Source organism: Leifsonia sp. NPDC014704 (assembly GCF_043083605.1).
GTDB lineage: Bacteria > Actinomycetota > Actinomycetes > Actinomycetales > Microbacteriaceae > Leifsonia.
In genome coordinates, this window is sequence record NZ_JBIBYW010000002.1 from 1 (window position 1) to 449536 (window position 449536).

General features: G+C 68.3%; 446 protein-coding genes, 8 tRNA genes, 3 rRNA genes and 1 pseudogene (1 of these 458 cut by a window edge). 229 read left to right on the plus strand and 229 right to left on the minus strand.

Annotated features, from left to right (window positions below):
- Nucleotides 1-681 precede the first annotated feature (681 nt).
- Both ACF1AJ_RS11375 and ACF1AJ_RS11380 read right to left on the minus strand, forming a co-directional pair.
- Nucleotides 682-1725 (minus strand): NAD(P)-dependent alcohol dehydrogenase, encoded by a 1044-nt coding sequence (locus tag ACF1AJ_RS11375; protein ID WP_391507473.1) that lies wholly within the window; start codon nt 1723-1725, stop codon nt 682-684.
- Nucleotides 1726-1849: 124 nt separating this feature from the next.
- A complete protein-coding gene (locus tag ACF1AJ_RS11380; protein WP_391508748.1) occupies nt 1850-2503 on the minus strand; it encodes a TetR family transcriptional regulator in 654 nt (217 codons plus the stop codon).
- Nucleotides 2504-2979: 476 nt separating this feature from the next.
- Between ACF1AJ_RS11380 and ACF1AJ_RS11385 the strand changes: the two are divergent.
- Nucleotides 2980-3389, plus strand: a pseudogene (locus tag ACF1AJ_RS11385) (excinuclease ABC subunit A); the annotation flags it as partial.
- A gap of 132 nt (nt 3390-3521) precedes the next feature.
- On the opposite strand, the gene ACF1AJ_RS11390 reads toward ACF1AJ_RS11385, so the two are convergent.
- From ACF1AJ_RS11390 to ACF1AJ_RS11400, 3 genes are all read right to left on the minus strand, one after another.
- Nucleotides 3522-4652, minus strand: a complete 1131-nt coding sequence (locus ACF1AJ_RS11390; protein ID WP_391507474.1) for an NAD(P)/FAD-dependent oxidoreductase — start codon at nt 4650-4652, stop codon at nt 3522-3524.
- Between the two features lie 141 nt (nt 4653-4793).
- Nucleotides 4794-5096: a putative quinol monooxygenase gene (locus tag ACF1AJ_RS11395; RefSeq protein ID WP_391507475.1), complete on the minus strand. Its 303-nt coding sequence runs from the start codon at nt 5094-5096 to the stop codon at nt 4794-4796.
- 27 nt (nt 5097-5123) lie between these two features.
- A complete protein-coding gene (locus tag ACF1AJ_RS11400; protein ID WP_391507476.1) occupies nt 5124-6290 on the minus strand; it encodes a glutathione-independent formaldehyde dehydrogenase in 1167 nt (388 codons plus the stop codon).
- A 996-nt stretch (nt 6291-7286) separates the two neighbouring features.
- Here ACF1AJ_RS11400 and ACF1AJ_RS11405 point away from each other — a divergent pair.
- From ACF1AJ_RS11405 to ACF1AJ_RS11425, 5 genes are all read left to right on the plus strand, one after another.
- A complete protein-coding gene (locus tag ACF1AJ_RS11405) occupies nt 7287-8015 on the plus strand; it encodes a hypothetical protein (RefSeq protein WP_391507477.1) in 729 nt (242 codons plus the stop codon).
- Nucleotides 8016-8094: 79 nt separating this feature from the next.
- Nucleotides 8095-8352, plus strand: a complete 258-nt coding sequence (locus tag ACF1AJ_RS11410; protein WP_391507478.1) for a hypothetical protein — start codon at nt 8095-8097, stop codon at nt 8350-8352.
- Between the two features lie 1751 nt (nt 8353-10103).
- Nucleotides 10104-10574, plus strand: a complete 471-nt coding sequence (locus tag ACF1AJ_RS11415; RefSeq protein WP_391507479.1) for a hypothetical protein — start codon at nt 10104-10106, stop codon at nt 10572-10574.
- A gap of 293 nt (nt 10575-10867) precedes the next feature.
- Nucleotides 10868-11656 (plus strand): ArdC family protein, encoded by a 789-nt coding sequence (locus ACF1AJ_RS11420; RefSeq protein WP_391507480.1) that lies wholly within the window; start codon nt 10868-10870, stop codon nt 11654-11656.
- 438 nt (nt 11657-12094) lie between these two features.
- A complete protein-coding gene (locus tag ACF1AJ_RS11425; protein WP_391507481.1) occupies nt 12095-14770 on the plus strand; it encodes an AAA family ATPase in 2676 nt (891 codons plus the stop codon).
- A gap of 503 nt (nt 14771-15273) precedes the next feature.
- On the opposite strand, the gene ACF1AJ_RS11430 is transcribed toward ACF1AJ_RS11425, so the two are convergent.
- From ACF1AJ_RS11430 to ACF1AJ_RS11495, 14 genes are all read right to left on the minus strand, one after another.
- Complete coding sequence (locus ACF1AJ_RS11430; RefSeq protein ID WP_391507482.1) at nt 15274-18204, minus strand: TrlF family AAA-like ATPase; 2931 nt, start codon at nt 18202-18204, stop codon at nt 15274-15276.
- A gap of 298 nt (nt 18205-18502) precedes the next feature.
- A complete protein-coding gene (locus ACF1AJ_RS11435) occupies nt 18503-18946 on the minus strand; it encodes a single-stranded DNA-binding protein (protein WP_391507483.1) in 444 nt (147 codons plus the stop codon).
- 108 nt (nt 18947-19054) lie between these two features.
- The gene (locus tag ACF1AJ_RS11440; RefSeq protein ID WP_391507484.1) at nt 19055-19525 is read right to left on the minus strand and encodes a hypothetical protein; all 471 of its coding nucleotides are present in this window, start codon (nt 19523-19525) and stop codon (nt 19055-19057) included.
- Entirely contained in the window at nt 19522-19926 is a 405-nt protein-coding gene (locus ACF1AJ_RS11445; RefSeq protein ID WP_391507485.1) for a hypothetical protein, read from the minus strand. Before ACF1AJ_RS11445 ends, ACF1AJ_RS11440 begins: the two co-directional genes overlap by 4 nt.
- Nucleotides 19926-21731, minus strand: a complete 1806-nt coding sequence (locus ACF1AJ_RS11450) for a type IV secretory system conjugative DNA transfer family protein (RefSeq protein ID WP_391507486.1) — start codon at nt 21729-21731, stop codon at nt 19926-19928. The genes ACF1AJ_RS11445 and ACF1AJ_RS11450 overlap by 1 nt, the downstream gene beginning before the upstream one ends.
- Entirely contained in the window at nt 21728-23176 is a 1449-nt protein-coding gene (locus ACF1AJ_RS11455) for an ATP-binding protein (RefSeq protein ID WP_391507487.1), read from the minus strand. Before ACF1AJ_RS11455 ends, ACF1AJ_RS11450 begins: the two co-directional genes overlap by 4 nt.
- Nucleotides 23177-23181: 5 nt before the next feature.
- Nucleotides 23182-24717, minus strand: a complete 1536-nt coding sequence (locus tag ACF1AJ_RS11460; RefSeq protein WP_391507488.1) for an SCO6880 family protein — start codon at nt 24715-24717, stop codon at nt 23182-23184.
- Between the two features lie 3 nt (nt 24718-24720).
- Nucleotides 24721-25758 carry a hypothetical protein gene (locus ACF1AJ_RS11465; RefSeq protein WP_391507489.1) on the minus strand — a complete coding sequence of 346 codons (1038 nt, stop codon included), beginning with the start codon at nt 25756-25758 and terminating at the stop codon, nt 24721-24723.
- 5 nt (nt 25759-25763) lie between these two features.
- Complete coding sequence (locus ACF1AJ_RS11470) at nt 25764-26087, minus strand: hypothetical protein (RefSeq protein WP_391507490.1); 324 nt, start codon at nt 26085-26087, stop codon at nt 25764-25766.
- On the minus strand, nt 26084-26239 hold the full coding sequence (locus ACF1AJ_RS11475; protein WP_391507491.1) for a hypothetical protein: 156 nt from the start codon (nt 26237-26239) through the stop codon (nt 26084-26086). The genes ACF1AJ_RS11470 and ACF1AJ_RS11475 overlap by 4 nt, the downstream gene beginning before the upstream one ends.
- A gap of 4 nt (nt 26240-26243) precedes the next feature.
- Nucleotides 26244-26897 (minus strand): hypothetical protein, encoded by a 654-nt coding sequence (locus ACF1AJ_RS11480; protein WP_391507492.1) that lies wholly within the window; start codon nt 26895-26897, stop codon nt 26244-26246.
- An 87-nt stretch (nt 26898-26984) separates the two neighbouring features.
- On the minus strand, nt 26985-28088 hold the full coding sequence (locus tag ACF1AJ_RS11485; protein WP_391507493.1) for a hypothetical protein: 1104 nt from the start codon (nt 28086-28088) through the stop codon (nt 26985-26987).
- The gene (locus tag ACF1AJ_RS11490; RefSeq protein ID WP_391507494.1) at nt 28085-28828 is read right to left on the minus strand and encodes a hypothetical protein; all 744 of its coding nucleotides are present in this window, start codon (nt 28826-28828) and stop codon (nt 28085-28087) included. The genes ACF1AJ_RS11485 and ACF1AJ_RS11490 overlap by 4 nt, the downstream gene beginning before the upstream one ends.
- 464 nt (nt 28829-29292) lie before the next feature.
- A complete protein-coding gene (locus ACF1AJ_RS11495; protein ID WP_391507495.1) occupies nt 29293-29490 on the minus strand; it encodes a helix-turn-helix transcriptional regulator in 198 nt (65 codons plus the stop codon).
- A gap of 213 nt (nt 29491-29703) precedes the next feature.
- Here ACF1AJ_RS11495 and ACF1AJ_RS11500 point away from each other — a divergent pair, with 213 nt between their 5' ends.
- Nucleotides 29704-30186 (plus strand): hypothetical protein, encoded by a 483-nt coding sequence (locus tag ACF1AJ_RS11500; RefSeq protein WP_391507496.1) that lies wholly within the window; start codon nt 29704-29706, stop codon nt 30184-30186.
- A gap of 42 nt (nt 30187-30228) precedes the next feature.
- Nucleotides 30229-31395, plus strand: coding sequence for a tyrosine-type recombinase/integrase (locus ACF1AJ_RS11505; protein WP_391507497.1), 1167 nt, complete (start codon nt 30229-30231; stop codon nt 31393-31395).
- A 93-nt stretch (nt 31396-31488) separates the two neighbouring features.
- Here ACF1AJ_RS11505 and ACF1AJ_RS11510 read toward each other — a convergent pair.
- From ACF1AJ_RS11510 to ACF1AJ_RS11520, 3 genes are all read right to left on the minus strand, one after another.
- Nucleotides 31489-31562 (minus strand) — tRNA-Met (locus ACF1AJ_RS11510).
- Between the two features lie 45 nt (nt 31563-31607).
- Nucleotides 31608-31679: transfer RNA gene (locus ACF1AJ_RS11515), tRNA-Thr, on the minus strand.
- A 118-nt stretch (nt 31680-31797) separates the two neighbouring features.
- Complete coding sequence (locus ACF1AJ_RS11520) at nt 31798-32754, minus strand: aldo/keto reductase (protein WP_391507498.1); 957 nt, start codon at nt 32752-32754, stop codon at nt 31798-31800.
- 110 nt (nt 32755-32864) lie between these two features.
- Between ACF1AJ_RS11520 and ACF1AJ_RS11525 the strand changes: the two genes are divergently transcribed.
- The 3 genes from ACF1AJ_RS11525 to ACF1AJ_RS11535 all read left to right on the plus strand — a co-directional run bounded on the left by ACF1AJ_RS11525 (nt 32865) and on the right by ACF1AJ_RS11535 (nt 36658).
- Nucleotides 32865-33722, plus strand: a complete 858-nt coding sequence (locus ACF1AJ_RS11525; RefSeq protein WP_391507499.1) for a pentapeptide repeat-containing protein — start codon at nt 32865-32867, stop codon at nt 33720-33722.
- A gap of 133 nt (nt 33723-33855) precedes the next feature.
- Nucleotides 33856-34884 (plus strand): LacI family DNA-binding transcriptional regulator, encoded by a 1029-nt coding sequence (locus ACF1AJ_RS11530; protein WP_391507500.1) that lies wholly within the window; start codon nt 33856-33858, stop codon nt 34882-34884.
- Between the two features lie 25 nt (nt 34885-34909).
- Nucleotides 34910-36658, plus strand: a complete 1749-nt coding sequence (locus ACF1AJ_RS11535) for a glycoside hydrolase family 13 protein (protein WP_391507501.1) — start codon at nt 34910-34912, stop codon at nt 36656-36658.
- A 12-nt stretch (nt 36659-36670) separates the two neighbouring features.
- Here the strand turns inward: ACF1AJ_RS11535 and ACF1AJ_RS11540 are convergent, their stop codons facing one another.
- The 3 genes from ACF1AJ_RS11540 to ACF1AJ_RS11550 form a co-directional block, all read right to left on the minus strand.
- Complete coding sequence (locus ACF1AJ_RS11540; RefSeq protein WP_391507502.1) at nt 36671-37483, minus strand: inositol monophosphatase family protein; 813 nt, start codon at nt 37481-37483, stop codon at nt 36671-36673.
- Nucleotides 37484-37708: 225 nt separating this feature from the next.
- A tRNA-Tyr gene (locus ACF1AJ_RS11545) sits at nt 37709-37790 on the minus strand.
- Between the two features lie 110 nt (nt 37791-37900).
- On the minus strand, nt 37901-38251 hold the full coding sequence (locus ACF1AJ_RS11550) for a helix-turn-helix domain-containing protein (RefSeq protein WP_391507503.1): 351 nt from the start codon (nt 38249-38251) through the stop codon (nt 37901-37903).
- Between the two features lie 128 nt (nt 38252-38379).
- Between ACF1AJ_RS11550 and ACF1AJ_RS11555 the strand changes: the two genes are divergently transcribed.
- Both ACF1AJ_RS11555 and ACF1AJ_RS11560 read left to right on the plus strand, forming a co-directional pair.
- Nucleotides 38380-38862, plus strand: a complete 483-nt coding sequence (locus ACF1AJ_RS11555) for a nucleoside deaminase (RefSeq protein WP_391507504.1) — start codon at nt 38380-38382, stop codon at nt 38860-38862.
- 67 nt (nt 38863-38929) lie between these two features.
- Nucleotides 38930-39073 (plus strand): hypothetical protein, encoded by a 144-nt coding sequence (locus tag ACF1AJ_RS11560; protein WP_391507505.1) that lies wholly within the window; start codon nt 38930-38932, stop codon nt 39071-39073.
- 12 nt (nt 39074-39085) lie between these two features.
- Here ACF1AJ_RS11560 and ACF1AJ_RS11565 read toward each other — a convergent pair whose 3' ends face one another.
- From ACF1AJ_RS11565 to ACF1AJ_RS11585, 5 genes are all read right to left on the minus strand, one after another.
- Nucleotides 39086-39733: a heme oxygenase (biliverdin-producing) gene (locus ACF1AJ_RS11565; RefSeq protein WP_391507506.1), complete on the minus strand. Its 648-nt coding sequence runs from the start codon at nt 39731-39733 to the stop codon at nt 39086-39088.
- A gap of 28 nt (nt 39734-39761) precedes the next feature.
- Nucleotides 39762-41138: an acyltransferase gene (locus tag ACF1AJ_RS11570; RefSeq protein ID WP_391507507.1), complete on the minus strand. Its 1377-nt coding sequence runs from the start codon at nt 41136-41138 to the stop codon at nt 39762-39764.
- A gap of 159 nt (nt 41139-41297) precedes the next feature.
- Nucleotides 41298-41969, minus strand: coding sequence for a response regulator transcription factor (locus ACF1AJ_RS11575; RefSeq protein ID WP_020075885.1), 672 nt, complete (start codon nt 41967-41969; stop codon nt 41298-41300).
- Complete coding sequence (locus ACF1AJ_RS11580; RefSeq protein WP_391507508.1) at nt 41966-43198, minus strand: sensor histidine kinase; 1233 nt, start codon at nt 43196-43198, stop codon at nt 41966-41968. Before ACF1AJ_RS11580 ends, ACF1AJ_RS11575 begins: the two co-directional genes overlap by 4 nt.
- On the minus strand, nt 43195-43884 hold the full coding sequence (locus ACF1AJ_RS11585) for a DedA family protein (RefSeq protein ID WP_391507509.1): 690 nt from the start codon (nt 43882-43884) through the stop codon (nt 43195-43197). Before ACF1AJ_RS11585 ends, ACF1AJ_RS11580 begins: the two co-directional genes overlap by 4 nt.
- 128 nt (nt 43885-44012) lie before the next feature.
- On the opposite strand from ACF1AJ_RS11585, the gene ACF1AJ_RS11590 reads away from it, so the two are divergent.
- Nucleotides 44013-44501, plus strand: a complete 489-nt coding sequence (locus ACF1AJ_RS11590) for a YajQ family cyclic di-GMP-binding protein (protein ID WP_309856050.1) — start codon at nt 44013-44015, stop codon at nt 44499-44501.
- Here the strand turns inward: ACF1AJ_RS11590 and ACF1AJ_RS11595 are convergent.
- From ACF1AJ_RS11595 to ACF1AJ_RS11615, 5 genes are all read right to left on the minus strand, one after another.
- Nucleotides 44488-45504, minus strand: coding sequence for an alpha/beta hydrolase (locus tag ACF1AJ_RS11595; protein ID WP_391507510.1), 1017 nt, complete (start codon nt 45502-45504; stop codon nt 44488-44490). The two genes, ACF1AJ_RS11590 and ACF1AJ_RS11595, sit on opposite strands and share 14 nt — an antisense overlap.
- A gap of 13 nt (nt 45505-45517) precedes the next feature.
- Nucleotides 45518-46915, minus strand: coding sequence for an FAD-dependent oxidoreductase (locus ACF1AJ_RS11600; RefSeq protein WP_391507511.1), 1398 nt, complete (start codon nt 46913-46915; stop codon nt 45518-45520).
- A gap of 30 nt (nt 46916-46945) precedes the next feature.
- Complete coding sequence (locus ACF1AJ_RS11605) at nt 46946-48001, minus strand: polyprenyl synthetase family protein (RefSeq protein ID WP_391508749.1); 1056 nt, start codon at nt 47999-48001, stop codon at nt 46946-46948.
- Between the two features lie 20 nt (nt 48002-48021).
- The gene (gene ubiE, locus ACF1AJ_RS11610) at nt 48022-49095 is read right to left on the minus strand and encodes a bifunctional demethylmenaquinone methyltransferase/2-methoxy-6-polyprenyl-1,4-benzoquinol methylase UbiE (protein ID WP_391507512.1); all 1074 of its coding nucleotides are present in this window, start codon (nt 49093-49095) and stop codon (nt 48022-48024) included.
- 101 nt (nt 49096-49196) lie between these two features.
- Nucleotides 49197-49583 (minus strand): hypothetical protein, encoded by a 387-nt coding sequence (locus ACF1AJ_RS11615; protein ID WP_391507513.1) that lies wholly within the window; start codon nt 49581-49583, stop codon nt 49197-49199.
- Nucleotides 49584-49718: 135 nt separating this feature from the next.
- Here ACF1AJ_RS11615 and ACF1AJ_RS11620 point away from each other — a divergent pair, with 135 nt between their 5' ends.
- On the plus strand, nt 49719-50573 hold the full coding sequence (locus ACF1AJ_RS11620) for a polyphosphate kinase 2 family protein (protein WP_391507514.1): 855 nt from the start codon (nt 49719-49721) through the stop codon (nt 50571-50573).
- 32 nt (nt 50574-50605) lie between these two features.
- Here the strand turns inward: ACF1AJ_RS11620 and ACF1AJ_RS11625 are convergent, their stop codons facing one another.
- Complete coding sequence (locus ACF1AJ_RS11625) at nt 50606-51826, minus strand: isochorismate synthase MenF (protein ID WP_391508751.1); 1221 nt, start codon at nt 51824-51826, stop codon at nt 50606-50608.
- Nucleotides 51827-52040: 214 nt separating this feature from the next.
- On the opposite strand from ACF1AJ_RS11625, the gene ACF1AJ_RS11630 reads away from it, so the two are divergent.
- A complete protein-coding gene (locus ACF1AJ_RS11630) occupies nt 52041-52709 on the plus strand; it encodes a GntR family transcriptional regulator (protein ID WP_391507515.1) in 669 nt (222 codons plus the stop codon).
- Nucleotides 52709-53410: a GntR family transcriptional regulator gene (locus tag ACF1AJ_RS11635; RefSeq protein ID WP_391507516.1), complete on the plus strand. Its 702-nt coding sequence runs from the start codon at nt 52709-52711 to the stop codon at nt 53408-53410. Before ACF1AJ_RS11630 ends, ACF1AJ_RS11635 begins: the two co-directional genes overlap by 1 nt.
- 103 nt (nt 53411-53513) lie before the next feature.
- On the opposite strand, the gene ACF1AJ_RS11640 is transcribed toward ACF1AJ_RS11635, so the two are convergent.
- From ACF1AJ_RS11640 to ACF1AJ_RS11660, 5 genes are all read right to left on the minus strand, one after another.
- The gene (locus ACF1AJ_RS11640; RefSeq protein WP_309856032.1) at nt 53514-53813 is read right to left on the minus strand and encodes a Dabb family protein; all 300 of its coding nucleotides are present in this window, start codon (nt 53811-53813) and stop codon (nt 53514-53516) included.
- Nucleotides 53810-54073 carry a glutaredoxin family protein gene (locus ACF1AJ_RS11645; RefSeq protein ID WP_309856030.1) on the minus strand — a complete coding sequence of 88 codons (264 nt, stop codon included), beginning with the start codon at nt 54071-54073 and terminating at the stop codon, nt 53810-53812. The genes ACF1AJ_RS11640 and ACF1AJ_RS11645 overlap by 4 nt, the downstream gene beginning before the upstream one ends.
- A gap of 70 nt (nt 54074-54143) precedes the next feature.
- Nucleotides 54144-54242 (minus strand): 30S ribosomal protein bS22, encoded by a 99-nt coding sequence (locus tag ACF1AJ_RS11650; RefSeq protein WP_003792170.1) that lies wholly within the window; start codon nt 54240-54242, stop codon nt 54144-54146.
- A gap of 70 nt (nt 54243-54312) precedes the next feature.
- On the minus strand, nt 54313-54525 hold the full coding sequence (locus tag ACF1AJ_RS11655) for a helix-turn-helix domain-containing protein (protein ID WP_020075898.1): 213 nt from the start codon (nt 54523-54525) through the stop codon (nt 54313-54315).
- Between the two features lie 41 nt (nt 54526-54566).
- Nucleotides 54567-54992 (minus strand): metalloregulator ArsR/SmtB family transcription factor, encoded by a 426-nt coding sequence (locus ACF1AJ_RS11660; protein ID WP_309856027.1) that lies wholly within the window; start codon nt 54990-54992, stop codon nt 54567-54569.
- Nucleotides 54993-55070: 78 nt separating this feature from the next.
- Between ACF1AJ_RS11660 and ACF1AJ_RS11665 the strand changes: the two genes are divergently transcribed.
- From ACF1AJ_RS11665 to ACF1AJ_RS11675, 3 genes are all read left to right on the plus strand, one after another.
- Nucleotides 55071-56510: a potassium transporter TrkG gene (locus ACF1AJ_RS11665; RefSeq protein ID WP_309856025.1), complete on the plus strand. Its 1440-nt coding sequence runs from the start codon at nt 55071-55073 to the stop codon at nt 56508-56510.
- Nucleotides 56503-57174, plus strand: coding sequence for a potassium channel family protein (locus tag ACF1AJ_RS11670; protein ID WP_391507517.1), 672 nt, complete (start codon nt 56503-56505; stop codon nt 57172-57174). Before ACF1AJ_RS11665 ends, ACF1AJ_RS11670 begins: the two co-directional genes overlap by 8 nt.
- 148 nt (nt 57175-57322) lie before the next feature.
- The gene (locus tag ACF1AJ_RS11675) at nt 57323-58210 is read left to right on the plus strand and encodes a hypothetical protein (RefSeq protein WP_391507518.1); all 888 of its coding nucleotides are present in this window, start codon (nt 57323-57325) and stop codon (nt 58208-58210) included.
- A gap of 76 nt (nt 58211-58286) precedes the next feature.
- On the opposite strand, the gene proC is transcribed toward ACF1AJ_RS11675, so the two are convergent.
- Complete coding sequence (gene proC, locus ACF1AJ_RS11680) at nt 58287-59132, minus strand: pyrroline-5-carboxylate reductase (protein WP_391507519.1); 846 nt, start codon at nt 59130-59132, stop codon at nt 58287-58289.
- Nucleotides 59133-59155: 23 nt separating this feature from the next.
- Between proC and ACF1AJ_RS11685 the strand changes: the two genes are divergently transcribed.
- Nucleotides 59156-60118: a cation diffusion facilitator family transporter gene (locus ACF1AJ_RS11685; RefSeq protein WP_018189409.1), complete on the plus strand. Its 963-nt coding sequence runs from the start codon at nt 59156-59158 to the stop codon at nt 60116-60118.
- Entirely contained in the window at nt 60115-60816 is a 702-nt protein-coding gene (locus tag ACF1AJ_RS11690; protein WP_391507520.1) for a glutamine amidotransferase, read from the plus strand. Before ACF1AJ_RS11685 ends, ACF1AJ_RS11690 begins: the two co-directional genes overlap by 4 nt.
- A gap of 26 nt (nt 60817-60842) precedes the next feature.
- Here the strand turns inward: ACF1AJ_RS11690 and tadA are convergent, their stop codons facing one another.
- A complete protein-coding gene (tadA, locus tag ACF1AJ_RS11695; RefSeq protein WP_391507521.1) occupies nt 60843-61310 on the minus strand; it encodes a tRNA adenosine(34) deaminase TadA in 468 nt (155 codons plus the stop codon).
- 43 nt (nt 61311-61353) lie between these two features.
- Between tadA and upp the strand changes: the two genes are divergently transcribed.
- A complete protein-coding gene (gene upp / locus ACF1AJ_RS11700) occupies nt 61354-61986 on the plus strand; it encodes a uracil phosphoribosyltransferase (protein ID WP_026307013.1) in 633 nt (210 codons plus the stop codon).
- 380 nt (nt 61987-62366) lie between these two features.
- Nucleotides 62367-63098 (plus strand): winged helix-turn-helix domain-containing protein, encoded by a 732-nt coding sequence (locus tag ACF1AJ_RS11705; protein WP_391507522.1) that lies wholly within the window; start codon nt 62367-62369, stop codon nt 63096-63098.
- Between the two features lie 97 nt (nt 63099-63195).
- Here the strand turns inward: ACF1AJ_RS11705 and ACF1AJ_RS11710 are convergent, their stop codons facing one another.
- The 3 genes from ACF1AJ_RS11710 to ACF1AJ_RS11720 all read right to left on the minus strand — a co-directional run bounded on the left by ACF1AJ_RS11710 (nt 63196) and on the right by ACF1AJ_RS11720 (nt 65859).
- Complete coding sequence (locus ACF1AJ_RS11710) at nt 63196-64020, minus strand: ABC transporter permease (RefSeq protein WP_391507523.1); 825 nt, start codon at nt 64018-64020, stop codon at nt 63196-63198.
- Nucleotides 64017-65030 carry an ABC transporter ATP-binding protein gene (locus tag ACF1AJ_RS11715; RefSeq protein WP_391507524.1) on the minus strand — a complete coding sequence of 338 codons (1014 nt, stop codon included), beginning with the start codon at nt 65028-65030 and terminating at the stop codon, nt 64017-64019. The genes ACF1AJ_RS11710 and ACF1AJ_RS11715 overlap by 4 nt, the downstream gene beginning before the upstream one ends.
- A gap of 154 nt (nt 65031-65184) precedes the next feature.
- Nucleotides 65185-65859, minus strand: a complete 675-nt coding sequence (locus ACF1AJ_RS11720) for a PadR family transcriptional regulator (protein ID WP_391507525.1) — start codon at nt 65857-65859, stop codon at nt 65185-65187.
- A 137-nt stretch (nt 65860-65996) separates the two neighbouring features.
- Between ACF1AJ_RS11720 and ACF1AJ_RS11725 the strand changes: the two genes are divergently transcribed.
- From ACF1AJ_RS11725 to ACF1AJ_RS11740, 4 genes are all read left to right on the plus strand, one after another.
- Entirely contained in the window at nt 65997-66212 is a 216-nt protein-coding gene (locus ACF1AJ_RS11725; protein ID WP_391507526.1) for a hypothetical protein, read from the plus strand.
- Between the two features lie 262 nt (nt 66213-66474).
- A complete protein-coding gene (locus tag ACF1AJ_RS11730) occupies nt 66475-66942 on the plus strand; it encodes a MarR family winged helix-turn-helix transcriptional regulator (RefSeq protein ID WP_391507527.1) in 468 nt (155 codons plus the stop codon).
- 132 nt (nt 66943-67074) lie between these two features.
- Nucleotides 67075-69354, plus strand: a complete 2280-nt coding sequence (locus ACF1AJ_RS11735) for a transglycosylase domain-containing protein (RefSeq protein ID WP_391507528.1) — start codon at nt 67075-67077, stop codon at nt 69352-69354.
- Nucleotides 69355-69454: 100 nt separating this feature from the next.
- A complete protein-coding gene (locus tag ACF1AJ_RS11740; protein WP_391507529.1) occupies nt 69455-70039 on the plus strand; it encodes a TetR/AcrR family transcriptional regulator in 585 nt (194 codons plus the stop codon).
- A gap of 34 nt (nt 70040-70073) precedes the next feature.
- Here ACF1AJ_RS11740 and ACF1AJ_RS11745 read toward each other — a convergent pair whose 3' ends face one another.
- From ACF1AJ_RS11745 to ACF1AJ_RS11760, 4 genes are read right to left on the minus strand one after another with little or no spacing between them, the layout of a single operon-like run.
- Nucleotides 70074-70544: an SRPBCC family protein gene (locus ACF1AJ_RS11745; RefSeq protein WP_391507530.1), complete on the minus strand. Its 471-nt coding sequence runs from the start codon at nt 70542-70544 to the stop codon at nt 70074-70076.
- A gap of 46 nt (nt 70545-70590) precedes the next feature.
- Nucleotides 70591-72315, minus strand: a complete 1725-nt coding sequence (locus ACF1AJ_RS11750) for an alpha-glucosidase (protein WP_391507531.1) — start codon at nt 72313-72315, stop codon at nt 70591-70593.
- Nucleotides 72316-72324: 9 nt separating this feature from the next.
- Nucleotides 72325-73233: a Gfo/Idh/MocA family protein gene (locus tag ACF1AJ_RS11755; protein ID WP_391507532.1), complete on the minus strand. Its 909-nt coding sequence runs from the start codon at nt 73231-73233 to the stop codon at nt 72325-72327.
- Complete coding sequence (locus tag ACF1AJ_RS11760) at nt 73230-74417, minus strand: ROK family protein (protein ID WP_391507533.1); 1188 nt, start codon at nt 74415-74417, stop codon at nt 73230-73232. Before ACF1AJ_RS11760 ends, ACF1AJ_RS11755 begins: the two co-directional genes overlap by 4 nt.
- Nucleotides 74418-74581: 164 nt before the next feature.
- Here ACF1AJ_RS11760 and ACF1AJ_RS11765 point away from each other — a divergent pair, with 164 nt between their 5' ends.
- From ACF1AJ_RS11765 to ACF1AJ_RS11820, 12 genes are all read left to right on the plus strand, one after another.
- Nucleotides 74582-75334 carry an amino acid ABC transporter ATP-binding protein gene (locus ACF1AJ_RS11765; protein ID WP_391507534.1) on the plus strand — a complete coding sequence of 251 codons (753 nt, stop codon included), beginning with the start codon at nt 74582-74584 and terminating at the stop codon, nt 75332-75334.
- A gap of 73 nt (nt 75335-75407) precedes the next feature.
- Nucleotides 75408-76346 (plus strand): glutamate ABC transporter substrate-binding protein, encoded by a 939-nt coding sequence (locus ACF1AJ_RS11770; protein WP_309855985.1) that lies wholly within the window; start codon nt 75408-75410, stop codon nt 76344-76346.
- A gap of 111 nt (nt 76347-76457) precedes the next feature.
- On the plus strand, nt 76458-77102 hold the full coding sequence (locus ACF1AJ_RS11775; protein WP_391507535.1) for an amino acid ABC transporter permease: 645 nt from the start codon (nt 76458-76460) through the stop codon (nt 77100-77102).
- A complete protein-coding gene (locus ACF1AJ_RS11780) occupies nt 77099-78052 on the plus strand; it encodes an amino acid ABC transporter permease (RefSeq protein WP_391507536.1) in 954 nt (317 codons plus the stop codon). The genes ACF1AJ_RS11775 and ACF1AJ_RS11780 overlap by 4 nt, the downstream gene beginning before the upstream one ends.
- Nucleotides 78045-79061, plus strand: a complete 1017-nt coding sequence (locus tag ACF1AJ_RS11785) for an asparaginase (protein ID WP_391507537.1) — start codon at nt 78045-78047, stop codon at nt 79059-79061. Before ACF1AJ_RS11780 ends, ACF1AJ_RS11785 begins: the two co-directional genes overlap by 8 nt.
- The gene (locus tag ACF1AJ_RS11790; RefSeq protein WP_391507538.1) at nt 79058-79813 is read left to right on the plus strand and encodes a copper homeostasis protein CutC; all 756 of its coding nucleotides are present in this window, start codon (nt 79058-79060) and stop codon (nt 79811-79813) included. The genes ACF1AJ_RS11785 and ACF1AJ_RS11790 overlap by 4 nt, the downstream gene beginning before the upstream one ends.
- On the plus strand, nt 79810-80712 hold the full coding sequence (locus ACF1AJ_RS11795; RefSeq protein ID WP_391507539.1) for an ROK family protein: 903 nt from the start codon (nt 79810-79812) through the stop codon (nt 80710-80712). Before ACF1AJ_RS11790 ends, ACF1AJ_RS11795 begins: the two co-directional genes overlap by 4 nt.
- Nucleotides 80713-80820: 108 nt before the next feature.
- Nucleotides 80821-81294, plus strand: a complete 474-nt coding sequence (locus ACF1AJ_RS11800) for a MarR family winged helix-turn-helix transcriptional regulator (RefSeq protein WP_391507540.1) — start codon at nt 80821-80823, stop codon at nt 81292-81294.
- Nucleotides 81294-81716: an organic hydroperoxide resistance protein gene (locus ACF1AJ_RS11805; RefSeq protein ID WP_391507541.1), complete on the plus strand. Its 423-nt coding sequence runs from the start codon at nt 81294-81296 to the stop codon at nt 81714-81716. The genes ACF1AJ_RS11800 and ACF1AJ_RS11805 overlap by 1 nt, the downstream gene beginning before the upstream one ends.
- A gap of 21 nt (nt 81717-81737) precedes the next feature.
- On the plus strand, nt 81738-82715 hold the full coding sequence (locus ACF1AJ_RS11810; RefSeq protein ID WP_391508752.1) for a zinc-binding dehydrogenase: 978 nt from the start codon (nt 81738-81740) through the stop codon (nt 82713-82715).
- Nucleotides 82716-82765: 50 nt separating this feature from the next.
- Entirely contained in the window at nt 82766-84904 is a 2139-nt protein-coding gene (locus tag ACF1AJ_RS11815; RefSeq protein ID WP_391507542.1) for a S9 family peptidase, read from the plus strand.
- Nucleotides 84901-85524, plus strand: a complete 624-nt coding sequence (locus tag ACF1AJ_RS11820; protein ID WP_391507543.1) for a GyrI-like domain-containing protein — start codon at nt 84901-84903, stop codon at nt 85522-85524. The genes ACF1AJ_RS11815 and ACF1AJ_RS11820 overlap by 4 nt, the downstream gene beginning before the upstream one ends.
- 11 nt (nt 85525-85535) lie before the next feature.
- Here ACF1AJ_RS11820 and ACF1AJ_RS11825 read toward each other — a convergent pair whose 3' ends face one another.
- Nucleotides 85536-86360 carry an aldo/keto reductase gene (locus tag ACF1AJ_RS11825; protein WP_391507544.1) on the minus strand — a complete coding sequence of 275 codons (825 nt, stop codon included), beginning with the start codon at nt 86358-86360 and terminating at the stop codon, nt 85536-85538.
- Nucleotides 86361-86418: 58 nt separating this feature from the next.
- Between ACF1AJ_RS11825 and ACF1AJ_RS11830 the strand changes: the two genes are divergently transcribed.
- Together ACF1AJ_RS11830 and ACF1AJ_RS11835 are read left to right on the plus strand one after the other, a co-directional pair.
- Nucleotides 86419-86961: a type 1 glutamine amidotransferase domain-containing protein gene (locus tag ACF1AJ_RS11830; RefSeq protein WP_391507545.1), complete on the plus strand. Its 543-nt coding sequence runs from the start codon at nt 86419-86421 to the stop codon at nt 86959-86961.
- A 104-nt stretch (nt 86962-87065) separates the two neighbouring features.
- Complete coding sequence (locus tag ACF1AJ_RS11835; protein WP_309855966.1) at nt 87066-87347, plus strand: Fe-S cluster assembly protein HesB; 282 nt, start codon at nt 87066-87068, stop codon at nt 87345-87347.
- Between the two features lie 56 nt (nt 87348-87403).
- Here the strand turns inward: ACF1AJ_RS11835 and ACF1AJ_RS11840 are convergent, their stop codons facing one another.
- Complete coding sequence (locus ACF1AJ_RS11840; RefSeq protein WP_391507546.1) at nt 87404-87820, minus strand: hypothetical protein; 417 nt, start codon at nt 87818-87820, stop codon at nt 87404-87406.
- Between the two features lie 147 nt (nt 87821-87967).
- Here ACF1AJ_RS11840 and ACF1AJ_RS11845 point away from each other — a divergent pair, with 147 nt between their 5' ends.
- Together ACF1AJ_RS11845 and ACF1AJ_RS11850 are read left to right on the plus strand one after the other, a co-directional pair.
- The gene (locus tag ACF1AJ_RS11845) at nt 87968-89116 is read left to right on the plus strand and encodes a zinc-dependent alcohol dehydrogenase (RefSeq protein WP_391507547.1); all 1149 of its coding nucleotides are present in this window, start codon (nt 87968-87970) and stop codon (nt 89114-89116) included.
- 24 nt (nt 89117-89140) lie between these two features.
- Nucleotides 89141-89707, plus strand: coding sequence for a hypothetical protein (locus ACF1AJ_RS11850; protein WP_391507548.1), 567 nt, complete (start codon nt 89141-89143; stop codon nt 89705-89707).
- A 143-nt stretch (nt 89708-89850) separates the two neighbouring features.
- On the opposite strand, the gene ACF1AJ_RS11855 is transcribed toward ACF1AJ_RS11850, so the two are convergent.
- The 3 genes from ACF1AJ_RS11855 to ACF1AJ_RS11865 all read right to left on the minus strand — a co-directional run bounded on the left by ACF1AJ_RS11855 (nt 89851) and on the right by ACF1AJ_RS11865 (nt 94268).
- A complete protein-coding gene (locus tag ACF1AJ_RS11855; protein ID WP_391507549.1) occupies nt 89851-91830 on the minus strand; it encodes an ABC transporter ATP-binding protein in 1980 nt (659 codons plus the stop codon).
- A 1-nt stretch (nt 91831) separates the two neighbouring features.
- A complete protein-coding gene (locus ACF1AJ_RS11860; RefSeq protein ID WP_391507550.1) occupies nt 91832-93565 on the minus strand; it encodes an ABC transporter ATP-binding protein in 1734 nt (577 codons plus the stop codon).
- Nucleotides 93566-93710: 145 nt separating this feature from the next.
- A complete protein-coding gene (locus ACF1AJ_RS11865) occupies nt 93711-94268 on the minus strand; it encodes a dihydrofolate reductase family protein (RefSeq protein ID WP_391507551.1) in 558 nt (185 codons plus the stop codon).
- Between the two features lie 318 nt (nt 94269-94586).
- Between ACF1AJ_RS11865 and ACF1AJ_RS11870 the strand changes: the two genes are divergently transcribed.
- The 3 genes from ACF1AJ_RS11870 (at nt 94587) to ACF1AJ_RS11880 (ending at nt 96536) form a co-directional block, all read left to right on the plus strand.
- A complete protein-coding gene (locus ACF1AJ_RS11870; protein WP_089880002.1) occupies nt 94587-95438 on the plus strand; it encodes a trypsin-like serine protease in 852 nt (283 codons plus the stop codon).
- 71 nt (nt 95439-95509) lie between these two features.
- Nucleotides 95510-95632 (plus strand): type B 50S ribosomal protein L36, encoded by a 123-nt coding sequence (ykgO, locus tag ACF1AJ_RS11875; RefSeq protein ID WP_309855956.1) that lies wholly within the window; start codon nt 95510-95512, stop codon nt 95630-95632.
- A 124-nt stretch (nt 95633-95756) separates the two neighbouring features.
- Nucleotides 95757-96536, plus strand: coding sequence for an MBL fold metallo-hydrolase (locus ACF1AJ_RS11880; RefSeq protein ID WP_391507552.1), 780 nt, complete (start codon nt 95757-95759; stop codon nt 96534-96536).
- Nucleotides 96537-96545: 9 nt separating this feature from the next.
- On the opposite strand, the gene ACF1AJ_RS11885 is transcribed toward ACF1AJ_RS11880, so the two are convergent.
- Together ACF1AJ_RS11885 and ACF1AJ_RS11890 are read right to left on the minus strand one after the other, a co-directional pair.
- Entirely contained in the window at nt 96546-98204 is a 1659-nt protein-coding gene (locus ACF1AJ_RS11885) for a RecQ family ATP-dependent DNA helicase (RefSeq protein WP_391507553.1), read from the minus strand.
- Nucleotides 98201-98716, minus strand: a complete 516-nt coding sequence (locus ACF1AJ_RS11890) for a DUF2231 domain-containing protein (RefSeq protein WP_391507554.1) — start codon at nt 98714-98716, stop codon at nt 98201-98203. Before ACF1AJ_RS11890 ends, ACF1AJ_RS11885 begins: the two co-directional genes overlap by 4 nt.
- A 136-nt stretch (nt 98717-98852) precedes the next feature.
- Here ACF1AJ_RS11890 and ACF1AJ_RS11895 point away from each other — a divergent pair, with 136 nt between their 5' ends.
- Entirely contained in the window at nt 98853-99827 is a 975-nt protein-coding gene (locus tag ACF1AJ_RS11895; protein ID WP_391507555.1) for an SDR family NAD(P)-dependent oxidoreductase, read from the plus strand.
- A gap of 19 nt (nt 99828-99846) precedes the next feature.
- Here ACF1AJ_RS11895 and ACF1AJ_RS11900 read toward each other — a convergent pair whose 3' ends face one another.
- Complete coding sequence (locus ACF1AJ_RS11900) at nt 99847-100857, minus strand: SDR family NAD(P)-dependent oxidoreductase (protein WP_391507556.1); 1011 nt, start codon at nt 100855-100857, stop codon at nt 99847-99849.
- Between the two features lie 161 nt (nt 100858-101018).
- On the opposite strand from ACF1AJ_RS11900, the gene ACF1AJ_RS11905 reads away from it, so the two are divergent.
- The gene (locus tag ACF1AJ_RS11905; RefSeq protein WP_018189345.1) at nt 101019-101243 is read left to right on the plus strand and encodes a hypothetical protein; all 225 of its coding nucleotides are present in this window, start codon (nt 101019-101021) and stop codon (nt 101241-101243) included.
- 64 nt (nt 101244-101307) lie between these two features.
- Entirely contained in the window at nt 101308-101673 is a 366-nt protein-coding gene (locus tag ACF1AJ_RS11910; RefSeq protein WP_018189344.1) for a hypothetical protein, read from the plus strand.
- Between the two features lie 6 nt (nt 101674-101679).
- Here the strand turns inward: ACF1AJ_RS11910 and ACF1AJ_RS11915 are convergent, their stop codons facing one another.
- Together ACF1AJ_RS11915 and ACF1AJ_RS11920 are read right to left on the minus strand one after the other, a co-directional pair.
- A complete protein-coding gene (locus tag ACF1AJ_RS11915; RefSeq protein WP_391507557.1) occupies nt 101680-102636 on the minus strand; it encodes a zinc-binding dehydrogenase in 957 nt (318 codons plus the stop codon).
- 52 nt (nt 102637-102688) lie between these two features.
- Nucleotides 102689-102982, minus strand: coding sequence for a GNAT family N-acetyltransferase (locus tag ACF1AJ_RS11920; RefSeq protein WP_391507558.1), 294 nt, complete (start codon nt 102980-102982; stop codon nt 102689-102691).
- Nucleotides 102983-103153: 171 nt separating this feature from the next.
- Between ACF1AJ_RS11920 and ACF1AJ_RS11925 the strand changes: the two genes are divergently transcribed.
- From ACF1AJ_RS11925 to ACF1AJ_RS11940, 4 genes are all read left to right on the plus strand, one after another.
- A complete protein-coding gene (locus ACF1AJ_RS11925) occupies nt 103154-103933 on the plus strand; it encodes a dienelactone hydrolase family protein (protein ID WP_391507559.1) in 780 nt (259 codons plus the stop codon).
- 16 nt (nt 103934-103949) lie between these two features.
- On the plus strand, nt 103950-104336 hold the full coding sequence (locus ACF1AJ_RS11930; protein ID WP_391507560.1) for an MmcQ/YjbR family DNA-binding protein: 387 nt from the start codon (nt 103950-103952) through the stop codon (nt 104334-104336).
- 28 nt (nt 104337-104364) lie between these two features.
- A tRNA-Arg gene (locus ACF1AJ_RS11935) sits at nt 104365-104437 on the plus strand.
- Between the two features lie 125 nt (nt 104438-104562).
- Complete coding sequence (locus ACF1AJ_RS11940; RefSeq protein ID WP_391507561.1) at nt 104563-104700, plus strand: hypothetical protein; 138 nt, start codon at nt 104563-104565, stop codon at nt 104698-104700.
- A gap of 131 nt (nt 104701-104831) precedes the next feature.
- Here the strand turns inward: ACF1AJ_RS11940 and ACF1AJ_RS11945 are convergent, their stop codons facing one another.
- The gene (locus tag ACF1AJ_RS11945) at nt 104832-105887 is read right to left on the minus strand and encodes a LacI family DNA-binding transcriptional regulator (protein WP_391507562.1); all 1056 of its coding nucleotides are present in this window, start codon (nt 105885-105887) and stop codon (nt 104832-104834) included.
- Nucleotides 105888-106015: 128 nt separating this feature from the next.
- Here ACF1AJ_RS11945 and ACF1AJ_RS11950 point away from each other — a divergent pair, with 128 nt between their 5' ends.
- The 4 genes from ACF1AJ_RS11950 to ACF1AJ_RS11965 all read left to right on the plus strand — a co-directional run bounded on the left by ACF1AJ_RS11950 (nt 106016) and on the right by ACF1AJ_RS11965 (nt 111101).
- The gene (locus tag ACF1AJ_RS11950; protein ID WP_391507563.1) at nt 106016-106939 is read left to right on the plus strand and encodes a carbohydrate ABC transporter permease; all 924 of its coding nucleotides are present in this window, start codon (nt 106016-106018) and stop codon (nt 106937-106939) included.
- Entirely contained in the window at nt 106939-107874 is a 936-nt protein-coding gene (locus ACF1AJ_RS11955) for a carbohydrate ABC transporter permease (RefSeq protein WP_391507564.1), read from the plus strand. Before ACF1AJ_RS11950 ends, ACF1AJ_RS11955 begins: the two co-directional genes overlap by 1 nt.
- A gap of 50 nt (nt 107875-107924) precedes the next feature.
- Nucleotides 107925-109271 (plus strand): ABC transporter substrate-binding protein, encoded by a 1347-nt coding sequence (locus ACF1AJ_RS11960; protein WP_391507565.1) that lies wholly within the window; start codon nt 107925-107927, stop codon nt 109269-109271.
- A gap of 66 nt (nt 109272-109337) precedes the next feature.
- Entirely contained in the window at nt 109338-111101 is a 1764-nt protein-coding gene (locus ACF1AJ_RS11965) for a beta-galactosidase family protein (RefSeq protein WP_391507566.1), read from the plus strand.
- A 5-nt stretch (nt 111102-111106) separates the two neighbouring features.
- Here the strand turns inward: ACF1AJ_RS11965 and ACF1AJ_RS11970 are convergent, their stop codons facing one another.
- From ACF1AJ_RS11970 to ACF1AJ_RS12000, 7 genes are all read right to left on the minus strand, one after another.
- Nucleotides 111107-111871: a hypothetical protein gene (locus ACF1AJ_RS11970; RefSeq protein WP_391507567.1), complete on the minus strand. Its 765-nt coding sequence runs from the start codon at nt 111869-111871 to the stop codon at nt 111107-111109.
- Nucleotides 111872-111962: 91 nt separating this feature from the next.
- Nucleotides 111963-112592, minus strand: coding sequence for a putative glycolipid-binding domain-containing protein (locus ACF1AJ_RS11975; RefSeq protein ID WP_391507568.1), 630 nt, complete (start codon nt 112590-112592; stop codon nt 111963-111965).
- A gap of 114 nt (nt 112593-112706) precedes the next feature.
- Entirely contained in the window at nt 112707-113924 is a 1218-nt protein-coding gene (locus tag ACF1AJ_RS11980) for an ROK family protein (protein ID WP_391507569.1), read from the minus strand.
- Entirely contained in the window at nt 113921-114727 is an 807-nt protein-coding gene (locus tag ACF1AJ_RS11985; protein WP_391507570.1) for a substrate-binding domain-containing protein, read from the minus strand. Before ACF1AJ_RS11985 ends, ACF1AJ_RS11980 begins: the two co-directional genes overlap by 4 nt.
- Before the next feature lie 84 nt (nt 114728-114811).
- Entirely contained in the window at nt 114812-115600 is a 789-nt protein-coding gene (locus tag ACF1AJ_RS11990; RefSeq protein WP_391507571.1) for a carbohydrate ABC transporter permease, read from the minus strand.
- Nucleotides 115593-116573, minus strand: a complete 981-nt coding sequence (locus ACF1AJ_RS11995; RefSeq protein WP_391507572.1) for a carbohydrate ABC transporter permease — start codon at nt 116571-116573, stop codon at nt 115593-115595. The genes ACF1AJ_RS11990 and ACF1AJ_RS11995 overlap by 8 nt, the downstream gene beginning before the upstream one ends.
- Before the next feature lie 32 nt (nt 116574-116605).
- The gene (locus ACF1AJ_RS12000; RefSeq protein WP_391507573.1) at nt 116606-117982 is read right to left on the minus strand and encodes an ABC transporter substrate-binding protein; all 1377 of its coding nucleotides are present in this window, start codon (nt 117980-117982) and stop codon (nt 116606-116608) included.
- A gap of 216 nt (nt 117983-118198) precedes the next feature.
- On the opposite strand from ACF1AJ_RS12000, the gene ACF1AJ_RS12005 reads away from it, so the two are divergent.
- From ACF1AJ_RS12005 to ACF1AJ_RS12020, 4 genes are read left to right on the plus strand one after another with little or no spacing between them, the layout of a single operon-like run.
- Nucleotides 118199-118966, plus strand: coding sequence for a VOC family protein (locus ACF1AJ_RS12005; protein ID WP_391507574.1), 768 nt, complete (start codon nt 118199-118201; stop codon nt 118964-118966).
- Nucleotides 118963-119913 (plus strand): aldo/keto reductase, encoded by a 951-nt coding sequence (locus ACF1AJ_RS12010; protein WP_391507575.1) that lies wholly within the window; start codon nt 118963-118965, stop codon nt 119911-119913. Before ACF1AJ_RS12005 ends, ACF1AJ_RS12010 begins: the two co-directional genes overlap by 4 nt.
- 32 nt (nt 119914-119945) lie before the next feature.
- Entirely contained in the window at nt 119946-120308 is a 363-nt protein-coding gene (locus ACF1AJ_RS12015) for a tautomerase family protein (RefSeq protein WP_391507576.1), read from the plus strand.
- 2 nt (nt 120309-120310) lie between these two features.
- Complete coding sequence (locus ACF1AJ_RS12020) at nt 120311-121693, plus strand: GH1 family beta-glucosidase (protein ID WP_391507577.1); 1383 nt, start codon at nt 120311-120313, stop codon at nt 121691-121693.
- Between the two features lie 67 nt (nt 121694-121760).
- On the opposite strand, the gene ACF1AJ_RS12025 is transcribed toward ACF1AJ_RS12020, so the two are convergent.
- From ACF1AJ_RS12025 to ACF1AJ_RS12040, 4 genes are read right to left on the minus strand one after another with little or no spacing between them, the layout of a single operon-like run.
- Complete coding sequence (locus ACF1AJ_RS12025; RefSeq protein ID WP_391507578.1) at nt 121761-122015, minus strand: DUF3072 domain-containing protein; 255 nt, start codon at nt 122013-122015, stop codon at nt 121761-121763.
- Nucleotides 122016-122073: 58 nt separating this feature from the next.
- Nucleotides 122074-122604, minus strand: coding sequence for a hypothetical protein (locus ACF1AJ_RS12030; protein ID WP_391507579.1), 531 nt, complete (start codon nt 122602-122604; stop codon nt 122074-122076).
- Nucleotides 122605-122636: 32 nt separating this feature from the next.
- Nucleotides 122637-122912: a hypothetical protein gene (locus tag ACF1AJ_RS12035; RefSeq protein WP_391507580.1), complete on the minus strand. Its 276-nt coding sequence runs from the start codon at nt 122910-122912 to the stop codon at nt 122637-122639.
- Nucleotides 122913-122951: 39 nt separating this feature from the next.
- On the minus strand, nt 122952-123950 hold the full coding sequence (locus tag ACF1AJ_RS12040; RefSeq protein ID WP_391507581.1) for a DMT family transporter: 999 nt from the start codon (nt 123948-123950) through the stop codon (nt 122952-122954).
- Between the two features lie 69 nt (nt 123951-124019).
- Between ACF1AJ_RS12040 and ACF1AJ_RS12045 the strand changes: the two genes are divergently transcribed.
- Nucleotides 124020-124574, plus strand: coding sequence for a CGNR zinc finger domain-containing protein (locus ACF1AJ_RS12045; RefSeq protein ID WP_391507582.1), 555 nt, complete (start codon nt 124020-124022; stop codon nt 124572-124574).
- Between the two features lie 350 nt (nt 124575-124924).
- Here ACF1AJ_RS12045 and ACF1AJ_RS12050 read toward each other — a convergent pair whose 3' ends face one another.
- Both ACF1AJ_RS12050 and ACF1AJ_RS12055 read right to left on the minus strand, forming a co-directional pair.
- Nucleotides 124925-126244, minus strand: a complete 1320-nt coding sequence (locus tag ACF1AJ_RS12050) for an NtaA/DmoA family FMN-dependent monooxygenase (protein ID WP_391507583.1) — start codon at nt 126242-126244, stop codon at nt 124925-124927.
- 6 nt (nt 126245-126250) lie between these two features.
- The gene (locus ACF1AJ_RS12055) at nt 126251-127639 is read right to left on the minus strand and encodes an O-acetylhomoserine aminocarboxypropyltransferase/cysteine synthase family protein (protein WP_391507584.1); all 1389 of its coding nucleotides are present in this window, start codon (nt 127637-127639) and stop codon (nt 126251-126253) included.
- Between the two features lie 149 nt (nt 127640-127788).
- On the opposite strand from ACF1AJ_RS12055, the gene ACF1AJ_RS12060 reads away from it, so the two are divergent.
- Nucleotides 127789-129681, plus strand: coding sequence for an FAD-binding monooxygenase (locus ACF1AJ_RS12060; RefSeq protein WP_391508753.1), 1893 nt, complete (start codon nt 127789-127791; stop codon nt 129679-129681).
- Here the strand turns inward: ACF1AJ_RS12060 and ACF1AJ_RS12065 are convergent.
- Complete coding sequence (locus tag ACF1AJ_RS12065; protein ID WP_391507585.1) at nt 129678-130250, minus strand: hypothetical protein; 573 nt, start codon at nt 130248-130250, stop codon at nt 129678-129680. The genes ACF1AJ_RS12060 and ACF1AJ_RS12065 overlap by 4 nt on opposite strands.
- Complete coding sequence (locus ACF1AJ_RS12070; protein ID WP_391507586.1) at nt 130243-131442, minus strand: glutathionylspermidine synthase family protein; 1200 nt, start codon at nt 131440-131442, stop codon at nt 130243-130245. The genes ACF1AJ_RS12065 and ACF1AJ_RS12070 overlap by 8 nt, the downstream gene beginning before the upstream one ends.
- Nucleotides 131443-131528: 86 nt before the next feature.
- Between ACF1AJ_RS12070 and ACF1AJ_RS12075 the strand changes: the two genes are divergently transcribed.
- On the plus strand, nt 131529-132434 hold the full coding sequence (locus ACF1AJ_RS12075) for an MBL fold metallo-hydrolase (RefSeq protein ID WP_391507587.1): 906 nt from the start codon (nt 131529-131531) through the stop codon (nt 132432-132434).
- Nucleotides 132435-132538: 104 nt separating this feature from the next.
- Here ACF1AJ_RS12075 and ACF1AJ_RS12080 read toward each other — a convergent pair whose 3' ends face one another.
- Together ACF1AJ_RS12080 and ACF1AJ_RS12085 are read right to left on the minus strand one after the other, a co-directional pair.
- Nucleotides 132539-133303, minus strand: coding sequence for an IclR family transcriptional regulator (locus ACF1AJ_RS12080; protein WP_391507588.1), 765 nt, complete (start codon nt 133301-133303; stop codon nt 132539-132541).
- Nucleotides 133304-133323: 20 nt separating this feature from the next.
- Nucleotides 133324-134475, minus strand: coding sequence for an alpha/beta fold hydrolase (locus ACF1AJ_RS12085; protein WP_391507589.1), 1152 nt, complete (start codon nt 134473-134475; stop codon nt 133324-133326).
- A gap of 149 nt (nt 134476-134624) precedes the next feature.
- Here ACF1AJ_RS12085 and ACF1AJ_RS12090 point away from each other — a divergent pair, with 149 nt between their 5' ends.
- On the plus strand, nt 134625-135185 hold the full coding sequence (locus ACF1AJ_RS12090) for an ATP-dependent Clp protease proteolytic subunit (protein WP_309855858.1): 561 nt from the start codon (nt 134625-134627) through the stop codon (nt 135183-135185).
- 22 nt (nt 135186-135207) lie between these two features.
- Here the strand turns inward: ACF1AJ_RS12090 and ACF1AJ_RS12095 are convergent, their stop codons facing one another.
- Nucleotides 135208-135681 carry a hypothetical protein gene (locus tag ACF1AJ_RS12095; RefSeq protein WP_354480431.1) on the minus strand — a complete coding sequence of 158 codons (474 nt, stop codon included), beginning with the start codon at nt 135679-135681 and terminating at the stop codon, nt 135208-135210.
- A gap of 225 nt (nt 135682-135906) precedes the next feature.
- Here ACF1AJ_RS12095 and ACF1AJ_RS12100 point away from each other — a divergent pair, with 225 nt between their 5' ends.
- Both ACF1AJ_RS12100 and ACF1AJ_RS12105 read left to right on the plus strand, forming a co-directional pair.
- Nucleotides 135907-136932, plus strand: coding sequence for a glycoside hydrolase family 6 protein (locus tag ACF1AJ_RS12100; protein WP_391507590.1), 1026 nt, complete (start codon nt 135907-135909; stop codon nt 136930-136932).
- A complete protein-coding gene (locus ACF1AJ_RS12105; RefSeq protein WP_391507591.1) occupies nt 136929-137381 on the plus strand; it encodes a hypothetical protein in 453 nt (150 codons plus the stop codon). Before ACF1AJ_RS12100 ends, ACF1AJ_RS12105 begins: the two co-directional genes overlap by 4 nt.
- A gap of 21 nt (nt 137382-137402) precedes the next feature.
- Here the strand turns inward: ACF1AJ_RS12105 and ACF1AJ_RS12110 are convergent, their stop codons facing one another.
- The 7 genes from ACF1AJ_RS12110 to ACF1AJ_RS12140 all read right to left on the minus strand — a co-directional run bounded on the left by ACF1AJ_RS12110 (nt 137403) and on the right by ACF1AJ_RS12140 (nt 143667).
- Nucleotides 137403-138281, minus strand: coding sequence for an alpha/beta fold hydrolase (locus ACF1AJ_RS12110; protein ID WP_391507592.1), 879 nt, complete (start codon nt 138279-138281; stop codon nt 137403-137405).
- A 47-nt stretch (nt 138282-138328) separates the two neighbouring features.
- Nucleotides 138329-138958, minus strand: a complete 630-nt coding sequence (locus ACF1AJ_RS12115) for an HAD-IA family hydrolase (protein ID WP_391507593.1) — start codon at nt 138956-138958, stop codon at nt 138329-138331.
- Between the two features lie 131 nt (nt 138959-139089).
- Nucleotides 139090-140220 carry an NAD(P)/FAD-dependent oxidoreductase gene (locus ACF1AJ_RS12120; RefSeq protein ID WP_391507594.1) on the minus strand — a complete coding sequence of 377 codons (1131 nt, stop codon included), beginning with the start codon at nt 140218-140220 and terminating at the stop codon, nt 139090-139092.
- Nucleotides 140221-140225: 5 nt separating this feature from the next.
- Complete coding sequence (locus tag ACF1AJ_RS12125) at nt 140226-141230, minus strand: Gfo/Idh/MocA family oxidoreductase (protein ID WP_391507595.1); 1005 nt, start codon at nt 141228-141230, stop codon at nt 140226-140228.
- Complete coding sequence (locus ACF1AJ_RS12130) at nt 141227-141997, minus strand: amino acid ABC transporter ATP-binding protein (protein ID WP_309855842.1); 771 nt, start codon at nt 141995-141997, stop codon at nt 141227-141229. Before ACF1AJ_RS12130 ends, ACF1AJ_RS12125 begins: the two co-directional genes overlap by 4 nt.
- Nucleotides 141994-142782 carry an amino acid ABC transporter permease gene (locus tag ACF1AJ_RS12135; RefSeq protein WP_309855840.1) on the minus strand — a complete coding sequence of 263 codons (789 nt, stop codon included), beginning with the start codon at nt 142780-142782 and terminating at the stop codon, nt 141994-141996. Before ACF1AJ_RS12135 ends, ACF1AJ_RS12130 begins: the two co-directional genes overlap by 4 nt.
- Nucleotides 142783-142800: 18 nt before the next feature.
- Nucleotides 142801-143667 (minus strand): ABC transporter substrate-binding protein, encoded by an 867-nt coding sequence (locus ACF1AJ_RS12140; protein ID WP_391507596.1) that lies wholly within the window; start codon nt 143665-143667, stop codon nt 142801-142803.
- Between the two features lie 189 nt (nt 143668-143856).
- Here ACF1AJ_RS12140 and ACF1AJ_RS12145 point away from each other — a divergent pair, with 189 nt between their 5' ends.
- Nucleotides 143857-144978, plus strand: coding sequence for a LacI family DNA-binding transcriptional regulator (locus tag ACF1AJ_RS12145; protein ID WP_391507597.1), 1122 nt, complete (start codon nt 143857-143859; stop codon nt 144976-144978).
- 51 nt (nt 144979-145029) lie between these two features.
- Here the strand turns inward: ACF1AJ_RS12145 and ACF1AJ_RS12150 are convergent, their stop codons facing one another.
- A complete protein-coding gene (locus ACF1AJ_RS12150; RefSeq protein WP_391507598.1) occupies nt 145030-145245 on the minus strand; it encodes a hypothetical protein in 216 nt (71 codons plus the stop codon).
- 85 nt (nt 145246-145330) lie between these two features.
- Here ACF1AJ_RS12150 and ACF1AJ_RS12155 point away from each other — a divergent pair, with 85 nt between their 5' ends.
- The gene (locus ACF1AJ_RS12155) at nt 145331-146281 is read left to right on the plus strand and encodes a helix-turn-helix domain-containing protein (protein WP_391507599.1); all 951 of its coding nucleotides are present in this window, start codon (nt 145331-145333) and stop codon (nt 146279-146281) included.
- On the opposite strand, the gene ACF1AJ_RS12160 is transcribed toward ACF1AJ_RS12155, so the two are convergent.
- The 5 genes from ACF1AJ_RS12160 to ACF1AJ_RS12180 all read right to left on the minus strand — a co-directional run bounded on the left by ACF1AJ_RS12160 (nt 146254) and on the right by ACF1AJ_RS12180 (nt 148327).
- Nucleotides 146254-146589, minus strand: coding sequence for a hypothetical protein (locus tag ACF1AJ_RS12160; protein WP_391507600.1), 336 nt, complete (start codon nt 146587-146589; stop codon nt 146254-146256). The genes ACF1AJ_RS12155 and ACF1AJ_RS12160 overlap by 28 nt on opposite strands.
- Before the next feature lie 119 nt (nt 146590-146708).
- Nucleotides 146709-146882 (minus strand): CsbD family protein, encoded by a 174-nt coding sequence (locus tag ACF1AJ_RS12165; protein ID WP_115695598.1) that lies wholly within the window; start codon nt 146880-146882, stop codon nt 146709-146711.
- Nucleotides 146883-146972: 90 nt separating this feature from the next.
- Nucleotides 146973-147371, minus strand: coding sequence for a MarR family winged helix-turn-helix transcriptional regulator (locus tag ACF1AJ_RS12170; protein ID WP_391507601.1), 399 nt, complete (start codon nt 147369-147371; stop codon nt 146973-146975).
- 111 nt (nt 147372-147482) lie between these two features.
- Nucleotides 147483-148037 carry a MarR family winged helix-turn-helix transcriptional regulator gene (locus tag ACF1AJ_RS12175; RefSeq protein WP_391507602.1) on the minus strand — a complete coding sequence of 185 codons (555 nt, stop codon included), beginning with the start codon at nt 148035-148037 and terminating at the stop codon, nt 147483-147485.
- A 35-nt stretch (nt 148038-148072) separates the two neighbouring features.
- Entirely contained in the window at nt 148073-148327 is a 255-nt protein-coding gene (locus tag ACF1AJ_RS12180) for a hypothetical protein (protein ID WP_391508754.1), read from the minus strand.
- Nucleotides 148328-148517: 190 nt separating this feature from the next.
- Here ACF1AJ_RS12180 and treY point away from each other — a divergent pair, with 190 nt between their 5' ends.
- The 5 genes from treY (at nt 148518) to ACF1AJ_RS12205 (ending at nt 157471) form a co-directional block, all read left to right on the plus strand.
- Nucleotides 148518-150782, plus strand: a complete 2265-nt coding sequence (treY, locus tag ACF1AJ_RS12185; RefSeq protein ID WP_391508755.1) for a malto-oligosyltrehalose synthase — start codon at nt 148518-148520, stop codon at nt 150780-150782.
- A complete protein-coding gene (treZ, locus tag ACF1AJ_RS12190) occupies nt 150779-152479 on the plus strand; it encodes a malto-oligosyltrehalose trehalohydrolase (RefSeq protein ID WP_391507603.1) in 1701 nt (566 codons plus the stop codon). Before treY ends, treZ begins: the two co-directional genes overlap by 4 nt.
- Before the next feature lie 302 nt (nt 152480-152781).
- Nucleotides 152782-154818 carry a glycogen debranching protein GlgX gene (gene glgX / locus ACF1AJ_RS12195; protein ID WP_391507604.1) on the plus strand — a complete coding sequence of 679 codons (2037 nt, stop codon included), beginning with the start codon at nt 152782-152784 and terminating at the stop codon, nt 154816-154818.
- Entirely contained in the window at nt 154818-155675 is an 858-nt protein-coding gene (locus ACF1AJ_RS12200; protein WP_391507605.1) for a serine/threonine-protein kinase, read from the plus strand. Before glgX ends, ACF1AJ_RS12200 begins: the two co-directional genes overlap by 1 nt.
- Complete coding sequence (locus ACF1AJ_RS12205; protein WP_391507606.1) at nt 155672-157471, plus strand: glycoside hydrolase family 15 protein; 1800 nt, start codon at nt 155672-155674, stop codon at nt 157469-157471. Before ACF1AJ_RS12200 ends, ACF1AJ_RS12205 begins: the two co-directional genes overlap by 4 nt.
- 123 nt (nt 157472-157594) lie before the next feature.
- Here the strand turns inward: ACF1AJ_RS12205 and acs are convergent, their stop codons facing one another.
- The 3 genes from acs to ACF1AJ_RS12220 all read right to left on the minus strand — a co-directional run bounded on the left by acs (nt 157595) and on the right by ACF1AJ_RS12220 (nt 162674).
- Entirely contained in the window at nt 157595-159574 is a 1980-nt protein-coding gene (acs, locus tag ACF1AJ_RS12210) for an acetate--CoA ligase (protein WP_391507607.1), read from the minus strand.
- Between the two features lie 152 nt (nt 159575-159726).
- A complete protein-coding gene (locus ACF1AJ_RS12215) occupies nt 159727-162069 on the minus strand; it encodes an ATP-binding cassette domain-containing protein (protein ID WP_391507608.1) in 2343 nt (780 codons plus the stop codon).
- Between the two features lie 35 nt (nt 162070-162104).
- On the minus strand, nt 162105-162674 hold the full coding sequence (locus tag ACF1AJ_RS12220) for a dihydrofolate reductase family protein (protein WP_391507609.1): 570 nt from the start codon (nt 162672-162674) through the stop codon (nt 162105-162107).
- A gap of 48 nt (nt 162675-162722) precedes the next feature.
- On the opposite strand from ACF1AJ_RS12220, the gene ACF1AJ_RS12225 reads away from it, so the two are divergent.
- Nucleotides 162723-163733, plus strand: a complete 1011-nt coding sequence (locus ACF1AJ_RS12225; protein ID WP_391507610.1) for a PHP domain-containing protein — start codon at nt 162723-162725, stop codon at nt 163731-163733.
- A 95-nt stretch (nt 163734-163828) separates the two neighbouring features.
- Here the strand turns inward: ACF1AJ_RS12225 and ACF1AJ_RS12230 are convergent, their stop codons facing one another.
- The 3 genes from ACF1AJ_RS12230 to ACF1AJ_RS12240 form a co-directional block, all read right to left on the minus strand.
- Nucleotides 163829-164473: a hypothetical protein gene (locus ACF1AJ_RS12230; protein WP_391507611.1), complete on the minus strand. Its 645-nt coding sequence runs from the start codon at nt 164471-164473 to the stop codon at nt 163829-163831.
- A gap of 187 nt (nt 164474-164660) precedes the next feature.
- Nucleotides 164661-165155, minus strand: a complete 495-nt coding sequence (locus ACF1AJ_RS12235; RefSeq protein WP_309855809.1) for a MarR family transcriptional regulator — start codon at nt 165153-165155, stop codon at nt 164661-164663.
- A gap of 23 nt (nt 165156-165178) precedes the next feature.
- Nucleotides 165179-166858 (minus strand): MDR family MFS transporter, encoded by a 1680-nt coding sequence (locus ACF1AJ_RS12240; RefSeq protein WP_391508756.1) that lies wholly within the window; start codon nt 166856-166858, stop codon nt 165179-165181.
- A 135-nt stretch (nt 166859-166993) separates the two neighbouring features.
- Here ACF1AJ_RS12240 and ACF1AJ_RS12245 point away from each other — a divergent pair, with 135 nt between their 5' ends.
- The 4 genes from ACF1AJ_RS12245 to ACF1AJ_RS12260 all read left to right on the plus strand — a co-directional run bounded on the left by ACF1AJ_RS12245 (nt 166994) and on the right by ACF1AJ_RS12260 (nt 170978).
- A complete protein-coding gene (locus ACF1AJ_RS12245) occupies nt 166994-167647 on the plus strand; it encodes a TetR/AcrR family transcriptional regulator (RefSeq protein WP_391507612.1) in 654 nt (217 codons plus the stop codon).
- A 66-nt stretch (nt 167648-167713) separates the two neighbouring features.
- Nucleotides 167714-168379, plus strand: coding sequence for a phosphatase PAP2 family protein (locus tag ACF1AJ_RS12250; RefSeq protein WP_391507613.1), 666 nt, complete (start codon nt 167714-167716; stop codon nt 168377-168379).
- Nucleotides 168380-168574: 195 nt separating this feature from the next.
- The gene (locus tag ACF1AJ_RS12255; RefSeq protein ID WP_391507614.1) at nt 168575-170506 is read left to right on the plus strand and encodes a sigma-70 family RNA polymerase sigma factor; all 1932 of its coding nucleotides are present in this window, start codon (nt 168575-168577) and stop codon (nt 170504-170506) included.
- Between the two features lie 190 nt (nt 170507-170696).
- Nucleotides 170697-170978 carry a hypothetical protein gene (locus ACF1AJ_RS12260; protein WP_391507615.1) on the plus strand — a complete coding sequence of 94 codons (282 nt, stop codon included), beginning with the start codon at nt 170697-170699 and terminating at the stop codon, nt 170976-170978.
- Nucleotides 170979-171015: 37 nt separating this feature from the next.
- Here the strand turns inward: ACF1AJ_RS12260 and ACF1AJ_RS12265 are convergent, their stop codons facing one another.
- Nucleotides 171016-172134, minus strand: a complete 1119-nt coding sequence (locus tag ACF1AJ_RS12265; RefSeq protein WP_391507616.1) for a S1C family serine protease — start codon at nt 172132-172134, stop codon at nt 171016-171018.
- A 114-nt stretch (nt 172135-172248) separates the two neighbouring features.
- On the opposite strand from ACF1AJ_RS12265, the gene ACF1AJ_RS12270 reads away from it, so the two are divergent.
- The 4 genes from ACF1AJ_RS12270 (at nt 172249) to ACF1AJ_RS12285 (ending at nt 175472) form a co-directional block, all read left to right on the plus strand.
- Entirely contained in the window at nt 172249-172467 is a 219-nt protein-coding gene (locus tag ACF1AJ_RS12270; protein WP_391507617.1) for a hypothetical protein, read from the plus strand.
- 90 nt (nt 172468-172557) lie between these two features.
- Nucleotides 172558-172740, plus strand: a complete 183-nt coding sequence (locus tag ACF1AJ_RS12275; protein ID WP_309855800.1) for a hypothetical protein — start codon at nt 172558-172560, stop codon at nt 172738-172740.
- Nucleotides 172741-172843: 103 nt separating this feature from the next.
- Complete coding sequence (locus ACF1AJ_RS12280; RefSeq protein WP_391507618.1) at nt 172844-173068, plus strand: hypothetical protein; 225 nt, start codon at nt 172844-172846, stop codon at nt 173066-173068.
- 124 nt (nt 173069-173192) lie between these two features.
- Nucleotides 173193-175472, plus strand: coding sequence for an ATP-binding protein (locus ACF1AJ_RS12285; RefSeq protein ID WP_391507619.1), 2280 nt, complete (start codon nt 173193-173195; stop codon nt 175470-175472).
- 73 nt (nt 175473-175545) lie between these two features.
- On the opposite strand, the gene ACF1AJ_RS12290 is transcribed toward ACF1AJ_RS12285, so the two are convergent.
- Both ACF1AJ_RS12290 and ACF1AJ_RS12295 read right to left on the minus strand, forming a co-directional pair.
- Nucleotides 175546-176106: an RNA polymerase sigma factor gene (locus ACF1AJ_RS12290; RefSeq protein WP_391507620.1), complete on the minus strand. Its 561-nt coding sequence runs from the start codon at nt 176104-176106 to the stop codon at nt 175546-175548.
- A gap of 100 nt (nt 176107-176206) precedes the next feature.
- Nucleotides 176207-177262 (minus strand): UDP-N-acetylglucosamine 2-epimerase, encoded by a 1056-nt coding sequence (locus tag ACF1AJ_RS12295; protein WP_391507621.1) that lies wholly within the window; start codon nt 177260-177262, stop codon nt 176207-176209.
- Between the two features lie 90 nt (nt 177263-177352).
- Between ACF1AJ_RS12295 and ACF1AJ_RS12300 the strand changes: the two genes are divergently transcribed.
- The gene (locus ACF1AJ_RS12300; protein ID WP_391507622.1) at nt 177353-177637 is read left to right on the plus strand and encodes a GNAT family N-acetyltransferase; all 285 of its coding nucleotides are present in this window, start codon (nt 177353-177355) and stop codon (nt 177635-177637) included.
- On the opposite strand, the gene ACF1AJ_RS12305 is transcribed toward ACF1AJ_RS12300, so the two are convergent.
- The 4 genes from ACF1AJ_RS12305 to ACF1AJ_RS12320 all read right to left on the minus strand — a co-directional run bounded on the left by ACF1AJ_RS12305 (nt 177597) and on the right by ACF1AJ_RS12320 (nt 180377).
- Nucleotides 177597-177968, minus strand: coding sequence for a hypothetical protein (locus tag ACF1AJ_RS12305; protein WP_391507623.1), 372 nt, complete (start codon nt 177966-177968; stop codon nt 177597-177599). The two genes, ACF1AJ_RS12300 and ACF1AJ_RS12305, sit on opposite strands and share 41 nt — an antisense overlap.
- 58 nt (nt 177969-178026) lie before the next feature.
- On the minus strand, nt 178027-179076 hold the full coding sequence (locus tag ACF1AJ_RS12310; RefSeq protein ID WP_391507624.1) for a biotin/lipoate A/B protein ligase family protein: 1050 nt from the start codon (nt 179074-179076) through the stop codon (nt 178027-178029).
- Between the two features lie 41 nt (nt 179077-179117).
- Entirely contained in the window at nt 179118-179345 is a 228-nt protein-coding gene (locus ACF1AJ_RS12315; protein WP_391507625.1) for a hypothetical protein, read from the minus strand.
- Between the two features lie 156 nt (nt 179346-179501).
- Nucleotides 179502-180377: an alpha/beta hydrolase gene (locus tag ACF1AJ_RS12320; RefSeq protein ID WP_391507626.1), complete on the minus strand. Its 876-nt coding sequence runs from the start codon at nt 180375-180377 to the stop codon at nt 179502-179504.
- 72 nt (nt 180378-180449) lie between these two features.
- Here ACF1AJ_RS12320 and ACF1AJ_RS12325 point away from each other — a divergent pair, with 72 nt between their 5' ends.
- The 8 genes from ACF1AJ_RS12325 (at nt 180450) to ACF1AJ_RS12360 (ending at nt 186921) form a co-directional block, all read left to right on the plus strand.
- Nucleotides 180450-180881, plus strand: coding sequence for a MarR family winged helix-turn-helix transcriptional regulator (locus ACF1AJ_RS12325; RefSeq protein ID WP_391507627.1), 432 nt, complete (start codon nt 180450-180452; stop codon nt 180879-180881).
- 5 nt (nt 180882-180886) lie between these two features.
- A complete protein-coding gene (locus tag ACF1AJ_RS12330) occupies nt 180887-182185 on the plus strand; it encodes an MFS transporter (RefSeq protein WP_391508757.1) in 1299 nt (432 codons plus the stop codon).
- Nucleotides 182186-182190: 5 nt separating this feature from the next.
- Nucleotides 182191-183153 (plus strand): prolyl aminopeptidase, encoded by a 963-nt coding sequence (gene pip, locus ACF1AJ_RS12335; protein ID WP_391507628.1) that lies wholly within the window; start codon nt 182191-182193, stop codon nt 183151-183153.
- A 10-nt stretch (nt 183154-183163) separates the two neighbouring features.
- Nucleotides 183164-183856 carry a nucleoside/nucleotide kinase family protein gene (locus tag ACF1AJ_RS12340; protein WP_391507629.1) on the plus strand — a complete coding sequence of 231 codons (693 nt, stop codon included), beginning with the start codon at nt 183164-183166 and terminating at the stop codon, nt 183854-183856.
- Between the two features lie 9 nt (nt 183857-183865).
- On the plus strand, nt 183866-184123 hold the full coding sequence (locus ACF1AJ_RS12345; RefSeq protein WP_309855782.1) for a glutaredoxin family protein: 258 nt from the start codon (nt 183866-183868) through the stop codon (nt 184121-184123).
- Between the two features lie 37 nt (nt 184124-184160).
- Nucleotides 184161-184958 (plus strand): alpha/beta hydrolase, encoded by a 798-nt coding sequence (locus ACF1AJ_RS12350; protein ID WP_391507630.1) that lies wholly within the window; start codon nt 184161-184163, stop codon nt 184956-184958.
- A gap of 96 nt (nt 184959-185054) precedes the next feature.
- A complete protein-coding gene (locus tag ACF1AJ_RS12355) occupies nt 185055-186026 on the plus strand; it encodes an aldo/keto reductase (protein WP_391507631.1) in 972 nt (323 codons plus the stop codon).
- Nucleotides 186027-186057: 31 nt separating this feature from the next.
- Nucleotides 186058-186921: an aldo/keto reductase gene (locus tag ACF1AJ_RS12360; protein ID WP_391507632.1), complete on the plus strand. Its 864-nt coding sequence runs from the start codon at nt 186058-186060 to the stop codon at nt 186919-186921.
- 81 nt (nt 186922-187002) lie between these two features.
- Here ACF1AJ_RS12360 and ACF1AJ_RS12365 read toward each other — a convergent pair whose 3' ends face one another.
- The 5 genes from ACF1AJ_RS12365 to ACF1AJ_RS12385 all read right to left on the minus strand — a co-directional run bounded on the left by ACF1AJ_RS12365 (nt 187003) and on the right by ACF1AJ_RS12385 (nt 191374).
- Nucleotides 187003-187908 carry a LysR family transcriptional regulator gene (locus ACF1AJ_RS12365; protein WP_391507633.1) on the minus strand — a complete coding sequence of 302 codons (906 nt, stop codon included), beginning with the start codon at nt 187906-187908 and terminating at the stop codon, nt 187003-187005.
- Nucleotides 187909-187972: 64 nt separating this feature from the next.
- Nucleotides 187973-188683: a winged helix-turn-helix transcriptional regulator gene (locus ACF1AJ_RS12370; RefSeq protein ID WP_391507634.1), complete on the minus strand. Its 711-nt coding sequence runs from the start codon at nt 188681-188683 to the stop codon at nt 187973-187975.
- 13 nt (nt 188684-188696) lie between these two features.
- Entirely contained in the window at nt 188697-189152 is a 456-nt protein-coding gene (locus ACF1AJ_RS12375) for a VOC family protein (protein ID WP_309855774.1), read from the minus strand.
- A 46-nt stretch (nt 189153-189198) separates the two neighbouring features.
- Complete coding sequence (locus ACF1AJ_RS12380) at nt 189199-189858, minus strand: MOSC domain-containing protein (RefSeq protein ID WP_391507635.1); 660 nt, start codon at nt 189856-189858, stop codon at nt 189199-189201.
- 31 nt (nt 189859-189889) lie between these two features.
- Entirely contained in the window at nt 189890-191374 is a 1485-nt protein-coding gene (locus ACF1AJ_RS12385; protein ID WP_391507636.1) for a peptide MFS transporter, read from the minus strand.
- 139 nt (nt 191375-191513) lie between these two features.
- Between ACF1AJ_RS12385 and ACF1AJ_RS12390 the strand changes: the two genes are divergently transcribed.
- The 4 genes from ACF1AJ_RS12390 (at nt 191514) to ACF1AJ_RS12405 (ending at nt 194692) form a co-directional block, all read left to right on the plus strand.
- Complete coding sequence (locus tag ACF1AJ_RS12390; RefSeq protein WP_018189220.1) at nt 191514-191951, plus strand: Lrp/AsnC family transcriptional regulator; 438 nt, start codon at nt 191514-191516, stop codon at nt 191949-191951.
- Between the two features lie 50 nt (nt 191952-192001).
- Nucleotides 192002-192427: an SRPBCC family protein gene (locus tag ACF1AJ_RS12395; protein ID WP_391507637.1), complete on the plus strand. Its 426-nt coding sequence runs from the start codon at nt 192002-192004 to the stop codon at nt 192425-192427.
- Between the two features lie 88 nt (nt 192428-192515).
- Nucleotides 192516-193262: a response regulator transcription factor gene (locus ACF1AJ_RS12400; RefSeq protein ID WP_391507638.1), complete on the plus strand. Its 747-nt coding sequence runs from the start codon at nt 192516-192518 to the stop codon at nt 193260-193262.
- The gene (locus tag ACF1AJ_RS12405; protein WP_391507639.1) at nt 193259-194692 is read left to right on the plus strand and encodes a sensor histidine kinase; all 1434 of its coding nucleotides are present in this window, start codon (nt 193259-193261) and stop codon (nt 194690-194692) included. The genes ACF1AJ_RS12400 and ACF1AJ_RS12405 overlap by 4 nt, the downstream gene beginning before the upstream one ends.
- A 33-nt stretch (nt 194693-194725) precedes the next feature.
- Here ACF1AJ_RS12405 and ACF1AJ_RS12410 read toward each other — a convergent pair whose 3' ends face one another.
- Nucleotides 194726-195559: an aldo/keto reductase gene (locus ACF1AJ_RS12410; protein ID WP_391507640.1), complete on the minus strand. Its 834-nt coding sequence runs from the start codon at nt 195557-195559 to the stop codon at nt 194726-194728.
- 62 nt (nt 195560-195621) lie between these two features.
- A complete protein-coding gene (locus ACF1AJ_RS12415) occupies nt 195622-199305 on the minus strand; it encodes a proline dehydrogenase family protein (RefSeq protein ID WP_391507641.1) in 3684 nt (1227 codons plus the stop codon).
- A 94-nt stretch (nt 199306-199399) separates the two neighbouring features.
- Between ACF1AJ_RS12415 and ACF1AJ_RS12420 the strand changes: the two genes are divergently transcribed.
- Together ACF1AJ_RS12420 and ACF1AJ_RS12425 are read left to right on the plus strand one after the other, a co-directional pair.
- Nucleotides 199400-200989, plus strand: a complete 1590-nt coding sequence (locus ACF1AJ_RS12420) for a phytoene desaturase family protein (RefSeq protein ID WP_391507642.1) — start codon at nt 199400-199402, stop codon at nt 200987-200989.
- A gap of 85 nt (nt 200990-201074) precedes the next feature.
- The gene (locus ACF1AJ_RS12425; protein ID WP_391507643.1) at nt 201075-201626 is read left to right on the plus strand and encodes an SRPBCC domain-containing protein; all 552 of its coding nucleotides are present in this window, start codon (nt 201075-201077) and stop codon (nt 201624-201626) included.
- A gap of 19 nt (nt 201627-201645) precedes the next feature.
- Here the strand turns inward: ACF1AJ_RS12425 and ACF1AJ_RS12430 are convergent, their stop codons facing one another.
- Nucleotides 201646-202626, minus strand: coding sequence for a DNA-3-methyladenine glycosylase family protein (locus tag ACF1AJ_RS12430; RefSeq protein ID WP_391507644.1), 981 nt, complete (start codon nt 202624-202626; stop codon nt 201646-201648).
- An 86-nt stretch (nt 202627-202712) separates the two neighbouring features.
- On the opposite strand from ACF1AJ_RS12430, the gene ACF1AJ_RS12435 reads away from it, so the two are divergent.
- The gene (locus ACF1AJ_RS12435; RefSeq protein ID WP_391507645.1) at nt 202713-204083 is read left to right on the plus strand and encodes an FAD-binding oxidoreductase; all 1371 of its coding nucleotides are present in this window, start codon (nt 202713-202715) and stop codon (nt 204081-204083) included.
- 15 nt (nt 204084-204098) lie between these two features.
- Here ACF1AJ_RS12435 and ACF1AJ_RS12440 read toward each other — a convergent pair whose 3' ends face one another.
- The 4 genes from ACF1AJ_RS12440 to ACF1AJ_RS12455 form a co-directional block, all read right to left on the minus strand.
- Nucleotides 204099-204659 (minus strand): acyl-CoA thioesterase, encoded by a 561-nt coding sequence (locus ACF1AJ_RS12440; protein ID WP_391507646.1) that lies wholly within the window; start codon nt 204657-204659, stop codon nt 204099-204101.
- A gap of 109 nt (nt 204660-204768) precedes the next feature.
- Entirely contained in the window at nt 204769-205083 is a 315-nt protein-coding gene (locus ACF1AJ_RS12445; RefSeq protein ID WP_391508758.1) for a nuclear transport factor 2 family protein, read from the minus strand.
- A 63-nt stretch (nt 205084-205146) separates the two neighbouring features.
- Complete coding sequence (gene menD, locus ACF1AJ_RS12450) at nt 205147-206967, minus strand: 2-succinyl-5-enolpyruvyl-6-hydroxy-3-cyclohexene-1-carboxylic-acid synthase (RefSeq protein WP_391507647.1); 1821 nt, start codon at nt 206965-206967, stop codon at nt 205147-205149.
- Nucleotides 206960-207316: a PLD nuclease N-terminal domain-containing protein gene (locus tag ACF1AJ_RS12455; RefSeq protein ID WP_020076048.1), complete on the minus strand. Its 357-nt coding sequence runs from the start codon at nt 207314-207316 to the stop codon at nt 206960-206962. Before ACF1AJ_RS12455 ends, menD begins: the two co-directional genes overlap by 8 nt.
- Before the next feature lie 42 nt (nt 207317-207358).
- Between ACF1AJ_RS12455 and ACF1AJ_RS12460 the strand changes: the two genes are divergently transcribed.
- A complete protein-coding gene (locus ACF1AJ_RS12460) occupies nt 207359-207652 on the plus strand; it encodes a DUF4229 domain-containing protein (protein ID WP_391507648.1) in 294 nt (97 codons plus the stop codon).
- Between the two features lie 9 nt (nt 207653-207661).
- Here the strand turns inward: ACF1AJ_RS12460 and ACF1AJ_RS12465 are convergent, their stop codons facing one another.
- Genes ACF1AJ_RS12465 through ACF1AJ_RS12475 form a run of 3 tightly spaced genes read right to left on the minus strand, consistent with a single transcriptional unit; the run spans nt 207662 to nt 210810 of the window.
- Nucleotides 207662-208645 (minus strand): 1,4-dihydroxy-2-naphthoate polyprenyltransferase, encoded by a 984-nt coding sequence (locus tag ACF1AJ_RS12465; RefSeq protein WP_309858039.1) that lies wholly within the window; start codon nt 208643-208645, stop codon nt 207662-207664.
- A gap of 26 nt (nt 208646-208671) precedes the next feature.
- Nucleotides 208672-209889 (minus strand): AMP-binding protein, encoded by a 1218-nt coding sequence (locus ACF1AJ_RS12470; protein WP_391507649.1) that lies wholly within the window; start codon nt 209887-209889, stop codon nt 208672-208674.
- Between the two features lie 9 nt (nt 209890-209898).
- On the minus strand, nt 209899-210810 hold the full coding sequence (locus ACF1AJ_RS12475; RefSeq protein WP_391507650.1) for a 1,4-dihydroxy-2-naphthoyl-CoA synthase: 912 nt from the start codon (nt 210808-210810) through the stop codon (nt 209899-209901).
- Nucleotides 210811-210866: 56 nt separating this feature from the next.
- On the opposite strand from ACF1AJ_RS12475, the gene ACF1AJ_RS12480 reads away from it, so the two are divergent.
- The gene (locus ACF1AJ_RS12480) at nt 210867-211859 is read left to right on the plus strand and encodes an o-succinylbenzoate synthase (RefSeq protein WP_391507651.1); all 993 of its coding nucleotides are present in this window, start codon (nt 210867-210869) and stop codon (nt 211857-211859) included.
- 7 nt (nt 211860-211866) lie between these two features.
- Here ACF1AJ_RS12480 and ACF1AJ_RS12485 read toward each other — a convergent pair whose 3' ends face one another.
- The 10 genes from ACF1AJ_RS12485 to ACF1AJ_RS12530 form a co-directional block, all read right to left on the minus strand.
- Entirely contained in the window at nt 211867-212886 is a 1020-nt protein-coding gene (locus tag ACF1AJ_RS12485; protein WP_391507652.1) for an HAD-IIA family hydrolase, read from the minus strand.
- Nucleotides 212861-213472, minus strand: a complete 612-nt coding sequence (locus ACF1AJ_RS12490) for a hypothetical protein (RefSeq protein WP_391507653.1) — start codon at nt 213470-213472, stop codon at nt 212861-212863. The genes ACF1AJ_RS12485 and ACF1AJ_RS12490 overlap by 26 nt, the downstream gene beginning before the upstream one ends.
- A gap of 1402 nt (nt 213473-214874) precedes the next feature.
- A 5S ribosomal RNA gene (rrf, locus tag ACF1AJ_RS12495) occupies nt 214875-214991 on the minus strand.
- 134 nt (nt 214992-215125) lie between these two features.
- A 23S ribosomal RNA gene (locus ACF1AJ_RS12500) occupies nt 215126-218239 on the minus strand.
- 426 nt (nt 218240-218665) lie between these two features.
- A 16S ribosomal RNA gene (locus ACF1AJ_RS12505) occupies nt 218666-220189 on the minus strand.
- The 16S, 23S and 5S rRNA genes sit together here, the layout of an rRNA operon.
- Nucleotides 220190-220886: 697 nt before the next feature.
- Nucleotides 220887-221954: a c-type cytochrome biogenesis protein CcsB gene (gene ccsB / locus ACF1AJ_RS12510; protein ID WP_391507654.1), complete on the minus strand. Its 1068-nt coding sequence runs from the start codon at nt 221952-221954 to the stop codon at nt 220887-220889.
- Nucleotides 221955-221963: 9 nt separating this feature from the next.
- Nucleotides 221964-223592, minus strand: coding sequence for a cytochrome c biogenesis protein ResB (locus ACF1AJ_RS12515; RefSeq protein WP_391507655.1), 1629 nt, complete (start codon nt 223590-223592; stop codon nt 221964-221966).
- Nucleotides 223576-224316: a cytochrome c biogenesis CcdA family protein gene (locus ACF1AJ_RS12520; protein WP_020076057.1), complete on the minus strand. Its 741-nt coding sequence runs from the start codon at nt 224314-224316 to the stop codon at nt 223576-223578. Before ACF1AJ_RS12520 ends, ACF1AJ_RS12515 begins: the two co-directional genes overlap by 17 nt.
- A gap of 1 nt (nt 224317) precedes the next feature.
- Nucleotides 224318-224935, minus strand: a complete 618-nt coding sequence (locus ACF1AJ_RS12525) for a TlpA disulfide reductase family protein (protein ID WP_391507656.1) — start codon at nt 224933-224935, stop codon at nt 224318-224320.
- On the minus strand, nt 224932-225666 hold the full coding sequence (locus ACF1AJ_RS12530) for a histidine phosphatase family protein (protein WP_391507657.1): 735 nt from the start codon (nt 225664-225666) through the stop codon (nt 224932-224934). Before ACF1AJ_RS12530 ends, ACF1AJ_RS12525 begins: the two co-directional genes overlap by 4 nt.
- Nucleotides 225667-225818: 152 nt before the next feature.
- Here ACF1AJ_RS12530 and ACF1AJ_RS12535 point away from each other — a divergent pair, with 152 nt between their 5' ends.
- Nucleotides 225819-226580 (plus strand): RadC family protein, encoded by a 762-nt coding sequence (locus ACF1AJ_RS12535; protein ID WP_391507658.1) that lies wholly within the window; start codon nt 225819-225821, stop codon nt 226578-226580.
- Here ACF1AJ_RS12535 and aspS read toward each other — a convergent pair.
- On the minus strand, nt 226510-227838 hold the full coding sequence (gene aspS, locus ACF1AJ_RS12540) for an aspartate--tRNA(Asn) ligase (RefSeq protein ID WP_391507659.1): 1329 nt from the start codon (nt 227836-227838) through the stop codon (nt 226510-226512). The two genes, ACF1AJ_RS12535 and aspS, sit on opposite strands and share 71 nt — an antisense overlap.
- A 73-nt stretch (nt 227839-227911) precedes the next feature.
- Between aspS and ACF1AJ_RS12545 the strand changes: the two genes are divergently transcribed.
- On the plus strand, nt 227912-229096 hold the full coding sequence (locus ACF1AJ_RS12545; protein ID WP_391507660.1) for an acetyl-CoA C-acetyltransferase: 1185 nt from the start codon (nt 227912-227914) through the stop codon (nt 229094-229096).
- Between the two features lie 47 nt (nt 229097-229143).
- On the opposite strand, the gene ACF1AJ_RS12550 is transcribed toward ACF1AJ_RS12545, so the two are convergent.
- Genes ACF1AJ_RS12550 through ACF1AJ_RS12560 form a run of 3 tightly spaced genes read right to left on the minus strand, consistent with a single transcriptional unit; the run spans nt 229144 to nt 232800 of the window.
- Nucleotides 229144-230271: a bifunctional 2-methylcitrate synthase/citrate synthase gene (locus ACF1AJ_RS12550; protein WP_391507661.1), complete on the minus strand. Its 1128-nt coding sequence runs from the start codon at nt 230269-230271 to the stop codon at nt 229144-229146.
- A 57-nt stretch (nt 230272-230328) separates the two neighbouring features.
- Complete coding sequence (prpB, locus tag ACF1AJ_RS12555; RefSeq protein WP_391507662.1) at nt 230329-231228, minus strand: methylisocitrate lyase; 900 nt, start codon at nt 231226-231228, stop codon at nt 230329-230331.
- The gene (locus ACF1AJ_RS12560) at nt 231229-232800 is read right to left on the minus strand and encodes an MmgE/PrpD family protein (RefSeq protein ID WP_391507663.1); all 1572 of its coding nucleotides are present in this window, start codon (nt 232798-232800) and stop codon (nt 231229-231231) included.
- A gap of 31 nt (nt 232801-232831) precedes the next feature.
- On the opposite strand from ACF1AJ_RS12560, the gene ACF1AJ_RS12565 reads away from it, so the two are divergent.
- The gene (locus ACF1AJ_RS12565) at nt 232832-233470 is read left to right on the plus strand and encodes a LysE family translocator (RefSeq protein WP_391507664.1); all 639 of its coding nucleotides are present in this window, start codon (nt 232832-232834) and stop codon (nt 233468-233470) included.
- 23 nt (nt 233471-233493) lie between these two features.
- Here the strand turns inward: ACF1AJ_RS12565 and ACF1AJ_RS12570 are convergent, their stop codons facing one another.
- On the minus strand, nt 233494-234024 hold the full coding sequence (locus tag ACF1AJ_RS12570; protein WP_391507665.1) for a YbhB/YbcL family Raf kinase inhibitor-like protein: 531 nt from the start codon (nt 234022-234024) through the stop codon (nt 233494-233496).
- A gap of 9 nt (nt 234025-234033) precedes the next feature.
- Nucleotides 234034-234810, minus strand: coding sequence for a polyprenol monophosphomannose synthase (locus tag ACF1AJ_RS12575; protein ID WP_391508759.1), 777 nt, complete (start codon nt 234808-234810; stop codon nt 234034-234036).
- Nucleotides 234811-234963: 153 nt separating this feature from the next.
- Between ACF1AJ_RS12575 and ACF1AJ_RS12580 the strand changes: the two genes are divergently transcribed.
- On the plus strand, nt 234964-235851 hold the full coding sequence (locus ACF1AJ_RS12580; protein WP_391507666.1) for a rhodanese-related sulfurtransferase: 888 nt from the start codon (nt 234964-234966) through the stop codon (nt 235849-235851).
- Between the two features lie 100 nt (nt 235852-235951).
- Nucleotides 235952-237538, plus strand: a complete 1587-nt coding sequence (locus tag ACF1AJ_RS12585; RefSeq protein ID WP_391507667.1) for a Na+/H+ antiporter — start codon at nt 235952-235954, stop codon at nt 237536-237538.
- Here the strand turns inward: ACF1AJ_RS12585 and ACF1AJ_RS12590 are convergent.
- Complete coding sequence (locus ACF1AJ_RS12590) at nt 237531-238964, minus strand: LssY C-terminal domain-containing protein (RefSeq protein WP_391507668.1); 1434 nt, start codon at nt 238962-238964, stop codon at nt 237531-237533. The two genes, ACF1AJ_RS12585 and ACF1AJ_RS12590, sit on opposite strands and share 8 nt — an antisense overlap.
- 45 nt (nt 238965-239009) lie before the next feature.
- Here ACF1AJ_RS12590 and ACF1AJ_RS12595 point away from each other — a divergent pair, with 45 nt between their 5' ends.
- The 3 genes from ACF1AJ_RS12595 (at nt 239010) to ACF1AJ_RS12605 (ending at nt 241323) form a co-directional block, all read left to right on the plus strand.
- Nucleotides 239010-239786 carry an isocitrate lyase/phosphoenolpyruvate mutase family protein gene (locus tag ACF1AJ_RS12595; protein ID WP_391507669.1) on the plus strand — a complete coding sequence of 259 codons (777 nt, stop codon included), beginning with the start codon at nt 239010-239012 and terminating at the stop codon, nt 239784-239786.
- A gap of 41 nt (nt 239787-239827) precedes the next feature.
- The gene (locus ACF1AJ_RS12600) at nt 239828-240850 is read left to right on the plus strand and encodes an MDR family oxidoreductase (RefSeq protein ID WP_391507670.1); all 1023 of its coding nucleotides are present in this window, start codon (nt 239828-239830) and stop codon (nt 240848-240850) included.
- A gap of 74 nt (nt 240851-240924) precedes the next feature.
- Nucleotides 240925-241323, plus strand: a complete 399-nt coding sequence (locus tag ACF1AJ_RS12605; RefSeq protein ID WP_391507671.1) for a DUF1304 domain-containing protein — start codon at nt 240925-240927, stop codon at nt 241321-241323.
- A 3-nt stretch (nt 241324-241326) separates the two neighbouring features.
- On the opposite strand, the gene ACF1AJ_RS12610 is transcribed toward ACF1AJ_RS12605, so the two are convergent.
- On the minus strand, nt 241327-242598 hold the full coding sequence (locus tag ACF1AJ_RS12610; protein ID WP_391507672.1) for an FAD-dependent oxidoreductase: 1272 nt from the start codon (nt 242596-242598) through the stop codon (nt 241327-241329).
- A 23-nt stretch (nt 242599-242621) separates the two neighbouring features.
- On the opposite strand from ACF1AJ_RS12610, the gene ACF1AJ_RS12615 reads away from it, so the two are divergent.
- Nucleotides 242622-243011, plus strand: a complete 390-nt coding sequence (locus ACF1AJ_RS12615) for a DUF1304 domain-containing protein (protein ID WP_391507673.1) — start codon at nt 242622-242624, stop codon at nt 243009-243011.
- 37 nt (nt 243012-243048) lie between these two features.
- Here ACF1AJ_RS12615 and ACF1AJ_RS12620 read toward each other — a convergent pair whose 3' ends face one another.
- Nucleotides 243049-243435, minus strand: coding sequence for a hypothetical protein (locus ACF1AJ_RS12620; protein WP_089879675.1), 387 nt, complete (start codon nt 243433-243435; stop codon nt 243049-243051).
- Nucleotides 243436-243542: 107 nt separating this feature from the next.
- Between ACF1AJ_RS12620 and ACF1AJ_RS12625 the strand changes: the two genes are divergently transcribed.
- The 5 genes from ACF1AJ_RS12625 (at nt 243543) to ACF1AJ_RS12645 (ending at nt 248473) form a co-directional block, all read left to right on the plus strand.
- The gene (locus ACF1AJ_RS12625) at nt 243543-244724 is read left to right on the plus strand and encodes an ROK family transcriptional regulator (protein ID WP_309855703.1); all 1182 of its coding nucleotides are present in this window, start codon (nt 243543-243545) and stop codon (nt 244722-244724) included.
- Nucleotides 244725-244862: 138 nt separating this feature from the next.
- Entirely contained in the window at nt 244863-245981 is a 1119-nt protein-coding gene (locus tag ACF1AJ_RS12630) for a sugar ABC transporter substrate-binding protein (RefSeq protein ID WP_309855701.1), read from the plus strand.
- 130 nt (nt 245982-246111) lie between these two features.
- Complete coding sequence (locus tag ACF1AJ_RS12635; protein WP_391508760.1) at nt 246112-246942, plus strand: ATP-binding cassette domain-containing protein; 831 nt, start codon at nt 246112-246114, stop codon at nt 246940-246942.
- Complete coding sequence (locus ACF1AJ_RS12640) at nt 246939-248192, plus strand: sugar ABC transporter permease (RefSeq protein WP_309855699.1); 1254 nt, start codon at nt 246939-246941, stop codon at nt 248190-248192. The genes ACF1AJ_RS12635 and ACF1AJ_RS12640 overlap by 4 nt, the downstream gene beginning before the upstream one ends.
- 44 nt (nt 248193-248236) lie before the next feature.
- Nucleotides 248237-248473 (plus strand): hypothetical protein, encoded by a 237-nt coding sequence (locus tag ACF1AJ_RS12645; protein ID WP_391507674.1) that lies wholly within the window; start codon nt 248237-248239, stop codon nt 248471-248473.
- Nucleotides 248474-248594: 121 nt separating this feature from the next.
- On the opposite strand, the gene hemL is transcribed toward ACF1AJ_RS12645, so the two are convergent.
- The 11 genes from hemL to hemE form a co-directional block, all read right to left on the minus strand.
- Nucleotides 248595-249902, minus strand: a complete 1308-nt coding sequence (gene hemL, locus ACF1AJ_RS12650; protein ID WP_391508761.1) for a glutamate-1-semialdehyde 2,1-aminomutase — start codon at nt 249900-249902, stop codon at nt 248595-248597.
- Nucleotides 249899-250825 (minus strand): porphobilinogen synthase, encoded by a 927-nt coding sequence (gene hemB, locus ACF1AJ_RS12655; RefSeq protein WP_391508762.1) that lies wholly within the window; start codon nt 250823-250825, stop codon nt 249899-249901. Before hemB ends, hemL begins: the two co-directional genes overlap by 4 nt.
- Before the next feature lie 145 nt (nt 250826-250970).
- On the minus strand, nt 250971-251771 hold the full coding sequence (locus tag ACF1AJ_RS12660) for a uroporphyrinogen-III synthase (RefSeq protein ID WP_391507675.1): 801 nt from the start codon (nt 251769-251771) through the stop codon (nt 250971-250973).
- Entirely contained in the window at nt 251768-252769 is a 1002-nt protein-coding gene (gene hemC, locus ACF1AJ_RS12665; protein ID WP_391507676.1) for a hydroxymethylbilane synthase, read from the minus strand. The genes ACF1AJ_RS12660 and hemC overlap by 4 nt, the downstream gene beginning before the upstream one ends.
- Complete coding sequence (locus ACF1AJ_RS12670) at nt 252766-253947, minus strand: ferrochelatase (protein WP_391507677.1); 1182 nt, start codon at nt 253945-253947, stop codon at nt 252766-252768. Before ACF1AJ_RS12670 ends, hemC begins: the two co-directional genes overlap by 4 nt.
- Nucleotides 253944-254675 carry a hydrogen peroxide-dependent heme synthase gene (hemQ, locus tag ACF1AJ_RS12675; protein WP_391507678.1) on the minus strand — a complete coding sequence of 244 codons (732 nt, stop codon included), beginning with the start codon at nt 254673-254675 and terminating at the stop codon, nt 253944-253946. Before hemQ ends, ACF1AJ_RS12670 begins: the two co-directional genes overlap by 4 nt.
- A 49-nt stretch (nt 254676-254724) precedes the next feature.
- Nucleotides 254725-254940 (minus strand): DUF3618 domain-containing protein, encoded by a 216-nt coding sequence (locus tag ACF1AJ_RS12680; protein WP_391507679.1) that lies wholly within the window; start codon nt 254938-254940, stop codon nt 254725-254727.
- Entirely contained in the window at nt 254930-255415 is a 486-nt protein-coding gene (locus ACF1AJ_RS12685; RefSeq protein WP_391507680.1) for a phage holin family protein, read from the minus strand. Before ACF1AJ_RS12685 ends, ACF1AJ_RS12680 begins: the two co-directional genes overlap by 11 nt.
- Nucleotides 255416-255452: 37 nt before the next feature.
- Entirely contained in the window at nt 255453-255773 is a 321-nt protein-coding gene (locus tag ACF1AJ_RS12690; RefSeq protein WP_391507681.1) for a hypothetical protein, read from the minus strand.
- Between the two features lie 8 nt (nt 255774-255781).
- Nucleotides 255782-257443: a protoporphyrinogen/coproporphyrinogen oxidase gene (locus ACF1AJ_RS12695; RefSeq protein ID WP_391507682.1), complete on the minus strand. Its 1662-nt coding sequence runs from the start codon at nt 257441-257443 to the stop codon at nt 255782-255784.
- Nucleotides 257428-258576 carry a uroporphyrinogen decarboxylase gene (gene hemE / locus ACF1AJ_RS12700; protein WP_391507683.1) on the minus strand — a complete coding sequence of 383 codons (1149 nt, stop codon included), beginning with the start codon at nt 258574-258576 and terminating at the stop codon, nt 257428-257430. Before hemE ends, ACF1AJ_RS12695 begins: the two co-directional genes overlap by 16 nt.
- Before the next feature lie 98 nt (nt 258577-258674).
- Here hemE and ACF1AJ_RS12705 point away from each other — a divergent pair, with 98 nt between their 5' ends.
- The 6 genes from ACF1AJ_RS12705 (at nt 258675) to ACF1AJ_RS12730 (ending at nt 267091) form a co-directional block, all read left to right on the plus strand.
- Nucleotides 258675-259979, plus strand: coding sequence for a glutamyl-tRNA reductase (locus ACF1AJ_RS12705; RefSeq protein ID WP_391507684.1), 1305 nt, complete (start codon nt 258675-258677; stop codon nt 259977-259979).
- Nucleotides 259980-260019: 40 nt separating this feature from the next.
- Nucleotides 260020-260649, plus strand: coding sequence for a GNAT family N-acetyltransferase (locus ACF1AJ_RS12710; protein ID WP_391507685.1), 630 nt, complete (start codon nt 260020-260022; stop codon nt 260647-260649).
- 63 nt (nt 260650-260712) lie between these two features.
- Nucleotides 260713-262101 carry a glycine--tRNA ligase gene (locus ACF1AJ_RS12715; protein WP_391507686.1) on the plus strand — a complete coding sequence of 463 codons (1389 nt, stop codon included), beginning with the start codon at nt 260713-260715 and terminating at the stop codon, nt 262099-262101.
- A 28-nt stretch (nt 262102-262129) separates the two neighbouring features.
- The gene (locus tag ACF1AJ_RS12720; RefSeq protein ID WP_391507687.1) at nt 262130-263407 is read left to right on the plus strand and encodes an alpha/beta hydrolase; all 1278 of its coding nucleotides are present in this window, start codon (nt 262130-262132) and stop codon (nt 263405-263407) included.
- Between the two features lie 11 nt (nt 263408-263418).
- Nucleotides 263419-265986, plus strand: coding sequence for a bifunctional lysylphosphatidylglycerol flippase/synthetase MprF (locus ACF1AJ_RS12725; RefSeq protein ID WP_391507688.1), 2568 nt, complete (start codon nt 263419-263421; stop codon nt 265984-265986).
- Between the two features lie 46 nt (nt 265987-266032).
- Nucleotides 266033-267091 carry an NAD-dependent epimerase/dehydratase family protein gene (locus ACF1AJ_RS12730; RefSeq protein ID WP_391507689.1) on the plus strand — a complete coding sequence of 353 codons (1059 nt, stop codon included), beginning with the start codon at nt 266033-266035 and terminating at the stop codon, nt 267089-267091.
- On the opposite strand, the gene ACF1AJ_RS12735 is transcribed toward ACF1AJ_RS12730, so the two are convergent.
- Entirely contained in the window at nt 267055-268185 is a 1131-nt protein-coding gene (locus ACF1AJ_RS12735; protein ID WP_391507690.1) for a PrsW family glutamic-type intramembrane protease, read from the minus strand. The two genes, ACF1AJ_RS12730 and ACF1AJ_RS12735, sit on opposite strands and share 37 nt — an antisense overlap.
- 121 nt (nt 268186-268306) lie before the next feature.
- Between ACF1AJ_RS12735 and ACF1AJ_RS12740 the strand changes: the two genes are divergently transcribed.
- The 3 genes from ACF1AJ_RS12740 (at nt 268307) to ACF1AJ_RS12750 (ending at nt 271769) form a co-directional block, all read left to right on the plus strand.
- Entirely contained in the window at nt 268307-268708 is a 402-nt protein-coding gene (locus ACF1AJ_RS12740) for a hypothetical protein (protein WP_391507691.1), read from the plus strand.
- Nucleotides 268709-268724: 16 nt separating this feature from the next.
- Nucleotides 268725-270701, plus strand: a complete 1977-nt coding sequence (locus ACF1AJ_RS12745; protein WP_391507692.1) for a M13 family metallopeptidase — start codon at nt 268725-268727, stop codon at nt 270699-270701.
- Between the two features lie 159 nt (nt 270702-270860).
- Nucleotides 270861-271769 carry a serine hydrolase gene (locus ACF1AJ_RS12750; protein WP_309855665.1) on the plus strand — a complete coding sequence of 303 codons (909 nt, stop codon included), beginning with the start codon at nt 270861-270863 and terminating at the stop codon, nt 271767-271769.
- A 24-nt stretch (nt 271770-271793) separates the two neighbouring features.
- On the opposite strand, the gene ACF1AJ_RS12755 is transcribed toward ACF1AJ_RS12750, so the two are convergent.
- The 6 genes from ACF1AJ_RS12755 to ACF1AJ_RS12780 form a co-directional block, all read right to left on the minus strand.
- Nucleotides 271794-272213: a hypothetical protein gene (locus ACF1AJ_RS12755; protein WP_391507693.1), complete on the minus strand. Its 420-nt coding sequence runs from the start codon at nt 272211-272213 to the stop codon at nt 271794-271796.
- Nucleotides 272214-272249: 36 nt separating this feature from the next.
- Nucleotides 272250-272723, minus strand: a complete 474-nt coding sequence (locus ACF1AJ_RS12760) for a GbsR/MarR family transcriptional regulator (RefSeq protein ID WP_391507694.1) — start codon at nt 272721-272723, stop codon at nt 272250-272252.
- Nucleotides 272724-272737: 14 nt separating this feature from the next.
- Entirely contained in the window at nt 272738-274432 is a 1695-nt protein-coding gene (locus ACF1AJ_RS12765) for an ABC transporter permease (RefSeq protein WP_391507695.1), read from the minus strand.
- On the minus strand, nt 274429-275364 hold the full coding sequence (locus ACF1AJ_RS12770) for an ATP-binding cassette domain-containing protein (protein ID WP_391507696.1): 936 nt from the start codon (nt 275362-275364) through the stop codon (nt 274429-274431). The genes ACF1AJ_RS12765 and ACF1AJ_RS12770 overlap by 4 nt, the downstream gene beginning before the upstream one ends.
- 67 nt (nt 275365-275431) lie before the next feature.
- Nucleotides 275432-276433 carry a hypothetical protein gene (locus tag ACF1AJ_RS12775; RefSeq protein ID WP_391507697.1) on the minus strand — a complete coding sequence of 334 codons (1002 nt, stop codon included), beginning with the start codon at nt 276431-276433 and terminating at the stop codon, nt 275432-275434.
- 106 nt (nt 276434-276539) lie between these two features.
- Nucleotides 276540-277175, minus strand: coding sequence for a hypothetical protein (locus ACF1AJ_RS12780; protein ID WP_391507698.1), 636 nt, complete (start codon nt 277173-277175; stop codon nt 276540-276542).
- 69 nt (nt 277176-277244) lie between these two features.
- Here ACF1AJ_RS12780 and ACF1AJ_RS12785 point away from each other — a divergent pair, with 69 nt between their 5' ends.
- Complete coding sequence (locus tag ACF1AJ_RS12785; RefSeq protein ID WP_391507699.1) at nt 277245-278585, plus strand: MATE family efflux transporter; 1341 nt, start codon at nt 277245-277247, stop codon at nt 278583-278585.
- A gap of 78 nt (nt 278586-278663) precedes the next feature.
- Here ACF1AJ_RS12785 and ACF1AJ_RS12790 read toward each other — a convergent pair whose 3' ends face one another.
- Entirely contained in the window at nt 278664-279872 is a 1209-nt protein-coding gene (locus ACF1AJ_RS12790; RefSeq protein WP_391507700.1) for an amidohydrolase, read from the minus strand.
- Between the two features lie 4 nt (nt 279873-279876).
- The gene (locus ACF1AJ_RS12795) at nt 279877-280968 is read right to left on the minus strand and encodes a LacI family DNA-binding transcriptional regulator (protein WP_391507701.1); all 1092 of its coding nucleotides are present in this window, start codon (nt 280966-280968) and stop codon (nt 279877-279879) included.
- 69 nt (nt 280969-281037) lie between these two features.
- Between ACF1AJ_RS12795 and ACF1AJ_RS12800 the strand changes: the two genes are divergently transcribed.
- Nucleotides 281038-282300, plus strand: coding sequence for an MFS transporter (locus tag ACF1AJ_RS12800; RefSeq protein ID WP_391507702.1), 1263 nt, complete (start codon nt 281038-281040; stop codon nt 282298-282300).
- A 24-nt stretch (nt 282301-282324) separates the two neighbouring features.
- Here ACF1AJ_RS12800 and ACF1AJ_RS12805 read toward each other — a convergent pair whose 3' ends face one another.
- The gene (locus ACF1AJ_RS12805) at nt 282325-283371 is read right to left on the minus strand and encodes a lactonase family protein (protein WP_391507703.1); all 1047 of its coding nucleotides are present in this window, start codon (nt 283369-283371) and stop codon (nt 282325-282327) included.
- A 45-nt stretch (nt 283372-283416) separates the two neighbouring features.
- Here ACF1AJ_RS12805 and nucS point away from each other — a divergent pair, with 45 nt between their 5' ends.
- The 4 genes from nucS to ACF1AJ_RS12825 all read left to right on the plus strand — a co-directional run bounded on the left by nucS (nt 283417) and on the right by ACF1AJ_RS12825 (nt 285787).
- On the plus strand, nt 283417-284112 hold the full coding sequence (gene nucS, locus ACF1AJ_RS12810; protein ID WP_018189138.1) for an endonuclease NucS: 696 nt from the start codon (nt 283417-283419) through the stop codon (nt 284110-284112).
- Nucleotides 284112-284531: an SseB family protein gene (locus ACF1AJ_RS12815; RefSeq protein ID WP_391507704.1), complete on the plus strand. Its 420-nt coding sequence runs from the start codon at nt 284112-284114 to the stop codon at nt 284529-284531. The genes nucS and ACF1AJ_RS12815 overlap by 1 nt, the downstream gene beginning before the upstream one ends.
- Before the next feature lie 37 nt (nt 284532-284568).
- On the plus strand, nt 284569-285246 hold the full coding sequence (locus tag ACF1AJ_RS12820) for an HAD hydrolase-like protein (RefSeq protein ID WP_391507705.1): 678 nt from the start codon (nt 284569-284571) through the stop codon (nt 285244-285246).
- 103 nt (nt 285247-285349) lie between these two features.
- On the plus strand, nt 285350-285787 hold the full coding sequence (locus ACF1AJ_RS12825) for a hypothetical protein (protein ID WP_391507706.1): 438 nt from the start codon (nt 285350-285352) through the stop codon (nt 285785-285787).
- Nucleotides 285788-285877: 90 nt separating this feature from the next.
- Here ACF1AJ_RS12825 and ACF1AJ_RS12830 read toward each other — a convergent pair whose 3' ends face one another.
- Complete coding sequence (locus ACF1AJ_RS12830) at nt 285878-287782, minus strand: BglG family transcription antiterminator (RefSeq protein ID WP_391507707.1); 1905 nt, start codon at nt 287780-287782, stop codon at nt 285878-285880.
- A 165-nt stretch (nt 287783-287947) separates the two neighbouring features.
- Between ACF1AJ_RS12830 and ACF1AJ_RS12835 the strand changes: the two genes are divergently transcribed.
- From ACF1AJ_RS12835 to ACF1AJ_RS12880, 10 genes are all read left to right on the plus strand, one after another.
- Nucleotides 287948-288256, plus strand: a complete 309-nt coding sequence (locus tag ACF1AJ_RS12835) for a PTS sugar transporter subunit IIB (RefSeq protein ID WP_391507708.1) — start codon at nt 287948-287950, stop codon at nt 288254-288256.
- A 63-nt stretch (nt 288257-288319) separates the two neighbouring features.
- On the plus strand, nt 288320-288586 hold the full coding sequence (locus ACF1AJ_RS12840; protein ID WP_018189132.1) for an HPr family phosphocarrier protein: 267 nt from the start codon (nt 288320-288322) through the stop codon (nt 288584-288586).
- Between the two features lie 16 nt (nt 288587-288602).
- On the plus strand, nt 288603-290312 hold the full coding sequence (gene ptsP / locus ACF1AJ_RS12845; RefSeq protein ID WP_391507709.1) for a phosphoenolpyruvate--protein phosphotransferase: 1710 nt from the start codon (nt 288603-288605) through the stop codon (nt 290310-290312).
- Nucleotides 290309-291826: a PTS mannitol transporter subunit IICB gene (locus ACF1AJ_RS12850; RefSeq protein WP_391507710.1), complete on the plus strand. Its 1518-nt coding sequence runs from the start codon at nt 290309-290311 to the stop codon at nt 291824-291826. Before ptsP ends, ACF1AJ_RS12850 begins: the two co-directional genes overlap by 4 nt.
- Entirely contained in the window at nt 291823-292260 is a 438-nt protein-coding gene (locus ACF1AJ_RS12855; protein ID WP_391507711.1) for a PTS sugar transporter subunit IIA, read from the plus strand. The genes ACF1AJ_RS12850 and ACF1AJ_RS12855 overlap by 4 nt, the downstream gene beginning before the upstream one ends.
- On the plus strand, nt 292257-293429 hold the full coding sequence (locus ACF1AJ_RS12860; protein ID WP_020076114.1) for a mannitol-1-phosphate 5-dehydrogenase: 1173 nt from the start codon (nt 292257-292259) through the stop codon (nt 293427-293429). The genes ACF1AJ_RS12855 and ACF1AJ_RS12860 overlap by 4 nt, the downstream gene beginning before the upstream one ends.
- A gap of 96 nt (nt 293430-293525) precedes the next feature.
- On the plus strand, nt 293526-294722 hold the full coding sequence (locus tag ACF1AJ_RS12865; RefSeq protein ID WP_391507712.1) for a type III polyketide synthase: 1197 nt from the start codon (nt 293526-293528) through the stop codon (nt 294720-294722).
- Nucleotides 294719-295246, plus strand: coding sequence for an isoprenylcysteine carboxyl methyltransferase family protein (locus ACF1AJ_RS12870; RefSeq protein WP_309855633.1), 528 nt, complete (start codon nt 294719-294721; stop codon nt 295244-295246). Before ACF1AJ_RS12865 ends, ACF1AJ_RS12870 begins: the two co-directional genes overlap by 4 nt.
- Nucleotides 295243-296283, plus strand: a complete 1041-nt coding sequence (locus ACF1AJ_RS12875) for an NAD(P)/FAD-dependent oxidoreductase (RefSeq protein WP_391507713.1) — start codon at nt 295243-295245, stop codon at nt 296281-296283. The genes ACF1AJ_RS12870 and ACF1AJ_RS12875 overlap by 4 nt, the downstream gene beginning before the upstream one ends.
- Nucleotides 296284-296418: 135 nt before the next feature.
- Nucleotides 296419-296703 (plus strand): hypothetical protein, encoded by a 285-nt coding sequence (locus ACF1AJ_RS12880; protein WP_309855629.1) that lies wholly within the window; start codon nt 296419-296421, stop codon nt 296701-296703.
- A 132-nt stretch (nt 296704-296835) separates the two neighbouring features.
- Here the strand turns inward: ACF1AJ_RS12880 and ACF1AJ_RS12885 are convergent, their stop codons facing one another.
- The 4 genes from ACF1AJ_RS12885 to ACF1AJ_RS12900 form a co-directional block, all read right to left on the minus strand.
- Nucleotides 296836-297195 carry a hypothetical protein gene (locus tag ACF1AJ_RS12885; RefSeq protein ID WP_391507714.1) on the minus strand — a complete coding sequence of 120 codons (360 nt, stop codon included), beginning with the start codon at nt 297193-297195 and terminating at the stop codon, nt 296836-296838.
- Nucleotides 297192-298499: a chaplin family protein gene (locus ACF1AJ_RS12890; protein WP_391507715.1), complete on the minus strand. Its 1308-nt coding sequence runs from the start codon at nt 298497-298499 to the stop codon at nt 297192-297194. Before ACF1AJ_RS12890 ends, ACF1AJ_RS12885 begins: the two co-directional genes overlap by 4 nt.
- A gap of 91 nt (nt 298500-298590) precedes the next feature.
- On the minus strand, nt 298591-299547 hold the full coding sequence (locus ACF1AJ_RS12895) for a hypothetical protein (RefSeq protein ID WP_391507716.1): 957 nt from the start codon (nt 299545-299547) through the stop codon (nt 298591-298593).
- 51 nt (nt 299548-299598) lie between these two features.
- Complete coding sequence (locus ACF1AJ_RS12900; RefSeq protein ID WP_391507717.1) at nt 299599-300801, minus strand: MFS transporter; 1203 nt, start codon at nt 300799-300801, stop codon at nt 299599-299601.
- A gap of 125 nt (nt 300802-300926) precedes the next feature.
- On the opposite strand from ACF1AJ_RS12900, the gene ACF1AJ_RS12905 reads away from it, so the two are divergent.
- The gene (locus ACF1AJ_RS12905) at nt 300927-301379 is read left to right on the plus strand and encodes a MarR family winged helix-turn-helix transcriptional regulator (protein WP_391507718.1); all 453 of its coding nucleotides are present in this window, start codon (nt 300927-300929) and stop codon (nt 301377-301379) included.
- A 6-nt stretch (nt 301380-301385) separates the two neighbouring features.
- Here ACF1AJ_RS12905 and ACF1AJ_RS12910 read toward each other — a convergent pair whose 3' ends face one another.
- Entirely contained in the window at nt 301386-301889 is a 504-nt protein-coding gene (locus ACF1AJ_RS12910) for a hypothetical protein (protein WP_391507719.1), read from the minus strand.
- A gap of 47 nt (nt 301890-301936) precedes the next feature.
- Between ACF1AJ_RS12910 and ACF1AJ_RS12915 the strand changes: the two genes are divergently transcribed.
- Nucleotides 301937-302299, plus strand: coding sequence for a nuclear transport factor 2 family protein (locus ACF1AJ_RS12915; RefSeq protein ID WP_089879578.1), 363 nt, complete (start codon nt 301937-301939; stop codon nt 302297-302299).
- A gap of 34 nt (nt 302300-302333) precedes the next feature.
- On the opposite strand, the gene crcB is transcribed toward ACF1AJ_RS12915, so the two are convergent.
- The 3 genes from crcB to ACF1AJ_RS12930 are packed head-to-tail and all read right to left on the minus strand — an operon-like array spanning nt 302334 to nt 303675.
- Nucleotides 302334-302711 (minus strand): fluoride efflux transporter CrcB, encoded by a 378-nt coding sequence (crcB, locus tag ACF1AJ_RS12920; RefSeq protein ID WP_391507720.1) that lies wholly within the window; start codon nt 302709-302711, stop codon nt 302334-302336.
- Nucleotides 302708-303151, minus strand: a complete 444-nt coding sequence (locus ACF1AJ_RS12925; protein WP_391507721.1) for a fluoride efflux transporter FluC — start codon at nt 303149-303151, stop codon at nt 302708-302710. The genes crcB and ACF1AJ_RS12925 overlap by 4 nt, the downstream gene beginning before the upstream one ends.
- Nucleotides 303148-303675 (minus strand): universal stress protein, encoded by a 528-nt coding sequence (locus tag ACF1AJ_RS12930; RefSeq protein WP_391507722.1) that lies wholly within the window; start codon nt 303673-303675, stop codon nt 303148-303150. The genes ACF1AJ_RS12925 and ACF1AJ_RS12930 overlap by 4 nt, the downstream gene beginning before the upstream one ends.
- A gap of 86 nt (nt 303676-303761) precedes the next feature.
- On the opposite strand from ACF1AJ_RS12930, the gene ACF1AJ_RS12935 reads away from it, so the two are divergent.
- From ACF1AJ_RS12935 to ACF1AJ_RS12950, 4 genes are read left to right on the plus strand one after another with little or no spacing between them, the layout of a single operon-like run.
- Nucleotides 303762-304190 carry a phage holin family protein gene (locus tag ACF1AJ_RS12935; RefSeq protein WP_309855615.1) on the plus strand — a complete coding sequence of 143 codons (429 nt, stop codon included), beginning with the start codon at nt 303762-303764 and terminating at the stop codon, nt 304188-304190.
- Entirely contained in the window at nt 304187-304465 is a 279-nt protein-coding gene (locus ACF1AJ_RS12940) for a hypothetical protein (protein WP_391507723.1), read from the plus strand. The genes ACF1AJ_RS12935 and ACF1AJ_RS12940 overlap by 4 nt, the downstream gene beginning before the upstream one ends.
- The gene (locus tag ACF1AJ_RS12945) at nt 304455-305495 is read left to right on the plus strand and encodes a YihY/virulence factor BrkB family protein (protein ID WP_391507724.1); all 1041 of its coding nucleotides are present in this window, start codon (nt 304455-304457) and stop codon (nt 305493-305495) included. Before ACF1AJ_RS12940 ends, ACF1AJ_RS12945 begins: the two co-directional genes overlap by 11 nt.
- A 49-nt stretch (nt 305496-305544) precedes the next feature.
- Nucleotides 305545-306201, plus strand: coding sequence for an NUDIX domain-containing protein (locus ACF1AJ_RS12950; RefSeq protein ID WP_391507725.1), 657 nt, complete (start codon nt 305545-305547; stop codon nt 306199-306201).
- A 30-nt stretch (nt 306202-306231) separates the two neighbouring features.
- Here the strand turns inward: ACF1AJ_RS12950 and ACF1AJ_RS12955 are convergent, their stop codons facing one another.
- From ACF1AJ_RS12955 to ACF1AJ_RS12965, 3 genes are all read right to left on the minus strand, one after another.
- Nucleotides 306232-307236 (minus strand): hypothetical protein, encoded by a 1005-nt coding sequence (locus ACF1AJ_RS12955; protein WP_391507726.1) that lies wholly within the window; start codon nt 307234-307236, stop codon nt 306232-306234.
- A gap of 330 nt (nt 307237-307566) precedes the next feature.
- On the minus strand, nt 307567-309243 hold the full coding sequence (locus ACF1AJ_RS12960; protein WP_391507727.1) for a hypothetical protein: 1677 nt from the start codon (nt 309241-309243) through the stop codon (nt 307567-307569).
- A gap of 2 nt (nt 309244-309245) precedes the next feature.
- Nucleotides 309246-309920, minus strand: coding sequence for a response regulator (locus tag ACF1AJ_RS12965; RefSeq protein ID WP_391507728.1), 675 nt, complete (start codon nt 309918-309920; stop codon nt 309246-309248).
- Nucleotides 309921-310034: 114 nt separating this feature from the next.
- On the opposite strand from ACF1AJ_RS12965, the gene ACF1AJ_RS12970 reads away from it, so the two are divergent.
- Together ACF1AJ_RS12970 and ACF1AJ_RS12975 are read left to right on the plus strand one after the other, a co-directional pair.
- Nucleotides 310035-310748: a copper resistance CopC family protein gene (locus ACF1AJ_RS12970; RefSeq protein ID WP_391507729.1), complete on the plus strand. Its 714-nt coding sequence runs from the start codon at nt 310035-310037 to the stop codon at nt 310746-310748.
- A 47-nt stretch (nt 310749-310795) separates the two neighbouring features.
- Nucleotides 310796-310939 carry a hypothetical protein gene (locus tag ACF1AJ_RS12975; RefSeq protein WP_309855599.1) on the plus strand — a complete coding sequence of 48 codons (144 nt, stop codon included), beginning with the start codon at nt 310796-310798 and terminating at the stop codon, nt 310937-310939.
- Between the two features lie 4 nt (nt 310940-310943).
- Here the strand turns inward: ACF1AJ_RS12975 and ACF1AJ_RS12980 are convergent, their stop codons facing one another.
- Nucleotides 310944-311099 carry a hypothetical protein gene (locus tag ACF1AJ_RS12980; protein WP_309855597.1) on the minus strand — a complete coding sequence of 52 codons (156 nt, stop codon included), beginning with the start codon at nt 311097-311099 and terminating at the stop codon, nt 310944-310946.
- 135 nt (nt 311100-311234) lie between these two features.
- Between ACF1AJ_RS12980 and ACF1AJ_RS12985 the strand changes: the two genes are divergently transcribed.
- Both ACF1AJ_RS12985 and ACF1AJ_RS12990 read left to right on the plus strand, forming a co-directional pair.
- Nucleotides 311235-312422: a MarP family serine protease gene (locus ACF1AJ_RS12985; RefSeq protein ID WP_391507730.1), complete on the plus strand. Its 1188-nt coding sequence runs from the start codon at nt 311235-311237 to the stop codon at nt 312420-312422.
- Between the two features lie 53 nt (nt 312423-312475).
- Nucleotides 312476-313495 carry an NADPH:quinone reductase gene (locus ACF1AJ_RS12990; RefSeq protein WP_391507731.1) on the plus strand — a complete coding sequence of 340 codons (1020 nt, stop codon included), beginning with the start codon at nt 312476-312478 and terminating at the stop codon, nt 313493-313495.
- Here ACF1AJ_RS12990 and ACF1AJ_RS12995 read toward each other — a convergent pair.
- Entirely contained in the window at nt 313479-314735 is a 1257-nt protein-coding gene (locus tag ACF1AJ_RS12995; protein ID WP_391507732.1) for an MFS transporter, read from the minus strand. The two genes, ACF1AJ_RS12990 and ACF1AJ_RS12995, sit on opposite strands and share 17 nt — an antisense overlap.
- An 89-nt stretch (nt 314736-314824) precedes the next feature.
- Between ACF1AJ_RS12995 and ACF1AJ_RS13000 the strand changes: the two genes are divergently transcribed.
- The 3 genes from ACF1AJ_RS13000 to ACF1AJ_RS13010 are packed head-to-tail and all read left to right on the plus strand — an operon-like array spanning nt 314825 to nt 316444.
- Nucleotides 314825-315370 (plus strand): TetR/AcrR family transcriptional regulator, encoded by a 546-nt coding sequence (locus ACF1AJ_RS13000; RefSeq protein WP_391507733.1) that lies wholly within the window; start codon nt 314825-314827, stop codon nt 315368-315370.
- 31 nt (nt 315371-315401) lie between these two features.
- Nucleotides 315402-316142 carry an AzlC family ABC transporter permease gene (locus ACF1AJ_RS13005; RefSeq protein WP_391507734.1) on the plus strand — a complete coding sequence of 247 codons (741 nt, stop codon included), beginning with the start codon at nt 315402-315404 and terminating at the stop codon, nt 316140-316142.
- Nucleotides 316139-316444, plus strand: a complete 306-nt coding sequence (locus tag ACF1AJ_RS13010) for an AzlD domain-containing protein (protein WP_020076131.1) — start codon at nt 316139-316141, stop codon at nt 316442-316444. Before ACF1AJ_RS13005 ends, ACF1AJ_RS13010 begins: the two co-directional genes overlap by 4 nt.
- 547 nt (nt 316445-316991) lie before the next feature.
- Here the strand turns inward: ACF1AJ_RS13010 and ACF1AJ_RS13015 are convergent.
- From ACF1AJ_RS13015 to ACF1AJ_RS13035, 5 genes are all read right to left on the minus strand, one after another.
- Entirely contained in the window at nt 316992-317660 is a 669-nt protein-coding gene (locus ACF1AJ_RS13015; RefSeq protein ID WP_391507735.1) for a GntR family transcriptional regulator, read from the minus strand.
- 233 nt (nt 317661-317893) lie between these two features.
- On the minus strand, nt 317894-318982 hold the full coding sequence (locus ACF1AJ_RS13020) for a substrate-binding domain-containing protein (RefSeq protein ID WP_391507736.1): 1089 nt from the start codon (nt 318980-318982) through the stop codon (nt 317894-317896).
- Between the two features lie 49 nt (nt 318983-319031).
- On the minus strand, nt 319032-320375 hold the full coding sequence (mmsB, locus tag ACF1AJ_RS13025; RefSeq protein WP_391507737.1) for a multiple monosaccharide ABC transporter permease: 1344 nt from the start codon (nt 320373-320375) through the stop codon (nt 319032-319034).
- A 2-nt stretch (nt 320376-320377) separates the two neighbouring features.
- Complete coding sequence (gene mmsA, locus ACF1AJ_RS13030; protein ID WP_309855582.1) at nt 320378-321940, minus strand: multiple monosaccharide ABC transporter ATP-binding protein; 1563 nt, start codon at nt 321938-321940, stop codon at nt 320378-320380.
- A gap of 117 nt (nt 321941-322057) precedes the next feature.
- Entirely contained in the window at nt 322058-323248 is a 1191-nt protein-coding gene (locus ACF1AJ_RS13035; protein WP_309855581.1) for an ROK family transcriptional regulator, read from the minus strand.
- Between the two features lie 111 nt (nt 323249-323359).
- Here ACF1AJ_RS13035 and ACF1AJ_RS13040 point away from each other — a divergent pair, with 111 nt between their 5' ends.
- The 3 genes from ACF1AJ_RS13040 to ACF1AJ_RS13050 all read left to right on the plus strand — a co-directional run bounded on the left by ACF1AJ_RS13040 (nt 323360) and on the right by ACF1AJ_RS13050 (nt 324967).
- Complete coding sequence (locus ACF1AJ_RS13040; protein WP_391507738.1) at nt 323360-324175, plus strand: shikimate 5-dehydrogenase; 816 nt, start codon at nt 323360-323362, stop codon at nt 324173-324175.
- 83 nt (nt 324176-324258) lie between these two features.
- A complete protein-coding gene (locus ACF1AJ_RS13045) occupies nt 324259-324501 on the plus strand; it encodes a DUF6458 family protein (protein WP_391507739.1) in 243 nt (80 codons plus the stop codon).
- 28 nt (nt 324502-324529) lie between these two features.
- Nucleotides 324530-324967 carry a MarR family winged helix-turn-helix transcriptional regulator gene (locus tag ACF1AJ_RS13050; RefSeq protein WP_020076139.1) on the plus strand — a complete coding sequence of 146 codons (438 nt, stop codon included), beginning with the start codon at nt 324530-324532 and terminating at the stop codon, nt 324965-324967.
- A gap of 7 nt (nt 324968-324974) precedes the next feature.
- Here ACF1AJ_RS13050 and ACF1AJ_RS13055 read toward each other — a convergent pair whose 3' ends face one another.
- Nucleotides 324975-325202 carry a hypothetical protein gene (locus ACF1AJ_RS13055; RefSeq protein WP_391507740.1) on the minus strand — a complete coding sequence of 76 codons (228 nt, stop codon included), beginning with the start codon at nt 325200-325202 and terminating at the stop codon, nt 324975-324977.
- Between the two features lie 92 nt (nt 325203-325294).
- On the opposite strand from ACF1AJ_RS13055, the gene ACF1AJ_RS13060 reads away from it, so the two are divergent.
- The 4 genes from ACF1AJ_RS13060 (at nt 325295) to ACF1AJ_RS13075 (ending at nt 328723) form a co-directional block, all read left to right on the plus strand.
- Complete coding sequence (locus ACF1AJ_RS13060) at nt 325295-325693, plus strand: MerR family transcriptional regulator (RefSeq protein ID WP_391507741.1); 399 nt, start codon at nt 325295-325297, stop codon at nt 325691-325693.
- A gap of 132 nt (nt 325694-325825) precedes the next feature.
- Nucleotides 325826-326083: a hypothetical protein gene (locus ACF1AJ_RS13065; protein WP_391507742.1), complete on the plus strand. Its 258-nt coding sequence runs from the start codon at nt 325826-325828 to the stop codon at nt 326081-326083.
- 55 nt (nt 326084-326138) lie between these two features.
- The gene (locus ACF1AJ_RS13070) at nt 326139-326696 is read left to right on the plus strand and encodes a dihydrofolate reductase family protein (protein ID WP_391507743.1); all 558 of its coding nucleotides are present in this window, start codon (nt 326139-326141) and stop codon (nt 326694-326696) included.
- Between the two features lie 110 nt (nt 326697-326806).
- Nucleotides 326807-328723 (plus strand): PKD domain-containing protein, encoded by a 1917-nt coding sequence (locus tag ACF1AJ_RS13075; RefSeq protein WP_391507744.1) that lies wholly within the window; start codon nt 326807-326809, stop codon nt 328721-328723.
- A gap of 44 nt (nt 328724-328767) precedes the next feature.
- Here the strand turns inward: ACF1AJ_RS13075 and ACF1AJ_RS13080 are convergent, their stop codons facing one another.
- The gene (locus tag ACF1AJ_RS13080) at nt 328768-329700 is read right to left on the minus strand and encodes a hypothetical protein (RefSeq protein WP_391507745.1); all 933 of its coding nucleotides are present in this window, start codon (nt 329698-329700) and stop codon (nt 328768-328770) included.
- Nucleotides 329701-329858: 158 nt separating this feature from the next.
- On the opposite strand from ACF1AJ_RS13080, the gene ACF1AJ_RS13085 reads away from it, so the two are divergent.
- The 4 genes from ACF1AJ_RS13085 to ACF1AJ_RS13100 all read left to right on the plus strand — a co-directional run bounded on the left by ACF1AJ_RS13085 (nt 329859) and on the right by ACF1AJ_RS13100 (nt 332850).
- A complete protein-coding gene (locus tag ACF1AJ_RS13085) occupies nt 329859-330695 on the plus strand; it encodes a hypothetical protein (RefSeq protein WP_391507746.1) in 837 nt (278 codons plus the stop codon).
- Nucleotides 330692-331108, plus strand: coding sequence for a phage holin family protein (locus tag ACF1AJ_RS13090; protein ID WP_018189081.1), 417 nt, complete (start codon nt 330692-330694; stop codon nt 331106-331108). Before ACF1AJ_RS13085 ends, ACF1AJ_RS13090 begins: the two co-directional genes overlap by 4 nt.
- Entirely contained in the window at nt 331105-331683 is a 579-nt protein-coding gene (locus tag ACF1AJ_RS13095; protein WP_391507747.1) for a DUF3618 domain-containing protein, read from the plus strand. The genes ACF1AJ_RS13090 and ACF1AJ_RS13095 overlap by 4 nt, the downstream gene beginning before the upstream one ends.
- 105 nt (nt 331684-331788) lie before the next feature.
- On the plus strand, nt 331789-332850 hold the full coding sequence (locus ACF1AJ_RS13100; RefSeq protein WP_309855565.1) for a YihY/virulence factor BrkB family protein: 1062 nt from the start codon (nt 331789-331791) through the stop codon (nt 332848-332850).
- Nucleotides 332851-332858: 8 nt separating this feature from the next.
- Here ACF1AJ_RS13100 and ACF1AJ_RS13105 read toward each other — a convergent pair whose 3' ends face one another.
- The 4 genes from ACF1AJ_RS13105 to ACF1AJ_RS13120 form a co-directional block, all read right to left on the minus strand.
- On the minus strand, nt 332859-334184 hold the full coding sequence (locus ACF1AJ_RS13105) for a diguanylate cyclase domain-containing protein (protein ID WP_391507748.1): 1326 nt from the start codon (nt 334182-334184) through the stop codon (nt 332859-332861).
- A gap of 51 nt (nt 334185-334235) precedes the next feature.
- On the minus strand, nt 334236-334997 hold the full coding sequence (locus ACF1AJ_RS13110; RefSeq protein ID WP_391507749.1) for an EAL domain-containing protein: 762 nt from the start codon (nt 334995-334997) through the stop codon (nt 334236-334238).
- A gap of 93 nt (nt 334998-335090) precedes the next feature.
- Nucleotides 335091-335663: a GNAT family N-acetyltransferase gene (locus ACF1AJ_RS13115; protein ID WP_391507750.1), complete on the minus strand. Its 573-nt coding sequence runs from the start codon at nt 335661-335663 to the stop codon at nt 335091-335093.
- The gene (locus tag ACF1AJ_RS13120) at nt 335660-336352 is read right to left on the minus strand and encodes a hypothetical protein (protein WP_391507751.1); all 693 of its coding nucleotides are present in this window, start codon (nt 336350-336352) and stop codon (nt 335660-335662) included. The genes ACF1AJ_RS13115 and ACF1AJ_RS13120 overlap by 4 nt, the downstream gene beginning before the upstream one ends.
- A gap of 156 nt (nt 336353-336508) precedes the next feature.
- On the opposite strand from ACF1AJ_RS13120, the gene ACF1AJ_RS13125 reads away from it, so the two are divergent.
- From ACF1AJ_RS13125 to ACF1AJ_RS13155, 7 genes are all read left to right on the plus strand, one after another.
- The gene (locus ACF1AJ_RS13125; RefSeq protein WP_391507752.1) at nt 336509-337906 is read left to right on the plus strand and encodes an APC family permease; all 1398 of its coding nucleotides are present in this window, start codon (nt 336509-336511) and stop codon (nt 337904-337906) included.
- A 3-nt stretch (nt 337907-337909) separates the two neighbouring features.
- The gene (locus ACF1AJ_RS13130; protein ID WP_391507753.1) at nt 337910-338599 is read left to right on the plus strand and encodes an aspartate/glutamate racemase family protein; all 690 of its coding nucleotides are present in this window, start codon (nt 337910-337912) and stop codon (nt 338597-338599) included.
- Nucleotides 338600-338692: 93 nt separating this feature from the next.
- Nucleotides 338693-340078, plus strand: coding sequence for a ferric reductase-like transmembrane domain-containing protein (locus ACF1AJ_RS13135; RefSeq protein ID WP_391507754.1), 1386 nt, complete (start codon nt 338693-338695; stop codon nt 340076-340078).
- Complete coding sequence (locus tag ACF1AJ_RS13140; protein WP_391507755.1) at nt 340075-340608, plus strand: FMN-binding protein; 534 nt, start codon at nt 340075-340077, stop codon at nt 340606-340608. Before ACF1AJ_RS13135 ends, ACF1AJ_RS13140 begins: the two co-directional genes overlap by 4 nt.
- Nucleotides 340605-341357: an FAD:protein FMN transferase gene (locus ACF1AJ_RS13145; RefSeq protein WP_391507756.1), complete on the plus strand. Its 753-nt coding sequence runs from the start codon at nt 340605-340607 to the stop codon at nt 341355-341357. The genes ACF1AJ_RS13140 and ACF1AJ_RS13145 overlap by 4 nt, the downstream gene beginning before the upstream one ends.
- Before the next feature lie 50 nt (nt 341358-341407).
- Nucleotides 341408-342076: a response regulator transcription factor gene (locus ACF1AJ_RS13150; RefSeq protein ID WP_391507757.1), complete on the plus strand. Its 669-nt coding sequence runs from the start codon at nt 341408-341410 to the stop codon at nt 342074-342076.
- Nucleotides 342073-343293, plus strand: a complete 1221-nt coding sequence (locus ACF1AJ_RS13155) for a sensor histidine kinase (RefSeq protein ID WP_391507758.1) — start codon at nt 342073-342075, stop codon at nt 343291-343293. Before ACF1AJ_RS13150 ends, ACF1AJ_RS13155 begins: the two co-directional genes overlap by 4 nt.
- 20 nt (nt 343294-343313) lie before the next feature.
- On the opposite strand, the gene ACF1AJ_RS13160 is transcribed toward ACF1AJ_RS13155, so the two are convergent.
- Both ACF1AJ_RS13160 and ACF1AJ_RS13165 read right to left on the minus strand, forming a co-directional pair.
- A complete protein-coding gene (locus tag ACF1AJ_RS13160; protein ID WP_391507759.1) occupies nt 343314-344747 on the minus strand; it encodes an APC family permease in 1434 nt (477 codons plus the stop codon).
- 32 nt (nt 344748-344779) lie between these two features.
- Nucleotides 344780-345877: an alcohol dehydrogenase catalytic domain-containing protein gene (locus ACF1AJ_RS13165; RefSeq protein ID WP_391507760.1), complete on the minus strand. Its 1098-nt coding sequence runs from the start codon at nt 345875-345877 to the stop codon at nt 344780-344782.
- Between the two features lie 113 nt (nt 345878-345990).
- Between ACF1AJ_RS13165 and ACF1AJ_RS13170 the strand changes: the two genes are divergently transcribed.
- Nucleotides 345991-347415, plus strand: a complete 1425-nt coding sequence (locus ACF1AJ_RS13170; protein WP_391507761.1) for a PucR family transcriptional regulator — start codon at nt 345991-345993, stop codon at nt 347413-347415.
- Between the two features lie 294 nt (nt 347416-347709).
- On the opposite strand, the gene ACF1AJ_RS13175 is transcribed toward ACF1AJ_RS13170, so the two are convergent.
- From ACF1AJ_RS13175 to ACF1AJ_RS13200, 6 genes are all read right to left on the minus strand, one after another.
- On the minus strand, nt 347710-348216 hold the full coding sequence (locus ACF1AJ_RS13175; RefSeq protein ID WP_391507762.1) for a hypothetical protein: 507 nt from the start codon (nt 348214-348216) through the stop codon (nt 347710-347712).
- Nucleotides 348213-348821: an RNA polymerase sigma factor gene (locus tag ACF1AJ_RS13180; RefSeq protein WP_391507763.1), complete on the minus strand. Its 609-nt coding sequence runs from the start codon at nt 348819-348821 to the stop codon at nt 348213-348215. Before ACF1AJ_RS13180 ends, ACF1AJ_RS13175 begins: the two co-directional genes overlap by 4 nt.
- A gap of 257 nt (nt 348822-349078) precedes the next feature.
- The gene (locus ACF1AJ_RS13185; RefSeq protein ID WP_391507764.1) at nt 349079-349948 is read right to left on the minus strand and encodes a class C sortase; all 870 of its coding nucleotides are present in this window, start codon (nt 349946-349948) and stop codon (nt 349079-349081) included.
- Between the two features lie 176 nt (nt 349949-350124).
- Nucleotides 350125-351720, minus strand: coding sequence for a SpaH/EbpB family LPXTG-anchored major pilin (locus ACF1AJ_RS13190; RefSeq protein ID WP_391507765.1), 1596 nt, complete (start codon nt 351718-351720; stop codon nt 350125-350127).
- A 97-nt stretch (nt 351721-351817) separates the two neighbouring features.
- On the minus strand, nt 351818-354823 hold the full coding sequence (locus ACF1AJ_RS13195) for a SpaA isopeptide-forming pilin-related protein (protein WP_391507766.1): 3006 nt from the start codon (nt 354821-354823) through the stop codon (nt 351818-351820).
- A gap of 236 nt (nt 354824-355059) precedes the next feature.
- Nucleotides 355060-355143: transfer RNA gene (locus ACF1AJ_RS13200), tRNA-Leu, on the minus strand.
- 142 nt (nt 355144-355285) lie between these two features.
- On the opposite strand from ACF1AJ_RS13200, the gene ACF1AJ_RS13205 reads away from it, so the two are divergent.
- The 7 genes from ACF1AJ_RS13205 (at nt 355286) to pknB (ending at nt 364219) form a co-directional block, all read left to right on the plus strand.
- On the plus strand, nt 355286-356023 hold the full coding sequence (locus tag ACF1AJ_RS13205; protein WP_391507767.1) for an FhaA domain-containing protein: 738 nt from the start codon (nt 355286-355288) through the stop codon (nt 356021-356023).
- Entirely contained in the window at nt 356020-356616 is a 597-nt protein-coding gene (locus ACF1AJ_RS13210; protein WP_391507768.1) for an FHA domain-containing protein, read from the plus strand. Before ACF1AJ_RS13205 ends, ACF1AJ_RS13210 begins: the two co-directional genes overlap by 4 nt.
- A gap of 3 nt (nt 356617-356619) precedes the next feature.
- Nucleotides 356620-357870, plus strand: a complete 1251-nt coding sequence (locus tag ACF1AJ_RS13215) for a Stp1/IreP family PP2C-type Ser/Thr phosphatase (RefSeq protein WP_391507769.1) — start codon at nt 356620-356622, stop codon at nt 357868-357870.
- Nucleotides 357854-359260, plus strand: a complete 1407-nt coding sequence (locus ACF1AJ_RS13220) for an FtsW/RodA/SpoVE family cell cycle protein (protein WP_391507770.1) — start codon at nt 357854-357856, stop codon at nt 359258-359260. Before ACF1AJ_RS13215 ends, ACF1AJ_RS13220 begins: the two co-directional genes overlap by 17 nt.
- Before the next feature lies 1 nt (nt 359261).
- Nucleotides 359262-360716, plus strand: a complete 1455-nt coding sequence (locus ACF1AJ_RS13225; RefSeq protein WP_391507771.1) for a peptidoglycan D,D-transpeptidase FtsI family protein — start codon at nt 359262-359264, stop codon at nt 360714-360716.
- Nucleotides 360713-362446, plus strand: coding sequence for a serine/threonine protein kinase (locus ACF1AJ_RS13230; protein ID WP_391507772.1), 1734 nt, complete (start codon nt 360713-360715; stop codon nt 362444-362446). Before ACF1AJ_RS13225 ends, ACF1AJ_RS13230 begins: the two co-directional genes overlap by 4 nt.
- 78 nt (nt 362447-362524) lie before the next feature.
- On the plus strand, nt 362525-364219 hold the full coding sequence (pknB, locus tag ACF1AJ_RS13235; protein ID WP_391507773.1) for a Stk1 family PASTA domain-containing Ser/Thr kinase: 1695 nt from the start codon (nt 362525-362527) through the stop codon (nt 364217-364219).
- Between the two features lie 43 nt (nt 364220-364262).
- On the opposite strand, the gene ACF1AJ_RS13240 is transcribed toward pknB, so the two are convergent.
- The 3 genes from ACF1AJ_RS13240 to ACF1AJ_RS13250 are packed head-to-tail and all read right to left on the minus strand — an operon-like array spanning nt 364263 to nt 365819.
- Nucleotides 364263-364901: a gamma-glutamyl-gamma-aminobutyrate hydrolase family protein gene (locus tag ACF1AJ_RS13240; protein ID WP_309855516.1), complete on the minus strand. Its 639-nt coding sequence runs from the start codon at nt 364899-364901 to the stop codon at nt 364263-364265.
- A complete protein-coding gene (locus ACF1AJ_RS13245) occupies nt 364898-365056 on the minus strand; it encodes a hypothetical protein (RefSeq protein ID WP_018189050.1) in 159 nt (52 codons plus the stop codon). The genes ACF1AJ_RS13240 and ACF1AJ_RS13245 overlap by 4 nt, the downstream gene beginning before the upstream one ends.
- A 1-nt stretch (nt 365057) precedes the next feature.
- Nucleotides 365058-365819 (minus strand): class E sortase, encoded by a 762-nt coding sequence (locus ACF1AJ_RS13250; protein ID WP_391507774.1) that lies wholly within the window; start codon nt 365817-365819, stop codon nt 365058-365060.
- A 109-nt stretch (nt 365820-365928) separates the two neighbouring features.
- Here ACF1AJ_RS13250 and ACF1AJ_RS13255 point away from each other — a divergent pair, with 109 nt between their 5' ends.
- On the plus strand, nt 365929-366189 hold the full coding sequence (locus ACF1AJ_RS13255) for a cell division protein CrgA (RefSeq protein WP_018189048.1): 261 nt from the start codon (nt 365929-365931) through the stop codon (nt 366187-366189).
- A 210-nt stretch (nt 366190-366399) separates the two neighbouring features.
- Here the strand turns inward: ACF1AJ_RS13255 and ACF1AJ_RS13260 are convergent, their stop codons facing one another.
- Together ACF1AJ_RS13260 and ACF1AJ_RS13265 are read right to left on the minus strand one after the other, a co-directional pair.
- Nucleotides 366400-367257, minus strand: coding sequence for a rhomboid family intramembrane serine protease (locus tag ACF1AJ_RS13260; protein ID WP_391507775.1), 858 nt, complete (start codon nt 367255-367257; stop codon nt 366400-366402).
- Nucleotides 367258-367280: 23 nt separating this feature from the next.
- The gene (locus tag ACF1AJ_RS13265; RefSeq protein WP_018189046.1) at nt 367281-367820 is read right to left on the minus strand and encodes a peptidylprolyl isomerase; all 540 of its coding nucleotides are present in this window, start codon (nt 367818-367820) and stop codon (nt 367281-367283) included.
- 121 nt (nt 367821-367941) lie between these two features.
- On the opposite strand from ACF1AJ_RS13265, the gene ACF1AJ_RS13270 reads away from it, so the two are divergent.
- Both ACF1AJ_RS13270 and ACF1AJ_RS13275 read left to right on the plus strand, forming a co-directional pair.
- Nucleotides 367942-368520, plus strand: coding sequence for a hypothetical protein (locus ACF1AJ_RS13270; RefSeq protein WP_391507776.1), 579 nt, complete (start codon nt 367942-367944; stop codon nt 368518-368520).
- Nucleotides 368521-368598: 78 nt separating this feature from the next.
- Nucleotides 368599-368802 carry a PspC domain-containing protein gene (locus tag ACF1AJ_RS13275; RefSeq protein WP_309855507.1) on the plus strand — a complete coding sequence of 68 codons (204 nt, stop codon included), beginning with the start codon at nt 368599-368601 and terminating at the stop codon, nt 368800-368802.
- Here the strand turns inward: ACF1AJ_RS13275 and ACF1AJ_RS13280 are convergent.
- Nucleotides 368799-369224, minus strand: a complete 426-nt coding sequence (locus ACF1AJ_RS13280) for an NUDIX hydrolase (protein WP_391507777.1) — start codon at nt 369222-369224, stop codon at nt 368799-368801. The genes ACF1AJ_RS13275 and ACF1AJ_RS13280 overlap by 4 nt on opposite strands.
- A gap of 48 nt (nt 369225-369272) precedes the next feature.
- On the opposite strand from ACF1AJ_RS13280, the gene ACF1AJ_RS13285 reads away from it, so the two are divergent.
- Nucleotides 369273-370136, plus strand: coding sequence for an Fpg/Nei family DNA glycosylase (locus tag ACF1AJ_RS13285; protein WP_391507778.1), 864 nt, complete (start codon nt 369273-369275; stop codon nt 370134-370136).
- Between the two features lie 6 nt (nt 370137-370142).
- Here ACF1AJ_RS13285 and ACF1AJ_RS13290 read toward each other — a convergent pair whose 3' ends face one another.
- The gene (locus ACF1AJ_RS13290) at nt 370143-370565 is read right to left on the minus strand and encodes a rhodanese-like domain-containing protein (RefSeq protein WP_391508763.1); all 423 of its coding nucleotides are present in this window, start codon (nt 370563-370565) and stop codon (nt 370143-370145) included.
- Between the two features lie 101 nt (nt 370566-370666).
- Between ACF1AJ_RS13290 and ACF1AJ_RS13295 the strand changes: the two genes are divergently transcribed.
- Nucleotides 370667-371131: an Lrp/AsnC family transcriptional regulator gene (locus ACF1AJ_RS13295; protein WP_391507779.1), complete on the plus strand. Its 465-nt coding sequence runs from the start codon at nt 370667-370669 to the stop codon at nt 371129-371131.
- A gap of 21 nt (nt 371132-371152) precedes the next feature.
- Here the strand turns inward: ACF1AJ_RS13295 and ACF1AJ_RS13300 are convergent.
- From ACF1AJ_RS13300 to dnaA, 10 genes are all read right to left on the minus strand, one after another.
- Nucleotides 371153-371225: transfer RNA gene (locus ACF1AJ_RS13300), tRNA-Ala, on the minus strand.
- A gap of 11 nt (nt 371226-371236) precedes the next feature.
- Nucleotides 371237-371313, minus strand: a tRNA-Ile gene (locus ACF1AJ_RS13305).
- 50 nt (nt 371314-371363) lie between these two features.
- Nucleotides 371364-371777, minus strand: coding sequence for a DUF3566 domain-containing protein (locus ACF1AJ_RS13310; RefSeq protein WP_309855501.1), 414 nt, complete (start codon nt 371775-371777; stop codon nt 371364-371366).
- On the minus strand, nt 371767-374319 hold the full coding sequence (gene gyrA / locus ACF1AJ_RS13315) for a DNA gyrase subunit A (RefSeq protein ID WP_391507780.1): 2553 nt from the start codon (nt 374317-374319) through the stop codon (nt 371767-371769). Before gyrA ends, ACF1AJ_RS13310 begins: the two co-directional genes overlap by 11 nt.
- A gap of 47 nt (nt 374320-374366) precedes the next feature.
- Nucleotides 374367-376367 carry a DNA topoisomerase (ATP-hydrolyzing) subunit B gene (gene gyrB, locus ACF1AJ_RS13320; protein ID WP_391507781.1) on the minus strand — a complete coding sequence of 667 codons (2001 nt, stop codon included), beginning with the start codon at nt 376365-376367 and terminating at the stop codon, nt 374367-374369.
- A gap of 123 nt (nt 376368-376490) precedes the next feature.
- Entirely contained in the window at nt 376491-377000 is a 510-nt protein-coding gene (locus tag ACF1AJ_RS13325) for a DUF721 domain-containing protein (protein ID WP_391507782.1), read from the minus strand.
- Nucleotides 376993-378159 (minus strand): DNA replication/repair protein RecF, encoded by a 1167-nt coding sequence (recF, locus tag ACF1AJ_RS13330; RefSeq protein ID WP_391507783.1) that lies wholly within the window; start codon nt 378157-378159, stop codon nt 376993-376995. The genes ACF1AJ_RS13325 and recF overlap by 8 nt, the downstream gene beginning before the upstream one ends.
- A 21-nt stretch (nt 378160-378180) precedes the next feature.
- Nucleotides 378181-379068, minus strand: coding sequence for a phosphogluconate dehydrogenase (NAD(+)-dependent, decarboxylating) (gnd, locus tag ACF1AJ_RS13335; RefSeq protein ID WP_391507784.1), 888 nt, complete (start codon nt 379066-379068; stop codon nt 378181-378183).
- 38 nt (nt 379069-379106) lie between these two features.
- Nucleotides 379107-380252, minus strand: coding sequence for a DNA polymerase III subunit beta (dnaN, locus tag ACF1AJ_RS13340; RefSeq protein WP_391507785.1), 1146 nt, complete (start codon nt 380250-380252; stop codon nt 379107-379109).
- Nucleotides 380253-380665: 413 nt separating this feature from the next.
- On the minus strand, nt 380666-382096 hold the full coding sequence (gene dnaA / locus ACF1AJ_RS13345; RefSeq protein WP_391507786.1) for a chromosomal replication initiator protein DnaA: 1431 nt from the start codon (nt 382094-382096) through the stop codon (nt 380666-380668).
- A 447-nt stretch (nt 382097-382543) separates the two neighbouring features.
- Between dnaA and rpmH the strand changes: the two genes are divergently transcribed.
- The 8 genes from rpmH to ACF1AJ_RS13385 all read left to right on the plus strand — a co-directional run bounded on the left by rpmH (nt 382544) and on the right by ACF1AJ_RS13385 (nt 389698).
- Nucleotides 382544-382681 carry a 50S ribosomal protein L34 gene (gene rpmH / locus ACF1AJ_RS13350; protein WP_018189031.1) on the plus strand — a complete coding sequence of 46 codons (138 nt, stop codon included), beginning with the start codon at nt 382544-382546 and terminating at the stop codon, nt 382679-382681.
- Between the two features lie 9 nt (nt 382682-382690).
- On the plus strand, nt 382691-383077 hold the full coding sequence (gene rnpA / locus ACF1AJ_RS13355; RefSeq protein ID WP_391507787.1) for a ribonuclease P protein component: 387 nt from the start codon (nt 382691-382693) through the stop codon (nt 383075-383077).
- Nucleotides 383074-383385 carry a membrane protein insertion efficiency factor YidD gene (gene yidD, locus ACF1AJ_RS13360; protein ID WP_391507788.1) on the plus strand — a complete coding sequence of 104 codons (312 nt, stop codon included), beginning with the start codon at nt 383074-383076 and terminating at the stop codon, nt 383383-383385. Before rnpA ends, yidD begins: the two co-directional genes overlap by 4 nt.
- A 9-nt stretch (nt 383386-383394) precedes the next feature.
- On the plus strand, nt 383395-384360 hold the full coding sequence (gene yidC, locus ACF1AJ_RS13365; RefSeq protein WP_391507789.1) for a membrane protein insertase YidC: 966 nt from the start codon (nt 383395-383397) through the stop codon (nt 384358-384360).
- A gap of 16 nt (nt 384361-384376) precedes the next feature.
- Entirely contained in the window at nt 384377-384934 is a 558-nt protein-coding gene (locus tag ACF1AJ_RS13370) for a protein jag (protein WP_391507790.1), read from the plus strand.
- Nucleotides 384935-384948: 14 nt separating this feature from the next.
- A complete protein-coding gene (rsmG, locus tag ACF1AJ_RS13375) occupies nt 384949-385575 on the plus strand; it encodes a 16S rRNA (guanine(527)-N(7))-methyltransferase RsmG (RefSeq protein ID WP_391507791.1) in 627 nt (208 codons plus the stop codon).
- Between the two features lie 2165 nt (nt 385576-387740).
- Nucleotides 387741-388727 carry a ParA family protein gene (locus ACF1AJ_RS13380; protein ID WP_391508764.1) on the plus strand — a complete coding sequence of 329 codons (987 nt, stop codon included), beginning with the start codon at nt 387741-387743 and terminating at the stop codon, nt 388725-388727.
- Nucleotides 388727-389698 carry a ParB/RepB/Spo0J family partition protein gene (locus ACF1AJ_RS13385; RefSeq protein ID WP_391507792.1) on the plus strand — a complete coding sequence of 324 codons (972 nt, stop codon included), beginning with the start codon at nt 388727-388729 and terminating at the stop codon, nt 389696-389698. The genes ACF1AJ_RS13380 and ACF1AJ_RS13385 overlap by 1 nt, the downstream gene beginning before the upstream one ends.
- 39 nt (nt 389699-389737) lie before the next feature.
- On the opposite strand, the gene ACF1AJ_RS13390 is transcribed toward ACF1AJ_RS13385, so the two are convergent.
- The 6 genes from ACF1AJ_RS13390 to ACF1AJ_RS13415 all read right to left on the minus strand — a co-directional run bounded on the left by ACF1AJ_RS13390 (nt 389738) and on the right by ACF1AJ_RS13415 (nt 397471).
- Nucleotides 389738-390694 (minus strand): D-alanine--D-alanine ligase, encoded by a 957-nt coding sequence (locus ACF1AJ_RS13390; protein ID WP_391507793.1) that lies wholly within the window; start codon nt 390692-390694, stop codon nt 389738-389740.
- 14 nt (nt 390695-390708) lie between these two features.
- Nucleotides 390709-392034, minus strand: coding sequence for a PLP-dependent aminotransferase family protein (locus ACF1AJ_RS13395; protein WP_391507794.1), 1326 nt, complete (start codon nt 392032-392034; stop codon nt 390709-390711).
- Between the two features lie 136 nt (nt 392035-392170).
- Complete coding sequence (trxA, locus tag ACF1AJ_RS13400; RefSeq protein WP_020076187.1) at nt 392171-392497, minus strand: thioredoxin; 327 nt, start codon at nt 392495-392497, stop codon at nt 392171-392173.
- Nucleotides 392498-392511: 14 nt separating this feature from the next.
- Nucleotides 392512-393498: a thioredoxin-disulfide reductase gene (trxB, locus tag ACF1AJ_RS13405; RefSeq protein WP_018189021.1), complete on the minus strand. Its 987-nt coding sequence runs from the start codon at nt 393496-393498 to the stop codon at nt 392512-392514.
- Nucleotides 393499-393582: 84 nt separating this feature from the next.
- Nucleotides 393583-395190, minus strand: a complete 1608-nt coding sequence (gene murJ / locus ACF1AJ_RS13410) for a murein biosynthesis integral membrane protein MurJ (RefSeq protein WP_391507795.1) — start codon at nt 395188-395190, stop codon at nt 393583-393585.
- Nucleotides 395183-397471 (minus strand): DUF6049 family protein, encoded by a 2289-nt coding sequence (locus tag ACF1AJ_RS13415; protein WP_391507796.1) that lies wholly within the window; start codon nt 397469-397471, stop codon nt 395183-395185. Before ACF1AJ_RS13415 ends, murJ begins: the two co-directional genes overlap by 8 nt.
- 95 nt (nt 397472-397566) lie before the next feature.
- On the opposite strand from ACF1AJ_RS13415, the gene ACF1AJ_RS13420 reads away from it, so the two are divergent.
- The 14 genes from ACF1AJ_RS13420 to ACF1AJ_RS13485 all read left to right on the plus strand — a co-directional run bounded on the left by ACF1AJ_RS13420 (nt 397567) and on the right by ACF1AJ_RS13485 (nt 416411).
- Entirely contained in the window at nt 397567-398991 is a 1425-nt protein-coding gene (locus ACF1AJ_RS13420; RefSeq protein WP_391507797.1) for a CCA tRNA nucleotidyltransferase, read from the plus strand.
- 279 nt (nt 398992-399270) lie between these two features.
- Entirely contained in the window at nt 399271-399642 is a 372-nt protein-coding gene (gene rpsF / locus ACF1AJ_RS13425) for a 30S ribosomal protein S6 (RefSeq protein WP_018189014.1), read from the plus strand.
- 4 nt (nt 399643-399646) lie between these two features.
- Complete coding sequence (locus ACF1AJ_RS13430) at nt 399647-400159, plus strand: single-stranded DNA-binding protein (protein ID WP_018189013.1); 513 nt, start codon at nt 399647-399649, stop codon at nt 400157-400159.
- Nucleotides 400160-400240: 81 nt separating this feature from the next.
- Nucleotides 400241-400504, plus strand: coding sequence for a 30S ribosomal protein S18 (gene rpsR / locus ACF1AJ_RS13435; protein WP_018189012.1), 264 nt, complete (start codon nt 400241-400243; stop codon nt 400502-400504).
- 11 nt (nt 400505-400515) lie between these two features.
- A complete protein-coding gene (gene rplI, locus ACF1AJ_RS13440) occupies nt 400516-400968 on the plus strand; it encodes a 50S ribosomal protein L9 (RefSeq protein ID WP_121263114.1) in 453 nt (150 codons plus the stop codon).
- 461 nt (nt 400969-401429) lie between these two features.
- Nucleotides 401430-402803 carry a replicative DNA helicase gene (gene dnaB, locus ACF1AJ_RS13445; protein ID WP_391507798.1) on the plus strand — a complete coding sequence of 458 codons (1374 nt, stop codon included), beginning with the start codon at nt 401430-401432 and terminating at the stop codon, nt 402801-402803.
- 305 nt (nt 402804-403108) lie between these two features.
- On the plus strand, nt 403109-405061 hold the full coding sequence (locus ACF1AJ_RS13450; RefSeq protein ID WP_391507799.1) for an N-6 DNA methylase: 1953 nt from the start codon (nt 403109-403111) through the stop codon (nt 405059-405061).
- Entirely contained in the window at nt 405058-406329 is a 1272-nt protein-coding gene (locus ACF1AJ_RS13455) for a restriction endonuclease subunit S (protein WP_391507800.1), read from the plus strand. The genes ACF1AJ_RS13450 and ACF1AJ_RS13455 overlap by 4 nt, the downstream gene beginning before the upstream one ends.
- Complete coding sequence (locus tag ACF1AJ_RS13460; RefSeq protein ID WP_391507801.1) at nt 406326-409430, plus strand: type I restriction endonuclease subunit R; 3105 nt, start codon at nt 406326-406328, stop codon at nt 409428-409430. Before ACF1AJ_RS13455 ends, ACF1AJ_RS13460 begins: the two co-directional genes overlap by 4 nt.
- Before the next feature lie 445 nt (nt 409431-409875).
- Nucleotides 409876-410145, plus strand: a complete 270-nt coding sequence (locus ACF1AJ_RS13465; protein ID WP_391507802.1) for a helix-turn-helix domain-containing protein — start codon at nt 409876-409878, stop codon at nt 410143-410145.
- Between the two features lie 329 nt (nt 410146-410474).
- On the plus strand, nt 410475-411179 hold the full coding sequence (locus ACF1AJ_RS13470; RefSeq protein WP_391507803.1) for a TnsA-like heteromeric transposase endonuclease subunit: 705 nt from the start codon (nt 410475-410477) through the stop codon (nt 411177-411179).
- Complete coding sequence (locus ACF1AJ_RS13475; protein WP_391507804.1) at nt 411176-413317, plus strand: Mu transposase C-terminal domain-containing protein; 2142 nt, start codon at nt 411176-411178, stop codon at nt 413315-413317. Before ACF1AJ_RS13470 ends, ACF1AJ_RS13475 begins: the two co-directional genes overlap by 4 nt.
- Complete coding sequence (locus ACF1AJ_RS13480; RefSeq protein WP_391507805.1) at nt 413314-414429, plus strand: AAA family ATPase; 1116 nt, start codon at nt 413314-413316, stop codon at nt 414427-414429. Before ACF1AJ_RS13475 ends, ACF1AJ_RS13480 begins: the two co-directional genes overlap by 4 nt.
- Nucleotides 414426-416411 (plus strand): TniQ family protein, encoded by a 1986-nt coding sequence (locus ACF1AJ_RS13485; protein ID WP_391507806.1) that lies wholly within the window; start codon nt 414426-414428, stop codon nt 416409-416411. The genes ACF1AJ_RS13480 and ACF1AJ_RS13485 overlap by 4 nt, the downstream gene beginning before the upstream one ends.
- Before the next feature lie 948 nt (nt 416412-417359).
- On the opposite strand, the gene ACF1AJ_RS13490 is transcribed toward ACF1AJ_RS13485, so the two are convergent.
- The 8 genes from ACF1AJ_RS13490 to ACF1AJ_RS13525 all read right to left on the minus strand — a co-directional run bounded on the left by ACF1AJ_RS13490 (nt 417360) and on the right by ACF1AJ_RS13525 (nt 426400).
- A tRNA-Arg gene (locus ACF1AJ_RS13490) sits at nt 417360-417431 on the minus strand.
- A 36-nt stretch (nt 417432-417467) separates the two neighbouring features.
- The gene (locus ACF1AJ_RS13495; protein ID WP_391507807.1) at nt 417468-418655 is read right to left on the minus strand and encodes a tyrosine-type recombinase/integrase; all 1188 of its coding nucleotides are present in this window, start codon (nt 418653-418655) and stop codon (nt 417468-417470) included.
- 89 nt (nt 418656-418744) lie between these two features.
- Entirely contained in the window at nt 418745-421444 is a 2700-nt protein-coding gene (locus ACF1AJ_RS13500) for an ATP-dependent RecD-like DNA helicase (RefSeq protein ID WP_391507808.1), read from the minus strand.
- An 833-nt stretch (nt 421445-422277) separates the two neighbouring features.
- On the minus strand, nt 422278-422931 hold the full coding sequence (gene tmk / locus ACF1AJ_RS13505) for a dTMP kinase (RefSeq protein ID WP_391507809.1): 654 nt from the start codon (nt 422929-422931) through the stop codon (nt 422278-422280).
- On the minus strand, nt 422928-423641 hold the full coding sequence (locus tag ACF1AJ_RS13510) for a hypothetical protein (RefSeq protein ID WP_391507810.1): 714 nt from the start codon (nt 423639-423641) through the stop codon (nt 422928-422930). The genes tmk and ACF1AJ_RS13510 overlap by 4 nt, the downstream gene beginning before the upstream one ends.
- A complete protein-coding gene (locus ACF1AJ_RS13515; protein ID WP_391507811.1) occupies nt 423631-424521 on the minus strand; it encodes a hypothetical protein in 891 nt (296 codons plus the stop codon). The genes ACF1AJ_RS13510 and ACF1AJ_RS13515 overlap by 11 nt, the downstream gene beginning before the upstream one ends.
- On the minus strand, nt 424518-425330 hold the full coding sequence (locus ACF1AJ_RS13520) for a metallophosphoesterase family protein (protein WP_391507812.1): 813 nt from the start codon (nt 425328-425330) through the stop codon (nt 424518-424520). Before ACF1AJ_RS13520 ends, ACF1AJ_RS13515 begins: the two co-directional genes overlap by 4 nt.
- Nucleotides 425327-426400, minus strand: coding sequence for a thymidylate synthase (locus ACF1AJ_RS13525; RefSeq protein ID WP_391507813.1), 1074 nt, complete (start codon nt 426398-426400; stop codon nt 425327-425329). The genes ACF1AJ_RS13520 and ACF1AJ_RS13525 overlap by 4 nt, the downstream gene beginning before the upstream one ends.
- A 124-nt stretch (nt 426401-426524) precedes the next feature.
- Between ACF1AJ_RS13525 and ACF1AJ_RS13530 the strand changes: the two genes are divergently transcribed.
- From ACF1AJ_RS13530 to ACF1AJ_RS13550, 5 genes are all read left to right on the plus strand, one after another.
- A complete protein-coding gene (locus ACF1AJ_RS13530) occupies nt 426525-426923 on the plus strand; it encodes a hypothetical protein (protein ID WP_391507814.1) in 399 nt (132 codons plus the stop codon).
- Between the two features lie 26 nt (nt 426924-426949).
- Nucleotides 426950-427870 (plus strand): HAD family hydrolase, encoded by a 921-nt coding sequence (locus tag ACF1AJ_RS13535; protein WP_391507815.1) that lies wholly within the window; start codon nt 426950-426952, stop codon nt 427868-427870.
- 831 nt (nt 427871-428701) lie between these two features.
- Nucleotides 428702-429406, plus strand: coding sequence for a class I SAM-dependent methyltransferase (locus ACF1AJ_RS13540; protein WP_391507816.1), 705 nt, complete (start codon nt 428702-428704; stop codon nt 429404-429406).
- A 676-nt stretch (nt 429407-430082) separates the two neighbouring features.
- Entirely contained in the window at nt 430083-430493 is a 411-nt protein-coding gene (locus ACF1AJ_RS13545; protein WP_391507817.1) for a helix-turn-helix transcriptional regulator, read from the plus strand.
- Nucleotides 430494-430586: 93 nt separating this feature from the next.
- Nucleotides 430587-431000: a VOC family protein gene (locus ACF1AJ_RS13550; protein WP_391507818.1), complete on the plus strand. Its 414-nt coding sequence runs from the start codon at nt 430587-430589 to the stop codon at nt 430998-431000.
- A 20-nt stretch (nt 431001-431020) separates the two neighbouring features.
- On the opposite strand, the gene ACF1AJ_RS13555 is transcribed toward ACF1AJ_RS13550, so the two are convergent.
- Nucleotides 431021-431620 carry a gamma carbonic anhydrase family protein gene (locus tag ACF1AJ_RS13555; protein ID WP_391507819.1) on the minus strand — a complete coding sequence of 200 codons (600 nt, stop codon included), beginning with the start codon at nt 431618-431620 and terminating at the stop codon, nt 431021-431023.
- Nucleotides 431621-431705: 85 nt separating this feature from the next.
- On the opposite strand from ACF1AJ_RS13555, the gene ACF1AJ_RS13560 reads away from it, so the two are divergent.
- Nucleotides 431706-432215 (plus strand): hypothetical protein, encoded by a 510-nt coding sequence (locus tag ACF1AJ_RS13560; protein WP_391507820.1) that lies wholly within the window; start codon nt 431706-431708, stop codon nt 432213-432215.
- On the opposite strand, the gene ACF1AJ_RS13565 is transcribed toward ACF1AJ_RS13560, so the two are convergent.
- On the minus strand, nt 432208-432918 hold the full coding sequence (locus tag ACF1AJ_RS13565) for a Pr6Pr family membrane protein (RefSeq protein ID WP_391507821.1): 711 nt from the start codon (nt 432916-432918) through the stop codon (nt 432208-432210). The two genes, ACF1AJ_RS13560 and ACF1AJ_RS13565, sit on opposite strands and share 8 nt — an antisense overlap.
- Before the next feature lie 96 nt (nt 432919-433014).
- Between ACF1AJ_RS13565 and ACF1AJ_RS13570 the strand changes: the two genes are divergently transcribed.
- Complete coding sequence (locus ACF1AJ_RS13570; RefSeq protein WP_020076203.1) at nt 433015-433617, plus strand: DUF308 domain-containing protein; 603 nt, start codon at nt 433015-433017, stop codon at nt 433615-433617.
- Complete coding sequence (locus ACF1AJ_RS13575) at nt 433614-433943, plus strand: hypothetical protein (protein WP_391507822.1); 330 nt, start codon at nt 433614-433616, stop codon at nt 433941-433943. Before ACF1AJ_RS13570 ends, ACF1AJ_RS13575 begins: the two co-directional genes overlap by 4 nt.
- Nucleotides 433944-433979: 36 nt before the next feature.
- Here ACF1AJ_RS13575 and purB read toward each other — a convergent pair whose 3' ends face one another.
- Together purB and ACF1AJ_RS13585 are read right to left on the minus strand one after the other, a co-directional pair.
- The gene (gene purB, locus ACF1AJ_RS13580; protein WP_391507823.1) at nt 433980-435359 is read right to left on the minus strand and encodes an adenylosuccinate lyase; all 1380 of its coding nucleotides are present in this window, start codon (nt 435357-435359) and stop codon (nt 433980-433982) included.
- 69 nt (nt 435360-435428) lie between these two features.
- Nucleotides 435429-435815, minus strand: a complete 387-nt coding sequence (locus ACF1AJ_RS13585; RefSeq protein ID WP_309855444.1) for a phage holin family protein — start codon at nt 435813-435815, stop codon at nt 435429-435431.
- Between the two features lie 134 nt (nt 435816-435949).
- On the opposite strand from ACF1AJ_RS13585, the gene ACF1AJ_RS13590 reads away from it, so the two are divergent.
- From ACF1AJ_RS13590 to ACF1AJ_RS13650, 13 genes are all read left to right on the plus strand, one after another.
- Nucleotides 435950-437059, plus strand: coding sequence for a pyridoxal phosphate-dependent aminotransferase (locus ACF1AJ_RS13590; RefSeq protein ID WP_391507824.1), 1110 nt, complete (start codon nt 435950-435952; stop codon nt 437057-437059).
- A 4-nt stretch (nt 437060-437063) separates the two neighbouring features.
- A complete protein-coding gene (gene pdhA, locus ACF1AJ_RS13595; RefSeq protein WP_391507825.1) occupies nt 437064-438203 on the plus strand; it encodes a pyruvate dehydrogenase (acetyl-transferring) E1 component subunit alpha in 1140 nt (379 codons plus the stop codon).
- Nucleotides 438204-438577: 374 nt separating this feature from the next.
- Entirely contained in the window at nt 438578-439537 is a 960-nt protein-coding gene (locus tag ACF1AJ_RS13600) for an alpha-ketoacid dehydrogenase subunit beta (RefSeq protein ID WP_391508765.1), read from the plus strand.
- A gap of 59 nt (nt 439538-439596) precedes the next feature.
- Nucleotides 439597-441054: a dihydrolipoamide acetyltransferase family protein gene (locus ACF1AJ_RS13605; RefSeq protein WP_391507826.1), complete on the plus strand. Its 1458-nt coding sequence runs from the start codon at nt 439597-439599 to the stop codon at nt 441052-441054.
- 98 nt (nt 441055-441152) lie between these two features.
- The gene (locus ACF1AJ_RS13610; RefSeq protein ID WP_391507827.1) at nt 441153-442058 is read left to right on the plus strand and encodes a metal ABC transporter solute-binding protein, Zn/Mn family; all 906 of its coding nucleotides are present in this window, start codon (nt 441153-441155) and stop codon (nt 442056-442058) included.
- Complete coding sequence (locus ACF1AJ_RS13615) at nt 442055-442909, plus strand: metal ABC transporter ATP-binding protein (protein WP_391507828.1); 855 nt, start codon at nt 442055-442057, stop codon at nt 442907-442909. Before ACF1AJ_RS13610 ends, ACF1AJ_RS13615 begins: the two co-directional genes overlap by 4 nt.
- Nucleotides 442906-443796, plus strand: coding sequence for a metal ABC transporter permease (locus tag ACF1AJ_RS13620; protein WP_391507829.1), 891 nt, complete (start codon nt 442906-442908; stop codon nt 443794-443796). The genes ACF1AJ_RS13615 and ACF1AJ_RS13620 overlap by 4 nt, the downstream gene beginning before the upstream one ends.
- A gap of 6 nt (nt 443797-443802) precedes the next feature.
- On the plus strand, nt 443803-444219 hold the full coding sequence (locus ACF1AJ_RS13625; protein WP_020076214.1) for a Fur family transcriptional regulator: 417 nt from the start codon (nt 443803-443805) through the stop codon (nt 444217-444219).
- Between the two features lie 138 nt (nt 444220-444357).
- The gene (gene rpmB, locus ACF1AJ_RS13630; RefSeq protein ID WP_018188988.1) at nt 444358-444594 is read left to right on the plus strand and encodes a 50S ribosomal protein L28; all 237 of its coding nucleotides are present in this window, start codon (nt 444358-444360) and stop codon (nt 444592-444594) included.
- A gap of 2 nt (nt 444595-444596) precedes the next feature.
- The gene (gene rpmG / locus ACF1AJ_RS13635; RefSeq protein WP_018188987.1) at nt 444597-444764 is read left to right on the plus strand and encodes a 50S ribosomal protein L33; all 168 of its coding nucleotides are present in this window, start codon (nt 444597-444599) and stop codon (nt 444762-444764) included.
- Between the two features lie 2 nt (nt 444765-444766).
- Nucleotides 444767-445072 carry a 30S ribosomal protein S14 gene (gene rpsN / locus ACF1AJ_RS13640; protein ID WP_018188986.1) on the plus strand — a complete coding sequence of 102 codons (306 nt, stop codon included), beginning with the start codon at nt 444767-444769 and terminating at the stop codon, nt 445070-445072.
- A gap of 246 nt (nt 445073-445318) precedes the next feature.
- Nucleotides 445319-445603 (plus strand): HU family DNA-binding protein, encoded by a 285-nt coding sequence (locus tag ACF1AJ_RS13645; protein ID WP_018188985.1) that lies wholly within the window; start codon nt 445319-445321, stop codon nt 445601-445603.
- Between the two features lie 184 nt (nt 445604-445787).
- Nucleotides 445788-447698, plus strand: coding sequence for a cytochrome c oxidase assembly protein (locus tag ACF1AJ_RS13650; protein WP_391508766.1), 1911 nt, complete (start codon nt 445788-445790; stop codon nt 447696-447698).
- A 34-nt stretch (nt 447699-447732) separates the two neighbouring features.
- On the opposite strand, the gene ACF1AJ_RS13655 is transcribed toward ACF1AJ_RS13650, so the two are convergent.
- A complete protein-coding gene (locus tag ACF1AJ_RS13655; protein ID WP_391507830.1) occupies nt 447733-448779 on the minus strand; it encodes a hypothetical protein in 1047 nt (348 codons plus the stop codon).
- 93 nt (nt 448780-448872) lie between these two features.
- Here ACF1AJ_RS13655 and ACF1AJ_RS13660 point away from each other — a divergent pair, with 93 nt between their 5' ends.
- On the plus strand, nt 448873-449536 hold the 5' portion of the coding sequence (locus ACF1AJ_RS13660; protein ID WP_018188982.1) for an ATP-dependent RecD-like DNA helicase. 653 nt of this gene lie beyond the right edge of the window; 664 of the gene's 1317 nt are visible here — the first part of the coding sequence; it begins with the start codon at nt 448873-448875; the stop codon falls past the right edge of the window.

A 449536-nucleotide genomic window follows, 5' to 3' on the forward strand; every position in this document is an offset into this window, starting at 1 on the left:
GTCTTTCGGATGGATGGCGTAGGAACCTCCGTCGTCGGGAGATCTCGACGTCTATCTGCGGACCGACGCGCCCGGCCGACCTACACCCTCATCTGGGAAGAGCCCATTTTCGGTGCCTCGTCGTGGATTAGAGGATTCCAACAGTTCTGTTCCGAGCTGTCCGAGGATGTTGAAGATAGCGCACCTATGCGTACACCTTCATCGTGCGAGGTACACATGCATCCCGAAGCCAGCCGGATCGCCTGCGGTCAATCGCGGTAGGCGTACACGGTGAGGGACCGGCTTGTGGGCGCGCCGTCGTTCGTTTCGCTTCACCGCATGAAGGGCGCAAGCGGACTCCTCCGGTCTCGTGACGGGCGTTCACGCCGGGTACCTGTGAATTCGTCGACACGCTGTCCTGAGGCGCGGGACCCAAATTCGTAGTGTGGTCGAGCAGAGGTTTCCCGAGGATCTTCCGCGCGGCATCCAGAGTTGCGAGCGCTTCCCCGAAGATGAGCGGGTCTAAGTGCTTCATGTCGACGCGGACCAACCTCTGATCCTGAGGATTGTGCTCGACTCGGAGCGCGCAAGCGGAGCAAATCGGCTCAATTTCTCGACAAGTTGAGCGATCCAGTGCACGTCCGCGGGAATGATCAGTTCCGCTTGCGTCAACGATTCCCGATCGTCCTGGCCGTTGGGCGCTCAGCCCTTCGAGGAGGGTGCTCCCGGGACCAGCACGGCCCGTCCGGGGATCTGACCGGTGGCGAGGCGTTCGAACACTTCGTTGATTTCCGAAAGTGGGTGTCGTTCAATCGCCGATACCAGGCGCCCAGAGCGGGCTAGCGCGAGTACCTCCTCGAGTTCATTCCGGGTACCCCAGTTGCTCGTCATCATCGCTGCTTCGGCGGCGAAGCGGAAGAACGAGAACGGGAAGCTGCCGCCCGCGAGCCCGACGAGCACAAAGATACCGAGTCGGTCCACCGCTCCAGCGCCAAGGGCCATGGTCGTGTCGATTCCGACAAAGTCAAGAACAGCCGCTACCCCGTCCCGGCCGGCGGCAGTGCGAATCTGTTCCGCGGCATCAGCATCTCGGGGGTCGACGGTGACGTCGGCGCCCAGCTCGCGTGCGGTCTGACGCTTCTTCTCGTCGGTGTCGACGACAATCACCTTTGCCGGGGAGAGCAGCTTCAGGAACTGGACCCCGTACTGGCCGAGCCCTCCAGCGCCGATCAAGACCGCGCTCGTGCCGGGCACGAGGTGGGGCAGTGCCTTCTTGACCGCCGAGTAAGGCGTAAGGGCTGCATCGGTGAGAGCGGCTGCTTCTACCGGGTCGAGTCCGTCTGCCGGAAGCAAATGCCGCACGGACGGCACGACCATGTACTCTGCATACCCGCCTGCGGGACCCATGCCGCCCCACAGGAATGTGTTGCAGAGCTGTTCCTTGCCTCCCAGGCAGAAACGGCAGTGACCGCAGCCCCAGCCGCCGAACACGACGACCGCGTCGCCGACCTCGAACCCGTTGCCTTCTGCGCCGGGACCGAAGGACTCGATCCAGCCTGCATTCTCATGACCCAAGGTGTGGGGGAAAGCGACACCCGGAATCTCGCCGGACTTGACGTGCAGGTCGGAGTGGCATGCCCCTGATCCACCGATTCGTATCAGGACCTCTCCAGGCCCAGGTACTGGAGTCGGGATGTCCTCGATGACGAAATCCGACCCTACTTCGTTCAGTCGTGCTGCTTTCACAATGTGCTTCCTTTTCTGTTCACAGATACGCCATTAGCGGGCCTTGTTGGGGATGATGGTTTGCGGTCGCCTGGTTACCCTGCGATCGCAGGAGGCGACTCGTCGAAGCGCCAGTGTTGTTCGATCAGGGCGTTGAGTTCGCACCTCCCATCGACGTCAGGTTCGCGTGGCGAGGCTGGCTGCCCACCTCGGGGAGGCGGCGCGGGGTGGCAACGAGAGGTCCCGACGTGAATTGTGCGAGGGTCCGCACGTAAGCGATCTCCGGATCAGCGCCCGCTGTGACCATGTCCTCGAGGGCGATCCGAATCGAACTCGCCACGGCCGCGGCAGCCGCGCGGGCGGCGACAGAGTCCGCCGCCAACCCGAGCCGGGGCGCCAACACGGGCGCGACCGACATCTCACCGTCATGAACTCTTCTCATGAACACCGACCACATCTCCGAGTTGCGGAACACGAGGGGAAACAGCTGCAAAGTGCGCTCGGCCGATTCGCCCAGCAAGCTTGCCCGGAACGCGAGGCGCAGCACCTCCGTCAAGGCGATGTCTGGATCCGTTTCGACGATCACCACGTTGAAACATCGAATGGACCAGTCGAACACTGGCCCAACCGACTCAGCCTTGACCGGAAAGTACCGATAAAACGTTCGCTGCGAAATGCCGATCTCGCCCGCGATCTCTGTGATCGTCAGGTCCGTGGTGCCGCGGGCGCTGAACAGTGCGCAGCATTGTTCCGATGCGCGAAGGCGCGCGCGCTCTCGCGGCTCGATTTCGCACTCCATCACGGGGGTGACGCTACACCTGCCTGGCAGAAACTGCCACGGCCTACCTAGGTACGAAGTCTCCCTCGCTGGAAGTTCCACCCTGCAGCAGATCGGCAATCACATCCGGCCCTCAGTTCCCGCCGGCATCGCTGCCTTCGTGTCGTGGGGCGCAGATCTATACGCAGCCTCTTGCTGCATCGGTGAGCAAGGATCTTGTTCACCCAATGTCGGGCTCGTGTGTCCGTCAGCGGATCACTCACGGGCGGGCTGCGCACGCTAAGACCTCGCTGCCTCTTCTTCAGCGACGGTCCCTATAGGTTCCGCGATCTTCACGACGATGTCTCGCACCGGTCCCTCCGCCGTGCTGAACCCTCCACGAGGGGCAAGCGTCGGGCTCACCTGGCCGAGTTCTTCGAATGTCACGCCATGCATAGCCGGGACGAGAAGGCTTCGGCGGAGCAAGGCGCTCTATTCATTGCTCCCTATTCTCCCGTCGGCACGTTGGACCCGATTACCTCCGGTTGGGTCAACCGGCAACCGAGCTCTCCGGAGTACAGGCGCAGCGCGTCAAGCTCGCGACCGAGTTGCAGCGTGCGCAGCGTGGGGGCACGCTGTACGTATTGGACGAGCCAACGTCCGGGCTCCACTCCGCCGACACGGATCGTCTGGTCGCGCATCTGCAGACGCTCGTCGAGGCGGGTAATACTGTCGTCGCGGCAGAGCTCGATATTCGCGTCATCGCAGCGGCCGACCACGTGATCGATCTAGGCCCGGTGCGGGCGACGCTGGCGGGAGCGTGGTTGCAGCTGGCACGCCCAAGCACGCCGCGGACAAAGGTGTCGGTGCTTCCGCGGGCTACCTCGCCAAGGCACTGCAGGCAGCGACCAACGTCACCCCATCGTGACGAGGGACGAGATCGTAGTCTCAGGCGGGGAGCTCAGAGGCCAGGACGTCCAACTTCTCGATCGTGAGCTCGCCGAACAGTTTGCCGGCCAGAAGCGCGGGTCCCCCCCGCCCGCGATAAGGGACACACGCCCTAGCGCTGGGCGTCGCCGAGGCGCGCTTCGGGCGTGAGCTCGGCGCGGAGACCGCCGCCGGTCGCAGCCCGGGCAAGAGCGCGACCCAGCGCAGGTGCCTGCTTGAACAAATTGTGACCGGCCACAAAAAGGACAGGGCCTGCCTCCCACACGGCCACGCCGTCCTCACTCCACGGGAGGTCGGTCACCCAGCAGTGAAGGAAGTCGCGCGGCTCTGGGTGGAGACCGGGCAGCGCCCGTGTCACGTATTCGCGTGCGCGTTCGTCCAGCGATCGAATCGCCGCCCGGTCGATGAAAGTTCCGTCGTCGCGGACGCCGACGGTGTCGCTGAGTCCGACCGAATAGCTGCTGTTGCCCGGTAGCGGCGTCGCGTAGACGCCGACTTCGCCGAAGACGCCGCTGCTGTCCTGCAGACACGCGACTCGTGCCGGGGCGGCGGCTTTCACGTCGAAGGTCAGCCGGACGTGTGCGGCAAGGCGAACCGGCAGCGACAGGCCGACGCTGCGTGCCAGGCGGGCGGTTTCGCGGCCGGCGCACACGACCACCTTGGAGTAAACAGCCCGGTCGGTGACGCTGCGCACCTCGACCGTCCCGTCGGCGCGGGGATCGATGGAGATGACCTCACCGGTGGTGACCGCATCTGCGAGGGCACCCGTGAGTGCCGTGATCGCGGCGCGGGTGCGGATCGCGCCGCCCGACTCGTCGAGCACCGCTGGCCCCGAGTACCCAGCGAGCAGCGGCATCCGCTGGGCGACCTCGGCCGCATCGATCTCGTGCGCTTCCACGCCACCGACCTGGTCGAGCACACGCAGCCGCGCCAGGGCGCTGTCTCCGATCGCCAGGACACCGTCTGATGAGACCAGCTCGAGGTCGAAGTGTTCGGCCCACTCATCCCATACCCCACGGCTTTCGCGCGCGAAAGCGACGAGTCGCGGGTCGTCGTGAGCATGCCGGAAGATCCGCGACTCGCCTGCGGACTGACCCGTCCCGGGCAGACCAGCCTCATACAAGCGCACCGGCACGCCCTGCTCCCGCAGCGCGTACGCCGTCGACAGACCGACGATCCCGCCCCCGATCACTGCTACCTCGGGTGAACGCGTCGGCGCAACGCCGTCGTCAGTTCCTGTCATCGCGGCTCCCCGAGCTGTTGGTGATTAGCGATAGGCCGCAAAAGAAGGGGCCGCTGCCACGACGTCAGCGGGCTGTGTAAGCCCGAAGTCACCACGCGCAGCGACCCCTCCTTTCTGGGCCAGTACTCCCGGTCTGTAGTGTCAAGCGGGAAGCTTCGAGGCCAGGACGTCCAATTTCTCGATCGTCGGCTCGCTGAACAGTTTGCCCGTCTGCTCGCCGAGAGCGGTCGCAACCGCGCCGGACAGGTGCGCGTCGCGGCCGGCGTCATCGGGGAACACGTCGAAGATCCCGAATGAGGACGGGCCGAGACGGATCGCGAACCACGCGATCGTGGCCGATTCCTCCTCGACGAGCCCTCGCCCGATGCCGAGAAATTCCTGGACCTCGTCTTCCTTGCCGGGCAGGGCCTCCAGCCTGACAAGCAGTCCCTTCGTCACGCTCATGACATCACCTCTTCCTGAGCGGCCATATCAGTTCGCCTTCTTCCCGGTCGACATCCCGGGCTTGATGAGGACCTTGGTCCAACCCTTGGACCGGGCGTCGAAGTTCTTGTAGGCATCGGCAGCCTGGTCCAGCGAGATTTCGTGGGAGACGATCCAGGAAGGGGTCGCCTTGCCGGCGGCGATCAAGTCTCGCAGCTGGCGGTTGTACCGCTTGACCGGGGCCTGACCGCTCCCCAAGGTCTGACCCTTCAACCAATGCGTTCCGAAGTCGATGGCCGCCTTTCCCTGCTTGGCGAGGTCGTCCTTGGCTCCGGGGTCCTGGGGGACGAACACGCCGACGGTGCCGATTCCACCGGTGAAACGCACCGCGTTGATGAGCATGTTCATAGTAGCGGTGATGTCCTCGTTGCCTTGAGGATCGTGGGCCTGGTAACCCACGCATTCGCAACCACGGTCAGCTCCCAGCCCCATCGTCTCGTCCAGCACAGCCTGCACGGGATCGACCTTGGAGTCATCGATGGCAATCGCACCGATCTGCTCGGCCAACGCGAGCCGGTCAGGGTGACGATCGACCACCATCACCTTCGCGGCGCCCTTGATCATCGCGGACAGGGCGGCCATCAATCCGACCGGACCCGCCCCAGCGATCACAACGCTGTCGCCGGGTACCACGCCGGCCATCTCGGTGGCGTGGTAGCCGGTAGGGAAGATGTCAGAGAGCATGACGTAATCGTTCTCCCTCTCCTCCGCATCCTCGCCCAGGCGCAGCGCGTTGTGGTCACCGAAAGGCACGCGGAGCAGCTCCGCTTGGCCACCGCCGTAGGGACCCATGTCGGCGAACCCGTAGGCCGCACCGGCGAATGATGGGTCGGGCTGGGTGGTGAGGCAGTAGTTGGTCAGGCCGCGTTCGCAGTTCTTACAGAATCCGCACGAGATGTTGAACGGGAGCACAACCCGGTCTCCGACCCTGACCTTTTCCACACCACTACCGACCTCGATGACCTCCCCCATGTTCTCGTGACCGAACGTCCGGCCTACTTCGAAGGAGGTCCGCCCCTCGTACATGTGGAGGTCCGAGCCGCAGATGTTCGTCGTCGTTACCCTGACCAGGACATCGGTGGGTCGCTCGATCTTCGCGTCCGGGACGTCCTTCGTGCTGACCTGTCGCGGTCCCTCGTACACCACTGCCTTCATGTCCACTCCGATCCGATTGTGTTGCTCGATGTCTTTCTGGCAAGAACCCTCCGACGCGGCCCCATCGCTAGACAACGAACGCCCCCAGGAGCCACGCGTCAAGGGACTCGCCTCAAGTTGATGTGTAGCAATCGAGCCGGGATAGTGCCCGGGTCCGCTGCTCGATCCCAGGGCATACGCTCTGTACACGCTTGCGGTGGTCGCGCCATTCGTCCTTGTGGTCGTTATCATCGTGACGTTGACAGCGGTTCTGATGGGGAGCCGGTACCGCAAAGGGGTAAGCGTCACTACCGCGGTCGTCAGCGCGGCCCTGTGCCAACCAACGCGGCTGTGCGAATCAGCGGCGAGTTGCGCGCCGCTTGCGCTGGCTGGGCAGGAGGCCGAGCGCCAGTGGAACAATGACTCCGAGGACGCAGACGATGGCGATGATCGGGGTACTCATACGGCCGATCGTCCCATGGATAGTGCGTCGTGGGTAGCGGAACGATGCGCCGACTGTTTCGGCGATCACGAGGCGCTCCGCCGTAGACGATCGTTTCAGACACACGCTGCGCGCCAGGTGTTGATCCGCCAACGTGCCCTACTCAAGTAGCTTGCGCTTGCCTTGCTGGTATTTAGCACGTCGTCTGCGAGTGCGTTTGGACACCGAGACGGTCACCGAGGAGCAGACGGTGAGCGAGAAAGTCCGCAAGTAGCAGATCGACTACGACCAAGACGAGCACCCGGACCGCCGCTAACCCCCCGACGCCCACCGATGGGCTGCCGCACATTTGTGCGGCAGCCGGCTTACTCCTCGGCAGGAATCTGTTCCCGAGCGGCGCTCATCGCAGTGGCAGCACATCTGCGTGAGCGCATCAACCCCTGCCAGGCGGGGTGGTGTGACCGTAACGTTGCGGCATCCGGTGTGTGACGGTTCGGGTGTTTCTGATCCCGGAAATAGGTTCTCCTCGTTGACTTGAAAGGTCTTCGCACATAATTCCTACACTGCAAAGCGGTTTGGCGAATTTCTTCGACTTTGTTCCGAAGTTCCTGCTGTTCCTGGTGATCTTGATCGTCGGGCTGATCGTTGCCAGTTTGATCACCCGCGGCCTGACGAAATTGCTGCGCAGGGTGGGGTTTGACCGGTTGGTCGAGCGCGGCGGGGTGAAGAATGCGTTGGCGAAATCCGACCTGGATGCCTCCGCCCTGATCTCCAGGATCCTGTATTGGACGCTAGTACTGTTCGTGCTGCAGTTCGCGTTCGGTGTGTTCGGACCGAACCCGGTGAGTGCGCTGCTGGCGGCAATCATCGCCTTCCTGCCTAAGGTCATCGTCGCCATCGTCATCGTGATCATCACCGCCGCGATTGCTGCCGGAGTGAAGATGCTGATCCAGAACACTCTCGGCGGCCTGTCTTACGGCAAAGCGCTGGCCAACATTGTCAGTATCTTCCTGGGAGTGATCGCCGCCCTGAACCAGGTCGATGTCGCCACCACCGTTACCACTCCGATCCTGATCGCCGTTCTCGCCGTCATCGCCGGAGTGATCATCGTCGGCGCCGGTGGTGGACTGATCAAGCCCATGCAGGAACGGTGGGAGACCATCCTGAACCGGGCCGCAGCCGAAGCCCCCAAGATCAACGCACAGACCGACGCTGCACCCTCCGTGGCAGAACAGGCCCAGCACGCAAAAACCACCATTCAGCAGGCCGCGAACCCGGACACCCCGACTCCGCCGCGCCGCTGATCGCCCGACCCTGTCCGCGGTCCCCACACCGTGAGCAGGATCCCCGCCCCACTCCACTCACGCACCACAAGGGCCGGCCATGACCCTGCACAAACTCACTGTCAACGGCAAGGACTACTTCCTGGACACTGACGCCGCCACTACCCGGGCACAGATCCTCGACGCGCTTCGCTCTGGAGGAGACTACGTCCGCATTCCTCGCCCCAAAGATGGCCGCACCACTCACGTGCTGATCTCCGCCGGCGTATCAGTGACCTGGACAGAAATCACCGTCACCGACCCACCAGCATCGGCCGGCTCAGACGGACGCGACGACGACCTTTGGCTGGAACTCTAACCCTCGAACGAGCTCCGGATCAGACGTCCGCGAGATCATCTCGGGTTCGCGGGAGCGTGCAGCAGAATTCGTAAACCGCGTGAGCGGGCCACTCTCGTAGATCCACCAGGTCATACACGTCCACCGCTGCCGTTCCCGCGAATGATCCAGCCACCTCCAGCCGTCTCGGCGGCATCGGCCCGTGCAGGGACAGGAACACCGCTCGATCCCGGGAATGCTGCTCACCATGAAGGAGAACGGCGATAAAGCAGGAACGACACCTCACGACCAGCACGGTAAGGCAGCGCCTGCACCCGAGGCTAGACAGACCTCAGATCTGGCGTCGGCGAACACGGGGGTCCGACGCTCCACCGGTAGATGCTCAGTGCGGCCGGAGGGCGCTTTCTGGTGGCTCGTGACTGGTCAAGTGAAGACCAGAAGCTCCCGCCGCTTCCATCGCCATCGCTTCCACCCATTCCCGACTGGATCTGCGGGAATTGGCCACCGTCGAACTCGAAACTAATCGGGAAGCCGTTATCAATCCACAACGACTGTCGGCCACTTCCCAGCTCATGCGGTTTCACCCAACTGAGCATGAAGTTCTCCCGGCGACGCAGTTTCATCCCGATGAGCACTTGCAAGTGCGCCAACAACATGTCATTAAACTCGACCTCGAGCGTCCCGTAGCGCAACGTTCCCACGAGTTTGATCCCTCCCCAGCGTGCCGTACCCGGTGAAAACCAGCAGCTGATGCTACTCCCCTACCCCCGACGGTCAAAGGGGACCAACGCTCCTCAGGGGACTCTCTGAATAGGTCTCGCTACTGCAGCTGGGCCAGAAAGTCTCCAGCGATCGCGTACCGCCCGTACCGCCGAGCCCACAGCAGTCCCGCCCACCCCGCTGTGATGCCAAAGCATGAAGTCACGACGGTCGCGCTGAAGGCGGCCTGATTGCCGCTCGAGTTAAAGGCAATCGCCAGGATGGAGCCGACGATAACGGCGAGTCGAACACCGCGAAGCTAACCCATCCAATCGCCTGCCACCGTCTCCAACGAACTGCGGTTGATGTGCCGAAGCGCGACGCCCGATCATCAAATGTGCCCCACGACGCGAACCCCAATGGTTCGCCAACTCTCGGACTGCGACGCGTCCAACGGAGGACGAAGACGATCCCACCGATCGCGAGGAGCCCGGCACAAATCACGACGGCATCCCACGCACCCCACGGATCCTCCGAGCCGGGGTCAGAGGACGCGCCGACACAAACCCTCCAAAGCCCGAATCCGGCAACCGCGACTAATGGCGCTAAGACGTACGGCCTCCAGCTAGTCATGATCCCCGATCCGAATCGCCCAGTGATGGCCCTGTGGCCACATCGATGATCCTGCCCTACCTCCGCTCAGCCCGGGAGCATCGGCACATTCGGAAATGCTCAGGGAACCGTTGTTGCTTAGTCAGGGGTAGCAGTCGTCAATCGGCCGCCCCAATTGGCCAGCCGAGCTGTCGCCGTATGTCTCCGCCCGCAGTTCCTCACCGGGTCGTTTGTCTGCCACTGGTCGAGGTCACAACCAGTGCGTCACCGGTCTGCATCCATGGGCCTGGAGAGGCACAAGCCGTCTCGGTAAAGGATCCTGTCTCGGTGTCAGCGCTCGTGAGGAACTGAACACATTCGCTCTTTGAGATCTGGACACCTACTCCACGATTGGATGGGTGATCTCCTTGGAGCATTGGGCCTTGATTCGGCAGTTGCATCTGGCTGAGGGAGTGCCGAAGGTGCGGATCGCGAGACAGCTTGGGATCTCGCGGACGACGATGTCGAAGGCGTTGGCGTCGGAGTCGCCGCCGACGTTCCAGACTCCGGAGCGGCCGTCTGCTTTCGACGAGTTCGAGTCGCGGGTTCGGGTGCTGCTGACCGAGTTCCCGACGATGCCGGCGACGGTGATCGCCGAGCGAGTCGGTTGGGCAGGCTCGCCGTCGTGGTTCCGGAAGCGGGTCGCGCTGCTGCGGCCGGAGTATTCGCCGAAGGACCCAGCTGACCGGCTGGACTACTCCCCGGGCGACCAGGTCCAGTGTGACCTCTGGTTCCCGCCGGTGCGGATTCCGACCGGGACCGGCCAGTGGGCGTCGTTCCCGGTGTTGGTGATGGTCGCCTCGTATTCACGGTTCATCACCGCCCGGATGCTGCCTAACACCGCCGCAGGGGAGCCACCGGCCCCGAGTGGAGCCGCACTGAGGCGGCGCTGATTCCGCTGTTCGGAACGCCTGACCGCGTGCTACTTCTTTCCGCATCTTTTCGCCATTCCGGCCGGCCGATCATAGCTTCCTCCGCCAGCTCCGTTCCCTCCGGTCGCTATTTGCAGACTCCACTCGCTGCGCTCCCTCCACATAGCGACCGCTCCACTCCGGGCACTGCGCTGCCTCCACGCGCTCTCGATCTCTCTGCCGGAACGGCAAAAAAACTGATCGGCGGGACAACCAAACCAACACTCGCTGATTTGACACAGACCCATAGAAGGGTCGATCAGGAGGTTGGGATCATGGGCGGCAAGAGCACCACAAGGAGCGCAGAACATCGACGGACCGAGGCGGAGTCACTGCAGGCGTCGATCGTGGAGCAAGTCCAGCAGCTCAGGGACAGCGGCCAGTGGCGGGCGTTCCTAGAGTTCGCCCGCTCTTTCCACACCTACAGCCTCAACAACGTCCTGCTGATCATGTCTCAGAACCCGCAGGCGACCATGGTTGCCGGATTCGGTCAGTGGCAGGCGAAGGGACGGCAAGTTCGCAAGGGCGAGAAGTCAATCAAGATCTTCGGATACCGGGAGAAGAGGTCCGCTCATGATGACGACCAGAAGAAGGCGACCGAGGACGACGAACACGTAGTCCGGTACTTCCCCACACTGTCCGTTTTCGACATCTCACAGACCGACCCGATCGAGGGAGCCGAGCCGCTCCCCGAGGACCCGGCCCAACGGCTGATCGGGGACAACGACCGCGGCCTCATCGCTCCGCTGACCGCCCATCTCACCGGCCACGGATGGAGCGTCCACCGCGAGTCGCTCTCCAGCGCGAGTGGGTACACCGACCCTGAGTCGCGCCGCGTCATCCTCGCCGAAGACCTTGCCCCCGAGCTAAGACTCTCATCCACGAGACCGCGCACATCGAGCTGCGCCACATCGCCGACATCGACGACTACCGCACGCACCGCGGACAGATGGAGGTCGAAGCCGAATCCGTCGCCTACATCGTCGCCGGCCTCAGCGGGTTGGACACTAGCGCGTACAGCATCGGATACATCACGGGCTGGGCAGATGAAGACATCAACGTGATCCGCGAGACTGCAGTACGCGTGCTGAGAACAGCCAACACCATCGCGGAAGCCATCGAGCACCAGGCGTAAGCCCCCAATCAGGAACCCCGGTCCAAGCGGACCGGGGTTTTCCCATGCCCAAACACGTGGGCTCGGGATACGAGCGCGTCAAGAGACGTCGGCGGATACGCCCAAAGGAACCAGGAAGGACCAAGTGGAAACAGAGATGGAGGCGGCAGAGACGAGAGCAAGGAACCAACGAAGGAGGACGACTCCGAAAAAAGAGGGACGGAGCCGAGGAAGAAGAGCAAGAGAAGAAGCGAATGCACGTAGGCACTCTTCGAGATGTGCGCGCCAAATGCGTGCCGGAAGGAGCGCGCAACCGGAAGTTCTAAGTGTGAGAGGTGGAGTGGCACGTTGGAAGCGTGGGCAGGCGGCCCAAGGGGTCAAGCAATCCGTGAACTACGCCTTCGGCGGTGTCTGCGACGCCACCCTGACAGCCAAAACAGCTGACGGCGCTCTGGCCGCTGCCGGGTACGCAGACGCCGTGATGACCCGATACATCGTCGAAAACGGTGCCATCCGAGACGACCTGCTCACCCGGTCACAGTTGAAGAACTGGGTCGACGGACTCGATCCGTTCACAGGTGAGCGACGCGGACGGGACCTGGAATCCCCGGTCGCGGATCTGATCTTGGATGCGACGATCAACGCCCCGAAGTCGTTCTCGATCGCAGCGATGTTGGACCCGGGGTTGGCGGCCGCGTATGAGGATTTGCAGGACCGTTTGCGAGATCGGATCATCAAGCTGTGGCAGACCGAGCTCAACGCCCGGCGCGGTAAGCAGGGTTCCGTCAGGGAGGAGCTCTCCCGAATTGAGGTGGTCGAGCTCCGACATGAACGGTCGCGCTCGTTGGATCCTCACAAGCACCGCCACTTGTGGCTCAACGTCAAGGTGCAGGGTCGGGACGGGAAGTGGTCGAATGTTGACACCCGAGTCGCGCTGAGGTTCCAGAACGTCGTGAACGCTGAAGGAGACCTGGCATCGCGAACCGACCCGACATGGGTTGCCGCACTGGCGGCGAAGGGCTACACACTGAACTCGGACGGGGAGATTGCGCAGTTGCAGCACGTAGTTCGGCCGCTGTCGAAGCGGTCAGCGCAAATAGAGGCGAATAAGGCCGCACACCTCGATGAGTGGAGGCAAGAGCACCCAGACGAGGAGCCCTCTTCGACGGTCCTAACACAGATCGACCAATGGGCTTGGGCGGCCGGCCGGCCAAACAAGCCACGGCAGCTAAGTGAGGAAGATTGGGCGTCTGTCGTGACGGCTGAGCTCCTTAACACCGACTCGGAACTCCGCCGACCGCGGACGGCGGTCGCAACTCGGTCGGTGGCAGTGGCGGACCTTGATCTTGAGCTACTTGCGGCGAAGGCGATCGTAGATGCAGACGCCCGATCGACGGGGACGGGTGGCCGTTTCAGTGATATGGATATCCGCGCCGGTGCGATTCGAGCGATCGCAAGTTCCGGCGTAGTTGCAGACCGCGTTCGGTTCGCCGGGGTCCTGGACGATGTGGTCTCGCGCGCCACCCGGACGCACACCGTGACGTTATTGTCGGAAACCGAGATTCCAGCACACATCAAGCGCCGAATGGCAATCTCGACAGCGACCCTCAAGGCCACGATCGCCCAACGAACCGAATTCCTTTCCTCCCCGGGTCAGACACTCTCCGTGACTGAAATCTCGGCGATAGCCAACCTCATCGAACCGAACAGGAAGTTGGACGAAGGCCAGTTAGAAGGTGCGGCCTCCATAGCGGGTTCGGATCGGATCGTCGCGGTCGCGGGAGCCGCGGGTTCAGGTAAGACGACAATGCTCAAGGTGGCCAGCGCTGCGCTGCGCGATCGAGGTCACGCCATGATCATCGTGGCGCCTACCAAGAAGGCATCCGCTGTTGCGGGTCGAGAAACGGAAAGTGCCTCGTCATCGCTCCACCAGCTTCTCCACGACCACGGATGGCGATGGAACACGAATAGCGCCGGCGCCACCGCATGGTCATGCCTTCGAAGTGGTGATACGGACCCGACGACCGGGGCCCGGTTTAGCGGCCCCACTATCTTGATTCGGCCCGGCGATCGCATAGTCGTGGACGAGGCGGGCATGCTGGATATGCAAGCGGCGAATGCCTTGCTTGACGTCGTTTCCCGGACCGGAGCAGGCATAGCGCTGGTGGGCGACCAGTATCAAGCTCTCCCTGTCGGGCACTCCGGTGCCATGGCTCTCTTCTGGCGTAGAGCTACCCGCCAGGTTGAGCTTCTTACGATTCACCGATTCAAGGACGAAGCGTGGGCTGAGCTTAGCTTGAAGTTGCGCCGTCCCGCGGGCCGTCTACAGGCGGAAGAGGCCGCAGACGAGTTGATCCGATCGGGCCACGTCGTCGTCACCAACTCCGAGGTTGAGGCTCGCGACGCGATGGTCGGGGCGTGGTTCGATGCTCAAAGGGGCCGTCAGAGGATCGCCTTGGTCACGGCGACTCATGCTGAGGCTCAAGCGATAAGCGAAGACATTCAGAGTAGGCGGATTTCTCAAGGAGCCATAGATACTGGAGAGGCCATTTCTGGACAAGGTGGACAGCCGATCTTCGTCGGCGACGTCGTCCAGACCCGCCGCAACGACAGCCGGTTCGACGTGCAAAACCGCCAAAGCTGGGTAGTCAGGCGTGTCACGCCCCAGCACGTAATGCTCGCTTCGACGAGTGATTCAACGGATCTTCGGAAAGTAAGTCACGAATACGTGCAGTCGCACCTTCACCTGGCATACGCCACGACAGTATATGGAGTTCAGGGAGAGACGACCGACGTCTCTCTCGTCGGGCCTGGCGTCGATGCGGCAGGCCTGTACGTGGGACTAACGCGGGGTAAGGACAACAACAAAGCGATAGTGATTGCGCCGACTAAGAAGGCCGCGCGATTCCAACTCGTAGAGACAATGCAGCGAGCGGCCGTCGAAGAAACGATGGACAAGTCGCGCGTGGCTGCGCGAGCCGAACTCAATCGCGCCGCACTTCCGACAACGGGTCCGATGAAGGGGCCTCGGCCCGAGCATTCACTGGGCCGCACCGTCGGCTGAGGCCAACGTCAGCCTGGCCCTAGCCCAACTGCGCGCAGCCGGCGACCAATAACGCTGAGTCCATCTAGGTCGCCATTCTGTGCGTCGAATCGCAAGAGCGCCACACCGAGCTCGTCCGCACGGTCCTGTGCCGAGGGGAGCACCCCACCCGGGACGAAAATCAACGGATATCGTCCATCGTTAGCGGCTAGGCTCGCAGCCCGTTCGACTGATCCGACATCCAGATTGCGCTGCCGATTATCGATCCAGGCAAGGAAGCGGCTGCTGTACAGATGACAAATCGGCTTGACCTCACCCGAAGCGACGACCGTATCTTGCGCACCAAGGTAGACCATCCACTCGCGGCACAAGTCGACGGCTTCGTCTTCCGACACTCCCCACGGTTTGGGGTCCGGAGCTGGCCGATCCATAACTACAGTCTGCATGACCCCACTGTCGACGCATTAGGACTGATCCGTCCTTCACGAGCTTCGGCGCCTTCGTTGGACGCATGGCTCCCGGTCCTACGACACAGGGGCTTGCTCCTCAGCAATTGCCTGCATGGCCAGTCGATAGCTATTCACCTCGTTGTTGTATCTACGCTCTCGACGGACGAAGGCTTCGACCCCTCCCTCCATAATCCGTTGAATGTCAGAGCGCACCAGCTCATTCTCCAGCGCGCCGACGTGCTCAATAGGCATTCCCGTTTCGCTTTGCGAAGTTCTTACATGGATTGCATCGCTCTTGTTTTCAAGTACAACCACCCGCTCGGCGTCCGCATTCACTGGGATATTCGCATTATGGGTGACGACAATCACCTGCCGCGTCCATCGACTGGCGCGTAGCTGTCTGACGACGAGCTCGGAAATCCACTCAGTATCCAGATCATCCTCTGGCTGATCGAGAACGAGCGGCTCGCTACCTTGGTGAAGCACAAAGCTGAGCATCGCCGCACTCCTCTGGCCCGGAGAACCCGTCATCAGAGGTTCCCAACGTTCGGTTCCCAGGATGGGGTCGCCGTACCGGAGGAACTCCATATCGACAGCATCGTCGGCGATCTCCGCCGCGAGGCGCACCCGCATCAGCGGATCAAGGTTCGTGAGTCGCTGGACCCAGGTTGCGCGAAGAGCGGCCCGAGCTGCGACTTCGGAGAAATCACCAGTAATGCAAGCTTTCTGCCATGTTTGGAACCGCAGGGCTTGCTCGGCGGCATCTCCACCCCATAGCCACTTGCCCAGCTCCGGGACGTCCTCGAGGAATCCGTCCGACCGAAGGTTCAGTAGTACCCGGACCGACTCGACCCACGACCCGACGTCTGCCTTCCGGCGAGTATCAAATCGGAGCATTGCGCTGCGGCGCGAAACTTCATTGAGAAGTGCCGAGCGGTCCGCATAACGCTGCTCAATTAGCGCGTGGAAAGCTGCCCAGTCTCGTGCCACTTGCGCCTCGACCTCGGGCAGCTCTCGCGCTCGACGATCGATGTCGGCGAGCTCCGTCTGCTTCGCCACCCATGACCTTCGGACGGCCTCATAAGCGGTCGGGTCGAGCCCAATCTCCGCAAGTTCCGCGAGGTACAAGGCACTGTCCTTGCGTGACGCAGCGATCCGAGCGGGCCAACCGGATTGCTGCAGTTCATCCTTGATGCGAGTTACCTCGGTGAGGCCGCGCTCCACTGCCTTGTCGAGGTCCGACTTGGCCTGACGTTGCACTGCAAGCAGCTTTCTAACGTGCTCCTTCAGGTCGTCGCTGAAGTCGAGGGTCTCTGCTGGAAGGTCTGGCTCAGTGATGCCAAGCTCACCCTCGACGTTGAACATTACGTCCTCGAGCGCCGTTATCAAACGCGCATGAAACGCGTCCATCCACGTTGCTTCTCGATCCGCGAGATCATTTGCGGCTCTTCGTGTCTTGTTTTGCTCGTCGTCGAACGCAGCGACCTGGCGACCGAGCTCTTGCTCCGCCTCGAAAATGCTCGTTCGCGTGGCAATCGCGTCCCTCTCGGTTTGAGCCTTGCGGGCTGAACTCACCCATTTCGTTCGGAGCTCGTCCATCTGGTTGGAGAATCGGGCCAAAGCTAGATGGCCACTCGCCGCCAAAGCGTCGTCGACGAGCTTGAGCAGATTCCTTGAGGACGAGTCGGCTCCATCTGCGCTGACCGCGGCGCGTTCGAACAATTCCTTCTGGCTAATGACTCGGACAGCAAACTCGGTGGGCGTTTCCCGGCCGTCGCCACGAACCGTTTGTGATGCAGCAGACAGCGTCCACGACGCGCTCTGCTCTTCACCGCTATAGGGAAGAACGTGGGTCGACGTGAGGACAGCGCCTGAGAAGACTGCATCTCGAAGTTGTTCGGCTTCGAGTCGCGCCTGGGCAGGCAGGGCGCTTATGTCTCCGTACAAGTGCCGAAGCGCCGCCACCACAGTTGATTTCCCAGCACCTCGCCCTCCGATAAGCACCGTCAACCTGGGGTCAAACTCGATCTCCAGCGGCACTTGCGTTGACTTTGCCCCGGTGAGCGTTACTTGCTTCACCCAAGCGTGGGAGATGTCATTTGGCGTCTTCCCCGTGCCCAGATAACGCGGATCCCAGTCGCAAATCACTCGCGCTTCGTAGTCAAGGAAAGCCTGTCTAAGCGCTTCGAGACTCGGCGACTCCATCCGGATCCAGGTGTAGCGAGTACCGAGTTCATCCAACGAGTAGGCGTCGCTCGTTGACACAAACGGTAAGCGCTTGATGGCGGGAAGATGCTCCAGCTCCCGCCGGACAAACCTTTCCCTGAAGCTTGCCTTCGGCGATAGGTCACCTTCGAGCAGAGCGGATATATTGCCGACATCGATGGCGGCCAGGCGGTCGTGGTGCAAAGCTTTCCAACGGAGGTCACCTTTCAATGTGTCACCGCTGGCGATTCCGTTGTCGGTAAAAGCATGTGGCGCGATTGCCAGGAAGCGGTCGTCGAGGGCATCGAGGATCTGTGGAAGCGTCCGCGGCGAAGATGCGGGAGTGTCAGGCTGCGAGGGATTGAACCTCGGGTTTTCGAAGTCGAAACCGCACGCAGAAATGAGCAGTTCACCCAACTCCTGTGTCTTCCCCTCCGGGTCGGCCATGATGATGAGGTGCGCGCCATCTGATCCGCTTGCGGTCGTAACCTCGAACCCCGGAAAGACAACGATGCCACGGCGCTTTCCCGCCGCCACCATCTCGTCCACCCATTCGACGCTGTTGTGATCGGCGAGAACTAGGACCTCGAGTCCTGCTTTCTGCGCTCGGTCCATGTATTCGTCGGCGGCAGCGGCGCGGCCGGCTTCCGTACCTAGATCCCAGGTCGCAGCACCGCGGAATCGCGTTTCCCCCGGCGTCGCAACTTGCAGGTCACACTTCCACCATCTCGTCACGCGTCTATCCCCTTCTCCTCGCGTGAGCCTAGAGGACACTCGTGATTCGTTGTGTGGACGCCCCACCCCCCGTTCGTTGGACAGACAATCGGCGGAGTCGTGACCATTCGGTCGAGGGGCGTCATGACGCGGAGGATGAAGGTTTACCCAGTGGCCGGTGTGCCTGCTGGCGGTTCACTGCTCCGGCCAGTAAGCTCGCCGCGCTTCACTGGATCGCATCACTAGCACGGCACGAGCGAGCTTACTGGCCGGGTGGATCTTCGTTTTTGGGTCTGATCAGGCTTTTTCCACGAGCATTGTTGCGGCTCGCGATGAACGGCAAGGAGGCCGAACCCAAGGTCGACCTCCTTGCCGTCCGAAAGCACTATGCCAGTGAGGCCGGGCGGTCGTGCTGCCCGAGATGCGCTGAAGGCCCGGTCGCGGATGCGTCCGGGCCGTCAGCTTTTGGGGTGCGGCGGGGGACCTCCGCGGTGGTGTAGCGGAGGGAGGGACCGACGCTGTCGGCGACGACTTCGGTTGCGGCTCGTGGTTCGCCTGTGGCTTGGTCGGTCCAGTGGCGGAACTCGAGGTTGCCGTTGACGATGACGGTGTCGCCTTTGGCGAGGCTGGCGCGTACGTTCTCGGCGGTGCGGCCGAAGACGGTGGTGCGGTGGTACTGGGTGTCGCCGTCGACCCATTTGCCGTCGACCTGTTTGCGGTCGGTGACGGCGACGGTGAACTTGGCGAACTTGGTGCCGTTCTGGGACTCGCCGAAGTCGGGGTCGGCGACGAGGTTGCCTTCGATGCTGATCGGGACTCGTGTGCTCATTGTTCTCTTCCTTTTCGGTCTGCGCCCGCTGCTCGGGTCGCTTTCACTTAGAACTTCCGGTTCGACGACGAAATAAGCGCTCAAACCGCGCGCAATACGGCTGTTCGATCAGGGGCCGGCATGGCTGTGGCTGATCCAGTCGCCCCAGTCGGCGGGCAGGGTGTCGTCGCCGGTCTGCGAAACTTCTGTGTGGCCGTTGTGGCATTCGCCGTTGTACCAAGTGGCTAAGCGTGGGATGGCGACGGCGAGGCGTTCGTGCCAGCCGATGGGTCCGTAGCCGGCGTCGAGGCTGTCGTAGGAGACGAGCCAGGCGGTGTGCAGGGCGGAGAGTTCTTCGACGAGGGCGCCGTGTTTGAACCAGCAGGGTGGGATCTTTCGGGTGGGGAGGTTGTACCGGTGGGTGAACCAGGTCACCCAGTTGCGCAGGTCGGTCCAGACTTCTGGTGCGTCCGCGTCGGCGAGGGTGCGCCAGTTGATGACGCGGATGTCGAGCATGCCGGGACTTTGCCGAGGAGCCTGGTCCTCCCATCCCTGGGCGAGCGAGGCGACGAGGTCCTCGAGTGGGGTGTCGTCGGTCACTGCTGTTCCAGTGAGGCTTCGATGTAGTGGGCGATCTTGGCCTGCAGTCGGCCTATGGCTTGAAGGGAGGCGGTGCGGCGGGAAACGAACCCGGAGAAGACACGGTCGCGGTCGATGAGCTGGTGGACGTATTCGTGGCAGCGGGGGTGCAGCGCGATCAGGTCTTGGTGTTGTTCGTGCGCGGTCCAGCCGTGTGGGGTTTGGGTGACGCCGCGGTAGTCGAGGTGGTGCAGCTCGAGGGAACGAGAGTCGCCGGCGCCGAGGCAGAGTGCGCAGCGAGCCTCGCCGTTGCGGCTCTGCTCGTCCGTGAACCAACGGTCGCGGCGAGCGAACCAAGCTGCGGAGTGCAGGTAGGTGGTGCGGTAGGTGTTGTCCCGGGCGGGACGGCGACGGTTGGACATCAGTTGCCCTCTCCCTCTGATCCCCGGCGATCGAGAGCGGCTTGGTACTGCTCGGCGAACACGACCTGCTGGTCGAGCTCGGTGAGCTTTTTGCCGGTGCTGATCTGGCGGGAGTCGTCACGGTCGGTCCAGCCACGGAGGTCGAGCAGGATGCCGCGCCGGTTCCGGTAGGCGAGGAGGCCGACGGTTTCGGGCATGCGGCGGATCTCGTCGATCGTCATCACCGGGACCCTCTCGTTCTGCACATTCGTGGAGGACCCGGTGTCGTTGTACGAGTGCCCCGTGTTCCGGATCCGGCGAAGCCCAAGCAGAGATTCGATGTCGCGGAGGTGGCCGACGTCGGACGCGCCACCGAGGAGCAGCTTCGCGGTGGCCGCGGACCAGATCGTGTCGGCCTCCGACCGTGACCACGCGGTCTCGGCCTGCGAGAGTGCCTGTAGGACGACGACGGTGGAGATGCCGATGCCGCCACCGTCGGCCATGATCCGCGGCAGCGCGGGCCAGGAGAACATGTTGGCGATCTCGTCCAGGATCAGCGCGAGCGGTAGGTCGAGGCGGGAGCCGGGCGAGGCGAGGGCTTTGCGGCGGGCAGTTTCTACGATGTCGTCGAGGATCGCGCCGAGAAACCCGCCGACGGACCCGGCGCCGGCGCCGGTGCCGACGAGGTAAAGGCTGTTGGGACCGGCGAGGAACGCGTCGAGGTCGAACTGTTCCCCCGAACCTGGGGTCATCGCCTTCCGTATTGCGGGGATGGACAGGGGGCGGAGGGCGCCGAAGACGCCGAACCAGGAGTTCGCGAGGAGTTTCTCGTCGCCGTTGATGATCGCGTCGAGGTCCTCGGACCAACCTGGGGTCCCCTGGTTGGCGAGCACTCCGACCGCTTCCAGAGCGAGCCGCGGGTTGGACCCCCAGCGGGCGAGCGCGTCAATTCCTCGGCCGGAGACGGCGGCCGCGTGCAGAAGCCGGGAGAGCACGGAGGAGGACACCTGCGCCCATTCCTGGTTGGTCTTTGACGTACCCAGCGCGGTGCCGGCGACGATGGCTTGCCCTCGCTGGTCCGCGATGAGAGGGTCCTCGCACCCGGTGACCGGTGAGATCCGCAGCGCGGAGCGCACCCCGGTGAGTTCCTGGGGGTCGAACACGGTCACATCGCCGATCCGGGCGCGTTCGCGCATGGTGGCTGCGAGGTTGTCGTTGCGGGTAGAGGTGGTGATCAGGGGGCCGTACCAGTCGAGGATCGCGTTGATGATGAACCGGTAGCCCTTGCCGGACCGGGGTGCGCCCTCGACAACGATCGAGTCCTCAATCGACACGTAAACGTCCTGCCCATGAGCGCTGCCCACCTTCCATCCAGCAGCCGACGGCGTCGGGTTGGACAGCGACGGACGCAACACCTTCGCACGACGCAGAGCGGCGCGTGCGGAGGTGTGCTTGCGGACTTCGGCGGGCTTGGCCAGCCCTTCGCGCCCGCGCAGGTCGTGGATGAAGTGCCGGTCCGATTGCCGGTACCGAAGCCACCACACCACGGCCACTCCGACAGCGCCGAGAAGGAGGAGCACGGCGATGATGTCGAGCACACGGATCAAGGTGACCGGTGCGGTACATCCGGGCTGCAGTGCGAAGCCGCCCGGGTCGCCACTCATCGCGAGCTGTAGGCCGGCGAAGACGCTTCCCGGCTGGCCGCCACCTCCGCAAGCCACGTTGATGGTGGCGCTGGCGATTCCGGTGGTCAGCGCGCCGGCGATCACGATGACGAAGAGGCTGTAGAGGGCGAGGTGGGTCCAGGAGGAGTGGTCGTTTCTCATGCTCGCTCACCGCCCATGGTGTCGGTGCGGAAGATGCCGAGTTCGTAGTCGGTGCAGATGTTGCGGACCTTGGCGACCCGGTCTTGGCCGATCTGCCAGAGTCCTTCGCCCTTGTGGAGCTTTCGGACGAGGTCGGCTTGGGTGTCGTTCCAACCCAGAACCTCCCGGGACCGGGCGATCTCCCCGGAGTGCTGGGCGTAGGAGATGCGGGTCTCGCAGTCGGCGAGGAGCCCAAGCGCGCGTGAGTGGAGGGCGCTGTTGCGGTCGCCCAGCGCGTCCAGGTCGGCGACGCGGTGGAGGAGGTACCAGTTAGAGGTGCCCAGGTGACGGGCGACCTTCTCGTCCTCGACCCGGTCCGCGAGGCCGTCACCGCCGGAGACATCGTTGAGGAGTTCGACGGCGGCCTCTTCGTGGATGATGACCCGGGCCTGCCGGTTCGCGCCGAGGCTGGCGCGGCGGATCCAGTTCGCCGTCGCCAACCGAGCCAATGCCTGCGCTTCTGGGGATGCGCCTTTCAGGGCGGAGGTGTCGACGACCATCATCGGGGCGTCGGCGTCGAAGCGGATGGTGGAGGGTCCGTCGAAGAATCCGGTGAGGTCGCCGGACACCATGCGGCGCAGTGAATGCGCGAGCCGGTGGCCCGCGTCCGCGACCTCGATCGGTAGACCTTCATTGGGATCGACCAGCCGGTCGTAGACGTGGGTGATGGTCACCGTCGATTGGCCACGGAGAGAGTCGAGGGCGACATCGAGGGCCGTGTGCTCGACCGGCTCCAGGTTCCCGCCTTCCCGCAACCGACGGATGATCGTCTTCACGGTGGCCCGCCGGTATTGGAGGACGTTCTGGTTCCAGTCCTCGTCCGAGAACGACGCGTCGCGCGGTCCCTCGTCGAGGAGGTTGATGCGGGCGGCTTTGCCGGGGCCAACGGAAATGGAGCTGCCGCCAACGTAGGCGGCCACGCGCACCCACTCCCCGTTCGGGTCGTGCGGGACCGCGATCTTCCGACCGAGCCGGGCGAGCCGGGAGGACCAGGACTTGGCGAGCATTGACTTACCGGTGCCCTTCACGCCCAGGATGGCGACGGAGTGGGAGCGGACGGCTTCGGCGGAGTAGGCGTCCCAGGGGTCGAAGCAGAACGGTGCCCGAGAGAGGAGGTTTTCGCCGATGTACGCGCCGGTGAGGATGTCGCCGGTCTCGGCCAGGAACGGGTACGCGCCGCCCAGGACCTTCGAGCTGCAGCGATGTGCGGGTGGGGTGGCACGCAGCGGGCCACGCAGGTTGTGCGGCTGCTTCCACCCCCACGTCGGCATCTTTGACGCCGGCAGTTCCGCGGACTGGATCTTCCACGACGGGTTCTTGTTCACGTCGGTGCCATGGCGGTGGCGGCCGTTGGCGCCGGGCTTCTCGTCGGCGGGGATACGGCCGATGACCGTGTTCGGCTTCATCGTTGTCACTCCCCTTCCAGCGGCACCGGCAGGGCGCCGGTGACGAACCCGGCGGCTTGCTGCCCCGACAGCGACGCCAGCACTAGCCGTGCCGGGTGGGAGGCCTGCTCGATGTCGGTGCGCGCCTTGGCGAGTGCGTCCTTGGACTCGGCGGAGATGGTGACGAAGCCGCGGTACTGGACGTCTCCGAATCCGTCGACGAGGTCGTGCTCGCGGACCGCCAGGTCCTCCTCCTCGCGCAGGTGGGTGAGCGGGATCCGGGAGGACAGCTTCATCCGGATGGTCGCGGCGGTCTCCATGTCGGACTGGGCGCGGTTCAGCTGAGCCAGCGCCTTATGCGTGGCCACGGGCCGCACCTGCAACGTGATCACCCGGGTCGCATCCCCGGCGTAGAGGAGGGGCTCGAGGAAACCGGTGCGGACGTCGGTACGGGGCCATTCGGCGACCCAGAAGGTCTGGTGCCAGGACTCATCGACGCGCATCGCGTCCCAGCCCTCGTCAATGCCCATCACTGGCGGGGCGGGCTGCGGCTCGAGCGTGGCGTCCCGTTCACGCCGGGTCGCGGCCGAGACGGGGTCCGCAGAAAGCGCGAGCAGCTCGTCCAAGTCGTCGGAAGTTAACCACCCGGCCGGGGTGAGGCGCGCGTGCTCCATCGAGGTCTCGATGCCAGCGACGCGCTCTTTGAGGACGGCGGCGAGCCCGGTGGTTCCCTTGCCTGCATCGCGGATCGCCCCGTTGAGCGCACCGGTGTCGAAAGTGAGGGTGACGTAGTTCGTGAATCCCATCGACCGCTTGGACGCGGCCTGGGTCAGCTCCCAGTATTGCTGTCGCAGTTCGGGGCTGACCTGTGGGGCGTGTTCGCCTTCGCGGGCGATGAGGTAGTCGCGGAGCTCGTTGGAGGAGGCTCGGTCGACGCGGACGCGGATGGTGGTCTCTCGCACGCCGGGCAGGTTCTCTAGGGAGCTGAGCCACTCGACGAAGCCGTCGTAGGCGGCTTCTTGGGTGCCCTTGTCGCGGAGCGCCCACGCCCGGGATCCGACCCGCACGGTGATCGAAGCGAGCCGGCCGTGTGCGTTGTAAATGAACGCGCCGGCACCGGGGATCTGCAGGATCTGCACGTCCCCTAGCGCGCCGGGAAGCAGGAACCTCGAGGTCACGACCGGGGTGACCGCAGCAACCTGTGCGTGGCCGACGTTCAGCGACGCGGTAGCGACCCGCAGCCAGACGTCCCGGCGGAACACCGTCTGGCCGGCGATGCTGCGGTACACGTATCGGGTGGCTTGGGCGGCGATCACTAGCACCGGTTCACGCCGGTACGTCGCCAGAGCGAAGAAGACGATGAGGGCGATCATCGGCAGCATCACCCAGAGCGCGTTGGGGTTGATGAAGAGCGTTGCCAGCAGGATGGCGACGGCGCCGCCAATCACGACGAGCTGGAGGAAGGTGAGACCGAGGAAGATGCCGCGGCGCTCGCGGGCGGCGAAACGCACACGGGGTGCTCCTTCGTCGGTGATGATCTGGTCGGCGGTGAAGGTGGTCATGAGTTACTTCCCAACCCTGATGACCCGCGCGGCAGTCCGTACGGGAGCGGTTGCGGTGGAGGCTCGCGAGAACTGGTCACGCACGGAGAAGCGGTGATGTAGAGCGGTGCCCACTTCCGCGCCCGCAAAGGACACGAGCTTGGTCGCCCATAACGGGGAGAAGGAGGCGGCGATCACGGCGCCGGCGGCGACGAGGATGACTCCGATGCTGAGGCTGGACTTGGTCAGTTCGACGGCGAGGAGGACAACGCCGGCAGCGAGAGGTTTGGCGATAAGTAGTCCGATGGTGAGGTTCATCCAGCGTTGTACCCAGGCGGTGAGCTTGGGCTGGCCGATCATCATCAGCCCAACTGGGGCCATCGCTGCGAGGGCGAGGAGCCCGAACTCGCGGATGGCCATGGCGATGAACAGGAACAGGGAGGCGATCATCATGAGCCCGACAACGAGCAACGCGAGGACGTACTCCCCGACGGCGCCGGGGCCTTGCGCGCCTTGCGCGGCGATGGTGAAGACGACGCCTCCTTGGGTGAATTGGGAGTTGTGCATGACTGCGTTCGGCGCCTGCTTTGTGATGTCGAGGATCCCCACTACTCGCAGCAGTCCCTGGCTGAGATCTCCGCCTTGGACGGTGGAGGTGAGGCTGGCGGTGACCGCGTCGGTGACGCCGGAGGCCTTCTGCATGCCCCACACGCAGATGGCGGCGAACGGGATGGCGAGGGCGGCGCCGGCTGCCGTTCGGCCGATGCGTGCCCAGTCTTGCAGGATCATCGCGATCCCGATTTGTATCAGGGCGACGATGAGGATCGCCGGTGCGGTGATGGCAACCCAGAACAAGAATTGGGAGTGTGCGATCTCCCAGCTGCTCTGGTCGATGTTGGTGTTGAACGAGCCGGCGATCATGGTGGCGATGAAGTCGCCGAGGTTGCGGATCGTGGAGCCCATGAATTGAGCGAGGGTCTGGGAGGCTTGGCAGCCGAAGTCGGAGATGAAGCAGCCGTAGTTCGGCGAGAACGGATCCGGTGGCGCGGCGAGGACAAGCATCACGATCACGCCACGTGGAGGGACTGGCCCCAGTTGATGAGTCCGGCGATTCCGGCGGCAACGGCGACTCCAGCAACACAGCTGACGACGCCGACGATGCCCATCTTCTGCACGCGCCCGTTGCTGGAGATGTGGCCGACGACGATGAAACCGGCGGCGATGAGACCGCCGATCACGCCGAGGGTGAGGACGATGGCGAACACGACGTTCGCAATCGACTGAAGGGCGCCGACCCCGGGTCCAGAGAAGTCCGGGGACGGATTGTTCACGGTCGTGACGGTGATAGTGCGGGAGTGAACGAGGACGAGGGCGTCGTTGAGCGCGTTCATGATTTGGTCTTCCTTCCGGTGGGATCTGGTTTCGACGGGGGTTCGTTCATTTCGGCCATCCGCTTCGCCGCCAACAGCCCGGATCCGACGATGCCGAGGAGCGTGACGGCGACGAGCCCCAAGACGCCAAGCAGAGTCAGCAGAAGGTTCACGAGGTCACTCCCCACTCGGATTCGCTGCGCTCGTGGCAGAGGCGGGAAGAGGGACGGCCAGTCGCAATGGTTGTCCTTCCGAGGGGACGTCCATGGTGAGCAGGAGCCTGTCGACACCGATGGGGAGGTACCAGGCAGCGGCAAATGAGCGTTCTTTGTCGTTTGGGATGGTCCAGGTGGACTTACCGTGGAAAAGTCCGCTCGGCAGCCAGGCGAGCCCGTTGGCCTTTGCAAGGGTGGGTCCGTCGGCGGTGTCTAGGACCGCAGGCTCTGGTCGACCATCGAACTGGGTGCCCTTCAGGGTCGCACCGGTGACATCCTGATAGGTCTGGTTACCCTGCGAGGGCTTCCACTCGCCGGTCATGGTGAACTTCACGAAGATCACCGGTGTGCCGGCCGGGAAAAGTTCCTGCGACGAGTTCGGAAGTGTGCAGCGGCAGCCGTGCTTGGCCTTGAAGGTCTTCTCCGGGAAGACCTGGACGTAGACCGTATCGACGATGCCGTCCGCGGCTGGCGTCGCAGCCTCAGCCGGGGTTCGGGTCGAGGTCGTCGGTGCGACGGTCGTGAGCGAAGGGTTCGTTGCTTGGGGTGCGGCCGCGCAACCGGCCAGGACCAGACATGGGATGAGCGCCCCCAATGCGATCAGCTTCCTGGTCATCTCACTTCACCTCGGTCTCGTGTGCGCCCTTCACTTGGAACTTCCGGTTTGGGACGGTTTTTGGCGCGCATTTCGGGTATCTCTGATTCAGGGCACCTGGATGTGTTGGTGGTTGCAGGTGTCGGGGAAGGCGCTGGTGATGTTGAGCAGGGCGCCTAAGGACACGTTGGCGCGGGCGCGGCAGTCGCTTTGACCGATCGACGACCCGTGCGGCGCGTAGGGGTCCAGCGTGTGGATCAGCTGGAGCGAGAGGGCATCTGCTCCACTGAGGGACTGGCGATTGATCGCGTAGAAATCGACCGCCTTGCCCTTCCAGTGCGCGGACGCAGTGCCAGCGCCGGGCGTCATGCCAGTGCAACGCCGGTTGAGGTCGCTGACCCCCACCTGCTGGAACGCCTGGACCGCAACGACAATCAGTTGCAGGACGTGGGCATCGATGGCGCAGTCCGATGTTGCGGTCCCGTCCGCCATGTTTAGGACTTGCTGTTCGTAGCGGGCCTCGAGGAAGTTGAGCTTGTTCGCTTGGATCGCCCCCACTAAAACGGCTGCCGCCGCCCGAGCGTCAGCCGGCACCTGGCACGACCCCGCACTGGCCCCAGTCAGGGCGGCGAGGACCTGTACGGCGGGCGTCCAGAACGGGGCGTAGTGGTTCGGGTCCGCGTTGATCTGGACCGTGTGTGCGACCAGGGTGGGAGCCGTGGTCTGCCAGTCCGGGACGCGCAGCATCCGCGTGTAGAACGCGGCGGCTGCGGTCGCCGGGTCCATCCGCTGCGCCCGCGTGCCGTAGCTGGTGCCCTGCTGGAAGACACCGATGGTGGTGTTGTCGACGGCGTCGCCGTGGTCGAGGTTGCGGAGTCCGGACTCGCCGATCGCGACCATCAGCGCCAACGTCAGTCCGTGCGGGGGAACGCTCATTTGCTGACCAACGGTGATGATCGTCGCGGCGATCTTCAGCTGCTCCGGCCCGTACCCATCGACCGTGCTACCCGCGTTCACCGATGGTGCGGATCCGCCGCACGCTCCCCCGCCACCGCCGAACCCGTTGGCTCCCATCGCGAGCACCAGGGTGACCGGCACCGCGACCAGTGCCAGAGGGACGACGAGGACGATGACCGCGGCAACGATCAGCAGGTTCCGGATCGTCTTCGAATGCGTCACCGCGTGAGCTGCCGCTGCGCTGGCGCTGATCATGCGGCAGCTTCCTGCTCGAGCACGACACGGGCGATCATCAGCAGCCGCTTCGCGGTGGCGATCCGCGCCCGCGCGGACCCCGGGTGGATGTGGAGCGTATCGGCGATGGTGGTCGCGTCCTCGCCAATCATTTGCGCTACCTCCCGAAAGCCACCAACGTCGGGAACGCAGGACACGATCACCGACCCGGTCAGAGGCAGTCCGGCATCCGCGGCTGCCAGGGCGGCCAGCACGGTTCGCGCGGTTTGACACACCCGGTCATGCACCGAGCGGAGGCCGCGTTTGGACATCTGATGGGCGTCCGCCACCCGGTCAGCGTCGCCGTTGGCCAGGCTGAGGTCGCCCATCACCTGCCAGTCGGATGGACCCACGAAGTCCGCGACCAACACCATCCACCGGTGCGCGTCGAACCTGCGGATCAGCGCATCCAGGGGGTCGATGTCCGTATCGGACTCGAGGTCGATCGGAACGTCGTCCATGACGACGTGCTTCCGTTCGACTTCTCTGAGTACGACATTGCGGGTGATGCCGAACACGAACGCGTGAGGTGAGCCGCGTTCAGGGTCGTACCGAGAGCTTCGGTGCCAGACCGTTTCGCGAGCCAGCTGTAGCACTGCGTCGACCTCGTTCGGCCAGCCGCGCAGCTGGAAACGGACGTACGGCAGCAGTGTGTCGACTTCGCGGAGCAGCTCGGTCAGTCGAGCATCCGCACGCGTGCGGAGTTGGGTTCCTTCAGCCACGAGATCACTACCTTCCTTGTGCGGAGGTGGCTTGCGTGAAGGATCGGGTTCGGGTCAAAGGACCCGTTAGTGCGGTGCGCCGGCACGCCTTGGCGTGCGCCAGCACAGAATGAGTTGGGACGGTGAACCGGGATCACGCCGGGGATTCAGGTGGGCGGCGCGCCCGGTTTAGAGGTGGAGTGGCGAGGGCGACTCTGCGGTTCGGGAGTCTCAGCCACGATGCGTCACCGCCGCCCGGACTCGGTCTGTGAGTCGTGCACCACGGTGAAGAGGGTAAGGATCGGCCGCTCCATTTGGTGCCGCACGCTACCCCCGAACGGGGGTTCGAGACGTGCGGCGCGCCGGGGTGGAAGTCTGGTTCTACTGACAGCTCTCGCACCGAAGATCATCCATCGGATCGACCGGCACGATATAGCCGTCCACGAAGTCCTGGATAACACCGGGAGCGGACTGCGCCTGGTCGGCTATGCGTACACTCCGGTCTTCGTCTGGGCGCTCGCTTCCAGCCATGCCAACACCTCCGCCCGCTTATAAAGGACGGTTCGCGGTGTCGGCTTGTAGAAGCGCGGCCCCTTGCCGTGGTAACGCAGCTGGGCCAGTGCTGCGAGGGACAGCCCAGTCAGCTCGACCACTTCAGCTGGCTGTATGAACTCTCCAGTCATCGTATCTCCTCCGTTTCGACAACCTAGGAGCGATTCAGTTGTTGCAGGAACGGTAGCGCAATTCCGCTCGCTTGACAACAGGTGGCGCGCTAGGCTGTTGAAATGGCAGACTTTCGGACAGAGTCGGGCATCGGCGTACGGATCAGATTGGCGCGGAGAGCGCGCGGCTTTCGCACCACCGGCGACCTGGCTGAGGCGATCGCGGGAGGCAACGTGACCGAAGCGATCCTGGAGAACATCGAGTCAGGCAGGAAGGCCGACATCAGCGTCAGCCAACTGCTCAACATCGCTCGTGGGCTGAACGTTCCGGTGAGCATGCTCCTGGCCCCCATGGGGTCACCCGACTCCGCGCTCGACCTGCCGAACCTCAGCGCCGACTTCGACGGTATGAGTGCGGCCGAGTTCGACTGCTGGCTCTCCGCCACACCGGCCAGCGCATATCGACCGCGTCACGCATCCGAACGCTCCGACATCGCGCTCCTCAACTCAGTGCGGGAGCTCGGAACTCTTCGGCGCGAGCTCGATCGGCTAAGAATCGTGCTCGAGTCCCAGAACGCCTCCGGCGATCCTGATCTGACCGCAGCAAATGCCGACGTTGAGAAGCGGATGAATCGGATCGCGAAGGACGCCGCCGATGTCGCAGGTCTGCTTGCGAGCGCCGGCCTGACCGACATTGAAGAACCGCCACGAGTGTAGGCCGCGGCGAGCGCGGTCATTCGGCGAGAGCGGAGAATGCGCATGGGAAGCATCGAAGCTTATGAATCCGCCAGCGGGCGCCGCTATCGAGTGCGCTACCGGAAACCCGACCACAGCCAAGCGAACAAGCGCGGCTTCCGCACCAAGCGGGACGCCGAACTGTACCTCGCGTCCGTCGAGGTCAAGAAGTCTCGCGGAGACTACATCGACGCGGCCGAAGCGCGTGCCACGATCGGTGACCTCGGCGAGCAATGGATGACCGCGCAAACCCACCTCAAGCCGTCATCGGTCGCGGTGGTCGAATCTGCGTGGCGGCTGCACGTCCGGCCGGTCTGGGGAACACGAGCCATTGGCGAGATTCGGCACAGCGACGTTCAACAATGGGTCTCCGGACTCAGCGCCGGCGGAGACGGCATCGGCAAGGCGAAGTCACCAGCACTGGTTCACCGGTGCTACGGAATCCTGGCCGGCATACTCGATGTGGCGGTGCGCGACCATCGCCTCGCCTCCAACCCCGCGCGCGGAGTCTCGCTGCCCCGAAAGGTATCCAAAGAGCACCGCTACCTCTCCCACCAGCAGTTGCACCGACTCGCACAGGCGAGCGGTCGCAACGCAACCTTGATCCTCCTGCTCGGCTACACGGGCGTGCGCTGGGGCGAAGCCTCAGCGCTCCGAGTGAAAGACGTCGACCTCACACGGCGACGGCTGCACATCGTCGAGAACGCCGTCTTCGTGCGCGGCGAGGTAATCGTCGGATCACCCAAGACCCACAAACGACGCAGCGTTCCCTTCCCGGCTTTCCTTGACGGACCGCTCCGCGACGCCATCCACGGCAAGACCGAAACCGATCTCGTCTTCCCCGGCAGGTTCGGCGAGCACCAAACCACGCCAACAATTCGCCAGAACTCCTGGTTCGACAAAGCGTTGGCGGCGGCGGAGCTGTCCCCGATGACCATTCACGACCTGCGACACACGACAGCAAGCCTCGCCGTCTCGGCGGGCGCCAACGTCAAGGCGGTCCAACGCATGCTCGGGCACGCCTCCGCCGCAATGACACTCGACGTCTACGCCGACCTCTTCAACGACGACCTCGACGACGTCGCACACCGGCTCGATGAAGCCGCCGCACTCGCGCTCGACAACGTCGATGCGCCGTCACACCCAGAGGCCAATTCGGTGACCACGACCCATCGGAGCGATCCTCGGTGATTTGAAGTGTGTCCAAATTGTGTCCAAATCGCTCTAAAAACCAAAGAACGGCGGCTGTTCATCAGCCGCCGTTCCCAGTGTTTATATGGACTGTAGCGAGGGCGGGACTCGAACCCGCGACACCACGATTATGAGCCGTGTGCTCTAACCACCTGAGCTACCCCGCCCTGGCATCCCCACGTCGAGCGAGCCAGTCGCAGGACGGGAGACGGAGCCCCCTGTGGGAATCGGACCCACTACCTCTTCCTTACCAAGGAAGTGCTCTACCAATGAGCTAAGGGGGCGGAGCCGTGACGGCCGGAGGCACGTCGTTTTCGGCAACCGTTCGAGGATACCACCCACGACAGGGTGCTCCGTACCATTGCGGACGCCCGGCAGCGGCGGCCCCGCCCCCTGCGAGGGTCAGGCCGCCTTGGCCGCCTCCGAGGCTCCGGCGAGCGCCTCCAGCTCGTCGCCCGTGAGCTCGAGGTCGACCGATGCGAGGAGGTCCGGCAGCTGCTCCGTGGTGCGGGCGCTGGCGATCGGGGCGGTGATGGTCGGCTGCGCGGCCAGCCAGGCGAGGGCCACCGACGCGACGGACGCGTCGTGGGCGGCGGCCACCTCGTCGAGGGCCGAGAGGACGGCTCGGCCGGTGTCGTCGAGGTACTTCGCGGCACCTCCCGCGCGAGCGCTGTCTACCGTGACGCCGTCGCGGTACTTGCCCGTCAGGAACCCGGCGGCGAGGGCGAAGTACGGCATCACACCGAGGCCCTCGCGCTCGGCGATGGGGCGGTACGTGGTCTCGTACCCGCGCTCGACGAGGTTGTAATGCGGCTGCAGGGCGACAGCGCGGTGGAGCCCCTCGCGCTCGGTGATCCGGAACCACTCGTCGATGCGCTCCGGCGAGTAGTTCGAGATGCCGATGTAGCGGACCTTGCCCGCATCCACGAGGCCGGAGAGCGCCGCGACCGTCTCCTCCAGCGGCACCGTCTCGTCATCGAAGTGGGCGTAGTAGAGGTCGATGTAGTCGGAGTGCAGCCGCTCGAGCGATGCGTCGGCCGCCCGGCGGATGTTGTCGGCAGCGAGTCCCTTGAAGTCGGGGTGCTGGCTCACCTTGGTCGCGAGCACCACCTGGTCGCGGTTGCCGCGCGCCTCGAACCAGTCGCCGAGGATGCGCTCGGAGTCACCGCCGGTGTTGCCGGGCACCCACGCCGAGTAGCCGTCGGCGGTGTCGACGAAGTTGCCGCCCGCTGCGGTGTACCCGTCGAGCACGTCGAACGATGTCTCGCGGTCGGCCGTCCAGCCGAAGACGTTGCCCCCCAGAGAGAGCGGGTAGACCTCGAGGTCGGACGAACCGATCGTGCGGCGCGGTGCAGTCATGCTGTTCTCCTTCGTTGTGTCGTTCTTCCACGCTAACGCGGTCGGCTCGGGGCTATTCCGGCTCTCCCTGAGGGTGTGGAAAGGTTGCGGTGGACCCGTACTGTGGACGGGTGCGCACCGCTGAAGACCCCCGCCTCGAGCTGAGAGCCGACTGCTCCCGGTGCGTCGGACTCTGCTGCGTCGCCCTCGCCTTCGCACGCTCCGCCGACTTCGCGTTCGACAAGCCCGCCGGCGATCCCTGCGTCAACCTCGACCAGGACGACCTCTGCACCATTCACCCGAGGCTCCGCGAGAGCGGCTTCCGCGGCTGCACGGTCTTCGACTGCTTTGGAGCCGGTCAGCAGGTGACGCAGCACACCTTCGACGGGAGGGGGTGGCGCGACGACGCCGAGCGCCGTCGCGAAATGTTCGCCGTCTTCCCGCTCATGCGTCAGCTGCACGAGCTGCTCTGGTACCTCGAAGAGGCGCTCGCACTGCCCGCGGCAGCCCGCATCCATCCCGCGCTCCGCCGCGCACGCGCCGACGTTCGGACGCTGACAGACGCGGCGGCCGCGGTCATCGTCGACTCCGACATCGAGGAGTTGCGGGGGCCCGCCGCCGAGCTCCTCCGCGAGGCCGCCCGGCTCACCCGCGAGGCCGGACCGGTCGGCACCGGACCCCTCGGCTCCGGCCGGAAGAAGACGGCGCGCTCACGCATCCAGCCGGGTGCAGACCTCCTGGGCGCCGATCTCCGAGGAGCGGACCTCCGCGGAGCCGAACTCCGCGGCGCACTTCTGATCGCCGCCGACCTCCGCGGCGCCGACCTGTCCCGTGCCGAGCTGATCGGAGCCGACCTCCGGGATGCGCGCCTCGACGGCGCCGACCTCCGCAGGGCGATCTATCTCACCCAGGTGCAGGTCAACGCCGCGACCGGCGACGGCGGCACCCTTCTGCCGCCGACGCTCGACCGGCCCGGCCACTGGACCTGACCGCATCGCGTCACAGAGTGCAAACGCTTCCACCCCACTCGCTATACTGCCGCTGTGCGCGGCCAGCCGCACGGCACCGGCGGACGCAAACGCTTCCACCGCATCAGACACGACGCGAGACGCAGGAGGTGGGATGCCCGGGATCGACGATGTCGCGCGTCTTGCCGGCGTCTCCACAGCCACTGTCTCCCGCGCTCTGAGCGGCAACGGCCCGGTCTCCGACCGCACACGGGCACGCGTCGTTCAGGCGGCGTCGGAGCTCGGGTATGTCGTCTCCTCTGACGCGTCCAGCCTCGCCTCCGGCCGCACGCGCAACATCGGCGCCGTCGTGCCGCACCTCAACCGCTGGTTCTTCACGTCCGTCATCGAGGGCGCCGAGCGCGTCCTGCTCGGGCAGGGCTACGACCTCACGCTCTACAACCTCAGCGGGGACGGCGGCGAGCGCCGTCGCGTCTTCGATCACCACCTCCTGCGCAACCGGGTGGATGCGGTGTTCACCGTCTCGCTCGAGCTCGCGGAGCAGGAGGTCGGCCGCCTCCTTGCGCTCGGCAAGCCCGTCGTCGGTGTGGGCGGTCCACTCCCCGGCGTCAGCACGCTGACGATCGACGATCTGGCCGTCGCGCGCCTGGCGACGGACCACCTGATCTCGCTGGGCCACCGCCGCATCGCCCACATCGGCGGCTCGCAGGAGTTCGACCTCGATTTCCACATCCCGACCAGCCGGCGGCTCGGGTACGAGCAGTCGCTGAGGGATGCGGGCCTTCCCGTCGACGAGCAGCTGCACCGCGCCTCCGACTTCACCCTCCCCGGCGGGTACGATGCAGCAAAACAGCTGCTCGGTTCGCCGCACGAGCGCCCGACGGCAATCTTCGCCGCATCGGACGAGATGGCCATCGGCGCCATCCTCGCCGCCCGCGATCTCGGACTCTCCGTCCCTCGCGACGTCTCCATCATCGGCATCGACGACCACCCGCTCGCCGACTTCTTCGGGCTCAGCACGGTCGCGCAGCATCCCGATCGGCAGGGCGAGCAGGCCGCTGCGCTCCTGCTGGACGCCCTCCAAGCTGCGCGCGGCGCTCCTGCCCGAGCACGTCCCGAACCCCTCAGCCACACCGCTCCGGCGGACCTGATCGTGCGGTCCAGCACCGCCGTCCACCCCTGACCATCACAACCGACACGAACACGAGGTGACCACCATCGCCGCTCCGACCCCCCTCCCCCACACCGAGCTCACGCCGTCGGCCCCCGGCCGCGAATGGTGGCGCTCCGCCGTCATCTACCAGGTGTATCCGCGCTCCTTCGCCGACTCGGACGGCGATGGGATGGGCGACCTGCCCGGCATCACCCACCGCCTCCCCGCTCTCCGCGAGCTGGGTGTGGATGCCGTCTGGCTGTCTCCGTTCCAGAGCTCTCCGCAGCGCGACGCCGGGTACGACGTCTCCGACTACTGCGACGTCGACGTCCGCTTCGGCACCCTCGCCGACTTCGACACGATGCTCGCAACCGCCCACGACCTCGGTCTGCGCGTGATCATCGACATCGTCCCGAACCACTCGTCGAGCGATCACCGCTGGTTCCAGGAGGCGCTCGCGGCCGGTCCGGGAAGCGCCGAGCGGGCGCGCTACATCTTCCGCGACGGGAAGGGCGAGAACGGCGAACTGCCGCCGAACAACTGGGAGTCGATCTTCGGCGGCGCGGCGTGGACGCGCATCACCGAGGCCGACGGCCGTCCCGGTCAGTGGTACCTGCACCTGTTCGACAAGTCGCAGCCGGACTTCGACTGGGAGAACCCGTGGGTCTGGGAGCAGTTCCGCAACGTCCTGCGCTTCTGGCTCGACCGCGGCGTCGACGGCTTCCGGGTCGATGTGGCCCACGGCATGATCAAGGAGGCCGGCCTCCCCGACTACACGCCGCCCGCGCACATGGGCAGCATGGGCGGAAGCACTCCGTCGCTCGAGACCGGCGGCATCCCGCTGGAGCCGGAGATCGCGGCGCACGCCGACGGTGAGCCGCCGACTCCTCCCTACTTCGCGCAGGACGGCGTGCACGCCATCTACCGCGACTGGCACAAGGTCCTCGACGAGTACACCGGCGACCGTGTGCTGTGCGGCGAGGCCTGGGTGGAGCCTCTCGACAAGCTCGCCCGCTGGGTCCGCCCGGGCGAGATGCAGCAGACCTTCAACTTCGCGTATCTGGAGACCCCGTGGAACGCGTCCGCCCTCCGCAGCGTCATCGACCGCTCGATCGCCGCGTTCAGCAGCGTCGGCGCCCCGAGCACCTGGGTGCTGTCGAACCACGACGTCGTCCGCCACGCCACGCGTCTTGCGCTGCACGGCGAGAACCTGCAGGGCCACGGCATCGGTCCGAAGACCACCGGCCTCCCCGATCCGGTCTTCGCCCTGCACCGGGCGCGCGCGGCGACCGCGCTGATGCTGGGCCTGCCCGGTTCCGCCTACCTCTATCAGGGCGAGGAGCTCGGACTGCCCGAGGCGATCGACCTGCCGGACGACGCGCGTCAGGACCCGACGTGGTTCCGCACCAACGGCGAGCGGTACGGCCGGGACGGCTGCCGCGTCCCCATCCCCTGGGAGGGCGCCGAGGCGTCGTACGGTTTCGGGCCGACGGCCGCGAGCTGGCTGCCCCAGCCGGCGACCTGGGCGGCGTACACGCGGTCGTCCCAGGCGGGCGTTCCGGGTTCGACGCTGACGATGTACCAGGACGCCCTGGAGGCCCGACGACGTTACGACCTGGCGTTCGGCTCCCCCGAGTGGATGGATCTGGGCGGCGACACGCTCGCCTTCCGTTCCGGCGAGGTCACCGTGGTCGTGAACTTCGGGGACGAGCCGGTTGCGCTCCCCGAGGGCGACGTCGTCCTCGCGAGCGGCGCGCTCGACGGAGGGATGCTCCCCCGCGACACGACCGCCTGGCTTGTCTGAGCCCGGCCCGCGTCACTCCCAGTCGGCGTAGAAGCGCTCGACGCGGGGGTGCAGCTGCTCGAAGAGGTCCGGCGCGGCCGCCACCGTGAGGCGGCGGTCGGCCGGGCCTCCGCCGAGTCCGGCGACGCGCGCGCCGGCCTCCTGGGCGATCAGGGCGCCGGCGGCGTGATCCCAGGGGTTCAGTCCGCGCTCGTAGTACCCGTCGAGCCGGCCGGCGGCGACGGAGCACAGGTCGAGCGACGCGGCGCCGATGCGGCGGATGTCGCGCACGTCGCCGATCAGCTCGGCGACGAATCCCGCCTGCCGGCGTCGCACGTCGGCGTCGTAGCCGAAGCCGGTGCCGATGAGGGCGAGCGGCAGCTCCACCCCTTCGGTGACGTGGATGGGCTCCCCGTTCAGCCGCGCCCCTCCCCCGGTGTAGGCGGTGAAGACCTCGCCGGATATGGGGTTCATCACGGCACCGGCGAGGGCCTTCCAGGTCGCGGGCTCCGGGTCCCCCTCGACGACGGCGATGCTGACGGCCCACGCCGGGATGCCGTAGAAGTAGTTGACCGTCCCGTCGATCGGGTCGACCACCCAGGTCAGACCGCTCTGGCTGCTGCCGCCGCCGGACTCCTCCCCGAGGAACCCGTCGCGCGGGCGTGCGGCCGAGAGCGCGTCGCGGATCAGCTGCTCGGTCTCGCGGTCGGCACGCGTCACGATGTCGCTGAGCGACGACTTGGACGCGGCGATCTCCACCCCGTCCTGGCGGCGCTGCAGCGCGAAGGCGGCGGCGCGGCGGGCGACGGTGGCGGCGATCTCGAGCAGCTCGGCGTTAGAGGTCATGCCTCCAGCCTGTCAGACCTGTGCGCGGTGCGCCCGGTGCGGCCCTCTCCCGTCGGAGATACGCCCGCCACTGTCGGCGATCATGGCGGAAACCCTTCCGATCTCCATCCACACCGCGGCCGGCCGGAGATTCGAGCCGTTTTCTCCGACGATGCGACCGCCCCCACTCGTGACGAAAGCCCTCGGCCGGTGGCCGAGGGCTTGTCGTGAGCGTTCTGAACGCGGTGGCGAGTGAGGGATTCGAACCCCCGAAGTCGTAGACAGCTGATTTACAGTCAGATCCCTTTGGCCGCTTGGGTAACTCGCCATTGGCGCTTTCGACCACCAGTTCACTCGTGACCGAAGGCGCCACACAAGAATACTCGGCGGGCGGCTGCAGACGAAATCAGCGCCCGCTCAGCGGCCACACGGCCGGCGTCAGGCGGCGAGAGCGACGACGCCGGAGGTCTGCGGGGCACCGCCGACCGCAGCGGACTGCAGCTCCAGAGTGGATGCGGGCTCGCGCTCGATCTCCCGCTCCGGCACCAGAGTCAGCACCTGTGCACTCGCGAACTCGGCCGCGACACGGGTCAGGAGCTCACCCTCGCTGATCCCGAGCACGCGGCACAGCGCGGCGAGGATCTCGGACGACGCCTCTTTGCGGCCCCGCTCGATCTCGGAGAGGTATGGGACCGACACCCTGGAGGTCTCGGAGAGCTCGCGCAGCGTCGTCCCGCGCTCCGTCCTGATCCGGCGGAGCACCGATCCGATCGCATGCCGTACGAGCATGCCGCAAGCCTATGTCGGCTCGGCCGCATCCGCGCCCGTCGATTTCGGCGGTTCTGCTCTCGGCAGAATCACCGATAGACAGGTGTCGGGCCCAGCCGCCCGCGCATCCACACAAGAGGACCCGACCCATGACCGCAGCAGCAGCGACCGAAGACCACGTGCGACGCGCGATCCAGGTGTCCATCGACGCCCGCGCCCACGGCAACCACCCGTTCGGCGCGGTCCTCGTGGCCGCCGACGGCACGATCGCCCTCGAAGCGGAGAACACCGTGGTCACCGAGAACGACATCACCGGCCACGCGGAGACAAACCTGGTGCGGAAGGCGTGGGAGGCCATCCCCCACACCGAGCTCCCCGGGTACACCCTCGTCACCTCGTGCGAGCCCTGCGCCATGTGCAGCGGCGCGATCTACTGGGCCGGAATCGGCACGGTCGTCTACGGCCTCTCCGAGCAGGGCCTGCGCGCCCTCACGGGCGACCATCCCGAGAATCCGACGCTCGACCACCCGTGCCGCCTCATCTTCGCCGACGGGAGCCGCGAGGTCACGGTCATCGGCCCCATCCTCGAAGACGAAGCGGCCGATCCGCATCGCGGCTTCTGGCACGACTGAACGCCACGATCGCGACACCCCGACGGACCTGCCGCCGATGTCGGTGGTCGGGCGCACAATCATGGGCATGAGAACGTTGGAGATTTGCGAACGGTGCGACGGGACCGGGGCCGACCCGGCCCAGCGCAGTGAGGAGATCACCCTCTGCGTCGAGTGCAACGGTGACGGCTGCCACGTCACCTACTACGCCCAACTCGCGCAGACGGCCTGATCCCGACTCGTGTCAGGCAGCGGCCTTCGCCGTCGCCAGGTCGTCGAACAGTTCCGTGTTGAAGCGGAACGCCAGGGACACCTCGCCGATGACGCGGTCTCGCTCCTCCTCGGTCCATTGGACCGCATCCAGCTGTGCCCGATACGTGTCCTTGAACAGCTTCGGCTTGGCGATGTCGCCGAAGAGGTAGAACCCGACGCCGTTGGTCTCGAACCCGTACTGGCGCTGCAGCAGAGTGCGGATGATCTGGCCGCCGGACAGGTCGCCGAGGTAGCGCGTGTAGTGGTGTGCGATGAAGCCTCCCGGCCAGGTGCGACCGACCTCGCGGATGCGAGCCGTGTACCGCGCCGTCGAGGGCAGCGGCGCAATCCGCTCGCGCCAATCGTCGCCGAGCAGGAAGGCCAGGTCGGCTTCGATCGCCGGCAGGCGGGTCAGCTTGGGGCTTATGAACAGCGCGGCGACCGGGTCTTCGCGCATCCATACGGCCGCCTCTTCGAGGGCCTCGTAGATGAAGTAGTGCTGCGAGAGAAGCTGGATGTAGTCGTCCCGGCAGCCCCGCCCGCTCATCAGGTCTTGCATGAAGCCGGCGCCCTCGCTCTCCTGATGGACACCCCGCGTGCGCTCGCGGAGGGCTTCGGAGAAGGGGATCAGTTCGGCCATCGGGTCTCCTGACTTAGGGGAGGCTTGCCTAAGCCTCTCCTACCCGTGCGACTCCCGTCAAGGCGGCCGACCGCTGCCCTGCCGGCACGCCCGGCGAGCGCAGGAGACCCAGACCCGCGAGGATCAGCGCGGCACCCATCACCCATCCTGCCAACGCCGACCCGGAGACGAGGATGAGCAGGACGCCGCCTGCGCCCGCCGCCGCGGCGCACACCGCACGAACCGGCCCCGCAACGCGCCATCCCGTCCCGGTCTTTGCATCGGACCGCCGCGCCTCGAACCGCCCGGCGACCGCCGCGACCACTGCGACCGCAACCCCGGCGGCGGCCAGCCACAGCGGCCGAGTCAGCCACCACTCGGCCGACAGCGGCTGAGGCAGCGACTCGCCGCCCACGAGGAGCAGCACCCCCGCCAGCAGCACCAGCACGAGCATGTGCCACGAGTACACGGTCATTGCGTGCCGGTTCATCGCGGCCACGTACCGGCCGAAGATGCGGCGCTCCGCGAGGCGCGCCAGTCGTGAGCGCAGGAGGGAGAACACGCCGAGCTGACCGACGCCGAGGAGCACGAGGGCTCCGGTCGGCGGGTTCAGGTTGAGGTAGAGGTCGGGAGAGTAGACGCCGGCGGCGCACAGCACGGCCAGAGTCCCGAAACCGGCGACCGCCAGCCAGCTCGCTCGACGTGCTGACCAGCCGTCTTGGGGAGCCGTTGCGAGAACGAATCCCAGCTGCTGGGCGAGCAGCCATACGAAGAGCAGATTGATCAGGCCAACGGCGGCCACGCCCGTGGATGCGCGCACCACATCCACGGCGACGACCGCGGCACCGAGACCCGCAAGCGCGATCGCGGGCCGACGCCGATGCAGGGCGGCCAGCGGGGGAAGCGCCGCCGTGCACACGACGTACACGCCGAGGAACCACAGCGGCTGGCTGAGCCGGAAGCCCGCAGTCGCCACGATGTCCTCCGGCACGCCGGTCAGCTGCAGCAGGCCCAGCACCACCGCGATCGCGAGTACGGCCGCGATCGCGGGCACGAAGAGGCGCCGCAGACGGCCGGCGAGCTGGACGCCGTACCCGGCTCCGCGCCGGCGTGCACGCTCCCACTGCAGGAACCCGGAGAACCCGCCCAGCACGAAGAACAGCGGCATCACCTGGCCGAACCAGGTCAGGATGCCGAACCCGCTCCAATGCTCCATCGCGTTCTGGAGCACGGGCCCGTCCGCTGTGACGGAGACGCCCACCATCAGAGCGTGGAGGGCGACGACGACGGTGAGGCACCAGGCGCGGGCCACATCCACTGCGGCGTCACGGCGGGAGGTCGGAACGCGGTCGGGATGCGGACCCGCGGCCGCTCTCGCCGGAACCGGCGGGGAGTCGGGCGCGAGCGTGGCGGCTGCGAGAGACATCGGGCGTTCCTTCCGTCCGGTCCCGGTGACCGGTCGGTATGAGCGTCTCGATGCGGTGCCGACCGCCGCGTCCCTCCGCGGAGCCAACCCCGGGCACTACCGCGGTAGGGGTCGCGTCATCGGCCCAGCGGTGCCAGCGGCGCAGCCCTGCCAGCGGTGTTACGGCGCCGGTTCGACGAGCCCGGCGTCGAAGGCCAGGATCACGGCCTGCACCCGGTCGCGCAGGCCCAGCTTGGTGAAGATGCGGCTCACGTGCGTCTTCACGGTCTGCTCCGCGATGAACAGCTGCGCCGCGATCTCGGCGTTCGACATCCCGCGCCCGATGAGCACGAGGATCTCGCGCTCGCGCTCGGTCAGGTCGGCGAGCAGCAGAGCACGGCTGGAGGTGGCCGGCCGCTGGGTCGCGAACCGCTCCAGCAGTCGTTTGGTCACGCGCGGAGCGAGCAGCGCCTCCCCGGCCGCGACGACGCGGACGGCATGGACGAGGTCGTCCGGCGGCGCGTCCTTGAGCAGGAACCCGCTCGCACCGGCGGCGAGCGCGTCGTAGACGTACTCGTCGGCGTCGAACGTGGTCAGCACGAGCACGAGCGGTCGATGCGGCTCGCCGCGCGACGGGTGGACGAGCTCGCGCGTCGCGTCGATGCCGTTCATGCCGGGCATCCGGACGTCCATGAGCACGACATCCGGTCGCAGGCGGCGCGCCAGCTCGACGCCTTCGGCACCGTCGGACGCCTGGCCGAGCACGTCGATCCCGTCCTGAGCGGCGAGGATGGCGGCGAAGCCTGCGCGGACCATCGCCTGGTCGTCGACCACGAGCACGGAGATCGTCACGGCGTCCCATTCTTCCCGGCGAGCGGGAGGACCGCACGCACGACGAACCCGCCGTCGGGTTGGGCGGCGGCGGTCAGCGTGCCGCCGAGCAGCTCAGCCCTCTCCCGCATCCCGCGGATCCCGTGGCCACCGCCGTCGGGAGCAGGCGGCGAGGCGGGGCGACCGGGGGCCGGGGCATTGCGGACCTCGATGGCGAGCGAGTCGTCCACCCGGTCCAGGCGGACCACGGTGGCGGCGTCGGTCGCGTGCCGCGCGACATTGCTCAGCGACTCCTGCACGACCCGGTAGGCGGCGAGCGAGGTGATCGCGTCCATGCCGCTCGTGTCGACGTCGGCGCCGACGAGCTCCACCCGTCCGCGCCGCGCCGCATCGGCGACCAACGCCGGAATGTCCGTCACGCCCGGCTGCGGCGCCGTCTCCACCCCGCTGTCGTCGCTGCGGAGCACCCCGAGGAGTCGCCGCATCTCGCCCATCGCGATGCGCGCGGTCGCGGCGAGGTCGTCGAACTCGGCGACCGCCTCGTCGGGAAGCGAGGGGATGCGGTACTTCGCGCTCGACGCCTGCACCTGAATCGCCGACATCCCGTGCGCCACGATGTCGTGCAGCTCGCGGGCGATGCGCGTCCGCTCCTCCGCGACCTCACGCCGCGCGAGCTCGCCCGCGGAGGTCTGGCGTTCGCGCACCAACTGGCGGCGAACGTCCTGCCAGCGTGAGACGAGCAACGCCCCGAGGAGGACCGCTCCGCTGACGGACGCGAACACGATCAGGTCGGCCGTCGCGGTGCCGTCGACCCCGCTGGCCGCGCCTGCCGCCGCTCCGCCGACGACTCCGACGATCACCGCTCCCACGACCGCGACGACCCACGCCCCCAGTCCGGGACGCCAGGCGCCCCGGACCACGACGAGTGCGATCGTGGCCGAGAACGCGACGATGGATGGGGCCGACACCGGCCACGGAGCGGTCGCCGTCGCCGGTGAAGAGACGGCGAAGCCCAGCAGTGCGACGGCGGCAGCAGCGGCCGCGACGCGCGGCCAGAGCAGGGAGCCGACGATGGACGCTCCCTGGAGGAGCGCCAGAAGCAGGGCGAGGGCGACCGGCACGCCGTAGACGGCCGCTGCGAGGGAAGCGGACACCGCGACGATGGCGACGGACGCCGCCGCGGCGGCGATCCACAGCACCAGGAGCCACCGGTCCACCCGGGCGGTGGTGGGGAGACTGTTCGCAGTCATCGGCGTTCTCCCTCCAGCGCGGCGGTTCGCGCTCCGGCGTGCTCGGGCTCGGACGAGACGACGGGCGACGACTCGTCGCCCGCCCGCAGAAGCCGTCGGCGAGCGGCGCGGCGCAGGAGCGCATCCACCATGACCCCCGTGCCGACGCCGATCGCGATGCCGACGACCATCGCCAGGAACGCGTTGCCGTGCAGCCACTGGGCCGCGACCACCCCCACTGTAACCGAGTAGAGCGCCCACGAGACGCCCGCGATGACCGACAATCCGACGAACCGGCGCCAGGCCAGTCCGGAGGCGCCGGCCACCAGATTCACGGCCACCCGGCCGACCGGGACGTACCGCGCCGACAGGATGAGAACGCCGGCGCGGGCATGGACCCCGCGCCGTGCGCGCTCCACGGCGGCGGCCATCCGCGGCCTCCGCAGCACCCGGAACCGGTCGAGCCCCAGCGTCCTCCCGAGCGCGAAGGTGAGGTTGTCGCCCACGATCGCCCCCGCGGCGGCGCATGCCAGCACCAGGGGAAGGTTGGGAACGCCGACGGCGACCGCCGCAGCAGACGCGCCGATCACGACAGACTCGCTGGGAACCGGCGGGAAGAAGGCGTCCACCAGCACGACCGCGAAGACGACGAGATAGACCCACGGAGAGGCGGCCGCTGCCGCGATGAAGTCGTTGATGGCGTCCATGGTCCCGACGATAGGAATCGGAGTGCCCTCCGCGCGTCCCCCGGGAGTACCGGTCAGACCCCTACCGCGGAGGGATCCGTCCCCGCCTCGTAGACTGGGAGCAGCTCACTACGGGAAGGACGGACACCATGGCAGACTCCTCGTTCGACGTCGTCAGCAAGGTCGACAAGATGGAGGCGGACAACGCCGTCAATCAGGCCCGCAAAGAGGTGGACCAGCGCTACGACTTCAAAAACGTCGGCGCATCCGTCGAGTGGAGCGGCGAGAAGATCCTGCTCAAGGCCAACACCGAGGAGCGCGTGAAGGCCGTGCTCGAGGTGCTCGAGTCGAAGTTCATCAAGCGCGGCATCACCCTCAAGTCGCTCGACACCGGGGCGCCGTATGCGTCCGGCAAGGAGTTCCGCATCGAGGTCGGGCTCAAGAACGGCATCGAGCAGGATGCGGCCAAGAAGATCAACAAGCTGATCCGCGATGAGGCGCCCAAGAGCGTGAAGTCGCAGATCCAGGGCGACGAGCTGCGCGTCAGCTCCAAGAGCCGCGACGACCTGCAGGCCACCATGGCGCTGCTCAAGAACGCGGACCTGGACGTGGCCGTCCAGTTCGTCAACTTCCGCTGAGGTACCCGCGCATCCATTGCGAGATGGATGCGTACGCCGCCTGGCGCACCGGGGGTCGCGACAGGAACACGTCGTGGAGGGCGTCCTCCACCCACGACACGGTGACGGTCGGCCCGAGTTGCAGCGCGCGCTGAGCGATGTCGCGGACGACGAGCACCACGTCGGAGGTCAGCATGTCCGGGGTCCAGTGCGGCAGCAGCGTCGAACGCTCGGACAGCAGGGTCAGCACGGGTGCGTCGATGTGCAGACCGGCCGCGACCCGCGCATGCCCGGCCAGCACGGCCACCAGCCAGGCGGGGTGGACCGGGAAGCCGCGGATCGGGCGCCAGGCCAGGTCGTAGTCCCACTCGCCGTCCATGGTGCGTGACACCGTCCGGCTGTAGAAGCCCAGGTCGACGTTGGGCATCGCCGCCTTCGGGTCGATGCGCGCGTGCAGGTCGATGAGCGGCGTCAGCGCGGCGCGACCCGCCGACCGGGCCTGGAACTCGAGCCAGGGGCTGTTCAGGATGAGCGCATCCGCTCGACCGGGGTGGCGGTCGGCCCACAGGCTGAGGGTGAGGCCGCCGGTCGAGTGGCCGAGCAGGACGAGTCGGCGCGAGCGCGGGCGGGGTGCGGCGTCCACGTCCGGTGCCTCGCCGTGACCGATCGCGTCGAGGGCCGCCGCGATGTCTTCGTCGTAGACGGCCAGGTCGTCCACGAACCCCGGAGTCTGGCCCTGCCGGAGACTACGGCCGTACTTGCGCAGATCGAGCGCGTGGAACCGCGCGCCCTGGTCGTGCCAGAACTCGGCGAGCTCGGTCTGGAAGAAGTAGTCCGACCAGCCGTGCACGTACAGCACGTCGGTGTCGGCCGCGGGCCGACGATGCAGGTGGAGTCGCGGCGGCGGCGAGTACCGGACGAGAGTGGCGACGACGTCGCCTTCCGCATCCGGTTGCAGCGGCAGCGTCAGCTGCTCGAACGGCTCCCCGAGGACGTCGGGGACCCACTCGTGCGCGTTCGACATGCCGCCGGCACGCCTACTCGGCGGCCTGCCCGCCCGCCGGGCCGCTGCCGACCGGCTCGCCGTTGGAGGCCCGCACCATCTCGTCCCGGGGGACGACCTTCACTCGCACCCGGCCACGCTCGGCGCCGAGCGACTGCTCGTACGCGTCGAGGTTGTGCCAGCCGTCGAGCGTGGTGTACTCCACACCCCGCTCGTGGAGGAGGTTCTCCACAGATTGCTCCTCGGGGTCGGACGGCGACCACCAGTTTCCCTGATCGTTGATGACATGTTTGATCGTCTCCATGGCATCCGATTTGGTGTGACCGATGAGCCCGACGGGCCCCCGCTTGATCCATCCGGTCGCGTAGACCCCGTACATGCGCTCGTTGTCGCCCTTGCGCAGCACCTGGCCCTCGTGGTTCGGGATGACACCGTGCTTCCGGTCGAACGGGATGCCGGGCAACGGCGAGCCGAAGTAACCGACAGCTCGGTAGAGCGCGTCGATCTCGAGCTCGCGGATCTCCCCCGTGCCGCGCACGCCGCCCTCGCCGTCCGGCTCGGTGCGCTCCCAGCGGAAGGCGCGCACGTGGCCGTTCTCATCGCCCACGACCTCGAGCGGCTTCGCGTAGAAGTGCAGGTGGAGCCGGCGCGACGCACTGCCGACCTCGCGCTGCCGCCACTGCTGGAGCACGCGGTCGATGACCATCACCTGCTTGTTGCTCGCGATCGCCGCCTTCGACTGCTCGTCGTAGTCGAAGTCCTCGTCGTAGAGGATCATGTCGACGTCGCGCAGCTCGCCCAGCTCGCGCAGTTCCAGCGGCGTGAACTTCACCTGCGCCGGGCCGCGACGGCCGAAGACGTGCACGTCGGTGACCGGCGAGTTCTTGAGCCCCTCGTAGACGTTGTCGGGGATCTCCGTCGGCAGGAGGTCGTCCGCGTGCTTCGCGAGCATGCGAGAGATGTCAAGCGCGACGTTGCCGTTGCCGATGACGGCGACGGACTTCGCGTCGAGCGGCCACGTGCGCGGAACGTCGGGGTGCCCGTCGAACCAGCTGACGAAGTCGGCCGCACCATACGAACCCCGGAGTTCGATGCCGGGGATCTCGAGGTCGGCATCGCGCACGGCGCCCGTGGCGAAGATGACGGCGTTGTAGTGGCGCTTGAGGTCGTCGAGCGTGATGTCGCGGCCGTACTGCACATTGCCGAAGATACGGATGTCACCGCTGTCCAGCACCTCGCGCAGGGCGGTGATGATGCCCTTGATGCGCGGGTGGTCGGGGGCCACGCCGTAGCGGACGAGGCCGTACGGGGCGGGAAGCTGCTCGAACAGGTCGATCGATACGTCGAAGCCCCGCTCCGCTTTCAGCAGGATGTCGGCGGCGTAGATGCCCGCCGGTCCGGCGCCGACGATGGCCAGTCGCAGTTTGGTCATTCGTTGATTCCTTCTGGGGTTGCTGGTTGCTCAGCTGGAGCGTTCGACGATCGTGTCCGCGAACCGGATCAGAGCCTTCTTCACCGGGCCGTCCGGAAGGGGCTCGAGGGCCTCGACCGCCTCGCGCGCCCAGCGGTGCGCCTCCTCCAGCGTCTGGCGGGTCACATCGTGCTCACGGAGCGCGGCGATCGCTTCCATGGCGGCGGGGGTGACCTCGCCGTCCTCGGCCGAGCCGATGACGTCGCGCTCGAGACGCTCGAGCAGGGCCGCGGCCTCCGGGTCGGTGGAGGCGCGCTCGCGGAGGCGCAGGACGGGGAGGGTCGCGACGCCGGCGCGGAGATCGTTGCCAGGGGTCTTGCCGGTCTCGGCCACCCCCTCCGACGACAGGTCGATGACGTCGTCGATGAGCTGGAAGGCCACGCCGATCTTCTCGCCGAACACCACGACGGGCTGTTCGAACTCCTTCGGAGCGTTCGAGAACAGCACGCCCATCTGGGCGGCGACCGCGATCAGGGAGCCGGTCTTGTCCTCCAGCACCCCGATGTAGTGCTCGATCGGGTCCTCGCCCTCCTGGGGCCCGATGGTCTCGTGAAGCTGGCCGAGGCACAGCCGCTCGAACGTGTCGGCCTGCAGCTGGATGGCGCGCTCACCGAGCGCGGAGACCAGCTTGCTGGCGCGGGCGAAAAGCAGGTCGCCGGTCAGCACGGCGACGGAGTTGCCCCAGACGAACTGCGCGCTCGGCACTCCGCGGCGCATCTGGGAGTCGTCCATGACGTCGTCGTGGTACAGCGAGGCGAGGTGGGTGATCTCGACCGCCTCCGCCGCCTGGATGACGTCGGCGTTCGTGCCGTTGCCGAGCTGCGCGGCCAGCAGCGTCAGCATCGGACGGACCCGTTTGCCGCCGGCCTCGAGGAGGTACCGGGCGGTCACGTCGGCGAGGTTGTCCGCGAAGTGCATCTCGCGGTGGAGGCTCTCCTCGACCTGCGCGAGACCGGCGTCGACGGCGTTCGCGAGCTCGCGGTCGTCACCGCGGAGGAAGATCCGCTCGGTGAAGCCGAGCTGGCTGGTCAGCGACGGGCGCCGCACAGCCGGGACACTTCGTGGCACTACTCCCCCTCGGACGGGATGGTGGACGCTGACTCTTCGGAGCCGGCGGGTCCGGCGGATGCCGGACGCGACACGGAGCCGGCGGAGGTCGAGCGCTTCGGCTTGGGTGCCGCGGGCGTGGAAGCGGCGGGCTGAGGCTTCGCCGTTGCGGCGGGCTTCGCGGCAGCGGGCTTCGCCGCAGCGGGCTTCGCCGCGTCGGGCTTTTCCTTGGCGGCGGGTGTCTTCGGCTTCGGAGTGGTCTTCGGCTTTGCAGCGGCCTTCGGCTTCGCCACGGCGGCCGGCTTCGCGGGCGCGGGCTCGTCAGCCGACGCCTCGGGCTTGGCATTCTCGAGAGAAGGCTCGGCGACCGGCTCCACCGGAGTTGCCTGGCGCTGGGGCTTGAACCCGCGGTGCAGCGCGACGATGCCGGCCGTCAGGTTGCGGTACGCGACGCGTTCGAAACCGGCCTCGCGCATCCACCCGGCGAGCGCCCGCTGGTCCGGCCACGCCTGGATGGACTCCATGAGGTACTCATAGGCGGCCGGGTTCGAACTGGCGACACGCGCCAGCACCGGCATGCCGAACTTGAGGTAGGCCGAGTATCCGGCACGAACGGGAGCGAGCGGCGGCTGGGAGAACTCGCACACCACCACGCGACCCCCGGGCTTGACCACCCGGAAGAACTCGGCGAGCGCCTTCTTGGGGTCGACGATGTTGCGCAGGCCGAACGAGATCGTCACCGCGTCGAAGGTGTCGTCGTCGAACGGGAGGTCCATCGCGTCGGCCTGGACGAACCGGATGAACGGATTGCCGGACTGACGCTGCCGGCCGACGTCGATCATCCCGGCCGAGAAGTCGGCGGCGACGACAGAGGCCCCGTTGCGGGCGAGGGAGGCGCTCGACGTGCCCGTCCCGGCCGCGACGTCGAGGATCGTCTCGCCGGCGCGCGGGGCGACCGCACGCGTCGTCGCGACGCGCCAGAGGGCCGCATTGCCGACCGACAGGACGTTATTGGTCCGGTCGTAGCGCGTCGACACCTGGTCGAACATGGCGGCGACCTGCGCGGGCTGCTTGCTGAGGTCGGCCTTACTCACCCCACCAGCTTAGGCTGCGCCGTCAGCGGGTGCATGCCGACGACAGGATGCACGCCGAACGGTCAGCCAGGCGACCCGGCGCGACATCGCGCATCCGGCCATCAGAACCGCTGTCCCAGCGCCTTCGCCCGGAGCGCGTCGAACTCGCCAGGCGAGATCACGCCCTGGTCGAGCAGCGCCTGCGCCTGCTGGATGTCGGCCGCCGGAGTCGCGGATGCCGTCGGCCTCGCTCCCCAGTCGTCGTCCTCCGGCACCTGCGCACGACGTGCCATGCTCCGCTCCGCCATGCCCCGTCCGCGCGCGATCAGGTACACCAGCACCGAGAGCAGCGGGACGAAGATGAGGAAGATCACCCACAGGGCCTTCCACCATCCGTTGAGCGCGCTGTCGCGGAACAGGTCCACCAGCACGGTGAACAGGATCATCACGAAAGCCACGAACGCGAAGATCCAGAAGACGTACAAGAACACATTCCAGAAAGAGCCCATCTCAGCCGCCTCTCATCGCGCACACCGTAATGCTGCGCGCCGACCCACGGCTAGACCACATCTGAACCAGCGGGACTACCATGGCGATCCCAGAGATCGCGGGGCGGACGGCCGCCTCACGGGTGAGGAGCGACGGTGTCCCACGACACGTTTTGGACGACGGATCCCTCCGAGCTGCTCCGCGTGAGACCCGGCTTCCGCCTCGCCGACCAGCCCACCGACGGCACTCCCGGCTTCGCGGGCGGCAAGGAGGAGGGGAAGGATGCGCTCTCGGCGGGCAAGGACGTGCTCGCCGAACTGCAGGAGAAGCTGTTCGCGTGCGGCAGGGAGGGCGCCCCGCTGTCCGTCCTCCTCGTGCTCCAGGCGATGGACACGGCCGGGAAGGGCGGCATCGTCTCGCACGTCATCGGAGCGATGAACCCCGGCGGCGTCCACTACGCGGGTTTCGGCAAGCCGACCCCGGAGGAGCTCTCGCACGACTTCCTCTGGCGCGTCTGGCGCGAGGTCCCGGCCGCCGGACAGGTCGGCGTCTTCGACCGCTCCCACTACGAGGACGTCCTGATCGGCCGTGTGCGCCAGCTCGCCCCGCCGGAGGAGCTGGAACGCCGCTACGGCGCGATCACCGGATTCGAGCATGAGCTAGCTGATTCCGGCACCACCATCGTCAAGGTGATGCTGCACCTCGGGAAGACCGAGCAGAAGAAGCGCCTCGCCGCCCGGCTTGAGAACCGTGCCAAGCTCTGGAAGTTCAACCCCGCCGACGTCGACGAGCGGCTCCGCTGGGACGACTACCAGGAGGCGTACCAGATCGCCCTGGAGCGCACGAGCACGGCGGAGGCGCCGTGGTTCGTCGTCCCCGCCGACCACAAGTGGTACGCGCGGGTCGCCGTGCAGCAACTGCTGATCCGTGCGCTCGAGGGGCTCGACCTGGAGTGGCCGATGCCCGACTACGACGTGGAGGAGCAGAAGCGCCGCCTGGCCGACTCCTGATCGCCGGAGTCAGACGCGCAGCCGGATGCCGCTCAGCCGAACGCTTCCACGATCGGCCGGAACTTCATCGTCGTCTCGGCGAGCTCCCGCTCGGGGTCGGAGTCCGCGACGATGCCGGCGCCCGCATACGCCGTGAGGTCACCGCTCGGCGTCACCTGCGCGCACCGGAGCGCGATCGCCCACTCACCGTCGCCGTCGCCGCCGACCCAGCCCACCGGGCCCGCGTAACGTCCGCGGTCGAACGGCTCCAGTTCGCGGATCAGCTCCAGCGCCTCGCGGCGGGGCGTCCCGGCGACCGCGGCCGTCGGGTGCAGCGCGGCGGCGAGGTCGAGGGAGCTGGACCCGTCGCTCAGCATCCCGGCGATGTCCGTCGCGAGGTGCCACAGGTTGGGCAGCTTGAGCGTGAACGGCTCGTCGCTCGCGGCGAGGTCCGCACTGTGCGGGCGGAGCGCATCCATCACGCTCGTCACGGCGAAGCGATGCTCGCCCTGATCCTTCGCGCTGGCCACCAGCTCGGCGGCCGCGGCGGCGTCGAGGGAGGCGTCGGAGCCGCGCGAGATCGTGCCGGCCAGCACGCGTGCCGTCACCGTTCCGTGGTGGACGCGCACTAGGGTCTCGGGGGACGAGCCGACCAGGCCGTCCACCGCGAAGGTCCAGCAGTCCGGGTAGCCGAGCGCGAGCTCGACCAGCGCTCGGCGGAGGTCCGACTCGACCGGCAGGTGGCCGCGGAGGTCGCGCGCCAGCACGACCTTCGACAGATCCTCCTCGCGGATGCGCTCGACCGCGGCCGCTACTGCCGAACGGTAGCCGTCGCCGCCCAGCTCGCCGGGAAGGAGGGCGAGCCGGTACTCGTCGCCGAACGCGGTCGGCCGCGGCAGCGATGCCGAGGCCTGGGCGTCGGCGCGACGGATGCGGGTGATCCAGCTGCGGCTTCCGCGACGGCCGATGACCACTTCTGGCACGATCAGCGTGCTCGTCGCCGTACTCTCGTCGTCGAACGCGAAGGTGCCGAACGCGACGAGACCCGTTCCAGGCGTGCGGACGGCGTCGTCGACCTCCGCGGCGGCCGCGGTGGCCCGCCAGGCGGCGGACGCCTCCTGGATGCGGTCCGGGCCGGTGAAGTCGAGCCGGAGCACCTCCCCGATCGCCGCCATCCCTTCACCCTTGCGAAGCCACAGCAGGGGTGCGCGGGAGTCGAGGAACGGGATGAGCTGGCGGACGTCGTCGAGCGGTGCGGTCTCGGCCACGAGCACCGTAACGCCCGTATCCCGCCGAGCGGTCGGGGCTGATCTCACGGGGCCAGCCTACGCCCGCGATGCTGTGCACCCGTTGGGGAGCGGATGGGGACTGCATGGACGCCGGCCGACGAAGGGGCCGCTCCACCTGACAAATAGAGCACGCAATGCGCGCTTTCGACACTCAGTACATCAGCCCGATGACCGATCCACCTGGATGTAACATCCAACTATGCCCGTGCCCGTGACCGAAGCCGCCAGCCCCCGGCGGCTGATCCGAGACGAAGTCTTCCTGCGCCTGCTCGACGCCATCGTCGACGGCGACCTACTCCCCGGCGAGCAGCTCTACGACGCCGAGATCGAACGCTGGGTCGGGGTGTCCCGCACCCCGGTCCGCGAGGCGCTCAACCAGCTGGCGGCCATGGGCCTCGTCGAGATCCTGCCCCAGCGACGCACCCGCGTCACGCCGATCGAGTCGCGCCGGCTCCGCGAACTGCTCACCACCGTCGGTGTGCTCGTCGCCGGCGTCGTGCGCGACGCGACGCCACTCCTCACCGAGGGCGACCGCGAGACGCTCCGCTCCTTCGATTCCGGCGACGCATCCGAGGCCGTCCGCACCGGACTCTCCGCCGACGGCTTCCTCGGCGTCTTCGTCCGACGTCTCGACAACGCGACCGTCGCGCGCCTCCTCAAGCGGCACCTTCCGGAGGTGCAGCGGGCGCTCAACGCCGCTCCCTCCTCCGCGCCGCTCGACAAGGCCCTCCCCCCGATCAAGACCCTGATCGACGCCGCTGTCTCCGGCAAGGCCGACAAGGCCGCCCGTGCCGCGGGCGACCTGTTCGACAAGTCGATCGTCTCGATCGCCGACGAGTTCGGCACGCCATCGAAGGAGGTCCGCTGATGCCGCTGCCCGTGAGCGATACCGCACCGGTCGAGCGCCGGCTGCTGCGCGATGTGGTCTACAACCGCCTGTACGAGGGCATCCTCGACGGCACCCTCGAGCCGGGCGAGACCCTCCTCGACGAGAAGCTCACCGCCTGGCTCGGCGTCTCGCGGACCCCGATCCGCGAAGCCCTGATGAAGCTCGCCGACATCGGCCTCGTCGAGATGGCGCCCAACCGGTACACCCGCGTCGCGCCGATCGACCTCAAGGCGATCGACGAGGCCATCTACACGACCGGCCTGCTCCACGAGCACGCGGCTCGCGCGAACGTGCCCGAGCTCGAGAACGCGGTCGTCACGCGCCTCGACAAGGCGCAGAAGGAGGTCAAGAAGTCCGCCAAGGCCCGCGACCTCCCCGCCCTCGGGCGCGCATTCAACGACTTCTTCCTCGAGCTGACCCGAGCGGGCGGGAACGACGTCCTGGCCTCCGTCAGCGAGGGGCTCAGCCCGCAGCTGCTCCGCTACATCTCGGTCTGGGAGAAGCCGTTCGGGATCGATGACCTCCCGGGCGCGCTGGCCGGCATCCTCACCGCCGCGAAGGACCGTGACGGCGCCAAGGCGGGAGACCTCGTCAAGGAGCTCTACGCCGGAACCCTCGCGCAGTTCCTCGAGGACTACCGCCGCCGCGACGCGGACATCACCAAGACGCCGGTCTTCTGACACCTGCGGCGTCGCCCTGCGGCGTCGCCCTGCGGCGTCGCCCTGCGGCGTCGCCCTGCGGCGTCGCCCTGCGGCGTCGCCCTGCGGGCGTCGCGCTGCGGCGTCAGACCTCGAAGTCGACCGCGGCCCGAGAGCCCACGACGGAGCGGATGTATCCCGCCACCTCGAGATGCGCGGGGTGGTCGAGATACGCCTGGATGCCATCCAGGTCGTCGAAATCGCTGATCAGCACGACGTCGAAGTTGTCCCCCGGCACGGCGTTGACGCCGACCTGAAGCGAACGCAGCTGCGGGATGACGGCGGGAAGCGACTCCAGACCGCGCTTGATCTCCGCGGCCTGTTCGGCGCGCTCCGACTCGTCGGTGGTCGCTAGCTTCCACGAGACGACGTGGCGGATGGTCATTCGGCCTCCAGGAGTGCGGTGCGCAGGCGTGCCGGGTCGACCCGCCAGTAGGTGTGGACGCGTCCGTCGAGGAGCACGACGGGGATCTCCTCCACGTACTTCTCGTGCAGTTCGGCGTCCTGAAGGATGTCCCGCTCCTCCACGGTCACCGTGGGCGAGCCGTCCGGCAGCTGGCCGATGACCGAGTGGATGACCTCCCGCGCGTCATCGCACAGATGACAGCCGGGCTTGCCGATGAGAGTCACGGAGACGCTGGACACGAATCCACTCTAGACGCAGCAAAAAGCGCCGGACCGGATGGACCGACGCTTGGAGCCGCAGACTCGAGGTCTACTTCTTGTTGCGACGCTGGTGGCGCGTCTTGCGAAGAAGCTTGCGGTGCTTCTTCTTCGCCATACGCTTGCGACGCTTCTTGATAACGGAACCCACGTGGACCTCACAAAGAATCGGGGGCATGCCGCGGGGCGCGCGGCGACACGAGCAGCCAGTCTACCTGACGTCACGCAGAGTCCGCGACGCCGCCCTCGCGGAACGTCGCGGCCTGCAGGAGCTGGTCGACCGCGGACTCCGGAACCCGGAACGATCGGCCGAAGCGGATGGCGGGCAGTTCGCCCGAATGGACGAGCCGGTACACGGTCATACGGGAGACGCGCATCATGTCGGCCACCTCGGCGACCGTCAGGAAGCGCACGTCTCTCAGATCGTGTGCCATGAGTCCGTCCTCCTCTTTCCGGTCATCGTACTCGCGGAGGGTCAGTCCTTGCGCCACTTCTTCGGCGTCACGCGCTCGGTCGCCGACGACACCCGGTGACGCGTGTCGGCGAGCACCTTGCCGACCGTACTCGCGAACTCGCGCGTCTCCTCCGCGAGCCGGACGCTCAACTCCATGTCCTCATCGGATGCCGTGAACGGAATGATCCAGTCCTCGACCGCGACAAGGGGGCGGGCGTCCAGGCTGTAATAGCGGTGCTGGCCCTCCTCGCGCACGGAGACGAGGCCCGCCTCGCGCAGCACTTTCAGGTGCTTGGACACCGTCGGCTGGCTCAGCTCGAGCGTCGCGACGATCTCGGAAACGGATATCTCGCCCACGGAATGCGCCGCGTCCGTATTGCGATCGAGCAGCACGCGCAGAATGTCGCGCCGCGTCGGATCGGCGATCACGTCGAAGATGTCGGCCATGTCCCCAGGCTAGCCATTCCCCCGACGCAGTACCATGTCCGAAGCCCGCCCGACAGCCGAAGACGGGAAGGACGAGACATGAGCGCCACCACCCGGGCGGTCCCCGGACGGCCCGCGTCGGCTGTCGGGCGCATCCGCGCCGCCCTCAACGGGTTCGCGGCCCGGAGCCCGTCCCGGTTCGCGATCCTCGTGTTCGCCCTGCTGATCCTCGTCTTCACGCTGCTGTTCTCGCTGCCGATCTCGTCGTCGAACGGACGGTGGACGCCGCTGGCGGACTCCCTGTTCACCGCGGTCTCCGTCATCTGCGTGACCGGGCTCGCGACCGTCGACATGGCGACCCATTGGTCCGTGTTCGGCCATCTGCTCGTCTATATCGGCGTGCAGGTCGGCGCCGTCGGCGTGCTGACCATGGCATCCATCCTCGGACTCGTCATCTCGCGCAAGCTCGGGCTGCGCGCCAAGCTCATGGCGGCGAGCGACAGCAACCCGCTCCGCGTGCACGGCGGCCCGGTCGCCGAAGGACAGGCGGTCCGGCTGGGCGAGGTCGGCAAGCTGCTCACCACCGTCGCGATCAGCATGGTGGTCATCGAGGGCGCCGTCGCCCTGCTGCTCTTCCCGCGGATGCTCATCGCGGGCATCGACGTCGGCACCGCTGCGTGGGAGTCGCTCTACTACTCGGCCATGGCGTTCACCAATACCGGCTTCACCCCCAACCGCGAAGGCATCGCTGCGTTCGCGACGGACTACTGGTTCCTGAGCGCACTCATGATCGGCGTGTTCCTCGGCGCGATCGGGTTCCCGGTCATCCTGGCCATCGCATCCAATCTGCGCCAGAAACGTCGCCGCTGGTCCATCCACGTGAAGCTGACGCTGCTCACCTCGGTCATCCTGCTCGTCGCCGGGGCCGTGCTCTACATCGTGCTCGAATACGACAACCCGAAGACGTTCGGCCGACTGGATGCCGGGCACACGGTGTTCCAGTCGTTCTTCCTGTCGACCATGGCGCGGTCGGGCGGCTTCTCGACCATCCCGATCGACGACCTGCACGGGTCGAGCCTGCTCGTCACCGACATGCTCATGTTCATCGGAGGAGGGTCCGCATCCACCGCCGGCGGCATCAAGGTCACGACGCTGGCCGTCCTCTTCCTGGCCGCCTTCGCCGAGGCGCGCGGGGTGGAGTCGATGGATGCGTTCCGCCGCCGCATCCCCATCGACGTACTGCGGCTGTCGGTCGCCGTCGCCCTGTGGGGCGCGACGATCGTGGCGGTGTCGAGCATCCTCATCCTGCAGATCACCAAGGCGCCGCTCGACCACGTGCTGTTCGACGTGATCTCGGCGTTCGCCACATGTGGTCTGTCCACCGGTCTGACCGAGCGTCTTCCGGACGCCGGCGTCTACGTCATGGCCGCGACGATGTTCTGCGGGCGCGTTGGTACAGTGACTCTCGCCGCAGCGCTGGCCCAGAGCCAACGCCGTCAGCTGTATCACAACCCGGAGGAGAGGCCGCTCGTTGGTTGACCGGATCAGACACAACGCGCCCGTGCTCGTCATCGGGCTCGGGCGGTTCGGCGCCGCCACCGCCGGGCAGCTCGACCGCCTCGGCCGCGAGGTGCTCGCGATCGACACGGATGCGAGCCTGGTGCAGAAGTGGGCCGACCGGGTCACGCACACGGTGCAGGCCGATGCGCGCTCGATCGAGACGCTGCGCCAGATCGGGGCGGAGGACTTCTCCATCGGCGTCGTCGCCGTCGGCTCGTCGATCGAGGCGAGCGTGCTGATCACGGCGAACCTCGTCGACCTGAAGGTGCCGCAGATCTGGGCGAAGGCGATCTCGAAATCGCACGGCAAGATCCTGGAGAGGATCGGCGCCAACCACGTGATCTACCCGGAGGCGGAGGCGGGCGAGCGGGCGGCGCACCTGGTGTCCGGACGGATGCTCGACTTCATCGAGTTCGACGACGACTTCGCGCTGGTCAAGATGTACCCGCCGAAGCCGATCCGCGGCCTGCGCCTGGGCGCATCCGGTGTCCGCTCCAAGTACAACATCACGGTCGTCGGCGTGAAGAGCCCCGGCAAGCCGTTCACCTACGCGACGCCGGACACGGTCGTCTCCGACCACGACCTCGTCATCGTCTCGGGCGCCTCCGCCGACATCGAGCGCTTCGCCGCCCTCGACGCCTGACCCCCCGTCCCCTCTGCGCTCCTTCCCCCACCGTCGAGTCCGCAAACTTTGCACGCTCCGGGGCGGCTCGGCGTGCAAACTTTGCGGACTCGACGGCGGGGCTGTGGATAGGTGATCGAGGGCGTGTAGGAGGCGCTTGGGTAGGGGGATGGATGAGCACGGCGTACGGACGAGAGAACTGCTGCGGGACGGGGTCTCGTGGCGCACGGTCTATGGAGAGAGGCTGCACCGGCCCTTCTTCGGCATGCGGTGCGCCACCGAACCAGTAGGACACGTCGCGCTCTGTCGCGCAGCAGCCGTCATCCTGCCGGGTGAGGCGCTGTTCAGCCATCGTTCCGCCGCCGTCATCCACGGGATGCCGCTACCCCGCTGGGCGGAACCCGAAGAGGTCGAGATCTCGGTATTCGAGCCGACGCGGCCGCCTCGTCTCCGCGGGATCGTCTCCCACCAGCTGACCCCCGACGAGCATCGGTGGGCAGTCGTCGACGGACTCCGCGTGATCGCTGCTCAGGACACATGGGCTCAGTTGAGCACCCGATTGCCACTACCCGACCTGGTCGCCATTGGAGACTTCCTGATCACGGGTGACGAGCCGTACTCACAGCAGCCGCCGCTCCTGACGCGCGCCCACCTCGAGGCGGCGGTTCGACGGCACGGCCGACGACGCGGCGTGACGACTCTCCGGCAGGCGCTGGCGCGCATCCGCTACGGCTCCCTCTCACCGCAGGAGTCCCGCCTGCGCGTGGCACTCGAGGACTCAGGCCTTCCCGCACCGGAGCTCAATCACGTGGTCCGTTCATCGGACGGCGATCGGGTGGAAGCCATGATCGACCTCGCGTATCCCGCCGCCCGCGTCGCCATCGAATACCTCGGTGATCACCACCGGACGGACACGTCGACGTATAGAAACGACATCCGTCGCCGGGAGCGCCTCGTCGACTCGGGATGGGACGTCATCTTCGTGACCGCCGCGGACCCTTTCGACGACGTCGCGCTGCGGGTCCGTCGCGCCCTCCACCGGTCGAGTACGCGATAACTGCACGGAAACCACCCCCGCAGCGGTAAGTCTTTGCGGACTCGACGGTGGGGGGAGGGGAGAGGGGGCGGGCGAGTCAGCCGGCGGCTAGTTCGCGGGCGCGGGCGAGGGCGGCGTCTGTCGCGCGGGCGAAGAGAGCGGGGAGGTCGGCCTCGGAGAGGACGGCGATCGCCCGCTCGGTGGTGCCGTTCGGGCTGGTGACGCGGCGGCGCAGCTCCGCCGGGTCCTCTCCGGAGGAGACCAGCAGCTCGGACGCCCCGAGGAACGTCCCGTTGACGAGGGTCGCCGCCTGCTCGGGCGTGAAACCCTTCTGCACGGCCGCCTCGGTCAGCGCCTCGATGAGGAGGAACACGTACGCCGGACCGGATCCCGAGATCGTGCTCAGCGCATCCAGCTGCGACTCCGGCACCTCGACCACCTCGCCGACGGTCTCGAACAGGGCGCGCACGACCTGCAGGTCTTCCGGATCGGTGCGCGAGCCCGCGCTGATGCCGGTCACCGCCTTGCCGACGACGGCCGGAGTGTTCGGCATCGCGCGGACGACGGAGACCGAGTCCGGCAGAAGCGTCTCCATCGTCTCGGTGGTGACCCCGGCCGCCACGCTGACGACGACGGTCCCCGGCGCCAACGAGTCGGTGATCTCTGCCAGCAGGTCGCGGACCATCGCAGGCTTGACCGCGACGATCACGACCTGCGCTCCATCGACCGCGAGCCAGTTGGCGTCCGCCTTCGTCTCCGTCGCGTAGGCGGTCACGCCCGGCGTCCCGGCGAGCTCTGCCGCCCGCGCCTCCGACCGGTTCGTGACCCGAATGCCGGCGACCTGCACGCCGGGCGCGAGCAGACCGCTCAGGATCGCGCGGCCCATCGAGCCAGCGCCGAGCATCGCGATGGTCGGAAGGGTCACGTTCTGCGCGTCGTCCATGCGGCCATCCTAGGATGAAGGGCATGAGCGCATCCGGCGGTAACAGAGCGATCATCGCTGCTTTCGCGGCCAACCTGGGGATCGCCCTGACCAAGTTCATCGCGTGGGCGTTCTCGGGCTCGTCGTCGATGCTCGCGGAGGGCGTGCACTCGGTCGCCGACTCGGGCAACCAGCTGCTCCTGCTGCTCGGCGGCCGGCAGTCGCGCCGCAAGGCCGACCGCGAGCATCCGTTCGGCTACGGGCGCGAGCGCTACGTCTACGCCTTCGTCGTCTCCATCATCCTGTTCTCCGTCGGCGGCGTGTTCTCGATCTACGAGGGGATCGAGAAGCTCACCCACCCGCATCCGCTCGAGAACGCCTGGCTGCCGATCCTGGTGCTGCTCATCGCCATCGGTCTGGAGTCCTTCTCGCTGCGCACGGCGGTCCACGAGTCCCGCCCGCACAAGAAGGGGATGTCGTGGCCGCAGTTCGTGCGCCGCGCGAAGGCTCCCGAACTCCCCGTGGTCCTGCTCGAGGATGTGGCGGCGCTGACCGGCCTCGTCTTCGCCCTGATCGGCGTCGGCCTGACGATCATCACCGGCAACAGCGTCTGGGACGGAATCGGCACCCTCTTCATCGGCGCGCTGCTGGTCGCGGTCGCCGTCGTGCTGGGAATCGAGACGAAGAGCCTGCTCGTCGGCGAGGGCGCGTCGGACGCCGATCTCGCCGCGATCGAGAGCGCGGTGACGTCCGGCCCCGAGGTCGAGCGCATCATCCACATGAAGACCCTGTACCTCGGCCCGGACGAGCTGATGGTGGCCGCGAAGCTCGCGTTCTCGGGCGAGCACCGCCTCGCGGACGTCGCCGCGGCGATCGATGTCGTCGAGCACCGCATCCGGGAAGCCGTCCCCGCGGCGCGCGTCATCTACATCGAGCCGGACGTATGGGTCGACCCCAACGAGGCCGCTCCCGCAACCGACACCATCGTCATCAAAGGACTCGAGTGACCCGCACCGCCGTCATCCTGCAGCACGACCCCAGCATCCACCTCGGCAACATCGGCCCCGTGCTGACCGAGCACGGCTACGACCTGCGGATCGTGGATGTGACCACCGAGGACGTATCGGCGATCGACCCGGCGGAAGCCGACCTCGTCGTCGTCCTCGGAGGAGAAATGGGCGCCTACCAGACCGACCAGTTCCCGTTCCTCGAGCAGGAGAAGGAGCTGCTGCGCGAGCGCATCGGTGCGGAGCGGCCCGTGCTCGGCGTGTGCCTGGGCGCTCAGCTGATCGCCGGCGCGCTCGGCGAGCGGGTCTACAAGGGCGACACCACCCAGATCGGTTACCGCCGGGTCGAGCCGACGGAGGCCGGCGCGGACTCGCCGATCCGCCACTTCGACGGCGTTCCCGTCGTCGAGTGGCACGGCGACACGTTCGAGCTGCCCGAGCAGGCGACACTGCTGGCCTCCTCCGGCGACTACTCCAACGAGGCGTTCGCGATCGGCGACTTCACTCTCGCCGTGCAGTTCCATCCCGAGGTCACGGATGAGATGCACGAGGCGTGGGTCGCGGACGGATACAACGAGCTGGATGAGCTGGCCATCGACCCGGACGCCCTGCGGCGCGACCGCGAGGCGTACTCGGCGCGGATGCAGGAGGCGTCGCGCGCGGCATTCTCCGAGTGGCTGGAGCGCCTTCCCGCCTGACGGATCGTGCTGTCAGCACCCAGCGTTCAGCGCTTGGCCCGGAAGAAGTCAAGCAGCACCTCGCCGCAGTCCTCCGCGAGCACGCCCGCGAACACTTCGACGCGGTGGTTGAGCCGGCGATCGCGCAGGACGTCGTACACCGATCCCGCGGCGCCCGCCTTCTCGTCCCAGGCGCCGAACACGACGGTGGGCACGCGTGCCGCGAGCACGGCGCCGGCACACATCACGCACGGCTCCAGCGTGACCACGAGCGTGCATCCCTCGAGGTGCCAGTCGTCGCGGGTCGCCGCGGCCTCCCTGAGGGCCAGCACCTCGGCGTGCGCCGTCGGGTCGTGGCGAAGCTCGCGTTCGTTGCGCCCCCTTCCGATGACCTCGCCGTGCTCGTCGAGGACGAGAGCGGCCACCGGCACGTCGCCCGTGTCGAAAGCGAGCCGGGCGTCGTCGAGCGCGCGCCGCATCCACTGCTCGTAGTCGGTGGGAACGGGCAGGCTCACGGCGGTCCTCTCGACATTCGGGGGTTCGGCTAGCCTTGAGCCTATGCGAGTGCACGTTGCGGACCACCCACTCATCACCCACAAGCTGACGGTGCTCCGTGACAAGCGGACGCCGTCGCCGGTGTTCCGCCAGCTCACCGAGGAGCTCGTGACGCTGCTCGCGTACGAGGCGACGCGCGGTGTCCGTGTGCAGCCCGTCGAGATCCAGACCCCGGTCACCACCACGACCGGTGTCGCCCTGAGCGAGCCGCGGCCGCTCGTGGTCCCGATCCTCCGCGCGGGACTCGGGATGCTGGAGGGGATGGTACGGCTCATGCCCACCGCCGAGGTCGGCTTCCTCGGGATGGTCCGCAACGAGGAGACGCTCGAACCCACCACGTATGCGGAGCGCCTGCCAATGGACCTGTCCGACCGGCAGTGCTTCGTGCTGGACCCGATGCTCGCGACGGGCGGGTCGCTCGGCGCGGCGATCGAGTTCCTGTTCGCGCGTAATGCCGTCGACGTGACGGCCATCTGCCTGCTCGCCGCCCCCGAGGGCCTCGAGGCACTCGAGAAGGCGACAGAGGGCCGCAATGTGACCATCGTCCTGGGCGCGCTCGACGAGCGGCTGAACGAGAACGGCTACATCGTTCCGGGCCTCGGAGACGCCGGAGACCGGCTCTACGGCACGGTCTAGCCCGCACGAAACATTGCGTAATGATTTGACACGTCGAGTCATCGTCGGTTTTACTAACCTGCATGACTGACAACTCGCGTACCCTGACCTCCTTCGAGGCCCTTGGGGATGCCGGCATGATGATGGCCGGCCGCGACTCCGTCATGTGTTGCCGAATGTGTCGCTGATCTGACGACCCTTCGCCGAGCAGCAGCCCTCCGACGTCATCTCGTCGTGACCGGGCGCACGCTCCCCGGGAGCGCCACACTCACGCTCCCGCGCATCCGCCCCGCCGTCTAGGGCACACAACACGACATTCCCCGGAATCCCCGCACTCCGCCGTACCCGCGGAGCTTCATCGCATCGGGATCCGGAACATCATCACTAAGGACTCGATTCCCATGTCTCTGGCCACCGTCGACACCGCCTTCCCCCGCACCTCCGCCGTCTCTCCGGTCAGCCCGGTCCGTCCGGCGCCCGAACCGGCCGCTGAGCCGGCTCCCCGTATCCGCGCCGTGCCCGAGGGCACCGAGGCCCGCGGTTTCGTGCTCTACGTCGGCATCGACGAGGCCAAGGCCGCCGCCGCGGGCACGGACCTCGGTCGCATCGTGGAGGCGCTGAAGCGTCTCACCGCCGAGATCGCCCCGACGGCCGAGACCTACGCCGCCGTCGCCCTCGCCCCGGCCGGCGCCGGCGGACGCGACGTGGATGTGGTGCGCCTCGCCCTGCAGGACCCGGCGGCCATCGCGAAGCACCGTCACACTGTCACCGTCGATGAGGATGAGGACCGCGCCGCATCCGGCGTCGTCGTCGACATCTCGCGGAAGCGTCTCGTGCTCGACAACCAGACCGTCGCGCTGACCTACAAGGAGTTCGAGCTGCTGCAGTACCTCGTGCTGCGCGAGGGCCGCACCATCGAGCGCTCCGAGCTCATTTCGTCGCTGTGGAGCGGCGCTGATGAGGACGAGATCCCGAACGAGCGCACCATCGACGTGCACGTGCGTCGCCTGCGCGCGAAGCTCGGCCGCTACGAGGACATCGTGCGCACCGTCCGCGGTGTCGGCTACCGCTTCGACCGTCACGCCGACGTCTCGATCCGCTACGCAAGCGCTCCCTCCCCCGACCTCTTCTGAGCCCCGCCTCACCCCGCAGCCCAGCCAGCAGCTCCTGAGTTTTTCCGCGTTTTCGACCCCGTCGACGCGAAAAACTCAGGAGCTGTTGGCTTGGGAGCTAGGCGGAGCGCTGGTAGACGCGGAAGGCGCTGGTCGCCCAGGCGGCCATGACGACCGCGAGGGCCGCCAGCAGACCGGCGTGAGCCCACAGGGTGGCCCAGTCGGGATGCGCGCTGAGCGCCTGGCGACCGACGATCACCGCCCACTCGAACGGGTTGTACGCGGAGACGTTCTGCACCCACTCCGGCGAGAGCTTCGTGTTCATGATCGCCGAGCTGAGGAACATCAGCGGCAGCGTGATCAGCTGCGAGATGCCGATCAGCGCCGTCTGCTCCCGAGCCAGCAGCGCCACCGCGTTCGACAGCGAGCAGAACACCGCGGTCAGCAGCACCACCCCGAGGAGGAGGAGCAGGAGGCCGACCGCACCTCCCTCGAAGCGCGCCCCTGCCCAGAACGCGATGCCGACCACCACCAGCGACTGCACCACCGCGAGCAGCGACTGGTAGACGAGCGTCGACACGATCATCGCCCCGCGGTTCGTCGGCGAGGTGAGGAAGCGATCCATGACGCCGCGATCCATGTCCTGGATGTACACCGTGCCCGACCACGCGGACCCGAACAGCGCCAGCATCATGACGACGCCGGGCGTCAGGTACTCCAGGTAGCTCTGCCCGACGCCGAAGCCCGGGATGTCGATCACCGACTTGAAGAGCTGACCGAACAGCAGGAGCCAGATCACCGGCTGCACCAGGTTCATCACCAGGAAGGCGGGCATCCGCCAGGCGGCGCGGAGCTGTCGCCCGGTCAGCAGCAGCGTGTGTGTCAGGAAGGTGGGGCCGTTCCGCCGCTGCGGACGGGATGTGGGAAGGGTGGTCGTGGTCATGATGCGTTCTCCAGGACGAACTCGGCGGACTCCTGCGCCCGCGTGAAGGTGCGGCCGGTGTGCCGCAGGTAGACGTCGTCCAGGCTGGGCCGGGCGACGGTGGCGGAGGCGACGGCGACGCCCGCGGCCTCCAGCGCGGCGAGCGCGAGCGGGAGCGTCGCAGCGCCGTTGTCGGCGCGGGCGCGCAGGGTGCGGCCGTCTCCGCCCACCTCGCGGAGCGCATCCACCCGCTGCAGGGCGGTGAGCCCCGCGAACGGGTCGGCGTCGCCGGCCAGTTCGACGATCACGGCGTCGCCGCGGAGGTCGTTCTTGAGTTCCTCGGGGGTCCCGCCGGCGACGACCCGGCCGTGGTCGACGATCGCCAGCCGGTCGGCCAGGCGGTCCGCCTCGTCGAGGTAGTGCGTCGTCAGCAGCACCGTCAGGTTCTCGGCGGTCGTCATCCGCTCCAGCTCCAGCCAGAGCTCGGCGCGCGCCTCCGGGTCGAGGCCGGTGGTCGGTTCGTCGAGGAACAGCACCTCCGGCCGGTGCATGAGGCCGATCGCCACATCCAGCTTTCGCGCCATGCCGCCCGAGTACGTCTTGACCTGACGGCGGGCGTGATCGGTCAGGCCGAACCGGTCGAGCAGTTCGCGGGCCCGAGCCGCGGCCTCCCGGCCGGACATGCCCTGCAGTCGGCCGGCGAGCACGAGGTTCTCCACTCCGGTGTCCATCGGATCGGAGACCGGCTTCTGGGCGACGAACCCGAGGGCTCGGCGCACGCGTGCCGGATGACGCGCGACATCGATGCCCGCGACGTAGGCAGCGCCCGAGTCCGGGCGGGTGAGCGTCGACAGGATCTTCATGGTCGTCGACTTGCCGGCGCCGTTGGGTCCGAGCAGGCCGAACACGGTGCCTTTCTCGGCCACGAAGCCGAGGTCGTCGAGGGCGCGGAGCGGAGGCTTCCCCCGCCCTCCTGGATAGGTCTTCACGAGGTGGTCGGCGGCGAGCGCCGGCCCGTTTGCGGTTGCCATGGCGGCTTCTCTCTTTCAGGTAGGCAGCCACCGACGGGGATATCCTTGGAGACAGCCCTCGGTGACTGTTGACGCAGGTTCCTCACGGAACGACTGAAGGTGTGGATGGCCGGAGAGTTGCCGCTCTCCGGCCATCGTTCTGTGGCACGAGGCCTTACGACAGGAACAGCTCGGCCGCCTCCTTTCCGAAGGCACCCGCGGCGATGCGCTCGCGCAGCTCCTCCATGCCGATCCCCTGGGTGAGCAGCTCGTGCAGCTGCTCCCACCAGTCGTAGCCGCCGATCGAGCGGTCGCGGATGCGTGCGGCCAGGTCGGCCACGAACGCGCGCTCCGCCTGGAGCACGGCCATCCGGTAGTGGAACTCGACCATGAAGAGCTCCGGGAGGCCGCTCGCCTCCGCCAGCAGGACGGTGCGCTCGGCGATGTCGGCGTCGATCCGGTCGCGCCGGCGCTCGAGCAGGTCGGCTGCGACCTGCGGCGGCAGCATCGGAAGGAGCGAGAGGCCGGTTTCGATGGCCGGGTACTCCTTGACCGGGATCTCGACGAGCTCCCGCAGCCATTCCTCGGCCTCCTGCCGCCCGGCCGGAGTGATCGCGTAGACGACGCGCTCCGGCCGGTTGCCCTCGCGCTCGGTCTGCGCCACCTCGATGAAGCCGTGCTTCTCGAGCGACTTGATGACGGCGTAGAGCGACCCGAAGTTCAGGCGGATGCTGTCTTCCTTGCCGCGCTCCTTCATGGTCGTCGTCATCTCGTACGGGTACATCGGCCGCTCCCAGAGGCAGGCCAGGACGGCCAACGCCAGCGGGTTGGACACCGCGCGCTTTGCCATGACGACTCCTCTCGATGGCCGGTAACTCTGAATAGAGTATTCGCTTCAGAGTATTCCTGTCCACCGGCAGACGCGCGGGAGTTCGGTGACGCGTACTCCCTGGCCGCCTCCCCGGCGCGCAGCGTTACGGTTCCCCTATGGACGACCCGACTTTTCTTCTTCCCGAGGTGGCCGCTTCCCGGCTCGGCGTCGGAGAGTTGCAGGTGCACGAACCCATCGCGGCCGGCGGTATTCGGACCGTGTTCTACCGCGGAGCCGTACGGATAGCCCTCGACGAAGTGAGCCGGTACGCCGCCAGCCTGTCCGACGTCTCACGTGCGCATAGCGAACTCGCAGAAAAAATAACGAGTTGATAACTAGATGCCGTTACCTCTTCGTTATATAGTTCAAGAGCAATGGTTGTTTGCTGTGGCAGCCATCGCGGAATGTGATTGCAGGACACTCTTGGTGCAAGGGAGAGGGCCGGCCGCTAGCCTCTGCGGCCGGCCCTCAATCTTTTTCTCGCCCCGTCCTCTCCTTCCGCCCTCGCCGCTCCCCCGTGGTGGCACGGATGCCGGTCGCGCGCGCATGATGGGAAGATGCGAATGCATTGAGCTCGCGTAGGGAGGACGGGTCATGGCCGAGAGCGCGACGGCGGCGGAGCCCACGAAACGTGCCCGCATCAACGCCGTCTCCGCGTGGGAGTCTCTGTTCCGGGCCCAGGTGGCCGTGATGCGGACGTTGGCGGCCGAGTTCCCCACCCGCGACATCTCGTTCAACGAGTACGACGTGCTGTTCAACCTGTCGCGCCAGCCCAACCGTGAACTGCGTCTGCGCGATCTGAACAAGCACGTGCTGCTCACCCAGCCGAGTGTCAGCCGCCTCGTCGATCGGCTCGTCGCGCGCGGACTGGTGGCGAAATGCCCGGAGCCGTCGGATGCGCGCGGCACGGTGATCCGGCTGACCGACACGGGATACGACATGTTCCGCCGTGTCGCCGTCGATCATATGAAGACCATCACAGATCGCGTCGGCGGCCGGTTGACCCCGGAAGAGCTGGAGACCCTCGCCGTGCTCTGCGACAAGCTGCGCGACGCGTCCTGACGGAAGTTCTCCACAGACCCGGCGGTCTTCGTTCCTTCCACCAACCTGAACGTGCGCGTCCCGGACGCGTCGCATGCGACGCGTATCATTGCCGCCACGGACGAACGGTAATTCCACTGAGGGAGAAGACGCATGAGATGGGGATGGGCGCCTGCCCTGGCCGGCTTCGTGGCACTGAGCGGGCTTGCCGGCGTGCTGGCTGCGGCGGCTGTGACACCGGCCGTCGCGCTCACCGGCAGCGCAGCCGATTCGACCATCAGCGTCTTCGACGGACTGCCTGAATACATCAAGGTCGAGCCGCTCGCGCAGGCGTCGACGATGTACGCGCTCAGCCATGGCCAGCAGGTCCCGATCGCCAGCTTCTACTCCCAGAACCGCGTCGAGGTCGGCTGGGACGGCATCTCGCAGAACCTCAAGGACGCCGCGATCGCCACAGAAGATCCGCGGTTCTATGAGCACGGAGGCGTGGATGTCACGGGCACCGTGCGCGGGGCCGTTCTGACGGCTCTGCACAAATCCGTGCAGGGTGGATCCTCGATCACCCAGCAATACGTCAAGAACATCCTCGTGCAGCGCTGCGAGAACAAGCAGCCCGACCCGACCGCGACCGATGCGGTCCAGAAGAAGCAGCTGACCATCTACGAGGCCTGCTACGACGACGCCACGAAGGTGGACCCGTCGCGCAAGCTGAAGGAGATGCGCTATGCGATCGGGCTCGAGAAGGAGTACTCGAAGAACGACATCCTTCAGAGCTACCTGAACATCGCGCTCTTCGGCGGCCGTGTGTACGGCGTCCAGTCCGCCGCGGAGTACTACTTCGGTGTCGCGGCGAAGGATGTGAACATCCAGCAGGCGGCGACCCTCATCGCCATCCTCAACAATCCCGACAACCTGCGCATCGACCGTCCGGACGACAAGGAGAACGGCGCGGCCAACGGGTACAAGGAGACCCTCGACCGGCGCAACTACGTGCTCGACCGGATGCTCGCCAACGGGAAGATCACCAAGGAGGAGCACGACGCTGCGCGCGCCACCAAGGTGGAGCCGAAGATCACTCCGACCCAGAACGGCTGCATGACGGCGCAGCAGTACAACGCCGCGTTCTTCTGCGACTATGTCGAGCGCACGATCGAACTGAACCCCATCTTCGGCAAGACGGAGGACGACCGTTCCAACTTCCTCACCCGCGGCGGCCTCAAGATCTACACGACGCTCAACCTCGACCTGCAGAACCAAGCGCAGGAGGCCATCAGCGCGTACATCCCGCCGGCCGACCCGCGCCTTGACGTCGGATCGTCGAACGTCTCGGTCGAGGTCGGGACCGGCCGCGTCGTCACCATGGTGCAGAACCGTCCGTACGACAACACGGCCAATCCCGCTCCGGCGACCACGGCCGTCAACTACAACACCGACTACGACTACGGCGGCTCCGAGGGCTTCCAGACCGGTTCGGCCTATAAGGTCTTCGACCTGCTGGAGTGGCTGCAGGAGGGGCATTCCCTCTACCAGACGGTGAGCGGAACCCAGCACGTCTTCCCGCAGACGCAGTTCCACGCGAGCGACCCGTGCAATGACATCGGCGGCGCCCCCTGGAACGTGTCGAACGACGAGGGCGAGAGCGTCACGGCGACGACCGTGATGAACGCGACCGCGCAGTCCATCAATACGGTCTTCGCGAAGATGGCGACCCAGCTCGACCTCTGCGGCATCAAGCAGCGCGCACAGGATCTGCTGGTCCACGGCGCCGACGAGTCGGCCAACCGGTTCATGGCCAACCCGTCGGCCGTGCTCGGGACGAACTACATCGCGCCGATCACCATGGCGACCGCGTACGCCGGACTCGCCAACAACGGCGTGGCCTGCAGCCCGATCGCGATCGACAAGATCGTCGATGCCGACGGCGCTGAGCACGCGGTGCCCAAGTCGACGTGCTCGACGACCCCCATCGATCCGCAGGTCGCCGCTGCCGCGATCTACGCCCTGCAGGGCGTGCTGCGCGGAGGCGGAACGGCGGCGTCGGCCAACCCCGGCGACGGCATCCCGATCTTCGGCAAGACCGGCACGACGGACAACTCCGTCGAGAACTGGCTCGTCACCTCGACCACCAAGGTCGCCCAGGCCACCTGGGTCGGCAACGTCCAGGGCGGGGTGGCGCTCCGGAGCGTCGGCTTCCAGGGCGTCGGAGGCGGCAACGTCAAGTTCTCGATCGCGAAGCGCATCCTGACCGCGCTGAACGCGGCCTACGGTGGTGGAGCTTTCCCGTCGCCGAGCGGCAAGTTCACGACGGCTCCGGTCGCGCCCAAGCCGCCGACCACTCCAGTAGCGCCGACGGCACCCGCTCCCGGAGCCGGTGCGAACCCCGGCAACGGCGGCGGTCAGGGCGGCGGTCCAGGCAAGCCCGGCAAGCCCTGATCGGCGACCCAGAGGGGCAGTTTCGGCCGGGGTCGATCGGCGGTGAGAAAGCCTACTGCTGTCTAGCCATCCGGCGCGATATCCGGACTAGTGTTATCGCGTGGGACGCACACCAGATCCGAACCGCAAACCGGAACTGCTCGGCCGCATCATGGAGCACGTGGCGACGGAGCCGCTCTCCCGCATGACCTTCCGCAGTCTGGCCAGCGCCCTCGGGGTGAGCACCTACTCGTTCGTGTACCACTTCGGCTCCCGCCAGGAGATGATCGACGCCATCCTCGAAGAGGGCGTCCGTCAGCAGACCGAGTCGCTCACCGGTGTCGACGTGACGGCGTTCGACCGCGACCAGTTCCACGACTGGTACAAGGAGGCGTTCCGCCACTCCCTGCGCGAGAGCAACCGCACCGGACTGCGCCTGCAGTTCGAGGCCGGAGCGCTGGAGCCGATCGACCCCGACATCGGCAAGCGCGTGACGACGTCCTTCATGCAGTGGCGCGACACGGTCAAAGCGTGGCTCAAGAAGCAGGGCGTCGAGACCCGGCGGGCGGGCGTCCTCGCCACCTGGCTCGTCGACTCTGCCGCCGGACTCCACTTCGGCTTCCTGATGACCGGCGACCGGAACGGCACCGTGCAGGCGTTCGACGTGTTCCTCCTCGCGTTCCTCCGCGAAGCGTTCGACGCCTGATCGGACGACCGCCGGCAAGCCGGCGACCGCACGCCTACCGCGCGTCGCGCTCGGCCACCGTCTTCACGCCCGCCAGCATCTGCGCCCAGTTCGCCCGGGAGTGCTCGGCGGCCTCCCGCGTCGGGTTGTTGTCCTGGTCGAGCGTCACCCGCGTTCCGCCGGGGATCTCATCCAGCTCGAACCGAAGCGTGTGATAGTTTTCCGGCTCGTCGGGCAGGCCGTTCAGCGGGCTGAAGTGCGTCAGCACAATACGCCACGGCTCCTCGCGATCCTCCAGCTCGATCACCCGACCGTGGTCTTGGAACGCCTTGCCCTGCCATTCGCCGCGCCAGACGATCTCCGACCCCAGGCGCCAGTCGGACACCACTTCCGCGCCGAACAGGATCTCCGGACGCGCGCCGTTCGTGGTCAGCACATCCCACACCGCACGCCGTGGTGCGGCCACGTCGATCTCCGCACGCGCCACATAGTTGCCCATCGTCGCCTCCCGGGTCGTGTCGCCCATCCCACACCCGGCGCGCCGCCCGCGCAAGGACGACCTGTCGCGAAGCTCAACCCCGGGAGTAGACCACGGCCTCCCAGGGGCGCAGCGATCCGCTCGTCGCATCGGTCCCGGAGCCTAGGGTGGAGAGCACCAGTTCGGCAGCAGGCGCATCGCCGCCACCGACCGCCCAGGCGGGAAGCTGCGCGGCATCGAACGTCGTCGGCTCGCTGCTGAGGTTCGCGAGCACCAGCAGCGACCGGTCGCCGAGGCTACGGGTGTAGGCGAAGACCTGGGGATGCTCCGGCAGCACGAGCGCATAGTCTCCGATCGCGACGACCTCCGACCGATGGCGCAGGTCGATGAGCGCCCGGTAGTGGGCGAACACCGAGGCGGGATCGGCCACCTCGGCTTCGGCGTTGATCTCGGCCGCGTTCGGGTTGACCGTGATCCACGGAGTCCCGGTGGTGAAGCCGGCGTGCGGACCGGACGTCCACTGCATCGGCGTGCGGGCGTTGTCGCGGCTGGTCCGCCGCAGCGCCGCGAGCACCTCCTCTGCAGGAGCGCCCAGGATGTCGACGGCTTCCGCGTAATGATTCAGCGACTCGATGTCGCGGAAGTCGTCGATCGAGGAGAACGGGACGTTCGTCATCCCGAGCTCCTCGCCCTGGTAGACGTACGGCGTGCCGCGCATGAGATGCAGCACGGTGCCGAGCGCTTTCGCCGACGGGATGCGGTGCTCGCCGTCGTCGCCGAACCGGCTGACGACGCGCGGCTGGTCGTGGTTGTTCCAGTACAGGCTGTTCCAGCCGAGGTCGGCGAGCCCCTCCTGCCACGTGGAGAGGTTGCGCTTGAGGTCGAGCACGCTGAGCGGCCGGTGGTCCCACTTGCCGCCCGGTCCGTGGTCGAGGTCGACGTGCTCGAACTGGAACACCATGTCGAGCTCGCCGTTGCGGGGGTCCGTGAACCTGCGTGCCTGCTCGATGTCGACGCCCGGCATCTCCCCGACGGTCAGGTAGCGGTCCTCGCGACCGGCGAACACGCGCTCGTGCATCTCGTGCAGGAACTCGTGGATGCGCGGGCCCTGCGCGAAGTACGGGTAGGCATCGCCGTAGAGGGCGCCCTCCGGGACGACCCCGTCGGGCAGCGCGGTGACCTTGGAGATGAAGTTGATGACATCCATCCGGAAGCCGTCGACCCCGCGGTCGAGCCACCAGTTCATCATCTCGTAGACCGCGTCGCGCACCTCCGGGTTCTCCCAGTTGAGGTCCGGCTGCTTGCGCGAGAACAGGTGGAGGTAGTACTCGCCGGTCTGCGGGTCGAGCTGCCAGGCGGGTCCGGAGAAGAAGGAGCCCCAGTTGGTCGGCTCCGCTCCCTGTTCGCCCGGCTGCCTGCCGTCGCGAGCGGGACGCCACCAGTACCAGTCGCGCTTGGGGTTGTCGGTGGAGGACGCCGACTCGATGAACCACGGATGCTCGTCCGACGTGTGATTGACGACGAGGTCCATGACCAGCTTCATGCCGCGGGCGTGCATCCCCTCGAGAAGCTCGTCGAAGTCCTCGAAGGTGCCGAACAGCGGGTCGATCGCGCGGTAGTCGCTGATGTCGTAGCCGTTGTCGTCGTGTGGGGACGCGTAGATCGGCGAGAGCCAGACCACGTCGACGCCGAGTTCGTTCAGGTAGTCGAGGTGCTCGATCACCCCGCGCAGGTCACCGATCCCGTCGCCATCGCTGTCCGCGAAGCTGCGCGGATAGACCTGATAGACGACCGCCGACTGCCACCACTTGTCGCTCACGCGCCCACCCTACCGGGGCAGCAGAACGCGTCGCCCGGTGCGCGCGGACTCGCGCGCACCGAGGGCCACCCGCAGTGCTTCGACCGCCGAGGAGACAGGCGCGCGGGTGGTCGGCACGCCCGTGGTCGCGCAGTCGACGAAGTAGCGCGCCTGCGCGGCGAACGCGTCACCGGCCTCCGGCTCCGCCGCATCCATCCCCGTGTCGCCGACGACCTCGAGCGTTGTGAGGAACTGCTGGCTCTCCGGGAGGTCGGACACGCTGAGCACCTGGGCGACGCCGCCGCCCTCATACTCGATCGTCGTCATCACCGGGACGCCGAAGCCCGCACCCGCCGACGGGATGCTGGTCACGGCGACAGCGCGACCGAGGTAGGCGGACGCCTGATCGATGTCGTGGATCGCGAAGTCGACGAGCATCCCGCCGGATCGCGATTCGTCCTCAAGCCAGTCGTAGCCCGTCGGAGCCGATGAGATGCGCGACGCACGCACCACGCGTGGGCGGCCGACGGCCCCGGCCGCGACGCGTTCCGCGAGTGCCGCGTAGCCGGGGAAGAACCGGACGACGTGCGCGACCATCAGCGTCCCACGCGCCCGGGCGGCCGCAGCCTCCACGCGCTCGGCGTCCTCCACGGTCAGCGCGATGGGCTTCTCGAGCAGTACGTGACGACCCGCCTCGAGCGCCTGGATGGCCAGGTCGGCATGCGACGGGGTCGGTGTGCAGACGGAGACGATGGTGACGGCGGGGTCGTCGAGCGCCTCCTCCAGCCGGGTGGCCCAGCGGGCGTCGGGCGCCTCCGGGAGATCCGGACGGCGGCGCGGCGACACCGCGTACAGCACCGGGATGTCGTTGGCCGCCCACGCCGCCGCGTGCGCCCGGCCCATCCGGCCGGCGCCGACGATGGCGACGGCCTGAGTCATCGGACGACGAGGTCGACGCGCGCCGGGTCGAACACCGAGTCGAGGATGAGCCGCCCGGCTCCGCGGATGCCCGCCTGCTCTTTGGCGACGCTCACCGCGATGTCGAGCTGGTCCGTGATCATCGGCAGGCAGTCCGAGTAGATGGCCGAGCGCACGCCGGCGACGAACGCCTCGGCCTCGCCCAGGATGCCGCCGAGCACCAGTCGCTGCGGGTTGAAGAAGTTCATGATCGTCGCGAGCACACCGCCGGTGCGGAGGCCCGCCTCCCGGAGCTCCTGCGTGGCGCGTGGATGCGCGTCCCTGGCGAGTGCGAGCACCTCGCGGGTGTCGGAGATCTCGACGCCGGAGGACCGCAGCGCCTGGACGATCGCGGCGCCGCCGGCCACGGCATCCAGGCAGCCGATCCGGCCGCACGAGCAGAGCACCGCGGGGGCGCCGGGGACGGTGACGTGGCTGATATCGCCCGCCATGCCGTGGTGCCCGTGGTAGACGCCGCCGAAGGCGACGATGCCGCAGCCGATGCTCGATCCCGCCTTCACGAACACGAGCTCGCCGACGTCGCCGCCCAAGGTGTCGTACTCGCCGAGCGCCATCAGGTTGGCGTCGTTGTCCGCCGCGGCGGGGAGGCCGGTGATCGCGGAGAGCTCGGCGGCCACATCCACACCGTTCCAGCCGGGCATGCGCGAAGGCGACACCATACGGCCGGTGGTGGAGTCGACGGGGCCGGGGAGTCCGATCCCGAACCCGCGGAGCGTCTGGCCCGGCTGCGCGTGCGCCTCCGTCAGTTCGGCGCCGACCTCGGCGATCCAACTGAGAACGGCGGTGGGGCCGGTGGAGATGTCCATCGGCTCGGTCCGGGAGGCCAGCACGCGCCCGCTGAGGTCGATGAGCCCGAAGGTGGCGTGATGCGAGCCCAGGTCGGCGGCGCAGACGACGCCGGTGGACGCATCCACTTCGAGGGCGCGCGGGCGGCGGCCGCCGTGGGAGACGCCCGCACCCGCCTCGCGGAGGTAGCCGGCGGCGATGAGGGCGTCGACGCGCTGCGACACCGTGGAGGGCGAGAGGCCGGTGCTGCGGGCGAGATCCGCCCGCGACCGGGACCGGCCGGAGCGGACGAGTTCCAGGATGCCGCCAGGACTGCCCGGCCCGGCAAGGACGGACGTCCCCTCCATCGTGCTCGTCATCGCGGCATCCCCTCTGCGGCGATGGGCCTGCTGCCCGCCGTCCTGCGTCGAGGATACTGTACCGACTTCGTTCGATATCGGATTAACTAATTTCGATATTGCGATCAAGCGTCGATACTTAGTACGCTCATCGAAACCTTCCCGACGACGATGCGAGGACCCCGATGACAGCAACGGACGCACGGCCGATGGTGAGCCTGCGCGCGGTCGACAAGCACTTCGGCGACCTCCACGTGCTGCAGAACATCGACCTCGACGTCGCCGAGCGTGAGGTCGTCGTGGTGATCGGGCCGTCCGGCTCCGGCAAGTCCACGCTGTGCCGGTCCATCAACCGCCTGGAGACCATCGATTCGGGCGAGATCCGCGTCGACGGCGAACTGCTGCCGGAAGAGGGCGCACCGCTCGCCAAGCTCCGGGCGGAGGTCGGGATGGTGTTCCAGTCGTTCAACCTGTTCGCCCACCGGACGATCCTCGAGAACGTCACCCTCGCTCCCCTCAAGGTGCGCAAGCTCGGCAAGGATGCCGCACGCGCCCAGGCGATGGAGCTGCTCGACCGGGTCGGCATCGCCGACAAGGCCGACAGCCACCCGGCGCAGCTCTCGGGCGGCCAGCAGCAGCGCGCGGCCATCGCCCGCGCTCTCGCCATGCAGCCGAAGGTCATGCTCTTCGACGAGCCGACAAGCGCCCTCGACCCCGAGATGGTCGGCGAGGTGCTCGATGTGATGACCTCCCTCGCGAAGGAGGGCATGACGATGATCGTCGTCACCCACGAGATGGGCTTCGCCCGCCGCGCCGCCGACCGCGTCGTCTTCATGGACCGCGGGCAGATCGTCGAGCAGGCCCCTCCCGCACAGTTCTTCGACTCCCCCGCCACCGAGCGGGCGAAGTCGTTCCTGGCCTCCGTGCTCTCGCACTAGCACCCGCACCGCACGAGGCCGCGCACCACCGTTCCACATCACACCGAAGTCCAATCAGAAAGGGATGCATCCCATGACCCGCAGCATCCGCAGGAAGAGCGCCGTCGCCGGCGTCCTGCTCGCGGCCGTGACGCTCGCCGTCACCGCCTGCTCCGGCAACACGGCACTGCCCGGCAACGACGCGAGCTCGACCGCGTCGGGGGACTCCGTCCTCGCCGGCGCGCCCGTCGCGAAGGCCGACCTCATCCTCTCCGGCTCGACCATGGAGAAGATCAAGAAGCGCGGCAAGCTCATCGTCGCCGAGGCTCTCGACGCCCCGCTGCTCTCGCAGCAGGACCCGACCGACCCGCAGAAGGTCAACGGCTTCGACGCCGAGCTCGCCAAGCTGCTCGCGATCTACATCATCGGCAAGCCGAACGTGGAGATCGTGCCGCCCGCCTCCGAGACCCGCGAGGCGATGCTGCAGAACGACACCGTCGATGTCGTCTTCAACACGTACACGATCACCGAGGAGCGGGCCAAGCAGGTCGCCTTCGCCGGTCCGTACTTCGAGTCCGGCCTCGCCGTCGCGGTCAAGAGCGACAACAAGGACATCAAGAGCGAGAAGGACCTCGACGGCAAGAACGTGATCGTCGGCGCCAACACGCCCGCCGTCACCGAGGTGCCGAAGATCGCCCCGAAGGCGACGGTCACCGCGTTCGGCACCGACCCGGCCGCCGTTCAGGCGCTCATCCAGGGCCGCGGTGACGCGTACGTGCAGGACTACACCCTGCTCGCGAGCGACGCCGCCAGCGAGAAGCAGATCAAGGTCGTCGGGCAGCCCTTCACCAAGGAGCCGTACGGCATCGGTCTGAAGCACGGTGACGACGACTTCAAGAAGTTCGTCAACGAGTGGCTGAAGACCATCCAGAAGGACGGCCAGTGGGGCAAGGCGTGGAAGACCACGCTCGGCACCGTGACCGACTCGGAGATCCCGACGCCGCCGGAGATCGGGTCCGTTCCCGGCTCCTGATCCGACCGCACCAGACCGGCCGGATGCGCGCGAGAGGCACCCACACAGGCCCGCGCGCATCCGGCCCCCTCCGCTGACACTGCTCCTTCCCGACCACTCGACGAGAGAACGATGAACCCCCTGATCGACAACCTAGGGCCACTGGCCCAGGCACTCGGCACCACGCTGCTGATGGCCGTGGTGGCCGGCGTCGGCTCCATCGTGCTCGGCGTGCTGGTCACGATCGCCCGTGTCAGCCCCATCCCGGTGCTGCGCGCCGCCGCTTTCCTGTACGTCCAGTTCTTCATCAACGTCCCGCTGCTGGCCCTGCTGCTGCTGGCGGTGTTCGCCCTGCCGGATGCGGGCATCCTGCTCCCGCTGACCCCGACCGCGATCATCGTGCTCACCGTCTACGAGGCGGCGTACGTCGCCGAGGCGGTGCGATCGGGTGTGAACACCGTCCCCGTCGGCCAGGTCGAGGCCTCCCGCGCGCTCGGCCTCACCCTCTGGCAGTCGCTGCGCTACGTCGTCGTCCCGCAGGCGCTGCGCGCCGTCGTGCAGCCCATCGGCAACGTCATGATCGCGCTCGCCATGAACACCGCGCTTGCGGCGGCCGTCGGCATCGTCGAGCTCACCGCCGAGGTCAACAAGGTCAACCTCGTCGCCGCGCAGCCCATCCTGATCTTCTCCAGCGCCGGACTCCTCTACATGGCCATCGCCCTCGCCATCGGCCTCGCCGCCGGCTGGGTCGAGCGGAAGGTGGCGATCGCCCGATGACCGCACAACTCATCCCGGACCGGCCGGCTCCCGCGCGCCCTCGCCGCCCGAAGCGCCAGTACGGCGCCTCCTTCATCTACGACGTTCCCGGCCCACGCGGCCGTCGCAACATCCTCATCGGGTCGATAGTCAGCGTCGTCGTCTTCGCCCTGATCGTCGGTCTGGGCCTCTGGCAGTTCGCGGCCCACGGCCAGCTCGCGCCCGAGCGCTGGGCACCGTTCACCGAGTGGGCGATCTGGCAGTACCTGCTGATCGGACTTCTGGGCACGCTGGAGGCGGCGGCGATCGTCGCGGTGCTCGGCGCTGCGCTCGGCACGCTGCTCGCGCTCGGCCGGGTCAGCCAGGTGCGCTGGGTCCGCTTCGTCTGCGGGCTCTACATCGAGATCGCCCGCACGGTGCCCGTGCTGCTCGTCATCTACCTGATGCTGTTCGGCCTCCCGCAGATCGGCATCAACCTGCCGACGCTCTGGAAGCTGGTCGTGCCGCTCACCATCGCGAACGCCGCGGTGTTCGCCGAGATCATCCGCGCCGGGATCCTCAGCCTGCCGCGCGGACAGCGCGAGGCAGCCCTCAGCCTCGGGATGCGTCCGGTCCAGGCGATGACGTACGTGGTGCTCCCCCAGGCGGTGCGCAATGTCACACCGTCGCTCGTGACCCAGTTCGTCAGCCTCCTCAAGGACACCTCGCTCGGCTACATCGTCGCGTTCACCGAGCTGCTGTACCGAGGGCAGGTTCTCGCCTCGTACCTGCACCTCCTCATCCCGACCTATGTCGCGGTGACGGTGATCTACCTCATCGTCAACGGCAGCCTCTCGGCCTTCGCGTCGCGGCTGCAGCGCGGATCGCGGCGGCGCACCTCGCCGCAGCCCGTCCTCCCGACGCTCCCCGCCGTCGTCGCCGTCGAGCACATCGACGACGGCACCGACTCCACGAAAGCCGACCATGTCTGACGCCCCCACCGTCTCCATCCGCACCGCCGACTCCGCCACCGACCTGGCGGAACTGGCCGTCGTGCGGCGTTCCGGCCTCATCGAGAGCCGGCACTTCGGGAGCCTCGTGGCACTCGACCCCGCGGGCGACCCGCTGATCGAGCTGGGCGACCCGGATGCCGTGGTGCTGCCGCGCAGCACCGTGAAGCCGCTGCAAGCCCTCGGCTGCCTGACCGCCGGCGCGCCGCTCGCCGGTCCGGAGCTGGCCATCGCCGCGGGAAGCCACACGGGTGAGGACGAGCACGTCCGGCTGGTGCGCGAGCTGCTCGCCCGTGCGGGCGTCCACGACGCGGCACTCGGCTGCCCGGTGGACCGCCCCGAGGACGAGGCGACGTTCGAGCGGATGCTGCGCGACGGCGAAGGGCGCTCGCGCGTGCGGATGAATTGCTCGGGCAAGCACGCCGCCATGCTCCTCGCCGCCACGACGAACGGGTGGCCGACCGACGGCTACCTCGACCCGGAGCACCCGCTGCAGCAGCACATCCGCGCCACGATGGCGAAGCTGACCGGCGTTCCGGTCGGGCACGATGCGATCGACGGCTGCGGCGCTCCACTCTTCGGCACGAGCGTCCGCGGGATCGCGCGCGCCTTCGGCCGGCTAGTGCAGGCGGAGCCGGGCACGCCCGAGCGCGCCGTCGCCGACACGATGCGGGAGCACCCCTACTACGTCGGCGGCACAGGCCACCAGAACACGACGCTCATGGAGAGCGTCCCCGGAGCGCTCGCCAAGGGCGGCGCCGAGGGCGTGATCGGAGTCGCGGCCGCGGACGGCACGGCCGTCGCCATGAAGATCGTGGACGGCAGTCCCCGGGCGACGACGCTCATCGCGCTCCGCGTGCTCGAGGTGCTCGGGACCCCGATCGCGGATGCGCGCTCTCTCACCGACCTCCCCGTGCTCGGCGGCGGCATACCAGTCGGTGCGATCGAGCTCGGCGCGGACCTGACCGCCGCGCTGGAGCGCCTCGCGTGACGGTCGTCGAGATCTGCCTCGACGACCTCGCCGGCGTCCCGGTGGCCGAGGAGGCCGGCGCCGACCGGATCGAGCTGTGCGCGGCGCTGGGCGAGGGCGGCATCACGCCGTCCATCGGCACGGTCGCAGGAGCGCTGCGCGCGGCGACGCGGATCGGCATCCAGGTGCTCATCCGCCAGCGGCCGGGCGACTTCGTGTACGACGACGATGAGCTGCAGGCGATGGTGGACGACATCCACTCGATCCGTGCGCTCCCCAACCCCTCGGGCGTCGTCCTGGGCTTCGTCGTCGGAGCGCTGCGCGCCGACGGACGGGTGAACGTGGATGCGACCCGCCGCCTGGTGGCCGCGTGCGGCGATGCTCCGGTGACCTTCCACAAGGCGTTCGACCAGGTCGCCGACCGGGCGGAGGCACTACAGCAGCTCGCCGATCTCGGCGTGACACGCGTGCTGACCTCGGCCGGTGCCGCGACGGCGCTGGAGGGCGCAGACGAGCTCTCGCGACTGGTGGAGCTCGCCGGCGACCGCGTGACGATCCTCGCGGGCGGCGGCGTCCGTCCGGGCAATGTGGCGGAGGTCGTTCGGCGGGCGGGAGTCGGCGAGGTGCACCTGCGGGCGCCCCGCGCCGTCGCGACCCCGGGCGCGGGCGCTCCGACGGCGTACGACTCGGGCGCACGCGATGTCACCTCGGCCGAGGTGGTCCGCGCCGTGGTCGCCGCCGTCCGCGACACGGCGAACGAGCAGTCCGCATGAGCGGCCTCCCTGTCGTCCTGGCCGTCGACCTCGGCGGCACCGCCATGAAGGGCGCCGTCGTCCGCGAGGACGGCGCCGCCGTGACGGAGACGACGCTCGCGACCCCGGCGGACGGCATCCTCACCGCACTCGTCGGCCTGCTCGGCGAGCTGCGCCGAACCGCGGCCGACGACGGTCACGACGTCGTCGGCGCGGGCGTCGCCACCCCCGGAATGCTGGACGAGCAGCGCGGGCTGGTGCACTACGCCTCCAACCTCGGCTGGCGCGACGTCCCCCTCCTCGACATCCTCCGCTCCGAGCTGCACTTGCCGGTGGCGGTCGGTCACGACGTGCGTGCCGCCGGGCTGGCGGAGCGCAACAGCGGCGCGGCGCGCGGCTTCGGCGACTTCGCCCTCGTGCCGATCGGTACCGGGGTCGCGGCCGCTCTCGTCTCGTCCGGCGGCGCCGTGACCGGCGCGACCGGCGCCGCCGGCGAGTTCGGACACATCCCCGTCGTCCCGAACGGCGAGCCGTGCACCTGTGGCCAGCGCGGCTGCCTCGAGGTGTACATGTCCGGCGCGGGCGTGGCCCGGCGGTACCGGGCGGCGGGCGGAGACGCCCTCAGCACCCGCCGCATCGTCGAGCGGCTCGGGGTCGACCCGCTCGCCGACCGCATTTGGTCGGAGGCGCTCGACGTGCTCGCCCAGGGCCTCAACATCCTGACCCTGCTGCTCGATCCCGGGCTCATCGTTCTCGGCGGCGGGGTCTCGCACGCCGGCGACGCGCTCTTCGGGCCGCTCGGCGAGCGGATGTCGTCCGGGCTGGCCTGGCGGAAGCGGCCGCCCGTCGTCCAGAGCGCCCTCGGCGGCGACGCCGGTCGTGCCGGGGCCGCCCTCCTGGCGTTCGACGCCGCGCGCTGACGCATCCGGTTGACGCAACACGCCGTCCGGCGGCACTGGCCGACGGCGTGTTGCGTCAACTAGTCCGTTTAAGTTGTGCGCAATTTAGTTGTGTGCAATGGTTGGGGCATGCCGGTGACCGATGAGATGGTGTGCTTCTCGCTCTACGCCGCCACGCGTGCCACCACGCAGGCGTACCGTACGCTCCTCGAGCCCTGGGGGCTCACCTACCCGCAGTATCTCGTCCTCATCACCCTCTGGGTCGAGGGCGAGCAGACCGTCGGGTCGCTGGGCGAACACCTCCAGCTCGACTCGGGCACGCTGTCCCCGCTGCTGCGGCGGATGGAGCAGTCCGGTCTCGTCCGGCGCGAACGCCGCGCGGGCGACGAGCGCATCGTGACGGTCACGCTCGGCGAACGCGGCCAGGAGCTGCGCTCGGAGCTCGCCCACATCCCCGCCCGGATCGCGGCAGGCACCGGCCTCCCCGACCAGCAGGCGGCGGGCGCCCTCATCGACACCCTGCACCGGCTCACGGAGACCATGCACGCTGCAGCGCAGCCGCAGGCCGCCGCGCACAACAGAACACCCTCCGAAAGGAACTGATGAACGTCCTCTACACCGCAGAAGCCCTGTCGACCGGCGCCGGCCGTGACGGCCGTGTCGCCACCAGCGACGGCTCGTTCGCCCTCGACCTCGCCGTCCCGAAGGAGATGGGCGGATCGGGAGCCGGCACCAATCCCGAGCAGCTGTTCGCCGCCGGATACGCGGCTTGCTTCCACTCGGCGCTGCAGGCGGTCGCCCGCAGCCAGAAGGTGAAGCTCGACGGCTCGTCGGTCGGAGGCCGCGTGGAGATCGGACCGAACGGCGACGGCGGCTACCAGCTCGCCGTGCTGCTCGAGGTCGTCCTGCCCGGGATCGAGGCCGAGCAGGCCCAGGCCCTCGCGGACGCGGCGCACCAGGTGTGCCCGTACTCCAACGCCACCCGGGGCAACATCGACGTCACCATCACGGTTTCGGAGGACTGAGCCATGACCGACGCCACCACGATGCGCGCCCTGGTCCACCACGAGTTCGGCGACCCCGCCGAGGTGCTCGCGGTCGAAGAGCGGCCCCTCCCCCAGCCGGGCGCCGGCGAGGTCCGCGTGCGGATGATGCTCTCGCCCATCCACAACCACGACCTGTGGACGGTGCGCGGCACCTACGGCTTCAAGCCCGAGCTCCCCGCGCAGGCCGGCACCGAGGCGCTCGGAGTCGTGGATGCGGTCGGCGAGGGCGTCGAGCAGCTGGCGGTCGGCCAGCGGGTCGTCACCGGCGGCACGTTCGGCGTGTGGGCCGAGTACTTCGTGACTCGGGCCGCCGGCCTCATCCCCGTGCCCGACGGGCTTCCCGATGAGTCGGCCGCTCAGCTGGTGTCGATGCCGTTCAGCGCGATCAGCCTGCTCGAGTTGCTCGGCCTCACGGAGGGCGACTGGCTCATCCAGAACGCCGCGAACGGCGCGGTCGGCCGGATGGTCGCCCAGCTCGGCGCCGCACGCGGACTGAACGTCGTCGGCCTCGTCCGCCGGTCCGCCGGTGTCGAGGAGCTGCGCGCCCAGGGCATCGAGCGCGTCATCGCGACCGACGACGCGAGCTGGCGCGACCGGCTCGCCGAGATCACCGGGGGCGCACCGATCACTGCGGGCGTCGACTCCGTCGGCGGCTCGTCGGCAGGGGATGTGCTCTCCACGCTCGCCGAGAACGGCACCCTCGTCGTGTTCGGCGCGATGGCGTCTCCCACCCTCGAGCTCGCCTCGGGCGACATCATCTTCAAGCAGGCCACGGTCAAGGGCTTCTGGGGCAGCGTCGTCAGCCGCGAGATGCCGGCCGACCAGCGCGGGCGGCTCTTCCAGGAGCTGTTCGCCCGTCTGCAGGACGGCACGCTGACCCTCCCGGTCGCGGGCGTCCACGGGCTGGACGACATCGCCGGAGCCGTCGCGGCGAGCGGCGAGGCCGGACGCGTCGGCAAGGTGCTGCTGCGACCCTGAGGCGGATCGCGACCGCGTGCGAGGTGGGCACCGCCCGATAGCCTGGGCACATGCTCACCCCGCCGGTCACCGCCAAGAAGCCCGTCGAACGCATCCACCACGGCGACGTCTACGTCGACGACTACGAGTGGCTGCGCGAGAAGGACGACCAGGCGGTCATCGCGCACCTCCACGAGGAGAACGCGTACACCAACGCCCGCACCGAGCACCTCGCGCTGCTCCGCGAGCAGATCTTCGACGAGATCAAGGCGCGCACCCGCGAGACCGACCTGAGCGTGCCGGTCCGCGAGGGCGACTGGTGGTATTACACCCGCACGGTCGAGGGCAAGCAGTACGGCATCCACTGCCGGGCTCCCATCGCCTCCGCCGACGATTGGGTTCCCCCGACGCTCGATGAGGCGGCCCAGCGCAACGGCCTCCCGGGCGAGCAGATCCTGCTCGACGACAACGCCGAGGCCGAAGGGCACGACTTCTACGCGCTCGGCAGCTTCGACGTGAGCGCCGACGGCACGCGCCTGCTCTGGGCCGTCGACACCGAGGGCGACGAGCGCTACACGCTCCGCGTCCGCTCGCTCGTCGACGACGGCGTGACCTTCCCCGATGAGATCGAGGGGACCGCGGGCGGCGCCCTGTTCGACCAGACCGGCGCCTACATCTTCTACACGACGGTGGACGAGTCCTGGCGCCCCGACACCGTCTGGCGGCACCGGGTCGGCGACGCTCCTGCCGTGCCCGACACCCAGGTGTTCCACGAGCCGGACGAGCGCTACTGGATCGGCGTCGGCCTGACCCGCAGCCGGCGCTTCCTGGTCATCGAGGCCGGCTCGAACATCACCAGCGAGGCGTGGCTGCTCCGCTCCGACGACCCCACCGGCGAGTTCCGCGTGGTCTGGCCGCGGAAGGAGGGCGTCGAGTACGACGTCGAGCACGCCATCGTCGGCGGCCACGACCGCCTCCTCATCGTCCACAACGACGGCGCCGTCAACTTCGAGCTCGTCAGCGTCTCGGCGGACGACCCGCAGGGGCCGCGCCGGGTGCTCCTCGCGCACGATCCGGCTGTGCGCATCGAGGGCGTGGATGCGTTCCGCGACTTCGTCAGCGTCGAGTACCGCCGCGAGGGGATGACACGGGTCGCCGTCGCCTGCGTGCCCGACCCGCACAGCGAGGAGCCGGCCGACGACACTCCGCACGAACTGCACTTCGAGGAGGAGCTCTTCACCGTCGGCGTCGGCGGCAACCCGGAGTGGACGCAGCCGTTCCTGCGCCTCGGCTACGGCAGCTTCGTGACGCCCTCCACCGTGTACGACTACGACGTCCGCACCCGCGAGCTCGCCCTGCGCAAGCAGCAGCCGGTGCTCGGAGCGTTCGACGCCTCCCTATTCGAGCAGCGCCGGGAGTGGGCGACGGCACCGGACGGCGCGCGCGTCCCGATCTCGCTCGTGTACCGCCGCGACCTGGTCACGCCCGGCGAGCCGGCCCCGCTCGTGCTCTACGGCTACGGCTCGTACGAGGCGAGCATGGACCCGTCGTTCAGCATCCCGCGCCTCAGCCTGCTCGACCGCGGCGTCGTGTTCGCCATCGCGCATGTCCGCGGCGGCGGCGAACTCGGCCGGCTCTGGTACGAGAACGGCAAGAAGCTCCACAAGAAGAACACCTTCACCGATTTCGTGGCCGCCGCCCGCCATCTCATCGACCGCGGATGGACGGATCCGTCGCGCATGGCGGCGCAGGGCGGCAGCGCAGGCGGACTGCTCATGGGCGCCGTAGCGAACCTGGCGCCCCGCGACTTCGCCGGGATCCTCGCCGAGGTGCCGTTCGTCGATCCGCTCACCAGCATCCTCGACCCGTCCCTGCCGCTCACCGTGATCGAGTGGGACGAGTGGGGCGACCCGCTGCACGACCCCGAGGTCTACGACTACATGAAGTCGTACTCGCCGCTCGAGAACGTGCACGCGACGCACTACCCGCGCATCCTTGCCATCACGAGCCTCAACGACACCCGCGTCCTCTACGTCGAGCCGGCGAAGTGGGCGGCGAAGCTGCGCGAGGTGGATGCGGACCCGCTGCTCAAGATCGAGATGGCCGCCGGTCACGGCGGCGTCTCCGGGCGGTACGCCGCCTGGCGCGAGCGGGCGTTCGCGCTGGCATGGCTCCTCGACGTCGTCGGGGCGCATCCATCGGGCGAGTGACCGTGAAGACCGACCTGAAGAAGGAGCTGGGGCTGTACGCTCCCCGGCGCGGTCGCTTCGAGGTCGTCACCGTTCCGCCGCTGCGCTACCTGATGGTGGACGGTCACGGTGACCCGAACACCTCGGGCGAGTACCGGGATGCGATCCAGACGATCTTCCCGCTCGCCTACGCGCTGAAGTTCCTCAGCAAGCGCAGCCTCGACCGCGACTACACCGTCATGCCGCTGGAGGCGCTGTGGTGGGCGGACGACATGGCGTCCTTCACGAGTGCCCGCGACAAGTCCCAGTGGCACTGGACCGCGCTCAACCTCGTCCCCGACTGGATCACCGACGCGCACGTCGAGGAGGCGACGGCGACCCTGCGGAGCAAGGGCGGCGCCCCGCGCCTGGACGAGCTGCGCGTCGAGACGCTCGACGAAGGGCTGAGCGTGCAGACCCTCCACGTCGGCTCCTACGACGACGAGGCGCCCGTGCTTGCGGAGTTGCACGACGTGTTCATCCCGGATGCGGGACTCACGATGACCGCGCGCCACCACGAGATCTACCTGAGCGACGCCCGGAGGACGGCGCCGGAGAAGCTGCGGACGATCCTGCGGCAGCCGGTCACCCGGGCCGACTAGGACGCAGCGGCTCAGCCCAGGTCGTCCGGATCCTTTCCGGTGCGCTCCCCCGACTCGAGCGTCGCGATGGCGGCCAGATCCTCCGCATCCAATTCGAAGCCGAAGACGTCGATGTTCGACCGGATGCGCTCCGGCGAGGTCGACTTCGGGATGACCACGTTGCCCAGCTGCAGCTGCCACCGGATCACCACCTGCGCAGGCGTCACCCCGTGCTTCGCGGCGAGCGCGTCGAGGACGGGGTCGCCGAGCACGCGCCCGCGCGCCAGCGGCGACCATGCCTCCGTCACGATCCCGTGGGCCGCGTCGTACGCGCGCACCTCGGCCTGCGGGAGCCAGGGATGCAGCTCCACCTGGTTCACCGCGGGCACCGTCGCGGTCTCCCGCGCCAGCCGGTCGAGGTGATGCGTGTGGAAGTTGGCCACTCCGATCGACCGCGCGCGACCCTCCTCCCGCACCTTCTCCAGCGCCCGCCAGGTCTCCACGTACCGGTCGCTGCGCGGCGCCGGCCAATGGATGAGGAAGAGGTCGATCGTGTCGAAGCCGAGCCGCTCGAGGCTGGCGTCGAACGACCGCAGGGTCGAGTCGTAACCGTTCTCCGTCCACCACACCTTGCTCGTGACGAACACGTCGGACCGGTCGAGCCCGCTGCGCCGCACACCCTCGCCGACCCCGCGCTCGTTCTCGTAGAACGCCGCCGTGTCGATGTGGCGGTACCCCGCCTCCAGCGCCGCCACCACCGCGTCCGCCGTCTCGGCTTCCGGGATCTTGTACACGCCGAAGCCGAGCTGCGGGATGGTGTTGCCGTCGTTGAGAGTCAGCTGCGGGATGCTCGCCATGGGTTCATTCTGCCGTGCCCCCGGCGTACAGGTGGGGCATCGGAAGGAGACCGACAAGATGGCACTGAACAACAAGACGATCGCATTCCTGGTGGGCCCCGAGGGTATCGAGCAGGCCGAGCTCGTGCAGCCCTGGCAGGCGGTGACCGAGTCCGGCGGCACGCCCAAGCTCGTATCGAAGGAGGAGGGCGAGGTGCAGGCGTTCAACCACCTCACTCCGGCCGACACCTTCCCGGTGGATGTCACCCTCGGTTCTGCGAGCGCCGACCAGTTCGACGCCCTCGTGCTTCCGGGCGGTGTCGCCAACGGCGACCAGGTCCGCACGTTCCCCGAGGCCGTGTCGCTGGTGAAGGACTTCGCCGCAGCCGGCAAGCCCATCGCCGTCATCTGCCACGGCGGTTGGGTGCTGATCGAGGCGGGCGTCGTGGGCGGCCGGACACTGACGAGCTGGCCGAGCCTGCAGACGGACTACCGCAACGCGGGGGCGACCTGGGTCGACGAGGAGGTCGTGGTCGACGACGGCCCGTTCACCCTCGTCTCATCGCGCAAGCCCGACGACCTGGACGCCTTCGGCCGCGAGCTCGTGAAGGCCTTCGAGTAGAGCCTCGTGAGCGTTCCCTGGCAATGGCCTCCGAGCCGGTTGCGGCCGGCGGTAGTGCGCGGGAACGTAGTCGACTCCTGGACCATCGATAGGAAGGAGAGCACATGCTCACCCTCACCGAGAACGCCAGCACCATCGTCAAGACGCTGACCGACCAGTCCCCGGACGACTCCGCGGGTCTGCGCATCAGCAGCAGCAACCCTGACAACACCGCGTTCGCCGCGGCGGTCACCCCGGAGCCGGAGGCCTCGGACCAGGTGGTCGAGTCGGGCGGCGCCCGCATCTTCCTCGAGACGCAGGCGGCCGAGGTCCTCGACGACAAGGTGCTCGATGCACAGGTCGACGACCAGGGAGCCGTCAGCTTCGCGATCGGCGTCACCGCCTAGCGCGGCGCGACGCGACGAAGGCCCGGAGCCGCTCGGCTCCGGGCCTTCGTGCGTTGTCAGGCCTGTCTTCTCGCGTCGGCTTCGGGCTCGGGCTCGGCCTCGGGCTCGGCGCCGGCCTCGGCGGACGGTTCCGGGAGGGCGTCGGCGACGATGGGATGCGGCGCCGTCCGGTCATCGGGGAGACCCCATAGCGCCTCGCCCTTTCCCGCATCCAGCAGGAACTCCACCGCGAGAGTCCAGAGCGGGACGATCTTCATCGGCGGGATGTCCTCCTCGCCGGGGAAGTGCGCCGCGAAGTGCACCTCGGGCTCCCCGCGGAGCGGCTCCGCCGCAGCGACCAGACCGTAGTAGTTCTCGTCGTCGACCACCCGCCAGCGCCCGGTCTGCCCGTGCTCTGGCTCCAGCTTCACGGTGTACCCGCCGTAGGAGAAATCGGGTCCGGGAGGCAGCGAGGCGCGCTCGTCTTTGGTCATGCTCCTGTTCTACGGCCGTGCGACCGGCGCGGCAACTCGTTCACTTGCCTAGCAAAAAGGTGTAGGGCTACACCGCCCCTCGCGGCTGTCAACGCCTCGATTCACTCGTGCATCCGGCATCGAGTAGGTCTGGACGAGAGGAGAGCCATGCTGGCGATGACGTACCGCGGCCCATACAAGATCCGGGTGGAGGAGAAGGACCGCCCGAAAATCGAACACCCGGGTGATGCCATCGTGCGGGTCACGCTGGCCGCGATCTGCGGATCCGACCTGCACCTCTACCACGGCATGATGCCGGACACCCGGATCGGCCACACGTTCGGACACGAGTTCATCGGGGTGGTCGACGAAGTCGGGCCGGACGTCCAGACCCTGAAGGTCGGCGACCGCGTGATGGTGCCGTTCAACATCTTCTGCGGCACCTGCTACTTCTGCCGGCGCGGCCTCTACTCGAACTGCCACAACGTGAACCCGAACGCCACCGCCGTCGGCGGAATCTACGGCTACTCGCACACGACCGGCGGATACGACGGCGGCCAGGCCGAATACGTCCGGGTGCCGCTCGCCGATGTCGGGCCGACGGTCATCCCGGACTGGATGTCGGACGAGGACGCCGTCATGCTCACGGATGCGCTCCCCACCGGCTACTTCGGCGCTCAGCTCGGCGACATCGTCGAGGGCGACACGGTCGTCGTGTTCGGTGCCGGGCCGGTCGGCCTGTACGCCGCGAAGTCGTCGTGGTTGATGGGCGCCGGGCGGGTCATCGTGATCGACCACCTGGACTACCGCCTCGCCAAGGCGCGCGAGTTCGCCCACGCCGAGACGTACAACTTCGTCGAGCTGGGGGACGTCGTGCTCGCGCTCAAGCGGGCGACCGACGGTCTCGGCGCGGATGTCGTCATCGACGCGGTGGGGGCGGAGGCCGACGGATCGGCGCTGCAGCACATCACCGCCTCCAAGCTGAAGCTGCAGGGCGGTTCGCCGATCGCTCTGAACTGGGCGATCGACTCGGTGCGCAAGGGTGGCACGATCTCGGTCATGGGAGCGTATGGCCCGCTGTTCAGCGCGGTGAAGTTCGGAGACGCCATGAACAAGGGCCTCACCATCCACACGAACCAGTGCCCGGTGAAGCGTCAGTGGCCCCGCCTGTTCGAGCATGTCCGCAACGGATACCTCACGCCGTCGGACATCGTCACTCACCGCATCCCCCTGGAGCACATCGCGGAGGGGTATCACCTGTTCTCGTCGAAGCTCGACGGGATCATCAAGCCGCTCGTCGTGCCGAGCGCCGCGTAACCACGGATCGAGGGAGGACAGCAGATGCCGTACGTCGCCACAGATCACACGAAGCAGTACGACCCGGAGGAGCTCCGCAGGCGCATCCCCGGCTGGGGAGTCGACAGCGACCCGGCCGACCGGCCGTCGCACCCGCGGGAGCGTCTCGACCTGGAGCCGCCCGGTGCGCACTGGGAGATCCCGGAGCAGCAACAGCCCGTACAGGGGCGAGAGCGCTCGATCGAGCACACCCGGATGACGCCGGTGTTCGGAACGGCTCAACCGCTCCACGGTGTCTCGGGCGCGATCCGCCGCTTCGCCTACGACCGCTACAGCGAGGGGCAGACCGCGCACTGGCTGCTGCTGGTGCTGGGCGACCGGGTGGAGTCGGTGGGCGCACATGTGAAGTCGCTCGCGTCCCGCCGGCCCGACGACCCGATCACGGAGTCGGGCGTCCTGGGCGAGGCAGGCCACCATCCCGTGTCGTCTCGGTTCGGGGTTCGTCGCGCGGACGTGAAGCACACGTGGCTCGACCCGATCATCGTGGTGGGGCCGTGGGTACTCGCCGGAGTGTTCGCCGTCCGTACGGTGGTGAAGATTGCCCGACGCTAGGTGCACCAGACCGCTGAACTGTTCGGTCTAGCCGCACGCCGCGGCACCGGTGTCAACGAGAGTGACCCGGTGCCGCGGTGGTTGTTCACTGGTGTCCGGCGTGCGGACCGCCCCAACCCCGCTAGGCGGTCCGCGCGCCACCCTTACGGGGCGGCGACCTCTTCGGGCACGCCTGCCTCATCCTGCTGGTCGACCTCGGCCCCCGCGTCGTCGCCGCGGAACTGCGTCATGTACAGGTCGTAGTACGCCCCGCGCCGCTCGAGAAGCGTTGCGTGGTCGCCCTGCTCGACGATCCGGCCGTGCTCCATCACGAGGATGGTGTGCGCGTCGCGGATGGTGGACAGGCGGTGCGCGATGACGAACGAGGTCCGGTCGGTGCGCAGCGCCGCCATCGCGTGCTGGACGAGCAGCTCGGTCCGGGTGTCGACCGAGGAGGTCGCCTCGTCGAGGATGAGCAGCGACGGGTTGGCGATGAACGCCCGGGCGATGGTGATGAGCTGGCGCTCACCGGCCGAGACGTTGCCGCCCTCGGCGTCGATCACCGTGTCGTAGCCGTCGGGCAGCTGCCGGACGAAGCGGTCGACCATGGTGGCCTTCGCCGCCTCGATCACCTCGTCGTCGGTCGCCTCGAGGCGCCCGTACCGGATGTTCTCGCGGATGGTCCCCGAGAACAGCCAGGCGTCCTGCAGCACCATGCCGACCTGGCCGCGGAGTTCATCCCGCGACAGGTGTGTGGTGTCGATGCCGTCGAGACGGATCGTGCCGCCGTTGAGCTCGTAGAAGCGCATGATCAGGTTGACGAGCGTGGTCTTGCCCGCGCCTGTCGGACCGACGATCGCGACCGTGCTCCCCGGCTGGACGCTGAGCGACAGGTCTTGGATGAGCGGCGTCTCGGGGTCGTACGAGAACTCCACCTTGTCGAGCTCCACGCGGCCGTCGGCACGCTCCGGAAGGTGCTGGGTCGGCGTCTCGGGCATCTGCTCCTCCGAGTCGAGGAACTCGAAGGTCCGCTCGGCCGAGGCGACACCCGACTGCAGCATGTTGGCCATGCCGGCGATCTGCCCGATCGGCTGCGAGAACTCACGGGAGTACTGGATGAACGCGGTCGCGTCGCCGATGGTCAGCGTGCGCCCGGCGACCATCAGGCCGCCGACGACAGCGATGAGCACGTACGAGAGGTAGGAGACGAAGTTCATCGCCGGCATGATGCTGCCCGAGACGAACTGCGCGCCGACCTGCGCCCGGTGCAGCTTCGAGTTGCGCTCGTCGAACTCGCCGAGCATGACCTCGTCGCGGCCGAAGGCGCGCACCAGGTCGAGCCCGGAGTAGGACTCCTCGATGTGCCCGTTGAGCGAACCGGTGGAGGCCCACTGCGCGGTGAACAGCTTCTGCGAGCGCGAGCCGATCACCCCCGCGATCACGCCGGAGAGCGGGATGGAGATCAGCGCGATCAGCGCGAGCTGCCACGACACGATGAACATCATGATCCCGATGCCGATGACCATCAGCACGGACTGGATCAGCTGCGAGAACGCCTGCTGCAGTGCCGTCTGGATGTTGTCGACGTCGTTGGTCACGCGCGACATCAGGTCGCCGCGCTGCCGGGTGTCGAAGTAGCTCAGCGGCAGGCGGTTGAGCTTCGTCTCGACGTCCTTGCGCAGCCCGTAGACCACGCGCATGACCAGGGCGTTGAGCAGGTAGCCCTGCCACCACTGCAGCAGTGACGCGACCAGGTACATCGTGAGCACGATGAGCAGGAGGCGCCCGAGCTCCGTGAAGTCGATGCCCTGCTTCGTGACGTAGATGCCGTTGAAGATGACGTTGGTGGCGTCACCGAGGATCTTGGGCGCGATCACGACGAGCACGACCGACACGACGGTGAGCAGCGTGACCCAGGCCATCCCGAGCCACTCGGGCTTGAGGAGTCCCATGAGCCGCTTGAACGACGGCCAGAAGTTCTCGGCCTTCTTCGCCGGCGCTCCCCCGAACATGTCGCCGTCCGCCTCGGTGGGCGTGAAGTCGTATTCCTCTTCGAGCTCGTCGAGGACGATGTCCTTCGCGGTCGGGTTCTGCCCCTCCTCGGGGCGTCCGCCGCGCTTCTTGCGTTCTGTGGTCCGTGCCATCTCAGGCCACCTCCAGGCTCAGCTGCGACTCGACGATCTGGCGGTACGTCTCGTTGGTCTCCAGCAGTTCGTCGTGGGTGCCGCGTCCGACGACCCGCCCGTCGTCCATGACGATGATCGTGTCGGCTTCGCGGATCGTGGAGACGCGCTGTGCGACGACGATCATCGCCGCGTCTCCGATGGATTCGGCGAGCGCGCGCCGCAGGCGGGCGTCGGTCGCGACGTCGAGCGCCGAGAACGAGTCGTCGAAGAGGTACACCTTCGGCTGGGCGACGAGCGCGCGGGCGATGCACAGTCGCTGGCGCTGTCCGCCGGAGACGTTCGTGCCGCCCTGGGAGATGCGCTCGTCGAGCCCGTGCTCCTTCGCGCGGACGAAGTCCTCGGCCTGGGCCACGCGCAGCGCCTCCCAGAGCTCCTCGTCGGTCGCATCCGGACGCCCGAAGCGCAGGTTGGAGGCGATCGTTCCGGAGAAGAGGTACGGCCGCTGCGGCACCAGCCCGAGCACGCCGGCGATCTGCTTGCGGGTGAGCGCGTCGACGGCGACGCCGCCGATGCGCACGTGGCCGCTCTGCGGAGTGAACAGGTTGGCGATCACCGAGACCAGCGTGGTCTTGCCGGAACCGGTGGAGCCGACGATCGCGGTCACCTCTCCCGGCTCGGCCGTGAAGGTCACGTCGCTGAGCACCGGCTTCTCGGCGCCCGGGTAGCCGAAGGTGACATCCTGCACCTCGACCCGGCCGCTCGTCGGGACCTCGTCGGCGTCGGCCTGAGCCTGAGCGGTGCTGGGCGTCGCGCCGAGCACCTCCTCGATGCGCTCCGCGCAGACCATCGCGCGCGGGATCATCATGGCCATGAACACGCCCATCATGACCGCGACCAGGATCTGCAGGAGGTACTGCAGGAAGGCGGTCAGCGCCCCGATCTGGATGTCGCCGGCGTCGACCCGGTGACCACCGAACCAGAGCACGGCGACGGTCGCCGCGTTGAGGATGAGCATGATGATCGGGAACATCAGCACGAAGACGTTTCCGACCTTGACCGAGATACGCGTGAGGGCCGCGTTGGCGTCGTCGTACCGCTTCGTCTCGAAGCGCTCGCGGACGAACGCGCGGATGACGCGGATGCCGACGATCTGCTCGCGGATGACGCCGTTCACGCCGTCGATGCGCTCCTGCATGATGCGGAACATCGGCAGCAGGAGCGAGACGAGGACGCCGACGACGATGAACAGCACGGCGACCGAGACCCAGATCAGCCAGGAGAGCCCGGCGTCGACCTGCACCGCGAAGATGATTCCCGCGATGCACATGATCGGGGTGGACACCATGAAGTTGAACGTCATCAGCAGGAGCATCTGCACCTGCTGGACGTCGTTCGTGTTGCGCGTGATGAGCGTCGGCATCCCCCAACGGGCGAGGTCGAGCGACGGCAGCGCATCCACCTTGCGGTAGAAGGAGCGCCGGATGTCCTTGCCCGCGGACATCGAGGCGCGTGCCCCGAAGTAGGTTGCCGTCACGGCGGCGATGACCTGGATGAAGCAGACGACGAGCATCATGCCGCCGGTGCGCCAGATGAAGTCGGTGTCGCCGGTGACGACACCCTTGTCGATGATCTGGGCGTTCAGGGTCGGAAGGTAGAGGGCGGCCATGGTCGCGATCAGCTGAAGGACCACGACCGCGGTCACCGCGCGCCAATAGGGGCGCACGAAACGGAGTGAGAGACGAAGCAGAGTCACAGTGATTCCCGGGTGTGCTGTGTATGGATGTGATGGCGGAGCAGCCCCGCCACGAGCGAGGCTAACGGCAATTGCGGACGATGAGCGGCCTCAATTGAGGAAGTCGGTCCGGCGCCCGCAGTGGAGCGGTCGTTCGCGGGCGGTGTCAGGCGGCCGTGTAGTGGAGGTGCAGGACGCCGTTGTCGTAGGCGTCGTGGTGACGCAGCCGCAGCTTAGCGGGCGCGCTTCCCTCGGGGAACAGGCGTGCGCCCGTCCCACGGACCAGTGGATAGACGAACAGATGGAGCGAGTCGACGAGTCCGTCGGCCAGCAGGGCGCGCACGAGCGAGCCGGACCCGCTGATGTACACCCCGCCGCTGAACTCATCGGCGAAGGCCCGGATGCGCTCGGCATCGTACGCGCCGAGCGACCGCGAGTTGCGCCAGGTGCGCTCCGCGGTCTGGTCGTCCAGGGTCGAGCTGACGACGCCCTTGGGGCTGTCGTTGAAGAACGGCGCGCCCGGATCGTCATCGGCGGTGCGGGGGGACCACGCGGGTGCGAACATCTCGAACGTGCGCCTGCCGAGCAGGATCGCGTCCGACGCCCGCGTGATGCGGCCGATGTCGTCGCCCATGTCGGGATCGAATCCGAACTCGAACGTCCAGCTCGGATCTTCGAACACGCCGTCCAGCGACACGAACTCGTGCACTGCGATCGCGCCCATCAGATTCCCCTTTCCCCCGGAACAGCATAGGGGGTGACGCCTTATCGCGGAACGGCCGCGGCGCACCCGATCATCGGTTCGACGGCGCGTGGGGGCGATGCGGCGGGACAGTTCCCGTACTCCCCGCCACATCGCCTGAAGGGGTCCGGCCCGTTCGCCCGAACCCTTCACCCATGAAGACGCGGGCCACCTCCTGATCGTGACGCGGCTCATCGAAGTGGTTTCGAGCGAACATCCTCCACATATGGAGCCTTGGCCCCCGACCGGGGGTTGTGCATACTCGGAGGACTGAACCGCTACCGATCCAAAGGGGGATCCATGCGTAAGAGAATCCTGGCCGCCGCCATCGCGTTGGCCGCATTCGCCGGACTGGCCGTCGGCACACCCGCCGTCGCCAGCACGGGAGGAGTCGCCGACGGGAACAAGCATCCTGACGTCGGCCTGATCCTGTTCTACGACGCCGACGGGCGCTTCCGGTGCTCGGCGACACTGGTGTCGCCGACGGTGGTCGTGACCGCCGCGCACTGCACCTCCGGAACGCTGGGCAAGACGCTCGTCACGTTCGACTCCGTGATCGCGGAGCAGCCGCCCGCTCCGTTCCCGGTCGCCGCCGACCCCACCGCCGGATTCACCGCGGCAGAGATCACCGCGGCCGGCTACTACTCCGGAACGGCGTACACGCATCCGGACTACTCGGACTTCACGGACACCGCGAACTGGAACGACGTCGGCGTCATCGTGCTCGACCAGCCCGTGGCCTCGTTCGGGTCCGGCTACCCGCAGATCGCGCCCGTGGGCACGCTCGACGCGATCAAGACGAGCAACCTGTCGAAGACGCTGTTCACCGCGGTCGGCTACGGAACAGAGGTGCGCAAGCCGGAGTCCGGGCCGCAGAAGCCGCAGCCGATGAGCTATCCCCTCATCCGTCGCTATGTGGACATGCCGGGCCAGAAGCTGACCCCGCAGATTCTGCAGACCAACGGCAATCCGAACGACACCCGCGGAACCGGCGGGACCTGCTTCGGCGACTCGGGCGGCCCGGTGTTCCTCGGTGACCAACTGGTCGCGGTGACGAGCTACGGCTACACCGACAACTGCCGCTACCTCGGCGGCTACCAGCGCCTGGACATCCCGGTGGTCGACTCCTGGCTGGCCACATTCGGGATCTGATCGTCCGACCCGCGAATAAACCGCGGTCCTCCATTGTTATTGAGAATAGATTTCAACAAGGGAGGTCCGTCATGAAGGTACGCAACTCGGTGAGCTCGCTCAAGGCGATGCCCGGCGCTCAGGTGGTGCGTCGCCGGGGCCGCACGTTCATCATCAATAAGAAGAACCCGCGCATGAAGGCCCGCCAGGGCTGAGCGGCGCGGAAGGAGGGCGCAGGGTCACGGACCCTGCGCCCTTCGTCGTGTCAAGCCCTGCCCGGTCCTCGTGGGGACGCGTAGACACGGAGCAGATCGACGGGAGGGCTTCGTGAACCGGTCCATGACTCTCAGCGGTGGGCGCCGCTTGGGCGCACCGCGCCTCACACCGGAGGTGGTGCCGGGCGTCCACCGCCTCGAGCACGCCTTCACCAACTGCTATCTGCTGGCGGAGGGCGAATCCTGGACGCTCGTGGATGCCGCGTTCCCGAACACGTGGGGGCCGTTGATCCGGGCGGCGCACGAACTGGATCTGCGCATGCGCGATCTGCAGGGAATCGTCCTCACGCACGGGCACTTCGACCACGTCGGCTTCGCAGAGAGGGCCGTCGAAGAGTTAGGTGTGCCGGTATACGTCCACGCCGGCGACCGGGAGTTGGCCGCGCATCCCTACCGCTACCGGCGCGAGCACACGCCGTTCATCTATCCCCTGCTCTACCCGCGGTCGCTCCCTCCGGTGGTGGGGATGCTGCGAGCGGGCGCCCTGAACGTGAAGGGGGTCGAGGAGGTGTCGGAGCTCCCGAGTTCCGGGACGCTCGACTTGCCGGGCCATCCGGAGGTGGTGTTCACGCCGGGCCACACGTTCGGGCACTGCGGACTGTTGCTCCGCGACCGCGAGACGCTGCTCACGGGTGACGCCCTCGTGACGCTCGACCCCTACAAGGGCGTGCCGGGCGCTCAGATCGTCGCGGGGGCGGCCACGGCGGATTCGGAGCAGGCTCTCGCGTCGCTCGAAGTCATCGCCGGGACGGGTGCACGCGTGCTGCTTCCCGGGCACGGCGAGCCGTGGCGGGATGGCGCGGAGGCGGCGGTCGCCTCGGCGCGAGCGATCGGCCGCAGCTGAGCGGGCGGCTCAGGCGGCGGGGCTGACCACCTCGAGCAGCCCGCCGTCTTTCACGGCGGAGAGCGACAGGACCTTGTAGCCCGCGTCGTCGAAGAACACTGTGAGCCGGTCCGCCTCGGTGTGCATCACGACGCCGGGCCCCCAGGTCTCGTGGCGCACACGCGCCGACAGTGGGAACGGGTCCTCGCGGTTCGCGTCGTGCTCCTCCGCCCACCGCTGCGCACTGCCGGAGGAGCAGGTGTCGCAGTTGCCACAGGGCTCGGGGAGCTCCTCGCCGAAGTAGCCGAGAAGGAACTGCCGACGGCACATTCCCGTTTCGGCATACTCCTGCATGAGCTGAGCGCGGGAGTGCTCGATCCTCTGCCGCGACTCCGCTTCGGCGACCGCCTTCGAGGCGGCCTCTGCCGGCCTGACGTCCGCGGCGCGCAGGTCGTCGTCGGTGCCGGAGAGCACATCCGCATCCCGGAGCAGGCCGAGGAGGCGCCCGAGCGAGCGCACGCTGATGTCCACACGCTCCGCCAGGTCTGACCGGGTGATCCCCGGCTCACGGGCGATCGCGCCGAACACGCGAGCCAGCTCGTCGGCGTCCGGTCCCCCGCCGGAGAAGAACTTGGTGAGGGCGAAGTCCTCCGGGCGGTAGTGGAGGGTGACCCGAGCCGGCTCGCCGTCCCGGCCCGCGCGTCCCGCCTCCTGGTAGTAGCTGTCGAGGGAGTCTGTCACGGACGCGTGGACCACCGAGCGCACGTCGTGCTTGTCGATGCCCATCCCGAAGGCGCTGGTGGCCGTGACTACACGCGCGCGGCCGTCCATGAAACGCTCGTAGGCATCATCGCGCTCGGCCCGGCGCAGCCCGGCGTGGTAGGCCGCCGCGGGGATGCCGGCCTCCTCGAGCTCGTCGGCGTACAGCTCGGCGTCCTTGCGGGTGGCGACATAGACGAGCCCCGACCCCTCCAGCTCGCGGATCTGCTCCACGACGGCGGCGCGCTTCGCCGCATCCTCTTCGTGGCGGACGACCTCCAGCCGCAGGTTGGGACGGTCGAACCCGGTCGCGAACAAGCGCGGCGCGCGGAGTCCGAGCCGCTCGGAGATCTCGGCGCGCACGGGAGGCGCTCCGGTCGCGGTCATCGCGACGACCGGTGGATGGCCCAGCTCGTCGATGATGTCGCCCAGCAGCAGGTAGTCGGGGCGGAAGTCATGGCCCCAGGAGGAGACGCAGTGCGCCTCGTCGACCGCGAACAGGGAGACGTCGACGGCCCGCAGCCGCTCGCGCACCTCCGGGTTGGCGAGCTGCTCGGGCGCGAGGAAGGCGAAGCCGATCTCGCCCGACTCCAGCGCCTCCCAGTCGCGCTCGCGCTCGCGCTGTCCGGCGGAGGAGTTGATGGCGACCGCACGGGGCGCGCCCCTCGCCTCGCTGAGCGCGCGCACCTGATCCTCCTGGAGGGAGATCAGCGGCGACACGACGATCGTCACGCCGTCGAGGATGGAGCCGGTCACCTGGTAGAGCGACGATTTGCCGTATCCGGTCGGCATGACGGCCAGCACATCGCCCCCGCCGAGGAGCACCTCCATGGCCTCGGTCAACCGCGGGCGCAGCTGCTCCCAGCCGAAGGACTCGCGTGCGACTTCCTGGATGCGCGACACATCAGAACCGTATCCGGTCGCGCTCATGCGTTGTAGGCGCGCTGCTGGTCCTGTTCGTCGGCGACGCGGACACCGTGACGGTAGGCGAGCTCGCCGCCGAGGAACCCGGAGACTCCGACGACGAGGATGCCGATCAGCGCCAGCACGAAGCCCGCGACACTGGGATGGTCGGGGTCGCCCGCGCGGACGATCGCGCTCACGATGAAGAGGACGAGCGCCGTCGAGTTGAAGATCAGATGCCAGATGGCTGTGCGCTTCACCTTCGTGCCCGACGGGAGCTGCGAGAAGTCCAGAAGCCCGAAGATGGCGGCGACCGCCCCGCCGATGATGCCGATCACGACGAGCCACAGAGCGCCGGTGGCCAGCGCTCCCGGCGCCGCGCCGAGCAGGGCTGCGATGTCGAACACGACGGCGGCCGTCCAGGCGCCGATCGGGATGGTGACGACGGTCGCGTGGAACGGGTGGCCGTAGGGGCCGGCGATGACGGAACGGGGCCGCTTGGCGCGCCGGAAGCCGCTGTCGTTGTCGTTGGCGGTCATGGGTGCTCCTTCTTCTCTCCCTTCGATGGTCGGACCGGCGGCCGCCGCGCGGCAGACCCTTCACGAGCGGCCACCGCGCGAGTATGGCCCTGTCAAGGCCTCACGGCTTCCGGCCGCAGCGCCTACCGTCGGCGGCATGAGCGCATCCCCTGTCGTCGTCATCACCGGAGCATCCAGCGGGCTGGGCCGGGGCACCGCCCTGGAGTTCGCCAAGCGTCACGCGAAGCTGGTGCTCGTCGCCCGCGGCGCATCCGCCCTTCAGGACGTCGTCGCCGAGTGCACGGCGAAGGGAGCACGCGATGTCGTGGCGGTCGCCGGTGACATGGCCGACCGGGCGACGGCCGACCGCGCGGTCGACACCGCCATCGCGAGACATGGCCGACTGGATGTGTGGATCAACGCCGCCGCGGTCAGCAGCTACGGCGTGTTCTGGGAGCAGCCTCCGGCCGAGTTCGAGCGCATCCTCGACGTCGACATCCACGGCTACGCGAACGGCAGCAGGAGCGCCCTGCGCGTCATGCTGCGCCAGCACTCCGGCACCATCGTCAACGTCGCATCCATCCTCGGAGAGGTGCCGCAGCCGTATTCCGCGGCCTACTCGATGTCGAAGGCCGCGGTGATCGCTCTCGGACGCAGTCTGCGTTCCGAGCTGTCGCTGGCGAAGTCGCCCGTACACGTGGTGACGGTGCTGCCGCCCACGCTGGACACCCCGATCTTCCAGCACGCGGGCAACCGCACCGGTCGCGCTCTGCAGGCCCTGCCACCCGTCTACCCGCCCACGGATGCCGTGAAGCAGATCGTCGCAGCCTGGAAGCGCCCGGGCGCCGCGGAACGGACGGTCAGCGGGGCGGGCAGGGCCATGGTGCGCCAGCACCGCCGGCATCCTCAGGCGGTGGAGGCGGCGATCGCCCGGCAGACGGAGCTGGGACAGTTCCGGAAGGCACCGGCCGCACCGACCACCGGCAACCTCAACAGCCCGTCCGGCTCTCCGCTCGGTGTGACCGGCGGTTGGGGCGGCCGGCGCAAGCAGACCGGCCGTGTGCTGCTGCTCGCAGCTCTCACGGCCGGCACCGCCTACGTCCTCCGGTCGAGGCGCGACCAGCGCGGCTGATCGAAACCCCGCCTGACGGTTACTGGACCGACCAGCCGCCGTCGCTCGGAAGCACCGCGCCATTGATGTTGACGCCGTCGTCGCTGAGCAGGAAGGTGATCGACGCCGCCAGCTGCTCGGCGGTCGCGATGGTCGGGATCTGCTGCTGGAACGGGGACAGACGCGCGGTCCCGGCCTCCGAGGGGTGCGTGGGCATCGGGATGCCGGTGGCCACTCCGCCCGGCGCGACGGCATTGACCCGGATGCCCTGCGGACCGTACATGAACGCAGTGCTGCGGGTGAGACCGATGACGCCGTGCTTCGAGACGGTGTACGCGGTGCCGGAGGCGTTCCCGCGGAGGCCGGCCTCCGACGCCACGTTCACGATCGAGCCGGCGCCCGCCCGCAGCATCGCGGGGAGCACCGCGCGCGTGAGCTTGAACCCACCGGTCAGATTGATGCCGATGGTGCGGTCCCACACCGCGTCGGAGGTCTCATGCGCCGGTGAGAAGTCGTCGTTGACGCCCGCGACGTTCGCCAGGGCGTCGATGCGGTCGCCGGCGGCGGCCACGATGCTGTCGATGTCCTCCTGTTTGGTGATGTCGCCCACCACGGTGGTGACCGCGCCGGCCGGAAGGCTCGACGCGAGTTCGTCCAGACGCTCCGCAGAGATGTCCACGGCGATCACGCGGCCGCCCTCGCGGGCGATGCGCGACGCGGTCGCCCGGCCGATCCCGGACGCGGCACCGGTGACGATCACCGTGCGGCCGTCGAAGCGGCCAGGGGTGACCTTCTCGACCCAGCCGGTCTCCACGTCCTCGGGCATGACGCCGTCGTTGGCCTGAAGGACCAGGTCGTCGACGACAGACTGCGGCAGCTGTCCCTGGCTGAGCGCCACCAGCTGCTGGAGCGGGAGGCCGCGCACCGGCGCGAGCATCTCCTCACCGACGCCCGCTTGGGCCAGCAGTCCCTGGATGAGCGGAGCGCCCTTCGGATCAGTCAGCCATTCGCCGATGGTGCTGTGCGCTGTCAGCGGCTTCGATTCGGTCATCGTCGTCCCTTCCTCGTCGGGTTATGAGCCCGATTATGACACTAAGTGCCAGAAAGAGTCTGACAGTCGGACGAGCGGCTCCGGGTACGCCAGGGCTTGCCACGGCGACGCCGGAGCGTAACGGTGGGAGCAGACGATCCATCCGTCGAGGGAGGGCCACCATGGAGACAGTTCTCGCCGTGCTGGAGCGCGACGACGATGCCTTCGAGATCGAGTTCGAACGGACCAGCGAACCGCCCTTCGAGTTGCGCCTGCCGTCGCACATCGGCGGAGCGGCAGTGATGGATGTCTTCGACCTGTGCGATTCGACGCTGTGGCCCGAGCTGATCCGGTACCGCTTCTCGGAGTGCGTGCCGGTCGTCATCGGCTCCGACGACGACTTCTGAGGCTCCGAGCGCCGGTCGTTCTGCTGCATTCCCGGTGGCCGGGCCGCTGGCTATGCTGTGCGCCATGAGCACCAAGAGCCGCCAAGGGCCGCACCACGAGGAGACGCTCCAGCTGGGCGAGAAGCGGGGGCTCTGGGGGGCGTTCGCCGGCCTCATCACCGCCGTGCTGATCGCGTATCCGCTGTCGGCCTGCATCGCGTTCGCGACGCATCCCACGACGCAGAAGCTGTTCGGCGGGCGTTTGGAGTCCGCGTCGGCGGGCGGCTACGCGGCATTCTGGTGGGTGCTCGCGCTCGGCTGCCTGGCGCTGCCGTTCCTGGTCGGGTTCGGGATCGCGCGCCTCTCGGCCCGCGCGGTGGTCACCATCGCGGGCATCGTCGTGCTCTTCATCATCGCCGTGGTCGTGCTGGGGCAGATGTTCGCGTTCTGAGCCGGCTCAGTCCATCGCGAGGACGACCTTGCGCCCCGGTGGCGCGGACTCGGCGGCCCGGTGTGCCTCCCAGACCTCGGAGAGCGGGAACACCACCGGCTCCGCAGTGCGCAACCCTCCGCCGGCGACGTCGGCGAGGAGCGACGCGAGGAGGCGGCGGTAGGCGGTGCGTCGGGTCGCGATGAACAGCGGGGCGCTGCAGATGCGCTCCGACCGGCCGCGCGCCGCCCGGGCGAATCCGCGGACGGCGTCGGCCCGTTCCTGCCCGGCGCGGCCGGCGAAGCCCGTGCGGACGAGTACGCCCTCGGGCGCGAGCACCTCACGGACGCGCGGCGAGCCCGTGTGGTCGATCGCCGCATCCACCCCGCCGCCCGCTGCCTCGCGGACCCGGGCGGGCCAGTCGGGAGCGCCGTAGTCGACCAGCGGGATGCCCAGATCGGCGATCGCGTCGCGGCTGCGGGCGGAGGCGGTGCCGATCACGGTCCGTCCGGCATGCAGGGCAAGCTGTGCGGCGAGCATCCCGACGGCTCCGGACGCACCCTGCACCAGGATGCTGTCCCCCGCACCGGCGAGCGCGAGGGCGTGACCTGCGGTCACCCCGTCGAGCGGGAGCGCCGCGGCCGCAGCGGGGTCGAGACCCGCGGGAAGCGCGACGAGCAGCGTCGGGGCGACCGTCACGAAGGTCGCGTGAGAGCCCATCCGCGGAAGCGCGCCGACCACGCGGGCGCCGACGCGCAGGCCCAGGGCGACCGACACCGCCGACTCCGTGACGAGCTCACCGACGAAGTCGTATCCCGTGATGAAGCCGGGAGCCGGTTGCAGCACGTACCCGCCACGCCTGGCCAGCACATCCGTCGCGCCCAAGGAAGCGTGCGTGACCCGCACGACGACCTCGTTGCCCCGCGGGGGACGCACCGCCTCGCGGGCCAGCACCATGGCCGTCGGATCTCCGAACCGCGACACCCGCGCGACCAGACGGCTGGGGACCGCGCCTCCCTCTCCCGCCATCGGGCGGTCAGCCGGCCCGGCGCTGCAGGAGGGCAGCGCGTTCCGGGTGCGCCTCGAACCAGTCGGCCACGTACCAGCACATCGGCACGATCCGCAGCGTCCCACGCTTCTCGATCTCGCCCACCGCGTACTCGACGAGCTGCGCGGCATACCCCTTGCCTCGGTGGTGAGGCACGGTGAAGGCCCGCGTCAGCGAAATCGAGTCGCCGAGGATGCGGTAGTCGAGCACGCCGACGAGCTCCCCGTCGACGTGCATCGCGAAGCGGCTCGCATCCGCCTGATCGCTGAACTCGGTGGCCATGTGGCCCATCGTACGTCCGTCGTGCTCCGAGGGAACCCGCGGTAGTGTGAAGGTGTGGGAACCCGACCCGCACCCCAGGGCTCCCGCGCGCACTCCGCGACCACGTCACAGCAGACCCGGCCGCCGACGGCGCCTGCCGTCCGCGTGACGTGACGACCCAGGAGCCGCCCTGTGACGAACGACAGCCCGTCGCCCGCTCTCGCCCCCGCCTTCCAGGCCCTGCTCGAGCAGGTCCCGATCGGTGAGCGCTCGGTCATCGAGGCCGAGACGGTGGCGTACGAACACGCGGGCGTCCCCCTCGAGGGATACCTGGCGCGCGACGCGCAGGCCGACGAGCGACGCCCGGCGGTGCTGGTGCTGCACGACTGGCACGGTGTCGGCGACAACGTGCGGATGCGCGCCCAGATGCTGGCGCGCTCCGGATACGTCGCCTTCGCCGCCGATCTCTACGGCGCCGGCATACGTCCGGCCGGAGACGCGGCGCCCGCAGAGGCGGGCAAGTACTACAACGACTTGGCGCTGCTCCGCGCCCGGGTCGCGGCCGGTTTCAGCTGGCTGCAGCAGCATCCCGCCGTCGACCCCGCGCGCCTCGCCGTCATCGGCTACTGCTTCGGGGGGACGGCCGCGCTCGAGTTCGCGCGCACGGGCGCCCCGGCGCGCGGCGTCGCTTCCTTCCACGGCGGTCTGATCGCGCACGACCCGTCCGATGCGGCCCAGATCGCCGCATCCCTCCTGGTGATGACCGGCGGCGACGACCCTGTCGTTCCCGACGAGGCGGTCGCCGCGTTCCAGCAAGAACTGCGGGGCGCCCCGCACGTCGACTGGCAGGTCAACACGTACTCCGGCGCGCCGCACGCGTTCACCATTCCGGGCACGGACCGATATTGTCCGCTCGCCGACGCTCGCAGCTGGCGGGCGCTGGTCTGCTTTTTGGACGAGGTCTTCCGGTGATGGGGAGGACACGCTGATGGAGCATCCGCTGCTCTTCGATGAGGGCGATGCCCTGGTGGAGCGCATCCGAGGCATCTGCCTGAGACTGCCCGAGGCCGTCGAGACGATGAACCACGGCCGGCCATCATGGAAGGCTGGCGAGAAGGGCCGTGCGTTCGCCGTGCTGGGGGCGTCGATGGACCGCCCGGACACGCTCGTGTTCAAGCCGGATCCCGCGGAGGAGCCGGCCTGGCGTGAGGACGAGCGGGTGTTCGTCCCGAAGTACTGGGGCCCGAGCGGCTGGCTCGCCATCGACCTCGACCGGGGCGCACGGGACTGGGCGGAGACCTTCGAGCTGATCGAGACGTCGTACCGCCAGGTCGCCCTCCGCCGTCAATTGGCGGTCTTGGATGCCGTCATGTAAGCTCGTATCCGGTCCGCGTGCGGGTCATGCGCCACTAGCTCAACGGATAGAGCATCTGACTACGGATCAGAAGGTTGGGGGTTCGAATCCCTCGTGGCGCACTGTGTTTCTACATAGATCACTGGTTGAGACAGTACAGAAGCCCCGGCTACGGCCGGGGCTTCTCGTTTGCCTGGACGGCGGGTCGCGGTGAGCTTCTATGATGCAGGTGTCGAGAGGGGAACCCATGGCGAGGCACCGGCACGAGAACGAGGCGAGCGAGCTTGCGGAGGCGCAGGCCGCGGCGGCAACCGAGGCAACGGAGACCGACGACGACTTCGTGGATGCGGACGAGTCGCTCGAAGCGGACGAAGAGCCCTCGTAGCGGCCCGTTCGTAGCGTCGGAGAAAGTGGCCGAAATCTCCGACGGACCGCGGTGCGGATGGAGATTCAGGGGCGATCGGGCGGGATCACCGACGGTGGGGGCGGGGTCTCCGACGGCGACAGGGGCGCGCGTCAGGCGGGAGGCGGCGGGGCCGCCGTGCTCGCGCGCACGACCAGGCGTGTGTGCAGCACCGAGGAACGCACCGGCTCGGGCCGCGCTTCGATTTCGGCGATGAGCAGTTCGAGGGCGCGGCGACCGATGGCCTCGAACTCCTGGTGGATGGTCGTCAGCGGCGGCCAGAACGAGTCCGACTCCGCCATGTCGTCGAACCCGACGACGCTGACGTCCTCCGGCACCCTACGGCCGGCCTCGTGCAGCGCGCGCAGCACGCCGAGCGCCATCTGGTCGTTCGCCGCGAACACGGCTGTGATCTCGGGGCGCGCGGCGATCTCCTGACCATGCCGGTATCCGGCGGCAGTCGACCAGTCGCCGCGGAAGACCTCCGGGACCGGCGCGCCGGCCTCTTCGAGCGTCCGGCGCCACGACTCCTCCCGCCGTGCGGCCGAATACGAGTCCCCCGGGCCGGAGATGTGCCAGACGGTCCGATGGCCGAGGTCGAGCAGGTGCTGGGTGGCCTGCCGCGCACCCTCCGCCTGGTCCGTGTCGACCTGCGGGTAGTCGGGGCGCTCGGTCGAGTCGACGACCACGACCGACAGCCCGGACGGCAGCTCGACGTCGGCGCGGTCGACGATGTGCGCCTCGATCACGACGATGATGCCGTCGACCGCCTGCTCCAGCAGACGGCTGAGCGCGACGCTCACGTCCTGCTGTGTCGGGCGTTCGACCGGGACGACCGTGATCGAGTAGCCGGCGGTCGCTGCCGACACCGCGATGGCGTCCAAGGTCCGCATGTTGCCGTAGGACGACAGGGTGAACATGACGACGCCGATGTTGCGGAAGCGGCCGGACCGCAACGCCCGCGCCGCTCGGTTCGGGCGGTAGCCGAGCACCTGCATCGAGGCGAGTACGCGCTGACGCGTCGTCTCCTCGACGTTGGTGAGGCCGTTCGCCACCCGCGAGACGGTCTGCGTCGAGACCCCCGCGTGCGCCGCGACATCGCCCAGCGACGGACCGCGTTTGCGTGCCGTCGCACGGGCGGACGGGGATTCGGCGAGCGACTCTGCCATGGTCTCCACTTCTCGGTTCAACACGAGGGTTCAACACGACCTTGCATCATGTTGACGTGAACATGTTAGAGTAGCCGCCACGATGTTGACGTAAACATCGGCACACCGTTCTCGAACCCAGGGAAGACATGACAACGACGTCCCTTACGCGGGCCACCGCGCCCGGCATCCCCCGCCGCGGCCGCCGGTCGCGCCGCGACTGGCGCGGCTGGGCCTTCGTGGCCCCCTTCACGGTCGTCTTCGCGGCGATGATCATCGCGCCGGTCGTCTACGCGATCTACCTCAGCCTCTTCCGCCAGCAGCTCATCGGCGGCAACGCGTTCGTCGGCCTCGGCAACTACGTCGCCGTGTTCCAGGACGAGAAGTTCTGGGCGTCGCTCGGCCGCGTCTCGCTGTTCCTCGTCGTGCAGGTGCCGATCATGCTGGTGCTCTCGCTGGTCGCCGCCCTCGCGCTGGACAGCGCGCGACTGCACGGCGCCGGATTCTTCCGGATCGCGCTCTTCCTCCCCTACGCCGTACCCGGTGTGGTGGCCGCGCTGATCTGGGGCTTCATCTACGGCGACCAGTTCGGTCTGACCGCGAGCATCAACCAGCTGCTCGGGACCGGGCTCGCGCCGCTCAGCGGTCAGTGGGTGCTCGCCTCCATCGGCAACATCGTCACCTGGGAGTTCATGGGCTACAACATGCTCATCTTCTACGCGGCGCTGAGGGTCATCCCGACCGAGCTCTACGAGGCGGCCGAGATCGACGGCGCCGGAGCGTTCCGCACGGTGTTCAGCATCAAGCTCCCCGCCATCCGCGGCGCGCTCGTGATCGCGACGATCTTCTCGATCATCGGCAGCTTCCAGCTCTTCAACGAGCCGAACCTGCTCAAGCAGCTGGCGCCCAACGCGATCAGCAGCTACTTCACCCCGAACATGTACGCCTACAACCTCTCGTTCGCCGGCCAGCAGTTCAACTACGCCGCGACCGTCGCGATCGTGATGGGCGTCCTGACCGCCGTCATCGCGTATGTGGTGCAGCTGCGCGGCACGAGGAAGGAGGCCCGCTGATGGCCACGCTGACCGACACCCGGAGCACGCGCCCGCGCAAGGCCCCGTCTCGTGCCGCAGCGCGCGTCCGGGACGGCGCCTCTTCCGGCCGCCGCATCCGCAAGTCGCCGCTGCTGACGATCGTGATGGTGCTCTTCGTCATCTACTCGTTCGTGCCGCTCATCTGGCTGATCGTCAACGCGACGAAGACCCAGCCCGACCTCTACTCGTCGTTCGGGCTCTGGTTCGGGAAGGACTTCAACCTCTTCCAGAACATCGCCGACACGTTCACCTACCGCGGCGGCATCTTCGTGCAGTGGCTGGGCAACACCCTCCTCTACGTGGTCGTCGGCGCAGGCGGCGCTACGCTGCTCGCCACGGTCGCCGGCTACGGCATGGCGAAGTACAACTTCCCCGGCAAGCGGGCCGTGTTCGCCGTGGTGCTCGGAGCGATCGCCGTGCCGGGGACCGCCCTGGCCGTCCCGACGTTCCTGCTGTTCAGCCAGGCCGGACTCACGAACACCCCCTGGGCGGTCATCCTGCCCTCGCTCATCAGCCCGTTCGGCTTCTACCTCATCTGGACGTACGCGAGCGAGGCCATCCCGACCGAGCTGCTGGAGGCGGCGCGGATGGACGGGGCGGGCGAGTTCCGCACGTTCTTCACGATCTCGCTCCGGCTCCTCGCCCCCGGCATCGTCACGGTCGCACTGTTCGCGATCGTCGCCACCTGGAACAACTACTTCCTGCCGCTCATCATGCTGAGCGACCCCACCTGGTACCCCCTCACGGTGGGCCTCAGCCAGTGGAGCGCGCAGGCGACCGGGGTCGGCGCCCAGCCGATCTTCAACCTCGTGATCACCGGATCGCTCATCACGATCGTCCCGATCGTGGCCGCGTTCCTGGTGCTCCAGCGCTACTGGCAGTCAGGTCTGGCCGCCGGAAGCGTCAAGCAGTAACCCCATCCCCCATCCGCAATCTCATTCCACGAAGAAGTGAAAGGAAGCTCATGAAGAGCACTCTCGCGTCCCGGCGCATCGCCCGGGTCGTCACCGCTGCGGTGGTCGGCGCCGTCGCCGCCGCCTCCCTGGCCGCCTGCTCGGGCGGCACCTCGTCCGGCGGCGGAAGCGCCTCCGACATCGACGCGGCCCTCAAGCAGGGCGGGACCATCACCTACTGGTCGTGGACCCCGTCGGCGGAGGCCCAGGTCGCCGCCTTCGAGAAGGAGTACCCGAAGGTCAAGGTCAAGCTGGTCAACGCCGGCACGAACACCACCGAGTACACGAAGCTGCAGAACGCGATCAAGGCCGGATCGGGCGCACCCGATGTCGCGCAGGTCGAGTACTACGCCATCCCGCAGTTCGCCCTCTCCGACTCGCTCGTCGACCTCAAGCAGTACGGGTTCGACAAGCTGCAGGACGACTACACCCCCGGCCCCTGGGGCTCGGTGAACGTCGGTGGCAAGCTGGTCGGCCTCCCGCAGGACTCCGGCCCCATGGCGATGTTCTACAACAAGACCGTCTTCGACAAGAACGGCATCGCCGTGCCGAAGACGTGGGACGAGTACGTCGCGGCCGCGCAGAAGCTGCACGCCGCCGACCCGAACGCCTACATCACGAGCGACTCCGGCGACTCCGGCTTCACCACCTCGATGATCTGGCAGGCGGGCGGCCGCCCGTTCAACGTGGACGGCACCAAGGTGTCGATCAACCTCCAGGACGAGGGCACGAAGAAGTGGACGGGCACCTGGGACAAGCTGGTCGAGGGCAAGCTGCTCTCCAGCGTCCCCGGCTGGAGCGACGACTGGTTCAAGGCGCTCGGCAACGGCTCCATCGCCACGCTGATCACCGGCGCGTGGATGCCCGGCGTGCTCGAGTCGTCGGTAAAGGACGGCGCCGGTCAGTGGCGCGTCGCCCCCATCCCGACCTACGACGGTAAGCCGGTCAACGCCGAGAACGGCGGCGGCGGCCAGGTCGTGCTCAAGCAGAGCAAGAACCAGGCTCTCGCGGCCGGCTTCCTGAAGTGGCTGAACAACGACGAGGACAGCATCAAGGTGTTCCTCGAGTCCGGCGGGTTCCCGTCGACCACGAAGGACCTCAACTCCTCCGAGTTCCTCGCCTCCGCCCCCGAGTACTTCGGCGGTCAGAAGATCAACGAGGTGCTGGTGGACGGCGCCAAGAACGTGTCGACCGGCTGGCAGTACCTGCCGTTCCAGGTCTACGCGAACAGCATTTACGGGGACACGGTCGGACAGTCCTACACGTCGAACACCAGCCTGAACCCCGGTCTGCAGGCCTGGCAGAAGGCGCTGGTCGACTACGGCAACCAGCAGGGCTTCACGGTCACCGGCGAGTAGCAGCATCTCCGTGGCCGGCCGCGCACGTCGCGGCCGGCCACGGCCATCCCACCCCTCAGGAGAACCATGACCACCTTCGACATCGCGGGCGACGACTTCGTCCTCGACGGCGAGCCGTTCCGCATCCTCTCGGGAGCGCTGCACTACTTCCGCGTGCACCCGGACGACTGGGCGGACCGCATCCACAAGGCGCGCCTGATGGGGCTCAACACGATCGAGACCTACGTGCCGTGGAACGCGCACGAACCGCGCCCCGGCGAATGGCGTGCCGACGGCGCGCTCGATCTCGCCCGGTTCCTGAAGGCGGTGGCCGACGAGGGGATGTACGCGATCGTCCGCCCCGGGCCGTACATCTGTGCCGAATGGGACAACGGCGGCCTGCCCGCGTGGCTCTTCACGGATCCGGAGGTCGGCATCCGCCGGTCGGAGCCGCGCTTCGTCGCCGCGCTCTCCGCGTACCTGCGGAACGTGCTCGACATCGTCCGGCCGTTGCAGGTGACCGAGGGCGGACCTGTGCTGCTCGTGCAGGTGGAGAACGAGTACGGCGCGTACGGCGACGACAAGGAGTACCTGCGTCAGCTGGTGGAGGTCATCCGCGGTGCCGGGATCACGGTGCCGCTGACCACGGTCGACCAGCCGCAGGACGACATGCTCGAGAACGGCTCACTGCCGGAGCTGCTCAAGACCGCATCCTTCGGCTCCCGCTCGCGCGAACGGCTGGCGACGCTGCGCCGACACCAGCCGACCGGGCCGCTGATGTGCTCGGAGTTCTGGGACGGCTGGTTCGACAGCTGGGGCGGTCACCACCACACGACCTCGGTGGAGGAGTCGGCGGCCGACCTGGATGCGCTGCTCGCGCTCGGCGCATCCGTCAACCTGTACATGTTCCACGGCGGCACGAACTTCGGCTTCACCAACGGCGCCAACGACAAGGGCGTCTACCAGCCGATCGTGACCAGCTACGACTACGACGCCCCGCTCGACGAGGCGGGCGAGCCGACGGAGAAGTTCTGGGCGTTCCGCGATGTGATCGCGCAGTACGCCCCGGTGCCGGAGCTCGAGCCCGTCGTGGCCGCGGCTGCGCCCGCGTTCACCGTCCCGTTCGGCTCCTCGGTTCCGCTCTGGTCGGTCGCCGACCGGCTGGGCGAGTGGTCGCACACGGACTCGCTGCCGACGTTCGACGAGCTGGGCCACTACAGCGGTCTCGGCCTGTATCGCACCGAGATCGACACGACCGAGCCCGCGGTGCTGGAATTCGGCGAGGTCCGCGACCGCGCGTACGTCTCGGTCGGCACCAGCCGCCTGGGCGTGCTCGCCCGCGACCACCACGACTCGGCCATCGCGCTCTCCCCCAGCCGCGGAACCCTCACCGTGCTCGTCGAGGACCAGGGCCGCGTCGACTACGGTCCCCGGATCGGCGAGCCCAAGGGACTCATCGGCCCGGTGCAGCTGAACGGCGAGGAGCTGCGCCGGTGGAGCGTCCTTCCGCTCGAGCTGTCGTCGCTCGCGCCCGTGCGCGATGCCCTCGACGCCGCCGGCGCCGAGACGCCCGAGCGCCTGGCCGGTCCGGTCTTCGCCCGCGCCGTCTTCGGCCTGGACGAACCGTGCCCCCTCTTCCTCGACACGACGGGATGGGGCAAGGGCGTCGCCTGGATCAACGGCTTCCACCTGGGCCGCTACTGGACGCGCGGACCGCAGGAGACGCTGTTCGTCCCGCGCGGCGTACTGCATGCCGGCGCCAACGAGCTGATCGTGCTGGAGCTGGAGTCCGCCGCCGAGGCCGTCGCCGCCTTCGTGCCGGAACCGCGTCTGGGCCACACGGAGGTCTGAGCCGGTCAGAGACCAGCGGCCGAGGGTGCCTCCGCGACCGTTCCGGTAGCCGGGCGCCCTCGGACGCTGAGCACGGTGACGCAGACGGCGATCGCGGCGAGCAGGATCAGGCTGACCGGTCCGGTCCCCAGCGCCAGTCCACCGCGAGCGTGCGACACGGCGAGGCCGTCGGAGAGCGACGCCCCGAACGGCCGGGTCAGGACGTACGCGGTCCAGAACGCCGCCGTCGCGCCGAAGCCCCACCAGCGGTAGGCCGCGCCGGGAAGGGCGAACAGGATGCCGAACAGCAGGGCGGAGGCGAAGTAGCCCAGCCCGAGCGTGGTCGCGGTCAGGTCGCCGACCGCTGTTCCGAGGGCGAAGGTCGCCAGGACCGCGCACCAGTAGAACACCTGGCGCGCCGGAGTGTCGATGCGGTGCACCGACAGGGTTCGCTGGGTGGCGAACCAGAGGACGAAGACCATCGCGAGAGCGACGACGAACACCACCGTCGAGACGAGGTACGGGACACCGAGCTCGACATGCAGCACATCGGCCACCATCGTGCCGAAGACGGCGACCATCAGCACGGCGCTCCAGTAGACCCACGGGATGTACCGCCGCACGGCGAACTGCAGCCCGAGCGCCACGGCGAACACTACGAAGGCCCCACCGACGGCGACGACGGGGTCGATGGCCTTCACCAGGAAGTCGGACGCCGTCTCCCCCATGGCCGTCGTCAGCAGCTTGGTCACCCAGAACAGGGCGGTGACGGCGGGAACGGTGTTGCGCATCCACTCAGCATCCCGAACGGAGGGCGGTCCACGCTGGACGATCAACGCGAACCGATGAGAGGCCTCGAAGACGGCGGAGCCGGCCGTGTGTTCAGAGGATGCGCCGGGCCAGCCGCGGGTAGTCGATCACGATGCCGTCCTCATCCACGGTGAGATCGGCCATGAACGTGTCACTCACGCTGCGGTACCGCACCACACTGTGACCGGAGGCCGGGTCGAACGGCTTCGCGGCACTGTACGCCTGCCGGCTCGGGATGACCGCGAGCGACGGCAGGTCGACCCACGCCATCGTGAGCTCGGTCTCCGCCAGCCCCTCTCGGGCACGCAGGCGCAGGATCGGCATCGTGTTGGTGACCGGACAGAGCGCGAGGTCGCAGTCGAGTGCGTCCTCCAGGGCTTCCGGGTGTGCCGCGCCCGGATCGGGCATCGGTTCGCCGTGGTAGCGCACGTCGCCGTGGGCGTACGTCTCGGTCGCCCAGGTGCCGTGGGCGCTGCGCGTCAGCACGAGCCAGCGCGTGAACCCGCGGCCGGCAACCGAAACCGAGAGCCGCGAGGTCACCCAGTCCGGCCCGGTCTCCAGCGCCCAGCTGGTGACGTAGTCGGTGGTCCGCGAGGTGCCGAGGGCGTCGAGCCTGTCCGGCGCGAGGGTCAGCACCGCGGCCTCCAGTCGTTGCGGGTCCTCGTCGCCCACCCACTCCACGTGCCGTACAGCTCCACGCATGCTGCTCGCCTCCGCCCACGACCGCCGTCGCCGAACCATATCCCAGCGCGGGGTCGGTGTGGAGAGGTGTGCCGTTACGCGTTCGGCCGGCCCGTCGGTCCGAGGACCTCGTGGTCAGCGAGCCGGCGCCGCATGCGGGGTGAGCGCGTGCTGCAGCGCGAGCGTCGCCGCTCCACCGGCCGCCGCATCCAACCCGGGGTCGGCGAGCTCGATGACGACCGGGTGGATGGCGCGGGTGCGGGCGAACTGCGAGACGTACGCTCGGATCTCGCGAACGTAGATGGCTCCGGCGTCCGCGAATCCGGGTCCGGCCAGCACGACACGGTCGAGGTCTAGCACGTTCACGATCGACAGCACCGCCGCGGCCACATACCGCGCCGAGCGCTTGATCAGCTCGCAGCAGCGCGGCTCGCCTTGGGCGGCCGCCCGTGCGATCGCCTCGAAGTCGGCGCGGAAGCGTTGCGGGTCGCGGGTGAGGCCCAGCTGCCGGACGAGATCGTCGTCGTCCAGCGCCTGCGCCACCACCGCACGGGGCGCCGCCAGCATCTCCAGGCAACCGCGCGCGCCGCACCAGCACTGCGGACCGTCGATGTCGATCACCATGTGGCCGATCTCGCCGACGTTCGAGGACGCCCCGCGGGCGACGCTGCCGCCGACCATCAGTCCCAGGCCGAAGCCGTTGGAGAGGTAGAGGGTCGCGAAGTCCTGCGTCGCGGGCACCCGGCCGGCCCAGTACTGGCCGAGGGCGGCGCAGGCGGCGTCGTTGTCGCGCACCACCGGCAGTCCGATGCGCGGTTCGAGCGCCTTGTTCAGGGCGAAGGACTCCCACTCGGTGGAGGTGATCGACAGACGCTCCGCTCCAGCGCCCAGATCGAGACCGGCGCCTGCGACACCGACGCCCACAACCGACTCCAGCGCGATGTCGAGCTGTACCAGCAGCTGCCCGAGCTCGCGGGCGATGCGCACCACATCCTCGCTCGGGCCTGCCTGCTCGATGCCCGGCGAGACCAGCCTGCCGATGACCGTGCCCGCGAGATCGGTCACCACGTAGGTCAGGCGGCCCGCGTCGAGTGAGAGCCCGACAGCGAACCGCCCGGTCGAATTGAGCTCCAGGAGGCTGCTTCTCTTGCCTCCGGTCGACTCGCTGAAGCCGGTCTCGATGACCAGACCGTCCTCGATGAGCGACTTGACGATGCGGGTGATGGAGGTGGCGGTCAGCCCCGAGCGTTCCGCCAGCTCGGTGCGCGTGACCGTGCCGCCGGAACGGACCATATCGAGCACGGCGCTCCGGGTGTTCGCGGACGACGGCCCCAGCCGCCGCGCCGCGCTCACGTCGTCTCCCGCACGACGACGACGGGTTCGGGCGCCGTCACCGGTCCGACATCGCCGTCGTGGATGGCGGCGAGCGCCGCCGTGCCCAGCAGCGCGCCGATCTCCCGGCCATGACGGTCGATCGCCGTAATGGGGCGGCTCGCGCTCTGGCACACCAACGAGTCGCTCCAGCAGATCAGGGAGACCGCGTCAGGGACCGGGACGCCGTGCTCCTCCAGCGCATCGAGCGCCGCGACCGCGTCGTGGTCGCTGTCGAAGACCAGCACTGTCGGGGCGTCCGGCGAGCTCTCGGCGGCGATACGGACGGCGTCCGCGACGACGTCGGGCGTCTGCACGATTTCGATGCGCCTGTCGCCGTCGCCCGCTGCACTGCCGACATCGCTGACCAGCGGGTCCGGCTCCGACTGCGCGGTGACGTAGACCCAGCGGCGAGCAGGATGCCCATCGAGGTAGGCGGCGAGCGCGCGCGAGGCGGCCGCCGCATCCACCGTCACCGCCGGATAGTCGGCATCGTCCGCAACGGAGGCGAGCGCGACGAAGGGCATGTCGATCTGACGGAGGAGCCGGACGCGCGCGTCCTCCTGGCGTGCCCCGAGAACGATGACACCGGCGATTCCACCGACGCGGGCCCACAGCCGGTAGGTGCGCAGCTCCGACTCCTCGTCGTCGACCGACCGGGTGATGAACCGCATGCCGGCCGCGAGCAGCGGGCCGGCGATCGCACGCACGATCGCGGACGCGACCGGGTCGCGGTCGCGCCCGTGCCGGATCACCAGGCCGATCGACGCCGCCTGATCCGTCATCTGCTCACCGCCTTCCCCTCGCCCCGCACGGGACCCCAGATAGGAAGTCTGCCCGATGCGGCGCCCCAGCCACGACTTCCCCCGTCACTTGATCGCGCCCGCCGCCATACCGCGCTCGAACTGCCGCTGCAGGGCGATGTAGGCGATGATCGTCGGGATCGCGGTGATCACGGACGCGGCGAGGATCTTCGGCGTGTCGTCGTTGTATTGCCGGCGGAAGAACTCGGGCAGCTGGGTGACCACGCCCATCCCGTCGTCGATGAGGAACACTTTCGGCAGCAGGTACGAGTTCCACGCGTAGATCAGCACCAGCACCATGAGCGCCACGGCCATCGGGCGCGACAGCGGCACCAGGATCGACCAGAACACCCGCCAGGTGCTCGCGCCGTCGATGCGAGCGGCCTCGAACATCGCGTCCGGGATGCCGTCGACGTACCCGCGCGCGATCAGCACGGTGAACGGGATCTGCAGGGCCGCAATCGGCAGGATGACCGACCAATAGGTGCCGAGCAGACCGAGCTTCACGGCGGTCGTATAAAGAGGAGCGATCAGCACCACCTCGGGCAGGGTCAGCGCGGCCATCATCAGCCAGAAGTACAGCTCCTTCCCTCGCACGCGCAGCTTCGAGAAGCCGAACGCCGCCGCGAGGGTGGCCACGTAGACGATGACGATCGAGGCCACCGCGATGATGATCGTGTTGAGGAAGAACTTCGGGAAGCCGGGAACCTGCACCACCGCCAGGTAGTTGCCCCACCCCTGTCCCTCGAAGCTGGTCTGGAGCATCGCGATCAGCGGGATCACGAACGGGATGACCGCCGCCGTCAGCACCAGCTGCAGGATGATGCGCGCACGTCGCGAACGGGTCTCAAACATCGGCGGCCTCCTTGCGGCGCGGTTTCGTGCGGGTGAGGCGCTCGCGGCCTTGCAGCTGCATGAACACGGAGACGGCGATCGCGATGATCAGCACCAGAATGGACAGCGCCGACGCGTAACCGAGGTTGCGGTCGCTGCTCGCCGTCTCGGCGTAGATCATGGTTCCGAGGAACTCGGACGAGTGCGCCGGACCGCCCTGCGTGATCAGCCACGGGCTGTCGAACAGCTTCAGCGCCGTGATGAAGTTCAGGATGGCCAGGGACACGATGATGGGGCGCAGGGTCGGCAGGACGATGGAGAACAGGACCCGGAAGTTGCCGGCGCCGTCCAATCGCCCGGCCTCGATGAGCTCGGGGTCGATCTGCGCCATCCCGGCGTAGATGAGGATGAAGCCGTAACCGATCGCGCCCCAGCATCCGACCAGGGTGACGACGAGCAGCGATGTGGTCGACTGGCCGATCCACGGCTGCTGCAGCGTCGACAGACCGAAGAAGCCGAGGATGCTGTTGACCGTGCCGTCGCTCTGCCAGACCTCGACGTGCGCTGGGGCGAGCGTGGCCGGGGCCACGACGACGGGGATGACGACGAGCACCTTGTAGAGGTTCGCGAAGCGGATCTTGGAGTGCATGGCCGCCGCGAACAGCGTCCCGCCGGCCACCTGCACGAGGAACACCACGACGAAGTAGATGATCGTGTTGCGCAGCGAGGTCCAGAGTACCGGGTCGGCCAGCGCCGAGATGTAGTTGCCGAAGCCGACCGGCGTCATCAGCGCCCGGCCGCCGGGCCAGGAGAAGAACGACAGGTAGCCCGAGTAGATGATGCTGTAGTAGATCAGCCCGACGGAGATGGCGAACGCCGGAAGGATCCAGCGGAGGCCCCCGGGGAGGAGGCGGGCGCGCCGTCTGGAGCGCCCGCCCCCCTTCACCACGGGTGGGTGTCGGTCGGATCCGATCTCAAGATCCGTGACGGTCATGAGTGAATCGATCCGTTCTTATCGGTTGCGGATTACTTCGTGCCGACCTTGCTGGCCTCGGAGGAGGCCTGCTGGTCGTCGGCGATGCTCGCGATCGACTTGTTCACCGACGGGTCGAGCACCTGCTGGATGGCGACCACGATCGCGTCGAGCGACTTCTCGGTGGTCTGCCACTGGCGGGACTCGGTGGTCTCGCCGCTCTCCTTGATCAGGTTCTCCATCGCCGGACGCTGAACAGCCTCGTCCACGAGCGTGATGTTCGACCAGTCGGGCGTGGTCCCCTTCAGGGCCGGCAGCAGATCGAGCGCGTTGGCGACGTTCTGCTGGCCGGTCTTGTCCATGGTCATCCACGAGACGAAGGTCTTGGCCGCGCCGATGTTCTTCGACTCGGAATTGATCGCCAGTCCGTAGTCGGCCTCACCGAAGTACGTGCTCTTGTGGCCTTCGCCTGCGACGTCCGGGAACTGCGCGGGCAACTGGACGAAGCACGTCGGGTTGGTGACACCGGCCGCCTCCATCGAGGCCTTGCACGACTCGGCGCCCGCATACTGCGTGTACCAGAAGCCCATCTGGACCATGGCGGCGTCGCCCTTCATGAACTCGTTGTTGGCGAGGGGATACTGCGGGCCGTCGAGCGCGTTCGGCGCGATGATGCCGTCGTTTTTCATCTTCTTGATGATCTCGAGCACCTTCTTGCCCTGCTCGTCGTTCCACTTCGCCTTGCCGGTGGCGGCCTTGATGAAGAAGTCGGGATCCACCGTGTTGGCGATCGAGTGATACATCTCGGTCGGGAAGGTGTCGGTTCCGCCCGCACCCATGGTGAAGCAGGTCTTGCCGATGGCGGTCACCTTCTTGCAGGTGTCCACCCACGAGTTGTAGTCCGTCGGCACCTTCGCGCCGGCCTTGTCGAGGATGTCCTTGTTGTACCAGAGGAAGCCTGCGGACATGCCGCCCAGCGGGAGTGAGACGAAGCGTCCGTCCGAACTGGTCAGCTGCTTCACGTAGGAGCCGCCGATCTTGTCCTTCCAGCCGTCGCCCAGGGTGTCCTTGGCGAGCGAGGTCAGGTCGAGTGCGTACGGGCCCCAGAGGTCCGGCGAGCCGCCGGCCGGGGACAGGTCGAAGACGTCCGGGCCTTTACCCGAGTCGAGGGCGGGCGTGATCGTGTTGCGGTAGTCGACGTTCTCGAAGTTCTTGTAGGTGACTTTGATGTCCGGGTACTGCTTGTTGAACTCTGCGATGTACTTCTCGGCCACCGGGGTGTCGGGGGTCCATCCCCACCAGGTGACACTTCCGGATTTGGCCGGCTTGACATCCGAGGCCTGATCGCCGGACGAGCCGGTGCAGCCTGTGATCGCCAGTGCGGCGGCCGCAGCCACCGCTGCCGCGGAAATGAACCGCGTACGCATCATTGTGATTCCTCCACCTCTTTGTGCTGATCTCGTGCATGGCGGCGCACGTTCGGGGCGAGCCTACACACGCATTCGAAAGGCGCGCAACAGTTCGAACCTTTTTGTCACAAACTGCGTGTAGCCATGTATGGTGTCGTCTACTGCCGCTCTCTCTGGCTGAATGCACTTAGTTGCGTACGTTGAGATAGTGAGCTTTCACGTAGAAGGGACTCCACATTGGCCATCGAATCCGTACTCTTGAACGTCACCGACATCCCGCGTTCGGTCGAGTTCTACCGCCGCCACCTCGGCGCCGAGGTGATCGAGGCGGGTGACGACAACGCGGTGCTCGATCTGGTCACCGCGCAGCTCGTGCTCAACCGCATCGACGCTCCCGCCGAATCGACGTGGGTCGGCGACGACCTGCAGCGCGGTTTTCGTCACGTCGGCTTCAAGGTGTCCGACCTCGACGCCCGCGTGGACGCCCTGCACGACGCGGATGTGCCCTTCCATCTCGAGCCGATCCACGCCGAGGGTGATGTGCGCATCACGTTCTTCTACGACCCGGACGGCACGCTGCTCGAACTGGTCGAGGGCCCGCTGCAATACCACGAGGTCTACGACCGCGAGGCGGTCGAGAAGGACTGGGGCCTCGGCGACCCCGACCGCCCGCGCTTCGACCACGTCGCCGAGACCGTCGCCGACCTGGAGGCGACCAAGGAGCACTACGGCGAACTCGGGTACTCGCTGATGTCGGGCATCCACCAGCCGAGCGACGACCGTGGCTTCGAGATCAACTTCCTCCGCCATGGCGACAGCTCGCTCGAGATCTTCACCTACGACAAGGCCGAGAAGGCGGAGCGCAGCCCGCAGCTCGACGCGCCCGGCTTCGTAGCGGTCGCCTTCGAGGGCCGGACCGCTCCGGGCACGGCTGTCGGCACCGCCGGCGACCGCGAGGTCTACAGCGGCCCCGACGGCCTGCTGTACACGATCGAGAACGCATGACCGCATCCACCTCGCTGCGTCCGCTCGGCGCGACGGGACTCTCCGTGAGCGCGGTGACCCTCGGCGGCGCCCCGCTCGGCAGCATGCCCGAAAACTTCGGCCACGAGGTGGCGGAGGCAGACGCGGTCGCGCTGGTGCAGGACGTACTGCGCAGCGGCATCCGGACCATAGACACGTCTAACGGGTACTCCGACGGCCGCAGTGAGGACCGGATCGGCAGGGCGATCGCGGAGTTCGGCGGCCTGCCGGACGACGTCCTGGTGATCACCAAGACCGACCAGCGCGACGGTGACTACAGCGGTGAGCGCGTGCGGCGGTCGATCGCCGAGAGCACCGGGCGGCTGGGGATCCGCCCACTGCCGCTGGTGCACCTGCACGACCCGGAGTTTCACGACTTCGACGCCATGACCGCTCCGGGCGGGGCGGTGGATGCGCTCGTGGAGGCGAAGGAGCGCGGGGACGTCGGCCACATCGGGCTCGCCGGCGGTGACGTGCGGGTGATGCGCCGCTACCTCGACCTCGGCGTCTTCGAGGTGCTGCTCGTGCACAACCGCTGGACGCTCGTCGACCGCAGCGCCGGGCCTCTGCTCGACCGCGCGGTCGATCTCGGGGTCGGGATCGTGAATGCGGCCGTTCTCGGCGGAGGCATCCTCGCCGACGAGACCGGCCGCAAGACCGACTACGGCTACCGGGCGGCCTCGGCGGAGACGCTCGACGCCATCGCGCGCATGCGGGAGGTATGCCGCCGCTGGGAGACCACCCTCGCGGCCGCCGCCCTGCGCTTCTCGACCCGCGACGACCGATTCGCGAGCACCATCGTCGGGATCAGCAGGCCGGAGCGCATCCAGCAGACCCTCGACGCCGCAGCCCTCGACCGGCCGCAGGAGTTCTGGGACGAGCTGGAGTCGCTCCTGCCCTCTCCCGCGAACTGGCTCGACGCCGACTGACCGACACCGACACAACACACGAAAGAGACACCATGCCACTCGTCCGAATCGACATGCACAGCCCACTGGCTCACCTCCGACCGCAGATGAGCCAGGCGATCAACTCCGCGCTCGCGGACGGCTGGGGCATGCCGGCCGACGACCTGTTCCAGATCTTCACGCTGCACGAGCAGGGCGACCTGTTCTACAGCCGCACCTTCCCGGACGCGGATCGCTCGGACATCGTCTTCATCAGCATCCTTGCCTACAACGGGTACTCTCCCGAAGTGAAGCAGCGCGGTGCGGAGCTGGTCGTCGAGCGGCTCGCAGCGCTCGGGATCAAGCGCGACGACATCCTCATCTCCCTCTACGAGAACGGCGACGGCGACTGGCTCGCCCCGTCCAAGGAGCAGTGACCATGCAGAGAAGCGACCTTCCCGACGGCTTCGTCGTCGGGAGCGCGACCGCCTCGTACCAGATCGAGGGCGCCACCCACGAGGATGGCCGCGGCGAGAGCATCTGGGATGCCTTCGCGCGCGTCCCCGGAGCCATCGCCGACGGCAGCACGGGCGACGTGGCCGACGATCACTACCACCGCTGGCCGGAGGACGTCGCGCTGATGTCCGACCTCGGCCTCGACGCCTACCGGTTCTCGATCGCGTGGCCGCGCATCCAGGCCGACGGCACCGGCCCCGCGAATCGTGCGGGACTCGACTTCTACCGTCGGCTCGCCGAGTCGCTGCGCGAGCGCGGCATCACGCCGTGGGCGACCCTGTACCACTGGGATCTGCCCCAGGCGCTGGAGGACCGGGGCGGCTGGCTCGATCGCGACACCGCGATGCGGTTCGCCGACTACGCCGCGCTCGTCGCGGAGGAGCTCGGCGACGTCGTGACCGACTGGATCACGCTCAACGAGCCGTGGTGCTCGGCCTTCCTCGGCTACGCGAGCGGGCACCACGCGCCCGGCCGAACGCTCGGCTCCCGATCGGCGCACGCGGCCCACCACCTCCTTCTGGGCCACGGCCATGCACTGGAGGCGCTGCGAGCGACCGTCCCGTCCGCAAACATCGGCACCACGCTCAACCTCTACTCGGTGCAGCCCGCGAATGACTCCGAGGCGGACGCCGACGCCGCGCGCCGGATCGACGGCCTCAGCAACCGGTTCTTCCTCGACCCGGTACTGAAGGGCGCGTACCCCGCGGATGTGCTCGAGGACCTCGGCGAGACGCAGTGGTTCGCCGAGAACGCGACCGATGACGACCTGAAGCGCATCTCCGCGCCGATCGACTTCCTCGGCATCAACTACTACAGCCGTCACACCGTCGCGTCGGGGTCGAACCCGGCGACGGGCGGCCCGGCCAGCGCCTACCCGGGCAGCGAGCACGTCCGCTTCGTCAAGACCGGGGCTCCGGTCACGCAGATGGGCTGGGAGATCCACCCCGACGGGATGGTGGATGTGCTCCGCCAGGCCAACGCGCTCGCGCCGAACCTGCCGCTGTACATCACCGAGAACGGTGCTGCGTACCCGGACCAGGTGGGCGCGGACGGCGAGATCGACGACCCGCAGCGCGCCGAATACCTGGAGGCGCACTTCGAGGCGGCCCGGGATGCGGTCGCCGAAGGCCTACCGCTGCAGGGCTACTTCATCTGGTCGCTGATCGACAACTGGGAATGGGCGTGGGGTTACTCCCGGCGCTTCGGGATCGTGCACGTCGACTACACGACGCAGAAGCGCACGCCGAAGCGCAGCGCACGCTGGGTCGCGGACTTCCTCCGCGACGCGGTGCCCGCCTCCCGCTGACCTTCGGTTGACGCGACACGCCGTCCGCCGTCGGCTGGGGACGGCGTGTTGCGTCAACCGGATCGCGTCAGGACTGGCCGCGGCCGGTCTTCTGCTGGAGCCGGTCGATGTGCTCCGAGGCCTGCGCCTTCGTAAGGTCGGCGGGGAGCTCCTCGCCGGCCTCGCGGGCGAGGGTGTCGAGGTAGCTGCGCTGGGATGCGGTCATCGGCTCATCGCCGGTGACCCACTCCGACGGGTCCTTGCTCGCAGGGTTGCTGTCGTCGCCGCGGGCGCCGAGCACATCGTCGCCCGCGCCGTTCGTGGTGCCGCTGGTGTCGCTCATGCGGCAGACAGTACGCCGCCGCACCGACATCGTCAGGGGGAGGACCGCTGCCACCGGCTCATCGGCGCAGCACGCTGGGCCGGGGCAGGCCCAGTTCCTCCAGAAGGTCACCGAGCATCCGATCGAGTTCGAAGCCCGCCTGTGTGATCTTGTTGTTGCCGAAGCTCGCCAGCCGACTGCTCGGCTGGTCGACACTCAGCACTGTTCCGCCGCTGCGCGCAGCGTGCAGCTCGACCCGGATCGGCGTGTACAGCAGTGTTCCGGGGTCGTGCCGGAACATCCGCGCAGCTGTGGCGTAATCGCCGATGAGATACACGGCGCTCGGGATGTCGGCTCCGCCCACGCGCATCACCGGCGTCGGGTGATCCGTCCAGAACCTCACGAACCGATGGATGCCGGGCCCCGCCGTCTCGCGGGTGAGGCGGCGCCAGTCCGCGTCGTCCGCGAGCAGGTCCCGCAGCTGTCCGACGTCGAGCGGGGGCACCTCGACTTCGAAGGCGCGGCGGAGGGTTCCGAAGGCGACGGCGGCCTCCAGTTCGATGCGGGTGACCGGGACAGGGATGATGCGCTCGGTCGCGGGGAGGGCCATCATCCCATTCTCGCCGCTGCCGGGGGGGGTGCTCAGCCCCGGCCGGTCACGCCGCGCTTCGGCGGCACCTGCGGCAGGTCGTCCGAGGAGCCGCCCTCGCCCAGCCGGGCGACGTACTCCCGTTCCCGCTCCAGCGTGTCCGTCTCGGGAACGCCGAACCGCGACGGGTCGGGACGGTCGGCATCCTGCTCGACGGTCAGCAAGCCATCCGGGTCGCGCGGGTCGCGCACGCCGGTCAGGCGTACGTCGATCGTCGACGTGTCCTCGTCGTGCCCACGTCGGTCCTCATCGCGGCTCGTCGCATCCATGTGTCCACCATCGGCGCGTGCGGGAGCCGCGGCAAGGGGTCAGCTCGGTTTGCTCTCCGGCAGCGAGGCGCCGAGCGAAGCGGGCTCCTCCGGCGAGCCTGCGTGGTCGGGTGCGACGCCACCTACCGGATCCGAGCGATCGGCGCGCACCAGCGCGATCCCGCCGAGGATGAGCAGCCCGCCCAGCAGTTGGAGCAGACCGAGCTGCTCCCCCAGCAGCAGCCACGCATACAGGGTCGCCGCCACCACCTCCAGCAGGCCGGTGAACGACGCCAGCCGCGACCCCAGCAGCTCCGTCGCGGTGATGCTCGCGGCGTAGGCGACCGCCGTGGCGAACACGCCGACCACGGCGAGCGGCACCCACCACGCCACCGACTGGCCGAACAGCGGCACCTCGGCGAAGCTCACCGTGACCGGCAGAACGCTCGTCGCCCCCACGGCGGCGAGGGCGATCGCGCCGATCAGGAGCCCGCCGGAGGCCAGGGCGACGGGCGGGAGGCCGTCGCTCGGTCGCGCCGCGATCACATAGAACGCCGCGCAACCGCCCATGGCGAGCACCGCCAGCAGAAGGCCGAGCGGGTCGAGAGCGCCGGCGCCACCGGGCGACACGACCAGCACGAGCCCACCGACCGCCACGACCGACCCGGCCAGGACGACGAGGCGCGGCGCCCGCCGGGTGCGCATCCACACGACGACGACCAGCAGGACGGGCGCGAGGTACTCGACGAGGATCGCCGAGCTCACCGGGATGCGCTGGATGGCCGCGAAGTACAGCACCTGGGTTCCGGCGACGCCGACGAGAGCCATCCCGAGCAGCCGCCAGCGGCCCCGCCAGACCGCAGCCCAGCGACCCCGGACGGCGATGAGCGCGAACGGCAGCAGCACGATCCCGCCGATGAGGGCGCGTGCGGTGACGGCAGCGACGGGCGACCAGCCGCTCTCGAGCAGCGGTTTGATGAACGCGCCCGACATCCCGAACGTCGCCGCAGAGAGCACGGCGATGAGCAGGCCGAGCGAAGTCGGATGCCGATGCGTCATAGGGTCACCTGTCAGGGTTGTCAGCGATGATGGTCCTGACGTTACGCGCGTCGCGAGTAAGGAGTCAACTTGCGTTTTGCCCCTGACACAGAGGACGCCCTGGAATTCGCCGTGGTCCTCGGCAACACGGTTCCGGACGCCTCGCAGAGCGGCGAGGACGAACTCGCGACCCCGGAGCAGCTGGTCGCCCTGCTGACCGAGAGCCGCTACTCGGGCCGCGTCGATGGCGACGAGGCGGAGCTCCGGGCCGTCCACGAGACGCGAGATCGCATCCGCCGCACCTGGACGCTCGACCGCGACGAGGCGGCCGTCGAGGTCAACGCCATGCTGGCTGAAGCGCACGCCCTGCCGTACCTGATGCGCCACGACGGGTTCGACTGGCACCTGCATGCCACGGCTCAGGATGCGCCGCTCGCCGAGCGCATCCGCGTCGAGATCGCGCTGGCCCTGGTGGATGTGATCCGTTCGGACGAGACGGGCCGCCTGCGCGTGTGCGCCGCCGACGACTGCACCGGCCTCCTGCTCGACCTCTCCCGCAACGGCTCCAAGCGCTTCTGCAGCGTGCGCTGCGGCAACCGGATGAACATGGTCGCCTTCCGCGCCCGCAAGGAGCAGCGCGCGTAGCCGTCCGGCCCTCCGCTCACGCCGGAGATCCGCTCCCTCCCGCCGGAGATGCGCCTCCCCCCGGCCGGAGATCCCGCGCCTCCGCGGGCGAATCGCCCGTCCCACCGCGGTTAGTCGGAGATTCGGGCACTTTCGTCCGACGCAAGCCACCGACCGTAGCCGCGGGCCTCCGGAGGCGGCTCAGCCTGACACTCGCGGAGATCCGCTCCCTCCCGCCGGAGATGTGCCTCACCCGGTCGGAGATACGGCCGCCCCGGTCGGAGATTCCGCACACCGGCGCGCGAATCTCCTGCCCCACCGCGGTCAGTCGGAGATTCGCGCCTGTTTCTCCGACGCAAGCCGCGGCCCGCTCAGAAGTCAGACAGATTGCCCCGGATGCCGCCGTCGCCGAACTCCCGCCGCAGGATTCCGCGCCGACGCAGGACGGGGACGAGCTCGTCCAGGTTGCGGTGCAGCGTCACCGGGTGCAGGTCGCCCGAGAAGATGAAGCCGTCGTTCGACGCCTCCTCCCCCAGTTCTTCGATGAAGTCGGCGATCTGCTCGGCCGTCCCGACGAATCCTTCGCGGTCGGCGATGCGTCCCTTGACGACCTTCGGCGCGACCAGGTCGCGCAGCGTGACCCCATCGCGGATCCCCTGCTTTCCGAACAGTCCCTTGATGCTGCCCTGCGACACGTGGTCGCCGAACACCGAGACGTCGAACGGCTCGTCGAGCGACAGCTGCGTCAGGTCGGTCTCCAGGTCGCTCGACTGTCCGGCGAGCTCCCGGTACAGCTCCGCGTCGGTGGGATGCTTCGACGCCTCGACGACCCTCCGCGCCTCCTCGTCGCTCGGCACGACCTCCGGCTTGAAGACGAACAGCACCTTGATCGAGTCGGGGTCGCGCCCGGCGGCCACGGCCGCCTCACGCACCTTGGCCCGGTAGTCGCGGATGCTCTGCGCGTCCAGCGGGGCGAGGGCGAGCTGCACATCGGAGTGCGTACCGGCGAACGCGATGCCGCGCGGCGAGCCGCCGGGCGAGACGATCGCCGGGTCGCCGTCGGTGAACGGCACGGCGTTGAGCGGCCCGGCCACCCGGAAGTACTCGCCCTCGTGCTCGAACGGCCGTATCTTCGAGCCGTCGGCGAAGTGGCGCGTCGCGGCGTCCTCGATGAGTGCGTCGTCATCCCAGCTGTGCCACAGCCGCCGGATCACGGTGAGCCACTCCTCAGCGCGGTCATAGGCCGCATCGTGCGAGAGGGCCGGCAGGCCGAGGTGCCGCGCGCTGCCGACGTCAGTGACCACGTTGACCCCGAGCCGGTGACCGCTCAGGTGGTGCAGGCTCGCGAACTGACGGGCGGCGACGTAAGGAGGGTAGGCGCCGGCGTTGATCGTGGGAGCGACACCCAGGTGCTCGGTCGCATCCAGCAGGTACGGCGAGAGGATCAGCGGGTCGTGCTTCGGCCCGCCGTACGCCTCGCGCACCCGCAGGTCGACGGTCTCCGGGAAGCCGATCGACAGGGCGTCCTCGATGATGACCAGATCGAGTCCGGCCTGCTCGAGTTCGCGCGCGGACTGCTGGTAGAGATCCGGCCGCGTCCACCGGTAGTCCCACTCCCAATACGGGCGGCCCCAGCCCTGAGGCCCGAAGCCGCGGCTGAAGAACCAGCCGAAGTGCTGCAGTCGTGCCATGCTCGCCTACCTCCCCGCCACGGCGCTCAGCGGCGCCGAGGTCAGCTCTGCGTCCCCCGCGACAGCCGCATCCTCGACCACCGCATCCGCGACAGCCGCATCCTCGACCACCACGTCCGCCGCGGCGACCGCGGCGATTCCTCGCTCCAGATCCGCGATCAGGTCGTCCGCGTCCTCCAGCCCGATCGACAGGCGCAGCAGTCCCGGACCGATCCCGATTCCGTCGCGCACGTGCCGCGGCAGGTGCGCGTGCGTGGTGGAGGCGGGGTGGAGGATGAGCGACCGCACGTCTCCGATGTGCGTCATCCGGCTGAACAGTTCGACGGCGTCGTAGAACCGTTCGGCCGCTGCGGCTCCGCCCGCAAGCGTGAACCCGAGGACGGCGCCCTGACCGCGCGGCAGGTAGCGCTGGGCGAGGGGATGCGACGGGTGCGACGGCAGGCCCGCGTACTCCACGCGGGCGACCTCGGGCTGCGCTTCGAGCCAGCGGGCGACGGCGAGCGCGGTGTCCGACTGCCGCTGCACGCGGAGCGAGAGCGTCTCGATGCCCTGCTGGATGAGGAACGCGTTCAGCGGGGACAGCACCGGCCCGAACAGCGACGCGACGACGGAGCGGGTGAACGCCGTGTACGCGGCCGCGCCGTGCGTGGCCACGTAGCTCGCGCCATCCAGCCAGTCGTCGGGCCCGGTCAGATGCGCGAACGGCGACGTCGCCCAGTCGTAGCTGCCCTGGTCGACGACCAGGCCGCCCAGCGTGGAGCCGTGGCCACCGAGGTACTTGCTGGCGGAGTGAACCACGATGTCCGCACCGTGGTCGCCCGGCCGCAGCAGGTACGGGGTGGCGAGCGTGTTGTCGACGATGAACGGGATGCCGTTCTCGTGCGCGACCGCCGCGACGCCGGCGATGTCGAGGATCTCCGTGCCGGGGTTGGCGATCGACTCGCCGAACAGCACCCGGGTGGTGGGACGGATGCGCCGCCGCCACTCCGCGAGGTCGGTGGGGTCGTCGACGAACTCGATCTCGACACCGAGTCTGCGCAGGCCGTTCTCGAACAGCCCGCGGGTGCCCGAGTAGACGCTCTGGGCCGACAGGATGTGGTCGCCGGCCTGCACGAGGCCGAGCACGGCGACCGTCAGCGCGGCCTGGCCGCTGCCGACCGCGATCGCTTCGCGGCCGTGCTCCAGGGCGGCGACGCGGCGTTCGAGCGCGGCGGTCGTCGGGTTGCCGGAGCGGCTGTACGTGTAGCCGGGCTCGTCGCCGCCGAAGCGGCCTTCGGCCTGGGCGAAGTTGTCGAACTCGAATCCCGCGGTGAGGTAGATGGGCGTGACCCGGGCGCCGTGGGCGGCGTCGCGGGCCTCGCCCGCGTGAACCTGGGCTGTGCTGAACTCCGACATCCCCCTATGGTGCGGCACCGCCTCCGCTGCGACGCCTTCTGTTGCACAAAGCTACGCGGCGCAGACATTTCGGGATGGGGTACTCTGGTCGGGCGATATGCGAACGGTGCGTTCGCATAATGAACGACTTACGACGAAGTGAGGTTCCCGTGCAGTTCCACCACCACGGCTACGTCTCCGGCGATCCGCGCATCCACGAGCCGTCCGGCACCGGGATCGACCGGCCGGCCGAGCTGCCGGACGAGCTGGACGTCCTCATCGTGGGCACCGGCCCGGCCGGCATGATCGCCGCAGCCCAGCTGTCCCAGTTCCCGAATGTCACGACACGGATCGTGGAGCGCCGCCCGGGCCGGCTCGCCATCGGGCAGGCCGACGGCATCCAGGCCCGCAGCGTCGAGACGTTCCAGGCGTTCGGCTTCGCCGAGCGGATCATCGCCGAGGCCTACCGCATCACCGAGATGGCGTTCTGGAAGCCGGACCCCGCCGATCCGTCCCGCATCATCCGCACCGCGCGGCCGGTCGACGACCCCACCGGCGTGAGCGAGTTCCCCCACCTGATCGTCAATCAGGCCCGGGTGCTCGACTACTTCGCCGAGGTGATGGCGAACTCGCCCGCCCGGATGACACCCGACTACGGCTACGAGTTCGTGCGGCTCGAGGTCGGCGAGGGCGAGCATCCCGTCGCCGTCACCCTGCGCCGGACCGCCGGACCGGACGAGGGCGCCGAGCGCGTCGTGCGCACGAAGTACGTCGTCGGCGCCGACGGCGCCCGCAGCAAGGTCCGCGAGGCGATCGGCTGCCACCTCGCCGGCGACCAGGCGAACCATGCCTGGGGCGTGATGGATGCGCTGGCCGTCACGGACTTCCCGGACATCCGCACCAAGTGCTCGATCCAGTCGGAGGCGGGCAACATCCTGCTCATCCCCCGCGAAGGCGGCTACCTGTTCCGCATGTACGTCGACCTCGGCGAGGTGTCGCCCGAGGACAAGGGTGCGATCCGGGCCACCTCCATCGACCAGATCATCGAGCAGGCCAACCGCATCCTGCACCCGTACACGCTGGATGTGCGCAACGTCGCCTGGCACAGCGTGTACGAGGTCGGTCACCGGCTCACCGACCGCTTCGACGACGTGCTGCCGGAGGAGCTCGGGATGCGCACCCCGCGCGTCTTCATCACCGGCGACGCCTGCCACACGCACAGCGCGAAGGCCGGCCAGGGCATGAACGTCTCGATGCAGGACGGCTTCAACATCGGCTGGAAGCTGGGGCACGTGCTCGATGGCCGCAGCCCGGAGAGCCTGCTCGCCACCTACTCCGCCGAGCGGCAGGTGGTCGCGAAGGACCTCATCGACTTCGACAAGCAGTGGTCGACGCTGATGGCGAAGAAGCCCGAGGAGTTCGACAGCCCGTCGGAGCTGGAGGACTTCTACGTGCGCACCGCGGAGTTCCCGGCCGGGTTCATGACGCAGTACGCGCCGTCCCTGATCGTCGGGGAGCAGAGCCACCAGGAGCTCGCGACCGGTTTCCCCGTCGGCAAGCGGTTCAAGTCGGCCCCCGTGGAGCGGGTATGCGACGGCAACCCCGTGCACCTGGGCCATCACGCGCGCGCCGACGGCCGGTGGCGCATCTACGTCTTCGCCGACGCCGCCCGAGCGGGAGAGCCCTCGGCGGTGGCCGACTTCGCCGCCTGGCTGTCGTCGTCGCCCGACTCGCCGCTCGCCGCGACACCGGCGGGCGCCGACCCGGACGCCTGGTTCGACGTCAAGGTGATCTACCAGCAGGACCACACGGCGGTCGACCTCGGCACGGTCCCCGAGCTGTTCCTCCCGCGCGTCGGACCGTTCGGCCTCATCGACTACGAGAAGGTGTACGCCGCCCACCCGGACGACGACATCTTCGCGGTCCGCGGGATCGACCGTGGTGGCGCGATCGTCGTCGTGCGGCCCGACCAGTACGTGTCCGCGGTGCTGCCGCTGACGGCCACCGACGAGCTGGCCGCGTTCTTCCGGCCGATCCTGCTCAGCCGGGAACTGGCCGGCTAGCCGCCGACGCTGCCGCCCTCGCGGGCGCCGCCGATCCCCGACTTCCCGGAGCTGCCGAACCCGCCCTTGAGCGGTGCGCGGTCTCCGGCGGCCGCCCCAGCGGGTGCGCGCTGCACGACGTCCGGCTGCAGGTTCGCGCTGGTCCACGAGAAGCCGCCGTTGCGGACGGGCGACCAGGCCGCCACGCGGTTGCTGTTCCACACCGAGGCGCCCCACAGGATCGGCCCGATCCACGGAGAGTGGTAATGCCCGGGGTACGCGTCGGCGGACTCGCAGAGCGAGGCGGGGTCGTCATCCACCTCGGTGCCCTCCGCCCGGAGCGCGGCCAGCTGCTCGGTGACGTCGGCGATGCAGTCCTCGCGGCTGCGGTACTCGGGGCGACGGGCGTCGTCGGGCAGCACGTACTTGGTGCCGTCGGCGGCGACCCGGACGGTGCCCTCATCGTCGGGCGCGCATCCCGCGAGCAGGAGGGTCGCGGCGGCCAGGGTCGTCACGCCGAAGGCGACGCGCGGGAGGCTGCGGTGCGCGGCGGCGATGCCGGTGAGGGCGATGGGACGTTGACTACGCACGGTCCTCCTCGATGAAGTGCGGGACGAATTCGGCCAGGTCGCCGGTGATCGGCCCGCTGGTCTCGCGCAGATCCATCCCGGCGGGGCTGTCGCCGACGACCCACGAGCCGATGACGGCGGTCTTGCCGGGGATGGGCGCGAAGTCCGCCCGTCTCTGGAACACGAATCCCTCATCGCCGTACGGGCCGTCCTGCTCTGCCACGACGGCGCCCTCGGCGTCGAGCACCGTGACGTTGGCGCCCTCGCGGCCGAGGCGGGGTTTGCGGACGACCGGCTCGCCGGCCAGTGCGCCGGGTTCCGCGAACGCGGGCAACAGGTTCGCGTGGCCGGGGAACAGCTCCCACAGCACGACGAGTAGCTGCTTGTTGCTGAGCAGGAGCTTCCACGCCGGTTCGACCCAGCGGGTGCTCTCGCGGCTCTGCAGCAGGAAGCCGCCGAACTGCTCGTTCACCATCCACTCCCACGGGTACAGCTTGAAGATGCGGCGGACGTGCTCGCCGTCGGCGTCGAGGAAGCGGGCCGTATCGACATCCCACTGCAGGTCTTCGACGAACACCAGCTTGGGGTCGAAGCCCGCGGCGGCGGCGGTCTCGGCCATGTAGGCGACGGTCTCGAAGTCCTCCACGATGAGGGCGCCGTCACCCGTGTCGTGCAGGGAGGCGAGGTGCAGCCGGGAGCCCTCCGGCAGGCCCCAGCGCTCACGACGGATGTGCTCCCACTGCTCGATGAGCTGCTCGTGCAGCGAGTTGAACTGATCGGAGCCCTCTCCCCGGACCTCGGCCAGCCACTGCCACTGGGCGACAGCCGACTCCACCAGCGACGTGGGGGTGTCCGCGTTGAACTCGAGCAGCTTCACCGTTCCCGCACCGTCGTACGCGAGGTCGAAACGGCCGTAGACGGTCGGGTCGTCCGCATCCCAGGAGTCGGCCACCAGATCGTGGAACCGCGACGGGATGCCGAACTCGGCGAACCGGCGCTCGCGGACGACGTGCTCGACGGCATCCATGCAGCGATCGAAGAGCTCCTGCGTCGCCGCCTCGATCAGCTCGACCTCCGCCATGGTGAACGCGTAGGCGGCGGTCTCGTTCCAGTAGGGGCGCCCGCCCTCGGACGGCAGGTCGTAGAACGTGAACCCGATCTCGTCCAGCCGCGACCGCCAGTCGGCTCGGGGCGTCGAATCCACACGCCGCATGTCCCGCCCCCTCCCCGCCGGTGTTGTCGAACACCACAGCGTAACCGAACGGGGCGTCGGGACGACGGCGGTCTAGCCTGACGGTCGTGGACCGCTTCGAGACCATCGCAGAGGGCGTGCATGCCGTGCGCGTCCCGATGCCCCGAGGCGGGCTGCCGTACAGCCTCGCGTACCTCGTCGAGGACGATGACGGACGCCTTCACGTCATCGATCCCGGCTCTCCGACGGACGTCGCGACCCGTACCCTCCTGGACGCGGTGGATGCGCTGGGGCGCACCCCGCGCGACATCGCCTCGATCGTCATCACGCACCTCCATGCCGACCACGCGGGAGGCGCCGCGGCGGTGCGTGCCGCGAGCGGCGCCGCCCTGCTGATGCACGCGCGCGAGGCCGAGGCCGCCGCGGCGCTCGCCCGCGGGGTCCCGGCGCCGGACGTGGACGCGTGGGGCGTCCCGGCCGACCGCCGTCCGGAACTGCTGGCGGCCGTCGCCTCCCCTGTCGCGGCGGGACTGCCCGCGCCCGACGCCGTGCTCGCGGACGGGGACATCCTCGACATCCCGGGCCGTCGCCTCCGCGCGTTGTGGACGCCCGGGCACACTCCCGGCCATCTGTGCCTCCACGACGAGGATGCCGGGCTCGTCTTCACCGGAGACCACGTGCTGCCGACCGTCAACTCCGGTCTCGGCCTCGGCGGCCCGACCGCCACGAACCCGATCGTGGACTACCTCGCCGGCCTCAACCGCATCGGCGAATTGGACGCGCTCGCACTGCCCGGGCACGAGCATCCGTTCACCGGACTAGCGGAGCGAACGGGCGCCCTGCGCGAGCACCACCTGCGCCGGTCCCGTGAGGTCGCGGCGCATCCCGGCGGCACCGTCTGGGAGATCGCGCGCGACCTCACCTGGACCGGCGGCTGGGACGCCCTCTCGGGCTTCACCCTGCTCTCCGCCCTCTCGCAGACCGCCCAGCACCGCGACTTCGTCGCCCCCTGATCCCGCTCTCTCGCCCTTCCCCCACCGTCGAGTCCGCACAATTTGCACACGAAACGCCGCCCCGACGTGCAAAGTATGCGGACTCGACGGTGGGTGGGAGGGGGTCAGCGGAGGTCGGACTCGATGGCGGCGGCGGCGGTACGCAGGCGCGCGCCGATGGCGGCGGCGTCCACGTCGTTCGCGACATAGACGACGGCGAGCGCCGCCACCGGTTGCCCGGGCGCGACGACCGGCACGGCGATCGACGCGAGCCCGGCGATCACCTCGTCGTGGCTGGTCGCATATCCCCGGCGTTGCGCGAGCGCGGCGTCGTCGCGGGGATGCTCTCCCGGCAGCGCCCGCCACTGCGCCTCGGTCAGGGCGGACTGGATGGCGATCCCCGGCGCCCCCGACGCGAGGGGATGCCGCGTGCCCGGGCGCTGGGCCACCGTCGCGTGCGCGTGCGACGGCTCGACAGTCACGAGCGTGACCACGTCATGGCGGTCGAGCACCGCGAGGAAGGCCGTCATCGTGAGCTCGTTCGCGACGGCCGTCAGTTGCGGGAGGGCGGCCGACTGCAGGTCGCGCGACACCGATCGCGCGAGCGTCGCCATCCGCGGCCCGAGCTCGACAGCACCGGCCGCGTCGCGCACGACCAGCCCGTGCTCCTCGAGCGTGCGGAGGATGCGATACGTGATCGAACGGTGCAGCCCCAGCCGAGACGCGATCACCGGGATGCTGAGCGGTTCCCCCGCGTCGGCGATCAGTTCGAGCATCCGGATGCCGCGCGACAGGGTCTGCAGCGGTGGCGTCTGCGTGGTCGTCTCGGCAGAGGGCTGCGCGGCAGAGGGCTGCGCGGCAGAGGGCTGCGCGGCATCGGCGGAAGGCATGTGTTCGATTATAGAAACAATCAGCCGCCCGATCCGTCCAGGCGATCGAAGAACCGCAGCACCGCGGGCAGTGCCTTGTCCGCCACGGTGCCGTGCGTCGCTCCCGGAATGGGGTCGTAGACGACATCCGTGCCGCGCTGCTTCTGCTCATCCGCGAAGGCCGCCGTCGCCGACGGCCGCACCAGCTTGTCGCTGAGCCCTTGCGCCACGAGCAGCGGCACCGGGATCGCGGAATCGCCTGGCGTGTTGGCCGCGAGCAGGGTCGCCCACGGCTCCGTCGTCTCCGGATCGCCCGTCAGGAACCGGCCGACGAGGGGCTGCGCGACGTCATGCAGGGCACTGTTCTGGGTGAGCAGGCAGTAGCCATTCATGGTCGGCAGGGCAGCGATGGCGGCGGGCGTGAGGATGGAGTCGAGCGGCGCCCCGTAGACCTCCGAGTAGGCATCGAACGCGTACGACGCGATGCTGACCCCCGACACGTCGCCGATGTCGGCGCGCATGAGGGACGCCAGGTCCGTCGCGGGGGCGGCGACGGCGACCGCGCGCACGTCGAGCTCCGGTGCGTACTGAGTCCACAGCTGGGCCGCGAACAGTGCCGCCTGCCCACCTTGGGAGTGCCCCCAGAGCAGGACGCGCTCGCTCGCGGCGGACCCGAGGAAGTCGCGCGCGGCACGGGCCGCGTCGAGGACGTTCCGTCCTTCGGTGTCGCCGACGAGGTAGGAGTTCGGTCCGTCGACCCCCATCCCCGTGTAGTCGGTGGACACCACTGCGTAGCCCTGGTCGAGCAGCGCCTTCAGCCCTTCGATCCAGACGTACGGGTCGACGGAGCGGGACGGCGCGCACTTCTCGGCGCTCCCCGTCGTCGGATGCGCCCACGACACGATGGTCCGGCCGCCGTCGGGTGCCGGTCCGTCGGGCTCCAGCAGCATCCCGCTGTTCAGGACGGGGTTGCCGGAAAGGTCTGTCGAGCGGAAGAGGATGCGCCATGCGGTCGCGCCGAACGGCCCGCCCGGCGCCAGCTCGGAGCGTACGATCTCGCCCGGCTTCCCCGCAGCGGCGGGCGGGTCGTCGTAGAAGGCCCCGGTGTACGGCCGCGCAGCGAGGTCCTCTTCGCCGCGCACCTCCTGGGAGCACCCGGCGAGGACGGCGGCCGTCAGCACGGCGACGAGCACACCGTTCGCCCTGGCATGCCACCTGATCCCCCGCCTCCGCACCCCACCATGCTGGCACGCGGTCCGTCCGACGGCGGGGTCTGCCCTGCGCAGATTCGCGACGGGCAGAAGCCGCAGACACGGGCCGATGCGGCTCCCACACTGGGCTCATGGACACCGACAAGACCTCTCCCGTGCAACGGCTGCTCGACGAGCGCATCGTCTTCCTCGGCAGCGAGGTGACCGACGAGGTCGCCAACGACATCTGCGCCCAGCTGCTCCTGCTGGACTCGATCGCGCCCGATCGCGACATCTTCCTCTACATCAACTCCCCAGGCGGTTCGGTCACCGCCGGGTTCGCGATCTTCGACACCATGAACTTCGTGAAGGCCGACGTCGCCACGCTCGCGCTCGGCTTCGCCGCCTCCATGGGCCAGTTCCTGCTGTCGTCGGGCAAGCGCGGCAAGCGCTACGCCCTCCCGAACTCCTCCGTGGTCATGCATCAGCCGCACGGCGGCTTCGGCGGCACCTCGGCCGACATCCAGACGCAGGCGAAGCAGATCCTGCACTTCAAGCGGCGGATGGCCGAGCTCACCAGCGAGCAGACGGGCCGTCCGGTGGAGCAGATCATCGAAGACGGCGACCGCGACCGCTGGTTCACCGCCGACGAGGCTCGCGACTACGGCTTCGTGGATGAGGTGGTCGGCTCGACGACGGCGCTCAAGCCGTAGCCGCCCTCCAGCCGCCGCGCCGTCAGGCGGAGACGGGCTGCCGGGTGTTGACCACATCCACCCGGGCGTCGATGAACGAGTGCACGCTCTCGTGGATGTGGTACTGCGTGTGCGAGAGGCGCGCGTCCCTGCTCCGCAGCAGCGCGCGTGCGGCCGCCCGACGAGCCCGAAGACGCCCGAGCGAGATCGCGGAGGCGAGCAGCACCGCCAGAGCCAGCGCGGCGCCCGCGCCGTCGACCGCCGCCTGCCACCCGGGGGCGGTCACGGCGAGGGCGACCGCCCAGGCGGCACCGATCACGACGAGCGCCGTGCCGGCGGTCCACAGCGTGACGCGGGCGAGCCGCAGCGGATGCGTCGCGAGCAGCGCCCGGGCCTCCGCGTTCTCGCGCTCGTGCTGACGACGGCGCTCCTTCGCCCAGTGCAGGTCGCGCTCGTGGCGGCGGGCCAGCAGCTGGGCCCGGTCGTGGGCATGGTTGTAGGGCAGGGTGGTGTGCACGATACGTCCTTTGCGCGTTCGGGTTCTCCCGCGGACCGGTTTCGGGTCGGCTCCCGCGGGGCTCAAGACAGTAACTCGGGTGTGACATCCGCGAGCATAGCCAGAAAGACCGGTCTGTGGGTCGTTTGGAGGACATGATTCTGTACCCCAATCCGGGCGACACGGATGCGGTCCACCCAGCGCTGTTAGGGTGTGGACTTCCGGGAGTGCGCGGGAGGGGAGCGGATGCGGAGACCGGTCGTCGCAGCAGTCGTGGGGGCGCTCGCCCTCATCGCGGTCGCCGCGGCCGTGGGCGTCGGCCTGAAGGCCGCAACGCCGGCCCCGGCGCCGAGCACCCCCTCCAGCCCACCGCCGACCACCGACCGCCAGGCGCCCGCGTTCGCGTCGCCGCGGCTGTACCTCGATCCGAACACCGAGGCCGCGGCGGCGCAGAAGCGCCTGCTCGGCCTCGGAGACACCGCCGGTGCGGCCGTCGCCGATCAGATCGCCGCCGTGCCGACGGCGGTCTGGCTCGGCGAGTGGTTCCAGGGCGACCGCCTGGTGACAGAGCTCAGCAAGGACATCACTGAGGCGCGCGAGCAGAAGGCCACCCCGGTCTTCGTCGCCTACGGCATCCCGAACCGCGACTGCGGCGGCTACTCGAAAGGCGGCCTCACCGCGGACCAGTACCTGCCATGGATCCGCACCATGGCATCCACTCTGCGGGGCAGCGGCGCGGTCGTCCTGCTGGAGCCCGACTCGCTCGCCATGCTGTCGTCCGAGAAGTGCGCGGGCTCGGCGGAGGTCCGTCTTCCGTTGCTGCGCGAATCGGTGAGCATCCTCGAAGGGGCGGGCGTCGCCACCTACCTCGACGGCGGGAACGCCCGCTGGCTGTCGGCCGACGACCAGGCCGCCTGGCTGAAGCGCGCGAACATCGAGGAGGCCCACGGCTTCTTCACCAACGTCTCGAACTTCGACACCACTCAGCGCGAGCGGGACTACGCCGGCCGTCTCTCGTCGAAGGTCGGCTGGAAGCACTACGTCATCGACGTCTCCCGTAACGGCAAGGGCTGGACGGGCACCTGGTGCAACCCCCCGGGCGCTGCTCTCGGCCAGGACCCGAAGGTGACGGAGGGAAGCGACGGCAAGCTGGATGCGCTGCTCTGGGTGAAGCATCCCGGCGTCAGCGACGGCAGCTGCAACGGCGGTCCGGCCGCGGGCGTCTGGTGGCAGGCCGGCGCGGAGGCGCTCGTGAACGGCCGCGACAAGTGACCGGCAGCGCCTGCGAACAGCTCGCCGCTGCCTGCGACCGCCTCGCCGCGCGCACCCCGCCGCTGTCGCCGGGGCGGTTCCTGCGTGACCTGGGCCACGAGGTCGCAGGTGTCCGGCGCGGTCCGTTCTGGTTCCTCGACGCCGGGCGGGGCGGCTCCAACCGCATCCGAGGCCGCGGCTTCCGCCGGCACGTCGACGACGGGACGGAGGGCCAGGCGCGCCACTTCGCCGGGATCGTGTCGGTCGCCGCTCGCGTGGGACCGCGCCTCGCCCGTTGGCTGTCCATCCACGTCGGCCGGGATGCGCCCGACACCGCCGACGGCCGGCTCACCGATCTCGCGCTCGACTTCGTGCGCTCCGTCCGCTCGGGCGAACTGCCGCTGAGCGACACCGGCGGCTGGGTGCGGGCGCGGCTCTGCGCGGGCGCCGCATCCTTCCAGCGCTCCTGAGCCCCTCGACCTGAGCCGCCGCTACTCCGTCGGCGGGAGGTGCCGCCCGCGGTGGATCTCGTACAGGCTCGCGTGCCCGGGCGAATCGGGGTCGTCGACGATCGGCTGGTCGGCCATGAAGAGCCGGATGATGTGGGCCAGCTCGCCGGGATGGCTGAAGTTGATCGCGTGCGCCGCTCCCTCGATCCGCACCACTAGAACGTGATTGTCCGTCGCCGACGCGATCTCCTGCACCCGCTCCGGTCCGGGCAGGAGTGGGTCGCGGTCGCCGATCACCACGAGCGTCGGGATGTGCAGCTCCAGCAGCCGCTCCAGCGACGGGTAGGAGGTGAGGGCGCTGAACATCTTGAACGTGCTCGGAACCCCGAAGCGGAGGTAGTCCGGCGTCGCCACCCTCATCATCCGGGGCGGCTCGCGCCCTCCGTCCCGGGTCAGCTGGCCGATGGCCCGACGCAGCGGCCGGTTGTAGACGCCTCCCGCCGGCGAGACGAGGACGGCACGCTCGATGCGCTCGGGATAGTGGTGCGCGAACTCGAGGATGACCGGGCAGCCCATCGAGTTGCCGACGAGCGTGACCTTGTCGATGCCCCGGTCGTCGAGAAAGCGCGCCGCGTCTCGCGCGAGATCGGGGATGTCGAGACCCTCTGGGACCTTGCCGCTCCGGCCGAACCCCGGGAGGTCCGGGACGAGGGTGTGGAACTCGTTCGCGAGACGCTCGGCGGTCGGCAGCAGGTACCGGCCGGAGAGCCCGAAGCCGTGCACGTGCATCATCGCCGGGGCGTTCGGCGGGTTCGGAGACTCGCGGTAGAACACGTCGACCCCGTCGACGACGGTCCACCGTTCGGAGAGGCTCGACGCCGGTCGGCGCGGGACGCGCCGCGGCACGCTCTTGGTGCTCATGGCGCGATCCTGCTCGCCTCAGGCGCCCTCGCGCAATGCAGTACCTGTCAGCGCAGCGCGGCCCGGAATCCGGCGTAGTCGGTGAGCCGGTCGAGGCCCGCGGTGACCGTCGATTCGTGCGATCCGACGACGACGACATGTGCGCCGGACGCCACGGCCGCGGCGATCCCGGCCTCCGCATCCTCGAACACGACGCAGTCGGCGATCGGCACGCCGAGCTGCTCGGCCGCGCGGAGGTAGCCCTCGGGATCCGGCTTTCCTCGGGTGACGTCCTCCGCGGCGACGAGCACGTCGGGCACGGTGACCCCGGCGGCGCGGAGCCGGCCGACGGCCAGCTCGCGCGGCGCACTGGTCACCACGGCGACCGGCGCTCCGTCGGCCACGAGGCGACGGAGCAGAGCGACCGCACCCGGGATCTCGACGATGCCGTCGGTGCGGGTGACCTCCTCCGCGACGAGTGCACCGACCAGCTCGGCCCGCTCCTCGTCGGTCAGTGCGGGGAGGAAGTGCGCGACGGTGTCGACCGCCTGCCGTCCGTGGGCGTACGCGAGGAGCGCGGTCGCATCCAGTCCGTGGCGGTCGGCGAAGGCCGTCCAGACGGATTCGACCACCGCCGTCGAGTCGACGAGAGTCCCATCCATGTCGAACAGGAAGCCGGCCGCCGAGATCTCATCCACGCTCCGAGCTTAGGAGACGGCAGGGGATGCGGCCCCGGCCAGACGAGAACGGCGACGAGAAGCGCGACGAAAGGGGGCGGAGGGGGCCCATCCCACGGTGCCGCCGGAGCGGCGGGCCCCCTCCGCGACGTTCACACCAGGGCGGCCGAGAAGCGCGCCGGGCGGAACGTGTCGAGGAGCGGCGACTTCTCGCCGTTCAGGATCTCGCGGGCGAGGAGCTCGCCCGCGATCAGCCCGAGCGTCGCGCCGCTGTGGGTGAAGGCCACGAAGTAGCCGTCGATCTGCTCCAGCTCGCCGAGCACGGGCTCGCCGTCGCCGGGGATGGGCTTGCCGCCGATGCCGAAGCCGTCCAGCTCCAGCGCCGGGTGACCGGCGAGCACGCGCGACGCCTCCTCCAGCAGGCGGTCGACGATGCCGTCCGGCACGGTCACGGAGCCGTCGTCGCCGACGATCAGCGCCTCCTCCGACCAGGCCGAGTCGAGCGCCAGCGCACCGGTCGGCGTCGGCCGGACCGCGACGTTGGGCGTGTTCAGCACGGCCGTCAACTCGGTCTGGACGGGCTTCGTCCAGACGAGGAGCGCCTCCGGGCTGCCGTCCTCGATCGTCACGCCGTGCTCGGCCACCTGCGCGGGCACGCCCGGGCCGGTCGCGAGCAGCACGGCGTCGGCGTCGAAGCGACGGCCGTCAGGCGTGACGGCGCCGACCGCCCGGCCGTCCTCCACTACGACCTCGACGTGTCCGGCGTTGGTGATCAGGGTTCCGCCGCGCGACGTGAACTCCGCCGCGAGGTACGCGATGAGCGACGGCAGGTCTACCCAGCCCTCGCCCGGGTTGAAGATGGCCCCCTCGGAGGCGATGGCCGCCGGGTCGACCCCGGGGGCCCACTCGGCGATGTCATCGGCACTGAGCCACTGGGCGTCGTAGCCGATGGCGCGCTCGTGCTCCAGGATGTGCGCGAACGACTCGCCCTCCGGCGCCCAGGTCAGCCCGCCGTCGAAGCGCAGGAACTCCGCGACGTCGGCGCGCGCCGCGAGCGTGCGGTAGCGGTCGATGCCGAGCTGACGCAGGGCGTGGTACTCCGGTGAGCGCAGGCCGGCCGTGTTCAGCCAGGAGAGCGAGCGTCCGCTAGCGCCGCTGGCGAGTTCCGCCTCGGTCAGCAGCGTCACCTCGGCGCCGGAGCGAACCAGCTGGGTGGCCGTCGAGACGCCGAGGATGCCGCCGCCGATGACGACGACGCGTGTGCGGATGGATGGTGCGGTCATGGTGCTCACTTTCGGTTCAGCGTGTGGATGGTGTCGATCAGTTCGAGGGCCGCCAGGCTCTCCCGCGGGTCCACCGGAAGCGGTGTTCCGTCTTGGAGCGCGGCGCCGAGCTCGCGGTAGAAGGCCGCGTAGTCGCCGGGAACGAGCGGAACCTCGTCGGGATGCGCGTCCGTGCCGAGGCGACCGGGAGCGCTCGCCTGTCCGAACCGCGGGTCGCCGGGAAGGGTGCCGCCGGCGAGTTGCCCTTCCTGCGGGTCGAGACCCCAGGTGACGAAGCCGGAGCGCGAGCCGAGCACGCGGAACCGCGGCCCGGCGATGGGCGCGACGGCGCTCATCCAGAGCTGGCTGGTGGTGCCGGCGTTGTGCTCGAGCACGACGAACACGTCGTCGTCGGCGCCCGCCTGGCGGCGGTTGCGCAGCTCGGCGTGCGTCACCCGGGCCGGACCGAACAGCAGCAGAGCCTGGTCGATGAGGTGCGCGCCGAGGTCGAAGAGGATGCCGCCGCCTTCCTGCGCGGAGGTGGTCGACTTCCACGACTCGTCGGCCGCGGGCTTCCACCACTCGAACCGCGACTCGAAGCGGCGGACGTCGCCCAGCGTCCCGTCGCCGACGAGACGCCGCAGGGTGAGGAAGTCGCCGTCCCAGCGGCGGTTCTGGAAGACGGTGAACGGAACGCTCGCCGCTTCGGCGCGCTCGATCAGGGCGCGGCCGGCGGCCGTGTCCGGCGCGAACGGCTTGTCGACGACCGTCGCCAGTCCCGCATCGATGGCGGCCGTCGCGTGGGCGACGTGCAGCGGGGTCGGCGAGGCGACGACCACCAGGTCGAGCCCGGGATGCGCGAGCAGCGCATCCACGTCCGGCACCGCCGTCGCGCCGGGATGCTCGGCGGCCAGCCGGTCCGTCTGCGAGGTGACGACCGCCGCGAGCTCGAAGGCGGGGTCCGCCGCGAGGAACGGCGCGTGGAACACGCGGCCGGCGACGCCGTAGCCGATCAGGCCGACGCGGATCACAGCACCTCCGAGAGGAAGCGCTGCAGGCGCGGGCTCTGCGGCCGGTCGAACAGGTCGTCCGGCCGTCCCGCCTCGACGACCCGGCCCTCGTCCATGAACACGACCTGGTCGGCGACCTTGCGGGCGAAGTTCATCTCGTGGGTGACGACGACCATCGTCATGCCGCGGCGGCCCAGGTCGGCCATGAGGTTCAGCACGCCCTTCACGAGCTCCGGGTCGAGGGCGCTGGTGACCTCGTCGAACAGCATGACCTCGGGCTCCATGGCGAGAGCGCGGGCGATCGCGACGCGCTGCTGCTGGCCGCCGGAGAGGTCGCGGGGCCGGTGGTCCATCCGCTCGCCGAGTCCGACCTCGACGAGGCGCTCCTCGGCGATCCGCTGCGCCTCCGCCTTCGGCATCCGCTTCACCGACCGCAGCGCGAGCATGACGTTCTGCAGGGCGGTGTGGTCGGGGAACAGGTTGAAGTGCTGGAATACCAGGCCGATGCGGCGGCGGAGCACATCCGGCTTCGTCCCGAGGATGCTCTCGCCGTCGAGGCGCACATCCCCGCTCTTCGGCTCGTGCAGCCGGTTGATGCCGCGGAGCATCGTCGACTTGCCCGACCCGGAGGGGCCGATGACGCAGGTGGTGGTGCCGGGTGCGACGGAGATGCTGACGCCCCGGAGCACGTCGATGTCGCCGTAGGCCATCGTCAGGTCGACGAGGTCGAGCGCGGAGCCGCGGAAGTCCGGCGTCTGCTGCGCGGGAAGCGGAGAGGTGTAGGTCATGTGTTGCTCCCGAGGGTGAGGGGTGCCGGCGGCTGGACCTCATCCAGCTCGTCCAGTCCGCTCTTCGGCGGAGCCGGCTTGCGTCGTCCGGTGCGGAACCGGTTGTCGAAGTAGTTCACGAGGTGCGTCAGCGGCACGGTGATCACGAGGTAGAACAGTCCGGCGAGCACCAGCGGCGACAGGTTGCCGGTCAGCACCGCGGCGTCCTGGCCGACGCGGAACAGCTCCCGCTCGCCCACCAGCAGCCCGAGGAAGTACACGAGGCTGGAGTCCTTCACGATGGCGATGAACTGGTTGACGAGGGCGGGGAGTACTCGACGGATGCCCTGCGGCACGACCACGAGGGCCATGGCCTTGGCGTAGCTGAGGCCGAGTGCACGACAGGCCTCGAGCTGTCCCCGGTCGACGCTCTGAATGCCGGCGCGGAAGATCTCGCCGATGTACGCGGCGGCGATCAGTGAAAGCGCCAGGATGCCGAGCGGGTACGGGGACGGCCCGAAGATCGACTGCGAGAACCGGGCGAAGCCCTGGCCGATGAGCAGGATGGTGAGGATCGCCGGGAGCCCGCGGAACACGTCCGTGTAGATGCGGGCGGGGATGCGGAGCCAGCGCGAGGTGGAGATCCCCATGACGGCGACCACCATGCCGAGCACGACGCCGATGACGGTCGCCGCGATCGAGATGATCAGCGTGTTGACGAGTCCGACGCCGAGGAGCTGCGGGAAGACCTGCAGCATCGACGGGATGTCGAAGAAGGTGTGCGTGATGGTGGTCAGCCAGTCCATGGGGATCTCCCTGAGCTCCTACTTCGACGTGGTCGGCGTCGAGGTCTGCTCGGCCTTCGGCAGGTACTGGGTCGGCATCGGCGACCCGGGGAACCACTTCTGGTAGAGCTTCTTCCAGGTGCCGTCCTCCATCGCCTCGTGGAGCGCCTTGTTCAGCGCGCTCTTCAGGGCGGGGTTGCCCTTGGCGATGGCGAAGCCGGCGGGGGCGTCGAACGACGGGATGTCCACGGCGTCCTTCAGCGTCGGGTACTGGGCGACGTAGCTCTTCGCCGCCTCGTAGTCGAGGAAGTGCGCGTCCACCGAGCCGCTGTTGACCGCCGAGACGGCCGCGTTGTTGTCGGGGAAGCGGACGAGGTTCGCCTTGGGGAAGTTCTTCACGGCGTACGCCTCCTGGAGGGTGCCCTGCACGACACCGAGGCGCTTCCCGGCGAGGTCCTTCGCCGAGTCGATGCCGCCGGCCTTGGTCGTGAGCACGGTGAGGTAGCCCGCGAGGTAGCCGTCGGAGAAGTCGACCGTCTTCTTGCGCTCGTCGGTGATGCCGATCGCGGCGACGCCCACGTCGAACTGGTGGTTCGCGACAGCGGCGAGCAGACCGGAGAAGTCCTGGCCGGTGAAGACGGCCTTGCCGAGACCGGCGCGCTTGGCGACGTCGGTGAACAGTTCGACGTCGAAGCCGGTGAAGTCGCCCTTGGCGTCGGTGAAGGTGTACGGCTTGGCATCGCCGAGGCTGGCGACACGGACCGTGCCGGCTTCGATGAGGCCGTAGGGGTTGTCCTTGGTGGCGGAGCCGGAGGCGCCGCCGGCGCTGCAGGCAGCGAGGACCAGGGCGGCGGTGGCCGCGGCGGCCAGCAGTCCGGCCGGCCGGAGGAAGGTGCGTCGTTTCACTGCGGGGGTCCAATCGTCTGGGGATGGTCGGCGAGAAACGGGACGTGCGATCCTCGTCGATCGGTGCGGGTTGCTGAGACCGGTCTCTGGCGATTACGCTGAGACCGGTCTCAGTTGGTTTTCTGGGACGCTACATCACGTTTCCCGCGTTCGTCAACACGTGGAGTTCGCAGGAGGAAGGCGGCACCGATGTCCCCACGCCCCGCATCCCGGCGCGCCGTCACGGTCGCCGACATCGCCCGGGCGGCCAAGGTGTCGAAGGCGACGGCGGCCCGCGCCCTGGGCGATTACGGGCAGGTCAGCGACGCCGTCCGCTCGCGCGTGCTGGCCGCGGCGGAGGAGCTCAACTACCGCCCCAACGCTCTCGCCCGGTCGATGAACACCGGCCGCTCGAACACGATCGGAGTGGTCGTCGGCGACATCGAGAACCCGTTCTTCGCGCACGCCATGCGCGGTATCTCCGATGTCGCCAGCAAAGCCGGTTACGACGTCATCCTCACTAATTCCGATGAGGATGTGGATGCGGAGGAAGCGGCCGTCGACGTCCTGCTCGACAAGCAGGTCGACGCCCTGATCGTGGCTCCGGCCTCGTCTGCGCGGGTGGCCCACCTCGCGGCCGTCGGCGCCGCGGGCCGGCCGCTCGTCCTGCTCGACCGCCGGGCCGACCGCGAACCCTACGACTCCGTCACGGTCGACAACCGGTCCGCCGCCGCGCGAGCCACCACCGAACTCCTCGCCGAGGGGCATCGCCGGATCGCCTTCATCTCGACGCACGACCACCCGGCGTCGCAGTACACGCCGGGCGACCGCATCACCATGTCCAGCGTCGCCGACCGCGTCGCCGGCGTGCTCGAGACGTTGACGGCCGCCGGCATCCCGTCACCCGAGCGCAACATCCGCCTCGACGCCCGCCGCCGCGGAGTGGATGTGGTGGCGCGCGAGCTTCTCGAAAGCGACGACCCGGTGACCGCCATCATCGCGTCCGACAGCCTCATCGCCATGGCGGTCTTCCAGACCATCCGAACGCTCGGGCTGAGCATCCCGGACGACGTCTCCCTGATCTCGTTCGACAACCCCGAGTGGACAAGCATCACCACGCCGCCGCTGACGGTCGTCGAGCAGCCGATCTACGAGCTGGGTGCTGCCGCCGCCCGTCGTGCGCTGGAGCGCATCCACGGCGAGCGAGTGGACGACGCCGCCGTCGTCTTCGGCGCCGATCTGCTGCGTCGCTCGTCGGTCGGACCGGCGCCGCGCGCCGCCGCCATGCCCGTCGCCGCCCTCACCGAGTTCGTGGGTCGCGACACGCCGTAATGGCGGCGCCATAGCAGCGTGTCGCGCCCCGTGGATGCGGCTGGGCCCGCGTCAACGACCCGTCTCGCGCGCCGCGTGGATCGCCCGCAGATCGCCGAGCGCCCGCTCGGTCTCACGGTCGGCGCGTCCGCCGCGCGCGAGGATCGCCGCCGGCAGCCAGTCGCTGAGCACGAACCGGCGCCGGCGCGGCGGTTCTCCCCCGTCGGTCCGAGTCGGGTGCGCGACCCAGCTGTGTTCCATCCCCTGTGTCCATGTCGTGTTCGCCATGACCTTTACGTTACGGACGTAAAGATACGGACACGAGATGGCTTTGGGTCTATCTTCGCAAAGATACGGCCATTACACTGACGGCATGATCCGATCGGTCGCGGTACCCCTCATCGACGAGTTCGCCATGTTCGAGTTCGGGGTCGTCTGCGAGGTCTTCGGCCTCGACCGCAGCTACGCGGGCCTCGAGCCGTTCGACTTCCGCGTCTGCTCCATCCACCCCGGGGCTCCGGTCGTGAGCCCGGTCGGCGTGAGCGTCACCGCCCCCTACGGCCTCGAGGCGATGGACGACGCCGACCTCATCGCCGTCCCCGCCGCCACCGTCCGCGACGAGTACCCCGAGGAGTTCCTGGATGCGCTCCGCCGGGCATACGACCGGGGCGCCATCCTGCTCAGCGTCTGCTCGGGTGCCTTCGCGCTCGGTGCCGCCGGCCTGCTCGACGGCCGCGACTGCACCACGCACTGGCGCTACTCCGACCAGCTGCAGCGCCGCTTCCCGGAGGCCCGCGTCGACCCCGACGTGCTGTTCGTCGACGACGGCCGCATCATCACCAGCGCGGGCACGTCTGCGGGCATCGACGCCAGCCTCCACCTCGTACGCCGCGAGCTCGGCAGCGCCGTCGCGAACACGATCGCGCGCAACATGGTCGTTCCGCCGCAGCGCGACGGCGGCCAGCGCCAGTACATCGACAAGCCGGTCAGCGACTGCGAGGACGACACCTTCAGCGAGCTGATCGACTACCTCACCGAGCGCCTCGACGAGACGCACACCGTCGGCAGCCTCGCCGAGCGCACGCACATGTCGACCCGCAGCTTCTCACGGCGCTTCGTCGCCGAGACCGGGGTGCCGCCGATGCAGTGGCTCACCACCCAGCGCATCCTGCGTGCCCGGCTGCTGCTCGAGACGACCGACCTGCCCATCGACGAGGTGGCGCGCCAGTGCGGTTTCGGCAGTGCCACCCTCTTGCGCCACCACTTCGACGCCGAGGTCGGCGTTCCCCCGACGCGCTACCGGGCGGCCTTCGCGCGCGCCTGACTCGCTGATGCCTGGCGCCGCGCCGGCGCGTGACTCCGGGGGCCCGCATTCCGCGAAGCCGGATGGTGCGCCGGCACCAGGTCGTCACCCCGGTAGTGCCGGAGCAGCCGCCGGTTGCGGAGGGCGAAGTCGGTGCACAGCCCGACGGTGACCAGTCCGCACACGATCACGCCCCAGGCTCGCGGGTTCTCGCCCTGGGTCGGGATGGCGACGGCGAGCGCGACCGTCGCGACCAGGGTGATGAGCGCGAGCACCGCGCCGATCCCCGCCCTGCGCGCCGCCCTGGCGCGATCCGTCCGGTCTCCCATGCACCGGAAACTACTCCGCGCTGTCGGTGAACGAAAGGCGAAATCGGTGCGACGTCCCGGTGAACACGACGAAGCCCCCGCCCGGAATCCGGTTCGGGGGCTTCGTGGTCGTCCGAGGGTCAGTGCTTGAAGGCGTCCTTGATCTTCTCGCCGGCCTGCTTGACGTCGGCCTTGACCTGGTCGCCCTTGCCTTCGGCCTCGAGACGCTCGTCGCCGGTGGCCTTACCCGTGGCCTCCTTGGCGTTTCCGCCCAGCTTCTCTCCGGCGTTCTCGATCTTGTCGTCCAGTCCCATGACGTCCCCTTTCGTGGTCCGTTTCGTCTTCGACGGTCCCACCGTTGCGGAAGCGGGTCTACCCCCACGGAGCGACCTCCCACGTCACGCTCAGGAGACGGTGTCGCTGCGATCCAGGCCTTCGAGTGCGGAGGACATGCGTCCGAGGAAGCTCTTCACGATCTCCGCCTGGCGCTCGTCGAGCACCGAGGCGGCTTCCAGCATGCGGCGATGCATCGCATCCAGGGTGTGCCGCACCTCTTCGTCGGCGCCCGGCGTCGCCAGGATGACCAGACTGCGCCGGTCGACCGGATGCGGCTGCCGGGTGACCCAGCCGGCCACGGTCAGCCGGTCGAGCATCACGGTCACCGACGACGACTTGAGCTTGAGGAGCGCACCGAGTTCGGCCGGTGTCGCGGGAACGCCTTCGTTCTGCCGTTTCAACAGGAACCGCAACGCACGCAGATCGTTCTCGCCCATCCGCATGGACTCGCGGGTACGGCGACGCATCGCCTGCTCGGCGGCGCGATAGTCGCGCAGCGCGTTCAGGACGTCAACGGTATACGGGTTCGCACGGTCGTACCAGTACCGCCCGCCGGTCTGTGATTCGATACTCCGATTTTACGCGCTGCTTCGAGAGCGGTCGCCGGAACGGTTCGGCGCACCCGCCGCCTCTGCCGCGTCGATGTGGTCGACGGCATCGCGCATCCGCCGCAGGAAGTCGATGACCACGGCGGCGTCAGCCGGCTCGAGCGACGCCGCGACATCGACGAGCTCCTGGCGCATATCGCCGAGGATCGCCCGCTGCAGTTCGTCTTCCGGCACGGTGGGGACGACGATCAGCGCGCGCCGATCGAAGGGGCTCGACTGACGCTGGATGTGCCCGGCGCGCTCCAGGCGATCGAGCAGCGCGGTCACCGACGAGCTCTGGATGCCGAGGTACTCGGCCAGCTCCTTCGGACCGACCGTGCGGCCGGACTCCTGGGCCCGTAGAAGGTAACGCATGGCCGAGACGTCGTTCTCGCTCATCCGGAGCACGCCCTCGGACCGTCGGCGCATGGCCGACTCGGCGACGCCGTAGGCGCGCATCGCCTCGAGCACCTCGATGCCGGGGGCGCGCTCGTCGGCGCGCTCCTCGTACCAGTAGTGCGCCGGTCCGTGAGTCTCGGACGTCATGCCCTTAACGATAGAGCACCTACAAACTAGACTGCCTAGCTTTTGCCCTTCGAACCCTCAGCGGCCGTGGGTTCCGGCGTGATGAGGAGCCCGTTGGGCCGGTGCGTGCCATCCATCAGCGATTCGAGCCACTCGCGGTTCAGGGGCGCGATGACGCCCTCGTCGTAGCGGAATCGGATCGGCAGACCGTTGTCGACCCAGATCGCCTCGCGACCGCCGTCCCCGTCACGGATCCAGCTCAGGGCGAAGGACTCCCGGCGGCGCAGCTTCGTCGTGATGACGACCTGCACATGGGCCAACAGCCGATCCGAGAATTCGTAGTCCGCTCCCCCGTAACTGAGCAGTCCCAACCCGCGTCTCCCCTCGGTCCGTCGCTGATCCAGCGAATATGTAGTTAGTCTAACCATATTGCTCGCTCGTCTAGCAAAACGCCCGGCGATGGATTTCAAGCCCTACTCGGCGGTGCCGCCCTCCCGCAGAATGAACGCTGTGAGCACCTACCGCCTCCAGATCTCTCCCGCCTTCACCCTCCGCGACGCCATGCAGGTGCTCGATCACATCCAGCGCCTCGGCGCGGACTGGGTCTACGTGTCTCCTCTGCTGGAGGCCGAGCCGGGTTCGATGCACGGCTACGACGTGGTCGATCACAGCCGGGTGGATGCGTCGCGCGGCGGCCCGGAGGCCCTGCGCGAGTTCGCCGACGCCGCGCACAGCCGGGGGCTCAAGGTGCTCGTCGACATCGTCCCCAACCACATGGGCGTCGCCACCCCTGCGGTCAACGCCTGGTGGTGGGATGTGCTCCAGCACGGTCAGGAGTCGCGCTACGCCTCCTACTTCGACATCGACTGGCCCTTCGGTCACGGACGCCTCCGGCTCCCCATCCTCGGCGACGGCCCGGACGAGGAGGACGCCCTGCGCATCGAGGACGGCGAGCTGCGCTACTACGACCACCGCTTCCCGATCGCGCCCGGCACAGGTGAGGGGACACCCCGCGAGGTGCACGCCCGCCAGCATTACGAGCTCATGTCGTGGCGGCGCGCTGATGCGGAACTCAACTACCGCCGGTTCTTCGCCGTGAGCACGCTCGCCGGACTCCGTGTCGAGGACCAGCAGGTCTTCGACGACACCCACCGCGAGATCGGCCGCTGGCTGAGCGAGGGGCTCGTGGACGGCCTCCGCGTCGACCACCCGGATGGCCTCCGCGACCCCGGCCAGTACCTCGAGCGGCTCCGCGACCTCGCCGGTGACGCCCCGATCTGGGTCGAGAAGATCATCGAGGGCGACGAGCGGATGCCGGACTGGCCCGTGCAGGGCACCACAGGATACGACGCCCTCGCCATCATCGACCGGGTCTTCGTCGACCCCACCGGTGAGGGGCCGCTCACCGCCCTCGCGGGCGAGCTCGACGAGCGAGAGGAGAGCCAGGACTGGGTGGAGCTCGTCCACCGCCGCAAGCGCGCCGTCGCCGATGGCATCCTCCGGTCCGAGGTGCTCCGGGTCGTCCGCGAGCTCGAGGAGGGGACGGACGAGGAGACGGCGGATGCCGTCGCCGAACTGGCCGCCTGGTTCCCCGTGTACCGCAGTTATCTGCCGTACGGCGACGAGTACTTGGAGGAGGCGCGTCAAGCGGCCGCGGCCACCCGCCCGGACCTCGCACCCGTGATCGCGCGCATCGTCGACCGTCTGGGTGACCGGTTCGAGCAGACCACCGGCGCCATCATGGCGAAGGGGGTCGAGGACAACGCGTTCTACCGCTTCACCCGACTCGTGTCGCTGACCGAGGTCGGCGCCGACCCGTCGGAGTTCGCTCTCTCGCCCGAGGAGTTCCACCGTCGGCAGACCGATCGCCAGCGTCGCCTGCCCGAGTCGATGACGGTGCTGTCGACGCACGACACCAAGCGCGGCGAGGACACGCGGGCGCGCATCCACGTGCTCGCCGAGCTGCCCGGCCGCTGGGAGCGGTTCCTGCGGACGGTGCGGGAGCGCGTCGGCTTCGGCGATGGCTCGCTCGAGAGCCTGCTGTGGCAGTCGGTCGTGGGCGCCTGGCCGGCGTCACGCGAGCGGCTGCACGACTACGCGCTCAAGGCGGCCCGAGAGGCCGGAGCGTCCACCGGGTGGACCGACCCCGACGAGGCGTTCGAAGAGCGGATGTTCGCCGCCATCGACGCCGCATTCGATGACGAGCGCGTGCGGGCCGAGGTCGAGGCGCTGGCCGCGGTTATCGAAGCACCCGGGGCCAGCAACGGGCTCGGCGCCAAGCTCCTCCAGCTCATGGCGCCCGGCATCCCGGATGTCTACCAGGGCTCCGAGCGCTGGGAGCGCTCACTGGTCGACCCCGACAACCGCCGCCCGGTCGAATTCGATGCGGCGGCAGCGCTCCTGGCGCACATCGACGAGGGATGGCAGCCCGAGGTCGACTCGTCGGGCGCGGCGAAGGAGCTGGTCACCGCGAAGGCGCTCCGCCTGCGCCGTGACCGGCCGGAGCTCTTCAGCGGCTACCGTCCTGTCTACGCCGAAGGGTCGCGCGCCGGTCACCTCGTCGGCTTCGACCGCGGCGGCGCGATCGCGCTCGCCACCCGCCTGCCCGTCGGGCTCTCCGCGACCGGCGGATGGGCCGACACCACCATCGACCTAGGAGAGGAGCCCATGCGCGACGAACTCACCGGACGTGACTTCTCGGGCCGCGTCCCGCTCGCCGCCGTCTTCGAGACCTACCCCGTCGCCCTGCTGGCGGTGACCCGATGACCGCCGGCGAGCGCCGCTTCGCCGTCTGGGCCCCGGAGGCGCGCTCTGTGGATGTGGTGCTCGGCGACCTCGGCACCTACCCGCTCACGCGCGTGCCCGCGTCCGATGCGAGCCCGACCGGGGGATGGTGGGAGTTGGCCGAGGCGCCGGATCTTCCCTCCGAACCCCTCGACTACGGCTTCCTCATCGACGGCGACGGACCTTTCCCGGATCCGAGGTCGCTCCGCCAGCCGAACGGCGTGCACGAGCTGAGCCGCGAGTTCGACCCGCACGCCCACGCCTGGGCCGACGGCGCGTGGGAGGGACGCGACCTCACCGGCTCCGTGATCTACGAGCTGCACATCGGCACGTTCACCCCCGAGGGCACCCTGGATGCCGCTGCCGCGCGACTCGACAACCTGATCGACCTCGGCGTCGACGCGATCGAGCTGCTCCCGGTGAACGCCTTCAACGGGACGCACAACTGGGGCTACGACGGCGTGCTCTGGTACGCCGTCCAGGAGCAGTACGGCGGACCGGCGGCGTACCAGCGCTTCGTGGACGAGTGCCACCGCCGCGGTCTCGCCGTCATCCAGGACGTCGTCTACAACCACCTCGGCCCGAGCGGCAACTACCTGCCGAAGTTCGGGCCGTATCTCGGCCAGGGCGCCAGCACGTGGGGCGTGAACGTGAACCTCGACGGCTCCCTGTCCGACGAGGTGCGCCGCTACATCCTCGACAACGCGGAGTACTGGCTGCGCGAGATGCACGTCGACGGCCTGCGGCTGGATGCGGTGCACGCCTTGCAGGATCACCGCGCCACCCACCTGCTCGAGGAGCTCGCGCTCCTCGCCGACGAGCTCGCCGGGGAGACCGGCCGTCCGCGCACCCTGATCGCCGAGAGCGACCTGAACGACCCGAAGCTGATCCGCACCCGCGCGCACCACGGCTATGGCCTCCACGCGCAGTGGGACGACGACGTGCACCACTCGATCCACGCGAATCTGAGCGGCGAGGACACGGGCTACTACAGCGACTTCGCCCGGCCGGAGGCGCTGGTGAAGGTGTTCCAGCGGGGCTTCTTCCACGACGGCACCTGGTCGAGCTTCCGGGAGCGCCACCACGGCCGCCCGCTCGACGCCGACATCCCCTTCACCCGCCTGGTCGTGTTCAGTCAGGACCACGACCAGATCGGCAACCGTGCCGCTGGCGACCGCCTCACCGCGACGCTCGACCCCGGACGCCTCGCGGCGGCCGCCGCCCTCACCCTGCTCGGCCCGTTCACGCCGATGCTCTTCATGGGCGAGGAGTGGGCCGCGACGACACCGTGGCAGTTCTTCACGTCGCATCCCGAGCCGGAGCTGGGGAAGGCGACCGCCGAGGGCCGCATCGAGGAGTTCGCCAAGATGGGCTGGGATCCGGCCGTGGTGCCCGACCCGCAGGACCCGGAGACGTTCCGACGCTCCAAGCTCGACTGGTCGGAGCCGGAGCGCCCGGAGAACGCGCGGATGCTCGACTGGTACCGCGCCCTCACCGGTCTGCGCCGGACGATCCCCGCCGATGCGCCCGCGACCCAGGTGGCGTACACCGACGGCGTCTTCCGGTTCCGCCGCGGCGAACTGCTCGTCGAGGTGAGCCTGTCCGGCAGTGGCCTCGGCGAGGCGCCGGCCGATGCGGTCGCGGCGTTCGGTGAGGCGGTGCGCGTTACGCGGCGATAGCTTCGGTTATATATGCAATACTTCTCTCGATAGGGTGTAGGGATGACAGCCGCGGCGCATAACCCCACCACGCAGCAGATCATCGATCGCATCGTCAGCCGCAACTCCGGCCTGCTCGAGCGCCTGCGCGGCGCGTAAGCCGCGCGCCTAACGGTCCGCAACCCCCGTGTCAATGCCTGGATGGGCGTGTCACCGCGCAGGTATCGTGGCGTTCTACCGAACGGAGGCACCGTGTCCCAACCCTGCCCCCGGCCCCACCGCCGGACCGCCCCCAGCGCACGCCGCTCGCAGGGGTCGTCCCTGTGACGGCCGCCTCTACGCCGTACCCGCTCGGGGTGACCCTGCGCGACGGCGGCGCGAATGTCGCCGTCTACAGTGAGCGCGCCGACAAGGTCATCGTCTCCATCTTCGACCACCGCGGCCGCGAGAAGCAGACCGTGCTCACCGAACGCACGGGCCACGTCTTCCACGGGTTCGTCCCCGGCCTCACTGCCGGAACACGCTACGGGCTCCGCGTCGACGGACCATGGGACCCGGCCAACGGTCTCCGGTTCTCCCCCGCCAAGGTGCTGCTCGCACCGCAGGCACGCGCCGTGACCGGGGCCTGGGACAACACGCAGGCCGTGTTCGGCCACCAGCTCGGCCGCCCGAAGCGCCGCAGCGACACGAACGGTGCTCGGCACGTCGCCCTCGGCATCGCCATCGACCCGCAAGAGTTCGACTGGGGCGACCACGAGCGGCCGCACACGCCGCTCAGCGAGACCATCATCTACGAGCTGCACGTGAAGGGCTTCACGAAGCTGATGGAGTGGGTGCCCGAGGAGTTCCGCGGCACCTACGCCGGGCTGGCGCACCCCGCCGCGGTCGAGTACCTCAAGAACCTCGGCGTCACCGCGGTCGAACTGCTGCCCATCCACCAGTTCGTTCAGGATGCGCACCTGCAGGAGAAGGGCCTCCGCAACTACTGGGGCTACAACTCCATCGGCTTCTTCGCCCCGCACAACGAGTACGCCGCGACGGGCGACACGGGTCACCAGGTCGATGAGTTCAAGGGCATGGTGAAGGCGCTGCACGCCGCCGGCATCGAGGTCATCCTCGACGTGGTCTACAACCACACCGCCGAGGGCAACGACCTCGGGCCCACGTACAGCTTCAAGGGCATCGACAACCCGTCGTACTACCGGCTCGTGGACGGGGACGCCGCCCACTACTTCGACACGACCGGCACCGGGAACAGCTTCAACGTGAGCCACCCGGCCGCCCTCCAGGTCATCATGGACTCGCTGCGGTACTGGGTCGAGGAGATGCACATCGACGGCTTCCGCTTCGACCTGGCCACCACGCTGACGCGCCAGGGCGGCGACGCCAGCCTTCACAGCGCGTTCCTGACGCTCATCCAGCAGGACCCGACGCTCGCGCAGGTGAAGCTGATCGCCGAGCCGTGGGATGTCGCCGGATACCAACTGGGCGGCTTCCCCGCGGGATGGTCGGAGTGGAACGGCAAGTTCCGCGACGACGTCCGCGACTATTGGCGCGGCACCCCCGGCGTGCTGTCGACCCTCTCGCAGCGCGTTCTCGGCAGCCCGGACATCTACGAGGACTCGCGGCGCGCTCCGCTGTCGAGCGTCAACTTCGTCACCGCGCACGACGGCTTCACCCTCGCCGACCTCACAAGCTACAACGAGAAGCACAACGAGGCCAACGGGGAAGACAACCGCGACGGCGAATCCGACAACCGCTCGAGCAACTACGGCGTCGAGGGGCCGACGGATGACGAGGGCATCAACGCCTTCCGTACCCGGCAGCGAAAGAACTTCCTCGCGACGGTGCTGCTGTCGGCGGGCGTCCCGATGATCCTCGGGGGCGACGAGATCGGGCGGACGCAGCAGGGCAACAACAACGCCTACTGCCAGGACAACGAGATCTCGTGGTTCGACTGGCAGAACGCCGACTGGGAGCTGCACGAGTTCACGTCGAAGCTCATCCACCTGCGCCGCACAGAGCCGGCCCTCCGGCCGGAGTGGTACCGGCACGCCCCCGACGTCGGCGGCCCGGACGTCGTCTGCATCGTACGGGCGGACGGCGAGCCGTTCGCCGACGAGGACTGGGCAGACCCGGAGGCCCGCTCGATCGCGTTCGAGCTGCGGCACGAAGGGGCCGACTCGTTCCTGCTCATGCTGAACGCGGCCGGGAACGGCGTGGAGTTCGTGCTCCCGGAGGCCGCCGGCTCGAACTGGGAGCTGGAGCTCTCCAGCGACCCCGAACTGGCCTTGGCCGACGGCGAGAGCGTCATCCTCGGCGAGTCGTCCTTCGCTCTGCTGAGGTCGCGAAACAGCTGATGCCCGAGTCCACCATCCCGGCGCTGCTCGGTCGCTACCGGCCGCAGCACGTCATCGGCCGCGGCGGCGAGGCCAGCATCTTCCGCGCGACCGACGAACTGCTGGGGCGCGAGGTCGCCATCAAGCTCTACCGCTCCGGCGGCGAGGAGGAGATGGCGCAGTACCGCACCGAGCAGGCGGCGCTCGCGCGGCTGAGCCATCACGGCATCGTCTCGCTGATCGACGCCGGGATCGATTACTCGTCTCCGAAGGACCCGCGTCCGTTCCTCATCATGGAACTGGTCTCCGGCACCGATCTCGCGAGCATGCTGGCCCAGCGGGAGCTGACGCTGGAGGAGATCGCGGAAGTCGCCTACGACATCTCCGAGGCTCTCGAGTACGTCCACGCCAACGGGGTGGTGCACCGCGACATCAAGCCGTCGAACATCATGCTGGTCTCGTACGGCACGACGACCTTCCGGGCGCGGGCGCGGCTCACCGATTTCGGGATCGCCAGCGGCCTCGTCGGCACACCCTCTCAGGCGGACGAGGGCAAGACGACCGGCACCGCGGCCTACCTCAGCCCCGAGCAGGCGATGCGCCAGCCGGCCACCCCGGCGAGCGACATCTACTCCCTCGGGCTCGTCCTGCTCGAGTGCTTCACGCGCTCGGTCGCGTACCCCGGCGGCGCCGTCGAGTCGGCGATGGCCCGGCTGGAACACGAACCGCCCATCCCGGACGGCCTGCCCGACGACTGGTCCCGCATCCTCCACGCGATGACCTCTACGGATCCGGCCGGACGTCCCACCGCGGAGCAGCTGACACCGGTGTTCCGCGAGGCGGTCATCTCGGCGGCCGGTCTCCAGCAGCGGGCGTGACGGCGGGATCGATGGAGGCCGGCGCCGCGATCGAGCGCGACGGCAGCGCCGCGATCGAGGACCACGCGGCCCTCGGCGACGGCCGCACCGTCGCCCTGATCGACCGCTCCGGCACGGTCGACTGGCTGCCCGTCCCCAACCTGGATTCCGATCCGGCCTTCGCGGCGCTGCTCGACCCGGAGCGCGGGGGTCGCATCCAGCTACGTCCGGTCAGCGCCTTCCGCACCCGACGGCGATACCTTCCGGGCACCAATGTGCTCGAGACCACCTTCACCACCGAGAACGGCGCCGTGCGGGTTACCGACGCGCTGGTCACCGGCGTCGCCGGCCGCCTGCCGTGGCTCGAACTCGCCCGCCGCATCGAAGGGGTAGACGGCACGGTGGTCATGGACTGGGCCGTCGAGCCCGGCACGATGCTCGGCGCGAGCAGCCCGTGGGCGGAGCGCGTCGACGGGAAGCGCATCCTCCGCGTCGGGACGGTCAACATCGGGGTCACCGGTCTGAACGACACCGAGGAGGATGCGGACGCCCCGCGCTTCGGGGGCCGCATCCGGGTCACCGAGGGGTCCCGCCGGACGCTCTCTATCGTCGCGACAGACGACGAGCCGCTGCACCTGCCCGACCCCGGCAACGTCGACATCGGGATCGACCGCACGGTCGGCAACTGGGAGCTGTGGTCGCGCACCTTCTCGTATCAGGGGCCGTGGGACGACGCCGTGCAGCGCAGCGCGCTCGCGCTGAAGCTGCTGCTGTACGCGCCGACCGGCGCCATAGCGGCCGCCGCGACCACCTCACTCCCGGAGACCGACCGCGGCGGAAAGAACTGGGACTACCGGTTCGCGTGGGTCCGCGACACCGCGTACACACTGCGCGCTCTGGCGCGGTTCGGCCTGCGCGAGGAGACGCACGCCGCGATCTCGTGGCTGCTCCGGGCCGTGAAGGGTGACGTCTCCGAATTGCGCGTGCTGTACGGGCTGCGGGAGGAGTCGTCGGCCGATCCGCAGACGCACGACGTGCCCGGCTGGCGCGGCATCGGACCGGTCGTCACCGGCAACCGGGCGGCCGGACAGCTGCAGCTCGGCGTCTACGGCGACCTCCTGAGCGTCGCGCTCGCGTACGCGGCGGCCGGCAACGTGCTCGATGTGCCCACCCGCCGCCTGGTCGCGGACGTGGCCGACCGCGTCTGCGACATCTGGCGCCTGCCCGACTCCGGGATGTGGGAGCTGAGCGAGCTCCGTCACCACACCTCCTCGAAGATGGGGTGCTGGCAGGCGCTGCAGGCCGCCCTGCAGCTCGTCGAGCTGGGGCAGACGGAGGGCAACCCCTCGCGCTGGCGTCGGGAGGCCGACGCCATCCACGCCTGGGTGGATGAGCGGTGCTGGTCGGACCGCCTCGGCGCGTACACGATGGCCGCCGACGAGGAGGAGCTCGACGCCTCGGTGCTGCTCCACGCGCCCAGCGGCTTCGAACGGGGCGAACGAATGCGCTCCACCATCGCCGCTCTGAGACGCGAGCTGGGCGACGGCCCGCTGCTCTACCGCTTCACCGGCGCGGCAGCCGAGGGCGAGCGTCCGTTCACCGCGTGCTCCTTCTGGCTCGCCGCCGCCCTGGCCTGCGTCGGCGAGATCGACGAGGCGACGACGCTGATGGACGACCTGGTCGGCCGCGCGAACGACGTCGGTCTCTACGCCGAGATGATGGATGCGGACGGCGCCTTCTGGGGCAACTTCCCGCAGGCGCTCTCGCACCTGGGCCTGATCGACGCGGCCCTGACGATCGCCGACCTGCGCCCCTGACCGCGCCCGCCGCCGTCGGAAACGGAGGACATCCGCGTACTCACCCCCGCAACTACCTCCGTTCAGTGCACCTCGTCGGCGCGTCGGGCGTGAACACCTCCCTTTCGCGCCCGCCGAACGACCTCAGTGCGACCGTGCCGCCAGCGTCTCCGCGATCGCGTGCGGAACCGTCTCGTCCTGCAGTGAGGTCGTGTCGCCGAGCGCCCGGCCGTCGAACAGGTCGACCAGCAGGCGGCGCATGATCTTGCCGGACCGCGTCTTCGGGAGGTCCTGGACGATGACCACGTGACGCGGCTTCGCGATCGCGCCGATCTCGCGCGTGACCTGGTCGCGGAGGTCGGCCTCCGCCGGTGTCTCCCCGGACGGAACCACGAACGCGGCGACCGCCTGCCCGGTCGTGTCGTCGCCCACGCCGACGACGGCGGCTTCGGCGACGCGTGGATGCGCGACCAGCGCCGACTCGATCTCGATGGTCGACAGCCGGTGACCGGACACGTTGATCACGTCGTCGAGGCGGCCGAGCAGCCAGATGTATCCATCGTCGTCGACCGCCGCACCGTCACCGGCGAGGAAGTACCCGCGGTCGGCATACGGCCGCCAGTACGAGTCGCGGTAGCGCTCCGGATCGCCCCATACCGTGCGTGACATCGCCGGCCACGTGCCGTCGATGACGATCGAGCCGCCCGAGCCGCGGGGCACATCCTCGCCTCGCTCATCGACGACACGAACGGTGACACCGGGCACGGCGACCGTAGCCGAACCGGGCTTCAGCGCGGTCGCTCCGGGCAGCGGTGCGACGATCGCCGCACCGGACTCGGACTGCCACCACGTGTCGACCACCGGCGCGCGTCCCGCACCGAGGTTATCGCGGAACCAGACCCACGCCTCCGGGTTGATCGCCTCGCCGACCGTGCCGAGAAGCCGGATGCTGGAGAGGTCCCAGCGCTCCCCCGGCCCCTCGGGGAACCAGGTCATGAAGGTGCGGATCAGCGTCGGCGCCGTGTAGTAGGTGGTCACGCCGTAGCGCTCGATGATCTCGAAGTGACGGCCGGTGTGCGGGGTGTTCGGCGTCCCCTCGTAGATGACGGAGGTGGCACCGTTCGACAGCGGGCCGTACAGCACGTAGGTGTGCGCAGTGACCCAGGCGAGGTCGGCCGTGCACCAGTACACGTCGTCGTCCTTCGCGTCGAAGAGCGCCCAGTGGCTCCACGACGCCTGTGTCAGGTAGCCGCCGGTCGTATGGACGACGCCCTTCGGTCGCCCCGTCGTCCCGGACGTGTAGATGATGAACAGCGGCGTCTCGGCATCGAAGAACTCCGGCTCGTGCACCTCCGGCGCCGTCTCGACCACGTCGTGCCACCACACGTCGCGTCCAGGCGTCCAGGGCACGTCCGGTGTCAGCTCCCCCGTGCGCCGCACGACCAGCACGTGCTCGATCGCGTTGTCGCCGGCGACCGCCGCATCCGCATTCGCCTTGACGGCCACCGCTGATCCCCGCCGGAACTGCCCGTCGGAGGTCACCAGCAGCTTCGCTCGCGTGTCCTCCACCCGGAAGCGCAGGGCCTCCGCCGAGAAGCCGCCGAACACGAGCGAGTGGATGGCGCCCACCCGCGCGATCGCCAGGGTGATGACGACCGTCTCGGGGATGACGGGGAGATACACGACCACGCGGTCGCCCTCTCCGACGCCCAACGCCGTGAGGGCGTTCGCCGCCTGCGCCACCCGCCGCTGGAGGTCCGCGTACGTGATCGTCTCGCGGTCGCCCGGTTCGCCCTCGAAGTGCAGGGCGACGCGGTCGCCCCGGCCCGCGGCGATGTGACGGTCGACGCAGTTGACGGCCGCGTTGAGGCGGCCGCCCGCGAACCACTCGGCCCGCGGGACCGTCAGCTCGCCGTCGTCACCGGGCTCGGCCGGTTGCCACGTGTGCGCCGTGTGCCACGGCTCCGCCCAATCGAGGCGGGCGGCCTGACGCTCCCAGAAGGCCACCGGGTCGGCGGCGGCCTCGGCGAACACGGAGGCGTCGACGTTCGCCTGCGCCGCGAACTCCTCGGACGGCCGGTACAGCCGCGTCTCGCGGCCGAGGTTCTCGATCGGGGTGCTCACCCTCCGACGCTATCCGCCTCGCCGAGTGCGTCCCTGCGCCCGCGCAACCTTCCGTAACCCGCCGCTCATCCCCACCGTCGAGTCCGCAAACTTTGCACGCCGCGACGGGGGTTTGCGTGCAATCTGTGCGGACTCGACGGTGGGGGTGAGGGTCAGGCGCCGACGTAGCGGGCGAGGTGCTCGCCGGTGAGGGTGGAGCGAGCGGCGACGAGGTCGGCGGGAGTGCCCTCGAAGACGAGCCGGCCGCCGTCGTGGCCGGCTCCCGGACCGAGGTCGATGATCCAGTCGGCGTGCGCCATTACGGCCTGGTGGTGCTCGATCACGATCACCGACTTCCCCGCGTCGACCAGCCGGTCGAGCAGTCCGAGCAGCTGCTCGACGTCCGCCAGATGCAGCCCGGTCGTCGGCTCGTCGAGCACGTACACGCCGCCCTTCTCGGCCATGTGCGTCGCCAGCTTCAGTCGCTGCCGCTCGCCGCCCGAGAGTGTCGTGAGCGGCTGGCCGATGGTCAGGTAGCCGAGCCCTACATCGGACAGCCGCTGCAGGATGGCGTGGGCGGCGGGCAACTTCGCCTCGCCGCTCGCAAAGAACTCCTCGGCCTCGGTGACCGGCATCGCCAGCACCTCGCTGATGTCGCGGCCGCCCAGGTGGTACTCGAGCACCGACTCGTCGAAGCGCTTGCCCTCGCACACCTCGCACACCGTCGAGACCCCGGCCATCACGCCGAGGTCGGTGTAGATGACGCCGGCGCCGTTGCAGTTCGGGCACGCTCCCTCGGAGTTGGCGCTGAAGAGTGCGGGCTTCACGCCGTTGGCCTTCGCGAACGCCTTGCGGATCGGCTCCAGCATCCCCGTGTAGGTCGCCGGGTTGCTGCGGCGCGAGCCGCGGATCGCGCCCTGATCGACGGACACGACGCCGTCACGGAGCGCCACCGACCCGTGGATGAGTGAGCTCTTCCCCGACCCGGCCACCCCCGTGACGACCACCAGCACGCCGAGCGGGATGTCGACATCCACGCCCTGCAGGTTGTGCTCGGAGGCGCCGCGCACCTCGAGTGCTCCCTTCGGCGTCCGCACCGTCTCCTTGAGGCGGGCGCGGTCGTCGAGATGCCGGCCGGTGAGGGTATCGCTCGCGCGGAGCTCCTCCACCGTGCCCTCGAAGACGACCTCGCCGCCGGCCGAGCCGGCTCGTGGACCGAGGTCCACGACATGATCCGCGATCGCGATCGCCTCCGGCTTGTGCTCGACCACGAGCACCGTGTTGCCCTTGTCGCGCAGCTGCAGCAGCAGCTCGTTCATCCGCTGGATGTCGTGCGGATGCAGCCCGACGGTCGGTTCGTCGAAGACGTACGTGACATCGGTGAGCGACGAGCCCAAGTGCCGGATCATCTTCGTGCGCTGCGCCTCGCCGCCCGACAGCGTGCCCGAGGGCCGGTCGAGCGACAGGTAGCCGAGGCCGATGTCGACGAACGAGTCGAGTAGGTGCTGCAGGTTCTTGAGCAGCGGACGGACGGACGGCTCGTCGAGCCCGCGCACCCAGTCCGACAGGTCGGTGATCTGCATGGCGCACGCATCCGCGATGCTGATGCCTGCGATCTTCGACGACCGTGCGCCCTCGCTCAGCCGGGTGCCGCCGCACTCGGGACAGATCGCGAACGTGACGGCGCGCTCCACGAACGCACGGATGTGCGGCTGCATCGCGTCGACATCCTTCGACAGCATCGACTTCTGGACCTTGGGCACGAGCCCCTCATAGGTCATGTTGATGCGCTCGATCTTCACCTTGACCGGCTCTTTATAGAGGAAGTCCTTGCGTTCCTGCTCGGTGAACTCGCGGATGGGCTTGTCCGCGGGCACGAAGCCCGAGCTGCCGATGATCCGCACGGCCCAGCCGTCGGCCGTGTAGCCGGGGATGGTGATGGCGCCTTCCGCGAGCGACTTGCTGTCATCGAAGAGCTGCGTGAGGTCGATGTCGCTCACGCTGCCCATGCCCTCGCAGCGCGGGCACATGCCGCCGAGCTGCGTGAACTCGCGCGACTCCGTCTTGCCGCCGACGGTGATCGCGCCACGGCCGGTGACCGAGGGGATGTTGAACGAGAAGGCCTGCGGCGATCCGATGTGCGGCTGGCCGAGCCGGCTGAACAGGATGCGCAGCATCGCGTTCGCGTCGGTCACCGTGCCCACCGTCGAGCGGGCATTGGCGCCCATCCGCTCCTGGTCGACGATGATGGCCGTCGTCAGCCCTTCGAGCACGTCGACGTCCGGTCGCGCCAGCGACGGCATGAATCCCTGCACGAAGGCGCTGTACGTCTCGTTGATCATGCGCTGCGACTCGGCGGCGATGGTGCCGAACACGAGCGAGCTCTTGCCCGAGCCCGAGACGCCCGTGAAGACCGTCAGCCGGCGCTTGGGCAGCTCGACGCTGACGTCTTTGAGGTTGTTCTCGCGCGCCCCCTGGACGCGGATCAAATCGTGGCTGTCGGCCGCTGCGGTCATGTCGGTTCCCTCCGTCGAACGCGACCCACGGTATATCAGGCGGTCGTTTCTGCGGCCATGATGCGGTAACGCAGCCGGGCGAACTGGCCGACGGCCTCGGCGGATTCGAGGTGCAAACGGTCGGACTCGACCCTGCGCGGGAAGAGCGGCGCGCCGCCGGTGAGCGCGACCGGCGCGATGGACACCGCCAGCTCGTCCAGCGCGCCCGCGTCGAAGAACTGCCCCGCCAGATCCCCTCCGCCCACGACCCAGATGTCGCCGTCGCCCGCCGCCTCCCGGATCGCCGGCAGCGCATCCGTCACCGAACCGGAGACGAAGCGGATGTCCGCCCCCTCGGGCACCGGCAGCTCCCGGTGGGTGAACACGAAGGTCGGCCGCGTGCCGTGGAACTCCTGCCACTTCTCCGGCGCCTCGAGGATGCCGCTCTCGCGCAGCACCCACTCGTACGTCGTACGGCCCTCGACCATCACGGTCGCTCCGCTTGGGAGCAGGCTCTCGTCCGGTTCCTCTCCGCCGGGCACCGCGAACAGCCAGGACAGCGAGTCGTGCTCATCGGCGATCCACCCGTTGATGGTCGCGGCCGTGTCGAAGACGATTCTCCCCATGTCGCCGACGGTACCGGCCACCACCGACACGGTGGGAGCATGGTGCGCATGGATGCCGTCGACGCGCTGAACGAGATCGCCTTCTGGCTCGAGCGGGAGCTCGCGCCGAGCTTCAAGGTGCAGGCCTTCCGCCGAGCGGCCGCCACGATCGCCCCCTTCGACCAGGAGGAGCTCGCCGCGCGGGTCGCCGACGGCCGGCTGAAGCGCACAAAGGGAATCGGAGACCGCACCTTCCAGGTCATCGCGCAGGCGGTCGATGGCGGCGTCCCGGACTACCTGGCCGACCTCCGCGAGCGCAACGCGCAGCCCCTCGAGACCGCGGGCGCGGACCTGCTCGCCCAGCTGCGCGGCGATCTGCACAGCCACACCGAGTGGTCCGACGGCACCGTCCCGATCGAGGTCATGGCCGCGGCCGCCGCGACGCTCGGCCGCGAGTACCAGGCGATCACCGACCACTCCCCCACACTCACCGTGGCGAGCGGGCTCAGTGCCGAGCGCCTGGAGGAGCAGCTGGACGTCATCGCGAGCCTCGACACCGGCTCCGTGACCCTGCTCCGCGGGATCGAGGTCGACGTCCTCGAGGACGGCACGCTCGATCAGACGCCCGAGCTGCTCGACCGATTGGATGTGGTGGTCGGCAGCGTCCACTCCAAGCTCCGCTCCGACAAGCGGACGATGACGAAGCGCATGCTGGGCGGCATCCGCGATCCGCACACGAACGTTCTCGGCCACTGCACCGGCCGCCTGGTGCAGGGCTCGCGCGGCACCAGGCCGCCGTCGGAGTTCGACGCGGATGCCGTGTTCGCCGCGTGCGTCGAGAACCAGGTCGCCGTCGAGATCAACTCACGGCCGGAACGCCAGGACCCGCCGGACGACCTCATCCAGCGCGCCCTCGACGCGGGATGCTTCTTCTCGATCGACACGGACGCGCACGCCCCGGGCCAGCTCGACTTCCTCGCGTACGGCGCCGCGCGCGCCGCCGCGAACGGCGTCCCCGCCGACCGGATCATCACGACCTGGCCGCTGGACCGCCTGCGCACCTGGCTCGCCAAGTCCTGACGCCGCACCCCGCCCATCCCGCGCCCGAAATGCACGTAGTGGCGGCTATTTGGGCGGAATAGCCGCCACTACGTGCACTTCGGCGGAGGGCGGGGTCAGAGGCCCCAGGCGGAGGCCGGAGCCTGCACGATCTCGACCGGGCGGGTGCTCCAGTGGGTGCCGTTGCCGTAGTGGCTGGTCGCCCAGGGCGACGCCCAGATCGCGGCGGCGGTCGCATCGGCGGAGGTGCCGGCCTCGAGCCCGGCCACGATGTCCGGGTAGCCGCGCTGCAGATTCTTCGCACAGTACTCGGCCGCCGTGATCAGGTCCGGGTAGCTGCCGAGACCCGCTCCACCGCCCGACCCGTAGCCGTTGTTGAGAGGATTGTTACGGTTCCACCAATCCGGCGGGCCGTTCTCCTGCCGCATCCAGCGCAGCATCACCGTCACGTTCGCGTCTGTCTGCGGCCAGCCGCCGAACATCAGCACCAGCTTCGCCCACGCCTCGTTGGTGCCGACGCGCGCGAGGGTCTGCAGCCCGTCAGTCGCGCTCAGGTTCTCGCGATTGACGACGGGGGCGGCGATCGTCGCATCCACCAGCAGCTCCTGGGCGGGCGCCGGTACAGCCGCCGCGGCCGAGCCGGACGTCCCATCGCCCGGCGCAAGCGTCGTCGACGGCGCGACGAGCAGGGTGGAGGCGAGCGCGTCATCCGTCGGAACGATCGAGAATCCGCACACCAGCCCGATGACCGCGAGGCTCACTCCGATACGGTGCTGAAGAGGCAGCAGGGGTCGTCTCCGCGACCTCGGCAGCCGGATCCGCACGCGCTGCGTCGGCACGGCGGCGCGACGGCCTGCCGAGCGGCGGCCGCGGGAACGACGGGGGGCGGATGCGGACTGCATACCCGACGAAGGGTACCAGCGTCCCGCTGAATCACCACCGGGAGCTCTAGCGGGTGACCTCGTTGAGGCGGCCGAGCAGCTCCGCCAGACGACGCACATCCTCTTCGCCCCAGCGCCGGAGGCCTCGGTACAGCGTCGCCTGGTCGGCGGCACGCACCTCGTTGACCTTCTCGATCGCCTCGGGCGTCGCCGCGATGAAGCTGGCCCGCCGGTCGGTCGGGTCGGTCTTGCGCTCGATGAAGCCCATGTCCTCCAGCAGCTTCACCTGCCGGCTGATCACGCTCTTGTCGGTGTAGAGCATGGCGGCGAGGGCTCCGGCGTGGATGGGGCCGCTGCGCACGATCGTCGTCAGCAGCTTGTAGCTTCCCGGCTGCAGGTCCGGGTGGATGCGGACCGCGCGATCCCGCATCGCCGTGCCGACCTGGTTGAACAGCCGGGTGAACTGCTCCTCCACCTCGGAGATGGCTGCATCGCTCGCCGGTTCCGGGGCGGCGGGAAGGGTGGCGGCAGAGCCCGCCGCCACCCGATCCGTGTTGTCCATGGCCGCGATCATAACGCGACCGTCTAGCGGCCGTTCCCAGCCGGGCTGTCGCCGTCGCCGGCTCGCCGGACGGCGGCGACCGATCCGGTGGCCGGAGCCCCGATCAGGGCCTCCGCGACCTCCACCGCGTTCTCCTCCGCGGCCTCGAGCGGCGTCTCGGCGTTCTCCTCGCGCATCCGCTCGATGGCGGTCTTGCTGCCCAGCTTGATGTTCGGGAGGAACAGGATGGCGATCACGGAGATGATCGCGAGCGGCACGGCGACCAGGAAGATGTCGGCGACGGCCTGGCCGTAGACCGACTCCACGATGGTCCGGATAGGCACCGGGAGGGTGTTGACCTCGGGGAGCGTTCCGCTCTGCAGCGACTTGGCGGCGGCGACGCCCTTCGCGCCGAGCTTGCCGACGGCGGTCAGCAGCTCCTGGTGACGGTCGGCCATCATGTCCTTCACCGCGGTACCCAGGATGGATCCCATCACCGAAACGCCGATGGTACCGCCGAGGCTCCGGAAGAACGCGACGTTCGAGCTGGCCGCACCGAGCTGCTCCGGGCGGACCGTGTTCTGGACGATGAGGACCAGGTTCTGCATGACCATGCCGACCCCGGCGCCGAGCACGAGCATATAGAGCGAGACGAGCCAGTAGTTCGTGTCGTACTCGATGGTGCTCATCAGGTACAGTCCGGCGGTGAGCAGCAGCGATCCGGCGATCATGAAGCCCTTCCACTTGCCGAAGCGGCTGATCAGGTTGCCCACGATCATCGAGGACAGCAGCAGTCCGAGGATCATCGGCAGCGTCAGCAGACCGGACTCGGTGGGTGTCGCGCCACGGGCGAGCTGCATGTACTGGCCGAGGAAGACGGACGTGCCGAACATGGCGACGCCGACCGAGATGGAGGCGATGACGGCGAGCGTGAACGTGCGGTTCTTGAACATCCCGAGCGGGATGATCGGCTCCTTCACGACGAGCTCGGTCACGATCGTCGCGACGATGAGGGCGATCGAGCCTCCGACCATCCACATGGTCTCGGCGCTCCACCAGTCGAAGTTCTTGCCCGCGAGCGAGACCCAGATGAGCAGGAGCGAGACGCCGGCCGCGAGGAAGATCGCACCGAGGTAGTCGATGCGCACCTTCCGCGCCGGGCGCTTCGGCAGGCGAAGGGTGAACTGGAGCAGCAGGATGGCGGCCACCGCGACCGGGACGCCGACGAAGAAGTTCCAGCGCCAGCCGACGGAGTCGGTGAGCAGTCCGCCGATGAGCGGACCGCCGACCGTTCCGACGGCCATGACGCCGCCGAACAGGCCCATGTACCGGCCGCGCTCCCGCGGGCTGATGATGTCGGCCATGATGATCTGGCTGAGCGCCGTCAGGCCGCCGGCGCCGAGGCCCTGGACCACGCGGAAGCCGATGAGCATGTTGGTGTCCTGCGAGAAGCCGGCCATCGCCGAGCCCGCGACGAAGATCACGAGGGCGAGCTGGATGAGCAGCTTGCGGTTGAGCAGGTCGGCGAGCTTGCCCCAGATGGGCGTCGACACCGTGGTGGCGAGCAGCGTGCTGGTGACGACCCAGGTGTAGGCGGTCTGGTCGCCGTGCAGTTCGGAGATGATCCGGGGCATCGAGGTCGACACGACCGTGCCCGCGAGGATCGAGACGAACATCCCGAGCAGGAGTCCGGAGAGGGATTCGAGCACCTGCCGGTGTGACATCACGACCGGTGACCCGTCCCTGGAGAGCGTTGTTGACATGTGGATCCTTCGCACGATTGGTTGACGACGATCAACCATATATAATTAGGTGACCAAAGTCAACTAACAAGGTACATGGCTGCAAAATTTCCGAGCATGCAAACTTTTAACTCCGACGGACTCCGCGAGCGCAAGAAGGCCCAAGTCAGAGCCGACCTCGAACGCGCCACCCTGGAACTCGCGCTCGAGCGCGACCTCGACGAGGTGACGGTCGACGAGATCTGCGCGCGCGTTCCCGTCTCGCACCGCACCTTCTTCAACTACTTCGACACGAAGGAGGACGCGCTCTTCGACGTGCGCCGCGCCTGGGGCGACCCGGCGTGGATCGGCCGCCGCCTGACCGACGCGTACCGGGGAAGCGTCGTCGCCGCCCTCGTCGACACCCTGTTCACCGCATCGCTCCCGGACGAGCAGGATGCGGAGCTCCGGGAGGCGCGCATGCTCATCGCCGCCCGCCACTCCGGCCTCCTCCGGCGCCGTCTCGGACGGTTCGACGACCTGCGAGCGGGCCTCGTCTCGGCCGTCGCCGTGTTCCTGGAGGACGTCGCCCGGGAGGATGGTGCGACGCCCGGCGCCGCCGAGGACGACGCGGACGCTGCGGCTCGGGCCGAGCTGCTCGTCGTAGCGTGCATCGCCGCCATCCGCATCGCCGTCCGCGAATGGGCCGAGGCGGGCGGGAACGGCTCCGCCGCCCGGGTCGCCGAGCGTGCCGTGGAGATCACGCGGTCGGTGGCACCTTTCGTCCGCTGAGCGTCTTCACACCGTCGGGCGGCGGACGTCCAGTCTTCCCGCTCGGCCGCTCCCTACGCTGAGGGGATGCACTCGCGGCGACAGACCTCGTGGGCCCTGCGCGCCCCGGCCCACTGGATCGTCTGGACCGTCGTCCTCTTCGCGGTCACGATCGGGCTCGGGCTCGCTGCGAAGGCGGTGCCCGCACTGCGTTTCGACGGTCTCGACGCGGCCGTGAACCGCGTCAACTCCCCCCTGCTGGACGACGCGGCGCTGCTGCTCGACCGCCTCGACCATCCCGTCGTGGTGGCGGCGATCCTCGTCGTCGTGTTCGTCATCCTTCTGTTCGCGGTGGGATGGCGCCGAGCGCTGGGCGCGTGCGTGGTCACGGGCGCCGGCTGGCTGACGACGCTGGTCGTCAAGACGGTCGTCGCGCAGCCGCGGCCGTCCACCGCCGACCTGACCCACGTGCTGCACATCTCGCCGGCGACGCTCAGCTACCCCAGCGGGCACGTGGTGTTCGCCGCGGCGCTCGTGACGGCCCTCGCCATGGTGTGCCGTGCGGGGCTCCCTCGCGCCCTCGTGGTCGTCGTGGGCGCCGTGTTCGTTCTCGCCGTCGCCTGGTCGCGGCTCTACGTCGGCGTCCATTACGGCACCGATGTCGTGGGCGGCGTGCTCAACGGCGTCGCCGGCGCCGTGCTCTTCGCGGGTCTCTGGAACCTGGCGACGCGCGGCCGCCGCCGCACGCGCTGACCGGGCGGGTCGTCCGACCTACGCAGTCTCTCCGCAGTCCGACGGTCCCATGACCGCGGGGACGGGCGGGATGGTGGTGCCACACCATCCCCGATCGACGACGAAGAACTTTCTTGCTTCGATCGCGTCATGATCTGCAATTCACTGCGTCCAAGTCAGTGAACGCCCGTACCGCTATTCAAGGACCCGACCCTTATGACCGGTGAACTCGACGACCTCTCCGACGCCGACCTGATCGTCCTCGCACGAGACGGAGACACGCTCGCCTACGGCGTGCTCTGGAAGCGGCATTGGCAGGCCGGCCGTGCCATGGCGGCCTCGATCACCGGCCGATTCGACCCCGATGACCTCGCGTCGGAGGCGTTCGCGCGCATCCTGACCTCGCTCGGCCGCGGCAAAGGCCCGACGTCGGGTTTCCGCTCGTACCTCGCGACGACGGTCCGGAACGTGGCTATCGACTGGTCGCGCCGCAAGACGACCCCGAACATCGAAGACGCCGACGTGATCGAGGACTGGACCTTCAGCGAGGTCACGGCCCTCGACCGCATGGACCGGCAGACGATGGCGAAAGCCTTCTACGCCTTGCCCGACAAGTGGCAGGAGGTGCTCTGGTACACCGAGATCGAAGACATGGCGCCCCGCGAGGTGGCGCCGCTCATGGGCCTCAACGCGAACGCGGTCTCCGCGCTCGCGCTCCGCGCACGCGAAGGGCTCCGGCAGTCCTGGATCAACGCCCACCTGGCGAGCGCGCCGACCGAGGACCCGATCCACGCATGGACGCTGAAGAAGCTCGGACCGTTCGTTCGAGGACGACTGGCCAAGGCCGACCGCCGCAAGGTGACGCAGCACCTCGACGCCTGCGAGCGCTGCGCGGATGCCGCCTCCGAGGCCGACCGCGTGGGCTCGCGGATCGCTCTCGGAATCCTGCCCCTGTTCCTGGGGCTCGCCGGCGCGACCGCCTACCTTTCGACCATCGGCGGATCGGGAACCGCCGTCGCCGCGACGCTCTCCGATACGACGCCGGCCGGTACGCCCCAGGCCGGTCCGACGACCGCCGTCCGCGGCGGCGGGCGGCTCCGGCACCTGTCGAGCGCGGCGACGGGTGGCTCGAAGGCCGGGATGGCCGCCGTCGCGGCCAGTGTGGTGGCGGCCGCGGCCCTCACCTGCGGCGCAGTCGTCGCGACGCCCGGGTCAGAACTCGCCGCGGCCGAGACCGGGCGGGGCTCCTCCTCCGGCTCGCAGAACGCGGGCCACGACGAGCCCGACAAGGTAACCGAGACCTCCCGCCCGACGCCCGAGCAGAAAGGCCAGTTGAAGCCGGACGCCCCCACAGCTGACGCCACCACCGGGGAAGATTCGGGCGGTGATGACAGCACCCCGCCCGCGATCGACTCCCCCCTCGCGGAGCCGATCGCTCCGGCGGCCCCGAATGGGCCCGGCGCGGAGGCGCCTGCGATCCCGCCGGTAGCCGCCCCTGCGCCGGCTCCGCAGGGCTGCGTGGCCGCGATCCAGGCGATCCCGGCGGCGGGCACGTTGTTGGCGTACCGGCTAGACGACGAGACCGGATCCCGCACCGCGAGGGATCTCGTCCACGGGAACACCGCACGCTATTCGGGACACCCCGGCGCGGGCGAGTGGAACCTGACAGACGAGACGCTCCGCCAACCCACCGACCGATTCACCATCCAGATCTGGTTCCAGGCGACCCAGGGCGGCGGACGGCTGCTGGGGTTCAGCGGATCGAGCGACGGCGTCTCGGCGTACTACGACCGCCACCTGTTCTTGACGGACGACGGTCGCCTGGTGTTCGGCGTCTTCCCGGAAGCCGTCCGAACGGTGGCTTCCACATCCAGCTACACCGATGGCCGCTGGCACCAAGCCACCGCGACGTTGTCGGACGACGGCATGGCGCTCTACGTCGACGGCGAGGAGGTCGCCCATGACGCCTCCGTCACGCAGGCGCACGCCTTCCCCGGGCACTGGCGCATCGGAGCGGACAACCTCGATAACTGGGGGCCGGAGACGCCATCCGCGCGGCAGATCACGGGGAGCCTCGCTTTCGCGGCGGTCTACGGCGTCCCGCTGTCTGCCGACCAGGTGCGCGCCCAGTGGAACCTGTGCAGTTGAGTTCTTCGCGTCACGATCACTCGCCAACAACGTCTACATAAGCGGAGAGCGCGTCATCGGGCTTCGCGCGTCTCCACCGGAGCGCCCCCAATGGGCCTCCCTTTCGGAGTGGCTCGGCCCGCTCGTCGGGTATCGAACCGGCCGGGCCGCTCCGTCACAACACACCGCAACGTGCCGACAAGAGGACGAGATGAGGCTGATGCACTGGAATCCGCGGGAGCGTGCTGCCGGGCTCGTCAGTGTGACGACCGACGGATGGCGCGGCGAGATCGTCACACCGCTCATCCCCCGCGACCCCACCTCGCCGCTCCGTTCGGCCCTCCTCAACGAGCGGGCCGAGCGTCTGGGCGAGCTGCGCATCCTCGACTTCCGGGTCTACGACACCGTGCGGGTCGAGGAGAACGGTCCGGGCGACAGCTACCGGATCATCGACCGGTTCAAGATCGCGATCGGCGTCGAGCGCCCCGGCTGAGCCGCTGCATCGCTCGGTCGCTCAGCCGCTCAGCCGCTCAGCCGTTGCCGAGGGTGACCGTCGTGGTCTGCCGCCGGCCGTCCCGCACGTAGACGACGTCGACACCATCTCCGGGTTTGCTCGTGAGCTGGATCGCCGTGAGGTCGTCGACGCTGCCGGCCGGCTTGCCGTCGACCCGGGTGATCACATCCCCAGCCCTCAGGCCGGCCTGCTGCGACGGCCCGCCCGGCGTCACCGACTGCACGTACAGCCCCGGCTGGTCGTTGTCGCCGTGGCCGGGCTGGATCGGCGTGACCGAGATCCCGAAGATCGGATAGGTCACCTTGCCCGTCGAGATGATCTGCTGTGCGATCGGCATCGCCACCGCCTGGGGAACCGCGAAGCCGATGCCGACGCTCCCTCCGCCCGCTTCGCCGGACGCGCCGGGCACGGTCGCGATCGCCGAGTTCACCCCGACGAGCCGGCCGTCGCAGTCGACGAGCGCACCTCCCGAGTTGCCGGGATTGATCGAGGCGTCGGTCTGGATCGCGTCCGCCAGCACAGCGTTGCGGTCGCTGTCGCTCTGCACCGGAACCGTGCGGCCGAGGGCGCTCACCACACCGGTCGTCACTGTGCTGGAGAGGCCGAGCGGGGCGCCGAGCGCCACCACGGGCTGGCCGACTTTGAGCGTGGTCGAGTCCCCTTGCTCGATGACGGGCAGCCCGCTCGCCTCGACTTTCACCACGGCGATGTCGGCGCGCGGCGAGCGACCGACGAGCTTCGCCGGGTGCGTCGTCCCGTCGTTGTAGAGAACGGTGATCTTCGCACCCTCGGCAGCGGGGGCGATGACATGGTTGTTGGTGAGGATGTAGCCGTCGGCCGAGATGATCTCCCCGCTGCCGGTGCCGCCGGACCCGTCGCCGGCGACCACCCCGATGGTCACGATGGAGGGGAGCACGTCGCTCGCAACACGCTCGGCGTCGCACACCGATGCGGACGACAGCGAAGCGGGCCGGGCGGGTGCCATCCCGAGCGTCGATGCGCCCGAGCGGAGGGTGAGGCCTCCGAGCACGCCGGTCCCCAGCAGGATCACCGCGCCCAGCACGGCGAGCAGCACGGTGGCCCACACCGGGAATCGCCCGGATCGGTCCGTCCTCTTCTGGTCGGTCGACGTCATCTCTCGCTCCCCCTCGTTCCCCGTTCGGGTCATGGTGTCTCGGTCGATCGAGACCTGGATAGACAGTTGGGCGGAGAGCTACGCCACGGGGAACGTGAGGACTAATGTGAACGCATGGATTTCGGCGACGACGCGTTCACCGCATTCCTCGTGCACCCCGACCAGCCCGCGCTGGACCGGTCGATCGACCTTCCCGTGCTCGAATCTCACCCTCCTGTCCGCGTCCGCATCCCCGCGGACGCGGCGATGGAGATCTACGAGCTGGTGACCGCGGATGACTGGCCCCGTGAGGCGATCTATCGCTACGTCGGCCGCGAATCGTCTGCCTCCTGAACACTCGATCGACTAGCGGAATCGTGTGAGTTCGCGTCAAGCTACTCCTCGACGCCGGTCGATCGACGACGACGGGGAGGGGTGGGTGCGGTGAACGAGGACGCGGGCGCCTTTCCGGAGCCGGGATCACCGGGGTGGATGCGCGTGCAGGGGCACCCCGACGTCGCCAGGATGGAGGTCGTGGGCCGCACGGTACGCGTCCGGCTGGTCTCCGGCATCGAGCTCGAGTGGCGGCGCGACGACGGTGCGGTCGAGGACCGTTCACGCGCCTGACTTTATGGAAAACAGCTAGTCCCCAACGCGCCGCCGAAGGTGCATCATGGCCTCGCCGCCATCGACGGGTCGAACACCCGCCGGGCGGGAGGAGGCACAGACGATGGCTGACGAATTCGACTACATCCACCCACCGCACCCTCCACGGCTCCGTGAGCACGTCGGTCTGATCCGCTGGACCCACGACGCCGACGGTGGCTGGGTGACGGAGACCGTAACCGGCCAGTTCGCCGGAGGGGACTCGCAGCGCTGGGTTCTCCGGCTCTACTCCGGGGTCGAGCTCGAATACGACCTGGAGACGTGGGCGCCGTACCAGCCGCACCTGTGACAGCTGTCTTTCGGGCCGTTGGCGCTCCTGACACCATGCGAGACGTAACACCCAACAGGGGCGTCGGCTCATGGATCAGACGACGGTCAGGGCCGGCGCCCCGCCCCGGCTGACGGGGGTCGGTATGCAGACATCGAACTCCACGCACGGCCTCCCCGTGCGCTTGGACCCGATGATCGGGCGCCGTGAGGAGGTCTCTCTGATCCGGCGCCTGCTGCAGACCTCGAACCGTCTGGTGACCGTCACGGGAACGGCGGGCGTGGGGAAGAGCCGCGTCGCGATCGCGGCCGCGGAGTCGCTGCGGCGCTCGGTGTCGGGCGTCTGGTACGTGGATGTTCGTGGTCGCGGGCACGATGTCGCACTGGCGGTCGCGCAGGAACTGAAGGTCGATCCGGGCGACGACGCGCTCGGCGCTGTGATCGCCGCAGTCGGCGACGAGGACGCGCTCCTGGTGATCGACGACGCTGACGAGGCCGTGGCCGAGACGTCGGCGATGGTGGACGCCCTCCTCCTGGCGTGCCCGGGTGTGCGCGCCATCGTCACCTCCCGCGAACCACCCGCGTCGGCCGCACAGGCGCTCGTGGCGATCGGTCCCTTCGCCCACCGTGATCTCACAGCGGGCAGCGACGCCGTCCGGCTGTTCGCTGATCGTGCCGCGTCGGGCGACGCCCTCTTCTCCGTAGACGAGAGCACGCTGCCGGAGGTCGTCACGATCTGCGAGGCCACCTACGGGGTCCCGCTGGCGATCGAACTGGCCGCCGCGCAACTGCAGTTCATGGATGTGCGAACGCTCGCTGGTCGCATCTCCCACCAACTGGACACCTTGGAACCGGCCGCGGCGGAATCCCGGTCGCTCCGCGCGGCCGTGGAGGACAGCTGGGATCGCTGCACAGAGACGGAGCGGCACGTGTGGACGGATCTCGCGGTGCTGGCCCCGGGCTGGGACCTCGACCTCGGAGAGTCCATGGCCGCCCTGAGCGCCGATGGTCCGCGAGAGGCGCGCACGGCGCTCAAGCAGCTCATCCGGCGTTCGGTGGTCCATCGCCGGCGCGTCCAGGGGGATGTGCGCTACGAGCTGCTGCCCGCGCTGCGGGAGTTCGGGGCCGAGCAGGCGACGCATCCCGAGGACGCCCAGGGCCACTTCGTCTCGTGCATGCTGCTGCGGTTGCACGACGCGGAGGACAACTGGTTCGGCGGCCGTCAACGCGAGATCCTGCAGCGTCTGCGCGGTGACATCGCCAATATCCGTCGAGCGGTGTCCACGGCCGCTGCGCTCGGCGACACCGATCGAGCCGTCGAGGTCGCGGTGACCGCCTGGCGGCAGGCGTGGATGCTTCACGGCAGTGGCGACGAGGTTGCGACCTGGCTCGGGACCGCCTTCGCCTCCGGACGCCCGTCGCCGTTCTGGGCGGCGCAGGGGCACGCGCTCCGAGCGGCCGTCTTCGGCCAGACGGGGAAGCCGGGCCTTGCCCGCAGCGAGCTCGCCACCGCCCGCGCTGCTCTCGAGGAGGTCGCGAACGGCGACGACGCCGAGGCGACGCACGACTGCGCGGTGAGCGTCCGCAGCGCCGCCGAGGTCATCGACGCCGACGACAGGCGCGCGCTGGAGCTGCTCCGCATCCTGATGGACGAGCTCGGCGAGGACGCCTATCGGTTCGGCCGCACGAACACCCCGCAACGTCTCGCGGCGCGGCTGCACGCCCTCGGCGAGCGCGCGGAGGGGTCACGCGTCGGCGACGACATCACCGAACGCGCCCTCGTGGTCGGCGACCGGTTCGAGCGGTCCTTCGTGCTCACGACGCGGGCGTCCGCGTGCGCCGCCGTCCGCGAGTACGAGACGACCGAAGCGGACGCTCGAGAGGCGCTGGTGGTGAAGCGCGGACTGGGCAACGGGCTGGGTGTCGCCCAGTCGCTCGAACTGCTCGCCGACGTCGCGCGCGAGCACGCGGATCCCGCCCGCGGCGCGACCCTCCTGGGGGCTGCGGCGGCCCGGTGGCGCGATGCAGGCGCGATCCGCGCCAACTACCCGCCCTACTTCTACGACCGAGCGTCGACCGAGCGCGCGCTTCGCCACCGCCTCGGCGCCGACGCCTTCGACCGGGCGTTCGCCTACGGGGCGGCGCTGAGCGAGGACGAAAGCATCGACTTCGCATTGCACGGGATGGTCGAGGCCAGGACGCGCACGGGCATCCCGGACTCGTCGCGGACGCCGGAGTTGACGCCGCGCGAGGGCCAGGTGGCGGCCCTGGTGGCGGACGGGGCGTCCAACAAGGAGATCGCGCGGCAGTTGTTCGTGTCGATCCGCACAGTGGAGACGCACGTTCAGAACGCCCTGGTGAAGCTGGGGTTGCGCTCGCGAACAGAGCTGGCGCTCTGGCATCGGGAGCAGCTGTCCCGGGGGTGAGCAGTCGATGAGCTGCGGGGCGACCGCTCACCCGGAGGACACGGCGGAAGCGCGCGCCCTCCGGGGCGGACATTCAGGCGGCGAGCGTCAGATCCTCGCCGTCGACACCGGTGACGGCCATGCGTAGACCGGTGCGCGCTCGGGCAGCGAGCGCGGCGGCGGCGCCGGGCGTCATCCCGAGGACCTCGGCCGCGACGGAAAGCGGCAACTCGTGCACGCAGGTCAGGAGCAGGATGCGCCGCCAACGTTCGGGGAGGCTGCGGAATGGTTGCTCCAGCTCGCCTAAGTCGACGACCTCGAACTCGTAGACCGGGAGGTGGGCGTCCTCGCCGAGGGGAACAAGGGGCATCCGGGCGTCGCGGGCGCCCCAGGTGGCCGCGACGTTGCGGATCGCCGTGCGCAGGTAGTGGGCGAAACCCTCGGTCGGCCCGTTGCCGTTGCGCAGGGCGGCGAGCACCTTGGTGAAGGCCTCCTGCACGATGTCCTCCGCGTCGTAACGGGAGGTCGTGCGCCGGGCGACGTGGTGCGCCCACGATTCGTAGCGCGTCCACAGCTCCGCGAAGACCGCGTGCTCGCCCCGACGGACCCGACGGAGAAGCTCCAGGTCGGTGGGGCGGACGGCGGTCGGCGGCATCCTGTCTCCTCAGTCGGGGTGGTGGACCGGCGGCGCCGGTCGAGTGACCCCAGAGTCCGCCGCGGACTGACGTGTGCGGCACCGCAGAACTACCGAGGAACTACCGAGATGCGACCCCGATGTCGACGCGCGGCGCGAAGTCCGGCCGCCGCTCCCCGCAGCCGATCAGAGCCGACAGGGCTGCGACGATCCGCTCTGCCGCGTGCCCGTCCCCGAAGGGGCTGGGCCGGTGCGCCATGGCGGCATGGCGGTTCGGATCGACGAGGAGCGCGGAGGCTTCTTCCACGATCGTCTCGACGCGCGTCCCGACCGTGCGGGACGTCCCGGCGAGGACTCCCTCCGGTCGGTCCGTCGTCGTCGAGACAACGAGGACCGGCACGTCGAGGCTCGGCGCCACCTCCTCCAGCTCTGCGCAGTCGGTGAGCACGAGCGTCGCCTCTGCGAGGAGGCGGACGAGCTCGGGGAACGGCGGTACCGGCATCGACAGGATGTTGGATGGCCGTCCGGCCGCAGTGGTCAGTCCGGCATGCACCGCGAGCTCCGGGCCGGAGCACAGCACGAACGCCAGGCCGGGGAATCGTGCTGCGAGCACGCGGACTGCGGATCCGATCCGCTGCATCGGTGCGCCACGGTTTTCGGGCTGGTGGGCGGCCACGAGCACCATCTTGCGGTCTTCCGCCGCCACGGCACTCGTATCGCCGGACAGCGCCGCGTCGACGAGGGGATCGCCGGTGACGACGATCCGTTCCTCAGGAACGGCGGAGGCCAGCAGGATGCGCCGAGCGTGCTCCGTGGGCGCCAGCTGGAGGGCGGCGATCCGGCTGAGCGTCCGCCGAACGGGCTCGCCCGGGAGGGATGCGGTGACATCGCCGTCGCAGCGCCCGGCGTCCAGGTGCGCAACGGGAATGCCGCACTCCGAAGCGGCCATCGCCGCCGCCAGCGCCGTCGCCGAGCCGCCGTGGACGAGCACCGCGTCGGGCCGCTGCTGCTCGATCGCAGCGGCCGGATCTGCAGCCCGATCCAGGACAGCGGAGAAGGGATCGGCGACGGGCGCCAGGAATCCGGCCCGGCCGAGCGCATCGACGACCGGACGCATCCGGATCTCGGAGTCCCGTTTGCCGCAGAGGGAGAGAGCGACGGGAAGGACGATCGGCACGGCGGCCTCCTCTCGAGGAGCGCGACGAATCCGCCCTCATCTAGAGAGACGCGGAAGAGGCCCCTTCCCTGACGGGGTAGCGTGAGGTTCATGAGCCTGAGCGTCGAGAAACAGCCGGAGCAGTCCCGTTACGCCCTGCTTCAGGACGGCGAGGTGATCGGCGTCGCGGAGTACGAACTGCGGCATGACTCGATCGTCTTCACGCACACCGAGGTCGACGAGGAGAAGCGCGAGAAAGGGATGGCGTCCACGCTCGTGCAGACGGCGCTCGACGACGTGCGCGACAACACCGACCTCCGCGTGATCGCCTCATGCCCCTACGTGCGGAGCTGGCTCAGCGAGCACCCCGACTACGCGGAGCTGCAGAAGCGGTAGCCCGGCCGTCCTCGCTGGGGGCGCGGCCCTCCGCGCGCTGGCCGTGACCGGCGGGACCCAGGTCGAGCGAGATCTTGCCGCCCTCCCAGGCGCCGTCGCCCTTGTCGCCGGGAAGCGGTGCCGGAGCCGGCAGCAGGGACTGGCGGTCCATCTCCTGCTGCGCCTCGTGCCGAGCGGGCGCGAAGATCTCGTCGAACGAGCCGCCGATCGCGCCGCTCATGGTGCCCGAGCCGCGCTGCGCCTTGTTCGAGAGGTCGATCCAGCCCAGCTTCACGGCGACGACGATCAGGGCGACGAACGCCGCAATGATCCCCACGACCCACCAATTCACGCCCTCCAGGGTACCGGAGGACCTGTGCGCTCCCTGAGGATCGGCTGGCCCCGCGGCGCTACGGGACGCGGTAGAGCCACTCCTCGGTCTCGAACTTCTCGGCGACCAGCTTCTCGGCGGCGGCGTACTCGGCGTCGGTGAGGTCGCCGTCGGTCGCGCCGTAGAGGTTCTTGAAGGTCAGCTTCATCTGCTCGATGATCTCCGCGCGGCTGAGGCCGGTCTGGCTGCGGAGCGGGTCGACACGCTTCGCCGCGCTGGTGATGCCCTTGTCGCTGATCTTCTCGCGGCCGATGCGGAGCACCTCGGTCATCTTCTGGCCGTCCATGTCGTAGCTCATGGTGACGTGGTGAAGCACCGCGCCGGAGCCGAGCCGCTTCTGCGCGGCCCCGCCGATCTTGCCGGACGGGCTCGTGATGTCGTTCAGCGGCTGGTAGACGGCGTCGATGCCGAGCGACTTGAGCGCGATGATCGCCCACTCGTCGAGGAAGGCGTAGCTGTCGGCGAAGCTCATGCCCTGCACCAGGTCGGCCGGGGCGTAGATCGAGTACGTGACGACCGATCCCGCCTCCATGAACATCGCACCGCCACCGGAGATGCGGCGCACGACCTGGATGCCGTACTTCTTCGCGTTCTCCGGGTCGACCTCGTTCTTCACCGACTGGAAGCTGCCGATCACGACCGCGGGCTCGTCCCACTCCCAGATGCGCAGCGTCGGCCCGCGGCGGCCCTCGCCGACCTCGTTGGCGAGCACCTCATCCAGGGCGAGGTGCATCTGCGGTGAGACGGCCTTCGCGTGCACGATCTCCCAGTCGTAGTCGCGCCAGCTGGTCGCCTTCGCCAGAGCGCGGCGGACCGTCACGGCGACGGCCTCCGGCGAGAACCCGAGCAGGCTGGCGCCCTCGGGCAGGGCGTCCTTGACCGCTCCCGCGATCGTCTTCGCGTCGGACTGGGCGGGCAGGCCGTTCACGGCCGCGTCGATGGCCTCCAGGGCGGAGTCCGGCTCGAGGAAGAAGTCGCCGGCGAGCTGGAAATCCGCGATCCTGCCGTCCACCACCTCCAGGTCGACGACGACGAGCTTGCCCCCGGGGACCTTGTACTCACCATGCATACCCTTACCCTACGTCCGCCCGGGGGCGGACGGTCCGGCGGTCACGCCGGCGGCGGTGTGCCTCCCGGCGGGTTCCTCGGGTTGCCCCACTCATCGAGCTCCCGCTCCGGACTGCGCAGGAACGTCACGCCCAGGCCGATGAGCAGGATGACGAGCAGCAGACCCAGGATCACGAGGATCCATGCCAGGTCGGTGTCGTGCCCGCTGAAGTTCGCAGGGTTGTCGATCGGCGTGAACCGAGACAGTCCTCTCAGGATGTGTTCTCCCATGACGCCCTCCCGACCCTCAGTGTCCGCGCACTCCCCTCCCCTGCGCTAGACACTCTCTCCAGCCCTCCGTCCCGCCGTCGAGTCCGCAAAGACTGCACGCTGATCAGGCGACCGGCGTGCAGTTTTTGCGGACTCGACGGGGGGCGGAACCTACGGCTAGGAGCGGGCGGGGAAACGCTCGGTGAGCCAGGCGGTGAGGTCGGCGAACACCTCGGCGCGATTCGTCTCGTTGAAGATCTCGTGCCGGGCGCCCTCGTAGACGATCGTGGTGACGTCCGAAAGGCGCGATCGGGTGCGGTAGGCCCGCTCCAGCTTCCGGGCGCTGACCGGGCCGCCGAGCGGGTCGTCCGAGCCCACCTGGATGAGGACGGGGAGGTCCTGAGCCAGCCCGCGAGCGGGGCGGCCGAGCAGCCGGGCGGCGTCCGCCATCCCGAACAGCTTCTGAAGCGGCGTGAGGGTCGTGAGCGGGTCGTCGACGAATGCCTGCGCCACCGCGGGATCGCGACTGAGCCACTCCGCGCCCGTCGTTCCGAGGTGGGCGTGCCGCTTGTTGAGGTCGCCGCCGTTCATCGACCCGAGCGCACGGTACGCGGTGCCGGAGAGCACCATCCCGTCGTACTCGTCGCTGTGGCGGTTGAGCACGATCTGACCGATCAGCGATCCCCAGCTGTGGCCGACGTAGACCAACGGCAGGTCGGGATTCTCCTCCCGGATGAGATCGCTGAAGGCGTGGACGGCGCGGATCGCCGCGCGCAGGCCGCCTGGCCCGAGCTTCCCGAGGCGCGTGGCGTCGCCCTCCCACTGCTGCATCCCGGTGCGCCCGTGGCCGAGGTGGTCGTCCGCGTAGACGGCGTACCCGGCGGCGGCCAGGTGGGTGGCCAGCTCGCGATAGCGTCCCGCGTGCTCCCCCACCCCGTGGGCGAGCTGGATGGCGGCCGCCGGCCTTGTGCCGTCGGGTGTGGGCGCGTACACATCGAAATAGACGCGGACGCCGTCCTCGTCATCGAAACTCCGGCCCTGTTCACTGTGCACGGCCCCAGTCTGACGTACGCCCGCAGCGAAGGGGGTTTAGTTAGCCAATCTAATTTGTTAGGCTAACTATGTATGAGCGCACGATTGTCGACCCACGATCTGAGCGGCGCACTCCGCATCGCGGTGGCGCGGCTGGCCCGACGTCTGCGCTCCGAGAAGGAGGACCACGAGCTCTCCGACTCCCAGACGGCCGCGCTCGCCTACCTGGTGCGCGAAGGCGCCGCGACGATCGGTGCGCTGAGCGACTTCGAGCGGGTCAAGCCGCCGTCGATGAACCGCACCGTCAACCGCCTCGAGCAGGCAGGCTACGTCGCCAGAACCGCCGACGAGTCGGACGGACGCCGGGTCGTCGTCGTGCCGACCGAACGGGGCATCGGGCTCGTCGCCGAGACACGCAAACGCCGCGACGCCTGGCTGCATCAGCGCTTGCGCACGCTGACCGCCGAGCAGCGCGCCACTCTCGCCGAGGCCGCCGAGATCATGCGGGAGCTCGCCGACTCGTGAGTTCCATGTTCCGCTCGCTCGCCGGCGTCAACTACCGCATCTGGGCAGCCGGCGCGATCGTATCGAACGTCGGCACCTGGATGCAGCGGACGGCCCAGGACTGGATCGTCCTCACCCAGCTCACCCACAACAACGCGGCGGCCGTCGGCATCGTCATGGCGCTGCAGTTCGGTCCGCAGCTTCTCCTGCTGCCCGTGACGGGATGGGCGGCCGATCACCTCGATCGCCGCAAGCTCCTGATGGCGACGCAGGGCGCCATGGGGTTGCTGGGACTGGGCCTCGGCATCCTGACCGTGACCGGTGTCGTCCAGCTGTGGCACGTGTATCTCTTCGCGCTCCTGCTCGGCGTGGTCGCCGCCTTCGACGCACCCGCTCGCCAGACCTTCGTCTCCGACCTGGTCGCCGGACCGAACCTGTCGAACGCTGTGGCGCTGAACTCCGCCTCGTTCAACGCGGCCCGACTGCTCGGCCCCGCTGTGGCGGGCCTCCTCACCGCGGCTGTCGGCGCCGGCTGGGTCTTCCTGATCAACGCAGCGACCTTCGGGGCGGTGCTGCTGTCGCTGGCGATGCTCCACCGCGAGCAGCTCTACCGCACGGAACGCGCGAAGCGTTCGCGCGGGAGCCTCGTCGACGGGTTCCGGTACGTGCGGCGCCGCCCCGACATCCTCGTCATTCTGATCATGGTGTTCCTGATCGGCACCTTCGGCCTGAACTTCCCGATCTTCATCTCGACCATGTCGGTGAGCGTCTTCCACCAGGGCGCTGGCGAGTACGGCATCCTCTCGTCCATCATGGCGGTCGGGTCGGTGGTCGGCGCCCTGCTCTCCGCCCGGCGCGACCGCCCGCGCGTCTCGCTGCTGTTCGCCGGCGCGGCGCTGTTCGGGCTCGGCTGCGCTCTGGCCGCCGTGATGCCGACGTACTGGCTGTTCGCGGCCGCCCTCATCGTGATCGGCATCTCGTCGCAGACGCTCATGACGACAGCCAACGGCACCGTGCAGATGACGACGGATCCGGTGCTGCGCGGGCGCGTCATGGCGATCTACATGGCCATCTTCATGGGAGGCACACCGGTCGGCGCGCCGATCGTCGGCTGGGTGGCCGACACCTTCGGTCCGCGCTGGGCGATGGGCGTCGGCGCCGCCAGCGGCTTCGCTGCCGCCCTGGTCGGCGTGATCTACCTCGTGAAGTACCGCGGGCTGCGCGTCCGGTTCGCCGGGCTCCGCCCGCGCGTCGTGCTCGCCCCACGGGAAGTGGTCCGCGAAGAGCTCGAGGAGACCGAGGCGACGGCCACCCGCACCTCCTGAGCGGGATGCGGTACGGTGCGGACATGTTCCCTGTGGTCGAGCCGTACGCGCATGGACGGGTGGAGAACCCCGACGGAGACAGCATCTACTGGGAGACCAGCGGCAACCCGGACGGCGTCCCGGTCCTGTGGCTGCACGGCGGTCCCGGTTCCGGCTTGGGGCCCGGAAACTACCGCAAGCGCTACGACCCCGAGCGATTCCGCCTCGTCGGCATCGACCAGCGGGGCTGCGGCCGCAGCACGCCGTCGGTCGTGGATGCGCTCGACCGCCTTCCGGCCAACACGACCGACGGACTCATCGCCGACATCGAGCTGGTCCGCGCCGAGCTCGGGATCGACCGCTGGGTCGTGACGGGCGGATCGTGGGGGTCCACGCTTTCCCTGGCGTATGCGCTGGCGCATCCCGAGCGGGTGATCGGCATCGTCCTCGCCGCCGTCACCACGACCGGCCGCGCGGAGGTCGACTGGATCACGGAGACGATGGGACGCGTCTTCCCGGAGGCGTGGGAGGCGCTCGAGCGGTCGTCGCACCGCCGACCCGGCGAGCGCGTGATCGACGCATACGCACGGGTACTCGCAACAGGAACACTGGAGGAGCGGATCGCCGCGGCCGACGCGTGGGACGCCTGGGAGTCGACCCACGTCTCTCTCGACCCGAACTTCGTTCCCGGACCCCTGCACACCGATCCGACGCAACGACTCGTCTTCGCGACCCTGGTGACGCACTACTGGGCGAATGACGCGTTCCTGCCCGGCGAGCGCGCCATCCTGAACCGCGTGGGCGAACTGGCGCACATCCCGGCAGTGCTCATTCACGGCCGTCACGATGTCAGCGGGCCGGTCATCACGGCCTGGCTGCTCCACCAACAGTGGCCTGCGAGCCGACTGACCATTGTGGAGGGAGAGGGGCATGGGGGGCCGGAAGCGTCGGAGCTCATGGCGGAGGCCATCAGCGGGTTCGCGCGCTGATCGCAGCAGAATGGGACGCGTGACCACCGAATCCACCGCTTCGCCCGTCTCCGACCTCACGGCGCTCGCGGAGCGCGCACTCGCGCTCGCACCGACGGGCGGCCGGGCGATCGTCGGTGTCGCGGGCAGCCCCGGATCGGGCAAGACGACGCTCGCACGCCGCGTCGCCGGCCGGATGAACGAACTGGCAGGCGCGGGCACCGCCGTCCATCTCCCGATGGACGGGTTCCACCTCGCCAACGCCACCCTCGATGCGCTCGGACGGCACGACCGCAAGGGCGCGATCGACACCTTCGACGGGTGGGGATTCGCGGCCCTGCTCCAGCGCGTGCTGACCGAGACGGGCAACCCCGTCTACGCGCCGGCGTTCGAGCGAACGGTGGACGAACCGGTCGCCGGCTCCATCGCCGTGCCTCCGGCCACGCGGATCGTCGTGGTCGAGGGCAACTACCTCCTCATCGATGCCGACCCGTGGTCGCGGATCCCCGCGCTCCTCGCCGAGTCGTGGTTCGTGGAGACGCCGGAGGACGAACGGATGCGGCGGCTGGTCGACCGGCACACCCGCCACGGCCGGTCGGTCGGGGCGGCGACGGCGTGGGCACGTGATGTCGACGGCGCGAATGCCGTCCTGATCGAGGCGTCCAAGTCCCGCGCCACGCTGCTGGTGGATGGCACCACCGGACTCTCAGACAGCGGCGCTTAACCTGGAGCAATGACTTCTCCGACCGTCTCCTTCGACCGTGTGACCGTCTTCGGCGCCGACTGGTGCCGCGACTGCATCCGCTCCAAGTCCCTCCTCGACCGACTCGGCGCCGACTACGAGTACATCGACCTCGTCGCGCGTCCTGAAGAGGCCGACCGCGCTCAGCAGATCAGCGGACGCACCAACATCCCGGTCATCGTCTTCCCGGACGGCCGTCACCTCGTCGAGCCGACCGACCCCGAGCTCGAGGCCGCTCTCCGCGCCTGAGGGGTGCGCATCCCGCTGCCGGTGGGATGCTGAACCCATGGTCGAACCCGATGTCGCGCGGCTGCGTGCCGACGCCCGTGCGCGTGCCCTCGCGCGCCCGCGCGTGCCCTTCGACGGTGTCGTCGACGACGAGCCCGGCGGCGCCGTGAGCACGCGCCGTTACACGCCGACGACAGCCACGTGCCCGGATGCCGTGGTGGTGTTCCTGCACGGCGGCTACGGGATCCTCGGCGATCTCGAGCTGCAAGATGGATACTGCCGTCGGATCGCAGGCATCCTCGGTGTCTCCGTGGTCTCGGTCGACTACCGGCTGGCGCCGGAGGCGCGTCTCGCCGACTCCGCCGCCGATGCGGTCGCCGTCGCAGGAGCCGTCAACCGCGAAGGGAACCGTTGGGTCGTGCTGTGGGGTGACTCCGCCGGCGGCGCCGTCGCGCTCGCGGCCGCACGGGCCGGCCGCGCTGACGGCCTCGTGCTATCCAATCCGAACGTCGACCTCGGCCTCGCGCGCTACGACGACGCGGCGCCGGGCGGCCCCGGTCGCGAACTCTCCGAGTGGGCCTTCCTCCACTGGACGGGCGTCGGCCGCCTCGAGGACGCGCCGGACCTCGCCGTCGATGCGGCAGGCCTCCCGCCAGTGTTCGTCGCAGTCGGCTCGGAGGACTCGCTCCTCCCGGATGCGGAACACCTGGTGGCGCAATGCGCGGAGGCCGGTGTCCCCGCGCTGCTCCGCGAGGTGCCCGGTGCGTCGCACGGGTTCATGGCCGGGCCGGACATCGAGACCGCAGACGCGGTGATCCGCGAGGCCGGCCGGCGCGTTCTCGACGGAGACGCGTAGCGACTGCGAGCCCGACGCGATTCATCACCGCGACCGCGCAATCCCATCCACGCCACCTGTTGGACATCTGACTCGGCGGGGCGTTGAGTGGCGGATATGGAGTACACACACCTGGGCCGGTCCGGCCTGAAGGTCTCGCGCCTCGTCCTCGGCACGATGAACTTCGGTCCGCAGACCACCGAAGAGGATTCCCACCAGATCATGGATGCCGCCCACGACGCCGGCATCAATTACTTCGACACCGCCAACGTCTACGGCCAGCACAAGGGACGCGGAGCCACCGAGACGATCGTCGGCAACTGGTTCGCGCAGGGCGGCGGCCGCCGCGAGCGCACCGTGATCGCGACCAAGCTGTACGGCGACATGGGCGACTGGCCGAACGAGAACCGGCTGTCGGCGCTGAACATCCGCCGCGCCCTCGATGCCAGCCTGAAGCGCCTGCAGGCCGACTACGTCGACATCTACCAGTTCCACCACGTCGACCGGGACACCCCGTGGGATGAGATCTGGCAGGGCATCGAGACCGCGATCGCGCAGGGCAAGATCCTGTACGCCGGATCGAGCAACTTCGCCGGCTGGCACATCGCGACGGCGCAGGCCGAGGCGCGCAAGCGCAATCTGCTCGGGCTCGTCAGCGAGCAGTCGATCTACAACCTCCTCACCCGGCAGGTCGAACTGGAGGTGCTGCCCGCCGCGCAGGCGAACGGCGTCGGTGTCATCGCGTGGTCGCCGCTTCACGGCGGCCTCCTGGGCGGTGTCATCCGCAAGCAGAACGAGGGCAAGCGCCGGCTCGAGGGCCGTGCTGCCGAGACGCTCGAGAAGCACCGCGACGCGATCGAGGCCTATGAGGACCTCGCCGCCGAACTCGGCCACGAGCCGGGCGACCTCGCCCTGGCCTGGCTGCTGACGCGCCCCGGCGTGACCGGCCCGATCATCGGCCCGCGCACGCACGAGCAGTTGGACGGCGGCTTGCGCGCCCTCGACATCCACCTCGACGATGCGGCGCTCGCGCGGCTCGACGAGATCTTCCCGGGCCACAAGACGGCCCCCGAGGACTACGCCTGGTGACCCCGGGCCACACCGACACGAAGGAGAACGAGTGAAGACACGTACCATCGGCGACGTCCAGGTCTCGGCCATCGGCCTGGGCGGCATGCCCATGTCGATCGAAGGACGCCCCGACCGCGAGCGTTCGATCAAGACCATCCACGCAGCGCTCGACGAGGGCATCACGTTCATCGACACGGCCGACGCGTACCACCTGCACGCAGACGAGGTCGGCCACAACGAGGAGCTCATCGCCGAGGCGCTGCGCACGTGGACCGGCGGCGACGCGTCTGCCGTCCTGGTCGCCACCAAGGGCGGTCACCTGCGCCCTGGCGACGGATCCTGGACGCAGAACGGGCACCCGGACTACATCAAGCAGGCCGCGAAGGAGTCCCTCCGCCGACTCTGCGGCGACGCCATCGGGCTCTACCAGTTCCACCGGCCCGACCCCGAGGTCCCGTACGCGGACTCGGTGGGCGCGATCCGCGACCTGCTGGACGACGGTGTGATCCGGATGGCGGGGATCTCGAACGCGAACCCCGACCAGATCCGGCAGGCGCAGGACATCCTGGGCGGCCGTCTGGTGTCGGTGCAGAACCAGTTCTCGCCGGCCTTCCGGTCGAGCGAGCCGGAGCTCCGCCTCGCCGACGAGCTCGGCATCGCCTTCCTGCCGTGGAGCCCGCTCGGCGGAATCACCTCGGCCGGCGACCTCGGCAGCAGGTTCGAGCCGTTCAAGGACGTGGCGGACGCCCGCGGCATCAGCCCGCAGGTGGTCGCGCTCGCGTGGCACCTGGCGCAGAGCCCGCACGTCATCCCCATCCCGGGCTCGTCGCGTCCGGAGACGATCCGCGACTCCGTCACGGCCGTCGACGTCGAGCTGACACCCGAGGAGCTCTCCCGCCTCAACGCCGCCTGACCCGCAGCATCCACGCCCTCGGCTCCCACACCATCGGCTCCTGAGTTTTTCGCCCCCGAACGCCGTTTTGGGCGGAAAAACTCAGGAGCCGGCGGCCGCGGTGGCGGGAGTCGGGGTCAGGGCGACCGGGTCGAGCTGTGTGAGGAACGCGGAGGCTGCGGGGCTCGGCTGCTCGGCGACCGCCACGGCGACGGTCCAGACCGGGGCGTCCTGCAAGCGGACTGCCCGCAGGGCGTCAGGACGCTTGCGGGCGAAGCTCTCCGGCACGACCGCGACCCCGAGGTTGTACCCGACGAGGTCGAGCAGGGGATGCACGTCGTTGACCTCCATCGCGGCCCGGTAGTCGAACCCGGCGGCGGCGAACGCCCGCCGGCTCAGGGCCTGAGCGCCCCAGCCCTCCTGGAATCCGACCAGAGGTTCCCCGCGCAGCGCGTCGAGCGGAATGCTCTGCTCCGCGGCGAAGGGGTGGTCCGGGTGGCAGAGCACCAGCATCTGCTGCGTGCTCAGCGGCCGCAGGTGCACGCCGGCCGGCGTGTGGCCGGTGTCGACGACCAGCGCGACGTCGGCACGGCCTCCGGCCACGTCATCCACCAGCTCCTCGGATCCCGAGTAGCGCAACCGCACCTCCACGCCGGGATTCGCCGTGCGGAAGGACGCGAGCTCGGCGGGGAGGTCGACCGAGCCGAGACACGGCTCCGCGCCGATGGTCAGGCGTCCGCGCAGGAGCCCCCGCACGGCGGCGACCGCATCGCGCGCCGCGGCGGCACTCGCGAGGGTGCGCACCGAGTCGGCCAGGAGCGCCTGACCGGCAGCGGTCAGCTCCACGCGCCGGGTGCTGCGGATGAAGAGCGAGGTGCCCAGTTCCTGCTCGAGCGAGCGGATGGACGCGGACAACCCGGACTGCGATATGCGCAGCAGTTCTGCCGCGCGGGTGAAGTGCCGTTCTTCGGCCACAGTGACGAAGTGCTCCAGCTGCCGCAATTCCATTGTGCGATCGTACTGCTGAATCCTGGGCCGCTGATACGCGGCGTCGATATCGGTCGGGGATGCGTCAGGCGACCGATGCCTTCGCCGTCGCGTCCTCGCCGGGCGCGGCGTCGAAGCGGAAGGTCCGACGGAAACGGTCCACGAGACTGCGGTCGCCGGTCTCCACGTCCAGCGGTGGCATCTCTCCACTGAGGAGTTCGCCGAGAAACTCGCGATCGATGCGGAATTCGAGCACATCGGCCGGCGGCGCGATCGCGACCCGGCGCTGCGGTTGCGGAAGCGCGTCGGGGCCGACATCCATCGCATCGAGGGCTCCGGCGTCGACCACGGCGCTCACCGAGGTGTCGCCCGTGTGGATGAGGTACTCGGTCGGCGGAAACCCGGCCGCGACGTCGCCGCGGAAGGCCGCCCGCAGTGTCACGGCCAGCGCATCGGCAGTCAACACCTCACCTTCCGCCGATTCGCCCGGCGCCGCCCAGCCCCAGCGTTCGAGCGCGAGGACGACCGGCTCCAGCTGGCGGCCGAGCGGTGTCAGCTCGTACCCGCCGCGAACCGTGGGGACGCGGCGGACGATGCCCGCCTGCTGCAGTTCCTTCAGCCGGTCGCTGAGGATGTTGGTCGGGATGCGCGGCAGGCCGGCCTTGAGGTCGCTGTAGCGGCGCGCGCCGGCGAGCAGGTCGCGAACGATGAGCAGTGCCCACCGTTCGCCGACCCGCTCCACCGCGCGCGCCACTCCTCCGGCCTGGCCGAAGCCGCGGGGCGCCCGTGCCGCCATCCGGGAGGCCGTGTCAGGCCTGCGCCGGAGCTTCGGCCGCGTGCTCCGCCATGTAGGCCTCCGGGCCCTTCTCGACGGCCTCAGGTGCCATGTAGAGGTAGGACAGGTTGTTGCCGTCCGGGTCCTCCAGGTCGCGCGAGTACATGAACCCGTAGTCCTGCGCCGGCCGCGGTTCCGTGCCGCCGGCCTCGAGGCCGCGCGCGACGATGGCGTCGACGTCCTCGCGGGAGTCCTGGCTGAGCGCGATGGTTGCGCCGGTCTGCGTGGCCGGGTCGATGATCTGCTTATCGGTGAACGTGGCGAGGAACTCGCGCGTCTGCACCATGAAGTAGATGGTGTCGCTGAGGACGACGCAGGCCGCGTTGTCGTCGGTGAACATGGGGTTGATCGTGTACCCGAGAGCCTCGTAGAAGGTCTTCGCGCGCTCGAGGTCGTTCGTCGGGAAGTTGACGAAGATGTTCGTGGTCATGGTTTCCTCCGGTCGTCGGTGTGCCACTAGCTTGCTCTTTGCAAGTTCACTTGTCAAGAACAAGTAAACGTCTCGAGCGCAGCTTGTGGATGTCCGCCCGGATCTCGTTCACGAGCGTGACCGCCCCCTCCGCCTCGGCCGCTTCCAGCGCGTCGGCCTGGGCACTGTCGGCTTCCGTGAACCACGAGGCGATCGTCACGCCGTGCCCGGGACGCGACAGGACCTCGATGCGGTCACCCGCCCCCACCGTGCCGGACTTCACGACCGAGAGGTACGCCCCGGGGCGGCCCCTCTCCGTGAAGCGCTTGACCCACTGCGGCTCCCGCATCCGGCGCTGGAAGGTCGCGCAGGGTTCGCGCGGGCAGGTGACCTCGACCACGAGCTCGTCGCCGATCCGCCACCGCTCCCCGATCTCGGCGCCGTTCACGTCGATCCCCGCCGTTCGCAGGTTCTCACCGAACAGCCCGGGCGGGATGGGACGGCCGAGCTCGCCCGCCCACTCCTGAGCATCCTCGTCGGCATAGGCGTACAGCGCCTTGGATACACCGCCGTGGTGCTTCCGGTCGGCCTGGACGTCGCCGTGCAGCCCGAGAGGTCTTACGCGCAGTCTCTTCTCCACGGGCTGCTTGTCGATGGCCGTGACACCGATCGTGCCGCTGTCGTGGAGGAGCTGCTCGACGCGGCACACCGCGAGAATCTCTGCCATCGCCCCAGTATCCCAGCAGCCGTGCGCTGACTCAGCGCACTCCGCGCATGAGGCGGAGCACCCACGGGCTGACCAACGCCAGCAGCACCCCGATCGCGATGGCAAGGCCCCCGATGATGCTGAAGTAGACACCTTCCGGCACAGAGGTGAAGAGCTTGCCGAGCTGGCCGGCCATCGCCGTCCCGAGGGCCACGGAGAGGAAGTACAGCGCCACCATCTGCGCCTGGAACGACCGCGGCGCCAGCTTCGTCGTCACGGAGAGCCCGGGAGGCGAGATCAGCAGCTCAGCGACCGTGAAGACGAAGAGGATGCCGATCATGGCGAGCAACGGGGTGCTGTTCTCCCCTCCTCCCGCCCAGAACAGGAACAGGAAGAAGGCAAGACCCATGAGGACCGTCCCGGCCGCGAACTTGATCGGCGTCGACGGCTGCTTCTCACCCCACTTCGTCCAGATCGCCGCGAAGACGCCCGAGAGCACGATGATGAAGATCGGATTGATGGACTGCACCCACGAGACCGGGAACTCCCAGCCGAACAGGTCCCGGTTCAGGCGCTTGTCCGAATAGATGGTGACCACCGTGAACTGCTGCTGGTAGAGCGTCCAGAACGCCGCGTTGGTGATGAACAGCGGGATGAACGCGAAGAGACGGCTGCGCTCATCGGCATTCAGGAGCTTCGACGTGAGCATCACGGCGAAGTAGGCGATGGCGGCCACGATCGTCACACCGATCACCCAGAGCGCGAGATTGGATGCGTTGATCAGTCCGGTGAGCACCAGCACGACGATGACGGCGAGACCGGCGACGCCGATGCCGATCATCAGCGGGTAGCGGGAGCGTTCGAGGGGATGCGGAACCTGCCGCGCCTGGTCAGGGAGGCGCTTGCGACCGAGCGAGTACTGGATGAGCCCGATCGCCATGCCGACCGCGGCGAGCGCGAAGCCCCAGTGGAAGCCCAATGTCGACTGCAGCAGCCCGGTGAGGAGGGGCCCGAAGAAGGCGCCCAGGTTGATGCCGAGATAGAAGAGCGAGAATCCGGCGTCGCGCCGCGGGTCCTTCTCCGAGTACAGCGTCCCGACGATGCGGGTGGCGTTCGCCTTCAGTCCGCCGCTTCCCAGGGCGACGAACAGCAGGCCGACGAGCACACCCGCGACACCCGGGATCACAGCGAGCGAGATATGGCCGGCCATGATGACGACGGCGCTCCAGAACAGCACGCGTTCCGACCCGAACAGCCGATCGGCGAGCCAGGCGCCGAGGATCGTGGAGAGGTAGACCGCGCCGCCATAGGCGCCGACCACGCCGGTGGCCGTCGCCTGGTCGATGCCGAGGCCGCCGCGTTCGGCCGAGTAATACAGGTAGATCAGCAGGATGCCCTGCATGCCGTAGAAGGAGAACCGCTCCCACATCTCCACCCCGAAGATGTTGGCGAGCGCGCGCGGCTGACCGAAGAAGCCGTGGCTGCTGTCGTCGTCGCGTCGCGCCGGCGCGGTGTCCGTTCTGCTCATGCCGACCATGCTCCCACCGTCGATCCCGCGGGTGAACGCCCGTTCGCGCGCCGGTGGATAACTTCCACCGCGCCGCCTTTGTGCACACGGACGCACAAAACGGTCACTTCCCTGGCTTTCACGCAACGATTCACCATATGCTCGCCCCGTGGACAATCTCGATCGCAGCATCCTCGACCTGCTCCGTCAGAACGCCCGGGCGGGATACGGCGACATCGGTTCGGTCGTCGGGCTCTCGGCCTCAGCGGTCAAGCGACGCGTGGACCGCCTGGTGGCCGATGGCGTGATCCGCGGGTTCACCATCCAGGTCGATCCCGCGATCGATGGGATGAGCACTGAGGCCTACGTCGAGCTGTTCTGTCGGGGCACCGTGTCGCCGGAGGAGCTGCTGCGCATCCTGTCCGCCGTGCCCGAAGTCGTCGACGCCGGCACCGTGACCGGAAGCGCCGACGCCATCGTCCACATCCGCTCGCGCGACATCCCGAGCCTGGAGGCTGCGCTCGAGAAGGTGCGGCTCGCCCCGAACGTCGACCACACACGCAGCGCGATCGTGCTGTCGCGCCTCATCAACCGCGGCAACGCCTGAGCGTCGCGAAACTTCAAGACCCCGCCGCACGAGTGGATGAGACTGGCGGCATGAGTACGACAGCACGCGCAGACATCCGCATCGACGCGTCCCGCGACCGCGTCTGGACGGCCCTGACCGACCCGGACACGATCGCCCGCTACCTCTTCGGCAGCCGCGTCTCGACCGATTGGAAGACCGGCAGCCCGATCGTCTATCGCGGCGAGTGGGACGGTAAGCCCTACGAGGACAAGGGCACCATCCTGGAGATCGTCTCCGGCGAGCGCCTCGTCACCAGCTACTACAGCCCACTGAGCGGCAAGCCGGACGTCCCCGAGAGCTATCAGACCGTCTCGTACCTCCTCGCCGACGACGGCGACGGCACCCTCGTGACGATCACGCAGGACGGCTGCGCCGACGACGCGGAGGCCGAGCGATCGAGCGGCAACTGGCGCATGGTGCTCGACAGCATGAAGTCGGTCGTCGAGCACGGCTGACCGTCTCCTGCGAGAACGTTCAGCGCGCCGGCTCGGCGCGAGGGCACGATCCGAGCACCGGCACGGGGAACAGTGGCACGATGGGCGCATGAAACTGCTCGTTGTCGAAGACGATCCCGACATGGGAGGCCTCGTCCAGCGCGGTCTGGCGGCCGAGGGCTACGACGTCACCCTGGTCACCAACGGCGTCGACGCCCTCATCGCGCTGCGCGGCGACACGTTCTCCGCTGCGGCGATCGACGTGATGCTGCCCGGCATGAGCGGCTTCGAGCTGTGCCGTCACATCCGTGAGGCGTCGAACCCGATGCCGATCCTCCTGCTGACGGCGCGCGACGCGATCGAGGACCGCGTCCATGGCCTCGACTCGGGGGCGGACGACTACCTGACGAAGCCGTTCGCGTTCGCCGAGCTCGCCGCCCGCGTCCGCGCGCTGCTGCGCCGCGAGCCCACGGGGATGCGGCCGCAGGTGAGCGTCGGACGCCTGACGATCGACTCGCATGAGCACCAGGCGCTCGTCGCCGGGCACGAGATGCCGTTGAGCCGCCGCGAGTTCACCCTTTTGCGCCTCTTCGCCACGAACCCAAACAAGACACTGTCGCGCTCCGACATCCTCGAGTCGGTGTGGGGCACCACCGAGAACATCGGCACCAACGTCATCGACCAGTACGTCTCGTACCTCCGGAAGAAGCTGGATGCGGCGGGCGCCGGACTGAACATCGTCACCGAGCGGGGCCGCGGCTACCGTCTCGATGCCCGCAATGCGGTCGACACCAAGCGCACGACGTCGGGCGGCGACCATATCCCGAGTAGCCACGACACCGCATCCACGTCGTGAATCGACTGCGGCGCCTCTCGATCACGGCGCGCATCACGATCGGCAGTCTGATCGTCGCGGCGCTGTTCGGTCTGGTCGCCGTCTTCATCATCCGCGTCGGGGTGTCGTCCATCCTCCACAACGCGACCGTCACTCTGCTGAGCAATGACGTCGCCGCGCCGGTCGAATCGTTGCCGTCGAAGCCGACGGGTCCGTTCGATCTCCCGGGCGGCGGCCAGGAGCTCGCCATCGTCGCCGAGGATGGCACCATCCTTGCGTCGACCATGCCGCAGGCGCTTGAGGACCGCATCGGGCGCCTGATCGATCAGGGCCGGGAGCCGCGCGAGGTGCAGGTGGGCGACGACCACTATCTCGTCCTCTCACGAAGCGTCACCACGTCGGACGGCGTGATGCACGTCGTCGCCGCGCGGAACGACGAGACGACCGCGCTCATCCTCGACCGGCTGACGGCGGCCCTGCTCGCGGGCGCCGGTGTGCTGATCCTCGCGTTCGGCGCGGCGTCGTGGCTGCTCGCGCGCGCGGCGCTCCGGCCGGTGAGCCGGATGCGGGAGCAGGCGGATCGTATCGCCGGCTCGACCCCGCAGGAGGCGGCTCTCTTGACCGTCGGACCCGCCCAGGACGAGCTGTCGGAGCTCGCGACAACGCTCAACGATCTGATCCTGCGCCTCCGGGCCTCGGCCGAGCGGGAACGTCAGATGGTGTCCGACGCCAGCCATGAACTGCGCACGCCGCTGGCCGTGCTTCGTGGACAGCTGGAGCTCGCCGAGCTGGATGCGGGGGATCCGCACGCCCTGCTGACGGACATCCGGGCATCGCACGCGACGGCGATCCGACTGGCGGCGCTCGCCAACAACCTGCTGGAGCTGTCGCGCATCGAGGCCGGGCCGTCGAGCGGCCGGATCGACTGGCGCACCCTCGTGGACGAGCTGACGGACGCGATCGACCGGGCCCGGCTGCTGGTGAGCAGCGACGATGAGGCTGCCGGTATCTCGGTCGACTTCGAGTACGACCCCCGGCAGCGTCCTGACCCGGAAGCCCGTGTCGCGCTGTCCCCCACCGATTTCGGGCGCATCCTCGACAACCTGCTGGCGAACGCGATCATCGCCATCCGGTCCTGCGGCGAAGACCTCCCTGAAGCGACGGTCGTCGCCTCGCTGTCCCTGGTCCAGACCGGGGACGGCCCTGACGGCAGCGAGTCGGTGGTGCTGACGGTCCGGGATTCCGGCCCCGGCATGCCGGAGGACTTCATCCCGGTCGCTCTGGATCGCTTCACGCGCGCCGACGGCTCGCGCACGGGTCAGTCGGGTGGCGGGCTGGGGCTCGCGATCGTCGGCGCGTTGGCGGATGCAGCGGGCGGACGTGTCCTGCTCGCGAACGCCGAACCCAACGGCCTGACGGTGACGGTGACTCTGCCCCTGCGCCGCGACTGACCGTCCGCCCCCGGACCGCCAGCGCCCCGAACCTCAGTGGCCGGACCGGTCCGAGTCCACGCCGGCGTCGGGACCTTCGTCGAGGGTGTCGAGCGCGCTCAGGTCGTCGGCATCGAGCTCGAAGTCGAAGACGGACAGGTTCTCGGCCATGCGCTCGGGGTTGCGCGATTTCGGGATGGCGACGAGCCCGTTCTGCACATGCCAGCGGAGCACGATCTGGCTCGGCGTCCTGCCGTGCTTCTCGGCGAGCCCGGCGAGCACCGGGGCGGCGAGCAAGTCACCCGTTCCGCCGATCGGGCTCCACGATTCGGTGACGATGTCGTGCTCGCTGTCGTACGCGCGCTGTTCGCGGCGGGGAATGGCCGGGCTGAGCTGGATCTGGTTGGCCGCCGGGGTGACGCCCGTCTCGGAGATGAGGCGGTCGATGTGCGCCGGCTTGAAGTTCGAGACTCCGATGGCGCGCGCCTTGCCGGCGTCCCGCAGGCGGATGAAGGTCTCCCACGTGGAGACGTACTGGTCGCGCTGCGGCAGCGGCCAGTGGATGAGCAGCAGATCGACGTAGTCGAGCCCGAGGCGAGCCAGGCTGTCGTCGAGGCCGGCCACGGCCCGGTCATCGCCCTGATAGGTGCCGTCGAGCTTGGTCGTGACGAACCAGTCCTCGCGCTCGACGCCACTCCGCGCGAGGCCACGGCCGACGCCGACCTCGTTGCCGTACTTGACCGCCGTGTCGATATGCCGGTAGCCGACTTCGGCAGCCGCGACGATGGCCTTTTCGACCTCGGCGTCGTCCAGCGGCCAGGTGCCCAGACCGAGTTGCGGGATGCTGCCACCATCGGCGAGCGGCAGGGAGGGGATCGAAGGGGTCATGTCGGTCACAGTACGCGTTACCTTCCACTCGGGGGGTGCGGTCGGGATGGGTCGGAATGGGCTCAGAGGATGTCGTCCGACAGGTGCGTCGGGTTGCCGAAGCGGTGGTTCGTGATCGAGATGGCCTGCTCGTGGAGGAACGTGAGCACCTCGACCCTCCCGGACGGCGTGACCGGTCCGCTGTAGACCGCGACGTCGGGGCTGCCTCCCAGGGCCGTCGCGAGCGCGACCGGATCCCCTCCGATGAGCCGGATGCGATGAGCTGGGACGCGGTGCGCGCGGATACGGGAAAGCCAGTGCGCGTCGGACTCGACAACGACCTCGATCTCCCGGTCACGCAGCAGCGCGTGCATCCCGCGTGGCAGCTTCACCGGAGTGCTCACAGAGAAGGGCGAGCGTGCCACCGTTCCTGCCGCCATCACCCGCAGCAGCTCGGGAAGCGAGCTGCCCTCCGACAGCCGGATCGCCACGGGCACCGGCCGATATCGGAAGAGGTTGCGTTCGACGCCGAGCCCCGAGACGTCCTTCACCCGGTGGTATTCGGTCGCGACGGCGATGGCGTCACTCAGGGCGGACCGCCGAACCAGGTCGAAGGACGGGTAGTCCATCGAGGACTGCCCGGACTCGATGAGGTCGGAGACCCGGGTCTCCAGACCGCGGAGGTGCAAGCTCGAGCTCGAGTGCCCTGCTTCCGGGATCCAGCTTCCGAGTCCGAGCAGGTAGTTCGGCCCTCCGGCCTTGGTTCCGGCTCCGACGGAGGACCGCTTCCATCCGCCGAACGGCTGCCGGCGCACGATGGCACCGGTGATGCCGCGGTTGACGTACAGGTTGCCTGCCTCGACGGTGTCGAGCCAATGCACGAGCTCGTCACGGTCGAGCGAGTGCAGCCCGGCGGTGAGTCCGTACTCGACCGCATTCTGGTAGCGGATCGCCTCGTCCAGGTCACGCGCGGTCATGATGCCGAGCACCGGCCCGAAGAACTCCGTCAGGTGGAAGTACGAGCCGGGCTGGACGCCGGTGCGCACTCCGGGACTCCAGAGCCGCCCGGAGTCGTCGAGACGGCGCGGCTCGACGAGCCATTCCTCCTCGGCGCCGAGCGTCGTGAGGGCGTGCAACAGCTTGCCCGACGCGGGCTCGATGAGCGGCCCCATCTGGCTGGCCGGGTCCTGCGGGAAACCGACCCGCATGCTGGTCACGGCGTCCACGAGCTGGTTGCGGAAGCGTTGCGACTTCGCGACCGAGCCGACCAGGATGACGAGGCTCGCGGCGGAGCACTTCTGACCGGCATGACCGAAGGCGCTCTTGACGATGTCGGAGACAGCGAGGTCGTAATCGGCGCTCGGAGTCACGATGATGGCGTTCTTGCCGCTGGTCTCGGCGAGGAGCGGCAGATCCGGACGCCAGGAGCGGAAGAGCTTCGCCGTCTCGTACGAGCCGGTGAGGATGACCCGGTCTACCCGCCGATCGGCGATCAGCTGCTGTCCGAGCTCGTTCTCGGCGACATCGATCAGGGCGAGCAGGTGGCGAGGGATGCCGGACTCCCACAGCGCCTCCACCATCACCGCCGCGGAGCGCCGGGCCTGAGGAGCCGGCTTGATGATCACGCCGCTGCCCGCGGCGAGCGCTGCCAGCACCGACCCGGCAGGGATGGCGACCGGGAAGTTCCACGGCGGAGCCACAACGGTCAGGGCACTCGGGACGAACTGCGCGCCCTGTACTGCGTCCAACTCCCGGGCGCGGCTGGCGTAGTAGTGGGCGAAGTCGACCGCCTCGCTGACCTCCGGGTCCGCTTCGGCGATGGTCTTGCCCGTCTCGGCCGCCATCACCTCGATCAGTCGATCGCGATTGGCCTCCAGGGCATGCCCCGCGCGGTCGAGGATCGCCGCGCGGTCGTGGCCGGAGCGCGCTCCCCACTCCCGACCGGCCTCCGCGACCATCCCGAGGATGGCATCGAGACGTCCGGCGTCTTGGACGGCCGCACCGGCGATGGTCTCCTCGCCCAGAGTCGACGCGGCGGAGCGGGCGAGGATTCGCCGGCCCCACGCGCGGTTCGCCGCACGGGACGGATCGGTGTCCGGAGCATTCCGGAAGTCGTCGGCCCCCGCCGACGCAACCGCCGGGGCGGCGGAGCTGGGCGCCGCCTCGTCCGGCGGAGTCAGCTCGATGCCGCCCGACCCTCTGGTCAGCCCCAGCACCACGCTCGTGAGCCCCTGCTCTTCGGGCGTCGCGGGCGCGGCGGGCGCGGGCGGTGCCGGAGGACGCGTGAAGGACGGCGCCGAGGCCTCTTCCCACTCCCGCGCGCGATCCTGCTGCCGGTTCGGAACCGGCGCGGTGCCGCGCGGGCCGGAGTCGCCCTCCAACTCGCCGACGGACGCGAGGAAGCGCTGCTTCTCGCGCTCGAACAGTTCCGGGTCGGATCCGAGCTGGAACACGGCCGACATGAAGTTCTCGGGACTGGCGTTCTCTTCGAGCCGGCGGATCAGGTACGAGATCGCCACGTCGAATTCACGGGGGTCGACGACCGGGGTGTACAGCAGGAGCTCACCTACCGTGCGCTTGACCGCCTCCGCCTGGGCGGTCGCCATCCCGAGCAGCATCTCGAAGTCGATCCGCGCGGTTACTCCGCGCTTCTGCGCGAGCAGCCAGGCGTAGGCGATGTCGAAGAGGTTGTGCCCCGCGACGCCGATTTTGACGGCATCCGTGTGTTCCGGAGTGAGAGCCCAGTCGAGCACCCGCTTGTAGTTCGCGTCGGTCGACTGCTTCGTGCCGTACGTGGCGAGCGGCCAGCCGTGGATCGTCGCATCCACGCGCTCCATCACCAGGTTCGCGCCCTTGACGACCCGGATCTTGATCGGCGCTCCACCCTGCGCGCGCCGCTGGGTCGACCACTCGGTCAGCGTCTGAAGCGCGTCCAGAGCGTCCGGCAGATACGCCTGCAGCACGATGCCCGCCTCGAGCCCCAGCAGCTGCGGCTTGCTGAGGATGCTGGTGAAGACCGCAATCGTCAGGTCGAGATCGCGGTACTCCTCCATATCGAGGTTGATGAACTTCGGGGTCGGCGACGCGGCGGCGAGCTCGTACAGAGGGGTGAGCCGTTCCACCACGCGCTCGACCGTCTCGTCGAACGCCCACATCGACAGCTGCGACGCGATCGAGGACACCTTGATCGAGACATAGTCGACGTCTTCCCGGGCGAGGAGTGTCCGGGTCCCCTCGAGCCGCCGAAGCGCCTCCGTCTCGCCGAGCACCGCCTCCCCGAGCAGGTTCAGATTGAGCCGTGCTCCATGACCGTCTGGGTCGTCGGGCGACCGAAGCCGCGCGATCGCCGGCCCCAGCTTCTCGGGTGTCGCATCGACCACGAGGTGCCCCACCATCCGCCGCAGCACGCGGCGCGCGATCGGGATCACCACCCACGGGAGGACCGGACCGAACACGCCGCCCAGCCAGATCGCGATCCGCATGTACCACGGCAGGAAGGCGGGGATGCGCTTGGCCACCCGCTGCAGGTTGTACCCGGCGACGAACAGGTCTTGCGGTCGCGCGACGCCGTCGACGAAGCCCACGGCGAAGTCGAGACCGTGCGGGTCGCTGAGCACCCCCGCGAGTCTTTCGGCGGCGGGATCCTGGCGGGGCGCGGAGCCGTCGTCCCCGCGCGCGCTCTCGGCGAGCCAGCGCTGCACCAGCTCGACCGCCTCGTGAGCGATCGCCGCCGGGCGCGCCGCGGCGCCATCCGTTGTGTCGACCATGATGACGACACTATTACCCGGCGCTGGGCGGCCCCGGAAGCGACCTGAAGATGTGGAGAACTGACGGTTATCCACCGCGGCTAGAGTCGATTCCATGACCGACCGCTCCTCCTCCCCCGCCGCCGCGACCCACGACATCGTGATCGTCGGAGGAGGGCACAACGGCCTCACCGCCGCGGCGTACCTCGCACGGGCCGGCAAGTCCGTCATCCTGCTCGAACGGCTGGATGAAGTGGGCGGCGCCGCGGTCAGCGCGCAGGCGTTCGCGGGTGTCGAAGCGCGCCTCTCGCGCTACTCCTACCTGGTCAGCCTGCTGCCGCAGCGCATCATCGACGACCTGGGGCTCGACATCCGCCTGGCCCGCCGCCGCTACTCGTCGTACACGCCGGTTCCCGGCGACCCCGACGGCGCGGGACTGCTGATCGACAACACCGATGCGACGGCGACCGCGGCATCCTTCGCCCGGATCGGCGCGGCCGACGACGCGGACGCCTTCGACGGCGTCTACGAGAGCACCGGCGAACTCGCGCGCGCACTCTGGCCGACCGTGACCGAGCCCCTCCTCACGCGGACGGAGGCCCGGGCGCTGGTCGGCGACGACGAGCTCTGGCAGGCGATGATCGAGCGCCCGATCGGTGAGTTCATCGAATCCCGCCTGCAGAGCGACCTGGTGCGCGGGGTCGTCGCGACCGACGCCCTCATCGGCACCTTCGCCAGCCTCGCCGATCCGGAACTCGCGCAGAACCGGTGCTTCCTCTATCACGTCATAGGCCAAGGCACGGGCGAGTGGGATGTCCCCGTCGGCGGGATGGGCGCCGTCACCGGCGAGCTCGCCCGCGTCGCCCGTGAGGCCGGCGCCCGCATCGTCACCGGCGCCGAGGTGACGAGGATCGACCCGGACGGGACCGTCGAATACCGGCGGAACGGCCACGAGCGGCGAGTGGTCGGCCGCCACGTGCTCGCCAACGTCGCCCCCGGCGTGCTCGACCGGCTACTGGGCGAGACCGCGGAGCCGGCCGCACCCAAGGCCGAGGGCGCCCAGGTGAAGGTGAACCTGCTCCTGAAGCGCCTCCCGCGACTGCGCGACGAGGCGATCGACCCGAAGGCGGCGTTCGGCGGGACGTTCCACATCAACGAGACCTACTCGCAACTCGAGGAGGCCTACGCGGGCATGACCCGCGGAGTGATGCCCGACCTCCTCCCCTGCGAGATCTACTGCCACACCCTGGCCGACCCGAGCATCCTCGACCCGGAGCTCGCCGAGAGCGGCGCTCAGACCATCACGGTGTTCGGGCTGCACACCCCCGACCGCTGGCTCACAGACGAGAACAACGACGCCACCCGCCAGCGGCTTCAGGATGCGGTGCTCGCCTCCCTCAACTCGGTCCTCGCCGAGCCGGTCGAAGACCTCCTGCTCACCGACGCGGACGGCAACCCGTGCATCGAGACGAAGACCACGCGCGACCTCGAGCAGGCGCTCAACATGCCGGGCGGCAACATCTTCCACGGCCCCCTCTCCTGGCCGTTCGCGGAGGACGACGACGCCCTCGACACCCCGGCCGAGCGCTGGGGCGTGGCGACGCGGCATCCGCGCATCCTGATGTGCGGCTCCGGGGCCCGGCGCGGCGGTGCGGTGAGCGGACTCGGCGGACACAACGCGGCGATGGCGGTGCTCGAAGGCTGAGAGCACTCGCAAGCCGCCCTCTGCCGATTCGGGACGAGCGTGACTAGTGTGTGGATCACCAGAGGCTGAGCCGACGGAGGTCATCATGATGCCGCAGCCGACAGGAAGACTGGTCCGCAAGGACGACGGGGTCTACCTCGTCCTCGACCGGATGTTCAAAGCGCCCATCGAGGAGGTGTGGACCTTCTTCAGCCGCTCACCGCGGCTTGCGGAATGGCTGGGCGAATACAAGGGCACCGGGTCGACCGGGGCGGTCAAGTTCCGCATGACCGTGGACGGCGACGACAATGACTGGCAGGACGTTTCCGTGATGGAGTGCTCCGCGCCGCATCGCCTCCACGCCGATGTCGGGGGTGCCGACGCATCGCACCGGATGTTCGTGCATCTACGCGAGGCGAGCGGCCACACCACGGTCACTGTGGGCCGACGGTTGCGGTCGCTCGTGGAGGAAGCGGACTCCGGACCCCGCTGGGACTACTACCTCGACCGTCTGGTGGCCGTGCACGATCACAAACCGCTCCCCGAATGGAGCAGCTACAGCCCGGCCATGACCGAGCACTACCGGACCCTGTGCCGGGAGCTCGACCGCGATCTGCGATCCGAGCACACCGCCGCGCGGTCGGGGACTGCCGGCTGAAGCCAGCGCTTCAGCGGGCTCAGTGCCAGCGATGCTCCTGCAGCGTCACGCGCGGGCCGCGCCGCTGGAAGCGGAAGCCGCTCGCGAAGATCAGCCGCACGACGCGTTGCCGGTGGCCGGCCCAGGGCTCGAGCAGTTCGAGCATCCCGTCGTCGTCGACCCGACGGCCGATGAGCGCTTCGCCGACCTGGTGCGCGAGGTGGTAGTCGCCGACGCTGACCAGATCGGGGTGGCCATGAGAACGCTGAAGCGTCTCCGCGGCCGTCCAGAGACCGACGCCCGGGATGGACTGCAGCACGGTCTCCGCTTCGGCGAGGGTCGGAGCGCTGTCGGTCGCACGTTCGAGTGAGGTAGCGACCGCGAGCACCGCCTGCACCGCTCGTGCCCGGCGAGGATCGACTCCGGCGCGGTGCCACTCCCACGACGGGATGCCGCGCCACTGCTCGAGCGTCGGCGTCACGCGCATCCCCTCCGGCGCGGGACCCGGTGCGGGCTCGCCGTACCAGCGGAGCAGGCGCGACCATGACCGATACGCCTCGAGGCTGGTCACCCGCTGCTCGATGATGGCGGGGATCAGCGCTTCCAGCATCCGCCCGGTCCGCGCCAACCGCAGGCCCGGATTGCGGTGCAGGCTGTCGCGGAGCAGGGGATGACTCGCGACGTCGAGTTCGGACCAGTCGTCGTCCCGGCCGAGCAGGCTCGGAACGGCTGCGATCGCCCACTCCGCTCCCGGTCCCCACGCGGCAGCAGAGACATCACCGGCGGACGCCCGATGGATGCGCAGAGTCGCGGCGCCCATCGGCGTGCGCCAGGTGCGCCACATCCCCCGCAGGTCCCAGGTCGTGGTCGGGTCATACGGACCACGGCCCAGCGGCGCGAGCGTCCCCGAGAGATCGAAGGGGGCCGCCGGCCGATACACCGTCTCGGCGTCCGGCGCCGCCGAGGTGTGTGACCTCGCGCCCGTCGCAGACGCGGGGGCGGAGGGCAGGACGGCGGACATGCTCGAATGCTACGTCACGCACCTGACACTGACCCGTCACAAAAATGGGGTTCCCTCATGTCGGTGGCCTCCCCTACATTTCACCCATGGGAATCGAACTCGACACGAACGCTGTTTCGCGCCTGCGCGAGGCCATCACGGGCACCGTCTACGTCAGAGGCGACGATGGACTCGCGGCGGAGGTCGCCTGCTTCAACCCGGCGATCCGCCATGATCCGGACATCGTGGTCGCCGTCGCGTCTGACGACGATGTCGTAGAGGCGGTCCGCTTCGCCCGCGAAGCCGGAGTCCCGGTGCGCGTACAGGCGACCGGCCACGGCGCGGAGGCACCGATCGTCGGTGGCATGATCGTCTCCACGCGGGGCCTCGACGGACTCTCGATCGATGCCGCTTCCCGCCTGGCCCGCATCGGCGCGGGCCTGCGCTGGGCGCCGGTCATCGTCGCCGCGGCCGAGCACGGCCTGGCACCCGTCACCGGCTCGTCCACCGGCGTTGGCGCGGTCGGCTACACCCTGGGCGGCGGAGTGGGACCCCTCGCCCGCCGCTACGGCTTCACCAGCGATTGGGTGCGCGGGTTCCGTGTCGTCACCGCAGAGGGTGAGCTGGTCACCGCCGACCGCGAGACGAATCCCGACCTCTTCTGGGCTCTGCGCGGCGGTAAGGGCGGCCTGGCCGTCGTCACGGAGATGACGCTTGAGCTGGTGGAGCTCCGCTCGCTCTACGGCGGAAGCGTCTTCTTCGAGGGCGGAGCGATCGAGCCGGCATTGCACGCCTGGGTCGACTGGTCCGCCGAGCTGCCGGACGAGGCGACCACGTCTGTGGTCCTCCTCAACGTGCCGGACGTGGAGGGACCGCCGCCCTTCCTGCGCGGGCGCACCCTCCTCAGCGTCCGGTTCGCCTACCCGGGCGACCCGGCAGAGGGCGAGCAGCTCTTCGCTTCCATCCGGGCGGCAGCGCCGGTCTCTCTCGACTTCGTCGCCGAGATGCCGACGACCGCTGTTGCGAGCATCCACAGCGATCCGGAGGAGGGTGGTCCGACCTGGATCCGCGGTTTCATGCTCGACTCGTTCGACCAGGACTCGGCCGATGTGATCCTCGAACTCGCGGGGCCGGGGTCCGGGTCGCCCTTCGTTGCGGCCGAGATCCGCCAGCTGGGCGGCGCGACCGCGCGCGACCTGGAGGACGGCAGTTCGGTCGGCGGGCGGGACAGCGGCTTCACGCTCAGTCTGATTGCGGGCGATCCGTCGACCTTCGGGGAGGCCGCGCCCGCTCGTGCTCGAGCGATCGCGGAGGCGTTGCACGACACGGTCTCTGCGATCACCAACGTCAACTTCGCCGGTGATCTCTCCGATCGCGCCGCCTTCGAGAGGGTGTGGCCGCCGGCGATTTCGGAGCGGCTCCAGGCGGTGCGTCGGCAGTGGGATCCGGACCGCGTCTTCGCGTTCGGACCGGCCTGACCGGCGGTCGCGGCGTCACTCGCTCCAGATGCTCGGCGCCTCGACGCGAGTCGACGGGAGGGCCGCATCCGCTCCCCAGGCACGCAGCCACTCGGGGACGGTGACATCGGTCGGCGACGGACCGACGGCCTCCAGCAGTTCGTCGATCGTGACGATGCCGCCTCCGCGCTTGAGGAAGCGCCCGCGGATGAACGCCTGCGTGTAGATCTCGCCGCCCACGGTGAATCTCTGCTCGACATAGACGGCCTTCTCGTCGAAGCCGAGGATGCGCGATTCGACGACGAACGGCTGCCACAGTTCCAGCGATTTGCGGAACGAGATCGTCTCCGACGCCACGACCGGGTACCAGCCGCGCTTCTTGAAGATGGCCCAGACGCCGTTGCGCATCAACAAATCGAAGCGTCCGATGTCGGCGATGGACAGGTACACGCCGTTGTTCATGTGCTTCAGGATGTCGAGGTCCGTCGGCAGGACGCGGAATTTCGTGCGCGCCACATCCCAGTGGCCGAGCCGCGCTCCGAATCGGGAGATGATCGCGTGAAGCATCGTCCGGAAGATCATGTGCACGGCGATCATGTTAGTGATCCGCCACCGCACCGGCGCATCCGTTGTGCAATGTCTCCAAGCGTCGGTCGGCCGAGGTGGATGCGGCTTGTGCGCTCCGCATCACGTCGACGGGATGAGATCAGCTGATCCGGAGGCTGGCGATGCGACCGTCGCGCAGCTGGAACTCCATCGGGCCCGTCCCGTTGAATCCGTCGCCCGTCACCGTCAGCGTGACGATCCAGGTGCCGGGCTGCGAGCCCTCACGAGCGTCGACGAGCTCGAAGTGCGACTTCACGCCGATGTTGTCTGTGCTGTCCCAGCTCCGCACCCCGGCGTGGCCGTGAAACTCGCGACCCCAGTCGTTCAGGTACGCATCGTCGGTGAAGGTGTCGACGAATCCGCGGGAATCTCCGTCGTTGGTCGTGTCGATGAACCGCTGGATGGGTTCGGGCAGTCCGTCGTGCGCCTTGGCTGTCTCCTGTCGTCGTCAGTGCGTCCGAGGAGAATCACAGCACGTTCAGCGCGGCAGCGGAACCTCGACGATGCTCGTGCCGGCCGGGGGCGCGGAGAGGGCCTGGTCCAGCTCGCCCTTGGTGCGGACCACCGTGTGGTGCCAGCCGTACGCGTGGGCGAGCGCCGAGATGTCGACCCCCTGGGGCGTGTAGAGGACGCGGTCGAAGGCGTCGGAGCTTGCGGTGGCGGCGACCTCCAGTCCGTCGAAGATCGTGCCGCCGCCGTCGTTGCCCACGATGACCTGCACGTGAGGGCGCGCCTCGCCGGCACCCATCAGCAGCGAGCCGACGTCGTGCAGAAGCGCCAGGTCACCGAGCAGGACACGGGTCACTCCGCTCGGGGTCCCGGCACCGCGTGCCGCTGCCTGACTGGCGAGAGCGATGCCGGTCGCCGTGGCGATGGTTCCGTCGATGCCCGCCAGCCCGCGGTTGGCATGCACGGCGATCTTCTTGCCCGGCACGATGCGGTCGACGTCCCGGATGAGGCGGGAGGCACCGAGCACGAGCCTGTCGTGCGGCCAGGTGTAGCGCCAGACCGCCTCCGCGAGCAGGGCCCGCGTGATCGGAGCCCGGATGGCCGCGAGTTCGGCGGAGGCGAAGGCCAGGGCGTCGGCCGGGTTGAACGAGCGGGCCTTCTCCACGTCCGGCGCGACCGCCGCGGGATCGGCTTCGCGTTCCGCGAGTTCGGCGATGCGCCGGCTGGCGAACACCCAACGGCCGACCCATCCCCGCACCTCCGGCGAGCGGACGTCGATCGTCTCGGCAGCCCGGACCCCTCCGACGATGCGCGCCCGGTGCCCGGGGTTGTACGCCTGCGCCCCGGTGGGGGCGACGACGACGACCTCCACGTCGTCACGGGTGAGCAACGCCGGCACTTCCCTGCTGAGCGTGGGATGACCGAACACGATCGCCCGTTCGACGGCGCCGCCGAACGCGTCCTCGTGCAGCAACTCCCGGTACGACACCACGAGGTTCGGCCCGAAGTGGGCGCCGCTCGAAACCTCGGCCAGAAGCGGGAACCCGGCGTCGCGGGCGAACTCTTCGGCAGCCGGTCCCGCGTCGGCACCTGCGACGACGACGGTCTTCCGTCCGCCGTCGACGGAAACGATGTCGCGTCCGAGCGCCGCCGGTCCGGCGACCGCGGGAAGCGTGCCGTGGAGAGGCTCCGGCAGTGGCGGGACAGCAACGGAGAGCGGTTCGCGGAATGCGATGTTCAGGTGGACGGGCCCGGGATCCGCCGTCTCGGCGCCGACTGCTGCCCGGACTGCCGCTGCACCGAGGGCGGACGCACGGTCGGCTTCGCCGGGCTCGCCCGTCGGCGCGTCCACATCGTCCGACCAGTGGACGGCGGATGCGTAGAGACCGTCCTGCTGCGTCGTCTGGTTCGAGCGGATGCCGCGGAGCTCCTCCGGTCGATCGCCCGTGACGATGATCAGCGGGATGCCCGCCTCGTGTGCTTCGAGGACGGCCGGGTGCAAATTCGCGGTCGCGGTGCCGCTCGTCGTCACGACCACGGCGGGCGCACCGGTCTCGCGGGCCAGCCCAAGGGCGAGGAAGCCGCCGGAGCGCTCGTCGATGCGCACGTGCAGCCGCGCGGAGCCGGATCGCTCGAGCTCGGCCGCGGCGAGCGCGAGCGCCTGCGACCGGGAACCCGGGCTCACGACCAGGTCACGCACACCGTTTCGTACGAGGGCGCTCAGAAGCGCCAGCGAGAAGTCCGTCGCCGGATTTCCGGTGACCGCGCTGCCGCTGGCGGCGCTCATGCCCGGATGGACCGGACTCGTGCCGACCGAGGTGACGTCGCCCGCGTGCGGGCGGTCACCCATCCCGGCGGCCGGTCTGATCGTTGTCGGGACCGTTGTCGTCCAGCTCGGCGAGCTCCTTCTCGAGCTGCCGGATGCGCTCCTCCTGGTCGTGGTCCATCCGGAGCTTGCCCAGGAATTCGGGGTCGTCGTCCGGTGCGCTCACGCGACGCGCGAGGTCCGCCTTCCGACGGCCCCGGCCTATCAGGAACCAGAGGATCCCGCCGATGACCGGGAACAGGATGATGACGAGCAGCCACACGGGCTTCGGAAGGCCACGCACTCGAGAACGGTCGAACAGGGCGCAGTCTGCCACCGAATAGATGTAGAACACCACGGCTGCGACGCCGAGGGCTATCCAGAGGCGAACCATGGGTCAATCGTAACTCTCAGAGACGCTCTCTAAGCTGGGAGGGTGAAGCGGATTCCCTCTTGGATCACCTACACCGTGCTGCGCCTCCTGGTGTTCGCGGTGCCGCTCGTGCTCCTGCTTCTGGTTGGCCTCGTCTGGTGGCTCGCCGTCATCGCGGCCGCGCTGATCGGCCTGTGCCTCTCGTACATCTTCCTGAGCCGACCGCGTAACGCGGTGTCGTCCGATCTGTACGCGGTCCGTCACCGCGAGAAGCCGGTGCGGTCGGAGGACGACGACGTCGAGGACGCGGCGGTCGACGGCGCGACCGCCGAGACGGGGGAGCGCAAGCGAGACTGACGCCCCGCGTCAGAACGCGTAGGCAGCGCCGAGGGCGATCGCTACCAGCAGACCGGTGAGACTCGTCAGTTGCAGAGCCGTGATGAGTTCGCGCGGTGTGCGGCTGAACAGCGTGATCACGCACGCCGGCAGCGCCGCGAGGAGGGCGAACATCCCGTACCAGGCGAACGGGTAGAAGACGGCCAGCACCGCGAGGATGCCGAAGGGCACGAGGAGCAGCACGCAGAACGCGATGCGGGATGCGACCCGGCCGAGCAGGACCGCGAGGGTCCGCTTGCCCGCCAGCTTGTCCGGTTCGATGTCGCGGATGTTGTTCACCATCAGGACGGCACACGCGATGAGACCGGCGATCACCCCGCCGTACCAGGCCTCCTGGTTGACGAGGCCGGCGAGCATGTAGGTGGTCCCGGCCGTGGCGACGAGCCCGAAGAAGACGAAGACGAAGACCTCGCCGAGGCCGTAATACCCGTAGGGTCGCTTGCCGCCGGTGTAGAACCATGCCGCCGCGATGGCGGCGGCGCCGACGATCAGCACCCACCAGTACTGCGTCAGGATGACCAGGATGAGACCGGCGACGGCCGCGAGCCCGAAGAAGGTCAGCGCGACGGTCAGCACGGCGCGGGGTGTCGCCTTCCCGGAGCCGGTGAGGCGCCCCGGTCCGACCCGGAACTCGTCCGTTCCCCGGATGCCATCCGAGTAGTCGTTGGCGTAGTTGACGCCGATCTGGAGCAGGACGGCGACGGCGAGGCACAGCAGCGCCCGCACCGGATGCCAGACGCCCGGACCCTCGGCGACCTTCGCAGCGCCGACACCGATCAGGACCGGTGCGATGGCGAGGGGAAGGGTGCGGAGGCGAGCGCCGGCGATCCAGTCGGCGGTCGTCGCGGGCTTCGCGGGAGCGGAGGCGGCGCCGGGACGCCGACTCCGGCCGCCGCGCGGCCCACGGGAGGTCTGCGGCGCCATGCGCTCCATGCGGGGCTTGTTCTGACTCATCACAGAGCGAATTGTAACGACACGGGCTATGCCTCCGGCGCAGCGGCCAGCCGCGCGAGCGCGACCCGATCCGGCTTGCCGCTGTCCAGCCGGGGGAGGCGGTCGACTTCGACGATCCGGGCCGGCGCGGCCGCACGCCCCAGACGCTCTCTCGCGGCACGGCGCAGCGACTCAAGCGTCGCGACGGATGTCGCGTCGCCGCTCACCTCGACGACCACCACCGGCACCTGTCCCCAGCGCGGATCCTCCGCCGCGACCACGACGGCCTCGTGCAGCCCGGGATGTTCGCGCACCGCCCGCTCGACCGCGTCGAGCAGCACCTTCTCGCCGCCCGAGATGATCACGTTGTCCACGCGACCCAGCACCGTCACGCGGCCGGCGTCGTCCACGGAGCCGAAGTCACCCGTCCGGTACCAGCGAGCATCGTCCGCTTCGTGGAATGCGGCCGCGGTCCGGTCAGGATCGCCCAGGTACCCTTCCGCGAGCATCGGCCCGGAGATCTCCAGCTGCCCTTCGATGCCGCGCACCGTCGCCGTGCCGATCGGGACCCCGTCGTACACGCACCCGCCCGCGGTCTCGCTCGAACCGTAGGTGCTCACGATGCGCGCTCCGATCGTCTCCGCACGCTCGCGCAGCTGCGTCGAGAGCGCCTGTCCGCCGACCAGGATGCCGTCGAACCTCCGCAGCGCGGCCGCCACGGTGCGGGAACCGGCCTCCGCCGCTTCCACCAGCCGCGCCAGTTGAACCGGCACGAGGGATGTGAAGCGCAGGTCGTGGTCGAGCGCTTGCGCGAGGGATGCGAACCGCTCCGCATCGAAGTGCCCTCCACCGTAGAAAACGGGCTCGGTATCGGCGGCGAGCGATCGCACAAGCACCTGCGCGCCCGCCACGTAGTGCGCGGGGAGCGCCAGCAGCCACTGACCCTGCCCGCCGAGAGCACCCGCGGACGCGGCCGCGCTCGCCAGCAGGGCATCCGCCGAGAGAGCCACTCGCTTCGGCACCCCGGTCGATCCGGACGTCTCGATCACGAGCGCCACGTTCTGCGCGACGTGCGCTCCCGCTCTCGGCCACGGCTCCGGCACTGCCCCAGGCTCCGTTGCTGCCCCAGCGTCCGGCACTGATCGAGGGCCGGACGGAGCACTACGAGGCACGACCGCTGCACCGCCGGCGGTCAGCGCCTCCCTCAGAGCGACGAACACCTCTTCCGGCCGCGACGCATCGACGACGCGGAGCTCTCGGGTCATCTCAGGGCCTCAGTACTGCCACGGGAACGGTGACCAGTCCGGATCCCGCTTCTCCAGGAAAGCGTCGCGGCCCTCGACCGCCTCGTCCGTCCCGTACGCGAGCCGCGTCGCCTCCCCCGCGAACAGCTGCTGGCCCACCAGCCCGTCGTCGACCGCATTGAAGGCGTACTTGAGCATCCGGATGGCGGTGGGCGACTTCGTCAGGATCTCGTTCGCCCATTCGACCGCCACGGCCTCCAGCTCCTCATGCGGCACGACGGCGTTGACGGCGCCGCGTTCGTATGCCCGCTGAGCCGAGTACTCCCGCGCCAGGAAGAACACCTCCCGGCCGAACTTCTGGCCGACCTGCCGCGCGAAGTAGGCCGAGCCGTATCCCGCATCGAAGGACCCGACATCGGCATCCGTCTGCTTGAACCGGCCGTGCTCCGCGCTCGCAATCGTGAGATCGCACACGACATGCAGCGAATGGCCGCCGCCGGCCGCCCATCCGGGGACCACCGCGATGACGACCTTCGGCATGAATCGGATGAGGCGCTGCACCTCCAGGATGTGCAGACGACCGCCGCGCGCGGCATCGATGGAGGACGCCGTTTCCCCCTCCGCGTACTTGTAGCCGTCGCGCCCCCGGATCCGCTGGTCGCCGCCCGAGCAGAACGCCCAGCCGCCGTCTTTCGGGCTCGGTCCGTTGCCGGTCAGGAGCACCACTCCGATGTGCGGGTTTGTGCGGGCGTCTTCCAGCACGGCGTAGAGCTCGTCGACCGTGCGCGGGCGGAAGGCGTTCCGCACCTCTGGGCGGTCGAATGCCACCCGTGCGATCCTCCCGCTGACATCGTGATGGTAGGTGATGTCGGTAAGGCCATCGAAGCCGGTGACCTCGCGCCACACCTCCGGGTCGAAGAGTTCTGAGACGTCCGCTTGCATGGATCCAGCCTACGGTTCGCCGTCCCGCGCCGACCGGCTCGTGCAAAACTTGTGGAATGGTGCCGGACCTCGCCGACCTGTTGGCAACTTCACGCGTGGTCTCGCTCCCGATGACCACCCGCTTCCGCGGGATCACGGTGCGCGAGGCGGTGCTCATCGAGGGCCCCTTCGGGTGGACGGAGTTCTCGCCGTTCGTCGAGTACGACGACGAGGAGGCAACTTCCTGGCTGCGTGCGACGATCGACTTTGGCTGGAGGGCGACACCAACGGCACTTCGCGATCGCATCCCCGTGAACGCCACGGTCCCGGCCGTCTCAGCCGACGAGGTGCCTGCGGTGCTTGCTCGGTTCCCCGGCGCCCGGACCGCCAAGGTCAAGGTCGCCGAACGCGGCCAGACCCTGGCCGACGATGTCGCCCGCGTGCGGGCGGTGAGAGATGTGCTCGGCCCCGAGGGCCGCGTGCGCGTCGATGCGAACACGCTCTGGAACCTCGACGAAGCGGAGCACGCCATCCACGCGCTCGCGCCCTTCGACCTCGAATACGTGGAGCAACCGTGCGCGACCATCGACGAGCTCGTCGAGCTGCGGGGCCGCGTCCACTACATGGGCATTCCGATCGCAGCGGATGAGAGTGTGCGGAAGGCCGCCGATCCACTCGCCGTCGCCCGGGCGGGAGCAGCCGACATCGTCATCGTGAAGGCGCAACCTCTGGGCGGAGTGCATGCGGCGCAGCGCATCGTCGCCGAAGCGGGGCTCCCGGCGGTGGTCTCCAGCGCCCTCGACACGTCGGTGGGAATCGCCATGGGAGCGCACCTCGCGGCCTCGCTCCCCGAGCTGGAGTTCGACTGCGGTCTCGGAACGGTCGCCCTTTTCGAGCATGATGTCGCCGATGAACCGCTTGTTCCGGTGGACGGGAGCATCCCGGTCACTCGTCCGACCGTGTCGTCCGCGCGGTTGGACCGGGTGAAGGCCGAACCGGAGCGCATTGAATGGTGGCTCGAGCGGCTCGCACGCTGCCACCGCCTTCTCGAGCGCGGAATCGCACTCTGATTCGGCGTCAGCTGTACAGGCGCTCCGGCACCTCGAGCCCGTAAATCGCCCGGCCTGAGTTCCAGATCGCCGCACACGCTGCGCGAAGGAGGTCGAGCTCATCGCTTCCCTCAGACACGATGCGGACGTCGTTTCCGTCGATCGCGACGGTCGCGTCGCGCACGCTGACCGCGCCGTTCCGCGCCGTCTTGACCTCGGGATAAGGCTCTCCGAGTCCGCGAAGGTCACGCACGATGAACGCGGGCCGCGAGTCGGCATCGGCGGCGAGCAACTGCTTTCCGCCGTCGATCCCGGTGAGCACGAGAACGGAGGCGATACCCGCCCGGTTGGCACCGAGGATGTCCGTGTCGAGGCGGTCACCGATGAAGAGCGGGCTCTGCGCCTGGAAGCGTGCGACCGCCTCGTCGAAGATCGCGCGCTCCGGCTTTCCTGCGACCAGCGGCAGCCGGCCGACCGCGGTGTGGACGGCCGATACCAGAGTCCCGTTTCCCGGAGCGATGCCTCGGGCGACGGGGATCGTCCAGTCCGTGTTGGTGGCGATCCAGGGGCGCTCGTCGTCGGTTCGTCCCTGCAGAGCGAAGGCTGCCTCGGCGAGGTCTGCCCAGCCCACTTCGGGCGAGAAGCCCTGGATGACGGCCGCCGGCGACTCGTCGGCCGAACGGGTCACCGTGAAGCCACCCTTCTCGACCTCGTCGACCAGGCCGTCTCCTCCGACCACCAGGATGCTGGAGCCGGCGGGGACGTGCTGCGCGAGCAGTCGCACGGCAGCCTGGGGAGACGTGACGACGTCGCTCGGCTCAACATGGAGGCCGAGCTGGTTCAGGTGCTCGGCGACGGACGCATCCGTACGCGAGGCGTTGTTCGTGATGTAACCGACTCGCGTGGTTTCAGCCACGGCGTTGAGGCTCTCGACGGCATGCAGGATGGCGTCAGGGCCTTTGTAGACGACGCCGTCCAGGTCGGCGAGGACGAGGTCGGCGCCGTCGAGCGGCGCCCGGCCCTCACTGCTCCGTCGAAACAGGGCCATCGGTCGGCTCACCCTCCTCGTCCTCACCGCTGTCGTCTACCTCACCGCGGTCGTCTTCCTTAGCGCTGTCGTCTGTCTCAGCGCGGTCGTCTTCCTTAGCGCTGTCGTCTGCCTCAGCTCTGTGGTCGTCGACGTCGTCGTCCTCGCTGAGGAGGGCTTCCACCTCGAGCTCGTCCTCGCTGAGGGGAGCCTCGTCGGAGATTTCCTCGGGGTCGAGGAGCACCTCCTCCTCGATAACGTCGATGGTCTCGAGCTCATCGGTCGCGTGTGCCTGGTCGAAGGCCTCTTCGGCCCGCTGCGCCAGTTCGCGCCACCGTGCCGCGTCGGTGTCGCGCCCGAGTTCTTCGAGCACTTCGGCGTAGGCGTGGAAGAGGTCGGCGCTGTACGAGAATGCGCGGGTGGGGTCGAGCTGCGGAATCTCCAGCTCGGCCAACGCCGCTTCCGGCTGTTGGAGGTCGAGGCGAGCACCGGACATGGCGATGGCGAGCGACACCTGCACATCGGCCGGCAGGGTGGCCCGGTCGACGGAGCGTCCGAGTTCGAGGGCGCGGTCGGGACGACCGACACCGCGCTCGCTGTCCACCATCAGCGGCAGCTGGTCATTGAAACCGGAGATGCGACGGTACGTGCGCAGTTCGCGCAGCGCGAGTGCGAAGTCGCCGATCGCGTACGCGGTGATCGCGAGTGTCTCGCGGACCACAGCCACGCGCCCGGCCCGACGTGCCGCCGAGAGAGCGTGCTGGTGAGCAAGCTCGGGGTCCGTCTCGATCAGACGACTCGCCATCACCAGGTGCTTGGCAACCCAATCGGCGTTGTCCTTGCTGAGCGTCTTCAGCTCGACGCGAGCCTCGCCGGGGAGATCCCGGGCTTGAATGTCCTCGGGGATGAGCGGGTCATCATGCCGCGGACGGACGGACTGGAGCTCTCGTGCGAGCTGCGCCTCCTCGTCCGTACGCCAGCTCTCGTCCCGGGCGTCCCGATCGCCTCGCGCCGGACGTCCGTCGCGAGTCCAGAGCCCATCCTTCTGCGGAGGGCGCCCCTGGCGGTCGTTACGGAACCCACCGGAACGCGGCGCATCGCCGGATCGGGTCGGACGATCGTTGCTCCGGCCGCGGTCTCCGCCGCTACGGTAGCGTTCGCTGCCGTCGCCGCGGGGCTTCCACTCGCGCGACTGCCGATCGCTGTCGCCACGGGGCTTCCACTCGCGGGCGCGTCCGTCGTTGTCGCCACGCGGCTTCCACTCGCGAGCGGGACGCCCGTCACTGGATCGCGGCTTCCACTCCCGACCAGTGCCCTCGTTCGATCGTGGCTTCCACTCACGAGCAGGACGCCCGTCGTTGGATCGCGGCTGACGGTCGTCGCGGGAACGTCCGCGGTCCCGGTCGGATCCACCGCGCTCCGTGCGGTCACCGCGGTACTGAGGTGCACCGCCGCGGTCGGAGCGATAGCCGCCCGACCGACGCTCGTCGGAGCCGGAGCCACCGTCGCGGTTGTTACGCCAGTTGCCCCCACCCGATACGGAACGGTCGCGAGATGCGCCTCCACCGGTGCGGGGCCGACCGCCGTGATCCCCATCGTTCCTATTGGGGCGATACCCGTCTCCGCCTGTCCGCGGCCGGCCGCTGTCCGCGCGATCGCTGCGGGCACGATCGCCGTCACCGCTGCGCGACGGACGATATCCGTCGCCTCTCCGCGGTGCGCGGCCGCCTTGGTCTCCGTCACGGGAGGAGCGGTACCCACCGTCCTCGCGCGGGCGCCGGCTCTGGCCCGAGCCTCCACGATCCGGTCGGTACCCGGCGCCGTCGCGACTCGATCGGTCGGGCTGCTGGCGCCGCGGTCGCTCGTTCCGGGCGTTCTCGTCTGCCGGTGTGTCGCTCACGGCTTCTCCTGTCGAGTCGGCGGGTCGAGCCCAGCCTATGCTTCGTGCTGCTACTGACCCCGTTAACGCGAAATGGCCACCCATCACTGGGTGGCCATCTCACAAAGAAGTCCGGCGGTGTCCTACTCTCCCACAGGGTCCCCCCTGCAGTACCATCGGCGCAGAGAGTCTTAGCTTCCGGGTTCGGAATGTAACCGGGCGTTTCCCTCTCGCTATGGCCGCCGAAACACTATTGATGTATCAAAGTGAACGATCAAGCTTTAGCTTGAATCAGTTCTCGACCGTACATCGAGAACCACATAGTGGACGCGAACAATCTTGGCCCCTCATAGCTGCCTTACAACGTTTATGAGAGTGGTGATTATCAAGTTATCGGCTTATTAGTACCGGTCAGCTCCATGGGTCTTTAGTCCCCACTTCCACATCCGGCCTATCAACCCAGTAGTCTAGCTGGGAGCCTCTCGCCCGAAGGCATGGAAATCTCATCTTGAGGCCGGCTTCCCGCTTAGATGCTTTCAGCGGTTATCCATCCCGAACGTAGCTAACCAGCGGTGCTCTTGGCAGAACAACTGGCACACCAGAGGTTCGTCCAACCCGGTCCTCTCGTACTAGGGTCAGATCCTCTCAAATTTCCTACGCGCGCAGCGGATAGGGACCGAACTGTCTCACGACGTTCTAAACCCAGCTCGCGTACCGCTTTAATGGGCGAACAGCCCAACCCTTGGGACCTACTCCAGCCCCAGGATGCGACGAGCCGACATCGAGGTGCCAAACCATGCCGTCGATATGGACTCTTGGGCAAGATCAGCCTGTTATCCCCGAGGTACCTTTTATCCGTTGAGCGACAGCGCTTCCACAAGCCACTGCCGGATCACTAGTCCCGACTTTCGTCCCTGCTCGACTTGTCAGTCTCACAGTCAAGCTCCCTTGTGCACTTACACTCGACACCTGATTGCCAACCAGGTTGAGGGAACCTTTGGGCGCCTCCGTTACTTTTTGGGAGGCAACCGCCCCAGTTAAACTACCCACCAGGCACTGTCCCTGAACCGGATTACGGTTCTAAGTTAGATATCCAGAGTGACCAGAGTGGTATTTCAACATTGACTCCACCGACACTGGCGTGCCGGCTTCAAAGTCTCCCACCTATCCTACACAAGCCACACCGAACACCAATACCAAGCTGTAGTAAAGGTCACGGGGTCTTTCCGTCCTGCTGCGCGTAACGAGCATCTTTACTCGTAGTGCAATTTCGCCGAGTTCGCGGTTGAGACAGCTGGGAAGTCGTTACGCCATTCGTGCAGGTCGGAACTTACCCGACAAGGAATTTCGCTACCTTAGGATGGTTATAGTTACCACCGCCGTTTACTGGGGCTTAAATTCTGAGCTTCGCCGAAGCTAACCCTTCCTCTTAACCTTCCAGCACCGGGCAGGCGTCAGTCCGTATACATCGTCTTGCGACTTGGCACGGACCTGTGTTTTTAGTAAACAGTCGCTTCCCACTGGTCTCTGCGGCCTTCAAACGCTCCAGGAGTAAATCCCTTCACGCCTCAGGCCCCCCTTCTCCCGAAGTTACGGGGGCATTTTGCCGAGTTCCTTAACCACGATTCTCTCGATCTCCTTGGTATTCTCTACCTGACCACCTGAGTCGGTTTGGGGTACGGGCGGCTGGAACCTCGCGTCGATGCTTTTCTTGGCAGCATAGGATCACCCATTTCGTCAATGAAGACTACGCATCGTGCCTGGGCCTATATGAGAGACGGATTTGCCTATCCCTCGGCTTACACACTTACACCGGGACAACCATCGCCCGGCTGGGCTACCTTCCTGCGTCACACCTGTTAATACGCTAGCCGCACCAGCATGGGGTCGAGCGTTAGGCCCGGACCTTCACCCCGAAGGGATCCGTGTCCAGGATTAGGACTCTTAGCACCACTGGATTAGCTTGGGCGGTTCTTCGCCGGTACGGGAATATCAACCCGTTGTCCATCGACTACGCCTGTCGGCCTCGCCTTAGGTCCCGACTTACCCAGGGCGGATTAGCCTGGCCCTGGAACCCTTGGTCTTTCGGAGGACGGGTTTCTCACCCGTCTTTCGCTACTCATGCCTGCATTCTCACTCGTGTGGCGTCCACGGCTGGTTTACACCGCCGCTTCACTCGCCACACGACGCTCTCCTACCCATCAACACGGCTGGACCACGAAGGCCTACCAATAATGTCAATGCCACAACTTCGGTGGCGTGCTTGAGCCCCGTTACATTGTCGGCGCGGAATCACTTGACCAGTGAGCTATTACGCACTCTTTCAAGGGTGGCTGCTTCTAAGCCAACCTCCTGGTTGTCTGTGCAACTCCACATCCTTTCCCACTTAGCACGCGCTTAGGGACCTTAGTTGGTGGTCTGGGTTGTTTCCCTCTCGACGATGAAGCTTATCCCCCACCGTCTCACTGCTGCGCTCTCACTTACCGGCATTCGGAGTTTGGCTGACGTCAGTAACCTTTTGGGGCCCATCGGCCATCCAGTAGCTCTACCTCCGGCAAGAAACACGCAACGCTGCACCTAAATGCATTTCGGAGAGAACCAGCTATCACGAAGTTTGATTGGCCTTTCACCCCTATCCACAGCTCATCCCCTCAGTTTTCAACCTAAGTGGGTTCGGTCCTCCACGACGTCTTACCGTCGCTTCAACCTGGCCATGGATAGATCACTTCGCTTCGGGTCTAGGACATGCGACTGAATCGCCCTATTCAGACTCGCTTTCGCTACGGCTACCCCTCACGGGTTAACCTCGCCACATATCGCTAACTCGCAGGCTCATTCTTCAAAAGGCACGCTGTCACCCCTACAAGGAGGCTCCAACGGTTTGTAAGCAAACGGTTTCAGGTACTATTTCACTCCCCTCCCGGGGTACTTTTCACCTTTCCCTCACGGTACTTGTCCGCTATCGGTCATCTGGGAGTATTTAGGCTTATCAGGTGGTCCTGACAGATTCACACGGGATTTCTCGGGCCCCGTGCTACTTGGGATACTCTTCGCGCCATTGGACCATTTCGGCTACGGGGTTGGCACCCTCTATGACTGGCCTTTCAATACCATTCGCCTATGATCCTTTGTAACGCTTGCAGTTCGGCAGAAGCTGCTGAAAAGTCCCGCAACCCCGACCATGCAACGCCTGCCGGCTATCACACATGATCGGTTTAGCCTCTTCCGGGTTCGCTCGCCACTACTAACGGAATCGCTTTTGCTTTCTCTTCCTGTGGGTACTGAGATGTTTCACTTCCCCACGTTCCCTCTACCCGCCCTATATATTCAGGCGGGAGTCACTGGGTCACCCAAAGGGCCCAGCGGGGTTTCCCCATTCGGAAATCCTCGGATCAAAGTTCGCTTATCAACTCCCCGAGGCTTATCGCAGATTGCTACGTCCTTCTTCGGCTCCAGATGCCAAGGCATCCACCGTTTGCTCTTAGAAACTTGAAATCACATGAGTTTGAATCGATCGGCCCATCCGAAGATGAGCAGATTGACCAATGATCTAATCAGTACTCGAAAGTACTGTGATCATCTTTTGTGATCCGAACCCGAAGGTTCGAATCTAAGATGCTCGCGTCCACTGTGTAGTTCTCAAAGTACGGGCGGTACCTTCTCCGCCGGCCGAGTTATGACCGACAAGAAAAGGTCCAGAGGATTCGGTTCTCATCTTTTCCGATGAGGTCCGGTCCCTCAGGACCCAACAGCGTGCATGTGCGAAGCTTCGCAGTCCGAACCGTTCCTATCCCGAAGGATGTACTGAGTTCGAGCCGATCGGCTCCGCACCAATGTCAATGTTCCACCCATGAGCTAACCGGCTGAGACGTTCGCTCAGATCCGGCGCCTGGACACCCGAGGGTGCCAGTTGCTCCTTAGAAAGGAGGTGATCCAGCCGCACCTTCCGGTACGGCTACCTTGTTACGACTTAGTCCTAATCACCGATCCCACCTTCGACGGCTCCCTCCACAAGGGTTGGGCCACCGGCTTCGGGTGTTACCGACTTTCATGACTTGACGGGCGGTGTGTACAAGGCCCGGGAACGTATTCACCGCAGCGTTGCTGATCTGCGATTACTAGCGACTCCGACTTCATGAGGTCGAGTTGCAGACCTCAATCCGAACTGAGACCGGCTTTTTGGGATTCGCTCCACCTTACGGTATTGCAGCCCTTTGTACCGGCCATTGTAGCATGCGTGAAGCCCAAGACATAAGGGGCATGATGATTTGACGTCATCCCCACCTTCCTCCGAGTTGACCCCGGCAGTCTCCTATGAGTTCCCACCATTACGTGCTGGCAACATAGAACGAGGGTTGCGCTCGTTGCGGGACTTAACCCAACATCTCACGACACGAGCTGACGACAACCATGCACCACCTGTTTACGAGTGTCCAAAGAGTTGACCATTTCTGGCCCGTTCTCGTATATGTCAAGCCTTGGTAAGGTTCTTCGCGTTGCATCGAATTAATCCGCATGCTCCGCCGCTTGTGCGGGCCCCCGTCAATTCCTTTGAGTTTTAGCCTTGCGGCCGTACTCCCCAGGCGGGGCGCTTAATGCGTTAGCTGCGACACGGAAACCGTGGAATGGTCCCCACATCTAGCGCCCAACGTTTACGGCGTGGACTACCAGGGTATCTAATCCTGTTCGCTCCCCACGCTTTCGCTCCTCAGCGTCAGTTACGGCCCAGAGAACTGCCTTCGCCATCGGTGTTCCTCCTGATATCTGCGCATTCCACCGCTACACCAGGAATTCCATTCTCCCCTACCGCACTCTAGTCTGCCCGTACCCACTGCAGGCCCGAGGTTGAGCCTCGGGTTTTCACAGCAGACGCGACAGACCGCCTACGAGCTCTTTACGCCCAATAATTCCGGACAACGCTCGCACCCTACGTATTACCGCGGCTGCTGGCACGTAGTTAGCCGGTGCTTTTTCTGCAGGTACCGTCACTTTCGCTTCTTCCCTACTAAAAGAGGTTTACAACCCGAAGGCCGTCATCCCTCACGCGGCGTTGCTGCATCAGGCTTGCGCCCATTGTGCAATATTCCCCACTGCTGCCTCCCGTAGGAGTCTGGGCCGTGTCTCAGTCCCAGTGTGGCCGGTCACCCTCTCAGGCCGGCTACCCGTCGTAGGCTTGGTGGGCCGTTACCTCACCAACTACCTGATAGGCCGCGAGTCCATCCTTGACCGAAGTTCTTTCCACGTACAGGAGATGCCTCCGTACGTCGTATCCGGTATTAGCTTCCGTTTCCGGAGGTTATCCCAGAGTCAAGGGCAGGTTACTCACGTGTTACTCACCCGTTCGCCACTAATTCCCCAGAGCAAGCTCCGGGTTCATCGTTCGACTTGCATGTGTTAAGCACGCCGCCAGCGTTCGTCCTGAGCCAGGATCAAACTCTCCGTAAAATGTTTAGCTCCACGATCGCAAGCGACCGGGAAACATAGTGCAGGCGTGGACAGGAAATATGTCCGCGCACTGCGAGTTTGTCTTGACTAGTTTCGAATATCTACTGACATTCTGTTTCTAATCCAAAGGAATCTCGCATCGACCACTAGACTAGGTCTAGACAGTCAATGCCGAGGTTGTTTGGCATTTGACATTGTGCACGCTGTTGAGTTCTCAAGGATCGGACGCTCTCGCCTTCCAGCCTGTCGGCTTTCTCTGCGAGGCAACTTCTCTACCTTACCACTCTCAGTCAGTTTGTCAAGTCGGCGTTTCGCGTTCCTCGTTGGCCCGATATGTGGTGGGCACAACCGATCACACGATCCGAACCGGTCAGACCTGCTCAGTGAGTGGGTGTTAATCCTAAGCGCAGCAACCGAACTAATTCAAGTTCAGGTTTGCCGCTAGGCTAAGGATTTGGTCCCGCTTGAGGCCGGGGAGCTCTTCCGCTCTCCCGCACCTTTGGGGTGACAAGTAAGTACTTTACGCAGGCCTCCGTGGACGTGCAAATTCCGCCCGCAGCCCGGGCGTGTCGCGCTTGACATCCCCGCAATTCCGCGGATCTGTCCTGGCGGCGTCACCGCCGAGGCCCTGAACGCAAGAACCCCCTCGAGGCCGAAGCTCCGAGGGGGTTCTCTCCGTGCGGCGGGATCTTCGGGCTCACAGTCCCGAGTACGCGTGCAGTCCGTGGAAGAACACGTTCACGATCCCGAAGTTGAAGAGCACGGCCGCGAACCCGATGATCGCAAGCCATGCGGACCGCGACCCGCGCCATCCGCGGGTAGCGCGCGCGTGGATGTAACCGGCGTAGATCACCCAGATGATGAACGTCCAGACTTCCTTGGTGTCCCAACCCCAGTACCGGCCCCACGCCTTCTCGGCCCAGATGGCACCGGCAATGAGTGTGAAGGTCCAGGCGATGAAGCCCACGATGTTGATCCGGTAGGCCAGGTTCTCGAGAGCCACCGAACTCGGCAGGGTAGCCAGGAAGCGGAACTGCTGCGGCCGCGACTCGGCGACTTGCCGTTCGCGGCGGTACTGCAGCAGTTGCAACCCCGACAGCGCGAACCCGAGCGCGAAGAACGCCGTACCCAAGACGGCCACGATGATGTGAATGACGAGCCAGTACGACTGGAGCGCCGGCTGCAACGGGACCACCGGCACGTAGTACCGCAGCAGCGCGATCCCCTGCAGCACCAGCACCAACCCGAGCACGAACGTCCCGACGTACTTGATCTGCCACTTGAGGTTGGCCACCAGGAAGACTCCGATGATGACGAGCGTGCCCGTCATCGAGAACTCCCACATGTTGGCCCACGGCACGCGAGCAGCCGCGATGCCCCTCAGCACGACCGCGACCAGATGGAACGCGAAGCCGATGATCGTGAGCGCGAACGCCCACCGCATCGAGACGGAGTTCGCCGACCCGTTCACCAGGTCGTCCTCGACCCGGCTGCTGATGCGAGACGACAGACGGCCGAGCGCCGAAGACGGCTCCGGCGGCGCGTCGCTCGCGCCCCCGCCGATCACGGTCGTCGTGGGGGCCCCCACCGGGGCGGCCACCTCAGCTCGGCGCGCTACCGCGCTCGGAACCACGGCGGCTTCGACGGCGGTCGCTCGCGCCCCCCGACGCGCGAGGTCGAGCGCGAAGGCGATGAACGCCGCCGCGTAGAGTCCCATCGCCGCGTACAAGAACACGGTCGACAGCTGAGCGAGTGTCTCGGTCACAATGCAAGCCTAAGTCTTCGGGGAGCCGGCCAGGGCTCGGGAATGCTGATCGGCGACCGCGGTCACGGCTGCCAGGAGGTTGGGGTCCTCGCCGCGGGCGAGCCCGGCGTACTCGAGCGTCAGAGAGCCGTCCGGGTTCTCCACCGCCTTCACCCAGAGCCGACGCCGGGGAACGAACAACGACGTGAGCAGCCCGGCGAGGATCAGGATCGCGAACACCAGCACCCAGATCTGGGCCGGATCATGGTGCACCTCCAGGGTCGCGAACCGCTTGACGCCGTCGAGGGAGATTGTGCCGAGCCCGTTCGGGAGCTCCACCGTCTGCCCCGGCTTCAGCTGCAGGGCCTTCGTCTTGGTCGGCGGGCCGGCCAGCTGCTCGAGGGTGTCGGTATTGAGGCTGTACACGGACTGCGGGACGCCGTCGTCGACGCCGAGATCGCCCGCGTAGACGTTGAGGCTCAAGACGGGATCGTTCAGTCCGGGGAACTTCGACGCCAACGCGCCTCCCCCGGTCGAGCTCTCGGTGACGGTCGGATAGAAGAACCCGATCATCCCGACCTGCTGCTTCAAGCCGTCAGGCACCTTCACGAAACCAAGAGACGTCAAATTGGGGTCCGCCTGCGGGATGAACGGGACCGAGTCGTTGAACACCACGTTGCCCGCCGGGTCCTTCACCGTGATGGTCGGTGCGTAGCCGTTGCCCAGGAGGTACACGTTCGTCCCGCCGATCGCGAGCGGGTCGTTCACCTTGATCGTGGTGTCCGAGGACGCATCCCCCGGTCCCGTGGTCTTCACATGCGCCGTGTAGTCGAGCGGCGTGCCGATCGCATCCCGGTTCTTGGTCTCGTACGCCACATCCAGCTTGTCCACCGCGATCGAGAACGGGACCAGCGACGCGTCGTTGAAGAACCGGCCCGGGTTGAACGAGTTGTACGACGGCAGGCTGTTCACGAAGCTCTGCCCCTCGACCACGATCTTCTGGCCGGTGTAACCGAAGCCGCCGCCCACGCCGATCGCCAGCAGAACACCGAGCAGGGCGATGTGGAAGACCAGGTTGCCGGTCTCGCGCAGATAGCCGCGCTCCGCCGAGACCGACGTCGACCGAGCGTCCTGATACAGGGCGACCCGATAGCGATTCGCCTTCAGCACATCACGGGCGGTGAGGATCGGATCCGGCGCGTCCGGGCGAAGCGTCGCGGGAAGGACGCGCGCTTGGAAGCCCGACATGCGCGTCAGGCGCACCGGCGTCCGCGGCGGCTTCGCGCGCATCGCCTCGAAGTGGTGGCGCGTGCGGGGGATGATGCAGCCGATCAGGGAGGCGAACAGCAGCAGGTAGATCGCCGAGAACCACACGGACGTGTAGACGTCGAAGAACTGCAGCTTGTCGAGCACGGGAGCAAGGGACGGGTTCTCGCTGAAGTACTTGGTGACGCCGTTGGGGTCGGAGCTCCGCTGCGGGACGAGGGACCCGGGAACGGCCGCGATCGCTAGCAGCAGCAGCAGGAACAGGGCCGTGCGCATGCTCGTGAGCTGCCGCCAGAACCAGCGGATCCACCCGAGCGGTCCCAGCTTCGGCTGGACGACCTCCGGGTCCTCCCGCTGGGGAGGTGCGTCGATGTGATCAGAGGGCCGGCTCAAAACCTTGGATCACCGCCAAGAACTGGGACATGAGCTCGCTCCACAGGCCCGTGACCATCAGGACCCCGATGGCCACGAGCAGGACGCCGCCGATGATGTTGATGACACGGATGTGCCGCTTGATGAACGCGACGGACCCCGCCACCCAGTCGAAGCCGAGGGCCACGAGGAGGAACGGGATGCCGAGGCCGATGCAGTAGAACAGCCCGAGCAGCGCGCCGCGCCACGGCGAACCGCTTCCGACGCTCAATGCGCTGATGGCGGCGAGCGTGGGTCCGATGCACGGCGTCCATCCCAGTCCGAAGACGATTCCGAGAAGCGGAGCGCCGATCAGCCCGGTCGCCGGCCGCCACGACGGTTTGATGGTCCTCTGCAGGAAGGAGAACTGGCCGATGAACACCAGCCCCATGACGATCACCAGGGCTCCAAGAACGCGGACGACGACATCCTGCCAGCGCACGAGCCAGTAGCCGAGCGCACCGAATGCCGCTCCGTAGGCGACGAACACGATGGCGAACCCCAGGACGAACAGCGCAACACCGGTCAGCACTCGGGAGCGATCGCGCTTCGCGCCTGGATCGCTCATCCCGCCGACATAGGCCAGGTATCCCGGGACCAGCGGGAGCACGCAGGGGGAGGCGAAGGAGACCAGCCCCGCGAGGAGGGCGATCGGCAGCGCCAGCAGAAGCTGACCGCTGAAGACGATCTGACCGACGTCGCCCACGTCAGTTCTCGGCCACGGCGTCGGAGATGAGCGAGTCGAGGATGCTCTTGTCGGGGATCGCACCGAGGATGCGCGCGGCGACGCGTCCCTTCTTGTCGACGACCAGCGTCGTCGGGGTGGCCTTCGGTGGGACGGTCTTGCTGAACGCGAGGAGGACGGAGCCGGTGTCGCGGTCGAGCACGGACGGGTACGTGACGCCCTTCTCCTTCTCGAAGCTCTCCGCGGTCTGCGCCGAGTCGTACAGGTTGACGCCGAGGAAGCCCACGCCCTGCGGCTTGTACTTGTTGCTCAGCGATTCGAGATCGGGGGCCTCGACCCGGCACGGCGGGCAGCCGGCGTACCAGAAGTTCACGACGAGGACCTTGCCCGCGTAGTCGGCCGAGGACACCGTGCTGCCGTCCTGCAGTTTGCCCGTGAAGGAGACCGCGTCACCGCGGTTACCTGGGGCGAACTCGCTGACCGTGCCATCCCCCGCGATGTAGTTCTGGCCGTTGCCCGAGCGGTACTGGTTCGCGAGGCTGTCGTTGGCGGTGCAGCCGGAGAGCGCGAGCGCGGTCGCCGCAGCGAGGGCGGCGGTGGGCAGCAGGATGCGCGAGCAGAGACGGGACACGGTGCTCACACCGCCCCCACATCGGTGGCGGCGGCCTGGAGGCTCGCGGCGGGTTCGACGTAGCCGACCTCGACGAGACGCTGCGCTTCGGGGGTCCGGCCCGGGTGGAGGGGGTGTGCGGGCTGCTCCGTCGTGGACTCCGCGCCGACTTCGGGCGTCGAGGTTGCGATCGGCGACTCGGCGGTCACGCGCTCGAACGTCGTGATGCTCGACAGAGCGCAGCGGCGCTTGCGTGGGTCGTGGGGGTAGCGCTCGCCGGCGACGGAGAGGTGAGCGACCCAGATCGGCAGCTGGTGGCTGACCAGGACGACATCGCCCGACTCGACGGAGTCGAAGGCGTCGTGGATGGCGGCGAGCATCCGCCGCTCGATGCTCGTGTAGGCCTCGCCCCAGCTCGGGCGAAGCGGGTTGATCAAGAAGGGCCAATACTGGGGATTGCGGACCGCGCGCTTCATGCGCGTTCCCTCGAAGCGATTGGTCGGCTCGATGATCCGCTCATCGATGATCGGATCGAGGCCGAAGGCTGCAGCCACGGGGGCCGCGGACTCGCGGGTGCGCTGGAGCGGCGAGACGCGGAGTGCGCTGATCGGACGGGACCGTTCGCGCAGGTCGTCCGCCGCGGCCTGGGCCATGCGGTGGCCGAGTTTGGAGAGGCCGAATCCCGGCAGCCTGCCGTACAGGATGCCGTCGGGATTGAACACCTCGCCATGACGGACGAGGTGAACCTGGCTCGCTACCACCGCTCCAGTCTACGGAGGGGGTTCCCTTGAATTCACTGAGCGCCCGCGGGGCTCGCGTGATAGGAACCGTCCACAGGCTGAGAGGACTCGCACTTCTCCACAGATTCCCGGCGTCGCGTCCGGTTCGCGGGGCGGCTTCGTAGCGTCGACTCATGGCCGACGACGAAGAAGAGGAAGTGGCTCTTGCGAACATCCCGAACCACGACCGCCCCCGTGAGCGGATGCGGCGACTGGGCGTCGGGTCCCTCACCGACGACGAGGTACTCGCCCTGGTGCTGGGGTCCGGACAGACAGGACGCAGCGTTCTCGCGCTTGCGCGATCCGTGCTCCGCCGGACCGGCGGATTCCCGGGGCTGGCGACGATGGACTTCGCTCGGCTCGAGCAATTACCGGGCGTCGGCCCTGCGACAGCCGGGCGGCTGGTGGCGATCATCGAGATCTGGCGACGCGCCGGCGCCTCTTCAGCCTGGACCCGGCTTACGGATCATAAGGCGGTCGCCGATGTTGTCCGTCCGGAGCTGCTGCATCGCGACTCGGAGCGCTTCGTGGTGGTTGTCGCCGACCGCGCCTCGCGTCCGCTCGAACTGGTGCTCCTGCACGACGGCGGTGTGGATGAGACCAGTGTTCAACCGGCGGACGTGCTTCAGGCGGTGCTCACGCGCGGCGGCCGATCGTTCGCGGTCGCGCACAACCATCCGTCCGGCGTGCTCGACGCATCCGTCGCAGACCTCATGCTCACGCGGCGGCTCGATCAATCCGCCGCGACGCTCGGGCTTCGCTTCCTGGGGCACGTCCTGGTGGCGGGCGACAGCTGGAAGGCTCTGCCCACCGCCGGTTCCGGCGCTACGGCGTCAGGCGGGTCGGCCCGCGGAAGAGATAGGTCGTCTCGCGCAGGTTCGAGAGGTGCAGCATGAGCATCAGCACGCGCGCCAGGCCCATCCCGAAACCGCCGTGCGGCGGGATGCCGTACCGGAAGAACGCCAGGACGTCCTCGAGCTCCTCGACCGAGAGGCCCTTCTCGACGGCCTGCTTCTCAAGGATGTCGACGCGGTGCTCGCGCTGAGCCCCCGTCGAAATCTCGACGCCGTTGAAGATCAAGTCATAGCTGCGCGTGATCGACGGGTCCTCGGGATGACGCATGTGATAGTACGGGCGGATGCTTGCCGCGTAGTCCGTCAGGAAGACGAACTCGTGCCCATACGTCTCCTTGACGTACGCGGAGATCTGGCGCTCGCCCTCAGGGTCCATGTCGTCGTCCTCGCGCTGCACCTCGTAGCCGCGCTCGGCGACGATGCGCTTCGCCTCGGCCAGGGGGATGCGCGGGAACGGCGTCGACGGGACGGTGATCTCGACGCCGAAGAGACGCTCGATCTCCTCGCCGTGCTTCTCCTTGACGGCGGTGAAACCGGCGACCAGGAGGTCCTCGTGCACCTTCATGACGTCTTCGTGGCTGTCGATCCAGCTGATCTCCGTGTCGACGCTCGTGAACTCGGTAGCGTGCCGGCTGGTGAAGCTGGGGTCAGCGCGGAACGCCGGGCCGATCTCGAAGACGCGGCCGAATCCGGCCGCCTGCGCCATCTGCTTGAAGATCTGAGGGCTCTGCGCCAGGTAGGCGGTGGTCTCGAAGTACGGCAACTCGAAGAGCTCGGCGCGCGACTCGGAAGCCGAGGCCATCAGCTTGGGGGTGTGGATCTCGACGAAGCCGTTCTCCACCCAGTACTGGCGGAGTGCGTGCTCGAACGTGGTCTGCACGCGGAAGATGAGGTTGTGGCGCGGGTCGCGCAGGTCGAGGAAGCGCCAGTCCATGCGCTTGTCGATACCGCTGTCGGCCGCGATCGGCGTCTCGGGGATGGCGGCCGTCTCCACCTCGAGGGAGGTCAGCTTGATCTCGATGCCCCCGAGCTTGACGCGCTCGTCGTGCTTCAGCTCCCCGGTGGCTCGAACGAAGCTGCCCTGCGAGAGGCCGGAGATGGTGGTCGCTGGTTCGTCCGCGATCACTGCGCCGTCGTTACCGACAGTGCGCGGGTTGACCAGCTGGACGGCTCCCGACTCGTCGCGCAGAACGACGAACTGCACCTTCTTCTGGTCGCGGACGGTCTCGACCCATCCGGCGACGCTCACGGGGCCGTCGGGAAGAGCGGCCAGGTCCTTGATCAAAACGCGTGCAGTCACGAGCCCCAAGCCTACCGGTGCGCCCGTCGTGCGCGGTGTGACAATGGGAGGACAAGGCACGAAGGAGTAGCCCATGAGTACCGACGACGTCGTCATCCTGTCCGCCGCCCGCACCCCGCTGGGGAAGATCAAGGGGGCGCTCGCCTCGCTGACCGCGGTGCAATTGGGAACGATCGCCGTGAAGCAAGCCCTCGAGCGGTCGGGGATCGGAGCCGAGGCAGTCGACACGGTGCTCTTCGGCCAGGTGCTGCAGGCCGGTGCCGGACAGAACCCCGCCCGGCAGACGGCAATCGGTGCGGGGATCGGCTGGGATGTCCCGGCTACGACGATCAACAAGGTGTGCCTGTCGGGCCTCGCCGCCGTGATCGACGCCGCACGACTGATCCGCACCGGGGAGGCGACGGTGGTCGTGGCTGGAGGGCAGGAGTCGATGACGAACGCGCCTCACATCCTGCCCGGCTCACGACTCGGCTGGAACTACGGGTCCATCCAGGCGCTCGACTCGGCCGCACACGACGGGCTCACGGATGCCTTCGACGGTATCTCGATGGGGGCGTCGACAGAGAGCTACACGGAGAAGCTCGGGCTGACGAGGGAGGCGCAGGACGACTTCGCAGCACGATCGCATCAACGCGCGGGAGCGGCCGCCGACGCCGGAGTCTTCGACGACGAGATCGCGCCCGTCACCATCCCGCAGCGCAAAGGCGAGCCGCTCGTCGTGCGGACCGACGAGGGCGTTCGACCAGACTCGACGGCCGAGACGCTCTCGCGGCTGCGACCGAGCTTCGCCGAGGGCGGGACTCTCACGGCCGGCAATTCCTCTCCCCTCAGCGACGGGGCCGCGGCCTTGGTGCTGACCAGTCGCGAGAACGCCGAGCGCCTTGGACTGCCATGGCTGGCTCTCGTGGGAGCGAGCGGGCAGGTCGCCGGACCGGACAACTCGCTGCACTCGCAGCCGTCCCGCGCGATCGATGCAGCCCTCAAGCGGGCGAACTGGGATGTGTCGGAGCTCGACCTGGTCGAGATCAACGAGGCGTTCGCGGCCGTGGCGCTGCAGTCGATGTCCGACCTGGGGCTCGATCCGGAACGAGTGAACCTGCACGGCGGCGCGATCGCGCTCGGACACCCCATCGGCGCGTCGGGCGCCCGGCTCGCCGGACACGCGGCGCACGAGTTGGCTCGACGTGGTTCCGGGCGAGCTGCGGTCGCGCTGTGCGGCGGTGGTGGGCAGGGAGACGCGCTGCTGCTCTACCGCTGATCGAACGCTGCCGAGGGCTACTTGCACCCGGAGCGCCGACCCGAAGGTCAGCGCTCCAGGTGACGCTCCGCCAGGCCGGTGTACTGCGACAACGGACGGATCAACGAGTTGGCGGCGTACTGCTCGAAGATGTGCGCCGTCCAGCCGGTGACGCGGGCCGCTGCGAAAAGCGGCGTGAACGTCTCGGTGTCGAAGCCCATCAGGTTGTAAGCCGGACCGGACGGATAGTCCAGATTCGGCTTGATGTTCTTGCGCTCGCCCATCGCGCTCTCCAGAGCGTCGTACAGGTCGAGGAGGTCGCGGCGGTCGTAGTGCTCCGCGAGGACCACCAGCGACGCGCGCATCGTGGGGACGCGGGAGTCGCCGTTCTTGTACACGCGATGGCCGAAGCCCATGATCTTGCGCTTCTCGGCCAGAGCCGCGTCGAGCCACGCCTCTGCGCGATCGGCGCTTTGGATCTCGTCGAAAGCATGCATGACGGCCTCGTTCGCTCCGCCATGGAGCGGACCCTTCAACGCCCCGATGGCACCGGTCACCGCCGAGTAGACATCCGACAGCGTGGAGGCGATCACCCGAGCGGTGAACGTCGACGCGTTGAACGAGTGCTCCGCGTACAGGATGAGAGAGACGCGGAACGCGTCCACGACCACGTCGTCCGGCACCTCGCCGAACGTCATCCAGAGGAAGTTGCGCGAGTAGTCGAGGTCGTCGCGCGGCTCCACCACATCGAGACCACGGCGGCGGCGCTGGATGTACGCCACGATTGCGGGCAACTGCGCGAAGAGGTAGACGGCCCGACCCTCGTTGAGTTCTGGATCGAGGATGCTGTCGGCCTGCTGCAGCGTGGAGTCGAGGCCGCCGAGCTGGCTGACCGCGGTTCGCAGGGCGTCCATCGGGTGGGCCGACACCGGGATGTCATCCAGCGCGCGGCGTGTGCGGTCGTCCAGGCGACGCAGCGACCGCTCCAGGGACTCGAAGGCGACCAGCTCGTCGGCCGTCGGCAGCTCGCCGTGCCACAGCAGGTAGGCCACCTCTTCGAACGAGCAGTGCGCCGCCAGCTCCTGGACCGGGTAGCCGCGATACAGCAGCGAGTTCGTCTGCGGGTTCACCGAGGAGATGGTCGTCGTGTCCACGACGACGCCGGCGAGGCCCTTGTGGATCTCGGGGTCGGTCATGTGAGCTCCTTCGCTGCTGACGGGATAGCCGCCGGTGGGCGGCATCGAGAGAGGGCGCTACTTCCGCACGTCGAAGTTGTACACCGACGTGTCGAAGGCGTTGTAGCCCTCGTAGTCAATCAGGTCGTACAGATCGGCGCGATGCTGCATGTCGCCCAGCATCGGCTTCAACGTCCCCTCGCCGACCAACCGGTCGAGGCCACGCTCGGCGGCGCCCATCGCCAGGCGCAGAAGGGACACCGGCCAGATGACGATGTTCACGCCGACGTCACGCAGCTGGTCGACGGTGAACAGGTCGCTCTTTCCGAACTCGGTCATGTTCGCCAGCATCGGCACGTCCACGGCGGCACGGATGGCCTCGAACTCGGAAAGATCAGCCATCGCCTCGGGGAACAGAGCGTCGGCGCCGGCATCGACCAACGCCTTCGCGCGGTCGATCGCCGCGGCGAGGCCCTCGACCGCACGAATGTCCGTCCGCGCCATGATGACGAGGTTGCCATCGCGGCGAGCGTCCACGGCAGCCCGGATGCGCTTCAGAGCGGTGTCCTCATCCACCACCTGCTTGCCGTCGAGGTGACCGCACCGCTTGGGGTTGACCTGATCCTCGATGTGCAGGCCCGCGACGCCGGCATCCTCCAACGCCTGGACCGTGCGCGCGACATTCATCGGTTCACCGAAGCCGGTGTCCGCGTCGACGAGCGCAGGCAGGTCCGTCATGCGCGTGATCTGTGCGGATCGGCCGGCCACCTCTGTCTGCGTGGTCAGGCCGATATCCGGCAGGCCGAGGTCTGCGGAGAGGACGGCGCCCGAGATGTAGACGCCCTCGAATCCTTTGCGCTCGATCAAGCGCGCGCTCAGCGGATTGAACGCCCCGGGCATTCGGGTCAGCTCACCCGACGCCAGTCGGGATCGGAAGGCTGCACGCTTCTCGTGCGCGGGAACGGACGAATACAGCATCTAGAAGAGTCCCTTCGGCGAGGGGGTCGCGGCCAGAAGCCCGGGACGCGCAGTGATGGTGAGGCCGGCGAGTTCGGAGGCGCTCAGTTCGGGCAGACGTTCGGCCAGCGCAAGGAATCGCTCGATCTCGTCCTGCTCCAGAACGTCGGCCGCGAGGGTGCGGAACTTCGCGACGTAGTCCTCTCGGACGAAGGGCCGAGCACCCAGCGGGTGGGCATCTGCCACGGCGATTTCGTCCTCGATGACACGACCGTCGGCCAGACGGATCACCACGCGACCGCCGAACGCCTTCTCCCCGGGGTCGGTCGAGTGGTAGCGGCGGGTCCACTCGGGATCCTCCGACGTCGTCACCTTCCCCCACAGCTCGACGGTGTCCGGCCGAGCCGCACGCGACGGCAGGTACGACTCCACGTGGTGCCAGCCGCCGTCTTGAAGAGCAACCGTGAAGATGTACGGGATGCTGTGGTCGAGCGTCTCGCGCGACGCCGTCGGATCGTACTTCTGCGGATCGTTCGCGCCCGACCCGATCACGTAATGCGTGTGATGGGACGTATGGATGACGATGCTCTCCACACCAGACGGGTCGGCCGCCTCCGGGTGCTCGCGGTGCAGCCTCCTGGCGAGGTCGATCCAGGCCTGGGCCTGGTACTCGGCGGAATGCTCCTTCGTGTACGAGTCGAGGATCGCACGCTTCGACTCACCCGCGTCGGGCAGGGGAACGTCGTACGACGCGTCCGGGCCGTCGAGCAGCCAGGCGATCACTCCGTCCTCACCCTCGTAGATCGGGGTCGGGCTGGTCTCGCCGCGCAGCGCCCTGTCGATCGCCTCGACCGCCATCTTGCCGGCGAACGCGGGAGCATGGGCCTTCCAGCTCGAGATCTCGCCCTTGCGCGACTGACGCGTCGCCGTGGTCGTGTGCAGGGCCTGGCCGATCGCCTGATAGATCGTCTCGGCCGGCAGCCGGAGAAGAGTGCCGATGCCCGCCGCGGCGGACGGTCCGAGGTGGGCGACGTGATCGATCTTGTGCCGGTGCAGGCTGATCGCTCGCGCGAGGTCGATCTGGATCTCGTAGCCCGTCGCGATGCCGCGGACGAGGTCCCGGCCAGTCAACCCGTAAGCGCGCCCCGCGTGCTGTGCGACCGCGGTGATCGGAGGGATGTTGTCGCCGGGATGCGAGTACTCGGCCGCGAGGAATGTGTCGTGGTAGTCCAGCTCGCGGACCGCGACTCCGTTGGCCCACGCCGCCCACTCCGGCGAAACGCGGACTGCCTGCTGCTCCCCGAAGACGGTGGAGCCGTCCTGCGGGTGCTCCACAGAATCGGTGAGTTCCTCCAGCTGGCGGGACGGGATCGGGTGCGCGAGGGCCTGCGACCGCGCCGAGACCACCGGTCGTCGGGTCAAGGACGCCGCGGCGACAGCTGCGTTGTCGATCACCCGATTGATGACCATCTCGGTGACGTCCGCGTCCACCTCCACCGGGTCGGTCGCGACCTGCGCGATCTTCCATGCGAGCTGGTCCTGACGGGCGAGGTTCTCCTCGCTGCTGTGCACACGAACGTTGTGGAGCTTCACGTAACGAACCTACCTCCCCTACGCTCGGCTCATGGTTCCCGGCCCGTCGCTGCTCGCGTTCGCCGTCGCGTCGATCGCGCTGATCCTCATACCCGGGCCGAGCGTGCTGTTCGTGATCGGACGCTCCCTAGCCCTCGGCAGGCTGGGCGGTCTGCTCAGCGTCCTGGGGAACGCTCTGGGAATGCTCCCGCTGGTGATCGCCGTCGCCCTGGGGATCGGCGCGGTCGTCGCGCAGTCGCTGGTGCTGTTCACGATCATCAAGTTCGCGGGCGCCGCCTACCTCGTCTACCTGGGCATTCAGGCGATCCGCCACCGGCGGCACACCGCGGTGACCCACGAGGCCGCTCCGCCCCGGCGATCCTGGCTGCGCATCCTCGGCGAAGGATTCGTCGTCGGTCTCACGAACCCCAAGTCGCTGGTCTTCTTCGTCGCCGTGCTCCCGCAGTTCGTCGACTACCACGCGGGCGCGATCCCCCTCCAGCTGTTCGAGCTCGGGGTGATCTTCCTCGTACTCGCGCTGATATTCGACAGCGTGTGGGCGCTCGCCGCCGGCACCGCCCGGCAGTGGTTCGGTCGCTCACCCAAGCGCGTGGAACGACTCGGTGCGACCGGAGGCGTCCTCATGATCGGGCTCGGCGGTGTGCTTGCCTTCACCGGCGTGAAGCACTGACACCGCAGAGCCGGCGGCTCCAATCAGATGTCGCCCGCGGTGGCGATAGGCGCGATCACCGCCCGAGCGAGCGTGTGGAAGTGCGCGTTGAAGCCGAGGACAGCCGGAGTCGACTCCGGGTCCAGATCCAGGTGCTCGACGTCCAGGGCGTGGACCACGATGTCGTAGCGGTGGGTACCGGTCCCGGGCGGAGGTCCGGCGCCCGTGAAGCTCTTCGACCGCATCTCGTTCGAGAGCATCGACGCGCCCGTGGGCAGGTTCGCCCCACCCTCAGCGCCGGCCCCGGTGGGCAGCTCGGTGACGGACGCGGGGATGTTGAAGACGGCCCAGTGCCAGAAGCCCGAACCCGTGGGGGCGTCCGGGTCGTGAATGGTCACCGCGAAACTCTTGGTCTCCGCGGGGAAGCCGCTCCACGAGAGCTGAGGCGAGATGTCGTCGCCGCCACCTCCCGCACCCCACTGGGCGCGGGGCAGGGGACGCCCATCGGCGACATCGTCACTGGTCACGGTGAAAAGGGGGACAGCGCCGAAGCGCTCCAGAGGATCGTTGGCCATATCGCCACGCTACGCCCGCGCGGCGGGTTCCGTCTCCGCGGGGGACGGACGCCTGCGGAAGCGTCGGGGCAGACCGGCCAGACCCCACAGGGTCACCCTCAGCATCGCTTCCACCACGATCCCGCCACCCATCTTCGACGCGCCGCGTTCCCGCTCCACGAAGGTGATGGGCACCTCGACGATCCGCAGGCCCGCGTCGTAGGCGCGACGCGTCATGTCGATCTGGAAGCAGTAGCCCTGACTCTCGGTGCGGTCGAAATGCAGCCGCCGCAGCGCGTCCGCGGTGAACGCGCGGTAGCCGCCCGTGACATCCCGGATCGGCAGCCCGAGAGCCAGCCGCGAGTACGTACTGCCCCCACGGGAGATCAGGCGACGACGAGCCGGCCAGTTCACCACGCCACCGCCGTCGACCCAGCGTGAGCCCAGGACGACATCGGCGCCGGTCGGCAGCTCAGGCGATCGAACCGCCTCCAGAAGACGCGGCAGCTGCTCCGGCTGGTGCGAGCCATCGGCATCCATCTCCACCACGACTTCGTAGCCGGCGTCGAGCGCCCACTGCATCCCCGCTCGGTAGGCGGCCCCGAGGCCGTCCTTCCCGGTGCGGTGCAGGACGTGCACGCTGGCGTCGGTTGCGGCGAGCGCGTCCGCCAGCTCACCCGTGCCGTCCGGCGAGTTGTCGTCGACGATGAGCACGTCGGCGTCCGGCACGGACGCGCGCACCCGTCCGACGATCGAGCCGACGTTCTCTCGCTCGTCATAGGTCGGGATGATGACCAGGGTTCGCAACAACCCGCCTTTCTGTCAGGGGCACGCCCCGGAGGAACGCATTCGACCCTGTCCTACCAGTCTGAACGGCAGGCGAACGAGACTGCGGGCGTTCACAGCCTCCACGATCCTACGATCCGGTCCACCCCGGAACCGCTCGCCTACGATGAGGCGGTGGCCGTACCCAAGATCCTCCTCTTCTACGTCTTCGCGCCGCTCGCCGACCCCGAAGCCGTCCGGCTCTGGCAGCGCGAACTGTGCGGACGTCTCGGACTGCGCGGGCGCATCCTGCTGTCGCCACACGGGATCAGCGGGACACTGGGCGGCGAGCTCGACGCTCTCAAACGCTACCTCCGCGTCACCAAGGAGTACGAGCCGTTCCGACGCATCGACGCCAAATGGAGCGAGGGATCCGGCCTTGATGCGGACGGCGCGAGCGTCGACTTCCCGCGCCTCTCCGTGAAGGTGCGCGACGAGATCGTCTCCTTCGGGGCTCCCGACGAGCTGGCGGTCGACGAGAACGGAGTGCTCGGCGGTGGCGAGCGCCTGACCCCCGACCAACTGCACGCGCTCGCCGCAGAACGCGACGACCTCGTCTTCTTCGACGGCCGGAACCGCTTCGAAGCCGGGATCGGACGCTTCAGGGACGCCGTCGTGCCCGATGTCGCGAATACCCGCGAGTTCGTCGCGACGCTCGAGAGTGGGGCGTACGACCACCTCAAGGACAAGCCCGTCGTCACCTACTGCACCGGCGGCATCCGCTGCGAGGTGCTCTCGTCGCTGATGCGCTCGCGCGGCTTCCAGGAGGTCTACCAATTGGAGGGCGGGATCGCCCGCTACGGCGAGACCTACGGCGACGATGGACTCTGGGAGGGCGCCCTCTACGTCTTCGACGGGCGCGGCTCGCTCACGTTCAGCGACCACGCCGCCGTCCTCGGGCGGTGCGTCACCTGCGGCGAGGCGACGAGCCGGATGCGGAACTGCTCCGACGCGGCCTGTCGCGAGCAGCTCGTAGTCTGCGACGGTTGCGGGATCGCGACCTGCGAGGCTCACGCCGCCTAGCCGACGGCGAAACCGTCCACATCGCCGACGGCGAACGCCTTATCCACCGACTGGCGGGAAACCTTGGCGGCCTCTCCGTGTTGCCGCCATCATGAACAGCATGGATCCGGTCTCCACCATCGTCTGGATCGTGTCGTTCGTTGTCGTCACGGTCACGGTCACCGGCCTGTCCCGACGAGTCGGCTGGTCGGCCCCGGTCGTGCTCGTCTTCGTCGGAGCGGCCGCGTCCTTCGTACCGGGCGTGCCGGAAGTGACATTGGAACCCGAGGTCGTCCTGTTCGGCCTTCTTCCGCCGCTACTGTTCGCGGCGGCGATCCAGACCTCGATCGTGGATGTCCGGGCCAGGCGTGACGGCATCCTCCTGCTCTCCGTGGGGCTGGTGGCGTTCACGGTCGTCGTGGTCGGATTCGCGACCTACCTGGTGGTCCCGGCCATCACGCTCGCGGCCGCGTTCGCCTTCGGCGCCGTGGTCGCGCCGACCGACACGGTGGCCGTGCAGGCGGTCGCCGGCCGGGTCAAGCTCCCGAGACGACTCGTGACGGTGCTCGAGGGCGAGAGCCTGCTCAACGACGCCACCGCACTCGTCGCGCTCAACGCCAGCATCGCGGCGATCGTCAGCGTGGTGAATCCGGTGGCCGTCGGCGTCGACTTCGTGCTCGCCGTGGTGGTCGGCATCGGCGTCGGACTTCTCGTCGGGCTTGTCCTCGCCGCGATCCGCAAGCAGCTGCGGTCGCCGGTGCTCGACACGTCGCTCGCGCTGGTGACGCCGTACCTCGCTTTCATCCCGTCTCAGCTGCTCCATGGCTCCGGCGTTCTGGCCGTGGTCGTTGCGGGGCTCTACCTGGGCTACCGCTCCCCCACCATTCAGACCGCCGAAGCGCGAATCGCGGAGACGATCAACTGGCGGACGGTGAGCTTCCTGCTCGAGAACGCCGTCTTCCTCTTCATCGGGCTCGAACTGCGGTCGATCCTCACGGCCGCTTTCACGTCAGGCATCACGATCCCCCAGACGATCGTCATCAGCATCGTCGTGCTGCTGGCCATCTTCCTCGCGCGCTTCCTGTGGATGATCGGGACAACCACGCTCTACCGCTATGGTCCGCAGCGACTGCGGGAGCGCGGCTGGTCGTGGCCGACGGGCATCGCCGTCTCGTTCGCGGGAATCCGCGGTGTGGTGACCTTGGCCGCGGTGTTCCTCCTTCCGGAGGACACACCGCACCGGGAGTTCCTGCAGTTCCTCGCGTTCGTCGTCGTGGTCGGAACCCTGCTCGAAGGGCTCGCGCTGCCCTGGATCATCAGACGTCTCAAGCTGCCGCCGCCCGACTTCGCCCAGGAGGCCAGCGAGATGCAACGGCTGCTCGCCGAGGCGCAGTCCGCGGGGCTCGAGCACCTGGAATCGCAGGTCACCGGTGACGAGGACGAACGGGTCATCCAGCGGCTGCGGATCAATGCGCTGTTCCTCTCCGACGCCCTGGAGAACCCGTCGCCGGACGATCGCACCGACCTGCCGCTCGAGTACCGGCGCCTGCGCCGGACCATGATCACCGCCGAACGTCAGGCGGTGCTGGAGGCGCGGGCGGAAGGGCGCTACCAGGAGCCGGCGGTGCGGTCCGTGCTCGCCTTCCTGGACGCTGAGGAGTCCGCGCTCAAGGCGGGCGGCGCCGACGGGAAGAAGCCGCTCATGTGAGCGTGGTCGAGTCAGCGGGTGCTGAAGCGGCAGCGGGTGCTGAGGCGGCGGCGGGCGGCACTTCGGCGGGACGTCCGCGACCGCGGCGGCCGCGCGGGCGCCGCGCCCACAGGCGCGAGCGCTTCGAGGACAGGGCCAGCACCACCAGGATGTCCAGGGCCAGACCCAGCAGGTTGTTGCGCAGCGAGATCTGCGGGCCACCGTTGAAGTAGTCGATCGCCGAAACGATGATGATCAGCGAGCTGTACGACATCGCGGCGATACGAGCCCAGTTGCTCCCGAAGAACACGAGCAGAGCAAGCAGGAAGTACAGCACCAGTCCGGCACCGAAGGCGCCCATCGTGATGCCGAGCACCAGGCTCACCGTGTCCCGCTCGCTCGCCGTCACCACCTCGCCGCCCAGCTCGGACATCACGAACCGCTGCCAATCGAGCAGGTTCAGCACGACGAAGCCCACGCCGGCCAGCACGCGCAACGCCATCAGCATCGCGCCGAGGGCGGTGGGCACGGGGCGGCGTTCCGCCAGAGCCTCGCGGCGGGCATCCGCGTCGGCCGCGACGGTCGTGGCCTGCGCATCCACCGGGACCCCGCGCAGGTCCACGATCGGAAGGTCGCCGTCCGTCTCGATCGTGTCACCGCCGCCGTTCCGGGAGTGGTACCCGGTCGAGAAGTCCCGGATCACCGAGACCTCCGCGCCCACCTCCGCCGCGAGAAGCGTCGAGACGATGTGATCGCGTTCGATGTCGGTGTTCGCGTCGATCTTGTGGGTGATCTGCAGGGTGAACAGCGAGAAGCCGACCGAGCGGTCGAACGTCCCGGCCGCCAGCCAGTCCACCCCGTACCCCCCGGGGAGCAGCCAGCCGTCAGGACACCGCCAGAACCGCACGTGATGCCGCTTCGCCGGGTTGCCCTTCACCTCCTGCTGGTACGCCACATCCTGCTGACGGCCGAACAGGAACAGGGGGCTCACCGGCGCCTCGTCATAGCTGCGCCGCAACAGCGTCGAGCTGATGATCCGACGGCTCGAACGCAGGGTGATGTCGTCCGCGCGCGTCCAGCCGGCCTCGCGCATCGCGTCGTCCAGCTGCGCCTCCGACCCGAGCAGCGCCAGATTGATCGGGTCGCCGAGCAGACCGTCACTGGTCCGCGCGCGGCCGATGAAATAGTCGGGGACGTAGATCTCGGTCAGGATGCGATGCAGCCGCGGGAGCACCAGGTAGGCGAGCACCACCCAGAACACCACGAAGAACAGGATCAGGTACCAGCCCCACTCGAAGCTGTCCGTGAGCAGGAGCACCGCCAGCCAGACCGCGGCGACACCGCCGAAGACGAAGAACGCGTAGTCGACGACCGAACTCGCCGAGGCGCGCCGACCCGGCGCCGATCGGCTCTTCGGCACCTCCATCGGCTCCCCCGTGCGGGCCATGCCGCCATCCTAGAGCGAGGACCCGCCGCGACGTAGGGTGAGCCCATGACTGACATCCAGGCGCGTGGCGCCGAACTCCGGCGGCTTCACGACGCGCCCGAACTGCTCCAGGTCGTCAACGTCTGGGATGCGATCAGCGCCCGCGTCATCGCCGACCTCCCCGACACCCGCGCGCTCGCCACCGCGAGCCACTCGATCGCGGCGACCCTCGGGTACGAGGACGGCGAGAAGATCCCACTCGACCAGATGCTCGACATGGTCGGACGCATCGTCGCGGCCACCGACCTGCCCGTGAGCGCCGACCTGGAGGCGGGCTACGGCGACGCCGGCGAGACGATCCGGCACGCGATCGGCGTCGGCGCGGTCGGCGCCAACCTCGAAGACCAGCTGCGTCCCTTCGACGACGCCGTAGCCGCCGTGCGGGCCGCAATCCGGGCGGCGGAGGCCGAAGGGGTGCCGTTCGCGCTGAACGCGCGCACCGACGTCTTCCTCCGCGACACGTTCCCGACCGACCACGAGAAGGTCGAGGAGGCGATCCGCCGCGGCCGCGCCTTCCTCGACGAGGGTGCCACGTGCGTGTTCGTTCCCGGCAAGCTGGACGAGCGGACAGTCGAACAGCTCGTCGCCGGCCTCGGCGAGCGCAAGCTCAGCGTCATCGCCGTGCCGGGATCGGTCGCCCCGACGCGGCTGCAGGAACTGGGCGTCGCCCGCGTCTCTTACGGACCCTGGACGCAACGGGTCGCCCTCACCGCGCTCAAGAACACGGCCCTCGAGCTGTACGCGGGCGGTGCGCTGCCCCTCGGGACGGAGCAGCTGAACTGAGACGACCGGGGCGGCCGAACCGCCCGGCGTAGGGTGAGGCCATGAGCGACTTCCGGGCCATCGTGATCGAGCAGCAGGTCGACGGCGGACGGATCACCGCCCACACCGCCGAGGTCCGGCGGGTCACCGACGACTTCCTCATGCCCGGGCACGTGACGATCGACGTCGAATTCACCGACCTCAACTACAAGGACGGACTGGCCATCGGCGGGCGGCCCGGTGTCGCCCGTGTCTCGCCGCTCATCCCCGGGATCGACGTGGTCGGCACCGTCCGGCTCTCCGACGACCCGCGGTGGCATCCGGGCGACCGGGTGGTCCTCAACGGCGCCGGACTCGGCGAGAACCACCACGGCGGGATGGCGGAAAGAGCGCGCGTGAACGGCGACGCCCTGGTCCGCATCCCCGACTCCATCACCTCCGAGCAGGCGGCCGCCATCGGCACGGCCGGCTTCACGGCGATGCTGGCCGTGCTCGCGCTCGAGCGGAACGGTGTGGACCCGCAGGAGGTGAGCGACCGCGGCGACAGCGTGCTCGTCACGGGTGCGGCAGGAGGCGTCGGCTCGGTCGCCATCGCCCTCCTGGCGAAACTGGGTTACCCGGTCACCGCATCCACCGGCCGGGTGGAGGAGGCGAGCGACTACCTGACCGACCTCGGCGCCACCACGATCATCGACCGGTCGGAACTCGACGCGCCGGGCAAACCCCTGCAGTCGCAGCGCTGGGCCGGCGCGGTCGACTCCGTCGGCAGTCAGACGCTGGCGACGGTGCTCGCGCAGACCCGTTATGGCGGCACCGTGGCGGCGTGCGGCCTGGCGCAGGGTCCGGACCTTCCGGCGACGGTGCTCCCGTTCATCCTGCGCGCCGTCTCGCTGGTCGGGATCAACTCGGTGGATGCGCCTGCCGCTCTGCGCGAGACCGCGTGGCGTCGACTCGCCACCGACCTCGACGAGGAGGCGCTCGCCGCGATGACGCGTTTCGTGCCGCTCGCGGAGGCGATTCCGGCGGCCGAGGACATCCTGGCCGGGCGCCTGCGCGGGCGGACCGTCGTCGACGTGCGCGCCTGACCCACGTCTCATCGGTCAGCCCGGCCCCGCCCGCCCCGGCGCCTGACCCGCAGAACGCTCGGTATGCTGGCGCCATGATCGTCGTCGCCACCGTCGTGGTCACCCTCGCCGCCGCCCTCCACATCGCGATCTTCTTCATGGAGAGCGTCGCCTGGACCCGTCCGACGGTCTGGCGCCGCTTCGGCGTAGCCAGCCAGGAGGCGGCGGACACCGTCCGGCCGATGGCGTACAACCAGGGGTTCTACAACCTCTTCCTGGCGATCGGCGCGGTCGTCGGGCTGATCCTCTACGGTGTCGGCCAGCACGCGGCCGGGCTCGCGCTCATCATCTTCACGACGGCGTGCATGGTCGCGGCGGCCGTGGTGCTCGTCACGACGGGCCGCGACTACCTGCGCCCCGCGCTCATCCAGGGGACGCTCCCGCTGATCGGGCTCGCACTCCTGCTCATCGGGGTCGCGACCGGCCAGAGCTGACTGTCAGCGCAGCTCCGGCGAGACCGACTCCGGCCGGAGCCCGCGCCCGATCAGACGGGAGCTGATCGCCTGCATACCGGGCGTCGCCACGGCGAGCGCCGCGCGCAGCGCTGCGGGCATCGGCTCCGGCAGCAGTCGCACGCCCTCCGGACGCGAAATGGTCCGGTGCGCGGCGAGCTGGATGCGCTGCATCGCCGCGACCGCCGGCATCCGCCGCCGCTGGATGCCGTCGAGCAGCCGCAGGTCGACCTCGCCCGTGGAGTCGCTCGCTGCCGGGGAGCCGCCCGCGGTACCCGCAGGTCCCAGCTCCCGCAGCGTCGCCGTCAGCGCGTTCGCCGTGGCGACCGCATCCTGCACCGCATAGTTGACGCCGACGCCGAACGCCGGCGACATCGCGTGCGCCGCATCCCCGATGGCGAGAAAGCCGCGCCGGTACCAGCGCGGAAGCCGGTCGATCTGCACGCTCAGCAGCTTCACCTGGTCCCAGTCGGTGATCGTCTCGAGTGCCTCGCGCAGGTGCGGCGCCGCGTCCACCACCGCCCGCCGGAAGGCGTCGAGGCCGCCTGCCTGGAGCTCGCCGTACCCGCCCTTCGTGATGATCAGCCCCACCTGGACATAGTCGTGACGCTCGATCGTGACCACCATTCCGCCTCCGCCGACATAGGCCAGCGTGTGCGCGGGGAGGTCTTCCGGCTTCGGGATGCGGAACCACAGCACGTCGATCGGCACCCCGAAGCGCCGGGGCCGAAGACCCGCCTGCGCCCGCAGCTGGGAGGCCCGGCCGTCCGCCGAGACGGTCAAGCGTGCGCGGATCTCGAGGTCGCCGTCCGGGCCGTGCGCGACGACGCCGCTGACCGCATCCTCCTCCCAGATCAGCTCCGTCGCCTCTGTCTGCATCAGCAACCGGAAGTTCGGATGGCGGCGGGCGTCCTCGGCGAGGAAGTTCAGGAAGTCCCACTGCGGCGCGAGAACGAGGAAGTCGTCCGGCGGAGCGAGCCGGCTGAAGTCGATCGGGTGGAGGCGGTTGCCGTTCACCACGACGTCCAACGCCGTGATACTGGTGTGCGGGAGCCCGAGGAATCGCTCGCGCAGCCCCAGTTCACCCAGCACGCCGATGGTCGACGGGTGGATGGTGTCGCCGCGGAAGTCCCGGAAGAAGTCGGCATGCTTCTCGAGCACCACCACGTCGACTCCGTTGCGCGCCAGGATCAGGCCCAGCATCATCCCGGCCGGCCCGCCCCCGACGATGACGCACGTCGTGTTCAACGTCTCCATGGTCGGCAGCGTATCCTCCCGGCATGGCGATCATCGGGAGCATCTTCATCGCCGCGGCGGCGCTCGTGCACCTCGTGTTCTTCGCGATGCAGAGCGTGCTCTGGTCGGCGCCAGGCGTGTGGAGCCGGTTCGGTGTCGGCTCTCAGCACGACGCGGACGTCGTGCGACCGGTCGCCTACAGCCAGGGCTTCTACAACCTGTTCCTCGCCGGAGGAGCGCTCGTGGGGCTCGTGCTGTACTGGACGACGCTCCACGACGTGGGCTTCGGCCTCATCTTCTTCTGCGGCGTCTGCATGGTGCTGGCATCGCTTGTGCTGCTCACCATCGGCCGGCGGTTCTGGGTCACTGCGCTGCTCCAAGGCGGCATCCCGCTGGTCGGCCTGATCCTGTTCGTGGTCGCCCAGAACGCCTGACGGCGGAGAACGCCTGACAGCCGAGAACAGCTGACGCTCAGTCGATGATGCCGCCGTCGGCGGCGAGCTCGCTCCCGTCGACGCGCAGCGCCTCCACCAGCCGGGCCGCGTGCGGGGTCGACACGATGATGCGGGAGTACTCCTCGCCGTCGAGGTCGATCACGACGGCCGCGCGCTGCTTGCCCTTGATGAGGAGGAAGTCCTTGCCGCCGTGGAACTTCCACGTCCCGATCGACAGCGTCAGCGGGACGGCGGCGCCCGGCGCACGGATGCCGCGGATCCAGATCCACGGGTCCTCCGTGATGGCGACCGAACGGATGCTGTCCCGCGGCACCACCAGATCCTCCCGCTTCATGGCCAGCACCTTCTCGGCCCGCGTGAGGTGGATCTCCAAGCGGTCGGGGTGAACGTGCAGGTCGGCCATAGCTCTATCCTGCCAAGCCGGGCCGTCCAGATGGTCATAGGAATCTCACAAAGCCATTACTTTCACTTTTGATCGGCCCCCTTCCCCGGCCATGTATCCTTCTCGTCGTGGCAACGCAGCGACGAACTCCGGGTTCGCAGACTTCACTTCGTGAAGCCAACCGAGCCCGCATCGTCGACGCCATCAAGAAACACGGAGGCCTCACGCAGGTCGAACTGGCAGGGGCGACGGGGCTCTCGCCCGCGACCGTGTCGAACATCGTCAAAGAGCTCTCGACCTCCGGCGTCCTGCATACGACGCAGAGCATCCGCTCGGGCCGGCGCGCGCAGCACGTCACTCTGGCGCACGCGCTCGGCCTCGTCGTCGGCGTGCACTTCTCGACACGGCACCTGCGCGTCGCGCTGGCGGACGTCGCCCACACCGTCGTGGCCGAGAACCATATGCCGCTCGCCCGTGACCACCGCGCCGACAACGAGCTCGACAAGGTCTCGCTGCTCCTGAACGACATGCTCGAATCGGTGGATGCGTCCCGCGACGACCTGCTTGCCGTCGGGATCGCGGTCCCCGCTCCGATCGACCGGGCGACCGGGACCATCGCCCGCAGCGGCATCATGCGCGGCTGGGACGGCGTCGTGATCGCCGAGTCGATGGAACGCCGGATCAAGCGCCCGGTCTTCGTGGACAACGCCGCCAACCTCGCGGCGCTCGGCGAGTCGCGGTTCGGTGCGGGACGCGGCAAGCGCAACACGATCACGATCGACGTCGGCGACGGGATCGGTGCCGGCCTGCTGCTCAACGGGCAGCTTTTCCGCGGGAACCACGGCGTCGCCGGCGAGTTCGGCCACACCACGATCCGCGAGAACGGACCGCTCTGCCGCTGCGGGAACCGCGGGTGCCTCGAAGCGCTGGCGGGCGGCCCCGCCATCCTGGACGAGCTGCGCGACCACCTCGGGAGTCTCAAGCTCGGCGACGTCGTGCTGCAGGCGATGGCGGGCGATGCGCGCTGCATCCGCGCAATCGGCGACGCCGGACGCCACATCGGCGTCGCGACGGCGAACCTCTGCAACCTGATCGACCCGGAGCGCGTGATCGTCGGAGGCGAACTGTCCCGAGCGGGAGAGCTTCTGCTCGGTCCGATGCGACACGCGGTGGAGCGCTCGATCATCGTCAACCCCGACCTCATGCCGGACATCGTGCAGGCTCAGCTCGGGATGCGCGCCGCAGCCCTCGGGGCGGTCGCGTACGCCGTCGACTGCGTCTCGATCTCGCCGGACGGTGTCACGTTCTGACCCTCGGCACGCGCTGTCCCCCGAAGACGGTCCGAACCGTTATCGAAACCCTTGGCTTCAACTCTTGACGCCAAACCCCCCGACTGGCACACTCAACGCAGCCGCCAACGAAGGCGGTGCCGAATCGGAGGTTTTTCAATGAAGATCGCCACCAAGAGAGCGGTCATCGCGTCGGCCGCGATCCTGCTCACAGCCGTCACCCTCACAGCGTGTTCGAACGGATCCGGAAACGGGTCCGGCGGAGGCAGCACCGGAGACGCCGCCAACGCCCAGATCGGTCTGCTCCTTCCGGACTCGGTCACCGCCCGTTACGAGGCGGCCGACAAGCCCTTCTTCGAGGCGAAGGTCAAGGAGCTCTGCTCCGGCTGCAAGGTCCTCTACGCGAACGCCGACGGAGACGCCAGCAAGCAGCAGCAGCAGGCGGAGTCGATGCTCACCCAGGGCGTCAAGGTGCTCGTCCTCGACCCGTTCGACGGCGAGGCCGCCGCATCCATCGTGGGCGAGGCCAAGGCCAAGAACGTCCCCGTCATCTCCTACGACCGCCTGATCAACAGCCCCGACAGCGACTACTACATCTCGTTCGACAACGAGAAGGTCGGCCAGCTGCAGGGACAGGCCCTCGTCGACAAGCTCAAGAAGGACGGCGTCCCCTCGGGCAGCGGCATCCTGATGGTCAACGGATCCCCGACCGACAACAACGCCACCCTCTTCAAGAAGGGCGCGCACAGCGTCATCGACTCCAGCGGCTACAAGGTGCTCGCCGAGTACGACACGCCCGGATGGGACCCCGCAAAGGCCCAGGACTGGGTGTCCGGTCAGGTCTCGCAGTTCAAGGACCAGATCAAGGGCGTCTACGCGGCCAACGACGGCACCGGTGGCGGCGCCATCGCGGCTATGAAGGCGGCCAACCTGAGCCCGTTCCCGCCCGTCACCGGGCAGGACGCCGAGCTCGCGGGCATCCAGCGCATCCTCGCCGGCGACCAGTACATGACCGTGTACAAGGCCATCAAGCCGGAGGCCGAGAAAGCCGCGGAACTCGCGGTCGGTCTCACCAAGGGTGACAAGCCCAAGGGCGACACCACGGTGAAGACCGCGGGCGGCGCCGGCATCCAGTCCTTCCTGCTGACCCCGGTGTCGGTGACGACGGACAACATCGAGAGCACGGTGGTCAAGGACGAGTTCTACGGCTCCGACTCGGCGGCCAAGATCTGCACCGCCGACTACAAGGCCGCGTGCGACAAGTACGGCATCAAGTAACCGATCAACGGATGCCCGGCCCGGAAAGCGCCTCCTCCGCAACAACGGAGGAGGCGCCCCGGGCCGGGTTCCGCTCTACCCTGAGAACAGGAAGCATGCAGCGCACAGCTCGAAGGAGAACGCCGTGACCATGGAATCCGCGATCGTGGACGAGGAACGGTCCTCCCGCCGTCCCGTCCTCTCCCTGCGGGGGGTCTCGAAAGGGTTCGGCGCCGTCCAAGCGCTCACCGACATCCACCTCGACGTCTACCCCGGAGAGGTCGTCGCCCTGGTCGGCGACAACGGCGCAGGCAAGTCGACGCTCGTCAAGATCCTCGCCGGCGTCCACCCGCAGGACGCGGGGACGATCGAGTTCGACGGTCAGGAGGTGAACATCCCCTCGCCCGCCGCCTCCCGGCAGCTCGGCATCGCCACCGTCTTCCAGGACCTCGCCCTGTGCGACAACCTCGACGTGGTCTCCAACCTCTTCCTCGGTCGCGAGATCAGCAAGGGAACGCTCGACGAGGAGGAGATGGAGAAGCGGTCGTGGAGCCTGCTCCGGCAGCTGTCGGCCCGCATCCCCTCGGTCCGCATCGCGGTCGCGTCGCTCTCCGGCGGACAGCGGCAGACCGTCGCGATCGCCCGGTCGCTGATCGGCGACCCCCGCGTCGTCATCCTCGACGAGCCGACCGCCGCCCTCGGCGTCGCGCAGACCGCCGAGGTGCTCAACCTCATCGAGCGGCTGCGCGAGCGCGGGCTCGGCGTCATCCTGATCAGCCACAACATGGCCGACGTGCAGGCCGTCGCCGACCGTGTCGCCGTGCTGCGCCTCGGCCGCAACAACGGCGACTTCCGTGTGCCGGAGGTCAGCTACGAGGAGATCATCTCCGCCATCACCGGTGCGACCGACAACGTCGTGGTGCGTCGCGCCGAACGGCTCATGGAGGCCGAAGAATCCCCCGAACGGAGCCCGGAAGCATGACAAAGGCACCAGAGACGCCGGCCGAACTGGCGGCGGACCTCCAGGACGAGCGGATCATCCGCGACGAAGGGCTCGGCGGAGCGGTCCGCGCCTTCGGACGCCGGGTGCGCGGCGGCGACCTCGGATCGCTGCCGGTCGTCATCGGACTCGTCGTGATCTGGGTCGTGTTCCAGATCCTCAACCCCAACTTCCTGAGCGCGAACAACCTGGTCAACCTGACGCTGCAGTGCGCCGCGATCGGCACGATCTCGATCGGCATCGTGCTGGTGCTGCTGCTCGGTCAGATCGACCTGTCGGTCGGGTCGGTGAGCGGTGTCGCCGCGGCCATCCTCGGTGTCGGCTTCACCCAGCTGCACTGGCCGCTGTGGCTCACCGTGATCGTCGCCATCCTCGCCGGTTCGGCGATCGGTCTGCTCTACGGCTTCCTGTTCACCCGGTTCGGCGTCCCGAGCTTCGTGATCACGCTGGCCGGTCTGCTCGGCTTCCTCGGCCTCCAGCTCTGGATCCTCGGCGCGAACAGCTCGATCAACATCCCCTACGACTCGTGGATCGTGAAGTTCGCGCAGCAGTGGTTCCTCCCGCCATGGGCGGCCTACGCCCTGGCGGTGATCGCGGCCGGCGGGATGTTCTTCTCCGACTTCCGGCGCAACGTCCGGCGCCGCAACGCCGGTCTCTCGGAGGGGTCGATGACGGTCGTCGCCCTCAAGGCGGCGCTGCTGCTCGTCGGGCTGTGCATCAGCGTCTGGTACCTGTCCACCGACCGCGGCACGGGAGCGATGTTCCTGTTCTTCGTCGTGCTCGTGATCGTGATGAACTTCCTGCTCACGCGCACCCGCTGGGGCCGCTCGGTCTTCGCGGTCGGCGGCTCGGTGGAGGCGGCACGTCGAGCCGGTATCCGCGTCAACCGCGTCTTCATCAGCGTGTTCATCCTGTGCTCGACGTTCGCGGCCGTCGGCGGCCTGCTCGCCGCCGCCCGCCTGGCGTCGGTGGGAGCGGGATCGGGCGGAACCGACACCAACCTGAACGCGATCGCGGCGGCGGTGATCGGCGGGACGAGCCTGTTCGGTGGACGCGGCTCCGCGTGGTCGGCGCTCCTCGGCATCCTGGTCATCCAGTCGATCTCGAACGGTCTGACGCTCCTCAACCTGGACTCGTCGTACCGCTTCATGATCACGGGCGCCGTGCTGCTGCTCGCGGTGATCATCGATTCGCTGTCGCGGCGCTCGAGGGCGTCGCACGGCCAAGCCTAGGGACTCCGGTCCCGTCCTCCGGGCGGGCGTGGGAGAGTGGTGGGATGACCCGGACCACCACCTTCCGCGCCCGCCTTCTGCGTTCGGGCGCGGAGCCGCAGACGGTGACCGTGCGCTCCTCGTCGGACGCCCCTCCGCGCACGCTCCGGCGTGCGGCCGGCGGTGGTGGGACCCTGAACTTCGACGTCTACGCCCTGCTGGATGCGGACGGCTGGCCCTCCTCGGCCACCTACACCTACGTGGAGTCCCTCTCGCGCGAGCCCGCCGCCCCCGACGCCTAGGCCCGATTCCCTCCCCCAGGATCCCTCTGTCGTCGAGGTGCACGTTGTTGCGGTCGACACGCCGTGGGAGTGCGCAACAAGGTGCACCTCGGCGAAGGGGGTCGCGGAGGTGGAGGGCGGGTCAGGCGGTGGGCGTGGCGGCGGCCGCGGCGCGGGCGGCGGCGGGGAGGGCGTTCAGGATGCGGTCGACAGCTGCCGCGTCGTGCGCAGCGGTGACGAACCACGCCTCGAAGACGCTCGGCGGCAGCGAGACGCCCTGGTCGAGCATCGAGTGGAAGAACGCACGGTAGCGGTACGCCTCCTGCCGCTGCACCTCCGCGTACGTGCGCGGGGCCCGGTCGAAGTCGCCGAAGACGACGCTGAACAGGTTGCCCGCGTGCTGCACCTGGTGGGCGACTCCGGCGGCCGAGAGCGCATCCGAGACCCCCGACGACACCGTCTCCGCGACCGTGTCGAGGCGGTCGTAGACGGCCTCGTCGGCGTTCGCCAGCGTGGCGAGTCCCGCAGCGACCGCGACCGGGTTCCCGGAGAGGGTGCCTGCCTGGTACACGGGACCGGCCGGCGCGAGGAAGTCCATGAGCTCGGCGCGTCCGCCGAGGGCCGCCAGCGGCATCCCGCCGCCGATGACCTTGCCGAAGGTCACCAGGTCGGGCGTGTAGCCGCGGTCGAGTCCCCAGAAGCCGGCGTCGCTGACGCGGAAACCGGTCAGCACCTCGTCGAGGATGAGCAAGGCGCCGAACTCGTGGGCGAGGTCGGTCAGCGCGGCGTTGAAGCCCGCGTCCGGCGGGACGACGCCCATGTTGGCGGCGGCGGCCTCGGTGATGACGGCGGCGATGTCGGGGCCCTGCGCCTCGAAGACCGCGCGCACTGCATCCAGATCGTTGTACGGGAGCACGATCGTCTGGGCTGCCGTCGCCTCGGTCACGCCCGCAGAGCCGGGGAGCGCGAGGGTCGCGAGACCCGAACCGGCCTCAGCCAGCAGGCTGTCCGAGTGGCCGTGATAGTGCCCGGCGAACTTGATGAGCAGCGGCCGGCCCGTGAAACCGCGGGCGAGGCGGATGGCGCTCATCGTCGCCTCGGTACCGGTGGACACCAGCCGGAGCTTCTCGATGAACGGGACGCGCCCGATCACGGCCTCGGCGAGCTCGGTCTCCGCGGGCGTCGACGCCCCGAAAGACAGGCCGCGCGCCGCCGCCTGCTGCACCGCATCCACCACGGCGGGATGCGCGTGGCCGAGGATCGCCGGACCCCACGACGCGACCAGGTCGACGTACTCGCGGCCGTCCGCGTCGGTGACGTACGGGCCGGAGGCCGACACCAGGAAGCGCGGAGTTCCGCCGACCGAGCGGAAGGCGCGCACGGGCGAGTTGACGCCGCCCGGAATGACGCGCTGCGCCCGCTCGAACTGCTGCTCGTTCACGTCGTTCATCGCAGCCACCCGGCCACCTCCGTCGCCCAGTAGGTCATGATCGCGTCGGCGCCGGCTCGGCGTGCGCCGATCAGGGTCTCCTCGATGATCCGGTCGCGGTCGATCCAGCCGTTGGCCGCCGCAGCCTCCACCATCGCGTACTCCCCCGACACCTGGTACGCCCAGACCGGGACGTCGCTGATCGCGGCGACATCGCTGAGAACGTCGAGGTAGCTGAGCGCCGGCTTCACCATGAGGACGTCGGCACCCTCCTCCAGGTCGAGTCGCGCTTCGCGCAGCCCCTCGCGGCGATTCGCCGGGTCCTGCTGGTAGGCGCGTCGGTCGCCGGAGAGCTGGGAGTCGACGGCCTCGCGGAAGGGTCCGTAGAAGCCGGAGGCGTACTTGGCCGCGTAGGCCAGGATGACGACGTCCGTGTGCCCGGTCTCGTCGAGGGCCTCGCGGACCGCGGCGACCTGGCCGTCCATCATCCCGCTGAGGCCGAGGAGCTGCGAGCCGGCCTCCGCCTGCGCGACCGCCATGTCGCGGTAGCGAAGCAGGGTGGCGTCGTTGTCGACGTGACCGCGGGCATCTAGAACCCCGCAGTGGCCGTGGTCGGTGAACTCGTCGAGGCACAGGTCGGTCTGGACCACCAGCGCGTCGCCGACCTCGTCGGCGAGCACGCGCGTCGCGATGTTGAGGATGCCGTCGGGATCGGTCGCACCGGAGCCGATCGCGTCGCGCTGCTCCGGGACGCCGAAAAGCATCAGACCGCCGACGCCGGCCTCCGCCGCCTCGTTCGCCACGCGCTTCAGCGAATCGAGGCTGTGCTGGGAGACGCCGGGCATGGAGGAGATCGGCACGGGCTCGGTGGCGCCCTCGCGGACGAAGAGCGGGAGGATCAGCTCGGCGGGGTGGAGACGGGTCTCGGCCGTCAGCCGGCGCATCGCCGGGGACTGCCGCAGCCGTCGGGGCCGGATGACGGGATGCAGTTCACTCACTCACATCAGCCTACGCCCGGCGAACTGAGCGTGTTCCCAGCAAACAGCTCCGGCCTTTTTCGCGCGAATGTGCTGCGAAGAGGCGAAAAACTCAGGAGTCGTCGGCGTCGCGGGCGCGCGCCTGCGCGACCTGCACGACGGCGTCGATGAGGGATGCGGCGGTGCGCTCGGCCGCGATGACATCGACCCGGAGGCCGAAGGAGCGGGCGTCGCGCGCGGTCTGCGGACCGATGGCCGCGATCAGCGTCGACTCCGGGACGGGGCCGAGCTGCTTCTGCACCTGCTCGGCGACCGAGCCGCTGGTCACCAGGATCGCCTGCACGAGCCCGTCGCGCACGTCGGTGATGACGTTCTCGGGAACCGGCACTCCGACGGTCCGATAGGCGACGACCGATTCGACATCGTGCCCGATGCGACGCAGCCCCTCGGTCAGGAGAGGCTTCGCGATCTCTGAGCGGAGGGTGAGGATGCGCAAGGGGAACGCGCCCTGGGTGGCCGCCTCCCATTCGGCGAGCAGGCCGCGGGCGGAGTTGTCCTCCGACGGCACCAGGTCGACGTGATAGCCGGCGGCGGCGAGCGCGGCGGCGGTCGTCTCGCCCACCGCGGCGACCCGAGTCGTGGGCGGGACGACGGCGCGCTGGGCGCTGAGCACATCCACCGTGGTGGCGCTCGTGACGGTCATCCAGTCGAACTCGCCGTTCGCGAGCCGGGCGAGGGCCGCCTCGAGTGCCGAGGCGTCCGCCGTCGGCGCGAAGTTGATCATCGCGGCGACGACCGGCGATGCGCCCTTCGCCCGCAGGTCGGCGGCGACCGAGTCGCCCCACGGACCACCGCGCGGCACGAGCACGCGCCAGCCGGCGAGCGGCTTCGGGGTCGGAGCGGTATTGGTCATCGATCGCTCCCCAGCGGAGCAAGCGACGCAGCCCCGGCCTCCAGCAGCTCGGCGACGACGCGGGCACCGACATCCTGTGCGGCCTCGTCGAGATGGGCGGCGCTCAGCGAGTCGGGGGTGGCGGCGTGGGATGCGGTGAGCTTCTCCGTGCCGTCGGGCCGGTACACGGTCGCCGTGAGGAAGAGCAGGCCGTCGTCGACCAGCGCGGTGGCTCCGATGGGAGCGGCGCATCCGGCCTCGAGCCCGGCGAGCACGTGCCGCTCGGCGGTCACCGACGCATGCGTGGTGACGTGGTCGACCGCGGAGAGCGCCCGGGCGATCGGACCGCGGCCCTTCTCGTCTCCGGCGCGGACTTCGAGCGCGAGCGCTCCCTGGCCGGGGGCGGTCGGGACGAGCGACAGCGGGAAGTAGTCGGTCACGGCGTCGAGACGGCCGAGACGGCTGAGGCCCGCGGCAGCGAGCACAACCGCATCGAGCTCACCGTCAGCCACCATGCGGAGGCGCGTGTCGACATTGCCGCGCAGGTCGACCACGTCGAGGTCGGGTCGCTGGGACTTCAGCTGGGCGACACGGCGGGGAGACCCCGTGCCCACGCGGGCGCCCTCGGGGAGCGTCTCGAGCGTCAGACCGTCGCGCGCGGCGAGCGTGTCGCGGGCATCGGCGCGCTTGGGGACGGCGCCGATGACGAGCCCGGGTGCCGGCGCGGTCGGGAGGTCCTTGAGCGAGTGCACGACGAGGTCGACGTCGCCGGCGTGCAGGGCGTCGCGCAGGGCGGTCGCGAACACGCCCGTGCCGCCCAGCTGAGCGAGCGACTCGCGCGAGGTGTCGCCGTGGGTGGTCACCGTGACGAGTTCGACATCCAGCCCGGTCGCGCGGGCGATGGACTCGGCGACGGCCGTCGTCTGCGCGACCGCCAGCGCGCTGCCGCGGGTGCCGATGCGCAGCACTCCCTCGCGACGCTCCGCGGCGCCGTCGACCTTCGTCACGGTCCCGGTCACGGCGCGAGCCCCGCAGCGGCGGGCTTGAAGCCGAGCCGGACGTTCTCGCAGCAGCCGGGCCGGCACACGTCATACCAGGGGCCGAGCGACGTCATCGCCGGACGCTGGTCGACGGGAACGGCGTCGCGACGCTCGAGGACCAGGTCGACCAGTCCCTTCACATACGCCGCGTGGGTGCCGGGAGTGGGCACGCGGACGGCGACCAGCCCGTTCTCGTCACTGGTCTCCATCGCCTCGTTGTCGAGGTCCCAGAGGACCTCCATGTGGTCGCTGACGAAGCCGAGCGGCACGATGACGACAGCCTTGATCCCGAGCGCGGGCAGCTCGGCGATGCGGTCGTTGATGTCGGGCTCCAGCCACGGCATCGACGGCGGGCCCGAGCGGGACTGGTAGACCAGATCCCAGCCGACGGTGCCGCCGGTCGCGGCGTGCGAGACGACCTCGGCGACCGCGAGGTGCTGGGCCGCGTAGGCGCCGCCCTCGCCGAAGCCGCGCTCGGCCGGCCCGGACTTCGCCGCGTCGGTCGACGGGATGGAGTGCGTCGAGAAGAGGATGCGCACCTCGGTCGCCGGGTCGATGCCCGGAAGCTTCTGCTGCAACTCGTCGATGGCGCCCTTGACGCCCTCGATGAACGGCTCGACGAAGCCCGGGTGGTCGAAGAACTGGCGCACCTTGTCGATCTGGATGCGGCCCTCCAGTCCCGTGGCCTCCAGCGCGCCTGCGAAGTCCTCGCGGTACTGCCGGCAGCTCGAGTACGACGAGTACGCGCTCGTCGCGATCGCGATCAGCTTCGTGAAGCCGCGCTCGTCGGCCTCGCGGAGCGCGTCCGCGAGGTACGGGTCCCAGTTGCGGTTGCCCCACAGCACAGGCAGGTCGATGCCGCGCTCGGCGAGCTCCGCCTCCAGGGCCGCCTTGAGCTCGCGGTTCTGGTCGTTGATGGGGCTGACCCCGCCGAAATGACGGTAGTGGTGGGCGACCTCTTCGAGCCGCTCCTCCGGGATGCCGCGGCCTCGCGTGACATTGCGGAGGAAGGGGATGACGTCGTCCTGCCCCTCCGGGCCGCCGAACCCTGCGAGCAGGATGGCGTCGTACGCGGTCGGCTCCGTCACGTGCTCTGGGCCCGCGGCCGCAGCCGGGGTCGCACCCAGCACGCGCTGGGTGGTCTGTGCATCCGTCACTGCAGGACCTCCACGACCTCGGCCGGCTCGATGCGGCGCCCGGTGAAGAACGGAACCTCTTCGCGTACGTGGCGACGCGCCTCCGTATAGCGCAGCTCGCGCATCATGTCGACGAGGTCGGTGAGCTCGTCCGCCTCGAGCGGAAGGATCCACTCGTAGTCGCCGAGGGCGAACGAGGCGACGGTGTTCGCGAGCACCGAGCGGAAGGCGGCACCCTTTCGTCCGTGCTCGGCGAGCATCTTGGACCGCTCCTCATCCGGCAGCAGGTACCACTCGTAGCTGCGTACGAACGGGTAGACGCAGAGCCACTCCTTCGGGTCCTTGCCCCGGAGGAAACCGGGGACGTGGGACTTGTTGAACTCGGCGTCGCGGTGAACGCCCATGGCGTTCCAGGTCGGGAGGAGCGCCTTCAGCAGTCGCGTGCGACGCAGCTGACGGAGTCCCCACTGCAGCGCCTCGGCCTCGGGGCCGTGCAGCCAGATCATCACGTCGGCGTCGGCTCGGAGGCCGGAGACGTCATAGAGCCCGCGCGTCGTGACGTTCTGGAGCTCCATGTCGGCGATCACGCCTTCGAGCTCGGAGACGGCGGTCGGAACGTCCGTGCCGTCGAGGTCGTCCGGTCGGGCGGGATCGCGGCGCAGCACAGCCCAGAGCGTGAATCCGGTCGGGGCGTCGGTGGGGGTGTCGGGGGTGGTCGACTCTGCCGGAACGGCAGCCGGGGTACTCATACCCACAGTCTCCCTCTCAAACCTGAGAAGGCCAAAAACGCGGGAGCGCTCACCGTCGGATGAGACGGACGACGCCCCACACGGCGAGGGCGGTCGCCGCGACGGCCCCGGCCGCGATCCCGGCGAGGGCCAGCGGGTTGTCCCGACGGAGCCGCTCGGCGGTCTCGGCCGCGCGCTTCGGCACGTTCAGCTTGTACTCGATCGCCTCCACCGTTGCGGCGAGCTCGGCCCGCGCCCGGTCGACGTCGCTGCGGTCAGTTGTCATACTTCCCCAGTCCCTTCAGCGCGTCCGCGTCTTCCTTGATGCTGTCGATGGTCTGCGAGGGGGCGACGCCGTCCATCTTCTTGAACGAGCGGATGCCGACCAGCGCCAGGATCACGGCGAGCACGACGAGCGCGCCGAAGACGATGAGCGCGGCCGCCCAGGCGGGCAGCGCGACCGCGATGCCGAGGATCGCCGCAGCGACCAGCGTCGCGAACGCGAAGAAGAGGAAGAAGGCGGCCCCGGCGAGAAGCCCTATGCCGACGCCGGCATACTTCGCCTTCTCGGCGAACTCGGCCTTGAGGTGGTTAAGTTCGGCCTTCAGCAGCTCGACGATCAGCCGGGGCAGGTCGGAGATCAGCTGGACGAGAGGCCGGGACTTCGCCTGTTCCGCTCGGGCGCGCTGCCCGGGCGTCCGCACCTGCTGCGGTCCGGTCGCGCCGGCAGCGCCTGCGGCTCCCCGCTCACGGTCGGTCATCGGCGTCTCCCCTCGTCGCTTCCGTACAGTACCCCCGTCAGGACGACGTGTCGCTGCGGCCGTCTCCCGCGCGGATGGCGGCCTCGGCGGCGGGCGACGGATACGGCGCCCGGGCCTCTCGGCGGCGGCGGTTCGCCTGCACGACGAGCTTCTTCACCGTGATGTACGCGGTCTCGGGGAACTCCCCGACCTTCTCGGACACGAAGTCCTCCACCGCGTGCACCTGCTTCTGCACGCCCGGCGACTGCCAGGCCTGGGCGGCCGCGGCCTTGATCTGGTCGTAGCGCTCCCGTCCGGCGCGGGCGCCGAGCACGTAGCCCACCGCCGCTCCGGCGATGAAGAGGAGTTTGCCGCGCATTCCGTCTCCTAAGTCTCGAGTCCCTGTTCGGTGGTTCCTGAGGTGTCCGCGTGGAGTGCGGTCGTCAGAGCCCTCCAGCGTAGACCTCTCGCGCGCTCGGCAGTCTGGCGCGCATCCGGGATGACGGAGGCGAGGCCCGTACCGGTCAGCCAGGACCCGGTGACCTCGAGACCCTCGACGCCGTCGACCTCGGTGCGGACCCGCTGGATGCGTTCCCGCTGCCCCACTGTCGCATACGGGAGGGCGTTCGTCCAGGGGGTTCGGGCGAATGCGGCCACGGCGGATTCCGCGATCGGAATATTGAGGAGCCGGGACGCGTCGGTGACTGCCACGGCACGCAATTCGGCGTCGTCCAGCTCCCGCGTCTCAGCCGCGCGGCCGGCACGACCGTAGGAGAGCCGGACCACGTGGCGGCCGGGTCCGGCGGCCTCCGCGACCCAGGCCCACTTCGCGCTGGAGTGGGTCATCGCCTTGGCGCGCACGTCCGTGCCCGGCACATCGGCGACGAGCACGCCCGTCCCGACCGGAGTCGTCGAAAGGCGGTCGTCGTCGATCACGAGGGTGACCAGCTCGACGCTGGAGGCGGCGGGCCAGTCCAGGTCATCGAGGTCGGCGAGCGCACCGGAGTCGCCGGGAGCCGTTTCGAGGGCGGCGAGAAGCCGCAGCGACGCGTCCGCCGGGGAGGCGAGCACGACGATGTCAGCAGGAAGGTCGTGGCCGTCGGTCGTTCGCACGACCCAGCGGGCCGGGCGGGACTCCTCCGGTTCCGGAATAGTCGCCGCCGCCCCATCGCCCGCCAGCGACTCGGCCAGCACCGACTCGATGACCGCGCGTGCGGTCTCCTCGGCGTCCGGTGCGCTCCACCGGTCGATGGTCACGACCGCGGCTCCGGTGCGAACCATGCCGCCGCGCGCCTCGACGTCTGCGGCGAGCGCCTCCGGCAGCCGCCACATCCCGCCGCGGATCCCGCCGACCGCGCTCCCCGCCTTCGACGCCGATCGCAGCTCGCCGACCGCGCCGGACAGCGAGCCCAGCCGGGTGAGCGCCGAGTTGAGCCCGGGAGCGACGACCTCGACATCCAGCTCGTCGGGTGCCGCCGAGTACACCCCGGTCGCGACCGGTGCGACGAGGAGGTCGAGCACTCTGCTGCCCATGCGCTTGCGGACGAGCGTGCCGAGTCGACGCTCTTTGCCGATCTTCAGCACGGGCATCAGACGGTCGAGGTAGGCGCGCAGTGCGCCCGGCCAGCCGATCGCCGCCACGACGTCCTTCGCCAGGGGCGAGCTCGGGATGCCGAGCAGTCCGGCCTTGGGGAGGGGAACGGAGCGGCTCCCGTGACGGACCCAGGCCCCCGAGGGGTTGGGCTGCACCACGTCGTCGTCGAGCCCGAGATCGCTGAGGAGCTCGGCGACGTGACCGCCACGGGTCGCGAAGCTCTCGGCCCCCGCGTCCAGCGTCATCCCGCCCAGCGGAAGCGGCGCGACACTGCCGCCGACACGGTTGGAGGCCTCGAGGAGTGTGACCTCGAAACCCGGACGGGCGCACTCGCGGGCGACCACGAGCCCGGCCATTCCTCCGCCGACGACGACGATCCGTGTGGGCGGTGCTTCGACCGCATGGCGGATCTCCTCGCCGATGTCGTCGCCCTCGCCGCTCACTCCGGTCGCCACCCGTGCACCAGCTCGACGACGCGCGTCAGAACGGTGGGGTCGGTCTCCGGCGGGACGCCGTGACCCAGGTTGAGGATGTGCGCGGGCGCCTCGCGGCCACGGTCGAGCACGTCGCGGACGTGTGCTTCGAGCACTGGCCACGGCGCGTCCAGCATCGCCGGGTCGACGTTCCCCTGCACCGGGACGACGTGCCCGAGACGGCGGCTGGCCTCGTCGAGCGGGATGCGGTAGTCGACGCCTACGGCATCCGCCCCGGCCTCGTGCATCGCCTTGAGCAGTTCGCCGGTTCCGACACCGAAGTGCACGAGCGGGACGTTCCGCACGACGTCGTCGAGCGCGGGCTCGGCGTCGCCGGCTGCCGCGGTGCGGGGAAGCTCGTACGCCACGTCGCGGACGTGCGACAGCGCCCGGGCCGAAGCGGGGGCGACGTGCGTCACATAGTCGTGAAGCGAGAGCGAACCCGCCCAGGAGTCGAACAGTTGGGCGGCGCTCGCGCCGGCGAGCACCTGGGCGCGGAGAAACGCACCGGAGACGTCTGCGGTCCACTCCATCAGGCGCGCCCACGCCTCCGGATCGGCGTGCATGAGGGTCCGGGCGCGGATGTGGTCCTTCGACGGACCGCCCTCGACGAGGTACGCAGCCAGGGTGAACGGAGCGCCGGCAAAGCCGATCAGCGGGGTGCTGCCGAGCTCGGCCACCGTGAGGCGGACGGCCTCCTGGATCGGCGTGAAGACGCTCTCGTCGAGCGACGCCGGGTCGATCGCGGTCAAGCGCTCGACGTCCGCCGCCGTCCGGACGGCCTGCGTGAACACCGGCCCCTTGCCCGGCGCGATCTCCACATCCACTCCTGCGAGCTTCAGCGGGACGACGATGTCGCTGAAGAAGATGCCCGCGTCGACACCGTGGCGCCGCACCGGCTGCAGGGTGATCTCGCTCGCCATCGCCGGGTCGAGGCAGGCGTCGAGCATGCGCGTCCCCACCCGCAGCTCGCGGTACTCGGGCAGGGAGCGCCCCGCCTGTCGCATGAACCAGACCGGGGTCACCGCCTGGCGTTCGCCCTGGTACGCCCGGACGAGGGGGCTGGAGGCGGTGAGGCCGGCGGCGAGGGGATGGTCGGAGGCGAGGGTGGTCACTACACGATTGTGCCAGGGCTCTCCCGCGAGAACGCCCGGCTGAAGGGAACCTGGGCCCCGATTCGAGGTTGCTCCGACGCGAGCGTAGGCTTTCCTCCGTGCTTCTGTGCTTCTCGTCGAGTCACCGGACGGCGGACTTCGACCTCCTGGAACGGCTCGAGCGTCACGCTCCGGCCATCACCGCCGCACTCTCGGAGCACAGCGACATCGTCTCGGGCTCGGTGGTCCTCGCGACCTGCAACCGCTTCGAGGCCTACCTCGACATCGACGAGCCGCTCCCGGCCGCCCGCGCGGTCTCCACCGAGGCGGTGCTGGATGCGGTGAGCAGCGCCGCGGGCATCGACCCCGACCGGCTCCGCGGCGCCAGCGCCGTCTACAGCGACCACGCGGTCGCGGAGCACCTCTTCGCCGTGACCAGCGGCCTCGAGTCGGTCGTCGTCGGAGAGGGCGAGATCGCCGGCCAGGTGCGACGCGCACTGGACTCGGCCCGCCGCGACGGCTCGGTGACGAGCGAGTTGGAGCGCCTGTTCCAGGTCGCCTCGCGCACCTCCCGCGGCGTGAAGAACCGCACCGGCATCATGACGGCCGGCCGCTCCCTCGTCCGCCTCGCCCTCGACCTCGCCGAGAGCCGGGTCAGCGACTGGGCGCAGACCCGCGTGCTGCTCGTCGGCACCGGCAAGTACGCGGGCGCCAGCCTCGCCGCCCTCCGTGACCGCGGCGTGACCGACGTGCGGGTGTACTCGCCGTCGGGTCGCGCGGCGAAGTTCGCCCTCTCGCACGACATCGCGCCCGTCGCCGCCGACGGTCTCGTCGACGCGCTGGCGGAGAGCGACCTCGTCGTCACCTGCTCGGCCGTCACCGACTACGTTCTGACCCGGCCCATCCTCGCCGAGGCCGTCGCCCTGCCGGGCGCCGTCGAGCGCCGCCTGGTGATCGACCTCGGGCTCCCCCGCAACGTCGACCCGGCGGTCGCCGAGCTGCTGGGCGTCGAGCTGCTCGACCTCGAGACCATCAGCATCCACGCGCCGCTGACCGAGCTGCAGGCCGCGGACGACGCGCGCAGCATCGTGGATGCGGCCGCCGCCGAATACCGGGCGCAGACCGCCGAGCAGGAGGTCACTCCGGCCCTCGTCGCCCTGCGCAAGCACGTGTTCGACGTCCTCGACGCCGAGATCGAGCGCGCCAGGAGTCGCGGAGACGGCAGCGAGCAGACCGAGGCGGCTCTGCGCCACCTGGCCGGAGTCCTGCTCCACACCCCGTCGGTCCGCGCGCGCGAGCTCGCCCGGCAGGGCGACGCCCAGTCCTTCATCGACGGCGCCGCCGCCGTCTTCGGTGTGGATGTGGACGACGAGCGCGCCCGCCCCCGCCTCACCGCCGTCGAGGACGAGTCGGCGGCATCCTGAACCACGCACCATCCCGCACCACACAGCACGAGGAGCGACCGTGAGCGACGAAGAAGCCACCACGACCGCCGTCATCCCGCCGCACGGCGCGACCGGCCTGCCCTACGCCGCCGAGCAGCTGCACACCGAACGCCTGCTGCTCCGCCCGCTGAACACGGGCGACCTGGAGGACGTGCACGCCTACCAGAAGCTGAAGGACGTCGTCCGCTACCTCTACTGGGAGGTGCACGACCACGACGAGTCGGCGGAGCACCTGCGCAAGCGGATCGCCATGAACCGCCTGGCCGAGAACGGCGACGGCATCGTCTTCGCCGTCGAGCTGGCCGACGCCGAGGGGGGACGCGGCCGCGTGATCGGCGACATCAGCCTCTTTCTCAAGAACGCGACCTGGGGCAAGTTCGAGATGGGCTGGGTCTTCCACCCCGCCGTCCACGGCGCCGGCTACGCGACCGAGGCGGCCCAGCGGGTGCTCGAGCTCTGCTTCGACACCCTCGGCGCCCACCGCGTCTTCGCCCAGCTCGACGCCCGCAACGACGCATCCGCCCGCCTGTGCGAGCGTCTCGGGATGCGCCAGGAGGCCCTCCTGCGCGAGACCGAGATCTTCAAGGGCGAGTGGTCGGACACCGCCGTCTACGCCATCCTCGAGCAGGAGTTCCGCTCGGCGCGGTGACGGTGCGGCTTCCTCAGTAGGATGGACGGGTCCCCCACACACCCGCACCGCACAGGGAGCACCATGGCCGCACCGTCGAGACTGGATTCCGTCATCACGCTGGCTCAGCACCGTGGATTCGTCTTCCCCTCCGGAGAGATCTACGGCGGAACCCGGTCGGCGTGGGACTACGGTCCCCTCGGCGTGGAGCTGAAGGAGAACATCAAGCGCGAGTGGTGGAACTCCTTCGTCCGCGGCCGCGGCGACATGGTGGGCCTCGACTCGGCCATCATCCTGCCGACCGCCGTGTGGGAGGCGTCCGGCCACGTCCAGGTTTTCAGTGACCCGCTGACCGAATCGCTGATCACCCACAAGCGCTACCGGGCCGACCACCTGTTCGAGGCGTATGAGGCCGAGCACGGCCACCCGCCGGCGAACGGCCTCGATGACATCCCGGACCCGGACCACCCGGACAAGGTCGGCCAGTGGACGCCGATCCGGCAGTTCTCGGGCCTCATGAAGACCTACCTCGGCGTCGTCGACGACGAGTCCGGCCTGCACTACATGCGCCCGGAGACGGCGCAGGGAATCTTCACCGACTTCGCGTCGGTGCTGCAGACGTCGCGCAAGAAGCCGCCGTTCGGCATCGGCCAGATCGGCAAGGCGTTCCGCAACGAGATCACGCCGGGCAACTTCATCTTCCGCACCCGCGAGTTCGAGCAGATGGAGATCGAGTACTTCGTCGAGCCGGGCACCGACGAGCAGTGGTTCGAGACCTGGATCGACCTCGCCTGGGACTGGTTCACCGAGCTCGGCATCAAGCCGGAGAACATCCGCCGCTTCGAGCACCCCAAGGAGTCGCTGGCCCACTACTCGAAGCGCACCATCGACATCGAGTACAAGTTCGACTTCGTCGGCAGCGAGTGGGGCGAGCTCATGGGCGTCGCCAACCGCACCGACTTCGACCTGAAGACGCACATCGAGCACTCCGGCAAAGACCTGAGCTACTTCGACCAGAACAAGAACGAGCGCTACGTGCCGTTCGTGATCGAGCCGTCCTTCGGCCTGACGCGCGCGCTCATGGCGTTCCTGGTCGACGCGTACGACGAGGAGCAGGTGCCGAACGCCAAGGGAGGCACCGACAAGCGCACGGTGCTGCGCCTCGACCCGCGGCTCGCGCCGGTCAAGGTCGCCGTCCTGCCGCTCTCGCGCAACGAAGCCCTCTCGCCCCTCGCCCGCGGTCTCGCCGACCGACTCCGCAAGCGCCGCAACGTCGACTTCGACGATTCGGGCGCGATCGGACGCCGGTACCGTCGGCAGGACGAGATCGGGACCCCGCTCGCCGTCACGGTCGACTTCGACTCGCTCGAGGACGATGCCGTGACAGTGCGGGACCGCGACACGATGCAGCAGGAGCGCATCCCACTCGAGGGGCTCGACCGCTACCTGGCCGAACGACTCCGCGAGATCTGAGGCGAAGGCCAGGGACGGGGGCCGGCCGATGGATCCGCTCAGCATCCGCATCGTCGACGGGCCCGTCCTCCCGGTCTGCCTCCTCCTCAGCGGCGCCGCCGTCCTGTACCTGCTGATCCGGCGCCCGACGCTGCGCTGGGTGCTCACGGCGTCGCTGGGTGTTCTCGGGGGCGCCGTCGTCGCCGCCGCCCTCTACGCCATCCTCAACGCGACGGACGCCTTCGGCACCCCGCTGCCGCGGGAGGTGGCGTTCTGGGCGATGGGCACGTTCGCCGCGATCGGCCTCGCGGTGGTCAACCTGTGGCGCTCCCGCTGGTGGCGCAAGGTCGTGGCGGCCGCGGCCATCCTGCTATTCGCCATCACGGGCGGCCTCGGCGTCAACGCGTACTACGGGCTCGACCCTACCCTCGGCTCGGTGTTCGGATACACGAATGCCGGCCGCATCCCTCTCGGGCCGCACACCAACACCGCCGATCCGTCCCGGCCGCTGTATGAGACGTGGAAGCCCCCCGCCGACCTCCCGAAGGAAGGCAAGCAGGGCAGCCAGGTCATCCCGTCGGCGGGGTTCGCCGCCCGGCCCGCCGGGATCTACCTTCCACCGGCGGCGCTGGTGAAAAACCCGCCGCCGCTCCCCGTGGTGATCTTCATGATGGGATACCCCGGAAATCCCGACCCGAGCTACATCGGCGGGGTGCTCGACCGGTACGCCGCCCAGCATCAAGGACTCGCACCCATCGCCGTGGTCGCGGACCAGATCGGCACGAAGGGCGACCCGGCCTGCGCGGACTCGACGACGTTCGGCACGGCGGAGACGTACATCACGGACGAGGTCCCCGCGTGGATCCGCACCCACCTGAATGTGCTCCAGGGCGCACAGCACTGGACGATCGGCGGCTACTCCAACGGCGGAGCGTGCGCGTTCAAGTACGCCGCGCAGTATCCCGATCGATTCGGCAACCTCCTCGTCGTCTCGGGCGACGAGTACCCGGGCGTCGAGATCCGGCAGCAGACCATCGACCAGGTCTTCGGAGGGGACGCCGCGGCCTTCGAGGCGGCGAAGCCCACCTCCATCCTCGCCGCGAACCCGGGCCGCTACTCGGCGATGACAGCGGTGTTCACGGTCGGCGGCGACGATCCGACGTTCGTCCCGGGTGTCCAGAGGGACGCGGCGGCCGCGCAAGCCGCCGGCATGCAGACCACCTTCTACGTCGTACCCGGCGCCGGTCATGTCGTCGACGCGCTGGAGGGCGGCGTCACGAAGGACTTCCAGATCCTCTACCCTGTCCTCGGACTGAGCCCACCGTGACGGAGGCCCGCATGAGCAACGCAGACACCGCCGAGACGGCGCCGACGCCTCCGAACGCTCCGGTGCCGGACGGGCGCGATGGACGTCGGGGCAGCGGCTTCGGAAGCACTCTGACGCGCTATGCGCGTGTCGCGCCGGCGAGCATCGTACTGGCGGTGGTCATCCTGGTGAGCTCCATCGTCACGGGGACGCTGTGGAGCGCCGCGACGGTCGGCGGCGACGCACTGGTGTGGGCGGCCGGCGTGACCACGACCATCCGCGCCGGCGCATGGTGGACTCCGCTGACCGCGCTGTTCGTGCCGGAGGATCTCGCGCAGACGATCATCGCGATCGTGCTCGCGCTCACCGTGATGGCCGCGGCGGAACGTCTGATCGGAACGGCCCGCACCATCCTGGCTTTCCTCGTCACCGGAGTGCTCGGCGTCGCGCTCGGCGTGCTGCTGCAGTGGAGCGCGGCCAACATCGGCGAGCTGTGGGCGACGGCCACGGAGTTCGACTTCACCCTCGACCCGACGGTCGGGATCGTCGGAACGCTCATCACAGCGAGCGCGTTCGCCAGTGCGCTGTGGCGGAGGCGCATCCGGCTGCTCACCTTCGCAATCGTGCTCGTCTTCGTGCTCTACAACGGCGACCAGAACAACGTCTACCGGCTCATCGCGGCCCTGCTCGGATTGGCGTTGGGCACTGCTCTGCGGCGGGGCGGCCTCCGCCGGCTGCATCGCAGCTCCCACGCCGAGACCCGCACTCTCGTCGCGGCGGTCATCGCCATCACCGCATTCGGCCCCCTGCTGGCGCTGCTCCCTCCGGGCGGGTTCGGCCCGCTCTCGTTCGTGGCTGCACTGTTCGAGCGCCCCGACGTGGATGTCGCCGCGGTCATGGCGCGCTGCGACGTCTCGTACACGAGCAACTGCCGCAGTCAGCTGCTCATGGTGTCGGTGCAGGGCCCCGGGCCGCTGCTGCTCTCCATCCTGCCGCTGGCCCTGCTGCTCCTGACGGCCATCGGCCTGCGCCGCGGTCGGCGCTTCGCCCTGATCCTCGGTATCGCGGTCAACGCGGCGATGCTGGTCCTGCCGTTCACGGCGCTGGGAGGCGACGTCACGCTGGATGTGCAGAGCGTCGAGGCCCTCGCCCCCGCGCTCGAGGTGCTGCTGTGGCTGCTCGCCGCACTCCTGGTGCCCGTCTCGTCGATCGCCCTGCTGATCGCCACACGCCGGCAGTTCCAGATCCGCTCCCCACGCGACGCGGCCGTCCGCTTCGCGATCATCGTCTTCTGCACTTTCGCCCTGCTCGCGCTCGCCTATCTGATCGCAGGGCTCGCCTCCCTCACGGAGTTCGTGCCGGACGCCACGGTCGCCGATGTGTTCTCCTCGGCGCTGCGCCGCTTCGTCCCCGCGGGCTTCCTGTCGCTGCTCGGCACCCCGATCGTGCCGACCACGCCGATCGTCGTCGTGCTCTACCACTGGGTCGGGCCCGTGTTCTGGATCGTGTTCATCTTCGCCACGCTGCAGCTGTACCGCGCGACGTTCACCGGCCGCACCGTGGCCGACGAGGAGCACTTCCGGTCGCTGCTGCGCCAGGGCGGCGGCGGAACGCTCGGCTTCATGGGCACCTGGCCGGGCAACGTCTACTGGTTCAGCTCCGACGGCGAGTCCGCGATCGCCTACCGGGTCATCAACGGGATCGCGATCACCCTCTCCGACCCGGTGTGCCGGCCGGAGAGGGCGGAGCGGACCATCGCCGAGTTCGTCCAGTTCTGCGACGCGAACAGCTGGACGCCGGTCTTCTACAGCATCCACGGCGAGTACCTCCCGGTCTTCGACGCGCTCGGTTGGCCGACGATGTCCGTCGGCGAGGAGACGCTGATGCATCCGCAGACCTTCGACCTGGTGGGCAAGCCCTGGCAGAAGGTGCGGCAGGCGCACAACCGCGGCGTCAAGGCGCGCATCTCGACGCTCTGGACGACCTGGGACGACCTGTCCCCGCTCATCCAGACGCAGATCACGGCCGTCAGCGAGCAGTGGGTCTCTGAGAAGGAGCTGCCCGAGATGGGATTCACCCTCGGCGGCATCGACGAGCTCAAGGACCCGGACGTCCGGCTGTACCTCGCTTTCGACCCCGACGGCGGGCTCCAGGCCGTCACCAGCTGGCTCCCGAGCTGGCGCGACGGGCGCGTGGTCGGCTACACGATCGACTTCATGCGGCGCGCGGACGGTTCGATGTCCGGGATCATGGAATTCATCATCGCCTCGGCCGCGCAGCACATGCGCGACGAGGGCATCGAGGTGCTGAGCCTGTCGGGCGCACCGCTCGCCACGAAGCCTGTCGACGACGCCGGTGCGGACGAGCCGACGACGATGGACCGACTGCTCGCGTTCCTCGCACGCACCCTCGAGCCCGCCTACGGGTTCGCCTCCCTGTTCTCGTTCAAGAGCAAATTCAACCCCACCTACGAGACCATCTACATGGCCTACCCGGACCCGGTGGCCCTCCCGGCGATCGGCAACGCGATCGGCAGGGCGTACCTGCCGGACGCCAACGCGCGCGAGTACGTCGCTCTCGCGCGCACCCTCATCCGGTAGCGGCACCGGCCGCCGCTGGAGCGCCTCCCCGGGGTACGGTGACCGCATGACCGACACGACGCGCACCGCCATGATCATCGGCGGCACCGGCCAGATCGGTTCCGCGGTCGCCCGGCGCCTCGCGGTCGACGGGTGGTCGGTGCTGCTTGCGCATCGCGGCAGCCACACCGGAGACACTGAGCTCGCCGACCTGGATGTGACCAGCATCCGGCTGGACCGCGACGACACCGACGCCCTGCTCGACCGTGCTCGCGGTCACGACCTCGTGCTCGACACCGTCGCCTACGAGCCGCGCCACGCCGACCAGCTCGCGCAGCTGGCCGGAGACGTCGGGTCGCTCGTCGTGATCTCGACCGGCTCGGTGTACGTCGGAGACGACGGCGGGTACCTGGATGTGGTGACCGGGCCGGACGACTTCCCGCGCTATCCCATCCCGCTGCGGGAGAGCGACCCGACCGTCGACAACGACAAACGGACGTACTCGCCGCTCAAGGCCGCGATGGAGCGTCGGCTGCTCGCGGTCGACGACCTGCCGGTCAGCATCCTGCGCCCTGGCGCCATCCAGGGGCCGTTCAGCCCCGCGCTCCGCGAGTGGTACTTCATCAAGCGCGCCCTCGACGGCCGGCGGCGCATCGTGCTCTCCGACGACGGGACCAACCGGTTCAGCACCTCATCGACGGTGAACATCGCGGAACTCGTGGCCCTGTGCGCCATGCAGCCCGGCAAGCGGGTGCTGAACGCGGTGGACCGCGATGACCTCAGCGTCGCCGAGATCGCGCGGATCGTGTTCCGTGCGCTCGATCACGACGTCGAGATCGTCGCGTTCCCGGGGCCCCCGATCGGTGCGGTCGGCAGTACCCCGTGGACGGTCGCGCACCCGCTGCTGCTGAGCATGACGGCGGCGACCGTCGAGCTCGGCTACCGGCAGCCGGTGACGTACGCCGATGCCGTGGCGTCGACGATCGACTGGGCCGTGCGCGAGGTGCGCGCCGCCGAGCGCCGCGAGGAGACGTGGGAGGCGGTCTTCCCGAACCTCGTCGAGCGGGCGCGCACCGATCGCTGGTTCGACTACGCCGCCGAGGACGCGTTCGTCGCCGCGCGCTGATCCGCCTCTTGCTGCGCGGCCTCTTGGTCCGACCTGCGCCGGATCCTCCGGGCGATCAGCAGCCAGGTCACACCGCTGGCCACGACGAACACGAGGTCGAACAGCAGGATGGCGCCCCCGCGAGCCGCTGCCGGCCACGGCAGGTTCTGCGCAAGCCAGGCCGCTCCGTTGAACATCCCGTGAGCCGCCGCGACGCCGAGGTACGCCAGGACGACCCCGAACGTCACCCGATAGCGGCCGTTGCGCGTCGCACCGAACACGGCCGCGGTGAGCAGGGCCGTGAACACCGGGTGCAGGAACGGACCCGTGAGCTCCCTGCCGATCGCCGTGCCCACGAAGACGCCGAAGCCCAGCGGGGAGTCCTGCCCGCGCGCGAACGCCTCCTGCAGATAGCTGAGGTTCTCGATGACGCTGAACCCGAGCCCGACCGCGCCGCCGATGAACAGGCCGATCCGCGCGTTCTTGACCGGCAGCCGCAGGGCCAGAAGGATGGCCGCGGTCACCTTGACCAGCTCCTCCACCACGCCGGCGAGCACGAGGGCCGCTCCGCTCGGGTGGGACGACGTCCCCCCGCCGAGCAGGTTGATCGCCGTGTTGATGGGAGCGGCGACGAGTGTCGCCGCGAGGCCGCCGACCCCCGCGATGATGACGAGCCGCGAGGCGGACAGTCCGTCGGCGGGCTTCAGCCGGTAGGCCATCGTGTAGAGGATGGCGGCGGCCACGGTCGCCGCCCCGGTCACCAGGAGGAACGGGGAGAGCACCGCCGGGCCGTCATCGTGGGCGTGCGGCGCGATCGCGTTGAAGAGGAGGCTGAACCCGAAAAGCCAGAGCCAGATGAAAACGCTGGAGGCGGCGAAGATCCACCCGCCGAACCGGCCGATCCACTTGCGCGGCGGCCTCGCCTTCTTCGCGGGTTGGACGGGCTGGATCTGGACGGGGTAGGTGTACGCGGTCCACTCCGCCCCGCTCCACCAGCGCAGCGAGCGCGCGTCGTACGGGTCGCCATACCAGCCGGGTGGCGGGGTCCAGGCGGGTGGCGGGGTCCAGCCGGCCTCATTCTGGCCGGCGGAGCTGTCGGACGGTGCGATGGTCACCGGGCAAGCATACGAATTCGGCGCGCCCGCCTCGCCTCCCCGTCCGGGCGACACGGCGAGCCTGCGGCGACGCGCCGAGCCGCCCTGACATCGTGGATGCTGAACACCAGGAGGAAACACCATGCGCTTCACCACCCCGCGCGAGAAGACGATCGTGATCGTCGTCCTCCTCGCGGTGACCCTGGTGCTCGTGCTGCTGTTCGACGCGCTCCACTCGGAACCCGCATCCATCGTGCTCACCGTGCTGCAGGCGCTCGGCTGGTATCTCGTCACACGAGTGTTCCGCGGCCCGGGTGAACCGGTCGCCGCCGCGCGACCCTGGTGGCGCATGACCAATCGGCCGCTGCTGAGCGGTGTACTGGCGGCCGGCTACGGGCTGCTCGCCATCGTCAACATCGTGCTGTCGTTCGCCGGATTCGGCAGCCTGTCCGGAACGGTGTCGATCCTCGCCGAGCTCGCACTCGGCTCGCTCTTCGCGCTCTCGTACCTCCGGCTGAGCTCGGTGGCCCGCGCCACCGCCTGACCCGTAGGCTGGGCGCATGACGCTCGACTCCGGCATCCGCACCGACGAACTCGACCCGGCCGTCCGTCCGCAGGACGACCTCTTCCGGCATGTCAACGGGAAGTGGCTCGAGGCCACCGAGATCCCGGCCGACAAGGCGCGCTGGGGCTCGTTCATGATCCTCGCCGAGGAGTCGGAGACCGCCGTCCACGAGATCGTCGAGAAGGCGCAGACCGCCGCCGAGGGCACCGAAGAGCGAAAGTTCGGCGACCTCTACACGAGCTTCATGGACGAGGAGCGCATCGATGCTCTCGGCGTGGAGGCGATCCGCGACGAACTGACCTTCGCGGAGGGTGTCGACAGCATCCCGAGCCTGTTGAAGACGGTCGCCAAGTTGGAGCGTCGCGGCCTCGGCGGCTTCTACCAGCTGTTCGTCGACAACGATCCGGGCGACCCGGAGCGCTACCTGGTCTTCCTCGAGCAGGCGGGCATCTCGCTTCCGGACGAGTCGTACTTCCGGGAGGAGCGCTTCGCGCCCGTCCGCGAGGCGTTCGTCGCGCACATCCAGAAGATGTTCGAGCTCGCCGGCTACGACGACGCCCCCGAGCGCGCCCAGCGCGTCTTCGACCTCGAGACAGAAATCGCCGGGAAGCACTGGGACAACGTGGCCTCCCGCGACTCGGAGAAGACCTACAACCTCTACCACTGGGCCGATGCCAAGGCCGTGTTCACCGGTGGCGCTGCCGAGGGTCGGAGCGCCGACCTCGACGTCTGGGCGGAGGCGCTGGACGCGCCGCAGGGAGCGCTGACCGAGGTCGTCCTCCGCCAGCCGTCCTTCACCGCCGGGCTCGCAGCCCTCCTCACGGAGGACCGCCTGGAGTCGTGGCGCGACTGGCTGACCTGGCAGGTCATCCACGGCGCCGCTCCGTACCTCTCGGGCGACTTCGTCGAGGCGAACTTCGACTTCTATGGCCGCACCCTGACCGGAACCCCGCAGATGCGCGTGCGCTGGAAGCGCGGCGTCTCGCTGGTCGAGGGCGCGATGGGCGAAGCGGTCGGCCGTATCTACGTCGAGAACCACTTCCCGCCGGCCGCCAAGCAGCAGATGGACGAGCTGGTCGCCAACCTGATCGAGGCATACCGCCAGAGCATCCGCACCCTCGACTGGATGGGCGAGGAGACCAAGGAGCGCGCCCTCGACAAGCTCGAGAAGTTCACGCCGAAGATCGGCTACCCCGTGAAGTGGCGCGACTACTCGCGTCTCGAGATCGACCCGACGAACCTCGTCGGCAATGTGCGCGCCGCGGCGCTCTTCGAGTTCGAGCGCGAGCTGGGCAAGATCGGCTCGCCGATCGACCGCGACGAGTGGTTCATGACCCCGCAGACGATCAACGCGTACTACAACCCGGGCTTCAACGAGATCGTGTTCCCCGCGGCGATCCTGCAGTTCCCGTTCTTCGATGCCAACCGGGACGCGGCGGCCAACTACGGCGCCATCGGAGCGGTCATCGGGCACGAGATCGGTCACGGCTTCGACGACCAGGGCTCCAAGTTCGACGGTGACGGCCGCCTCGAGGACTGGTGGACGGAGGCCGACCGCGCCGCCTTCGAGGAGCGCACCGCCAGCCTGATCGAGCAGTACAACGCGCTCGCCCCTGCGCAGGTGCCCGAGCATCATGTCAACGGCGCCCTCACCATCGGCGAGAACATCGGCGACCTCGGCGGCCTCGGCATCGCCTGGAAGGCCTACCTGCTCTCGCTGAACGGCGAGGAGCCGCCCGTGATCGACGGCCTCACGGGCGCCGAGCGGTTCTTCCTGTCCTGGGCCCAGGCCTGGCAGCAGAAGGGCCGCGACGAGGAGGTCATCCGCCTCCTGGCGATCGACCCGCACGCGCCGAACGAGTTCCGCTGCAACCAGATCGTCCGCAACATCGACGCCTTCTACGACACCTTCCAGGTCGGCGACGGCGACCGGCTCTGGCTTCCGCCGGCGGAGCGCGTCACCATCTGGTGAGCCGGCGAGCATCGATTCTTGGCGCTCCATGACCCCCGATCACGGGGTAACATCGTCCCTGTCGTCGCCGCGGGCACCCCTGCGGCCCCGACGGCGGGGCCGGTGCACGGTCGCCGCAGTTCCGGTACACCGCACTCGGAAGAAAGACCCAGCGACACAGTGACGATCCAGGCGCAAGAGTCCGCACGGCGGGCCCGGCAGGCGGCCACCCGCCGCGGCCGCCACCGCGCGCCGGGATCGACCGAGACCTTCAGCCGCGGATTCGATGCTCTCGGCCGGCTCGCCGTGTCGGGCGTGCAGGTCTCGGCGCGGGCGACGGATCTCTCCACAGGCGCCGTGCTGTTCTCGGTCGACGATCACGTCGTCATGCCGACCGCCAGCATCGGCAAGGTGCTGCTGCTGGTCGAGGTGGCGGCGCGTTTGCAGTCGGGTCAGCTCAGTCCGCTGGCGCACCTCGACCGCGACACCCGCGACATCGCCGGCGAGTCCGGCATCTGGCAGCACCTTCACGTCCCATCCCTCCCGGTCGCCGACCTGGCCGCCCTCGTCGGTGCGACCAGCGACAACCTCGCGACGAACGTGCTCCTGCGCCGGGTGGGTCTCGAGGCCGTCAGCGCCCGCACCGAGTCGCTTGGGCTGACTCGCACGGCACTGCTTGACCTGGTGCGCGACCACCGCGGCCCGGACGACGCCCCGCAGCTCTCCGTCGGCAGTGCGAACGAGCTGACCTGGCTGTTCTCGGCGCTGGCCCGCGGCGAGATCGTCAACCCGGCCACCAGCCAGCGCGTCATCTCGTGGCTGTCGCTGAACAGCGACTTCTCGCTCGTCTCCAGTGCGTTCGGCCTCGACCCGCACTCGCACCGCCACCCGGAGCACGGCATCCTGCTGGTCAACAAGACGGGAACGGATGAGGGCGTGCGCAGCGAGGTCGGGGTGCTCCGTGGCCCGCGCGCAGGCGTCACCTACGCCGTCTCGACGTACTTCGACGACACCAGCCTGCCCGAGCGGCTGGCGGTCATCGAGGGGATGCGTGCCGTCGGCCTCGACCTGCTGGAGTACGTGTTCTGAGTCCGCGCTTGGTCGCGGGACGGGTCACGCCGGCGTCGACGGTTCGATGACGAGCGATCCTGTACCGAACTCGAGCACCAGCTCGCCCTCGGCCGAGAAGCGCGCGACGAAGACCGTCTCCCCCCGCAGGTCTGCCAGAGCCTGACGATGGCCCGGCTGCCCCGCTCGCAGGATGGAGGCGCCACGGACGACGGTGGGCAGTCGATCCACGGTCATCACCTGCGTCAGGTCGCCCTCGAAGACCAGCTGCGGGGTCTCGCCGCGGTAGCGGACCGTCTCGAAGGTCGTGCCGGTCAAGGCATCGATGCGTGCGGTCGCCCGTGCCACGGTGTCGGCCGCCTCGGCAGCCGCGCGACGGCGCCGTACGACGACGACGACGAAGACAGCGACGGCTGCGGCGCACAGGCCCACCGTCGCCATCCCGAGGTCGGCTACCGGTGGCACGCGATCAGCATAACGGCGCGGCTCCGGCCGGCGTGGTCACTGCTGGCGGGCGCTGCGGACCTGCTCCCACTCGGCCATCACCTCGGGGAGCCGGCCCTGCACGAAGCGGTAGAAGCCGGCCATGTCGCGCAGCCGCTCGGTCGCCGGCGAGTCCGGATCGCCGACCGCGGCGAGCCCCGCCTCTGCCTGGTCTGCGAGCACGCCGTAGATCGGGCTGTTGCGCACCATGAGGGCGTACCAGTCGCTCGGAAGCTCGTAACGATCACGGCGGCTGCCGATCTGAGACAGCCGACGGATGATGCCCAGCGTCTGCAGGTAGCGGACGGCTCCGGAGATGGCCGCCGGGCTCACGTCGAGCCGCTCGGCGAGCTCGGCGGCGGTCAGCCCGGGAGTCTCCGTCACGGTGAGCGCCATCAGCACCCGTGCCGGCATCTTCGGGAACCCGGCGGCCGTCAACACGGCAGCGGAGTGCTCCATCACCTCGGCGAGCGCCGCCTCGTCCTGGGCCATGGGCACCGTCCCGTCTATCCGATCGCGAAATCCCGGCGGCGGATCAGGGCCGCAGCGCCGACGAGCGCGACGACCGTGATGCCGAGCATCCAGTATCCACCGGTCCAGTCGACGTCGCCGACCACGACCGGCGCATCGGCGAACGGCGAGAGGTGCCGCACTCCTTCGGGCAGCTTGACCAGCCCGCCGAAGATGCCGACGAACGCCCCGAGTCCGAGCGCCGCCCAGCCGACCGGGGCCGTCCAGCTCGGGACGACCACGAACACCAACGTGAGCACGCCGAGGTAGACGAGGGCGACGGGCACCTGCGCTGCGGCGGCGGCGAACGAGTCGCCGAAGGTGGATGCGTCCTCTCCGGTGGCGATGGCCGACAGTCCCGAGGCGATGGCCCCCGCGAGCAGCACCGCCAGCACGGCGATGACGCCGACGGCGACGTACGAGAACAGCCACCGCGTGCGGGTGACCGGAGCCGACATCACCAGTTCCGCCGTGCCGGAGGCCTCCTCCTGCCGGAGCCGGATGACCGCCTGCACCGCGCACGCCGCCGCGAGCACTCCGACGATCGAGAAGATCGCGGAGATGAACAGCTGCGTAAGCGGACCGGAACCACCGCCGCCGATGCGGCCGATCGCCTCACGGATGCCTGAGAGGGCGGGATTGTCGGCGATCGAGCTGTTGATGACGGTGCCCAATGCGCCCGCGAGCAGACCGCCGAGCGCCCCACCGATCGTCCAGCCGAGCACAGTCGGCCACTGCAGGCGCCAGGCCAGGCCGAAGACGCCGCCGAGGGTCGGGCGCGCGCTCGCACGGCCGGCTCGTTCGGGGATGACCCCGGCGCCTGAGTCGCGCACGGCTTGCAGCCCGAACACCGCGGCGATCAGCAGGACGGCGAGACCGAGTTGCAGCAGCAGCGGCCGCCAGTCGTCACCGGTGTACGGCGCGAACTGCTCGCCCCATCCGATCGGGCTGAGCCAGGTCGGCCACGCGGAACGCAGCTGCGTCCCGTCGCCGACGGGCGTGCCCATCGCGTCGCCGATCCCTCGCACGAGGTAGGCCAGGACCACGACCGCGGCCGCGAAGCCGTTGGCGGCGCGGGAGGTGCTGAACAGCTGGGCGAGCAGCAGGCCGACGGCGAAGAAGGCGAATCCGGCACCAGCGGTCGCGGCGCCGGCGACGATGGAGCCGTACGCCGGGAGGCCTCCGGCGATGAAGCCGAGCGCGGTGGCGGCGGCGAGGACGACGTTGACCGCGAGCGCGTGCAGCACGGTCGCCGTCGTCGGCAGGAGCCGTGCCGCCGGCGTTGCGCCGATCAGCTCCGCCCGGCCGGTCTCCTCCTCCGCCCGCGAATGGCGGACAGCCAGGAAGGTGTTCATGAGTCCCGCGAGGAGCGCAAGGAACGTGTAGATCTCGAAGAAGGCGACCGCCGGTAGCGACGTGCCCTGCGGCAGCCCGCGGAGGACGATGATGGTCGGGTCGGCGATCGCGAGCCGGATCAGCTGGGCGCGCGCGTTCGCGTCGCCATACGTCTGATCGATGGCGGACGCCGAGAACATCGCGAGCAGGGCGATGCACACGATCCAGATGAGAAGCTGCCACCGGTCGCGCCGCAGCCGCTGGCGCATCAGTGACCGGAGGACGGCGCCCGTGTTCGCGCGAGGCACGATGTCGCCGGTGCGCGCCGGACGGTCGGGCGCGATGGTCGTGCTCATCGTGATGCCCCGACGCGTTCATCGGCGGTGACGTCGTCGCCGTAGTGGCGGAGGAACAGCTCCTCCAGCGACGGCGGCGCAACGGTGAGGCCGCGCACCTCCAACCGCGAGAGCGCACCCAGCAGGGACGGGACCGCGTCGCTGTCGGCCGTGAACCGCACGCGGCCGTTGACCACGTTGAGGTCGTGCGTCGCGGGAAGGGCCGTCAGCGCATCCTGTCCGACGCCCTCCGCGCTGAACGAGAACTCGGTGCGGGTGAGGTGTCGCAGCTCGTCGAGAGTGCCGGTCTCGACGGTCCGACCGGCGCGGATGATGCTGACCCGGTCGCAGAGCTGCTCCACCTCCGACAGGATGTGGCTCGACAGCAGGACCGTCGCACCCTCCGCGGCGACGCGCTGGATCTCGGCGTCGAACACCGCCTCCATGAGCGGGTCGAGTCCGCTGGTCGGCTCGTCGAGGATGTACAGGTCGGCCGGTGTCGCGAACGCGGCGACCAGGGCGACCTTCTGCCGGTTGCCCTTCGAATAGGCGCGGCCCTTCTTCGTGGGATCGAGCTGGAACACGTCGATGAGGCGCTTCTTGCGCGCGGCGTACTGCGCGTGGTCGGCGGTGCCGCCGCGCAGCCGCGCGAGCAGGTCGATGGCTTCTCCCCCGGAGAGGTTGGGCCACAGGCTGACGTCGCCCGGCACGTAGGCGAGGCGGCGGTGCAGGGCGACCGCATCCTTCCACGGGTCGCCCCCGAAGACGGTCGCGCGACCGCCGTCGGCCCGGGCGAGGCCCAGCAGGACTCTGATCGTGGTCGACTTCCCCGCTCCGTTCGGACCGAGGAAGCCGTGAACCTCGCCCGGCGTCACCGTCAGGTCGAGGCCATCGAGAGCACGCACGCGGCCGAATCTCTTCTCGAGTCCGGCGACGTCGATCACTGCATCCATGGGCGGGATGCTACGCCTTTTTCAGTAATTTGTGAAAGTTGTGTTTTGAGTGCCGGTTTTCGCCGTCTCAGGCTTGACCGCACTGCACCGATTCGATGCCGACATAGTCGTACTCGGAGGCATCGTCGGGGATCGTCAGGTCGTACGGGACGCCCGCCTCGAAGTCGACGGTGGTGGTCCAGGAGTCGAGCGTCTCGCCCTCGGGGGTGTCCGCGAACGTGGCGGTGACGGTCGCACCGGCGCAGGTCTGGCCGGGCGTCAGTTCGAAGGTCCAGCCGTCCACGTAGTGGACGTGCACGCCGTCGACGTCGTAGTCCTCGACCTCGGAATCGCCGGAGCCGGGGTCCGAGGGCTCCTCGGACGGGTCGTCGGACGAGCCGTCGCCCGGGTCGCTGTCGTACGGCGAGGCACTCGAGCTGCTCTCGGCCTGTGCGATCCGGCTGGCACTGGCCCCGATCGAGGCGATGACGAGGACCGCGACCAGCAGGATGGCGAGCCCACCCACGATGCCGCCCACGGTGATGCCCACGATGGCGCCGGTCGACATTCGCTTGCGGGGCGGCGGGGGCGGATAGCCCTGGTACGCACCCAAGGCACCGGAGCCGTAGCCCGGCGCGGGTTGCCCGGGCTGGGGCTGGCCGGGCTGAGGCTGGCCGGGCTGAGGCCGGCCGGCCTGGGCGAACCCCTGCTGCGGAAAGCCCGGCGGCGGGTAGCCGCCCTGCGCTGGGCCGGGGTACGACCCCCCGCCCGGCGTCTGGGTCGGCGCGCCGTGCGGTTGCTGCGGGGCGAAGGGAGGCTGCGGCTGGGTCGGCACATTCTGAGGCGGATACGGCTGCGCCGGCTGAGTTGGCGCGTTCTGCGGCGGGTACGGCTGCGCCGGCGCGTTCTGCGGGTACGGCGGCTGCCATGCGGATGCCGCGACCAGCGCATCCCGTGCCGCCGTCAGGGCGTCACGGCGCTGCGCATCGGCACCGGCCTCCGCGAGCCGCGCCTGGTAGGTGCGCTCCACCTCGTCGCGTGTCGCCGCGGGCGACACCCCCAGCAGTTCTGCCGCCTCGTTCGGACTCACCGCGCCCCCCGTTCAGCTCACGCGTATGGGTCGATCGTAGTGGCGGATCGCCCAGCCGCGCCCAGCCATTGAGGACATGGCCGGAGCGACCTCAGCCGGAAACCGGTCAGACGAGCGCCGCGCCGAGCCCGCGTGTCAGCCCGGGAGCATCCCGTCGGCCCGGACGCTCTGCCGTGGCGATCTCGCCGAGCTCACGGATCACCCGGTTGTAGTACGCCGCAGCCACGCCCGTGCGGTACGCGGCGGGCTGCAGGTCCGCCTCGTTGCGCAGACGGATCTCGGCCCGCGCCGCCTCGATGGGCGTGATGATCTTGACACCCGCGCGGTATCGGATCAGCCGGTGCACCCACTGGTCCAACGCCTCCGGCAGCCCTTTCGCCACACGGTCGTGCTCGGTGGCGAGGGACGTACGGGAGCGCGCTGCCGACGCGCTCGTCGGCCCACCGGCCGACGCTGTCCCGTTCGCGGCGGCCTCGCGCTCGGCCGCGCGCCGATCGGCCGCCATGACCGACAGGAGGTCGTCGTGCCGGTTGGCCTGCCGCGACAGCACGTCCAGCTCGTCGAGAGCCGTCGCGTACTCCTCCTCGTAGTCCGCGTAGTCGGCCGGATGCGCGGCGCGGTCGTTCACGAGGTCGGTGCGCGCGGTGGCCGCCTGCGCCCGGGTGAGCACCGTGCGACCGTTGCGCACGCGCTCGAGCCGCCAGGACCAGGTCGCGAGGGGTTCCGGCATCAGGTGGCTCATGGCTCCACTGTAGGAAGGGCCACCGACATCCGTCCGGCGACACGACGTCGGCGGCCCGGGCTAGCGTGGATGGTCGTGAGCACCCTTCTCCGCCGCCCGGTCGACCGCGAGATCCTCCGCCTCGCCGTTCCCGCTCTCGGGGCCTTGGTGGCGGAGCCGGTCTTCCTGCTGGCCGACTCGGCGATGGTCGGGCACCTCGGGGTCGCGCCCCTCGCGGGCCTCGGCATCGCGAGTGCGGTGCTGCAGACGATCGTGGGGCTGATGGTCTTCCTCGCCTACAGCACGACTCCCGCCGTCGCGCGGCGGCTCGGAGCGGGCGACGAGCGCGGTGCGGTCGCGGCGGGCGTGGACGGCTGCTGGCTCGCGCTCGTGCTCGGGGTGGTGCTCGCGGGCGCCGGGTGGGTCGCCTCGCCGTTCCTGGTGAGCCTCTTCGGAGCGTCGTCCGAGGTCAGTGAGCAGGCAACCCAGTATCTGAGCCTCTCCATGCTCGGGCTCCCGGCCATGTTGCTGGTCTACGCCGCGACCGGGCTGCTCCGCGGACTCCAGGACACCCGCACGCCCCTCGCCGTCGCCGTCGCCGGCTTCGCCGCGAACATCGTGCTCAACTACCTGTTCATCTACGTCGCCGGACTCGGCATCCGCGGGTCGGCGCTCGGAACCGTCGCGGCGCAGTGGGCGATGGTGCTGGTGTACGCGATCATCGTCGCCCGTCACGCCCGCCGGGTCGGAGCCTCCCTCCTCCCCCATCACACGGGCATCGGCCGGACGGCGCGTGCCGGCGGCTGGCTGTTCCTCCGCACGGCGAGCCTGCGTGCGGCCATGCTTCTGGCGGTCTTCGCCGCAACCCGTCTCGGACCGGACGAACTCGCCGCCTTCCAGGTCACGATGACCGTGTTCGCAACGCTCGCCTTCGCCCTCGACGCCCTCGCCATCGCCGCCCAGGCACTCATCGGGAAGGGTTTGGGGGCCGGCGACCTCGAGAACGTCCGTGCGGTGCTGCGCCGGTGCGTGCAGTGGGGAATCGGGGCGGGCGCGGTGCTCGGCCTGGTGACGATCGCTCTGAGTCCGCTCGCGGCGGGCCTCTTCACGAGCGATGCGTCGGTCGCCGCGCTGCTGCCCCTCTCGCTGGCCATCGTGGGCGCCGGCGCCCCTCTGGGCGGATACGTGTTCGTGCTCGACGGGGTGCTCATCGGCGCCGGAGACGCACGTTATCTCGCCCTCACCGGCCTCGCGAACGTCGCCGTGTTCATCCCGCTCGCGGTCGCCGCCGCGGTCTGGGGCGGGCACGACGCGACCGGCCTCGCCGCCCTGACAGCGGCATTCGCCTTCGGCTACCTCGGCGCCCGCGCGCTCACGCTCGGCCTCCGTGCGCGCGGCCGCACATGGATGCGTGCGGGCGCGACGATCTGACTCTCACCCTTCGGCCGCTGCGCCTTTCCTGCCGGCGGCCCGCCAACGGCCTCGCCGATGCTCGCCGCCGGTCGGCCCCTACGCCAGCCACTCCCGCGCAGCGACCACGAGCGCCCGGACGCCGGTGTCGATCGTCGGCTGCGGAAGCGGCGCGAAGAACGGCGAGTGGTTGGTCGGGATGTCGGTGTCGACCGTACCCGCCGCCATCGCGGTGAGCACGGTCTCCGGGTCGGCCCCTCCGAGCATCCAGTAGACCAGCGGAGCGCCGGCGGCGGTGGCGAGGTTTCCGACGTCTTCGCTGCCGGAGAGCGCCCCGGGGTGCAGCACCCGGTCGGCCCCGAACTCGGCCGCGAAGGCCGCGTTGACCCGCTCGGTCGACTCGGGGTCGTTCACGGTGACGGGGTAGCGCTCTCCCCACTCCATATCCGGAGCCTTCGGGGCACCGGACGCCTGCGATTCCGCCGCGATGACGCGGTGCACGCCGTCCAGCACGCGCTGCCGGACCTCCTCGTTGAAGCTGCGCACGCTGATCCCGAGCGTGGCTTCGGCCGCAATGATGTTGTTCTTCGTGCCGGCGTGGAGGCTCCCGACGGTCACCACCGCGGTGTCCTGCGGTGCGATCTCGCGCGACACGACCGTCTGCAGGCGCATGACCGTCGCTGCCGCCATCACCACCGGATCGATCGTCGTCTCGGGCCGGGAACCATGACCGCCGCGCCCGTGGAGCGTCACCTCCATCGTGTCGACCGCTGCCATGGCCGCGCCGGGGTGCGCGCCGACCATCCCGGCCGGGTAGGGCAGCACGTGCTGCCCGAGCACCACATCCGGAACCGGCACCTTCTCGTACAGACCGTCGTCGACCATCACCTGGGCCCCGCCGCCGTGCTCCTCCGCCGGCTGGAAGAGCGCGACGAGGGTTCCGGACCACTCGCTCCGCGCGTCGTTCAGCGCCTCGACCGCACCGAGCAGACACGTGATGTGGATGTCGTGGCCGCACGCGTGCATCAGCGGCACGGCGTTGCCCGCCTCGTCGGTCACCGTCTCGGTCGAGGCCCACGGGAGCCCGGTCTGCTCGCGCACGGGGAGCGCATCCATGTCGGCCCGCAGCAGCACGGTCGGGCCGTCGCCGTTGCGCAGGACGCCCACGACACCGGTCGTGGCGATGCCGGTGTGCACCTCGAGCCCCAGCTCGGTCAGCCGCTCGGCGACGATGCCGGCGGTGCGATGCTCGGTGAAGGCGAGTTCGGGGTGGGCGTGAAGGTCGCGGTAGAGGGCTTCGAGATCCATGCCGTCAGCCTACGACCGGCGCTCCCGAGGAGACCCGCGGAGCCGCCGTTGTGTTCCCCTGGTGGAAAACGCTGGTGAATGTGGAGGGAATCGGCTCTGCACCCTCCAGCATCTCGACGACCGCTCGGCCGGCCGCCCGGCCCTTGTCCACGGCGGGCTGAACCAGGGTCGTGAGGTCGTAGGGCCAGAGGCCGTCGACGCGCACGCCGTCGAAGCCGACGACGCTGACATCCCACGGCACCTCCAGACCCAGCTCCTCCGCCGCACGGATGACGCCCGCAGCGAGCAGGTCGCTCTGGGCGATGATGGCGGTCGGCCGGTGTCGTGCATCGGCGAGGATGGCGCGGCCGGCCGCGCGGCCCTCTTCCACGAACGATCCGCGGGTGACCCAGCCGGGTGCATCAGGGAAGACGTCACGGGCACCGGCCAGCCGGTCGAGGGCGGTCGTGGAGCTCGCCGCCGCCAGGCGGTCCGGGGTCAGCGGCCCGCGCGCTCGATCGCGGGTGAGCGACAGGGTCACCACGGAGACATCGCGGTGGCCGAGGTCGTAGAGGTGCTGTGCGGCGACCCGGGTGGCCTCCCGGTTGTCCTGGCCGATGGTCGGGACGCCATCGGCCGGGTCGCCCTCGATCGCCACCAGCGGGATGCCGCGCTGGCGGAGCGTGGCGACCGACTCGTCGAGACGCGGGCTGCAGCCGATCAGGACCACCGCATCCATCGGCGCGTCCTCGATGCGCTGCGCCGCCTCGCCGGCGTCGGTGAGGATGAGGAGGCCCGCGTCGATCGCGCCGATCTCTTCCGTGATGCCGTCGAGGAGGGCGATCTTGATGGGGTCGCGGAAGGCGTCGCGCACGCGCTCCTCCATCACGACCCCGACGATGCCCGAGCGGCCGCGGCGCAGCGACCGCGCCCGAGGGTCCGGACCGGCGTAGTTGAGGCGCTTCGCCGCGGCGAGCACACGCTCGCGCGTGGCATCGGAGACCGGCCCCGTTCCGGAGAAGGCGAGCGAGGCGGTGGAGTTCGAGACACCGGCCAGGCGGGCGACCGCAGCCAGAGTGGGCCGGACGCTCGCGGGGACTGTGCTGGGTTCGTTCACGTGTGATAGCTTAGTCGAATCGTTTCGATCGAAACGATTCGAGCCGACGAACCCACAGGAATTCGCCCGATGTCACAGCCGATCTCGACCACCACGCGCTCCCGTCGGGAGCTCACCGCCTGGCGCAACGCGGTCTTCGTCATCTTCATCCTCTCCGGGCTCGCCCTCGCGACCTGGGTGGCCCGCATCCCGGGCATCCGCGACGATCTGGGGCTGGGCAAGGACCCGTCCGCGGTCGGCCTCCTCATCCTCGGGATGTCGGTGGGCGCCATCCTCGGCCTCACCGTCTCCTCCCCGATCCTGGTCCGCTTCGGTCCGCACCGCGGGATGGTCGGCGGGCTCGTGATCGTCGCCGTCGGCATCCTGTTCATCGGCTTCGGCGCGACGACGTTCCATTCCATCCCCTCGGTCGCCATCGGGCTCATCCTGCTCGGCTTCGGCAACGGCATGGTCGACGTGATGATGAACGTAGAGGCCACCGCCGTCGAGCGCGAGATCGGCAAGACGCTGCTCCCGCTCATGCACGCCTGCTTCAGCCTGGGAACGGTGCTCGGCGCCGGCATCGGCGCAGCGGCCGCCGCGCTCGGGGTCGCGGTCGTCTGGCACCTGCTGGTCACGGCCGTTGTGATCGTCGCGATCGCCATCGTCGCCGTCCGCTACATCCCGCGCGAGGCCGAGCTGGGCGACGAGGCGGCCGAGAAGGAGCGCATCCCCTTCGGCGAGCGCATGCGCACCTCGCTGGCCGTCTGGGCCGACTGGCGGCTCATCCTGATCGGCGTCGTCATGCTCGGCATGGCGTTCGGCGAGGGCTCGGCGAACGACTGGATCTCGCTCGCCGTCGTCGACGGGCACGGCCAGGCGAACTCGGTCGGCGCACTGGTCTTCGGCTTCTTCGTGGTCGCGATGACCGTCGGCCGGGTGGTCGGCGGCCCGATCGTCGACCGCATCGGTCGCGTCAACGCCATCCGGATCACCGCCGGGATGGGCGCCGTCGGCCTCGTGCTGTTCATCGTGGGCGGCCCGATGTGGCTCGTCGTCATCGGAACCGTGCTCTGGGGCTTCGGCGTCTCGCTCGGCTTCCCGCTCGGCATGTCGGCCGCCGCCGACGGCGCCGCGAACCCCGCCGCACGCGTCTCCGCGGTCGCGATCATCGGGTACTGCGCCTTCCTGGCCGGCCCGCCGCTGATCGGCTTCCTCGGTCAGCACTTCGGCCTCCTCAACGCGCTGTTCCTCGTGCTCGCGCTGCTGATCGCCGCGTTCCTGGCCGCACCGGCCGTGCGCCCCGTCGACGCGCCGGCCGAGCGTCGCGCCGCCTCCCCCGACCCGGCCTGACCCGCCGCCAGACCTGACGCCCCGCTAGACGAAGCGGAGGCAGACCGGCGTCGGGACGGGCCATGTGCCGAGCAGCCGGAGGCTGCGCTCGTCGTCGTCGAACGCGAACACCGCGACTTCGTCGCTGTCCTGGCAGGCCGCCAGCACCCGATCGCCGCCGGGCGCGATGACGAGGTCGCGCGGCGTGCGTCCGCCGACCGCGACCGAGTCGACCAGCCGCAGCTGCGACGCCTCGGCGTCGAAGGCGAGGACCGCGACCGCGTCATCCCCCCGGTTGCTCACCAGCACCGTGCGCCCGGAGTCGCTGATGCACACCGCGGCGGGCAGGTTGTCGCCGTCGGCCCCGTCTGCTCGGGTCGTCGTGCTCTGCGCCCGGACGAAGCGGTCCCCCTCCCGCCGCAGCACGTCGACGCTGGAGTCGAGTTCGTTCACCAGCACCGCGTGACGGTCGTCGGGATGGAACGCCAGGTGCCGCGGGCCGGCCGAGCCGAGTACGACGGTCGCGTCCGGGCGCAGAGTGAGCTCGCCGGCCTCCGAGAACGCGTACCAGCGGACCTCGCCGATGCCGAGATCCACGACGACGACGTCGCCGCTCACCGGGTCGACGCTCAGCTGGTGCACGTGCGGCGCATCCTGCCGCTCCGGGTCGGGTCCGCGGCCCTCGTGCCGCACGAACGCGGTGCGCTCTCCGAGCGATCCGTCAGCGGCGAGCGCGAACACCGACACCGTGCCGCCGCCGTACGTCCCCGCGATGAGGAAGCGCCCGCCCGGGTGCACCACCGCGTGCGCCGGAGACGGCCCGCCGCTCGACGCCGAGCCCAGCTCCGTCAGCGAGCCGTCGGCCGCGCGCGCAAAGGCCACGAGGCCGCCGTCGGGCTCCGTCTCGCTCACCGCGTACACGTGTTCACCACCGGGCGCGGCCGTCACCCAGGACGGGTTCGCCACCCGCGCCGCGACCGACACATCGGTCACGTCCGACCCGTCGAAGCGGGCGCTGAGCACCCCCTCGGCGTGACCGTCGACGTGCGGGAGGCGTTGGGTGTAGGTGCCGATGAGGAGCTCGTGGGCCATGCCGACCATCCAACCACCGTCGCCCGCTGCACTTAGGATGTTGCGGTGCGCCTCGTCATTGCCAACTGCTCCGTCGACTATGCGGGACGGCTCAGCGCGCACCTGCCGCTGGCGACGCGGCTGCTGATGCTGAAGGCCGACGGCAGCCTCCTCGTCCACTCCGACGGCGGGTCGTACAAGCCGCTCAACTGGATGAGCCCGCCGTGCACCCTGACCGTCGACGAGCCCGACGAACTGCAGCGTGCGGCCGGCATCCGCGAGGTCTGGCGCGTCACCCAGGCGAAGACCGCAGACATGCTCGTCGTGTCCATCCACGAGATCATCAGCGACACCGCGCACGACCTCGGCATCGATCCGGGGCTGCAGAAGGATGGCGTGGAGGCGCACCTCCAGAAGCTGCTCGCCGAGCAGATCCACCTTCTCGGAGACGGCCACGTCCTGGTCCGCCGCGAGTACATGACCGCGATCGGCCCTGTCGACATCCTCGCCCGTGATTCCGCGGGGGCGGCGGTCGCCGTCGAGCTGAAGCGGCGGGGCGACATCGACGGCGTCGAGCAGCTGACGCGCTACCTGGAGCTCATGAACCGCGACCCCCACCTGGCCCCCGTCACCGGCGTCTTCGCCGCCCAGGAGATCAAGCCGCAGGCGCGCACGCTGGCGGAAGACCGCGGCATCCGCTGTCTGGTGCTCGACTACGACGCCATGCGCGGGCTCGACGACAGCGACAGCAGGCTGTTCTGATGGCGCAGCCGCGGTTCCCCCAGAGCTACGAGAACGTCCCGGTCCGCACGGCCCTGACGACCCTCGCCGCCGAGCCGACCCTCGAGAACCTGGATGCGCTGCTCGCCGCCGCGGTGAAGGGCGGCCTGGTCGTGGATGTGACCGGCTCCACTCCCCAGGAGACCCGGCTGCGCACCATCAGCTCCACCACCGGCGAGGCGGTGCTGCCGCTCTTCACGTCGATGAACGCGCTCCGCGCAGCCGTCGCCCAGTCGGCGGAGGGCGAGGGGGCGCGGGTGCAGGCGGCCATCGTGCCGGCCCTCGAGGCGTTGCGATTCATCCGCACCGCCGAGTTCGTGGCCGTCCAGTTCGACCCCGGAGCGGCGCACACCATGGTCGTCGCACGTTCTCACATCGAATCCGCCCTCGGCGAGCGCTGACCTGGGCCTCAGATACGTCACATACCATAGGACCGCTATGACCAACCCGACCCCCACCGTCACCCGAACCTGGACCTGCGTCCTCTTCGACCTCGACGGCACCCTCACCGACTCCGCACCCGGCATCACCTCGTCGCTCGCCCGCATGTTCGCGACGATCGGTCAGCCGGTGCCCTCCCCCGCCCAGCTCCTCGAGTACGTCGGCCCGCCGCTGCTCGACTCGCTGCAGAGCCTGGGCGGCATGACCGAGCCGGCCGCTCGGCACGCCCTCGCCGTCTACCGCGAGGACTACGCCGCCCACGGCGCGTTCGACTCCGCGGTCTTCCCGGGAGTGCGCGGCCTGCTGCAGCGCCTGCACGCGGCCGGGATCCCGCTCGCCATCGCGACCAGCAAGCCGGAGGCGCAGGCGGCCCGCATCCTCGAGCACTTCGGCCTGGCCGAGTACTTCGACGTCATCACCGGCGCGACCGACGACGAGAGCCGCAGCGCCAAGGCGGATGTGGTGGCAGAGGCCCTGCGCCGTCTCGGCGAGCGCGGCGTCGACCTCGAGCACACCGTCATGGTGGGCGACCGCCAGTACGACGTCGAAGGCGCCGGCGCGCACGGCCTGCCGACCATTCTCGTCGAGTGGGGCTACGGATCGCCCGCCGAGGCCTCCGGGGCCATCGCGGTCGTGCACTCCGCCGACCAGCTGAGCGCCCTGCTGCTCGGCTGACCGCTTCCGGCACTGTTCACCGACACGGACTAGGCGGCGCCGTGTGCTCACGGGTAGGCTGATGTGTTGCGAAACCGCACCTCATACAGCACTAGGAATCCATATGCGCACACGTAATCCGTTCGTTCCGGCTGCCATCGTGGCGGCCCTCACCATCGGCTCGCTGGCGGCCTGCTCCAGCGGCGGCAACACCAACTACGTCTCCTCGCACACGCCCGCGTCGTCGTCCTCGTCGGCCGCCGGTTCGTCCGAGGACGCGAAGTCCGAGGAACTGCCCTCCGACTTCCCGAAGGACGAAGTCCCCGTCGTCGACGGCACCGTCGTGGTCGCCCGCGGCGACAAGGAGAACGGCTGGTCGATCACCGTCCAGCCGTCGGGCAAGAACGGCTTCGCCGACGCGAAGTCCGCGCTCGAGGGCAAGGGCTTCACGCAGCAGCCCAACGCCACCGACACGTCCGCCGTCTACACCAACGACACCTACACGGTCTCGGTGAAGACTCCTGGCGTCTCCGTGACGTACAACGTCACCGCCAACCAGTAACACCGCACACCATCAAAGAGCTCCGGAGTTTTTCTCTCGAATCGACCGATTCGACCCGAAAAACTCCGGAGCTCTTGGCTTGGGTCGGGGTCAGGTGTCGATGATGCGGACGAGCTCGTCGATGAAGGCGGTGAACGTGTCCGAGCGGCGGATAAGGCCGAGCACGGTCTCGCGGTCGGAGAACACCTCGACGAACTGGTCGAAGACCGTCTGGAAGGATGCGCGACCCGCCGCCGAGAAGGCGATGAACGCGATCACGTTGACCCGGGCGTCGCCCCAGTCGATCGCCGTGTCGTTGACGACGATCGCGATCGCCGTGCGGTGCGCGCTCATCGTCATGGCGTGCGGCACCGCGAGGGAGTCGGTGAACGCCGTCGACGACATCTGCTCGCGCTCGACCGTCTGATCGACGTACTCCTGGTCGATCGCGCCGGCGGCGATCATCCGGTCGCCGAGGGCGCGGATCATCGTGATCGGGTCGCGGGCGTAGAAGTTCCGCAGGAACAGGCTCTCGTCGAAGTACTCCAGCAGCTCGCTCTTGATCCGCGCACGATGGCGCTGGCGGCGGATGCGGGATGCGGCCTGACGGATGTGCTCGACGTCGGTCTCGGTGAGGAACGGCTGCACGATGACCGTGTTCTCGCGCCGGCCGCGCGGGTCGATGGTGGTCAGCACCAGGTCGGCGTCGATGGCGTCCCAGTCGGCGTCGGTCGACGTGATGACACTGGTGATGTCGAGCTCGTCGCCGAGCGTGCTCTCCAGCCGGTCGCGCAGCAGGATGTGCATGTCGTAGTAGTTGGGGCACACCACCGCGCAGGTGACCGCATCCCGGCGCCGGGACTGCTGCTCGAGGTAGGCGCCGACGTGCATCGCGATGTAGGCGATCTCGTCGTCGTTGACCTCGATGCCTTCGGCCGCCTGCAGCCGGCTGGCGATGTAGACCGCGAGCTCGTAGATCATCGGGTACGAGCTCTTGATCGACCGGGTGAGCGGGTTGCGCGAGTAGGTGTTCTCGTGCGCCCGGGCCACCAGGTTCTGCACGTGCAGGGTGAGCCGCACGATGAAGTTCTCGTCGTGGAGGTCGACGAGGTACTCGGTGGATGCGCGGTCCACGATGCCGCGGACCACCGCCAGGTCGGCCGGGCTGACGAACTCCTCGACCGTGTCGCGTCCGGCGCCCGGTGCGATCACGCGCGTGCGCATGAGGATGGCCAGGTAGCGCAGCTCGGTCGTGTCGAGCGCGGTGCCGAAGTGCCGCTCGATCAGTTGGCCCAGGTCGTGCGCGAGCGAGCGGATGGTCTCGCTCGCCTCCGGCTCTTCGACAGCGGGGAGCACGCGATCCTTGGCGACTCGGTCGAGAGCGACGGCCATATGCAGGAGGACGTCGTTGATGCCGTACTCGTTGACGAAGAAGCCGCGCGCGTCGAGCATCGCGACGAGGTCGGACTTGAAGTCGACCAGACCGCTCGACCCGAACGCCTCCTGGATGCGTGCGACATCGACGACGCTCTGCCGCATCTCGTCGCGGAACAGCCGACTGAGCAGCTTCCGCCGAGCGATCTCCGGCCCGAGGAGCTGCACGCCGGCGCCGTGGCGTTCGAGGGCGAGCTCCGTGCCGGAGAGCAGCCCGCGCATCCTCGTCAGGTCCGACTCGATCGTGGAGTCGCTGACGAACAGGCTCTCGGCCGTCTCGTAGACGTCGATGCCGTCCGGCTCGTCGAGCAGCCGCCGCGCGAGGAACACCAGCCGTTCCTGCGGCGAGCCGGCCGTTCCCGTCTCCGAGCTGCCGTCGCCTGCCAGATAGGCGGCGTAGGCGTCGGGCTTCACGCGGTAGCCGTTGGAGCCCGACTCTACGACATCGCCGAGCGCCGCGGCATAGCTGCGGATGCTCCGGGTCGTCACCCCGATGTCGTGCGCGAGCTCGGCGGCCGTCACCCAGGCAACACGACGCGCGAGGATGTCGAGCATCCTCGTCTGCTTCGCCGAGAGCGCCACCAGCGACCACCTTTCCCGACGAGTCAACCACCCCATAGGGTGCCGCCGTGCGCTTCCGGCCAACTTTCCGCACCCCCGGAAGAAACGCTGCTGGAGCGCGGGTGCATAGCGAGCGAGCATTGCTGACGTTCCATGAGCTCCACCCAGCACGAAAGGCAAGGATCGATGAAGATCGTGGTCGTCTGCGGCGCCGGTGCGTCCAGCACCTTCGTGGCCGTCAAGCTGCGCAGTGCCGCCCGTGAGCGCGGGGCGATCATCGAGGTCCAGCCGGGGAGTGCGAGCCAGCTGGAGTCCCTCGCCGGAGTGGATGTCGTCCTCGTCGGCGCGCACCTCGAGTCGGCCGTCCCGGGCATCCGTGAGCGCGCAGCGGCGACCGGCACCGCGGTCGCCGTCCTGCCCCCCGTCTCCCCGGCCGCCCTCGACGGCGAGCGCGCCCTGGACCTGGCTCTCAACGCCAAGGCGGCGGCACTATGAGCAGAGTCGCATACGGAATGGCGGCGGCCACCAGGCCATCACGGAACGAAGGAGACCACAACCATGGCTGAACGGATCATCACGGTCGGATCGACGCACGGGCTGCACGCCCGCCCCGCGAAGCTCTTCGTGGAGGCGGTCAACAGCTCGGGCGCGAAGGTGAAGCTGACCAAGGAGGGCGGCAAGACCGTCGACGCCGGCAGCATCCTCGGCGTGATCTCGCTCGGCATCGACCACGGCGACAAGATCGTGCTCACCACCGACGCGGACAATGGCGAGGCGGTCCTCGACGATCTCGCGGTGATCCTGGCCACGGACCACGACGCCTGAGCGCGGCGGACGCATCATGAGCGACACGAACATCCTCACCGGCGCCGGCATCGGCCAGGGCGTCGCCGTCGGCCCCGTCCTGCGGATGTCGGCCCCGCTGCCCGAGCCGTCTGACCAGCCGAGCACCCGCACCCCCGACGAGGAGAAGGCCCGCGTGCAGCAGGCCGTCGCCACCGTCGCGGCCGACCTGCGCCAGCGCGCATCCACCGTCCAGGGCACGGCGGCGGATGTGCTCGAGGCGCAGTCGATGATGGCGGAGGACTCGACCCTGGCCGACGACGTCGCCTCTCGGATCGACGGCGGGAAGACCGCAGAGCGCGCCGTGTTCGAGGGCTTCGCCGTCTTCCGCGACATGCTCACGGAGCTGGGCGGCTACATGGGCGAGCGCGCCGGCGACCTCGATGACGTCTCGCAGCGCGTGGTCGCAGCCCTGGAGGGCAAGCCGGCGCCCGGCGTCCCGCACTCGGAGACGCCCTTCGTCCTGGTCGCGCACGACCTCGCACCCGCCGACACCGCTTTGCTCGACCTGACCAAGGTGCTCGGGCTCGTGACCACCGAGGGCGGCCCGACCTCGCACACCGCCATCCTGGCGCGCGAGAAATCCATCGTCGCTGTCGTCGGCGCGGCCGGCGCCGGAAGCCTGGCCGATGGCGACGAGGTCGTGGTGGATGCGGCGGCCGGCACGGTCACCGTCTCGCCGAGCGAGGCCCAGCGTGCTGAGGCGCTCCGTCGCATCGAGGAGCGTGCTGCCGCCCTCGCCGGCGGAGTCGAGCCGGGCGCTCTGGCCGACGGCACCGCCATCCCGCTGCTCGCCAATCTCGGCTCGGCCGCGGGCGCGGAGGACGCGCTGGCCGCCGGCGCCGAGGGCGTCGGGCTGTTCCGCACCGAGTTCCTCTTCCTCGACCAGCGCCTGGCGCCCGACGTCGCCCAGCAGCGCGAGCAGTACGTGAAGCTGCTCAGCGCGTTCGGGGGCGGTCGCAAGGTGGTCGTTCGTGTGCTCGACGCCGGCGCCGACAAGCCGCTCGAGTTCCTCAACGACGCGCACGAGGACAATCCGGCGCTCGGCCTGCGCGGGCTCCGCTCGCTGCGCGCCAACGAGGACATCCTCCGCGAGCAGCTCACCGCCCTCGCCGAAGCCGACGCGCAGACCGACGCGGACCTCTGGGTCATGGCCCCGATGGTCTCGACGGTCGAGGAGACCCGCTACTTCACGGAGCTCGGCCGCGAGTACGGCCTGAAGACCGTCGGCGTCATGGTCGAGGTCCCGTCGGCGGCGCTGCTCGCCGACCGTGTGCTCCAGATCGCGGACTTCGCCTCCATCGGCACCAACGACCTCACGCAGTACACCCTTGCGGCCGACCGCCTGCTCGGTTCGGTCGCCGGCTTCCAGGATCCGTGGCATCCCGCTGTCCTCCGCCTCATCGGCGAGGTCGGTGCGGCAGGCGCGGCTTCGGGCAAGCCCGTCGGCATCTGCGGAGAGGCGGCGGCGGACCCCCTGCTCGCCGTCGTGCTCGTCGGCCTCGGCGCGACGACGCTCTCGATGTCGCCCGCGGCGATCGCCGACGTGCGGCTCTCGCTCAAGCGCTACACCCTCGGCCAGGCGCGTTCGCTGGCCGAGACCGCCCTGGCCGCCGATGGCGCGGCCGAAGCGCGGGCGGCGGTCCGTGAGGCCGCCGACCGTTTCACCTCACCAGCCCCCGACAACAGAAACGAGGCACCACAATGACATCGGCGACACAGACGTCGGCGACGGCGTCGGCCCCGAAGAAGCCCAACAGCGCGCGCGTCCACGTGCAGCGGTTCGGCACCTTCCTCTCCAACATGGTGATGCCCAACATCGCCGCATTCATCGCGTGGGGCATCGTCACCGCGCTCTTCATCGCTCAGGGTCCGTTCCCCAACAAGGACATCGCGAGCCTCGTCGGCCCGATGATCACCTACCTGCTCCCGCTCCTCCTCGCCAACACCGGCGGGCGCCTGGTCTACGGCGTGCGCGGCGGCGTGGTGGGCACCATCGCAGCCATGGGCGTGATCGTCGGCACCGACATCCCGATGTTCATCGGAGCGATGATCATGGGACCGCTCGGCGGCTACCTGATGAAGCAGGTCGACCGCATCTGGGAGGGGAAGATCAAGGCGGGCTTCGAGATGCTCGTCAACAACTTCTCCGCCGGAATCCTCGGCTTCCTGTTGGCGATCGGCGCGTTCTTCGGCATCGCCCCGCTGGTGCAGGGCCTGAGCAAGGCGCTCGAAGCCGGTGTGGACTGGCTGGTGTCCGTCCACCTCCTCCCCCTGGTCAGCATCCTGGTCGAGCCGGGCAAGGTGCTGTTCCTCAACAACGCGATCAACCACGGCGTGTTCACACCGATCGGCACACTGGAGTCGCAGCAGGCCGGCAAGTCCATCCTGTTCCTCATCGAGACGAACCCCGGCCCCGGGGCCGGAATCCTGCTCGCCTGGGCGATCTTCGGTCTCGGTGCAGCCCGCGCGGCCGCTCCGGGCGCGTTCATCATCCAGTTCTTCGGCGGCATCCACGAGATCTACTTCCCGTACGTGCTGATGAAGCCCATCCTGATCATCGGCGCGATCCTCGGCGGCATGACCGGCGTCGCGGTGAACGTGGCCTTCCAGACCGGCCTTCGAGCGCCCGCGGCGCCAGGATCGGTGTTCGCGATCTTTGCGCAGGCACCCGTCTCGAGCATGCTGGGCATCGCGCTGGCGATCATCTCCGCTGCCGCGGTCTCGTTCGCTTTCACCGCGATCGTCCTGCGGTCGAGCCGCAAGCGCGACCTGCTGGCCGGCAACGCAGGCGACCTGTCGGCCGCCGTCGCCCAGGCCGAGGCGAACAAGGGCAAGTCCTCCTCGGTGCTCGGCGGCCTCGTCGACGAGGCCGAGCACGACACCGGCGACGCCCAGGGCGACGCCACGGATCGACTGGTGCGCAACATCGTGTTCGCGTGCGACGCTGGCATGGGTTCGAGCGCGATGGGCGCGTCGGTGCTCCGCAACAAGATGAAGAAGGCCGGAGTGGAGGGGGTCACCGTCACGAACCAGGCGATCAGCAACCTCGACGGCACGGCCGACCTGGTCATCACACAGCAGCAGCTGACGGATCGCGCCAAGGGCCAGTCGCCCGACTCGATCCATGTCTCGGTCGACAACTTCATGAACAGCCCCAAGTACGACGAGGTCGTCGACCTCGTCAAGAACCAGCGAACCACGGAGGACGCCAACAAATGACCGACACGATTCTCGACCGGGCGAACGTCGTGGCCGCGGGCACCGCGACCACGCGGGAGGACGCGATCCGGGAGGCGGGTGAGCTGCTCGTGCAGGCGGGCGCCGTCGAGCCGGGTTACGTCGACTCGATGCAGGAGCGCGAGAACACCGTCTCCACCTTCATGGGGAACGGCCTCGCCATCCCGCACGGCACCAACGAGTCCAAGGACGAGATCAAGCGGTCCGCGCTCTCCTTCATCCGCTACTCCTCGCCGCTCGACTGGGGCGGCGAGGAGGTGCGGTTCGTCGTCGGCATCGCCGGTCAGAACAACGAGCACCTCGAGATCCTGTCGAAGATCGCCATCCTCTTCTCGGAAGAGGACGACGTGCAGAGGCTGCTCGACGCCCCGGACGCCGAAGCGCTCTATGCGTTGCTGGGAGATGTGAACGAGTGAAGGCCGTCCACTTCGGAGCGGGCAACATCGGACGCGGCTTCGTGGGGCTCCTGCTCCACGAAGCCGGGTACGAGGTCGTGTTCGCCGACGTCAACGCCGAGCTCATCGATGCTCTGGCAGCGGCGGACTCGTACCGGGTCCACCTGGTCGGCGAGGACTCGGAGACCAAGACCGTCACCGGGTTCCGCGCGATCAACAGCGCGACCGAAGAGGATGCGCTGGTCGCCGAGATCGCCTCCGCGGACGTGGTGACGACGGCGGTCGGCCCGCGCATCCTCCGCTTCGTCGCCCCGGTGATCGCCCGCGGTCTCGCCGCTCGGGCGGACGACGCGCCCCGCCTGGCCGTGATGGCGTGCGAGAACGCGATCGGCGCCTCCGATCTGCTGGCGGCGGAGCTCATGGACGGTCTCCCGGACGACGACACTCGCGAGCAGCTCGCCGCGCGGGCGGTGTTCGCGAACACGGCCGTCGACCGCATCGTCCCCGCGCAGGCGGCGGACGCCGGAATCGACGTGACCGTCGAGACGTTCTACGAGTGGGTCGTCGACCGTTCGCCGTTCGCGGGGCACGCGCCCGAGATCCCGGGCGCCCACTTCGTCGACTCCCTCGGCCCGTACATCGAGCGGAAGCTGTTCACGGTCAACACCGGGCACGCGACTGTGGCATACACAGGCTTCCTTCACGGGGCCACCACGATCAGCGAGGCCATCGCGATCCCCGCCGTCCGGGAGGCGGCGGAGGCCGCTCTGCGCGAGACCTCGGCGGCGCTCACCGCCAAGCACGGCCTGCCGGAGGAGGAGCTCGCCGCGTACCGCGCGAAGATCCTGGGCCGGTTCGCGAACCCCTACCTGGTCGACGAGGTCACTCGTGTCGGGCGCGAGCCCATCCGCAAGCTCGGCAGGAACGACCGCTTCATCGGTCCGGCGTCCGACTACGCGGAGCACGTCGGCGGCATCCCGACGGCCCTGATCCAGGCGGTCGGCTCCGCCCTGCGGTTCGATGTGCCCGAGGACACACAGAGCGTCGAGCTGCTCAAGCTGCTCGACGAGGCCGAGCCCGCCGCGATCGTCGAAGAGGTCATGGGCGTTGAGCCCGGCGAACCGCTCCACGAGCCGCTCGTGGAGACCGTCGCCCTGGCTCAGCAGGAGCGCTTGGACGCGGCGCTCTGACAGCTGCGGCCGGGCGGCTCCCCCCGCCGTCCGGCCGCCCCTGAGCATCCGCCGACCGCAGATCACAGCGCGCGGGGCTGGTGGTACGTTTCGCATGTGAGCCGAATCGTGTCGGTGGCCCCGGTGCTCCCCGCCCGGAGCTACAGCCAAGGGGAGATCACCGCGGCGCTGCTCGCGATGATCACGTCGGACCCGGCCAGGCAGCAGGTGATGCGCCGCATCCACGCCTCCTCCGGCGTGCAGAGCCGCAGTCTCGTGATGCCGCTCGAGCGCTACAGCTCGCTGGGCTCGTTCCAGGAGTCGAACGACTTCTTCATCGCCGAGGGGACGACGCTGGCCGAGCGAGCCGTGACCGCTGCGCTCGACTCCGCCGGTCTGGCGCCCACGGACGTCGACTTCCTGCTCTTCACCTCGGTGACCGGCATCGCCGCGCCCTCGATCGACGCCCAGCTGGTGTCGCGGCTGGGCCTGCGCACGGACGTCAAGCGCCTCCCGAGCTTCGGGCTGGGATGCGTCGCCGGAGCCGCGGGGATCGCCCGCGTCAACGACTACCTGGCCGGACACCCGGACGAGGTGGCCATCCTGCTCTCGGTGGAGCTGTGCTCGCTCACGGTGCAGGCGAGCGACGACTCGATGGCGAACATCGTCGCGAGCGGCCTCTTCGGCGACGGCGCTGCGGCCGTCGTCATGGTCGGCGATCGGCGCGCCGAGCAGCTGGGTCTCGCAGGCCCGGACGTCGTCGACTCGCGCAGCCACATCTATCCCGACACCGCCGATGTGATCGGCTGGGACATCGGCGGCACCGGCTTCCGCATCGTCCTCAGCGCCGGCGTGCCCGAGGTCATCGAACGCAATTTCGCCGGCGACGCCCGGGGCATCCTCGCCGCCCACGATCTGGAGGTCTCGGACGTCGGCGCCTGGGCGGCGCATCCCGGCGGCCCGAAGGTGCTCGAGGCGTTCTCGCAGGCGCTCGACCTGCCGGACGGGGCTCTCGACTCCAGCTGGCGTTCACTCGCGAACGTCGGCAACCTGTCCTCGGCGGCGGTTTTGCACGTGCTGGCGGAGCATCTGGATGCGCACGCGGCCGGCACCATCGGGCTGCTGTTCGCACTCGGCCCGGGGGTGACCAGCGAACTCGTCCTGCTGCGCTGGGCGGATGGCGCGGAGCGCCCCGCACCCGCCGCCGTGCCCGCCGCCGTCGAGGCTGGCGCGCCCTCGGCATCTGCCGCTCCAACCGCATCCGCCGCTCCGGCCGCGCTTCCCGCGGCCGCGATGATCGACCCGGTCCCGTGATCTGGTACACCGTGCTCGTCCTCGCGACGGGCGCAGAACGCATCGCCGAGCTGATCGTCTCGACCCGCAACGCGAAGTGGTCGTTCGCCCGCGGCGGCGTCGAGTTCGGCAAGGGGCACTTCCCGCCGATGGTCGCGCTCCACACCGGACTGCTGCTGGCGTGCCTCGCCGAGGTCTGGTTCGCCGACCGGCCGTTCCTGCCCTGGCTCGGCTGGCCGATGCTCGTGCTGGTCTTCGCCAGCCAGGCTTTGCGCTGGTGGTGCATCGCCACACTCGGTCCGCGCTGGAACACCCGCGTGATCGTCGTGCGCGATCTGCCGCTCGTGACCGGCGGACCGTACCGCTGGTTGAAGCACCCCAACTACGTCGCCGTGGTCGTCGAGGGCTTTGCCCTGCCGCTCGTCCACACGGCGTGGATCACCGCGCTCGTGTTCACGGTGCTGAACGCGTGGCTGCTCGTCGTGCGCATCCGCTGCGAGAACCGCGCCCTCGCCACCGTTCTCGCCGCACCGGCACGCGCATGAAGGCACAGGTCGTCGTGGTCGGGGGCGGCCCGATCGGCCTCGCCTGCGCCATCGAGGCACGCGTGGACGGCTTGGAGGTCGTCATCGTCGAACCGCGGGTCGGGCCGATCGACAAGGCGTGCGGAGAGGGCCTGATGCCCGGGGCGCTGGCCGCCCTTCACCGGATCGGCGTCGACCCCGCGGGGAGACGTCTCGACGGCGTCGCCTACATCGATGCGGACTCGCGGGTGGAGCACCGCTTCGCCGAGCGCCCGGGTCGAGGCGTGCGACGGACCGTGCTGCACCAGGCGCTTGCGGAGCGGGCGTCCGAGCTGGGCGCTCACCGCATCCACGCGAAGGTCACCGGTCTCAGCCAGGACGGGGATGGCGTCGACCTGACCCTGAGCGACGGCGCGACCCTGCGTGCCCCGTGGGTGATCGCCGCGGACGGCCTCCATTCGCCGGTGCGCCGCATGCTGCAGCTCGATGGGCGTGTTCAGCCGGGGACCCGGAGACGGTTCGGCCTGCGGAAGCACTTCGCCGTCGAGCCGTGGACGTCGCTGGTGGAGGTGCACTGGTCGGCCGGGGCGGAGGCGTACGTGACTCCCGTCGACGAGCGCCTCGTCGGCGTCGCCGTGCTCGGCTCCCGGCCGCTCGATGTGGATGAGGTGGTGGCGGGCATCCCCGAGCTCGCCGAACGCCTGCAGGGCGCCGCGGTGGCGACCGATCCGCGCGGGGCCGGCCCGCTGCTCCAGCGCGCTCGTTCACGGGCCTCGGGCCGGGTGCTGCTCGCGGGTGACGCCTCCGGCTACGTCGACGCCCTGACCGGCGAGGGGATGCGCGTGGGCTTCGCCCAGGCGCGGGCTGCGGTCGCCGCAGTGAAGATGGGGAGCACCGAGCAGTACGAACGCGCGTGGCGGGCGACGACACGCGATTTCCGCGTCCTCACCTCGGCCCTGGTCGTGGCGGCGCGCTCGCGCTTCCGGCCGCGGATCGTACCGACCGCCGCTCGCCGCCCGGAGCTGTTCGGGTCGATCGTGGAGCGCCTCTCGCACTGAGGCCGTCGAGCCTGAATGCCTGCATATTCGGGCTTTTAAAGCATGCTTAGCACCTGTGGAATGTGGTCTCCGCACGGGTAGACCGATTAGTATCTGGAATCGAGCATCGACATCGGATATGCCGAAAGGTGAGACATGAACGCATCCGCACCCGGCCCCGTGGACGACGCGACCGCCCCCGAGCAGAAGGCGGTCAAGAAGCGCACGACGGTGACCTTCTACCTGACCGACGCCATGCGAAATCGTGCACGCGCCGCCTACCGCCAGACGTCCTTCGACGAACGCGACGGCAGTTGGTCCGAGATGCTGAACAAGGCTCTCCTGGCCGAGGTCCAGCGTCGCGAGAAGGCCTACAACGAGGGCAAGGTCTTCGTCGGCAACGACGAACCGCTGACGCCCGGGCGACCGATCGGCTTCTGACCCGGCGCTCGGGAAACGCTCCGGACACGACGAACTCCCGGCACGTCGACGGCTGGGGAGCGTCGACGTGCCGGGAAGCGTCCTCCCGCGTCAGCGGGTGTCGGTCACCGGGTGTGGGTCACCGGGTGTCGGTCACCGGGTGTGGTGGCGGCGCGTCCGGTTGGCGGACACGAACGCCAGCATCACTCCGAGGAGAGCGAGCAGGGCACCGAGGGCACCCAGGCCCAGCTCGTCGGAACCGGTGGAGGCGAGGGCCGCGGCCCCCGACGCGCTGCCCGCGGCCAGCGACATCGACCCGCCCGCGGACGCCGTCACCATGCCGGCACCGGTGCCACCCGTGGTCGGGGTGGTCGGAGTCGTCGGGGTGGTCGGGGTCGTGGGCGTGGTCGGAGTCGTCGGGTCGGTCGGGTCGGTCGGGTCGGTCGGCGTCGTGGTGGCACCGGTGGTGGTGCTGTCACCGACGACGCTGATCGCGTTGCCGCCGACGGTCACCGGAACATCCACACCGATCGGCAGGTCGATGCCGCGAGGACGCCGTCATCGCTTCCGCCAGTGGTGCCCCCGGTCGTCGAACCACCGGTCGCCGGAGCGGTGGTGGAGGATCCGGCCGAGGTCGAGTCACCGACCACCGAGATCGCGTTACCACCCGCCGTCACGGGCACCGCAGCGTCGATCGGAGCCTGGATGCCGGACAGCAGCCCGCCGTCCGAACCCGTGCCCGACGTGGTCGTCCCGGTACCGGCTGCCGGGGCCGTCGTGTCCGAACCCGAAGTCGTCGAGTCACCGATCACGGAAACAGCGTTACCGCCTGCCGTCACCGGCACCGCAGCGTCGATCGGAGCCTGGATGCCCGACAGGATGCCGCCATCCGAACCCGAACCCGAGGTCGCCGTGCTTCCACTGCCGGCGGCCGGAGCCGTCGTGCTCGAGCCCGACGTCTGCGAGTCACCGATCACCGAAACAGCGTTACCGCCCGCCGTCACCGGCACCGCAGCGTCGATCGGAGCCTGGATGTCCGACAGGATGCCGCCATCCGAACCCGAACCCGAGGTCGCCGTGCTCCCGCTACCGGCGGCCGGAGCCGTCGTCTGCGAACCCGAGGACTGCGAGTCGCCCAGGACCGAGATCGCATTGCCGCCGACCGTCACCGGCACTGCGGCATCGATCGGAGCCTGGATGTCGGAGAGCAGCCCGCCGTCCGAGCCGGAGCTCGACGCCGTCGCCGACGAGCCGGAACCCGCGGCGGGCGCCGTGGCCGACGAATCGGTCGACGTCGAGTCGCCGATGACCGAGATGGCGTTGCCGCCCGCGGTCACCGGGACATCCACCGCGACCGGCGCCTGGATGCCCGACGCGACGCCGTCCGCGCCGCCCGAGGTGGCGCTCGCTCCCGAGTCGGCGGGCGCCGGAGCGGCAGCCGAGTCGGAGCCGGAGCTGGTGGAATCGCCGAGGACGCTCACCGCGTTCCCGGCCACCGTCACCGGGACGCTGACCGAAGCCACCGCCTGGTCGCCGCTGAGCACGCCCCCGACGGAGTCGGGCGAGATGGACACGGAGGGAGCCGCCGGCGCGGCCGGAGCAGCCGCCGTAGAGCCGCTGCTGGTCGAGTCGCCGAGGACCGAGATGCCGTTGCCCGACAGGGACACCGGAACCGAGATGCCGACGACCGCCTGGTCGCCGCTCGCGACGCCGTCGCCGCTGGGAGCTTCGGCCGCGTTGGCCGCGGCCGTTCCGGCGAGCCACAGGCCGCCGACGCAGAGGGTGAACCACAGCCCTCTGGATACGAACTTGTTCATGATCAAGCCTTTCGAATGAGTGTCTGCGCCCGGGCATGAGGATGCCGGGGCGAATGGTCGCGTACTGCCTCAGAGGGCAGCGGCGACCCACTCAGTCGGGGCTGATGTCGTGGTCGGCGACGGGAGCCGCGGGGATGCGGTCATCCGTGGCAGCGCCGATGCGCCCGCTCCAGGCGGAGCCGGGCAGGAGGAAGCCGTCGGCCGTCGCGGCCGCACCGGGCGCAGCTCCGCCCGGGCCACCGGATCCACCGGTCGTGCCGGCGGTCCCGCCACCGGGCAGCCCACCGCCGGGCAGTCCACCCGGCAGGCCGCCGGGCGCCTCTGCGGGCGCACCACCGGCGCCGGCTCCGGACGGGTCGGCGAGGAGCGCCCCGGCGACGAAGGAGGCCGCACCGGTAGCGGTGAGCAGCCCGAGAGGGCTGCCCGCCGGCACCGCGGCTACGGCCGAACCGGCCGCCACACCAGGCGAGAGAAGGGATCCGAGGAGGCCCGTACCGTCGGACACCGTCGCACCCGGGTCGGGCACGGGAAGCGCCGTCACGGGCGGAGTCAGCGGCGCTACGGCCGTGTCGACCGCGCCCACCACATCCGACACCGCCTGATCGACGCCACCGGTGACCGGCTGCGTAACCGATGAGACCGGGGCCCGCGGGAGGATGTCGCTGACGATCGGCACCTGCGCGACGACCTGGTCCACCACGTCCACCACCGGGTCGACCGTACTCGAGACCGGCGACTGCTCGACGACCTGGTCGACGGTATCGGTGACCGGGTTCACCACCGCGGAGACGACCTGCTGCACGGGCTCTGGTACGGCCGGAGCGACCGCCGAAGTGACCGAGCCGAGCACCTGTCCTACCGCTCCGGTCGCGTTCGACACGACCGCCGAGGCGGGCGAGGGCGGCGGAGCCGATTCGGCCGCGGACGCGGAAGAACCCCCGAGGAAGAAGCCGAGGACGGTCAGGCCGGCGCCGGCGATCAGAGAGCCGATCAGCACGCGCGCAGGGGTGACGTGACGCGGGTGCAGCTGCTCAGCAGCTTCCGGCATACGATCACCCCCTGACCGTTCGAGACAGGGCGGACTGTACTCCGCCGTCTACTAGAACGGAAGAGTGGCGCCCGAGGTCTCGATTTCTGCGCGTTCATCATGCGAAGAGCGGCGGCGGGAGGTGGAGGCCGCGATCGCGACGACGACGAGGGCCCCCACCGTCATCGCGGCGCCCACCCACAGGGGCGATGTGTAACCCAGCCCGGCCGCGATGGTGAGACCGCCCAGCCAGGCGCCGAGCGCGTTGCCGAGGTTGAAAGCGGCGATGTTGCCGCCCGAGGCGAGGGTCGGCGCGTGCGAGGCGTACGAGAGCACCCGCAGCTGAAGCGCGGGAACCGTCGCGAACCCGAACGCCCCCATGAGCACGAGCGCGATCACCGCGCCCACCGGCATCCCGGCCACCACGGCGAAGCCGACGAGAACGACCGCCAGCGCGCCGAGCAGCCAGAGCAGCGTCCCGTCGATGGAGCGGTCGGCCAGGCGGCCGCCGACCCAGTTGCCCGCGAACAGACCGAGCCCGAACAGGATGAGGAGCCACGGCACCGCGGAGGAGGGGAACCCGGACACGCCGGTCAGCGTGTAGGCGATGTAGGTGAAGGCGCCGAACATCCCGCCGAAGCCCAGAACGGTGGCTGCGAGCGAGAGCCACACCTGCCCGGAGCGGAACGCCGACAGCTCGCCGCGCAGCCCCGCGGCCGACTGGCCACCGGCGTCACGCGGCACGAGGAGGGCGACGCCGATCATCGCGGCCACGCCGATCACCGTGATGGCCCAGAAAGTCGACCGCCAGCCGAACGCCTGGCCGAGGAGGGTGCCGAAGGGCACGCCGAGGACGTTGGCCGCGGTGAGACCGGTGAACATGACGGCGATGGCGCGAGCCTGCTTCTCCGGTGCAACCAGGCCGGCGGCGACCACCGAGCCGATGCCGAAGAACGCGCCGTGGCAGAGTGCGGCGAGGATGCGCCCGGCGAGCATGACGCCGTAGTCCGGCGCGATGGCCGAGAGCAGGTTGCCCACGATGAAGAGCACCATCAGCCCGAGCAGTGCCGCTTTACGCGGGATGCGCGTGGCGGCGGCGGTGAGACCGAGCGCTCCGACGACCACCGCGAGCGCATAGCCCGAGATGAGCCACCCCGCGGTCGCCTCGTCGACGTGGAAGTCGAGGGCGACCTCCGGCAGGAGGCCGGCGATCACGAACTCGGTCAGTCCGATGCCGAACCCTCCGAGAGCGAGGGCGATCAGGCCAGCGGGCATGGGTGTCTCCTTCAGGGTGCCGGGGATGGTGCGCTACTCTGTTAGTTGCAGACGCGCTATAAATACTTGCACGTGCAACTACTTTGTGCAACCCGTCTGCCGAGACGACCGGGAAGGGGCGCCCCATGGGCATCGCCGACGACGCCGTGGAGGTGCGCGCGCACGGCTGGCGCACGCTCGCCGCGCTGCACGGGTACATCGAGGCGGAGCTGGAGCGCGAGCTGAGCAAGGCTGTTCGGCTTTCCGTCGTCGAGTACACGGTGCTCGACGCGCTCGCCCGGCAGGACGGCTGGCACATGCGCATGCAGCAGCTGGCGCGCGCCAGCGCCCTCAGCCCGAGCGCGACCACCCGTCTCGTGAACCGTCTCGAAGACCGCGGGCTGCTCACCCGCATCCTCTGCGACGACGACCGCCGCGGCATTTACACCGAGCTGACCGGCGACGGGCACGAGCTGCTCGACACCGCCCGCCCGGTCCACGACGCCGCGCTCTCACGCGCACTCGACGGCGCTCGTCACGTGCCGGAGCTCGCCCCGCTGGTGGACGCCCTCCCCCAGCTCAGCGTGCAGCCGGCCTGAACCCGATCAGCGCAGCACCTCGACCAGGGCGACCCACGAGAACAGCACGGTCGTGACGATCGCGAGGATGGTGCCGACGGCCACGAGGATCAGCCCGAGCGGCAGCGCCGGCGCCGCCACGAGCACGAGGCCGGCCACCGCGTACAGCGCGGGTGGGAAGGCGAACAGCGCAACACGCTCGGCGGTGTAGCGGCGGAACCCGGTCTGCACCGCATCCCGCTGCACCGCCACCGCGGAGCGCACCACCACGACGGCGCACAGCGCGGTGCCGATGAGCACCTGGACGCCGTACCCGATCGTGCCCTGACCCGGGATGAGCGCGGCGCACGACAGCGCGACACCCAGGATCAGCCCGGCGATGGACGCTCCCGCCCGAGCCGCAAGTCCCCGCGACTCGGCGATGGTCCTGATGTTGACCGACAGGGCGACGATCAGCAGACCGCCGAGGGCGGCGCCCGCCCCGGCGACCGCGACATTGAACTCCGACCACGACGCGAAGGGCTCCTCCATGGGCGCCAGCGTAGCGGTGCCCAGCGGCCAGGGCGTATAACGGGGACATGGCCGACGCGCTCACCACCTGGATCGACCGCTACCGACGCGCATGGGAGAGCAACGAGCCCGACGACATCCGCGCACTCTTCACCGAGGATGCCAGCTACCGCACCGAGCCGTTCGCCGAACCGTGGGACGGTCACATCGAGATCGTGGAGGGCTGGCTCGACGCCCAGGACGACCCGGGCGCTGCCACCTTCGAGTGGCGTCTCCTCGGGCAGGACGGCCCGGTGTACTTCGTCGAGGGCGTGACCGACTACCGCGACGGACCGATCTACAGCAACCTGTGGATCATCCGCCTGGCGGAGGACGGCCGCGCCGAGGAGTTCACCGAGTGGTGGATGGAGCAGGAGCCGGACCAGGACTGACCCGGCCCCGGGTCCACCGGGTCGCCGGCGGTCGTCACGCGAGCTGACCGAGCCACAGGCCGAGCCCTGCTGCGGCGAGCGCCAGCACCAGCATCCCGACGCCGTTGAACAGTGCCGCCCGATAGCGTCGCTGCTGCGCCAGGCGCACCGTCTCGTAGCTTGCGGTGCTGAACGTGGTGTAACCGCCCAGGAAGCCCGTCCCCAGCACGGCTCGCCACTCGGGCGGAAGGCCGTGGGCGAGCGCGAGCCCGGTGACCAGCCCGAGCAGGAACGACCCGCTCACGTTGATCACCGTGGTACCGAACGGGAACGAGATCCGCACCCGCGCCTTGAGCACACCGTCGAGCACCAGCCGGGCGACCGCGCCCAACCCGCCGGCCGCGGCGACGGCGACAACGAGCAGCGCGGTCACCGGCCGCTCCGCTCGGGCCGCCGACGCGCGATGCCGGATGCCAGGGCGATGCCTGCGACAGACGCGATGGCCCCGACGGCGACGGTCGCGACGGCGTAGAGGATGCTGAGGCCGATGCTCTGAGCCGCGATCAGGCCGTCGGTGTCCACCGCCAGCGAGCTGTACGTCGTGTACCCGCCGAGGATGCCGGTGCCGACGAACAGCCGGAGATCGCGCCGCCGGCCCTCATCCGGTCCACGCAGCGCGAGCGACTGCAGAAGCCACCCGAGCACGAAGGCGCCCGTCACATTGATGAGGAACGTGATGAGCGGCACGCCCGCGACCGGCGGCACAGACAGCGTGAGCAGATACCGCGCGGCCGCCCCCAGCGCACCCCCCACGAAAACGAGCAGGATCGAGCGCCCGTGCAGGTGCACGGGCGCGGGCGCGCGGGTCGTCACGAGAGCGGCGGCTCTTCCCAGGGAAGCTTCTGGGCACCCGGAACCGGGTTCAGGGGCACCACGACGACCGGACGGTGCTGCCGGTGAGCCAGGTGCACGCCGACGGAACCGTTGAAGAACTCTCGCAGGCTGCCGCGCAGACCGGCCTCACGCGTGCCCACCACGATGTAGCGCGCCTCCATGTCGTCCGCCAGACGCGACAGCGACCAGGCAGGATCGCCGGCCAGCTGCTGCAGGAAGTAGGGGATCCCGCGGCCGTCCAGGAACCGGCGGATGTGCGCCTCCAGGTCCGGGTCGAACCGCGCGTCCTCGGTCTCGGGCAGGTCCGGGTCGTACGGCAGTGCCACCACCGTTCCGTCGACGTAGCTCGAGACGAGGTACCGGTCCGGGTCGACGTTGGCGCAGACGAGCGGCACGTCAAGATCGTCGGCGAGACGGGCGGCCTCCTCCAGCACCGCGATCGGCTGGCCCGGAACGACCGCCACCAGGATGCCGCCCCGGCCGGAGAGCGCATTGCCGTTCATGCCCCTAGTGTGCACCATCGCGGGTTCACTCGTACGGAGGGGTGGGGTACGTTCGGCGATACAGCGTCTGAAGGGAGCCCGAACCGATGGCCCACACGCCTCCGCTGCCGCGCGAGCGCCGCCGCACCACCCGCGGACTCCGTCCGCTCCCTGAGTTGACGAAGGACCTCGTCGCTCAGCTGCGTCGCCTCGTCGCGTCGGAGATCGCTCTCTTCAAGGCGGAGATGTCCGCGAAGGCGAAGGCGGCCGGGATCGGCGCGGGGCTCCTCGTCGGCGCCCTACTATTCCTGTTCTTCGCGTTCGGCGTGCTGGTGACGGCCGCCGTCCTGGGCTTCGCGCTCATCCTCCCCGCCTGGCTCTCGGCGATCATCGTCGCCGTCATCCTCATCGTGATCGCCGTCGTCCTCGGCCTGATCGGCTGGCGCAGTCTCAAGAAGGGCGTTCCGCCGGTGCCCGACGATCTGGGCAGCGAGCTGAGCGCCGACGCGAAGGCCCTGAAGGGAGAGCAGCCGTGACTACGGACACCACACCGTCGGTGAGCCGCCAGGGGCAGCGCCCTGCCGGACGCCCGCCGCTGCCCAAGGGGGCCGGCATCAACTCGTTGAAGCTCGACCTGGAGGTGACGCGGGAGGAGCTCGCCAGCACCCTCGACGACCTCTTCGCCACCTTCAACATCCGGGTGCAGATCCGGTCGCATCCCACCTTCTTCGTCGGGCTCTTCCTCGCGCTGACCGGGACCGCGGCGGGAATCGCCGCGCTCCTGCTGCGGAGACGCGGGCGTGCCGGCTGACCAGGGCGGCGTCGGGGGCGCTCGCGCCAAGGCGGTCCGGCGGATCGAGGATCGTCGCAGCCTGCCGTGGTACCGCCTGCCGTGGGGGTTCATCCTCAAGCGGACGATGCGCAGCTTCAGCACCGACCAGTGCACCGACCTCGCCGCCGGCCTGACCTACTTCGCTGTTCTCTCGCTGTTCCCTGCGCTGCTGGCACTCGTCAGCATCCTGGGCATCGTCGGTCAGAGTCAGGCAGGAATCGACGCGCTGTTCGGGATGGTCAACGAGCTGGCGCCGGGGATGACCGACGTCCTGAAGGGGCCGATCGAGAGCATTGCGTCCTCCCCCGCCACCGGGTGGGCGCTGGTCATCGGAATCGTCGGCGCCGTGTGGTCGGCGTCGGGATACGTCGGCGGCTTCGGCCGGGCGCTCAACCGCGTGTACGGCGTCCCCGAGGGGCGCACGGCTCTGGTCCTGCGGCCGGTCCAGCTCGGCGTAACGCTGCTCACCCTGGTGCTGATCTCGCTGCTCGCCCTGATGCTCGTGGTGTCCGGCCCCGTGCTGTCGTTCCTCGGCGGACTGATCGGACTCGACGAAGCGTTCCAGGCGGCGTGGTCGATCCTCCGCTGGCCGGTCGTCATCATCGTCCTCGTGCTGCTGCTCGCCGTGCTGTACGCGTCGACGCCCAACATCAAGCACCCGCGGTTCCGCTGGCTGACGCCCGGCTCCCTCGCCGCGATCATCGTGCTCGGCATCGCGTCTGCGCTGTTCGCCTTCTACGTCGGCAACTTCGGCAACTACGACCGCACGTACGGCGCACTGGCCGGCATCATCGTGTTCCTGCTGTGGATCTGGATCGCCAACAACGCTCTCCTGTTCGGCGCCGAGCTCGACTCGGAGGTCGAGCGCGCACGCGAGCTCGTCGCAGGCATCGAAGCGGACGACGTCCTGCGGCTCCCGCTCAAGTCGGACAAGGCGCTGATCAAAGCCCGCGAGGCGCACGCCGGCGACATCCTCGCCGCACGGGAGCTCCGCCGTCGCTATCGCTGACGCCCGGAGCCGCGCGGGCGCTCCTCCACCGCGAAGCTAGTCTCGAAGCATGAGCGATCAGCGACCCGGCCACGACCTCCCCGACGCCCGCGGGCGGTCGGGGCTCCACCGGACCGGGCTCGACCTCGACGGGAACCCGGACGTCCGCGTGCGCGAGGTCGAGGTCACCTCCGACGGCTGGCACGTGCTGCGGCGCACCACCTTCGACTACCGCGGACGGGACGGGCGGTGGACGACGCAGACGCGCGAGACGTACGACCGCGGCAACGGGGCCACCGTGCTCCTCTACGACCCTGCCGGCCGCACGCTCCTGCTGACCCGGCAGTTCCGCTTCCCCGCCTACGTCAACGGGCACCCGGACGGCATGCTGATCGAATCGGCGGCCGGGCTCCTCGACGGCGACTCGCCGGAGGAGGCGATCCGCCGGGAGGCGGCGGAGGAGCTCGGGGTGAGCATCGGCGAGCTGGCGCACCTGTTCGACCTCTACATGAGCCCGGGGTCGGTGACGGAACGGGTGCACTTCTACGCCGCACCTTACGCGCCTGCCGACGTCGTCGGCGGTGGCGGCGTCGAAGAGGAGGGCGAGGAGATCGAACCGGTCGTCGTCGGCTACGACGAAGCCCTCGATCTGATCGCGGACGGCAGGATCGCCGACGGCAAGACCGTCATCCTGCTGCAATGGGCGGCGCTCAACCTCATCGGCTGACTCTGGCCGCTCCCGGTCGGGATGAGCGGGTCAGCCGTAGCGGAGTGCGGGACCGTCCGACTTGAGGAAGTCGATGTGCAGGTGGTTGCACGTGTCGTCGAACGGCTTGAAGTTCGTGAGGTCCATCGAGGACCGGCAGCCGATCTGACCGAGGCCCGTACCATCCGGCACGATCGGGTCGAGGATCTTGATGAGCTGGACCGACTTCGCGTCGCCGCCGGTGAGGGGCGAACCGTTGAGCAGGTAGAAGTCGAGGGCGTGACCGCCGCCGTCGGCGTAGTGGGCGGACTCGGTGCCCGCTCCCTCGATCTGGCCGGTGCAGCGGCGGTTGATGTCGCTGACGCCGACCTGGTTGAAGTTGTCTAGGGCGACAGAGATGGCCTGCAGCACGCGGTAGTCGATGCCGCAGCCGGGAACCGCGCGGCCCTCGGCGAGGTCGGCGATCTCGGGGATGTGGTTCGGCGTCGAGCCGACCAGCCGGCCGGCCGCGACCGCGCCCATGAGCTGGACGGCGAGAGCCTGGACCGTCGGAGACACCGTCGTGTTGGTGGTCGAGTCGAGCGCCTGCGGGCTCTCCTGGATGTCGAGCCCGTCGCGGGCGACCACCTGGGTCACGCCGCCGCCGGTCAACGTCTGCACCGCAAGGGCGGTCCGTGCGGCGCCGACCGTCGAGCCCTCGCCCGTCGTGGCGTAGGCCGGGAGCGCTGCGGTGCCGAAGAACGCGGCCAGGGCGAGCATGACGACGGCGTGGACGCCCCAGCGCCGGCCCTCGGTACGAGCCGGACGGGCGGGTCGCGGACTCCGCGTGCGGCGCGGCGGCCGGTTGGCACGCTCCGCACGAGCGGCGGCCTTGGCGTCGCGCCGGTCGCGCGTCGGCCGTACGATGACGCGCTCGCGCTTCGCCGGCCGGCTGCGCTCGGCCTCGAGGGCGGCGCGGCGGCTCGGGAAGGTCTGCGTCGCCGTCAGTTCCTCGGCCGTCGTGAACGCGCTGACCGGGTCGTCCGACAGGTCGTGCTGCTGGTCCACATCCACCACGACGGGTGCCCTGAGACTGCGGCGAGGCCGCACTGAGGGTGTGGACTGGGGCAAGCTGCTGGTACTTCCTTGGCGAGACGGTCGGAGGATCGCGCCGGGGGGATGGGCGCGAAAGCGTACCGATCCTTTCTACCCGATTCCGCCTGGATGTTCCATCAATGCAGATGAATGGATTCCGGTCGGGGGCCTTTCCCGCGCGTTCGGGTCACGCAGGGGCCCCCCACCCGGAACCGGGGCCGGCAGCGTCGTCCGTCCTCTCGAAACCTAGGCGGCGCAACGGATCGCAGCCCGACGGGATACGGCTGGCACGACCGGCCGTCCAGCTTTCGATCAGGGGATGGCGACGGCCAATTCGACACGCCCGGACAGCTCGCGAAGGGCGACCGTCCCGCGCTCCGACAGCTGCTTCAGACCGATCCCGGCCTCGGATGCGGCGAGCGCTCCACCGGACCGGACCACCACCTCCACGCCGCTGTGGGTGGCCGGACGCAGTTCCAGTGCGACAGGCGAGCCGTCGCCGTGCCGGACCGCGTTCGCGAGCCCCTCGGAGACCGCGTCGACGACGGCCGCAGTGCGCGACCCGTCCTCCAGCCGCTCCCAGACGCCGTCGCCGATCGTGGCCGTCAGGCGGATGGCGGAGGACCAGCTGTCGAGCAGCATCCGCACCTGCTCTGCCGCGTCCGGCTCCTCATGCGCACCGCGGAGGGCGTCGCGCGCCCGGCCGACGATCTCGGCCATCCGTGCGCCGGCATCGTTCGGACCGGCGCTGGCTGTCAGGGAGAGCGCCCCGGCGATCAACTCCGACTGGACGCCCGCGTGCAGCAGACGGGCGAGCGAGCCGCGTTCGCGCTCGTACTCGCTCCGGATGCGGGCGGCCGTGGCGACGTTGGCCTGCAGCGCGCTCTCGAGCTCCTCCTGGTCGAGACGCGTGCGGACGGCGAGGGAGCCGACGAAGGCCACCGCCATGGCGATCAGCGGATACGTCAGCACCTCGAACCAGACGGACTCGGGACGCACCCCCACGAGACGGAGGGTCGTCGCACCGCTGAGCGCGAGCAGCACGCCGACCAGGCCGTAGCTGCCGAGAAGGAGGGTCAACCGGGGAAAGGGCCGACCCGGGAGGCGCAGCCGCGATACGGCGCTGTTGGCCGCCAGCAGCACCACGAAGCCGAGGGCGACGGGGAGGGCGCTGACCGCTCCGAACAGCAGGACCCCGAACGGGACGACGAGCGCGGAGAAGAGTGCGGCGGTCGCGATCGGCGGGGCGGCGCGCATCCCGCCGAGGACACTCGCCGACCACTCCCGAGCCCCGGCACCCGCTCCCTCCGCCAGCTCGTCCGGTGCCGCTGCCGCGTAGACGCGGTGGCTGGCCGGCCGCACGACGTCCTCGGCGAGCGTGCGCAGCACCCGAGCGGCCGCGGACGGCTCCATCGGCCGGGATGCGGCCGCCGCAGCGGCCTCCTCCAGTGCGGCCGCGACGTCGTCCACCGTGTCGGCGCGCAACTGCCGCAGGCGCTCGGAGGCGCACTCGACATCGAGCCGCGACGCCCGTTGCGCGGCCCGGAGACGCCGGAACACCCCCCGGTGCTCGCGGACGAGATCGACCCCGATGGCGATCAGCGAGAAGGCGACGACGAGCGCGACGACATTGATGCCGATCCGCCCGACCAGGTCGCCGGAAGCGACCGGGATGGAGAGGAGGCCGCCCGCCTCCAGGAAGAGGATCGGCCGGAGCCCGCCTGCCACGGCGAAGAGCGCGAAGACCACGACGGGTCGCGCCCGTCCGTGCACGAGGCGGAGCAGTGCGGCGCCGGCGAGCAGCACGCCGCCCAGGATGGCGTGCGCCAGACCCGAGACGGCGAACACCTCGACAGGACCACCGTCGACGTACTGGAGGCCCGACATCACGGTCACCGCGAAGGGCAGCGTGATGAGCCACGACCAGACGGTGACGGCCGACGGGCCGTAGACGCGCGCGAGTGAGCGACGGAAGTTCGCGAGCAGCACGGTCAGAGCCCTGAGGCAGGGTCGCCGAACGTCGTCGTGTAGAGCGTCGCGGCGGCGACGCGGGGTGTCGTGCGCTCGCCACCGAGCCCGAGAGCGGCGAACACCCGCTCGACGCTCTTTTCGACGGCACGCACCGACACGCCCCGCCGTCGGGCGATCTCGGCGTTCGACAGTCCGGCGGCGAGCAGCCGGGTCGTCTCCAGCTGCGCGGCGGTCAGGTGGAGCATCCGCGCCTGGGCGTCCGAGGCGGCAAGGTCGCGGGAGACCGGCCGATCGGCGAGCACGGCCTCGGCCGCATCCACCAGCTCGTCGACCGATTCGATGGCGGCCTTGTTGACGAACGAGGCGCCCGCGACGGTGCTCTGCGCCTGTGCCGAGGCGGCATCGCGCGACAGATTGCTCAGGAAGAGGATGGCGACGTGCGGCGCACGCGAGCGCAGGATGGTCGCCAGTTCGACGCCGTTCGGCCGCTGGCGGAGGTCGATGTCCGTCACCAGCAGGTCCGGGTCGAAGGCGTCGGCCAGGGCGAGGGCCTCCGGTGCGGACTCGGCCGACGCGACCTCGAACCCCCGCGCGCGGAAGGCGTCGGAGACCAGGGAGCGCATCAGGGCGTGGTCCTCCACGACGAGCGCGCGCCGGAGCCACGTGCTCACTCCCGCCCGAACAGACTCCGCCACCGGGCCAGACTAACCCGACACGCCGGGCGTTCCCGCTGGTCCGGCGACCCCCGTTGTGGTCCCGTTCGCCCCGCGCACGGCCCGCCCGCATCCCGGCAGCGTAGGGTTCTCGGCATGACGTCCCGGCTGCTCGCCGCGGCCGCCGGCATCGCCGCGGCTGTTGCTCTCGCGCTCGCTCCCGTGTCCGCCGCATCGGCGCACGACTACGTGGTCGGCAGCGCTCCTTCCGCCGACTCCACGGTGACTACGGCGCTCGACACGGTGACCGTGACCTTCAACGACCGCGTGCTCGACCTCTCCGGCACCGGCTCGACGAACCTCCTGACGGTGACCGGCCCCGACGCGGGGACCCGTCATTTCGAGACGGGATGCGCCACCGTCGCCGACACCGCGCTCAGCGCGCCCGTCTCCCTCGGCGGGGCCGGCCGGTACACCGTGACCTACCAGATCGTCTCGGCCGACGGGCACACCGTCTCGTCTTCCTACGCGTTCACCTACCAGCCGCCGTCCGGCACCGCGGCGGCCGCCGGTTCGGAGACACCCGGCTGCGGCGCGGGAGGGTCGGCCACGCCCGCGACGACGGACCCGACGGCACCCTCTCCGCAGGCGGGCGCCGGACCGACCGCGACGGCCGCCGCGTCCACTCCGCAGCCGACGACGCAGGCCTCCGGCACCGACCTGGGCCTGGTGATCGGTATCGCCGTCGCCATCGTCGTCCTGGCGATCATCGGCGTCGTGATCGTGCTCCTCACCTCCCGACGCCGACGCCCATCCGCCACGGAGGCGGACGCCGACGCGCGCTTCGAGAGCTCTCAGGACGATCTCTGAGGCGGATGGGGCTTTCGGGTCGAGGGATGCCGGCGTAGCGTTCGCGCATGGCCAGACAGACGACCGATCAGCAGACCGAGGACTTCCCGGACGTCGTCCCGGAGGAGCAGATGGATCCGGACATCGTGCCGGTCACCCAGCCTGAACCCGACTCCGTCGACGACGGCGACGAGGAGGACGGCCGCCTCTGAGCCGCTAGGGCACCTCGCCCTCGCCCGGCTCCTCCAGCTGCCCGTGCTCCTGGTCGTGCGCCGTCAGATCGGCGCTGGTGTACTGACGCTCGCCGGCGTCGAGGTCTTCGCGCTCGTCGTCGCCGTTCGCGATCGGCTCGTCTGATCGGCTTCCGGGCATGGGGCGCTCCTTCGTCTTGGGATGCGGTGGAGCTTCGAACGGTAGCCCTGCGCCGCCCGCACCGACAGGGGATCGCCAGCCGCCGCAGAGCCGCGGTTGAGCGGGCGTCCAGTCTTCTGGGGCAGGGTATGCCCCGTGGAGATCGTTGTCGACGTCGTGCTCGTGGTGCTCGGCATCCTCGCGATCGCGGCCGGCTGGAGCAAGGGCGCCATCCGTTCGGCCGGCACCCTCGTGGGCCTCGGTCTCGGTCTCTGGCTGGGGCTGACCATCGCCCCCATCGTCGTCGGCTGGTTCGCCGACTCCGGGTTCGGTGGGGTGACGCAGCGCTCCGTGGTCGCGGCCGTCGTCATCATCGTGTGCGCGGGCGTCGTGTACGCCATCGCGGGCGCCCTGGCGAGCATCATCGGCAAGCTCCTGCGTCACGGCCCCATCCGCTGGCTCGACTCCCTCGTCGGCGCCGTGCTGGGCCTGGCCACCTGGGCCGTCGTGGTCTGGCTGCTCGCCGGGTTCGCGTTGGCCACCAACCTGGCGACCGTCGTCCAGGCGGCGAACTCCTCCCGAGTCGTCTCGACCCTCAACAGCATGGCCCCGCTTCCGTCGTCGACTGTGCTCGGCGCGGTGGACGACGCCCTCGCCGGTGCCGGACTCCCGAAGGTGTTCGAGGGCGGCGAGACCATCAAGGCGGTCCCGGCTCCGGACGGCTCGGTGCCTGCCGCCGTCTCGGCCTCGGAGCAGTCGGTGGTCACCGTGCTCGCCTCCAAGCCCGCCTGCGGTGTCGACTCCGAGGGCAGCGGATGGGTCGTGCAGCGCGGCCGCGTCGTGACCAACGCGCACGTGGTCGCCGGCTCCTCCTCCATCGTCGTCCGGACGTCCGGGAGTTCCGACGTCGAGCGCGCGACCCTCGTCGCCTTCGACCCGTCGCGCGATCTCGCGGTGCTCGACGTGACCGACCTGAACGCCCCCGCGCTCGACATCGGACCGGACCTGACCGCCGGTGCCGCGTCGTTCGCTGCCGGGTACCCGGGCAACGGGCCGTTCACCATCGCGCCGCAGCGCGTCCGCGACCGGGTCGTCGCGCGGGGCACCGACATCTACCAGAGCGGCTCCGTCGACCGCGACATCTACTCTCTGCGCGGGGTCGTCCGCCCCGGGAACTCGGGCGGCCCGCTGCTCGACTCCGAGGGCCGGGTCGCCGGGGTCGTGTTCGCCCGGAGCGCCACGAACCCGGACACCGGCTACGCGCTGACCCTTGCCGAACTGCGGCCGGTGCTCTCGTCCGTCGGCTCCGCGCCGATCAGCTCCGGAGCCTGCTCGGCGGGCTGACACGCGCCCGGCACGCTCTGCCGTCCCGACGGACGTCGTGGTTGGCTGGTGGCATGAAGGCAGTCAGCTACTCCGCCACCGGCGATTCCGACGTCCTGACCCTCGGCGAGCGCGACGAGCCGCACCCCGGACCGGGCGAGGTACGCGTCCGCATCCACGTGTCCGGTGTGAATCCCACCGACTGGAAGGCACGGCGGGGCAGCGGCCGGGCCGAGCTTCCCCGGCCGCAGGTGCCGAACCAGGACGGCGCCGGCGTCGTCGACGAGGTCGGCGAGGGCGTCACGGCCTTCCGCGTGGGCGACCGCGTGTGGGTGTGGGATGCCGCCTACCAGCGTCCCGACGGCACGGCGCAGGAGTTGGTGGTGCTTCCCGAGAAGCTGGTGGTCGGCCTGCCCGACGACGTGAGCTTCGACGAGGGCGCGTCGTTCGGCATCCCGGCGCTCACCGCCCATCGCGCGCTGACCTCGTACGAACACGCGCCCGCGGAGCTCTCCCCCGGCTCTCTGGAGGGTCGCACCGTGCTCGTCGCCGGAGGGGCGGGCGCCGTCGGCCACGCCGCCATCCAGCTCGCCGTCTGGGCGGGCGCCACGGTCATCGCGACCGTCAGCAGCCACGAGAAGGCGGAGCTCGCACGAGCCGCAGGCGCCCACCACGTCGTCAACTACACCGACCCGGACACCGCCGAGGCCATCGGCGCACTGGCGCCCCGCGGCGTGGACATCGTGGTGGAGGTCAACGTGATCGCCAACGCGGCGCTCGACGTCAAGGTCACCGGCCGCAACGCCACGATCGCGAGCTACGCGGACGCCCCCGGAGCAGAGGACGTGACCATCCCCGTCCGCCCGAGCATGTCGAAGAACCTCCGCTGGCAGTTCGTGCTCACCTACACGGTCGCTCCGGAGAACAAGGAGGCCGCAGTGCGGGCGGTCGCCGCTGCCGCCGCCGACGGGGCCCTCCGTGTGGGCGAGGAGCACGGCCTCCCGATCACGCGCTTCCCGCTCGATCAGACGGCCGCGGCCCACGACGCCGTCGAGGACGGCATCGTGGGCAAGGTGCTCATCGACGTGGCCTGATGGCCTGCACGATGAGCGCGACCACCGACGCGACGGCGATCGCCGCGGCGTAGCCGAGCACCGTCGGCAGCAGGCCGATCGCGGCGATCAGCTCGCCGGCGACCAGCGCAGGGACGCCGTAGGCGAGGTAGCTGACGAGGAACACCCCGGCGAAGAGCTCGGCGCGCTGATCGTTCGGCGCGAGCGGGGCCAGGATGCGGAGGACCGCTGCGAAGCCCGCGCCGAAGCCGCCGCCCGCGATGGTCGCGCCCACGAAGAGCAGCGCGAGGATGCCCGCCCCGATCCCGACGGCGGCCAGCGCGACACCGACGAGGATCGCCGCCATAGCCCAGACGGCCGTGATCCGGGCGGGAGCGCGGGTCAGCAGCAGGCCGGCGACGGCTCCCACCGCCGGGGGCACCGCGACGATCGCGCCGTTGAGGAGTCCGCTGTCGAGGTGGAAGACGCCGTGCAGGATCGACGGGGAGAGCCCGATGAAGAGGCCGGCCAGCATCCAGGTCGCCAGGAAGAGCGGGATGGCGCGGGCGAACTCCGCGCGGGCCGCACGCGGCACGAACAGCCGAGGGATCAGCGACCGCACCGCTCCCGGCCGGCGCTCCACCGTCTCGGGCGACACGGCGATCACGACGATCCCGGCGGCGAACAGCAGCGCGAGGACGACGAACACGACGATCGTGGGCTGAGGTACGAACTGCACCGCGAGCCCGGTCAGGAACGCGCCGATGGCGATGCCGCCGACGGGAGCGGTGCTGCCGATGGTCGCGCCCAGCTTCTTCTGACGCTCGGGAGCAAGCTCGACCAGAGCCGCGGTGAAAGTGCTCATGGCGGCGCCCGTGGCGACACCCTGCACAGCCCGCGCCCCGATGATCCAGCCGATGTCGGGAGCGAACAGGAAGATCAGCATCGCCACCACCTGCAGCGCGAGCGCACCGATCAGGACCGGCCGCCGGCCGATGTGGTCGGAGAGCGACCCGGCGATGAGCAGCGTGATGAGGAGCGTCACCGCGTAGATCGCGAACGCGACCGTGAGGAGCCACGGCTGGAAGCCCCACTGCTGTTCGTACAGCACGAACAGCGGGCTCGGAGCGCCGACCGCCAGGGCGACGGCGACGAAGGCCAGTGCGGTGCCCGCGAACGCCGCCGCGGGACGGAGCCGCCGGGGGCGGTCGCCGCCCACCGACCGCGCGGGCCGGACGGCAAGCATCCCGCCCGTGGAGAGGGTCTCTTCGGCTGTGGTCATGTCGAGCTCCTTAAAGCAAAATCGTTTGCTTTAGCGACTATACGAGAGGATATGAGATAAAGCAACGAAATTTGCTTTAAGCTATTCCCATGGAAAATACGACCACTCCGTCGAAGCGGACGGGCGGACGCAGCGCCGCGGTCATCCACAACGTGCGCACCGCCGTCGAAGAGCTCGTCGAAGAAAAGGGCCAAGACCGCGTCACCGTTCCGATGATCGCCGAGCGTGCCGGCGTCAACCCGACCAGCATCTACCGCCGCTGGGGCGACCTCCCGACCCTCATCAACGACATCGCCACCTACCAGCTCAACCCCGAGCGGCCCCTGCCCGAGAACGGCGACCTGCAGCGCGACCTCACGGAGTGGGCGTCCGAGCTGGTGGAGCACTACCGCAATCCGGTCAACGCGGCGCTCCTCCGCGGCGGCGCCTCGGCGGCCGGCGAGCGGCAGTCGAACTGCCTCCGCAACCGGCGCACCGAGGCGGGTCTCATCCTGCAGCGCTATCCGGACTCCCCCGTCACCGACGACGACGTTCTGGATGTCGTGGTCGCGCCGATCATCTACCGCGTCATCTTCCTGCCCTGGACGCTCGAGGACACCACCGCCGAGCACCTGGTCGAGCGACTGTTCCGGTAACCCCTCCGCCACCCGGTAGTGTCGGGAGGCGATGCGCCAGGAACGGACCAGCGAGGAACGCGCCGCGGCCCGCTCGGGCTGGGCGGTCGGGATCGCGACCGCCGTCTACGGCATCTCCTTCGGCGCCCTCGCCACGGCTTCCGGGCTCGACGTCTGGCAGACCTGCGTCCTCAGCCTGGTCATGTTCAGCGGCGGCTCGCAGTTCGCCCTCATCGGAGTGCTCGCCTCCGGCGGCGCCGCGGCGGGCGGCACCGCGATCATCAGCGCCGCACTGCTCGGCGTGCGCAACTCCTTTTACGCGCTGCGGCTGTCGCGCATCATCGGCCCGGGGTTCTGGAAGCGCGCCGCCGCCACCCAGCTGACCATCGACGAGTCCACCGCCGTCGCGACCGCCCAGAGCGAACCGCGGGCGCAGCGCATCGGTTTCTGGGTCACCGGGCTCGTCGTGTACATCGGCTGGAATCTGATGACGCTGGCCGGCGCACTCCTGGGCGACCTGATCGGCGACGTGAAGGCCTACGGGCTCGATGCGGCTGCGGCCGCCGCGTTCCTCGGCCTGCTCTGGCCGCGGCTGAAGGCGCGCCAGACACAGGCCGTCGCGGTCGCCGGCGGATTCGTCGCGACGCTGCTCACCCCATTCCTCACCCCCGGCCTGCCCGTGCTGGCGGCGGCGGTCGTCGCCATCATCGTCGGCGTGTTGAACCTGTTCGGCCGGAGGAACGACCCGCCGCATCCCGAGGCGGTGCCCATGGAACGGGAGGTGGAACCGTGACCACCTGGCACGTCATCCTGCTCGCCTCGATCTGCGTGCTCGGGCTGAAAGCTGTCGGCTGGATGGTGCCGCCGAAGGCGCTCGACCACCCGACCGTCGCGCGCGTGAGCGACCTCCTCACCGCCGCGCTGCTCGCGGCCCTCATCTGCGTGCAGACCCTCGGGGCCGGCCAGTCGCTGCAGCTCGACGCGCGGCTCCCCGCCGTCGCGATCGCCGCCGGGCTCTACGCGCTCCGGGTGCCGTTCATCGTCGTCGTGCCCGCGGCCGCGGTGGTCGCCGCCCTCATCCGCCTGTTCACCTGACCGGTCGAGCGCGCTCAGTCGTAGCCGAGGATGACGACGTCGTCGTCGGTGCGTTCCTGGTCGACTGCGGCACTGGGGGTCATGCAGGGATGCTAGGGCGGCGCAGCGGGCGCTGCCGATGTACATGACGTCCATCGCGGCGCCCGTTCCCGACGCGGTGTACAAAGCGTCGCGCCGTCAGGCGTGCCGGTGTCGGCGGCCTCGCATACCGTGACGCCGTGAGCGCATCCTGGCACCCGGTGGCGAATGCGCAGCCCATCGAGTGGCTGCTCCGCCAGGGAGCGCTCGGCACGCCGTACGGCGTGATCCGCCGGTTCACGTTCGGCGACCCCAACCGCCCGGAGGTGTGGTTCCGGGTCGTCACCTGGGCGCCGACCTCGGACGGCCGCGAACTGATCGGCTGGTGCCGAACGCTCGAAGCAGCCGCCGCGGCCGCCTGGGACCATCGCTGCGCCGCCGAGTCGTGGCGGCACCACATGGCCGCCCGCCGGACCGACGCTGCCACGATGGCGGCACAGCGGCCGACGGCGGCCGAACTGGTCCGGTTCTACCGGGCGGCGCTGCGGCGGGAAGCGAGCACGCCCTCCAGCTCGGCCAGGAGATCCGCGCCGAGCTCGTCGGCCCGGCCCGCCCCGGCCGTCGGCGGCGTCTCGGCGCCCAGGGCGCGGATGAACGCGACGGCCCTGTCGCGCTGAAGCACGGCGCGGGCCTCCGGTTCGAGCAGCAGGTAGCGGACCACGCGGAGGTCAGCGGCCCGCACGGCCTCGGCGAGGACACGGTTCGGAAGAGTGTCGATGACGACCGACAGGGCGTGGTGGAGTCCGTGGGCCGGATCGAGGTCGCCGCGCTCGACCCGCCTCGCGAGCAGGGTCAGTTCGACCTCGCGCTCGAGCGCGGAATCGCCCGGGTCGCCGGCCAGCGCTGCGGGCCACAGCAACCGGAGCACCGCCACGGCATCCGCGATCTCCGCTTCGTCGAGCGCGGCGACCTCGGTGTACCGGTTCGGGGAGGTGGACATGAGCCCGACGGCGGTCAGACGGCTGACCGCCTCACGGACGGGCGTGCGCGAGACGCCCAGCCACGAGGTCAGGTCGGCGTCGCGCAGCCGCTGGCCCGGCGGCAGCTCCCCCGACAGGATGCGCTCCAGCACGAGCTCGTAGACGTCGTTGCGGAGCAGCCGCCTGCCGTCGTATCGCGTACGCGCATCCTGCTCCACCCTGGCTCCTCAGCGTCAGAAACGGCTCATACCTGTTCTAACATACCAGCCAGGTCGGGTAGGCACGGAGCGCATATCCGTGCTGCCACCGATGCCGGCCCCGCACGCCGCGCCCTAGCCTGTGATCAAGCTCGGCCAGGGGGACCGATCCTGTCGGGGGACGGATCGGGAAAGGGGCCGGAGTGCATCGCACTCCGGCCCCTTTCGTGTTCACACGCGAGGTGTGAGAACCGTTACTTGGTCAGCGGCTCCAGGGTCGGGTCGTTGGCGTACGCCTCGGCCGCGTTCTCCTTGGTGACGATGACCGGCTTCAGCAGGAAGGCCGGGACGACCTTCTTGCCGTTGTCGTACGACTTGTCGTCGTTGATCTCCGGCTTCTTGCCCTGCTGCAGGTCCTTCACCATGGTGATGGCCTGCTTGACCAGGTTGCGGGTGTCCTTGTTGATGGTCGAGTACTGCTCGCCCGCCATGATGGACTTGACCGACTCGGCCTCCGAGTCCTGACCGGTGACGATCGGGGTCGGCTTGCCTGCACCCTTCACCGAGGTGAGGATGGCGCGGGCCAGGGTGTCGTTCGGCGACAGCACGCCGTCGAGCTCGGTCGACGCGTAGTTCTTCGCGAGCAGCGTGTCCATGCGGGTCTGCGCGTTCTGCGGCAGCCAGCCCTGGGTCGCGGTCTGCTTGATCTCGGTCTGACCGGAGACGACCTTCAGCGTGCCGTCCTCGATCTTCGGCTTGAGGACCTTCATCGCGCCGTTGAAGAAGACGGCCGAGTTGGCGTCGTCCGGCGAGCCGGAGAAGAGCTCGATGTTGTAGCTCTTCTTGTCCGGGAACTTGGCCTTCATGCCGTCGAGCAGGGCCTGACCCTGCAGCTCGCCGACCTTCTCGTTGTCGTACGCGACGTAGTAGTCGACGTCGTTCGTGTTGAGGATGAGGCGGTCGTACGCGATCACGACCGCGCCGGCGTCGTGCGCGGCCTTGGCCTGCGCGGCGAGCTGGCCGCCGTCGACGGCGCCGATGATGACGACCTTGGCGCCGTTGGTGATCATCGACTGGATCTGCGACTGCTGGTCGGACACGCCCGAACCACCGGCGTACTGCACGTCGTCCTTAAAGCCGGCCTCCTTCAGGCCGTCCTCGAACAGGCCACCGGCGAGCACCCAGTTCTCCGACGTCTTAGTCGGGAGGGCGACACCGATGGTCGAGTCCTTGGCGAAGCCGGAAGCCGACGAACCGCTGTCGGAGCCGCGGCTGGAGCAGCCGGACAGGGCCAGCGCGGCGGCAGCTGCGACAGCCACTGTCGCGAGTGCGATTTTGCGCATTGCGTTTCTCTTTCTCTGTGTTGGATGGTGCAGGGGGAAGGGAAAAGAATCAGGAGGTGAGGGAGCGGGAGCTGTCCTCGGCCTCGTCCGCGGTGGGAACGACGGCGGGCTGGTCTGCGCCGGCGGCGTTCGCCTCCTGCGTCTTGCCGCCGCCGAACATCCTGCCGATCAACGAGGGGCCGCCACGGCGCTTCGAGTAGACGTCGATGCCGACCGCGATCAGCAGCACGAGACCCTTGATGATCTGGACCTTGTCACTCGTGACGCCGAGCAGCTGCAGGCCGTTGTTGAGGACGGCGATGACGAGACCACCGACGATGGAGCCGGCGACGGTTCCGATACCGCCGGAGACTGCGGCGCCACCGATGAACACTGCGGCGATCGCGTCGAGCTCCCAGCCGAGGCCGTCCTGCGGGCCGGAGGAGACCGAGCGGGCGACGGCGACCATGCCGGCCAGCGCGGCGAGCACGGACATGTTCATCATCACGAAGAAGTTGACGCGCTTGATCTTCACGCCGGACAGCTCCGCCGCGTGCCAGTTGCCGCCGACCGCGTAGATGTGGCGACCGAAGATGGTGCTGCGGGTGACGAACGAGTAGACGATGATCAGGATGCCGAGAATGATGCCAGACACCGGGAACGAGGTGCCGACGCGGCCGCTCGCGAACAGGAAGGTCGCGTAGAGCACGACGGCGTCGAGCACGACCACCTTGAACACGCTCACCCAGAGCGGCGCCTTCTCGGAGCCCATCTTGGTCTGGTTGCGGCGGGTGCGGACCTCGAGCAGTGCGATGACGACCGCGATGATCAGGCCGAGCAGCAGCGTGGAGTTGTTGAAGCCCGTGTTGGGGCCCCACTCCGGCAGGTAGCCGCCGCCGATGAAGGTGAAGCCGTCCGGCACCGGGATGGTGTTCGCGTTTCCGATCAGCTGGTTGAGGCCGCGGAAGATGAGCATGCCGGCCAGGGTCACGATGAACGCGGGGACGCCGACGTACGCGACCCACCAGCCCTGCCAGGCGCCGATGGCCACACCGACGAGCAGGCCGAGGACGATTGCGAACGGCCAGGGGAGGTTCCAGTCCGTCATCGCCTTGGCGACGATGATGCCGACCAGCGCCGCCACGGAACCGACCGACAGGTCGATGTGGCCCGCGATGATCACCATGACCATGCCGATCGCGAGGATGAGCACGTAGGCGTTCTGGTTCACCAGGTTGATGAGGTTCACCGGCTCGAGCGTCGTTCCGCCGGTGAGGATCTCGAACAGGATGATGATGACGACGAGGGCGCCCAGGATGCCGAACTGACGGCCGGTGGACTGGCCGCCTCCGAACATCTTGCCGAGGTCGCGCAGTCCTCCGGACTTCTTCGTGTCAGGGATCTGAGTGGTCATGGCTATCGGGCCGCACTTTCCGTGAATGGGGACTTCTTGGCTGAGGTCATGCTCTTCAGGAGCGTCTCGGGGGTCGCCTCGGCGATGGGGAACTCGTTGGTGATCTGACCCTCGAAGATCGTGTAGATGCGGTCGGAGATGCCCAGCAACTCCGGCAGCTCCGACGAGATCACGATGACGCCCTTGCCCTGCGCGGCCAGCTGCTGGATGATCCCGTAGATCTCGAACTTGGCGCCGACGTCGATGCCTCGCGTCGGCTCGTCCAGGATCAGGATGTCCGGGTCGGTGAACATCCACTTCGCCAGGACGACCTTCTGCTGGTTGCCTCCGGAGAGCGTGGAGACACCGCGGTCGACGTCGGGCGTGCGGATGCGCAGGAGCTTGCGGTACTCGTCGGCGACGGCGTACTCCTGGAGGTCGTCCACGACGCCGCGCTTGGCGATCTTCTTGAGCTTCGCCGCGACGACGGACTGCTTGATGTCGTCGAGGAGGTTGAGGCCGAGCACCTTGCGGTCCTCGCTCACGTAGGCCATGCCGTTGTCGATGGCCTCGGAGACGTTGCGGACGCGGATCTCCTTGCCGTCCTTGTAGATCTCGCCCGAGACCCAGGTGCCGTAGGAGTGACCGAAGACGCTCATCGCGAGTTCCGTGCGACCGGCGCCCATGAGGCCGGCGAAGCCGACGATCTCACCGCGACGGACGTAGAAGCTCGAGTTCTTGACCACGAGGCGGTCGGGGACCTGCGGGTGCTGGACGACCCAGTTGCGCACCTCGAAGAACTTCTCGCCGATGTCGGGCGTGCGCTCCGGGAAGCGGCTCTCGAGCGTGCGGCCGACCATGCCGCGGATGATGCGGTCCTCGTCGACGCCGTCGGCCTTGACGTCGAGCGTCTCGATGGCGCGGCCGTCGCGGATGATGGTGATCTGGTCGGCCACGCGCTCGATCTCGTTGAGCTTGTGGCTGATGATGATGGAGCTGATCCCGCGACCCTTCAGCCCGAGAATCAGGTCGAGGAGGTGCTGCGACTCGGCCTCGTTCAGCGCCGCGGTGGGCTCGTCGAGGATGAGGAGCTTGACGTTCTTGTTGAGTGCCTTCGCGATCTCGACGAGCTGCTGCTTGCCGACACCGATGTTCTTGATCTGGGTGTCCGGGTCGTCGGAGAGGCCGACGCGCGCAAGTAGCTCGACGGCACGACGCTTCGCTTCGCCCCAGTTGATGACACCGCCGCGGCCGGGCTCGTTGCCGAGGAAGATGTTCTCGGTGATCGACAGCTCGGGGATGAGCGCGAGCTCCTGGTGGATGATCACGATCCCCTGCTGCTCGCTGGACTTGATGTCCTTGAACCGCATCACGTCGCCCTGGTAGACGATGTCTCCGCTGTACGTCCCATAGGGGTACACGCCGGAGAGGACCTTCATGAGGGTGGACTTCCCTGCGCCGTTCTCGCCGCAGATCGCGTGGATCTCGTCGGCGTGGACGGTGAGGGAGACATCCTCGAGCGCTTTGACCCCCGGGAACTCCTTGGTGATCGCGCGCATCTCGAGGATGACTGCGTTCGACGGCATCGTCGCTCCTTGCGGGCTCGGGAATGGATGTGCCTAAGTAGTAAACGCTATCTTCTCACTTGTCGTCAAATAGTGAAGACAACGATGCGATAACGGCCTGAGACCGGCCGGGAGGTGTCAGCCCTCTTGCCCGGCGAGGGCGCCCTTGATGACGATCGCGGCTGCTCCGAGCGATTCGGCGCGGTCGCCTAGCGACGAGATCCGGACGGTGGTCGTGCCGGCGATGATCGGGATGGCATTCTGCCGGATCCCGTGCCGGATCGGGTCGAGCAGCGCGTCGCCCAGGCCGACCAACGGTCCGCCGATGAGCACGAGCTCGGGGTTGATCACGTTCGCGATGTTGCCGATCGCCTGCCCGATCGCCGTGCCCGCGTCGCTGACGACCCGCAGGACGGCGGGGTCCTTGTCGAGGCCGCGGCGCAGGATGTCCGCGGCCGTGCGAGCGCCGTCGCCCCGCCCGAGCGACTCGAGCATCACGCTGGTCGACGCGATCGTCTCCAGGCAGCCGCGGTTGCCGCAGCGGCAGATGACGCCGTGCTCCGCGACCGGGGTGTGACCGAGTTCGCCCGTGATGCCGAGGAACCCGTAGTACGGCTGGCCGTTCAGGATGAGACCGGCGCCGATCCCGGTGCCGATCTTGACGAAGATCAGGTTGCGCTCTCCGCGATTCGCTCCCCAGGTGACCTCCGCCAGAGCACCCAGGTTGGCGTCGTTGTCGACGACGACAGGGAAGCCGAACACGTCCTCCAGCTCCCGCCGGGTGATTCCGACCCATTCGGGGAGGATGGCACCCTGCAGTACCGTGCCGGTGCGGCGGTCGATGGGGCCGGGGATGCCGACGCCGACGGCGAGCACCGACTCGCGGTCATGGCCGCCCTCCGCGAGCATTCGGTCGAGCAGCCGCGCCGCCTCGCGCACCGCGCCGAGCACGTCGTAGCCGGGTTCGAGCGCCACCTGCTCCTCGGCGATGACGTCGTAGCCGAGGGTGGTGAGGACGATCCGCACGTGGCGGCGGCCGAAGTCGACGCCGACGGCGATGTCGCCGGTGTCGGTGAGCTGCACGAGCAGCGCCCGTCGCCCGCTCGAGGTCACCGGGGAGGTCGCGACCACGCCCTTGGCCGCCATGTCGCGAACGATGTTCGACACGGTGGCGGTGGACAGGCCGGTCCCGCGCGCCAGCTCAGCCTGGGTGGACGGTCCATTGGCCAGGAGGAACTCGACGAGTCGTTCCTGGTTCAAGTGCCTCAGTGCGCCCTGCGACCCGGGATTGCGTGCGCCACGAGGGATCAGCCCCTGAGTGGCGGTCATAGCGATAAGCGTGAACGATCGGGGTGTTGGAGTCAAGCTGTGAACGCAACAGTCGGCCCCAGATCGGGTGACGGACCCGAGAATGCTGACAGCTGCTGCGATGATGGACGCATGCCCATCCTGAACAAGGACATGCAGGTCTGCATCTCACTCGCCGGTCGCCCCAGCAACATCGGGACGCGTTTCCACAACTTCCTGTACGACGAGCTCGGCCTGAACTTCGTCTATAAGGCGTTCACGACGGACGACCTGGAGGGCGCCGTGCGGGGCATCCGCGCGCTCGGGATCCGCGGATGCTCGGTCTCCATGCCGTTCAAGGAGGCGATCATCCCGCTGGTCGACAACCTCGAGGCGTCGGCCGTGGCCATCGAGTCCGTGAACACCGTCGTGAACGAAGACGGTCTGCTGACCGCCTCCAACACCGACTACGAGGCCGTGGCCCAGTTGCTCACCGAGCACGAGGTCGACACCGCCCAGCGGGTGCTGGTGCGCGGGTCGGGCGGCATGGCGAAGGCCGTTGTCGCGGCGTTCCGCGGCGCAGGATTCGACGAGCTGACGGTCCTCGCACGCAACGCCGAGGCCGGTCCCGCCCTCGCGGAGCGGTACGGCTACGAGTGGGTGGCGGAGGACCCGGAGCCCGGGTTCGATGTCATCGTCAACGTGACGCCGCTCGGGATGCGCGGCGACGCGGAGGACGTGATGGCGTTCGACGAGGCGTTCATCGAGCGCGCGACGACCGTGTTCGACGTCGTCGCATTCCCGTCCGAGACGCCGCTGATCCGTGCAGCGCGAGCGAGGGAGACCGCGGTCATCACCGGCGCCGAGGTGATCGCTCTGCAGGCGGCTCGCCAGTTCGAGCGCTACACAGGCGTGCAGCTCACGCCGGAGCAGGTGGCCCGGGCGTCCGAGTTCTCGCGCGCCGAGTGACTCCGGTCGCACCGACCGACCGGTGTGATGCGCTCCGGCCCGACGGGGAGTAGCTTGAGGCCCGGACGTGAAGGAGCGTGCGCATGGGCATCGGAAGCGGCATCTTCATCTTCGTCGTCGGTCTCATCCTGGCCTTCGCCCTGCAGGTGCAGGTGAGCTGGATCGACCTGAAGATCACCGGGTACATCCTCATGGGAGCCGGCCTGGTCGTGTTCGTCATCTCGCTGGCGTTCGCCTTGCGGCGCAGACCCCGCACGTCGATCCGGCAGGACGGCATCGACCCCGTCACCGGCCAGCGCGTCGAGCGGCGCACCGATGAGTATTGAGGCAGGCACCCAGCCATACAATGGCCGGATGTCCGATGACCTCCTCGCGCTCGAGAACCAGGTGTGCTTCGGCCTCGCCGTCGCTGCGCGGAGCGTCATCGCGCTCTACCGGCCGGTGCTCGAACCGCTGTCGCTGACACATCCGCAGTACCTCGTGATGCTGGCGCTGTGGGAGCGCGAGCCGCGGTCGGTGAAGGACCTCAGCGACACCCTCGCACTGGAGCCGGCCACCCTCTCCCCTCTGCTGAAGCGCCTGGAAGCGACGGGCTATGTCGAGCGGCGGCGGAGTGCCGCCGACGAGCGTGCGCTCGAGGTACGTCTGACGGAGTCCGGGCGGGCGCTCCGCGCGGAGGCGGAGAAGATCCCGCCGCGCATCGTGGAGCGGCTCGGCCTGCCGGTCTCGGAACTCGAGAATCTGCGCGAAAGCCTTCAGACGATCATCGGCGCGGCCGTCCGCACCGGATGATGCGGGCTCAGGCCGCCTGAACGGGCGCGGGGCACACCAGCCGCGTCGCGTCGCGCTGGCCGCCGGGCCGGAGCACCTCGTGCTCGGTCATCGGGCGGCCGCACATCGGGCACGCCGCTGCGGCGGAACGCTGCTCCGGCGCCTCCGGGTGGCCTGCGCCGAGCTGCGCCGGACCGGCGATGCGGATGAGCTTCTCGTTCCACCGCGAATACCAGCTGGCGAAGCGTCCGGCCATGATCCCTCGATTCATTAGTGCACTAACAAAAAGTGTACGCCATCTGGACCCTGACCCGCAGGGCAAGGTCTACGCTGACAGCGGAGGGCGACATGCGCATCAGCGAACTGGCCGAGCGGGCGGGTGTCACGGTCAAGGCCGTGCGGTACTACGAGAGGCTCGGGCTCGTGTCGCCCGACCGTCTCGGCAACGGCTACCGCGAGTACGGCGACGATCACCTGCGCGCTGTGCTCGAGATCCGCGAGCTGGCCGCGACAGGCATCCCGCCGAGCAAGGCGCGCCCGTTTATCGACTGCCTCGGCTCTGGCCACGCGCACAGCGACGAATGCCCCGCCTCGCGCGACGCCTACCGCGACGGACTCGCCGAGCTGGATGCGGCGATCGCCGCCCTGGAGCGCCGCAGGAACCTCCTCGCCCGCCGTCTCGCCGGGGCCGAGCACCGCATCCCCGAGCCGGCCGACGGCTGCGGGTGCACCATCGACCCCTCCTGACGGACACCGGGATCATCCCCAGGGATGACCCCATCCCTACCTGCGGTCGATGCCCGCCGAGCGCGCACCCGGTTGACTCGGACATGTCCGCTCGAGCTCCCGTCTCGAGCGTCGACGCGAAGGGGGAGACCGATGACGACACTGGGACACGGACTGCGAACCGCACCGACACTCGGTACGGCATCGGTGCCGGTGCGGCGGCGAGCGCGGGGGCTGCTCGCCGCCGTCACCGGCAACCCGTACCTGCAGCTGCTCGTCACACTCGTTCTCATCGCGGCGGGCGCGACCCTCCTGATGATCGGGATCGGACTGCTGCTCGATGTGGCGGTGCCGTGGATCTTCGACGACGAGCTGCGGGCTCTGAAGGCTCTTCTGCCGCAGATCGGCTGACAGTCGGGTGATCCGGGCTCTGGCCCCGGCGTTCGCCCGCCCCTAGAGTCCCTGCATGGGACGTCTCCTCCTCTCGGCCATCGCCTCGGTCGACGGCTACACGGTCGACAGCTCCGGATCGTTCGACTGGGCGCATCCCGATCCAGAGGTGCACGCGTTCGTCAACGACCTCGAACGCGGCATCGGCACCTATCTGTACGGCGGGAGGATGTACGAGACCATGCGGGCCTGGCAGGACATGGGCGACAGCGACGAGCCGGTGATCGCCGACTACGCCGGAGTGTGGCAGAGCGCAGAGAAGGTGGTGTTCTCGTCCACGCTGAACGAGGTGACGACGCCGAAGACGCGGTTGCTGACGCGGTTCGATCCGGACGAGGTCCGCCGTATCGTCGCGGACGCCGACCGCGATGTCTCCATCGGCGGGCCGACGCTCGCCGCCGCGGCCTTTGCAGCCGGGCTGGTGGACGAGGTCTGGCTGATCCTCGTCCCGGTCGCGGTCGGCGGGGGCACCCCGGCCCTCCCCCAGGGACGGTTCCTCTCGCTGTCACTCCTCGAGGAACGCGTCTTCGCCGGAGGGACGATCGGACTCCACTACGCCGTCATAAATTCATGAGCAAACCTCGTCTTCTACTCCCCGTGGGCGTCACGTCGCGCTAGCCTGTGCCGCGACAGGCCCGCGACGGAACGGGCCGGGGAGCGTCGGCGATGGGCAAGCATCGATTCGTGACCGTGGCGGGGCTGGCCGCCGCTGCCGTCATCCTCAGCGTCAGCGTGCCGCAGAGCGTCCAGGGGGTCGCGGCGGGAGCGGGCAGCGTCCACTTCACCGCATCGGGCGACTACGGTCCGGGCACCGCGGCGCAGGCGGTGCTCGCGGGCATCAAGAACCTCAGCCCGGACCTGCACCTCGCCCTCGGCGACCTCTCCTACGGTGCCACCGGCCAGGAGAAGGCCTGGTGCGACCTCGTCACCAGCCGGACCGGCGCAGGCTTCCCCTTCGAACTGGTCTCGGGCAACCACGAGAGCAGCGGGCAGAACGGCAACATCAACGACTTCTCCGCCTGCCTCCCGAACCAGCTCCCCGGAGCGGTCGGAACGTACGGCCGCGAGTACTACGTCGACGTCCCGCAGGGCGCTCCCCTTGTGCGCTTCATCATGATCTCCCCCGGCCTCCCCTTCTCGGACGGCACCTGGACGTACGCATCGGGCACCTCGCACTACGCGTGGACGCAGGCCGCCATCGACGGAGCCCGCGCGGCCGGCACGCCATGGGTCGTGGTCGGAATGCACAAACCCTGTCTTTCGCTGGGCGACTACCCCTGCGAGGCCGGGGCCGACATCCTCAACCTGCTGGTGTCGAAGCGCGTGGATCTGGTGCTCACCGGCCACGAGCACCTCTACCAGCGCACGAAGCAGCTGGCGACGGGAGCAGCGTGCCCGGCGATCGCGCCCGGAACATACACCGCGGCATGCGTGGCGGACGCGGACGGGACGCTGGTGAAGGGTGCGGGAACCGTCTTCGCGACGGTCGGGACGGGCGGCAACGGCAACTACGAGGTCCACCCGGCCGACAGCGAGGCCGGCTACTTCGCCGCCTCGTACGGCAGCGCCGCGACACCGCTCTACGGCTCGCTCGACGTCAGCGCGACCGCGAGTCAGCTGACGGCGTCGTTCGTCCGGGCCGCGGGGCCGTCGTTCACGGACGGCTTCTCCATCGGGCCGCCCGCCGCCGGCAACCAGCCACCGAACGCCGTGTTCGCCTCCTCCTGCGCCGACCTGACCTGCTCGCTGGATGGAACGGGCTCGACCGATCCGGACGGCGCGATCACCTCGTTCGCCTGGGACTTCGGCGACGGCTCGTCCGGCACCGGCGGCACGATCACGCACACCTACGCCGTCGCCGGCACCTACACCGCTCGACTGACCGTGCTGGACGACGGCGGGGCGACAGCGTCGACCACGCGCACGGTTACCGTGACAGCGCCACCCCCGCCTGCCGACACGCTCGCCGCCGATCCATTCGAGCGCGCCGTGACCAACGGCTGGGGAACCGCCCCGACCGGTGGGAACTGGTCGGTCTCGGGCAGCTCCAGCCTGTATTCGGTCTCGGGCGGGACGGGACGCATCCAGCTGCCCGCGGGCTCAGGCGGCACCGCCCGGCTTCCCGGAGTCAGCGCGACCGGCATCGACCTCCGGCTCGCGCTGGCGATCGACAAACTGCCCTCCTCGGGCAACGTGTATGTGACGGTCCAGGGACGGCGGATCGCGACGACCGGCTCCTACGGGTCCAAGGTGATCATCTCGTCGGCGGGCAAGGTGACCATCCAGATCGTGCGCGTCGATCAGAACGGCGGGAACGAGGTCGTCGTGCAGACGTCGGCCACCGTTCCGAACGTCACCTACACCGCGGGTATGCGGCTGAACGTGCGGATGCGGACTACCGGGACCGCCCCGACGCTCATCGAGACGAAGGCGTGGGCCGACGGCACCCCCGAGCCGTCCGCCTGGCAGCGGTCGGCCATGGACAGCACGGCCGCACTGCAAGGTGCGGGCGGACTGGCGGTGACCGGGTACCTCTCCGGCGGGGTCGTGAACGCGCCGGTCACGCTGATGGTCGACGATCTGACCGCCGTCAAGCCGTGAGCAGGGCCGTCTGGCGCCGGTAGTCCGGCGTCAGTGGCCCGGCGTCAGGCGGCGTCCCACCACCGCAGGACCCGGAGCGCCCGCAGCGTCACCCACTTGCTCTGGAACCCCTCCATGTCGAACTCGACGATCACCGGACCCTCGTGGATGTTCTCGAGCACCCAGCGGCCGTCGGCGTCGGCCTTGCCGCGGACCAGATCGACGGCGTCCGCCAGGCGCGGGTCGCGGCGGTCCTGCAGCCGGAAGTGCTCCAACCCGCGCAGGATGTCGTGATACCAGCGCACGGGATACGACAGCATCGTGATCCTCGGGTCCGGGATGGAGCCGTCCGTGCGCCTCCGGTAGAGGCCGCGCTCGAGGAGGTATTCCTCACCGGCTTCGACGACCTCGGTCGCGCGCGCCTCAGCGCCGCCGGCGCGCATCCACGCGCGTAGTCCCTCGACGGCGCAGATCGTGGAGTGGAAGGACGACACCCGGGCGCCGTACTCGGCCCAGCAGTTCCAGCCGCCGTCGTCCAGCCGGGAGCCGACGAGCGTCTCGGCGATGCGGTCGCCTCCCTCGCCGAAGTAGGCGGCGATCGTCAGGGCGACGCCATTGATGCACGGCTCGGTCTCGCCGTCGAAGTAGGGCTCGCCGGCGTGCTCCCAGCGAACATTCTCACGGACGCGGGCTACGGCCCGGCGGGCCTGCTCGCTCGTCGGATCGAGACCGAAGTCCACGAGCTGCTGCAGGCTGAAGTGAGTGCCGCTCCATGCGTCGAAGCCGTCACGCTCCGGCGGGATCCACCCCGGCCGGTACGTGCCGCCGTCCCAGAGTCCGTCCTCCGCCTGCTCGGCCAGGAAGGTCGCGCCCCAGCCCTCCGTCGCCACGCGGGCGCGCTCGGCGGCCACCTGCTCCGGAGAGGCTCCCACCAGGTCCCGGAGCACCTGCCAGCGGATGGCCGGGTCGGAGTCGAGCAGCCAGTTCTCTACATCCATGCGCGCCACCGTAGTCGCCGCCCGAGCCTGAGGGCAGTCCTCCACGCACGGATACCCCCCGTCGGGGGGACGGTCAATCACTGGACCCGCTTCTCTCGCATGTCTTGAGTGGGCCTCACATCCCAACCGGACACATCCACCGAAAGGAAACGGCAGTCATGACCATGTCAGACGACCAGTCCGCGGACACACCGATCTTCGACAGCAGACGCGACGCGCTCGAGCCGGAGGCCGGCCTTCCCGAGACGGTGCAGCCGACAGGCGGCTCGCTGAGCGGCGACGCCCGGAGCGGCGGTGACCTGAGCGGCGGTGCCTCGACCGGTGACCAGGGCGGCGTCCGCGAGGAAGCGGGGCGCGTCGCAGGCTCCGCCGCAGAGGCCGGCAAGGACGTCGCGGCCACCGCCAAGGAACAGGCCAAGAACGTCGCAGGCGAGGCGAAGTCGCAGGCGAAGGACCTCTACCGCCAGACGCAGGAGGAGCTCCGGACCCAGGCCGCACAGCAGCAGGAGCGGGTCGCCAGCGGCCTCCGCTCCGTGGGCGACGAGCTCGACCAGATGGCCTCCTCCTCCGAGTCGGGCGGCCTGGCGACCGACCTCGTCCGGCAGGCCGCGCAGCGCACCCACGCGATCGCGGGCTGGCTGAACGAGCGCGACCCCGGCTCGCTGCTCAACGAGGTGAAGTCGTACGCGCGGCGCAACCCGGGCACCTTCATCGCCGCGGCGGCCATCGCGGGGGCGCTCGCGGGCCGGCTCACCCGTGCGCTCGCCAGCGGCGGGGACGACTCCGGCAGCACGGGCTCATCGACGGGCACCGCCGGGACGACCGGCCTGGCACCCAGCCCCGATGTCACCGGAGCCGACACCACCGGCCTCGGCGGCGTGGGCACCGGCCCCACGGCCGGCGGCTACGGCACCGCGACGGGTGACCTCTACGACGACTCCGGCAACGACCTTCCCGAGCTGCCGGGCGCCGGGTACACCGGAGGCCGGGCATGACCGATCAACCCACCCCTTCGGAGCAGCAAGCAGCGAACAGTTCGCTGGGCGAGCTGCTCGGAGAGGTCAGTCGCGACCTCTCCACCCTGATCCGCCAGGAGATGGAACTCGCGAAAGCCGAGATCAAGCAGACCGTAACGCGCGCCGGCAAGGGCGCTGGGCTGCTCGGCGGCGCGGGTTACGCCGGCCTCATGGCCGTCTTCTTCCTGTCGATCGCCCTGTGGTGGGCGCTCGGCTACCTGGTCGGCAACGCCTGGTCCGCGGTGATCGTCGCGGTCATCTGGGGCGTCGTCGCACTGATCCTGTACCTGCGCGGTCGCAAGCAGCTCGAGACCGTCAAGGGTGCCCCCCAGACCGTGGAGACGGTCAAAGAATTTCCCGAGACACTGAAGCGAAATGAGGAGAACCGATGAGCGACGACCCCGACGCGATCCGCGCCGACATCGAGGCGACGCGCCGCAATCTGAGCGGTGACGTGGACGCCCTGGCCGATAAGGTCACGCCCAGCAAGATCGCCCAGCGCCAGACGCGCAAGGTGAAGGGCGCCTTCCATTCCGTCAGCGAGCGGATCATGGGATCCGCCGACGACGTCCGCAGCGGCGTGGGGGGCGCCGTCTCCGACGCCGGCAGCTCCGTGGCCGACGCGGGCCGAACCGTCGTCGACAAGGCGCAGGGCAACCCGCTCGCCGTCGGCCTCATCGCCTTCGGCGTCGGTGCGCTGATCGCCTCCCTCATCCCGCCGAGCAACAAGGAGCAGGAGCTGGCATCCGCAGCGAAGGATGCCGCGCAGCCACTGCTCCACGAGGCCGCCGAGGTCGGCAAGCAGGTCGCCGATGACCTCAAGGAGCCGGCGCAGCAGGCTGTGCAGTCGGTCAAGGAGACCGCGCAGGAGGGGGTGTCCACCGTGAAGGAGGAGGCCACCGATCGCGCCTCCGACGTCGCCGACGACGCCAAGCAGTCCGGACAGCGCTTGCAGTCCGACCAGTAGCACCCACGACGAAGCGCGGCGGAAGGCCTCCCCCGGGCCTCCGCCGCGCTTCTCTTTTCCCACCAGCCGTCCTGTCAGCGACGCGCAACCGAGAGGACCAGCACGATGAGCGACGTCGGGGCCAGCAAGCGCCTGGCCGATGCCCCCTCCCCCGAGGACTCCCGCAAGCCGGACAGCCCTCCCCACCTCGAAGGATCGTCGTGGAAGCTGGTGCTCAAGCGCACCTTCCGCGAGTTCAGCACCGATAAGTGCACCGATATCGCCGCCTCCCTGACCTACTACGGCATCCTGTCGCTCTTCCCCGGGCTGATCGCGCTGGTCTCGCTGCTCGGCGTGCTCGGGCAGGGCAAGTCGGCGACGGATGCGATCCTCGGCATCATCACGGGCGTCGCGCCGGGCTCGACCGCCCAGCTGTTGCGCGGTCCGATCGAGAACGCCGTGAACTCTCCCGCCTCCGGCTTCGCGCTCGTCGCCGGCATCGTGCTCGCGATCTGGTCCGCCTCCGGATACGTCGGCGCGTTCTCACGCGCGATGAACCGCATCTACGAGATCGACGAGGGCCGGCCGTTCTGGAAGCTCAAGCCGCAACAGTTGCTCGTGACGGTCATCACCGTGGTGCTCGTGACGATCGTCGCGCTCATCCTCGTCGTCTCCGGTCCCGTGACCCGCGCCATCGGCGACGCCCTGGGCCTCGGCTCGGCGCCGCGCATCGCCTGGGAGATCGCGAAGTGGCCGCTGCTTCTCATCGTGGTGGTCCTGATCATCGCGATCCTCTACTACGCCGCGCCCAACGCCCGTCAGCCCAAGTTCCGCTGGATCAGCATGGGCGCGATCATCGCGATCGTCGTGCTCGCCGTCGCCACCTTCCTGTTCGCGTTCTACGTCGCGACGTTCGCGAACTACGAGAAGACGTACGGCCCGCTTGCCGGGGTGATCGTCTTCCTGCTGTGGGTCTGGATCGCGAACCTCGCGCTGCTGTTCGGCGCGGAGTTCGACGCCGAGACCGAACGCGGACGCGAGCTGCAGGCCGGGATGGAGGCCGAGGAGACCATCCAGCTGCCGCCTCGCGACACGCGGCTCAGTGAGAAGTCGGCGGACAAGGAGGAGGCGCTGATCGACGAGGCCCGCCGGGTGCGGGAGGACGCCGACGCCTCGGACGACCGCTGACGCAATCGTCAGGCGAGCGAGGCGCCCACGACGCGGTTGCCTCCCGCGTTCTTCGCCGAGTACATCGCGTGGTCGGCCTCGCGGATGAGCCGGTCCGGGTTCCATCCCGGGTCCTGCGTGCGCGCGAGCGACATGCCGATGCTCGCGCTGATCGGGAAGCCTTCGGGGATGTCCTGGAAGGGCTGCTCGATGAAGCGGCGGATGCGGTCTGCGACGTCCTCTGCTGCAGCGACGTCGGGGACTTCACACACCACCACGAACTCGTCGCCCCCGTAGCGCGCGACCAGATCCTCCTGCCGCACGGCGGTCTGCAGCCGCTCGCCCACCTCGCGGAGCAGAAGGTCGCCGATGTGATGGCCGAGGCTGTCGTTCACGCGCTTGAAGCCGTCGAGGTCGATGAACAGTGTCGCGATGAGGGCGGAGGCCGAGTTCTGATACGCGACGAGCTGCGTCTCGAGAAGGCGTCTGTTGGGGAGGCCCGTCGTCTCGTCATGCGTCGCGGCATGCTCCAGCTGCCGCTGCAGGCGCAGGGTCGTGATGGTCTGCGCCGCCTGGCCGGCGAGCGCGTCCGCCAGCGGTGCCGCCTCGGAGTCGAACTGGCGGGGATGCAGGAAGAACGCCACGAAGACGCCGAACAGCATGTCATCGTGATGGATGGGAGCGACGAGCACGGCGTCGACGCCCGCGTCGCGCATCGCCTGCCCGAGCACCGGCGCGAGCTCGTCGGCGGCCGCCGCTCCGCTGATCGCGACCACTCGGCGAAGACGCGCCGCCTGCGCGATAAGCGAATCCGTCTGCTCGGCCGAGCGCAAAGGGTTGCTGCCGGACGCCTGGACGAACGCGCCGAGCTCATCGAGCAGGAACACCGCGGACTGCTCTGCCTGATACGCCTTGGCGACGGTCGTGGCCAGGATGTCGACGAGTGCCTGTTCGGTCGTGGTCGCCGAGAAGGCGATCGAGGAGTCGATGATCAGCTCGAGTCGGATGCGGGTACGCTCCTGGAGCGCGTGGGACCGGACCATCGCCTGCTCGTGCTCGGCCCGTTCCGTCGCGTCCACCAGCGTCAGCAGTTCACCGGAGCCGTCGCCGGAGGGCCGGCGTCCCACGATCACCGGACGGGACGACCCGTCGACGTGGGCCAGCCGGACGAGGCCCTCGGACCGGCCGCCGACGGCGTTGATACGAGTGCGCAGAGAACTGAAGGGCCGCCCAGTGAGCTCCACCATCGAGAGGCCGGTCCAGGCGAGGAAGACCTCGTTCGCATCCAGGATGCGCCCATCCGGATCGAGCTCTACGAGTGCGCAGGGCAGATCGTCCGCAGCAATGGGCCGCACCGCACTCTCCTTCGGATGGCTGGCCGCTACGCGGCGAGGGTCGTATTGAATTTACCGCACGAACGGCTGAAGCCAATTCCCGAGTTCATCGGGAGGACACGGACGCGCGATGTAGTACCCCTGCGCACGGTCGCACCCCGCCGTCCGAATCCGTTCCAGCTGCTCGCGGGTCTCAATGCCCTCAGCGACCACGCGCATCCCACTGGCCTGCGCAACGGCGACGGCGTCCCCGACGGCCTGCCAGTCGCCGCGTGCCACCAGGCTGCGGTCCAGCTTCAGCTCCCGGGCGTGGACTCCGACCGCCCGTTCGATAGACGAGTGCCCCGTCCCGAAGTCGTCGATCGATACGGTGACGCCCCACTGCTGGACGATGTCCAGACGGCCGGCGACAACGGCGTAGTCCTCGATGCGCTCCGCCTCGGTGACCTCGACGATGAGGTCGGCGGGAGGGAGCCCCGACTCGGCGAGCTGCCGCTCCAGCTCGTCGAAGAAGCGGTCCGTCTCCAACTGCAGGGGCGAGACGTTGACGGCCACGGCGATCTGATACCCCCGTGCGCGCCAGTCCCGACCGATGCGGCAGCACTCGCGCAACGCGAAGAGACCCAGCTCATGGATCGACCCGCTGGCCTCGGCGAGCGCCACGAACTCGGCGGGAGGGATGGGACCTCGCGTGGGATGCGTCCACCGGCTGAGCCCCTCGACAGCGACGATCTCGCCGGTGGCCAGGTCGATCTGCGGCTGGACGTGCACCTCGAGTTCGTGCGCGGCGATGGCATGGGACAGCTCTTGCGCCTCCGCCTCACACGTCACCACGTGCACCTCCCTCGCCGGCCGTCGTGTCTCCTGGCCTGGACGCGATAGTGCCCGCGTGCGCTCCCCCTGTCAACGGGCTGGACCCGAGGGCCGTCAGCGGAACGTCGGCCGCGGGTCGCTGCTCAGCACGCTCATCAGGATCGAGTCGGTCCATTCGCCGTCCCAGAAGAGCGTGTCGCGTTGGCGTCCTTCCACGACGAACCCGGCCTTCTCATAGGACCGGAGTGCGCGCGGATTGAAGGAGAAGACGTCGAGTCCGACCCGGTGCAGGCCGATCTCCCCGAACGCATGGTCGAGCACGACGGTCATCGCCTCCGTGCCGTACCCGCGGCCGGGCTGCCCGGGCGCCAGAGCGATGCGCGTGTTCATGGAGGCGTTGTCCTCGTCGAGCTCGTTGAGCACGATCTCGCCGAGGAAGCCGTCCGTTGCCGCGTCGAGGATCGCCCAGTCGGCGCGGTCCGGGGCAGCGCCGATGCGCGACAGATGCGCGAGGATGAGCTCCTCCGTGAACTCGGCGCGCGTCCCGGTCAGTCGCATGTTCTCCTCGTCGCCGAGGCCGGCCCAGACATCGTCGAAGTGCTCGGGTCCGAGGGGGACCAGCCGGATGCGCGGCCCGGCGAGCGTGCGCACGGCGGTGAGCTCGGCGAGCGCCACGTCCGGCTTCACAGATCCGCCTCCCTCGGTCGCAGGTCCGGTCGGGGGAACTCGGCATCGAAGTCCCCGGTCGGGTCCTCCTGGCGCAACGTGTCCACGATGCTCGGGCCCGATCCGACCGGCGAGAAGGCGGCGCGGTCGCCACGGACGCTCCTCTGGTACGTCTTCATGCGCCCGTCCACCGGCAGGTCGATCTCGGCCGGAGGGCGGCCCTCGTCGAGCGGGACGGCGCGCTGCGTGGTGGTGCCGTCCTCCTCGACGAAGTCGGCGATGCCGAACGTCAGGCGGCCTCGGTCGAAGGACGCCCGGACGAGCAGGTAGGTGACCAGCGCGTCGTCGTCGAGCGCGGCTACCTCCGCGGCGAGCGCCCGCACGGCGTCGGTGCGACCGAGTGCGTGCTCCCCGTCATCCGGCACCTCGGCCCAGGAGCGAACATGCACGGCGAGGTCCGCGACGGCCTCCTCGTACGAGGTCGGCGAGGTGCCGCGGATGCCGAAGTCGCCCCAGTCCGCCCAGTAGCGGTCGCCCTCGTCGTCGTGCCCCACCGGGACGGCGACCCGCGTCGCCGCGGTGCATGACACTTTCCACGCCGCCAGCTCGTCCGCATCGAACAGCTCGCCCAGCTGCCGGATGGCGTCATCGTCGCCGGGGCCGGCGGCCGATGCGAGGATCGCACGCTCGAAGAACGCGTTGTCGTCCACTGCTCGTTCCCTTCGTCCCTGCCAGCATCGCATCACCCGGCCCGAAATTCCGAGCCGGGCGGCGGAATCGGCTAACGTCGAGGGGCAGTCGGCGTCCCCGCCCGCATCACGATGCCGTGGTCGCCGCAGCCAGAACCGGCACCGAAGGAGACACCCGTGACGACCACCCTGCCGACGACGACCTCGAAGGGCGCGTCGCTGCGGCGCAGCCTCGGGCTGTGGGCCATCGTCGGGCTCGGCCTGGGTTACATGACGCCGACCGTGGTGTTCGACACGTTCGGTATCGTCTCCGGGCAGACGAACGGCGTCGTCCCGGCCGCCTACCTCGTCGCGCTCGTCGTGATGATGTTCACGGCGATCAGCTACGGCAAGATGGCGGGCGCCATCCCGAGCGCCGGCTCCGCCTACACCTACGTACGCGAGTCGATGCACCCGAACCTGGGATTCATGGTCGGCTGGACCTCGCTCGTCGACTACGTGCTGCTTCCGATGGTGAACTGCCTCATCATCCGGCTGTACCTGGAGCAGCTGTTTCCCGCCGTCCCCGGATGGATCTGGGTCGTCGTCTACTGCGCGGGTGTCACCACCCTCATCGCCGTGACGATGCGCGGCACCTCGAACGTCAACATGATCCTGCTCGTGTTCGCGATCGCCGTGATGATCGTGTTCGTCGTCATGGTCGTCGTGCAGCTCGCCGGCGGCGCCGGTGACGGCACGGTCGCCTCGGTGAAGCCGTTCGTGCACGACGGCGTCACGCTCGGCGCGATCCTGACCGGGGCGACGGTCGTCTGCTTCTCGTTCATCGGCTTCGACGCGGTGACGATGTACGCGGAGGAGGCCAAGACGCCGAAGATCATGCCGCGCGCCATCCTCTTCACCGTCATCATCGGCGGCGCGATCTTCCTGGTCGCCGCCTACTTCACCCAGCTCCGCTTCCCGACCAACGCGCCGTTCGGCGAGTTCACGGACGACCCGCTGCCGCAAATCGGACGCATCGTCGGCGGTCCGGTGTTCCAGGCGATCTTCGTCTCCGCCGGTTTCTGCGCCACCCTGGCGTCGGGGCTCGCGTCGCACGCATCCGTCAGCCGGATGCTGCTGGTGATGGGACGCAACAACGTCCTCCCCCGCCGGTTCTTCGGCTACATCAGCCCCAAGACGCAAACGCCCATCTTCAACATCGTGCTGGTCGGTGTGATCTCGCTGCTGGCAATGGCGTTCTCGCTGGAGCTGATCTCGGCCTTCATCAACTTCGGAGCCCTGATCGCGTTCACCTTCGTCAACATCTCGGTGATCGCCTGGTTCGCGATCCGCAAGGGACGCCGCCGCACCGCGAAGGACATCGTCCGGTTCATCCTGCTGCCGGGAATCGGGACGGTGCTCACGGGCATCCTCTGGGTGAACCTTCACGCCGACGCGCTGATCGGCGGCATCATCTGGGCGGTGATCGGCTTCGCATACCTCGTGTTCCTGACCCGCGGCTTCCGTCGGCCCGTCGCCGGGTTCGACGAGAGCCAGCCGGTGACCGGGTTCAACAAGGCAGTGGAGAAGGAGTAGGCCGTGAAGCGGATCGGGCTCCTCGGGGGCATGAGCTGGGAGAGCTCCGCTCTCTACTACCAGGCGATCAACGAGGGCGTGCGCGAGCGACTCGGCGGACTCCACTCCGCCGATCTGGTGATGATCTCGGTCGACTTCGCCGAGATCGAGCGGCTGCAAGCCTCCGGCGACTGGGAGCGCGCGGGAGACATCCTGGCCGAGGAAGCGATCCGGCTCGAAGGCGCGGGCGCCTCGTGCGTGGTGATCTGCACGAACACGATGCACAAGGTCGCCGACCGGGTGCAGGCGGCCGTCGGCGTCCCGCTGCTGCACCTGGCCGACGTCACGGCGGCGGCCGTCATCGACGCCGGCGTCCACCGGGTCGCCCTGCTGGGAACGCGCTTCACCATGCGCGAGCCGTTCTACCGGGAGCGCCTGCAGTCGCGCGGCCTCGACGTGATCGTCCCGCCCGAGGAGACGCAGGCCGTGCTGGACGCGATCATCTACGACGAACTCGTCCTCGGTGTGGTCACCGAGGCCTCGCGAGCCGTCTACCGCGATGCCATCGCCGCGCTGGTCGCCAGCGGCGCGCAGGGCGTCATCCTGGGCTGCACGGAGATCGAGCTGCTGGTGCGGCCGGAGGACTCAGCCGTGCCGACCTTCCCGACCACGGCGCTGCATGCCGCCGCGGCCGTCGAGTTCGCCGGCGGCTGACCTGCCGCGGGCTTCCGCAACTCATACAGTGCGCATAGGGCGCTCCCAGCCCACGTAAGAATCCACAAAGAATGCGTCTGCATCGTGGAATACATGGATCAGACGTTGAGCGTTCTCGTGTCGGCACCGCCGGCGCCGCGCCGCAGCCGCCACGCTGTCGGCGACCCGCGTCGGGGCGCAAGAACCGTTCGTGCCGCCCTTGCGCTCGGCGTCGTCGCGGTGCTCGGGATGTGGTGGTTCAGCGTGCCGGCCGGCTTCGCCGCGACCCCGGCCGACGCCCTCACCTCGATCGGTGAGCTGGCCGGCATGGTCGGCGGGTTCCTCGTCTGCGCGCAGGTGCTGTTGATCGCCCGGGTGCCGTGGTTCGAGAAGGCCGTCGGTCTCGACCGGCTGGTCTCCTGGCACCGCTCGCTCGGCGCATCCGTGCTGTTCCTCATCGTGGCGCACGTGCTGTTCCTGGTCTTCGGCGGCGAGCTGGTGGACAAGAACCCGCCGTGGACGGAGTTCGTCAGCATCCTGCAGAACTACCCGGACATGCTGACTGCCCTGGTCGGCACGATCGCCTTCCTGGTCGTCGGCCTCAGCAGCGCCCGGCTGATCCGCGCGAAGCTGTCGTACGAGGTCTGGTACTGGCTGCACGTCACCACCTACGTCTCGATCTTCCTCACCTTCTTCCACCAGCTGAGCGGTGGCGCGCACTTCGTCTCCGACCCCGTCAACCGGATCCTCTGGATCGCGCTCTACCTGGGCACCGCGGCCGCGGTGCTGACGTGGCGGTTCCTCCTGCCGGCGCTCGACGCCTGGAAGGGGCGGATGCGCGTCGCCGCGGTCGTGCCCGAGAGCGAGGGCGTGAACAGCGTCTGGCTGACCGGACCGCGGGTCGACCAGCTGGGCGTCCGTGCGGGCAACTTCCTCCTGTTCCGCTTCCTCAGCTGGGGTCACCTGGGCACGGCGCATCCGTACTCGGTGTCGGCGGTCCCGGCCAACGGCTACCTGCGCATCACCGTCGGAGCCATCGGCGACCACTCGACCCGCCTCCCCGCCCTGAAGCCCGGCTCGCTGGTCTTCGCGGAAGGGCCCTTCGGCCGCTTCACCGCGGACCGCGCGAGCCGGGCGCGCATCCTGCTGGTCGCGGGCGGCGCCGGCATCGGCCCGATCCGCGCCCTGGCCGAAGAGCTGGTGCGGCGCGGCGCCCGCCCCGTCGTCCTCTACCGGGCCCGCTCACCGCGGCACCTCGCCCTGCTCGGCGAGTTGCAGGCCCTCCCCGGCGTCACCGTCATTCCCCTCGTCGGACGGCGTGCGGAACTCGGCTACGACCCGCTCGACGTCGAGCCGCTCCGCGGCCTGATCCCTGACCTCCACGACTGGGAGGCCTTCATCTGCGGGCCCGAAGGGATGGGCGAGCGCGTCGAGCGCTCGCTCCGCGCCCTCCGGATGCCCAAGCGTTTCATCCACCGAGAAGAACTGAGCATGTCATGAACAGCAGATCCTGGCGGGGGACCGTCCTCTTCACTGTCATCCTCGTCGTCATGGGCGCGACCGTCGGCCTGAAGCTGTACGGCGTCGGAGACCAGGTCACGGCGGCGTCCACATCCGTCCACTCGACCGCGTCGGGCACCGGGACGACGAGCTCCGGGTCGGAGTCGGAATCGTCCGATACGACGAGTGGCGGGGCGGCAGCTTCGTCCACGCCGACCCCGTCGGACTCGTCATCCTCGTCAGGCTCGTCGACGGCGACGACGACCACGATCACCGGGTCGGCCGTCCAGACCCGCTACGGCGCGGTCCAGGTCGAGGTCACGTTCTCCGGCAACACGATCACGGCCGTGAAGACCCTTCAGTCGCCCGACCGCGACGGACGCGACATCGAGATCAACGACCAGGCCCTCCCGATCCTGCAGCAGGAAGTGCTCGCATCGCAGTCGGCGAACATCGACACCGTGTCGGGTGCGACCTACACATCCGAGGGCTACATCCAATCGGTGCAGTCGGCGATCGACCAGCGATGAGGTTCCTCGAGACGGTCATGGGCATCCCGATGTCCCTCGATGTGCGGGACGACGTGGATGCGCGACCCGCGGCCGAGCGCGCGTTCCGGGCGTTGCAGGAGGCGGACCGCCGCTTCAGCACCTACCGGCCGGACAGCGAGGTCAGCCGCGCGAACGCCTCCCCCGAACACCACGCCCGGTTCAGCGACGACTTCCGCGAGGTCGTCGCCATCGGCGAGGCCGCAGCACGCGACTCGGGAGGCGCCTTCCGCATCCGCCGGCCCGACGGCTCGTGGGACCTCGATGGGGTCGTGAAAGGGTGGGCGGCTGCCCGCGCAGCACGAGAGCTGCACGCGGCCGGCCTCCGCCACTTCTGCCTCAACGCCGGCGGGGACGTGGCCGTGTCGGGCAGCCCGGGAGACGGGCGACCGTGGAGCGTCGGCGTCCGCTCTCCGTACGAATCGACCGCCATGCTCGCCGTCCTCCAGGTCACCGATGCGGCTGTGGCGACCTCGGGCGCCTACGAGCGAGGAGCCCACATCGTCGACGGTCGCAACGACTCGCCCGCTGCCGGACTCCTCAGCGCGACTGTCGTGGCCGATGACCTGACGGTCGCGGATGTCCTCGCGACCACTGTGTTCGCGATGGGTCCGGACGGCGTCGATCACGCGCTGCGCTCCGGCGCTCGCGGAGTCCTCGCGGTGGATGCGTCGGGCCGCATCCTCGCCGCAGGCGACCTCCCATTCGCGCGCCCGGCGACCACGTCGTGACGGCCGGCGCTCCGCCGGTGGAGGGCGCATCCGGCTCCTATACTGCGGGTGTGAGCGGAAAGCCGCGTGTGCTGGTCGCCGAGGACGACAGCCGCCTCGCGAGCATGCTCGATACGCTCCTCGGGTCCGAGGGCTTCGAGGTCGAGGTCGCGCGCGACGGTCAGCGGGCCCTGCATCTCGGGCTCACTGCGGGGTTCGACGTGATCGTGCTCGACCGCGGACTCCCCGCCGTCGAAGGGCTGGATGTGCTCCGCCGCCTCCGCGACGACGGCGTCACCACGCCCATCCTCGTGCTCTCCGCGCTCGGAACGGCTCCCGACCGCGTCGACGGCCTGAATGCAGGCGCCGAGGACTACCTGGCGAAGCCCTTCGACATCGACGAGCTCGTCGCCCGAGTCCGGGGGCTGACGCGTCGAGCCGCGGCCGTGGTGCCGATGGTCCGCTTCCCCGGCGGCCGGCTCGACAGCGGCAGCCGCACCGTCACCCTCGACGACGGCTCGCGCACCGTGCTCTCGGAGCGCGAGTCCGACCTCCTGGAGCTGCTCGCCCGACGGCCGGGTCAGGTGTTCTCCCGCACGCTTCTGCTCGACGAGGTGTTCGCGGCCGCCGACGACCCGGGGGTGGTCGACACCTACGTGCACCATCTGCGCCGCAAGTTCGGGCGCTCGCTCGTCGAGACCGTGCGCGGCGTCGGTTATCGGATGGGGTCGCTGCAGTGAGCGACCGCACGCTGCGCGACACCGAGCTCCGCTCCGCTTCCCGCCGGCTCGCGGCCCAGTTCGCGCTGATCATCGTCGGCCTCTTCGTCGCGCTCGGCATCGTGGTCTACAGCGTCGTGGCCGCCGGCCAGGCCGAGGCCGCGAAACGTGCGCTGTCCGACGCCTCCATGGTCGACTCGGTCCACGACGCGCCGCGCGACCTTCTGGTCACGGTGGTCACGCCGCAGGGCCGGCAGAGTTCGCCCGGCTTGCCGGAGGGACTCCCGGACGAGGATGCGATCCAGCAAGTGGTGCGCACCGGCAACCAGGTCTCGGGGTCGGTGGAGACCGACGGCCAGCGCTACCTGACCGTGACGGACGTACGGCACGGAAAGGTCGTCCAGGTCGCGTACGGCCTCGGCGAGCAGCAGGAGGAGTTGAGCAGGCTGGTGATCGCGCTGGTCGTCTCCGGTGTGATCGCGACGATCGCCGCGGGGGGCATCGGCCTCGTCCTCGCTCGGCGGTCCATCCGACCCCTCGCGGACGCGCTCGCCCTGCAGAGGCGTTTCGTCGCGGATGCCGGGCACGAGCTCCGCACGCCGCTGACCCTGCTCAGCACGCGTGCCCAGCTGCTGCGGCGCCATGTCGCGACCAAGTCGACGGGAGCACCGGACGAAGAACTGCGGTCGGGTCTCGATGAGATCGTCGACGACAGCCGGGCGCTCACCGAGATCGTGCAGGACCTCTTGACCGCGGCCGATCCGCGGCAGACGGCGGAGAGCGAGGGCGTCGACCTCGGCGACCTGGCCGCGACGGTCGTCCGTTCGGCCAACGCCCGGGCCGACGAGCGCGGCCTCACCATCGGGGTGCAGAGCGATCCGGACGCCGTGGTCACCGGAGCTCCGGTCTCGCTCCGGCGGATGATCGTCGCCCTGGTGGACAACGCCCTGGATCACGCCGCCGACGAGGTCCGGGTGACCGTTTCCACGTCCCGCGACCGCGTCATCCTCACCGTGGAGGACGACGGCCCAGGGTTCTCTGCCGGGGTCCAAGACCGCGCGTTCGAGCGCTTCGCGACCGCGCGGGATGCGCAGCCGGGCGACGACCGCGGTCGCCACTACGGCCTCGGCTTGGCCCTCGTCGCCGAGGTGGTGAACCGCCACCACGGCACCGTCCAGGCCGCCAATGGGGACGCGGGAGGCGCAGTCGTGACCGTGCGCCTCCCGCGTCGTCTGTAGTTCCCGATCGGCCCCCGGTCCTAGCCGACGCCCTCCAGGGCGTCTGTCTCCGTGTTGCCGATGTTCTTGATCACCTGCGGCCGGCGCTTGCGCAGGTAGGCGAACCAGGCCACCGCGGCGACCAGCGTCAGCAGGAACAGGTACGGGATGATGTTCAGCGGGAACGCCGGCACCGGCCAGACGTTCGCGAAGAACACGTAGGCCATGGCGGCGACCGCGACGACGGCGCACACCCACACCAGCGTGTTCGGGATGCCCGCGCGACGCGTGTAGGCGATGCACGCGATGGCGACGAGCGCGTACGCGACCATGTAGCCGTAGGTGCCATAGGTGTCGACCCAGACGACGATGTCCATCGGGTTCGCACCGACGGCCAGCAGGATGACGTCGAGGACGATGGCCGCGGGACCGGCGACCAGCAGCACACGGTGCGGGGTCAGGTGGCGCTCGTGAGTGCGGCCGAACCGCTCCGGCACGACGCCCTCCTTGCCCATCACGTAGATGACGCGGCCGACGACGTTGAGCGGCGCGACGACGACGGCGAAGAACGAGGCACCGACGCCGAAGGTGAGGATGGGGCCGAACCAGGTCGGCATCCCGATCAGCTTCGCGATGTCCTCCAGCGGGCTGGCGCTCGTCGCGAGGTCATCGTGGAGCACCGCGATCTGCGTGTACGCGGCGAAGACGTAGAGCACGCCGACGACGACGGCGCTCCACATGATCGCGCGGGGGATGGCGGTATATGGGTTCTTCGCCTCACGGCCGAGCGCGTCCGCCGACGAGAATCCGACGAACCCGAGGATGCCGAGCACCATTCCGGCGGCGATGCCCTGGAACGGGGCGCCCTGCGCGAACACCTGCGCCGGGTCCCAGGCGGCGGGTCCCGCCCAGACGAGAGCGGCGATCAGCAGGATGGTGATGATCGTGACCGAGACCAGCTCCAGCACCAGCGAGACGCGTGCCGACAGCCGGATGCCGCGGATGGTGAACAGCGTCGCGAGGCCGCCCAGCACGATGGCGAGACCGATGTACCAGCCGACACCTCCCGCGGGCACGCCGAGGAGCACCAGGAACTGGTTGAAGTACGACACCGCACCGCCGAGCGAGCCGGCGGCGATGCCCCAGCAGCCGATGACGAGGGTGACGCCCGCGAGGTACGCGCCGGTCGGGCCGAGGCCCTTCGCCACGTACGTGTAGAGCGAGCCCGCCGAGGCGTGCTTGCGGGCGAACACGACGACGCAGTAGCCGACGCAGAGGATGACGATGGTGGCGAGGACGAACGAGTAGATCGTCCCGTTGCCGGCGCCGACGAAGATGGACATCGCGGTGAAGGCGATGACGGCGCTGGGCGCGATGTTCGCGATCGCCTGGGCCGCGAGCTCCGGCCCGCTCATGACGCCGCGCCGCAGTCCGGCGTCGGTCGGGCTGCTCGCCCGGGTTTCTGTGGTTGACATGGCTCTCCAGTGAGTCGTTTCGGGTTCGGGGGCTAGGGGATGAGGAGGGTGCGGAGCACGGAGCCGGCCTCGAGGTCGTCGAAGGCCTCCGCCGCCTCGGCGAGGGGACGCCGGCCCGAGATCAGCGGGTCGAGCAGCAGCTGGCCGTCCATGTAACGGTCGACCAGGGCGGGGATGTCGATGGACGGGCGCACGGAGCCGTAGTTCGACCCGAGGATGCGCTGGTCCGCCTCCGCCAGCACGAGCGGCTCGAACGACGCCTTCGCGCCGGTCGGCGGCAGGCCGACGATGACGGCGGCACCGCCGAGTCCGAGCATCCGGATCGCCTGCTCGGTCGTGGAGGTGCGGCCGATCGCGTCGAACGCGTAGTCGACGCCGTCCGGGATGAGTTCGAAGAGCTGCTCGACCGCATCCGCCCGGGAGGCGTCGATCCGGTCGGTGGCGCCGAACTGCAGGGCCATCTGGGTCTTGTCCGGGAGCACGTCGACCGCGACGATCCGCTCGGCCCCGGCCAGGCGCGCACCTTGCACCACGTTGAGGCCGACGCCTCCGCAGCCGATCACCGCCACCGTGGAGCCCGGCTCGACCGCTGCGGTGTTGAGCACCGCCCCGACGCCCGTCGCGACCGCGCAGCCGACGACCGCGATCACGTCGAGAGGCGCGTCGTCGCGCACCTTCACCGCGCCCGATGCCGGCACGACGACCTCTTCGGCGAATGACGAGACGCCCAGGTAGTGGTGGATGGTCTCACCGTCGCGCGAGAGGCGCGAGGTGCCATCGAACAGCACACCTTTCGGGGCGACGATGGTGGCGACCTTCTGGCAGCGCGCCTCGTGGCCGGAGCGGCAGTACCGGCAGTCTCCGCACGGCGGCACCCAGCTGAGGACGACGTGGTCGCCGACGGCCAGCGAGGTGACGCCCTCCCCGAGTTCGGTGACCACGCCGGAACCCTCGTGTCCCATGACGAGCGGCGCCGGGGCATCCCACTCGCCGCGCTTCACGTGCAGGTCCGAATGGCAGACGCCCGCCGCGGCGATGCGCACACGCACCTCTCCCGGGCCGGGTGCCGCGAGGTCCACCTCGGTGAACTGGATGGGCTCGGACGGTTCCGTGAAGACGACGGCCTGCATGGGTACTCCTTCGTGTGCGGGTCTCGCTCGATGCTAGGAAGCGCTCACGGCCGGTGTCATCCACAGAAAGTGTGGGTGCATCTCGCTGATTCGACATTCCGTACACTGAGGCCATGAGCCGCGACATAGCCTCCGTCGCGCGTTCCCTTCACGGCAGGCTGGTCGATGGCCGTCTCGACGCCGGGATGCGCGTGGATGCCGTGGTCGGCCTCGACGACTTCTCCGTCGTCGGCCACCCCGCGTTCGCGACGCTCGTCGTGGCGCCCGCCCGAGCCGCCGCGGCCGCGCTCAGCGCGGACGACGAGCGCGCGGAGGCGATCCGGCACGCCGTCATCGTCAGCCACGGCGCCGACCCGGCGCTTCTCCGGGCGCTCGACCGGACCGGCACGACCGCGATCGTCGGCACCTCGGCCTCCGACGCCCTCCTCGCCCCCAGCCTCACCGCCCTCCTGGCTGTGGACCAGGCCGCCGAGGATCGTGCGGTCACCAGCGCCATGAAGGTGCTGACCCTGGCCGCCCGCCGTGGCGGCGTCTCCGGCGTCGTGGCCGAGCTGGCGCACCGCATCGACGGCTGGGCGGTCCTCCTCGACCGGCACGGTCAGGTCATCACCAGCGCGGGCGCCGGCGGCCTGCACGTACAGGACGCGATGGCCGTCGCTCTCTCCCGTCCGGTGCGTGTGCGCCACCGCTCGCTGCAGGTGCACACCGTCGGCTCCGGCGAGGACCTCTCGGCCCGGCTGGTCGTCAGCCCGCGGACGGAGTCGTCGAGCCGCGCCCGCGAACTCGGGTCGCAGGCGGCCGCGCTGCTCGACCTGGTGCTCCGGACGGACGACCCGACCCGCACCGAACGGCTCGGGCGCGCGGTCATGATCGACGCGCTGCTCACCGGCGGCCCGCCCGCCGTCTCCCTCCTGCGGAAGTGGGGCGTGCACGAGAGCTCGCTGACCGCGTTCGCCCTGACCGCGCGGTCCGCATCCGTCGAAGTGGAGCGGCTGGTATCGCACTGGCTCGACGAACTGGGCGCCGCCCACATCCACACCGAGAGTCAGGGCCTCGTGACCGGGTTCCTCCGCGACGACCACGTGGATGCGGTCGCAGCCCGCGTGGAGGCGTACTCGTCCGCGATGTTCCTGGGCGTGGGCACGCCGGCGCCGACCGACGCCCTGGCCGGGAGCGCGGCCGAGGCACGGCATGCGGTCGAGTCGGCACGGGCGGAGGGCCGGCGCGTGGTCCGCTACCGATCCATCCCCACCATTTCGCTCGTCCTCGACCGGCTCGACGGCGACGATGCGCGACGCATCGCGCGGTTGCTCGACCCGCTGCGGGATGCGGCGGGCCGCCACGGCGAGCTGACCGAGACGCTCCGGGTGTTCCTCGCCGAGAACGGCGCCTGGGGCGCCACCGCTGAGCGTCTCGGCGTCCACCGGCAGACGCTCACCGCGCGCATCCACCGCGTCGAGGGCCTTCTGGGGCTTTCGCTCGCCGACGCGGACGACCGCACGGCGGCCTGGCTCGCTCTGCGCGCACTGCACGCGTGAGCCGAGCCCGGCGCGGGCCGAACGGCCCCGCTCAGCTCTCGCCCGTGAGTGCCTGCTGGATGAGCGCCGTCATGTCGATGGGCTCCGTGGGCGGCAGCTCCAGCGCTGCCGGGTCGATGGTCTTCATGGCGACTCCTTCTTCTTTGTCTGGCTTCTCTGTCTTGCTTCTCTGTCTGTCGTCGGCTCGTCGTTCTCGGATGTGAGGCCGGGAGGTGCCCGCCGCCGCCTTCCCCCAGGCGTCTGATGCGGCGGGCACCGTCCCTTCTCCCGCGCGCGGTGGAGTACCCCTTCTCATCACTCGCGCGGGATCGTGAGGCCCAGTCGCGAGCACAGCGCGCTGAGGGCCTGGTCGGAGGGGAACACGGCCAGTCGCCCGTCGGGCAGCTGGCAGGTCTCGAGGTGGGGCACCGGATACTCCGCCGTGCTGGAGGACCCTTCCGGTGAGAACACGCCGGTGCGCCAGGTGGCCGCGCACATGTCCTCGGCCAGACGGATGCGCGCGTCGAGTGCGTTCGGAGTCTTCTCGTCGAGGTCGGCGGTCACCATCACCGAGGTGCCGTGACGGGAGTTCAGGTCGGCAGCCGCGTAGCAATCGGTGACGTTGTTGATCCGGCCTTGGGAGGCGAGGGCGACGGCGATCGCGCCGGCCGTGGTCCCGGCGACGATGGCGCCGGCCACTCCGATGGCGATGATGCGGTGCTTGCGGGTCCGGCGGCGGTCGTCGACGGCGATGGTTTCGAACAGGTTCGCCTTGATCTGTTCGAAGCGCTCGTCGGTGGGCAGGAGGTCGTGATGGGTCATGGCATCCCCCTGAGGGTGCGGAGTTCGTTCCGGAGGCGCCCGCGGAGCCGGGAGAGGCGGTTGCGGACGGCGCCCTCGCTCAGGCCCACCTGGCGGGCTGCCTCCTCATAGCTGTGATCGCCTCGGATGCACAGCTCGAACACGGTGCGGTCGAGCTCAGTGAGCGCGGCGACCACGGATTCGACGTAGGCGAGCAGCTGGCCGCGTTCGGCGAGCTCCTCCGGCCCCGGACGGGCGTCGGCGAGTGATCCGTCGACGGGGCTGTCGCTTCGGCGCTTCTCCACCACCTGGAGGGAGCGGCGACGGTTGGCGATCAGGTTGCGGCTGGTGACGAGCAGCCAGGGAAGGACCGACTCGCCGGCGATGGCGATGGTCGCCCGTTTGCGCCAGAGGGTGACGAAGACGTCCTGGCTGATCTCCTCCACGTCCTCGCGGGGTTCGAGGCGCGCGGCGGTGTAGGCGTAGACGACGCGGCTGTACCGGTCGTAGAGGGCGGCGAGCGCAGCCTTGCTGCCGTCGGCGAGTCGGCGCAGCAGGTCGAGGTCCGTCGGAACGGACTCCTCCCCCGCATCCGCAGCACGGTGCGGCTCGGCCAACTCGCTCATATCCAGGAAATGTGTCCCCCCGCCGAATCCTCTCAACGAATGTCGAAATCGGTCCGCTTCTACCTCGGTGGGGCAGAACGGGCGTGCTCGGCAGGGGGTCGGGCACTATTCGCTTCGGGGCGAAGTCGATTGTGTCCGGGAGAACCGCCGCTGCGACCGCGTCCCGCATTCTTCCCGGAACGCGAAGCTGACCGATTTCCGGACCATCGTTCGCGGGCCGGTCCACGGTGCTTGCGGGGGGCGGGACGCCGCCCGGGTCACTGCCGCTCGGACGCCCGACGGAGACGACTGTTGCGACGTTTGTCTCGCTGTGCGAATGCCTCTGCGGGCTGCCTGCGGCCCGCGAACCAGGTGTACAGGGCGATCAACACGATCGCGCCGAGGTAGAACACGGCCCACCAGGGGAACTGGAGCACGGCCGTGGCGCTCTTGGCCGCCGCCTTCTCTTTGGGCGGCGTGGGGGTGATGCGCTCGCCCGTTACCAGGATGCGGTGCGTGTTGATTCCCAGCGGTGTGCATGTCACCAGGGTCACGAGGTCTTCTCCGGCCCTCTGGCGAAGTGTCGTTGTATCACCGGGATCGACGACTCGGGTGTCGATCACCTGGTAGGTGAGCACCTGGCCGAAGGTGGTCAGAGTGAACCGGTCGCCGATCGTGATCTTGTCGAGATCGGTGAACATCGTGGCGTCGGCCAGTCCTCGGTGCGCCGTGATCACCGAACGGGTGTCCTTTCCCCCGACCGGGAGCGAGGTTCCTTGCAAGTGCCCGGCACCCTCGGCCAGGGTCGCTTCGCTTGTACCGTGATAGATCGGAAGATCGGCGTTGATCTTCGGGATCTGGATGCGGGACATTGTCCGGGTGGGTGTGTCGAGCATTTTCCAGTAGTCGAACTCGGAGGAACTGGTCTTGCCGCTTCCTGTAGGGACGTTGGTATTCGCTTCGAGGACCGCGCCACTGGAAAGCGCCTCGTTATAGCGGTGCGCCTCGGCGAGCTGCTGAGAGGCCTTCGGCTTGAGCCGGCTGATCGAGTCGCTGTATTTGCTGATGACGAGCGACTGGTTGTAGGCGGACAGCCAACTCGCGGCCGGTGAGTAGGCGAGCACTGTCGCTCCGACGATGGCGAGCACCGCCGTGATGATGAGCAGCGCCCCCGGGCGCCAGCGGCGGCGAGGAATGGCATGACGGGAACGTCGACGGGACATGATCTCGGGTTCGGGTATTCGGCGTGCCGCCGGTGGAATGGAAAGCGATGGGGGAGCGGGTCGTGGTGCCGACCCGCTCCCCTCTTTTCGAGTGCGGTTTGTTACGCGCTCTCGTCCGTGGCAAGGCGGCGACGGCGGATCATCATCACACCGCCGAGGGCGACGACGATGAGCGCGATGCCGCCAACCGTGAGGGCGATCTGGACGCTGGAGCCCGTGAAGGGGAGCTCCGGGACGCCCTGCTGGACGTTCTCGATCTTGGTCAGCGGAACGGATCCGTTGGCGCCCGTCTTGACCATGACTGCGGTCAGCGCCGCCGTGCCGGAGGGCAGCACGAAGCCGTTGGGAGCGGCGATCTCCTCCAGCACGTAGCAGCGCTGCTGGAAGTCGTGGCCCGCCTTGGTGGTGTTGGACACCGTGCCGTCCGCGGCGACCGTGGTCTCGGTGTCACCGATCCACAGGCCGGGAATGAAGACCGAGCCGGAGTTGTCCGAGACGGCCTCGTACGCGTTACCCGTGGCCGGGTCGTTCACCTTGGTCAGACCGGTGATGTCCGCCGTGCACTGGCCCTGCTGGTCGGTCGTGCCCTGGTAGACGTGGAACTTCGCACCCTTGAGGCCGTCGTTCGTGTCGGCCTTATTGACCTTCTGAACGGTCAGGTCACCCCAACGGGTGGCCTTCTCGGTCGAGGGGGAGCCGTCGCCCGTGTTCGGCGCGCCGGGGGTGAGCTGGAAGTCGTTCAGGTTCACGTACGCCGTGTTCTTGATCTCGCCCGGAGCGTTCACCTTGGCCTGAAAGCCGACGACGATGTTCTGACCCGCCTGGAGCTTGGCCAGGCCAGCCGGAGTCAACGTGACCACGAGCTTCTGCCCGGTCCAGACCGCGTCGTAGTCGGTGCCCGACGTGAAGATGGTCGATCCCATCTTCACGGTGACCGCCGCGGTCGTGATCGGGGTGAGCTTGGTGTCGAGGTCATCCGTCACGGTGAACTTCTTGTAGGTGTCGCCCGTCGCGAGTGCAGGAACGAGCTGCGTGACCTCGTACTTGACCGGTGCGCCGAGCACGGCGCCACTGCCCTCCTGGTCGACCACGTTCTTCTTCGGGCCCTCGGCGGTCGTGTTCTTGGGGTAGACGTTGACGTCGTAGACCCAGTTGCCGTTGGACACCTTGTGGTCTTCCGGCGTGGGCAGAGTCACGATGAACGGCGCAGCCTTGTCAACGATGTTCGCGGGCGCCGAGATCTCTCGCACGAAGTACGGGCCGAGCGGCAGCTTGGCCGACGTCGCGGTGCCGGTGGCGTCGGTCGCCGGGAGGCTCGTGCAGCCGCTGAGCGTGTAGGAGCCGAGGGTGGTGACCCCCTGCGCTGCCGCCGCGAGCTTCTGAGCTGTGGTGATCGCATTGACCTTGTCCCACCCGGCGTTGGTGTTGTCGAACAGGTCGATGCCGTCGATCGTGCAGTACTCGAAGACGACACCGGCGATCGGTGCGGTGTCCGGTGCCTTGCCGGTGCCCGAAGGGTTCTGGTCACCGTTCCCGGGGTTCGCGTACTTGTGGACGATGATCGAGCCCTGCTTCGTCTCGTCGATGGAGGCGGCGTTGGCCGCGCCCGCCGCTGCGAGCGCTCCGAGCACGCCCAGGGTGAGGGCGGTGCCGGCGGCAAGGGCTCTGCGCCCTCGAAGCCGTGTGATTGCGGTCATTTCGGGTTGTTCCTTTCTTTGCGTGAATACGCGATGCGACGTCTCACTGATAGAGACGGAGTCCGAGTCGTTTTACGACGCGGTGGACGGACGCCTTTTACGCGCTCTTGCGGCGCCGGAGGTACTGCCAGGTCACGAGCCCGAGAACCGTGGCCAGCAGGCCGCCACCCGTGAAGGTCAGCAGGTCTGTGCCGAGACCGCCCGTGAAGGGGATGGCCGGCACCGGCATCTGCTTGTTCACCACGTCGGGCAGCGCGACGGTGGTCGACGCGGCCGTGATCGTCACGGGGATCGGTGTCTTGCTGAGGAGGAAACCGGTCGGAGCCTTGGTCTCGACAAGGCTGTAGGTGCCGGGACCGAGGTTGGTCAGCCGGAACACCCCGCCGACGGGATCAATGTCCGCGCCCATGCAGAGACCGGCAGCTGCCGCGACGCAGTCGTCCACGACGATCGCCGGACCGGTCGGCTTACCCGTCCCGTCCACCGGGGTGAACGTCCACGCAGCTCCGGCGAGGATGTTCGCAGCGGCTGAGGAGTCGACCTTGTGCCAGAGGACGTCCTTGACGGTCACGTCCACCGTCCAGGTGCACGCGGGATCGGAGGACCCCGCCGTGCAGTTCCCGACCGGAGACACGATTGTGTTCTTCATCGAGTGGTCGCCCGGATCCGGATTCTTCACCGTCACGGAGTACGTGATCGTCGCCGTCTGGCCGGGCGCCAGACCGCCCGACCAGGCCAGTGTCGGACTCTGGAAGGCTGCCGTTCCGACCGAGGCGGCGTGGTCGTTGTTGTACGTCGCGTCCTTGAGCACATCGCTCAGGTCGTCGGTCAGAGAGGCCTTGTCGTACGCCAGACTGCCCGTGTTCTTGACCGCGATCGAGTAGCCGACTTTGTCACCCGGGAAGGCGGTCTGTACAGGAGAGGTCTTGGCGTAGGCGAGCGAGCACTGCGATGCGTCAGCACGCACGTCGAACTTCGCCCCACCGGTGGTGTTCCCCCCAGGTGCGTCGCTGCCTGCCGTGGAGGTGGTCACCGCGGTGGCCGTGTTCGAGAGCGTGAGCGGAGCCGCGGCATCGCAGGAGACCGGAGGGGCGACGGTCTGGAAGCACATCTGCGGCGGGTCGCCCTTCCAGGTGAGGGACATCTGACCGTTCACGACACTCGCGGGATCCTTGATCCCGTTGATTGTCACCTCCGCCTCGATCGAGGTGACCGAAGTCGGGACTCCGGAGATGTCCATGGTCACGCCTGCGGGCAGCGTCACCTTGTCGAAGCCGGTGATGACGTTGTTGTTCTGGTCCCGCAAGGTGATCGTGGAGTTCGCATAGGACGCCGCCTCCACTCCGCTCAGGGTGAGTTTGTCCCACCCGCGGAAGGCGCCGGAGTCGCCGCAGTAGTAGGTGGTCGGATCGACCGTCATCCTCGTCGGCCCGGACATGGCCAGACATCCGCCGCCGGTGAGCGCGTTGAACAAGCGGATCTGACCCGCGTCACCGTTGGCCACCAAGCAATTCGGCGCGACATCGGTGGCGGTGCGGACCGTATAGTTCCATCGGTTGGGCACGGGAGTGAAGCCCGAGCAGGCCGGAACCTTCGCCGCTCCGGAGTAGCTGCCGAAGTCAAGGCAGATCACGGTGTCGCCCGACGCGAGGTACACCTTCGAGCCGACGGTGAACGCGTCGCCCGCGGTCGTAGACCCGCTCACGTTGAAGTGGGCGCCGGTCCCCGTGTACGGATTGTTGCTCTGCACCACGCCCGCGAGGTTCCAGCACACATCGCCCCCGGCGCCCCCGGCGTTGCCGATCGCGCAGACCCCGGTCACGGCTCCCGAGGTTGAGAGCACCGGCGCGAAGGTCGAGGCGCCGTCCGTCGGAAGGGGGGCCGACGCGACAGGCCAGCTGCCCGAGCACAATGCCGAGGCGCTGGTGTTGTAGCAGTATGTCTTCCAAATACTGGATCCGATGCCGGACACCGTCGGAATACTGGTGAAGACGTAGTCGCCGAAGGTCGCCTCCGAGATACGGACGTCAACGGCCCCGGTCACCGAGCTCAGCTGGGTGGAGCCGCATCCGGTGCCCGTTGCCGGGTTGACACAGACCAGCCAAACGCCCGCCGTGGTTACCGTGGTCGCGTACATTTTCCCGTTCGAGGCAGCCAGCGCGGTGCTTCCGATCATCGCACCGATGCTGCCGTTGGCGTCGGCACCGTTCGCGGCCGCGAGTGGTGCGAAACCACAGCTCACCGGCGTGGGGAGCGACAGGTCGAGACATCCTGTCCCTGAGGGTCCGATGTTCGGCCAGGTGCCCGTGCCCTGCAACCAGAACAGCTTGTTCCCCGAAATCCAGGTGCCGCCCTGCCATGCCGTGAACCCGGTGTACCCGGTCCCGGTGCCGATGGCCGTTCCCACCGTCGACGACCAGTACTGGTTGTTCGCGTTCGTCGGCCAGCCCGGACACGTGGTCCCATCCGCCCACTTGGCGCAGTACACGACGGCACCGGTGCGGTGGTGATAGACGCCGTACACGAGGTCTCCCCGCACCACGACGTTGTACGCGTCACCACCGGAGGTCTGCACCGTCGTCGAGCTGGGCGCCGGGAACTTCACCGACACCTGCTGCGTCCCCTGCGGCACCACGGTGCCCGTGAACCCCAGGCCGTTGGCGTTCGCTGGCGGAGTGCCGCTTGCCCAGGTGGCCCCCGCGTCGGTGCTGTACTGCGGAGTCAGAGCGCCCTCACCGTTCGGGTTCGGTGGCAGTTGCAGCGACCCCGGCACGTACGTGCCGGCGTTCGCGATCACATCCTTCATGTTCACCGAGGCGTTCGCCGACGTGTTGTTCTGGTACGACACCACCCACTTGAGCGTGTCTCCTGGCTTCGCCGTCCCGGTCTTCGCACCCCCCGGCGCATCCGATGACGCAGCGATGGAATTGTTCACCGTATTGGTCCCGGTCTTGAATACCGTCGAAACCGATGTGGCCGCCGCGTTGGAGAAGTACTGCGGCAGGATGAGCGCGCTCAGCAGGGCGCCGACGCCGACGCAGGCGGCGATGAGGCCCAGGAGTCGCGACCGGCGGGAGGCGAGGACGCGACGTGAGACCATCATCGGCTGGTCCGTCCTCGCTGGGCGGAGCCGTCTGGAGACGTTCGCGTGCGTGGGTGGGCAGCACGGGGGGCCCTGTCGGTGACAGTCAGGTTCATTTCGGGTGATCCTCTGATTTCCAAGTGGCCGATGGAGGCCTTCACCCGTACAGACGCGCGATGCGCGCATTCATTACGCATCAACGAAAAAACGGCTGAGGCCCCGGGGATACCGGGGCCTCAGCCGTTGTCATTCGTCCGTGCGCGAGGGGGGACTTGAACCCCCACGCCCTTGCGGGCACTGGCACCTGAAGCCAGCGCGTCTGCCAATTCCGCCACTCGCGCGAACCCAGGAACTCTAACACGACGCCGTGATCCTTCACGAATCCGGGCGTCCTCCGCAGGGCTGATCTTCACCGTATAGCCAGTCCCTTTTCCAGGGTTCCGACTAACATGCATGTAGTCATCGAGCCGGAAGCGGGAGACTGTGGGCATTCTGGACAACTTCGAGCGGGGGCTCGAGCGCGCCGTCAACGGCGCGTTCGCGAAGACCTTCCGCTCCGGGCTGCAGCCGGTCGAGCTCACCAGCGCGCTCCGCAAGGAACTCGACACCAAGGCCGCCGTAGTCGCGCGCGACCGCGTCCTCGCCCCCAACAGCTTCGTGCTGCGGATGTCGTCCGCCGACTACGCGCGCATGCGGTCGATGGGCGCGGCCCTCACCGACGAGCTGATCGACTTCGTGCAGAAGCACGCGGCGAGCCAGCACTACGCGTTCGCCGGCGGCATCTCCATCGACCTCGCGGAAGACCCGGACCTGTCGGTCGGGATGCTCCAGGTCGAGTCCGAGAACGTGAAGGGCGACGTCGCCTGGACCCCGGTCCTCGACATCAACGGCAAGCACTACCCGCTCACCCACTCCCGCACCGTCGTCGGGCGCGGGGCGGACGCCGACATCACGGTCGATGACACCGGCATCTCCCGCCGGCACGTCATGATCACGTGGGATGGCCGCCGCGCCCAGGTGGAGGACCTCGGCTCGACCAATGGCACCAAGCTCGACGGTGAGCCCCTGCGCAAGGCGATCCTGGAGCCCGAGTCCGTCGTCACCCTCGGCCGCACCCGCATCGTGTTCCGCGTGCTCCCCCAGGCGGCGCCCGCTCCTGGTGGCCGTGCGGAGGACGCCACCCGGCGACACGACGTCGGCAACTTCTGGAGCCCCTCGTGAACCCGAGCGAGCTGACCCTGCTGGTGCTGCGGTTCGGCTTCCTCCTGGTGCTCTGGTTGTTCGTCTTCGGCATCGTGTACGCACTGCGCAGCGACATGTTCGGCCAGCGCGTCCGGAAGCTGCCCGAGTCTGCGCAGCCCGCACCCGCATCCGCGTCGCCGTTCCCGGCGGCGGCCGCGGCGAGCGCCCCCGCCGCCGCAGCGCCCGCCGGCCCCACGGAGCCCGTGATGAAGTCGGCACCGGTCTCATCGCTGCCGTCCGGCGCCAACCGAGCGGGCGGCCACACGAACGCGAGTGTGCAAAGTGCGCACCGCCTCGTCATCACGTCCGGACCGCGCGCCGGGACCGAGCTCCCGCTCGGCCGCGATCCCATCACCATCGGCCGCTCCGGCGAGTCGAACCTCGTCATCCGCGACGACTACACCTCCACCCACCACGCCCGCCTGCTCCTCTGGAACGACGAGTGGATGATCCAGGATCTCGACTCCACCAACGGCACGTTCCTCGACGGCCGCCGGGTGACCGTCCCGACCCAGGTCCCGCTCGACACGCCGATCAAGATCGGCACGACCACGTTCGAGCTGCGGCGGTAGACGGTGGCGGCGAACAAGGCGGCGGCCCTCTCCCACGTCGGGAAGATCCGCTCGAACAACCAGGACTCGGGCTACGCCGGCCGGGATCTGTTCGTCGTCGCCGACGGCATGGGCGGCCACGCGGGGGGTGACGTCGCCTCGGCGATCGCCGTCACCCGCATCCGCGAGGCCGACCGCGAGTACGCCTCCGCCTCCGAAGCCGAGTTCGCCCTGCAGTCCGCCTTGATCGCCGCCAACTCGCTCCTCGCCGAAACCGTGTTCGAGCATCCCGAGCTGACCGGCATGGGCACCACCGTCAGCGCGATGGTGCGCGTCGGCGACCAGATCGCGTTCGCCCACATCGGCGACTCACGCATCTACCTGTACCGCGACGGCGAGCTCAAGCAGGTCACGACCGACCACACCTTCGTGCAGCGCCTCGTCGACAGCGGCCGCATCACCGAGGAGGAGGCGATGGTCCACCCTCGCCGCTCGGTGCTGATGCGGGTGCTGGGCGACGTGGATGCGTCCCCCGAGATCGACACCTGGACGCTCGACACGCGCCCGGGCGACCGCTGGCTGATCTGCTCCGACGGCTTGAGCGGCGTGGTGAAGCACGACGACATGCTGGCGGCGCTCGCGTCGAAGGACGGCCCGAAGCAGGTCGCCGACCGGCTGCTGAAGCACAGCCTCGACGCCGGCGCCCCCGATAACGTCACCGTGGTCATCGTCGACATCGCCGACACGTCCCGCGGCGAGGTGCTCAAGGAGCCGGTCACGGTCGGGTCGGCCGCGTCGCCGCTCCAGTTCGGCGCGGAGCCGAAGCCGACCACCCGCGCGGCGCGCCTTCCCGGACTGCGCCTGCACCCGATCCGCCCGGCTACAGGCCCCACCCACTTCGAGCCGCAGTCCGAGGACTACCTCGACGAACTGATCGAGGAGGACGCCCGGCGCGTGCGGCGCCGCCGGCTCACCTGGATGATCGGCCTCATCCTGCTGGTCGTCGCCATCGTGCTCGCCATCTTCTTCGGCTACCAGTGGACGCAGTCCCGCTACTACGTGGGCATGTCGCCCGACCGCCACGTCGCGATCTACCAGGGAGTCCAGCAGGGCATCGGGCCCATCAGTCTCTCGCATCTGTACGAGGAGTCCGACGTGAAGGTGGACGACCTCCCCGAGTACGACAAGCAGCAGGTGGAGCAGACCATCAACGCCGACGACCTTCCGGCGGCCAAGACGATCGTGGAGCAGTTGAGCGATGCCGGCGGACAGTAGAACGGCCGCGCGCGAGCAGGCGACGCCGACCCGGAACGCGACCGGGCCGGTGAAGCGGCTGCGCCTGCCGGCGAAGCTCCGCAACCGTGAGCTCTTCCTTCTCCTCATCGCGTGCGCGATCAACGCGGCGGCCGTGGTCCTGGTGCAGCTGGGCGCCCTCGGACACGTCGACCTCACGCTCGTCTATCTCGGCGCCGGGCTCTCGGCACTGGTGCTGGGGATGCACATCGCGCTCCGGTTCGTCGCCCCGCAGGCCGATCCGTTCCTGCTGCCGATCGCGACCCTGCTGACCGGCATCGGCATCGCCGAGATCTACCGAATCGACATCCATTACAAGGACGCCGGGTGGGACAGCGCGGGCGTCAAGCAGATCGTGTGGAGCGCCATCGCGATCATCTGCGCGATCCTCGTCGTGGTCCTCATCCGCAACCACCGCATCCTGCAGCGCTACACCTATCTCTTCGGGTTCGCCGCGCTCGTGCTCCTGCTACTGCCCATGCTCCCGGGCATCGGCCGCGAGATCTACGGCGCCCGCGTGTGGATCGGGATCGGCCCGTTCAGCTTCCAGCCGGGCGAGATCGCGAAGATCTGCCTCGCGATCTTCTTCGCCGGCTACCTGGTCCAGGCGCGCGACTCCCTCTCCATGGTGGGCAAGAAGTTCCTCGGGATGCGGTTCCCGCGCGCTCGAGACCTGGGGCCGATCCTCATCGTCTGGCTGATGTCGATGGCCGTCATCGTCTTCCAGCGCGACCTCGGAACCGGTCTGCTCATCTTCGGCCTGTTCCTCGTCATGCTCTACGTCGCCACCGCTCGCATCAGCTGGGTGATCCTCGGCCTTCTGCTCATCGTCGGCGGCGCCGTCGTGGCCAGCCAGGTGCTCCCGTACGTGCACGACCGGTTCGCGAACTGGCTGACGCCGTTCTCCCAGGGTGTCTACGACGCGCAGGGCGGCAGCTTCCAGCTGGTGCAGGGACTGTTCGGTCTCGCGCACGGCGGGCTGATCGGAACCGGTCTCGGCCAGGGCCAGCCGTGGATCACTCCCGTCTCGCAGAGCGACTACATCATCGCGAGCCTGGGCGAGGAGCTCGGCCTCGCCGGCATCTTCGCCATCTTCGCGCTGTACCTGGTGTTCGTCGCGCGCGGCCTGCGCATCGGCTTCGCGGGGGCGGACGACTTCGGCAAGCTGCTCGCCGTCGGCCTGTCGTTCACCGTGGCGCTGCAGTGCTTCATCGTGATCGGCGGTGTGACCCGCGTCATCCCGCTCACCGGCCTCACGACACCGTTCCTCGCCGCCGGCGGGTCGTCCCTGGTCGCCAACTGGATCATCGTGGCACTGCTGCTGCGACTGTCCGACACCGTCCGCAATCAACCCCGGCTGGTGGTGAGCTGAGATGAATCGCGAGATCAAGCGCGTCAGCACGATCGTGCTGGCGATGTTCCTGGCGCTGCTGGTGTCCACCTCCATCCTCCAGGTGTTCCAGGCGGATGCGCTGGGCGCCGATGCGCGCAACACGCGTGCCCTGAACGACAGCTACTCCGCGCAGCGCGGCGCGATCCTGGTCGCGGGGCAGCCGATCGCGCAGTCCGTGCCGTCCAATGACGTCTACAAGTGGCAGCGCGTCTACAGCAACGGTCCGCTGTACTCGGCCGTGACGGGCTTCTTCCCGATCAACGGAGAGCCGACCGGCCTCGAGGGAGCCCTCAACTCGAAGCTGAGCGGCTCGTCGAACTCGCAGTTCTTCGAGCGCGTCAACGCCATCCTGACGGGCAAGAACCCGCAGGGCGCGACGGTCGAGACGACGATCGACCCGGTGGCACAGCAGGCGGCGTGGGATGCGCTCGGCGACTACCAGGGCGCCGTGGTGCTGCTGCAGCCCAAGACCGGGAAGATCCTGGCGATGGTCTCGAAGCCCACGTACGACCCGAACACCCTGGCGTCGCACGACGGCAAGGCCGTGGAGTCGACCTACGACCAGCTCCTCGCCGCCCCGGGCGACCCGCTCATCAACCGGACGATCGGCGGAGACCTGAACCCGCCTGGATCGACGTTCAAGCCGGTGATGAGCGCTTCCGCCTTCGGCACAGGGCAGTACACGAAGGACAGCCAGCTCCCCAATCCGGCCTCCCTCCCGCTGCCCGACTCCCCCACCGTCGTCAAGAACGACTCGCTCACGACCTGCGGGCCGGGCGCGACGGTCTCGATCGCGACGGCGCAGATCCTGTCGTGCAACATCCCGTTCGCGGAGCTCGGGATGCAGCTCAAGCCCGAGGTCATCAAGGACCAGGCCGACAAGTTCGGGTTCAACCAGTCGTTCAACATCCCCATCCCGGTCGAGAAGAGCGTCTACCCGCTCTATCCCGACGCGGCCGAGCGCGCGCTGGGCTCCTTCGGCCAGAAGGACGACCGCGCGACGCCGCTGCAGATGGCGATGGTCTCGGCGGCGATCGCCAACGGCGGCACGCTGATGACCCCGAACCTGGTGGACTCCATCCGGTCACCCGATCTGCAGACGCTGGAGAGCTTCCAGCCCAAGGAGTTCTCGCAGCCGCTGAGCCAGCAGAACGCCGACACCATCAAGCAGATGATGGTCGACGGCGTCGATCACGGCGTGGCGAGCAATGCAAGAATAGGTGGGGTTCAGGTCGGCGGTAAGACGGGCACGGCGCAGAACGGGGATGACGACCCCTACTCGCTGTGGTTCACCGGTTTCGCGCCGGCGAACGACCCGGAGTTCGCTGTGGCTGTAGTTGTCGAAAATGGCGGTGGACAGGGTCAGAGCGGCACGGGTAACTCCATCGCCGCTCCGATCGCGAGGAAAGTACTAGAGGCGGTGCTGAATAAATGAGACCCACAGCAGGGCTCACCTTCGGGGGACGTTACGAGCTGCAGTCGCGGATCGCGATCGGCGGTATGGGCGAGGTGTGGCAGGCCACCGACCTCGTCATCGGTCGTACCGTCGCCATCAAGATCCTGAAGGACGAGTACCTCGGCGACCCGGGCTTCCTCGAGCGCTTCCGTGCGGAGGCGCGCCACGCCGCACTCGTCAACCACGAGGGCATCGCCAACGTGTACGACTACGGCGAGGAGGACGGAAGCGCGTTCCTGGTCATGGAGCTCGTCCCCGGCGAGGCGCTCTCGAGCATCCTGGAGCGGGAGCACGTCCTCAGCACCGACCGGACGCTCGACATCGTCGCCCAGACGGCCGCCGCCCTGCACGCCGCTCACGCCGCCGGTCTCGTCCACCGCGACATCAAGCCGGGCAACCTCCTCATCACGCCCGACGGGCGCGTCAAGATCACCGACTTCGGCATCGCCCGGATCGCCGACCAGGTGCCTCTCACCGCGACCGGCCAGGTCATGGGCACCGTGCAGTACCTCTCGCCCGAGCAGGCCTCCGGTCACCCCGCCTCGCCGACCACCGACATCTACTCGCTCGGCATCGTCGCGTACGAGTGCCTGGCCGGCAGACGGCCGTTCACCGGCGAGTCGCAGGTCGCCATCGCCATGGCGCAGATCAACGAGGCGCCGCCGGAGCTCCCCGCCACCGTCGCGGAGCCCGTGCGCAACCTCGTATTCGCGTGCATCGCCAAGAACCCGGCCGACCGCCCCGCCTCTGCCGCCCACCTGGCGCGTGCCGCCCAGGCGCTCCGCCGTGGCGACGTGCGCGCCGCCGCCCAGTCCGTGCCCGCCATCCTCGGCGGTGCGGCCCTGACCGATGCCGCGACCGTCCTCATGCAGCCGCCCGCGGCTCCGACGGCCGCCACCACCGTACTCCCGGCGACCGCCGTCGCGCCCGTCGTCGACGAGGAGGCCGCCGCCCCCGTCGAGGAGCGCAAGCGCAGCCGCTGGACGTGGCCGCTGATCGCGCTCATCGCCCTGCTCGCGCTGGTCCTGATCGGCACGATCATCACGCTGGTCGTCGCGCCGAAGACGGCTCCGACGCCCACGCCGTCGACCACTCCGACGCAGACGCAGCCGACATCGCCGAAGCCCACCCCGACACCCACCAGCAACACGGTCCAGATCACGGAGAGCGACTTCCTCGGCCTCACCGCCGACCAGGCCCGCGACAAGCTGCAGGGTCTCGGGATGGTCGCGGACGTCTCGCAGGGCAACGCGGCGACCACCAACGACCAGGCCAACAAGGTCTACTCGGTCAACCCGACCGGCCCGGTGCCGAAGGGCTCGACCGTCTCGGTGAAGGTCTACGGTCCTGTCGCGCCGATCCCGACGCCGACCGACACCGTCTCGGCCACGCCGCCGTCGGGTCAGGGCACCCCGAACTCGCAGATCACGGTCAACTTCGGTTCCGCCACCTGCCCCGCAGGACAGAACCTGGTCGGCCGCCGCCTGTACATCAACGGGCAGCCGCAGACGCCGGTCAACGACACCAAGATGGTGTGGTCGCCGAGTACCGCGGCGACGTACCAGCTGACGTACACGATCTTCTGCGGCGAGTCGGTGGAGTCGAGCCAGTCGCCCGCAACGTCGTACGAGGTTGTCGGATCCACTTCGACTCCCCCTGCCGGCGGCGGTGGCGGGACCACGGGCGGCGGCACTACGGGCAAAGGCTGAGCAGCCGAATACACCCGAGGAGACATCCAGAATCGCCCCGCTACACTAGCCGGAGTCGTCACCGAGAAGGAGTTCGCATTGAGCCCAGATAGCCGCCTGCTCGCAGGCCGATATCAGGTGGGCGAACTCATCGGCCGGGGCGGTATGTCGGACGTCCATCGCGGCACCGACACCCGCCTGGGCCGCACGGTCGCCATCAAGCTGCTCAAGCCGTCCCTCGCCACCGACCCGGCGTTCCGCACCCGGTTCCGGCAGGAGGCGCAGGCCGCCGCGCGCATGACGCACCCGACGATCGTCCGTGTCTTCGACGCCGGCGAGGAGACGGTGCGCGAGCCGAACGGCCACGAGGCGCAGCTGCCCTTCATCGTCATGGAGTACGTCGACGGCGTCCTCCTCAAGGACCTCATCAAGAAGGGCCCCCTGGAGCGCGCGGAGGCCGTGCGCATCACCGAGGGCATCCTCACCGCGCTCGAGTACTCGCATCGCGCCGGCGTCGTGCACCGCGACATCAAGCCGGGCAACGTGATGATCACGAAGACCGGACAGGTGAAGGTGATGGACTTCGGCATCGCCCGAGCCATCAGCGACTCTTCGGCGACCGTGGCGCAGACCACTGCGGTACTCGGCACGGCCAGCTACTTCTCTCCGGAGCAGGCCAAGGGCGAGTCCGTCGACGCCCGCACCGACCTGTATTCGACCGGCGTGGTGCTGTTCGAGATGCTCACAGGGCGTCCGCCGTTCCGCGGCGACACCCCGGTCGCGATCGCGTACCAGCACGTCAGCGAGACCGCCGTCCCGCCGAGCACCATCAACCCCAAGGTGTCGCCGGCGATGGATGTCGTCGTCGCCCGCGCGATGACCAAGGACCGCTTCGAGCGCTACCAGACGGTGGCGGAGTTCCGAGCCGACCTCGAAGAGGCCGCCGCGGGCCGCATCCCGAAGCGCAAGCACGAGGACGAGCTGGCCGAGACCCTGTTCGGCGCTCCGCCGAGCGCCGTCTCCGGTCCGGAGGCCGCGTTCCGTCAGCTGGCTGAAGACCAGACCATGACGCGCACCCAGCGTCGCCCACCGGTGATCTGGATCTGGGCGGGCATCGCGATCATGGCGGTCGTCATCGTGGCCGTACTCGCCTGGGTGCTGCGGCTCGCGCCGAGCACGACCATGCCGGACTCGTCGCACAAGGTGCCGAACCTGTCGGGCCAGACGCTGGACAAGGCCACTGCGCAGCTCGACGACATGAAGTTGAAGTGGGCGCAGGTCACCGAGGCCAGCCCCACTTACGCCGAGGGCCAGGTGATCCGGACGGATCCGGGTGCCGGCATCGTGGTGGCGTCCGGCGACACCATCACGCTCTACGTCTCGACCGGCAAGAAGACCGTCACCGTCCCGGATGTCCACAACATGACCGTGGATGCTGCAACGCAGGCGCTGCAGCAGGCCGGTCTCACCGTCGGTCCGACGACCTCGGAGAACTCTGCCAGCGTGCCTGCGAACGTGGTGATCAAGACGGATCCCGCCGCCAACACCTCGGCGCACGAAGGCGACGCCATCGGCCTCCACGTGTCGAGCGGCAAGGTGACGCTGACCGATCTGACCGGTCAGACCATCCAGGCTGCCACGGGGATCCTGTCGCAGCTCGGACTGACCGGTAATCCGAAGCCGGATCCCAGCTGCCCGCAGGACAAGGGCGCGACGATGGTGCACACCCAGTCAGTCGCTCCGGGCGACGTGCCGCAGGGCACGACGGTCGACCTCACGTACTGCTCGGGCTGAGTTCGGGCAGCCGGCGGCGTTCGCGCCTACGACCGCGCCTGGGTCAGCCCAGCTTGACGAGCGGGTTCAGCGAGCGGGATGCCTCCGCGGCGCCCGCCAGACCGGCAACCTCGAGCCAGTTGCCGAGCATCCGGTAGCCACCCTCGGTGAGCACCGACTCCGGGTGGAACTGGACGCCGTAGATCGGCGCGTCTGCGTGCTGCAAAGCCATGATCACGCCGCCGGCGGTGCGCGCGGTCACGTGAAGATCCTCGGGGAGCGTCCCGTCGACCACGGCCAGCGAGTGGTACCGCGTGGCTGTGAACGGCTGAGCGACCCCGTCGAAGAGGGCGCTGTCGTCGTGGGTGACCTGCGAGGTCTTGCCGTGCATCAGCTCTTCGGCGTTGGTGACCACGCCGCCGAACGCCTCCGCGATGGCCTGGTGCCCGAGGCACACCCCGAGCAGCGGCTGGCCGGTGCGCAGAGCCTGCTCGACAGCCGGGATGGAGACTCCCGCGTCGGCCGGCTTGCCCGGTCCCGGTGAGACGAGCACGGCGTCGTACTCGGCGAGCTTCGCCGGGAGGTCGGCTACGGCCACATCGTCGTTGCGCACGACGTCGGTCTCCGCGCCGAGTTCGCGCAGGTAGCCGTTCAGCGTGTAGACGAAGCTGTCGTAGTTGTCGATGACGAGTACGCGAGTCACGGGCCCACGGTACCTTCCTGCGGCCCGAGGAGCGAATCCACCCAGGGGAACACCCAGGTGACCAGGGCGAACAGCACCACGGCCACGAGGACGAGCAGCAGGATGATGCGCAGCCAGACCGGACCGGGCAGCACACGCCACAGAGCTCCGTACATGTCAGCCTCCCTGCCCGACCGCTGCGGCGATCTCGCTCGGAACGTCCTGCGGTGGTGCGAACGACTGGAAGACGTTGTAGGCGATGAGCCGCTCGCCCGCGTGGAACGGCGGATTGCAGGTCGTGATGGTCATGAGCCGCTCGGTCGGGGTGGCCTGCGGCTGACGGGGCACGGGCAGCAGGACCTGCACGGCCGAGGGCTGCACGTACTCGAAGTTGCGGAAGGTGTACGTGTACCAGCCGTCGGCGGTCTGCACGTAGATCCGGTCGCCGATTCGCAGCTTGGAGAGGTCGATGAAGGTGTTGCCCCACCCCGAGTCGTGGCCGGCGACGGCGAAATTGCCGACCTGACCGGGCAGCTGCGTGTCGATGTAGTGGCCGACCCCCGCGGTGTAGCTGTTGAGAACGCGTTCGACATCGACGGTCTGTCGGATGGTCCGCTTCCAGTCCGGCCCGAGCCGCGGAATATAGATGACCGCGAACGGCTGATACGGAGCGGGCTTGGCCATCACGGGCGGGTCGACCTGTGCGGTCGAGGTCTCGGGCGCGGGCTTCGGCGCCTTCATGGCGTCGTCGATCCACTTCTGGCTCTGCTGGGCGGCGGCGTTCGTCTGCTGGCCGGCCAGTACGAGGTTGTTCCACCAGATCTGCCAGCCGAGGAACAGCAGGACCAGGACTCCGGCCGTGATCAGCAGCTCGCCGAGGACGCCGACCACCGTCGGTCGGCGATGCGGCCGTCCGGCGCGGGTTCCCCTCGAAGTCACGTCGCTGATTCTAGGGATGCTCGCTGAGAATCGTCACGGTTGTCCACAGGCCTCCCCCCGGACGGGGGGATCAGCGTCCTCGGGAGCATCCCCGCTACACTGTGGTGCTATGGCACGCAGCAAGTCCAAGACCAGAACCGAGCGCCCCGTCCGCGCCGAGCGCAGCGCCGCGGCATCCGGCGAAGAGGCTCCGAACCCCGTATGGTTCAAGCCGGTCATGTTCGGCTTCATGCTGCTCGGCCTGATCTGGATCATCGTCTTCTACGTCAGCCAGAACCAGTACCCCATCCCCGCGCTCGGCGCGTGGAACATCCTCGTCGGCTTCGGCATCGCGTTCATCGGCTTCCTGATGACTACGCGCTGGCGGTAGCCCGCGACTCTCCGTGTCTTGTGAGGCCCGGGACGGCGTCAGCCGCCCCGGGCTTCGTGTTTTCCACAGTTCTCCACAGGCGCCTGTGAACAGTTGCCGCGCGTTCGACGCTGATTTCCCCAGTGTTAATAAGCCTGTGGAGAGTTACAGGGGTGTAATTCCTCACAATGTTAATAAGCCTGTGGATAACTTATCCACGCCGTGTGGGAACTACACGAAGAAGTGGATGACGCTCACGGCGACGAAGACGAGGCACAGCAGAACGAGGAGCGGCAGCTGCCAGCGTCGCCGCTGCGGCTGCCGGGTCTCCACATAGATGAGTCCGACGAGGACGCCGCCGATCAGTCCGCCGACGTGCGCCTGCCACGCGATGTTGAACCCCGGGAGGAATCCGATGCCGAGGTTGATCGCCAGCAGCACGAGCATCTGGGTCGCGCTTCCGCCCAGACGGCGCTGGATGATGAAGAAGGCACCGAACAGACCGAAGATCGCGCCGGAGGCCCCGAGGACGGGTTGGACCGGCGAGGCCAGCAACAGGACGCCCAGCGATCCCGCGAACCCGCTGATCAGGAAGAGGGCCAGGTAACGCGCGCGACCGAGCAGGGGCTCGAGGGCCATCCCGAAGATGAACAGCGTGTACATGTTCAGGGCGATGTGGATGATGTTGGCGTGCGCGAACACGCTGGTGAACATCCGCCACGGCTCGAAGCCCACGCCGAACGTCCCGCTCGGATACGAGTACGCCCCGGCGTACACCAGCGCCGAATTGACCGGGAGGCCGAGCAACGAGCCCAGGGTCTGAACGATGAACACGAGCACGCAGACCGCGATGATCGCGTAGGTGACGACCGGAGCGCCGGAGCCGGTGAGCCGCGTCACCCACGCCGACTTCGTCCGCGGGTGGGTAGCGCGCTGCTGCGCCATGCATTCCGGGCAGACGACCCCGACCGCTGCCGGGGTCTGACATTCACCGCAGATCGTCCGGCCGCACCGCTGGCAGAGCACATAGCTCTCCCGATCGGGATGCCGGTAACAGTAGTTGGCGCGCGCGTCGACGGGCTGAGTCATGTGTCCTGCTCGCCCGTCCTTCCTCAGACCTGCTCGATGTCGATGGACTCGATGACGACGTCGTCCAGCGGCCGGTCGCGAGCGTCTGTCGGGACCTCGGCCAGCTTGTCGACGATCTTGCGGGACGCGTCGTCGGCGACCTCACCGAAGATGGTGTGCTTGCCCTGCAGCCACGTCGTCGGCGCGACCGTGATGAAGAACTGCGAGCCGTTGGTGCCGCGGCCGCCCTGGATGCCGGCGTTCGCCATGGCCAGGATGTACGGCTGCGTGAAGTCGAGGTCGGGGCTGATCTCGTCGTCGAACTGGTAGCCCGGTCCGCCGACGCCCTGTCCGAGCGGGTCGCCGCCCTGGATCATGAAGCCCGGGATGATGCGGTGGAAGACCACGCCGTCGTAGAGAGGAGTCTTCGACTTCTCTCCCGTGGCGGGGTGCGTCCACTCGATCTCGCCCGTCGCCAGCCCGACGAAGTTCCGCACCGTCTTCGGCGCGTGGTTGCCGAAGAGGTTGACCTTGATGTCTCCGTAGTTAGTGTGGAGCGTGGCGACAGCGGTGTGCTTAGACATGGCACCAATTCTTGCACAGCGCGTATAGCTGACTTGGGCGGGCTCGAGACCTCTCGGGCCATCCCCAGCCCTTTCGGTGGCAAGATGGAGTCAGTCGCCACCCCGACCAACGGAGGAACAGATGAGCCTGACACGGAAGCGCAAGAAGGAGCTCAAGCGACTGCGCAGCGGAGCCGAGGACCTGTGGACCCAGCAGCAGGAGGTGCTGGCCACCGCCAACGCCCTCGCTGCCGAGGCGCGCAAGCAGGCGGCCTACTACACCCGTGAGGAGATCGCGCCGCGCGTCCGTGACGGCTACGACCAGTACGTGCGCCCCGCGGCTCAGACCGCCAAGGACACAGCGAGCCACTACGCCGGCCAGGCGCGTCAGCGCGTGGTGACGGACGTCATCCCCGCTGTGGGCACGGCCGTCGGCACTGCGCTCTCCGTGGTCGACCACGCCCGCGCCGCTCGTGCGGCCGCCTTCGCCGGCGACTTCAAGAAGGCAGGCAAGGAGCTCTCGAAGAAGCCGAAGGCTCCCGCGAAGAAGCCCGGCCCCGGCGCCGGTGGTGTAATCGCGATCGGGCTTGGGATCGTTGCCGCCGTCGGCCTCCTGTATGCGGTGTGGCAGACCTTCCGCGCCGACGACGAGCTGTGGGTCGCCGACGAGGAGCCCACGACCCCGACGACCACCGCGGGTACCGACACGACGCAGCAGTAAGGTCCGACCGCTCGATCAGGGTCTGTTCGGGGGTTACCCCGATGGTGCGGCGTGCGCGCCGCTGCGAGTCTGGGATGTATGAGCACTTTGATGCGTCCCCGTGATGGCCGTGTGATCGCCGGCGTGTGCGCCGGCTTGGCGAACCGTTTCGGCCTCCGGCCGTGGACCGTCCGCGTCCTCTTCCTGCTGTCGTGCCTGCTGCCGGGCCCGCAGTTCATCGCCTACCTGGTGATGTGGATCGTCATCCCCAACCAGCAGGGACGCGGCCCCGCGACGGTCTAGCGGCCGCCGGCCAGTCCGGCCATCTCGAGCGCCGTGTCCACCAACTCGACGCGGCGACCCGGGATGCGGTCGAGGGAGAACCACGCCGCCTCGTCGGTCGTGCCATCGAGTTCGTTGGTGAGCGACCCGCCGACCACCCGCGCGCGGTAGACGATCCGCAGGGCGTGCAGCGGCCCGGCGTCCGGGATGAAACGGTGCTCGGCCGGGATCACCTTGGAGTCGATCCCCAGCAGGTCGCCGGCCTCGGCGACATAGCCGGTCTCCTCCGCGATCTCACGGACCACCGCATCCACCGGGTCCTCGCCCGGGTCGATGCCGCCGCCCGGCAGGGTCCAGCCCGACCGGCCGCCTTCGTTCCAATGGGCGAGCAGGATGCGGTCGCCGTCGACGATGACGCCATAGGCAGCCACTCTGATATCCATCGCACCAACGTACTGCCATTGTCGGTGGACGAGGGCAGACTAGAGGTGATGCCCGAACTACCGGAAGTCACCGCCCTCGCCGCCGACCTCGATGGCCGGCTGGCGCAGCGTGTCATCGACCGGTTGAGCATCGCAGCCTTCTCCGCGCTGAAGACCTTCGACCCGCCGGCCGACGCTCTGCACGGCTTGACGATCGCCGCCGTGACCCGCCACGGGAAGTTCCTCGACATCGCCGCGGGCGAGCTCCACATCGTCGTGCATCTCGCACGAGCCGGCTGGATCCGTTGGCGCGACTCGCCTCCGCCACCGCCCAACGGCCGCCTGGGCAAGGGCCCCCTCGCGGCGCGGCTCGTCCTCGACGACGGTTCCGGACTCGACATCACCGAAGCCGGAACGAAGAAGAGCCTCGCCATCTACGTCGTGCGCGATCCGGCCGAGGTGCCCGGCATCCAGCGCCTCGGACCCGACCCGCTCGACCCGTCGTTCACCGAGGAGGCGTTCGCCGGCATCCTCGCCGGGCAGGGTCGCGCTCAGATCAAGGGCGTGCTCCGCAACCAGTCGCTCATCGCAGGGATCGGGAACGCCTACTCCGACGAGATCCTGCACGTCGCCAAGATGTCGCCGTACAAGCCGGCCAACATGGCAGCCGACGATGTCGCGCGCCTGTACGAAGCGATGCAGACCACTCTGCGGGACGCTCTCGCCCGGGCGGACGGTCTGGCCGCCTCGGAATTGAAGAGCGAGAAGAAGTCGAACCTGCGGGTGCACGGGCGCACCGGTCAGCCGTGCCCCGTCTGCGGCGACACCATCCGCCAGGTCATTTTCCACGACTCCACGTTCCAGTACTGTCCCACCTGCCAGACCGGCGGCAAGCCCCTGGCCGACCGCGTGCTCTCCCGGCTCCTGAAGTAGTCCGGTTCAGCAGGCGCACTCGAACCCGGGAGGCGCGGTGAGCGGGTCGACCGACCGCTCGATCGGCCCGGAGTCATCGACGGTCGGGAGGCCCTCTCGCACCCAGTACTCGTAGCCGCCGATCATCTCCCGCACCTCGTAGCCCAGACGACTGAATGCGAGGGCTGCTCGGGTGGAGCCGTTGCATCCCGGACCCCAGCAGTAGACGACGACAGGCATGTCCAGCGGAATCGACCCGGGTGCCCGTTCTTCGATCTCCGCGGTCGGGAGGTGCACGGCTCCCGCCACGCGTCCGTGACTCCATGCGGCGCCGGCCCTGCTGTCGATGAGGACGAAGCGCTCGCCACGCTCGAACGCGGCGTGCACGTCGGACGGATCGGTCTCGAATCGCAGCTTCGCGGAGAAGTGCTGGGTGGCATTTTCGGTCATTGTCGTCATGCCACGAGACTAGAAAAACGCGGCGGCCGGGTGAAGGACCGATCCACGGCGTTCGTCCGCTTCGACCGTCGATCTCGTGGCAGAATCGCGCCATGACCGTCACTTCACCGTTCGCTGTAGACAGCACCGACCGCATCATTCTCGCGGAGCTGCAGCGCGACGGCCGGCAGTCGATCGCCGAACTGGCTCGCACCGTCCACATGTCGAACAGCGCGGTGGCCGAACGCGTGCGGCGGCTGGAGGAGGCCGGCGTGATCACCGGCTATCGGGCGGTGATCGATCCCGAGCAGCTGGGCTTCGGGATCCTCGCGTACCTGCGGCTGCGCTACCCCAGCAGCCAGTACAAGCCGCTCCACGACCTGCTCGCCGAGATCCCCGAAGTGATCGAAGCGCACCATGTCACCGGAGACGACTGCTTCATCCTCAAAGTGGTCGCAACCTCCATGCGCCACTTGGAGCAGATCAGCGGTCGCGTCGGAACACTGGGGAGCGTGACCACGAGCGTTTCGTACTCGAGCCCGTTCCCGATGCGGACGATCGTCCCGCCACAGTCGTGAACCGCGACAGACCCGTAAGGGTGGAGCCTAGGAGATTCGAACTCCTGACATCCTGCTTGCAAAGCAGGCGCTCTACCAACTGAGCTAAGGCCCCGTATGAGGTGATGGTGGGGATACGAGGACTTGAACCTCGGACCTCTTCGTTATCAGCGAAGCGCTCTAACCGCCTGAGCTATATCCCCGAATGGGCAGATACGAGACTACCCGATCTGCCCGACCATTGCGAAATCGGTCAGTTGTTGGTGAAACCGACCAGCAGACCGCCGGTGATCTTCACCGAGAGGTTGTAGAGCAGCGCGAACACGGCGCCCAGGGCGGTGACCACGACGATGTCGAGGATGGCCACGATGAGCGAGAAGCCCATCACCTGACCCAGCCCGAGAACCGAGCGGAGGTCGCTGCCGCCGGCGCCCGAGATGTCCTTGAACAGGCTGTTCACCTGGTCGAAGATCCCGGTGCGGTCGAGCACGGTCCAGATCAGGAACGTACCGACGATGGCGATGATCGCGAGGCAGATCCCGGCGAGGAACGACAGCTTCACGGTCGACCAGAAGTCGATGTACACCAGCTTCAGCCGCACCTGCTTCGCGGATGCGGGTCGACGGGACGACTTCTTGGCCAACTTCTCGGCGACGCTACTGCTCATCTACGGTTTCATCCTTCCCGACGGCCTCGGTATCCTCCGCGGGAAGGGAGGATTCGAGATCACGTTCGGTGTTCTTCGCCAGAGCGATGATCTTGTCGGACTCGGCGAAACGTGCAAAGACGACACCCATGGTGTCGCGGCCCTTGGCTGGTACCTCGGCCACGGCAGAGCGTACCACCTTGCCGCTGGCAAGAACCACAAGGACCTCGTCGTCTTCACCGACGATCAGCGCCCCAACCAGGTCGCCCCGGTCGTCGTTGAGTTTGGCCACCTTGATGCCCAGACCGCCGCGATTCTGGAGGCGGTACTGGTCGGCCGCGGTGCGCTTGGCGTACCCGCCCTCGGTGACGACGAAGACGTAGCCCTCGTCGGAGACGACGGATGCATCGAGCAGCTTGTCTTCGCCTCGGAAGTGCATTCCGATGACGCCCGACGTCGACCGGCCCATCGGGCGGAGGGCCTCGTCGGACGCCGTGAAGCGGATCGACATCCCCTTGCGGGAGACGAGGAGCAGGTCGGAGTCCTCCTCGACCAGCAGTGCGGAGACGAGCTCGTCGTCCTCGCGCAGTTTGATCGCGATGATCCCGCCCGTGCGGTTGGTGTCGTACTCCTCCAGCGCGGTCTTCTTGATCAGGCCGTCGCGCGTGGCGAGCACGAGGTACTTGGCCGCCTGGTAGTCGCGGATGTCGAGGATCTCGGCGATCTCCTCATCCGGCTGCATGGCGAGCAGGTTGGCGACGTGCTGACCCTTGGCGTCGCGGCCGGCCTCCTGCACCTCGTAGGCCTTGGCGCGGTAGACGCGTCCCTTGTTCGTGAAGAAGAGGAGCCAGTGGTGCGTCGTCGTCACGAAGAAGTGGTCGACGACGTCCTCGCCGCGCAGCTGCGCACCCTTGACGCCCTTCCCGCCGCGGTGCTGGCTGCGGTAGTTGTCGCTGCGCGTCCGCTTGATGTACCCGCCGCGGGTGACGGTGACCACCATCTCCTCTTCGGGGATGAGGTCTTCGACGCTCATGTCGCCGTCGTAGCCGAACATGATCTCGGTGCGGCGGTCATCGCCGAAGCGGTCGACGATCTCGGTGAGCTCCTCGCTGACGATCGAGCGCTGGCGCATCGGGTCGTCGAGGATGGCGTGGAACTCGGCGATCTGCTTCTCGATCGCATCGGCCTCGTCCACGATCTTCTGCCGCTCGAGGGCGGCCAGGCGGCGGAGCTGCATGGCGAGGATCGCATCCGCCTGCACGTCGTCGACGTCGAGAAGGGTCTTCAGCCCATCACGCGCGTCGTCGACCGTCGGCGAGCGGCGGATGAGCGCGATGACCTCGTCGAGCGCATCCAGCGCCTTCAGGTAGCCGCGCAGGATGTGGGCGCGCTCCTCCGCCTTGCGCAGACGGAAGCGTGTGCGCCGGACGATGACCTCGATCTGGTGGTCAACCCACGCGGTGATGAATCCGTCGAGCGCCAGGGTGCGCGGCACGTTGTCGACGATCGCGAGCATGTTGGCGCCGAAGTTCTCCTGCAGCTGCGTGTGCTTGTACAGGTTGTTCAGCACGACCTTGGCGACCGCGTCACGCTTCAGCACGATCACAAGGCGCTGGCCGGTGCGACCCGAGGTCTCGTCGCGGATGTCGGCGATGCCGCCGATACGCCCCTCCTTGACGAGGTCCGCGATCTTGATCGCCAGGTTGTCCGGGTTGACCTGGTACGGCAGCTCGGTGACGACGAGGCAGACCCGGCCCTGGATCTCCTCAATCGTGACGACGGCGCGCATCGTGATCGAGCCGCGGCCGGTGCGGTAGGCGTCGTGGATGCCCTTGACCCCGAGGATCTGCGCGCCGGTCGGGAAGTCCGGTCCCTTGATCCGCTTGATGAGCTCCTCGAGCAGCTCCTCGCGGGAGGCCTCGGGGTGCTGCAGGTGCCAGAGCGCGCCGTCGGCCACCTCACGCAGGTTGTGCGGCGGGATGTTCGTGGCCATGCCGACCGCGATGCCGACGGAGCCGTTGACGAGCAGGTTCGGGAACCGGCTGGGGAGGACCGCGGGCTCCTGGGTGCGTCCGTCGTAGTTGTCCTGGAAGTCGACGGTCTCCTCGTCGATGTCCCGCACCATCTCAAGGGCGAGCGGGGCCATCTTCGTCTCGGTGTACCGCGGGGCCGCCGCCCCGTCGTTGCCGGGCGAGCCGAAGTTGCCCTGACCGAGGGCCAGTGGGTAGCGCAGGCTCCACGGCTGGACGAGGCGAACCAGCGCATCGTAGATCGCCGAGTCGCCGTGCGGGTGGAACTGTCCCATCACGTCGCCGACGACGCGCGCGCACTTGGAGAACGCCTTGTCCGGGCGGTAGCCGCCGTCGAACATCGCGTAGATCACGCGGCGGTGCACCGGCTTCAGGCCGTCGCGCACCTCGGGCAGTGCGCGCCCGATGATGACCGACATGGCGTAGTCGAGGTACGACCGCTGCATCTCCGACTGCAGGTCGACCTGGTCGATCCTGCCGTGGATGCCGAAGCCGGCCCCGCTTTCGCCCGACACGTTCTCTTCGTCCGTCACAGTCTTCTCTCCCTCGCGATCCCTCGTCGTTCATCCATGCCGGAGCATCAGATGTCGAGGAACCGCACGTCCTTGGCGTTCTTCTGGATGAACGAGCGGCGCGACTCGACGTCCTCGCCCATCAGTGTGGCGAAGATCTCGTCCGCGGCGGCCGCGTCGTCGAGCGTGACCTGAAGCAGCGTCCGCGTCTCCGGGTTCATCGTGGTCTCCCACAGCTCCTGGTAGTCCATCTCACCGAGACCCTTGTAGCGCTGCACGCCGTTGTCCTTCGGGATGCGCTTGCCGGCCGCGAGACCCTCGGCCAGGAACGCGTCGCGCTCCCGGTCGGAGTACACGTACTCGTGCTCGGCGTTGGACCACTTGAGCCGGTAGAGCGGCGGCTGCGCCAGGTAGACGTAGCCGAGCTCGATCATCGGGCGCATGTAGCGGAACAGCAGCGTGAGGAGCAGCGTGGTGATGTGCTGGCCGTCCACGTCGGCGTCGGCCATGAGCACGATCTTGTGGTACCGCGCCTTCTCCGGGTCGAAGTCCTCGCCGATGCCGGCGCCGAACGCCGTGATCATCGCCTGCACCTCGTTGTTGCCGAGGGCGCGGTCGAGCCGCGCCTTCTCGACGTTGAGGATCTTGCCGCGCAACGGCAGGATCGCCTGCGTCTCCGGGTTGCGGCCCTGCACGGCGGAGCCGCCGGCCGAGTCGCCCTCGACGATGAAGATCTCCGAGATCGTCGGGTCCTTCGACTGGCAGTCCTTCAGCTTGCCCGGCATCCCGCCGCTCTCCAGCAAGCCCTTACGGCGGGCGGTCTCACGCGCCTTGCGGGCAGCGAGGCGCGCGGTCGCGGCCTGGAGCGCCTTGCGGATGATGTCCTTCGCCTGGTTCGGATTGCGGTCGAACCAGTCGCCGAGCTGATCGCCGACGACCTTCTGCACGAAGGCCTTGGCCTCGGTGTTGCCGAGCTTCGTCTTGGTCTGGCCCTCGAACTGCGGCTCGGAGAGCTTCACGGAGATGACAGCGGTCAGACCCTCGCGCACGTCGTCGCCCGAGAGGTTGTCATCCCTTTCCTTGAGGATGCCCTTCTCGCGCGCATACCGGTTGACCAGCGTGGTCAGCGCAGCGCGGAAGCCCTCTTCGTGCGTGCCGCCCTCGTGCGTGTTGATCGTGTTCGCGTAGGTGAACACGCTCTCGTTGTAGCTAGTCGTCCACTGCATGGCGACCTCGAGAGCGATCTTGCGGTCCGTGTCCTCAGACTCGAACGAGATGATCTCGTCGTGGACGACCTCCACCTTCTTCGCGGAGTTCAGGTACTGCACGTAGTCCATCAGGCCGCGCTCGTAGAGGAAGACCTCGTGACGCGGAGTGTGCTCCTCGTCGACCTCGCCCTCGACGTGCTCGATCTCGGGCGCGCGCTCGTCGGTGATCGCGATGCGCAGCCCCTTGTTCAGGAAGGCCATCTGCTGGAATCGCGTGCGCAGCGTCTCATAGTCGAACACGATCGTCTCGAACGTCTCGGCACTCGGCCAGAACGTGATGATCGTTCCGGTGCGGTCCGACGCCTCGCCCTTCTCGAGCGGAGCCTGCGGAACGCCGTTGCGGTAGCTCTGCCTCCATACGTGACCCTGGCGGTGAACCTCGACGTCGAGGCGGCTGGACAGCGCGTTCACGACCGAGCTGCCGACACCATGGAGTCCGCCCGACACCGCGTACCCGCCGCCGCCGAACTTTCCGCCGGCGTGCAGGATGGTGAGGACGACCTCCACCGTCGACTTCTTCTCGACCGGGTGCTCATCGACCGGGATGCCACGACCGTTGTCGTCGACCCGCACGGCGCCATCCGGGAGGATCGTCACCTCGATGTTGTCGGCGTGACCGGCGAGGGCCTCGTCGACCGAGTTGTCGACGATCTCGTAGACCAGGTGGTGAAGACCGCGGGGACCGCTGGAACCGATGTACATCCCGGGTCGTTTGCGGACGGCTTCGAGACCCTCGAGGACCTGGATCTCATTAGCGCCGTATTCGTGTTCCGTCCCGGCCGCGTTCGGTTCCATCGTCATATGAAATTAGGCTCCTGACCGCACTCAACAGTGACGTTCCATTCTACCAAGAGACGGGGGCCGAAATCCCCGAAAACGGCCGTCTGAGGCTTTTTCCGCACTGTGGCGACCTCTTTTGCGCCCTCAGCCGTAAGTATCGCGCGGGCCACGCCCTGGAATCGACCTGGGGCCTCTTTTCCAGGAGGGGGCGTCCGGCCCCTGAAAACGGATCGACTCGATGCCTGCCTCGGGGAATCGGTCCGCGATGCGCGCGAGAAGCTCCGATCGCATCATCCGCAGCTGTGTCGCCCATGCCGTCGACTCGCACCGGACCACGAGGACACCGTCGGCGATCTGGTCCGGTTCGGCGTGCTTCGCGGTCTCCTCCCCCGCCAGTTCACGCCATCCTTCGAGCAGGTCGGACTTCGCCAGGGCGGAGGTCCAGCCGAGCTGCGCCGCGAGCGCGTCGACGACGTCACCGACACCGCGCGGGTCGCGCCCCGACCCGAAGGGCTGGCTGCCGGTCGTGCTCTCTTCGCGACGTGGGCCGCGCCGGCTTCGCGAGGTCGTGCCGGTGAAGAGCGCCTTCAGCCGCAGATAGACGGCCGATGCCTCGCTCTCGCTCGGTGTGTTCCGGGTTGCGCGATCAGGCATCGGGCGCCTCCACGATGCTGCCCGCCTCGATGCGGACCGTGTGCGCAGTGAGCTCGTCCGGCACGTCGTCGTAAACGGCCGCGGTGATCAGCACCTGCTCGTAACCGGCTACGGCGGTTGCGAGCATCCGTCGCCGAGCCTGGTCGAGTTCGGCGAAGACGTCGTCGAGGATGAGCACCGGGTCGCCGGTCGTCGACTCCTGGCGGAGCAGTTCCGCCGAGGCCAGCTTGAGCGCCAGGGCGAACGACCACGATTCGCCGTGGCTGGCGTATCCCTTCGCGGGAAGACCATTCAATTCGAACAGGACATCGTCTCGGTGCGGTCCGACCAGGGTGAGACCGCGATCGAGCTCCTTGCGGCGCACGGCCGCGAGCGCTCGACGGAACGCCTCCGGGGTCGCGACACCGGGTGAGCCCGTTACATCCTCTTCTGTCGCGGCATCCTCCTCGTCGACGTGTGCACCGTAGACCGTGAGCTGCGGGAGGAGTCGCGGATGGTGGTCGTCGCCGGCGACCGAGCGGTAGGCCGCGACGAGGGGATCGCTCAAGCGCCCGACCAGGTCGAGACGCGCATCCATCAGTTCGGAACCGAGCTGAACGAGCCGATCGTCCCAGATCTCGAGAGTGCCTAGCTGGTCCTCCCGCACACGGGAGGCGCGTGCCGACTTGAGCAGCGTGTTCCGCTGCTTCAGCACGCGCTCATAGTCCGCGATGACGGCCGAGAACCGCGGGTTCCGCTGGATCAGCAGTTGATCAAGGAAGCGTCGGCGGATGCCCGGCTCGCCCCGCACCAGAGCGAGGTCCTCCGGTGCGAAGAGAACGCTCGAGAAATACCGCGGCAACTCGCGCGGCTTGATGGCGGCCCGGTTCACCTGGGCCCGATTCGCTGAGCTGCGGTTCAGCTGTACCTCGACGAGGATCTCCCGGCCCTCGTGCTGGATGCGCGCCCGGACGATCGCCGCGTCGGCATCCTTCCGGATCATCGCCTGATCGCTCGACACCCGATGCGACCCGAGAGTGCACAGGTAGCCGAGCGATTCGACGAGATTCGTCTTTCCCTGGCCGTTGCGGCCGACGAAGAGGTTCGCGCCGGCCGCGAACGGCACCTCCGCAGTGCGGTAGTTGCGGAAGTCGGTCAGGGAGAGATGAGTGACACGCACAGAGTTTTCAGTTCACGCGTCTCAGTCGACGGCCTTGACGGCGTGACCGCCGAACTGGTTGCGCAGTGCGGCGACCGCCTTCATGGCCGGCGAATCCTCCTGGCGCGAGACGAAGCGCGCGAAGATCGAGGCGCTGATCGTCGGAACCGGGACGGCGTTGTTGAGCGCCTCCTCGACGGTCCAGCGACCCTCGCCCGAATCCTGCACGTAGCCCTCGATGTGCTCGAACTCCGGGTCCTGCTCCAGGGCGCGGACGAGCAGGTCGAGCAGCCACGACCGCACAACGGTTCCGCGCTGCCACGCCTTGAACGTGCCCGTGACGTCCTTGATGATGTCCTTGCGGGTGTCGAGGAGCTCGTATCCCTCGGCATATGCCTGCATCAGCGCGTATTCGATGCCGTTGTGCACCATCTTCGCGTAGTGACCCGCACCGACCTCGCCGACGTGGACGAATCCCTCGTCGCGCGGACCGTCGGGACGCAGCGCGTCGAAGACGGGCATCACGCGCTCGACCTGCTCGGCCGAACCGCCGACCATCAGGCCGTAACCGTTCTCGAGGCCCCAGATGCCGCCGGAGACGCCGACGTCCATGAAGTCGACACCGCGCGGCGCGAGGAGCTCGGAGTGCTTGAAGTCCTCCGTGAACTTGGAGTTCCCGCCGTCGATGACGAGATCGCCCTTCTCGAGCAGCGGCTCGAGCTCGCGGATCACCGAGTCGGTGATCTGGCCGGCGGGCACCATGACCCAGACGGTGCGCGGAGCGGGGAGCGCCGCGACGAGGTCGGCCACGGCCGCGACGTCGGAGACCTCGGGGTTCGTGTCGTAGCCGGTGACGTCGATGCCGTTCTTCTCGAGACGAGCACGCATGTTGTTGCCCATGCGTCCGAGACCGATGAGGCCGATGTGCATGATTGTCCTTCTCTTCTTTGCTTCAGCGGCGCCGGGATCTAGCGCAGGAGCAGGTTGGGCTGGAGCAGATACTTGTAAGAGTCCGCTCCTGCCTGATCCTTGGACGTCTGGCTCGTGATGAGCACAGGGCCCGGCTTGTTGGGGTTCTCGGTCTTGGTGAACGAGATGCGCACGAATTCCGAGTGCACCGCACCGAGACCATCGAGCAGGAACTGCGGCTTCAATGAAACCACCGTCTCCTGGCCAGTGAGAAGAGCGTCGATGCTCTCGGATGCCTGCGCCTGTTCGGATCCGATCGCTTCCAGCGTCAGCCCGTCGGCGGTGAAGGTGTAGCGGAGCGCGGCCTCGCGCTCGAGGACGAGAGCGACTCTGCGGGTCGCCTCGATGAGCTCGGCGGTGTTCATCACCGCGTAGTTGTCGACCTGTTCGGGGAACAGCCGGCGAACCGGCGGGAAGTTGCCCTTGATCAGCAGAGAGGTCACCGTCTTCTTGTCCGCGGTGAACGCGATCAGCTCTCGGTCGTCCCGGTTGGTGATCGAGATCGACACGTTGCCGCTGTGCCCGAAGGTCTTGCCGATCTCGGTCAGCGTCCGCGCCGGCACCAGCGCCGTCACGGGCTCGCCCGAGGTCGTCCCGTTGTCCCAGTCGATCTCGCGCACGGCGACGCGGTAGCGGTCGGTCGCGACCAGGCCGAGGGTGTTGTCCCCGACCTCCAGCTGCACGCCCGTGATCACAGGGGTCACGTCATCCCGAGAAGCCGCCACCCCGACCTGCGAGACGGCCTGGGCGAATTCCTCGGCCGGAACGAGTCCCGCCTCGCCGCCCACCTGCGGGATGCTCGGGTATTCCTCGACAGGCATGGACAGCAGGGTGAAGTTCGCGGAGCCGGCGCGAACCACGATCTTGGACTCCTCGGTCGAGAACTGCACCGGGGCGTTCGGAAGCTTCGAGGCGATCTCGGCGAGGAGGCGACCGGACACCAGGACGCGACCGGGCTCCTCTACCTCGGCTGCGATCTGAGTTTGGGCCGACACCTCGTAGTCGAAGGACGAGAGCTGAAGTCCGTCGTCCGTCGTCTCGATGAGGACACCACTCAGGATGGGCAGAGTCGTCCGCTGCGGCAGGAGCTTCACCGCGAAGGAGACAGCCTCGCTGAACACATCCCGATTGGCTTGGAACTTCACGAAGTCACCTCTGTCGGCTTGACGGTCACGGACGTCACAAATCCTAGCGCCTGCCTTGTGACGCGGAAGCGGCGCTCCCCCGACCCCTTGAGGTTGTCGTCCGCCCTCATTGAAAAGAGTTAAGGAGTAATCGTGTTAACCGCTGTGGAAAATGTGGATAACTCTGTTGAGGCCGCGCGACGACTGGGAACTACACGTCGGTGACTTGTTGATGACCTGAGGATTCCGGGTGTTCACAACGATCCGCAGGGATGCGACTGAGCGACGCCTTTTCACAGCATCCGGATCGCCGTCCCCATTAAACGTGTGGTTCTCCGGAAGCTCTCCACAAGTTATCCACAAGTGTTAATAACGCTTTGTCCCCACTCTGGGGATGGATATGTGGATAAGTTCTGCGCTAGAGGGGCGTGTCGCTACTTGCCGTAGCGGTGATTCTGCTTGATCCGGCTCGTGAGCTCGGTGACCTGGTTGTAGATCGAGCGACGCTCCTTCATGAGCTCACTGATCTTCTTGTTGGCGTACATGACCGTGGTGTGGTCGCGGCCGCCGAACAACTGGCCGATCTTGGGCAGAGAGAGGTTCGTGAGCTCTCGGCACAGATACATGGCGATCTGTCGGGCCGTGGCGACCGCCTGCGACCGGCTGGAGCCGTAGAGGTCATCGACGCTGAGCTTGAAGTACTCGGCCGTGTTGGTGATGATGTCCGTCGGCGCGATGACGTTGTCGTCGTCCAGCGTGATGAGGTCCTTCAGCACGGTCTGCACCAGCGGCATGTCGACGGGCGTGCGGTTCAGGCTCGCGAAGGCGGTGACGCGGATGAGCGTGCCCTCCAGCTCCCGGATGTTGCTCGACACCTTCGACGCCATGAACTCCAGGATGTCGTCCGGTACCTGGATCTTCTCGCTCTGCGCCTTCTTGCGGAGGATCGCGATGCGGGTCTCGAGGTCGGGCACCTGGACATCGGTGATCAGACCCCACTCGAAACGCGAGCGCATGCGGTCCTCGAACCCGGTGAGGTGCTTCGGTGGGAGGTCCGAGGTGATGACCACCTGCTTGTTGTGATCGTGGAGCGTGTTGAAGGTGTGGAAGAACGCCTCCTGCGTCTCGACCGCCCTCTGGAGGAACTGGATGTCGTCGATCAGCAGGATGTCGATGTTCCGGTAGCGTGCCTGGAACGACGAGCCGCGGTTGTTCGCGATCGAGTTGATGAAGTCGTTGGTGAACTCCTCGGAGGAGACGTACCGCACTCGGATCCCCGGGTAGAGACTCATCGCGTAGTGGCCGATGGCGTGGAGAAGGTGCGTCTTGCCGAGGCCGGAGTCGCCGTAGATGAAGAGCGGGTTGTACGCCTTGGCCGGCGCTTCGGCCACCGCCACCGCGGCCGCGTGAGCGAAGCGGTTGGACTGGCCGATGACGAAGTTGTCGAAGCTGTACTTGGCGTTGAGCCGGGTGTCGCCGCCGCGAGGAGGCGCCGTGATCTCCGTGGGGGTTGAGATGACCGGTGCGGCCTGCTCGACATAGGAAGGGGCGGAGTCGGTTTCGTGCGCGGGACCGGCCATCGTGTCCTGCTGGATCTCCGGGTTCACCACGATCGCGAAGGTGTTGACCTGCAGCTCGTCGTCGAGCGAGCCGATCGCGTGGAGGAGCGGGACGCGGCTGCGCTGCTCGATCATTCCCCGGGTGAACTCGTTGGGCACCTCCAGATAGAAGGTGCCGGCCATGATGCCCTTGGGCTCGACCAGGCTGAGGAACCCGTACAGCTGCGGGGTGATCCGGTCGTCCGTCTCGAGTTTCCCGAGCACGTCCTGCCATGCCGCAGCTATGGACTCTTCGCCGCCTGCCATCGTTCCCCGTCTTCGTCTGTGTTGCGGATGCCGTCAGCCCGACGAGGGGACGAGTCGACCCCCGGTGACTCTCGTCGGGTTGGCGGCTTCGGATGCCGCCGGTGGGTATTCACAGAGTTATCCACCGCTGTGTGAGCAATACCGTAGCGATCTCCGGCCAGAATTGGCATGGCCTGGGGATAACTTTCGACCTCACGGTAACTTGTCCACAGAAGAGCGATCAAATCCGATCGGCGGCATACGACGGCGCGTCGGCCATCGCTTCCCTGCCAATACCGTGCATAATCAGTGGATTTGACTCGATCGGTTTGACCTCGTCCCACCCCAGGCCGTAGTTTTAATCAGTTGACTTGCGGCCGTTACGGCTGCCCTGTAACTTTCCTGGCCTCCCCGTGCTGGCCCTTTCTCTCAGCACAGGCCTGTGAAGAGACCACCACGGAGATAGATATGAGCAAGAGAACCTTCCAGCCGAACAACCGCAAGCGTGCGAAGACCCACGGTTTCCGTCTGCGCATGCGCACCCGCGCGGGTCGCGCCATCCTCTCCGCTCGCCGCCGCAAGGGCCGCGAGAAGCTCTCGGCGTAACCGCTTCCGGTGCTCGCGAAAGCCAATCGCATCACGCGGGGGGCGGACTACCGGGCGACCGTACGACGCGGTGCTCGCTTCACTGGAGCGTCCACCGTCACGTACATCCGCCCGAATCCGGACTCCAGTGTGGTGCGATTCGGCTTTATCGTGAGCAAGACGGTCGGTAACGCAGTCATGCGGAACCGGATCCGGCGTCGCCTCAAAGCCGCCGCCTACGATCTGCTTCCGCTGTACTCTCCGGGTCCGGGCGAAACTGCCGGGCTCGACGTGGTCGTGCGCGCATTGCCAGCCTCCGTTCAAGCACCGTGGGCTAGCCTGCACGAAGAGCTCTCACGGGCATCGTCCCGTTTCACCAGCCGCAGTCATCTCAGTAAGGGCAGCGTCCGTTCATGAACACCGCGCTCGCAGCAGTGCTCCTCGCGCCGCGCAATGCCGCGGTGCTGGTGCTGCGTGCGTATCGGGCCGTGATCTCGCCGCTCTACGGCGATGTCTGCCGGTACTACCCGTCGTGTTCGGCCTATGCATTGCAGGCCATCCAGCAGCACGGCGTGATCGTGGGTTCGTTCCTCGGTATCCGGCGCATCGCCCGATGCCACCCGTGGGCGGCCGGCGGGGTCGACGACGTCCCCCCGCCGAAGAAGCCGCGGTATCGGGTGACCCCGTTCGGATTCGTCGTCGCCACCAGCCAGGGAAAGGCCTAGCAAGAAGTCATGCCTGACATCATCGGACTCATCCTCTGGCCCATTAAATGGGTCGTCGAGCTGATCCTCGTCGCCTTCCATTGGCTGTTCACGCAGATGGGTCTCGACCCGGCCGCGGGTCTGACCTGGGTCCTGGCCATCGTCGGCCTGACCGTCGTCGTGCGTGCCGCGCTCATTCCGATCTTCGTGCGCCAGATCAAGAACCAGCGACGAATGCTGGAGATCGCGCCGCAGCTGAAGAAGATCCAGGACAAGTACAAGGGCAAGAAGGATCAGTTCTCTCGCGAGGCCATGTCGCGCGAGACGATGGACCTCTATAAGAAGACCGGCACCAACCCGCTGAGCTCGTGCCTGCCTCTCCTGCTCCAGATGCCTGTGTTCTTCTCGCTCTTCCAGGTGCTCAACGGCGCCCAGAGCGGCCATGCCGGTGTCGGCCCGCTGAATGAGGAGCTTGCCCAGCAGTTCGGAAATGCGACGCTCTTCGGAGTCGCACCGCTGCACCAGAGCTTCCAGGGTGCGATGAACGCGCACCCGCCGCAGGTCGCCGTCATGATCATCGCGGCCGTTATGGTTATTCTGATGACCGGGTCGCAGTTCCTCACCCAGCTGCAGATCGTCTCGAAGAACATGTCGCCGGAGACCAAGGCGAGCCCGCAGTTCAAGCAGCAGCGCATCCTTCTCTACCTGCTCCCCTTCGTGTTCCTCTTCTCCGGTTTCGCCTTCCCGCTCGGTGTCATGTTCTACTGGCTGACCTCGAACCTGTGGACCATGGGTCAGCAGTTCCTCGTCATCCGCAACATGCCGACCCCCGGGTCGGACGCGGCCAAGGCTCGGGAGGCGCGCCTCGCGAAGAAGGGCAAGCTGGTCCAGCCGGATGGGGCGACCGTGCTGACCGTCGAGGAGCAGCCCAAGAAGCAGGTTCAGCGTGTTCAGCCGGTGAGCAAGGCTCGCGCGAAGAAGCAGGCCGGAAAGTAGTTAGGATCTTCAACCGATGACTGACGTGCAGACCTCCTCCCCCGATCCCGCCGACCTCACCGAGGTGGTGGCGGACGACGCTTCCGTCTCTGCCGAGACGTCCGAGCCGACTGCTGCCGATCTCGACCGCGAGGGTGACATCGCCGCTGACTACATCGAGGAGCTGCTCGACATCGCCGACATCGACGGCGACATCGACATCGACACCCGCAACGGTCGTGCGTACATCTCGGTCAACACTGACGACGAGTCGTCCAACCTCTCGCTCCTGGCCAATGCAGACACTGTCGCCGCGCTTCAGGAGCTGACGCGCCTGGCCGTGCAGAACCAGACCGGCGGGTACTCCCGCTTGATCCTGGACATCGCCGGCTCTCGCGATGCACGCCAGGCTGAGCTGGCGCGTCTCGTCGACCGCGCGATCGAGCGTCTCGACGAGGGAGCGGCCGAGGCGGCGCTTCCCCCCATGTCGTCGTACGAGCGGAAGCTCGTGCATGACGTGGTGTCGGAGCGCGGCTACGTGTCCACGTCGCGTGGCGAAGGCCGCGACCGCTACACGGTCATCACCGCCGGCTAGTTTCACGTGAAACTGTGACCGAGGTCGAGCACGAACCGGAGACGGCGGCCGTCCTCTTCGGCGACCGTATCGAGCTCGCGCGCGAGTTCACGCGCAACCTGGCGCTGCAGGGTGAAGAACGTGGTCTGATCGGGCCGCTCGAACTCCCCCGCCTATGGTCACGCCACATCCTGAACTGCGCGATCGTCGCTCCTCTGCTTCGATCAGGGCGAGTCGGGGATGTCGGAAGTGGGGCCGGGCTTCCGGGACTGGTGCTCGCCATTGCCCGGCCCGACGTGTCGTTCGTCTTGATCGAGCCGATGGAGCGACGCGTGGCCTGGCTGAACGAGCAGGTCGTGGAGCTGGGTCTGGACAATGTGGTGGTCCTCCGGGCGCGCGCCGAGGATGCGCGCATCGATGATCCACTCGACCAATTGACGGCCCGTGCCGTCAGCGCTTTCCGCAAGCTTCTACCGCTGACCGCTCCCCTGCTCCGCGACGGTGGTGAACTCGTCCTGATGAAGGGCGCCGCCGCGCCAGCCGAGGTCGAAGCCGCAGCCAAGGAGATTCGGAAGTACAAGGTGACCGATATCGAGGTCCTCACCCTCGGTGAGGGTGTCTTGACGGAGGTCACGCGCGTTATTCGCGCCCGCGTGCGCTGATTCGGACCGCTCGGCGGCACCGCGAGCACGCCTAGGATCGTTCTCTGGCAAGCGGAGCACGTGCTTCCGTTGTGTCAGAGCCATTCTGAGGCGATGTTTGACGCCGGCTCCGGTCTCGATTCGCGTCCGCGGGGCACGTTTCGCGGTCGCGACAGTGATGGAGCCTGCGCGGACGTCGTTGGCTCTTCAGCTCGTGGTTGGCTGACTGGTGGATTGGATGCTTCTCGCCGGAAGCGTGGCGGTGCTCGAGTGACGCCAACGTCGACGACCTGGAGCGTGCTTTCGGTTCGGATGGGCGCGCCGACCGATGATGGAACTCGGGAACTGGGTCAGGCCTTCTGGTGGATGCACCAGGCGTCTCATCGGGGTTGAGACGCCTGAAGTACGTGTAATAGTTCAGCGTCTACTGGATCCCCTTGGTCGAGGTGGCGTGTTCCACAGGCAAGAGGCTGTAGTCGGCCGGTTCGGGGGGTGTGGTGACCGCGGGCGTCGTTGTTCGGCGCCACTGGGCTCGGATCCTTGCCGCCACGGCGCCCGCAGTCGGGTCCGGGCAACGTTTCACGTGAAACGCTGCAATGCCTGCTGGTCCGGGCGGTCACGTTCACGTTCACTGGGTTGGCCGACAGCCGCTCGATGGCTCGCCGCGATGTCGACCTGGCGCGGCCTGGGGTACCCAATTGCGCGTTCGCCGCTGTTTTCTCACCAGAGACCAGGAACCGAGGAGTCAGGTCTCTGGCAGTTCTCCAAATGCCAGCCGGAGGGAGAGAGCGGCTGGCCCCGCGGCGACGCGATGCTCAGCTTCGTCCTCCCCCGACCGGGCGCCGATGAGCTGAGTCCTTCGATTGGAGTGACTCGCCTGAATCGCGACCTTCGGGCTCGCCGATCATCTGCGCTAGCACTATAGTCGCCCCGAGGCGCCGTTGCGGTGCGCTTCAGCCTGGCGGTCGATGGGCGCCAAGTGGCCCGTCCGAACTGGGTCTTCACCGTCCACGCCGACGCTTACTGCAGCGGTAACGCGCGCGCAGCGGTCGCGCGCTTCGTAGGGCCGATGTTGTTTCACGTGAAACAGCGCCGGATTTCGGCCGCCTCGACGTGCGTAACGCGGAGTGTCACCGGCGGCGCGAGCGCTTCGAGGGCCCCGTAGACCGCCTGATCGCGCCGCTCTCCACTCCGATGGCGTGTGCGCTCGGTTCACGATCGCTCCTCCCCGGATCGACCCTCCGTGCAGCTCGCTTTCGCGTGGCAGGAGGGTGTGCACACCAACGGGCCAGCGCAGGGCGGCGGAGGAACGCAGCATGTGCGCAAACGACCTCTGGCGTATCAAAAGCGGCCTTTTGAAGTGTGATCCGGCCCACGACGGAATGGTGGCGGGGACCCCGTGAAGGCCGGGCCCAGGGCCCGACCATTCCATCCGCTATGCATGCTGGGACGGATGCCCTCAGAAGGTGCGCAGGCGCGATCCGATCGAGCGATTCGACTTGCACCGGTACGGGTGGAGGGGGCGGACTCCCTGAAGTCGTGGCGGGCGGGTCAACGTCGACGAGTGCTACCCACGACCTTTTGCGCACAGTCTGGCCTGCGCCGCGTCGACCCCGGTACGCGAACCACGGCGCGCGACTGGCAGGATCCGCTATTCGTTCCTCACATCGACCACGCGACGTGAGGGGCGAATGGACTGCGTGTCCACGTCGATGGGGTCAACCGAGTCCCGCGCACCCCGCGCACTCCCCGGTGGGCCGCCGCGGCGCCGCCCGGTGCCCAACCCTGGCCGTGGTACTCGTTGCCGTGGGGGAACTCGGGTTGCCCAGGCAGTCGCTCATCTTGGCTCTGCACGGAACCTTGGGCTCAAGCCGCTGGCCGGCCGGTGGTGATCCGCTCGACCCAACGTTTCACGTGAAACGCGCGCAGCACGAAGTCTCGCTCCGGTTAGGGGTGATCGCCGAGGCGCCGATCGTTACAGGCCGCCCTTCGAGTGGAAGGCCGGGACGGCAGAGGTCAATGTTTCACGTGAAACGGACTACCGCACCTCGCTTATGCGCGCGTACGGAACGACACTTCTCCACAGGTTGCGCGCCGCGCGGAAAGCGTCGGACATCCGAGTTAGAGTGGTTCACGGGTGCGCTGCTGGTGTGCCGACGACCAGCCGGAAGCCGGTGCCACGCATCATGGAGCGACGCGAGTTTCACGTGAAACAACCCCATCAGGACGAGCACGATCAGGACGAGCACGGCGGAGTAGGTGAGATCGACAGCGTGACGGATGCCGACACGACGGACGACAGCTTTGACGTAGGCACTCCCCTGGCGGAGGAGATTCAGGACCTGGCCCGCCGCCGGCAGGTGATCGCATCCACGACGCTGCCCCTTCCGTCGCAGACGCGCATCTTCACTATCTCCAACCAGAAGGGTGGGGTCGGGAAGACCACGACGGTGGTCAACCTGAGCGCGGCGCTCGCCAAGTCGGGCGCACGGGTGCTGGTGATCGACCTCGACCCGCAGGGTAACGCGTCGACGGCTCTCAGCGTTGAACACCGCGAAGGAACGCCTAGCGTGTACGACGTGGTCGTCAACGACCGGGAGCTGGAAGAGGTGATTCAGAAGAGCCCGGAGTTCGATGGGCTCTTCGTCGTTCCGGCGACCATCGACCTCGCCGGCGCCGAAATTGAACTCGTCTCCATGGTGGCGCGCGAGCAGCGGCTGTCACGCGCCCTCAACCGCTTCCTCGACGAGTACGACATCGACTACGTGCTCATCGACTGCCCGCCGTCACTCGGTCTGCTCACCATCAACGCGTTCGTGGCTGCGAGCGAAGTTCTCATTCCCATCCAGTGCGAGTACTACGCGCTCGAAGGCCTCAGCCAGCTGCTGAAGAACATCCAGCTGATCGAGCGTCACCTGAATCCCAAGCTGCAGGTGTCCACGATCCTGCTGACGATGTACGACTCCCGCACGAACCTCGCTCATCAGGTAGCCGCGGACGTTCGCGAGCACTTCCCCAACGAAGTGCTCGACACGATCATCCCGCGCTCCGTCCGTATCTCCGAAGCACCCAGCTACGGCCAGAGCGTGATCAGCTACGACACCAACTCCAGCGGTTCGCTCTCCTACATGGAGGCGGCCGCCGAAATCGCACGAAGAGGAGTACCCCGCTAATGGCAGCGAAGCGCACCGGATTGGGCCGAGGAATCGGCGCCCTCATCCCGACCAGCGACCAGTCCGCTCGTCCCGTCGACGTGTTCTTCCCGGACAACAACGCCGGCGGCGCAGCAGCGCGCTCCTCGGTCGCGGTGGCTGAGCGTGAGGATGACCTCGTCGCCGTTCCCGGTGCACGTCTCGCGAGCATCTCCCCCGCCGACATCGTTCCGAACCGTGTTCAGCCGCGCACCGAGTTCGATCGAGACGCGCTCGATGAGCTGATCGCCAGCATCCGCGAGGTCGGGGTGCTCCAGCCGGTGGTCGTGCGCCCGCTCCCCGACGAGCCGGGCCGCTACGAACTGATCATGGGTGAGCGTCGCCTGCGTGCCACCAAGGAGCTCGGGCTCGACTCCATCCCCGCAGTGGTCAAGGACACGGCCGACGAGGACATGCTGCGTGACGCGCTGCTGGAGAACCTCCACCGCAGCCAGCTGAACCCGCTCGAAGAGGCATCGGCCTACCAGCAGCTCCTGGCCGACTTCGGCATCACCCAGGAGGAGCTGGCGACCCGGATCGGTCGCTCGCGCCCGCAGATCACCAACACCATCCGGCTTCTCAAGCTGCCCGCGTCGGTGCAGGCGCGTGTCGCCGCCGGCGTGCTCAGCGCAGGGCACGCCCGCGCAATCCTGTCACTCGGTGACGACCAGGAGGCGATGATCCGCCTCGCCGACAAGATCGTCAACGAAGACCTCTCCGTGCGGGCGGCCGAGGCCGCCGCCAGCAAGACCCCGAAGCCGCCGCGCACTAAGGCGACGGCAGGTCGGCACCGCGGCCACTTGGATGAAATTGCTGGTCAGCTGGGAGATCGGCTGAACACTCGGGTAAAGATCTCCCTGGGCGCACGCAAGGGCCAGATCGTCGTGGACTTCGCCACCATCCAAGACCTCAACCGGATCCTCGACGAGATCGGGCAACCCAGCTACAGCTGACAGCCCGAGGACTCGGTCCGGAAACGGCGAGACGCGGGGTCAGGCGTCGGCGATCGCCGCGGCGGCCAGCGCCGCGTACACCTCGGCCGGCTCACGCCCGGAGGCGCTGATCGCCTGCGGCATGATGGAGGTTTCTGTCAGGCCCGGCAAGACGTTCGCCTCGAGGAACCAAGGGGTTCCAGCGCTGTCGACAATCAGGTCGATCCGCGAGAGATGCCGCAGGCCCAGCGCATTGTGGGCGGTGCGCGCTGCTTCGGCCACCGCCTCCAGGACCTTCTCGTCCAGCCGCGCGGGCACGTAGAACCGGGTCTCCCCCGCGTTGTATCGCGCGTCGAAGGTGTACACACCGTCGACGGGTTCGATCTCCACCGCGGGAAGGGCCTCCGGACCATCGCCGGTGTCCACCACGGCGACCGAGACTTCCACGCCCTCGACTTTGCGCTCGATCAGCGCGACATCCGAATACGTGTAGGCGTCGACCATGGCGCGCGGCAACTCCTCGGCCGACGTCACGATGGTGACGCCCTGCGCGGACCCGCCCTGGGCGGGTTTCACGACGACCGGCAGGTCCAGTCCCGAGAGCACGGTCGTGAGCACACTGCCCGCCCCGAGTTCACGGAAGGTCTCCTGCGGAAGGGTGACCGACTCCGGTGTCGCGACTCCTGCACGGGCGACGATCGTCTTCGCTGTCGGCTTCGACCAGGCTAGACGGGAGGAATCGGCTCGCGACCCCACGAACGGCACGCCGGTGATCTCCAGCAGGCCGCGCAGTGCCCCATCCTCTCCACTGGCGCCGTGCAGCGCCGGCCAGACGACGTCGGGCGCGGACTCCTCCAAGAAGGCAAGCAGCGAGGCATCGGGGTCGCGGAAGGTCACCGTGTGGCCCAGCGCGTTCAGCCCGTCCGCCACGCGGCGCCCCGTGCGCAGGGAGACGTCGCGCTCGTGCGAGATCCCCCCGGCGAGGACGACGACATTCAGTGCTGCTTTTTCGGCCATGATCAGGTCTTTCTCTAGCGCAGATCGGTCGGAGGGTTGGCGCTCGTGCGGCTGCGGCGCTGAGAGGCTTCGAGCGGGCCGGTGCCGGCGAAGGTGTCGAGCAGGTCCTGCTCCCCGCCGATCACGTTCGCGAGCCGGCGCACACCGATCCGGATGTTCTCCGGAGTCGGGTAGCAGAACGACAGCCGGATGTTGTGAGCACCAGATCCATCGGCGTAGAAGGCCGTGCCCGGCGTATAGGCCACGAGCTCGGTCACGGCGCGAGGGAGCATCGCCTTCGAGTCGAGGTGCGGCGGCAGGGTGAGCCAGACATAGAACCCGCCGGTCGGGTCGGTCCAGCTCAGCTCGGGCAGGTGCTCATTCAGTGCGGAGATCATCGCCTCCTTGCGCTCCCGGTAGACGCCGCGGAAGGTGTCGATCTGCGCCTTCCAATCCGCGTCCTGCAGGTACTCCGAGATCACGAGCTGACTGAACGAGCTGGGACTCAGTACGGCCGCCTCGTTGGCGAGGATGAGCTTCTCACGGATGGCATGCGGCGCGAGGGCCCATCCGACCCGGAACCCCGGAGCCAGCGTCTTGGAGAACGTCCCCAGGTAGACGACGCCGTCCTTCTCGACCGAGCGCATCGCCGCGGGCGGCTTCTCGTCGAAGTAGAGCAGCCCGTACGGATTGTCCTCCAGCACCAGGATGTCGTTCTCTCGCGCGATCGCGAGGATCTCCAGTCGCCGCTCCCACGTGAGGGTGACGCCGGCAGGGTTATGGAAGGTCGGCACGGTGTACAGGAACTTCACGCGTCGTCCGGCCGCCTTCAGCCGCGCGATGTGCTCGCGCAGCGCCTCGGGGATGAGGCCGTGCGCATCCATCGGGACATGGTCGACCTCGGCCTGGTACGACTTGAAGATGACCATCGCGGTCACATAGCTGGGGCCCTCCGCGAGCACCACGTCGCCCGGGTCGATGAAGAGCTTGCTGAACAGCTCCAGCGCGTGCTGCGAGCCGGTGGTGACGACGACGTCGTCGGCGCTGCCGCTGATGCCCTCGAGCGCCATGACCTCGAGGATCTGCTCGCGCAGCGCCGGAACGCCCTGACCGGAGCCGTACTGCAGGGCGACCGCTCCCCGCTCACGCATGACGCGATCCATCGCGCCGACCACCAGGTCTTGCGGGAGGGCGGAGACGAACGGCATGCCGCCGGCCAGCGAGACCACCTCGGGGCGGCTGGCGACGGCGAACAGGGCTCGGACCTCACTGGCGGCGAGGCCGCTCGTACGCTGCGCGTAGTGGTGATACCACGGGTCCAGATTGTTGCCCCGCTGCTGCGGAGTGCCCTGTTCGATCACGTGTGAGTTCCGTTTCTCTGCCGTTGAGCCATGCTATGGGGGCGACGCGCCGCGGAGAAAATCGATGCGTCGCCGGGTACGAAAAAGACCCGCCCGGCGGGTGAGCGCCGGACGGGTCTGAAGAGGACGGGTCGCGCTACGCGAGGTAGGCGGCCAGGTCGGCCTCGAGGGCGGGCTTCGGCTTGGCGCCGATGACGGTCTTGACGACCTCGCCACCCTGGTAGACCTTCATCGCGGGGATGGAGGTGATCTGGTACTTCGCAGCGGTCTGCGGGTTCTCGTCGACGTTGAGCTTGACGATCTCGATCTTGTCGGCGTGCTCGGAGGCGATCTGGTCGAGGATCGGGCCGACGGCGCGACACGGACCGCACCACTCAGCCCAGAAGTCCACCAGAATGGTCTTCTCGCTGTTGAGGACGTCCTGCTCGAAGCTGGAGTCCGTAACCGAACGTGCTGCTGACATTTTCTTGTATCTCCTTATGCGGTGGTCGTGAGTTCGAGGTCACCCGACGCGCCATCCGCTGCGCTGTCGAGCAAGTTCTGGGGAAGCGTCGTCAGGTAGTGCTCCGCGTCGAGCGCGGCGACCGTACCGGACGCCGCGGCGGTGACCGCCTGGCGGTAGGTCGGGTCGATGACGTCACCCGCGGCGAACACGCCGGGCAGGTTGGTCTTCGAGCTCCGGCCGTCGACCGCGATCGTACCCTCGGGGGTCAGGTCGAGCTGACCGTGGACCAGGTGGACGCGCGGGTCGTTGCCGATCGCGATGAACAGGCCGTGCAGCTGCAGCTCGCTCTCCTCGCCCGTGACAAGGTTGCGGAGGGTGATGTTCTGCACCTGCTCGTCGCCGCCGATCGCCACGACCTCGGAGTTCCAGATGAACTCGATCTTGTCGTTGGCGAACGCGCGGTCCTGCATGATCTTGGAGGCGCGGAGCGAGTCGCGGCGGTGGATGACGTACACCTTGTCGGCGAACCGGGTGAGGAAGGTGGCCTCCTCCATCGCCGAGTCCCCGCCGCCGACGACAGCGATCGTGCGCTGGCGGAAGAAGAACCCGTCGCAGGTGGCGCACCAGGAGACGCCGTGGCCGGAGAGGCGCTCTTCGTCCTCCAGGCCCAGCTTGCGGTATGCGGACCCCGTCGCGAAGATCACGGCGAGAGCCTCGTGCACCGCGCCCGATCCGAGCGTGACGCGCTTGACCTCACCGGTCAGGTCGACGGAGACGACGTCGTCGAGGACGATCTCGGTGCCGAACTTCTCGGCCTGCGCCTGCATCTTGAACATGAGGTCCGGGCCCATGACGGCCTCCGGGAACCCCGGGAAGTTCTCGACCTCCGTGGTGTTCATCAGCTCACCGCCGGCCTCGACCGAGGAGGCGATCAGCAGCGGCTTCAGATTGGCGCGGGCCGCGTAAATGGCCGCGGTGTAACCGGCAGGGCCGGAACCGATGATGATGATCTGCCGCACGGCGGAACTCCTTGACCTGATCGCGACACCTTCGTCTGGAGGCGTCGACCTGTAGAACACATCCTAGGCGGATGCTATTCCGTGTCACCTGGGCGTGCGTGAACGCCTTCCGGCGCGGCCCAGAAGGGGCGCGAGACCGGCCTCCAGGTCGGGCGATCGCAGCATCCCCAGGAAGCCGACGTAGACGACGAGCATGACCACGCCGACGATCGCGGTGGCGACGACGGCCGCGATCGGGCCGCTCACCGGGAACGCCCCCCTCTCGACACCGCCGAGGATGATGAGGAAGCCCGCGCCGGCGGCCATGGCGGCGAGGGCGGCGACGAGGAAGCGCCAGAGCGAGCTCAGGATGCGCGCCCCATCCACTCCCCCGGTGCGTCGGCGCAGCAGAGCGAAGGCCAGAATCGCCTGCACGAAGCTCGCGATCGAGACCACGAGTGCGACGGCAGCAGCCCGGTTCGAGGCGGGCACGAGGAAACAGAGCAGCACGCCGGCGAGGATGACGGCGACCTGGGCCAGCGTGAAGAAGAACGGCGTGCGGGTGTCTCCCAGCGAGTAGAAGGCGCGCTGAGCCATGAAGACGAGCGAGAAGGGCACCAGACCGACCAGGTACGCGATGAGGACCAGCCCCATCGCCTGATAGTCGCCGGTGAACACGCGAGCGATCGGGTACGCCGTGACGATGAGGGCCGCGGACGAGAAGACGATGAGGAACATGATCGACCGCGCCGCTGACGAGAAGTCCTGACGGAAGTCGGCGGTTGCGCCCCGGTGCGCGTGCTCGGCCATGCGGGTGTAGAACGCGGTCACGATGGAGACGGCGATGATGCCGTGCGGGAGCATGAAGATCAGCCACGCGTTCTGCATGACGAAGGGACCGGCGTTGGCCTCTCCCGCCGAGTTGGAGACGTTCGTCTCGACCAGACCCGCGATCTGGGTGGCGATGAGCATGGCGAACGTCCAGCCCGCGGCCTTGCCCGCCGTCCCGAGGTTCACCCCGCGCCAGCCGAAGTCGAACCGGAAGCGGAGCCCGACCCGCCGCCAGAAGACGAACAGGATGAGCGCCTGCACCGCCACGCCGAGAGTGGCGCCGCCGGCGAGCAGCGCGATCATCCAGAACGACCAGCCGCTGTCGTGCTTGCCCGAGGCGGCGGTGCCGAAGGCGAGGATGAAGGCCGCGAGCAGCACGATGGCGATCACGTTGTTGACGACCGGCGCCCAGGTGAACGGCCCGAAGGACTTGCGCGCGTTCAGCACCTCGCCGAGCAGTGTGTAGAGGCCGAGGAAGAAGATCTGCGGCAGCGACCAGTAGGCGAATGCGGTCGCGAGGTCCTTCTGGGCCGCGGGGATGCCGAAGAGGGACACCAGGACCGGTGCGAGGAACGTGGCGACCACCGCGACGGCGGCGAAGACGACCATGCCGAGTGTGACGAGCTTGTTGATGTACGCACGGCCACCGTCCGCGTTGACGGAGGCGCGGACGATCTGCGGGACGAGAACGGCGTTGAGGATGCCCTGCGCGATGATCGCGTACACGCTGTTGGGGACGATCGTCGCCGTTCCGTAGGCGTTTGCGGCGAAGCTGATGGCGCCGATCGCCTGCACCAGCAGCCACGCCTTCGCGAACCCGAGGAGGCGCGACACCAGGGTGCCGGAGGCGAGAAGAGCGCTCGCGCGGCCGACGCTAGCCACCGGGCCGCTCCTCGGGAGGCGGTGCCGCAGCGGAACCCTCTGACGGGGTTACGTCCTCGGCACCCCCGTCGCCCTGCGCCTCGGCCTCCCCGTCCCCGACCGCCTCTGCGGCATCCTCCGCGCGCTTCGACCGCCGTCGCAGGATATTCCGGACGATCCCGAAGCCGAACAACAGCACCAGCAGGATGCCGAAGATCAGCGCGCCGATGCCTTCCCAGTCGGCGTGCACATCCACCGTCACCGAGGTGGGGTCGCCGATGGGCACGCCGGTCGGGCTGTACAGATGCAGCGACAGCACGACCTGGCCGTTGCCTACCTTCGCCTTGACGGGGATGAGGACGGTAGCGCGCGAGTCCTTCACAATGCGCTTCGTGGTCGACTGGTCGACCTCGAGCCGCCCGTTCGACGGCGCGGCGGTCAGCACGATCGTCACGGCTTCGTCGGTGAGGCCGTTGCTCACCGTGAAGGGGATGGACCCCTGGGCGCTCACGAGGTTGACGTTCTCCGTCGGCAGGATGCGGATGGAGTGCAGCGTCTTGTCCGTCGACGCCCGCTCCTTCGCGACGGCGGCGTTCCAGTCCGTTCGCGGGTTCAGCCACGAGACGGCGAGCAGGGCGAGCAGATCCGAACGGGTCCGGCCCGTCAGTGTCGTCGGGTCGTCGAGCACCGTGGCGAACTGGCCCAGCGCGACCTCGTCCTGGATGAGCGCGCGGATGCCGGTGATGCGGTCGGCGCTCTCCGGAGTGTCGACGAGGTCGAATCCGGCTGTCTGCGGTGCGCCGGCGATCGCCGGGAAGGAAGCCGGGGCGGACCACGGCGAGGAGAACAGTGCGTTGAGCGTGCGCTCGAGCTGCGTTCCGCTCGACGGCCAGGAGCGGTCGAGCGCCACGAGGAGCCTGCGCGCGTCGCCGGACTCCTGCGCGATGAGCTCGAGCTGCGCGTTCACCTTCGACATGGCCGAGTTCCACGCGACGTCGCTGGGGGCGGAGATCGCCTGGCGCAGTGCGTCGCTCAGTGCCTGGTCGGAAGCAAGGATGTGCGTGTCGCCCGAGCTCAGGGTGGCGTTGGGGGTCGTGCTCAGGTCATTGGCGTTGGTGTTGCTGCCCGAGACGATCGTCGTCTTCAGTCCGGCTGCCGCGAGCGGCGCGAGGTCGGCACGGCGGACCGTCTTGTCGCCCGGCCAGCCGATGCCGGTGAGGGTGTAGTCCCAGGCCAGCAACTCATCCATCGTCGGCAGGACGGGGCCCGGGCTGGTCGTCGGGGTTGGGCTGGGCGTCGACGTCGAGGCCTTCGGTGTCGGGGTCGGCGTCGCCGTCGCAGGCTCCCCCACGGGAGTGGGCGCGGGAGTGAAGTTCTTGGGGTCGATCGCGTACGAGAGAGAGGTCGGCTGCAGCGGCGTCGGAAGGCCGGCCTGAATCTGCCCGGCGAGGTCCGCATCCCCGTAACCCAGTGAGAAGGTTTCGTTCGGCAGGTCGGCTAGCCGCTCCAGCCAGTCGAGCGCGCTCGCCGGGGCCGCGTTGCCGAGGGCACGGATCGAGGCGATGATCATCGGATCGATGCCGACCGTGACGGTGGTGTGCCCGGCGAGGCCGTCGAGTTCGCGGGTCAGGATGCCGTTGGGCGCCGTGTAGGTCGCGAGGTCGTCTGCCCCGATGATCCCGTTCGTGCCCGACGGCGTGACGATCGGCAGAGCGACGTTGACGCTGGCCTGCTTTGCCGATCCCCCCGGATACCAGACGGCGGAGCCGCGCGCGGTGGCGTCCGAGGATCCGGCATGAACCAAGGCGCCGATCCCGAAGACGGCCGACGACGTGCGGCCGGCGAATGGGAGCGAGGCCGCGGGCGCGCTCACGCGCACCACCGTGCTCGACCCCGGCTCGAGCGTGTTCAGCTGCGCCTTGCCGAGGTCGACCGCACCCGAGACGGACTCGGTGGACGCCAGCCAGGACGCCAGCGCCTTCCGGTCGTTCTGCGCCACCGGATCGACCCAGAGCGAGACGGTACCCGACTGGAAAGCGGTGTCGGTCGGGTTGGAGACCGTGACCGAGACCCCCAGGTCTTTGCCGGGCGTCAGGACTCCTGCGTCATCAGCGGTGATGGATGCGGTCAGCTCCGTCCCGGCCGCGGCTTTCGGAGCCGGCGTGACCGCTTCCGCGGCACTCGAGGAATGCGCGACGCCCGCGACAACGGCGAGTGCACCGACGGCCACGGCTGCCGCCGTCATGCGCAGACGGGCGCGGAGCGACGCACCCCTCCGGAGGGTGGGGGAGGTTGCCGTCATGCGTCGACGCGCGATCCCGACTCGGCCTCCATGTGGTCGATTGTAGAGGCCGCCTGCTGAGAGGCCGACGAGGAGGGCCGTTAAACTGGGGCACCATGCAGAGCGTCGCCGAATCCCTCGAACGCCTCGGCGACCTCGCACGCACGCCGTCGGTCGCCCGCCTCGCCGACGCCTTCGAGGCCGCGGGGCACGAGCTCGCCCTCGTCGGCGGCCCGGTGCGGGACGCCCTGATCGGCCGGCCGGTGCACGATCTCGACTTCACCACGGACGCCCGGCCCGACGACATCGTGCGGGTGGTCGGACCCATCGCCGACGCGATCTGGGATGTCGGCCGCAAGTACGGCACGATCGGCGCGCGCCTCGGCGACGACACCGTCGAGATCACCACCTACCGGAGCGACAGTTACGACGGCACCACGCGCAAGCCGGAGGTCGAGTTCGGCGACACCCTCGAGGGTGACCTGCTGCGCCGCGACTTCACCGTCAACGCGCTCGCGCTCCGGCTGCCCGAGGTTCGCCTGGTGGATCCGTCGGGCGGGGTCGAGGATCTCATCGCCGGCGTGATCACCACGCCGAGCAGCCCTCAGATCTCGTTCGGCGACGACCCGCTGCGGATGATGCGAGCCGCCCGCTTCACCGCCCAGCTGGGCTTCACGGTCGATGAGGCCACGCGGGAGGCCATGACGTCGATGGCCGAGCGGATCGAGATCGTCAGTGCCGAGCGGGTCCGCGACGAGCTGAGCAAGCTGCTGATGGCGGACGAGCCGCGACGGGGTCTCGAACTGCTCGTGGAGACCGGCCTGGCCGATGAGGTGATCCCCGAGATCCCCGCGCTCCGGTTGGAGGCCGACGAGCACCACCACCACAAGGACGTCTACCAGCACAGCCTCACCGTGCTAGAGCAGGCGATCGGATACGAGAAGGAGCGGCATCCCGGCGAGGCGCCGGATCTCGTGCTGCGCCTGGCCGCGATCCTCCACGACATCGGCAAGCCGGCGACCCGCCGCTTCGAGCCCGGCGGGGCGGTCAGCTTCTATCACCACGACGTCGTCGGCGCGAAGCTCGCCAAGAAGCGGCTCACCGCTCTGCGGTTCGACAAGTCGACCATCGACTCCGTCGCCCGGCTGATCGAGTTGCACCTGCGGTTCTTCGGCTACGCCGACGCGCACTGGACCGACTCGGCCGTGCGCCGCTACGTCCGCGACGCCGGCCCCGAGCTCGAGCGCCTGCACATGCTCACGCGGGCCGACGTCACGACCCGTAACCGGCGGAAGGCCGACCGTCTGGGCTTCGCCTACGATGACCTCGAAACGCGCATCCGCGAACTCCGCGAGCAGGAGGAGATGGATGCGGTGCGCCCGGATCTGAACGGAGAGCAGGTGATGAGCATCCTCGGCATCCGCCCCGGCAAGGAGGTGGGTCAGGCGATGAGGTTCCTCCTCGAACTCCGACTCGACGAGGGACCCCTGGGCGAGGAGGAGGCCACGCGGCGTCTCCTCACGTGGTGGGGGAACCGCTGACCCGGCCGATCGGCTCGTGAGGACGGGTCGCTCGGCGTCGATGTCGTCCACAGGTCGGGGCATCACCCGATTGTCCACAGATTCGGATTTCCGGGCTTGTGCATGCGTCCCTCCGGCGAGGGTGGAGGCATGACCGAGATCACCGCCGGCTGGCGCCCCGCATCCGCATCCGTTACGCTAGGGAAGTTGCCCGGGCAGAGTCCTGCCTTCGGCACGTCTATGACACCCTCCTGCTGCAGAACGTCTGCAGCCGCTGAGACCAGAGGAGGTGGGTTAGTCATGCATCAGTACGAGTTGATGGTCATCCTCGATCCCGAGATCGATGAGCGCACCGTGGCTCCGAGCCTTGACAAGTTCCTCAACGTCGTCCGGAACGACGGTGGAACGATCGACAACGTCGACATCTGGGGACGTCGTCGCCTGGCTTACGAGATCAACAAGAAGTCCGAGGGCATCTACGCCGTCGTCCAGCTCACCGCTGAGGGCGACACGACCAAGGAGCTCGACCGCCAGCTGAAGCTCAGCGAAGCCGTCATGCGCACCAAGGTCCTCCGCGCCGAGGAGGCGATCGCTCAGGTCGCCGCCGCTCAGAAGCGTGCTGACGAGAAGGCCGCCCGCAAGGCTGCCACCTCCGAGAAGGCCGGCGCCTAGTCCCATGGCCGGCGAGACCGTCATCACCGTGGTGGGAAACCTCACCGCCGATCCCGAGCTGCGTTACACGCAGAACGGGCTGGCTGTCGCAAACTTCACCATCGCGTCCACTCCCCGCACGTTCGACCGTCAGGCGAACGAGTGGAAGGACGGTGAGGCTCTGTTCCTCCGCGCCAGCGTCTGGCGCGAGTTCGCGGAGCACGTCGCCGGTTCGCTGACCAAGGGGTCGCGCGTCATCGCGCAGGGCCGCCTCAAGCAGCGCTCCTACGAGACGAAGGAAGGCGAGAAGCGCACCAGCATCGAGCTCGAGATCGACGAGATCGGCCCGTCGCTGCGCTACGCCACCGCTCAGATCACCCGCACGCAGTCGTCCGGAGGCGGACGAGGCCCGGGTGGCTTCGGCGGCGGTTCGCCTGCTGTCGAGGAGCCGTGGGCCGCATCGGCTCCGGCGGATCCCTCCGCCGGTGCGGATGTCTGGAACACTCCGGGCTCCTACAACGACGAGACCCCCTTCTAACGAGACTCGCTCCTCCGCAGAGGGGCACACATCATCAGCCCGCCGGCCGGAGGCCGGGTCGGGCGGAAAGCAAAGGAAACCATGGCTGGAAAGTCGAGCGGCGACCGCCGCAAGCCGATCCGCAAGGGCAAGGACGGCAAGAACGCCGCTCCCGCGAAGTCCGTTCGCGTGGGCGTCATCGATTACAAGGACGTCGCCACCCTGCGTAAGTTCATCTCGGAGCGTGGAAAGATCCGCGCCCGTCGCATCACCGGTGTCTCCGTCCAGGAGCAGCGTCTCATCGCCCGCGCGGTCAAGAACGCGCGCGAGATGGCGCTCCTCCCCTACGCCGGCTCTGGCCGCTAAGGAGCAACGACATGTCGAAGGTTATTCTCACGCACGAGGTCACCGGCCTCGGCTCGGCCGGTGACGTCGTCGACGTCAAGAACGGCTACGCCCGTAACTACCTCGTCCCGCAGGGCTTCGCCATCGCGTGGTCGCGCGGTGGCGAGAAGCAGGTCGAGCAGATCAAGGCGGCCCGCGCCGCTCGCGAACTGCACACCGTCGAGCAGGCTCAGGACCTCAAGGCCAAGCTCGAGGCGACCCGCGTCAAGCTGACCGTCAAGGCGGGCCGCGAAGGCCGCCTGTTCGGTTCGGTCAAGACCGGCGATGTCGCGGACGCCGTCAAGGCGGCCGGCATCGGCGAGCTCGACAAGCGCAAGATCGAGCTCCCGAACCCCATCAAGGTCGTCGGCGACCACGAGGCGACCGTGCGTCTGCACGACGACCTCTCGGCCGTCATCAGCCTGCAGGTGGTCGCTGCCAAGTAGGCGCGACGAGGCAGAAGTGTAGCGGCGGGCGAAGGCCCGCCGCTACCTCTCGTTAAGGGTGTTCTCCCCCGTTCTGTGCACAGGGCGTGACGTTTTCCGGGCAAGCTTGAACACAGGGTTCAAGGAAGTTTTTACACACAGCCTGGGGAAAGTAAAACCACTGTTCAGCGTATGTTTCGCTGCCGAAGATTCTTTCTTGTCCACAGGTTTCCACACACCTTCTACACACGCTCTACGGCGTTTCGCCCACATTCTCCCCAGTTTTATCCACAGGCTGAGTTGTCAGCGCAGACAGGGGTTCGTAGGGTTGATCGACGTCGACGGACGGCGGCCGCGAGGAGCGGCGATGTCGGAGGTCGTCCCGACAATCGACCCGAGGGAACGCGTCCACGCGAAAGCGTCGAACGACCCCACGGCGTCTTCGTCGTGCCCCGAGGCAACGGACCAGTAGAGGAGTGAACGTGTCGATCGCCCATATCGGTCTCGCCGACGGTCGTGACCCGGGCGACACCCGTTCACCGGAGCGCACTCCGCCGCACGACCTCCTCGCCGAGCAGAGCGCCCTCGGTGGAATGCTCCTCAGCAAGGACGCCGTCGCCGACGTGGTCGAGGTGATCCGCGGCACCGACTTCTATATCCCCAAGCACGAGATCATCTACGACGCGATCCTGTCGCTGTACTCGCACGGCGAGCCGACCGACGTCATCACCGTCACCGACGAGCTGACAAAGATCGGCGAGCTCTCCCGCGCCGGCGGCGCCGAGTACCTCCACACGCTGACCAGCCTCGTCCCGACAGCAGCCAACGCGGGCTACTACGCCAACATCGTCGGCGAGAAGGCGCTGCTCCGCCGGCTCGTCGAGGCCGGCACCCGCATCACACAGATGGGTTACAAGGCCGAGGGTGAGGTTCTCGACCTCGTCAACAACGCCCAGGCCGAGATCTACTCCGTCACGGGCACTCAGGAGACCGAGGACTACGTCCCGCTGACCGAGGCCGTCACCGTCGCGATCGACGAGATCGAGGCGGCGAAGCACAAGGACGGCTCGATGACCGGCGTCCCCACCGGCTTCGCCGAGCTGGACGAGCTGACCAACGGGCTCCACCCGGGTCAGATGGTCATCGTGGCCGCCCGACCCGCGCTCGGTAAGTCGACGCTGGCGCTCGACTTCGCCCGCGCAGCGGCGATCAAGCACGACATGCCCACCATCTTCTTCTCCCTCGAGATGGGGCGCAGCGAGATCGCGATGCGCCTCCTCTCCGCGGAGGCGACCGTTCCCCTCCAGAACATGCGCAAGGGAACCGTCGACAACCGCGACTGGACGACGATCGCATCCACCCGCGGCCGCATCAACGACGCTCCCCTCTACATCGACGACAGCCCCAACATGACCCTCGTCGAGATCCGCGCGAAGTGCCGCCGGCTCAAGCAGCGCGTCGGCCTCAAGATGGTGATCATCGACTACTTGCAGCTCATGACCAGCGGTAAGCGCGTCGAGAGCCGCCAGCAGGAGGTCAGCGAATTCTCGCGTGCCCTCAAGCTCCTCGCCAAGGAGCTCCAGGTTCCGGTCATCGCACTGTCGCAGCTGAACCGTGGTCCCGAGCAGCGCGCGGACAAGCTCCCCGCACTGAGCGACCTCCGTGAGTCCGGCTCGATCGAGCAGGACGCCGACGTCGTCATCCTGCTCCACCGCGAGTCCGCCTACGAGAAGGACAACCCGCGCGCCGGCGAGGCCGACCTCATCGTCGCCAAGCACCGTAACGGCCCCACCCGCACGGTCACGGTCGCGTTCCAGGGCATGTACTCCCGCTTCACGGACATGGCCCCGATCTGACCCTCTGTGAACGTGCCACGCAAAGTGTCGTTTGACCTCACAAAGTGTCGTCCGGCCGCGGTGATGGTGATTCGGCGCTGAGCGGCGACGACCCCGGGATGTCCTCCGGGACAAACAGCGTTAGCAACGAACGTCGATTCGAGCCGTTCCGGAGCCAGCTTCGGCCTAGAAGGGTCCTGGGCTTTCGCACCCCGCCCTCGCCGGGACGTCGCGTCAGTGTTTCGGCCGGGATTGGGCCAGGATGACTAGAAGGGCGGCGGGCCAGTACTCGCCGCTTTCAACCCAAGATCAGGAGTGCTTCCCTAGTGGTGAACCACGTCAACTTCATCTGGAACATCGCCGAGTCTCTCCGTGGTCCGTTCAAGCCATCAGAGTACGGATCGGTTGTCTTGCCGTTCACGGTGCTTCGCCGCCTCGATGCAGTGCTGGCCGATACCAAGGCGCAAGTGCTCAAGGTGGCGCCAACAGTGAATGGAGCCCCGGAGGTGATGCAACAGATGAAGCTCACGGAGGCATCCGGCCATCAGTTTTACAACACGAGCCCGTTGGACTTCGCGAAGCTGGTAGCCGACCCGCAGGACCTCCGGGCGAACCTGTCCTCGTACCTCGCGGGTTTCTCGACGAACGTCCGCGACATCTTCGAGCGATTCGAATTCGACAAGACACTGAACAAGCTCGCCGAGAAGAACAAGCTCTTCGCGGTAACCGAGAAATTTGCGCAGGCCGACTTTCACCCGCGTACGGTCAGTAACATCCAGATGGGCCTCGTCTTTGAGGAACTGATCCGCTGGGCGAATGAGCGCTCGAACGAGACTGCCGGTGACCACTACACCCCGCGCGAGGTTATCTCGCTGATGGTTCAGTTGCTGTTCGCGCTCGACGATGATGCCCTGACCAAGCCCGGGGTTGTCCGCTCGATTTACGATCCGACTGCGGGCACCGGCGGCATGCTCTCGGTCGCCGACGAGTACCTCCGCCGGCTCAACCCAGGGATTCAGCTGAGTCTCTACGGTCAGGACTACAACGACGCCTCTTACGCAATCTGCAAGGCAGACATGGTCATCAAGGGCCAGGATGTCAACAACATCGCGCTTGGCGACACCCTCACTGAAGACGCGTTCGAGGAAAAGAAGTTTGACTACGGCCTGTCCAACCCGCCGTTCGGCGTGGATTGGAAGGACCAACGCGCATTCATCGAAGACGAGCACTCCAAGCTTGGCTTCAACGGCCGCTTCGGCCCAGGAACCCCCACCGTCAGCGACGGGGCGATGCTGTTCCTCCTCCACCTGGTATCGAAGATGCGCAGGCCCGAAGACGGCGGGTCCCGTATGGCGATCGTTCTAAACGGCTCACCCCTCTTCTCTGGTGGCGCCGGAGGTGGCGAGTCGAACATCCGCAAGTGGCTGCTGGAAAGCGACATGGTCGAGGCGATAATCGGTCTGCCTAAGGACATGTTCTACAACACTGGTATCTCCACTTACATCTGGGTCCTTAGTAATCGCAAGGAGAAGGCGCGTGAGGGGCGGGTGCAGTTGATCGACGCGCGCGAACTGTTTACGAAGCTGCCCAAGGGCCTGGGATCCAAGCGAAACGAGCTTTCGGTCGAGAACATCCGGACCATCGTCGAGATGTATGCCGGGTTCGAGCCCGGCGAGCACTCCAAGATCTTCCGCAACGAAGACTTCCTCTATCGGACGATCACCATTGAACGGCCGCTCAAGTTGAGCTGGCATGCTACTCCCGACCGTATTGAGGCCGTGTTCGAGTCGAAGGCGGTGCAGAAGCTCAGTGAGGCAGAGGCAACGGCGCTACGCGCCACCCTCGATCGGCTTGGCACACAGATGGTGTGGACGAACCGTGCAGAGTTTCAGAATGCCTTTAGGCAGGCGGCGGCGGCCGAACGTCTCGCGGTCCACGCGCCGCTCCTGAAGACCGTGACGATGGAGTTGGGCGAACAGGACGATGCTGCAGACGTGTGCCGAGACTCGAAGGGCAATCCTGAGCCCGACGCTTCACTTCGGGACACCGAAAACGTGCCTTGGGCGGAGGACATAGACGAGTACGTTGCGCGCGAAGTCTTGCCGTATGCCCCAAGCGCATGGGTCGACCTTGCGAAGACGAAGGAAGGCGCGGAGATCCCCTTCTCCCGCCACTTTTACCAGTACGTGCCGCCGCGGCCCCTCGAAGACATCGATCGCGATCTGGAGTCCGTTCTTCGAGAGCTTCGGGGGATGTTGACAGAGGTCGAGCAGCGGTGAAAACGCTGCCACTCAAGGCCATGGTGGATCCCCGCCGGCCCCTGACGTACGGAATCGTCCAGGCCGGAGACGACGTTCCAAATGGTGTTCCCTACATCCGCCCCGTCGATATGGATGGGCACAAAGGTGTGTCGGTCGAGAGTCTCCAGCGCACGGATCCTGCGATTGCTGCGTCGTACAAACGATCAGCCCTTAAGTCAGGCGACCTCGTTGTGTCGATCGGACCGAGCTATGGCAAGACCATGGTGGTACCCCCCGAGCTCATCGGCGCAAACCTCACGCAGGGCACTGCGCGCGTCGCAGTGGCCGACGAATTCAGCTCGACATTCGTTCGATGGGCACTGCAATCAGCTGAAGTGACCGCCTTTTGGGACGCCGCCTCCGGCGGCTCTACCTTTCGCGCGCTGAATCTTGGACCATTGGGACAGACTCCGATTCCAGTTCATTCGCCTGAGAAGCAATCTGCCATCGCTGACTTTTTGGATCGCGAGACAGCGCGAACCGACGCATTCATCTCGAAGAACGAGGAACTGGTAGCGCTCCTGAATGAGCGCCGCGCAGCGGTGATCGCCCGTGCAATCCTTCGCGGAGTGGATGACAAGGCTCAGCTTCGCGATAGCGGTATTGCATGGATCGGGCGCATTCCGGAGCATTGGCAGGTTTCAAAGCTGTCTCGGTGGTTCGGCGTGACCCTCGGAAAGATGCTGGACGAAGCGAAATTTGCTAATACTTTCGGTGACGTTCTACCGTACGTGCGTGCGTCGAACATCAAAAGCGAGCGGTTGGACCTCGCGGACGTCAAGTCGATGCCGTTCACCCGAAGCGAGCAGTCCAAGTTCAGCTTGCGTGCCGGAGACCTGCTTGTAGTCGAGGGCGGATCGATCGGAGTAAATGCGCCAGTCGACACAGACATGCCCGGATGGGGATTCCAGAAGACTGTAAACCGGGTGCGATCGCTTCGCGGCGACCTAACCCGCTATCTCGGATTCCAGCTCGACGTGCTTCGTGCAGCTGGTGTCCTCGACATGAGCACAAACGTATCCACAATTCAGCACCTGACGGCGGAGAAGCTGGAGCGTCTCATCATCGCGATGCCTCCCCGAGAGGAGCAGGCCCAAATAGTGCGGCATGTGGCACTTTCGATTGACCAAATCGACAGGGCAATAAGCACGACCGGAGATGCTATTCGACTCGCCAGAGAGCGTCGCGCAGCAATGATTTCGGCGGCGGTTACTGGGAAGATCGACGTGGGAGTTGTGGTGGCATGACCAATGTTGCAGGGGCGCACCTCGAGTCGGTACTCGAGAACGAGATCGCTGAGTACCTTGCTGCCAACGGGTGGTTGTATTCGCCCACCGACGCGGAGTACGACCGTGGACTCGCCCTGGTGCCGGAGGACGTGCTCGGCTGGCTCGAAGACTCTCAGCCGACCGAGTTCGCAAGCGTGGTGCGCCCAAATGACACTCCTGATCAGCAGGACGCAGCCAGAGCACTCATCCTCTCCCGGCTGTCGAAAACGCTGGACAATGATCCGCTGAAGAACGGTGGCACGATCCGCGTAATGCACGACGGCTTCTCACTCGTGCCTCTGCATGGCGGGGCAGTGAAGTTCACGATGGCGCAGTTCCGGCCGGCGACGACGAACAATGCTGAGACATTGACGGCTTATGGCAAGATGCGGCTGCGGGTGATGCGGCAAGTGCATTATTCGGCCGGGCACCCGAATAAGGCGCTCGACTTGGTCTTGTTCATCAACGGCATCCCGGTTAGCACAGTCGAGTTGAAGACGGACTTCACGCAGTCGATTGGCAACGCGGTTGCGCAGTATCAGTTCGATCGGAATCCGGCCGGCGAGCCGCTATTCGCGTTCGGCAAGCGCTCGCTGGTGCACTTCGTAGTGTCGAACTCCGAAGTACGGATGACCACCAAACTGGAGGGCGCCAAAACGCGCTTCCTCCCGTTCAACATAGGGCGCGACGAGGGAGCGGGAAATCCGCCGAATCCGGGTGGGTCGGCTTCATCGTACTTCTGGGAAGAAATATTGGAGCGTGACACGTGGTTGCGGCTCTTCGGCTCGTTCGTGCATCTCCAGGTCGATGTGGACACCGACCCGGACACGGGTAGGAAGACGCGCACCGAGAAGGTGCTGTTTCCCCGTTATCACCAGTGGCGCGCAGTCACTCGTCTAGTCGAAGCGGCGCGAGATGAGGGGCCCGGCAACCGTTACCTGGTGCAGCACTCGGCTGGGTCAGGCAAGACCAACTCGATCTCGTGGCTGGCGCACCGTCTCTCGCAACTACACGACGATGCCAACGCCCGGGTCTTCGACACGGTGGTCGTTGTGACCGACCGCACAGTCCTCGACAAGCAGCTACAGGATGCGATAGCCCAGTTTGAGAAGCAAGCTGGGGTCGTCCAGTCGATCACGAAGGATGGAGGCGAGTCGAAGTCGAAGCAGCTCGCTGCGGCGCTGACTGGCGGAAAGAATATCGTCATCGTCACGATCCAGTCGTTCGAGGCGCTCATCACAGCGATTCAAACGCTGCCCGAGTTGCAGGGACGACGGTTCGCTGTCATCGCCGACGAAGCGCACTCTTCGCAGACGGGTTCCACTGCGGGTGCTTTGACGAAGGTTCTTTCGCCCTCGGAGCAGGCGGCCGTTGCTGAGGGTGCGCCGATCGACTCGGACGCGTACTTGCGGTGGGCGATGGAGGTCACCGCCTCCGCGCCCAACATCTCGTACTTCGCGTTCACCGCGACGCCCAAGGCAAAGACGCTTGAGCTGTTCGGGAGAATCCCGGATGGCGGCGAGACTCCTGAGCCGTTCGACCTGTACTCCATGCAGCAGGCCATCGAAGAGGGCTTCATCCTCGACGTTCTGCAGAACTACACCCCGTATAAGGTCGCGTGGAAACTGCAGCATCCAGGCGCTGACTATGACAGCGACCAGGAAGTCGACGAATCCACCGCAGTGAAGGCCCTCGTCAAGTACGTGCGCCTTCACCCGACGAACATCAGCCAGAAGGCAAAGATCGTCGTGGATCACTTCCGGGCATATGTGCGACCGCTGCTCGCGGGCAAGGCGAAGGCGATGGTTGTCACCGGCTCCCGCAAAGAGGCGGTCCGCTGGAAGAAGTACCTCGACAAATACCTCGTAGAAGCCGGCGTGAGTGACGTGCGCTCGCTTGTCGCGTTCTCTGGCACTGTAGAGGACCCCGAAGATGTAGGCGAGGGCCTCACCGAACGCACCCAGAACCCGGGTGTTCAGAGCGATCTAGCGGAAGCGTTCAAGCCGTCGACCTACAACGTGATGATCGTGGCGGAGAAGTTCCAGACCGGGTTCGACCAGCCGCGGCTCGTTGCGATGTACGTCGACAAGAAGCTCGGCGGCGTTCAGGCGGTGCAGACCCTGTCGCGCCTCAACCGTACTTACCCGGGCAAGGACAAGACCTACGTCCTAGACTTCGTCAATGACCCCCAAGAGGTGCTCGACGCGTTCATTCCGTATTACCGAAAGGCGTCCCTCACCGCGACCACCGACCCGAATCTGATCTACGATCTAGTCACCAAGCTCGACTCCGCCGGGATCTACGACATGTCCGAGGTCAAGCAGAGCTTCGAAGCGGCACTCGCAGGCGGTACGAACGCCAACTCGAAGGTCTCCGCCGCGACCGCGCCCGCCGTAGACCGCTTCCAAAAGCGGTGGATTGCCGCCGTCCTCGACAACGACAAGACCGAACAAGACGAGCTGCAGCTTTTCAAGTCCGACGCAAACCAGTTCGTGAAGTTCTACGACTTCATCTCTCAGGCGCGCAACCTCGAAGATACCGACCTCCCACGGCGGCATTACTTCCTCCGCCGCATCCTCCCGCAGCTGTCCACCGCAACGTTCGCCGAGCCGGTCGACGTCTCACAGGTCCAGCTCGCCGGCTACAAAATCCAGCCCGGCGAGGCTGTGAAGCTCAATCTCGAGCAGGGACCCGGTCTCGACCCGATCACAGCGATCGGCTCAGGCGCAATCCACGAGAAGCACCGGAGCGCCCTCGACGAGATCATCCAGAAACTCAACGAGCATCTCGGCGACAAGTACGGCGTCGGCGTCATTGACATCACAATGAACCACATCGTCGGGAAGCTCGCACTCGACACCGATCTGGCTCGCCAGGCTGAGGTGAACAGCCCACAGCAGTTCGCCGAATCACCGGTCTTGCCAAAGGCATTCACGAAAGCAGTGGTTGAGGTGCGCGAAGAGACACCCGCGTTCATCGACGATCTTCTGGGCGACAGCGGGCTGTTTGCCGAGCTGGGCAAGGCGCTGCCTGCAATGCTCTATGAGTACCTGAAAGACAAGGGGACTGCGCAGAACTGATTTGCGGCAGTCCGCCTCATCTTTCGCAGAATCGCGCTAGTTCCCGGCCCGCAAGACGGGTCGGCGCTCGGGTCGGCAACCACGCCAAGACCCACTCGGACGGTTGATACTCGAGAACCCGCCGCTGATGTGACGGAGGGGGAGCGCGCACCGGCCCGCGCGTAGCTGCAAAAATGCTCGTATACGAGCAGAAACGCATGAGATGAATGGGGAACCCCTGACGTCTCGAGCGTGGAGAGGGCTGGATGGCTAACATTGTCGCTGGGCATGCTGCGCAGCCGTCGCCGTTGACGGTTCAAAACGCGACTGCCAGGTCGCGCGCACTGCCCGCTGTAACCGAAGAGTGGGCCACGGTTCCGAACGAGATTCGTGTCGGATCATTTCACGTGCCCGTTGGCAGTGCAAGAACCGTTCCGACGCACACCGTGAAGATCGGAACTCATACATGATCGAGCCGCTGCCCCCTCGCCCATCACGCAAGCCCCGAAAGATCGTCAGTGACGAAACACGGGCGCAAGAGTTGCTTGAACAACTTCAGCGTGCGGAGCTGGACATCCGCGAGGCCACCGAACGGCGAGCGAAACTGGCGCTTGCCGCCAACGAGATTGGTGTTACCACCACAAAGATCGGCGAAGCGGTCGGCGTGAGTCACGCTGCAGCGTCCAAGTGGATACGCGCTGCGCGCGAACGGCGCGAGACCGATGCGAAACGTTAGCTGCAACTCTAGTTTAAAGCGATCGTTTCAGCTATTTTGGACGCGTGTCCACCCGGCTGCCTAACTCTGGTCTACCAGGAGAAGCTGGCGACCTTGCAAACGGCATTTCTGCTAGCTCCGTCCCCTCTCCGATCGTCGAATTGAGCGATTGGGAGACAGCCGTCGCAGGTAGTGCCTCATCCGGTGGGATGCCGGCTGAGCTCTCGGCTGCTCTCGCGTCGTTGCAGGCCGAGATTCAGCTCGGTGAGGGTCGACGAGCTCGATTATTTCGGCCGGTGCGGGGCCCGCGTCGTATTCGTTTCCCAGTGCGGCGACCGCATGAGACTGGCGTGCGGGTGTTATTCACTCGGGACGGCCGCACTGGGTATGCGCGGCGGCTTGAAGAGATAAGCCTTGCTGATTTGGTGTTCTGCCACCCGACACGAGATTTCTCCAGACGTCATGGTCAGATCAATAAGCCGGTGGCGTTCTTCAGCCGCACGGTGGGGGACCTCGTCGCGTGCGAGTCGCAACACGAACGAAGATTCTTGATCCTCGCGGACTGGAACCTCGATGTGATACATATCGCGGCCCAACCATTCACGATCGAATTCCCGACGGGCCACGAGTTGAAATCGCACACCCCCGATTTCGTGCTGATCACGCGCAACGGCGGCGTGGTTGTAGTAGACGTGAAGCGGCCGTCGGCGGTCGGATCCGAAGAGGTGCTGCAGCGCCATGCTGCTGTGCATCAGTTTCTTGCTCAGGCGGGTATGCAGCACGCAAGCTGGTCCGATATCCCGCACTCAATCACCAGCAATCTCGCGCTATTTGCCTCCGCCAGGGCCCCAGAGGCAGCGCTGGCACAAATCGGACCAGAGGTGCTCGAAGCCGCCCGGTCCGGTGCACGCGTGCACGAGGTCGTCTCTCACGTCGCCGACCTTTTGCAGGTGCCCGCACCACTCGTGCTTGTAGTTGTCCGCCGGTTGCTGTGGAATCACAAGCTTGCCATCGACTTGCGCCAACCCTTCGGGATGGAAACGACTCTGCTATGAGGGACGTGCATTGGATCCGTCCAGGGATCGAGCTCGATTGGCACGGCGAGCCCGCCGTGATTACAAGGGTGGGCGCGCTCGTCACCGTATCCAGCCTGGACGGTTCATCCGCAAGCCAAGTGCCCGCCGTCGACGTTGCCATCGCACTTCGAGGCGATTCGGCTCCTGCGGACCTGCCGCTGCTTCATGACATCGAGGGGCGGCTGTCCGAGTCCGCTGCAACCCGGCTACGGGAAGACTCGGAACTGCTTCACATCATGCTTACCGGGCGGCGCTCAAGCCAACCTGACACCGACCGGCCGCCATCGGACCTCGATCCCGCCCGGGCACCGCTCGGTGAACGTCGTCGTCGACTCGCGGTGCTGCTGGCTCAGCAACCACGCACCAAGGGCAAGCGCAAAGGTTTCACCGTAACCGTCGATTCGGAAATGCGACGACTGCAACGGATCATGAAGCGGTGGGAGGAAGATCAGAACCTTCTCGATCGAAGATACCTCAGACCACACACCGGGCGTACGGACGATGCTGTTCTCGACGCGCTGCTGAACTTTCTCAACGACCACGCGCTCAAGTCCACGAAGACCGACCTCGCTCTCGTGCGCGCATTTCAGATCTACTGCGCCGGACAACTCCCCACACTCGAGCTGCCGTCGGTGACCACGCTACGCCGAAGGGTCAAGGAACTTCGTCGGGGCTGGTCGCACCTACGGGCCAGCGCCAAAAACCGCATCTCCGAACTGAACGTCCCTGAATCTTCCGGCATGGCGCGACTTGCAACGCGGCCTGGAGAGCTCGTGCTCTTCGACACCACAAAAGCGAACGTGTGGGTGCAGGATCCGCGGACAGGAAAGAAGCTGCGATTGGATGTCACCCTGGCAATCGATTTGGCCACCCGCTGCATCGTTGGGATAGCGATCACCCACAGCACCACGCAGTTCGCCATCGGACTATGTCTAGCCGACGTACTGCGCCCCAAGACGGCGGCACTGGCTAGTGAATGGGCCAAGACAGCGGGTGAAGCACCCCAACAGGTGTTCGTTGGAAAGCCGTCAGCCTTCATCTCCTTCTACTCAGCCGCGTTCCATCCCGAAGGCGTTGTCGTGGACAACGGCAAACCGTACGTATCGAGCTATGTCACCGCACAGATGGCACGCTTGGGTATTCACTACGAGCCGCAGCGTTCCTACAGCCCCACGGATAAATCGCAGGTCGAGCGTGTCTTCCGCACCGTGAAGGACATGTTCGAGTCCCTCATGCCCGGCTTCACCGGAGGCTCAGTTGATGAGAAGGGCCAGGACCCGCAGAATGAGCAGCTGATCACCCCGGCAACCTTCGAGAAGCGTCTACGACAATGTATTGACCTCTATAACCACCGCACCCACCAAGGCCTGGTGCTCCCCGACGATCCGTTCAAACCAGTCAGCCCGTACATCATGTATGGGATCCTCGCCCAGAGGGTCGGCGCGATTATCGACATCGACTACCAGCACGACTGGGTGCGTTTCCTGCCCAGTGAAACAGTCAAGATCTCCCCCAGCAGGGTCCGCGTTCGACGCCTGAACTACAAAAGCCCCGCTCTACGCAGTCTGCAAGGCGATCCCGTCGTGATGAAAACTCGCAAACTGCGAGTGTTCTACGACCCGTTCGATCTGCGCACCGTCTGGTGCTTTGACGCTGACGGGAGCCTTCACCCGCTGCGTTGGCAATACTTGACCGAGGACACACCTCGATTCGGCGAGTTCCACACAAGTCACGTCGTTGACCAGTTCGCCGACAAGCAGCTCAGCAACAAGGACGCCGAACGCATCCTTGTAAACATCTTCCGCGGCGTCTATGACCAAGCCGAAGCCCTCGGTGCTCTAGGCCACGAAGACCTTACTGACGATCTGCTTCGCGCCCGCGCTGCCGCCCTCACCCAGTCGGCGCCCGCACTCGCATCGGAGGGGTTGCCCGCGCTGGAAACAAGCTTGCCGTCAGTTCAGCCGCCCCCAGATCGCGGCAGGAATGGGAACAAATCGCCAGAGCCTACCCTCGATCTGAGCGCTACTGGAGAGGAAGCGCCTCACAAAACGGAAGAACCGTCCGTGTCTCCGCGGCCGAGGCGAGCGTTGCCGGCCTACGGGGGAATGCATAGATGAATTCCGCCCCCCTGCTTCAAGCCGCCGGCCAGGACCACCTGGAGTTACTGACTGCTAACGACCGAGCGTGGCTCGCCGAGGTCTTCGCTGAAGACACCCCAGACCCCGGCACGATCACACTTAGCGAGCTCAAAGCATTGAGCCCGCGAGAGCGGGAGCGGTTTCGCAGGTGCCGTACCCGGTTCCTTCGAATGATGCCGCTTCTGGAGACCCCGGTGGTCACAGAAGTGATGCGGACCCTTCGACTGCTGGCGACATCCTCGATCCGTTCCGACCTGCACCAGCAGGACATCCCCATCCTCGACGGCGAGCCGGGCGTAGGCAAAACTCACATTCTAAAAACCCACGCCGGGGAGGAGATGTGGCGGCTGGCCCTGCATCGCAGCCTTGACCTGGAAGATCGCACCGCCCCGAAACTGACCACCTTCAGACCCGTGCTTTATGTCCATCTGCGCGGACCCATGACTCGCTACGACCTTCTCCGTCTACTCCTCGACCAATTAGCCTGGCCCAGCGACCGAAACCCACAGCACGCCTTCGAAACGGCCGTCACCGCCTGCGGGGTGCAATTGGTGATAATCGACGAAATTCAGCACGTTAACTTCGACGGGAAGACCGGCCGCGACGTGCACAACATCATCCGCTGGATGTCGAACTACGGACTTCGGGTCATCCTCTCGGGCACCGACATTGACTGGGTTCTAAATGCGGGAGGCGCCCCAGCGGTCGAAGTCGCTGCGCGCAACTCCCGCGGTCGCTGGATTCGCGTCGACGTCCCCAAGCTCGAAACCCGCACAGGGTCGGAACGCGAAAACTGGCGCGACCTCATCTACGCATTCGAAACCCGGCTGCGCCTCGCCGCTGCCCCCACCACAGACGGGTGGCTGACCGACCAGTTCGCCGAATACATCTGGGCACGAACCCAGGGCTACCTGAACTCGGTAGTTCTACTCATCAACCTCGCCGCCGCCCACGCCATCGACGCCGGCACCGAGACCATCACCCACGACACGCTGGAATCCATCGACCTCGAATACGAAGTCGAACGCCAACGCCCTCAACACGTCGCGCTCCTTAACGCTCGCAGCCGAGCAGGCGCATCAGCCCCATGAAGACTGAGATCCCAGGGCGGCTCGGAGCTCCACTGGCCCTGCACGCCGGCGAATGGTTACATACGGCGATCAGCCGATGGGCGTTCGACATTTTCGGCGTCTCCCGCGCTGCTCTCCTCCACGCGTTCGGACTCGACCCGATCTACACGCGCGCGATCAACATGATGGGCAACCGCCTCAGCGCAATGTTGGCGGCCAGCATTGAAGCCGCTACCGGCATCCCCGCGCAGCGACTCCGGGAAGCCACTATGGAGCACCTTGACGGGTCCCTCCTCTGGCTCGCCATGGATGGGCAGGAGCGAAAATCCTCCCGCATCGCCAAAGGCGCCCTCTGGTCCTGGCAAGCCGGTACTCGCTACTGCCCCGACTGCCTGCGAGAGCAGCCGGGCGTGTTCCAGTTGACCTGGCGAAGCCCCTGGATCTTTGCCTGCCTTAAACATCAACGCCTTCTCCACGACACTTGCTCGGCGTGCCACCAAGAACTAAGCGAGCTCCGCGGGCGCAACAGCGACAGGTTCGACATCAACACCTGTCGCAGCAACATCGCTGAGCCCGGTGCTCCCCGCGCCATCTTTTGCAGGGCTGCACTGGCCGACACGTGGGACGAAATCCAGCTGGCCACCGACTCCCCACCTCTGCAGGCGCAGGAGGCCATCCTCACTCGGCTTGGAGAGGGCACGGCAATGGACTTGCTGTGTTCCCTGCAACCAGTGGCGATCGGGCTCAGCGGGGCGCGCGCCCTGAACGACATCGCCGAACTTAGCGGCCTCGATCAACAGGAACTGGCCGGACTGCTCGAGGAAGAAAAGCGCGTCGGGCTCAGTGCCCCACGCAACGCGTACGCCATGGCGGCAGTCGTTGGAGCCGCCTACATTCTCCTGAACCGTGACGACGACCGGTCCCGAACCATCATCCGCAACGCCACCTTTGCCCGACCTCCAGCCCGTGCACCCCGCGACGCAGGCTACGGGCCCGGAAGTCCCCGGGAGCTCCTGGCCCGCTGGCCCTCGGCACCACCCACGTTCCGGTTCCGGGTGCTACGTGCACTGGACGCTGATCTGACCACTGGGCAACGCATCCTGTGGGACACCAGCAACGGACTGGAACCCCGCGCACTCGACCATCCCCTCACTCACGCCTACGATCACCATAAGAGGGCCAGCGGAATACCGCCGCTGTTGTGGGCTGACTGGTGCAGCCGCCTGGATGTCAACGGCGCCGTCGAAGCCGAGACCCTCGCGCGGACACTCGCCCGCGTCGTCCGCGTAGCCGGAGCGCAGGACCTTCCCGACGTCGTCATGGAATTCAGCCTCGCCGCCCTGATCAGGCCCAACATGCTCGGAACTTGGCAACAGGCCAACACCCTGATCGCGGCCATCAGCCGGCTTGCGCACAGCATCGACCACCATGATCTCGTCATCGACTACCCGCGTCGCGCCGCCCTCCCCGTGCGCGACCTGCTGCCGCGAACACACTGGTCCAGGCTCTGCGAAAGCATCAAGATCTTTCCTGGCAAAGAGCGCCGGCATCGCAATGCCCGCCGTTACCTTTGGCAGCGCATCACAGGAACCGGGATCCGCGATCTGCCCGGCGACCTGCGCGTAGGAACGACCCGCGACGACACCGCCGAATACACCGTGTTTTGCACCGAAATCACCAGAGACATCCAACGTGGTCTAGACAACTACGCACACGCCTTCCTAAACCACCACGGAATCCACGAACCGATCACCTGGTCACCACCCGCACCGCCCGGCAAACGATGGCCGGGCGCCGAGATACTTGACCTCGACGTTCCGCTGTTGCACTCCATGCTCCGCAGCGGTATCTACAGCCACCGGCGCCTCGCCGAGGCCCTCCACACCACCCCACGACGCGTCCTCCGCGCCATCAATGCTGCACCTCCACCGACCGTCCGGCGGCCGGACCACCCAGATTGGCGAGACGTCCTCCCGCTGCAAAACCAGGCAACCGCACTATGACCGCACAGAGGTTCCGAGGATCAGGGTCGCCTACCGGCAATCTGGCCGACAACTCGGCGAGCACAAGCGAATGCACTCCCCAGAAACTCGCCGAAATGCCGCTGACGCGCGGCGAGCTCGCCCAGGCCGGGCAACGTATCAGCCAGCTTCCAGGTGCGGCAGCTCCGCAGCACACCGATGATCCGACTAGTGACGGCATTGGGGAGGCTTTTAGGGAGCTGATTTGTGCAGCGCAAGCTCGCGGTCGAGACATGAAGCTCGTGAGCGCCATACTCCGCGCGATGGGTGACTTCCTAGCAAGCGGCGGTGATGCTCTCGTCATGATCGAGGATGAGGAGGTCACGCCAGGGCCGCCGGAGCCCACTGGGGCTGAGCCGACCGCAAACAACCGGGGTAGGCGAGCTGTGTCGATGTCGCCTGCCCTGAGAGAACTATTGAGCGCTGTAATCGCATCTCTGAGTGATGACGAAACTGCCCGCTATCTGGCGGTCAGCGTCCGCCAAGTGCGTCGTCGCGCACTCGACGGCAGCTTGTACTACTTCCAGGTGGGACGCCGGCGAAGGTACCCCTGCTGGCAGTTCGGAGATGAGCACAACGTGTTGCCCGGCCTGCGCACTGCTGTGCCTGCGATTCCCCCGGCCTGGTCTCCCGACCGCGTTCAGAAGTTCATGAAGACCCCGCATCCTCGATTGCACATGGATGGGACTCTGACATCTCCAGCCGAGTGGCTCATGGCAGGTGGTCGACCGGAACACGTAACAAAGTTGCTCGGCGAGCAACAATCGTAGGAAGGGGACGGTCAACAACTCTCTGACCCAGACAACGAAACCTTCCGCGGGTGGACTTCGTTTGGCAGCGAGTCCGAGGCGAGATCGTGAATTGGGTCGCAATCGTCTGACGCCTGCTCGAGCGCAATGGTACGTGCTCACTGAAGCTGAGCTTGGTAGGTGCCCCTGAAGGGACTCGAACCCCCAACCGTTTCCTTAGGACGGAACTGCTCTTCCATTGAGCTACAGAGGCTGGCCAGATCAGTATATCGGGAGGCCCAATCTAGTCCTACGCAAACCGGCTGAGCCAGTCAGGTCCGAGATGAGCGAGAACTCGCTCGTTCAAGCGATTCGCCACGTCACTGAGGTCCTCCTCGAACAAGTCGGCATACGTATCGAGCGTCATCGCGGCCGACTTATGGCCAAGTATTCTTTGCAGCGCCTTCACGTTGGCGCCGGCGCTGACCGCCAAACTAGCGGCGGTGTGCTTCAGCGCATGCGGTGTCACACGACCAACCCCTGCCTCATTCAAGGCCCTCAGCCACCAAGACTGTCGACTCTGGGCGGTGTCGGGGCGGTGCAAAAAACCGCCCCTCGAGTTCGAGAAGATGAGGTCAGAGGGGTCTTTATTGGCGGCTAGCTCTCCGAGTCGAGGGCCGAGGAAGGCGGGAAAGGGCACGGAGCGCGCTTGCCAGCTTTTCGGTGTCCCTACAAGTATCTGTCCACTGACCTCGGTGGCAGCGCGACGAATTCTCAGACGGCGGACCGAAAGGTCAACGTCGCCTACGGTAAGTGCAACGGCTTCGCCCCAACGGATGCCCGTGTATGCCAGCGTGAGGATCAGAGTGCTGCGCTGACTGTCTGGGGCGCAGCCCGCAAATCGAAACACTTGCTCATCCGTGAGATACGGTCGCCGCACGATGACTTCTCGTCGTGGCATATTTGTGACGGCCCGGGCCGGGTTCGATCTAATTCGGCCATCGCGAACGGCAACGTCCAGGATGCCGGCAAGTACCCCGACACTGCGAAACACGACGCTGGCGGACCGCGGCTTCCCCGCGTAGCTCCTGCGCACTCGATCAGTAACAGCCAGGCCCTGACCCAACTCACGGATCCAGTTCTCGACGGCAGAGGGTCTAACCCTTCCGACGGGAGTGGTCGCCCAGCGCGGGGCAACATAGACCCGCCAGGCGGTTCGGATCGGCGCGAAACTCGACGGCTTGAGAGCTTGCTCCTTGTTGGCTAACCAATCTGCTGCAAGCTCGTGAATGGTTATTCGCGCCTCTTGCGGAAGGTCCGTGCTCCGGCCGCCTGACCGGGTCTCTGCGTCAGTGACGTATGCTCGTGCCTCCCGCATCGTTGGAAATCCGCGTCTCTCGTGTTGCCGACCAGCCTCGTCTCGCCACCGAGCACGGAATCGGCGACCCTTGGCGGATTCGTAAGCACTGACGCTGCCCATACCCGATTGTTTCCCCATGCGGCAAGCTGCGCGACAGTAACAATTTCCAGAGCGCCGATAGGGCCAGGTCCTAGAGGTCTCGGGCCGGCATCGCGTTGGTGCATCCGCTAACGGGTCGGTGTCAGGTGCTGGCGGGCTGACAGGATTGCGACGTCTTTACGGTTGCTGCTGCGCTCAAGGCTGGAGAGGACGATGTGCTCGGTCTCGGGAGACCAGAACACTTTCAACGCGGCCCGCGCCCGAGTGATCGCGGTGTACAGGATGTTGTGAGTCACGTCGCCTTCGTTGGCGTCGGTGATCACAACCTTTACGGAGTCGTACTCGAGTCCTTGTGCCTTATGGATCGACACGGCGTAGGCGACCTGGAACGGAACTGAGGTGGTGTTAACCTCGTCGTCGTCATCCGAGCTCCCGGGCGGATAGACGTCAAAGCTGACGGTGGAGTCGGTGACGTAGCGCAGGTCAGCGCCGTCCACGTCCAGGCTGGTCACTCGTGTATCGAGCCAGACATCGAATTGGATGCGATCCGGGTGCAGGATCACATCGACGATGCGGCCTTTGAGGTTGTTGAAGATGACGGAGCCGAAGCGGTCCGTGTCGTTGAAGAGCACCGGGTCTCCGACCTTATAGGTCGAGACACCCCAGCTCGCGCCCTTACTTGGGTTACTGCTTTGAAGGAAACGGTTGATGTTGTTGATTCCGTAGAGTCCGTCGTAATTCAGACATAGCACGATCTCGTCGTCGTGCGTCTTCTCGAACAAGGAGGCGTCAAGCGAGGTGGAGTAGCCGTTGCGGGCGATGGCTTCCTCGATACCGTCTTCCAGGTGCCGGACTTTGGTCCACAAATCTAGGAGGGCCGGGTTCTTGGTGCGATAGGGAGTGGTGAGCTCGAATACAGACTCGGATGGCAAGAAGGCGCGGCTGATGCCGAACCAGTTTCCAAACTCGATGGACTCGATCTGGTAGACATCGCCGACTAGAACCAACAGCTTGAAGGAGGTCTTTTCGAGCACCTTCAGCAAGTTGGCGTTGCTGACGATGCTGCACTCGTCGATCACCAGTACGTCGTAAGTGGGCTGTGAGCCGCGTCGGTAGATCTGACTGGTGATGGTGCGGAACTCTGCGTTTTGCGCGGACACCCGACGCTCCAAGTTGGCCTTGGCCGGGTTGGTGTGGGCAAGGAAAAGCTTCCTTTTGTCGCTGAAGTAGTTGGCGATGTAGTTGACCATGGTGGACTTGCCGGTGCCGGCGGCGCCATAGATCACCGCGACCTGAGAATGGGCAAACAGTGATCGCATGGCAGCTCGTTTCAGATCGTCGTCGAGCTTTAGTGGAGTCTCGTTCAACCACCGGTCGACTGCATCGGCATAGCCCTCCACCCCGGAGTGCGCCAGACCCTGCAGGGTGCGGACGATCTCGGTGGTGTCGTCCTCATATCCGCGCCGGAAGACTTGTCCCATGTCCTGCAGCAGCTTGCGGCCTGGATGGCGGTAGTACACGCGCCGGTTGTACTCAAAGATGAGGTGGTCGACCGCCCCGAAGACTTCTAAATCGCTTCGTGGCGTATAGAGCATGCCGTGTCGTTCGACATTATTCGTCACTCGCCGCGCAAGTAGTTCGTGATCCCGTCCAGCTGGGTCGATGCTCGCGACAAGGTCCCAAAAGCGCGGGTTGTGCTTCAACAATGCGGTGCAATACGGCATGTCATCGAACGGGATGGCGCTATAGGTCAGGAACAAGCCGGAGAGCCGCGCGCACGCCTGGGGCTCGTGCTGCAGTTTGATGATGCGATTGTTCATCTCTAGCAGGAGATAGCGGATCACATTGGTGCCCGGTGCGCCGGAGCGGATTAGCGTCCGAGCGGCATCCAGGAGCGGAAAGAGGATCTGCCGCTGGGCGCGGGCGGTGACCCGGGCTTTCACATGTTCATACTGGCCCTGCGATGCATCCATGAGGTCCAGGAGGCTGCCGGAAGTCTCAGTGAGGTAACGCATGAGGGTGCGGTATTCGACACTGTTCGCGTTTGTCTTGATCGTTTGGCCGAAGACCTTGGCGAGGTTGTCGAACTCACAGGGACGGATCGAAACTTCCCAGTCTTCGATGATCGTAATGGGCATGGTGCGCCCGAGCACCTCGATCGCGTCACTGACGAGGGCGAGGTTCGCGGCGTACTTGTCAGTGATGTCGATATCGGTGAACGCGATAATGCGGTCGAATTTGTTCGGTCGGTCCGAAACGCTGGTGAATGTGACCTCGTAGAAAATGCGTCCGTCGGTAAAGAACGGCCGCACCTTGTGGATGTAGTACCGAGTCCGCGGCCCCGGGTCGGTGGGGTTGGCTCGGGCGGCGTCGACACGTTCAGCGATTTTCTGGTGGTAGACGCGCAGGGCGGGGTCCTGATCGATCGGGAACAACTCAAGATTGAGCAGCGTCGAGATCCCGCACTGCTGCCTCAACACATCACGAGTTCTGATCAGATACTCGTAATAGGCAAGCATGAGCCGTTCGGACGCTTCGCCCTCCAGGGTGTAGTGCGACGCGCTCATCTGAAGCAGCTTGTGGAACCGGTAAAGGAAGTTGAGATTCTTACTCGCCGATCCGATCCAGCCGACTGCCGGCGCAGTAAGCGCGTAGTCAAATTCGATCTCGCCAGTCTTGTGGTGCAGGCGCACCGCTACCGCTTCGACCAGGTTACGCAGCTGCGACAGGATGTTCTGCGCCAGCAAAGCCCGATCATGGGCAAGCAAGGCGATGTTAGCGTCGATGTTCGCGCCAATCGAGAGAATCTGCTCGTCGACTGACCCCATTAGCTACTCCGATCCCATGATCCGATGCATGACCCATCAGCGACGGTCCGCCCGCTTGGGCGAGGATCGGGCAGTGTCATGATTTACGCTTCGTCGTGGTCTCGGGTCCAGTGCCGCCCAGCCGTTCGGGACTGGAACCCCAGCGATCAGGTCGGCTCTCAAAGCGTCCACGAACATGGCACAAGCCCACATGCCCCAAACCTGGGCACGTCCCAGCTCGTGGATTTTGTCTCGGCCTGTTCAGGCCGACGTCTCGGCATGCGGTAACTCTTTAGCCGGGCAGCTCCGGGAGCGAATCATCGATCGGTCGACGACGACGGCTCGCGCAGGTGGCCGCTCCTTCGTCTATCGGCGCACGCGAAACGATCAGTCACCCATTCGCCAAGTGCGACGCCGCGGAAAACGGGCCAGCACGGCTAGCTCACGAGAACCGCTGCTTCTTCAGCCCGCGGTCGAGGATGATCTGAACTTGTTGCTCTCGCTCCGCATGTTCACGCTCGAATCAGACGCCACTTCAATTGGTCCTCGGGCGCGCAAGAAATGCTCTTCTGCGGACCGGGTGGCATTATTCGATCTCGGGACGACTGACGGTTCATGTGTCGGATGAGCGGGCTGATGTCGGCCCGCAATGATGGGCCACATAGCGACGGTGTGCTTCACGGCCGCGAAGGCAGTCGCGCCTCAAGCAGCTCGTTCGAAGAGGATCGTGGACTCCAGTGCAGCGCTGGGACTGCCGGCGCGGATACGAACGGCCGCAGACCCCACTAGTCGTGAGGCTCTCAATACGTCTGGGCCACGTGCGCTGCAGGCGGGGTTAGATGCGACGTTTGTGTTCAGCGAGCGGACTGTAGATTCATCCTTAGTGCGCTCCGCGTGGCGGCCTCGACTTCTGTTGCGATATCAGCGGGATCCGATTCTCCCGAAATCGCTCGTATCTGGTCACGCTTACCCAGCAGCTCGATTGCCTGCGCGTAGTTCTTGTGCGCAGCGACAAGGCGCTCAAGTACCTCGAACTTATCTGCTTGCTGCGACCTAAGTTGTAGGCGCCGAAGGGCGGTTGTGGGCGTTATGTCGAGGTAAATAGTCAGGTCTGGAAGCAGTAAGTCGGTGCTCAACTCGTTCGCGCGAACGATCCAATCCATATCGATGTCGCTCGAGTGGTACGCAATCGATGACAAATAGTACCGATCGCTAATTACGTCGACCCCGCTGTTTAGGAGGCCGAGGACGCCGTCGCGGTCATTTGTAAGGTGATCGATTCTGTCTGCGACAAAAAGAGCAGCTATGACGCGATCGTCGAGAGGAATCCTTCCGGAAAAGGCTTGGCGAATTAGAGATCCAATGGGACCGGTCGTCGGTTCGGCCGTTACGTGCACCCGCCGCCCCGCGGCACGCATCCAATTTGCGAGGTGCGCGACTTGGGTGGACTTGCCGGACGCATCAATCCCTTCGAAAACAATGAAGCGACCGCGATCTGTTGTGTTCATTGGTGCGGTCGAGCCGTTGGCGCGGTGGCCGAAGACAACGCTGAGGAAATCGCCAAGTCAGATCGAGCTAGGCGAACAAGCTCCTCATACGACAATCCAAGGTCCTCGGCTGCCGGGCGAAGCTCTTCCCATCGCGCTAGGTGGCCGCTTCGGTCGCCTTCCGCTTTTGCCGATTGGGCTACTTCCAATGCCAACAGCGCACCTGCCACTAACGCAGAGGCGGCCGTTGGGGGACGAAGACGGGCCGTTACGTACGCGTCGGTGAGCACACCAGTCGCTTGGTCGGTGAGGCTCTCGGCCAGGGTTGAAGCTTTGCGAAAGACCCAGTGCGAACTCAGTTCGACTCGCGCTGAGTCGTCTTTGGGAAATCGGCTTTCGTTATAAGACATCTTGTCCAGGATTGCTTTCTCAAGGTCTATCCCGGATTGGTATGCGAGCTTCATGAGATAAATCGCCACATCGGCGAGTTCGCCGGGCAACTCGGAAATCAGAGTGTCGAAACCGAAATCACCTCGGTCGTACTTCTTGACGAGATTCGCGACCTCTCCTACCTCACCCGCAAGCGACAATACGTTGTGCAGGAGCGGCCGGACGTCGTTACGCGTTACAGGGCTGGACCAATCAAACGTGGTACTGCGCTCCGAGTCGAACTGTTGCTGGAGCGCGATCAAGTCTCTGAGACTGCGGTCGCGTTCAGGCTCATCGCTCATTTCTTACCATTTCTGCGCATCGAAGCAGATGCTCCGACAGCTGCCGCTGGAGGTTTTCAATCTGAATCTCGTGAGTTCCAGCGCTCCGAGCCTGACGAAGCCGGGTGAGAGCACTGATTGCTCGGTCTAGCTCGTCGAGCAAATCATTACTCCAACCGCTGGCTTGCGCTTCGTCCCGAAGGATCGTGAGACCCGCGTCTTCGATGATACTCGCGGGGGCCGACTTTTCTTCGAGTAGCTCTGCGATCTCCTCGTGCCGGCCATCGACAACGAGGTTGTGCACTCGGGTGCGTCCTGCCATATCAAGCTTGTTGCGCTGCAGAGCACGGAAGCCTGGATTTGAGTGCGCGCGGAACGCGTGCATTGTCACTTCGGCTCTTGCTATGGACGGGAATCTATCGGCGATCTGGTCGGCAATTAGCGCCATCTCGGTGACGTTGATCGGCAGGAAGGCAGACACTTCCAGCGCTCGATAGTAGGATGTAACATACAAAGTGTCTCGGCTGGGCCCATTAAATCCCACCTGCAGGAGCATGAAACTCGGCAGAGGACCGTCACCGCTCGCAAAAATCGGGGCTGAATCAACGAGGCTTACGCACGCGCGATTTGACGTGGGCTTGTTGCGAAGTTCAGTCGTGACGAACTCGAGCCAGTCCCCATGTGAGTACATGTACTCGCCGTGGTTCAGATGGAGAGGTGTCGGGCGCGTGGCACGTTGCCACTGTTTGGCCTCCTCGCGAAAGGAAGCGAGAAGTCCAACGTTGGAGGCTGGGACTTCCATAGGGAAGCTGATCGTGAGGTTCATTGCCACCCCGTTGTCGCAAACGCGGGTGGCCTTAGCGATCGCCTCATCCGGTGTGTTGGCAATCACGTCGATCATATGGATCCACCTTCGAACTGGTCGGAGCTGCGGTAGTAGCGATAGAGACGTGTGCGGTCTGCGACGCCGTTGGAAAACTCGTGTACGACGAACTGGTTATTCATGTTCGGATCGGGCTCGAAACCAAGCGAGCCAGCGCCAAATAGCCAGGTCGAGTAAGAGCCAAAGTGAAGGCCCTGGTCGCTGTGAACGTGCCCATGGAGGACCGCAGCCACGTCGTATTGGCCGACAAGGGCAAGAAAGTCATAAGCGTCCGCCAGCCCGCCACCGGCATAGGCACTCGAAATAGGGCTGTGGTGCAGGACGACTATTTGGTGTCTCAGCGCGGTCCTGTCCAACGCCGACCGTAGTTCCGCCAGGGGTATTGCTCCGGTCGAGTGGTCACCCTTGAATGCGCTGTTCACGAGAAGAAGCGAATAATCGCCCACTTCGACCACTCGCACTGGATTACGTGAGTCCCACTGTTGCTGTGGGTCTCGGGTGGTTTCGAACGCGAAGCGGTTGAAATCGACGAAGTCAGTTGGATTGACGGCGCTGATGTCATGGTTACCGGGGCACATCGCGACAGCGGAGAGGTTCATAATGCCCCTCGCGCCCCGCAGAGCACGCGATGCTTGGGTGTACCCGATCGCACGACCCATAGTCGTGATGTCGCCAGAGATCACTAACGCAAGGTCGTCAGCTCCAAAGTCTCGATTAACAGCCTCTGAGGCTAGCTGCACAGCCCGGGCTGGGGCAAGAGTGGGCACCGGCGATGTAGCAAAATGGAGATCGCTCCAGTGCACAAGTCGAAGATCGCTAGTTGTCATTGGCCGCCCCACTTGGACTCGTGCCAGGCCTCAGTGACGGACCGCAACTGGGCATCTCCAACTCGCGAGGCGACATCTAGGGCAAGTTGTTTGTCTCCAAGTCGCCGCAAGCGTTCACTCGCAACCACGTTTAGCCAGTCCACATACGGTTCTGGGATGTCGTATCGAGTTTCGCTGAGCACTTGTTCGGTCGAGCCGCAGCCGCTAATCGCCAAGAACGCACGCTCGAGCGTTTCAAAGACCGCGTCGCTCTCGCTTAAGGAAAGCCGTAGATCGCTCGTCGTTTTGGGAGGCTCAAACCCCAGCGGGGCGAAGCCACTTGAATCAGAATCGTAGACATGGAGGCTATCGCTGATGTGAACATATGAGCCCAATTCCAAGTCCAGCCAGCCCGCAAGGACCTCCTGAATGGTGGTCCATTGTACGAAGTTGTATGGAAGGCCGCGAACTAAGTCATTGCTGCGCATCACCTGCAACCACTCAAGTCGGCCATCGACGACCTTCAGCATCGAGGACGTGTTGCAGGGTATGTCCGTGGCTCGACTGTGCCCATCGTCACTCGGAAGATCGGTGCGCGCGTCCCAAATCTGGAGCACCACTTGTCGCTGCTCCGGATTTGCGCGCAAGACTCGAGCGGCCCGATCTAACTGATCGAAGCCGAATCGGCTGCGCAACCTCTCTCCGTACGCGCCGTAAAACTCAGGGCCGGAGCCGGCGTATTGGGTCAATTGGTTATTCCATGGGGTAACGAAGGCAGAGTCCTTTCGACCCTGAATAATCCAAACGACTTCTGCCAGCGCGAAGGCGGGGTTCACTGGTGGAGTCCTACTCGCAACCCACCTCTGACGAGGGTCGGGCAAAGCCATGACGGCGTGGAGGATTTCGGCGTAGCCGCCCCGGCGGTGTGACCGAGGATTGCCGCTGCGGGCAATCTCATCCCAGGCCTTTTCCCATAGCACGCTGGCCGAAGCGGCCTCAATCGCAAACACGTCGTCTACCTCCTGCGGCTGGTGGCGCGTCGCGTCCACAGACAACTGCAGCTCGGCGCCAGCGTTTGACGTCGGCAGCATTACTCGGTACATGCTATGGGAAAGTGAGCGGACTGGGCCCGACCCGAGACCACGATCGCGCCCAAGCGGTGTGTCGGATCTGAAGAGTTAAGGGGATGTCGCCGCTTGCCAATATGCTGCGGGCATGTCTAACGTCGACGTAGCGGTGCCAACCCAAATTGCAAGCGTCGCTCGCGAAGCGTGTAGTCGCTGGCGTGCAGTCGGAGAAGAAACAGAAGTCATCAAGTGGGCTGACTTGGTTGGCGAGCTCGGCCTCACAGCATGCGGTGCTCGAAACATCCCAGAGGCGATTCTGGTTCGCCGGACCAACTCCGTTGAATGCTTGGTCGAGGATCACGCGGATTGGCGGGAAGTTTGCGTCGGGGTTTCCGCTCTTGTCGAGCGAGGCTGGGATGTGACGGTCCTCGCTCCGATTGAAGCTCTAGGCGTCGCGCATGTAGGGTTGCGCGGCACCGCAGCACGCATTCAGGGCTGGTGGAGTCGCGAGAAGCTTGTCCGTTTCTCACCCGTTGAGCTTGCCTAATGCCGCCACCGCTCAATTCCCAAAATGTGATCGCGTTCATCTGGGACTTCGATAAGACGCTCACTCCGGGCTATATGCAGGAGCCACTGTTCGAAGCATACGGCGTTGAGTCGCGAGACTTCTGGGTCGAGGTGAACTCGCTGGTCGATCACTACGCTGCACGCGGCCTACTCGTTTCCAAGGACACGGCTTACCTGGGACACATTCTCAGTTATGTGGACGGAGGGCCGTTCAGCGGGCTCACGAATGCGAAGCTGCGAGAGCTAGGAGCGAAGATTCCGCTTGCCCCAGGGATGCCGGACCTTATGGACCGCATGCGGAGGATTGTCGCTGAAGATGAGCGATTCGCTCACCACGAAATAAAGGTTGAGCATTACATCGTCTCGACCGGGCTGCGTCAGATGATTGAGGGGAACCCGATCCGGGGGCACGTGGACGGTATCTGGGCCTGCGAGCTATTGTCTGACCCGCCTCGACGTGGCTATCTCGATGAGCTGGACGCGCTCCAGGCGACCGAAAAGCTGACGCAAGTCGGATATGTCCTTGACAATACGACGAAGACACGAGCGATATTTGAGATCAACAAAGGGGTCAACGTCGAGCCCGGCCTAGACGTCAATGCGCGAATGGATCCGGACGAACGCCGGGTGCCGATTCAACACATGATTTACGTGGCTGACGGGCCAAGCGATGTCCCCGTCTTCTCCCTAGTCGGAAGACAGGGCGGCGCGACGCTAGGCGTCTGGACGGACCGATCCAACTATGACAACGTCAAGCGGCTCGAGGATGACGGACGGGTGAACAGTATCGCGCGCGCTGACTACACCGAGGGACTAGACGCAGACATGTGGCTCAGCGCGTCTCTGAGAGACATCGCCACGAGGATTTGCGATGCGCGCGATCGCCGGCTCAGCACTATCGCTGCCCCTGGCGGGCATGTGGTGTAAGCGAGCCGGCAGCGCGCAAGGGTCACGCTGCTGACCCGAACTAACATCTCTAGCTCTCGACACCTTTGCGAACCAAGTGTCAGTGCCGGGTGCGGCCAGGAACTAAGTTGGTGCTTCGCTGGACGACTCTGTCCGGGCAACCTGTACCTGACGATGGTCGCGAGTCGCCCACGGTGCTACGAAGGCAGCGTTCGAGGCGCTGCCAGCACCGGGCACTATCCGGGACGCGCGCGCTGCAGCGCGTACCGATCGGAACGGACCCGTCGATGTCCAGACTCTGGCCGGACCTGAGAGAGTGATAGCTGACCCCGTTCGCTCGCCTGCGACGAATTATCTGAGCACAAGCGACGACAACTTCACTGGCATAGCGCCATATCTACAGCTGTGAACGACAGATTGCTTGGCCGTTCACACCCTCACTGTCGACCGTCGCCGCAGATTGTCTCCCCGCCACGAAGTTTGTCCCTTTTCGTGTCGCGGCCAATCTAAGTGGCGGGTTCTGGTGCCCGACCCCGCGCGACACCGCGCTGCATGGACCGATGAAAAGTGCTCGCGACACTTCCGATCACGGACAAGGGGGTCGCGGGTCGAGCCGGAAATTCGCCTTATGGCGAATGGCGCATCTGTAGCGTTTGACGCCCCTTCATCGGGCCTTTTTGCGGGACAGGTGTACGGGAATCAGTCGTCCAGCTAACTGCTGGCATCCGTCGCGTTTGCTTTGCGGCGCAACGGCGTTTCGGGCCTCGACCGGCTCACCGGCGTCGCCCAGACGTGTTCGGCAGGCGGCATGGCGTATGTTCGGACACGCAGCGCGTACACAAAGGAGTTCCGATGGGCGCAGACGAATACGACAAGTTCGCGGACAGCTATAATTCGGAAAACTCCTCAAGCCTGCTCAACGAGTATTACGAACGGCCGGCGATGCTCGCACTCGCCGGGGACGTCGTGGGTCGACGAATTCTGGACGCCGGCTGCGGTTCGGGGCCGCTGTCTGCGGCGTTGCGTGAACGCGGCGCCATCATGAGTGGGTTCGATGGTAGCCCCGCAATGATCGAGTTGGCCCGACGCCGGCTTGGCGATCAGGTACCGTTACACGTCGCCGATCTGGCCAGTTCTCTGCCTTTCGCCGATGACGCGTTCGACGACGTCATGGCGTCTCTGGTGCTGCACTACCTCGAGGATTGGACGGGTCCGCTCGGCGAGCTGCGACGGCTGATCAAGCCTGGCGGTCGGCTTATCGTCTCTGTCCCCCATCCTCTCGTCCGCGTTTTCACAAACCCCGACGAGGACTATTTCGCCACCAGGCGATACACGGAGGAATACGACCTCGCGGGCAAGGAGGTTGTGCTCGAACACTGGCACCGGCCATTGCATGCTATGACGGACGCGTTCACCGGATCAGGGTTCGAGGTCGCTGTGATCAGCGAGCCAGCCCCCTCATCGGACACACCGTCTGACCTGCTCCCGCCACGCATCCGCAATGGCCTGACAACGTCTTTTCTCGCCTTCATCTTCTTCGTCCTCCGGGTGCACTGACCCTGTGTCCGCCCGCTCAACGATCGATTAGCGTGCGCCTCGCGGGTGCAGAAAGGCGAGGACCTTGGCATCGCTGTCGAAGATTTCACGACCGCCACAGAGTTCGCAATTTCGCGGCCGCCCTCCGTCGCAGTCACCGATCCCCGAACGGACGAGCCGACTGTGCATAGAGTCCAGCACGGCACTGGCGGCCGATCTTCAAATACAACCTCCGCCGGCGAGGGACCAATCCCGGTCTACCTGACGAGCCTGCCGCTGTGGTCGATAGTTCCCAGCGGGACGATTTCTGCAATCAGTGGTTCGGCGCGGTATTCACTTTTGCCAACTGGAGGCCGCATGGCGAGCCAATCGTTGACGGCATCTAACCAGTTTGATCTTGACCACGCGGCTCGGACGATTGGTATAGACCGGCAAGCTCTTGACTCCTTCATTGGGGGCGGCGGTCGAGTGTCTGTGTCGTGGGCTGGTCGGCCCGGTTCCGGCGTCGCAGTGGGCACCGGTAGCATGCCGATGACATCGGATGGGTTCCCAGATTTCGAGGCGGTCGTCGCTGCCGGTGGGTGCGTGGTGTCATCCCGCCGGACGGATCGCCGATGGTGCAGAACGTCAACGGTTCAGGGAATGTTGTGGAGTACGCGGCGATCGTTGATCTTGGCGACGGGTCCACGCCGTTGATGTGAGCCGCGAAGTCGAGGAGCGCAATCGGCGTCTCCTGCGAGCCCGGAATGCCATGGACCGGTCGTACGCCGAGCCGCTCGATGTGCGTGCCGTGGCGGCGGTCGCCCACATCTCGCCGGCGCATTTCAGCCGCTCCTTCCGTGCCGTGTTCGGCGAGTCGCCCCACCGGTACCTGCAGCGGCGAAGGGTCGAACGGTCGATGTTCCTGTTGCGCGAGACCGAACGTCCGGTGAGTGAGATCTGTCTCGACGTTGGTTTCAGCAGCCCGGGGACTTTCAGCAGAACGTTCTTGGCGATTGTCGGGGCGACACCGGGCGCGTACCGGAAACAGCACCAGCCCGCGACGACGCCGCACTGCGTCCAGCGCGCCGTCCTCCGGCCTGTCGGCGCGCCCGCTGGAATCGCGTAAGAGAGCACGTTCGGATAAGTCCGAGGTGGCCGCCGCTTCCTAGGATCTGAACCGACGATCGGGATCGAGCTGGCGAAGGGGCCGGAGAAGAAGATGATCACCGCACTGAATGTCGCGTCCATCTTCGTCCTGCACAAGGACGAGGCGCTGGACTTCTACGTCGGCAAGCTCGGGTCGGAGAAAGGGAACGACGTCCAGCAGGGCACCTACCGCTGGCTCACCGTGCGCGTCCCCGGAGGCGAGACCGAGATCTCGCTCGAGGAGCCGGGGCCGCCCGTGCACGACCAGGCGACAGGGGATCAGATCCGCGAGCTGATCACCAAAGGCGCTCTAGGCGGGGGGCTCGTCTTCGTCGCGGATGACGTGCGCGCCCTGTACGCGACCCTGCACGAGCGCGGTGTCACCGACTTCACCCAGGAGCCGACCGAGCACTTCTACGGCACCGACATGGGCGTCCGCGATCCCTTCAGCGACGCGATCCGCATCCTCCAGCAAGGGAACGGCTGAGCGGTTTCGGGCTCGTCCCTTCAGCTGCCGTCGATCACCATGTCGTCGGCATGAGAGCCGTAGAACTCCGATTGCCGCCTCATGAGCTCGCGCATCGACACGTCCGGGCCGGTGCCGTAGACGGTCCCAGCGAAGTCCAATTCCCGCTGAATGGCCCAGATCTCGTCGTGCCGTTCCGGCGGCAAGATGGATGCGGGCAACCCGACCGCGATCCATCCGATCGGGACCACGGCACCGGGCTCCAGCGTGGTGTTCACCTGGACGACGCCGTTGATGCGCACCTCCGCGCCCGTTCCGACGCGGCTGCCGGGGAAGAGCGAGGCGCCGGTCGCGATGAAGGCCTCATCGCCCACGGTGCTGCCGTTCACGTGAGCGTGCGGCCCGACCATGACCGCGGCGCCGACCCGGGCGGGGTGACCCGACCTCCCGCGGATGACGGCATGCTCCATGACGACGGTGTCCTCGCCGACGGTCACCTCGCCGTCCTCCGCACTGAGCACGGCCCCGTGGAGGATGCGAGCGCCGGCGGCGACCCGGACGTCGCCGACGAGGACGGCGGACGGTGCGACATAGGCGGTCGCGTGGATCGACGGTTCGGTGCCGCGGTGTCGGATGAGCATGGGCCCATGATGGCCGATCCCCGCCGCGGAGGGGATCATCCTCGGGGAGGACGCGCGAACCCGTCCGAAGGCGTTCAATGGACGCATGATCGGCATCCTCCTCCCGGTGCTGCAAGGCGCAGGCAGTGTGGCGCTCGCGTTCGTGGCGTTCGCCCTGGCGTTCAGCTGGCCCTCTCTCCTGGCGCCGCTCCTCCGGCTGCGGACCGAGCGTGCTCGGCTCGCCGGGTTCGCCGGTCTGGGCCTGGTCCTCGTGCTGGCCGCATCCCTGATCTATGCGACGCCGGGCGTGCTGCTGCGCGACCCGCTGGGGCTGCTGCTCGCGTTCCCGGTCGCCGCATTGTGGCTTATCGGCGCCGTCGCTCTGGTCGTCCGCGGGCTCATCCTGGACGGCGCTGCCCGCGCCATCTCGATAGCGCTCGCGGTTGTGGCGGGATGCGGCGCGCTCGCCGGGATCGTCTCGGCCGTCCTCGTCCAGCACGGGATGCCGGACACGGTGACACCGACGGGCGCGTTCCTCCTCACGGTCGGGGCGCTCGCCGCTGTCGTCTTCTGGGCCCGCGCGGAAGAGCCGGAACCGCAGGCCTCGCTCAGCTGACCCCGGCGGCCGCCGCTGCGGCGTCGGGCAGGGGCCGACCGCCGCGCCAGCGCCGCGAGATCCACACGACCCCGTAGCCGGCGGCGAGGATCACGACGGCGATCAGCACCACGTAGAACGCGACGGAAAGGTAGCCGTTCGGACTCGTCTGCGGGTTCAGGAAGGGATACGGGTACCACGGCGACTTCCCCGACACCGGGTCGGCAGCGAACGGCGCGCGGATCAGCGTGTACACCGCCCAGAGGATCGGGAAGACGGCGATCCCCCACACGGCACGCAGGCGCAGCGGTGTGCGACCCGGCGCGAACAGCCAGTCGATCAGGAGATACGCGGGCGCGATCACGTGGAGCACCTCGTTCGACCAGCCCACCGTCGTCCCCTGCGCGAGTGAGATGTTGCGCAGCAGCAGGTTGTAGACCACCCCGGTCGTCACCAGATAGGTGACGGATGCGGCGCGCAGCCCGGTGAACCATCCCGGATCGTCCCCCTTCCGCACGATCAGCAGAACCGCGCCGATGCCGAGCACGACGACTCCCAGAACGTTCGAGTCGATCGTGAAGAAGCTGAAGAAGTTCGCAACCAGACCGGCGACGTTGCCGCCCCGATCGCCGATGGATCGAACACTGGTCGTGAACTGGGCGATGATCGCCGCAAGGGTGAGAAGGAAGAACACCGCGCGCAGTACCGCGAAACCGATCCGCATGCCGCGATCGTAGCGAGCGAGCGGCCGTCGGTGGGCGAACGCGCAGGAACCCGCCGACTAGAATGGTTGGCGAATCCCGTATGAAAGAGGGCCCACGTGGCTACCGCCGTCCCTGCCCAGCATTCCGACATCCACGCGCACAGCCGGTACTGGGTCGTTCCCGCCGTCCGTGCCGTCGTCGCGTTGGCCGCCGCAGCGGTCATCACCTTCACCCGGGATGCGCACACGGCGATGTTCGGCCTCATCGTGTTCGGGGTCTTCGCGATCGTCGACGGGCTCGCCACCGGCGTGCTGAGCGCACTGCTCGCCGGCCGCCGCATCACCCGCGTGCTCTTCGCGGTGCAGGGAGCGATCGGTGTGATCGCCGGCGTCCTCGCCCTGGTGCTGTCGCACTCCGGGCTCGGCCTCTTCCTCTACCTGGTGACGGTATGGGCGGCGCTCACCGGCATCCTCGAGCTCTACAACGGTGTCCGCGAACGCGGTCGTGACGCCGCGGCCCGCGACTGGCTCATCACCGGCGCCCTGACCGCCGTCCTGGCGCTCGTCCTGCTGTTCGTGCCCGCCGACGCGGTGCTCGCGATCGGCCTGTTCGGTGCCTGGGCCGTCATCGTCGGCGTCTTCCAGGGCATCGGTGCGGCGACGTTGCGGAGCGCGGCGCACGAGCGGACACCGTCGCGCGGAGCGGAGAGTGGATCGTGAGCCGCCGCAGCAAGAAGGACCCCCGAGTGAACCAGAGCCTGCAGCCGACGCGGCGCGACCGCTTCCTGCCCGTCGAGCTGCTCGGCATCTCGGCCGGCCTGGCCGTCTTCGTCGGACTGATCGTGCTGATCGCGACGCGGGAGTTCGTGCTCGCCGGGGTCGGCTTCGGCGTCACCTTCATCATCAGCGTCGTCCTGCTCGCCCTGTTCGCGCTCGCCTTCAAGCCGACCGAGGCTGAGGTGGAGGACATCCACGAACAGGATGCGGAGGCGCGCGCCAAGGCGCAGGCCCGCGCGGAGGGCGAAGACCGCCCCCGCGGCCACTGACCGCTTCCCCGCACGCGCTGGCGGGGTCGCCGCGCCCTACAGGTAGTCGACCAGCTCCGATGCAAGACCGATGTAACCGGCCGGAGTGAGCGCCAGGAGCCGGTTCTTCGCGGCCTGGCCGATCTCCAGGCTGTTCACGAACTCGGTCAGCGCCGCGTGATCGACGCGCTTGCCCCGCGTGAGCTCCTTGAGCAGCGCGTACGGGTCCGTGATCGTCGATCGTCCGGCGGTGACCTCGGCGCGGATCACCGTCTGGATGGCCTCGGCGAGCACCTCCCAGTTGGCGTCGAGGTCGTCGGCGAGAGCCTGGCGGTCGATGGCGATCTGGCCGAGCCCGCGCTCGATGTTGTCGAGAGCGAGCAGCGAGTGGCCGAGCCCGACGCCGATGTTCCGCTGGGTGGTCGAGTCGGTCAGGTCGCGCTGCAGTCGGCTGGTGACGAGCGTCGCGGCGAGCGAGTCGAGCACCGCGCTGGAAAGCTCGAGATTAGCCTCGGCGTTCTCGAAACGGATCGGGTTCACCTTGTGCGGCATCGTCGACGACCCGGTGGCGCCCGGCTCGGGGACCTGCCGGAAGTAGCCGAGCGAGATGTACGTCCAGATGTCCGTGCACAGGTTGTGCAGGATGCGGTTGGCGTGCGAGATGCGCGAGTACAGCTCGGCCTGCCAGTCGTGCGACTCGATCTGCGTGGTCAGCGGGTTCCAGTCGAGGCCGAGGCTCTCGACGAACTCGCGCGAGATGCGCGGCCAGTCGGCGTCCGGGTCGGCGATGAGGTGCGCCGCGAAGGTGCCCGTCGCGCCGCTGAACTTGCCCAGGTGCACGCCGCCTTCGATCTGCTCGCGCACGCGCTCGAGGCGGTGAACGAAGACGGCGAGCTCTTTGCCCATCGTCGTCGGGGTCGCCGGCTGTCCGTGCGTGCGGGCGAGCATCGCGTCGTCGCGGTACTGCTTCGCCTGCGCGCGGAGCTCCGCGATGACCGCCCGGAACTTCGGCAGCCACGACTCGCGCACCGCGGCGCTCACCGTCAGGGCGTACGAGAGGTTGTTGACGTCCTCGCTGGTCGCCGCGAAGTGCGTGAGCTCGGCGATGTGGTCGAGTCCGAGCGCGTGCAGCCGCTCGCGCACCAGGTACTCGACAGCCTTCACGTCGTGCTTGGTCGTCGCCTCCAGCTCGGCGAGCCGGTCGATCTCCGCCTGCCCGAACTCGTCGGCGAGCGCCCGGAGCATCGCCTTCTGCTCACCGGTCAGCGGGGAGGAGCCGAACATCCGGTGCTCGGTCAGGTAGATCAGCCACTCGACCTCGACCTGGACGCGTGCACGGTTCAGGCCGGCCTCCGACAGGTGGTCGCCGAGGCCGATCACGGCGGACCGGTAGCGGCCGTCGAGAGGGCTGAGCGGCTGGGGAGGCAGGGCGGACATGGTGCTCCTCGCGGGATCAGGCGGCGGGTACCCGACCATTCTCCCGCACGCGGGCTGCGCCCGCGGACGTCAGTCGCGGCGGACAGGCCGGATGAGCAACCCGAGCAGCCACGCGATGATGCCGAGTACGAGCGCTCCGAGGACGCCCCACCAGAAGCCGTCGATGTGCAGTCCGAAGCCCATCGCGTCGCTGATCCACGACACGATGAACAGCAGGAACGCGTTGACGAGCAGCGAGATCAGCCCGAGCGTGAGGATGTACAGCGGGAACGCGACCACCCGGATGACCGTGCCGACGATCGCGTTCACCACGCCGAAGATCAGCGCGATGAGCAAGTAGGTCAGCACCGTGGCGGTGGTGTCCGGGGCGTAGGGGTGCACGGTCACACCGCTGACGATCAGCGTCGTGAGCCAGAGGGCGAGGGCGTTGACGATCAGTCTGAGCAGGAATCGCATGGCTTCATCCTTCCAGTGAGCGCGGTCGGGGTACAGGGGTGGCGCTAGAGTCGGCGCGATCCACAGCCCAGCGGCGTCATCCACAGATCTAGGGAATTCCTCCCGCGGTATGCGGGCGCGGCTAAGTTGGGTCTGTGAGTTCGGATGACACGCTCGGCGTGAGACTACGGCCCGAGATCGTCGCGGTGCCCGCCTACAGGCAGGGTCGGCCCGCGCCGGCGGACGGCTTCAAGCTGTCGAGCAACGAGAATCCCTTCCCGCCGCTGCCCTCGGTCGTCGAGGCCGTGGCGGCCACCCTGCGCGAGCTCAACCGCTACCCGAATGCGGGCGGGGCCGACCTGCGCGAGCGCCTGGCAGAGCGGCACGGCGTGAGCGTCGGCGAGGTCCACCTCGGCAGCGGTTCGGTCGCGCTGCTCTCGCAGCTGATCTCGGCCGCGGCCGGTGTCGGCGACGAGGTCGTGTACTCCTGGCGGTCGTTCGAGGCATACCCAGGTCTCGTCACCGTCGCGGGGGCGACCAGCGTGCAGGTGCCGAACCGTCCGGACGGCAGCCACGACCTCGAGGCGATGGCCGCCGCCATCACCGACCGCACGCGCGTGGTCATCGTGTGCACGCCCAACAACCCCACCGGCACCATCGTGACGGCCGCCGACTTCGAGGCGTTCATGGCACGGGTGCCGTCCGACCTGCTCGTGCTGCTCGACGAGGCGTACTACGAGTTCGTCACCGACGATGCTGCTGTCGACGGTATCCCGCTGCTCTCCCGCTACCCCAACCTCGTCGTGCTCCGCACGTTCTCGAAGGCGTACGGACTCGCGGCGCTGCGTATCGGCTACGCGGTCGGCCCGCAGGCGGTGCTGGATGCTGCCCGCTCGGCGGCCATCCCGCTCTCGGTCACCGACGCGTCCCGCGTCGCGGCCCTCGCGTCCATCGAGGCGGAGGACGAGCTGATGGAGCGCGTCGCTCGAGTCGCGATGCGCCGCGACCGGCTCCGCGATGCCCTCCTCGAACAGGGCTGGGCGGTTCCGGAGGCACAGGGCAACTTCGTCTGGCTCGCAACCGGTGAGCAGACCGTGGAGGCCAACGACGCCTTCTTCGACGCCGGGCTGACCGTGCGGGCATTCCCGCCCGAGGGCATCCGCATCAGCGTCGGCGAGGAGGAATCTGTGGAGAAACTCCTGCAGGTCACGGGTGATCTTGTGCGGAACCTACCAAATGGGCACCCGGGCGAGCGGTTAGGTTAGACAGGTGGTTGCGACGAACGAGATCCCGCGCCCGGCGAACACCGTCCAGCTGCTGACCGCTGACGGCCGGTTCCAGCCGAGCGAGACGTCGGCCGAATACCTCCCCTACCTGGAGCGGCTCGACGAGAACGACTACCGCCGCTTCTACCGCGACATGGTCCGCGTGCGCGCCTTGGACCATGAGGCGGCGAACCTGCAGCGGCAGGGACAACTCGGGCTCTGGGTACCGAGCGAGGGGCAGGAAGGTGCCCAGGTCGGCTCGGCGCATGCCGCCAAGCCGCAGGACCACCTCTTCCCCTCCTACCGCGAACACGCCGTCGGAATGATCCGGGGCATCGATCCCATCGGCATCATCGGGCTGCTCCGCGGCACGACGCACGGTGGATGGGACCCGACCGACCCGGCCGTCGGCAATTTCCACCTCTACACGCTCGTGATCGGGTCGCAGACCCTGCATGCCACCGGCTACGCCATGGGCATGAAGCTCGACGGCAAGGTCGGCACTGGCGACCCCTCGAAGGACGAGGCGTCCATCGTGTACTTCGGCGATGGCGCCACCAGCCAGGGTGATGTCAACGAGGCGTATGTCTTCGCCGCCAGCTACCAGACTCCGCAGGTGTTCTTCCTGCAGAACAACCATTGGGCGATCTCCGTGCCGGTGAGCACGCAGTCGCGCACCCCGCTCTACCTTCGATCGAGTGGCTTCGGCATCCCGGGTGTCCAGATCGATGGCAATGACGTGCTCGCGGCATACGCCGTCACCGCCAAGCACCTCGACGATGCCAGGAACGGCGAGGGCCCGAGCATGATCGAGGCGCTGACGTACCGCATGGGAGCGCACACCTCCAGCGACGATCCCAGCAAGTACCGCACCGAGGAAGAAGAGGCCTCGTGGGCCGAGCGCGACCCGATCCGGCGGTTCCGCGTGTTCCTCGAGGAGCAGGGCGTCGGGCAGGGCTTCTTCGACAGCGCGGACGAGGAGGCGGCCGACCTCGCCGCCGACATCCGCCGCCGCACGCTGGAGCTGACGCCGCCGTCGGTCGCGTCGATGTTCCAGCACGTCTACAGTGAGCCGCATCCCGTGACGGAGGAGCAGCGACGCTGGCTCGAGGAGTACGAGGCGACGTTCGGAGGTGACGCATGAGCGAGGTGAGGAGCGAGGCCGAGTATGTGGAGGCCGAGCTGATCGAGAGCCAGAGCGATGGCGCCGAGCCGCGCGAGGACGGCGCGTCCGTCGACAGTGCGTCGCTCGACACGCAGGCGATCGACGTCGTCGAGATCATCGAGAGCGACCCCGACTCGCGGGTGCTCGAGGAGCACGTCGCCGAGCAGGAATGGACGCGCGAGTTCGTGATCGACGACGAGCAGGACAGCGCCCAGGAGACCGCGCAGACGGACCTCCAGGCGTCGGCCGAGGTCGGAGAGGCGGCGGCCGAGGCCGAGCACGCCGGTCCGGCGGTCGCCGAGCCCGAGCCGAGCGTCGACGCGGCCCCCGAGCCGCGCATCCAATCGCTCCCGATGGTCAAGGCGCTCAACGCCGGTCTGCGCCGTGCGCTGGCCGACAACCCGCGCGTCATCCTGATGGGCGAGGACATCGGCCCGCTGGGCGGCGTCTTCCGCGTCACCGAGGGCCTGCAGAAGGAGTTCGGGCCGCAGCGGGTGATGGACACACCGCTCGCCGAGGCCGGCATCATCGGAACGGCGATCGGCCTCGCGATGCGTGGATACCGTCCGGTCGTCGAGATCCAGTTCAACGGCTTCGTCTTCCCCGGCTTCGACCAGATCACGACGCAGCTCGCGAAGATGACCAACCGCCACAGCGGCCGCATCCCCTTCCCCGTCGTCATCCGGATCCCCCACGGCGGACACATCGGGGCCGTCGAGCACCACCAGGAGGCTCCGGAGGCGTACTTCGCGCACACCGCAGGTCTGCGCGTAGTCGCCCCGTCGACGCCGCACGACGCCTACTGGATGATCCAGGAGGCGATCCGCTCCGACGACCCCGTCGTCTTCTTCGAGCCGATGAGCCGCTACTGGCCGAAGGGCGAAGTCGACCTGGTCGAGAACCCCACGCCGCTGCACGCCAGCCGGGTCGTCCGAGCCGGAACGGACGCGACCATCGTCGCGTGGGCCGGCATGGTGAGCGTCGCACTGCGTGCCGCCGAACTCGCCGCCGAGGAGGGCCGGAGTCTCGAGGTCATCGACCTCCGTTCCCTCTCTCCCGTCGACTACGGTCCGGTGATCGCATCCGTGCAGAAGACGGGCCGGCTGATCATCGCGCAGGAGGCGCCGAGCAACGTCTCGGTGGGTTCCGAGGTCGCGGCGACCGTCGCCGAGAAGGCCTTCTACTCGCTGGAGGCGCCCGTCATGCGCGTCGCCGGCTTCGACGTCCCGTTCCCGCCGGCGAAGCTCGAGGAGCTCTACCTCCCCGACGCCGACCGCATCCTCGAGGCCGTCGACCGGGCGCTCGCCTACTGACGCCCGGCGCATACATCGGCGGCGCTGCCCGCCGCGAGACCGACAGAGAGAAGTCGCACATGAGCGAGTCCCAGTTCCTCCTGCCCGATGTGGGCGAGGGTCTGACCGAGGCGGAGATCGTCTCGTGGAAGGTGACCCCGGGCGAGCAGGTCGCGGTCAACCAGGTGATCGTCGAGATCGAGACCGCGAAGTCGCTCGTCGAGCTGCCGTCGCCGTTCGAGGGAACGGTCGGCGAACTCCTCGTCTCCGAAGGCCAGACCGTCGAGGTCGGCACCCCGATCTTCACGGTGACGGCCGGCGGGGAGCCCGCCGAGGCTCCCGTCCGTGAGCCCGAGCCCGCCGAGGAGGTCGCGGCCGACACCGCCGCGAGCGTCTCGCACGAGGAGGAGCCGAAGGCCGGCGCCGTGCTCGTGGGCTACGGCTCCGCCGGTCACGGATCGAGCCGTCGCCGGCGGGTCACGCACCCCGGCACGGCATCCCTGCCCGTCACCTTCTCCGGATCCGTCGCACAGCAGGCCGCGCCCGCCGCTCCGGCGGCTCCCGCTCCGTCCGCTCCCGCTGCGCAGGCCGCGCAGGCGACTCCGGCGCCGGCTCCCGCCACGCCTGCTCCTCACGTGGCACCCGTGGCGCACACCGCTCCGACTCCGCACACCGGCGGCCCGGTGATCGCCAAGCCGCCCGTGCGCAAGCTCGCCAAAGACCTGGGCGTCGACATCACCGTCGTCACCCCGACCGGTCCGGTCGGCGACGTCACCCGCGACGACGTGTTGCGCGAAGCCTCGCAGGTCACGGTGTTCCGCAACGTCCAGACGCCGGAGTGGCCGGACGACCGCGAGGAGCGCATCCCCGTCAAGGGTGTCCGCAAGGCGATCGCCACCGCGATGACGTCGAGTGCGTTCAGCGCGCCGCACGTCAGCCTCTTCGTCGACGTGGACGCCACCCGCACCATGGAGTTCGTCAAGCGCCTCAAGAACTCGACCGACTTCGCGGGCATCAAGGTCTCCCCACTGCTGATCATGGCGAAGGCGATCATCTGGGCCGTCCGCCGCAACCCCACCGTCAACTCGGCATGGACGGACGAGGAGATCATCGTCCGCCATTACGTGAACCTCGGGATCGCCGCAGCGACCCCTCGCGGCCTCATCGTGCCGAACATCAAGGAGGCGCAGGGCATGACCCTGCTCGAGCTGGCGCGAGCCCTCGAGCAGCTGACCCTCACTGCCCGCGACGGCAAGACGCCGCCGGCGGACATGAGCGGCGGCACGATCACCATCACGAACATCGGTGTGTTCGGGATGGACACCGGTACGCCCATCCTGAACCCGGGCGAGGTCGGAATCGTGGCGCTCGGCACGATCAAGCAGAAGCCCTGGGTGGTCGACGGCGAGGTGCGCCCGCGCTTCGTCACCACGCTGGGCGCGTCGTTCGACCACCGCGTCGTCGACGGGGATGTGGCGTCGCGCTTCCTGGCGGATGTCGCGTCGATCATCGAAGAGCCCGCGCTGCTCCTCGACTGAATTTGACAATCATTTTCAATAAGCCGTAATGTGAGCCGGTGCCCGCGACCGCGGGCATCCACTTCTTCACGTCGTTCGCGACTTAGACAGGCTCACCCATGAAGACGCGTTCTCTCGTCTCCGCCCTCACCGCGGCCGCCATCGCCCTGACCCTGGCCGGCTGCTCCTCCTCGTCGTCGGCCGGCTCCGACGACGGCACCGTCCGCGTCGTCGCCAGCACCGATGTGTACGGCGACATCGCGACCACCATCGGCGGCGACGCCGTGCACGTCACCTCGCTGATGACCGACCCCGCGCAGGATCCGCATTCCTTCGAGGCGAGCGCCCAGAACCAGCTCGCGGTGTCGAAGGCCGACGTCGTCATCGAGAACGGCGGGGGCTATGACGACTACATGCAGAACCTGGTCAAGGGCGCGAAGAACAGCGACGTGAAGGTCCTGAACGTTGTCGACCTCTCGGGCAAGAAGCCCGTCGACGGCGAACTCAACGAGCACGTCTGGTACGACGTCCCCACGGTGCACAAGTTCGCCGAAGCGCTCACCGACGCGCTGTCCGCCGCGGACCCGTCTCAGAAGGCCGCGTTCGAGAAGAACGCCGCGGCGTTCGGCGAGAAGCTGTCGGCACTCGAGGCCACCGAGGCGCAGCTGAAGTCGACCTACGCCGGCGAAGGCGTGGCCATCACCGAGCCCGTTCCGTTGTACCTGCTCGACGCCATCGGGCTGGTCAACAAGACCCCCGAGAAGTTCAGCGAGGCGATCGAGGAGGAGAACGACGTCTCCCCCGTCGTGCTGAAGGACACGCTCCAGCTGTTCAGCGGCCACCAGGTGAAGCTCCTCGCCTACAACGAGCAGACCACCGGTGCCGAGACCGAGAAGGTCCTCGCTGCGGCTAAGGCGGCCGGCATCCCGGTCGTCCCGGTCACCGAGACCCTCCCGGAGGGCAGGCACTACATCGAGTGGATGAGCGGCACCCTCGACGCCGTGAAGGGTGCGCTGGCGAAGTGACCGAACCGCTCGAACGCGTGCCCGTCCCCGACTCCCGGGACGTGGTGCTCCGGCTGCGCGATGCGTCGCTCGGCTTCGGCGACCGCACCCTCTGGAGCGGTCTCGACCTCGACGTGCACGCGGGCGAGTTCGTCGCGGTGCTCGGGCCGAACGGCTCCGGCAAGACCAGCCTGCTGCGGACCATCCTCGGGCAGCAGCACCTCGACAGCGGAGAGATCGCCTTCGAGGGGCACCCGGTACGCCGGGGCGACCGGCGGATCGGCTACATCCCGCAGCAGAAGCTCATCCCGGCCGGCACGCCCATGCGCGCCCGCGACCTCGTCGCCCTCGGCGTCAACGGTCACCGCTGGGGGCTGCCGCTCCCCCGCCGCTCCGACCGCGAGCAGGTCGACCGGCTCATCGACTCCGTGGGCGCCCGCCGCTATGCGGACACGGCGGTCGGTTCGCTGTCCGGCGGCGAGCAGCAGCGGCTGCGTGTGGCGCAGGCGCTCGCCGGCGACCCTGCCCTGCTGCTCTGCGACGAGCCGCTGCTGTCGCTCGACCTGCAGCACCAGCGCGGCGTGAGCGAGCTCATCGACCGCCGGCGCCGTGACCACGGAAGCGCCGTCGTCTTCGTGACCCACGACGTGAACCCCGTGCTCGGGATGGTGGACCGGGTCCTGTACCTCGCCGGCGGACGCTTCCGAACGGGCACACCGGACGAGGTGCTGCGCAGCGACGTGCTGACCGACCTGTACGGGACGCCGGTGGATGTGATCCGCAGCCGCGGCAGGATCGTGGTCGTGGGCATCCCGGACGCCGAGACGCACGACCACCACATCCACACCGAGCACTCGGAGCCGGCGGCATGATGCACCTCGACATCTGGCAGCAGCTGTTCGACTTCACCGACTACGGCGAGTTGCTCCTGCTGGTGAAGAACTCGATCTTCGCCGGGGCGATCCTCGGCATCGTCGGCGGTCTGATCGGCGTGTTCGTGATGCAGCGCGACATGGCGTTCGCCGTGCACGGGATCAGCGAGCTGTCGTTCGCCGGAGCGGCGATCGCCCTGCTGTTCGGCGTCAACGTCGTGGCGGGGTCGCTCGCCGGATCGCTGGTCGCGGCCGTCCTGATCGGTCTCCTCGGGGCGAAAGCCCGCGACCGCAACTCGATCATCGCCGTGCTGATGCCCTTCGGACTCGGGCTCGGCATCCTGGCGCTCGCGCTCTATCCCGGTCGCAGCTCGAACAAGTTCGGGCTTCTCACCGGCCAGATCGTCTCGGTCGACGACCCGCAGCTCGGCTGGCTGCTGATCATCGGCGCGATCGTGCTGGTCGCGCTGCTGCTGATGTGGCGGCCGCTGACCTTCGACAGCCTGGATGCGGACGTCGCCGCCTCACGCGGGGTCCCGACCCGGTTCGTCGCCCTGGCCTTCATGGTACTGCTCGGCCTGGCCGTCGCGGTGTCCGTCCAGATCGTCGGCGCGCTGCTCGTGCTCTCGCTGCTGGTCACACCCGCCGCGGCCGCGATGCGCATCTCATCGTCGCCCCTCGGTGTCCCGGTGCTCAGCGTGGTCTTCGCCCTGGTCTCGGTGGTGGGCGGGATCCTGCTCGCCCTGGGCAGCGCGCTCCCCATCAGCCCCTACGTGACGACGATCTCGTTCGTGATCTACGTCGTCTGCCGCATCGTGGGCGGCCGGCGCGTGCGCCGCCGTGGTGCGGCGACGACTTCTCGGCGACTCGTGAGCCAGGCGGGCTAGCCTGGGATGGTGAAGCGGAACACCTGGCAGCGGGAGGCCGTCCGCGAGGCTCTGACCTCGACGGAGGGCTTCATCAGCGCGCAGGGGCTGCACCTGAGCCTGCACGAGGCGGGCTCCCCGATCGGCCTGGCCACCGTGTATCGCGCGCTCGCCGACCTCGCGGCCGAGGGCGACGCCGACTCGCTCCAGTCGCCCGAGGGCGAGAGCCTGTACCGCGCCTGCACCACCGGCCACCATCACCACCTGATCTGCCGCAACTGCGGGCTGACGGTGGAGATCGAGGCGGATGCGGTCGAGCAGTGGGCGCGGCAGGCCGCCGCGGCCCACGGATTCACTCAGGCGCAGCACGTCGTCGACGTCTTCGGGCTGTGCGCCGCGTGCACGGCCAAGAGCGATTTGGCCGGCACCGCCTCCATGCCGTAGCATGGATGTTTGGCTGAGTGGGCTCCTCCCGCTCAGATCGTATGCGAAACCCCCATCACGAAGACGACGGGGAAGTCGTATGCCGACAAGTGACCTTGGGTGGTGCCGACCGGCACCACGGTATTGGAGAAGAAAGCAATGGCAGCAGTGTGCCAGGTGACTGGAGCCGTTCCCGGCTTCGGTCACAACATCTCGCACTCGCACCGTCGCACGAAGCGCCGGTTCGACCCGAACATCCAGAAGAAGACGTACTACGTGCCGTCGCTTCGCCGTAACGTCACCCTGACGCTGAGCGCCAAGGGCATCAAGGTCATCGACGCCCGTGGCATCGAGTCCGTGGTCAAGGACCTCCTGGCCCGTGGGGAGAAGATCTAAGCATGGCGAAGCAGCAGGACGTCCGTCCGATCATCAAGCTCCGTTCGACGGCGGGCACCGGGTACACCTACGTGACCCGCAAGAACCGCCGCAACGACCCCGACCGACTCGTGCTCAAGAAGTACGACCCCGTAGTGCGCAAGCACGTCGACTTCCGAGAGGAGCGCTAAACATGGCCAAGAAGTCAAAGATCGCCAAGAACGAGCAGCGCAAGGTCATCGTCGAGCGCTACGCCGCGAAGCGTGCCGAGCTGAAGAAGGCTCTCGTCGACCCGAACGGCTCCGACGAGTCGCGCGAGGCCGCTCGCCTCGGCCTGCAGAAGCTGCCCCGCGACGCCTCCCCGATCCGCGTGCGCAACCGCGACGCGGTCGACGGCCGTCCGCGCGGAAACCTCAGCAAGTTCGGTATCTCGCGTGTCCGTTTCCGTGACATGGCGCACCGCGGCGAGCTGCCCGGCATCACCAAGTCGAGCTGGTAAGCCAGCGCGACCACGCACCTCGAGGGGCGTCCGGCTTCGGCCGGGCGCCCCTTTGCCGTACCCGAATGGATGCGCGAAGCTGCGCATCCGGTCCGATGTCGGTGAAAGAGGGCGAAGTTCCGCGTGTTTCCGGGGGTTTCTGATACATTCAAGGCGGTCAACCGACCAAACGTTACGGCCCTCAGTGGCCTCAACCGTTCCACAAGATAGCTGTAGATCCAGCACAAGGTCCGAGGAGGACACTCAATGGCTGACAACCTGAACAAGACCGAGCTCGTTGCTGCCGTCGCTGCGGCGTCGGGTCAGAGCCAGGCCACCGTCTCGAGCGTCGTCGACGCATTCTTCAGCACCATCAGCGAGACCGTCGCCAAGGGTGGCAAGGTCACCATCCCCGGCTGGCTCGCCGCCGAGCGCAGCGAGACCGCTGCCCGCACCGGCCGCAACCCGCAGACCGGCGAGGAGATCTCCATCCCGGCCGGCCACCGCGTCAAGCTGACCGCGGGCTCGAAGCTCAAGGCTGCCGTCAAGTAGTCCTTCCCAGCTTTGCCTGAGGGCGGCGCCGCATCGCGCGGCGCCGCCCTCGTCGTATCTCCGGCGGGCCGACGGCGCACAGGCTGTGGGCGGCCGTCCAGGGCGGGGGACGTAGGCTGGACGGGTGCCTCGAATCCTCCGCGTGATCGGCCCTGCCGCGCTGCTCGTCGCAGCAGTGGCAGCGATGATCGCCGCCCTCGCGTACGGCGGAGGAGCGAACGCGCCGCTGCTGGCCGACCCGGGTGCGCTCGTGCGCTGGGGACTCCCCGCGGCGACCCTCGTGGTCAACCTCAGCCTGGCGGGCACGGTGGGTGCCCTCGTCCTGGCCTGCTTCGCCTTCAGCCCGGATCGCGACGAGTACGGCAACGCGCTCGACTTCGCGGCCGGCAGCGCCGCTGTCATGACGGTCGCATCCGCTGCGACGGGACTGTTCACCTTCGTCAGCGTCTCGAACGTGCCCTGGTCGTTCGACGCGACCTTCAGCAACGGGCTCAGCTCGTTCATCACCAGCGTTTCGCTCGGCCAGGCGTGGCTCGGGATCACCCTCATCGCCGCGGCCGTGACCGTGCTCTGCTTCGCCGTGCGCAACCAGACGGCGATCGTCTTCGTCACCCTCCTGGCCATGGCCACGGTCGTGCCGATGGCGCAGCAGGGCCACAGCGCGGAGGCGGCCGGCCACGACGCGGCGGTGACGTCGTTCGGGCTACATGTGCTGTTCGCGGCGATCTGGCTGGGCGGCCTGGTCACGCTCATCGTGGTGAAGCAGCGGCTGGGCAACGGACGCCTCGTCACGGTCCTGGAGCGGTATTCGACCGTGGCGCTGATCTGCTTCGTCGTCGTCGCCGCCTCCGGGTACGTCAACGCCGAACTCCGCGTCGGAACGCTGGCCGAGCTGGCGACGCCGTACGGCATCCTGGTGCTGGTCAAGGTCGCAGCCCTCGTCGTGCTGGGCCTGTTCGGCCTGACGCAGCGGCGGTACCTGATCGGTCGCCTCAAGCAGTCCGGCGAGCCGCGGAGCTTCTGGTGGATCGTGGTGGCCGAGCTGGCGTTCATGGGCATCGCGTCCGGAGTCGCTGCAGCGCTCGCACGCACGGTCACCCCCGTCCCCGAGACGCGCGCGCCCACCCCGACGCCCGCCGAGATCCTCACCGGTGACAAGCTGCCGCCCGCGCTCACCTGGGACCGGTTGTTCACGTCGTGGAACTTCGACCTGTTGTGGGTGCTGGCCTGCGCCTTCGGCCTGTTCTTCTACTTCGCCGGCGTCTGGCGGCTGCGGAAGCGCGGTGACGCGTGGCCGATCTACCGCACGGTGCTCTGGACGCTGGGCATCGTCCTGCTCTTCTACATCACCAACGGCGGGGTCAACGTCTACGAGAAGTACCTGTTCTCGGCCCACATGTCGGCGCACATGGTGCTGACGATGGGCGTGCCCCTGCTGCTCGTGCCCGGCGCCCCGATCACCCTGGCGGCGCGGGCGATCCGGAAGCGTCGCGACGGATCGCGCGGCGGCCGGGAGTGGCTGCTCCTCGCCGTGCACTCGCGCTTCGCGGGTGTGATCTCCAACCCGATCGTCGCGGCGATCCTGTTCGCCGGGTCGCTCTGGGTCTTCTACTACACGCCGGTCTTCCGGTGGGCGACGACCGACCACATCGGGCACGAGTGGATGATCGTGCACTTCCTGATCACCGGCTACCTGTTCGTGCAGTCGCTGATCGGGATCGATCCGGTCAAGTACCGGCTCCCCTACCCGTTCCGGCTGCTCCTCCTGCTGCTCACGATGGCGTTCCACGCCTTCTTCGGGCTCTCGATCATGCAGATGCACGGACTGCTGCTGGCCGACTGGTTCGGCGCCATGGGCCGCACGTGGGGCGACTCCCCGCTGGTCGATCAGCAGGCCGGTGGCGGGATCGCGTGGAGCATCGGCGAGATCCCCACGGTCATCCTCGCAATCGTCGTGGCGATCCAGTGGAGCCGCAGCGACGAGCGCGAGACGAAGCGGCGCGACCGGAATGCGGATCGCACCGGCGACGCCGAGCTGAACGCATACAACGAGCGGCTGGCGCGCATGGCCGACCGCGACCGCGTCTCCCGCTGATCTTCGCTCGGGGCAGGCCAGAGCGAGGGCCGGCTCAGGGCTCCTGCGCGACGACGATGTCGAGCGAGCCGTCCGAGCGGATGGTGACGCTGCTGAGGCTCATGGCGAATGGTTCGGGATCACTGCGCGTGGTCACCGTTCCGTCGAACAGAGACTGGACGGTCACGTCGAGGTGCGCGACGCCGACCATCCGGCCGGTGACCCATCCCGTGTCGCCCGCCTGCAGCCGGACGTCAGGGTAGGTGTCGATCGACCACGAGGGGTCGCCCTGCACCCGGTCGTCGATCTCGACGCCGAAGGGGCACCCCGCGGGCTGCAGCACGTGCTGCTCGGCGCAGCGGTCGAGGAAGCCGTCGACCTGCTTCTGCACCGCGGACGTGAACGCGGGGGTGGGCTGCGCATCCACCGTCGTCTCGATGATCCGGCCGGGCGAGGCGGATGCGGCGACCGGCGTGGCGCGGACGTAGCGCGAGCTGTGGCTCAGCTCGAGCGGCGCGAGCGGCAGCACGAGGTAGTCGGCGGAGACCGTGAAGGCGTTCGCGGGCTGATCCGGCGACGCGGCCCGCGGGTTCACGGTGTGGCCTCCGACCGTGAAGGTGGATGCATGAGCCACGGTGATGCGCGCGACGCCGACGGGCGAGGTCGCGAACGACCAGGTGGGCAGCAACCCGAGCACGGCTCCCGTCTGGCGCACGCGGAACGTCGCCGACACGGGGTCGCCGTTCGCGACCGCCCGCACGATGACGGTGTGGACGCCATCCCCACCGGTGGTGTCGGAGGTGACCTCGATGTCGCGCACGGTCGGGAGGATGTCCGAGCGCAGCAGCTCGCGGGAGGCACCCACCGGGAGGCGGGCGGCGTCCAGCGCCGAGGCGGTCGGGTCGGCTCCCGGCATCGCGAGCGCGGTGGACACATCATGGGCGGCGATCGACTCGGCGAACGCCGTGACGAAACCGCTCGGGCTGTAGTAGGCGCGCTGGACGGCGCCGAGCCCCGCCAGGAAGGCGGCGATCAGGAGGACGCCGACACCCGACCAGATCAGGACGGCGCGTCGGTGCGCGTGCGCATCCCCCACAGCCATGAGGCCATCCTAGGGTCCTGTGGATGAGCGGCTCCGGGGCACTGCGCCGGGTTAGAGTAGTCCGGCAGGTCGGGCGACACGGAAGGGGCGGGGATGGGCCGGCTTTCCCTCTCGCCGGAGCAGCAGGCGGTATTCGAGCTCATCGAGCACACCCGCGAGCATGTCTTCGTGACCGGCCGTGCCGGCACGGGCAAGTCGACGCTGCTCAACCACCTCTCGTGGAACACCGAGAAGTCGCTCGTCATCGCGGCGCCGACGGGTGTTGCCGCTCTCAACGTCGGTGGCCAGACCATCCACTCGCTGTTCCGGCTGCCGATCGGCGTCATCGCCGACCATGCCATCGACCAGAGCGCCGAGCTGCGCAAGCTGCTGAACAGCATCGACACGCTCGTCATCGACGAAGTCTCGATGGTGAACGCCGACCTGATGGATGCGGTGGACCGCAGTCTGCGTCAGGCACGTCAGCGGGCGGGCGAGCCGTTCGGCGGCGTCCAGGTCGTGCTGTTCGGCGATCCGTACCAGCTGGCCCCGGTTCCCGGCGACCGCGAGGAACGCGCCTACTTCGCCGACACCTACCGCTCCATGTGGTTCTTCGACGCGCGGGTCTGGCAGGAGACCGACCTGCGCATCGTCGAGTTGCTGCAGGTGCACCGCCAGCACGAGTCCGACTTCCGGTTCATGCTCAACGCCGTGCGCCACGGACAGGTCACCAAGGAGATCGCCGACCGGCTGAACGAGGTCGGCGCTCGCCCGGCGC

Coding starts and splice junctions, on each gene's coding strand:
- ACF1AJ_RS11380 (WP_391508748.1), bottom strand. CDS start 2,503: ATGGAGTGCGAAATCGAGCCGCGAGAGCGCGCGCGCCTTCGCGCATCG.
- ACF1AJ_RS11390 (WP_391507474.1), bottom strand. CDS start 4,652: ATGACAGGAACTGACGACGGCGTTGCGCCGACGCGTTCACCCGAGGTA.
- ACF1AJ_RS11395 (WP_391507475.1), bottom strand. CDS start 5,096: ATGAGCGTGACGAAGGGACTGCTTGTCAGGCTGGAGGCCCTGCCCGGC.
- ACF1AJ_RS11400 (WP_391507476.1), bottom strand. CDS start 6,290: ATGAAGGCAGTGGTGTACGAGGGACCGCGACAGGTCAGCACGAAGGAC.
- ACF1AJ_RS11410 (WP_391507478.1), top strand. CDS start 8,095: ATGACCCTGCACAAACTCACTGTCAACGGCAAGGACTACTTCCTGGAC.
- ACF1AJ_RS11420 (WP_391507480.1), top strand. CDS start 10,868: ATGGGCGGCAAGAGCACCACAAGGAGCGCAGAACATCGACGGACCGAG.
- ACF1AJ_RS11435 (WP_391507483.1), bottom strand. CDS start 18,946: ATGAGCACACGAGTCCCGATCAGCATCGAAGGCAACCTCGTCGCCGAC.
- ACF1AJ_RS11445 (WP_391507485.1), bottom strand. CDS start 19,926: ATGTCCAACCGTCGCCGTCCCGCCCGGGACAACACCTACCGCACCACC.
- ACF1AJ_RS11450 (WP_391507486.1), bottom strand. CDS start 21,731: ATGAGAAACGACCACTCCTCCTGGACCCACCTCGCCCTCTACAGCCTC.
- ACF1AJ_RS11455 (WP_391507487.1), bottom strand. CDS start 23,176: ATGAAGCCGAACACGGTCATCGGCCGTATCCCCGCCGACGAGAAGCCC.
- ACF1AJ_RS11460 (WP_391507488.1), bottom strand. CDS start 24,717: ATGACCACCTTCACCGCCGACCAGATCATCACCGACGAAGGAGCACCC.
- ACF1AJ_RS11465 (WP_391507489.1), bottom strand. CDS start 25,758: ATGCTTGTCCTCGCCGCGCCACCGGATCCGTTCTCGCCGAACTACGGC.
- ACF1AJ_RS11470 (WP_391507490.1), bottom strand. CDS start 26,087: ATGAACGCGCTCAACGACGCCCTCGTCCTCGTTCACTCCCGCACTATC.
- ACF1AJ_RS11480 (WP_391507492.1), bottom strand. CDS start 26,897: ATGACCAGGAAGCTGATCGCATTGGGGGCGCTCATCCCATGTCTGGTC.
- ACF1AJ_RS11485 (WP_391507493.1), bottom strand. CDS start 28,088: ATGATCAGCGCCAGCGCAGCGGCAGCTCACGCGGTGACGCATTCGAAG.
- ACF1AJ_RS11495 (WP_391507495.1), bottom strand. CDS start 29,490: ATGACTGGAGAGTTCATACAGCCAGCTGAAGTGGTCGAGCTGACTGGG.
- ACF1AJ_RS11505 (WP_391507497.1), top strand. CDS start 30,229: ATGGGAAGCATCGAAGCTTATGAATCCGCCAGCGGGCGCCGCTATCGA.
- ACF1AJ_RS11520 (WP_391507498.1), bottom strand. CDS start 32,754: ATGACTGCACCGCGCCGCACGATCGGTTCGTCCGACCTCGAGGTCTAC.
- ACF1AJ_RS11530 (WP_391507500.1), top strand. CDS start 33,856: ATGCCCGGGATCGACGATGTCGCGCGTCTTGCCGGCGTCTCCACAGCC.
- ACF1AJ_RS11540 (WP_391507502.1), bottom strand. CDS start 37,483: ATGACCTCTAACGCCGAGCTGCTCGAGATCGCCGCCACCGTCGCCCGC.
- ACF1AJ_RS11550 (WP_391507503.1), bottom strand. CDS start 38,251: ATGCTCGTACGGCATGCGATCGGATCGGTGCTCCGCCGGATCAGGACG.
- ACF1AJ_RS11555 (WP_391507504.1), top strand. CDS start 38,380: ATGACCGCAGCAGCAGCGACCGAAGACCACGTGCGACGCGCGATCCAG.
- ACF1AJ_RS11560 (WP_391507505.1), top strand. CDS start 38,930: ATGAGAACGTTGGAGATTTGCGAACGGTGCGACGGGACCGGGGCCGAC.
- ACF1AJ_RS11565 (WP_391507506.1), bottom strand. CDS start 39,733: ATGGCCGAACTGATCCCCTTCTCCGAAGCCCTCCGCGAGCGCACGCGG.
- ACF1AJ_RS11570 (WP_391507507.1), bottom strand. CDS start 41,138: ATGTCTCTCGCAGCCGCCACGCTCGCGCCCGACTCCCCGCCGGTTCCG.
- ACF1AJ_RS11580 (WP_391507508.1), bottom strand. CDS start 43,198: ATGACTGCGAACAGTCTCCCCACCACCGCCCGGGTGGACCGGTGGCTC.
- ACF1AJ_RS11585 (WP_391507509.1), bottom strand. CDS start 43,884: ATGGACGCCATCAACGACTTCATCGCGGCAGCGGCCGCCTCTCCGTGG.
- ACF1AJ_RS11590 (WP_309856050.1), top strand. CDS start 44,013: ATGGCAGACTCCTCGTTCGACGTCGTCAGCAAGGTCGACAAGATGGAG.
- ACF1AJ_RS11595 (WP_391507510.1), bottom strand. CDS start 45,504: ATGTCGAACGCGCACGAGTGGGTCCCCGACGTCCTCGGGGAGCCGTTC.
- ACF1AJ_RS11600 (WP_391507511.1), bottom strand. CDS start 46,915: ATGACCAAACTGCGACTGGCCATCGTCGGCGCCGGACCGGCGGGCATC.
- ACF1AJ_RS11615 (WP_391507513.1), bottom strand. CDS start 49,583: ATGGGCTCTTTCTGGAATGTGTTCTTGTACGTCTTCTGGATCTTCGCG.
- ACF1AJ_RS11630 (WP_391507515.1), top strand. CDS start 52,041: ATGCCCGTGCCCGTGACCGAAGCCGCCAGCCCCCGGCGGCTGATCCGA.
- ACF1AJ_RS11635 (WP_391507516.1), top strand. CDS start 52,709: ATGCCGCTGCCCGTGAGCGATACCGCACCGGTCGAGCGCCGGCTGCTG.
- ACF1AJ_RS11640 (WP_309856032.1), bottom strand. CDS start 53,813: ATGACCATCCGCCACGTCGTCTCGTGGAAGCTAGCGACCACCGACGAG.
- ACF1AJ_RS11655 (WP_020075898.1), bottom strand. CDS start 54,525: ATGGCACACGATCTGAGAGACGTGCGCTTCCTGACGGTCGCCGAGGTG.
- ACF1AJ_RS11660 (WP_309856027.1), bottom strand. CDS start 54,992: ATGGCCGACATCTTCGACGTGATCGCCGATCCGACGCGGCGCGACATT.
- ACF1AJ_RS11665 (WP_309856025.1), top strand. CDS start 55,071: ATGAGCGCCACCACCCGGGCGGTCCCCGGACGGCCCGCGTCGGCTGTC.
- ACF1AJ_RS11675 (WP_391507518.1), top strand. CDS start 57,323: ATGGATGAGCACGGCGTACGGACGAGAGAACTGCTGCGGGACGGGGTC.
- proC (WP_391507519.1), bottom strand. CDS start 59,132: ATGGACGACGCGCAGAACGTGACCCTTCCGACCATCGCGATGCTCGGC.
- ACF1AJ_RS11685 (WP_018189409.1), top strand. CDS start 59,156: ATGAGCGCATCCGGCGGTAACAGAGCGATCATCGCTGCTTTCGCGGCC.
- upp (WP_026307013.1), top strand. CDS start 61,354: ATGCGAGTGCACGTTGCGGACCACCCACTCATCACCCACAAGCTGACG.
- ACF1AJ_RS11705 (WP_391507522.1), top strand. CDS start 62,367: ATGTCTCTGGCCACCGTCGACACCGCCTTCCCCCGCACCTCCGCCGTC.
- ACF1AJ_RS11710 (WP_391507523.1), bottom strand. CDS start 64,020: ATGACCACGACCACCCTTCCCACATCCCGTCCGCAGCGGCGGAACGGC.
- ACF1AJ_RS11715 (WP_391507524.1), bottom strand. CDS start 65,030: ATGGCAACCGCAAACGGGCCGGCGCTCGCCGCCGACCACCTCGTGAAG.
- ACF1AJ_RS11720 (WP_391507525.1), bottom strand. CDS start 65,859: ATGGCAAAGCGCGCGGTGTCCAACCCGCTGGCGTTGGCCGTCCTGGCC.
- ACF1AJ_RS11725 (WP_391507526.1), top strand. CDS start 65,997: ATGGACGACCCGACTTTTCTTCTTCCCGAGGTGGCCGCTTCCCGGCTC.
- ACF1AJ_RS11730 (WP_391507527.1), top strand. CDS start 66,475: ATGGCCGAGAGCGCGACGGCGGCGGAGCCCACGAAACGTGCCCGCATC.
- ACF1AJ_RS11735 (WP_391507528.1), top strand. CDS start 67,075: ATGAGATGGGGATGGGCGCCTGCCCTGGCCGGCTTCGTGGCACTGAGC.
- ACF1AJ_RS11745 (WP_391507530.1), bottom strand. CDS start 70,544: ATGGGCGACACGACCCGGGAGGCGACGATGGGCAACTATGTGGCGCGT.
- ACF1AJ_RS11755 (WP_391507532.1), bottom strand. CDS start 73,233: ATGACTCAGGCCGTCGCCATCGTCGGCGCCGGCCGGATGGGCCGGGCG.
- ACF1AJ_RS11760 (WP_391507533.1), bottom strand. CDS start 74,417: ATGACGAGCACGATGGAGGGGACGTCCGTCCTTGCCGGGCCGGGCAGT.
- ACF1AJ_RS11765 (WP_391507534.1), top strand. CDS start 74,582: ATGACAGCAACGGACGCACGGCCGATGGTGAGCCTGCGCGCGGTCGAC.
- ACF1AJ_RS11770 (WP_309855985.1), top strand. CDS start 75,408: ATGACCCGCAGCATCCGCAGGAAGAGCGCCGTCGCCGGCGTCCTGCTC.
- ACF1AJ_RS11775 (WP_391507535.1), top strand. CDS start 76,458: ATGAACCCCCTGATCGACAACCTAGGGCCACTGGCCCAGGCACTCGGC.
- ACF1AJ_RS11780 (WP_391507536.1), top strand. CDS start 77,099: ATGACCGCACAACTCATCCCGGACCGGCCGGCTCCCGCGCGCCCTCGC.
- ACF1AJ_RS11785 (WP_391507537.1), top strand. CDS start 78,045: ATGTCTGACGCCCCCACCGTCTCCATCCGCACCGCCGACTCCGCCACC.
- ACF1AJ_RS11795 (WP_391507539.1), top strand. CDS start 79,810: ATGAGCGGCCTCCCTGTCGTCCTGGCCGTCGACCTCGGCGGCACCGCC.
- ACF1AJ_RS11800 (WP_391507540.1), top strand. CDS start 80,821: ATGCCGGTGACCGATGAGATGGTGTGCTTCTCGCTCTACGCCGCCACG.
- ACF1AJ_RS11805 (WP_391507541.1), top strand. CDS start 81,294: ATGAACGTCCTCTACACCGCAGAAGCCCTGTCGACCGGCGCCGGCCGT.
- ACF1AJ_RS11810 (WP_391508752.1), top strand. CDS start 81,738: ATGCGCGCCCTGGTCCACCACGAGTTCGGCGACCCCGCCGAGGTGCTC.
- ACF1AJ_RS11815 (WP_391507542.1), top strand. CDS start 82,766: ATGCTCACCCCGCCGGTCACCGCCAAGAAGCCCGTCGAACGCATCCAC.
- ACF1AJ_RS11825 (WP_391507544.1), bottom strand. CDS start 86,360: ATGGCGAGCATCCCGCAGCTGACTCTCAACGACGGCAACACCATCCCG.
- ACF1AJ_RS11830 (WP_391507545.1), top strand. CDS start 86,419: ATGGCACTGAACAACAAGACGATCGCATTCCTGGTGGGCCCCGAGGGT.
- ACF1AJ_RS11835 (WP_309855966.1), top strand. CDS start 87,066: ATGCTCACCCTCACCGAGAACGCCAGCACCATCGTCAAGACGCTGACC.
- ACF1AJ_RS11840 (WP_391507546.1), bottom strand. CDS start 87,820: ATGACCAAAGACGAGCGCGCCTCGCTGCCTCCCGGACCCGATTTCTCC.
- ACF1AJ_RS11845 (WP_391507547.1), top strand. CDS start 87,968: ATGCTGGCGATGACGTACCGCGGCCCATACAAGATCCGGGTGGAGGAG.
- ACF1AJ_RS11850 (WP_391507548.1), top strand. CDS start 89,141: ATGCCGTACGTCGCCACAGATCACACGAAGCAGTACGACCCGGAGGAG.
- ACF1AJ_RS11855 (WP_391507549.1), bottom strand. CDS start 91,830: ATGGCACGGACCACAGAACGCAAGAAGCGCGGCGGACGCCCCGAGGAG.
- ACF1AJ_RS11865 (WP_391507551.1), bottom strand. CDS start 94,268: ATGGGCGCGATCGCAGTGCACGAGTTCGTGTCGCTGGACGGCGTGTTC.
- ACF1AJ_RS11870 (WP_089880002.1), top strand. CDS start 94,587: ATGCGTAAGAGAATCCTGGCCGCCGCCATCGCGTTGGCCGCATTCGCC.
- ykgO (WP_309855956.1), top strand. CDS start 95,510: ATGAAGGTACGCAACTCGGTGAGCTCGCTCAAGGCGATGCCCGGCGCT.
- ACF1AJ_RS11880 (WP_391507552.1), top strand. CDS start 95,757: ATGACTCTCAGCGGTGGGCGCCGCTTGGGCGCACCGCGCCTCACACCG.
- ACF1AJ_RS11885 (WP_391507553.1), bottom strand. CDS start 98,204: ATGAGCGCGACCGGATACGGTTCTGATGTGTCGCGCATCCAGGAAGTC.
- ACF1AJ_RS11890 (WP_391507554.1), bottom strand. CDS start 98,716: ATGACCGCCAACGACAACGACAGCGGCTTCCGGCGCGCCAAGCGGCCC.
- ACF1AJ_RS11895 (WP_391507555.1), top strand. CDS start 98,853: ATGAGCGCATCCCCTGTCGTCGTCATCACCGGAGCATCCAGCGGGCTG.
- ACF1AJ_RS11900 (WP_391507556.1), bottom strand. CDS start 100,857: ATGACCGAATCGAAGCCGCTGACAGCGCACAGCACCATCGGCGAATGG.
- ACF1AJ_RS11905 (WP_018189345.1), top strand. CDS start 101,019: ATGGAGACAGTTCTCGCCGTGCTGGAGCGCGACGACGATGCCTTCGAG.
- ACF1AJ_RS11910 (WP_018189344.1), top strand. CDS start 101,308: ATGAGCACCAAGAGCCGCCAAGGGCCGCACCACGAGGAGACGCTCCAG.
- ACF1AJ_RS11920 (WP_391507558.1), bottom strand. CDS start 102,982: ATGGCCACCGAGTTCAGCGATCAGGCGGATGCGAGCCGCTTCGCGATG.
- ACF1AJ_RS11930 (WP_391507560.1), top strand. CDS start 103,950: ATGGAGCATCCGCTGCTCTTCGATGAGGGCGATGCCCTGGTGGAGCGC.
- ACF1AJ_RS11940 (WP_391507561.1), top strand. CDS start 104,563: ATGGCGAGGCACCGGCACGAGAACGAGGCGAGCGAGCTTGCGGAGGCG.
- ACF1AJ_RS11945 (WP_391507562.1), bottom strand. CDS start 105,887: ATGGCAGAGTCGCTCGCCGAATCCCCGTCCGCCCGTGCGACGGCACGC.
- ACF1AJ_RS11950 (WP_391507563.1), top strand. CDS start 106,016: ATGACAACGACGTCCCTTACGCGGGCCACCGCGCCCGGCATCCCCCGC.
- ACF1AJ_RS11955 (WP_391507564.1), top strand. CDS start 106,939: ATGGCCACGCTGACCGACACCCGGAGCACGCGCCCGCGCAAGGCCCCG.
- ACF1AJ_RS11960 (WP_391507565.1), top strand. CDS start 107,925: ATGAAGAGCACTCTCGCGTCCCGGCGCATCGCCCGGGTCGTCACCGCT.
- ACF1AJ_RS11965 (WP_391507566.1), top strand. CDS start 109,338: ATGACCACCTTCGACATCGCGGGCGACGACTTCGTCCTCGACGGCGAG.
- ACF1AJ_RS11970 (WP_391507567.1), bottom strand. CDS start 111,871: ATGCGCAACACCGTTCCCGCCGTCACCGCCCTGTTCTGGGTGACCAAG.
- ACF1AJ_RS11975 (WP_391507568.1), bottom strand. CDS start 112,592: ATGCGTGGAGCTGTACGGCACGTGGAGTGGGTGGGCGACGAGGACCCG.
- ACF1AJ_RS11985 (WP_391507570.1), bottom strand. CDS start 114,727: ATGACGGATCAGGCGGCGTCGATCGGCCTGGTGATCCGGCACGGGCGC.
- ACF1AJ_RS11990 (WP_391507571.1), bottom strand. CDS start 115,600: ATGTTTGAGACCCGTTCGCGACGTGCGCGCATCATCCTGCAGCTGGTG.
- ACF1AJ_RS11995 (WP_391507572.1), bottom strand. CDS start 116,573: ATGACCGTCACGGATCTTGAGATCGGATCCGACCGACACCCACCCGTG.
- ACF1AJ_RS12000 (WP_391507573.1), bottom strand. CDS start 117,982: ATGATGCGTACGCGGTTCATTTCCGCGGCAGCGGTGGCTGCGGCCGCC.
- ACF1AJ_RS12010 (WP_391507575.1), top strand. CDS start 118,963: ATGACCGCATCCACCTCGCTGCGTCCGCTCGGCGCGACGGGACTCTCC.
- ACF1AJ_RS12015 (WP_391507576.1), top strand. CDS start 119,946: ATGCCACTCGTCCGAATCGACATGCACAGCCCACTGGCTCACCTCCGA.
- ACF1AJ_RS12020 (WP_391507577.1), top strand. CDS start 120,311: ATGCAGAGAAGCGACCTTCCCGACGGCTTCGTCGTCGGGAGCGCGACC.
- ACF1AJ_RS12025 (WP_391507578.1), bottom strand. CDS start 122,015: ATGAGCGACACCAGCGGCACCACGAACGGCGCGGGCGACGATGTGCTC.
- ACF1AJ_RS12030 (WP_391507579.1), bottom strand. CDS start 122,604: ATGGCCCTCCCCGCGACCGAGCGCATCATCCCTGTCCCGGTCACCCGC.
- ACF1AJ_RS12035 (WP_391507580.1), bottom strand. CDS start 122,912: ATGGATGCGACGAGCCGCGATGAGGACCGACGTGGGCACGACGAGGAC.
- ACF1AJ_RS12040 (WP_391507581.1), bottom strand. CDS start 123,950: ATGACGCATCGGCATCCGACTTCGCTCGGCCTGCTCATCGCCGTGCTC.
- ACF1AJ_RS12050 (WP_391507583.1), bottom strand. CDS start 126,244: ATGGCACGACTGCAGCACTTCGGCTGGTTCTTCAGCCGCGGCTTCGGG.
- ACF1AJ_RS12055 (WP_391507584.1), bottom strand. CDS start 127,639: ATGTCGGAGTTCAGCACAGCCCAGGTTCACGCGGGCGAGGCCCGCGAC.
- ACF1AJ_RS12070 (WP_391507586.1), bottom strand. CDS start 131,442: ATGCGGCGTGTGGATTCGACGCCCCGAGCCGACTGGCGGTCGCGGCTG.
- ACF1AJ_RS12080 (WP_391507588.1), bottom strand. CDS start 133,303: ATGCCTTCCGCCGATGCCGCGCAGCCCTCTGCCGCGCAGCCCTCTGCC.
- ACF1AJ_RS12090 (WP_309855858.1), top strand. CDS start 134,625: ATGGACACCGACAAGACCTCTCCCGTGCAACGGCTGCTCGACGAGCGC.
- ACF1AJ_RS12100 (WP_391507590.1), top strand. CDS start 135,907: ATGCGGAGACCGGTCGTCGCAGCAGTCGTGGGGGCGCTCGCCCTCATC.
- ACF1AJ_RS12110 (WP_391507592.1), bottom strand. CDS start 138,281: ATGAGCACCAAGAGCGTGCCGCGGCGCGTCCCGCGCCGACCGGCGTCG.
- ACF1AJ_RS12120 (WP_391507594.1), bottom strand. CDS start 140,220: ATGACCGCACCATCCATCCGCACACGCGTCGTCGTCATCGGCGGCGGC.
- ACF1AJ_RS12130 (WP_309855842.1), bottom strand. CDS start 141,997: ATGACCTACACCTCTCCGCTTCCCGCGCAGCAGACGCCGGACTTCCGC.
- ACF1AJ_RS12135 (WP_309855840.1), bottom strand. CDS start 142,782: ATGGACTGGCTGACCACCATCACGCACACCTTCTTCGACATCCCGTCG.
- ACF1AJ_RS12145 (WP_391507597.1), top strand. CDS start 143,857: ATGTCCCCACGCCCCGCATCCCGGCGCGCCGTCACGGTCGCCGACATC.
- ACF1AJ_RS12150 (WP_391507598.1), bottom strand. CDS start 145,245: ATGGCGAACACGACATGGACACAGGGGATGGAACACAGCTGGGTCGCG.
- ACF1AJ_RS12155 (WP_391507599.1), top strand. CDS start 145,331: ATGATCCGATCGGTCGCGGTACCCCTCATCGACGAGTTCGCCATGTTC.
- ACF1AJ_RS12160 (WP_391507600.1), bottom strand. CDS start 146,589: ATGGGAGACCGGACGGATCGCGCCAGGGCGGCGCGCAGGGCGGGGATC.
- ACF1AJ_RS12165 (WP_115695598.1), bottom strand. CDS start 146,882: ATGGGACTGGACGACAAGATCGAGAACGCCGGAGAGAAGCTGGGCGGA.
- ACF1AJ_RS12170 (WP_391507601.1), bottom strand. CDS start 147,371: ATGCGTCGCCGTACCCGCGAGTCCATGCGGATGGGCGAGAACGATCTG.
- ACF1AJ_RS12175 (WP_391507602.1), bottom strand. CDS start 148,037: ATGACGTCCGAGACTCACGGACCGGCGCACTACTGGTACGAGGAGCGC.
- treY (WP_391508755.1), top strand. CDS start 148,518: ATGAACGCTGTGAGCACCTACCGCCTCCAGATCTCTCCCGCCTTCACC.
- treZ (WP_391507603.1), top strand. CDS start 150,779: ATGACCGCCGGCGAGCGCCGCTTCGCCGTCTGGGCCCCGGAGGCGCGC.
- ACF1AJ_RS12200 (WP_391507605.1), top strand. CDS start 154,818: ATGCCCGAGTCCACCATCCCGGCGCTGCTCGGTCGCTACCGGCCGCAG.
- ACF1AJ_RS12215 (WP_391507608.1), bottom strand. CDS start 162,069: ATGACCGCAGCGGCCGACAGCCACGATTTGATCCGCGTCCAGGGGGCG.
- ACF1AJ_RS12220 (WP_391507609.1), bottom strand. CDS start 162,674: ATGGGGAGAATCGTCTTCGACACGGCCGCGACCATCAACGGGTGGATC.
- ACF1AJ_RS12225 (WP_391507610.1), top strand. CDS start 162,723: ATGGATGCCGTCGACGCGCTGAACGAGATCGCCTTCTGGCTCGAGCGG.
- ACF1AJ_RS12235 (WP_309855809.1), bottom strand. CDS start 165,155: ATGGACAACACGGATCGGGTGGCGGCGGGCTCTGCCGCCACCCTTCCC.
- ACF1AJ_RS12240 (WP_391508756.1), bottom strand. CDS start 166,858: ATGTCACACCGGCAGGTGCTCGAATCCCTCTCCGGACTCCTGCTCGGG.
- ACF1AJ_RS12245 (WP_391507612.1), top strand. CDS start 166,994: ATGCAAACTTTTAACTCCGACGGACTCCGCGAGCGCAAGAAGGCCCAA.
- ACF1AJ_RS12250 (WP_391507613.1), top strand. CDS start 167,714: ATGCACTCGCGGCGACAGACCTCGTGGGCCCTGCGCGCCCCGGCCCAC.
- ACF1AJ_RS12255 (WP_391507614.1), top strand. CDS start 168,575: ATGACCGGTGAACTCGACGACCTCTCCGACGCCGACCTGATCGTCCTC.
- ACF1AJ_RS12260 (WP_391507615.1), top strand. CDS start 170,697: ATGAGGCTGATGCACTGGAATCCGCGGGAGCGTGCTGCCGGGCTCGTC.
- ACF1AJ_RS12265 (WP_391507616.1), bottom strand. CDS start 172,134: ATGACGTCGACCGACCAGAAGAGGACGGACCGATCCGGGCGATTCCCG.
- ACF1AJ_RS12270 (WP_391507617.1), top strand. CDS start 172,249: ATGGATTTCGGCGACGACGCGTTCACCGCATTCCTCGTGCACCCCGAC.
- ACF1AJ_RS12280 (WP_391507618.1), top strand. CDS start 172,844: ATGGCTGACGAATTCGACTACATCCACCCACCGCACCCTCCACGGCTC.
- ACF1AJ_RS12285 (WP_391507619.1), top strand. CDS start 173,193: ATGCAGACATCGAACTCCACGCACGGCCTCCCCGTGCGCTTGGACCCG.
- ACF1AJ_RS12290 (WP_391507620.1), bottom strand. CDS start 176,106: ATGCCGCCGACCGCCGTCCGCCCCACCGACCTGGAGCTTCTCCGTCGG.
- ACF1AJ_RS12300 (WP_391507622.1), top strand. CDS start 177,353: ATGAGCCTGAGCGTCGAGAAACAGCCGGAGCAGTCCCGTTACGCCCTG.
- ACF1AJ_RS12310 (WP_391507624.1), bottom strand. CDS start 179,076: ATGCATGGTGAGTACAAGGTCCCCGGGGGCAAGCTCGTCGTCGTCGAC.
- ACF1AJ_RS12315 (WP_391507625.1), bottom strand. CDS start 179,345: ATGGGAGAACACATCCTGAGAGGACTGTCTCGGTTCACGCCGATCGAC.
- ACF1AJ_RS12325 (WP_391507627.1), top strand. CDS start 180,450: ATGAGCGCACGATTGTCGACCCACGATCTGAGCGGCGCACTCCGCATC.
- ACF1AJ_RS12330 (WP_391508757.1), top strand. CDS start 180,887: ATGTTCCGCTCGCTCGCCGGCGTCAACTACCGCATCTGGGCAGCCGGC.
- pip (WP_391507628.1), top strand. CDS start 182,191: ATGCGGTACGGTGCGGACATGTTCCCTGTGGTCGAGCCGTACGCGCAT.
- ACF1AJ_RS12340 (WP_391507629.1), top strand. CDS start 183,164: ATGGGACGCGTGACCACCGAATCCACCGCTTCGCCCGTCTCCGACCTC.
- ACF1AJ_RS12345 (WP_309855782.1), top strand. CDS start 183,866: ATGACTTCTCCGACCGTCTCCTTCGACCGTGTGACCGTCTTCGGCGCC.
- ACF1AJ_RS12350 (WP_391507630.1), top strand. CDS start 184,161: ATGGTCGAACCCGATGTCGCGCGGCTGCGTGCCGACGCCCGTGCGCGT.
- ACF1AJ_RS12355 (WP_391507631.1), top strand. CDS start 185,055: ATGGAGTACACACACCTGGGCCGGTCCGGCCTGAAGGTCTCGCGCCTC.
- ACF1AJ_RS12365 (WP_391507633.1), bottom strand. CDS start 187,908: ATGGAATTGCGGCAGCTGGAGCACTTCGTCACTGTGGCCGAAGAACGG.
- ACF1AJ_RS12370 (WP_391507634.1), bottom strand. CDS start 188,683: ATGGCGGCACGGGCGCCCCGCGGCTTCGGCCAGGCCGGAGGAGTGGCG.
- ACF1AJ_RS12375 (WP_309855774.1), bottom strand. CDS start 189,152: ATGACCACGAACATCTTCGTCAACTTCCCGACGAACGACCTCGAGCGC.
- ACF1AJ_RS12380 (WP_391507635.1), bottom strand. CDS start 189,858: ATGGCAGAGATTCTCGCGGTGTGCCGCGTCGAGCAGCTCCTCCACGAC.
- ACF1AJ_RS12385 (WP_391507636.1), bottom strand. CDS start 191,374: ATGGTCGGCATGAGCAGAACGGACACCGCGCCGGCGCGACGCGACGAC.
- ACF1AJ_RS12395 (WP_391507637.1), top strand. CDS start 192,002: ATGAGTACGACAGCACGCGCAGACATCCGCATCGACGCGTCCCGCGAC.
- ACF1AJ_RS12400 (WP_391507638.1), top strand. CDS start 192,516: ATGAAACTGCTCGTTGTCGAAGACGATCCCGACATGGGAGGCCTCGTC.
- ACF1AJ_RS12410 (WP_391507640.1), bottom strand. CDS start 195,559: ATGACCCCTTCGATCCCCTCCCTGCCGCTCGCCGATGGTGGCAGCATC.
- ACF1AJ_RS12415 (WP_391507641.1), bottom strand. CDS start 199,305: ATGGTCGACACAACGGATGGCGCCGCGGCGCGCCCGGCGGCGATCGCT.
- ACF1AJ_RS12420 (WP_391507642.1), top strand. CDS start 199,400: ATGACCGACCGCTCCTCCTCCCCCGCCGCCGCGACCCACGACATCGTG.
- ACF1AJ_RS12425 (WP_391507643.1), top strand. CDS start 201,075: ATGATGCCGCAGCCGACAGGAAGACTGGTCCGCAAGGACGACGGGGTC.
- ACF1AJ_RS12430 (WP_391507644.1), bottom strand. CDS start 202,626: ATGTCCGCCGTCCTGCCCTCCGCCCCCGCGTCTGCGACGGGCGCGAGG.
- ACF1AJ_RS12435 (WP_391507645.1), top strand. CDS start 202,713: ATGGGAATCGAACTCGACACGAACGCTGTTTCGCGCCTGCGCGAGGCC.
- ACF1AJ_RS12440 (WP_391507646.1), bottom strand. CDS start 204,659: ATGATCGCCGTGCACATGATCTTCCGGACGATGCTTCACGCGATCATC.
- menD (WP_391507647.1), bottom strand. CDS start 206,967: ATGGGTGACCGCCCGCACGCGGGCGACGTCACCTCGGTCGGCACGAGT.
- ACF1AJ_RS12455 (WP_020076048.1), bottom strand. CDS start 207,316: ATGGTTCGCCTCTGGATAGCCCTCGGCGTCGCAGCCGTGGTGTTCTAC.
- ACF1AJ_RS12465 (WP_309858039.1), bottom strand. CDS start 208,645: ATGAGTCAGAACAAGCCCCGCATGGAGCGCATGGCGCCGCAGACCTCC.
- ACF1AJ_RS12470 (WP_391507649.1), bottom strand. CDS start 209,889: ATGACCCGAGAGCTCCGCGTCGTCGATGCGTCGCGGCCGGAAGAGGTG.
- ACF1AJ_RS12475 (WP_391507650.1), bottom strand. CDS start 210,810: ATGCAAGCGGACGTCTCAGAACTCTTCGACCCGGAGGTGTGGCGCGAG.
- ACF1AJ_RS12480 (WP_391507651.1), top strand. CDS start 210,867: ATGGTGCCGGACCTCGCCGACCTGTTGGCAACTTCACGCGTGGTCTCG.
- ACF1AJ_RS12485 (WP_391507652.1), bottom strand. CDS start 212,886: ATGGCCCTGTTTCGACGGAGCAGTGAGGGCCGGGCGCCGCTCGACGGC.
- ACF1AJ_RS12490 (WP_391507653.1), bottom strand. CDS start 213,472: ATGGTGGACAGCGAGCGCGGTGTCGGTCGTCCCGACCGCGCCCTCGAA.
- ACF1AJ_RS12535 (WP_391507658.1), top strand. CDS start 225,819: ATGGCCGACGACGAAGAAGAGGAAGTGGCTCTTGCGAACATCCCGAAC.
- ACF1AJ_RS12545 (WP_391507660.1), top strand. CDS start 227,912: ATGAGTACCGACGACGTCGTCATCCTGTCCGCCGCCCGCACCCCGCTG.
- ACF1AJ_RS12550 (WP_391507661.1), bottom strand. CDS start 230,271: ATGACCGACCCCGAGATCCACAAGGGCCTCGCCGGCGTCGTCGTGGAC.
- prpB (WP_391507662.1), bottom strand. CDS start 231,228: ATGCTGTATTCGTCCGTTCCCGCGCACGAGAAGCGTGCAGCCTTCCGA.
- ACF1AJ_RS12565 (WP_391507664.1), top strand. CDS start 232,832: ATGGTTCCCGGCCCGTCGCTGCTCGCGTTCGCCGTCGCGTCGATCGCG.
- ACF1AJ_RS12570 (WP_391507665.1), bottom strand. CDS start 234,024: ATGGCCAACGATCCTCTGGAGCGCTTCGGCGCTGTCCCCCTTTTCACC.
- ACF1AJ_RS12585 (WP_391507667.1), top strand. CDS start 235,952: ATGGATCCGGTCTCCACCATCGTCTGGATCGTGTCGTTCGTTGTCGTC.
- ACF1AJ_RS12590 (WP_391507668.1), bottom strand. CDS start 238,964: ATGGCCCGCACGGGGGAGCCGATGGAGGTGCCGAAGAGCCGATCGGCG.
- ACF1AJ_RS12595 (WP_391507669.1), top strand. CDS start 239,010: ATGACTGACATCCAGGCGCGTGGCGCCGAACTCCGGCGGCTTCACGAC.
- ACF1AJ_RS12600 (WP_391507670.1), top strand. CDS start 239,828: ATGAGCGACTTCCGGGCCATCGTGATCGAGCAGCAGGTCGACGGCGGA.
- ACF1AJ_RS12605 (WP_391507671.1), top strand. CDS start 240,925: ATGATCGTCGTCGCCACCGTCGTGGTCACCCTCGCCGCCGCCCTCCAC.
- ACF1AJ_RS12610 (WP_391507672.1), bottom strand. CDS start 242,598: ATGGAGACGTTGAACACGACGTGCGTCATCGTCGGGGGCGGGCCGGCC.
- ACF1AJ_RS12615 (WP_391507673.1), top strand. CDS start 242,622: ATGGCGATCATCGGGAGCATCTTCATCGCCGCGGCGGCGCTCGTGCAC.
- ACF1AJ_RS12620 (WP_089879675.1), bottom strand. CDS start 243,435: ATGGCCGACCTGCACGTTCACCCCGACCGCTTGGAGATCCACCTCACG.
- ACF1AJ_RS12630 (WP_309855701.1), top strand. CDS start 244,863: ATGAAGATCGCCACCAAGAGAGCGGTCATCGCGTCGGCCGCGATCCTG.
- ACF1AJ_RS12635 (WP_391508760.1), top strand. CDS start 246,112: ATGGAATCCGCGATCGTGGACGAGGAACGGTCCTCCCGCCGTCCCGTC.
- ACF1AJ_RS12640 (WP_309855699.1), top strand. CDS start 246,939: ATGACAAAGGCACCAGAGACGCCGGCCGAACTGGCGGCGGACCTCCAG.
- ACF1AJ_RS12645 (WP_391507674.1), top strand. CDS start 248,237: ATGACCCGGACCACCACCTTCCGCGCCCGCCTTCTGCGTTCGGGCGCG.
- hemL (WP_391508761.1), bottom strand. CDS start 249,902: ATGAACGACGTGAACGAGCAGCAGTTCGAGCGGGCGCAGCGCGTCATT.
- hemB (WP_391508762.1), bottom strand. CDS start 250,825: ATGCGCCGGCTGACGGCCGAGACCCGTCTCCACCCCGCCGAGCTGATC.
- ACF1AJ_RS12660 (WP_391507675.1), bottom strand. CDS start 251,771: ATGACCAATACCGCTCCGACCCCGAAGCCGCTCGCCGGCTGGCGCGTG.
- hemQ (WP_391507678.1), bottom strand. CDS start 254,675: ATGAGTACCCCGGCTGCCGTTCCGGCAGAGTCGACCACCCCCGACACC.
- ACF1AJ_RS12680 (WP_391507679.1), bottom strand. CDS start 254,940: ATGACAACTGACCGCAGCGACGTCGACCGGGCGCGGGCCGAGCTCGCC.
- ACF1AJ_RS12685 (WP_391507680.1), bottom strand. CDS start 255,415: ATGACCGACCGTGAGCGGGGAGCCGCAGGCGCTGCCGGCGCGACCGGA.
- ACF1AJ_RS12690 (WP_391507681.1), bottom strand. CDS start 255,773: ATGCGCGGCAAACTCCTCTTCATCGCCGGAGCGGCGGTGGGCTACGTG.
- ACF1AJ_RS12715 (WP_391507686.1), top strand. CDS start 260,713: ATGGCCGCACCGTCGAGACTGGATTCCGTCATCACGCTGGCTCAGCAC.
- ACF1AJ_RS12720 (WP_391507687.1), top strand. CDS start 262,130: ATGGATCCGCTCAGCATCCGCATCGTCGACGGGCCCGTCCTCCCGGTC.
- ACF1AJ_RS12725 (WP_391507688.1), top strand. CDS start 263,419: ATGAGCAACGCAGACACCGCCGAGACGGCGCCGACGCCTCCGAACGCT.
- ACF1AJ_RS12730 (WP_391507689.1), top strand. CDS start 266,033: ATGACCGACACGACGCGCACCGCCATGATCATCGGCGGCACCGGCCAG.
- ACF1AJ_RS12740 (WP_391507691.1), top strand. CDS start 268,307: ATGCGCTTCACCACCCCGCGCGAGAAGACGATCGTGATCGTCGTCCTC.
- ACF1AJ_RS12745 (WP_391507692.1), top strand. CDS start 268,725: ATGACGCTCGACTCCGGCATCCGCACCGACGAACTCGACCCGGCCGTC.
- ACF1AJ_RS12760 (WP_391507694.1), bottom strand. CDS start 272,723: ATGGCCCAGGACGAGGCGGCGCTCGCCGAGGTGATGGAGCACTCCGCT.
- ACF1AJ_RS12765 (WP_391507695.1), bottom strand. CDS start 274,432: ATGAGCACGACCATCGCGCCCGACCGTCCGGCGCGCACCGGCGACATC.
- ACF1AJ_RS12770 (WP_391507696.1), bottom strand. CDS start 275,364: ATGGATGCAGTGATCGACGTCGCCGGACTCGAGAAGAGATTCGGCCGC.
- ACF1AJ_RS12780 (WP_391507698.1), bottom strand. CDS start 277,175: ATGAGCCACCTGATGCCGGAACCCCTCGCGACCTGGTCCTGGCGGCTC.
- ACF1AJ_RS12785 (WP_391507699.1), top strand. CDS start 277,245: ATGGTCGTGAGCACCCTTCTCCGCCGCCCGGTCGACCGCGAGATCCTC.
- ACF1AJ_RS12790 (WP_391507700.1), bottom strand. CDS start 279,872: ATGGATCTCGAAGCCCTCTACCGCGACCTTCACGCCCACCCCGAACTC.
- ACF1AJ_RS12800 (WP_391507702.1), top strand. CDS start 281,038: ATGTCACAGCCGATCTCGACCACCACGCGCTCCCGTCGGGAGCTCACC.
- ACF1AJ_RS12805 (WP_391507703.1), bottom strand. CDS start 283,371: ATGGCCCACGAGCTCCTCATCGGCACCTACACCCAACGCCTCCCGCAC.
- ACF1AJ_RS12815 (WP_391507704.1), top strand. CDS start 284,112: ATGGCGCAGCCGCGGTTCCCCCAGAGCTACGAGAACGTCCCGGTCCGC.
- ACF1AJ_RS12820 (WP_391507705.1), top strand. CDS start 284,569: ATGACCAACCCGACCCCCACCGTCACCCGAACCTGGACCTGCGTCCTC.
- ACF1AJ_RS12825 (WP_391507706.1), top strand. CDS start 285,350: ATGCGCACACGTAATCCGTTCGTTCCGGCTGCCATCGTGGCGGCCCTC.
- ACF1AJ_RS12835 (WP_391507708.1), top strand. CDS start 287,948: ATGAAGATCGTGGTCGTCTGCGGCGCCGGTGCGTCCAGCACCTTCGTG.
- ACF1AJ_RS12840 (WP_018189132.1), top strand. CDS start 288,320: ATGGCTGAACGGATCATCACGGTCGGATCGACGCACGGGCTGCACGCC.
- ptsP (WP_391507709.1), top strand. CDS start 288,603: ATGAGCGACACGAACATCCTCACCGGCGCCGGCATCGGCCAGGGCGTC.
- ACF1AJ_RS12850 (WP_391507710.1), top strand. CDS start 290,309: ATGACATCGGCGACACAGACGTCGGCGACGGCGTCGGCCCCGAAGAAG.
- ACF1AJ_RS12855 (WP_391507711.1), top strand. CDS start 291,823: ATGACCGACACGATTCTCGACCGGGCGAACGTCGTGGCCGCGGGCACC.
- ACF1AJ_RS12875 (WP_391507713.1), top strand. CDS start 295,243: ATGAAGGCACAGGTCGTCGTGGTCGGGGGCGGCCCGATCGGCCTCGCC.
- ACF1AJ_RS12880 (WP_309855629.1), top strand. CDS start 296,419: ATGAACGCATCCGCACCCGGCCCCGTGGACGACGCGACCGCCCCCGAG.
- ACF1AJ_RS12890 (WP_391507715.1), bottom strand. CDS start 298,499: ATGAACAAGTTCGTATCCAGAGGGCTGTGGTTCACCCTCTGCGTCGGC.
- ACF1AJ_RS12895 (WP_391507716.1), bottom strand. CDS start 299,547: ATGCCGGAAGCTGCTGAGCAGCTGCACCCGCGTCACGTCACCCCTGCG.
- ACF1AJ_RS12900 (WP_391507717.1), bottom strand. CDS start 300,801: ATGCCCGCTGGCCTGATCGCCCTCGCTCTCGGAGGGTTCGGCATCGGA.
- ACF1AJ_RS12905 (WP_391507718.1), top strand. CDS start 300,927: ATGGGCATCGCCGACGACGCCGTGGAGGTGCGCGCGCACGGCTGGCGC.
- ACF1AJ_RS12910 (WP_391507719.1), bottom strand. CDS start 301,889: ATGGAGGAGCCCTTCGCGTCGTGGTCGGAGTTCAATGTCGCGGTCGCC.
- ACF1AJ_RS12915 (WP_089879578.1), top strand. CDS start 301,937: ATGGCCGACGCGCTCACCACCTGGATCGACCGCTACCGACGCGCATGG.
- ACF1AJ_RS12930 (WP_391507722.1), bottom strand. CDS start 303,675: ATGAACGGCAATGCGCTCTCCGGCCGGGGCGGCATCCTGGTGGCGGTC.
- ACF1AJ_RS12935 (WP_309855615.1), top strand. CDS start 303,762: ATGGCCCACACGCCTCCGCTGCCGCGCGAGCGCCGCCGCACCACCCGC.
- ACF1AJ_RS12950 (WP_391507725.1), top strand. CDS start 305,545: ATGAGCGATCAGCGACCCGGCCACGACCTCCCCGACGCCCGCGGGCGG.
- ACF1AJ_RS12970 (WP_391507729.1), top strand. CDS start 310,035: ATGACGTCCCGGCTGCTCGCCGCGGCCGCCGGCATCGCCGCGGCTGTT.
- ACF1AJ_RS12975 (WP_309855599.1), top strand. CDS start 310,796: ATGGCCAGACAGACGACCGATCAGCAGACCGAGGACTTCCCGGACGTC.
- ACF1AJ_RS12980 (WP_309855597.1), bottom strand. CDS start 311,099: ATGCCCGGAAGCCGATCAGACGAGCCGATCGCGAACGGCGACGACGAG.
- ACF1AJ_RS12990 (WP_391507731.1), top strand. CDS start 312,476: ATGAAGGCAGTCAGCTACTCCGCCACCGGCGATTCCGACGTCCTGACC.
- ACF1AJ_RS12995 (WP_391507732.1), bottom strand. CDS start 314,735: ATGACCACAGCCGAAGAGACCCTCTCCACGGGCGGGATGCTTGCCGTC.
- ACF1AJ_RS13000 (WP_391507733.1), top strand. CDS start 314,825: ATGGAAAATACGACCACTCCGTCGAAGCGGACGGGCGGACGCAGCGCC.
- ACF1AJ_RS13005 (WP_391507734.1), top strand. CDS start 315,402: ATGCGCCAGGAACGGACCAGCGAGGAACGCGCCGCGGCCCGCTCGGGC.
- ACF1AJ_RS13020 (WP_391507736.1), bottom strand. CDS start 318,982: ATGCGCAAAATCGCACTCGCGACAGTGGCTGTCGCAGCTGCCGCCGCG.
- mmsB (WP_391507737.1), bottom strand. CDS start 320,375: ATGACCACTCAGATCCCTGACACGAAGAAGTCCGGAGGACTGCGCGAC.
- mmsA (WP_309855582.1), bottom strand. CDS start 321,940: ATGCCGTCGAACGCAGTCATCCTCGAGATGCGCGCGATCACCAAGGAG.
- ACF1AJ_RS13035 (WP_309855581.1), bottom strand. CDS start 323,248: ATGACCGCCACTCAGGGGCTGATCCCTCGTGGCGCACGCAATCCCGGG.
- ACF1AJ_RS13040 (WP_391507738.1), top strand. CDS start 323,360: ATGCCCATCCTGAACAAGGACATGCAGGTCTGCATCTCACTCGCCGGT.
- ACF1AJ_RS13045 (WP_391507739.1), top strand. CDS start 324,259: ATGGGCATCGGAAGCGGCATCTTCATCTTCGTCGTCGGTCTCATCCTG.
- ACF1AJ_RS13050 (WP_020076139.1), top strand. CDS start 324,530: ATGTCCGATGACCTCCTCGCGCTCGAGAACCAGGTGTGCTTCGGCCTC.
- ACF1AJ_RS13055 (WP_391507740.1), bottom strand. CDS start 325,202: ATGGCCGGACGCTTCGCCAGCTGGTATTCGCGGTGGAACGAGAAGCTC.
- ACF1AJ_RS13060 (WP_391507741.1), top strand. CDS start 325,295: ATGCGCATCAGCGAACTGGCCGAGCGGGCGGGTGTCACGGTCAAGGCC.
- ACF1AJ_RS13065 (WP_391507742.1), top strand. CDS start 325,826: ATGACGACACTGGGACACGGACTGCGAACCGCACCGACACTCGGTACG.
- ACF1AJ_RS13070 (WP_391507743.1), top strand. CDS start 326,139: ATGGGACGTCTCCTCCTCTCGGCCATCGCCTCGGTCGACGGCTACACG.
- ACF1AJ_RS13080 (WP_391507745.1), bottom strand. CDS start 329,700: ATGGATGTAGAGAACTGGCTGCTCGACTCCGACCCGGCCATCCGCTGG.
- ACF1AJ_RS13085 (WP_391507746.1), top strand. CDS start 329,859: ATGACCATGTCAGACGACCAGTCCGCGGACACACCGATCTTCGACAGC.
- ACF1AJ_RS13090 (WP_018189081.1), top strand. CDS start 330,692: ATGACCGATCAACCCACCCCTTCGGAGCAGCAAGCAGCGAACAGTTCG.
- ACF1AJ_RS13095 (WP_391507747.1), top strand. CDS start 331,105: ATGAGCGACGACCCCGACGCGATCCGCGCCGACATCGAGGCGACGCGC.
- ACF1AJ_RS13100 (WP_309855565.1), top strand. CDS start 331,789: ATGAGCGACGTCGGGGCCAGCAAGCGCCTGGCCGATGCCCCCTCCCCC.
- ACF1AJ_RS13135 (WP_391507754.1), top strand. CDS start 338,693: ATGGATCAGACGTTGAGCGTTCTCGTGTCGGCACCGCCGGCGCCGCGC.
- ACF1AJ_RS13140 (WP_391507755.1), top strand. CDS start 340,075: ATGAACAGCAGATCCTGGCGGGGGACCGTCCTCTTCACTGTCATCCTC.
- ACF1AJ_RS13145 (WP_391507756.1), top strand. CDS start 340,605: ATGAGGTTCCTCGAGACGGTCATGGGCATCCCGATGTCCCTCGATGTG.
- ACF1AJ_RS13160 (WP_391507759.1), bottom strand. CDS start 344,747: ATGTCAACCACAGAAACCCGGGCGAGCAGCCCGACCGACGCCGGACTG.
- ACF1AJ_RS13165 (WP_391507760.1), bottom strand. CDS start 345,877: ATGCAGGCCGTCGTCTTCACGGAACCGTCCGAGCCCATCCAGTTCACC.
- ACF1AJ_RS13170 (WP_391507761.1), top strand. CDS start 345,991: ATGAGCCGCGACATAGCCTCCGTCGCGCGTTCCCTTCACGGCAGGCTG.
- ACF1AJ_RS13175 (WP_391507762.1), bottom strand. CDS start 348,216: ATGACCCATCACGACCTCCTGCCCACCGACGAGCGCTTCGAACAGATC.
- ACF1AJ_RS13180 (WP_391507763.1), bottom strand. CDS start 348,821: ATGAGCGAGTTGGCCGAGCCGCACCGTGCTGCGGATGCGGGGGAGGAG.
- ACF1AJ_RS13190 (WP_391507765.1), bottom strand. CDS start 351,720: ATGACCGCAATCACACGGCTTCGAGGGCGCAGAGCCCTTGCCGCCGGC.
- ACF1AJ_RS13195 (WP_391507766.1), bottom strand. CDS start 354,823: ATGATGGTCTCACGTCGCGTCCTCGCCTCCCGCCGGTCGCGACTCCTG.
- ACF1AJ_RS13220 (WP_391507770.1), top strand. CDS start 357,854: ATGCCGGCGGACAGTAGAACGGCCGCGCGCGAGCAGGCGACGCCGACC.
- ACF1AJ_RS13225 (WP_391507771.1), top strand. CDS start 359,262: ATGAATCGCGAGATCAAGCGCGTCAGCACGATCGTGCTGGCGATGTTC.
- ACF1AJ_RS13230 (WP_391507772.1), top strand. CDS start 360,713: ATGAGACCCACAGCAGGGCTCACCTTCGGGGGACGTTACGAGCTGCAG.
- ACF1AJ_RS13245 (WP_018189050.1), bottom strand. CDS start 365,056: ATGTACGGAGCTCTGTGGCGTGTGCTGCCCGGTCCGGTCTGGCTGCGC.
- ACF1AJ_RS13255 (WP_018189048.1), top strand. CDS start 365,929: ATGGCACGCAGCAAGTCCAAGACCAGAACCGAGCGCCCCGTCCGCGCC.
- ACF1AJ_RS13260 (WP_391507775.1), bottom strand. CDS start 367,257: ATGACTCAGCCCGTCGACGCGCGCGCCAACTACTGTTACCGGCATCCC.
- ACF1AJ_RS13265 (WP_018189046.1), bottom strand. CDS start 367,820: ATGTCTAAGCACACCGCTGTCGCCACGCTCCACACTAACTACGGAGAC.
- ACF1AJ_RS13270 (WP_391507776.1), top strand. CDS start 367,942: ATGAGCCTGACACGGAAGCGCAAGAAGGAGCTCAAGCGACTGCGCAGC.
- ACF1AJ_RS13275 (WP_309855507.1), top strand. CDS start 368,599: ATGAGCACTTTGATGCGTCCCCGTGATGGCCGTGTGATCGCCGGCGTG.
- ACF1AJ_RS13280 (WP_391507777.1), bottom strand. CDS start 369,224: ATGGATATCAGAGTGGCTGCCTATGGCGTCATCGTCGACGGCGACCGC.
- ACF1AJ_RS13285 (WP_391507778.1), top strand. CDS start 369,273: ATGCCCGAACTACCGGAAGTCACCGCCCTCGCCGCCGACCTCGATGGC.
- ACF1AJ_RS13290 (WP_391508763.1), bottom strand. CDS start 370,565: ATGACCGAAAATGCCACCCAGCACTTCTCCGCGAAGCTGCGATTCGAG.
- ACF1AJ_RS13295 (WP_391507779.1), top strand. CDS start 370,667: ATGACCGTCACTTCACCGTTCGCTGTAGACAGCACCGACCGCATCATT.
- ACF1AJ_RS13310 (WP_309855501.1), bottom strand. CDS start 371,777: ATGAGCAGTAGCGTCGCCGAGAAGTTGGCCAAGAAGTCGTCCCGTCGA.
- gyrB (WP_391507781.1), bottom strand. CDS start 376,367: ATGACGATGGAACCGAACGCGGCCGGGACGGAACACGAATACGGCGCT.
- ACF1AJ_RS13325 (WP_391507782.1), bottom strand. CDS start 377,000: ATGCCTGATCGCGCAACCCGGAACACACCGAGCGAGAGCGAGGCATCG.
- gnd (WP_391507784.1), bottom strand. CDS start 379,068: ATGCACATCGGCCTCATCGGTCTCGGACGCATGGGCAACAACATGCGT.
- dnaA (WP_391507786.1), bottom strand. CDS start 382,096: ATGGCAGGCGGCGAAGAGTCCATAGCTGCGGCATGGCAGGACGTGCTC.
- rpmH (WP_018189031.1), top strand. CDS start 382,544: ATGAGCAAGAGAACCTTCCAGCCGAACAACCGCAAGCGTGCGAAGACC.
- yidD (WP_391507788.1), top strand. CDS start 383,074: ATGAACACCGCGCTCGCAGCAGTGCTCCTCGCGCCGCGCAATGCCGCG.
- yidC (WP_391507789.1), top strand. CDS start 383,395: ATGCCTGACATCATCGGACTCATCCTCTGGCCCATTAAATGGGTCGTC.
- ACF1AJ_RS13370 (WP_391507790.1), top strand. CDS start 384,377: ATGACTGACGTGCAGACCTCCTCCCCCGATCCCGCCGACCTCACCGAG.
- ACF1AJ_RS13380 (WP_391508764.1), top strand. CDS start 387,741: ATGGAGCGACGCGAGTTTCACGTGAAACAACCCCATCAGGACGAGCAC.
- ACF1AJ_RS13385 (WP_391507792.1), top strand. CDS start 388,727: ATGGCAGCGAAGCGCACCGGATTGGGCCGAGGAATCGGCGCCCTCATC.
- ACF1AJ_RS13390 (WP_391507793.1), bottom strand. CDS start 390,694: ATGGCCGAAAAAGCAGCACTGAATGTCGTCGTCCTCGCCGGGGGGATC.
- trxA (WP_020076187.1), bottom strand. CDS start 392,497: ATGTCAGCAGCACGTTCGGTTACGGACTCCAGCTTCGAGCAGGACGTC.
- ACF1AJ_RS13415 (WP_391507796.1), bottom strand. CDS start 397,471: ATGACGGCAACCTCCCCCACCCTCCGGAGGGGTGCGTCGCTCCGCGCC.
- ACF1AJ_RS13420 (WP_391507797.1), top strand. CDS start 397,567: ATGCAGAGCGTCGCCGAATCCCTCGAACGCCTCGGCGACCTCGCACGC.
- rpsF (WP_018189014.1), top strand. CDS start 399,271: ATGCATCAGTACGAGTTGATGGTCATCCTCGATCCCGAGATCGATGAG.
- ACF1AJ_RS13430 (WP_018189013.1), top strand. CDS start 399,647: ATGGCCGGCGAGACCGTCATCACCGTGGTGGGAAACCTCACCGCCGAT.
- rpsR (WP_018189012.1), top strand. CDS start 400,241: ATGGCTGGAAAGTCGAGCGGCGACCGCCGCAAGCCGATCCGCAAGGGC.
- rplI (WP_121263114.1), top strand. CDS start 400,516: ATGTCGAAGGTTATTCTCACGCACGAGGTCACCGGCCTCGGCTCGGCC.
- ACF1AJ_RS13460 (WP_391507801.1), top strand. CDS start 406,326: ATGACCAATGTTGCAGGGGCGCACCTCGAGTCGGTACTCGAGAACGAG.
- ACF1AJ_RS13465 (WP_391507802.1), top strand. CDS start 409,876: ATGATCGAGCCGCTGCCCCCTCGCCCATCACGCAAGCCCCGAAAGATC.
- ACF1AJ_RS13475 (WP_391507804.1), top strand. CDS start 411,176: ATGAGGGACGTGCATTGGATCCGTCCAGGGATCGAGCTCGATTGGCAC.
- ACF1AJ_RS13480 (WP_391507805.1), top strand. CDS start 413,314: ATGAATTCCGCCCCCCTGCTTCAAGCCGCCGGCCAGGACCACCTGGAG.
- ACF1AJ_RS13485 (WP_391507806.1), top strand. CDS start 414,426: ATGAAGACTGAGATCCCAGGGCGGCTCGGAGCTCCACTGGCCCTGCAC.
- ACF1AJ_RS13495 (WP_391507807.1), bottom strand. CDS start 418,655: ATGGGGAAACAATCGGGTATGGGCAGCGTCAGTGCTTACGAATCCGCC.
- ACF1AJ_RS13500 (WP_391507808.1), bottom strand. CDS start 421,444: ATGGGGTCAGTCGACGAGCAGATTCTCTCGATTGGCGCGAACATCGAC.
- tmk (WP_391507809.1), bottom strand. CDS start 422,931: ATGAACACAACAGATCGCGGTCGCTTCATTGTTTTCGAAGGGATTGAT.
- ACF1AJ_RS13510 (WP_391507810.1), bottom strand. CDS start 423,641: ATGAGCGATGAGCCTGAACGCGACCGCAGTCTCAGAGACTTGATCGCG.
- ACF1AJ_RS13515 (WP_391507811.1), bottom strand. CDS start 424,521: ATGATCGACGTGATTGCCAACACACCGGATGAGGCGATCGCTAAGGCC.
- ACF1AJ_RS13520 (WP_391507812.1), bottom strand. CDS start 425,330: ATGACAACTAGCGATCTTCGACTTGTGCACTGGAGCGATCTCCATTTT.
- ACF1AJ_RS13525 (WP_391507813.1), bottom strand. CDS start 426,400: ATGCTGCCGACGTCAAACGCTGGCGCCGAGCTGCAGTTGTCTGTGGAC.
- ACF1AJ_RS13530 (WP_391507814.1), top strand. CDS start 426,525: ATGTCTAACGTCGACGTAGCGGTGCCAACCCAAATTGCAAGCGTCGCT.
- ACF1AJ_RS13540 (WP_391507816.1), top strand. CDS start 428,702: ATGGGCGCAGACGAATACGACAAGTTCGCGGACAGCTATAATTCGGAA.
- ACF1AJ_RS13550 (WP_391507818.1), top strand. CDS start 430,587: ATGATCACCGCACTGAATGTCGCGTCCATCTTCGTCCTGCACAAGGAC.
- ACF1AJ_RS13555 (WP_391507819.1), bottom strand. CDS start 431,620: ATGCTCATCCGACACCGCGGCACCGAACCGTCGATCCACGCGACCGCC.
- ACF1AJ_RS13560 (WP_391507820.1), top strand. CDS start 431,706: ATGATCGGCATCCTCCTCCCGGTGCTGCAAGGCGCAGGCAGTGTGGCG.
- ACF1AJ_RS13565 (WP_391507821.1), bottom strand. CDS start 432,918: ATGCGGATCGGTTTCGCGGTACTGCGCGCGGTGTTCTTCCTTCTCACC.
- purB (WP_391507823.1), bottom strand. CDS start 435,359: ATGTCCGCCCTGCCTCCCCAGCCGCTCAGCCCTCTCGACGGCCGCTAC.
- ACF1AJ_RS13585 (WP_309855444.1), bottom strand. CDS start 435,815: ATGCGATTCCTGCTCAGACTGATCGTCAACGCCCTCGCCCTCTGGCTC.
- ACF1AJ_RS13600 (WP_391508765.1), top strand. CDS start 438,578: ATGGTCAAGGCGCTCAACGCCGGTCTGCGCCGTGCGCTGGCCGACAAC.
- ACF1AJ_RS13605 (WP_391507826.1), top strand. CDS start 439,597: ATGAGCGAGTCCCAGTTCCTCCTGCCCGATGTGGGCGAGGGTCTGACC.
- ACF1AJ_RS13610 (WP_391507827.1), top strand. CDS start 441,153: ATGAAGACGCGTTCTCTCGTCTCCGCCCTCACCGCGGCCGCCATCGCC.
- ACF1AJ_RS13620 (WP_391507829.1), top strand. CDS start 442,906: ATGATGCACCTCGACATCTGGCAGCAGCTGTTCGACTTCACCGACTAC.
- ACF1AJ_RS13625 (WP_020076214.1), top strand. CDS start 443,803: ATGGTGAAGCGGAACACCTGGCAGCGGGAGGCCGTCCGCGAGGCTCTG.
- rpmB (WP_018188988.1), top strand. CDS start 444,358: ATGGCAGCAGTGTGCCAGGTGACTGGAGCCGTTCCCGGCTTCGGTCAC.
- rpmG (WP_018188987.1), top strand. CDS start 444,597: ATGGCGAAGCAGCAGGACGTCCGTCCGATCATCAAGCTCCGTTCGACG.
- rpsN (WP_018188986.1), top strand. CDS start 444,767: ATGGCCAAGAAGTCAAAGATCGCCAAGAACGAGCAGCGCAAGGTCATC.
- ACF1AJ_RS13645 (WP_018188985.1), top strand. CDS start 445,319: ATGGCTGACAACCTGAACAAGACCGAGCTCGTTGCTGCCGTCGCTGCG.
- ACF1AJ_RS13650 (WP_391508766.1), top strand. CDS start 445,788: ATGATCGCCGCCCTCGCGTACGGCGGAGGAGCGAACGCGCCGCTGCTG.
- ACF1AJ_RS13655 (WP_391507830.1), bottom strand. CDS start 448,779: ATGGCTGTGGGGGATGCGCACGCGCACCGACGCGCCGTCCTGATCTGG.